At 71.3% G+C, this 358022-nt stretch carries 293 protein-coding genes, 1 tRNA gene, 12 pseudogenes and 2 riboswitches; of the genes and pseudogenes, 161 read left to right on the top strand and 145 right to left on the bottom strand.

The features are described from left to right. Positions 1–46: 46 nt before the first annotated feature. The gene (locus BN3794_RS01830; RefSeq protein WP_066092200.1) at positions 47–970 is read right to left on the bottom strand and encodes an IS110 family RNA-guided transposase; all 924 of its coding nucleotides are present in this window, start codon (positions 968–970) and stop codon (positions 47–49) included. A gap of 926 nt (positions 971–1896) precedes the next feature. Between BN3794_RS01830 and BN3794_RS15715 the strand changes: the two genes are divergently transcribed. Next, a complete protein-coding gene (locus BN3794_RS15715) occupies positions 1897–2892 on the top strand; it encodes an SDH family Clp fold serine proteinase (RefSeq protein ID WP_078059527.1) in 996 nt (331 codons plus the stop codon). A gap of 315 nt (positions 2893–3207) precedes the next feature. Here BN3794_RS15715 and BN3794_RS15720 read toward each other — a convergent pair whose 3' ends face one another. Next, positions 3208–3432: a SymE family type I addiction module toxin gene (locus BN3794_RS15720; protein ID WP_078059528.1), complete on the bottom strand. Its 225-nt coding sequence runs from the start codon at positions 3430–3432 to the stop codon at positions 3208–3210. Positions 3433–3800: 368 nt separating this feature from the next. Here BN3794_RS15720 and BN3794_RS16190 point away from each other — a divergent pair, with 368 nt between their 5' ends. From BN3794_RS16190 to BN3794_RS01840, 3 genes are all read left to right on the top strand, one after another. Next, positions 3801–4154: a hypothetical protein gene (locus BN3794_RS16190; protein ID WP_160330878.1), complete on the top strand. Its 354-nt coding sequence runs from the start codon at positions 3801–3803 to the stop codon at positions 4152–4154. 879 nt (positions 4155–5033) lie between these two features. Continuing rightward, the gene (locus BN3794_RS01835; protein WP_066093258.1) at positions 5034–5396 is read left to right on the top strand and encodes an acyl-CoA thioesterase; all 363 of its coding nucleotides are present in this window, start codon (positions 5034–5036) and stop codon (positions 5394–5396) included. Positions 5397–5434: 38 nt separating this feature from the next. Next, positions 5435–6097: a VOC family protein gene (locus BN3794_RS01840; protein ID WP_066092500.1), complete on the top strand. Its 663-nt coding sequence runs from the start codon at positions 5435–5437 to the stop codon at positions 6095–6097. Between the two features lie 311 nt (positions 6098–6408). Here BN3794_RS01840 and BN3794_RS01845 read toward each other — a convergent pair whose 3' ends face one another. Beyond that, entirely contained in the window at positions 6409–7296 is an 888-nt protein-coding gene (locus BN3794_RS01845; protein WP_066092503.1) for a LysR family transcriptional regulator, read from the bottom strand. Between the two features lie 97 nt (positions 7297–7393). Here BN3794_RS01845 and BN3794_RS01850 point away from each other — a divergent pair, with 97 nt between their 5' ends. The 3 genes from BN3794_RS01850 (at position 7394) to BN3794_RS01860 (ending at position 9877) form a co-directional block, all read left to right on the top strand. Further along, complete coding sequence (locus tag BN3794_RS01850; RefSeq protein WP_066092508.1) at positions 7394–8665, top strand: MFS transporter; 1272 nt, start codon at positions 7394–7396, stop codon at positions 8663–8665. Between the two features lie 5 nt (positions 8666–8670). Then, positions 8671–9054: a VOC family protein gene (locus BN3794_RS01855; RefSeq protein ID WP_187128031.1), complete on the top strand. Its 384-nt coding sequence runs from the start codon at positions 8671–8673 to the stop codon at positions 9052–9054. Between the two features lie 115 nt (positions 9055–9169). Further along, positions 9170–9877, top strand: coding sequence for an MgtC/SapB family protein (locus BN3794_RS01860; protein ID WP_066092513.1), 708 nt, complete (start codon positions 9170–9172; stop codon positions 9875–9877). An 809-nt stretch (positions 9878–10686) separates the two neighbouring features. On the opposite strand, the gene metE is transcribed toward BN3794_RS01860, so the two are convergent. The 3 genes from metE to BN3794_RS01875 form a co-directional block, all read right to left on the bottom strand. After that, entirely contained in the window at positions 10687–12978 is a 2292-nt protein-coding gene (gene metE, locus BN3794_RS01865) for a 5-methyltetrahydropteroyltriglutamate--homocysteine S-methyltransferase (protein WP_066092516.1), read from the bottom strand. Between the two features lie 212 nt (positions 12979–13190). Continuing rightward, positions 13191–13448, bottom strand: a riboswitch (cobalamin riboswitch). 53 nt (positions 13449–13501) lie between these two features. Continuing rightward, a complete protein-coding gene (locus BN3794_RS01870) occupies positions 13502–14062 on the bottom strand; it encodes a DUF488 domain-containing protein (RefSeq protein ID WP_147675618.1) in 561 nt (186 codons plus the stop codon). 76 nt (positions 14063–14138) lie between these two features. Beyond that, on the bottom strand, positions 14139–14345 hold the full coding sequence (locus BN3794_RS01875; protein ID WP_066092519.1) for a YdcH family protein: 207 nt from the start codon (positions 14343–14345) through the stop codon (positions 14139–14141). Positions 14346–14400: 55 nt separating this feature from the next. Here BN3794_RS01875 and ttcA point away from each other — a divergent pair, with 55 nt between their 5' ends. From ttcA to BN3794_RS01890, 3 genes are all read left to right on the top strand, one after another. Beyond that, the gene (gene ttcA / locus BN3794_RS01880) at positions 14401–15309 is read left to right on the top strand and encodes a tRNA 2-thiocytidine(32) synthetase TtcA (RefSeq protein ID WP_066092522.1); all 909 of its coding nucleotides are present in this window, start codon (positions 14401–14403) and stop codon (positions 15307–15309) included. A 117-nt stretch (positions 15310–15426) separates the two neighbouring features. Further along, a complete protein-coding gene (locus BN3794_RS01885) occupies positions 15427–16332 on the top strand; it encodes a recombination-associated protein RdgC (RefSeq protein ID WP_066092525.1) in 906 nt (301 codons plus the stop codon). 44 nt (positions 16333–16376) lie between these two features. After that, positions 16377–17168 carry a YgjP family zinc-dependent metalloprotease gene (locus BN3794_RS01890; protein ID WP_066092531.1) on the top strand — a complete coding sequence of 264 codons (792 nt, stop codon included), beginning with the start codon at positions 16377–16379 and terminating at the stop codon, positions 17166–17168. A 121-nt stretch (positions 17169–17289) separates the two neighbouring features. Here the strand turns inward: BN3794_RS01890 and BN3794_RS01895 are convergent, their stop codons facing one another. Both BN3794_RS01895 and hemH read right to left on the bottom strand, forming a co-directional pair. After that, positions 17290–18177, bottom strand: coding sequence for an alpha/beta fold hydrolase (locus BN3794_RS01895; RefSeq protein ID WP_066092533.1), 888 nt, complete (start codon positions 18175–18177; stop codon positions 17290–17292). Then, positions 18174–19130 carry a ferrochelatase gene (gene hemH / locus BN3794_RS01900; RefSeq protein WP_066093263.1) on the bottom strand — a complete coding sequence of 319 codons (957 nt, stop codon included), beginning with the start codon at positions 19128–19130 and terminating at the stop codon, positions 18174–18176. The genes BN3794_RS01895 and hemH overlap by 4 nt, the downstream gene beginning before the upstream one ends. A gap of 145 nt (positions 19131–19275) precedes the next feature. On the opposite strand from hemH, the gene BN3794_RS01905 reads away from it, so the two are divergent. The 6 genes and pseudogenes from BN3794_RS01905 to BN3794_RS16205 form a co-directional block, all read left to right on the top strand. Beyond that, positions 19276–20157, top strand: coding sequence for a lipid-binding SYLF domain-containing protein (locus BN3794_RS01905; protein ID WP_066092536.1), 882 nt, complete (start codon positions 19276–19278; stop codon positions 20155–20157). Between the two features lie 92 nt (positions 20158–20249). Beyond that, positions 20250–20483, top strand: a complete 234-nt coding sequence (gene tatA, locus BN3794_RS01910; RefSeq protein WP_066092539.1) for a Sec-independent protein translocase subunit TatA — start codon at positions 20250–20252, stop codon at positions 20481–20483. Between the two features lie 12 nt (positions 20484–20495). Beyond that, positions 20496–20930, top strand: coding sequence for a Sec-independent protein translocase protein TatB (tatB, locus tag BN3794_RS01915; protein WP_066092541.1), 435 nt, complete (start codon positions 20496–20498; stop codon positions 20928–20930). Positions 20931–20932: 2 nt separating this feature from the next. Then, positions 20933–21694 carry a twin-arginine translocase subunit TatC gene (tatC, locus tag BN3794_RS01920; RefSeq protein WP_425476686.1) on the top strand — a complete coding sequence of 254 codons (762 nt, stop codon included), beginning with the start codon at positions 20933–20935 and terminating at the stop codon, positions 21692–21694. A 210-nt stretch (positions 21695–21904) separates the two neighbouring features. Continuing rightward, a pseudogene (locus BN3794_RS16200) lies at positions 21905–22036 on the top strand (twin-arginine translocase subunit TatC); the annotation flags it as partial. 58 nt (positions 22037–22094) lie between these two features. Beyond that, a pseudogene (locus tag BN3794_RS16205) lies at positions 22095–22220 on the top strand (twin-arginine translocase subunit TatC); the annotation flags it as partial. Between the two features lie 219 nt (positions 22221–22439). Here BN3794_RS16205 and BN3794_RS01925 read toward each other — a convergent pair. The 3 genes from BN3794_RS01925 to BN3794_RS01935 all read right to left on the bottom strand — a co-directional run bounded on the left by BN3794_RS01925 (position 22440) and on the right by BN3794_RS01935 (position 25990). Next, entirely contained in the window at positions 22440–23339 is a 900-nt protein-coding gene (locus BN3794_RS01925; protein ID WP_066092547.1) for a BPSS1780 family membrane protein, read from the bottom strand. A gap of 72 nt (positions 23340–23411) precedes the next feature. Then, a complete protein-coding gene (locus tag BN3794_RS01930; protein ID WP_066092550.1) occupies positions 23412–24167 on the bottom strand; it encodes a glutamine amidotransferase in 756 nt (251 codons plus the stop codon). Beyond that, entirely contained in the window at positions 24164–25990 is a 1827-nt protein-coding gene (locus tag BN3794_RS01935) for a GspE/PulE family protein (protein WP_066092553.1), read from the bottom strand. Before BN3794_RS01935 ends, BN3794_RS01930 begins: the two co-directional genes overlap by 4 nt. Positions 25991–26068: 78 nt before the next feature. Between BN3794_RS01935 and glyQ the strand changes: the two genes are divergently transcribed. From glyQ to BN3794_RS17020, 4 genes and pseudogenes are all read left to right on the top strand, one after another. Then, a complete protein-coding gene (glyQ, locus tag BN3794_RS01940) occupies positions 26069–27031 on the top strand; it encodes a glycine--tRNA ligase subunit alpha (protein WP_066092556.1) in 963 nt (320 codons plus the stop codon). Between the two features lie 20 nt (positions 27032–27051). After that, positions 27052–29130 (top strand): glycine--tRNA ligase subunit beta, encoded by a 2079-nt coding sequence (glyS, locus tag BN3794_RS01945; RefSeq protein WP_425476687.1) that lies wholly within the window; start codon positions 27052–27054, stop codon positions 29128–29130. A gap of 98 nt (positions 29131–29228) precedes the next feature. After that, positions 29229–31004, top strand: coding sequence for an autotransporter assembly complex protein TamA (locus BN3794_RS01950; RefSeq protein ID WP_066092563.1), 1776 nt, complete (start codon positions 29229–29231; stop codon positions 31002–31004). Continuing rightward, a pseudogene (locus BN3794_RS17020) lies at positions 31001–34974 on the top strand (translocation/assembly module TamB domain-containing protein). Before BN3794_RS01950 ends, BN3794_RS17020 begins: the two are co-directional and overlap by 4 nt. Before the next feature lie 17 nt (positions 34975–34991). Here the strand turns inward: BN3794_RS17020 and BN3794_RS01965 are convergent. Further along, a complete protein-coding gene (locus BN3794_RS01965; protein WP_066092568.1) occupies positions 34992–36524 on the bottom strand; it encodes an EAL domain-containing protein in 1533 nt (510 codons plus the stop codon). A gap of 246 nt (positions 36525–36770) precedes the next feature. Here BN3794_RS01965 and BN3794_RS01970 point away from each other — a divergent pair, with 246 nt between their 5' ends. Together BN3794_RS01970 and BN3794_RS01975 are read left to right on the top strand one after the other, a co-directional pair. Then, positions 36771–38921 carry a S46 family peptidase gene (locus tag BN3794_RS01970; protein ID WP_066092571.1) on the top strand — a complete coding sequence of 717 codons (2151 nt, stop codon included), beginning with the start codon at positions 36771–36773 and terminating at the stop codon, positions 38919–38921. A gap of 53 nt (positions 38922–38974) precedes the next feature. After that, positions 38975–42427: a hybrid sensor histidine kinase/response regulator gene (locus BN3794_RS01975; protein ID WP_066092575.1), complete on the top strand. Its 3453-nt coding sequence runs from the start codon at positions 38975–38977 to the stop codon at positions 42425–42427. A gap of 15 nt (positions 42428–42442) precedes the next feature. Here BN3794_RS01975 and BN3794_RS01980 read toward each other — a convergent pair whose 3' ends face one another. After that, positions 42443–43024: a manganese efflux pump MntP gene (locus tag BN3794_RS01980; RefSeq protein WP_066092578.1), complete on the bottom strand. Its 582-nt coding sequence runs from the start codon at positions 43022–43024 to the stop codon at positions 42443–42445. A 350-nt stretch (positions 43025–43374) separates the two neighbouring features. Here BN3794_RS01980 and BN3794_RS01985 point away from each other — a divergent pair, with 350 nt between their 5' ends. Then, the gene (locus BN3794_RS01985; RefSeq protein WP_066092581.1) at positions 43375–44355 is read left to right on the top strand and encodes an aldo/keto reductase; all 981 of its coding nucleotides are present in this window, start codon (positions 43375–43377) and stop codon (positions 44353–44355) included. 47 nt (positions 44356–44402) lie between these two features. Further along, on the top strand, positions 44403–45458 hold the full coding sequence (locus BN3794_RS01990) for an aldo/keto reductase (protein WP_066092584.1): 1056 nt from the start codon (positions 44403–44405) through the stop codon (positions 45456–45458). 679 nt (positions 45459–46137) lie between these two features. Here BN3794_RS01990 and BN3794_RS01995 read toward each other — a convergent pair. The 3 genes from BN3794_RS01995 to acs form a co-directional block, all read right to left on the bottom strand. Next, positions 46138–47073 carry an NAD(P)-dependent oxidoreductase gene (locus tag BN3794_RS01995; RefSeq protein ID WP_201455247.1) on the bottom strand — a complete coding sequence of 312 codons (936 nt, stop codon included), beginning with the start codon at positions 47071–47073 and terminating at the stop codon, positions 46138–46140. A gap of 864 nt (positions 47074–47937) precedes the next feature. Beyond that, positions 47938–48603, bottom strand: coding sequence for a response regulator transcription factor (locus BN3794_RS02000; RefSeq protein WP_066092587.1), 666 nt, complete (start codon positions 48601–48603; stop codon positions 47938–47940). A 108-nt stretch (positions 48604–48711) separates the two neighbouring features. Beyond that, positions 48712–50655 carry an acetate--CoA ligase gene (gene acs / locus BN3794_RS02005; RefSeq protein WP_066092590.1) on the bottom strand — a complete coding sequence of 648 codons (1944 nt, stop codon included), beginning with the start codon at positions 50653–50655 and terminating at the stop codon, positions 48712–48714. Positions 50656–50921: 266 nt separating this feature from the next. Here acs and BN3794_RS02010 point away from each other — a divergent pair, with 266 nt between their 5' ends. The 5 genes from BN3794_RS02010 to BN3794_RS02030 all read left to right on the top strand — a co-directional run bounded on the left by BN3794_RS02010 (position 50922) and on the right by BN3794_RS02030 (position 57010). Further along, entirely contained in the window at positions 50922–52355 is a 1434-nt protein-coding gene (locus BN3794_RS02010; RefSeq protein WP_236493154.1) for a hypothetical protein, read from the top strand. Between the two features lie 151 nt (positions 52356–52506). Further along, a complete protein-coding gene (locus BN3794_RS02015) occupies positions 52507–54171 on the top strand; it encodes an MFS transporter (RefSeq protein WP_066092593.1) in 1665 nt (554 codons plus the stop codon). A gap of 126 nt (positions 54172–54297) precedes the next feature. After that, a complete protein-coding gene (locus BN3794_RS02020; RefSeq protein WP_066092596.1) occupies positions 54298–55716 on the top strand; it encodes a coniferyl aldehyde dehydrogenase in 1419 nt (472 codons plus the stop codon). Positions 55717–55812: 96 nt separating this feature from the next. Next, on the top strand, positions 55813–56583 hold the full coding sequence (xth, locus tag BN3794_RS02025; RefSeq protein ID WP_066092599.1) for an exodeoxyribonuclease III: 771 nt from the start codon (positions 55813–55815) through the stop codon (positions 56581–56583). A gap of 4 nt (positions 56584–56587) precedes the next feature. Continuing rightward, entirely contained in the window at positions 56588–57010 is a 423-nt protein-coding gene (locus BN3794_RS02030; protein WP_066092602.1) for a GFA family protein, read from the top strand. 118 nt (positions 57011–57128) lie between these two features. Here BN3794_RS02030 and BN3794_RS02035 read toward each other — a convergent pair whose 3' ends face one another. Continuing rightward, complete coding sequence (locus tag BN3794_RS02035) at positions 57129–57380, bottom strand: GlsB/YeaQ/YmgE family stress response membrane protein (RefSeq protein WP_066092604.1); 252 nt, start codon at positions 57378–57380, stop codon at positions 57129–57131. A gap of 111 nt (positions 57381–57491) precedes the next feature. On the opposite strand from BN3794_RS02035, the gene BN3794_RS02040 reads away from it, so the two are divergent. The 21 genes and pseudogenes from BN3794_RS02040 (at position 57492) to fucP (ending at position 85106) form a co-directional block, all read left to right on the top strand. Continuing rightward, the gene (locus BN3794_RS02040) at positions 57492–58088 is read left to right on the top strand and encodes a 4'-phosphopantetheinyl transferase family protein (RefSeq protein ID WP_066092607.1); all 597 of its coding nucleotides are present in this window, start codon (positions 57492–57494) and stop codon (positions 58086–58088) included. Between the two features lie 185 nt (positions 58089–58273). Next, the gene (gene rsmG / locus BN3794_RS02045) at positions 58274–58918 is read left to right on the top strand and encodes a 16S rRNA (guanine(527)-N(7))-methyltransferase RsmG (protein ID WP_066093272.1); all 645 of its coding nucleotides are present in this window, start codon (positions 58274–58276) and stop codon (positions 58916–58918) included. Between the two features lie 84 nt (positions 58919–59002). Continuing rightward, entirely contained in the window at positions 59003–59806 is an 804-nt protein-coding gene (locus tag BN3794_RS02050; RefSeq protein ID WP_066092610.1) for a ParA family protein, read from the top strand. Then, positions 59803–60729 (top strand): ParB/RepB/Spo0J family partition protein, encoded by a 927-nt coding sequence (locus BN3794_RS02055; protein WP_066092612.1) that lies wholly within the window; start codon positions 59803–59805, stop codon positions 60727–60729. The genes BN3794_RS02050 and BN3794_RS02055 overlap by 4 nt, the downstream gene beginning before the upstream one ends. Positions 60730–60767: 38 nt before the next feature. Then, positions 60768–61070 (top strand): helix-hairpin-helix domain-containing protein, encoded by a 303-nt coding sequence (locus BN3794_RS02060; protein ID WP_066092615.1) that lies wholly within the window; start codon positions 60768–60770, stop codon positions 61068–61070. Positions 61071–61262: 192 nt separating this feature from the next. Next, positions 61263–62228: an NAD-dependent epimerase/dehydratase family protein gene (locus BN3794_RS02065; protein WP_066092618.1), complete on the top strand. Its 966-nt coding sequence runs from the start codon at positions 61263–61265 to the stop codon at positions 62226–62228. Positions 62229–62642: 414 nt separating this feature from the next. Beyond that, positions 62643–63365 (top strand): glycosyltransferase family 2 protein, encoded by a 723-nt coding sequence (locus BN3794_RS02070; RefSeq protein WP_066092621.1) that lies wholly within the window; start codon positions 62643–62645, stop codon positions 63363–63365. Further along, positions 63365–63700, top strand: a complete 336-nt coding sequence (locus BN3794_RS02075) for a lipid-A-disaccharide synthase N-terminal domain-containing protein (protein ID WP_066092624.1) — start codon at positions 63365–63367, stop codon at positions 63698–63700. The genes BN3794_RS02070 and BN3794_RS02075 overlap by 1 nt, the downstream gene beginning before the upstream one ends. 678 nt (positions 63701–64378) lie before the next feature. Continuing rightward, positions 64379–64747 (top strand): annotated as a pseudogene (locus tag BN3794_RS02080) (MerC domain-containing protein); the annotation flags it as partial. 663 nt (positions 64748–65410) lie between these two features. Beyond that, positions 65411–66406, top strand: coding sequence for a glucokinase (locus tag BN3794_RS02085; RefSeq protein ID WP_066092627.1), 996 nt, complete (start codon positions 65411–65413; stop codon positions 66404–66406). 70 nt (positions 66407–66476) lie between these two features. Further along, positions 66477–68768, top strand: a complete 2292-nt coding sequence (locus BN3794_RS02090) for a TonB-dependent receptor (protein WP_078059531.1) — start codon at positions 66477–66479, stop codon at positions 68766–68768. A gap of 99 nt (positions 68769–68867) precedes the next feature. After that, positions 68868–71114 carry a beta-glucosidase family protein gene (locus BN3794_RS02095; RefSeq protein WP_066092633.1) on the top strand — a complete coding sequence of 749 codons (2247 nt, stop codon included), beginning with the start codon at positions 68868–68870 and terminating at the stop codon, positions 71112–71114. Positions 71115–71182: 68 nt separating this feature from the next. Further along, positions 71183–73393: a beta-N-acetylhexosaminidase gene (locus BN3794_RS02100; RefSeq protein WP_066092636.1), complete on the top strand. Its 2211-nt coding sequence runs from the start codon at positions 71183–71185 to the stop codon at positions 73391–73393. Positions 73394–73395: 2 nt separating this feature from the next. Further along, positions 73396–74448, top strand: coding sequence for an alpha/beta hydrolase (locus tag BN3794_RS02105; protein WP_066092639.1), 1053 nt, complete (start codon positions 73396–73398; stop codon positions 74446–74448). A 50-nt stretch (positions 74449–74498) separates the two neighbouring features. Beyond that, positions 74499–75383 (top strand): GDSL-type esterase/lipase family protein, encoded by an 885-nt coding sequence (locus BN3794_RS02110; RefSeq protein ID WP_147675620.1) that lies wholly within the window; start codon positions 74499–74501, stop codon positions 75381–75383. 109 nt (positions 75384–75492) lie between these two features. After that, positions 75493–76623, top strand: a complete 1131-nt coding sequence (locus BN3794_RS02115) for an alpha/beta hydrolase (RefSeq protein ID WP_066092642.1) — start codon at positions 75493–75495, stop codon at positions 76621–76623. A gap of 238 nt (positions 76624–76861) precedes the next feature. After that, entirely contained in the window at positions 76862–79219 is a 2358-nt protein-coding gene (locus BN3794_RS02120) for a TonB-dependent receptor (protein WP_160330879.1), read from the top strand. Between the two features lie 37 nt (positions 79220–79256). Further along, positions 79257–80597, top strand: coding sequence for a family 1 glycosylhydrolase (locus BN3794_RS02125; RefSeq protein ID WP_078059568.1), 1341 nt, complete (start codon positions 79257–79259; stop codon positions 80595–80597). A gap of 37 nt (positions 80598–80634) precedes the next feature. Further along, positions 80635–82908 carry a glycoside hydrolase family 3 protein gene (locus BN3794_RS02130; protein WP_066092648.1) on the top strand — a complete coding sequence of 758 codons (2274 nt, stop codon included), beginning with the start codon at positions 80635–80637 and terminating at the stop codon, positions 82906–82908. A gap of 169 nt (positions 82909–83077) precedes the next feature. Beyond that, positions 83078–83722 carry a TetR/AcrR family transcriptional regulator gene (locus BN3794_RS02135; RefSeq protein ID WP_066092651.1) on the top strand — a complete coding sequence of 215 codons (645 nt, stop codon included), beginning with the start codon at positions 83078–83080 and terminating at the stop codon, positions 83720–83722. A gap of 82 nt (positions 83723–83804) precedes the next feature. Further along, positions 83805–85106, top strand: a complete 1302-nt coding sequence (fucP, locus tag BN3794_RS02140; RefSeq protein ID WP_066092654.1) for an L-fucose:H+ symporter permease — start codon at positions 83805–83807, stop codon at positions 85104–85106. Positions 85107–85355: 249 nt separating this feature from the next. Here the strand turns inward: fucP and BN3794_RS02145 are convergent, their stop codons facing one another. The 6 genes from BN3794_RS02145 to BN3794_RS02175 all read right to left on the bottom strand — a co-directional run bounded on the left by BN3794_RS02145 (position 85356) and on the right by BN3794_RS02175 (position 89753). Next, on the bottom strand, positions 85356–85577 hold the full coding sequence (locus tag BN3794_RS02145) for a helix-turn-helix transcriptional regulator (protein ID WP_066092657.1): 222 nt from the start codon (positions 85575–85577) through the stop codon (positions 85356–85358). A gap of 287 nt (positions 85578–85864) precedes the next feature. Next, positions 85865–86695 (bottom strand): ParB/RepB/Spo0J family partition protein, encoded by an 831-nt coding sequence (locus tag BN3794_RS02150; protein ID WP_147675621.1) that lies wholly within the window; start codon positions 86693–86695, stop codon positions 85865–85867. A 4-nt stretch (positions 86696–86699) separates the two neighbouring features. Beyond that, the gene (locus BN3794_RS02155; RefSeq protein ID WP_066092663.1) at positions 86700–86909 is read right to left on the bottom strand and encodes a hypothetical protein; all 210 of its coding nucleotides are present in this window, start codon (positions 86907–86909) and stop codon (positions 86700–86702) included. Next, positions 86906–87292: a hypothetical protein gene (locus BN3794_RS02160; protein WP_147675622.1), complete on the bottom strand. Its 387-nt coding sequence runs from the start codon at positions 87290–87292 to the stop codon at positions 86906–86908. Before BN3794_RS02160 ends, BN3794_RS02155 begins: the two co-directional genes overlap by 4 nt. 952 nt (positions 87293–88244) lie before the next feature. After that, complete coding sequence (locus tag BN3794_RS02170) at positions 88245–89513, bottom strand: tyrosine-type recombinase/integrase (RefSeq protein WP_066092672.1); 1269 nt, start codon at positions 89511–89513, stop codon at positions 88245–88247. A 163-nt stretch (positions 89514–89676) separates the two neighbouring features. Beyond that, positions 89677–89753, bottom strand: a tRNA-Met gene (locus tag BN3794_RS02175). Positions 89754–89873: 120 nt separating this feature from the next. Between BN3794_RS02175 and BN3794_RS02180 the strand changes: the two genes are divergently transcribed. From BN3794_RS02180 to bfr, 3 genes are all read left to right on the top strand, one after another. Next, complete coding sequence (locus tag BN3794_RS02180) at positions 89874–90485, top strand: RNA pyrophosphohydrolase (RefSeq protein WP_066092675.1); 612 nt, start codon at positions 89874–89876, stop codon at positions 90483–90485. Positions 90486–90565: 80 nt separating this feature from the next. Next, positions 90566–90769 carry a (2Fe-2S)-binding protein gene (locus tag BN3794_RS02185; protein WP_066093281.1) on the top strand — a complete coding sequence of 68 codons (204 nt, stop codon included), beginning with the start codon at positions 90566–90568 and terminating at the stop codon, positions 90767–90769. 120 nt (positions 90770–90889) lie between these two features. Further along, positions 90890–91360: a bacterioferritin gene (gene bfr / locus BN3794_RS02190; RefSeq protein ID WP_066092678.1), complete on the top strand. Its 471-nt coding sequence runs from the start codon at positions 90890–90892 to the stop codon at positions 91358–91360. A gap of 46 nt (positions 91361–91406) precedes the next feature. Here bfr and BN3794_RS02195 read toward each other — a convergent pair whose 3' ends face one another. The 3 genes from BN3794_RS02195 to BN3794_RS02205 are packed head-to-tail and all read right to left on the bottom strand — an operon-like array spanning position 91407 to position 96633. After that, on the bottom strand, positions 91407–94058 hold the full coding sequence (locus tag BN3794_RS02195) for a hybrid sensor histidine kinase/response regulator (RefSeq protein ID WP_078059536.1): 2652 nt from the start codon (positions 94056–94058) through the stop codon (positions 91407–91409). Between the two features lie 2 nt (positions 94059–94060). After that, complete coding sequence (locus BN3794_RS02200) at positions 94061–95983, bottom strand: EAL domain-containing protein (protein WP_066093286.1); 1923 nt, start codon at positions 95981–95983, stop codon at positions 94061–94063. Between the two features lie 50 nt (positions 95984–96033). Then, positions 96034–96633, bottom strand: coding sequence for a DUF4126 domain-containing protein (locus BN3794_RS02205; protein WP_066092681.1), 600 nt, complete (start codon positions 96631–96633; stop codon positions 96034–96036). 79 nt (positions 96634–96712) lie between these two features. Here BN3794_RS02205 and BN3794_RS02210 point away from each other — a divergent pair, with 79 nt between their 5' ends. From BN3794_RS02210 to ampE, 5 genes are all read left to right on the top strand, one after another. After that, positions 96713–97456: a DUF6776 family protein gene (locus BN3794_RS02210; protein WP_066092684.1), complete on the top strand. Its 744-nt coding sequence runs from the start codon at positions 96713–96715 to the stop codon at positions 97454–97456. Between the two features lie 4 nt (positions 97457–97460). Further along, a complete protein-coding gene (locus tag BN3794_RS02215; RefSeq protein WP_066092686.1) occupies positions 97461–97898 on the top strand; it encodes a bactofilin family protein in 438 nt (145 codons plus the stop codon). A gap of 31 nt (positions 97899–97929) precedes the next feature. Next, complete coding sequence (gene erpA, locus BN3794_RS02220; protein ID WP_066092689.1) at positions 97930–98310, top strand: iron-sulfur cluster insertion protein ErpA; 381 nt, start codon at positions 97930–97932, stop codon at positions 98308–98310. Between the two features lie 16 nt (positions 98311–98326). Further along, entirely contained in the window at positions 98327–99226 is a 900-nt protein-coding gene (gene nudC, locus BN3794_RS02225) for an NAD(+) diphosphatase (RefSeq protein ID WP_066092692.1), read from the top strand. 70 nt (positions 99227–99296) lie between these two features. Further along, positions 99297–100184, top strand: a complete 888-nt coding sequence (gene ampE / locus BN3794_RS02230) for a regulatory signaling modulator protein AmpE (RefSeq protein ID WP_066092695.1) — start codon at positions 99297–99299, stop codon at positions 100182–100184. Between the two features lie 7 nt (positions 100185–100191). Here ampE and BN3794_RS02235 read toward each other — a convergent pair whose 3' ends face one another. The 3 genes from BN3794_RS02235 to BN3794_RS02245 form a co-directional block, all read right to left on the bottom strand. Then, complete coding sequence (locus BN3794_RS02235; protein WP_425476688.1) at positions 100192–100614, bottom strand: DUF2752 domain-containing protein; 423 nt, start codon at positions 100612–100614, stop codon at positions 100192–100194. Beyond that, entirely contained in the window at positions 100614–100979 is a 366-nt protein-coding gene (locus BN3794_RS02240) for a CD225/dispanin family protein (RefSeq protein WP_066092701.1), read from the bottom strand. Before BN3794_RS02240 ends, BN3794_RS02235 begins: the two co-directional genes overlap by 1 nt. Before the next feature lie 182 nt (positions 100980–101161). Further along, positions 101162–103087 carry an MFS transporter gene (locus BN3794_RS02245; protein ID WP_066092704.1) on the bottom strand — a complete coding sequence of 642 codons (1926 nt, stop codon included), beginning with the start codon at positions 103085–103087 and terminating at the stop codon, positions 101162–101164. A 127-nt stretch (positions 103088–103214) separates the two neighbouring features. On the opposite strand from BN3794_RS02245, the gene BN3794_RS02250 reads away from it, so the two are divergent. Both BN3794_RS02250 and BN3794_RS02255 read left to right on the top strand, forming a co-directional pair. After that, positions 103215–104309, top strand: a complete 1095-nt coding sequence (locus tag BN3794_RS02250; protein WP_066092708.1) for an NADH:flavin oxidoreductase/NADH oxidase — start codon at positions 103215–103217, stop codon at positions 104307–104309. A 145-nt stretch (positions 104310–104454) separates the two neighbouring features. Next, the gene (locus tag BN3794_RS02255; RefSeq protein WP_066092711.1) at positions 104455–105054 is read left to right on the top strand and encodes a nitroreductase family protein; all 600 of its coding nucleotides are present in this window, start codon (positions 104455–104457) and stop codon (positions 105052–105054) included. 241 nt (positions 105055–105295) lie between these two features. Here BN3794_RS02255 and BN3794_RS02260 read toward each other — a convergent pair whose 3' ends face one another. The 5 genes from BN3794_RS02260 to BN3794_RS02275 form a co-directional block, all read right to left on the bottom strand. After that, on the bottom strand, positions 105296–106768 hold the full coding sequence (locus BN3794_RS02260) for an FAD-dependent oxidoreductase (RefSeq protein WP_066092714.1): 1473 nt from the start codon (positions 106766–106768) through the stop codon (positions 105296–105298). Between the two features lie 115 nt (positions 106769–106883). Then, entirely contained in the window at positions 106884–111338 is a 4455-nt protein-coding gene (gltB, locus tag BN3794_RS02265) for a glutamate synthase large subunit (RefSeq protein ID WP_066092717.1), read from the bottom strand. Positions 111339–111538: 200 nt separating this feature from the next. Then, positions 111539–111919 carry an I78 family peptidase inhibitor gene (locus tag BN3794_RS02270; RefSeq protein ID WP_066092719.1) on the bottom strand — a complete coding sequence of 127 codons (381 nt, stop codon included), beginning with the start codon at positions 111917–111919 and terminating at the stop codon, positions 111539–111541. A gap of 63 nt (positions 111920–111982) precedes the next feature. Next, positions 111983–112171: a hypothetical protein gene (locus BN3794_RS16215; protein WP_147675625.1), complete on the bottom strand. Its 189-nt coding sequence runs from the start codon at positions 112169–112171 to the stop codon at positions 111983–111985. A 28-nt stretch (positions 112172–112199) separates the two neighbouring features. Next, the gene (locus tag BN3794_RS02275; RefSeq protein WP_066092722.1) at positions 112200–112517 is read right to left on the bottom strand and encodes a hypothetical protein; all 318 of its coding nucleotides are present in this window, start codon (positions 112515–112517) and stop codon (positions 112200–112202) included. Positions 112518–112688: 171 nt separating this feature from the next. On the opposite strand from BN3794_RS02275, the gene BN3794_RS02280 reads away from it, so the two are divergent. Together BN3794_RS02280 and BN3794_RS02285 are read left to right on the top strand one after the other, a co-directional pair. Continuing rightward, positions 112689–113072 carry a BlaI/MecI/CopY family transcriptional regulator gene (locus tag BN3794_RS02280; RefSeq protein WP_066092726.1) on the top strand — a complete coding sequence of 128 codons (384 nt, stop codon included), beginning with the start codon at positions 112689–112691 and terminating at the stop codon, positions 113070–113072. A 3-nt stretch (positions 113073–113075) separates the two neighbouring features. Continuing rightward, entirely contained in the window at positions 113076–114782 is a 1707-nt protein-coding gene (locus BN3794_RS02285) for a M56 family metallopeptidase (RefSeq protein WP_078059538.1), read from the top strand. A 164-nt stretch (positions 114783–114946) separates the two neighbouring features. Here BN3794_RS02285 and BN3794_RS02290 read toward each other — a convergent pair whose 3' ends face one another. The 3 genes from BN3794_RS02290 to BN3794_RS02300 all read right to left on the bottom strand — a co-directional run bounded on the left by BN3794_RS02290 (position 114947) and on the right by BN3794_RS02300 (position 119284). Continuing rightward, a complete protein-coding gene (locus tag BN3794_RS02290) occupies positions 114947–116206 on the bottom strand; it encodes a ribonuclease H-like domain-containing protein (RefSeq protein ID WP_066092731.1) in 1260 nt (419 codons plus the stop codon). Further along, the gene (locus BN3794_RS02295) at positions 116203–118671 is read right to left on the bottom strand and encodes a DEAD/DEAH box helicase (protein WP_066092734.1); all 2469 of its coding nucleotides are present in this window, start codon (positions 118669–118671) and stop codon (positions 116203–116205) included. The genes BN3794_RS02290 and BN3794_RS02295 overlap by 4 nt, the downstream gene beginning before the upstream one ends. 208 nt (positions 118672–118879) lie before the next feature. Continuing rightward, positions 118880–119284, bottom strand: a complete 405-nt coding sequence (locus tag BN3794_RS02300; protein ID WP_066092737.1) for a nuclear transport factor 2 family protein — start codon at positions 119282–119284, stop codon at positions 118880–118882. A 317-nt stretch (positions 119285–119601) separates the two neighbouring features. Here BN3794_RS02300 and BN3794_RS17105 point away from each other — a divergent pair. After that, positions 119602–121654: pseudogene (locus tag BN3794_RS17105) on the top strand (pyrroloquinoline quinone-dependent dehydrogenase). Between the two features lie 594 nt (positions 121655–122248). Here BN3794_RS17105 and BN3794_RS02310 read toward each other — a convergent pair. Next, complete coding sequence (locus tag BN3794_RS02310) at positions 122249–123493, bottom strand: serine hydrolase domain-containing protein (protein WP_078059539.1); 1245 nt, start codon at positions 123491–123493, stop codon at positions 122249–122251. Between the two features lie 106 nt (positions 123494–123599). Between BN3794_RS02310 and BN3794_RS02315 the strand changes: the two genes are divergently transcribed. Together BN3794_RS02315 and BN3794_RS02320 are read left to right on the top strand one after the other, a co-directional pair. After that, positions 123600–124859, top strand: coding sequence for an FAD-dependent oxidoreductase (locus tag BN3794_RS02315; protein ID WP_066092740.1), 1260 nt, complete (start codon positions 123600–123602; stop codon positions 124857–124859). Positions 124860–124956: 97 nt separating this feature from the next. After that, entirely contained in the window at positions 124957–125445 is a 489-nt protein-coding gene (locus tag BN3794_RS02320; RefSeq protein ID WP_078059540.1) for a hypothetical protein, read from the top strand. Between the two features lie 443 nt (positions 125446–125888). Here BN3794_RS02320 and BN3794_RS02325 read toward each other — a convergent pair whose 3' ends face one another. Further along, complete coding sequence (locus BN3794_RS02325; protein WP_066092743.1) at positions 125889–126764, bottom strand: NAD(P)-dependent oxidoreductase; 876 nt, start codon at positions 126762–126764, stop codon at positions 125889–125891. Between the two features lie 222 nt (positions 126765–126986). On the opposite strand from BN3794_RS02325, the gene BN3794_RS02330 reads away from it, so the two are divergent. After that, entirely contained in the window at positions 126987–127979 is a 993-nt protein-coding gene (locus BN3794_RS02330; RefSeq protein ID WP_147675638.1) for an AI-2E family transporter, read from the top strand. 28 nt (positions 127980–128007) lie between these two features. Here the strand turns inward: BN3794_RS02330 and acpA are convergent, their stop codons facing one another. The 4 genes from acpA to tssJ all read right to left on the bottom strand — a co-directional run bounded on the left by acpA (position 128008) and on the right by tssJ (position 132695). Beyond that, positions 128008–129699, bottom strand: a complete 1692-nt coding sequence (gene acpA, locus BN3794_RS02335) for an acid phosphatase (protein ID WP_078059541.1) — start codon at positions 129697–129699, stop codon at positions 128008–128010. A gap of 193 nt (positions 129700–129892) precedes the next feature. Beyond that, positions 129893–130684, bottom strand: a complete 792-nt coding sequence (icmH, locus tag BN3794_RS02340) for a type IVB secretion system protein IcmH/DotU (protein WP_066093298.1) — start codon at positions 130682–130684, stop codon at positions 129893–129895. Further along, complete coding sequence (gene tssK / locus BN3794_RS02345; protein ID WP_078059542.1) at positions 130684–132033, bottom strand: type VI secretion system baseplate subunit TssK; 1350 nt, start codon at positions 132031–132033, stop codon at positions 130684–130686. The genes icmH and tssK overlap by 1 nt, the downstream gene beginning before the upstream one ends. 53 nt (positions 132034–132086) lie before the next feature. Beyond that, positions 132087–132695, bottom strand: a complete 609-nt coding sequence (gene tssJ / locus BN3794_RS02350) for a type VI secretion system lipoprotein TssJ (RefSeq protein WP_066093303.1) — start codon at positions 132693–132695, stop codon at positions 132087–132089. A 334-nt stretch (positions 132696–133029) separates the two neighbouring features. Here tssJ and BN3794_RS02355 point away from each other — a divergent pair, with 334 nt between their 5' ends. From BN3794_RS02355 to BN3794_RS02415, 15 genes are all read left to right on the top strand, one after another. After that, a complete protein-coding gene (locus BN3794_RS02355) occupies positions 133030–133509 on the top strand; it encodes a tetratricopeptide repeat protein (RefSeq protein WP_066092752.1) in 480 nt (159 codons plus the stop codon). A gap of 42 nt (positions 133510–133551) precedes the next feature. Beyond that, the gene (gene tssB, locus BN3794_RS02360; protein ID WP_066092755.1) at positions 133552–134055 is read left to right on the top strand and encodes a type VI secretion system contractile sheath small subunit; all 504 of its coding nucleotides are present in this window, start codon (positions 133552–133554) and stop codon (positions 134053–134055) included. A gap of 1 nt (position 134056) precedes the next feature. Continuing rightward, positions 134057–135553 (top strand): type VI secretion system contractile sheath large subunit, encoded by a 1497-nt coding sequence (tssC, locus tag BN3794_RS02365; protein ID WP_066092758.1) that lies wholly within the window; start codon positions 134057–134059, stop codon positions 135551–135553. A 147-nt stretch (positions 135554–135700) separates the two neighbouring features. Next, entirely contained in the window at positions 135701–136198 is a 498-nt protein-coding gene (locus BN3794_RS02370) for an Hcp family type VI secretion system effector (RefSeq protein ID WP_066092761.1), read from the top strand. Positions 136199–136310: 112 nt separating this feature from the next. Next, a complete protein-coding gene (tssE, locus tag BN3794_RS02375) occupies positions 136311–136796 on the top strand; it encodes a type VI secretion system baseplate subunit TssE (protein WP_066092764.1) in 486 nt (161 codons plus the stop codon). Continuing rightward, entirely contained in the window at positions 136796–138622 is a 1827-nt protein-coding gene (gene tssF, locus BN3794_RS02380) for a type VI secretion system baseplate subunit TssF (protein ID WP_066092767.1), read from the top strand. Before tssE ends, tssF begins: the two co-directional genes overlap by 1 nt. Next, on the top strand, positions 138586–139677 hold the full coding sequence (gene tssG / locus BN3794_RS02385; protein WP_066092770.1) for a type VI secretion system baseplate subunit TssG: 1092 nt from the start codon (positions 138586–138588) through the stop codon (positions 139675–139677). Before tssF ends, tssG begins: the two co-directional genes overlap by 37 nt. 29 nt (positions 139678–139706) lie before the next feature. After that, entirely contained in the window at positions 139707–142418 is a 2712-nt protein-coding gene (tssH, locus tag BN3794_RS02390; RefSeq protein WP_066092773.1) for a type VI secretion system ATPase TssH, read from the top strand. A gap of 48 nt (positions 142419–142466) precedes the next feature. After that, positions 142467–142823 (top strand): hypothetical protein, encoded by a 357-nt coding sequence (locus tag BN3794_RS02395; RefSeq protein WP_066092775.1) that lies wholly within the window; start codon positions 142467–142469, stop codon positions 142821–142823. 52 nt (positions 142824–142875) lie between these two features. Further along, on the top strand, positions 142876–145611 hold the full coding sequence (locus tag BN3794_RS02400) for a type VI secretion system Vgr family protein (RefSeq protein ID WP_066092778.1): 2736 nt from the start codon (positions 142876–142878) through the stop codon (positions 145609–145611). Continuing rightward, the gene (locus BN3794_RS02405) at positions 145608–146456 is read left to right on the top strand and encodes a DUF4123 domain-containing protein (protein ID WP_066092781.1); all 849 of its coding nucleotides are present in this window, start codon (positions 145608–145610) and stop codon (positions 146454–146456) included. Before BN3794_RS02400 ends, BN3794_RS02405 begins: the two co-directional genes overlap by 4 nt. Beyond that, positions 146453–146974, top strand: a complete 522-nt coding sequence (locus BN3794_RS15735) for a DUF3304 domain-containing protein (protein ID WP_078059544.1) — start codon at positions 146453–146455, stop codon at positions 146972–146974. Before BN3794_RS02405 ends, BN3794_RS15735 begins: the two co-directional genes overlap by 4 nt. Beyond that, positions 146971–147492: a DUF3304 domain-containing protein gene (locus BN3794_RS02410; RefSeq protein ID WP_066092784.1), complete on the top strand. Its 522-nt coding sequence runs from the start codon at positions 146971–146973 to the stop codon at positions 147490–147492. Before BN3794_RS15735 ends, BN3794_RS02410 begins: the two co-directional genes overlap by 4 nt. Then, complete coding sequence (locus BN3794_RS15740; RefSeq protein WP_078059545.1) at positions 147489–148013, top strand: DUF3304 domain-containing protein; 525 nt, start codon at positions 147489–147491, stop codon at positions 148011–148013. Before BN3794_RS02410 ends, BN3794_RS15740 begins: the two co-directional genes overlap by 4 nt. Beyond that, a complete protein-coding gene (locus tag BN3794_RS02415; protein WP_078059546.1) occupies positions 148010–149824 on the top strand; it encodes a T6SS phospholipase effector Tle1-like catalytic domain-containing protein in 1815 nt (604 codons plus the stop codon). The genes BN3794_RS15740 and BN3794_RS02415 overlap by 4 nt, the downstream gene beginning before the upstream one ends. 34 nt (positions 149825–149858) lie before the next feature. On the opposite strand, the pseudogene BN3794_RS15745 reads toward BN3794_RS02415, so the two are convergent. Then, a pseudogene (locus tag BN3794_RS15745) lies at positions 149859–150813 on the bottom strand (IS30 family transposase). Between the two features lie 229 nt (positions 150814–151042). Here BN3794_RS15745 and BN3794_RS16580 point away from each other — a divergent pair. The 3 genes from BN3794_RS16580 to BN3794_RS16220 all read left to right on the top strand — a co-directional run bounded on the left by BN3794_RS16580 (position 151043) and on the right by BN3794_RS16220 (position 152918). Then, positions 151043–151204 carry a hypothetical protein gene (locus tag BN3794_RS16580; RefSeq protein ID WP_160330880.1) on the top strand — a complete coding sequence of 54 codons (162 nt, stop codon included), beginning with the start codon at positions 151043–151045 and terminating at the stop codon, positions 151202–151204. A gap of 78 nt (positions 151205–151282) precedes the next feature. Further along, the gene (locus tag BN3794_RS02435; protein WP_147675608.1) at positions 151283–152248 is read left to right on the top strand and encodes an IS1595 family transposase; all 966 of its coding nucleotides are present in this window, start codon (positions 151283–151285) and stop codon (positions 152246–152248) included. A gap of 28 nt (positions 152249–152276) precedes the next feature. Continuing rightward, a complete protein-coding gene (locus tag BN3794_RS16220; RefSeq protein WP_147675626.1) occupies positions 152277–152918 on the top strand; it encodes a hypothetical protein in 642 nt (213 codons plus the stop codon). 231 nt (positions 152919–153149) lie between these two features. Here the strand turns inward: BN3794_RS16220 and BN3794_RS15750 are convergent. Continuing rightward, positions 153150–153380, bottom strand: a pseudogene (locus BN3794_RS15750) (response regulator); the annotation flags it as partial. Positions 153381–153532: 152 nt separating this feature from the next. On the opposite strand from BN3794_RS15750, the gene BN3794_RS02450 reads away from it, so the two are divergent. Further along, entirely contained in the window at positions 153533–153886 is a 354-nt protein-coding gene (locus tag BN3794_RS02450) for a BON domain-containing protein (protein ID WP_066092807.1), read from the top strand. Between the two features lie 733 nt (positions 153887–154619). Next, positions 154620–156278, top strand: a complete 1659-nt coding sequence (locus BN3794_RS02455; RefSeq protein WP_066092811.1) for a M28 family metallopeptidase — start codon at positions 154620–154622, stop codon at positions 156276–156278. A gap of 95 nt (positions 156279–156373) precedes the next feature. On the opposite strand, the gene BN3794_RS02460 is transcribed toward BN3794_RS02455, so the two are convergent. The 3 genes from BN3794_RS02460 to ppk2 form a co-directional block, all read right to left on the bottom strand. Next, the gene (locus BN3794_RS02460) at positions 156374–157216 is read right to left on the bottom strand and encodes a class I SAM-dependent methyltransferase (protein WP_066092814.1); all 843 of its coding nucleotides are present in this window, start codon (positions 157214–157216) and stop codon (positions 156374–156376) included. A 124-nt stretch (positions 157217–157340) separates the two neighbouring features. After that, entirely contained in the window at positions 157341–159446 is a 2106-nt protein-coding gene (locus BN3794_RS02465) for a M13 family metallopeptidase (protein WP_078059547.1), read from the bottom strand. 84 nt (positions 159447–159530) lie between these two features. Next, positions 159531–160688, bottom strand: a complete 1158-nt coding sequence (gene ppk2, locus BN3794_RS02470; protein ID WP_066092819.1) for a polyphosphate kinase 2 — start codon at positions 160686–160688, stop codon at positions 159531–159533. A gap of 568 nt (positions 160689–161256) precedes the next feature. Between ppk2 and BN3794_RS02475 the strand changes: the two genes are divergently transcribed. The 4 genes from BN3794_RS02475 to BN3794_RS02490 all read left to right on the top strand — a co-directional run bounded on the left by BN3794_RS02475 (position 161257) and on the right by BN3794_RS02490 (position 164996). Next, positions 161257–161805 carry a Dps family protein gene (locus BN3794_RS02475; protein WP_066092822.1) on the top strand — a complete coding sequence of 183 codons (549 nt, stop codon included), beginning with the start codon at positions 161257–161259 and terminating at the stop codon, positions 161803–161805. 173 nt (positions 161806–161978) lie between these two features. Further along, positions 161979–162887, top strand: coding sequence for a CorA family divalent cation transporter (locus tag BN3794_RS02480; protein WP_066092825.1), 909 nt, complete (start codon positions 161979–161981; stop codon positions 162885–162887). Positions 162888–162971: 84 nt separating this feature from the next. Beyond that, on the top strand, positions 162972–163475 hold the full coding sequence (locus BN3794_RS02485) for a DUF6496 domain-containing protein (protein ID WP_066092828.1): 504 nt from the start codon (positions 162972–162974) through the stop codon (positions 163473–163475). Positions 163476–163577: 102 nt separating this feature from the next. Continuing rightward, entirely contained in the window at positions 163578–164996 is a 1419-nt protein-coding gene (locus tag BN3794_RS02490) for an FAD-binding oxidoreductase (protein ID WP_066092831.1), read from the top strand. 13 nt (positions 164997–165009) lie between these two features. On the opposite strand, the gene BN3794_RS02495 is transcribed toward BN3794_RS02490, so the two are convergent. The 3 genes from BN3794_RS02495 to BN3794_RS02505 form a co-directional block, all read right to left on the bottom strand. Then, on the bottom strand, positions 165010–165510 hold the full coding sequence (locus BN3794_RS02495) for a hypothetical protein (protein WP_066092835.1): 501 nt from the start codon (positions 165508–165510) through the stop codon (positions 165010–165012). After that, the gene (locus BN3794_RS02500) at positions 165507–167249 is read right to left on the bottom strand and encodes a M28 family metallopeptidase (RefSeq protein ID WP_066092838.1); all 1743 of its coding nucleotides are present in this window, start codon (positions 167247–167249) and stop codon (positions 165507–165509) included. The genes BN3794_RS02495 and BN3794_RS02500 overlap by 4 nt, the downstream gene beginning before the upstream one ends. A gap of 64 nt (positions 167250–167313) precedes the next feature. Beyond that, positions 167314–167973 (bottom strand): DUF4097 family beta strand repeat-containing protein, encoded by a 660-nt coding sequence (locus BN3794_RS02505; RefSeq protein ID WP_066092841.1) that lies wholly within the window; start codon positions 167971–167973, stop codon positions 167314–167316. An 84-nt stretch (positions 167974–168057) separates the two neighbouring features. Between BN3794_RS02505 and BN3794_RS02510 the strand changes: the two genes are divergently transcribed. Together BN3794_RS02510 and BN3794_RS02515 are read left to right on the top strand one after the other, a co-directional pair. Next, the gene (locus BN3794_RS02510) at positions 168058–169329 is read left to right on the top strand and encodes a murein hydrolase activator EnvC family protein (protein WP_425476684.1); all 1272 of its coding nucleotides are present in this window, start codon (positions 168058–168060) and stop codon (positions 169327–169329) included. A gap of 77 nt (positions 169330–169406) precedes the next feature. Continuing rightward, positions 169407–170768, top strand: a pseudogene (locus tag BN3794_RS02515) (S41 family peptidase); the annotation flags it as partial. Between the two features lie 415 nt (positions 170769–171183). On the opposite strand, the gene BN3794_RS02520 reads toward BN3794_RS02515, so the two are convergent. Together BN3794_RS02520 and BN3794_RS02525 are read right to left on the bottom strand one after the other, a co-directional pair. Next, positions 171184–171507, bottom strand: coding sequence for a DUF1820 family protein (locus tag BN3794_RS02520; protein ID WP_066092847.1), 324 nt, complete (start codon positions 171505–171507; stop codon positions 171184–171186). A gap of 44 nt (positions 171508–171551) precedes the next feature. Next, positions 171552–172244 (bottom strand): rhomboid family intramembrane serine protease, encoded by a 693-nt coding sequence (locus BN3794_RS02525; protein WP_066093309.1) that lies wholly within the window; start codon positions 172242–172244, stop codon positions 171552–171554. Between the two features lie 206 nt (positions 172245–172450). Here BN3794_RS02525 and BN3794_RS02530 point away from each other — a divergent pair, with 206 nt between their 5' ends. Continuing rightward, complete coding sequence (locus tag BN3794_RS02530) at positions 172451–173791, top strand: outer membrane protein transport protein (protein ID WP_066092851.1); 1341 nt, start codon at positions 172451–172453, stop codon at positions 173789–173791. 158 nt (positions 173792–173949) lie between these two features. Here BN3794_RS02530 and BN3794_RS02535 read toward each other — a convergent pair whose 3' ends face one another. Then, on the bottom strand, positions 173950–175101 hold the full coding sequence (locus tag BN3794_RS02535; protein ID WP_066092854.1) for a GGDEF domain-containing protein: 1152 nt from the start codon (positions 175099–175101) through the stop codon (positions 173950–173952). Between the two features lie 195 nt (positions 175102–175296). Between BN3794_RS02535 and BN3794_RS02540 the strand changes: the two genes are divergently transcribed. From BN3794_RS02540 to BN3794_RS02565, 6 genes are all read left to right on the top strand, one after another. Continuing rightward, positions 175297–176466 carry a COX15/CtaA family protein gene (locus tag BN3794_RS02540; protein WP_066092857.1) on the top strand — a complete coding sequence of 390 codons (1170 nt, stop codon included), beginning with the start codon at positions 175297–175299 and terminating at the stop codon, positions 176464–176466. Beyond that, entirely contained in the window at positions 176463–177347 is an 885-nt protein-coding gene (locus BN3794_RS02545) for a heme o synthase (protein WP_066092860.1), read from the top strand. Before BN3794_RS02540 ends, BN3794_RS02545 begins: the two co-directional genes overlap by 4 nt. Positions 177348–177408: 61 nt before the next feature. Further along, positions 177409–180786, top strand: coding sequence for a transglutaminase family protein (locus BN3794_RS02550; RefSeq protein ID WP_066092863.1), 3378 nt, complete (start codon positions 177409–177411; stop codon positions 180784–180786). Between the two features lie 139 nt (positions 180787–180925). Beyond that, entirely contained in the window at positions 180926–181465 is a 540-nt protein-coding gene (locus BN3794_RS02555) for a TlpA family protein disulfide reductase (RefSeq protein ID WP_066092866.1), read from the top strand. Between the two features lie 86 nt (positions 181466–181551). Continuing rightward, complete coding sequence (locus BN3794_RS02560; protein WP_066092869.1) at positions 181552–183951, top strand: circularly permuted type 2 ATP-grasp protein; 2400 nt, start codon at positions 181552–181554, stop codon at positions 183949–183951. Positions 183952–184161: 210 nt separating this feature from the next. Further along, entirely contained in the window at positions 184162–185040 is an 879-nt protein-coding gene (locus tag BN3794_RS02565) for a transglutaminase family protein (protein ID WP_066092872.1), read from the top strand. A gap of 3 nt (positions 185041–185043) precedes the next feature. On the opposite strand, the gene BN3794_RS02570 is transcribed toward BN3794_RS02565, so the two are convergent. The 5 genes from BN3794_RS02570 to rpsU all read right to left on the bottom strand — a co-directional run bounded on the left by BN3794_RS02570 (position 185044) and on the right by rpsU (position 190956). Next, positions 185044–186051, bottom strand: coding sequence for a bile acid:sodium symporter family protein (locus tag BN3794_RS02570; protein ID WP_066092875.1), 1008 nt, complete (start codon positions 186049–186051; stop codon positions 185044–185046). A 107-nt stretch (positions 186052–186158) separates the two neighbouring features. Then, positions 186159–187874, bottom strand: coding sequence for a DNA primase (gene dnaG / locus BN3794_RS02575; protein WP_066092878.1), 1716 nt, complete (start codon positions 187872–187874; stop codon positions 186159–186161). A 502-nt stretch (positions 187875–188376) separates the two neighbouring features. After that, positions 188377–189270, bottom strand: coding sequence for a YihY/virulence factor BrkB family protein (locus BN3794_RS02580; protein ID WP_066092881.1), 894 nt, complete (start codon positions 189268–189270; stop codon positions 188377–188379). Positions 189271–190175: 905 nt separating this feature from the next. Further along, positions 190176–190622: a GatB/YqeY domain-containing protein gene (locus BN3794_RS02585; RefSeq protein ID WP_066092884.1), complete on the bottom strand. Its 447-nt coding sequence runs from the start codon at positions 190620–190622 to the stop codon at positions 190176–190178. Positions 190623–190740: 118 nt separating this feature from the next. Beyond that, a complete protein-coding gene (rpsU, locus tag BN3794_RS02590; protein WP_002808376.1) occupies positions 190741–190956 on the bottom strand; it encodes a 30S ribosomal protein S21 in 216 nt (71 codons plus the stop codon). A 168-nt stretch (positions 190957–191124) separates the two neighbouring features. On the opposite strand from rpsU, the gene tsaD reads away from it, so the two are divergent. The 6 genes from tsaD to BN3794_RS02620 all read left to right on the top strand — a co-directional run bounded on the left by tsaD (position 191125) and on the right by BN3794_RS02620 (position 198695). Then, the gene (tsaD, locus tag BN3794_RS02595) at positions 191125–192159 is read left to right on the top strand and encodes a tRNA (adenosine(37)-N6)-threonylcarbamoyltransferase complex transferase subunit TsaD (RefSeq protein WP_066092887.1); all 1035 of its coding nucleotides are present in this window, start codon (positions 191125–191127) and stop codon (positions 192157–192159) included. 103 nt (positions 192160–192262) lie between these two features. Then, a complete protein-coding gene (folB, locus tag BN3794_RS02600; RefSeq protein WP_066092890.1) occupies positions 192263–192616 on the top strand; it encodes a dihydroneopterin aldolase in 354 nt (117 codons plus the stop codon). Further along, on the top strand, positions 192616–193944 hold the full coding sequence (locus tag BN3794_RS02605) for a mechanosensitive ion channel family protein (protein ID WP_066092893.1): 1329 nt from the start codon (positions 192616–192618) through the stop codon (positions 193942–193944). Before folB ends, BN3794_RS02605 begins: the two co-directional genes overlap by 1 nt. Before the next feature lie 106 nt (positions 193945–194050). Beyond that, entirely contained in the window at positions 194051–195493 is a 1443-nt protein-coding gene (locus tag BN3794_RS02610; protein WP_066092896.1) for a circularly permuted type 2 ATP-grasp protein, read from the top strand. After that, a complete protein-coding gene (locus BN3794_RS02615) occupies positions 195493–196434 on the top strand; it encodes an alpha-E domain-containing protein (RefSeq protein ID WP_066092899.1) in 942 nt (313 codons plus the stop codon). Before BN3794_RS02610 ends, BN3794_RS02615 begins: the two co-directional genes overlap by 1 nt. Before the next feature lie 83 nt (positions 196435–196517). After that, on the top strand, positions 196518–198695 hold the full coding sequence (locus BN3794_RS02620) for a glycoside hydrolase family 3 N-terminal domain-containing protein (RefSeq protein WP_066092902.1): 2178 nt from the start codon (positions 196518–196520) through the stop codon (positions 198693–198695). A 732-nt stretch (positions 198696–199427) separates the two neighbouring features. Here BN3794_RS02620 and BN3794_RS02630 read toward each other — a convergent pair. After that, a complete protein-coding gene (locus BN3794_RS02630; protein ID WP_066092908.1) occupies positions 199428–200561 on the bottom strand; it encodes a PQQ-dependent sugar dehydrogenase in 1134 nt (377 codons plus the stop codon). Positions 200562–200707: 146 nt separating this feature from the next. Here BN3794_RS02630 and BN3794_RS02635 point away from each other — a divergent pair, with 146 nt between their 5' ends. Further along, positions 200708–201205 carry a CcdC protein domain-containing protein gene (locus BN3794_RS02635; RefSeq protein WP_066092911.1) on the top strand — a complete coding sequence of 166 codons (498 nt, stop codon included), beginning with the start codon at positions 200708–200710 and terminating at the stop codon, positions 201203–201205. 3 nt (positions 201206–201208) lie between these two features. On the opposite strand, the gene BN3794_RS02640 is transcribed toward BN3794_RS02635, so the two are convergent. From BN3794_RS02640 to BN3794_RS02660, 5 genes are all read right to left on the bottom strand, one after another. Continuing rightward, positions 201209–202501: an APC family permease gene (locus BN3794_RS02640; RefSeq protein ID WP_066093313.1), complete on the bottom strand. Its 1293-nt coding sequence runs from the start codon at positions 202499–202501 to the stop codon at positions 201209–201211. After that, positions 202498–203334: a L,D-transpeptidase family protein gene (locus BN3794_RS02645; protein WP_078059549.1), complete on the bottom strand. Its 837-nt coding sequence runs from the start codon at positions 203332–203334 to the stop codon at positions 202498–202500. Before BN3794_RS02645 ends, BN3794_RS02640 begins: the two co-directional genes overlap by 4 nt. Before the next feature lie 16 nt (positions 203335–203350). Further along, positions 203351–204202, bottom strand: a complete 852-nt coding sequence (locus tag BN3794_RS02650) for a MurR/RpiR family transcriptional regulator (protein WP_066092916.1) — start codon at positions 204200–204202, stop codon at positions 203351–203353. Between the two features lie 214 nt (positions 204203–204416). Next, entirely contained in the window at positions 204417–205514 is a 1098-nt protein-coding gene (locus BN3794_RS02655; RefSeq protein WP_066092919.1) for a dipeptide epimerase, read from the bottom strand. Beyond that, positions 205511–206971, bottom strand: coding sequence for an SH3 domain-containing protein (locus tag BN3794_RS02660; protein WP_078059550.1), 1461 nt, complete (start codon positions 206969–206971; stop codon positions 205511–205513). The genes BN3794_RS02655 and BN3794_RS02660 overlap by 4 nt, the downstream gene beginning before the upstream one ends. Before the next feature lie 299 nt (positions 206972–207270). Here BN3794_RS02660 and BN3794_RS02665 point away from each other — a divergent pair, with 299 nt between their 5' ends. The 12 genes from BN3794_RS02665 (at position 207271) to BN3794_RS02720 (ending at position 221762) form a co-directional block, all read left to right on the top strand. Continuing rightward, on the top strand, positions 207271–208626 hold the full coding sequence (locus BN3794_RS02665) for a transglutaminase-like domain-containing protein (RefSeq protein WP_066093321.1): 1356 nt from the start codon (positions 207271–207273) through the stop codon (positions 208624–208626). A gap of 49 nt (positions 208627–208675) precedes the next feature. Further along, positions 208676–211705: a TonB-dependent receptor gene (locus BN3794_RS02670; protein ID WP_066092922.1), complete on the top strand. Its 3030-nt coding sequence runs from the start codon at positions 208676–208678 to the stop codon at positions 211703–211705. Positions 211706–211793: 88 nt separating this feature from the next. Then, positions 211794–213392 (top strand): serine hydrolase domain-containing protein, encoded by a 1599-nt coding sequence (locus BN3794_RS02675; protein WP_066093323.1) that lies wholly within the window; start codon positions 211794–211796, stop codon positions 213390–213392. Positions 213393–213408: 16 nt separating this feature from the next. Then, positions 213409–214179, top strand: coding sequence for an N-acetylmuramoyl-L-alanine amidase (locus BN3794_RS02680; protein ID WP_066092925.1), 771 nt, complete (start codon positions 213409–213411; stop codon positions 214177–214179). Positions 214180–214183: 4 nt separating this feature from the next. Continuing rightward, positions 214184–214927 carry a M15 family metallopeptidase gene (locus tag BN3794_RS02685; protein WP_425476685.1) on the top strand — a complete coding sequence of 248 codons (744 nt, stop codon included), beginning with the start codon at positions 214184–214186 and terminating at the stop codon, positions 214925–214927. A 28-nt stretch (positions 214928–214955) separates the two neighbouring features. Beyond that, complete coding sequence (locus BN3794_RS02690; protein WP_066092928.1) at positions 214956–215342, top strand: hypothetical protein; 387 nt, start codon at positions 214956–214958, stop codon at positions 215340–215342. Positions 215343–215568: 226 nt separating this feature from the next. Beyond that, positions 215569–215919, top strand: a complete 351-nt coding sequence (locus tag BN3794_RS02695; RefSeq protein ID WP_066092931.1) for an EF-hand domain-containing protein — start codon at positions 215569–215571, stop codon at positions 215917–215919. A gap of 160 nt (positions 215920–216079) precedes the next feature. After that, positions 216080–216835, top strand: coding sequence for an HAD family hydrolase (locus BN3794_RS02700; RefSeq protein WP_066092933.1), 756 nt, complete (start codon positions 216080–216082; stop codon positions 216833–216835). Positions 216836–216980: 145 nt separating this feature from the next. After that, on the top strand, positions 216981–217499 hold the full coding sequence (locus BN3794_RS02705; RefSeq protein WP_066092936.1) for a hypothetical protein: 519 nt from the start codon (positions 216981–216983) through the stop codon (positions 217497–217499). 91 nt (positions 217500–217590) lie between these two features. Continuing rightward, positions 217591–218952, top strand: a complete 1362-nt coding sequence (hglS, locus tag BN3794_RS02710; protein ID WP_066092939.1) for a 2-oxoadipate dioxygenase/decarboxylase HglS — start codon at positions 217591–217593, stop codon at positions 218950–218952. Between the two features lie 118 nt (positions 218953–219070). After that, positions 219071–219619, top strand: coding sequence for a DUF2946 family protein (locus BN3794_RS02715; RefSeq protein WP_066092942.1), 549 nt, complete (start codon positions 219071–219073; stop codon positions 219617–219619). Positions 219620–219698: 79 nt separating this feature from the next. Then, positions 219699–221762, top strand: a complete 2064-nt coding sequence (locus BN3794_RS02720; protein WP_066092945.1) for a TonB-dependent copper receptor — start codon at positions 219699–219701, stop codon at positions 221760–221762. Positions 221763–221808: 46 nt separating this feature from the next. Here BN3794_RS02720 and BN3794_RS02725 read toward each other — a convergent pair whose 3' ends face one another. The 3 genes from BN3794_RS02725 to BN3794_RS02735 all read right to left on the bottom strand — a co-directional run bounded on the left by BN3794_RS02725 (position 221809) and on the right by BN3794_RS02735 (position 229516). Further along, entirely contained in the window at positions 221809–224946 is a 3138-nt protein-coding gene (locus tag BN3794_RS02725; protein ID WP_066092950.1) for an efflux RND transporter permease subunit, read from the bottom strand. Between the two features lie 34 nt (positions 224947–224980). After that, complete coding sequence (locus BN3794_RS02730) at positions 224981–228208, bottom strand: efflux RND transporter permease subunit (protein ID WP_066092952.1); 3228 nt, start codon at positions 228206–228208, stop codon at positions 224981–224983. Positions 228209–228277: 69 nt separating this feature from the next. After that, on the bottom strand, positions 228278–229516 hold the full coding sequence (locus BN3794_RS02735; protein ID WP_066092954.1) for an efflux RND transporter periplasmic adaptor subunit: 1239 nt from the start codon (positions 229514–229516) through the stop codon (positions 228278–228280). 165 nt (positions 229517–229681) lie between these two features. On the opposite strand from BN3794_RS02735, the gene queF reads away from it, so the two are divergent. From queF to BN3794_RS15755, 5 genes are all read left to right on the top strand, one after another. Continuing rightward, positions 229682–230497 (top strand): NADPH-dependent 7-cyano-7-deazaguanine reductase QueF, encoded by an 816-nt coding sequence (gene queF / locus BN3794_RS02740; protein ID WP_066092957.1) that lies wholly within the window; start codon positions 229682–229684, stop codon positions 230495–230497. A 102-nt stretch (positions 230498–230599) separates the two neighbouring features. After that, entirely contained in the window at positions 230600–230896 is a 297-nt protein-coding gene (locus BN3794_RS02745) for a LysM peptidoglycan-binding domain-containing protein (protein WP_066092960.1), read from the top strand. A gap of 62 nt (positions 230897–230958) precedes the next feature. Then, positions 230959–231447, top strand: coding sequence for a hypothetical protein (locus tag BN3794_RS02750; RefSeq protein ID WP_187128033.1), 489 nt, complete (start codon positions 230959–230961; stop codon positions 231445–231447). A gap of 148 nt (positions 231448–231595) precedes the next feature. Continuing rightward, positions 231596–232618: a 2-alkyl-3-oxoalkanoate reductase gene (gene oleD, locus BN3794_RS02755; RefSeq protein ID WP_066092969.1), complete on the top strand. Its 1023-nt coding sequence runs from the start codon at positions 231596–231598 to the stop codon at positions 232616–232618. Positions 232619–232680: 62 nt separating this feature from the next. After that, positions 232681–232836: a DUF1328 domain-containing protein gene (locus tag BN3794_RS15755; protein ID WP_078059553.1), complete on the top strand. Its 156-nt coding sequence runs from the start codon at positions 232681–232683 to the stop codon at positions 232834–232836. A gap of 1132 nt (positions 232837–233968) precedes the next feature. Here the strand turns inward: BN3794_RS15755 and ddlA are convergent. After that, positions 233969–235051: a D-alanine--D-alanine ligase gene (gene ddlA, locus BN3794_RS02760; protein ID WP_066092971.1), complete on the bottom strand. Its 1083-nt coding sequence runs from the start codon at positions 235049–235051 to the stop codon at positions 233969–233971. 105 nt (positions 235052–235156) lie between these two features. Here ddlA and BN3794_RS02765 point away from each other — a divergent pair, with 105 nt between their 5' ends. The 3 genes from BN3794_RS02765 to BN3794_RS02775 are packed head-to-tail and all read left to right on the top strand — an operon-like array spanning position 235157 to position 238031. After that, on the top strand, positions 235157–235798 hold the full coding sequence (locus BN3794_RS02765; protein WP_066092974.1) for a ubiquinone biosynthesis accessory factor UbiJ: 642 nt from the start codon (positions 235157–235159) through the stop codon (positions 235796–235798). Beyond that, on the top strand, positions 235795–237447 hold the full coding sequence (gene ubiB, locus BN3794_RS02770) for a ubiquinone biosynthesis regulatory protein kinase UbiB (RefSeq protein WP_066092978.1): 1653 nt from the start codon (positions 235795–235797) through the stop codon (positions 237445–237447). The genes BN3794_RS02765 and ubiB overlap by 4 nt, the downstream gene beginning before the upstream one ends. Beyond that, a complete protein-coding gene (locus BN3794_RS02775) occupies positions 237438–238031 on the top strand; it encodes an O-methyltransferase (RefSeq protein ID WP_066092981.1) in 594 nt (197 codons plus the stop codon). Before ubiB ends, BN3794_RS02775 begins: the two co-directional genes overlap by 10 nt. 7 nt (positions 238032–238038) lie before the next feature. Here the strand turns inward: BN3794_RS02775 and BN3794_RS02780 are convergent, their stop codons facing one another. Next, positions 238039–238494, bottom strand: a complete 456-nt coding sequence (locus tag BN3794_RS02780; RefSeq protein ID WP_066092984.1) for a thioredoxin family protein — start codon at positions 238492–238494, stop codon at positions 238039–238041. 24 nt (positions 238495–238518) lie between these two features. Between BN3794_RS02780 and BN3794_RS02785 the strand changes: the two genes are divergently transcribed. Further along, positions 238519–239331, top strand: coding sequence for a pseudouridine synthase (locus tag BN3794_RS02785; protein ID WP_078059554.1), 813 nt, complete (start codon positions 238519–238521; stop codon positions 239329–239331). A gap of 8 nt (positions 239332–239339) precedes the next feature. Here BN3794_RS02785 and BN3794_RS02790 read toward each other — a convergent pair whose 3' ends face one another. After that, on the bottom strand, positions 239340–239873 hold the full coding sequence (locus BN3794_RS02790) for a DUF2059 domain-containing protein (RefSeq protein WP_147675627.1): 534 nt from the start codon (positions 239871–239873) through the stop codon (positions 239340–239342). Positions 239874–239949: 76 nt separating this feature from the next. Between BN3794_RS02790 and arfB the strand changes: the two genes are divergently transcribed. The 6 genes from arfB (at position 239950) to BN3794_RS02820 (ending at position 245723) form a co-directional block, all read left to right on the top strand. Next, entirely contained in the window at positions 239950–240378 is a 429-nt protein-coding gene (arfB, locus tag BN3794_RS02795; RefSeq protein WP_066092990.1) for an alternative ribosome rescue aminoacyl-tRNA hydrolase ArfB, read from the top strand. Between the two features lie 35 nt (positions 240379–240413). Next, positions 240414–241016: a lysophospholipid acyltransferase family protein gene (locus BN3794_RS02800; RefSeq protein WP_066092992.1), complete on the top strand. Its 603-nt coding sequence runs from the start codon at positions 240414–240416 to the stop codon at positions 241014–241016. Positions 241017–241480: 464 nt separating this feature from the next. Continuing rightward, positions 241481–243625 carry a peptidyl-dipeptidase Dcp gene (gene dcp, locus BN3794_RS02805; RefSeq protein ID WP_066092995.1) on the top strand — a complete coding sequence of 715 codons (2145 nt, stop codon included), beginning with the start codon at positions 241481–241483 and terminating at the stop codon, positions 243623–243625. A 697-nt stretch (positions 243626–244322) separates the two neighbouring features. Beyond that, positions 244323–244808, top strand: a complete 486-nt coding sequence (locus BN3794_RS02810) for a DUF421 domain-containing protein (RefSeq protein ID WP_066092997.1) — start codon at positions 244323–244325, stop codon at positions 244806–244808. Positions 244809–244863: 55 nt separating this feature from the next. Next, positions 244864–244929: riboswitch (Fluoride riboswitch) on the top strand. A gap of 66 nt (positions 244930–244995) precedes the next feature. Further along, positions 244996–245379, top strand: coding sequence for a fluoride efflux transporter CrcB (gene crcB, locus BN3794_RS02815; protein WP_066093000.1), 384 nt, complete (start codon positions 244996–244998; stop codon positions 245377–245379). Between the two features lie 11 nt (positions 245380–245390). Continuing rightward, positions 245391–245723 (top strand): DUF190 domain-containing protein, encoded by a 333-nt coding sequence (locus tag BN3794_RS02820; RefSeq protein ID WP_066093003.1) that lies wholly within the window; start codon positions 245391–245393, stop codon positions 245721–245723. 77 nt (positions 245724–245800) lie between these two features. On the opposite strand, the gene BN3794_RS02825 is transcribed toward BN3794_RS02820, so the two are convergent. Next, positions 245801–246769 (bottom strand): LysR family transcriptional regulator, encoded by a 969-nt coding sequence (locus BN3794_RS02825; RefSeq protein WP_066093006.1) that lies wholly within the window; start codon positions 246767–246769, stop codon positions 245801–245803. A 106-nt stretch (positions 246770–246875) separates the two neighbouring features. On the opposite strand from BN3794_RS02825, the gene aceB reads away from it, so the two are divergent. The 4 genes and pseudogenes from aceB to BN3794_RS02845 all read left to right on the top strand — a co-directional run bounded on the left by aceB (position 246876) and on the right by BN3794_RS02845 (position 251080). Beyond that, positions 246876–248501, top strand: coding sequence for a malate synthase A (gene aceB / locus BN3794_RS02830; RefSeq protein ID WP_066093009.1), 1626 nt, complete (start codon positions 246876–246878; stop codon positions 248499–248501). A gap of 52 nt (positions 248502–248553) precedes the next feature. After that, positions 248554–249888: an isocitrate lyase gene (gene aceA / locus BN3794_RS02835; RefSeq protein ID WP_066093012.1), complete on the top strand. Its 1335-nt coding sequence runs from the start codon at positions 248554–248556 to the stop codon at positions 249886–249888. A gap of 162 nt (positions 249889–250050) precedes the next feature. After that, a pseudogene (locus BN3794_RS02840) lies at positions 250051–250470 on the top strand (TRAP transporter large permease subunit); the annotation flags it as partial. A 55-nt stretch (positions 250471–250525) separates the two neighbouring features. Continuing rightward, positions 250526–251080 (top strand): c-type cytochrome, encoded by a 555-nt coding sequence (locus BN3794_RS02845; protein ID WP_066093018.1) that lies wholly within the window; start codon positions 250526–250528, stop codon positions 251078–251080. Positions 251081–251430: 350 nt separating this feature from the next. Here BN3794_RS02845 and BN3794_RS02850 read toward each other — a convergent pair whose 3' ends face one another. After that, complete coding sequence (locus BN3794_RS02850; RefSeq protein ID WP_066093021.1) at positions 251431–252300, bottom strand: hypothetical protein; 870 nt, start codon at positions 252298–252300, stop codon at positions 251431–251433. 54 nt (positions 252301–252354) lie between these two features. On the opposite strand from BN3794_RS02850, the gene BN3794_RS02855 reads away from it, so the two are divergent. From BN3794_RS02855 to BN3794_RS02870, 4 genes are all read left to right on the top strand, one after another. Further along, entirely contained in the window at positions 252355–253023 is a 669-nt protein-coding gene (locus tag BN3794_RS02855; protein WP_066093024.1) for an alpha/beta hydrolase, read from the top strand. 26 nt (positions 253024–253049) lie between these two features. Next, complete coding sequence (gene zapE, locus BN3794_RS02860) at positions 253050–254147, top strand: cell division protein ZapE (RefSeq protein WP_066093028.1); 1098 nt, start codon at positions 253050–253052, stop codon at positions 254145–254147. A gap of 83 nt (positions 254148–254230) precedes the next feature. Continuing rightward, on the top strand, positions 254231–254626 hold the full coding sequence (locus BN3794_RS02865) for a hypothetical protein (protein WP_066093031.1): 396 nt from the start codon (positions 254231–254233) through the stop codon (positions 254624–254626). A gap of 63 nt (positions 254627–254689) precedes the next feature. After that, a complete protein-coding gene (locus tag BN3794_RS02870) occupies positions 254690–255391 on the top strand; it encodes an alpha/beta fold hydrolase (protein ID WP_066093035.1) in 702 nt (233 codons plus the stop codon). Positions 255392–255403: 12 nt separating this feature from the next. Here the strand turns inward: BN3794_RS02870 and BN3794_RS17025 are convergent, their stop codons facing one another. From BN3794_RS17025 to BN3794_RS02880, 3 genes and pseudogenes are all read right to left on the bottom strand, one after another. Beyond that, positions 255404–256201: a CpsD/CapB family tyrosine-protein kinase gene (locus BN3794_RS17025; protein ID WP_425476689.1), complete on the bottom strand. Its 798-nt coding sequence runs from the start codon at positions 256199–256201 to the stop codon at positions 255404–255406. Further along, positions 256175–257560, bottom strand: a pseudogene (locus BN3794_RS17030) (GumC family protein); the annotation flags it as partial. The gene BN3794_RS17025 and the pseudogene BN3794_RS17030, both read right to left, overlap by 27 nt. Next, entirely contained in the window at positions 257557–258210 is a 654-nt protein-coding gene (locus tag BN3794_RS02880) for a polysaccharide biosynthesis/export family protein (protein ID WP_066093332.1), read from the bottom strand. The gene BN3794_RS02880 and the pseudogene BN3794_RS17030, both read right to left, overlap by 4 nt. A 258-nt stretch (positions 258211–258468) precedes the next feature. On the opposite strand from BN3794_RS02880, the gene BN3794_RS02885 reads away from it, so the two are divergent. Next, on the top strand, positions 258469–259566 hold the full coding sequence (locus BN3794_RS02885; RefSeq protein ID WP_066093041.1) for an NAD-dependent epimerase/dehydratase family protein: 1098 nt from the start codon (positions 258469–258471) through the stop codon (positions 259564–259566). Here the strand turns inward: BN3794_RS02885 and BN3794_RS02890 are convergent. From BN3794_RS02890 to BN3794_RS02915, 6 genes are all read right to left on the bottom strand, one after another. Further along, entirely contained in the window at positions 259518–260444 is a 927-nt protein-coding gene (locus tag BN3794_RS02890; protein ID WP_147675628.1) for a DUF707 domain-containing protein, read from the bottom strand. The genes BN3794_RS02885 and BN3794_RS02890 overlap by 49 nt on opposite strands. Before the next feature lie 75 nt (positions 260445–260519). Next, positions 260520–261845, bottom strand: coding sequence for a protoporphyrinogen/coproporphyrinogen oxidase (locus tag BN3794_RS02895; protein ID WP_078059556.1), 1326 nt, complete (start codon positions 261843–261845; stop codon positions 260520–260522). A 33-nt stretch (positions 261846–261878) separates the two neighbouring features. After that, positions 261879–263204 carry a DUF4910 domain-containing protein gene (locus BN3794_RS02900; RefSeq protein WP_201455248.1) on the bottom strand — a complete coding sequence of 442 codons (1326 nt, stop codon included), beginning with the start codon at positions 263202–263204 and terminating at the stop codon, positions 261879–261881. After that, positions 263201–263755: a dTDP-4-dehydrorhamnose 3,5-epimerase family protein gene (locus tag BN3794_RS02905; protein WP_066093050.1), complete on the bottom strand. Its 555-nt coding sequence runs from the start codon at positions 263753–263755 to the stop codon at positions 263201–263203. Before BN3794_RS02905 ends, BN3794_RS02900 begins: the two co-directional genes overlap by 4 nt. 7 nt (positions 263756–263762) lie before the next feature. Next, on the bottom strand, positions 263763–264530 hold the full coding sequence (rfbF, locus tag BN3794_RS02910) for a glucose-1-phosphate cytidylyltransferase (RefSeq protein ID WP_066093053.1): 768 nt from the start codon (positions 264528–264530) through the stop codon (positions 263763–263765). 62 nt (positions 264531–264592) lie between these two features. After that, positions 264593–265849 (bottom strand): class I SAM-dependent methyltransferase, encoded by a 1257-nt coding sequence (locus BN3794_RS02915; RefSeq protein WP_066093057.1) that lies wholly within the window; start codon positions 265847–265849, stop codon positions 264593–264595. A 180-nt stretch (positions 265850–266029) separates the two neighbouring features. Between BN3794_RS02915 and BN3794_RS02920 the strand changes: the two genes are divergently transcribed. Beyond that, positions 266030–267010, top strand: a complete 981-nt coding sequence (locus BN3794_RS02920) for an acyltransferase family protein (protein WP_078059557.1) — start codon at positions 266030–266032, stop codon at positions 267008–267010. Between the two features lie 3 nt (positions 267011–267013). On the opposite strand, the gene BN3794_RS02925 is transcribed toward BN3794_RS02920, so the two are convergent. From BN3794_RS02925 to BN3794_RS02955, 7 genes are all read right to left on the bottom strand, one after another. Continuing rightward, positions 267014–267901, bottom strand: coding sequence for a glycosyltransferase family 2 protein (locus tag BN3794_RS02925; protein WP_066093063.1), 888 nt, complete (start codon positions 267899–267901; stop codon positions 267014–267016). Then, the gene (locus tag BN3794_RS02930) at positions 267898–269085 is read right to left on the bottom strand and encodes a glycosyltransferase family 4 protein (RefSeq protein ID WP_066093066.1); all 1188 of its coding nucleotides are present in this window, start codon (positions 269083–269085) and stop codon (positions 267898–267900) included. The genes BN3794_RS02925 and BN3794_RS02930 overlap by 4 nt, the downstream gene beginning before the upstream one ends. A 23-nt stretch (positions 269086–269108) precedes the next feature. Further along, entirely contained in the window at positions 269109–270623 is a 1515-nt protein-coding gene (locus BN3794_RS02935; RefSeq protein ID WP_160330881.1) for an oligosaccharide flippase family protein, read from the bottom strand. A 2-nt stretch (positions 270624–270625) separates the two neighbouring features. Beyond that, on the bottom strand, positions 270626–272083 hold the full coding sequence (locus BN3794_RS16585) for a hypothetical protein (RefSeq protein ID WP_066093072.1): 1458 nt from the start codon (positions 272081–272083) through the stop codon (positions 270626–270628). Between the two features lie 10 nt (positions 272084–272093). Further along, positions 272094–273248 carry a glycosyltransferase gene (locus BN3794_RS02945; protein ID WP_201455249.1) on the bottom strand — a complete coding sequence of 385 codons (1155 nt, stop codon included), beginning with the start codon at positions 273246–273248 and terminating at the stop codon, positions 272094–272096. Between the two features lie 22 nt (positions 273249–273270). Continuing rightward, positions 273271–274695: an undecaprenyl-phosphate glucose phosphotransferase gene (locus BN3794_RS02950; protein WP_066093075.1), complete on the bottom strand. Its 1425-nt coding sequence runs from the start codon at positions 274693–274695 to the stop codon at positions 273271–273273. A gap of 240 nt (positions 274696–274935) precedes the next feature. Then, on the bottom strand, positions 274936–275898 hold the full coding sequence (locus BN3794_RS02955; RefSeq protein WP_066093078.1) for an aldo/keto reductase: 963 nt from the start codon (positions 275896–275898) through the stop codon (positions 274936–274938). Positions 275899–276254: 356 nt separating this feature from the next. Between BN3794_RS02955 and BN3794_RS02960 the strand changes: the two genes are divergently transcribed. Continuing rightward, positions 276255–276794 carry a pseudouridine synthase gene (locus tag BN3794_RS02960; protein ID WP_066093081.1) on the top strand — a complete coding sequence of 180 codons (540 nt, stop codon included), beginning with the start codon at positions 276255–276257 and terminating at the stop codon, positions 276792–276794. Between the two features lie 10 nt (positions 276795–276804). On the opposite strand, the gene BN3794_RS02965 is transcribed toward BN3794_RS02960, so the two are convergent. Next, positions 276805–277191, bottom strand: a complete 387-nt coding sequence (locus BN3794_RS02965) for a hypothetical protein (protein WP_066093084.1) — start codon at positions 277189–277191, stop codon at positions 276805–276807. Between the two features lie 144 nt (positions 277192–277335). Here BN3794_RS02965 and BN3794_RS16590 point away from each other — a divergent pair, with 144 nt between their 5' ends. Then, positions 277336–277488: a hypothetical protein gene (locus tag BN3794_RS16590; RefSeq protein WP_160330882.1), complete on the top strand. Its 153-nt coding sequence runs from the start codon at positions 277336–277338 to the stop codon at positions 277486–277488. A gap of 682 nt (positions 277489–278170) precedes the next feature. Beyond that, a complete protein-coding gene (locus BN3794_RS02970; RefSeq protein WP_066093087.1) occupies positions 278171–278512 on the top strand; it encodes a TfoX/Sxy family protein in 342 nt (113 codons plus the stop codon). 124 nt (positions 278513–278636) lie between these two features. On the opposite strand, the gene BN3794_RS02975 is transcribed toward BN3794_RS02970, so the two are convergent. The 3 genes from BN3794_RS02975 to BN3794_RS02985 form a co-directional block, all read right to left on the bottom strand. Beyond that, positions 278637–281288, bottom strand: coding sequence for a M1 family metallopeptidase (locus tag BN3794_RS02975; protein ID WP_066093089.1), 2652 nt, complete (start codon positions 281286–281288; stop codon positions 278637–278639). A 1124-nt stretch (positions 281289–282412) separates the two neighbouring features. Further along, positions 282413–285028: an ATP-dependent helicase HrpB gene (gene hrpB, locus BN3794_RS02980; protein ID WP_066093092.1), complete on the bottom strand. Its 2616-nt coding sequence runs from the start codon at positions 285026–285028 to the stop codon at positions 282413–282415. A 167-nt stretch (positions 285029–285195) separates the two neighbouring features. After that, a complete protein-coding gene (locus tag BN3794_RS02985) occupies positions 285196–285594 on the bottom strand; it encodes a hypothetical protein (RefSeq protein ID WP_201455250.1) in 399 nt (132 codons plus the stop codon). Positions 285595–285696: 102 nt separating this feature from the next. On the opposite strand from BN3794_RS02985, the gene BN3794_RS02990 reads away from it, so the two are divergent. Continuing rightward, a complete protein-coding gene (locus BN3794_RS02990; RefSeq protein ID WP_066093100.1) occupies positions 285697–286539 on the top strand; it encodes a LysR family transcriptional regulator in 843 nt (280 codons plus the stop codon). Between the two features lie 16 nt (positions 286540–286555). On the opposite strand, the gene BN3794_RS02995 is transcribed toward BN3794_RS02990, so the two are convergent. Continuing rightward, positions 286556–287572 (bottom strand): alpha/beta fold hydrolase, encoded by a 1017-nt coding sequence (locus BN3794_RS02995; protein WP_078059559.1) that lies wholly within the window; start codon positions 287570–287572, stop codon positions 286556–286558. 77 nt (positions 287573–287649) lie between these two features. Between BN3794_RS02995 and BN3794_RS03000 the strand changes: the two genes are divergently transcribed. From BN3794_RS03000 to BN3794_RS16785, 3 genes and pseudogenes are all read left to right on the top strand, one after another. Next, a complete protein-coding gene (locus BN3794_RS03000; RefSeq protein ID WP_066093106.1) occupies positions 287650–288456 on the top strand; it encodes a TatD family hydrolase in 807 nt (268 codons plus the stop codon). A gap of 263 nt (positions 288457–288719) precedes the next feature. Beyond that, the gene (locus BN3794_RS03005; protein ID WP_066093109.1) at positions 288720–290348 is read left to right on the top strand and encodes an alpha/beta hydrolase; all 1629 of its coding nucleotides are present in this window, start codon (positions 288720–288722) and stop codon (positions 290346–290348) included. Positions 290349–290696: 348 nt separating this feature from the next. After that, positions 290697–290893 (top strand): annotated as a pseudogene (locus tag BN3794_RS16785) (enterochelin esterase); the annotation flags it as partial. 239 nt (positions 290894–291132) lie between these two features. Here BN3794_RS16785 and uraH read toward each other — a convergent pair. The 20 genes and pseudogenes from uraH to BN3794_RS03105 form a co-directional block, all read right to left on the bottom strand. Continuing rightward, on the bottom strand, positions 291133–291465 hold the full coding sequence (uraH, locus tag BN3794_RS03010; RefSeq protein ID WP_066093112.1) for a hydroxyisourate hydrolase: 333 nt from the start codon (positions 291463–291465) through the stop codon (positions 291133–291135). Then, complete coding sequence (locus BN3794_RS03015) at positions 291462–292895, bottom strand: FAD/NAD(P)-binding protein (RefSeq protein ID WP_066093115.1); 1434 nt, start codon at positions 292893–292895, stop codon at positions 291462–291464. Before BN3794_RS03015 ends, uraH begins: the two co-directional genes overlap by 4 nt. Next, positions 292892–293398 carry a 2-oxo-4-hydroxy-4-carboxy-5-ureidoimidazoline decarboxylase gene (gene uraD, locus BN3794_RS03020; RefSeq protein ID WP_066093118.1) on the bottom strand — a complete coding sequence of 169 codons (507 nt, stop codon included), beginning with the start codon at positions 293396–293398 and terminating at the stop codon, positions 292892–292894. The genes BN3794_RS03015 and uraD overlap by 4 nt, the downstream gene beginning before the upstream one ends. After that, positions 293395–293775: an oxalurate catabolism protein HpxZ gene (gene hpxZ, locus BN3794_RS03025; protein ID WP_066093121.1), complete on the bottom strand. Its 381-nt coding sequence runs from the start codon at positions 293773–293775 to the stop codon at positions 293395–293397. The genes uraD and hpxZ overlap by 4 nt, the downstream gene beginning before the upstream one ends. Continuing rightward, positions 293772–294677, bottom strand: coding sequence for an allantoinase PuuE (puuE, locus tag BN3794_RS03030; RefSeq protein WP_066093124.1), 906 nt, complete (start codon positions 294675–294677; stop codon positions 293772–293774). Before puuE ends, hpxZ begins: the two co-directional genes overlap by 4 nt. Beyond that, a complete protein-coding gene (locus BN3794_RS03035; RefSeq protein ID WP_078059573.1) occupies positions 294674–295867 on the bottom strand; it encodes a pyridoxal-phosphate-dependent aminotransferase family protein in 1194 nt (397 codons plus the stop codon). The genes puuE and BN3794_RS03035 overlap by 4 nt, the downstream gene beginning before the upstream one ends. Before the next feature lie 37 nt (positions 295868–295904). Further along, positions 295905–297128, bottom strand: coding sequence for an allantoate amidohydrolase (locus tag BN3794_RS03040; RefSeq protein ID WP_066093129.1), 1224 nt, complete (start codon positions 297126–297128; stop codon positions 295905–295907). A gap of 397 nt (positions 297129–297525) precedes the next feature. Continuing rightward, positions 297526–297624: pseudogene (locus BN3794_RS16790) on the bottom strand (SPFH domain-containing protein); the annotation flags it as partial. Positions 297625–297690: 66 nt separating this feature from the next. Next, positions 297691–298671, bottom strand: coding sequence for a nucleoside hydrolase (locus tag BN3794_RS03045; protein ID WP_066093132.1), 981 nt, complete (start codon positions 298669–298671; stop codon positions 297691–297693). Positions 298672–298774: 103 nt separating this feature from the next. Next, positions 298775–300007: a pyridoxal phosphate-dependent aminotransferase gene (locus BN3794_RS03050; protein WP_078059562.1), complete on the bottom strand. Its 1233-nt coding sequence runs from the start codon at positions 300005–300007 to the stop codon at positions 298775–298777. A gap of 264 nt (positions 300008–300271) precedes the next feature. Next, entirely contained in the window at positions 300272–301141 is an 870-nt protein-coding gene (locus BN3794_RS03055) for a glycerophosphodiester phosphodiesterase family protein (protein WP_066093135.1), read from the bottom strand. Then, positions 301138–302223: a purine-nucleoside phosphorylase gene (locus BN3794_RS03060; RefSeq protein WP_078059563.1), complete on the bottom strand. Its 1086-nt coding sequence runs from the start codon at positions 302221–302223 to the stop codon at positions 301138–301140. The genes BN3794_RS03055 and BN3794_RS03060 overlap by 4 nt, the downstream gene beginning before the upstream one ends. 218 nt (positions 302224–302441) lie before the next feature. After that, entirely contained in the window at positions 302442–304022 is a 1581-nt protein-coding gene (locus tag BN3794_RS03065) for a gamma-glutamyltransferase family protein (RefSeq protein WP_066093343.1), read from the bottom strand. 14 nt (positions 304023–304036) lie between these two features. Then, a complete protein-coding gene (locus BN3794_RS03070) occupies positions 304037–305503 on the bottom strand; it encodes an AtzE family amidohydrolase (protein ID WP_066093138.1) in 1467 nt (488 codons plus the stop codon). 598 nt (positions 305504–306101) lie between these two features. Further along, the gene (locus BN3794_RS03075) at positions 306102–307199 is read right to left on the bottom strand and encodes a nucleoside hydrolase (protein ID WP_066093141.1); all 1098 of its coding nucleotides are present in this window, start codon (positions 307197–307199) and stop codon (positions 306102–306104) included. A 124-nt stretch (positions 307200–307323) separates the two neighbouring features. Further along, positions 307324–309630 carry a TonB-dependent receptor gene (locus BN3794_RS03080; protein WP_066093143.1) on the bottom strand — a complete coding sequence of 769 codons (2307 nt, stop codon included), beginning with the start codon at positions 309628–309630 and terminating at the stop codon, positions 307324–307326. Positions 309631–310047: 417 nt separating this feature from the next. Continuing rightward, entirely contained in the window at positions 310048–311610 is a 1563-nt protein-coding gene (locus BN3794_RS03090; RefSeq protein WP_066093149.1) for an adenosine deaminase family protein, read from the bottom strand. Positions 311611–311614: 4 nt separating this feature from the next. Further along, a complete protein-coding gene (locus BN3794_RS03095) occupies positions 311615–312940 on the bottom strand; it encodes an NCS2 family permease (protein WP_066093152.1) in 1326 nt (441 codons plus the stop codon). A 192-nt stretch (positions 312941–313132) separates the two neighbouring features. After that, positions 313133–314083, bottom strand: coding sequence for a PDR/VanB family oxidoreductase (locus tag BN3794_RS03100; protein WP_066093346.1), 951 nt, complete (start codon positions 314081–314083; stop codon positions 313133–313135). A gap of 10 nt (positions 314084–314093) precedes the next feature. Next, positions 314094–315146 (bottom strand): aromatic ring-hydroxylating oxygenase subunit alpha, encoded by a 1053-nt coding sequence (locus BN3794_RS03105; protein WP_066093155.1) that lies wholly within the window; start codon positions 315144–315146, stop codon positions 314094–314096. 143 nt (positions 315147–315289) lie between these two features. On the opposite strand from BN3794_RS03105, the gene BN3794_RS03110 reads away from it, so the two are divergent. After that, a complete protein-coding gene (locus BN3794_RS03110) occupies positions 315290–316213 on the top strand; it encodes a LysR family transcriptional regulator (protein WP_066093157.1) in 924 nt (307 codons plus the stop codon). A gap of 112 nt (positions 316214–316325) precedes the next feature. Here the strand turns inward: BN3794_RS03110 and panE are convergent, their stop codons facing one another. The 21 genes from panE to ubiK all read right to left on the bottom strand — a co-directional run bounded on the left by panE (position 316326) and on the right by ubiK (position 335352). Next, on the bottom strand, positions 316326–317267 hold the full coding sequence (panE, locus tag BN3794_RS03115) for a 2-dehydropantoate 2-reductase (protein ID WP_066093160.1): 942 nt from the start codon (positions 317265–317267) through the stop codon (positions 316326–316328). A 73-nt stretch (positions 317268–317340) separates the two neighbouring features. Further along, positions 317341–318378 (bottom strand): OmpA family protein, encoded by a 1038-nt coding sequence (locus BN3794_RS03120; protein ID WP_236493166.1) that lies wholly within the window; start codon positions 318376–318378, stop codon positions 317341–317343. Between the two features lie 134 nt (positions 318379–318512). After that, the gene (locus BN3794_RS03125; RefSeq protein ID WP_147675631.1) at positions 318513–319100 is read right to left on the bottom strand and encodes a hypothetical protein; all 588 of its coding nucleotides are present in this window, start codon (positions 319098–319100) and stop codon (positions 318513–318515) included. A 41-nt stretch (positions 319101–319141) separates the two neighbouring features. Then, positions 319142–319780 (bottom strand): TadE family protein, encoded by a 639-nt coding sequence (locus BN3794_RS03130; protein WP_066093163.1) that lies wholly within the window; start codon positions 319778–319780, stop codon positions 319142–319144. Positions 319781–319824: 44 nt separating this feature from the next. Next, the gene (locus BN3794_RS03135; protein WP_066093167.1) at positions 319825–320205 is read right to left on the bottom strand and encodes a DUF192 domain-containing protein; all 381 of its coding nucleotides are present in this window, start codon (positions 320203–320205) and stop codon (positions 319825–319827) included. After that, positions 320202–321092, bottom strand: a complete 891-nt coding sequence (locus BN3794_RS03140) for a type II secretion system F family protein (protein WP_066093170.1) — start codon at positions 321090–321092, stop codon at positions 320202–320204. Before BN3794_RS03140 ends, BN3794_RS03135 begins: the two co-directional genes overlap by 4 nt. Beyond that, positions 321089–321937 (bottom strand): type II secretion system F family protein, encoded by an 849-nt coding sequence (locus BN3794_RS03145; protein WP_066093173.1) that lies wholly within the window; start codon positions 321935–321937, stop codon positions 321089–321091. The genes BN3794_RS03140 and BN3794_RS03145 overlap by 4 nt, the downstream gene beginning before the upstream one ends. Next, entirely contained in the window at positions 321937–323637 is a 1701-nt protein-coding gene (locus BN3794_RS03150) for a TadA family conjugal transfer-associated ATPase (RefSeq protein ID WP_187128030.1), read from the bottom strand. Before BN3794_RS03150 ends, BN3794_RS03145 begins: the two co-directional genes overlap by 1 nt. Positions 323638–323660: 23 nt before the next feature. Next, positions 323661–325235 (bottom strand): type II and III secretion system protein family protein, encoded by a 1575-nt coding sequence (locus tag BN3794_RS03155; protein WP_236493168.1) that lies wholly within the window; start codon positions 325233–325235, stop codon positions 323661–323663. Between the two features lie 2 nt (positions 325236–325237). Next, the gene (gene cpaB, locus BN3794_RS03160; RefSeq protein ID WP_066093176.1) at positions 325238–326065 is read right to left on the bottom strand and encodes a Flp pilus assembly protein CpaB; all 828 of its coding nucleotides are present in this window, start codon (positions 326063–326065) and stop codon (positions 325238–325240) included. Positions 326066–326094: 29 nt separating this feature from the next. Beyond that, a complete protein-coding gene (locus tag BN3794_RS03165; RefSeq protein WP_066093179.1) occupies positions 326095–326289 on the bottom strand; it encodes a hypothetical protein in 195 nt (64 codons plus the stop codon). Continuing rightward, positions 326286–326978 (bottom strand): hypothetical protein, encoded by a 693-nt coding sequence (locus BN3794_RS03170; protein ID WP_066093182.1) that lies wholly within the window; start codon positions 326976–326978, stop codon positions 326286–326288. The genes BN3794_RS03165 and BN3794_RS03170 overlap by 4 nt, the downstream gene beginning before the upstream one ends. Continuing rightward, on the bottom strand, positions 326975–327760 hold the full coding sequence (locus BN3794_RS03175) for a TadE/TadG family type IV pilus assembly protein (protein ID WP_066093186.1): 786 nt from the start codon (positions 327758–327760) through the stop codon (positions 326975–326977). Before BN3794_RS03175 ends, BN3794_RS03170 begins: the two co-directional genes overlap by 4 nt. 30 nt (positions 327761–327790) lie before the next feature. Then, positions 327791–328411: a hypothetical protein gene (locus BN3794_RS03180; protein WP_147675632.1), complete on the bottom strand. Its 621-nt coding sequence runs from the start codon at positions 328409–328411 to the stop codon at positions 327791–327793. Between the two features lie 138 nt (positions 328412–328549). After that, complete coding sequence (locus BN3794_RS03185) at positions 328550–330013, bottom strand: pilus assembly protein TadG-related protein (RefSeq protein WP_066093192.1); 1464 nt, start codon at positions 330011–330013, stop codon at positions 328550–328552. Positions 330014–330197: 184 nt separating this feature from the next. Next, entirely contained in the window at positions 330198–330476 is a 279-nt protein-coding gene (locus BN3794_RS03190) for a Flp family type IVb pilin (protein ID WP_066093195.1), read from the bottom strand. 725 nt (positions 330477–331201) lie between these two features. Beyond that, entirely contained in the window at positions 331202–331561 is a 360-nt protein-coding gene (locus BN3794_RS03195; RefSeq protein ID WP_147675633.1) for a hypothetical protein, read from the bottom strand. 179 nt (positions 331562–331740) lie between these two features. Then, entirely contained in the window at positions 331741–332532 is a 792-nt protein-coding gene (locus BN3794_RS03200) for an ABC transporter permease (protein ID WP_066093200.1), read from the bottom strand. Beyond that, a complete protein-coding gene (locus tag BN3794_RS03205; protein WP_066093203.1) occupies positions 332529–333482 on the bottom strand; it encodes an ABC transporter ATP-binding protein in 954 nt (317 codons plus the stop codon). The genes BN3794_RS03200 and BN3794_RS03205 overlap by 4 nt, the downstream gene beginning before the upstream one ends. An 86-nt stretch (positions 333483–333568) precedes the next feature. Beyond that, positions 333569–335071, bottom strand: a complete 1503-nt coding sequence (locus tag BN3794_RS03210; protein ID WP_066093206.1) for a YifB family Mg chelatase-like AAA ATPase — start codon at positions 335069–335071, stop codon at positions 333569–333571. A 14-nt stretch (positions 335072–335085) separates the two neighbouring features. Continuing rightward, positions 335086–335352 carry a ubiquinone biosynthesis accessory factor UbiK gene (gene ubiK / locus BN3794_RS03215; RefSeq protein ID WP_066093209.1) on the bottom strand — a complete coding sequence of 89 codons (267 nt, stop codon included), beginning with the start codon at positions 335350–335352 and terminating at the stop codon, positions 335086–335088. Between the two features lie 196 nt (positions 335353–335548). Between ubiK and BN3794_RS03220 the strand changes: the two genes are divergently transcribed. Further along, a complete protein-coding gene (locus BN3794_RS03220; RefSeq protein ID WP_066093211.1) occupies positions 335549–335887 on the top strand; it encodes a P-II family nitrogen regulator in 339 nt (112 codons plus the stop codon). 15 nt (positions 335888–335902) lie between these two features. On the opposite strand, the gene BN3794_RS03225 is transcribed toward BN3794_RS03220, so the two are convergent. Together BN3794_RS03225 and speE are read right to left on the bottom strand one after the other, a co-directional pair. Next, positions 335903–336580 (bottom strand): RIO1 family regulatory kinase/ATPase domain-containing protein, encoded by a 678-nt coding sequence (locus BN3794_RS03225; protein ID WP_147675634.1) that lies wholly within the window; start codon positions 336578–336580, stop codon positions 335903–335905. A gap of 185 nt (positions 336581–336765) precedes the next feature. After that, on the bottom strand, positions 336766–337623 hold the full coding sequence (gene speE / locus BN3794_RS03230; RefSeq protein ID WP_066093214.1) for a polyamine aminopropyltransferase: 858 nt from the start codon (positions 337621–337623) through the stop codon (positions 336766–336768). Positions 337624–337832: 209 nt separating this feature from the next. Here speE and speA point away from each other — a divergent pair, with 209 nt between their 5' ends. Next, a complete protein-coding gene (gene speA, locus BN3794_RS03235; RefSeq protein WP_066093217.1) occupies positions 337833–339722 on the top strand; it encodes an arginine decarboxylase in 1890 nt (629 codons plus the stop codon). Positions 339723–339954: 232 nt separating this feature from the next. Next, positions 339955–341121: an acetyltransferase domain-containing protein gene (locus BN3794_RS03240; protein ID WP_066093220.1), complete on the top strand. Its 1167-nt coding sequence runs from the start codon at positions 339955–339957 to the stop codon at positions 341119–341121. Positions 341122–341381: 260 nt separating this feature from the next. On the opposite strand, the gene BN3794_RS03245 is transcribed toward BN3794_RS03240, so the two are convergent. From BN3794_RS03245 to radC, 4 genes are all read right to left on the bottom strand, one after another. Beyond that, positions 341382–342137, bottom strand: a complete 756-nt coding sequence (locus tag BN3794_RS03245) for an SDR family NAD(P)-dependent oxidoreductase (protein ID WP_066093222.1) — start codon at positions 342135–342137, stop codon at positions 341382–341384. Positions 342138–342257: 120 nt separating this feature from the next. Beyond that, positions 342258–343130: an SPOR domain-containing protein gene (locus tag BN3794_RS03250; RefSeq protein WP_066093224.1), complete on the bottom strand. Its 873-nt coding sequence runs from the start codon at positions 343128–343130 to the stop codon at positions 342258–342260. 17 nt (positions 343131–343147) lie between these two features. Next, positions 343148–344836 carry an arginine--tRNA ligase gene (gene argS / locus BN3794_RS03255; protein ID WP_066093227.1) on the bottom strand — a complete coding sequence of 563 codons (1689 nt, stop codon included), beginning with the start codon at positions 344834–344836 and terminating at the stop codon, positions 343148–343150. A gap of 78 nt (positions 344837–344914) precedes the next feature. After that, positions 344915–345589 carry a RadC family protein gene (gene radC / locus BN3794_RS03260; protein ID WP_066093229.1) on the bottom strand — a complete coding sequence of 225 codons (675 nt, stop codon included), beginning with the start codon at positions 345587–345589 and terminating at the stop codon, positions 344915–344917. Between the two features lie 97 nt (positions 345590–345686). On the opposite strand from radC, the gene coaBC reads away from it, so the two are divergent. Genes coaBC through BN3794_RS03275 form a run of 3 tightly spaced genes read left to right on the top strand, consistent with a single transcriptional unit; the run spans position 345687 to position 349774 of the window. After that, positions 345687–346925 (top strand): bifunctional phosphopantothenoylcysteine decarboxylase/phosphopantothenate--cysteine ligase CoaBC, encoded by a 1239-nt coding sequence (gene coaBC / locus BN3794_RS03265; protein ID WP_066093232.1) that lies wholly within the window; start codon positions 345687–345689, stop codon positions 346923–346925. Next, positions 346922–347392 carry a dUTP diphosphatase gene (gene dut, locus BN3794_RS03270; RefSeq protein WP_066093235.1) on the top strand — a complete coding sequence of 157 codons (471 nt, stop codon included), beginning with the start codon at positions 346922–346924 and terminating at the stop codon, positions 347390–347392. The genes coaBC and dut overlap by 4 nt, the downstream gene beginning before the upstream one ends. 15 nt (positions 347393–347407) lie before the next feature. Further along, on the top strand, positions 347408–349774 hold the full coding sequence (locus tag BN3794_RS03275; protein ID WP_066093238.1) for a phosphomannomutase/phosphoglucomutase: 2367 nt from the start codon (positions 347408–347410) through the stop codon (positions 349772–349774). Between the two features lie 49 nt (positions 349775–349823). On the opposite strand, the gene BN3794_RS03280 is transcribed toward BN3794_RS03275, so the two are convergent. Both BN3794_RS03280 and pyrE read right to left on the bottom strand, forming a co-directional pair. Next, entirely contained in the window at positions 349824–350483 is a 660-nt protein-coding gene (locus tag BN3794_RS03280) for a hypothetical protein (protein ID WP_236493170.1), read from the bottom strand. A 24-nt stretch (positions 350484–350507) separates the two neighbouring features. Then, entirely contained in the window at positions 350508–351158 is a 651-nt protein-coding gene (gene pyrE, locus BN3794_RS03285; RefSeq protein WP_066093241.1) for an orotate phosphoribosyltransferase, read from the bottom strand. A 112-nt stretch (positions 351159–351270) separates the two neighbouring features. Between pyrE and BN3794_RS03290 the strand changes: the two genes are divergently transcribed. The 3 genes from BN3794_RS03290 to BN3794_RS03300 all read left to right on the top strand — a co-directional run bounded on the left by BN3794_RS03290 (position 351271) and on the right by BN3794_RS03300 (position 353666). Next, the gene (locus BN3794_RS03290) at positions 351271–352074 is read left to right on the top strand and encodes an exodeoxyribonuclease III (protein WP_066093244.1); all 804 of its coding nucleotides are present in this window, start codon (positions 351271–351273) and stop codon (positions 352072–352074) included. Then, positions 352071–353372, top strand: a complete 1302-nt coding sequence (locus BN3794_RS03295) for an AmpG family muropeptide MFS transporter (RefSeq protein WP_066093247.1) — start codon at positions 352071–352073, stop codon at positions 353370–353372. Before BN3794_RS03290 ends, BN3794_RS03295 begins: the two co-directional genes overlap by 4 nt. Positions 353373–353438: 66 nt before the next feature. Continuing rightward, positions 353439–353666 carry a hypothetical protein gene (locus tag BN3794_RS03300; RefSeq protein WP_066093249.1) on the top strand — a complete coding sequence of 76 codons (228 nt, stop codon included), beginning with the start codon at positions 353439–353441 and terminating at the stop codon, positions 353664–353666. A 12-nt stretch (positions 353667–353678) separates the two neighbouring features. Here the strand turns inward: BN3794_RS03300 and BN3794_RS03305 are convergent, their stop codons facing one another. After that, complete coding sequence (locus BN3794_RS03305) at positions 353679–354812, bottom strand: anhydro-N-acetylmuramic acid kinase (RefSeq protein ID WP_066093251.1); 1134 nt, start codon at positions 354810–354812, stop codon at positions 353679–353681. A gap of 48 nt (positions 354813–354860) precedes the next feature. Beyond that, a complete protein-coding gene (locus BN3794_RS03310) occupies positions 354861–356276 on the bottom strand; it encodes a peptidoglycan DD-metalloendopeptidase family protein (protein WP_066093253.1) in 1416 nt (471 codons plus the stop codon). Positions 356277–356442: 166 nt separating this feature from the next. Between BN3794_RS03310 and tyrS the strand changes: the two genes are divergently transcribed. Next, a complete protein-coding gene (tyrS, locus tag BN3794_RS03315; RefSeq protein ID WP_066093256.1) occupies positions 356443–357657 on the top strand; it encodes a tyrosine--tRNA ligase in 1215 nt (404 codons plus the stop codon). The last annotated feature ends 365 nt before the right edge of the window (positions 357658–358022 follow it).

The following is a 358022-nucleotide window of genomic DNA, read 5'->3' on the forward strand; positions in this document are numbered from 1 at the left end:
CGCTTCGCGGCGCGGCTTAATTCAGCAACTGTCTTCCGACCAGCGGTCAGGCAGGCACTGCGGCTTCCCGCAGCAACTCATCGCGTCGCCGCGCATTGACGATCGTCAGCAGCTTGCGCATGCAGGCGACCAGCGCGACCTTGGCCAGCTTTCCGCGTGCGCGCAGTTGCCTGTAGTGCGCCTTCATCGTTTCGTCCCAGCGCACCGCCGACAGCGTGGCCATGTACAGGGCCACGCGCACCGGAGCCCGCCCACCACGGATCCGGCGTACACCACTGCTCTGGCCACTGTCTCGGTTCATCGGCGCCACGCCGACCAGGCGTGCGATCTGGCGGCGGGTCAACGCGCCCAGCTCCGGCAGCAGCGCCAGGCTGGTGGCCTGGAAGATCGGTCCAAGGCCCTTGCAGGAGCCCAGGGCCGGCGTTGCATGCGTGTCCAGCAGGACCTTCATTTGCTGGTCGATCGCCGCCAGCTCGCGGCGCAGGGCGGTCATGGTCTTCGCCGCCAGCGACCGGATCGGCCCCGGACACATCACCATCTGCTGGCGGTGGGCCTGCAGCGCCGTGACCACCTGGCCGCGTCGGCGCAGCCAGTCCCGAAGCTCGCGTTGCCAGGGCAACGGGGCGCGGTAGCGCTGCAGCCGGTCGGCGAACATGCTTGCCATCAGGCACAGCAGCCGGGCGTCGATGGCGTCGGTCTTGGCCACGTCCCCGGCGGCGCGTGCGAAGTTGCGGGCTTGGCGGGGATTGACCCGGGCCACCCACAGGCCGGCATCGCAGCAGACCTCCAGCAGGGGCTCTTCATAGCCACCGGTGGCCTCGACCATGATACGGGCCTGGTTCAGCCCCGCCAGCTGCCGGACCAGCTTGCGTATGCCTGCCGCGCTGTTGGCCACCCGCACCACCCTGGGCCGGCCCTCGATGGCCACGTCCAGGTTTGCCTTGCCCACATCGATGCCCACTGCCGTCATGCCCGTTCTCCGTTAGAGTTGGCCGGTCGAGAGCATCGCGCCCGAGCCCACGCTTATCAGTTCGAGGGAGACCTCGGTCAACTGTCCGGGCGCAGGGCGCGAGATCCGGCGTGCGGCCCCTGCTGAATTACGGTGCTGCTACACCGAGGCGTTATCGGGCGCGCACGCCGGGCTCTCGGCGCCTAAGCTAGGGGAAAATCAAGACATAAGGCGTTAGGCGGCATTGGAGCAAAGTTGGGTGGCGGTTTCTGTTTCGGCAGATCCACTGGCCGTTTTCCGGCCGGCTCCGGTCACCGCTCTTCACCGCTTCTGCTGCCGGCAAGCCCATAACTTCGGCCCTGGCGTCACGCCTGCCGCACTCGGTTTGCCGCTGGCTTCGGTGGTTCCGCGCGGCAGGCTTCACCGGGCAAGCCTCGTCCTGTGCGCTGTGGCATCATCAACTTTCGTTACGCAGTTCAAGGCGGGCGGTATCGGCTGACGGCAGGTTCTCTGCCAAAGCCGCCTAACAAATCATTCAAGCCGACGTTGCTTCGCAACGCGGCTTAATTCTGGCGTTAGGCGGTAGTGCCATAGGTGCGGTGCGGCTTCCTTCTTCGGCAAGCACCTTGGCGCTTCGGCGGTCGGCTCCGGGTCGCCGTCTTCACGTTCACCGCCATCGGACCGGTCGCCGCTTCGCCCTTTCGCTTCATCACCCCGCTGCGCTCGCTGCCTTCGGCTTCGGTTACATCCAGCGGTCAGTGCCTCGGGCAAGCCCCAAGCCCGCCATCTGTGGCATGCTCGGCTGGCGGCGGCAGTGCTGGGGAGCACAGTCCATGGTTTATCACCTCCTGGCACCACCGCCTAACAATTCATTCAAGCCGACGCCGCTCCGCGGCGCGGCTTAATTCAGGCGTTAGGCTTCTATATCAGACATCAGGGGGGATCATATGTACGAACAGCGAAAAGAACTCTACAAGAAGATTGAGAGATTCACAAAATCAAAAGTACTCTGCTACGTAACGGGAGACAGACAGAATCTTGGAATTCAAATTGCTCAAGACGTCGTTGACTACTTCGTACATCATCTCGATACAATTGGTGTAACAGACAAAATATGCCTCGTAATCTACTCCCGTGGAGGCGACCTTCTTGCTGGCTGGAATATCGTCAATCTAGTCAGACAATTCTGTGATGAATTAACAGTAATTATTCCGACAAAAGCACACTCAACTGCCACGCTTATCGCTCTTGGTGCCTCAAGCCTAATGATGACCAAGCAAGCAACACTTGGCCCTATTGATCCGAGCATCAACGGCCCGTTAAATCCCGCAGCTCCAGGGCCAAACCCTATGGCTCGTGTACCAGTTAGTGTTGAATCTGTCATTGGCTATTTCGATTTCGCCAAAAGCCTTGGAGTTACATCAGAAAGCGAGATGATGCAGCTTGTTGTAAACTTAGGCCACCAACTTAATCCGCTAGTTCTTGGGAACGTTTATCGCTCACGAACTCAAATCCGAATGCTTGGCAAGAGGCTTCTCTCAAGCCATATCAAAGATGAGAGCAAGGTTGACCGCATTCTTGACTTTCTTTGCAGTGACAGCGGGTCGCATGACTACACCATCAATCGACGTGAGGCTGCGAACCAACTCGGCCTAAAGATCAAGAAGCCAACTGAATCGCAGTACAAAATCATCAAAGCACTACACGATGATTACGCATCAGAACTGCAACTCCTCAGCCCGTACGACCCGAACCTTGTGCTAGGCCAAGATCCAGAAGTCGACTACATATTCACACGCGGCCTACTGGAGAGCGTAGAGGGTGGTTCGACAAAGTTCTCTAGCAAAGGTAAGCTACGGCGGGTCGCCGTTCCTACGCCGGCTGGCCAACAAGAAGCTACTGAGGATCGCCGCAGTTTCGAGGCTTGGCATCATGAAGACTAAATTTCACGTCACGTACTTAGACGCCACACCCTCTGCAAGACAGATACCCGCCCCTAGTTCTTGCTCGGCTCGCTATGTGAGCTACGCCCAACCATCCGCACTCATCTCTGATTCTCTTGATCAGATCATGAAGAATCACATTCTAGTTCGCGCGGATGAAGTGGTTACTGATTGGGCAATCTGCGATACGCAAATAGAAGCCTAACAATTCATTCAAGCCGACGCCGCTTCGCAGCGCGGCTTAACTCAGGCGTTAGGCCCATGCAAAGCAGAACGCCGCAGGCGGATGTTTATCCGTCTGCGGCATTTTCCGCATTACTCTTCGGCTAAAATCATAATTCCGCGCTTAGTGACTTGCACTCGTGCTTTCTGGCCTACTTTGAACCCTGCCGCTTGCAGCCAAGCGCTACTCAAACGCAGGAACGGCACTTGTCGCGGTCGGGTCCGACGCTCTATGTCTCTGTGCCGGCTCTCGTAGACCTGATAGCCAATTGTTAAAAAGCGCGGCTTCGGCTGTACAGTCTTTTTCTTTGCGGCCATAGTGGCCTCCTAGCGGTTTGTTGAGTTATGCCCCTGTTGAGAGGGCGACCGAGTACTTCAACACCGCCGCTAGACGGCCCCCAGCTTTCCCCGGCAAGCCGGGTCTTGTATGACTGGACGCTACTCGGCCATAGAAACTATGGACGCAAAAAAACCGCGTTTCAGTCGCGGGCACTGCTAGCGGAAGGTATGTTGAGTACCTTGGGTTAATCTAACGCCCTACCGGCTTGCGGTCAACTCGCGAGCAAGGGCCTAACAATTCATTCAAGCCGACGCCGTCCTTGGCTCCGTTGAACACTGCCGCGCCTGGGGCCATACTGCACTCGACAGGCCGCGGTCGGTGCGGCTTAATTCAGGCGTTAGAGGGCTTGGACTTGTACACCATCCCTGACCTAGAAAAGGCCAAAACAGAGCGCGAAGCTATCGAGGCTCGCTGGGATAACTACAGCGGCAACAATCCCAATAAATTCCACTCGGATAGGAATGCAGCTAAAGCAAAGGTCGACTTGATTGAAGCTCACTTAAAGTGCTCCGGAGACATCCCGCTATCCGAACACGAGATCGTGGAGCGAGAGCTGGATCATCTCTTTCCGGAGGCGAGGAGCAAGGAGGTCGTTGAGCACAAAGGCGTTCGTTATCAGCGGCGTTTCACACCAGCGGAGCATTCTCGCAGCGGCAACGTGACTCGTTGGCACAAGTCATGGGTGGCTGTTGTGCCATGAGTCAGCCGCCCTCTAACAATTCATTCAAGCCGACGCCGCTTCGCGGCGCGGCTTAATTCAGGCGTTAGGTGTGCATAGAGAGATCATCGACAACTCGACTCCGGCGCGAAAACGCCGCCAAACCAATACCCGTAACAGAGACTGGCCGGATCATTAAGTTGCTAATTGGCCCTGTTGTTACGGCAGTGATCTGGTTTGTCAGCACCATTATTGTAATCATCGTCTTCGTGGTCGCATCCATGCTCACCGGGCGCGCGGCCTAACAATCCATTCAAGCCGACACCCCTTCGCGGCTCGGCTTAACTCAGGCGTTAGGTGTGAGTGTGCGATATCGGCGACTGATTCCTTGGCTAACATTGCCGGCGGTTCCTGGCTGCAGTGCGAGCACTGCGGATGGCAATGGCCGTGCTCTGCGGTGTCCATCAAGGGCGGGTAGGCTTGGGACTCAGTTGGGGCGACATTGCTTCTGACAGCGTCCTCTGCTCTCGCGGTTCCTTTCTCGGCTCACGTTGCAAAGTGGCTGCCTTTCTTGGTTTTGGTCTGTCTCGCTGTTTTGGCCATTGGGCCTACTTGCGGAGTACCAAGTGCCGGGTGGCCGGCCAGGCGCTGCCGGACATACAGGTCGCGCTGGATTCCCCGGCCCATGTATCCACCGCGGTCGAGCGCCGGAATTCGATCAGGATTCCGCACCGCGGTGTAGGACTCGTGTCGGGTTGGCCGTACCACACAGCGATGGTTGCCCTGGTTTGCCGGGCGAGTGCCTTGGCGTCGGCATAACTCCGTCCATGGTGTGCTGATGACCTTGCCTTGAATCGGAGTAGTGCATTGAGTGCTGTCGTCGACAATCCGGCCCGCCCGACCGAGGCGCGGCTGCTGGAAATGGTGTTCCCCGACCATACCAACCACCTGGGTACGTTGTTCGGCGGCCAGGCGCTGGCATGGATGGACATGGCTTCGTTCATCGTGGCCTCGCGCTATGCGCGCTGCACGGTGGTGACCGCGCGTTCGGAGCAGGTGGACTTCCAGCAGCCGATCCGCAAGGGCGATCTGGTGGAGACGATCGCGCGCATCGTCAAGGTCGGGCGTACGTCCATGCATGTGGACGTGGAGGTAATTACCGAGAACCTGCTAAGCGGGAGCCGGGCGCTGTGCACGCGCGGCCATTTCGTGATGGTCGCGCTGGACGCGCAGGGCAAACCGACTCCGGCACCACCGCTGCCGCTGTCGGCGACGGGGGGCTGAGCGGGCGCGGATCGCCGCGCCGGCCGGGAGACGACCACATGCGGATCGTGCAGATCGAGATGCCGGCTCCCGTGCCGGCGGCGACGGTGGCGTTCTATCGCGATGTATTGGGCCTGCCGCTGGCGGACGACGGTGCGGTGCGGGTGGGCGCCAGTCGCCTGGTCGTGCGTCCGGGTGCAGCCAGCGCGCGCGCCTGGCACCTGGCCTTCAACATCCCGCGCAACCGGCTGGAGGCCGCGGCGGCATGGCTGGCGGCGCGCGTGCCGCTGCTGGCCGACGCGCACGGTGCCACGCGCTTCACCTTCGGTAATGCCTGGCGCTCGGAATCGGTGTACTTCGACGGCCCCGACGGGGCGGTGCTGGAACTGATCGCGCGCCAGCGCGTCGCGGCGGACGGGTATGGCGCATTCGGCCCGGAAGCGTTGCTGTCGATCAGCGAGATCGGCCTGCCGTGCGCGGACGTGGCGGCCACTGCCGCGGCCTGCACGGCGGTCTTCGGGCTCGGCCCGCTGTCCCCGCCCTCGCCGGTCTTCGCGCCGATGGGCGACGATGCCGGGTTGCTGATCCTCGGCGATGCGCAGCGGCGTTGGTTCCCCGACCAGACCCGCCTGCCGCGTGGCGATGGCCTGCGCGTGCACGTCCGGGACGTGCGCCCGGGCGTGCTGGCGGACGCGTCCGGCTGGCAGGTACGCGCGGACTGAAGGAAAGCCGGCGCAAGGCGCCGGCGCCGCGGCCATCGGCTTCGATATTTGAAATCCGGCGACGTGCCATGGCCGCGGCCGATGGATGTCATCCGGTGCTGTCGGGGGGGGGGCGGGACCTGCACCGGCCATGGCCGTGGTCGATGCGACCGCATGGCTGTCGGGATGTCGCGACCGGCGGCAGGCGGCAGGCGACGGCCTTCTCCGACAGGCGAGGGAGGCGAAAGATTCGCAACCTTAGATCCGCAATCCTCCTTCAGGTCGCATGCTCCCCGCCTATCCCGCCTATCCCGCCTATCCCGCCTATCCCCTCACGCCAGCGCGCGCGCCAGGTCCAGCAGGTGCTGCAGCACGATGCGCGGCTGCGGGTCCGGCAGCGTGGCCAGGGTCAGGCGCGCCACCGGCGCCGGTCCCTGGATGTCCAGGTAGCGCACGCCCGGCAGCTGCACCTGGGTCATCGCCTGCGGCACCACCGACACGCCCAGCTCGGCCGCCACCAGGTTGACGATGGAGGACATCTGCGGCGCCTCCTGGCTGATGTGCAGGGTGAAGCCGGCGCGCCGGCAGGCGTCCATGATCTCGTCGTACAGGCTGGAGCCAAAGCTGCGCGGGAACAGGATGAACGGTTCCTCGGCCAGGGCCTTCAGCGGCAGGCGCGCGTGCCGGGCCAGCGGATGGGCGGCCGGCACGGCGATCTTCATCGGCTCGTCGGGGAACTGCACGCGGTCCAGCTCGGTGGGGGTGGAGCGGCTGGGGCGTATGAACGCGGCGTCGATCTGGCCATCCAGCAGTTGCTTGAGCAGGCCGGCGGTGTTGGTTTCCTGCAGCACCAGGATCACCCCCGGCCAGGCGCGGCGGAAATTGCGGATCAGCGTGGGCACCACCGGGTTGAACGCGGCCGAGGCGGTGAAGCCGACCCGCAGGCGCCCGCGTTCGCCGCGGGCCACGCGCTGCACGGCGTCGGCCGCGGACTCCACGTCGGCCAGCACGCGGCGCGCGTCGGAGAGCAGTGCGCTCCCGGCCTCGGTCAGCTCCGCGCCCTGGTGGGTGCGGCGGAACAGCGGCGTGCCCAGTTCCTGCTCCAGGGCGCGGATCTGCTGGCTCAGCGGCGGCTGGGCGATGCCCACGCGCGCGGCGGCGCGGGTGAAGTTGCCTTCCTCGGCCACGGCCAGGAAGTAGCGCAGGTGGCGCAGCTCCATGGAGATACCTATTGAATATGGAGACGGCGGTCATCATATATTGGACACAAGGCTGGCGTGAGCGAATACTGCCGCCTTCCGAACCCCGACAAGCGCCGTGAACACCACCGTCCGTCCATCCGCGCTGGCCGCTGCGCAGGAGGACGCGCCCGATATCGGACGCATCCGCATCGCGCTGTTCCTGGCCGGCTTCGCCACCTTCTCGCTGCTGTACTGCGTGCAGCCGCTGCTGCCCGAGTTCGCCCGCGAGTACGGGGTGAGCGCGGCGGCCAGCTCGCTGCCGCTGTCGCTGGCCACCGGCTGCCTGGCGCTGGCGATCTTCTGCGCCGGCGCGGTGTCGGAGAACCTGGGCCGGCGCGGACTGATGTTCGTGTCGATGAGCCTGGCGGCGCTGCTCAACCTGGTCGCCGCGCTGCTGCCGCACTGGGGGTCGCTGGTGGTCGCGCGCGCGTTGTCCGGCATCGCCCTGGGCGGCGTGCCGGCGGTGGCGATGGTCTACCTGGCCGAGGAAGTGCCGGCCGCGCGCCTGGGGGCGGCGGTGGGCCTGTACGTGGGCGGCAACGCCTTCGGCGGCATGATGGGGCGGATCATGATGGGCGTGCTGACCGAGCATTTCGGCTGGCGCACCGCCATGGCCGCGCTGAGCCTGTTCGACCTGGTGCTGGCGGTCGGCTTCGTGCTGTTGCTGCCGCCCTCGCGCCATTTCGTGCGCCACCGCGGTGTGGACCTGCACTTCCACCTGCGCGCCTGGTACGGGCACCTGCGCCATCCGTTCCTGCCGCTGCTGTTCGCCATCTCCTTCGTGGTGATGGGCGTGTTCGTCAGCGTGTACAACTACGCCGGCTTCCGCCTGGGTGGGCCCGAGTTCGGCCTGAGCCAGAGCCAGATCAGCCTGATCTTCGCGGCCTACGTGTTCGGCATCGTCGGCTCCTCGATGGCGGGCTTCTCCTCCGACCGCTTCGGCCGCGGGCCGGTGGTCAGCGCCGGCGTGGCTGCCTGCATCGTCGGCCTGCTGTGCACGCTCGCCCACAGCCTGCCGCTGCTGATCGGCGGGGTGGTGCTGCTGACGATCGGCTTCTTCGTCGCCCACTCCGCGGCCAGCGCCTGGGTCGGCCGCATGGGCGGGGCGAACAAGGGCCACGCCGCCTCGCTGTACCTGCTGGCCTACTACGTGGGCTCCAGCGTGGTCGGCTCCAGCAGCGGCTGGTTCTGGCAGCACGGCGGCTGGAAGGCCCTGGTCGGCTTCGCCCTGGTCCTGCTGGTGGCGGCGATGCTGGCCGCGCGCCGGCTGCAGCGCCACGCCCCGGACGACACCCGCGCCGGCCCGCCCGGCGCCGGCCGCCCGATCCTGCCCACCGCCGAGCACTGAACATGATCCGCATCGACCACCTCGACCACCTGGTGCTGACGGTGGCCGACATCCCGGCCAGCTGCCGCTTCTACCACGACGTGCTCGGCATGGAGGTGGTGCGCTTCGGCGAAGGCCGCACCGCGCTGGCCTTCGGCGCGCAGAAGATCAACCTGCACCAGGCCGGCCACGAGTTCGAACCCAAGGCCCGCCGTCCGACCCCGGGTTCGGCCGACCTGTGCCTGGTCGCCGCCACGCCGCTGGAGCAGGTGCAGGCGCAGCTGGAAGCGGCCGGGGTGGCGATCGAATGCGGCCCGGTCGCGCGCACCGGCGCCACCGGCCCGATCCTGTCGCTCTACGTGCGCGACCCGGACGACAACCTGGTCGAACTCTGCAACTACGCGGATTGAACGTCCGCCGGCGGTAGCTGGCCGTTGTCCGCCAGGGCGGCACGGCAGCCGGGCGTGGTGGCCGGCGCGACGGACCGGGCCGTATGCTGGTGTCCCGTCCGCGCGAGGGTTGGCGATGCTGTCCACCGGTGAGATCGTCCTGCGCCTGCTGCTGGCCGCGCTGCTCGGCGCGGTGATCGGCATCGACCGCGGCCGCCTGGAGTGGGCCGCCGGCCTGCGTACCCACATGCTCGTATGCGTCGGCGCGGCGCTGGGCAGCCTGGTGTCGGCCTATGGCTTCCTGCCGCTGGCCGGGCAGCCGGGCATCTCGCTGGACCCCTCGCGCGTGGCCTCGCTGGTGGTCAGCGGCATCGGCTTCGTCTGCGCCGGCACCATCATGTTCCTGCAGCGCGAACAGGTGATCCGCGGCCTGACCACCGCCGCCAGCCTGTGGGCGGTGGCGATGATCGGCCTCGCCGCCGGTGCCGGCCTGTATGCCGCGGCGATGCTGGCGACGGCCTTGTCGTGGATGATCCTGGCCCTGCTCAAGCCGCTGGAAATGCGCTGGCTGCAGCGCACGCCGGGCAACGGCCTGCGGGTGACGCTGGCGCGCGGTTCGTCGCTGGCCAAGGTGGAGGCGGCCTTGTCCGACCTGCACGTGCCGGTGACGCAGATCGTGCTCGAGCGCCGCGACGACCGCGAGGATACGGTCGAGGTGATGTGCCCGCCGTTGCTGGGCCGCAAGCGCCTGCTCGAGGTGGCCGACCGCCTCGGCGATGTCGAGGGCATCACCTCGGTCGGGCTGCTGGGGGCGGAGGAGCCAGGGCGCCCGCCGCGCGGTTGAGGCGGCGGCGCGGGTGCCGTCTTCCCGGCGTTGCCCACTGTGGCCCGGGGAAGTTCTGTCGCCGGGACGGCAGTGCCTCGAGCGTCCGGCTCCCGGCATGCCGGGACCCTGCCGTGACTCGGATCGCGGCTTGCGCGCCGGACCTCGGTTCTCATCGTCCCCGTGCAGGCGGGGACCGCGGGACGTTCACGCAGACCGAGGCAACGTCCACGGGTGCCCGCCTGCGCGGGAGCGACGACCAGGGGTTTCTCCAGACACCTGTGCACGGAGGCGGAAACGCCCTTCTGCGGCTGAACGACTGATCGTCCAGGGACCTCTGCGGTGAAATCGGCCAGCTACGAGCTTTTTCGTCAGCCAGCTACGAGATCTCTCGGTAGCCTCATCCAGCGAAGCACAGGCACTGGGCCCCCGCCTGTGCGGGAACGGCGAGTACACAGATGCCGGCGTCACGATCCGAGTCTCGTCGTTGCCAAGCGACGTCGCAACAACGTTGCCGCATACCCTCGCGGACAAGGCAGGAAAACTTCTCCAGTGGGTAGTGCGCCTTCGCGGGGCCGACGGGACAAGGTCTGGCGCGCGCGACTCGATCCGGATTCCAAGAATGCCTGGGCAGGCCAGGAGCCTTGCGGTCCAGGCATTCGATGTGTCCCAGCGCCGAAACTTTTCCAGACAGTGAGTCAGCCGTGTCGGAAGGCGGCCATCCTGGCCGGGCGCGGCGTGCGCGGCACCGTGCCGAAGCGGGTCGGGAACGGCACCCTTCGACGCGGGCGGGGATGCCGGCGAACTCCCGGCATCCCCGCCGCCCTCGCTCAGGCCGCCTGTGCCTGCTGCGCGCGCAGGATCCGTGCCGCCTCCACCATCGCCGTCAGCGCGGCGCGGGTCTCGTCCCAGCCGCGGGTCTTCAGGCCGCAGTCGGGGTTGACCCACAGCTGCTCGGGCGCGAGCACGTCGCGCGCCTTCTCCAGCAATTCCACCATCTCGGCCACGCCGGGCACGCGCGGGGAATGGATGTCGTACACGCCCGGGCCGATCTCGTTGGGGTAGCGGAACCTGACGAACGCGTCGAGCAGTTCCATGCGCGAGCGCGAGGTCTCGATCGAGATCACGTCCGCATCCATCGCCGCCACCGCCTCGATGATGTCGTTGAACTCGGAGTAGCACATGTGGGTGTGGATCTGGGTGGCATCGCGCACCCCGCACGAGGCGATGCGGAAGCTCTCCACCGCCCAGTCCAGGTAGGCCTGCCAGTCGCCGCGGCGCAGCGGCAGGCCCTCGCGGATGGCCGGCTCGTCGATCTGGATGGCGCCGATGCCGGCCGCCTCCAGGTCGCGGACCTCGTCGCGCAGCGCCAGCGCGATCTGCCGGCAGGTCTGCGCGCGCTCCTGGTCGTCGCGCACGAACGACCACTGCAGCACCGTCACCGGGCCGGTCAGCATGCCTTTCATCGGCCTGTCGGTCAGCGACTGCGCGTACTGCGACCAGCGCACCGTCATCGGCGCCGGCCGCGCGACGTCGCCGTAGATGATCGGCGGCTTCACGCAGCGGCTGCCGTAGCTCTGCACCCAGCCCAGCTTGGTGAAGGCGAAGCCGTCGAGCTGCTCGCCGAAGTACTCGACCATGTCGTTGCGCTCGAACTCGCCGTGCACCAGCACGTCCAGCCCGACCTGCTCCTGGAAGCGCACGCAGCGCTCGGTCTCGGCCTCGAGGAAGGCGGCGTAGTCGGCGTCGGAGAGCTTGCCGGACTTGTTCCGCGCCCGCGCCTCGCGCACGGCGTGGGTCTGCGGGAACGAACCGATCGTGGTGGTCGGGTAAAGCGGCAGGTCCAGCGCGGCGTGCTGGGCGACGCGGCGCTGCGGATACGGCGAGGCGCGCCGGGCCGCATCCGGCCCGAGCGCGGCCAGGCGGCGGCCGACCTCGGCCCGGTGCACCCGCGGCGAGCGCCGGCGCGACTGGATCGCCGCCCGCGCCTGTTCCAGCGCCGGCTCGGCTTCGGGCTTGCCGTCCAGCGCGTCGGCCAGGGTGCGCAGCTCGCCGAGCTTCTGCCGGGCGAAGGCCAGCCAGCCATGCAGTTCGGGATCCAGCGACTTCTCCTGCGCCAGATCCACCGGCACGTGCAGCAGCGAGCACGACGGCGCCAGCCACAGGTTGTCCGCGCCGACGTGGCCCTGCGCGTAGCGCGCCAGGGTCAGCGCGTTGTCCAGCGGCGCACGCCAGATGTTGCGGCCGTTGACCAGGCCGGCGGACAGCACGCGCCCGGGCGGCAGCGCCTTGAGCACGGCGTCGAGCTGTTCCAGCCCGCGCACCAGGTCCACGTGCAGGCCCTCCACCGGCAGCGCCGTGGCCAGTTCCAGGTTGTCGCCGAGCGCGCCGAAGTAGGTGGCCAGCAGCAGCTTCGGCCGCGCCGCCTGCGCCAGGAACTCGTAGGCACGGCGGAAGGCCGCGCGCGCGGCCTCGTCCAGGTCCAGCACCAGCGCCGGCTCGTCGATCTGCACCCACTCGGCGCCGGCCGCGTGCAGCTTGCCGAGCAGTTCGGCGTAGACCGGCAGCAGGCGCTCGAGCAGGGCCAGGCGGTCGCTGCCATCGCTGGTCTTGGACAGCAGCAGGAAGGTGACCGGGCCGATCAGCACCGGCCGGGTGGCGATGCCCAGCGCCCGCGCTTCGAGAAACTCGGCCAGCGGCTTGTCGCCGCGCAGCGCGAACGGCTGGCCGGCGTGCAGCTCGGGGACGATGTAGTGGTAGTTGGTGTCGAACCACTTGGTCATCTCCAGCGCGTGCAGGTCCACGCCGTCGGCCTGGTGGCCGCGCGCCATGGCGAAGTAGCCGGCCAGCGGATCGGCATCGGCCAGCGCGCGGTAGCGCCCGGGGATGGCGTCGAACAGGAACGCGGCATCGAGCACCTGGTCGTACAGGCTGAAGTCGTTGCTCGGCGGCAGGTCCACGCCGGCTTCGCGCTGCAGTTGCCAGTGGCGCGCGCGCAGTTCGCGGGCGGCGGCCTGCAGCTGTGCGGCGTCGGTCTCGCCGCGCCAGTGGCTTTCCAGCGCGCGCTTGAGTTCGCGCCGCGCGCCGATGCGCGGGAAGCCCAGGTTGGTCACGATCGTCATGGTGTGTGTGTCCTCATTGCATCGGTGGCATTGAGGAACGAAGGAACCGCGCGCCGCGTCCCGCTCGCACGGGAACCCGCCACGCCAGCGACCTTCGCCCCCGCGGGCGAACCGGAAGCCTTGCGGGCAGGGACGGAGGGCGCACGCGGCGGACCGCGGACGCAGGCTCCGGCCCGCCTCCCGCGAGGCAGCCAGGTCGAAACGAAGGACGCTCGTGTCCTCCGGCCGGGGCCGGTATTCGGGCTGATGGACATGGGCACGCGATGCGTGCGCCGCCTACTGTCCGCCGCTTCCCGGCATCGCCTTGCGGCTGCGCCAGTGCTGTTGACGGAGGTCGTTTCCATTCACCGCTGCGGGGCAGCTCCGGAATGGGCCGATGCCTTGCGGCATGCGGCCGTCACCGGATTCCCGTTTAAATCCATCCCTTCATCCGAATGAAGCGATGGATACCTTCGGCGGGCGCAGGTTAGGCGCCGCCGCCGGCGCGGTCAAGCGCGATGCGGATGCCGGCGCCGCGGCGCGTTCAGGGCAGGGGACCGAACAGGTCGCCGGTCGTGCCGGGCACGATCGCCGCCGGATAGACGGGCCGGCCGTGCGCGTCGGCGCGCATGGCCGGGCTGGCCTGCGCGGCGGTGGCGCCTTCGGCACCGAGCCAGGCCACGGCCTCGCCGGCCTGCAGCAGGTGGTCGGCGATGATCCGGCGGTGGCAGTGCCGCCAGTCGCCTTCGGCGCACATGAACGCGCACGGCGCCTGCCGTGCCAGCGCACGCAGGCTGGCCAGCCCGCGCGCGAATGCCGGGCCCAACGCGTAGTCGGCGTAGTGGTGCAGTGCCGGCTCGCGCCAGTACGCGTTGGTCGCCGCCGGCACGCCCTGCGGACCGCGGCGGTTGCCCAGCGCCGGCAGGTGGCGGTAGCCGATGCCGGCCAGCCCCAGCGCCGTGGCGAGGGCGTCGTCGTTGTACTGCGGCACGTGGCGCGAGCGCGGCACCGCGCGCACGTCGGCCAGCCAGCGCACCCCGGCACCCTGCAACAGCGCGAGGAAGCGTTCCAGCGGCAACGTCGAGTGGCCGATGCCGTACAGCACCGCTAGCGTCCCGCCGCGCCGGCGCGGCACGGCGGCCGGCACGGCGGTGAGGCCGGCCTGCGGGCGCGGCGGCGCATCAGGCCGGTTCGTCCGGGATCAGCGCGCTTTCCAGGCGGGCGATGCAGTCCTTGAGCTGGAGCTTGCGCTTCTTCAGGCGCTTGATCGCCAGTTCGTCCCCCTGCGGATCGGCCGCGCGGCGGGCGATGTCGGTGTCCAGCAGACGGTGTTCCCGGCGCAGGTCGGCCAGGCGGGCGGCGAGGTCGGGAGCATCGGACAGGTCCACGGCCCGACTTTACACCGGCCGGGGCGGCGGTGGCGCGAGGGTAGAATGGACGGGCATGAGCGCCGTCATCCCCTTGCCCGATCCCGTCCCGCCCGCGCCGGCCCGCGACGGCCGTGCCGCCGGCCGCGAGCACGCCAAGCTGGCCAAGCGCCTGCGCCGCCAGGTCGGCCAGGCCATCGCCGACTACGGCATGATCGAGGACGGCGACAAGGTGATGGTGTGCCTGTCCGGCGGCAAGGACAGCTACACGATGCTCGACCTCCTGCTGCAGCTGCAGGCCGCCGCGCCGGTGCGGTTCTCGATCACCGCGGTCAACCTGGACCAGAAGCAGCCGGGCTTCCCGGAGCACGTGCTGCCGGACTACCTGCGCGCGCTCGGCGTGGATTTCCGCGTCATCGAGCAGGACACCTATTCGGTGGTCAGCCGGGTGATCCCGGAAGGCAGGACCCTGTGCTCGTTGTGCTCGCGCCTGCGCCGCGGCGCGCTGTACCGCCATGCCGCCGAGCACGGCTTCACCCGGATCGCCCTGGGTCACCATCGCGACGACATGGTGGCCACCTTCTTCATGAACCTGTTCCACCACGCCCGGCTGTCGGCGATGCCGCCCAAGCTGCTGTCCGACGACGGCCGCCACGTGGTGATCCGTCCGCTGGCCTACGTGCGCGAGGCCGACATCGCCGCCTATGCCGCCGCGCGCCGGTTCCCGATCATCCCGTGCAACCTGTGCGGCAGCCAGGCGAACCTGCAGCGCCGCCAGGTCGGCAACCTGCTGCAGGCGTGGGAGAGGGAATCGCCCGGCCGCATCGAGCAGATCGCCCGCGCGCTGGCCAACGTCCAGCCTTCGCAGCTGGCCGATCCGGCGCTGTTCGACTTCCTCGCGCTGGGCCGCCGCGGCGCCGCGCCAGCGCCCGACGCGCATGCCTGGCTGGCCGGTCAGGCGCATGACGCCGCGCCGGAGCCCTGAGCCCGTGGCCAGGCGTCGGCCGCCGCCGCGGCGCGGGCGGCAAGCGCGGGCGCCTGCCCGCACTGCGCCGCGCGGCCATCCCCCCACGTTACGCATTTCCCCACTTCCGGATTCCGCATGTTCTACCGCAACCTGACCCTGTTCCGCTTTCCCACCGCCGTGGACTTCTCCGCCGTGGACACCTTGCTGCCGGAGGCGCTGCTCAAGCCGGTCGGCCCGCTGGAGATGACCTCGCGCGGCTTCATCTCCCCGTTCGGCCGCGACGAGACCGAGGCGCTCAGCCATCGCCTCGGTGATTTCCTGTGGCTGACCGTGGGCGGGGAGGACAAGATCCTGCCCGGCTCGGTGGTCAACGACCTGCTGGCGCGCAAGCTGGCCGAGATCGAGGAGAAGGAAGGCCGCAAGCCCGGCGGCAAGGCGCGCAAGCGGCTCAAGGACGACCTGGTGCACGAGCTGCTGCCGCGCGCCTTCGTCAAGTCCTCGCGCACCGACGCCATGCTCGACCTGCAGCACGGCTACGTCGCCGTGGACACTTCCAGCCGCAAGAGCGGCGAGAACGTGATGAGCGAGATCCGCGGCCTGCTCGGCAGCTTCCCGGCGCTGCCGCTCAACGCCGAGGTCGCCCCGCGCAGCGTGCTGACCGGCTGGATCGCCGGCGAGCCGCTGCCGGAGGGCCTGTCGCTGGGCGAGGAATGCGAGATGAAGGACCCGATCGAGGGCGGCGCGGTGGTCAAGTGCCAGCACCAGGAGCTGCGCTGCGAGGAGATCGACAAGCACCTGGAGGCCGGCAAGCAGGTCACCAAGCTGGCGCTGAACCTGGACGACCATGTCTCCTTCGTGCTCGGCGAGGACCTGGTGATCCGCAAGCTCAAGTTCCTCGACGGCGCGCTGGACCAGTTGGAGAACACCGACACCGACGGCATGCGCGCCGAGCTGGACGCGCAGTTCGCGTTGATGACCGGCGAGGTGCGGCGCCTGTTCCTGCTGCTCGAACAGGCGCTGAAGCTGAGCAAGGCCGAGTGAGCGGGGCGGCGCCGCGCGACGGCGCCGTGTGAGAAGCTGCCGCCATGTCCGGAGCCTTTCGTCGCCTGTTCGCGCCCCCCGCCGCGGTGATCGAGCGCGACAGCGTGCAGGTGCAGCTCGAGGACGGCGAAGTGGTGGAAGTGCGGCGCGTGCGCGATCCGCGCGCGCGCCGGATCAAGCTCAGCGTGGACGAACGCGGCGCGCGCCTGACCCTGCCGGCGCGGGCCGCCGCCGTCGCCGGCGAGCGCTTCCTGCTCGAGCACCGCCATTGGCTGGCCACCCAGCTGCGCCGCTGCCATGCCGAATCGGCCGGTGCCGCGCTGGTGCCCTGGCAGAGCACGCACCTGCCGCTGCGCGGCCAGGACCTGCCGCTGCACTGGCAGGCCGGCCGCTACGCCGACCTGCAGCTGCACGCCGACGGCGCGCACTTCCTGCTGCCGGCACGCGCCGGCGAGGCCGCGCTGCGGCGCACCCTGCGCGCGTTCTACGAAGCCCAGGCGCGCGCCGACGTCGGCCGCTGGCTGCCCCGGTACCTGCCGGGCCTGCCGCGCGCGCCGCGCGCGGTGCGCTACAAGATCATGTCCTCGCAATGGGGCTCGCTGGCTCCCGACGGCACCATGGCGCTGGACCTGGCCCTGGTGCTGGCGCGGCCGGCGGCCTTCGAGTACGTGCTGGTGCACGAGCTGTGCCACCTGCTCCAGGCCAACCACTCGCCGGCATTCTGGGCCGAGGTGGAAGCGCGCTGCCCGCACTGGCGCGAGGAGCGCGACTGGTTCCACGAGCACGGCCGCCGCATCAAGGCGACCCTGCGCGCGCTGCTGCAGCCGTCCGGCTAGGCGCGCGGCGCGGCGGGCCCGCACCGTCGTGCGCCGCCCGGCTCCCGGGCGTGCCGGCGGAAGGGGATCGCGCCGCGCGGCGACGGTTCGCCGGATACCGGGGGGGCGAAGTGCCGGCCTGCTATCGGGCCGGCGGCGGGGAACCGGCCGCGGCATCCGCCGGCAGCGCCTCGAAGAAGGCGCGGACATGGCCGCCGACCGCGGCCGGATGCTGCAGGTGCAGGTGGTGGATGCCGGGCATCGCCACGCTGCGGCCGTGGCGCAGGCAGGCCAGCCGTTCGCGGCGCTGGGCCTCGGGGAAATAGGGCTGCGCGGGCTCGGCGAACACCGCCAGCACCGGGCAGGCGATCGCCTCCAGCAGCGCGCGCACCTGGTCTTCGCCCAGGCGCACCGGGGTGGGCAGCGTCAGGCGCGGATCGGTGCGCCAGGCCAGCCCGCCATCGACCGTGCGCACGCCGCGCTCGACCAGCAGGCGCGCGTCGGCTTCGTCGAGGTGGTTGGCAAGCATGCGCGCCCGCACCGCGGTGGCCAGGTCGGGGAACACCCGCAGCGGCCGCGCCGCCGCGCGCCGGGCCTGGATCGCTTCGCGCAGGCGCGCGGGCGTGTCGGCGGCCGGGGCGGACAACGGCCCCAGCGCCTCGATCGCCGCCACCGCCTCGATCCGCTCCGGCGCCGCCGCGGCCACCAGGGTGGCGATGCCGGCGCCGAGCGAATGGCCGAGCAGGGTGAAGCGCGGCCAGTCGAGCGCGTCGGCGATGGCCAGCACCGCCAGCACCGCTTCCGTCGGGGTGTATTCCGCGCCCGCCGGCAGGTGCGCGCTGTGGCCGTGGCCGGGCAGGTCGACGGCGACCAGGTCGACCTCGCCCAGGTGCGGGGCCAGCGGCACGAAGCCGGCGGCGTTGTCGAGCCAGCCATGCAGGGCCAGCACCCGGCGCGCGCCGCGGCGGCCGCCGCGCAGGCCGGCGATCCGGCCCGCGGGCAGCTCGAGCGCGAGCTCGTCCAGCCTCATGCGCGCGCGGCGATGCCGGCCAGCGCGCGGGCGTGCGCCGGCGCGTCGTTCAGGCACGGGATGTAGCGCAGCTGCGCACCGCGCTCGCCGACGGTGCGCACGAAGCCGATGCCCACCTCTTCCAGCGTCTCCAGGCAGTCGCAGGCGAAGCCCGGGCAGACCACGTCGATCTGCTTGTGGCCACCCTCGGCCAGCGCCCACAGGGTGGGTTCGGCGTAGGGCTGCAGCCAGCGTTCTTGGCCGAAGCGCGACTGGTAGCCCAGCGACCATTGCCCGGCCTGCAGGCCCAGCGCCGCGGCAATGGCCGTCGCGCTGGCCTGGCAGCGCTGCGGGTACGGGTCGCCACCATCGGCCACGCGCTGCGGCAGGCCGTGGAAGGAGAACATCAGGTGCTCGCCGCGGCCGTGGCGCTGCCACCAGGCGCGGATCGCGCCGGCGACCGCCTCGACCCAGGCCGCGTCGTCGGCGTAGTCGTAGACCACCTCGACCATGGCCTGCGGGTGGCGACGATGCCAGGCGCGGACCACGTCCTCCACCGAGGCGGTGGTGGTGGTCGAGTACTGCGGGTACAGCGGCAGCACCACGATGCGGCGCGCGCCGCCGGCCAGCAGTGCGTCCAGGGCCGGGGCCAGCGCCGGGGCGCCGTAGCGCATCGCCGCGCGCACGGTCCAGTGCGGCAGCTCCGCCTGCAGGCGCCGGGCCAGGGCGTCGGTGTGCACCGCCAGCGGCGAGCCGCCGTCCAGCCACACCTGCGCGTACTTGTGCGCCGAGCGCGGGCCGCGCAGCGGCAGGATCAGGCCATGCAGCAGCGGCTTCCACAGCCAGCGCGGCAGCGAGACCACGCGGCGGTCGCTGAGGAATTCGGCCAGGTAGCGACGCACCGCCGGCGCGGTGGGCGCCTCGGGCGTGCCTAGGTTGACCGCCAGCAGGGCGGTATCGGGAGCGTCGGGCATGGCGGCATTGTCGCAGAGCACCGCCGCCTTGCCATGCACGGCGTGGCGATCGCGGCGATCGGCGCTGGCATCGGGCGCCACATACCGGCACGATTCAGCTGCTTGCGGTACCTTCTTGCCGATCGACCTTGGGAGTCTTCACCACATGCGCCTGTCGCCGCGTCTCGCCCTGTCGCTCGCCCTTGCCGCCGTCGCCGGCCACGCCGTGGCCGGCCCGCAGGAGGACGAGCGCGCCCGCAATGCCACCCGCGTGCTCAGCGAGATCCAGTCGATCCCCGAGCAGGCGATCCCCGACAAGCTGCTCGACGAGGGCCGCGCGGTGGTGGTGATCCCCGACACGCTCAAGGCCGGGCTGGTGATCGGCGGGCGCCGCGGCCACGGCCTGATGTCGATCAAGAACGCCGACGGCAGCTGGTCCAACCCGGTGTTCGTCAAGCTCACCGGGGCCAGCATCGGCTTCCAGGCCGGGGTGCAGTCCTCCGACGTGGTGCTGGTGTTCCGCAACGACCGCAGCCTGGACAACATCGTCAACGGCAAGTTCACCCTGGGCGCCGACGCCGGGGTGGCGGCCGGCCCGGTCGGGCGCCAGGCCGCCGCGGCCACCGACGGCCAGCTCAAGGCCGAGATCTGGTCGTGGTCGCGCGCGCGCGGGCTGTTCGCCGGCGTCGCCCTGGACGGGGCCGCGCTGCAGATCGACGACGAGGCCGACATGGCCGTGTACGGCGACGACGTCACCCCGCGCATGATCTTCGAGGGGCGGCTGAAGACGCCCCCGTCCAGCGACGTGGTCGGCTTCCGCGACCGCCTCGAGGAATCCACCTATGCCGCGCGGCAGAACCGCGGCACCGCCGGCGCGGCGCCCGCCCCGCGTCCGGCCGCGCCGGCCGGCCCCGCGCCCGCCGCGCCGGCGCCCGCCGAGGCCACCGCGGTGCCGATGGGCCAGGCGCCGGCGCAGTCGCAGCAGGGCTTCCAGCCGGTCAGCGACGACAGCGTGCGCACCGAAGTGCTGGACGACGGCAAGCCCTGAATCGCCGCGCAGCCGGCGCACGAAAACGGGCAACGCCCGGCGCCGGCTGCGGTATCCTCGGCGTTCCGACTCTCCATCCATCGAGAACGCTTATGGGCGGTTTTAGCATCTGGCACTGGCTGATCGTGCTGGCCATCGTGCTGCTGATCTTCGGCACCAAGCGCCTGACCGGCGGCATGAAGGACCTGGGCAGCGCCGTCAAGGAATTCAAGAAGGGCATGCACGAGGACGACAAGCCGGCCGGCCAGCTGGGCGATGCCTCGCGCGATGCCCAGCCGCAGGCGCGCGAGTCCACCCCGGCCGACCACGAGCGCGATCCGCGCTGATCCGGGGCGGGCGTGTTCGACATCGGCTTCAGCGAGCTGCTGGTCATCGCCGTGGTGGCCCTGGTGGTGCTCGGTCCCGAGCGCCTGCCCAAGGCGGCGCGGTTCGCCGGCCTGTGGGTGCGCCGCGCGCGCGCGCAGTGGGATTCGGTGAAGCAGGAGCTGGAGCGCGAACTGCAGGCCGAGGAGCTCAAGCGCGAGCTGGAGGAGGCCCGCGCCTCGCTGCAGCAGGTGGAGACCAAGCTGCAGGAGGGCCACCGCCAGTTGCGCGATGAAGGCCAGGCGCTGGCCCACAGCGTGCGCGAGGGGATCGAGCCGGAAGCGGAAGCGCCGGTCCCGCCGGCCGCCGCTGGTCCTGCGGCCACCGTGCCTGCCGCCGCCACGACGCCGCCGGTCGGCGAGGCCGCCCCGCCACCGGCCCACGCGCCCGCCGCGCAGGAGCACCGGTGAGCGTGATCGACGGCAACCCCGACGGTGAAGGCAGCCTGATCGAGCACCTGGTGGAACTGCGCGCGCGCCTGGTGCGTGCGCTGGCCGGGCTGCTGGTGGTGCTGGTGGTGCTGCTGCCGTTTTCCAAGAAGATCTACGCGTGGCTGGCCGGGCCGCTGATCTCGCAGCTGCCCGCCGGGCAGACGATGATCGCGGTCAATCCCGCCGGCGCCTTCTTCGCGCCGCTCAAGCTGACCTTCTTCGCCGCCCTGTTCATCTCGGTGCCGTGGCTGCTCTACCAGATTTGGGCCTTCGTCGCGCCCGGGCTGTACGCGCGCGAGAAGCGCATGGCGCTGCCGCTGCTGGTTTCGGCGGTGCTGCTGTTCTACGTCGGCTGCGCCTTCGCCTACTTCCTGGTGCTGCCGTCGGTCTTCCATTTCCTGACCACGTTCAAGCCGGACGTGATCGCGATCACCCCGGACGCGGCCTCGTACCTGGACTTCGTCATGGTGATCTTCTTCGCCTTCGGTTCCAGCTTCGAGCTGCCGGTGGCGCTGGTGATCCTGACCCTGCTCGGCTGGGTGACCCCGGCCCAGCTCCGGGAAGGACGCGGCTACGCGGTCGTGGGCATCTTCATCCTGGCGGCGGTGATCACCCCGCCGGACGTGGTCTCGCAGCTGATGCTGGCCATCCCGATGTGCCTGCTCTACGAGCTGGGCATCCACGCCGCGCGCTGGCTGCTGCCGCGCCAGGCCGGGAGCGGCGCGGCAGCCGGCGGCAAGTAGCGCCGGGTTTGCCGCGCCGGCCGCCTGGGCATCTTCATCCTGGCGGCGGTGATCACCCTGCCGGACGTGGTCTCGCAACTGATGGCCGTCTCGATGTGCCTGCTCTACGAGCTGGGCATCCACGCCGCGCGCTGGCTGCTGCCGCACCGGGCCGGGACCGGCGCGGCAAGTAGTGCCGGGTTTGCCGCGCGGGGCTGCCGCGCCGGTTGCCTGGGCATCTTCATCCTGGCTGAGGTGATCACTCCGCCGGACATGGTCTCGCAGCTGATGCGGGCCATCCCGATGTGCCTGCTCTACGAGCTGGGCATCCACGCCGTGCGCTGGCTGCTGCCGCGCCAGGCCGGGACCGGCGCGGCAAGTAGTGCCGGGTTTGCCGCGCGGGGGCTGCCGCGCCGGTTGCCTGGGCATCTTCATCCTGGCGGAGGTGATCACACCGCCGGACATGGTCTCGCAACTGATGGCCGTCCCGATGTGCCTGCTCTACGAGCTGGGCATCCACGCCGTGCGCTGGCTACTTGCCGCGCCAGGCCGGGACCGGCGCGGCGGCCAGCGGCAAGTAGCGCCGGGCTTGCCGCGCGGGGCTGCCGCGCCGGCGGGGGCGATCCCGCGGGGGGCGCGGTCCGGCGGCCACGGACCTGCGCACGCGATGCCGGCCCGGGCCCCTGCCCGGAGGCTCCGGACCCGCCTGCGCCTGCGCGGGGAGAGGGCGTGGCCGGAAGCGGTGCGCCGCTTCCGGTTCGGGATCTCAGGCGGCGATGACGCCGTCCCGGGGCGTGTCGCCGCCGGGCACCGCGGCCGCGGCCGGGCCGACCATCTGCTTCCAGGCGGTGTAGACCGCGCCGGCGAACACCGGCATGGTCACCGCGGTCATCAGCAACTGCGCGATCCACATGCCGGCCACCTGGCCGCCGACCAGGGTGAACACCATGGCCACCAGCATCACCGCGAAGTAGATCGCCATCATCGCGATCACCGCCAGCACCAGGAACACCAGCATCGCCGGCAGGTTGTGCAGGCAGGCGTTGAGGCTGTGGCGCAGCGCACGCCAGCCGCCCATGCGCTGGAACATCACCTGCGGCGGCATCACGAACATCGCCAGCGAGATCGCCGCCAGGGTGACCACGCACAGCAGCAGCCACAGCAGGATGCGCCCGGCCGGCAGTTCCGCGACCAGCGCCTCGATCACCGCCGGGTCGGGTTGCTGGCCGGACTGGCTGATCTCGTTCATGCGCACCATCACCTCGCCGAGCTGGTGCAGGCCGGTGGTGCCCAGCAACAGCAGCAGCAGCGCGCCCAGGATCAGGCCCGCCACCACCTGCGGCAGCAGGGTTACCAGCAGGTGCGGCGCGCGGCCTTCCTGCACGCCTTCCAGCAGGTGCGCCGACCGCGCCGCGCGGCCCTGGTCGACCTCGCGCACCGCCCACAGCAGCCCGCCCATGAACAGCGGGCCGGCGACCACCACCAGCAACTGCAGCACCGTGCCCAGCGCCGGCACCAGCAGCGACAGGGACATCACCACCGAGACGACCACGCCCCAGATCAGGCCCAGCCCGCCCAGCCCCAGCGGCGCGCGCTTGAGCAGCGAAAAGCCTGCGATCAGCCATTCCGCGCCGGCCGAGGCCGGCACCTTGTGTATCTCGCTCATCGGTTCCCCGGGCCGGAGGCCCTTGCCTGGAAGTGGTGCGGAGGACGCCGCCGGTGTCCCGGCGCCGGGCGATTATCGCCGTTTTCCCCGGTCCTGTCCGGCGGCCGGCTGCAGGTCGCGGGCGTGGCGCACGAAGCGGCGCAGCAGGCGCCGGGCCAGCGGCGCGGCGGTGACCTCGCGGGCGATGGTGCGCGCGCAGCGGCCCTCGCGCTGCAGGCAGTCGGCGCGGGCGCTGACGTAGCCGCGGATGTGGTGGGTGGCGAACTCGGGATGGAACTGCACGCCCCAGGCGGATTCGCCCCAGCGGAAGGCATGGCACTGGTCCTGCAGCGAGTGGGCCAGCACGGTGGCGCCGTCGGGCGCGCGCAGCACCGTCTGCATGTGGGTGGCGTGGGCCGGGAAGCGCTGCGGCATCCCCGAGAACAACGGGTCCTCGAACGCCGGCGGCTCCAGTTCCAGCTCGATCGTGCCCGACTCGCGCCCGGCCGGGTTGTAGTCCACCTGGCCGCCGAGCGCGTGCGCCAGCAACTGGTGGCCGTAGCAGATGCCCAGCAGTGGGGTGCCGGCATGGGCGGCCTCGCGCAGCCAGGCGGCCGAGCGCTCGCTCCAGTCGGCGCGGTCGGTGACGTAGGCGGCCGAGCCGGTGACGATCACCCCGGCGTAGTGCTGGCGCGGCGGCAGCGCCTCGCCGGCTTCGACGTTGACCGATACCGCCTCGGCCGGCTCCAGGCCGGCGGCCACGCGGATCCAGTGGGGGAAGCGGCCATAGCGCTTCACCTGCGGCAGGGGTTGCCCGGTTTCCAGGATCAGGAACGGGGAAGGGTTCATTCCAGCGACGGCAGCACCGACAGGACTTCCTCGATTGTAGTCAGCCCGGCGGCCACCTTTTCAAGGCCGGTGCGGCGCAGCGTGCGCATGCCCTCGGCGCGCGCGGCCCGGGTGAAGGCGGCCAGATCCATGGCCGGCTGGACCATCGCGCGCAGCCGCGGACCCAGTGGCAGCAGCTCGTACAGGCCGATGCGGCCCAGGTAGCCGGTGCGCCGGCACTCCAGGCAACCCACTGGTGCATAGGGCGTGGGGTTATCAGGCAATGCCTCATCGTCATCACCCAGCTGCGCCCAGTCGGCCTGGCCGAGCACGTGCGGGCGCTTGCAATGGGGGCACAGCGTACGCACCAGGCGCTGGGCCAGCACCCCGGTCAGGGTGCTGGCCACCAGATAGTGGGGCACGCCCAGGTCGAGCAGGCGGGTGATCGCCGAGGGCGCATCGTTGGTGTGCAGGGTGGACAGCACCAGGTGGCCGGTGAGCGAGGCCTGCACCGCCATCTGCGCGGTCTCCAGGTCGCGGATCTCGCCGATCATGATGATGTCCGGGTCCTGGCGCAGCAGGGTGCGCACGCCGGTGGCGAAGTCCAGGTCGATGTTGTGCTGGACCTGCATCTGGTTCAGCTCCGGGGCGATCATCTCGATCGGGTCCTCGACCGTGCACACGTTCACGTCCGGCGTGGCCAGGCGCTTGAGCGTGGAATACAGCGTGGTGGTCTTGCCCGAGCCGGTCGGGCCGGTGACCAGCACGATGCCGTCCGGGCGTTCCACCAGCGCGTTCCAGCCGGCGGCCTCCTCGGGGCTGAAGCCGAGCTGGTCGATGCCCTTGAACGCGGTGTCCGGGTCGAAGATGCGCATCACGCACTTCTCGCCGAAGGCGATGGGCATGGTCGACAGGCGCATCTCCACCTCGCGCCCGCCCGGCGAGCGGGTCTTGATGCGCCCGTCCTGCGGCCGGCGGCGCTCGGCCAGGTCCATGCGCCCGAGCACCTTGATGCGGCTGACGATGGCGGTCATCACCGCCGACGGCACCTCGAACACCTTGTGCAGCACCCCGTCGATGCGGAAGCGCACGCGCCCGGACCCGCGCCGCGGCTCCAGGTGGATGTCCGAGGCGCGCTGCTCGTAGGCGTACTGCAGCAGCCAGTCGACGATGTGGACGATGTGGTGGTCGTCGGCGTTGACGTCGCCGGTGCGGCCCAGTTCCACCAGCTGCTCGAAGCTGGGCAGGCCGCTGCCCTGGGTCACCTGGCCGTCGCGCGCGCCGCGCACCGAGCGGGTGACGCCGAAGAACTCCATCGTGTACCGGCCCAGGTCCAGCGGGCTGACCATCGCCACCTCCACGCGCCGGCGCGTGAGGTGCTGCAGGTCGGCGCGCCAGTCCAGCGCCAGCGGCTCGCTGGTGGCCACCAGCACGCGCTCGGCGTCCACCGCCAGCGGCAGGATGCGGTGGCGGCGCGCATAGGCCTGGGAGACGATGGCGGTGACCGCGGCCACGTCCACCCGGGTCGGGTCGATGCGCAGGTAGCGCACCCCGACGCGGGTGGCCAGCCACTCGGTCAGCCGCTCCAGGCCCAGCTCGCCGGCCGGCGGCTGGCCGGCCCGGAGCTTGAGGTTGGACAGCAGCACCAGCGGGTGGACCTCGCCGGCCCCGCGCGCCGCCCCGGCGCTGCCGTGCAGCCCGGCGGAGGTGGCGATGCGCTCGGCGTCGGCGGCCAGCACCATGCCGTCGGCCAGCAGCGCGGCGGCGATCTGGGCGTAGTGCAGCCGGCCCGGCGGCAACGGCGCCGCCACTGCCGCGGTGGAATTGGCCTGGCCCTGGTGCATTCGTCCGTTCGCCCCGCGCGGGGCTCCCCGCAAAACCGGTCGTTATACTAGCCCACCCCATCGCAACGGCCGTGCCGCATGTCCGCCACCGCTTCGCGGGTCCTGACCTTCCAGGACCTGATCCTGACCCTCAACCAGTACTGGGCCCGGCAGGGCTGCGTGTTGATCCAGCCGCTGGACCTGGAGGTCGGCGCGGGCACCTTCCACCCGGCCACGTTCCTGCGCGCGCTCGGCCCGGAGCCGTGGGCCGCCGCCTACGTGCAGCCCTCGCGCCGCCCCACCGACGGCCGCTACGGCGACAACCCCAACCGCCTGCAGCGCTACTACCAGTACCAGGTGGCGATGAAGCCCAACCCGGACAACCTGCAGGAGCTGTACCTGGGCTCGCTGCAGGCACTGGGGATCGATCCGCTGGTGCACGACCTGCGCTTCGTCGAGGACAACTGGGAATCGCCTACGCTCGGCGCCTGGGGCCTGGGCTGGGAGGTGTGGCTCAACGGCATGGAGGTGACCCAGTTCACCTACTTCCAGCAGGCCGGCGGGCTGGAGTGCAAGCCGGTGCTCGGCGAGGTGACCTACGGCCTGGAGCGGCTGTGCATGTACCTGCAGGAATGCGACAACGTCTACGACCTGGTATGGACCTACGGTCCGGACGGCACGCCGGTGAGCTACGGCGACGTCTACCACCAGAACGAGGTCGAGCAGAGCGCCTACAACTTCGAATACGCCAACGTGCCCGAGCTGCTGCACTGGTTCGACGTGTGCGAGGCCGAGGCGATGAAGCTGGTCGAGGCGGGTCTGCCGCTGCCGGCCTACGAGCAGGTCACCAAGGCCAGCCACAGCTTCAACCTGCTCGACGCGCGCCGCGCCATCTCGGTGACCGAGCGCCAGCGCTACATCCTGCGCGTGCGCGCGATGGCGCAGGCAGTGGCCAAGGCCTACTTCGCCCAGCGCGAGAAGCTGGGCTTCCCCGGACTGAAAGATCCCGCAAGGCGCGCCGCACTCGGCCTCCCCGCGCTGGACGCGAAGGAGAACGCGTGATGTCGAACGAGAACGTGCGCATGCAGCCGCTGCTGGTCGAGCTGGGCACCGAGGAACTGCCGGTCAAGGCACTGCCGGGCCTGGCGCGGGCCTTCTTCGAGGGCATCGTGGCCGGGCTGGAGAAGCGCGGCATCGCCGTCGAGCATGGCGACGCCAGGCCGCTGTCCACGCCGCGCCGGCTGGCGGTGCTGCTGCCGGGGGTGGGCGTGGAACAGCCCGAGCAGGCCGTCGAGGTGCTCGGTCCCTACGTGAACATCGCCCTGGACGACGCTGGCCAGCCCACGCGCGCGCTGGCCGGCTTCGCCGCCAAGGCCGGCGTGGACTGGACCGCGCTGGAGCGTACCCGCGACGCCCGCGGCGAGCGCTTCGTGCACCGCTCGCTCAAGCCGGGCGTGCGCACCGAGCTGCTGCTGGCCGAGGTGGTGGCCGAGGCGATCGCGGCGATGCCGATCCCCAAGCCGATGCGCTGGGGCGACCACGACTACGCCTTCGCCCGCCCGGTGCACTGGCTGGTGCTGCTGTTCGGCGACCAGGTGGTGCCGGCCGGGCTGCTCGGCGTCCAGGCCGGGCGCGACAGCCGCGGCCACCGCTTCATGCACCCGCAGGCGGTGACCCTGGCCGCGCCGGGCGACTACGTCGCCGCGCTGGAGGCCGCCTTCGTGCTGGTCGACCCGCAGGCGCGCCGCGCGCGCATCGTGCGCGAGGTGCAGGACGCGGCCGCGCGGGCCGGCGGCACCGCGCGCATCACCGAGGACAACCTCGGCCAGGTCGTGGACCTGGTGGAGTGGCCGGTCGGCGTGCTGTGCGGCTTCGAGCCGGACTTCCTGGCGGTGCCGCAGGAAGCGCTGATCGAGACCATGGAGATCAACCAGAAGTTCTTCCCGGTGCTGGACGAGGCCAACCGCCTGACCGAGCACTTCGTCGGCATCGCCAACATCGACTCGCGCGACCCGGCGCAGGTGCGGCGCGGCTACGAGCGGGTGATCCGCCCGCGCTTCGCCGACGCGCGCTTCTTCTTCGACGAGGACCTCAAGCAGGGCCTGGCGGCGATGGGCGAGGGCCTGGCCAGCGTGACCTACCAGGCCAGGCTGGGCAGCGTGGCCGACAAGGTCGCGCGGGTGAAGGCACTGGCCGAGGCGATCGCGCCGCAGGTCGGCGCCGACGTGGCGCTGGCGGTGCGCGCGGCGGAACTGGCCAAGAACGACCTGCAGTCGCGCATGGTCAACGAGTTCCCCGAGCTGCAGGGCATCGCCGGGCGCCACTATGCGGCCGCCGCGGGCGAGCCGGCCGAGGTCGCGCTGGCGATCGACGAGGCCTACCGGCCGCGCTTCGCCGGCGACGACATCGCCGACTCGGCCACCGGCAAGGTGCTGGCGATCGCCGAGCGCCTGGACACGCTGGCCGGCGGCTTCGCCGCGGGGCTGAAGCCGACCGGCAACAAGGATCCGTTCGCGCTGCGCCGCGCCGCGCTGGGGCTGGCGCGCACGATCATCGAGTCGGGCTTCGAGCTGGACCTGGAAGCGGCACTGGCGCAGGCCAACCAGGGCCTGGCCGGCAGGAAGGTCCAGGCGGACGTGGCCGACCTTTACGAGTTCATCCTCGATCGCCTGAAGGGCTACTACGCCGACAAGGGCGTGCCGGCCACGCACTTCAACGCGGTGGCCGAGGCGATGAAGGAGCAGGGCCTGCACTCGCTGTACGACTTCGACCGGCGCCTGGACGCGATCGGCACCTTCGCCCAGCTGCCCGAGGCGGCGGCGCTGGCGGCGGCCAACAAGCGCATCCGCAACATCCTGCGCAAGGCCGACGGCGCGATCCCCGGCCAGGTCGATCCGGCGCTGCTGGTCGAACCGGCCGAGGCCGAGCTGGCCGAGTCGGTGGAGGCGGCCATCACCGAGACCGGCGCGGCGCTGGCGCGGCGCGACTATGTCGAGGCGCTGGCCTACCTGGCGCGGCTGCGGCCGCAGGTGGATGCGTTCTTCGAGCAGGTGCTGGTCAACGCCGACGACGCGGCGGTGCGCGGCAACCGCCTGGCCCTGCTCAAGCGCCTGGGCGACCGCCTCGGCGCGGTGGCGGCGATCGACCAGCTTTCGGCCTGATCCGCGGACCCGCCGTGGTTGCCACGGCGGGTCCGGCGCGGTGCCGCGGCCGCCGTGTCGTTGGCGGTTTCACGTGCCGCACCGTTATCCTGACCCGCATGCGTGCTTTCCCGATCGCCCTCGCCCTCGTGCTGAGCCTGTGTGCCGGCGTCGCCCATGCCCGTGCCACCATCGACAAGGTGCGGATCGAAGGGCTCGATTCGGACGATGACGCGGCCATCATCGAGAACATCGAGGTGTCGCTGTCGCTGTACGACGCGGTGGGCAAGCCCCAGGGCGAATCGCGCCTGGAGTACATGCTCAGCCAGGCGCAGCGCCAGACCGCGCAGGCGCTGGAGCCGTTCGGCTACTACAACCCCACCGTCACCGTGGAGGCGCCACGCAGCGACGACCACCTCACCGTGGTGGTGCACGTGGACAAGGGCGAGCCGGTGCGGGTGCGCAACTCGCACATCACCATGGAAGGCTGGGCCACCGAGGACAGCTACATCCAGGACGACCTGAAGGCGTTCAAGCCCGCCGTCGGCGAGACCTTCGACCACGCCACCTACGAGGCCAGCAAGGTCACCATCACCCGCCGCCTGGCCGAGCGCGGCTACTTCGACGCCGATTTCACCCAGCGCAAGGTGGAGATCACCCGCGCCGAGCATGCCGCCGACATCGACCTGGGCTGGGACAGCGGCCGGCGCTACGACATGGGCCCGGTGCGCTTCGACTACGACTACTTCCGGCCGGGCCTGTTCGATCCGCTGGTGTACTGGGACGAGGGCAGCTACTACCACGAGGGCAAGCTGGACCGGCTGCGCGAGTCGCTGACCAAGCTCGACTACTTCGGCGCGATCGACATCCAGCCCAAGCCCGACGAGGCCGACGACCAGGGCCGGGTGCCGATCGACGTCAAGCTGACCCGCGCCAAGCGCAGCATCTACACCGCCGGCCTGAGCTACGGCAGCGAGAGCGGGCCCGGCGTGCGCGGCGGCGTGGAGCGGCGCTACATCAACACGCGCGGGCACAAGGTCGACACCCAGCTCGACTACGCCGACAAGCGCAAGAGCCTGACCACCAGCTACCGCATCCCCGCGTTCCTGTGGCTGGACGGCTGGTACACCTTCGCCGCGCGCGCCTACGACGAGCAGACCAAGTACATCGACCTGCGCAACTTCAAGCTGGTGGCCAGCCGCAGCGGCCAGATCAACGACCACTGGACCGCGGTGGCCTCGCTCAACGCGCTGCGCGAGCGCTGGCGCTATGCCCACAACGACGTCTACGGCAGCCAGTACAGCACCGCCACGCTGGTCTACCCGCAGCTGTCGGCCAACTACGCGGCGGTGGACGACCGCATGTTCCCGCGCCACGGCATCGCCGCCGACATGACCCTGCGCGGCGGCACCAAGGGCGTCGGCTCGGATGCCAGCTTCCTGCAGGTGCAGGGCACGCTGCGCTGGTTCCTGGCCGCCGGCGATAACGGCCGGCTGATCCTGCGCGGCGAGGCCGGCACCACCCTGACCGGCGACCTGGTGTCGCTGCCGCCGAGCCTGCGGTTCTTCGCCGGCGGCGACAACAGCGTGCGCGGCTACGCCTTCCGCGAGGTCGGCCCGCGTACCGCGCCGCCCGAACGCTACGCCGAGGGCGCCAAGCACGTGTTCACCGGCAGCGTGGAATACGAGCACTACTTCAAGGGCGGGCCGCTGGGCGCGGCGGTGTTCGTCGACAGCGGCAGCGCCTTCGACGACCGTCCCGACTGGCAGACCGGCGTGGGCTTCGGCATCCGCTACAAGTCGCCGGTGGGGCCGGTGCGCGTGGACATCGGCCACGGCCTGAACCATCCGGACTCGCAGTTCCAGCTGTACATCAACATCGGAGCGAACCTGTGAGCGCGCCCGTCCCCCCCGTCGCCCGGCGCGCGCGCTTCTACCGGCGCCGCGGCTTCTGGATCGGTTCGGGCCTGGCGGTGCTGGGCGCGGTGCTGCTGGTGCTGGTGCTGCTGTACTGGCTGCTGCAGACCGTGGCCGGGCGCGACGTGCTGCTGGCGCAGGTGGTCGCGCGCCTGCCGGCGGGCTCGGTGTTCACCTGGGAGCAGGCCGACGGCCCGCTGGCCGGGCCGCTGACCCTGCGCGGGGTGGAATTCCGCTACGACAAGATCCACTTCACCGCCCGCCGCGTGCTGCTGGACCCGGACATCCGCCCGCTGCTGGGACGCAAGCTGCGCGTGGACCGGCTGGAGCTGGAAGGCGCCACCCTGGACGTGCCCAAGAGCGAGGAGCCGTTCACCCTGCCGACCTGGCCGGGATCGCTGCCGCAGATCAGCGTGCCGCTGGCGATCCAGGCCGACACCGTCGTCGTGGACGACGTGAAGGTCAGCCAGGCCGGCAAGCCGGTGATCGCCATCGCGCGGCTGCGCGGCGGCGTCGAGCTGGCCGACGGCGAGCTGCACGCCAAGGGCGTGGACGCGCAGACCGACCTGGGCCACTTCCAGGTCCACGGCGATTACCTGCCGCGGCGCAACTATCGCGCCGACCTGACCGCCACCGCGGTGCTGCCGGCGCCGCGCGGCACCAGCCCGGCCCGCTTCGGCCTGGTCGCCCGCGGCGACCTGGACCGGATGGAGGTGGCCGTGGCCGGGCGCGCGCCGCAGCCGCTCAAGGCCACCCTCGGCCTGGTCGGCGGCGACACGCCGACGTGGACCTTCAAGGCCGCCACCGAGGCGCTGGACCCGACGCTGCTGATCCCCGGCAGCACGCTGGCCCCCGTCGCGCTGGACCTGCAGGCCAGCGGCACCGGCGGCGACGCCCAGCTGCACGGGCGGGTGAGCCAGGGCGGGACCGAGCTGGTGCTCGATCCCTCGCGCATCGCCATCCGCGACCAGGTGCTGACGGTGGCGCCGCTGCAGCTGCGCGCCTTCGACGGCCAGGCCAGCCTGCGCGGCGAGGCCGACTTCAGCGACCCGGAGAACACCCGTTTCCAGTTCGCGATCAACGCCGACGGCCTGCGCTTCGCCGCCCGTCCGGACCCGGCCACGCCGCAGCAGGCCCCGGTGCCGGTGGTCGTGCACGACGCGCGCCTGGGCGTGGCAGGCCGCCTCGACGCCTGGGCCGCGGTCGGCCACGCCGCCGTGGAGCGCGAGCAGGAACAGGCCAAGCTCGAATTCGACGTGCGCGGCAATGGCGAGGGCGCGCGCATCCACGCGCTGCGCGCGGACATGCCCGGCGGCTCGCTGCAGGCCAGCGGCCAGGTGGCCTGGTCGCCGGTGCTGGACTGGGACCTGGCCGCCGACCTGGACCGCTTCGACCCCGGCTATTTCGCGCCGGGCTGGGACGGGCGCCTGTCCGGCCACCTGGCCTCGCGCGGGCAGCAGCAGCCGGCCGCCGCCGACGGCACGCCCGGCGGCTACGTGGCCCAGGTGGCGTTGCCGCGCCTGGCCGGCCAGCTGCGCGGGCGCCGCCTCGACGCCCACGGCGATTTCGCCTGGAAGGTGGACCAGGGCGAAGGTGCGCTGGAGCTGGCGCTGGGCGGCAGCCGCGCCAGCGTCAAGGGCAGTGTCGGCGCGCGCCTGGACCTGGCCGCGCACCTGCGGCCGCTGGACCTGGCCGACCTGCTGCCGGGCGCGTCCGGCAGCCTGCGCGGCGACATACAGGTGCGCGGTGCGCAGGACGCGCCGGAGCTGATCGCCGACCTGGCCGGCAGCGGCCTGGCCTGGAACGACTGGAAGGCCGGGCAGCTGTCGCTGCGCGGGCGTCTGCCGTGGCGCGGCAGCGGCGGCGCGCTGGAGCTGGCCGGCAGCGACATCGTCGCCGGCACCGCGATCAGCCACGTGGACGTGCAGGCGCACGGTGCGGTGGAGGACCTGCGCCTGCAGGGCCGCGTCGCCGCCGACCTGGGCTCGGTGGCCCTGTCCGCGCAGCTGCGCCGCCAGGGCACGCGCTGGCAGGGCGAGGTGGCGAGCCTGGACCTGGCGCCATCCAAGGGCGCGGCCTGGGCGCTGCGCGCGCCGGGGCGCTTCGTCCTCGACGGCGACCGTTTCAGCCTCACCGACACCTGCCTGGGCGCGGCCACCGGCGGGGCGCTGTGCGCCAGCGCCGACTGGCCGGCCAAGGGCGTCGTCGTGCGCGGCGACGCCCTGGCCGGCCAGTCGGCGCTGGCGCACAGCGCCCCGCCGGTGGCCGCGCCCAGGCAGGTGTCGGTGAGGCTGAAACGGTCGCCGTCGAGGACGAAGCGCCCCGGCGCGCGCAGCGCCCAGGCCGCGCCCTTGGATGGCGCCAGGTCCAGGCTCGCCACCTCGCCCTGCCAGCGCGTGCCCTGGCGCAGCCGTGGCTGGCCAGCAGCGACGGCCGCCAGATCTACCTGCGCGGCGAGCTGACCCTGGACGGCGAGCTGCGCCCGGCCGGCAGCGCCTACACCGGCCACCTGCGCGCGGCGTCGATGGAAGGCGGCGTGCGCATGGGCGACAACACCCGCGGCGAGGTGGTGCGCTACGACCACTTCAGCCTGGATGCCCAGCTCGACCCGCGGCACATCCACGGCAAGCTCGGCGTCGGCTTCCAGGGCAATGGTTTCGTCGACGCCACCGTCGACACTGGTTGGGATGCTGCCGCGCCGCTGACCGGCCAGCTGTACATGAACAGCTCGCGGCTGTACTGGCTGGAGCTGTTCTCGCCAGACCTGGTGCGCCCGCAGGGCCTGATCGAGGGCCACGTCAGCCTGGCCGGCACGCGCGCGCAGCCGCGCCTGGGCGGCGAGGCCACGCTGAGCGGCTTCACCGGCGACTTCCCGTCGCTGGGCCTGACCGTGACCGACGGCAAGGCGCGGCTGCTGGCGCAGCCGGATGGCTCGGCGCGCATCGACGGCTCGCTCAAGTCCGGCGAGGGTACGCTGAACATCGACGGCGGCCTGTCCTGGTACGGGCAGGCCACGCCGCTGCAGCTGAACATCACCGGCCAGAACGTGCTGGTATCCAACACCACCGAGCTGCGCGCGGTGGCCAACCCGGACCTGCAGTTCGGCATCGTCGAGCGCACCATGCGCCTGCGCGGCAAGGTCACCGTGCCGGAGGCGGACATCGACCTGGAGCGCCTGGACCGCGGCACCTCGGTGTCCCCGGACGTGGTGGTGCTCGACCCGGCCAACCCGCAGGAGGAGCCGTCCTCGCCGCTGGACATGGACCTGGCGGTGGCGCTGGGCAAGGACGTCAAGCTCACCGGCTTCGGCCTGAAGGGCGGGCTGACCGGGCAGATCCAGGTGCGCTCGCGCCCGGGCTACGAGACCACCGCCACCGGCAACCTGGACGTGAGCGGGCGCTACAAGGCCTACGGCCAGGACCTGACCATCACCCGCGGCCAGCTGACCTGGAGCAACAACATCGTCTCCGACCCGCGCATCAACATGCGTGCCGAGCGCCAGATCGCCGACGTCACCGCCGGCATCGACGTCACCGGCCGGGCGATGGCGCCGCATGCCAGCGTCTGGTCCAACCCGAGCATGTCCCAGTCCGAGGCGATGTCCTACCTGGTGCTGGGGCGCAGCCTGTCCAGCGCCTCGGACAGCGAGTCCGAACAGGTCAGCGCGGCCTCGGCGGCGCTGTCGGCCGGCAGCGGCCTGCTCGCCTCGGAGATCGGCGCCAAGCTCGGCCTGGACGAGGCCGGGGTGAGCCAGTCGCGCTCGGTGGGCTCGGTGGTCGGCTTCGGCAAGTACCTCACCCCCAAGCTGTACGTCGGCTACGGCGTATCGCTGGTGGGCTCCGGTTCGGTGCTGACGCTGAAGTACCTGCTCAGCCGCGGCTTCGACATCGAGGTGGAATCGAGCTCGGTGGAGAACCGCGGCTCGATCAACTGGCGCCGCGAGAAATAGGCCGGACGGCCGCCGGCTCAGGCCGGCGGCAGGTCGCGCGCCGGCACCGGCCGGCCCAGCAGCCAGCCCTGTCCCAGTGCCTCCGGGGCCAGGCGCAGCACGTGCGCGGCCTGCGGTTCGTGCTCGATGCCCTCCACCACCAGGGCGACGTCCAGCCGCCGCGCCAGCTCGCACAGCGGGGCGAAGATCTGCTCCATCGGCGCGCCGGTACCCAGCGCGCCGGTGAACATGCGATCGATCTTGATCGCGTCCACCGGCAGGTCGGCCAGGTAGGCCAGCGAGGAATAGCCGGTGCCGAAGTCGTCGATGTAGAAGCGGTAGCCGCGCGCGCGCAGGCGCCGGATCGCCGCCGCCAGTGCGCCGTGGCCGGCGGTGGAGCGCTCGGTGATCTCCAGCACCAGGCGCGGCGGGAGCACGCCGTGGCGCGCGGCCTGCTCGTCCAGGAAGCGGTGGAAGCCCTCGTCGAGCACGTCCGCGGCGGTCAGGTTGACGCTGACGTAGAAGCCGCTGTCGTCGCGCAGGCGCGGGCCCAGCTCCGCCAGCGCCCGCTGCACGATCCGACGCGACAGCCGCCCGGCCAGGCCCATCCGCTCGGCCAGCGGCACGAACACCTCCGGGGCGACCGCGTGGCCGTCCTCGTCGTGCCAGCGCGACAGCGCCTCCACGCCGACCAGGCGCCGGTCGCCGAGCCGGCGCAGCGGCTGGTAGCGCAACTCGAGCGCGCCGCCGGCATCGGCCAATGCGCGGCGCAGTTGCCGCGGCAGGGAATGCCGGCGCCGGTGCCAGGCCGCCAGGCCGAGGCCGACGCCGGCACCGGCCAGCGCGCCGATCAGCGCCAGGGTGATGGCCAGCAGCGGGGCGAAGGCCAGGGCCAGCGGCCTACGGATGCTCGCTGCCACGCACAGGTCGTGGCGGTCGCTGCACAGGTGCAGGTGCTCGGCACCGGGCAGGTCGTGCCAGTGCGTGCGCGCGGCGGTGTCGGCGAAGCGGTGGTAGACGTGGCGGCCGTCGCGCGTCAGCAGCGTGGCCGCCAGGCCCGCACCCGGATGGGCGAAGTCCTCGAACACCAGCGGCGCGGTGCTGACCAGGGCCGCGCCCGAGGCGGTCAGGTCGGTGACGATGCGCGGATCGTCGCCGATGTTGACCACCGATTTCCAGATGCGCCGGCCGGCGGCCGCGTGGTCCGGCGGCGGCAGCGGCCACGGCTGTGCCAGCCGCCCCCACATCGCGGTGCATGCCAGCGCGCCGTCGCGCAGCCGCCCGACGTCGCGCAGGTAGCGGGCCTGGTAGAGGCGGAACCGCAGTTCGTCCAGATCGGCCGGCGAGCAGGCCGGCTGGCCCGGGCGCTGCAGCTGCCGCAGGGTGCGCTGCTCCTCGCCGGACACGGCGTCGGCGCGTGCCAGCAGGCGCTGTGCGTAGTCCTGCAGGCGCGCCTGCTGGCGGTGGTCGAGCATCCACTGCGCCCAGGCCAGCGCGGCGAGGATGCCGGCCAGCACCAGTGCCGGCAACACGAAACGGGCGCGGCACCGGCGAGCTTGATCGTTGTACATGGGGAGAGGGCTTTCGGCGCGACGGGGGGGAATACGGCAGGGGCCGCGCGCCGGGCGGAACGCGACCGGCCAGGGCCGCGCGGCCATGGATCGCCCGTGCGCGCGCCGGGCGAAGCGCGCGCAGCATGCGCCCGCCGTCGTTGTCGCTGCGTGGACGCGCGCGGGCCGCCGCGCCGTGCGCGCATTGCGCGATCCGGACCGGGCCGCTAACGTCGCCGCCTCGTTTCCCCGTGCCGCAGGACCGCCATGACCCCGCCGAGCCGCCTCTCCGCCGCCCTCGCCCTGGCCGCGACCTTCGCCGCCGCCGATGCCCGCGCCGACGAGGGCATGTGGATGCCCACCCAGCTGCCGCAGATCGCCGCGGCGCTGCGCCAGGCCGGTTTCGCCGGCGACCCGGCGGCGCTGTCGGACGTCACCCGCCCGCCGCTGAGCGCGGTGGTCAAGGTCGGCGGCGGCACCGGCGTGTTCGTCTCGGCCGACGGCCTGCTGCTGACCAACCACCACGTCGCCTTCGGCGTGATCCAGTACAACTCGAACGCGAAGGAAAACCTGATCGACGGCGGCTTCGTGGCCAAGGACCGCGCCGACGAGCGCGCGGCCAACCCGGATTTCCGCGTGCTGGTCACGGTCGGCTTCGACAAGGTCACCGACGAGGTGCTCGCGGATGCGCGCGGCAAGACCGGGCGCGCCTACTTCGATGCGGTGGAGGCGGCCAGCAAGCGCATCGTCGCCGAGTGCGAGGCCGGCGGGCAGGTGCGCTGCAGCGTGGCCGACATGTACTACGGCAGCGACTTCTACCGCATCGCCCAGCTCGAGCTGAAGGACGTGCGCCTGGTCTACGCGCCGCCGCGCGCGATCGGCAACTACGGCGACGAGATCGACAACTTCATGTGGCCGCGCCACGCCGGCGACTTCACCCTGCTGCGCGCCTACGTCGGCAAGGACGGCAAGCCGGCGCCGTACAGCCCGGACAACGTGCCCTACCAGCCGCCGGCGCACCTGCAGGTCGCGCTGGACGGGCCGAAGACCGGCGACTACGCGATGCTGGCCGGCTATCCCGGCACCACCTACCGCCACCGCACCGCAGGCGAGTTCGCCCGCCAGGTCGGCCACGTGCTGCCCACGCGGGTGGCCACCTTCGATGCGCTGATCGCCGTGATCGAGGCCCAGGGCCAGGCCGATCCCGATGCGAAGACCCGCTACGCCTCGCAGCTGCAGTCGCTGAAGAACAACCGCAAGCGCGCCGCCGGCGAGCTGGAAGGCCTGCAGCGCAGCGACGCGGTGCGCCTGCGCGGGCAGGACGAGGCGGCGATGCTGGCGGCCACGCACGGTGCCGATGCCGAGGCGATCGCCGAGTTGCACGCGGTGCTCGATGCCGCCGCCGCGACCAGCGACCGCGACCTGCTGCTGGCACTGGCCGCCGGCCAGACCCAGCTGTTCGGCGCGGCGCTGACCCTGGAGCGGCTGCGCATCGAGTCGGCCAAACCCGATGCCGCGCGCGAGAGCGGCTACCAGCAGCGCGACCTGGCGCTGATCGAGGGGCGGCTGAAGCAGGCCCAGCGCCGCTACGCGCCGCAGGTGGAGAAGGCGCTGCTGGCCGATCTGCTCGCCCGCTACCAGCAGCTGCCCGACGCCCAGCGCGTGCCCGAGTTCGACGCCGCCTTCGGCCGCACCCCGGCACAGCTGGCCGCCGCACTGGACGCGCTGTATGCCGGCACGAAACTCGGCGAGGAAAGCGAGCGCCTGTCGCGCTTCGCCGCCGCGCGCGAGGGCAAGCCGCTGGCCGCCGACCCGCTGGTCGCGCTGGCCGCCACGCTGGTGCCGGCGCAGCTGCGCCTGGAGGACGAGCGCAAGGCCCGCGATGGCGAGCTGCTGCGCCTGCGCCCGGCCTACATGCGCGCGCTGTTCGCGTGGCGTGCCAGACAGGGCCGGGCGCTGTATCCGGACGCCAACGGCACCCTGCGGGTCAGCTACGGCCGGGTCGAGCCGCTGGCCCCGCGCGATGCGGTGGCCTACGCGCCGGTGACCACGGTGGCCGGCATCGTCGAGAAGAACACCGGGCAGGTGCCGTTCGATGCGCCCAAGCCGCTGCTGGAGGCCATCGCCAGGGGCGACTTCGGCAGTACCGCCGACCCGCAGCTGAAGACCCAGACGGTGGACTTCCTCACCAACCTGGACACCACCGGCGGCAACTCCGGCTCGCCGGTGCTCAACGCCCGCGGCGAGCTGATCGGCCTGAACTTCGACAGCAACTGGGAGTCGGTCAGCGCCAGCTGGTGGTACGACCCGCGCACCAAGCGCGCCATCCACGTGGACATGCGCTACCTGCGCTGGCTGCTGGCCAAGGTGTACCCGGCGCCGGCGCTGCTGCGCGAGATGGGTTTGCCCGAATCCTGATTCCCGGGCGCGCGCGGCCCTAAACTGCCCCAGGTCCCGGGAGGAGGCGTCCCTTGCTGTCGAGCTGGCTGCTGTTCGCGGTTTCGCTGTGCTACGCGGCGCTGCTGTTCGGCGTGGCGTGGTGGGGCGACCGGCGTCCGCTGTACCCGGAGCGGCCGTGGCTGCGCCCGGCGGTGTACAGCCTGGCGCTGGCGGTGTACTGCTCCTCGTGGACCTTCTACGGCGCGGTCGGCACCGCGCTGCGCAACGGCATCGGCTACCTGCCCATCTACGTCGGGCCGCTGCTGATGATGCTGTTCGGCTGGCGCATCATCGAGCGCCTGGCGCTGATCGCGCGCAGCCAGAACACGGTGTCCATCGCCGATTTCATCTCCTCTCGCTACGGCCGCTCGCAGCGCCTGGCGGCGCTGGTCGCGCTGCTGGCGCTGGTCGGGCTGGTGCCGTACCTGGCGCTGCAGTACAAGGCCGTGGCGATGAGCGTGGAGGTGCTCAGCGGGCGTGGCGGCGGCGCCGGGTTCTGGAGCGATCCGGCCTTCTACGTGGCGATGCTGATGGCTACCTTCGCCGCCGCGTTCGGCACCCGCCAGGTCGATGCCACCGAGCACCACCGCGGGATGATGCTGGCCATCGCCCTGGAATCGCTGGTCAAGCTCGGCGCGATGCTGGCGGTGGGCCTGTTCGCCTGGCTGTGGCTGGACGCGCGCCACATCGACGTGATCGCCGCCACCGGCGCGCTGATCGACAACACCCCGGCGATGGGGCTGCTGGCGCAGACGCTGCTGAGCTTCCTGGCCATCGTCTGCCTGCCGCGCCAGTTCCAGGTGGCGGTGGTCGAGTGCGGCGACGTCGGCGACGTGCGCCGCGCGCGCTGGCTGTTCGGGCTGTACCTGGTGCTGATCTCGGTGGCGGTGGTGCCGCTGGCGGTCGCCGGCCTGGCCCGCTTCGGCGCCTCCGGCGCGGTCGCCAACGATGCGATGGTGCTGGCCCTGCCGATGGCCGAGGGCCAGAACCTGCTGGCGCTGGTGGTCTACGTGGGCGGCTTCTCCGCCGCCACCGGCATGGTCATCGTGTCCTCGATCGCGCTGGCGACGATGGTCAGCAACGACCTGGCCATGCCGTTGCTGCTGCGCGGCGACCGCCACGGCGCCACCGCGCCGGCGGTGGCGCCCAAGGTGCTGTGGATCCGCCGCCTGGCGATCTTCGCCCTGGCGCTGGTGTCCTACGGCTACTACCGCAGCTCGCGCGGGGACAGCTCGCTGGCCTCCTACGGGCTGATGGCCTTCGCCGCGGTGGCGCAGTTCGCGCCGGCGGTGATCGGCGGGCTGTACTGGCGCGGGGCCAGCCGTCGCGGCGTGGAGGCCGGCCTGGCGCTGGGCTTCGTGGCCTGGGCCTACACCCTGCTGCTGCCGGCGCTGACCCTGTCGGGCTGGCTGCCGGGCCAGTGGCTGCAGGACGGGCCGTTCGGCTTCGCCTGGCTGCGCCCGCAGCAGCTGTTCGGCATGAACGGCTGGGACCCGTTGACCCACGGCACGTTCTGGTCGCTGCTGCTCAACACCGGGGCGATGATGGTCGTCTCGGCGCGCTGGCGCCCGAGCGTGGACGAGCGCCTGCGCGCCACGCCGTTCCTGGATCCGTATGCGCAGCGCCCGGCGGTGGCCGGCGAGTGGCCCGGCCACGTGCGCGTGGCCGACCTGCTGACCCTGGCCGAACGCGTGGTCGGCGACCGCCATGCCTACCGTGCCTTCAGCGAGCAGGCGCACCTGCTCGGCCGCGACCTGCAGACCGGCGCGGTGGCCGACCGCGCCTGGGTGCAGTTCACCGAGCGCCTGCTCGCCGCCTCGATCGGCGCGGCCTCGGCGCGGCTGGTGCTGACCAGCCTGCTGCGCGGCTCGGGCATGGACCTGGGCGAGGTGGTGGCGGTGCTCGACGAGGCCGGCCAGGAGCTGCGCTTCAACCGCGAGATCCTCTCCACCACGCTGGAGAACATCAGCGCCGGGGTCAGCGTGGTCGATCCGGAGATGCGCCTGACCGCGTGGAACCGCCGCTACCAGCAGATGTTCGGCTACCCCGACGGTATGCTCTACGTCGGCCGTCCGGTGGCCGACCTGATCCGCTACAACGCCGAACGCGGCGAACTCGGCGAGGGCGACGTCGAGGAGCAGATCAACCGCCGCATCAACCACATGCGCGCCGGCACCCCGCACGTGTTCGAGCGCACCCGCAGCGACGGCAAGGTGATCGAGATGCGCGGCCAGGCGCTGCCCGGCGGCGGCTACGTGACCAGCTACAACGACGTCACCGAGTTCAAGCACGTCGAGCGCGCGCTGCGCGAGGCCAACGAGAACCTGGAACAGCGCGTGGCCGACCGTACCCGCGAGGCCGAGATCGCCCAGCAGTCCAAGACCCGGTTCCTGGCCGCGATCAGCCACGACGTGCTGCAGCCGCTCAACGCCGCGCGCCTGTTCGCCTCGGCGCTGCGCGAGAGCAGCCAGGGCGACGAGCAGCAGCGCCACCTGGCCGAGCGCGTGGACGCCTCGCTGCGCGCGGCGGAGGAGCTGCTCGACGGCCTGCTCGACGTGTCGCGGCTGGACGCCGGCGGCCTGCGCCCGGAACTGAGCGACTTCGACGCCGGCGCGGTGCTGCGCGAGCTGGGCGCGCAGTACGCGCCGGTGGCGGCCGCGCGCGGCCTGCAGCTGCACGTGCACGCGCGCCCGGTATGGGTGCACAGCGACCGGCGCCTGCTGCGCCGGGTGCTGCAGAACTTCATGGCCAACGCGCTGCGCTACACGCGCAGCGGCCGCATCGTGCTGGGCATGCGCGGGCGCGGCGACCGCATCGAGCTGCAGGTGTGGGATACCGGCCCGGGCATCCCCGAGCACCACATGCGCCAGATCTTCGACGAGTTCCAGCGCTACCAGCAGCCGTTCGACTGGGGCGAGCAGGGCCTGGGCCTGGGCCTGTCGATCTGCCAGCGCATCTCCGGGGTGCTCGGCCACGACCTCAACGCGCGCAGCCAGGTCGGCAAGGGCAGCATGTTCTCCATCGTCGTGCCGACGGTGGCCACGCCGGCCGCCGCGCAGGTGCAGGCGGTGCGGCGGACCCGGCCGGTGGCCGGCGGCGAGTCGCTGGCCGGGCTGCGCGTGCTGTGCGTGGACAACGACCACGAGATCCTGGAAGGCATGCGCGCGCTGCTGGGACGCTGGCAGGTGGAGGTGATCACCGCCACCTCGGTGGACCATGCGCTGGAGAAGATCGCCGAACGCCCGGACGTGCTGCTGGTGGACTACCACCTGCACGACCGCCTGGATGGGCTGGACACGCTGGACCTGCTGCGCCAGGCGCTGCCCGAGCCGGTGCCCGGCGCGCTGCTCACCGCCGACGGCCGCGACGAGCTCAAGCAGCAGGCGCGCCAGCGCGGCTACCGGATCCTGACCAAGCCGGTGAAGCCGGCCTCGCTGCGCGCCTTCCTCACCGCCTTCCACGTGCCGCGCGGCGCGGCCGGCTGAACCTCGCCGCGCCGGTCAGGCCGCGCCGTGCAGGTGCTCGTACAGGATCACCGAGCCGACCAGGATCAGGATCGCCCCGCCAAGGATCTCGGCGCGGTGGCCGACCATCGCCCCGACCAGGCGGCCGATCATCACGCCCAGGGTGACCATCACCAGGGTGCACAGGCCGGTGGCCAGCGCCACCACGCCGATGTCCACGTTGACGAAGGCCAGGCCCGCGCCCACCGCCATCGCGTCGATGCTGGTGGCCAGCCCGGTCATCGCCAGGCCCCAGAAGCCCTGCCGGTGCGCCGGTGGCGGCGCAGGCTCGGGCGCCGTGCCGCCGCCGCGCAGGCCGCCGGCGATCATGTGCAGGCCGAGCGAGAGCAGCAGGAAGAAGGCGATCCAGTGGTCCACCGCCTGCACGTAGCCGGCGGCCAGGCGGCCGATCAGCCAGCCGACCACCGGGGTGAGGGCCTCGATGCTGCCGAAGATCGCGCCGGCGCGCAGCGCATCGCGCAGCCGCGGCCGGTGCAGCCCGGCGCCCTTGCCGATCGCCGCCGCGAAGGCGTCGGTGGACATGGCGAAGCCGAGCATCAGGATGGAAAGAGGCGTCATTGCGGTGGCCAACGGACCCGGGCGGGGGACGGACGACGGCCCGCATGCGCGCCCGGCATCGTGGCGCACGCGGTCCGCTGGTCTCGCCGGCCGGATCTGGCTGCCCGCACCACGGCGCATCGGCCGGGCATGTTGACGCGGGCGCTTCCGTCGTGGAAGCAGGCTACTCCCCAAGCAGGGGCGTGGAGTCTAGCAGCGCGGAAGCCGAAAAAACCGTTTCGAATCAAACGCGAAGGCCGCTTCATCCTTCATAGCCACGACTATGAAGCGCACCGCGCCCGGCGCTGCTTCATCGTCTCTTGCCGGCCGCGGGCGCATCCTGCCCCGCTCCGGTTCGTGAGGAGGCCTGCATGGAACAGATCCAATGGGGCGCGGATGGCATCGCCAGTTCGCGCATCGGCCTGGGTACCTGGGCCATCGGCGGGTGGATGTGGGGCGGCAGCGACGACGCGCGTTCCATCGCCACCATCCACGCCGCGCTGGAACGCGGCATCACCCTGATCGACACCGCACCGGCCTATGGCCAGGGCCATGCCGAGGAGATCGTCGGCCGCGCCCTGGCCGAGGACGGCCGTCGCGCGGGCGTGGTCATCGCCACCAAGGCCGGGATCTCCTTCCGCGACGGCAAGCCCTATCGCGACAGCAGCCCGGCGCGGTTGCGCCAGGAGCTGGAGGATTCGTTGCGGCGCCTGCGCACCGACGTCATCGACCTGTACCAGATCCACTGGCCGGACCCGCACACGCCGCTCGAGGACACCGCCCGCGCGCTCGAGCAGTTCCGCCAGGCCGGCAAGATCCGCGCCATCGGCGTGAGCAACTTCTCCGTGGCGCAGATGCAGGCCTTTGCCGCGGTCGCGCCGCTGGCGGCGGTGCAGCCGCCCTACAACCTGTTCGAGCGGCAGATCGAGGCCGACGTGCTGCCCTGGGCGCGCGCCCACGGCCAGGTGCTGCTGTGCTACGGCGCGTTGTGCCGTGGCCTGCTGAGCGGGCGCATCCGCGCCGATACGCACTTCGGCGGCGACGACCTGCGCCAGGTCGATCCCAAGTTCCAGCCCGAGCACCTGCCGCACTACCTGGAGGCGGTGGACGAACTGGCGGCCTTCGCCCGCGCCCGCTACGGCAAGCCGGTGCTGGCGCTGGCGGTGCGCTGGGTGCTCGAGCAGGGCCGCACCGTCGCCCTGTGGGGCGCGCGCCGGCCCGAACAGCTCGATGCGGTGGCCGAGGTCGACGGCTGGCACCTGGATGCGCAGGCCCTGGCCCGCATCGACGCCATCCTCGCGCGTTGCGTGCCGCAGCCGTTGTCGCCGGCCTTCATGGCGCCGCCGGCCTGAGGCGCGCGAGCGCCTTCCCTTCCATCTTTCCTGCAGAGGTACGCGACATGGAATATCGATTGCTGGGCCATTCCGGCCTGAAGGTATCGGTGCTCGCCATGGGCACCATGACCATGGGCGGCAAGGGCGAGTTCGCCAAGGTCGGCCACGTCGGCCTGGACGAGGCGCGCCGCCAGATCGACCTGTGCCTGGACGCGGGCATCAACCTCATCGACACCGCCGACGCGTATTCCAACGGTGCCAGCGAGGAGATCGTCGGCCAGGCCCTGGGCGAGCGCCGCCAGCAGGTGCTGATCGCCACCAAGGCGCGCTTCCCGATGGGCACCGGCCCCAACGACCGCGGCCTGTCGCGCCACCACCTGCTGCGTGCCTGCGAGGCCAGCCTGCGGCGCCTGGGCACGGATGTCATCGACCTGTACCAGCTGCACGAATGGGACGGGCAGACGCCGCTGGAAGAGACCCTGGAGGCACTGGACACGCTGGTGCGCCAGGGCAAGGTGCGCTACGTGGGCTGCTCCAACTTCACCGGCTGGCAACTGATGAAGGCGCTGGGCATCGGCGCGCGCGAGCGGCTGCCGCGCTTCGTCAGCCAGCAGATCCACTACACCCTGCAGGCGCGCGAGGCCGAGTACGAACTGCTGCCGATCGCCGTGGACCAGGGCGTGGGCGCGCTGATCTGGAGTCCGCTGGCCGGCGGCCTGCTGTCGGGCAAGTACCGCCGCGACGACCGGACGCCGGCGGGGTCGCGCCGGCTGGCGGGCTGGAGCGAACCGCCGGTGCGCGACGAGGAGCAGCTGTGGCGCATCGTCGATGTGCTGCTGGAGGTGGCGGCCGCGCACGGCGTCTCCGCCGCGCAGGTGGCGCTGGCGTGGACGCTGGGGCGTCCTGGCGTGGCCTCGCTGGTGATCGGCGGGCGTACCGAGGCGCAGTTCAAGGACAACCTCGCCGCCGCCGGGCTCGTGCTGGCCCCGGAGGAGCGCGCCCGGCTGGACGAGGCCAGCCGGCTGCCGCTGCTGTATCCGTACTGGCACCAGCGCAACACCGCCGCCGACCGCCTCGGCGCGGCCGACCTGACGCTGTTGGCACCGTACCTGGACAAGTGAGCCCTTCCCGGCGCCACCGTGACGGCGAACGCCCGCGGTGGCGCCGATGCGATTCGCTTGACGGCAACGGGGGGGCGCGACGCGCCGTCCATCTGGACGTTGTTCCTGGTTCCCCGCCCGGGAAAACCTAGACCTTCGATCCCGCGGATTTTTCGCAGCCGCATGGCTGGTCCAGCGGAAGCCGATGCGACGTTGCGCGGGTGATCGGGTTGTCCTCGGGCGATAGACCGTTCGGCTGCCGACAAGAACGCCCCCGGCTTCGCGCCATCCGGGGGGCATCGGAATACGCGACCGTCAGGCGAAGGGGGGGGGGCTCGGAAGGGGAGGAGCTGGGAATCAGAAATGGGATGCGCTCATGCATGCCCCATGGACATTGAGCGCGTCGTCCCCGCGCAGGCGGGGACCCCGTGCCTTTAGTCTTCCAGGACGAGTCGCCGAACGTTTTCGTGGCCGATTGATTCCACGGCGAAAGTCGCTGGTCCCCGCCTGCGCGGGGAAGACGAACAGTGTGTGATGTCGGCCACGACTCGTATCCCGCCGTCGCCCGCAGTCTCGTGCTTACCGCTTACCGCTTACCGCTTACCGCTTGCCGCTTGCCGCTTGCCGCCACCGCCGTAGTCACCGCCACCGCAAGCATTGGCCGCAGGAGACAGGGGGGACATGCCGGGGGCGGCCAGGCTCACAGTGGCGTCAGCAATGGCTCGCCGGCGAGGAAACGCCGTGCGTTGTCGATGAAGTGGCGCTCCGAGCGGGCCACCGCCTCCGGCGACCAGCCGCCCAGGTGCGGGGAGATCACCAGGGTGTCGTAGCCGATCAGCTTGGCCGGCGGCGCCGGCTCGCTTTCGTACACGTCCAGCGCCGCGCCGGCGATCTGCTCGGTGGCCAGTGCGCGCGCCAGGGCGGCGGTGTCGACCACGCTGCCGCGGGCGACGTTCACCAGGAAGCCCCGCGGGCCCAGCGCGGCGAGCACGTGTTCGTCGACCAGGTGGCGGGTGGCCGCACCGCCGGGCACGGCCACCACCAGGTAGTCCGCCCAGGTGGCCAGGGCCACGGCGTCGTCGAAGCGGCGGTAGGGCACGTCGTCGTGGGCGCGGCGCGCGACGTAGCCGATCTCCATGTCGAAGCCGGCGGCGCGGCGTGCCACGCCCAGGCCTATCTCGCCCAGGCCGAGCAGGCCCATGCGCTTGCCGGAGACGTTGGCCGGCATCTCCAGCGTCGCGCGCCACACGCCCTGGCGGCACAGCCGGTCGTAGCGCACCACGCGCCGCACCGCCGCCAGCAGCAGGGCCATCGCGTGGTCGGCCACGCAGGCGGCGTTGGTGCCGGCGCCGTTGCCCACGGCGATGCCGCGCGCATGCGCATGGGCCACGTCGATGTTCTCGTAGCCCACACCCAGCGCGCACACCAGCCCCAGCCGCGGCAGCGCGTCCATGTCGGCGGCGGCGAAGCCGGTGGTGCCGTTGCTCAGGACCATGCGGATGTCGCCGGCGCGCTCGCTCATCGCGGCGCGGCGGGTCGCCGGGTCGGGTGCGTAGATCAGGTCGAATTCGTCGGCCATCGCCTGGCGGCCGGCGTCGGTGAGCTGGACCAGCGCCAGCAGGGTCGGTGGAGTCACGGCAGGGTCCACGGTGGACGGGGGAGCACCGGCATCATCCCCCAGGCGATGCAAGCGCGACAGTGGCGGGTGTCCCGGCCCGCAGGTGGCGTTGTGTTCGTCATCCCCGCGCAGGCGGGATCCCGCGGCTTGCACGGTGAAATCAATCAGCTATGCAGTCCCCGGCAGCCCTGCCTTTCCAAGCCCGGGCACCGGGTCCCCGCCTGCGTGGGGACGACGGCCGGTTCCTTGCAACATGGAATCCGGCCGTGCGACATCACGTGCCTTCGGCTTCGCGCACGTGCATGGGGGGACCACGGCCCGAATCCCGATGTTTTCAGCGCGGTCGCAAGGCCCGTGCCGCAAGCCATCGCCGGCCCGGCAGGGAAACTTCCCAGGACAGTAGCGCGCCTGCGCGGGACGACGCCCGGTTCCATGCAACATGGAATCGGGCTGTGAGACGTCACGTGCCTCGTGCGACGTCACGCATCTCGGCTTCGCATACACGCATGGCGTGGCCCACGATTCGAATCCCGCTGTTCCCGGCGAGGGCGCAGGGCCTGTGCCAAGCCCCCGTCGCCCGGCAGGAAAGGTTCCAGGACAGTAACGCGCCTGCGCGGGGACGACGCTCGGTTCCATGCAACATGGAATCGGGCTGTGAGACGTCACGTGCCTCGTGCGACGTCACGCACCTCGGCCTCGCATACACGCATGGCGTGGCCCACGACCCGAATCCCGCTGTTCCCGGCGAGGGCGCAGGGCCCGTGCCAAGCCCCCGCCGGCCGGGCAGGAAAACTTCCGGGGACGGTAGCGCGTCCTCGCGGGGACGACGCCCGGTTCCGCGCGGCACGGAATCCGGCCGCGGGACGTCAGGCGCCTTCGGCTTCAGTCTTCTTCCGGCGGCAGCACGATGCCGTCGGCGTCGATGGCCAGCTTGCCGGCCATCAGCACCGCCTGGGTGCGGTTGGTGACGCCGAGCTTGCGCAGGATCGCGGTGACGTGGGCCTTGATGGTGGCCTCGGACACGCCCAGGTCGTAGGCGATCTGCTTGTTGAGCAGGCCCGCGCCGAGCATCTGCAGCACCCGGAACTGCTGCGGGGTGAGCTCGCGCAGGCGCTGGCCGACCTCGCGTTCCTCGCGGTCGGTGGGCGGCACGTTGTCGACCTCGGCCGGCACCCAGCGCTCGCCGTCGAGCACCGTGGACAGGGCCTGGCCGATGGTGTCCGAGTCGGCGGACTTGGGGATGAAGCCGAACGCGCCGTGGTCGATGGCCCGGCGCATCACCGTCGGTTCCTCGCGCGCGGACACCACCACCACCGGCAGCTGCGGATGCAGCGCGCGCAGGTGCACCAGCGCCGAGAACCCCTGCGCGCCGGGCATGTTCAGGTCCAGCAGCAGCAGGTCGGCGTCCGGGTGGGCGTCGGCCAGCGTGTACAGCGCATCGACGGTGTCGGCCTCGAACAGTTCCACGCCGGGCATCACCCGTTGCACGGCCCCGCGCAGGGCTTCACGGAACAACGGATGGTCGTCGGCGATCAGGAGGGTGGGCATGGGCAGTGCGGGATCAGAGGGGGGAAGGTGCGCGATGGGCGGAGGACGCCGGCGCCACGCGCCGGTCCCCTCCCGGACCGGCGCGGCGCACGCGCGGTGCCCGGTGGCTCAGCGTACCTTGCGATCGCTCACCAGGGAATCGACCACCGACGGATCGGCCAGCGTCGAGGTGTCGCCGAGCTGGTCGGGCGCGTTCTCGGCGATCTTGCGCAGGATGCGGCGCATGATCTTGCCCGAGCGCGTCTTCGGCAGGCCCGGCGCCCACTGCAGGTGGTCGGGCGAGGCGATCGGGCCGATCTCCTTGCGCACCCAGGCGATCAGCTCCTTGAGCAGTTCGTCGCTGGGCTGCTCGTCGGCGATCAGGGTGACGTAGGCGTAGATGCCCTGGCCCTTGACGTCGTGCGGGAAGCCGACCACCGCGGCCTCGGCCACCTTCGGGTGGCTGACCAGCGCGCTCTCCACCTCGGCGGTGCCGATGCGGTGGCCGGAGACGTTGATCACGTCGTCCACGCGGCCGGTGATCCAGTAGTAGCCGTCCTCGTCGCGGCGGCAGCCGTCGCCGGTGAAGTAGGTGCCCGGGTAGGTGCGGAAATAGGTGTCGATGAAGCGCTGGTGGTCGCCGTAGACCGTGCGCATCTGCCCGGGCCAGGAATCGAGGATCACCAGGTTGCCCTCGGTGGCGCCTTCCAGCTGCTCGCCGTCCGGGTTCACCAGCGCCGGCCGCACGCCGAAGAACGGCAGCGTGGCCGAGCCGGGCTTGAGGTCGGTGGCGCCGGGCAGCGGGGTGATCAGGATGCCGCCGGTCTCGGTCTGCCACCAGGTGTCCACGATCGGGCAGCGGGCATCGCCCACCACCTCGTAGTACCAGCGCCAGGCCTCCGGGTTGATCGGCTCGCCGACGCTGCCGAGCAGGCGCAGGCTGCGCCGCGAGGTCTTCTTCACCGGCTCCTCGCCCTCGCGCATCAGCGCGCGGATCGCGGTCGGGGCGGTGTAGAAGATGGTGACCTGGTGCTTGTCGATCACGTCCCAGAAGCGCGACACGCTGGGGTAGTTGGGCACGCCCTCGAACATCAGCGCGGTGGCGCCGTTGGCCAGCGGGCCGTAGACGATGTAGCTGTGGCCGGTGACCCAGCCCACGTCGGCGGTGCACCAGTAGACGTCGTCCTCGCGCAGGTCGAACACCAGCTCGTGGGTGTAGCTGGCGTAGAGCAGGTAGCCGCCGGTGGTGTGCAGCACGCCCTTGGGCTTGCCGGTCGAACCGGAGGTGTAGAGGATGAACAGCGGGTCCTCGGCGTTCATGCGCTCGGGCTCGCACTCGGTCGGCTGGCTGTCGACCACGTCGTGGAACCAGCGGTCGCGCGGGGCCTGCATGTCCACCGCGCCGCCGGTGTGGCGCACCACCAGCACGGTCTCCACGCTCTGGGTGCCGGGGATCTTCAGCGCGGCATCGACGTTGGCCTTGAGCGGCACCTTCTTGCCGCCGCGCAGGCCCTCGTCGGCGGTGATGATCAGCTTGCTGCCGCAGTCGATCACGCGGTCGGCGATCGAGTTCGGCGCGAAGCCGCCGAACACCACCGAGTGGATCGCGCCGATGCGCGCGCAGGCCAGCATCGCCACCGCCGCGTCGGGGATCATCGGCAGGTAGATGGTGACGCGGTCGCCCTTCTTCACGCCGAGGCTGCGCAGCGCGTTGCCGAGCCGGCACACGCGCTCGTACAGCTCGCGGTAGGTGACCTTGCGCACGGGGCTGTCGGGGCTGTCCGGCTCGAACAGCAGCGCGACCTTGTCCGCGCGCGTGGCGAGCTGGCGATCCAGGCAGTTGACCGAGGCGTTGAGCTCGCCGTCCTCGAACCACTTGATGCGGAAATCGTCGAGCTTGTAGCTGACGTTCCTGATCCTGGTCGGCTTGACGTACCAGTCCAGCCGCTCGGCGACCTTGCCCCAGAACGCGTCGGGGTCCTCCACCGACTCGCGGTAGAGCTTCTGGTACTGCGCCTTGTCCACGCGCGCGTTGGCGGCGATGTCGGGCGGAACGGGATAGATGTCGGTCATAGCACCCTCTCTTGCTTCCTGAGCCTTGCCGTTGGAGCGGAATGGCGGCGATTGCGCGCGGAGAATCATGCGGCACCGCGGTATGCAGGCCAGTTTGCCGCAAGCCGCGCGTCCGCCATGCGTGCCGGCGCTTAGACCATGGTCGCAAACGGGCGCCGCCCGGGCACTTTTTCGACCAAAGGTGTATGGAGGCTTGCCACCTGCTCCCCGCACGCTCCGTCCCAGCCGCCGCATCGACGGCTCCTGTCATTATTCGGGAGGGAGTAATGAAGCACCCCATCGCAACACGCATGCGGCGGCCGCTGGCACTGGCCATGTTCGTTGCCCTGGCCGCACCGGGCATGGCCCTGGCCGCCACCGCAAAAGAGAAGGCGCTCGAGGCGCGCGTGGCCGAGCTGGAACGCCAGGTCCAGATGCTGGTCTCGTCCCAGCAGCAGCAACAGAGCCAGCTCTCGCAGACCCAGACCCAGGTCGAGCAGGCCCAGGTCCAGGTGGCCGACACCAAGACCGAGCTGGACAAGGTCCGCACCACCGCCGTGGAGGCGGCGGCCAAGCCGGCGGCGTTCACCACCGCGCCCGGCATCTCGGTGGCGTTCCACGGCTTCGTCAACGCGACCGCGTTCTCGCAGTCGCGTCCGTACAACTTCGGCAACGGCCAGAACGCCGAGTGGCCCACGCCGGGCGGCGACGGCCGGTTGAGCGGCGTGGACATCCGCAACACCCGCTTCTGGTTCGATATCAGCGGCGCCAAGATGGGCAACAACTGGACCGGCGGCGGCCGCCTGGAGTTCGACCTGTTCGGCGGCAACAACGGCACCGGCGCCTACGCCGGCCAGCAGCCGATCCCGCGCCTGCGCCAGGCGTACATGGATCTCGACAATGCCGCCACCGGCACCAAGATCCGCATCGGCCAGCAGTTCGACCTGCTGTTCCCGCTCGACAGCGTGACCGACTCGGTCGCCCACGTCGCCTTCCCGCTGGGCTTCGGCACCGGCATGATCGGTTGGCGCTACCCCGGCATCGTGGTGATGCAGGACCTCAACCATGGCACCACCGGCGCCAAGTGGCGGCTGGACGTGGGCGCGTTCAGCGGCAACTGGACCGGCCCGGGCAGCACCACCAACTTCCTCACCGGCGGCAATGCCGGCTTCCGGCCGCAGGTCGAGGCGCGCCTGAACGTGGCCGGCAGCAACTGGCTGGCCTACCTGGTCGGCCACTACTCCGAGATCGACCTGAGCGGCGTGGGCGGCACCACCAGCACCGCGGCGATGCCCAAGTCCGAAATCAAGAGCAGCGCCGTCGCGCTGGGCGGCACGTTCAAGCCCGGTCCGTGGAACCTGAAGGGCTTCGTCTACACCGGCAAGGGCCTGGGCCAGAACTTCGGCGCGCTGTCGCAGTTCGGCGACATCTCCGAGACCGGCGGCTACGCCCAGGTGGGCTACAGCTTCACCAAGAACTGGAGCGTCAACGCGATCTACTCGATGGACAAGCCCGACAAGGACGACGTAATCGCCTGGATGGGCTTCGGGTCCAGCGGCCTGCTGCGCAACCGCCAGGCGGCACTGAACCTGATCTACGCCAACGGCCCGTACAAGTTCGGCGTGGAGGCGATGCACGACAAGCTCGATACCACCGACGGCACCGCCACCACCACCACCAGCGGCAACCAGGTCAGCGTGAGCGCGCAGTACACCTTCTGACCGGCCTCGGCCTGCAGGGACGAAGCGACGTGGACAGGGAGGTCCACGCCCGTCGCAAGACCCAACCACCATCAAGACCCACGCCACGTCATGACCACCTGAACCCACGCCGCCCATGGCCGGCATTCACTGCTTCGGAGGGGGAGCAAACATGTCTACCGTCACCGTCAATCCGTCCGGCCCGGCCGGCGCACTCACTCAGGGCCACAAGAAGGTCATCTTCGCCTCGAGCCTGGGCACCGTCTTCGAGTGGTACGACTTCTACCTGTACGGCTCGCTCGCGGCGATCATCGCCAAGCAGTTCTTCAGCGGCGTCAACGAGACCACCGGCTTCATCTTCGCGCTGCTCGCCTTCGCCGCCGGTTTCGCGGTGCGCCCGTTCGGCGCGGCCTTCTTCGGCAGCCTGGGCGACCGCATCGGCCGCAAGTACACCTTCCTCATCACCATCCTGATCATGGGCCTGTCGACCTTCGTGGTCGGCGTGCTGCCCAACTACGCCAGCATCGGCCTGGCCGCGCCGGTGATCCTGATCGTGCTGCGCCTGCTGCAGGGCCTGGCACTGGGCGGGGAATACGGCGGCGCGGCCACCTACGTGGCCGAGCATGCGCCCAACGGCAAGCGCGGCCTGTACACCAGCTTCATCCAGACCACCGCCACGCTCGGCCTGTTCCTGTCGCTGCTGGTGATCCTCGGCTGCCGCATGAAGCTGGGGACCGAGGCCTTCGAGGCCTGGGGCTGGCGCATCCCGTTCCTGGTGTCGATCGTGCTGCTGGGCGTGTCGGTGTGGATCCGCATGCAGCTGAGCGAATCGCCGCTGTTCCAGCAGATGAAGGCCGAGGGCCGCGGCTCCAAGCAGCCGTTCCGCGACAGCCTCAAGAACGGCAACTTCAAGCTGATGCTGCTGGTGCTGCTCGGCGCCACCGCCGGCCAGGCCGTGGTGTGGTACGGCGGCCAGTTCTACTCGCTGTTCTTCATGACCCAGGCGCTCAAGGTCGACGGCACCACCGCCAACCTGCTGATCGCCGGCGCGCTGGCCCTGGCCACGCCGTTCTTCGTGTTCTTCGGCTGGCTCTCGGACAAGATCGGGCGCAAGAAGATCATCCTCGCCGGCTGCCTGCTGGCGGCCATCACCTATTTCCCGATCTTCAAGGGGCTGACCCACTACGCCAACCCCGGCATCGAGGAGGCCCGTGCCCGGTCGCCGGCGCTGGTGGTCGCCGATCCGGCCACCTGCAGCTTCCAGTTCGATCCGGCCGGCGTGCGCAAGTTCACCAGTTCCTGCGACATCGCCACCGCGGCGCTGACCAAGGCCGGCGTGCCCTACGACATCCAGCCTGCGGCGCCCGGTTCGCTGGCGCAGGTGGACATCGGCGGCACCGAACTTGCCTCCTACGAAGCCAGCGGCCTGCCGAAGGACGAGGCCAAGACCAGGGGCGATGCCTTCGCCAAGGAACTCAAGGGCGCACTGACCAGCGCCGGCTACCCGGAGAAGGCCGACCCGGCCCGCATCAACATCCCGATGACGCTGTTCCTGCTGTGGGTGCTGGTGATCTACGTGACCATGGTCTACGGCCCGATCGCCGCCTACCTGGTGGAGCTGTTCCCCACGCGGATCCGCTATACCTCGATGTCGCTGCCCTACCACATCGGCAACGGCTGGTTCGGCGGCTTCCTGCCGGCGATCTCCTTCGGCCTCGTCGCGGGTACCGGCAACATGTACAACGGCCTGTGGTACCCGATCGGCGTGGCGGTGATGACCCTGGTCATCGGCACCCTGTTCCTGCGCGAGACCAAGGACGTCGACATCACGCGCTGACGCCGTGGCGCGCCTGCAGCGGCCGTCGCCGCTGCCGTCCCGGGACGCCGGCCGCACGCCGGCGTCCTGCTTTGGGCACCGCCGCGTCGCCGGCGTCCTTCCCGCCTTCCCGCCTTCCGCAACACGATGACGCTGCCGGCCGATACCGACATTGCCACCCTGCATCCCACGCTGCAGCGCCTGCGCCGCGCCTGGACCGAGCAGCGCCCGCCGCTGGCCCAGCGCCGGGCCGACCTCAAGCGCCTGCGCGTGGCCCTGGCCGATCGCCTGGAGCTGATGGCCGCGGCCACCGCCGACGATTTCGGCCATCGCGCCAAGGCCGAGTCGCTGCTCGCCGACGGCATGGCGGTGCTTGCCGCCATCGACCACCTGCTCGCCCACCTGAAGGCCTGGAGCCGGCCGCGCGCGGTCGGCACCGGCTGGCGCCTGTGGCCGGCGCGCGCCCAGCTGCGCCCGGTGCCGCTGGGCGTGGTCGGGGTGATGTCGCCGTGGAACTACCCGGTCAACCTGGCGCTGGTGCCGCTGGCCACCGCGATCGCCGCCGGCAACCACGTGTTCCTCAAGCCGTCCGAGCACACCCCGCGCACCGCCGCCTTCCTGGCCGAGCTGCTGGCCTCGGTGTTCCCGCCCGAGCGCGTGGCGGTGGCCGGCGGCGGCCCGGAGGTCGCCGCCGCCTTCGCCGGGCTGGCCTTCGACCACCTGGTGTTCACCGGTTCCACCGCCGTGGGCCGCAAGGTGATGGCTGCCGCCGCCGCGCACCTGACGCCGCTGACCCTGGAGCTGGGCGGCAAGTCCCCGGCCATCGTCTGCGACGACGCGCCGCTGGCCCAGGTCGCCGCGCGCCTGGCCACCGGCAAGTGGTTCAACGCCGGCCAGACCTGCATCGCGCCGGACTACGTGTTGGTCGGCGCGGCGCGGCGCGAGGCGCTAGTGGCCGCGTTGCGCGAGCAGGTGCAGGCGCGCTACGGCGACCTGTCCGACACCCAGGACTACAGCAGCATCCTCGACGAGGACCGGTACCAGCGCCTGCTGGCCTGGCTGGAGGAAGCCCGCGGCGCCGGCGCGCAGGTGATCGAGCTGACCCGGGTGGATCCGGCCAAGGCGCGGGCGCGGCGGCTGATCGCGCCCACCGTGGTGCTCGATGCCGGCGACGGGCTGTCCCTGATGCGCGAGGAGATCTTCGGCCCGGTGCTGCCCATCGTCGGCTGTGCCGGGCTGGACGAGGCGATCGCCTACGTGCAGGCGCGGCCGCGGCCGCTGGCGCTGTACCCCTTCGGCCGCGACCGCGCGCAGCTGGAGCGGATCCTCGGCCGGCTGGTCGCCGGCGGCGTCACCGTCAACGACACCCTGCTGCACTTCGCCGCCGAGGGCCTGCCGTTCGGCGGCATCGGCGCCAGCGGCATGGGCGCCTACCACGGCCAGGCCGGCTTCGATGCGATGAGCAAGCTGATGCCGGTGCTGTGGCAGCCGCGCTGGGCCGCCAGCGACCTGCTGCGGCCGCCGTACGCGCGGCTGGGGCGCCTGCTGGAGTTCCTGGTGCGCTGACCCGGCCGCGGCAGGGCGGCAGCACCGCCCGGCGACGGTCCGGCCATCCCCGCGCCGTTCCTCGACGCGGCGCGCAAACCCCTGCAAGCTATCGCGATGAAGATCGCTTCCTGGAACGTCAATTCCCTCAACGTGCGCCTGCCGCACCTGGAGCAGTGGCTCAAGGACTTCGCGCCCGACGTGGTCGGCCTGCAGGAGACCAAGCTGGAGGACCATCGCTTCCCCGACGCGGTGCTGGCCGGGCTCGGCTACCGCAGCGTGTTCGCCGGCCAGAAGACCTACAACGGCGTGGCGATCCTGGCCCGGCAGGCGCCGGCCGAGGTCCAGGTCGGCATTCCCGGCTTCGAGGACGAGCAGCGCCGCGCGATCGCCGCCACCGTCGGCGACACCCGCATCGTCAACCTGTACGTGGTCAACGGCCAGGACGTGGGCACCGACAAGTACGCCTACAAGCTGCGCTGGCTGGAGGCCGTGCATGGCTGGCTGGCGGCGGAACTGGCGCGATACCCGAAGCTGGTGGTGATGGGCGATTTCAACATCGCCCCGGACGCGCGCGACGTGCACGACCCGCTGGTGTGGAACGACGACCACATCCTCACCTCCACCGCCGAGCGCCAGGCACTCGGCCGCATCCAGGCGCTGGGCCTGCACGACGCCTTCCGCCTGCACCACGAGGACGCCGGCATCTTCAGCTGGTGGGACTACCGCGCCGCCGGCTTCCGCCGCAACCTCGGCCTGCGCATCGACCTCACCCTGGTCTCCGAGGTCCTGCGCCCGAAGGCGGTGGCCGCGGACATCGACCGCGAACCGCGCACCTGGGACCGGCCCAGCGACCATGCCCCGGCCTGGGTGCGGCTGGAAGGCTGAGGCAATGGCCGGACCTGCATCCGTGGCCGTGCGCGAGGTGGCCGGTACCCGGGTTGGGCCGGTGCATCTGCTGCGCTGTCACTGCGGAGCCGTGGTCATCGAACTGCAGTTGCCCGACGGCATCGTCGATCCGCGCCGCTGCGATTGCTCGCTGTGCCGCCGCCGCGGTGCGATCGTCGCTTCGGTGCCGCTGGCCGGGCTGCGGGTGCTGCAGGGCGAGGACGCGCTGCGCCTGTACCAGTTCAACACGTTCACCGCCGAGCACCGGTTCTGTGGCCGTTGCGGCATCTATACCCACCATCGCCGTCGTTCCAATCCGCAGCAGTACGGCTACAACGTCGGTTGCCTGGACGGGGTGAACCCGTATGCGCTGGAGGTGGCGATTCCGGTCGAGGACGGCGTCCACCATCCTGCCGACCGGACATGAAGAAATGGCAGGACGACCCTTTTCCGCGGCTAAGCCGCCCGCAGGGTGACGCACGGGGATGCGCGTCATGAAAAAGCCCGGCCGCAGCCGGGCTGGGTCTTGCGTGGCCCGGAGTGGCTCAGCGGATGCTCTTGCGGGTGAACAGGTTGACGATCGCCAGCAGGATCACCGCGCCGATCAGCGAATAGATGAAGGTGGTCAGGGTGATGGCCTGGTTGATGCCGCCACCGAACAGCCAGCCGGCGATGAGCGCACCGATGATGCCGACGACGATGTTGAGGATGATGCCCTGCTGCGCGTCGCGCTTCATGATGAGGCTGGCCAGCCAGCCCACGACGCCACCGACGATCAGCCAGATGATGATGCCCATGGTGTTTCCTCCTGTCGCACCGGGGCGGTGCGTTGGCGCCATTCGACCTGCGCGGCCGTGAAGGCGGCGTCCGGGAAGGCAGGAGCATTGGGTTTTGTGGAGGAGGAGTGAATGCAGGCGCCGATCCCGCTCTGCGAGCAACGCGTCTTCGGCCCGGTGACCACCTGGCGTTGCCCGCATGTGCCCGGCGCGCACGGCGAGCCGCAGGCGCGCGTGCTGCTCGGGCGGGCGCTGGACGTGGCGCCGGCGGCGGTGCCGCTGCGGCGCGACGCGCGCGGGCGGCCGTACCTGGTGGATGCGGCCGGCGGCTGGGACACCGGCTGGAGCCACAGCGGCGACCAGCTGCTGGTGGCGCTGGGGCAGGGCGTGCGCCTGGGCGTGGACCTGGAGCGCATCCGCGCGCGGCCACGGATGATGGAGGTGGTGCGCCGCTACTTCCATCCGGTCGAGATCGCCGCGCTGGAGGCCCTGCCCGAGGACCAGCGTCCCGGCCTGTTCTTCCGCCTGTGGTGCGCCAAGGAGGCCCTGCTCAAGGCGCACGGCCACGGCATTTCCTTCGGCCTGCACCGGCTCGCCTTCGTCGCCGGCGAGCACGGCCTGGTCCTGGCCGAATGCGATCCGGCGCTGGGACGGGCCGCGGACTGGCGCCTGGTCGAATGGCAGGCCACGCCGGTGTTCCGCGCCGCGCTGGCATGGCGGCCGCGCTGAGCGGGCCCGCTTCGCCGCGGATCGGGCCTGGCCCGGGCGCCTCGCACGACGGGGTGCATGGAGCGTCCTGCGCGAGCGTCCGGCCGCTGCCGGGCCGGGGCCACGGGGACAGGCGCGACCCGGGTCGCCGCCGCGCCGGCATCGGCAGGCTGGGTGCGCGCGGCCGCGGCTGCGATACTGCGCCGATGAATCCCGACTCCCTTCCTCCCGAGGTCGGCCCGCGCCTGCGCGAGGGGCTGCTCGCCCTGGGCCTCGACGCCGACGCGCTGGCCGCGCCGCTGCTGGACTACCTGGCCCTGCTGGACCGCTGGAACCGCACCTACAACCTCACCGCCATCCGCGACCCGCGCGAGATGGTCACCCGCCACCTGCTCGATTCGCTGGCCATGGCGCGCTTCGTGCACGCCGGCCGGCTCGCCGACCTGGGCACCGGCCCCGGCCTGCCGGGCATCCCGCTGGCGATCGCCCGGCCCGGCCTGCAGGTCACGCTGGTGGAGAGCAACGGCAAGAAGGCGCGCTTCCTGCGCGAGGCGGTGCGCCGGCTCGGGCTGGGCAACGCGCGCGTGGCCGAATCGCGCGCCGAGGCGCTGGACGAGCCGGGCAGCCATGACCTGCTGACCGCGCGCGCACTGGACACCCTGGCCGGGATCGTCGCCGTCGGCGGCCACCTGCTGGCCCCGGACGGGCGCCTGCTGGCGATGAAGGGCGTGTACCCGCACGAGGAGATCGCCGCGCTGCCGGCCGGCTGGCAGGCGCTGGCGGTGCACGCGCTGGCGGTCCCCGGGGAGGCCGGCGAGCGCCATCTGGTGGAGGTCGCCCGCCGCGGCTGAGCGCCGGGTGGCCGGCCGATTCGCAGATGCGTCCCGCCCGTCGCATAATGAAAGGTCCTACCCCCTCCTCGAGAGGCCCCCGCCATGGCCCGGATCATCGCCATCGCCAACCAGAAGGGCGGCGTCGGCAAGACGACCACGGCTGTCAACCTGGCAGCCGGGCTGGCGCGTGCGCGCAAGCGGGTGCTGCTGGTGGACCTGGACGCCCAGGGCAACGCCACCATGGGCAGCGGCGTGGACAAGCGCGAGCTGGTCGCCTCGACCTGCAACCTGCTGCTGGGCGAGGCCCAGGCCGCCGACGTGCGCGTGCGCACCGAGGAGGAATTCGACCTGCTGCCGGGCAACATCGACCTGACCGCCGCCGAGATCAGCCTGATGGACCAGTCCGGGCGCGAGCAGCGGCTCAAGCAGGCGCTGGCCCCGATCCGCGACGACTACGACTTCATCCTGGTCGATTGCCCGCCGGCGCTGTCGCTGCTGACCCTCAACGCGCTGACCGCGGCCGACTCGGTGATCGTGCCGATGCAGTGCGAGTACTACGCGCTGGAAGGCCTGTCGGCGCTGCTGGACACCATCGACGCGCTGCGCGGCCAGCTCAACCCGGGGCTCGAGATCGAGGGCGTGCTGCGCACCATGTTCGACGTGCGCAACAACCTGGCCAACGCGGTCTCGGCCGAGCTGACCGGCCACTTCGGCGACAAGGTGTTCCGCACCATCGTGCCGCGCAACGTGCGCCTGGCCGAGGCCCCCAGCCACGGCCGCAGCATCGTCGGCTACGACCGCGCCTCGCGCGGCGGGGTGGCCTACCTGGGCCTGGCCAGCGAGGTCATCCGCCGCCAGAACGAACGCAGCAGGCCGGCGCCGGCCATGGAGACGATTTCCGCATGAGCAGCAGCAAGCCGATCCCCGCCAAGAAGCGCGGCCTGGGCCGCGGCCTGGACGCCCTGCTCGGCCCCAAGGGCGCGACGGTGGCGGCCGATCCGGCCGGCGCGCCGCAGCCGGGCGAGGTGCTGCGGCGCATGCCGGTGGACCAGCTGCAGCCGGGCAAGTACCAGCCGCGCCGCGAGATGGACGAGGCCAAGCTGGCCGAGCTGGCCGAATCGATCAAGGCGCAGGGCGTGATCCAGCCGATCGTGGCGCGCGAGCTGGAGCCGGGCCGGTTCGAGATCGTGGCCGGCGAGCGCCGCTGGCGCGCCTCGCAGCTGGCCGGCCTGGCCGAGGTGCCGGTGGTGGTGCGCGAGCTCGACGACCGCACCGTCGTGGCCATGGCGCTGATCGAGAACATCCAGCGCGAGGACCTCAACCCGCTGGAGGAGGCGCAGGCGCTGCAGCGCCTGATCGACGAGTTCGCGCTGACCCATGCCGAGGCCGCCGAGGCGGTGGGCCGTTCGCGCGCCTCGGTCTCTAACCTGTTGCGGCTGCTGGAGCTGCCGCCGGCGATCCGCGCGCTGGTCGAGGCCCGGCGCCTGGAGATGGGCCATGCCCGCGCGCTGCTGACGCTGTCGCCGGAGCTGGCCAGCAAGCTGGCCTACGAGGCCGCCGAGAACGGCTGGTCGGTGCGCGAGGTCGAGCATCGCGCCCAGCAGTTCGCCGCCGGCAAGGTGCCCGGTGCGCGTGCGGCCCGCCCGGCGCGCACCGCGCCGCAGGCCGACATCGCCTCGCTGGAGAACGAACTGGCCGAGTCCCTGGGTACCCGCGTGGCCATCACCCACGGCCGCGGCGGCAAGGGCAAGCTGATCATCCACTACACCGACCTGGACACGCTCGAGGGCGTGCTCGAACGCCTGCGCGGTCGCCCGCCGCAGGACTGAAGCGCGACGCGCATGCGCCGCACGAGGATCGCGAGACGATGAACCCGAACAAAGTCGACCGCCATCATCTGCACAGCCTCAGCGACCTGCCCAATGTCGGGCCTGCCGCCGAGAAGGACCTGCGCTTGATCGGCATCCGCGTGCCGGCCCACCTCAAGGGCCGCGATCCCTACGACATGTACGCGCAGCTGTGCCTGAAGACCGGGGTGGAACACGATCCCTGCGTGATCGATGTGTTCATGTCGATCACCCGCTTCATGGAAGGCGAGCCGGCGCGCCCGTGGTGGGCCTACAGCGCCGAGCGCAAGCGCGCCCTGGCGCAGGACCCGATGAACCTGTGAGTGCGGCGCGGCCCGCGCGGCGCTGCGTTGCGGGCGCGCGCGCACTGCGACGGTGATGCCGTACGCGCAGTGGCATCGCGCGCCGCGCCGCCTGGGCGGTGACGTGCCGGTGCCAGGGCGTCCGCCGCCTCGCCACGCCGCGTTCCTGCCTGCCCGTGCCGCCGTGCACGTCCTTCTTCCCGGAGCGATCCGATGACCATCCTCGTGACCGGTGCCGCCGGCTTCATCGGCGCCTACACCTGCCAGGCCCTGGCCGCGCGCGGCGAGCGCGTGGTCGGGCTGGACAACTACAACGACTACTACGATCCACGGCTCAAGCGCGACCGCGTCGCGGCGCTGTGTCCCGGCGTGGACATCCGCGCCCTGGACCTGGTCGATGCGGACGGGCTGGCGGCGCTGTTCGACGAGGTGCGGCCCGAGCGCGTGGTGCACCTGGCCGCGCAGGCAGGCGTGCGCTACTCGCTGGAGAACCCGCAGGCCTACGTGCAGAGCAACCTGGTGGGCTTCCTCAACATGCTGGAGCTGTGCCGCCACCGCGGCGTGGCGCACATGGCCTACGCCTCCTCCAGCTCGGTGTACGGGGACTCGGCGGTGCCGCCGTTCTCCGAGGACCAGCGCGTGGACCGGCCGCGCTCGCTGTACGCGGCCACCAAGGCCGCCGACGAGCTGATGGCCTATGCCTATGCGCAGCTCTACGGCATCCGCCTGACCGGCCTGCGCTTCTTCACCGTCTACGGCCCCTGGGGACGGCCGGACATGGCGCCGCTGCTGTTCGCGCGCGCGGTGCTGGCCGGCCGGCCGATCCAGGTGTTCAACCAGGGCCGCATGCGGCGCGACTTCACCCATGTGGACGACATCGTGCGCGGCGTGCTCGGCGCACTCGACCATCCCTCGCAGGACCCCATCCCGCACCGGGTGTTCAACCTCGGCAACCACACGCCGGTGGAGCTGGAGCACTTCATCGCGGTGATCGAGCAGGCCGCCGGCAAGCCCGCGCACAAGGTCTACAAGCCGATGCAGGCGGGCGACATGGTCGAGACCATGGCCGACACCACGCGTGCTCAGGCCGCCTTCGGCTTCGAGCCGACCCTTCCGATCGAGACCGGGCTGCCGCCGGTGGTGGCCTGGTGCGAGGCGTATTTCGGCGACGCCGCCTGACGCGTCGGCCGCGGCCGTGGCGATGGGCGCATCCCGGGCCTCGGGCAGGTTCCGCCGGTGCGCGATCGGGCGCGTGGGGCGCATCGCGGGGCGTGGGTGCGGAGGTGTCGTTCCGGAAATCCTGCCGGCCTGCAGCCGCACGGTTCCGGGCCGATGACGGCTGATCGCGATCCTGATATGCCAGCCTGATATGCCAGCGGGATGCCCCCGTCGCCGCGAAGACGCAAGCCCGTCCCCGCTGCCGTGGCGGCAAGGATCCGGCAGGCGTGCCGGTGTCCGCGTCCCGGTGGCCGCCAACCGCCGGGGCAGGGCGGGCGATGCGGATGACCAAAGGGCTGACACGCGATGCCCGGCAGATGGGACAATAGGCGGTCCCCCTGAAGCATCGCCGGCGCCGTGGCCGGCCCGGAACCCATGAGCGAGCCGCAGCTGTCCGTTGTCGTCCCCGTGTTCAACGAGCGCGACAACGTCGCCCCGCTGGTCGGCGAGATCGTCGCCGCGCTGCGTGGCCGGCTGCCGTTCGAGATCGTCTACGTGGACGACGATTCGGCCGACGACACGCGTGCCGTGCTCGACGGACTCAAGGCGCAGGTGCCGGAACTGCGCGTGCTGCACCATGTCAGCCGCAGCGGGCAGAGCACGGCCGTGCGCACGGGGGTGAAGGCCGCGCGCGCGCCCTGGATCGCCACCCTGGACGGCGACGGCCAGAACGATCCGGCCGACATTCCCGCGCTGCTCGAGCGCCGGGCGGCGGCCGAGGCCGGCGTCAAACTGTTCGCCGGCTGGCGCGTGGATCGGCAGGACAGCGGCTCCAAGCGCTGGGCCAGCAAGTGGGCCAACGCCATCCGCGCCGGGCTGTTGCACGACGACACGCCCGACACCGGCTGCGGCATCAAGCTGTTCGAGCGCGCCGCGTTCCTGGACCTGCCGTACTTCGACCACATGCACCGCTACCTGCCGGCGCTGATGCAGCGTGCCGGCTGGCGTACCGTGAGCGTGCCGGTGCACCACCGCGCCCGCGCCAGCGGCGTGTCCAAGTACAACAACCTCGGTCGCGCGCTGGTCGGCATCCGCGACCTGATGGGCGTGGCCTGGCTGATCGCGCGCAGCAAGCGCACCGCCGTGGAGGAGGACTGATGTCCATCCTCGACCAGCCGATCACCTGGTTGTTCTGGACCGGCCTGCACGTCACCCCGTGGAAGCTGATCGGCTACATCGGCACGCTGATGTTCGGCGGGCGCTGGCTGGTGCAGTTCATCGCCTCGCGCCGCGCCGGCCGGCCGGTGATCCCGCGCCTGTTCTGGTACATGAGCATCGTCGGCAGCCTGATGACGCTGAGCTACTTCCTGTTCTCGGCCAAGCAGGACTCGGTGGGCGTGCTCGGCAACCTGTTTCCCGCCTTCACCGCGTTCTACAGTCTGTACCTGGACATCAAGGTCCGTGGCTGGAAGCGCGACCGGGCCCTGTACTGAGGCAGGCGGCCACGCGGTTGTGCGATGTCGCGGCGGGCGATCGCCGCGGCAAGGCGCGGGTCGCGGCGAGAAGGCGGGGTGCCGGTCCGGATGCAGATGAGGCCGCGGTCCGGAAGGAGCCATGGCGCGATGGCCATGCGGCTGAATCGCGCCGCGATACGCAAGGGGGTTCGCAGGCCCGACGGGATCTACCGTCGCATGGCCCGGTGCATGCGCGCCTGCGCCCTCCTGCGGCACGGTGTGGATCCCGTCGCTGGCAGGCGAGAGGGTCGGCCGAGTCCGGTCGAGCGCCGAGCCGTATCGCCGGTTGGGTTTCCAGCCGAGTCCGCCCACCGGCTGAGCTGAACTGGCCAGCCGGTCCAGGTCGTCAGGTGGGCCAAGTCACCGGCGGAGCCAGGTCGTCAGCCGGGCCGGCCAACGGTGCAGCGAAACCGGGTCATCCCAAGCCCGCGCTTCCATCCGAGCGCTTCCCGGCACCGGTGGCAGAAGCGCCTGCCGCGCGGCGGGACGCAGGCAGCGCAGGAGCCGGCATCCGGCAACCCGGCTCCGTTTCCGGCAGCTCCCCATTCGCCCGGGGGCGAGGATCCCCACTCCAAGCTGTCCGGCGTGCTGCCCGGGCATAGAAGAACAGGATCCGTTGAAGTATTGTTATAACATCACAAGTCGTGGCGGATCCCCATGAAAGACAATGCGCTGCCCCTGTTCGACGTCTCGGCCATCGGCCTGTCCGGCCTGTGCCTGGTGCATTGCCTGGCATTGCCGGTGCTTGCGGCGTTCCTGCCCATGTTCGGGGCCTGGTCGCATGCCGAGTGGGTCCATCTGGTGTTCGCGGCGATCGCAGTCCCCCTGACCGGCCTGGCGCTCTGGCGCGCGCACCGGCGCCGCCCCCTGCCGGTCGTGCTGCGGCTCCTGGCAGTGACCGGCCTGGCCGGCCTGGTGGCCGGTGCCTTCGGGCCGGAGGCGATGGATACGCCGGTCACCGTGGCCGGCAGCCTCATGCTGGCCACGGCCCATGTCTGGAACTGGAGCCGGCGGCCCTTCCCGCACGCCGCTTGTGCGCCGGCCTGCGACCACGACGCCTGCGGTGCCTGCGAAGACGTCTCGTCCCCGGCGGCGAATCGCCCCTGAAGGGAACGAGGGCCTTGCAGGCCGGCGCCTTCGCCGCCGGCGTGCAGGACGGGTGCGGCTCTGTCTTGGGGCTTGTTGGCGCCATCGGATCCAGCGTGGCGTGCCGGGTCGAAGGACGGCGGTCGCGAGCGATGCGGGGACCTTCGGGGATGCGGGGTCCGCCGGGGTGCGCGGGATTGGGACCAGGCAACCGGCGTGGTCCGGTGGTGCAGGGCTCCCAAACGTTCTTCGATCCGGTGCCGGAGCCCTGACCATCGCTGCAACGCCTCTTGCCCGGCTCCAGCGGGCGGATATGGATGAGCCGTCGCACGCGCTAAATCATCAGGCCACGTGCTGTTGATTGCATCTTTTGAGGGTGCCCCGGGACTGCGGGTGAAATGAGGCGGGCGGTGCGGGCGAACCAGGGCCGCAACCGGAAGGACCGGGCCATGCATGGGGTTGCCGCGTACATTCCGGCGGGCCGTTCGTCGCCGGGCGCCGAGGCTGGGTGAGATCAGTGTTGACATTGTTGTCATCTCATGATCTAACTAAGTTGCAGTCAACGTTGACTGTAACTTCACACCCAGCTTCGGGGGCCGGTGTATGGGGGCGTGTTCCGTCGTGGATCGGGAAGGGCGCGCGGCGCTCCTGGCGGCTGACGTCGGCGGCACCTATGCGCGCATCGGGCTGGTGGACGCTTCCGGTCCGCAGCGTCGGATCCTCGCCTACCGCAAGTATTCCTGTGCCGCCTTTCCCGGGCTGGCGACGATCCTGCGCGACTTCATCGAGACCGTGCCGGGCACCCGCGTCGGCCGCGGCGTGGTGGCCGCGGCCGGCCATCCGCTCGGCGACGGCCGGCTGATCTCGGCCAACCTGCCGTGGGGCGTCTCGCGCGAGGCGATCCGCGGCGAGCTGGGCCTGGACGACCTGGGCCTGGTCAACGATTTCGAGGCGCTCGCCCACGCCGCGGTGCGGGTGCCCGAGCAGGACAAGATCGCGGTCTGCGGGCCGCGCGGCAACGGCGGCGGCCCGGTGGTGGTGATCGGCCCCGGCACCGGCCTGGGCGCGGCGGTGTGGCTGCCCGACGTCGACGGCGGCCGGGTGCTGGCGACCGAGGCGGGGCAGATGGCCTGGGCGCCGGGCAACGCCCGCGAGATGGCATTGCTGGGCATCCTGCTGGAGACGCGCGAGTACGTGTCGCTGGAGGCGGTGCTGTCCGGGCCCGGCCTGCTCGCGCTGTACCACGCCGCCTGCGCGCTCGCGCAGGTGCCGGCGCAGGCCGCCAGCCCGGTACAGGTCAGCCTGGCCGCCCGCGCCGGCGATGCCCAGGCCTGCGCCGCGCTGGAGGTGTTCTTCGAAGTGCTCGGCAGCGCCGCCGGCGACCTGGTCCTGGCCTACGGCGGCCGCGGTGCGGTGTGCCTGGCCGGCGGGATCCTGCCGGCGGTGGCCGACCTGCTGGCGGCCAGCCGCTTCGCCGCGCGCTTCGTCGGCAAGGGCGCCATGCGCGCCGTACTGGAACAGGTCCCTGTCTGCCTGGTGGACCACGGGCAGCTGGGCGTCATGGGTGCCATCGACTGGTACCTGCGGCAGGCGAGGTGAGGTGGCGCGCGCCGGCCGCGGCCGGCGACGCGCTCGCAGTGGTCGAACCCAACCCAGCGTGAGGAATGCCATGAATACCGTTTGTGTCGTCTCCCCGGAAACCCCGTCCCGGTCGTTCCTCCGCTCGGCCCTGGCCACCGCCGTGGTGGCGGCGCTGGCGCCGTGGGCCGCGCTGGCGCAGTCCGAGGAGCCCCGCACCAAGGACCTGGACGCGGTGGTGGTCACTTCCACCCACCGCGACAAGCCGCTGCAGAAGACGCCGATCTCGGTGGGCGTGATCAGCGCCGAGCAGCTCGACCGCACCAACATGAGCAATGTCTCGGACCTGCAGTACCTGGTGCCGGGCCTGTCCTACTCGGCCTCGGCCACCGCCGCCAACGGCGGCGGCTTCCAGATCCGCGGCATCGGCACCCAGGCCTACAGCATCGCCTCCGAGCAGACCGTGGGCACGGTGGTGGACGACGTGGTGATCAGCTTGCCGCGCGATCCCGGCGTGGCCGGCTTCAACGACATCGACCACGTCGAGGTGCTGCGCGGCCCGCAGGGCACGCTGTTCGGCAAGAACGCCTCGGCCGGCGTGGTCAACATCGCCACCCGCGATCCGGAGATCGGCAGCATCGATTCCTCGCTGGGGCTGTCGCTGGGCGAGCGCAACGAGCACGTGGGGCGCTTCACCACCAACCTGGGCCTGTCCGACACCGCCGCGCTGCGCCTGTCCGGCTACTACAAGGAACAGGACGGCGCCATCCCCAACGTCTTCCACAAGTGGAACGCCGGCGACCAGACCGGCAACGGCATCCGCGCCAAGTTCCTGTGGGCTCCCACCGACCAGTTCGACGTGCTGCTCACCGCCGAACGCCAGACCCTGTTCACGCGCGATCCCTACATCGTCTACTCGCTCGGCAGCCAGGCCGCCTACAACGCGCTGTTCGCCGCGTACGGCAACGTCGGCGGCGACGACTTCAAGAGCTATGCCGATGCCGACTGGTCGGCCTGGCAGGGCGTGACCGGCTTCTCCGGCAAGCTGGACTACCGGTTCGACGGCGGGGCCACGCTGACCTCGATCACCGCCTACCGCGGCATGAACTTCCACCAGGACGCCGACCTGGACCAGTCGCCGGCCAACTTCCTGGACAACAGCTGGAGCCGGATGCGCACCCACCAGGTCAGCCAGGAGTTCCGGCTGGCCGGGGCCGCGCTCGGCGAACGCCTGGACTACGTGCTCGGCGCCTACTACGGCAACGTAGACAGCACCAGCGAGTACATGCCCTACGGCGGGTTCAACTATGCCGGTACCGACCCGGCCTACTACCTCAGCCTGACCGGGCCCAAGCAGCACGTGCACGCCGACACCAAGAGCTACGCGCTGTACGCCAACACCACCTATGCGCTGGCCGGGCGCTGGTCGGCCAGCGCCGGCCTGCGCTACACCCACGACAAGGTGGAGGGCGACATGCTGCCGATCACCGTGTCGTCCATCGACGGCAAGCCGGTGTTCGCCTACGGCGCCACCATCGCCTCCGCCGGCGAGATCGAGAAGGGCAACGTCTCCGGCAAGGTCGGCCTGCAGTTCCAGCAGACTCCCGAGCTGATGTGGTACGCCAACGTCGGCACCGGCTACAAGGGCCCGACCATCGACGTCACCTCGACCGCCTCCAACCGCATCCAGCCGGAGAAGTCCACCGCCTACGAGCTGGGCATGAAGTCGCAGCTGCTCGACCGCAGCCTGACCTTCAACGCCAGCCTGTTCTGGGACGACTTCAAGGACTTCCAGGCGCAGACCTTCGAGTCGGCGACCACCAGCTACCGCATGGCCAACGCCGGCAAGATGCGCACCCGCGGTATCGAGCTGGAGACCAGCTGGCGGCTGACCCCCGACTTCACCCTGAACGCCAGCGGCGCGATCACCGACGCCAAGTTCCTCGACTACATCGGCGCCTGCCCGAGCCCGGGCGACGTGCCGTGCTACGTGGTGAACGGCACCGCGCTGGCCGACCTGTCCGGCTTCGCGCCGACCTTCGTGTCCAAGTACAGCTATTCGCTCAGCGGCGTGTACTACCGCACGCTCGGCAACGGCCTGGTGTTCGATGCCAACGGCGGCTGGAGCTACAAGAGCGCGTTCTACAACGCGGTGGCGCAGTCGCAGACCCGGACCGATGGCTACGGCGTGTTCAACACCGCCATCGGCATCGGCTCGGAGAGCGGCAGCTGGCACGTCTCGCTGTACGCCCGCAATCTGTTCGACGAGCACTACCGCACCTACCTGATCTACGGCTCGCTGATCAACGGCGGCGGGGTGATGCAGCACCTGCCCAACGAGGCGTTCCGCACCGTCGGCATCAGCCTGGACCTGAAGTTCTGAGCCCGGCCCCGGTCCTCGCGCCCGTCGGGAACGGCTGGCGCGGCGGCCGGGACTTCCCATGCCGGCGCCGTGCCGGCCACGTTTCCCAGGAGTCCCGCCATGTCCTTGCGCCGCCTGCCGGTCCTCGCGCTCTCGCTCGCTCTCGCCGCCGCGTCGGTGCAGGCGCAACCGCAAGCCGCGCCCTGGCGCGATGCGCGGCTACCGGCCGAACAGCGCGCCGAGGCGCTGGTGGACGCGATGACCCTGGACGAGCAGATCGGCCTGCTCGGCTCGCTGCATGCCTCCAGCCTGCTCGACATCGCCGACCAGCTGCCGCCCGGCTTCGACAAGACCAAGCTCAAGCCCAAGCCGCCCGGCGCGATCGGTTCGGCCGGCTTCGTGCCGGCGATCGCGCGCCTGGGCTGGCCGGCGCTGCAGGAGTCCGATGCCAGCCTGGGCGTGAGCAACTTCGGTTTCCTGCGCCCGGGCGATGAAGCCACCGCCACGCCGTCGCTGCTGTCGCTGGCATCGGCCTTCGACCGCGACCTGGCCTACGCCCAGGGCCAGTTGATAGGTGCGGAAGCCCATGCCAAGGGCTTCAACGTGCAGCTGGCCGGCGGCGTCAACCTGGCGCGCGATCCGCGCAACGGCCGCAACTTCGAGTATCCCGGCGAGGACCCGCTGCTGGCCGGGACCCTGGCCGGGGCGCAGATCGCCGGCATCCAGAGCCGGCACGTGGTGTCCACGGTCAAGCACTACGTGCTCAACGGCATGGAGACCGGGCGCACCGCGCAGGACGCGCGCATCGACGAGGGTGCGCTGCGCGAGTCGGACCTGCTCGCCTTCCAGATCGCCATCGAGGAAGGCCGGCCGGGCGCGGTGATGTGCGCCTACAACAAGGTCAACGGGGTGTATTCCTGCGAGCATCCGTTCCTGCTCGGCCAGGTGCTCAAGGGCGAGTGGCGCTTCCCGGGCTGGGTGATGTCCGACTGGGGCGCGGTGCACAGCCTGGAGGCATCCGTGGCCGCCGGCCTGGACCAGCAGTCGCCGCAGGGCGACGACACCGACTGGTTCGCCGGGCTCAGGCAGGCGGTGGACGACGGGCGCATCGCCCGCGCGCGGGTGCGCGACATGGCGCTGCGCATCGTCCGCCCGGTGATCGCCAACGGCGCGCTCGACGATCCGGCGCTGCCCGGCGGCGCGATCGACGTGCAGGCCCATGCCGAGCAGGCGCAGGCGCTGGCCGAGGCCGGCATCGTGCTGCTCAAGAACGCCGGCGTGCTGCCCCTGGCGGCCGGCGCGAAGTCCATTGCCATGGTCGGGGGCAACGCCGATCGCGGCGTGCTCGCCGGTGGCGGTTCGTCGGAAGTCTCTCCCTACGGCGGCCGCTTCCGCGACACGCGCGGCGCCACCGGGCTGGCCGCGCTGCTTGCCCCCGGCTATGGCAATTCCTCGCCGTTGAAGGCGCTGCAGGCGCTGCGCCCGGGAACCAGGATCGACTACGACGACGGCAGCGACCCGGCCCGCGCCGCCGCGCTGGCGGCACGGGCGGACGTGGTGGTGGTGGTCGCGGTCAAGCCGGAGATCGAGAGCCTGGATTCGCCCGACCTGGGCCTGCCCTACGGCCAGGACGCGCTGATCGACGCGGTGGCCGCCGCCAATCCCCGTACCGTGGTGGTGCTCGAGACCGGCAATCCGGTGGCGATGCCGTGGCTGGACAAGGTCGCCGCGGTGCTGGAGGCCTGGTACCCGGGCCAGCGCGGCGGCGAGGCGATCGCGGCGATGCTCGACGGCCGCGTCTCGCCGTCCGGGCGCCTGCCGATCACCTTCCCGGCCAGCGTGGCGCAGCTGCCGCGGCCGGCCATCCCCGGCTTCGACCCGGACACCCGCCTGCCGTTCGACATGGGCGGCAAGCCCAAGCCGTTCGCGGTGGACTACACCGAGGGCAGCGACGTGGGCTATCGCTGGTTCCTGAAGACCGGGGCCAGGCCGCTGTTCCCGTTCGGCTACGGCCTGACCTACACCACCTTCGCCTACGAGGGGCTGCGCCGCCCGGCCGGCGGCGACGCGCTGGAGGTGGCCTTCGCCCTGGCCAACACCGGCGCCCGCGCCGGCACCGAGGTGGCGCAGCTGTACGTGGCGCCGCCGGGGCGCAGCTACCGCCTGGCCGGCTGGGCCAAGGTGGCGCTGCAGCCGGGCGAGCGCCGCGAGGTCATCGTCCGGGCCGATCCGCGCGTGCTGGCCTCGTGGGCCGGGGCCCACGGCTGGCAGCGCCAGGCCGGCACGTACCGCTGGTTCGTCGGCAAGTCGGCCGGCGAGGCGCAGTTGTCCGGTACCGTTTCGCTCAAGCGCAAGGCCGGGCAATGAGCCCGGCTCGCGCCGTCTCCCGCGGCCCGGCCGCGGGGCACGCTTCCGACCGACCCGAGGAGCCGTCCATGCCGTCCATCGCCCCCTCCATTCCGCCGTATCGCCGCGCCGGCGGTGCCCGCCTGGGGCGGACGCTGGCCGCGGCCGCCCTGTGCTGCGCGATGCTGGTGCACGGGCAGGCCCCGGCCGCTCCCGCGCTGCTGCCGGTGCCGGCCAGCGCCCCGGTGGCCGGGCCGGGACGGCTCGCCTATGCCGGTGCGTTCGAGGTCCGCTGGCAGGGCCGCCACGGCCCGCTGCTCGATGCCGCCGTCGCACGCTTCCAGCAGGACATGCGCACCCTGAGCGGGCTGGGCACCTGGCCGGACGAGGCCGTGCCGCTGGCCATCGACTGCTGCGCGGCGGACCTGGCGCCGGCCACGCTGGACGCGCAGGACGAAGGCTACGTGCTGAAGGTGGACGCGGCCGGCGTCGGCGTGCGCGCGCGCACGGGGCTGGGCGTACTGCGCGCGCTGGCCACCCTGCGCCAGCTGCTGGAAGCGCGCGACGGCGACTGGTCGCTGCCGGCGGTGACGATCGAGGACGCGCCGCGCTTCCCCTGGCGCGGGGTGATGGTCGATACCGCGCGCCACTTCATGTCGCTGGCCACGCTCAAGCGCCAGGTCGATGCGATGGAGCAGGTCAAGCTCAACGTGCTGCACCTGCACCTGAGCGACAACGAAGGCTTCCGCGTGCAGAGCCTGAAGTACCCGAAGCTGACCGAGGGCGAGCACGGCGAGTTCTACACCCAGGCGCAGGTGCGCGAGCTGGTGGCCTATGCCGCCGCGCGCGGGGTGCGGGTGGTGCCCGAGTTCGACGTGCCCGGCCATGCCACCGCGATCGTCCGCGCCTACCCGCAGTACGGCTCGGCGGCCAGGCCGGCCTCGCTGTTCGGCGCGGTGCTCGATCCGTCCAATCCGGCCACGTATGCGTTCCTGCAGGGCCTGTTCGCCGAGATGGCGGCGCTGTTCCCCGACCCGTACTTCCACGTCGGCGGCGACGAGGTGGCCGGCGACGACTGGGCCGCCAACGCCGGGATCCAGGCGTTCATGCAGCAGCACGGGCTGAAGGACAAGGAGGCGCTGCAGGGCCACTTCATGCACCAGGTGCACGGCATCGTCGCCGGGCTCGGCAAGAAGATGATCGGCTGGGAGGAGATCATCCACGGCGACGTGCCGCGCTCGGTCTACATCCAGGCCTGGACCAGCTCCAACTTCGCCTACGCGGCCACCCAGGCCGGCAACCCGGTGGTGGTCTCGGCCGGCTACTACCTGGACTACCTGGAACCGGCCTCGGTGTACTACCTGCGCGATCCGGCCGACGCCGCCGCGGCCGGCATCGATCCGGCGATCTACGCCAAGGTCAAGGCGATCGGCAACCCGGCGCTGGCCGGGCCGTTCCCGGAGAGCCAGGTGATCCGGCCCGGGCAGGCGTACTCGGACGCGCAGAAGGCGCTGATCCGCGGCGCGGAGGCACCGCTGTGGGCCGAGATGGTCACCGACGAACTGCTCGACAGCCGCCTGTGGCCGCGCCTGGCCGCGCTGGCCGAGCGCTTCTGGTCGCCGCAGTCGGTGCGCGACGTGGATGACATGAACCGCCGCCTGGTGGTGCTGGACGGTCAGCTCGACCGCCTCGGCCTGCAGGCGCGCGGCAACCGTGCGCGCATGGCCGAACGGCTCGCGCCCGGCGACGCGGCGGTGGTGACCGCGCTGGCCGACCTCACCACGCCGGTGCGCAACTTCGCCCACATGCACAAGATGCTGGCCTACATCCGCAAGCAGCCGATCCCGGTGCAGCAGTTCACCGCGCCGGCCGACATCGCCACCCCGTCCAACCCGGTCGCGCTGGCCTTCAACCTGGATGCGGCGCGCTTCGCCGCCGGCGACCGGACGCCGGCGCCGACCCTGGCGGCGCGGATGCAGGGCTGGAAGGCCAACGACGCGCGCCTGCGCGCCATCGCGCCCGGCCGCCCGGCGCTGGAGGCGGCGCTGCCGGCCTCGGCCGCGACCGCGGCGCTGGCCGACATCGGCCTGCAGGCCCTGGCGCTGGTGCAGGCCGGCACGCCCGCCGACGCGCAATGGCTGGCGTCGGCGCGCGGCGCCGTGGCCGCGCTGCGCGCGCAGGAGCAGGCCTCGTCCTCGCTGCTGGCGACCATGGTCAGCCCGGCGCAGCCGCCGGCCGACCTGATCGTCGCGGTGCTGCCCGGCATCGAGCACCTGCTCGACGCGGCGGAGGGCAAGTAGCCGTGCGCCGCATCGCGCGGGTCCTGCTGTGGGCGCTGCTGGCGGTCGTGCTGCTGGCCGCCGGCGGATGCATGTGGATGACGCTCAGCCCCACCCCGGCGGTGATGATGATCCGCCGCAGCGGCGTGTTCAGCGCGGCGCCGAGTTCGCCGGTGGCGCAGGCGCTGCTGGCCTCCGGCAAGGTCGCGGCGGTGCGCGACCTGGACTACGCGCCGGGCCAGGGCAACGCCGACACGCGCCTGGACGCCTACTGGCCGGCCGGGGCGAAGACGCCGCAGCCGGCGGTGGTGTGGGTGCACGGCGGCGGCTTCATCGACGGCACCAAGGACGGCATGGACGCCTACCTGCCGCAGCTGGCCGCGCACGGCTACACCGGCATCGCCCTGGAGTATTCCAAGGCGCCCGAGCAGCGCTATCCGGTGCAGGTGCACCAGGTGATGCAGGCGCTGGCCTGGATACAGGCGCACGCCGACGAACTGCACGTGGATCCCACGCGCATCGTGATCGGCGGCGACTCGGCCGGCGCCCATATCGCCGCGCAGGTGGCCATGGCGATCGTCGATCCGCGCTACGCCCGCGGGGCCGGCCTGGCACCGGCGATCCAGCCATCGCAGCTGCGCGGCATGCTGCTGTTCTCCGGGACCTACTATTTCCTGGTCAGCCCGCAGGCCAGGGTGTCGGCGCAGATGGAGAAGTTCGGCCGGCTGCTGCGCTGGGCCTACCTGGGGCAGAAGGAGCCGGATCCGGACGGCCCGGCGCGCTGGACCACGCTGCCGGAGTTCGTCGACCGGCGCTTCCCGCCGACGCTGATCGTGGCCGGCAACGGCGATCCGCTGGCGCCGCAGTCCAGGCGCATGGCCACGGCGCTGCAGGCGGCGGGCGTGCCCACCGAGTGGATGTACGTCGACGGCGGCAGCGACCATCCGCAACCGCACGAGTTCCAGTTCCACTTCGGCACGCCCGAGGCCGGGCAGGTGCTCGATGCCACCGTCCAGGCGCTGCAGCGCTGGACCCGCGCGCCGGCCGCGCCTTCCGCTTCCTCCCCCGCACCGTGATGGCCCCCGGCGCGCGCCCCGCGCCCTCCCGACCCAGCAAGGAGATCGCCATGTCGTATCGATCCATCGCGTTGTCCCTCGCCCTGGCCGCCCTGGCGCCCCTGGCCCGGGCGGACGAACCGCCGCCGGCGCCGCAGGTGGGGGTGCTGGCCGAACCGTGCCGCGCGCTGTCGCCGATGCCCCGCCAGATCACCGACTACATGGCCGCCGCCGCGCGCGCCAAGGCCGAGGGCAAGACCCTGGCGCCGCCCTCGCCGGAGAAGCTGGCCGAGGGCATGGCGCTCTATCACGCCTGGGAGAAGACCCGGCTGACCGAGGACTTCGCCGGCCACTGCCGCTACGAGCAGGAGAACGCCGCGCTGGCCCCGGCCTCGGCGCAGCGCGTGCTGCTGTTCGGCGACAGCATCACCGAGTTCTGGGCGCAGAAGGTGCCGGCGCTGTTCGGGCCGCAGTTCCTCGACCGCGGCATCAGCGGCCAGACCACCTCGCAGATGCTCCTGCGCTTCCGCCAGGACGTGATCGAACTGCAACCGGCGGTCGTGCAGATCCTGGCCGGCACCAACGACATCGCCGGCAACACCGGGCCGCTGCGCCTGGCCTGGACCGAGCAGAACATCGCCAGCATGGTCGAGCTGGCCAGGGCCCACGGCATCCGCGTGCTGCTGGCCTCGGTGCCGCCGGCCCGCGCCTTCGACTGGCGCCCGGGCATCGACCCGCGCGCCAGCATCGCCGAGCTCAACGCCTGGCTGCGGCAGTACGCGGCCGCGCACTGCCTGACCTGGGTGGACTACCACGCCGTGCTCGCCGACGGCGACGGCGGCCTGCGCCGCGACTACACCGAGGACGGCGTGCACCCGACCCGGGCCGGCTACGAGGCGATGCGGCCGGTGCTGGAACGGGCGCTGGCCGCCACCGCGCCGCGCTGCCCGCGCTGAGCGGCCGCCGCGCCTTCCCGACCCGATGCGGCCGCGATGCCGGCGACGGCCCCGCGGCGCATCCCCACCACCCGTCCCGGCCCGGTGCCGGAGCGGGCAGGAGCCGCCCATGTCCCTCCTCCGTTCGTGTGTCCTGGCGCTGGCCGTGGCCGCCGTCGCCAGCCTGGCGCCGCGGGCGCGTGCCGATGCCGATGCGGGGCTGGGCATCGTCGCGATGCCGCTCTACCCGGACCAGCCCGACGGCCCGCGCCTGACGGTGTTCACCCCGGCCGCCACGCGCGGCAACGGGACCGCGGTGATCATCGCGCCCGGCGGCGGCTACACCGCGCTGGCGACCAACCACGAGGGCCGGCAGGCGGCCGACTGGTTCGCCGCGCACGGGATCGTCGCCTTCGTGCTGGAGTACCGGCTCGGTGCGGAACATCCGTTCCCGGTGCCGCTGCACGATGCCCGGCAGGCGCTGGCGCGGGTGCGCGCGCTGGCGACCCGCTACCGCCTGGCCGGCGACCGCATCGGCGTGGCCGGCTTCTCCGCCGGCGGCCACCTGATGGCCACGCTCGCGACCACGGGCACGGATCTGCGCCCGGACTTCGTCGTGCTCGCCTATCCCTGGCTCAATGCCATGCAGCCCAACGATCGCGGGCTGATCACCTATTGCGGCACGGTCGGCAAGCTGCCGCCCGCGCGCTGCGCCGACTATGCGCGGGCCTACACGCCGGTCGCGCACGTCGATGCCAGGACGCCGCCGACCTTCCTCTATGCCACCTCCGACGATGCGGTGGTGTCGGTAGCGGCGATCACTGCGTTCTACGACGCGCTGGTGCAGGCCGCGGTACCGGTCGAGCTGCACCTGTTCGCCCATGGCGCGCACGGCAGCGGCCTGGGCGGCGGCGATCCGGCGCTGGATGCATGGCCGATGCTGCTGGCGCAATGGCTGCGCGGGCGCGGGCTGCTCGATCCGGCCCCCGGCAGTGACGCCGCCCTGGCCGCGGCGATCCGTCCCGCGCCGGCGCACGCGCTTGGCACGCCCTACACCACGGGCACGCGCCTGGCCGACCTGCTTGCCGATCCGCGCGCCCGGCAGGTACTGGAGGCGGAACTCGGCGCGGCGTTCCTGGCGGGCCTGCCGGACTACGCCGGCGCCTTCGGCCTGGAGGCCATCGCCGTGTACAGGCCGGACGTGCTGGATCCGGCGTGCCTGCAGCGCATCGCCGCGGCCCTGGCGCGGCTCGCGCCTTAGACCAATGTCGGGGGGCGGGAACTGCTGCGCCGCATCACGAAACAGCGTGCAAATTTTTGAATTAAAAGGAGAAATTAAAATATAGTCAGTTTTGACTGTAAGTTGCGGTCATGCTTGACTTGAACTGGAGGCGCTGCTGCCGGGGGGAAGGACCGGCAGCGGCGCAGGTGGCACCAGATCAATGGCCGCATCGGCACCGATGTCGGGACCGGTCGGCCCACAACGGGAGGGGGAAAACATGAAGAACGCGCTTGCCCAGGCCGTGCACGCGGCCCTGTGTGTCTCGGCCTGTCTGTCCATGCCCGCATGGGCGCAGCAGGCGACATCGCCACCGGAGGAAACCCGCCATGCCGCAACCGACGACGCCCCGGTGAAACTCGATACGGTCACCGTGACCGCCACCCGCCGCGAGGCCTCGATGCAGAGCGTGCCGATCTCGGTCAGCGCGGTATCGGCGCAGGCGCTGGCCGCATCGAACGTGCGCGAAGCCACCGACCTGCAGTACCTGGTCCCGAACCTGACCTTCTCCAGCACCGAATCGGTGGCCAGCGGCGGCGGCTTCCAGATCCGCGGCATCGGCACCCAGGCCTACGACGCCGGCCTGGAGCAGAGCGTGGGCATGGTGGTGGACGGCGTGGTGATCGGCCTGCCGCGCGATCCCGGCCCCACCGGCTTCGGCGACATCGACCGGGTGGAAGTGCTGCGCGGCCCGCAGGGCACGCTGTTCGGCAAGAACTCCTCGGCCGGCGTCATCCAGATCGTCACCCGCGACCCGCAGATGGGGCGCACCGAGGGCGAGGGCACGGTCATGCTCGGCGAGCGCAACGAGCACGTCGCGCGCGCGGCGCTGAACCTGCCGCTGGGCGAGACCGTGGCGCTGCGCCTGGCCGGGTTCTACACCGAGCAGGACGGCGCCATCCCCTACGTGCTGCACGACCACGCCATCGGCGACCGGCGCAACAGCGGCCTGCGCGCCAAGCTGCTGTGGTGGGCCAGCGACGACCTGTCGCTGCTGTTCTCGGCCGAGCACCAGGACGGCTTCAGCCGCAGCGGCTACACCATCGAGCGCCTGGGTACCCCGGCCAGCGCCACCGACTGGGCCACGATCCTGTACAACGCGCAGTTCGCCGGCTTCGCGACCAAGCCCGGCCCCGGCGTCTACAAGGCCTACCACGACGGCGACTGGACGGCCGACGTGTCCACCGACGCCGCATCGCTCAAGCTCGACTACACCCTCGAATCGAACACGCTGACCTCGATCACCGCCTGGCGGCGGATGAAGCAGACCCAGCTGTCGGACCTGGACGCCTCGCCCTCGGACATGTTCGACCACAGCGACGGCGGCCTGGACAGCCACCAGTTCACCCAGGAGGTGCGCCTGACCTCGCCCTCGGGCGGGCGCGTGGAATACGTGCTCGGCGCGTTCTACTACCGCACCGACGTCAGCGGCTGGGTGTCCCAGTACGGCAACTACTACAACTGGCTGTACTGCGGCCTGGGCCAGCCGCTGTGCGGCTACATGCCGCAGGTGGTGTTCGGCGGCGGCCGCCGCGGCCAGACCGCCGACACCCGCAGCGCGGCCGCCTTCGGCGAGGCGACCTGGGCGCTGTCGGAGCGGGTCAAGCTCGTCACCGGCGCGCGCTACACCCGCGACAAGGTCTCCGGCAGCCTGTGGGTCACGCCGCTGGCGTTCCCCACGGTCGCGCTGGGCACCACGCTGCCCTACGACGGCTCGGTCAGCGGCAACGACCTGTCCGGACGCGTCGGCCTGCAGTGGCAGCCCAGCGAGGCGCTGATGCTGTACGCCACCTACGCCCGCGGCTACAAGGGCCCGGCCATCGAGGGGAGCACCGGCGTGGTGCGCGAGGTCCGGCCCGAGAAGGTGGACAGCTACGAGCTGGGGCTGAAGTCGACCCTGCTGGACGGGGCGATGATCTTCAACCTGGCCCTGTACCAGTCCGACTTCAAGGACTTCCAGGCCCAGGCGCTGGACATCAGCGCGCAGCCGCCGGTGTTCGCCCTCACCAACGCCGGCCACATGCGCGCGCGCGGCATCGAGCTGGAGAGCAGCTGGCAGGTCACCCGCGGCCTGCGCCTGGGCCTCAACGGCGCCCTCAGCGATGCCACCTACCGGCGCTTCGTCGGCGCCTGCTACACCTACCAGCCGGTGGTCACCACGCCGACCAAGGGCATGTGCTACCAGGATCCGGTCAGTGGCCTGCAGAGCGCCGACTATGCCGGCGACCGCCTCGCCAACGCCCCGCGCCGGACCTACGGCCTCACCGCCGACTACCGCCGCGCGCTCGGCCGCGGGCTCGCGTTCGATGCCGGCGCCAACTGGTCCTGGCGCAGCGATACCTATTCGGTGACCGGCGACGACGATTCGCGGATGGCGGCCTTCGGCATCCTCAACGCCAACCTCGGCATCGGCCGCGGCGACGGCCGCTGGCGGGTGGGGGTGTACGCGCGCAACCTGCTGGACAAGCACTTCTACGCCGTGTTCCCCGGCGGCACGCTCAACCCCGGCGGCTACTTCCGGATGATGCCCACCGACGCGTTCCGCACCGTGGGCGTGACCCTCGGTGCCCGGTTCTGAGGGCCCGGGCCATGAACGGACGCATCCGGAGGTGACCATGCACGAGCAGCGCAGGAATGCACTCAAGCGGTTCGGCGCGGGCCTGGCGGCCGGTGCCGTCGCGCTGGCGGCGCCGCCGGCCGGCGCCGTGCGGCCCGGGCCGGTGCCGGCCCGGTACAGGGCCGGCGATTTCCTGTGGGGCGTGGCCGGGGCCGCCTACCAGGTCGAGGGCAACAACGTGGCCAGCGACCTGTGGGTGATGGAGCACACCCGGCCGAGCCTGTTCCGGGAACCCTCGGGCGATGCGGTGGACAGCTACCACCGCGTGTTCGAGGACATCGCCCTGGCGGCGGCGCTGGGGTTCAACACCTACCGCCTGTCGCTGGAATGGGCGCGCATCGAGCCCGAGCCCGGCCAGGTGTCGCGCGCGCAGCTGGCGTACTACCGGCGCGTGCTCGAGGCGATCCGCGCGCACGGCATGCTGGCCATGGTCACCTGCGTGCACTTCACCACGCCGCGCTGGTTCGCCGCCGCCGGCGGCTTCGAGACGGCCGCCGGCATCGCCCCCTACGTGGAGCACTGCCGCCGCACGGTCGGCGAGCTGGGCGAACTGATCGGCATCGCCACCACCTTCAACGAGCCCAACCTGGGCGCGCTGATGGCCTGGTCGCCGGCGATCCGGCCGCTGCGCCCGCTGATCGCCGGGGCGCTGCAGGCGGCGGCGCGGGCGGTGGGCGCCGAACGCTACGCACCGCCGATGCTGGGCGACTGGCGCGTGCAGCAGCCGATCATGATCCAGGCCCACGAGCAGGCCTGCGCGGCCATCGCCCAGGCCAGCGGCGGGCGCATTCCGGCCGGCGTGACCCTGGCCCTCAACGAAGAGCGCGGCGAGGCGGAGGCCATCGCGCGCAAGCATGCCCAGGCGATGCTGCCGTGGCTGCAGGCCGGCGGCGACTACGTCGGCGTGCAGAACTACACCTGGAGCGAGGTCGGCGGCGACAGCGACCTGCCGCCGCCTGCCGGCATCCCCCTGACCCAGATGGGCTACCCGTACGCGCCGGAGTCGGTCGCCGCGGTGGTGCGCACCGTCGCCGCGCACTGGCGCAAGCCCATCTACGTCACCGAGAACGGCGTGGCCACCGAGGACGACCGCCAGCGCGTGGCCTTCATCGACCGCGCGCTCGACGGCCTGGGCGGCTGCCTGCGCGACGGCATCGACCTGCGCGGCTACGTGCACTGGTCGCTGCTGGACAACTGGGAGTGGGTGCACGGGTTCGGGCCGAAATTCGGCCTGGTCGCGGTCGACCGCACCACCTTCGCGCGCACCCCCAAGCCCAGCGCCGCCCACCTCGGACGCATCGCCCGCGCCGGCGGGCCGGCAAGGACCGCCACCGGATGACACCCCCACCCCCCGCAAGCAAGAAGGGATTTACCGCATGAGCCAGACCGTCAAGCAGATCCTGGGCACCGCCCTGATGGCCGGTGCGCTGGGCGCCGGCAGCCTGCCCGCCGCCGAGCAGCCGGACGTGGAGCAGGGCATGGCATGGAGCGACCGCCGGCTCCCGGCGGACGAGCGCGCGCGGCGCATGGTCGAGGCGATGACCCTGGACGAGCAGATCGCGCTGATGCGTACCCAGCCCGGGTTCGGCCTGGGTTCGGCCGGCATCCCGCTGCCGCCGACCATCCCGGAGGCGATGCGCAAGCCGACCCCGCCCGGCGCGCTCGGCTCGGCCGGCTTCGTGCCGGCGATCGAGCGCCTCGGCCTGCCCGCCCAGCAGATGTCCGACGCGGGCATGGGCGTGGCCAACCTCGGCGGCATCCTGCGCCGCGGCGACGAGGCTACCGCACTGCCGGCCACGCTTGCGCTGGCTTCCAGCTTCGATGCCGAGCTGGCCCGCCGCGCCGGCGCCATGCTCGGTGCCGAGGCACGCGCCAAGGGTTTCAACGTGCAGCTGGCCGGCGGCGTCAACCTGGTCCGCGAGCCGCGCAACGGCCGCAACTTCGAATACGCCGGCGAGGATCCGCTGCTGGCCGGCACCATCGCCGGCGAGCAGATCGCCGGCATCCAGAGCCGGCACATGGTGTCCACCACCAAGCACTACGCGCTCAACGCGCAGGAGACCGGACGCTTCGTCCACGACGCGCAGATCGAGGAGGCCGCGCTGCGCGAGTCGGACCTGCTGGCGTTCAAGATCGCCATCGACCTGGGCCGGCCCGGGGCGGTGATGTGCGCCTACAACCGCATCAACGGCGACTACGCCTGCGAGAACGGCTTCCTGCTCGACCAGGTGCTGCGCCAGGAGTGGAAGTACCCGGGCTGGGTGATGTCCGACTGGGGCGCCGTGCACAGCCTGGAGCCGGCGCTCGCCGCCGGCCTGGACCAGGAATCGCCGCAGGACCATCCGTACTTCGCCGGGCTCAAGGACGCGGTGGAGCAGGGCAGGATCCCGGCCGCGCGCGTGGCCGAGTCCGCCACGCGCATCGTGCGCAGCCTGATCGCCACCGGCGTGGTCGACGACCCGGCCGCGCCGGGCGGCGCGATCGACCGCGACGCCGATGCCGCGATCGCCGAGGAGGTCGCCGTGCGCGGCGCGGTGCTGCTCAAGAACGACGGCGTGCTGCCGCTGGCGAAGGGCACCGCGACGATCGCGGTGATCGGCGGTTTCGCCGACCGCGGCGTGCTGGTCGGCGGCGGCGGCTCCTCCTCGGTGCGGCCCTACGGCGGCAGCTTCACCGATCCGCGCGGCCTGGAGGGGCTGAAGGCCCTGCTGGCGCCGGTGTACGGCACCGCCGACGCGCCGCTGGCGGCCTTGCAGCGGCAGTTCCCGGCTGCCGAGCTGCGCTTCGACGACGGCACCGACCCGGCACGCGCGGCGCGCCTGGCCGCCGGCGCCGATGCGGCGATCGTGTTCGCCACGCGCCCGGAGACCGAGGGCAAGGACGCGCCCGGCTTCGAGCTGCCCTACGCCCAGGACGCGCTGATCGCCCAGGTCGCCGCGGCCCGCCCGCACACGGTGGTGGTGCTCGAGACCGGCAATCCGGTGGCGATGCCGTGGCTGGCCGATGTCGGCGCGGTGCTCCAGGCCTGGTACCCGGGCCAGCGCGGCGGCACCGCCATCGCCCGCCTCATCTCCGGCGACGCCGCGCCCGAGGGGCGCCTGCCGATGAGCTTCCCGGCCAGCGCCGCGCAGCTGCCGCGCCCGGCGATCCCGGGCGCGGAGCAGGCCGGGGCGAAGGAGAATTTCCTCGCTTCTGAGGGCATCGCGTCCTTCCCGGTGGTGTTCAACGAGGGCAGCGACGTCGGCTACCGCTGGTACGAGCGCACCGGCGCGGCCCCGCTGTTCGCCTTCGGCCACGGCCTGACCTACACCACCTTCGCCTACCAGCACCTGCGGGCCCACGGCGGCAAGGCGCTGAGCGTGGACCTCACCGTGCGCAACACCGGCACGCGCGCCGGCGTGGAGATCGCCCAGCTGTACGTGGCGCCGCCGGGACGCACCCACCGCCTGGCCGGCTGGGCGCGGGTGGCGCTGCAGCCGGGCCAGTCCGCGCAGGTCACCATCCAGGCCGATCCGCGCCTGCTGGCCTCGTGGAGCCGTGCGCACGGCTGGCACCGCGAGGCGGGCACCTACGACCTGTATGTCGGGCGCGCGGCCGGACAGCGCGACCTCGCCGCGCACGTCGCGCTGGAGGCGGCCGATGCACCATGACGGCGCGCACGCCGTGCATCGGACGGGCATGGCATTGACACGGACACGCGGTAGTCTGGACGGATCGCATGCGATCGCCCCGATGCGGGGGATCGCTCCCGCCCGGGAATGGCGCCACGGCTGGCACGCCGGCATTCCCGGGATCCACCGCCCGTGCCGGAAACCATCCGTGAACGATCGCAAGAAGACCCCCGCGCGCCGGCCGCGCCGCACCCAGGAAGACCGCAGCGCCCAGATGCGGGCCCGGTTGCTGGAGGCCGCCATCGATTCGCTCTACCGCCACGGCTATTCCGCCACCACCACCACCGCGGTGTGCGAGGCCGCGGGCGTCAGCCGCGGGGCGATGCTGCACCACTTCCCCACGCGCATCGACCTGATGCTGTACGTGGTGCGCGCCGTCTACGAGGACGAGGTCGCCCAGTACCGCAAGGCGCTGGTGGACGTGCCCGACCGGCGCGAGCGCGAGCTGATGCTGCCGCAGCTGCTGTGGGACGTGCTCGGCCAGCCTTCCGGTGTGGCGGTGCTGGAGATCATCCAGGCCTCGCGCAGCGATCCGGAGCTGTCGGCGCGGCTGCGCCCGGTGCAGATCGAGATCGAGCGCGATTCCTTCGTGCAGGCCGGGCAGATGCTGGGCAAGACCGGGGTCGAGACGAACGTGGCGCGGCTGATGATCTGGGCGGTGCGCGGGCTGTCCATCGCGCGCCTGCTCGCCTCGCGCCCGGAAGAGGTGGAAGGCTCCATCCACCTGCTGCGCGAGATGCTGCGCCTGGCGCTCGATGCCGGGCTGGTGTCCTCCCCGGACAGCGAGCCATGACCCCTCCCCGACGGCCCGCCGGCACCGGCCGGCGCCGTATCGCCGACCGTGCGCGCCGGCGCGCCCCAAGACGGAACCATCCATGATCCCCGCCTCCTCCCCCGCTTCCGGCGCGGCATCGCCGACCGGCCGCCGCCTCGCCCTCGTGGTCGTCACCGCGATCTTCTTCATGTGGGGCTTCCTGACCTGCCTCAACGACATCCTCATCCCGCACCTGAAGGCGGTGTTCGAGCTCAACTACGCCCAGGCGGTGCTGGTGCAGTCCACGTTCTTCGGCGCCTACTTCCTGATGGCGCTGCCGGCCGGGAACCTGGTCACGCGGCTGGGCTACAAGAAGGGCATCGTCCTCGGCCTGGCCATCGCCGGCATCGGCGCCCTCGGGTTCTGGCCGGCGGCGGAACTGCGCGTGTACGGCGCCTTCCTCGGCGCGCTGTTCGTGCTGGCCACCGGCATCACCGTGCTGCAGGTGGCGGCCAATCCCTACGTGGCGCTGCTGGGGCCGGCGAGCAGCAGCTCCAGCCGCCTGACCCTGGCGCAGGCGCTCAACGCCGCCGGCACGGCGGTGGCGCCGCTGTTCGGCGGCTGGCTGATCCTGTCGGGCACGGTCAAGAGCGGGGAGGAGATCGCGCGCCTGCCGGCGGCCGGGCAGATCGCCTACCGTGCCCAGGAGGCGCAGGCGGTGCAGGGCCCCTACCTGGGGCTGGCGGTGGCGCTGTTCGTGCTGGCGCTGGTGGTCTACCTGTTCCGCCTGCCGGCCATCGGCGAGGCCGACGCCCACGCCCAGCCCCGCGAGCCGGCGCTGCGCGGCCTGCGCGACGCCCTGCGCCACCGCCACGTGCGGTTCGGCGTGCTGGCGATCTTCTTCTATGTCGGCGCGGAAGTATCGGTCGGCAGCTTCATGGTCAGCTACCTGTCGTTGCCGCAGATCGGCGCGCTGAGCGAGCGCCAGGCGACCCACTACGTGTCCGCCTACTGGACCCTGGCGATGATCGGCCGCTTCGTCGGCTCGGCGCTGCTGGCCAGGATCCCGCCGCGCCTGATGCTGGCCGCCTTCGCCGCCGTCAACGCCCTGCTGCTGGCGTGGACCATGACCCACGGCGGCATGGCCGCGGTGTACGGCATCGTCGCCATCGGCCTGTTCAACTCGATCATGTTCCCGACCATCTTCGCCCTGGGCATCGAGCGCATGGGCGCGCTCACCGGCGCGGCCTCGAGCCTGCTGGTGATGGCCATCGTCGGCGGCGCGGTGGTGCCCTACCTGCAGGGCTTGCTGGCCGACCGCATCGGCCTGCACCTTTCCTTCGTCCTGCCGCTGCTGTGCTACGCCTACATCGTGTTCTACGGCCTGCGCGGCTCTCGCCCGGCCGCCGCCGCGCCGGGCTGAACGCAACGACGCGGGAGGACGGCCGGTGCTTTCTGCCCGCCGCGGCGAAGCCGGGGCGAGGATCCGACGGCGCCCCGGCCTTCCGCACACGCACGAAAAAGGCCGGGATCCCGTGCGGATTCCGGCCTTCGTGGTCCTGGCGGACCGGTGTCTGGTTACGGGTACTCTCGAAAACGTGGCATATGCTATTGATCTGCGCAGAAAACACGCCGGTGTTCATCTCGACCTACTGTCAAAACTACTGTCATGTCAGGCCCGCTTGGCGAGCACGTCGGCCTGCCAGCGTTCGACCTCGGTGGATACCCAGCGCGTGGTGCGGGTCGCCAGCTTGACAGGCTTGGGGAACTTGCCACGGCGGGACCACTCCCAGATGGTGGACTCGCCGACGCCGGCAATCTGGCATACCTCGGCGATGGGTAGGAAGTGCGCGGGGGCGGTGGCGGCTTCGGCGTTGTTGTGCTGGTCGTGCATGGGGTATCCCTCGGAAATGAAGAAGCCCGCGCAACGGGGCGACCGCTGGCGGGCTGTGGTGGTTGGTGGGTGGGTGGGGGTGACGTGCGTTCGCCCACCCTATCCAATACCTTCTCGAAAATTCGGGGTGAACATCCGGCCCCTCTCAGTCCGGCCGGGGGTGGGCCAATGGCCCACTTAGTGGGCCAGTTGGTGGGTCAATTTGGCCCGGCAGGGCGGGTGCCGGGGGTGGCCCAATGGGCCACTTGCTGGCCCAGTTGGTGGGTCAATTTGGGCCACTGCGGTGGTCAGTAGTCGGCGGCGTCTTCGGTGGCTTCCGCTTCGGCCAGCTTGTCGGCAGCTTCGGCGATGGCTTCGTCCTGCAAAGCCTTCAGCGCCTTCAGGAGCACCTCCGCGCCTACCTTGTCCTTGATGGCGGCAAGGCGGGTGGCGGTGCGTTCGATCAGGCGTTGTTCCCGCACGTCCTCGGGCATGTCGTCGCTGATGCCCTTCCATGCGTTGCCGCAGCAGTGCTTCCACTGTGGCCAGCCTGTGCCGGCATCGCAGGCTTCGGGACCGTACTCGGCCGGCTTGATCGTCGGCAGGCGCTTCCGCATCCGCCCAAGGGTTGCTCGTGACACGCCGAAGGTTCGGCTGATGCTCCGTTCAGAGGAGCCTTCGGGCAACGGCAGGCGGCCGTGGTCGGTGACGAGGGCGAGGTACTGCCATGCGCTCTCAGCCTTCTGCCGGGTGTGCATGGGTAGCTTCACGCCGTCGCAGTTGACCGCCTTGGACACCAAGAGCGCGGTTGTCTGGTCGGTATCCATGATCCGAACGGGGGCAGTGCGGCGCTGCTGGCGACGGTATGCCTTCAGCCGGTGGTGCCCGTCGACCAGCCAGAGTTTGCCGTCGATCCTCGCCGCCAGCAGGGGTTCCAGTTCGCGGCCATCGGACAGCTTGGAGGCCAGGTCGTCGATGTGGTTCTTCGATGCGGTTTCCTGTCTGCCGCGGTCGGCAAACGGGATCAGTCGCAGGTTGCGCGGTTGGAACATCGGATCTTCCTTCAGTTTGCCTAGGGCCACCTGCTGTGGTTCTACGGCCCGCCAAGCGGCCAGCAGGGATTCCAGCTTCTCCGTCACCACGTCAGGGCCTCCGGCGGGTGTCGGGTTCGTCCGGTGCCGGCACGACAAGGATCAGCCTGTCCATGACTTCGCCATTGGTCAGGCGTCGGCCTTCTTTCCGTTCCAGGTATCGCTGCCACCGCTTCAGATGGTCGAAGGCGGCGAGGCCGAAGGCGACCTCCCGGTAGATGACCTTCTCGGGCAGGGGGACAGGTGCGGGGAAGAAGCTCATGCCTGTTCTTCCACGGCGGCGGCGATGCGAGCGCGCATCTGCCGGTTCAATTCCTCGAATCGGGCAGCCATGCTCTTGGCCTCCCGTCCATCCTGTTGTGCGCTTGAAAACTCCCGCAGGTACAGATTGGATCGCCGCAGGTGCAGCGGGTTGCGGTCGATATGCCGCACACGCATGCCTGCTGGTGCCTCGGCGATAAGGCGGGATATGGCGATGGGCTTTGCGCCGGGGATCACCACGGTGGCGTGCCTGTTGACAATGAACCAAAGGCGGGGAGGCAATCCGATGGCGGACAGCTCGGCGAGGTCGTCGCGGTCGAGTTTTGCATAGTGGCCGGAGCGCCCGACCTCCACGCATGCAAACGGGACTTCTTGATTCTTCATCGTTGCAGATTCCTCAGGATTGCCCGCCGAGCGCATACGGCAAAGCTGCCGTCGCCTTGCGGCGCAGCACTCGGGGGACTTGGGTGGGTGGGGTGTCGGCCTGTGGTGGCCTTGGGGCTACCTTGGGCGGGGCATGGGGAACGTCGGTGGCCAGCGGTTGGGCTGTGCTTCCCCAAAAGTGACTACTAAATCCAGGATGGCACGTGATCGTCGTTCTTTGCCCGATAGTGACCACTAAAACGCTGTATGCGCTGCTTTCCGTCGGGAAATGGGTTTCCAAATGGAAAAATTCCATTTGGAATCAGTATGTTGGAGTGTAGCACCGGGATTGCAGCAAGCCCCCCTTGGCGGTCCATGCTCTCGCTGCCGCCCAGCCCAAAAAAACAGATCAGGCCGGGCGGACAGAGAAACTTTCACTCACGCGAGGATCGCCATGCACACCGTCCGTTCCGTCCTGTCCTCTCTGGTCGTCCGTCTACCACTCACGCCTTGGTCGCTCTCGGTGGCGCCCAAGTGGTCGCCGGAGCCGGGCCTGTTCTTCGTCCGCAGGATTACCCCGGATTGCCTCACTTTCCGCTTTAGCCATCATTCCGACCTGTTCATTCAGCGCACGGGCCGAAGTACACCGCTGCTGGGGTTCGACTTGGCTTGAAGGTTCGGCGGGGGCCGGCGCAGCCTGCGAGGGTGACCGCTTCCCTCGTGGCGCTCTCGGTCCCCCGCCTACGTCCTCGGCACACCTCGGCGTGCCCGTGGTCGATGCTGCTGCAAGCCTTGTCGCCCAAGGCGAGCGCATCGGCGGAAACGAAAAGGGCAGCCGCAAGGGCTGCCCATGGTGGTGCTGTTGTAGTGCTCGCAGCGCGCGCTGTGCGGCCGCAGGCGGCCGTGGTGGACCTCGGGAACGGGATCGCCTTGGCGGTGCCGGCTTGGCCCTGTGGGGGCTTCTCCGGCGGTTCTACGCGGCCTTGGGTTTGAACGGGACCACGGTGCTGCTGGTGTCCGCACGCAATCCGTCCAGGTAGTCCGCCCAAGCCTGCATCATCTTGCGGCGCTCCGGCATGAACTTGGCGAGGTTGTAGATGGCGCGGACGCCTTGGCCCTTGTGGGCGAGCTGGCGTTCGATGGCGTCAGGGTTGAATCCCTGCTCGTTCAACAGGGTGGATGCCATGTGTCGGAAGCCGTGGCCGACGATGGTGTCACCGTCGTAGCCGATGTTCCGCAGCGCCGCGTTGATCGTGTTCTCGCTCATGGGGCGTTTGGGGTCGCGCACACCGGGGAACACGAACTCCCGGTTGCCTGTCAGTGGTTGTAACTCGTGCAGGATGGCGGCGGCCTGTCGGGACAGTGGCACGACGTGCGGCTCGGTAGTGGGGTTCTCTTTGGCATCCTTCCGCAGCTTGCGCCGTTCGGGCGGAATGACCCAGCGCGGGCCGTCCGCGTGATCGAGCTCGACTTCTTTCCAGCGTGCACCGCGAAGCTCGCCGGGACGGACGAAGGTCAGGGGGGCCAGCTTTAGGGCGGCGATGGTCGTGGCTGTGCCTTGGTAGCCGTCGATGGCTCGCAGCAGGCCGCCGATGGCCTTGGGGTCGGTGATGGTCGGGAAGCTGCGCTTGCGCCGGGGTGGCAGGGCGGCGCTCAGGTCGGCGGCCGGGTTGCGCTCTGCCCGCCCGGTGGCGACGGCGTACTTGAACACGCTGGCGACGGCGGCCATGACCCGGTGGGCCTGCTCGTTGTGTTCGGCTTTTGCCATCTTGTCCAGCAACGGGCGAAGGTCGGCGACGCCTACCTCGGCGATGGGCTTCTTCCCGATCCACGGGAAGGCGTGGTTCTCCAGCCGTGCCACCTGTTTGGCGTGATGGCTGTCCGTCCATCCCGCTTTCTGGCTTGCCAACCACTCGCGGGCGATGACCTCGAAGCTGTTGGCCGCACGCTCGGCACCGGCGGCCTTCTCGGCCTTCCTGTTCTCGCTGGGGTCGATGCCGGCCGCCACCATTTGCCGGGCTTCCTCGCGGCGCTTCCTCGCCTCGGTCAGGGACACGTCGGGGTAGACGCCAAGGCTGATGGTCTTGCGGGTGTTATGCACGCGGTAGTCCAGTCGCCAGCCGTGCCGGCCATTGGGGCCGGGCAGTGCATACAGGCCACCGCCGTCGCGCAACGGCTTGTCTCCGGGCTTCGCTTTGCGCAAGGCCAGATCGGTCAGCGCTTTCTCGATGGTTCGTGCCATGACAGTAGGTGGTATCGGGGCGGGCTTGCCTACTGTCAAAGCTACTGTCACGGATCGGCCTATTGCAATGGCTGGTCCCGGGCCATTGCGGGCACAAAAAAGCCCGGAAGCCTTGGTGTTACTGGCGTTTCCGGGCTTTTGTAGTCCTGGTCGGACCTGCAATTGGTGGCTACGGGTGGACTCGAACCACCGACCCCAGCATTATGAGTGCTGTGCTCTAACCGGCTGAGCTACGTAGCCTAGCGAATCGCCAATTTTCAGGATCGCGGCGTTCCTTGTCAATCTCCGGGCGGAAAAGCTTGTCGGCGCCCGATGGGCATGGCAGAGTCCAGGCCATTGGATCTTTCAGGAGTCCGCATCGTGATCGATCCGGACGGTTATCGCCCGAACGTGGGCATCGTGCTCATGCGGCAGGATGGCCAGGTGTTCTGGGCACGTCGCATACGCCGTGACGGGTGGCAGTTCCCGCAGGGCGGGATGAACACCGACGAGACGCCCATCGAGGCGATGTACCGCGAGCTGCGCGAGGAGACCGGCCTGCTGCCCGAGCACGTGGAAGTGCTCGGCTCCACGCCCGGCTGGCTGCGCTACCGGCTGCCGGCGCGGGCGGTGCGCCACAACGAGCGCCAGGTATGCATCGGCCAGAAGCAGGTGTGGTTCCTGCTGCGCTTCACCGGCGAGGAGGCGCACCTGGACCTGGACGCCACCGACACGCCGGAGTTCGATCACTGGCGCTGGGTGGATTTCTGGTACCCGGTCGAGCACGTGGTGATGTTCAAGCGCGGGGTCTATGCCCGGGCGCTGCGCCACCTGGCGCCGCTGGCGCGCGGCGTGGCCGGCGCCGGCGTGTGCAGCATGCCGGCCAGCGCCCAGGAGGCGTGGATGCCCGGCAGCAACGCCGGCCACGACCGCCCGCGCAAGCGCCCGCGGCGGCGTCCGCCGGGCGGTCGGCAGAGCGGCAACGGCGAGTGAACCGTTGGAATTGACATCGATTCGCATTTGCGGTTGAATCGCCGACGGCACATCGGGTGTCGCCGGTCACGTCCATCGCCGTGTACGTTTGCATCTGCAACGGGGTCACCGACCAACAGATCCAGGAAGCCGCCCAGGCCGGGTGCCAGAGCGTGGCCGAGCTGACCATGCGCACCGGCTGCGGCTCCAACTGCGGCTCGTGCCTGGGCGTGGCGGCCGAGCTGCTCGAACAGGCGCGCACCCGCCACCCGCTGCCGCTGCCGGTGCTGCGCAACGCCGCCTGACCCTGCGCGAGGCCGCCCGAGCCGCATCGGCACGGGCAACTGATCACGATTCGCGTTACTTCATCGCCGCGGCGATGCCGCTAGAGTGCGGTCCTGTGCCATGCCGGAAGGGTTCCCGCGATGAAGGGCGACGCCAAGGTCCTCCAGTACCTCAACAAGGTCCTCTACCACGAGCTGACCTCGATCAACCAGTACTTCCTCCACGCCAAGATGTTCAAGAACTGGGGCCTGGAGGAACTGCACGAGCACGAGTACCACACCTCGATCGAGGAGATGAAGCACGCCGACCGGCTGGCCGACCGCATCCTGTTCCTGGAAGGGCTGCCGAACTTCCAGGCGCTGGGCAAGCTGCGCATCGGCGAGAAGCCGCCGGAGATGCTGCGTTGCGATCTCGCCCTGGAAATGGAGGGGCGGGCCACGCTGGTCGAGGCCATCGCCCATGCCGAATCGATCGAGGACTACGTCAGCCGCGCGCTGATGGTGGACATCCTCGACGACGAGGAGGAGCACATCGACTGGCTGGAGACGCAGCTGGACCTGATCGAGCGGGTCGGCGAGGCCAACTACCTGATGGACAAGATCGAGGACTGAGCGCGGGCCGGCGACGGGGGCGCACCCGTCGCCCTGCGCGGGTGATTCAGGCGTGCGCGGCCGCGCCGGCGCGGCGCCGCACGCGGTAGCCGGCGATCGCCACGCGCATGCGCGCCGATTCGGCGATCACCAGGGCGACCGCCACCGCGGGCAGTTCCAGCGTGCCGGCGTGGGCATCGGCCTCGATGCGGGCGGCGGTGGCCGACAGGGCCAGGGCGCCGACGTTGGCGGCGGCGGACTTCAGGCTGTGGGCGATCTCGCCCATGCGGGCGATGTCGCCGGCGGCGGCGGCCTGTTCCAGCATCTGCACCTGGCGCGGCGCGTCGGCCAGGAACAGCTCCAGGATGGTGTCCGCCTCGGTGCCGGCGAAGGCATACAGCTCGTCGAGCACGGCGGTTTCCAGTACCGGCGGCGCCGGCGCGGCGTCGTGCGCGGCCCGGGAAGGCGTGGCCATTGCCACCGCCGGTGCGTCGCCGGCGGGATCATCGGCGGCGAGCGGTGCGAACGCGGCATGGCCGGCCGTCGAGGGCGCGGCGAGCGGTGCCGGCAGCGAGCCTGCCTCGGCCGGGAAGTCCGGTGCGATCCCGCGACCGGCGTCGGCGTCGGCGTCGGCGTCGGCCGCGGATGCTGATGCTGATGCTGATGCTGATGCGGTGGCCGCGACTTCCGTGGCTGCCGTGGGCGCAGTCTCGTCGGTCTCGTCGGTTTCCACGGCATCGATGGAATCGACGGGAATGTCCGGGACCGGCACCTGCGCGGCGCCGGCGGGGGGCGCGACGGGTGCAGTTTCCTCGATCTCCACGGCGGGCATCGCGGCGGCCGCCGCAACCGGGGCGGCGTCGGCCAGCCAGCGCTGCAGGCAGCCGGACAGGGTGTCGCGTGCCAGTGGCTTGGACAGGTAGTCGTCCATGCCCGCGGCCAGGCAGCGCTCGCGGTCGCCTGCCATGGCGTTGGCGGTCATCGCGACGATCGGCAGGTGGCGGGCGGGATCCGCCTGCGCCTCCCGCTCACGCCAGCGCCGGGCGGCGGTGTAGCCATCCAGGCCGGGCATCTGGCAATCCATCAGCACCAGGTCGTAGCGACCCTCGGCCATGGCCGCCAGCGCCTGTTCGCCGTTCTCCGCACAATCGACGCCGTAACCCAGCGAAGCCAGCAGCTGCCGGCCCACGGCGAGGTTGACCGGGTTGTCCTCGACCAGCAGCAGGCGCGCGCCGGCGACAGCCGGGACCTCGGTGCTGGCGGCGGGGGCTGCCTCCTCCGCGACGGCGGCGACCGTGGCCTCCTGCGCCGGCGGCAGCAGCCAGGCATGCAGTTCCGATTCGGTCGCACGGCTCGGCAGCGCCTCGGCCCCGGCCAGCAGCAGCGCCTCAGGCAGCGGGCCGTCGTGCAGCCACGCCAGGCGGATATGGCGGTAGGCCGGGGTCTTGCCGATCACCCGCTGCAGCGCCTCGGCGCTGGTGCCGAGCGTGCCCAGGTCGGCCAGCACGGTGTCGAAGGCGCACGGTTGCTCGGGCGAGGTGGCCGCGCGCAGCCGCGCCAGGCCCTCCTGGTGGCTGTGGGCCACGTCCAGCTCCAGCGGCCAGTCCTGCACGATCTGGCGCAGGCGCGAGGCCTCGGCCTTGTCGGCATCGACCAACAGCACGCGCCGGCTGGGACGGGCGGCGATGCCCTGGTCGCCGGCCACCTTGAACAGCGGCACGTCGATCCAGAACAGCGAGCCCTTGCCCGGCTCGGACTGCACGCCGATGCGCCCGTGCATCAGGTCGACGATGCGCTTGGAGATCGACAGCCCCAGGCCGGTGCCGCCGTACAGGCGGGTAGTGGAGGCATCGGCCTGGGTGAAGGCCTCGAACAGGCGCGCCTGCTGCTCGGCGTCGATGCCGATGCCGGTGTCGCGTACCTCGAAGCGCAGCAGGTGCTGGTCGGCGCTCTCGCCGCGCCGGCGCACGGTCACGTCGATGCCGCCGTGCGCGGTGAACTTGATCGCGTTGGAGAGCAGGTTGCCGATCACCTGGCGCAGGCGCACCGGATCGCCGCGTACGGCCAGGCGCACACCCGGCTCGATGTGCAGGTCCAGCCGCAGGCCCTTGTCCTGGGCGTTGCGGCGCAGCAGCTGCACCACCGCCTGCAGCAGCTCGCGCAGGTTGAAGCTGGTGATCTCCAGCTCGACCCGGTTGGCCTCCAGCTTGGAGTAGTCGAGGATGTCGTCGACGATGCGCAGCAGCTGTTGCGAGCTCTCCCAGGCGGTACGCAGCATCTGCCGCTGGTCCTCGGCCAGCGGCCCGCGCCCGAGCAGCTCCAGCATCGGCAGGATGCCGTTGAGCGGGGTGCGGATCTCGTGGCTCATCGTGGCCAGGAACTCGCCCTTGGCCATCGCCGCGGCCTCGGCATCCTGCTTGGCGCGGGTGAGCTGGTGCTCCATTTCCGAGTGGCGGTGCAGTTCCTGGCCGGCCTGTGCCAGCGCGTCCTGCGCCTCGGCGGCGCGGCGCCGCGCGCGCTGCAGGGCCTGGTCGCGGCGGCGCTGGTGGAAGGCGGCGGCCGCGGCCGCGATCGCGGCCAGCGCGGCGGCCGCCGGGGCCAGCCACGGCCACGGACCGGGATGGCCGAGCAGGGCGGGCCACGAGGCCGCGGCGGCCGTGGCGGCGAACACCGCGGCCAGCCAGGCCAGCGGCGGGGCGGAAGAGGAGGCGTCGCGCATGGTCACAGGATCGCGTGGCTGAAGTCGAAATCCAGGTCGCGGCCGACGGACTGGACCAGGTTGCCCTGGATGTAGTCCACGCCGCCCATCCACACCGCGGCCGCGGTCTGCGCGTCCTCGATCTGCTGGCCGATCACCTGCAGGCCGGCCTGGTGGGCGGTGTCCACCGCCACGCGCAGGGCATCGCGCAGCGCCGGGTCGCGATGGCTGCCGGCAAAGCGCGCCGACAGGCGCACGAAGCTCCACGGCAGGCGCGCGATCAGGGCGTTGGCCTCGTCGCCGGGCTCGAACCGGCCCAGACAGAACTGCACCCCCAATGGCACCAGCCGGCTGCAGAAGTGCTGCAGCGTGGCGCTGTGCACCAGGGCATCGTCCAGCGGCACCTCCAGCACCAGCGCGTTGCCCGGCAGCTGGCGCTGGCGCAGCGAGGCGATGAGCCAGTCGGCGAAGGCGTCGCGGGCGAGGGTACGCGGGGACTGCGACACGAACAGGCGCAGCGCCGGCCCGGCGTGGCGGAAGTGCTCGAGCAGGCCGAGTGCGTGCTCGATCATCTGCTGGTCCAGGTCGGCGATGCGTCCGGCGGCCTCGGCCGCGGGCACCACCTGCGCGGCCGACAGCAGCGTGCCGTCGGGCTTGCGCAGGCGCAGCAGCAGCTGGTACTGCGCCTGCGCGCTGCCGGCCACGGCCACGATCGGCTGGTAGACCGGTTCCAGCTTGCCGTCCAGCATCGCCAGGTTCTGCTGCTCCTGCTCGGGCACGTAGGCGGCCACCCCGGACGGCGCCAGCCGTGCCTGCAGCATCGCCCGTTCGGCGGCCTCGATGGCCTGGCCGGCCTCGGCGAAGGTGCCCGGCAGCGGCACGTAGCCGGCCACGCCGCGCAGGAACAGCGGCTCGCCGCGCGCCTGGAACGGGGCCTGGGACAGGTGCGTGCACAGCCGGGCGGCCAGCGCCTGCGGGGCCTCGCCGGTACCGGCCAGCACCAGGAAGGCGTTGTCGCCGAGCCGGGTCATCGTGCCGGCGCCGGCCAGCGCGGCCAGGCGCTGGCCGGCCTGGTGCATCAGCTGCTCGAACGCGGCGTAGCCGTAGCGCTCGCGCAGGCCGATGGCCCCGGTCACCTCGATGAACAGCGCGCTGCCGGGCGTGCGGGCCTGCAGGCGCTGGTCCAGCATCGCGATCAGGCGCGGGCGCGGGGCCAGGCCGGTCTCGGCATCCAGCGCGGCCCCGGCAGGGCCGGGTGCGGCCGCCGTGGCGGGGGGCGGCGCGACGCGGGCGTTGCCCGGGATCGCCGCGGGGTCCGCGCCGGTATCGGCCTCGGGTTCGCCCTGCTGGCGTGCACGCTGGATGCGGTTGGCGACCGCGGCCACCAGGTGGCGCGGCCGGATCGGCTTGACCAGGAAGTCGTCGGCACCGCCCTCGAGCACCTGGTACTGGCGCTCCGGATCGCGGTCGCCGGTGAGGAACACGATCGGCAGCAGCTGCCATTGCGGATGGCGGCGGATGCGTTCGGTCAGTTCGATGCCGCTGGTGCCGGGCAGGTGCAGGTCCATCAGCACCAGGTCCGGGCGGTAGTCCTCGATGGCTTCGATCGCGCCCTCGGCGCTGGCCAGCACGCGCGCCTGCATGTCCGCCCCGCGCAGGATGCTCTGCGCGAACAGGGCCTGGGTGCGGTCGTCCTCGATGACCAGGATGCGGTAGGGGGCGTCATCGTCGGCGGCCGGCGCCTGGGGCGGCGCCGCGGCCTCGGCCGCAGCAGCAGGTATGTCGGCAGCGGGCGTCGACGTGGCCGCTGCCACGTCGGCCACGTCGTCGCCCATGCGCCAGCGCTGCCAGTGGTCGGGTGGCGGCGTTTCGGCATGGCGCGGCCGGGACGCGGCCGGGACGTTCTCGCGCGACGGGCGGGAAGCTGGATCGATGATGGTCGTCATGGGATTCCCCTTGCCGGCCATTATGCGATGGCCGTCGCGGTGCGGCGAACTCAGCGCACCGGCTGCGATCGTGCCGGCAGCAACTTCCTCATGCCGCGCCAGAGGGTGCGCCAGGCCCACCACACCGCCAGTGCACCGGTGAGGCTGGCCACCAGGACCACGACCAGGGCCAGCCACGGGTGGGCCAGCGCCAGTGCCAGGGTCGCGGTCACCACCGTGTCCTCGCCGACCGAGGCGACCCAGTTGCTGGCCGGTTCGGGCGAGGTGTTGAGCAGGGCGCGGGTGCCGGACTTGAGCGCGTGGCTGGCCAGGGCCACGCCGGCGCCGGCCGCCAGTGCGCCGGTGCCGAGGTGGCCGTCCGGGGACAGCGTGGCCGCGGCCAGGAACGCCCCGGCCGGCACCCGGGCCAGGGTCTGCAGCAGGTCCCAGACCGAATCCACGCCCGGGATCTTGTCGGCGAAGAACTCCGCCAGCGCGAGCACCCCGGAGGTACCCAGCACCCACCACGATTCGGTCGGCTGCAGGGCCGGCGGCAGTTGCACCCAGCCGAGCAGGCCGGCCAGGCCGATGCCGAACACGGTCAGGTAGGCGCGGATGCCGGCCAGCCAGGCCAGCAGGATGCCGATCGCGAACAGGTGGGCTTCGGTCATGGGCCCTCTCCCCGGGGCGGCCATCGCCTGTGGCCAGTGTTGGCATACTACCCGGCCCATCGCTCCCCCGGCCGTTGCCATGAACAGACCGGTCACCCGATACCGCATCGTCGCCGGCAGCCCGGCCGCGCCGGCCCGGCGCTGGCTGCCGTGGGTGCTGCTGGCGGCCTGGCTGGCCTCGCTGCCGCTGGTCTGGCTGCTGGCCAGCCACCTGGCCGAGCCGCGCCTGGGCCAGGCGCGTGCGGATCTGGAACGGGCCCGGGCGCAGATCGCCGCGCAGCAGGGCGAGATCGCCCGCCTGCACCAGGAGCAGGCCAACCTGCAGCTGTCGGACAAGGTCAGCCGCGCGGCCAACACCGAAGTGCAGGCCTCGCTGGCCGAGCGCGAGGAGGAGATCGCCAGCCTGCGCGCCGACGTGGCCTTCTACGAGCGCCTGGTGGGCGCGACCGGGCAGCGCAAGGGCCTGAACGTGCATTCGGTGGAGTTCGCGCCGGAAGCCGGGGGCACCTGGCACTACACCGTGGTGCTGACCCAGAATCTCAACCGCGGCGCGGTCAGCCAGGGCCGCATGAGCCTGGCCGTGGAAGGCGTGCGCCATGGCAAGCTGGAAACGGTGGCCTGGGATGCGCTGCACCAGAAGGCGGCCACGCCGGGGCAGGACTATTCGTTCCGCTACTTCCAGCAGCTGGACGGGAGCGTGATCCTGCCCAAGGACTTCACCCCGCAACGTGTGCGAGTCTCTCTGGCCGGCGGCGCCACGCCGGTCAGCCAGGTGTTCGACTGGAACGTCGCCGGCAACGGCAAACGAAACGAAGGGGAGTAGGCAGATGTTCGGCAACAGCAAATCCGCGCGCGACGGGCAGACCGTCGTCGATACGCTGATCGGACCGCAGGTGGTCATCAGCGGCGATGTGGTGTTCAGCGGCGGGCTCTACGTGGAAGGCCGCATCGTCGGCAAGGTGGTCGCCACCGAGGGCGCGCCGGCCTCGCTGACGCTTTCCGACCAGGGCAGCATCGAGGGCGAGGTGCACGTGCCGGTGGTGGTCATCAACGGCCGCCTGGACGGCGACGTGCATGCCAGCGAGCGGGTCGAGCTGGCCGCGGCCGCGCGCGTGCACGGCAACATCCACTACCAGGTGGTGGAAATGGCCGCCGGCGCGCAGCTGACCGGCCAGCTCATCCACGCCGGCGCCCAGGCCGTGCTGCCGGCACCGCAGGCCGCAGACCGGGTCGAGGACGGCCAGGCGTTGCTCGCCGGCGCTTGATTCGGGGGGCGGCCGCCCTCATCCTGCGTGCATGAGTACGCTCGTCTCCCTGCCCAACGCCGCGCCGGGCTACCAGTCGCTGGAGCGGCCGCTCGACTTCACGCCCGCCGCCGCGGCCAAGGTGCGCGAACTGATCGCCGAGGAAGGCAACGCCGACCTGGCGCTGCGCGTCTACATCCAGGGCGGTGGCTGCTCGGGTTTCCAGTACGGCTTCGAGTTCGACGAGAACCGGGCCGAGGACGACCTGGCGGTGCAGACCGACGGCGTCGTCCTGCTGGTCGACCCGCTCAGCCTGCAGTACCTGATGGGCGCGGAGGTGGACTACACCGAGGGCCTGACCGGGGCCCAGTTCGTGATCCGCAATCCCAATGCCAGGACCACCTGCGGCTGCGGCAGCAGCTTCAGCGTCTGAGCCGGCCGCGGGCGCGATGTCCATCGCCGGTGCGCTGAGCGGGTTCGCCTTCGCCTCCTGTGCGCTGGATCGCACCGACGCGCTGCGCGACGACGCCGATGCCGTCGCCGCCCTGTGGCCGGCCGCGCGCGTGCTGGTGCTCGACGCCGACGGCAGTGCGCTGGTCGGCACGGACGGCGCGCCGCTGCCGCTGACCGGCGCCCAGCTCGGCGGCGGTCCGGGCACCGCGATCTTCCTCGGCCTGGAACATGGCACCGCCTGGTTCTGCGTGGATGCCGAGGCGGTGTCGGTGCAGGCCCCGGCGCGCCTGGACCTGCGCAGTGCCGCCGGCACCTGGAGCGCGTCGCTGGCGAGCGTGTTCGCCTACGCCCGCGGCATGAACTGGTGGCAGGCACGCACCCGCTTTTGCGGCGTGTGCGGCGGCGCCATCGAGTTCCGCCGCGCCGGTTTCGTCGGCCACTGCGCGCGCTGCGGCAACGACCACTTCCCGCGCGTGGATCCGGCCGTGATCGCCGCGGTGAGCGATGGCCGGCGCCTGCTGCTGGGGCGCCAGGCGAGCTGGCCGCCGCGGCGCTATTCGGTGATCGCCGGGTTCGTCGAGCCGGGCGAATCGCTGGAGCAGACCGTGGTGCGCGAGGTCCACGAGGAAACCGGCGTGCGCGTCACCGCGTGCCGCTACCTGGGCGCGCAGCCGTGGCCGTTCCCGGGCGCGCTGATGCTCGGCTTCGCCGCCCAGGCCGAGCCTGATGCGCCGCGGGTGACCGGCGAGCTGGAGGATGCGCGCTGGGTCGAGCCGGAGGAGCTTCGCCCGGCACTGCATGGCGACGATCGCGAGGACGCGCCGCTGCGCTTGCCGCCGGCGCTGTCCATCGCCCGCGCGCTGATCGCCGACTGGTACCACGCCCACGCCGACTGAGGCGCCGTGCCGGCGCTCGGCTAGAATCCGGGCGACGGGCGGCCGACCTGCCGCTGCCGGAGATCCCTGCATGTTCAGCACCCTGCTCGCGGTGATCGTCGCGCTGGCGATCGGCCATGTCGCCCCGGCGGCGGTGGCGCAGCTGCGACGCTTCGCCTGGCTCGACGGCTGGGCGGGCTGGCTGGCGGGCCAGGGCGGGCTCGCCCGTGCCTGGCGCGGGCGCTGGGGCGCCGCGCTGGCCCTGGTACCGCCGCTGCTGCTGGTGGCGCTGCTGCAATGGGGCCTGCACGGGCCCTGGCTCGGCCTGCTCTCGCTGCTGTTCGCCGTGGCCGTGCTGGTCTACAGCTGGGGGCCGCGCGACCTGGACGCCGACGTGGAGGCGGTGGTCGAGGCCGGCGACGAGGCATTGCGCCGCGCCGCGGCGGCGGCGCTGTCGGTGGACGGGCAGTTGCCGGCCACCGATGCGCCGGCGCTGGTGGCGGCCACCGCGGCCAGCGCCCAGCGCCGCTGGTTCGCCGTGCTGTTCTGGTTCCTGCTGCTGGGGCCGGTGGGCGCGCTGGGCTACCGGCTGGTGGCGCGGCTGGCCTGGGGCGGGACCTCGGCGACCCTGGCACCGGCCGCGCGCGATGGCGTGCGCCGCCTGCTGGCCGGGCTGGAGTGGCCGGTGGCGCGGCTGATGGCGCTGTCGATGGCGCTGGCCGGCAATTACGACGCGGTGTTCGGTGCCTGGCGCGCGGCCGGCGGCAACCGCTGGACCGGCGACCAGGGGTTCCTGGCCACGGTGGCGCAGGCCGCGGTCAACGCCGAGCTGCGCGAGGACGAGGCCGAGGGCACGGCGCTGGTGCCCGCGCATCGCCGCCTGCCCGAGCTCCACGACCTGATGAATCTGCTGTGGCGGATGCTGCTGCTGTGGCTGGCGGTGCTGGCGCTGTTCGTGATCGCCGGCTGGGTCGGCTGAGGCCGGGTCAGCCGAGCAGGCCGCCCGGCGCGAGCAGGCGGAAGGGGAACCACGGCAGGTTGCGCGCCACCCAGTAGGCCGGCAGCAGCACCAGCCACAGCCGCGGCTCCATCACCACGCGCATCAGCGGCCGCAGCCGCGCCGGCTGCCAGCCCCAGGACCACAGCACCATCGCCGGCATCAGCGGCAGCGTGGCCATCGCCAGCGGATTCATCGCGAACGCGCGCCGCAGGTCGCCGTGCACCAACGCGTGCAGGGCCCGGGTCAGGCCGCAGCTCACGCACCAATAGCCGGTGAACAGGTGGAACATGCACGGCGGGAAACGGCTGCCCGGCGCGTTGGGATCGGCGGCCAGCAGGATCGCGGTGCCTGCCGTGGCGGCGGCCAGGGTCGCCGCCACGAAGCCCAGGCGCGCGGGCGTCAGCCGGATCACCGCGTCGACTGGTACTGCTCGATGATCTGCTGGTACTGGGTGTAGCTGCCGCTGCTGACCCACCAGATCCCGTACACCAGCCCGATGATCGCCAGCGCGGTGGCCACCCAGCACCAGGTCTTGGCGCTGGCCGAGGCACGGCGCGCGCCGTCGATGTCGCCCTGGTTGAGCAGGGTGTTGACCTTGGTCGCGTAGACGATGGCGACGATGCCCAGCAGGCCCAGCGGGCAGCACAGGCAAGTGGCTAGCACGGTGGCGATGATCGCCCAGGCCAGGTGGTTGGGGACGTGGCCGGGGGCCGGGGCGACGGCCGGAGGCGGCACCGCCGGCGGCGGTGGAGGGACGGGCGGGACAGTGCTCATGGCATCTCCTTGCTGGGTGGCGGGGCCTGGCGGGCCGGTCCGGCGCATCGCGGCCGAGGCGCCGGACCGGCCCGCCAGGTCGAGTCCCCGGCGCCGCCGACCGGCGGCGCACGCCTGCATCCTAGCCAGCCGCGCACACGGCCGCCAGGCCGCGGCCGCGGCGCGGTCTCCCGGCAGACTTCTCAGGCGCGATCGCCGCGCAGGGCGCTTACCCGCGCTTCCAGGGTAGCGGCATCGACGCCCGCGCCGTCCAGGGCCGGGCCGGCGACCACCTCCACGTGGGCGCGGAAACGGCGCGGCAGGCGCATGCGGTGCAGGCGCGAGTCGCGCCGGCTCCACATGCTGGCCCACATGCCGCGCAGTGCCAGCGGCACCACCGGCACCGGGCGCCGCGCCAGGATCCGCTCCACGCCCGGCTTGAAGGGGGCGATGGCACCGTCGCGCGTCAGCGCGCCCTCGGGGAACACGCATACCAGCTCGCCCGCCGCCAGCGCCGCGTCGATCGCGTCGAACGCGCGCTGCATCAGCGCCGGGTCCTCCTTCGCCCCGGCGATCGGGATCGCCCTGGCGGTGCGGAAGATCCAGCGCATCACCGGGATGTCGAAGATCCGGTAGTACATGACGAAGCGCACCGGGCGCGGGACGCAGCCGGCCAGGATCAGCGCGTCCATGTAGCTGACGTGGTTGCACACCAGCAGCGCCGGGCCCTCGTCGGGCACGTGCTGCTCGATCCCGCGCACGCGCAGCCGGTAGAGCAGGCTGACCAGCAGCCAGCTCAGGAAGCGCATCAGGAATTCGGGCACCAGGGCGAAGATCCACAGCGCCACCAGGGTGTTGGCCACGGCCAGCGCCAGGAACACCTGCGGGATCGACAGGCCCGGCATCGGGATGCGGTGGCCGGCCAGCACCAGCTCGTGCAGCTGCAGGGCGATGCCCACCAGCGCGGCGACCACGATGAACAGCGCGTTCTGGATGTTGACCCCGGCGATCACCCGCGACAGCTGGCCGCGCGGGGTGCGGCTCTGGATCAGCGCGAACAGCGGCACCACGAAGAAGCCGGTGAACACGCCGATGCCGAGCAGGTCGAACATGATGCGGGCGCTGCCCGGCTGGTGCACGAACTGGCCCACCGACAGGCCGGCGGCCAGCGCCTGGCCGGGCCGGGCGAAGTACAGGTCGAGCAGGAACGCGCTGATGCCGAACGCGCCCAGCGGCACCAGCCCGATCTCCACCGTGCGCCCGGACAGGCGCTCGCACAGCAGCGAACCGGTGCCGGTGCCCACCGAGAACAGCGCCAGGGCGAACACGTACAGCGCCTGCGCGCCGCCCAGGTTGTCCAGCGCGTAGGTGGGCAGCTGCGCGGTCAGCACGGTGCCGACGAACCAGAACCAGGACACCCCCAGGATCGCGTTGCGCACCGCCGGCTGGCGCCGGGTCAGGCGCATGATCGCCAGCGATTCGGGCAGCGGGTTCCAGCGCACCTTCAGCGCCGGGTCGCCGGCGTCCACGCGCGGGATGCGCCGCGCCACCGTGTTGCCCGCCAGTGCCAGCGCCACCACCGCGGTGGCCGCCACCACCGGCCCGTGGCCGCCGGCCAGCTGGAAGATCAGCCCGCCGAAGATCATCCCGCACAGGATCGAGATGGAGGTACCCATCTCCACCAGGCCGTTGCCGCCGGTCAGTTCCTCCGGCCGGAGCACCGCCGGCAGGATCGAGTACTTGGTCGGGCCGAACAGGGTGGACTGCAGGCCGGTGGCAAACAGCGCCACCAGCAGCACCGGCATGCTCTGCAGCAGGAAGCCGAGCGCCGCCAGCGACATGATCGCGATCTCCATCGTGGTGGTGACCACGATCAGCTTCTGCTTCTCCAGCTTCTCGGCGATCTGCCCGGCGATGGCCGAGAACAGGAAGAACGGCAGGATGAACAGCGCCGGTGCCAGGTTGGTGTACAGCGTGCGTTCGGCCGGGCTCACCCCCAGCCAGAACAGCAGGCCGATGATGGCCTGGCGGTACACGTTGTCGTTGAAGGCGCCCAGCGCCTGCACCACGAAGAACGGCAGGAAGCGGCGCTGGCGCAGCAGCGCGAACTGGGAGTGACCGGAAGGCATGCAGGCTCCTTTGCGAAGCGCGCAGCCTAGCAAAACGGCATGTTCCACCGGCGACGGCCCGCCGCGGTTGATCGCCGTGGCCCGGCGCGTTGCAATGGGGAATCCCTCCCGCTGCCTTGGAATCGCGATGAGCCATCTGTTCTCCCCCCTGTCGCTGGGGCCGCTGCGCCTGCCCAACCGCATCGTCATCCCCCCGATGTGCCAGTACTCGGCCAACGGCGGCGCGGTCAGCGACTGGCACCATATCCATCTGGGCAACCTGGCCCTGTCCGGGGCCGGCCTGCTGATCATCGAGGCCACCGCGGTGGAGCCGCGCGGGCGCATCACCTACGCCGACGTGGGATTGTGGGACGACACCACCGAGGCCGCGCTGGCCGGGCTGCTGGCCTCGCTGCGGCGCTGGTCGCCGATGGCCGTGGGCATCCAGCTGGCCCATGCCGGGCGCAAGGCCTCCACCGACAAGCCCTGGCTCGGCCGCGGCGCGATCGCCCCGGACGATGCGCTGGGCTGGCGGACGGTATCGGCCTCGGCGCTGCCGTTCGAGGCCGGCGCCCCTTCGCCGCAGGCCCTGGACGAGGCCGGCATCGATGCGGTGATCGCGCACTTCGTCGAGGCCGCCTGCCGCGCCGAGCGCCTGGGGCTGCAGCTGATCGAGCTGCACGGCGCGCACGGCTACCTGATCCACCAGTTCCTCTCGCCGCTGTGCAACCACCGCGACGATGCCTGGGGCGGCACGCTGGAGAACCGCATGCGCCTGGCGCTGCGCGTCTTCGAGGCGGTGCGCGCGGCGGTCTCGGACAAGGTCGCCGTCGGCATGCGCATCTCGGCCACCGACTGGGTGGAGGGCGGCTGGGACCTGGCGCAGAGCATCGAGCTGGCCAAGGCGCTGGAGGCGCGCGGCGCCGACTTCATCCACGTTTCCAGCGGCGGGCTGGACCCGCGCCAGCAGATCGCGCTGGGGCCGGGCTACCAGGTGCCCTTCGCCGAGGCGATCAAGGCGCAGGTGCGCATGCCGGTGATCGCCGTCGGCCTGATCACCGAACCGGACCAGGCCGAGGCGATCCTCGCCGAGGGCCGGGCCGACGCGGTGGCGCTGGCGCGCGGCATGCTCTTCGATCCGCGCTGGCCCTGGCATGCCGCCGCCGCGCTGGGCGATACCGTGCACGCCGCGCCGCAGTACCTGCGCTGCGAGCCGCACGAGCTGCGCGGCCTGTTCGGCTGAGCCGGCACCGCTGCGGCATGCGCAACGATTCGTTGCGCGCGCCGGCCTCGACACCCGTCCCCGCCGCCACCAGACTGCGCGGCGTCGCATTGCGTGTCCGCCCCGCGTGACGGGCCTTCCCGAACACAGAACAAGGAAATCCCCCATGAGCAATCCGCTGATCGAAGCCATCAAGCAGCGCCGCACCCAGTACGTGCTCGGCAAGACGCTGCCGTTGCCGCAGGAAGACGTGACCGCCCTGGTCGAGCAGGCCGTGCGCCTGTCGCCGTCCTCGTTCAACTCGCAGAGCTCGCGCGCGGTGATCCTGTACGGCGCCCAGAGCGAGAAGTTCTGGGGCATCGTCAAGGAGGCACTGCGCAAGATCGTCCCGGCCGAGGCCTTCGGCGCGACCGAGAAGAAGATCGACAGCTTCGCCGCCGGCGCCGGCACCGTGCTGTTCTACGAGGACCAGGACATCGTCAAGGGCCTGCAGGAGCAGTTCCCGCTGTACGCGGAGAACTTCCCGGTCTGGTCCGAGCAGGCCAGCGGCATGGCCCAGTTCGCGGTCTGGACGGCGCTGGCCACCGCCGGCATCGGCGCCAGCCTGCAGCACTACAACCCGCTGCCGGACGCCGCCGCCGCCGCCGAGTGGAACCTGCCGGGCACCTGGAAGCTGCGTGCGCAGATGCCGTTCGGCTCCAACGAGGCGCCGTTCCTGGAAAAGGAATTCATGGACGACGCCCAGCGCTTCCGCGTGTTCGCCTGATCCGCGACCGAGGTTGGCAAGGGCGAGGAGCGGGGCCGTGACGGCCCCGCTCCTTTTTTTACGGCTCCCCGCCACGGGACGAGCCCTTCAGGGCGATTCACGGCGCAGATGGGCCCGGCGTGTTCCGCGCGACGGCATGCCGGCCCGCGTCGCTGCCGGTGCCAGGCTGCCGGCCGGAGCCGGGATGCGGCGGTCGCGGCGCGGCGGGCCCGAGGGCGCCGCTGCGATACAACGCGCCGGATCAGGCCGCCTCGGAATGCAGCGCGGCGGTCGACACGCCCAGCCACTGGGCGATGCTGTCGGCCGCGTCGCGCCCTTCGGCCACCGCGGTGACCACCAGGTCGGCACCGCGCACGCAGTCGCCCCCGGCGAACACCTGGGCGTTGCCGGTCTGGTAGGGCAGGCGCGTGCCGCCGACGGCGATGCGGCCGTTGTCGGCGCCCTGCACGCCCTGCGCGGCCAGCCACTCCGGCACGCTCGGGGAGAAGCCGAAGGCGATGATCACCACGTCCGCCTCGAGCAGCGATTCGCTGCCTTCCACCGGCTCGGCACGGCGCCGGCCGCGATCGTCCGGCTCGCCCATCCGCGTCTCGACCACGGTCACGCCGATGACTTCCTCGTCGGCACCGGCCTCGATCGCCAGCGGCTGGCGGTTGAACAGGAAGCGCACGCCCTCCTCGCGGGCATTGGCGACCTCGCGCGCGCTGCCGGGCATGTTGGCCTCGTCGCGGCGGTAGGCGCAGGTGACCTTGGCCGCGCCCAGGCGGATCGCGCTGCGCACGCAGTCCATGCCGGTGTCGCCGCCGCCGAGCACCACCACGCGCTTGCCGTTGAGGTCGGGCAGGGCGATCTTGTCCTCCCAGCCGGCGATCGGCCGCCCCCAGGGATCGTTGCCCGAGACGATGCGGGCGTTCTGCACCAGGAACGGCAGCGCCGGCAGCACGCCCTTGAGCTCCTGGCCGGGCAGGCCGCCGTCGGTGTAGCGGTAGGCACCGGTCCCGAGGAAAACCGCGTCGTATTCCTCCAGCACCTGTTCGAAGGGCAGGTCGCGGCCGATCTCGGTGCCCAGGCGGAACTCCACGCCCATGCCCTCGAGCACGTCGCGGCGGCGCGCGATCACGCCCTTGTCGAGCTTGAAGCTGGGGATGCCGAACTGCAGCAGGCCGCCGATCTGCTCGTAGCGGTCGAACACCACCGCGGCGATGCCGGCGCGCGCCAGGCGGTCGGCACAGGCGAGCCCGGCCGGGCCGGCGCCGACCACCGCCACGCGGCGGCCGCTGGCCCGGACCTTGGACAGGTCCGGGCGCCAGCCGGCGTCCAGCGCGGAGTCGACGATGAACTTCTCGACCGCGCCGATGGTCACCGCGCCGAACTCCTCCAGGGTGCAGCTGCCTTCGCACAGCCGGTCCTGCGGGCACACCCGGCCGCACACCTCCGGCAGCGGGTTGGTGGAGTGGCACAGCGCGGCGGCCTCGGCGATGCGGTTCTCCTGCACCAGCTGCAGCCATTGCGGGATGGCGTTGTGCACCGGGCACTTCCAGCTGCAATAGGGATTGCCGCAGTCCAGGCAGCGCCCGGCCTGGTGCTGCGCCTCGGGCAGGCCGAACTTGCCGTACAGCTCGCCCCAGTCGCCGGAGGTGCGCAGCTCCACCGGGATGCGCTTGGGCATCTCGCGCGGCAGGTCGAGGAATTGGAAGACTTGCTTGCGGCTCATGGGCGTGGCGATCGGTAGGAAGGAGGGATGTCGGGGGGACGGACCCGCGGACGGGGAGGCGGTACGGGGCCGGGCACTGGCCGTGCCCGGTCCCGCGTGGCCCGGTTGCTGCCGCTCACGCGGCGCGGCGCATCGAGTCGGCCAGCGATTCGATGCTGGCGGCCTTGGGTTTGACCAGCCAGAACTTGCCGATGTAGTCGCGGAACTCGTCCAGGATCTGCTGCGCCCAGATGCTGCCGGTGAGCTCGCGGTGGCGCTCGATCAGCCGGTGCAGGTGCTGGCGGTGGTTCTCGAAGCCCTCCGCGCTGATGCGGTGGATGTCGATGAGGTCGTGGTTGAAGCGGTCCACGAAGTCGCGGTCCAGGTCCAGCACGTAGGCCAGTCCGCCGGTGAAGCCGGCGCCGAAGTTCAGCCCGACCTTGCCCAGCACCAGCACGATGCCGTCGGTCATGTACTCGCAGCAGTGGTCGCCGGCGCCTTCCACCACCGCCAGCGCGCCGGAGTTGCGCACCGCGAAGCGCTCGCCGGCGCGACCGGCGGCGAACAGCTCGCCACCGGTGGCGCCGTACAGGCAGGTATTGCCGATGATCGCGGTGCTGCGCGCCTCGAAGCGCGCCCCGCGCGGCGGCCGCACCACGATGCGGCCGCCGGCCATGCCCTTGCCGACGTAGTCGTTGGCCTCGCCCTCGATCTCCAGGTTCAGGCCGCCGGCGTTGAAGGCGCCGAAGCTCTGCCCGGCGCTGCCGCGGAAGCGCAGGTTCAGCGGCGCGTCCTCCATGCCGTGGTTGCCGTGCACGCGGGCGATGGCGCCAGACAGGCGCGCGCCGATGGCGCGGTCGGTGTTGTGGACCAGGAAGCGGTGCTCGCCGCCGGCCTTGGTGGCGATGGCGTCGGCCAGCAGGCCGTCCATCTGCGTGGCCAGGCTGTCGGGCGATTCGTACAGGCGCTGCGCCGCGCAGTGGCCGCCGTCGTAGCCGGCATTGCCGAGCAGGCGCGCCAGGTCCACGTGCACGCCTTCGCGCGGGGCGTAGTCGACCTGCTCGAACAGGTCGGTGCGGCCGACGATCTCGTCCAGCGAACGCGCGCCCAGGTAGGCCAGCCATTGCCGCACTTCCTGGCTGAGCAGGTGGAAGAAGGTCTCCACGCGCTCGGGCAGGCCCTTGAAGTAGTGCTCGCGCAGGCGCTCGTCCTGGGTGGCCACGCCGGTGGCGCAATTGTTGAGGTGGCAGATGCGCAGGTACTTGCAGCCGAGCACGATCATCGGTGCGGTGCCGAAGCCGAAGCTGTCCGCGCCCAGCAGCGCCGCCTTGACCACGTCCAGGCCGGTCTTCAGGCCGCCGTCGGTCTGCAGGATCGCGCGCGTACGCAGGCCGTTGGCGACCAGCGCCTGGTGCGCCTCGGCCACGCCCAGCTCCCACGGCACGCCGGCATAGTGGATCGAGCTGATCGGGCTGGCGCCGGTGCCGCCGTCGTGGCCGGACACGGTGATCAGGTCGGCGCCGGCCTTGACCACGCCGGCGGCGATCGTGCCCACGCCGGCATGGCTGACCAGCTTCACCGACACCAGCGCCTGCGGGTTGACCTGCTTGAGGTCGTAGATCAGCTGCGCCAGGTCCTCGATGGAGTAGATGTCGTGGTGCGGCGGCGGGCTGATCAGGCCGATGCCCGGGCGCGCATAGCGCAACCGCGCGATCAGCTCGTTGACCTTGTGCCCGGGCAGCTGGCCGCCCTCGCCGGGCTTGGCGCCCTGGGCGACCTTGATCTGCAGTACCTCGGCGTTGACCAGGTACTCGGGGGTGACGCCGAAGCGGCCGGAAGCCACCTGCTTGATCTTGGAACGCTTCTCGGTGCCGTAGCGGGCCGGGTCCTCGCCGCCCTCGCCGGAATTGCTGCGCCCGCCGAGGCGGTTCATGGCGATGGCCAGCGCCTCGTGCGCCTCGGGCGAGAGCGCGCCGAGCGAAATGGCGGCGGTATCGAAGCGGCGCAGGATGTCGTCGGCCGCGGCGACCTCCTCGATCGGGGTGGGCACCGGTGCCTGCTTCAGCTGCAGCAGGTCGCGCAGCGCCGACGGCGGGCGCGATTGCACGGCCTCGGCATAGGCCTGCCAGTCGGCCGGATCGCCGCTGCGGGTGGCGCGCTGCAGGCTGGTCACCACGTCCGGGTTGTACATGTGGTACTCGCCGCCGTGCACGTACTTGAGCACGCCGCCGATCTCCGGGCGCGCCAGCGCGTTCCAGGCCCGGTCGCAGGTCTCGCGCGCCTCCGCGTCCAGCCGCTGCAGGCCGACCCCGCCGATGCGGCAGTGGGTGTCGGGGAAGCACAGCTCGACCACGTCCGGGGCCAGGCCGAGGATCTCGAACAGCTGCGCGCCGCGGTAGCTGGCGATGGTGCAGATGCCCATCTTGGAGATGATCTTGGACAGGCCCTTGAGCAGGCCCTTGCGGTAGCTGCGGCCGATCTCGGTGACCTCGCCGCCCTTCTTCAGCCGGAGGATGCCGCGCCGGCCCAGGTCGAACAGGGTCTGGTAGGCCAGGTACGGGTACACCGCGGTGGCGCCGAAGCCGATCAGGCAGGCCATGTGGTGCGCATCGCGCGCGGTGCCGGTCTCGATGATCAGGTTGACGTCGCAGCGCAGCCCCAGCCGCGACAGGTGGTGGTGGACCGCGCCGGTGGCCAGCAGCGCGTGCACCATCGGCCGTCCCGGCACCGGATAGCGGTCCGACAGCAGCAGCATGACCTTGCCGGCGCGCGCGGCCGCCTCGGCCTCCGCGCAGATGTGCTCGATGCCGGCCTTCAGGCCCTCCTCGGGCGCATAGGACAGGTCGATCAGCGCGTTGGCCTCGTCGTACGGCGCCATCTTCAGCAACTGGCGCAGCTTGCGCTGGGACAGCACCGGCGAGTTGAGCAGGATGTGGTTCACCGTCTCCGGGCCGGCATGGAAGATGTTGGTCTCCTTGCCGAGCTGGGTAGCCAGCGACATCGCGATGCCTTCGCGCAGCGGGTCGATCGGCGGGTTGGTCACCTGCGCGAAGGCCTGGCGGAAGTAGTCGTACAGCGGCCGGTTGCGGGTGCTGAGCACCGCGATGGGGGTGTCGTCGCCCATCGAGCCGGTGGCTTCCTGCTCGGTCTCGGCCAGCGGCCGCAGCACCTGCTCCAGCTCCTCGCTGCTGAGCTGGTAGAGCTTCTGGAAGGTGCGCAGGGTCGGCTCGTCGAACGGCTCCTCGGCCAGCGACGGGTCGATCAGCTCGGTCTGCAGGTAGGTCAGGCCCTGGTGCAGCCACTGCTTGTACGGGGCGCGGGCGCGGTTGATGCGGTCGATGGCGTCGCTGTCGAGCAGGTCGCCGCGCTTGAGGTCGATGGCCATCATCTCGCCGGGGCCGAGCTTGCCCTTGCGGGTCACGCGCTCGGCCGGCACTTCCCACACCCCGGCCTCGGAGGCGACCAGGAACTGACGGTCGGAAGTCAGCATCCAGCGCGCCGGGCGCAGGCCGTTGCGGTCGAGCATGCAGGCGGCGTAGCGGCCGTCGCAGGCGACGATGCCGGCCGGGCCGTCCCACGGCTCGGTGTTCAGGCCGTAGAACTCGTAGAACGCGGCCAGGTCGGCGTCCTTGAACTCCAGCGCCTGGGTGGCCGGCGGCACCAGGATGCGCAGTGCCTGGATCAGCTCCATGCCGCCGGCGACCATCAGCTCGAGCATGTTGTCCAGGCTCTGCGAATCCGAGCCGTGCATGGAGATCACCGGGTCGAGCTCGGCGATGTCGAAGCGCGGGGTCTTCCACACCTTGCTGCGTGCCTGCGCCCAGCGCCGGTTGCCCTCGATGGTGTTGATCTCACCGTTGTGGGCGAGCAACCGGAACGGATGCGCCAGCGGCCAGCGCGGCAGGGTGTTGGTGGAGAAGCGCTGGTGGAACACGATCGCGCTGGAGGCCAGCTCGTGGCGCTGCAGGTCCGGGTAGAAGGTGGAGAGCTTGTCGGGCAGGACCATGCCCTTGTAGGCCACGCAGTGCGGCGAGAGCGTGGTCACGTAGAAGTCGGCATGCGCGCGCAGCGCCTGCTCGGCGCGGCGCCGCGCCAGGAACAGCGCCAGGGCGAAGGCGTCCTCGTCCTGGCCCTCGCCGGCATCGACGAACAGTTGCTCGATCCGCGGCAGCGTGTCCTTGGCCAGCTGCCCGCACACGTGCTCGTCGGTGGGCACCACGCGCCAGCCGCGCACCACCGCGCCGGCCCGGGCGACCTGGACCTCCAGCTCGGTCCGGCACTGGGCGGCGGCGGCGGCCTCCACCGGCAGGAACACCACGCCGGCGGCGAAGCGCGGGCCGATGGCGATGCCGGCCTCCTCGGCGAGCGCGCGCAGGAACGGCACCGGCTTGCGGATCAGCAGGCCGCAGCCGTCGCCGGTCAGGCCGTCGGCGGCCACGCCACCGCGGTGGGTCATGCGCGAGAGCGCGGCGATGGCGGTATCGACCAGCGCGCGGGAGGGCTGGTCGTCCAGCTGCGCGATCATGCCGAAGCCGCAGGCGTCGCGTTCGTCCTGCGGATCGTAGAGCCCTTGGCGGTTGCGGGGGGCCATCGTGTGTATGCCTCGGAAGCGGTCCTGGGGAATCGGCGACGCTCTCTTGGCCCGCCCCTGCTCCCTGGCGCATCCGGAGGTCACCGGATGATCGAATTAAGCACAGTTGATGCGGTGCCGCAACTGCCGTTGCAGGTGCAACGAGGCGCCGGCCCGCGGCGACGCCGGCGCGGGCCGGGCCGGCGCGCGTCCAGCGATGCTCAGCCGCAGCGCAGCGAGACGATGCGGCGTTGCGCGTCGACCTCGATGTTGAGCCGGTCGCCGTCGAATTCCAGCGTCACCGGCTGGCCCGGGTGCAGCACCCGCACCCGGCTGGCGCCGGCATCCTGGCGCGCCTGCCCGGCCAGGGCATCGTCGTCTTCGCCCAGGACCTGGCCGACCAGGCCCTGCACCGCGGCGGCCTCGCAGTGGCCCGCCGGCGGCGGCACCGGGGAGCTGGCCGGGTCCGGCGCGGCCGCTTGCGCGGCGGCGGCCTGGGCGCGGGCGGTGGCCGCCTCCTGCTCGTCCGGGTGCGGCGGCGAACAGGCCGCGATCGACAGCACGGTGGCGGCCAGCAGCAGGCGGACGGCGGACAGGCGCATCGCGATCTCCGGTGTGGGCATGCCCGAAGCATACGCAAACCCCGCCACTGGCGGCGGGCAAGTTCAGGACAGGCGCGAGCGCAACCGGTGCGGGCGGGTGCGGCGCGGCACCGGCGGCAGGCCGGTCCGGCGCAGCGTGCGTGGCAACCGCCCGAGGCGCTGGCAGCGGCGTAGGCGCACCAGGATGACCAGCCAGGGCGCCAGCCACAGCGCGGCGGCGGCGAGGGCGGCGATCAGCATCCATTGCGTCATCGGCGGCCTCCGGGGTCCGGCGGTGCGGCTACCCGCAGTAGACCGCGGTGATGTCGTGGGTGGCGCCGATTTCCAGGGTCAGGCGGTCGCCGCCCTGGCCGGCGGCGGTGTCCGCGCCTCGTTCGCCCTGGCCGGTGGGCACGGTGCGTACATGAAGGCTGTCGCTGTCCACGCGGGCGCGTTCCACCGTGTTCGGGCCGGCGGCCAGGCCGACCACGCCGCGGACCGCGTCCACGTGGCACTGGCCGGAAATCGTGCCGTCCAGCGGCTCGATCCTGGTCAGTTGCGTGGGTGCGCAGGCCGCCAGGAGGACCGGGACGAGGGCGACGACGACGATGCGCGGCATGGCGACTCCTGTCGGGAACGGATGGCAGCCAAGCGAGCCTGCGGCCGGCGCCGTGTGCGCGACATGAAATCGCGGCCCGCGACCGCCGGCACCGTGCCATCGGTCATGCTTGACTACAGGTGTCGCCATGGCACTATCGCCTACACATGTAGTCAACCTCGTGGAGGCGTCATGAAGGCAAGCATCGGCGATCAGGAACTGGCCCTGCTGGGCCATATCCAGGAACGCGGGACGGCCACGGTGGGCGAGGTCGCCGGCGATTTCGGCGAGGGCCGCGGCCTGGCCCGTTCCACCGTGCTGACGATGATGGAGCGGCTGCGCACCAAGGGCTACTTGGCGCGGCGCAAGGTCGACGGCGTCTACCGCTACGCCGCCACGGCCGCGCGCGAGGACGTGGTGCGCGGCGCGGTGTCGCGTTTCGTCGAGCAGACCCTGCATGGGTCGGTCAGCCCGTTCGTGGCGTGGATGTCCGAGCGCGGCGAGGTCAGCGACGGCGAGCTGGCCGAGCTCGAGGCCCTGGTGGCGCGGCTGCAGTCGCAGCGGCGGGAGGGCTGAGCCATGGACGGTCTGATGCAGGAACTGCTGGGGCGGTTGGCCGCCACCAGCGTGCAGACGGTGCTGCTGGTGGCGCTGGTGGGGGCGATCACCCGCCTGCTGCCGCGCATGGCCGCCTCCACCCAGTGCTGGATGTGGTGGCTGGTGGGCGTGCAGGCATTGGTGGGCCTGTGCGCGGCGCCGCTGGAACTGGCCTGGTGGCCGGTACCCGCGCCGCCGCCGGTACCGCGGGTACCGGCCGTGGATGCCGGCGTGGCCGCCGCGGCTCTCCCGGGCTTCGACTGGACGATGCTGCTGGTGGCGCTGTGGCTGGCCGGGGTCGCGTGGATGGGCGTGCGCAGCGCGTTCGCCTGGCGTGCCAGCCGGCGCCTGCTGGCCGATGCGATACCGGCCGGTGCGGACCTGGTCGGTGCGGTGGCGCTGGCCGCCGAGGCCCACGGCCTGCGCCGGGTGCCGCCGCTGCGCCTCTCACCGCGGATCGCCTCGCCGCAGCTGGTGGGGCCGTGGCGCCCGGTGCTGCTGTTGCCGGCCACGCCGCTGCCGGCCGATGCGCTGGACCTGGCCCTGACCCACGAACTGGTGCACCTGCAGCGCCACGACCTGCGCTGGGGCTGGGTACCGGTACTGGCCCGGCACCTGTTCTTCTTCAATCCGCTGCTGCACCTGGCAGTGCGCGAGTACGGCATCGCCCGCGAGGCGGCCTGCGACGCCGCCGTGGTCGCGGGCAGCCGCCATTGCCGCCACGACTACGGCCGCCTGCTGCTGCGGCTGGGCGTGGCGCCGCGTTCCTGCGCCGGCCTGGCCAGCGCTTCCCCGACCTTCCGCAGCCTCAAGAGGAGACTGGTCATGCTGCAACACACCGCATCCCTGCCGCGCCCGGCCACCTCGCTGCTGCTGGCGGCGGTGGCGCTGGTCGGTGTCGTCCCGTTCCGGATCGTCGCCGCGGTGCCGGAGCCGGCGATCCCGGCCAGTACCGCCGCGGCCGACATCGCCGATCCCGCCGTCGCCCGCACGCCATTGTCGGCGGCCGACGAGGCCGACCTCGCCGCGCGCGACATCGTTGCCGAACGCAGCGGCGCCGCGGTCGAACCGGCAGCGGCCCATGCGCCGCCGGCCGTCCGCACCGCCGCCAGTGCATCGCCGGCAACGCCGGCGGTTACGGCGCCGCCGATGCCCGGCGCGTTGCCGCCTCCGCCTGCGCCGCCGGCGCCGGCCGTGCCGCCGTCCCCACCCGTGCCGCCGATGCCCCCGGTACCTGCGGCGCCGTATCGTACCCATGTCCACGTGATCCGCGGTGAGGCCCCCCAGGGCCTGGGCGAAGCCGACCGCAAGGCGATCGCGGCGGCGGCCGAAGCCGCGCGCCAGGCGGGCGCGCAGGCCCGGCGCGAAGTGGAGGCCCAGCGCGGGGAGCTGGCCCGGTTGTCGGCCGCGCTCGGCAGCCAGGCCGCGCGCGAAGCGATGGACGAGGTGAGGCGCGAACTGGCCGGCATCGGCCCGCAGATCGCCCAGGCCCAGGCCGAAGCCCGCCGCGCGCGTGCCGACGGGATGGCGGAACAGCGCCGTGCACGGCTGGTCGCCCGCGCCGCCGTCGCCGACATCGACGCGGCGAAGATCGCGCGCGACGTGCGCGAGGCGGTGGACGAAGCGATGCGCGCGACCGCAGAGGCCAGCCGCGCCGCGGCCGAGACCCGGGACGCCGAGCGCGACTGACCGGGATTCCGGCAGGCTCGCCACCGTCCTGCGTGGCACGCCCGCACAGGACGGGGCCGAGGCGCCGTCCGCGCGCCCGGGCCGAAGCCGGGCTTTTCCTTTGCTCGGCTAGCAGTGCAATAGCCGTGCGCGCCCGGCCTGCCCAGGCACCTGCCCGCCGCGGTTCACGCGGAGGCGGCGGCTTCCGCTTCCACCAGCCGCAGGAACAGCCGTGCCAGGGTCACCACGTCCTGGTGGTTGTGCGCGGCGACGCGGCGCACGTCCACCGCGCTGCCGCCGCGCAGGAACCCCAGCCAGGCCGCCGGCGCCTCGCTGCCGGGCAGGTCGTCCTCGCGCACGATGCCCAGCACCTGGCGCTCGATGGTCGCCAGCCGGCAGTTCTCCCAGCGTCCGCGCCAGTGCCGGCGCGAGGGGAACAGCAGGTCCACGTGGTCGAGCGCGGACAGCGGCTCGGCCAATCGCGCCAGCCGGTAGCGGGTCTTGAGCAGGGGCGCGTCGTAGCAGCGGCCGTTGTAGCTGGACAGCACCGTGCGCGGGCCCAGCCAGGCGGCGAATTCGCGCAGCATCGCGGTTTCCGCGGCCAGGGTGGCGAGGGTCAGCTGGCGTACGCGCAGGCCTTCGCGGCCGTCGGTGGCCACGTGCCAGTCGGCGGCGCCGACCATGAAGGCGCGGGTGCCGGTGCCGCCGGCCAGGCCGGTGGTCTCGGTGTCGAAGAACAGCAGTGCGCGCGGATCGACGGCTTCGTCCGGGCGCTTGGCGAAGGCCAGGGGCAAGGCCGCGCGCGGGATCGGCTGCGGCAGGAAGGCCTCGGTTTTCCACAGGCCCGGCGCGATTTCTTCCCCGGGCAGGCTGCGGTCCAGTGCCGTGCCGCGCTGGACCGGCCGAACGCCAGTGCCAGTGCCGACGGGCGCAGGCCGGCGCTCGCGTGTGGCCAGCAGGCGGCGCAGCGCACCCACGTCCTGCGGTTGCAGGCCGCGCCGCGCGCTGTCGTTGGCGGCCGGGGAAATCCAGTCGAACACGGAACGGTTGCCGGTGGCGGTCGTCCCGTCCGGCGGCGGGTCGGGGCGCCGTGCCGGTGCGGGCGTCGAGGCGATGACGTCCGCGGCGGTTGGGTACGTGGCGCGGTCCGGCGACGAAGACGCCATGCGGGTGGCCGGGCCGGTGCTTCGGGCCGGGTGATGCGGTGGCGTCGCGGAGGTCGCCGAGGCCGCGGCGCCGGTCGGTGCGCAAGCCGCGGCGTGGCCGATGCGACCGGCCTCGTCCGCGATGTCGGGACGCGGATGAGCCGCAGCGTCGGTGGCCGGATTTCCCGGCGACGCGGCGGCACCGGCGCTCGCGCCCGGCCCGGGCCCCGGACCGGATCCCGCCGGCACCGCGCCCGCCTGCCGGCGCAGTGCCTTCAGCTTGTCCAGGGTCAGGCTCACGCCGATGCGTCCGGCATGGCCGGCCGCGCGGCGCCGGCCGCGTCGGCCTGCAGCAGGCCCAGCACCTGAAGCGCCAGCGATTTCGGCGTGGCGCCGTCGCCGTCTTCCTGTGCGGCCAGCACCGGGCCGACGCAGGCCGGGCAGCCACCCTTGCAGTCGCAGCGCTCCACCAGCTCGCGCGCGCGCCGTACCAGCTCGGCCTGGCGCCGCCACAGCGGCTCGCTCAGGCCGACGCCGCCGGGGAAGTTGTCGTACAGGTACACGGTGGGCACGAAGCTCTGCTGCAGCTCGATGCCGGCCTCGCCCTCGGCGCCGCGCAGCTGGCCGCGGCCGCGCTCGTCGGCGGTGGCGAACCAGGCGCCGTCGCCGCTGCCCACCGCCTTCTGCAGGTCGCGCGCATCGGCCATCACCGCCACCGTGGCGACGATGTGCAGCGCGTAGGCGGCGCCGAGGAAGCCGTCCAGCGCGTCCTGGCGGTCGGCGAACGCGCGCAGCAGCGTGGCCTGCGGCAGCTGCCACCACACCGCGGTGGTGTGCAGCTCCTGGTCGGGCAGGGTGACCGGGCCGTAGCCGATGTTCTCGTGGGTGTAGTAGCGGATCTTCTTGTAGCCGGCCACCCGCCGCACCACGTGCACTTCGCCGTGGTGGCAGTCGCCGTGCCCGGCGAGGCAGCCGTCGAAACGGTCCAGCACCTTGAGCTTGGTGAAGTCGATGCTGTCGGTGTAGTAGTCCACGAAGGTGCGGGTGACGTAGGCCTTGCGCCCGTCCCAGTCCAGCTGCTCCACCTGGTAGGGCGTGGACTGGACCATGTGGATGGCGCCCTCGTACAGGGTCAGCGCTGCGGCGGAGTAGTCCACCTCGGCGATGATCTGCTGGTGGCCATCGCTGCGGTCCACCACCACGAAGTTGCCGTCGGCCACCGCGCGCAGGCTCACGCTGTTGGCCGGGTAGCTGTCGGCGATCCACTCCCAGCGCTCGCCCTCGCGGTGCACCACCTCGGTCTCGGCCAGCGCTTCCAGGTACACCAGCGGGTCCACCGGGCCGAACATCTCGCCCTGCAGGAACGGCAGCTCGAAGGCGGCGCAGCGGATGTGGTCGAACAGGATCAGCGGCTGGTCCGGGGCGGTGCGCGCGTGCTCGGGCGAGGCATCGGCGAAGAAGTCCGGGTGCCGCACCACGTACTGGTCCAGCGGCTGGCTGCTGGCCACCAGCACGCCCAGCGCCGGCTGCCGGCGGCGGCCGGCGCGGCCGAAGCGCTGCCAGGTCGCCGCGACGCTGCCGGGATAGCCGTTGAGGATCACCACGTCGAGCGCACCGATGTCTACCCCCAGTTCCAGCGCCGAGGTGCTGACGATGCCGTCGATGTGGCCGGCGCGCATCGCCCGCTCCACCTCGCGCCGCTCGGTCGGCAGGTAGCCGCCGCGGTAGGCGCGGATGCGCGGCGGCTTGCGCGGGTCGTGGTCGAAGATGTCCTTGAGGTACTTGGTCAGCACCTCCACCATCAGCCGCGTCTGCGCGAACACCAGTGTCTTCAGGCCCGACTTGATGGCGATGCGCGCGATGCGGTTGCTCTGCGAGCGCGCCGAGGCGCGCAGGCCCAGGTCGGCGTTGACCACCGGCGGGTTCCACAGCAATACATGTTTCGGCCCGGTGGGTGCGCCGGACTCGGTGATCGCGTGCACGCGGTCCTCGATCAGGCCTTCGGCATGCGCCTGCGGGTTGCCGATCGTCGCCGAGCACAGGATGAACTGCGGGCGCACGCCGTAGAACGCGCAGATGCGCTTGAGCCGGCGCAGCACGTTGGTGACGTGGCTGCCGAACACGCCGCGGTAGGTGTGGATCTCGTCGATCACCACGTAGCGCAGGTTCTCGAAGAACTGCGCCCACTTGGTGTGGTGCGGCAGGATCGCCTGGTGCAGCATGTCCGGGTTGGAGACCACGATGTCGCCGTGCAGGCGGATCGCCTGGCGCGCATCGCCCGGGGTGTCGCCGTCGAAGGTGAAGGCCTTCACCCCGAGTTCGCCGGCGCGGTTGAGCTCCAGCAGCTCGGCCACCTGGTCCTGCGCCAGCGCCTTGGTCGGGAACAGGTACAGCGCCTTGGCGTGGCCCTGCATCGCCGCGCTGACCACCGGCAGCGTGTAGCACAGCGACTTGCCCGAGGCCGTCGGGGTGACCACGGCCACGTGCTCGCCGCGTTGCGTGGCCGCCCAGGCCTCGGCCTGGTGCGAATACAGCCGCTCGATGCCGCGTGCCTTCAGCGCCGCCTTCAGCGCGTCGGGCACGTCGTCCGGGATCGGCGCGTAGCGTCCCTCGCGGCCGGGGATCGTGAAGCTGCCGGTGATGCGGTCGCCGTAGCGCCGCTCCAGTCGCGCGGTCAGCAGCGCGCCGTCGCGCGAAGGCCGGCCCTCGGTGGTCGCCAGCGCCCGTTCGCTGGCTTCGGTGCGGGGTGCGAGGGAGAAAGCCATGACGCCCTTGGTCGATCAAAGGATCGGCATGTGAGCACAGGCACGTCTCAGCCTATGAGACGGGCGGTTGACGCACGATTCGCCGGCCCGGCCCGGCCCGGCCCGGCCCGGCCCAGCCCGGTCAGGTCAGGTCAGGTCAGGTCAGGTCAGGTCAGGTCGGTCAGGCCCGGTCGGTCAGGCCCGGTCGAGCGCGGCCTGCGGACGCCCCTCAATGGCGCGAGCCGATGTCGCGATCGTCGTGGCCGCCCTGCAGCAGCCGGGTCAGTTCGTCGCAGCGGACCAGGCGACCGTCCTTGAACACGAACTGCGCGATCACCTTGACCACCACGGTGCCGCCGTCCTTCCTGGTCGCGGTGACCACGTGGTTGGTGAACACCGTATCGCCGTCCTCGGCCATGGCCAGGAAATCCACCTCCATCGAGGCGATCGCCTCCTTCTGCTTGCGCATGTGGGCGAGGAAGCCGGCGTGGTCCAGCGTGGTGCCATCGACGGTCTGCACATAGGCCGGATCGAAGTACGCCTGGACCGCGGCCGGGTCCAGCACCGGCGCCTGCAGCACGTCGCGGAACAGGGCGGCGATGCGTTGCTTGCCGTTTTCGAGGGAAGGGGACATGCGGGTCTCCGGGAAGGGCGGTACGAATGACCGGGGATGGGGCGGAATGCGGCCGGGGACAAGGGCCCGCAGGCGCTGGCCACGCCGGGCGATGCCGCGCCCGATGAGGTTTCCGGACGCAACCCGGGTCGCGGCCCCGTGGCCGTTTGCGGCTCCTGCAGCTCCGGGCCGCTGCCCGGGTATCGATTCGTCCCTGGTCGCGGTCGTTTCGTCCCTCCCCACGCCCGCCTGGTCCCTTCGACGTGGCCGCGGGCCGGTGCGGAGGCAATAGTGACGGCCGGTATCGAACGGGAGGGCAGGCCATGATGCGATCGAGGATGGTGGCGGCCGGGCTGTTGCTGGCGGCCACGGGGGCAGGGGCGGCGCCGGGCGACTGGCCCGCCTATGGCGGGGCGCCCGGCGGCGGCCAGCATTCGGCGCTGGCGCAGATCACCCCGGCCAACGTCGGCCGGTTGCACATCGCCTGGGCATTCCGCACCGGCGAGATGGGCCGGGGCCTGCCCGACCCGGAGCGCCGCCGCTTCGAGGCCAATCCGCTGGTGGTCGACGGGCGGATGTACCTGGCCACCGGCACCGGCATCGTGTTCGCGCTGGACCCGGCCAGCGGCCGCCTGCTGTGGCGCTTCGATGCCCGGATCCGGCGCGACCGCCATTTCAGCGACCCGGCCTCGCGCGGCGTGTCCTACTGGCGCGACCCGCAGGCCGCGGCGGGCGCCCCCTGCGCCGCGCGCATCCTGTTCGGCACGCTCGATGCCCGGTTGATCGCGCTGGACGCGGCCACCGGCACGCCCTGCGCCGGCTTCGGCGAGGCCGGCACGGTGGACCTGCGCCGGGGCATCGCGCTGCGCGACGCGGACGGCCCGTGGGGGAACTATGCGGTGACCTCGCCGCCGGTGATCGCCGATGGCGTGGCGGTGGTCGGCAGCTCGATCGGCGACAACCGTGCGCACGCCGAGGAGCAGGGCGTGGTGCGCGGCTACGACGTGCGCAGCGGCCGCGAACTGTGGCGCTGGGATCCGGTGCCGCGCGATCCGGTCGCGGCGGTGGCGCAGGGCTGGCGGCCGGAGCAGGCCGCCACCGTCGGCGCCGCCAACGCCTGGGCGCCGCTGTCGGCCGATCCGGCGCTGGGCCTGGTCTACGTGCCGACCGGCTCGGCCAGCCCCGACTACTACGGCGGCGAACGCCTGGGCGGGAACCGCGATGCCGATTCGCTGGTCGCGCTCGACCTGCACAGCGGCCGCCGGGTGTGGGCACGGCAACTGGTGCATCACGACCTGTGGGACTACGACCTGGCCTCGCAGCCCGCCCTGGCCACGCTGCAGACCGCGCAGGGCCCGCGCCAGGCGGTGCTGCAGGCGACCAAGACCGGTTTCCTGTTCGCGTTCGACCGCCGCGACGGCCGGCCGCTGTTCCCGATCGAGGAGGTGCCGGTACCGGCTTCGGACGTGCCGGGCGAGCACGCCGCGCCGACCCAGCCGATGCCCGAGCCCGCGTTGCGGCTGGCGCGCCATGACCGGCTCACGCCCGCCGATGCCTGGGGGCCGACCCCGGGCGAGCGCCGCGAGTGCGAGCGGCTGATCGCCGGGCTGCGCTCGGAGGGCATCTTCACCCCGCCCAGCGTGCGCGGCACCGTGGCATGGCCGGGTTGGGCCGGCGGCGTCAACTGGGGCGGCATCGCGGTCGATCCGCAGCGCCAGCTGGCGATCGTGCCGGTGACCGAGCTGCCGATGCAGGTCGCGCTGATCCCGCGCGAACGCTTCGACGGGAACGCGCGCCGGGATTTTCCCCGGACAGGAGTTCAACCGCATGGACGGCACGCCCTACGGCATGCGCCGCGGCACGTTGAGCTCTTCGAAAGGGACCCCGTGCGTGCGGCCGCCGTGGGGCAAGCTGGTCGCGGTCGACCTGCGGACACGGCGCGTGGCCTGGGAGCGCCCGCTCGGGACGCTGGAGGAAACCCTGCCCTGGTTGCCGCTGGAGGTGGGATTGCCGCTGCTCGGCGGCGCGGTGACCACCGGCGGCGGGCTGACCTTCGTCTCGGCCTCCGGCGATGCGCGCCTGTGCGCGCTCGACACCGCCACCGGCACGACCCTGTGGGACGCCAAGCTGCCGGCGGGAGGCAACGCCACGCCGTCGGTCTATGCCGTCGCCGGCCGGCAGTACGTGGCCATCGCCGCCGGCGGACGCGAGGGCCTGAGCCCGATGGGCGACTACGTCGTCGCCTACACGCTGGACGGCGAGGGCCGCGAGGTGGTGTTCCAGCATGGCCGGGCGGTGCGGATGGCCATCCTGGCCGGCGTCGCCGTGCTGCTGCCGGGCCTGTGCGCCTGGGGCGTGCACTGGCTGTGGCTTCGGCGTCGGCGCGGCTGATCCCCGCCTTGACGGACGTGCGCATGCCACGGGCCTGGGGCAGGGCGAGGATTGCCAACCGCTCTGGCGTGGCCGCCTCCGGCTCCGGTGTTTCCCGGGCCGGTCGCCGGCGGCTTCGCCACGCAGCTGGCGAGGCTGCGCGGCGGCCCCCTACGGGCCCGGATGCCAGTCCCCGGGGCTGTCCCCCGTGGCCGCTTGCATGCCGTTGACGCTGACGCCGTTGCGACCGGGCGTCTATCTGCCTCGCGGTGTGTAGGCGGCCCGGGCCGCTTCACCTCTGCCTGAGCCGTCTCTACCTCCATGCCGACAAGCACTACGTGCAGGCTGAGCTACGGCATGGCCTGGCCACGCCAGCGTTTCGGGAAGCGGGATGCCGAAGATGCAGCGGCATCTTCGGCATCGTGTCCGGCCCCGCCGGTTCCAGGTGCACGCGTTGCCCGCGGATCGCCTGGGCCGGAAGCGGGCGCCGAGCTGGCGCGCGCCGCGATGCGCACGCGCAGGCGTAGAAGCAGTGGGCTCGCCGGTGGCCTGATCGCCTGGCTTCGCCGCATCCGCGCGCATTCGCGCGGCATCCCTGAGGGCGCGGCCGTCGCCTCAGTTGCCGCCATTGCCCGTGGCCAGGCTTTCCTCGATCGCCTTGAACGCCGAGTGGCGGCCCGGCGGCGTGTCCTCCACGCCGGTGGCGAAGTAGGCAACGCCGGTGCCGGCGGCGCGGTCGATCCACAGGCCGGAGAGCAGGCCGTAGGCCTCGCCGGCATGCCCGACGCGGGCGATGCCGTCGCCGAACAGGTCGTCGCCGCAGTCCGGGCCCGGCGTGGCCAGGGTCTGCACGGCCAGGCCGTAGCGGCAGATCGTGGCCTTGCCCGAGCCCGGCGCGGTGTCCTCCTCCCAGGTCATGCCGTTGCCGCGGGCGTAGGTCCAGGCCGGGGTCTCCAGGGTGCGCACCGAGGCCGGCCGCAGCAGGCGCACGCCGTCCACCTCGCCCTCGCCCAGCAACAGGCGGCCGATCTTCGCCAGGCCGGCGGCGGAGATGCGCAGGCCGCCCTGCGGGGAGAACAGCGCACCGTTCACGCCCGCCTGCCAGCGCGCCAGGTCGCAGCTGCCGTCGCGTGCGGGCACCACCGTGCAGGCGGGCCGGGCGCCATGGTGGTCGTCCTTCTGCGGGTTGCCGTCGCGGTCGTAGAGCACCACGGCGCGGGCAACGGTGGCATCGTCGCAGCCGTCCCAGTTGTAGCAGGCATGCAGGTCGAGCGGGGCCAGTACCAGGCGCTGCATCAGCCGGTCGAAGCGCTCGCCGGTGGCGTTCTCCATCACCTGCGCCACCAGCGGGAAATTGAGGTTGGTATAGCGGAAGTAGGTGCCAGGCGCGTGCTCGCCGTCCCAGGCGCGCGGATCGTCGAGGAGCTCGCGCAGGCTGCCGCCCAGCGGCGTGGCGTAGTAGCCGGCGCTGTCGGTGAGGCTGGAACGATGCGAGAGCAGCAGGCGCAGGGTGATCGGCACGTCCGGGTAGCGCGGGTTGCGCAGGCGCCAGCCGAGGCGCGCGGAGACGTCGGCATCCAGGTCGAGCGTGCCCTGCTCGACCAGGCGCATCACCGCCACGGCCACCACCAGCTTGGAGATGGAAGCCACGCGTACCGGGTCGTCGGCGGTGACGGCGCGTGCGGCGGCGACGTCGGCCAGGCCCGTGGTGGCCGTGGCGGTGATGCCGGCGCGATCGAAGGCCACGCGCACGGTGGCGATGGGGCCGTTATCGCCATGGGCGCCCGCCGGCGCGGCAGGCGCCCCCGCAGCCGCGGCCAGCAACAGGACGGACAGGCAAGCGATACGCGACGCGGCCATGGCGATCTCCGATCCGGGGAAGCCGCATTCTAGGCATCGGTCCCGTGGCCTGCGGCGGCCCCGCGGCGATGGCGGATAATCGCGCCATCGACGACTCGGGGATTCCATGGAAGGGCTGTACGTGGCGGTGGTCGGGTACGGCTCGGCCGGACAGGCGCTGGCGGTGCTGCTGTCGCGGCAGGGGCATCGCGTGGAGGTGTTCGAACGGGTGGCCGAGCCGGGGCCGGTGGGCGCCGGGTTCCTGCTGCAGCCGACCGGCATGCAGGTGTTGTGGAAGATGGGCCTGCTCGACAGCGCGCTCGAGCACGGCGCGCCGATCCGGCGGCTGTACGGCGACACGCCCGGCGGGCGCGGGGTGATGGACATGGCCTACGCCGGGCTGGACCGGCGCATGTTCGGGCTGGGCCTGCAGCGCGGCGCGCTGTTCCAGCTGCTCGACCGGGCATGGACCGCGCGCTGCCTGCATGCGGGCACCGCCATCGAGGAAGTCGATGCCGACGACGGCCGCATCCGCGATACGCACGGTCGCTGGCATGGCCCGTTCGATCTGGTGGTCGCCGCCGACGGCGCCTCCTCGGCACTGCGCGCGTCCACCGCCGGCGTACGCAGCGACCGGGTCTATCCCTGGGGCGCGCTGTGGTGCCTGCTGCCCGCGGACGGCTGGGCGTTCGCCGACGAACTGCGGCAGCGCTACGTGCGGGCGCGCAAGATGATCGGCGTGCTGCCGGTGGGGACGCGCCCGGGCGATGCGACGCCGCGCGTGAGCTTCTTCTGGAGCCTGCCGTGCGCGGACTTCGAACGCTGGCGGCAGGACGGCATGGCCGCCTGGAAGGACGAGGTCGCCGGCCTGTGGCCGGAACTCGGCGCGCACCTGGCCGGCCTGGCCGCACCGGACCAGCTGGCCCGCGCCGGCTACCGCGACGCCGTGCTGGCGCGCTGGTTCCGCGGCCGCCTGGCGGTGGTCGGCGATGCCGCGCACGCGATGAGCCCGCAGCTGGGCCAGGGCGTGAACATGGCGCTGATGGATGCCTGGGCCCTGGCCGACGCCCTGCGGCAGGCGGGCGACCTGGCGGATGCGCTGCAGCGCTACCAGCGCGAACGCCGCCGCCACGTGGCGATCTACCAGTTCTGGAGCCGCTGGCTCACGCCGGTGTTCCAGTCTGACCACGACCTGGCCGCGCGCCTGCGCGATGCCTGCCTGCTGCCGCTGGGGCGCCTGCCCGGCGGGCGCGGCCAGATGCTGCGCGTGCTGACCGGCACCCGCCAGGGCTGGCTGGGCGCACTGGCGCTGGATCCGCAGTTCCTTGCCGCGCTGGCGTCGCTGCCGGCCCGCTGGCCGGACGAAGGCGCGGTCCACGAGGCCTGACCGGCGTGGCGGCGGCCGCGTATCCGCGTCCCGGCAACGACCGGCACACGCGATCATGAAGGTTATGCTCGACGTACACCGAAGGGACAGGCATGCGATGAGGCGATCGATCGGAGCGACGCTCTGGCTGCTGCTACTGGTCGGTTGGGCCGGGGCCGCCGCGGCGCGGCAGGATGCGCAGCCGCCTGCGGTCCCCGGGCCGGACGTGCCGGCGGCAGGCACGGCACTTGCAGACGCGGCGACCGCGGAGCGGGTGACCACGCTGGGCGAGGTGCGGGCGGTGGCGCCGGACGAGGACGTGGACCTGTACCGCTTCCGCAATCCGGTCCAGGTACCGCCCAATCGCTTCGATCGCGCCTACCGGCCGCCGCCGAGCGTCAAGGAGGTCAGCGAAGGCGGCGGCTACCTCATGCTGGGCATCTATGCCGCCGCCGGCCTGGTCGCCAAGGGCATCGACAAACTCGGCAGCGGGCCGGCGCAGGTCCAGTCCGCCATCGCCCGCCCGCCGCCGCAATTGAGCGAGGACGAACTGCGCCGCGCGGCGGCCTGCGCCACCGCGGGCTGCGGCGGCACGCCGGGCGACTGAGCGGGTGTGCCGTGCGTGATCGGGAGGGTCGCCGGCGACGGGGGCCTCTTCGGCACGGATCGCCGGTCCCGGTGCCCGAGCGCCGGAGCGCCGGAGCGTAGCGCCGCCCCCGCGGGCGCGTGCGCAACGCCGGTTCCGCTCGCGCATCGCGGGACCCGGGCAGCGATGAAACGCGACGGGGTCGTCGCCGATGCCATTACGCCGCGTCCGGGCCCGGGCTCGGTGCTGCCGTGCCGGCGCGAGCGGGATGGACATGTCCCCGTCACCGCGGCCGCTGTACGCCGGGTTGTGCGGCGGCCGCTATTGCCCGGTCCCTGCCGACGACGGACGACAGAATCGGCGGACCGGCGGCGGTCGATTTCCGCCGAACGCTATCGCAACTCCAGAGCGGAGGCGCACCAGCAGCGCCGCGCATCCCGGCGGGGATGCACGGCCACCCGCATTCAAGCCTGGCCGGCGCGGCGCTTGGCGACCTTGGCCAGGGCTGCCCAGTCCAGCTCGCCGTCGCCCTGGGCGATGGCCTCGATGAAGCCGTCGCGCAGCACCGAGGCCAGCGGCATCGGCACGTGCGCCGCCTCGCCGGCGGCCAGGCCCAGGCGCACGTCCTTCAGGCCCAGCGGCAGCCTGAAGCCGGCCGGGCTGTAGCGCTCGGCGGCGATCATGCCGCCGTAGCCCTGGTAGGCCGGCGCGGCGAACAGCGTGGAGGTGAGCATGGCCAGGAAATCGGCCGGCGCCACCTCATAGCCGCGCACCAGCGCGGCCGCCTCGCCCATCGTGCCGATCGCGCTGGCGATGCAGAAGTTGGCCGCCAGCTTCACCGCATTGGCCTGCTCGGGGCGCTCGCCGAAATGCCAGGTCTTCTGGCCGACCAGGTCCAGCATCGGCTGCACCGTGGCGATGGCCTGGCGATCGCCCGCGGCCAGCACGTTGAGCCGGCCGGCCGCGGCCACGTCCGGCCGGCCCAGCACCGGCGCGGCGACGTAGCCCAGCCCGCGTTCGGCATGCAGCGCGGCCAGCTCGCGCGCCAGGTCCACCGAGATGGTGGCCATGTTGACGTGGATGCCGCCGGCCGGCAGCGCGTCGATCGCGCCGCGGTCGATCAGCACCTCGCGCACCGCCTGGTCGTTGGCGAGCATCGAGAACAGCACCGGCACGGCGGCTGCATCCGCCGGCCCGGCCACCGCCTCGGCACCGTCGCGGGCCAGTTCGGTGGCCGCTGCCGGACTGCGGTTCCAGACCCGCACGTGGTGCCCGCCGCGCACGAGGTTGGCGGCGATCGCCTTGCCCATGTGCCCCAGTCCGATGAATCCGATGTCCATGCCGAGCGCTCCGCTATCGATGACGGGGCAGGATCATCCGCCGCGTCCCGTTTGCGTCGCGTGCAGTGCCGGCCGGGCGTCTGCGCGCCGCGGCCGCGTGCACGGCCTTTGCATGCGGGCTGGTAGGGTGGCGCTCCCGATCCTTCCGGCCCGTTCCGCATGAGTCCACCGCTTCCGGCTTCTCCTCCGTTCAGGTCCTACGTCGCGCGCGTCCTGGCCACCCTGGCCCTGGCGGGCCTGGCGCTGTTGCTGTGGAAGCTGTCGGACCTGCTGCTGGTCGTGTTCGGCGCGATCGTGATCGGGGTGATGCTGCACGCCTTGTCGGCGCTGCTGCGACGCTTCGTGCGCGTGCCGCAGGGCGTGGCGCTGGCGCTGGTGATTCTGGTGCTGCTGGCGGCATTGCTGGGCCTGCTGTGGCTGTTCGGATCGGAAGTGGCCGCGCAGGTGGATGCCTTCCGCGAACGCCTGCCGATGGCCTGGGCGCGCTTCCAGGCGTGGCTGCAGGCCAGCCCGCTGGGGCCGGCGGTGCGCGACCTGCCCGACCAGCTGCGCAGCGGGGCCTCGGCGCTGGCCGCACGCGCGGGCACCCTGGCGCTGTCCGCCGGCGGCGGCCTCACCGACGCGGTACTGATGATCGTCGGCGGCATCTACCTGGCGGCCCAGCCCGCGCTGTACCGGCAGGGCCTGCTCAAGCTGCTGCCGCGCGATCGCCGCGCGCTGGTGGACGAGGCGCTGGGCGATGCCGGCAATGCGCTGCGCGCATGGCTGGGCGGGCAGATGCTGGCGATGGCGGTGGTCGGCACCCTGACCGGCCTGGGCCTGTGGCTGCTCGGCGTGCCGGTGGCGATCGGCATCGGCCTGCTCACCGCCCTGCTGGACTTCATCCCGATCGTCGGGCCGATCGTCGCGGCGATCCCGGCGATCCTGCTGGGCTTCACCGTGAGCCCGCAGGTCGCGCTGGGCGCGCTGCTGGTGTTCGTGGCGATCCAGCAGATCGAGGGCCACGTGCTGCAGCCGCTGATCCAGCAACGCGCGGTGGACCTGCCACCGGCATTGCTGCTGTTCTCGCTGTTCGGCATCGGCGCGCTGTTCGGGCCGATGGGCGTGGTGCTGGCCGCACCGATGACCGTGGCGATCTACGTGCTGGTCAAGCGCCTGTACGTGCGCGGCGTGCTGGACACGGACACGCCGATCCCGGGGCGGCACGGGACCTGAGGCACGTCCCCGGCCCGGGCCGCCGCGCTCAGCCCAGCGCCAGCGCGCCGGTCAGGTCGCCGGGGGCCACGCCGCTGGCCGCGAGCATGGCCCGCTCGCGCTCGACCAGGCCGGGCAGCTTCTCCAGGCCGAAGCGGCGAGTGATCAGGCGCAGGATCGAGCCGGTGTCGTAGATCGTGTGGTCCACGAAGCCGCGCCGGGCCAGCGGCGAGACCACCAGCGCCGGGATGCGCGAGCCCGGGCCCCAGCGGTCGGCCTTGGGCGGGGCGACGTGGTCCCACCAGCCGCCGTTCTCGTCGAAGGTGATCACCACCACCGTCCGCTCCCAGGCCGGGCTGCGCCGCAGCGCATCGATCACGCTGGCCACGTGGCGGTCGCCGGCGGCCACGTCGGAATAGCCGGCATGCATGTTGAGGTTGCCCTGCGGCTTGTAGAACGCGACCGGCGGCAGCGTGCCGGCCAGCGCGTCGGCGATGAAGCGGTTGGTCGCTGCGCTGTCGCCCAGGCCGCCGTCGCGCAGGTGGCGTTCGCGCGCCGGCGTGCCCGGGGCCAGGCTGGCGAAGTAGTTGAGCGGCTGATGGTGGTACTGGAAGTTGGGGCTGCCCGGGAACTGGTCGGTATCGCCGGTGTCGCCGCGTCCCTGCAGCGCCAGGCCCCAGCCGCCGCCGTACCAGGCCCAGTCCACGCCCGCCGCGTCCAGCGCATCGCCGATGTGGCGGTGGTGCTGCGGCGGCAGCGTGTGCGGGCTGTCCGGGTTGGCGTAGGCGGGCCGCGCCGGATCCCGCGTGGGGCTGGGCTGGAACGGGGGCAGCATCGTGTTCACCGCCCAGAAATCGGGCGTGAGCGCGCCGTTGCGCACGTAGCGGGGATTGCCGTCCAGCGCGCTGCGCGGGGATTTCTCGTCCAGCAGCGGGCGGATGCCGCGCGGGTCGTCAGTCTCCAGGAGCGTGGTCTGCATCCGGGCCGGGCCCTTGTCGGCATCCGGGTAGTACGGCGGTTGCGCGGCGACCAGGTACTGGTGGTTGAGGAACGAGCCGCCGAAGGCGCCCATGAAGAAGTTGTCGCACAGCGTGTATTCGCGGGCCAGCTGCCATAGCCGCAGCGTGGCCGCCACGTCGCCGTAGTGGCCCATCACCAGCGCGCCGCTGTCGCCCCAGGCGACGAAGCCGTCGTTGCGGCCGCCGTTGATCTGCAGCTGGTTGTCGTAGAAGCGATGGGTCAGGTCGCGGGTCACCACGCCGTGCGGCAGCGGCAGGCCGTCGGGCGTGGCGAGCGCGAACGGCGCATTGGGCAGGCCGGTGATGGCGTCCTGGCCGAGCTGGTAGCGACGGTGGTCGACCACCTGCTCGTCGGGCACCAGCCCGCCCCAGATCGGCGGCAGGTGCGGCAATACGCTGCCGTCGCGGTCGCGCTGGACGCAGTCGGCCGGCGCCAGCGCCGACAGTGGCTTCTGCAGGCCGGGGAATTCCGGGAACAGGTTGTTGAAGCTGCGGTTCTCGCAGTAGATCACCACCACATGGTCCACGCGTTCGCGCAGTGCCCGGTCCACCGCGGCGGAATCGGGGGCGGTCGCCGCGGCGCGCGCGCGCGGTGCGGCGACCGCCGCGGTGGGAGCCGCGCCGACGGCAAGACCGCCACCGGCCAGGGCCAGGCCGCCCAGCAGGCGGCGGCGTTGCGGATCGTCGGGGGTGTCGTCGGAAGGCGGGATGTGCGAGGTCACGGGAGCGGGCGTTCGAGGGAGGGATGCCAGGCCGTGGCCACGGGTGCCTGGATTTCACCCGTTCCTTGTGGGGATCCTTGCGCACCGGCCATGCCGGGGGCCGGGCGCGTCGCGCCCCCCATCCGTGCCGGCGCGGCCGGCATGGATTCTCGCATCCGCCCGGCGGTGGTTCCACCGCGGGCGGCAACAAGGTTCAGGGCAGGGTGATGGTGATGTGCGCGGTGCGCTGCGGCATCTGGATCACGTCGTGGTAGGCGGCCAGCCGCTCACGGGTCTGGTGGTCCAGGTAGAAGCGCAGGCCGAAGAAACCGGCCACCCCGAACGCGGCCACCAGCGCCGCCGGCAGCCACAGCGGCACCACCCGGCGCAAGGCATGGCTGAAATTGTCCGGTGGCGGCCAGTGCGGGGCGAACGGGGTGCGCTTGCCCTTGAGGTAGACGATCTCGTCGCCGAGCCGGGCGGTGAGGTAGCCCAGCTTCTCCGGCCCTTCCAGCCGGTACTTGCCCTCGAAGCCGAGCAGCAGGCAATAGTGGAAGACCTCCAGCGACGGCAGGCGCGGCGCGCCCTGCCGGCGCAGCTCCTCGAGCTTGTCGAAGAAGCGTTCGCCGGCCAGGTGCTCGCCGAACAGGCGCAACTGCAGCGGATTGCGTTCCCAGGCCTCGTGCAGGGCCGACGGCTGGGACAGGACCGCCTCGTCCACCGAGGCGCAGAAGGCGTACTTGGCCGCGTAGATGTCCTCGCCGGAAATGCCGAGCTTGATCGCCCCGCGCTCCACCCCGTCCAGGAACTTCTGCACCGACTGCATGAACGGCTCGGCCTCGCGCGGCAGCTGGCCGCGCTTGAGCAGCAGCAGCAGGTAGAAGCCGTCGGCCATCAGGTCCAGCAGCGACTGCGGGGTGGTGCTGGCCGGGGCGATGCCGGGCAGCGGGCCCTGCGAGCTCAGCGAGGGCATCGGGCCGGGCGTGGGAGGCAGGGTCGAAGCCATCATGCGGTCACCGCCACGAGTTCCATCTTCAGGTCATGGATGCCGGAGGGCACGTAGATCATGATCGATTGCGCCTTGAGCATGCGTTCGTACAGTGGCCCGCGGGCCTCGAGCGCGAAGTAGTAGCTGCCCGGACGCACCGGGATCGCGGCCGGTACCTGGGCGGCATGGGTCAGCTTCACCCCGGGCAGTGCCGAGAGCACGCATTTCTCCACGTCGTCGGGGGCGCCGACCTTGAAGCGGATCGGCACCGTCTGCACCAGCTCCTGCGCCGGCAGGTCGGCGGATACGCCGACGTAGAAGGTGGCGCCCTCGTCGATGCGCTGGGAATCGAGGTGGCCGACGTGGAAGGAGGGCTTGGTCTCGGTCAGCGCGATCTGGAAATAACGCGCCGAGATCACCGTGTCCAGCAGCTCGCGCACGATGGCGAACAGCTGCGCGAAGCCGGCCTGCGGTGCGGCATGGTCGTAGCGCGGCAGGTCGGCGAGCTGGTAGGCGTTGGAGAAGGTCAGCAGGGCGCCGGCGATGCGCAGCAGTTCCTGGTGCAGACGCTCCGGATGCAACTGCGGGTGATGGAACAGGTGTGCCAGCGCCGCGAAGGCGGTGTTGGCCGTGTGCAGCAGCCAGAACGAGGCGATGTCGCCGGAGCGGAACTCGATGATGTGCTGCGACGGCTGCCGGTGCAGGCCGTACAAAGCATCGGTCTTGGCCTGCAGCGAATCCAGCAGCGCCCGCAGTTGCCGTGTCAGTGCCGCGGAGGCGGCGATGTGCAGGGCCGGCGGGACGAAGGCGTCGTCCAGCTCGAAGCCGCCGGTCGGGGTGCGGTTGACGCGCGCCACCGGCACGGTCACGAACGGATCGCGCGGCTTGTCCTCGGTCAGCAGCCGCGTCGCCTTGCCGAGATAGGCCAGTTCGGCCTCGGCGGCATCGGTGAACAGGTCCGGCGTGGCGGCGTCCTCCTGGCGGTAGCGGGCGAGCCGGCCACCGCCTTCGGCGCAGTTCTGCCCGTCGGCGCGCAGCAACGGCAATGCCAGGTACACCGTGGTGCCCTGCATGCCCGCCGGCAGCTCGGCCAGCGATACCGGTTCGGGCAGGGGGTCGCGGGCCGGTGCGCAGAACGGCTCGCCGTCCGGGAACACCAGTTCCAGCTCCAGTGCGTTCAGGCTGCCTGCGGCCAGGGCCTGGCTGTCGAAGCGGACCTTGCCCACGCCCCATGCGTAGGGGTGCAGGGCCTGCGTCAGCGCGTGCAGGCGTGCCTCGTGGTAGGCGTCCTGCCGTTGGAAGTGCTGCGGCCTCAGGAAGAGTCCTTCCCCCCACAACACCTTCGCCGTCCCGTTTGCGTAAGCCACTGTTGCCTTCCCTGTGTTGTCCGTCCCTGCGCGTGCCTGCGCCGCCGCCGTGGTCAGCGCGAGTCGCGACGCGGCGCCTGACAGCGTACCGAAGCCAGGCTGTCCGCGTCACCCACCACGCGTGTCAGCAATGCGGCGCTGTCGGTACTGAGCGCGCAGGCGTGGATGCCCACGGTGACGCCGTCGCGCGCGGCATCGGCGCGGGTGGTGTCGAAGGCGAAGCGCCAGCGTCCTTCGGCCGGTGCGCGGAACAGTGCCACCACGCCCAGTACGGTGGCGCCCTCGGACATTTTTTCCTGCAGTTGCTGGCGCCCGCCCGGCGTCAGCACGACCTCCGTGGAGGACAGCAGGTCCGCGCCCAGCGCCGCCTGTTCGCCCGCGGCGTCGAGGAAACTCGTCAACGGTGCCTGCTCGAACCGCTGCAGGCTGCGCAGGTGGTAGATCTTCACGATCACCGCGCTCGCCCGACCGTCGGTGCCGGAATTCAGGTTGCCGCCGGCGAACAGGCGCAGGGGAATTTCCGGCGGCGCCTGCGGCTTGGCCTCGGCCAGGCCGGTGGCCTCGAGCGTCTTGCGTACGGCCTTGCCGACGGGATTGGTGGACGCGCAGCCGGCCGCCAGCACGGCCAGCAGCAACGGGGCGAACAGACGAAGGGCTTTCATGCGGCCTACCTTGGCGAACGACACGAAGCGGACGCCGCTCGCATCCGCAATCCCGGATGCGTGTCCCGATACCTGCAGGACTTTGCTTGACGTCGCGCGAGTGCTTGGACTATACCGTCGCCCACAGGGGGCTGTACACTCGCAATGGCAAGCAAGGGACTGCTTGATCGGGTCTTCCTTGCGCGCGCATGGCGAAGCGATTCCAAGGAATAGCATGGACGTTAGGAATGGACGGGCCGCATGGCGGCCTCTGTTTGCACTCGTGGCGCTGGCGATGCTCGCCGGTTGCGCCAGCACTCCCAGGAAGGCCCCGCCTCCGCCGTACGACGGGTTGATGTCGCGCGCGGAAGCCGACCTCACCAGCGGCCAGGTCACCCAGGCGCTGGAAACCTTCAACGACGCGGCCAAGGCCGATCCCACCCGCAAGGAACCCTGGGTGCGCATGGCGCAGCTGCAGTTCGACCGCGGCGAATACGCGCGCGCGATCGTCGCCGCCGAGGAAGTCCTGCAACGTGATCCGGACGACCTGGTCGCCGACGGCGTGCTCACGGTGGCCGGCTTTCGCATCGCCGAACAATCGTTGCAGCGGCTGCAGGGCCGTGGCGCGCTGGCCTCGGACACCGCGCGCCGGGAAGCCGAGCAACTGGCAGCCACGCTGCGCAAGACGATGGGCGATGCGGTGATCGCGCCGCCCAAGCCGGCGCCGGCCAAGCGCAAGGCCACCCCGCCGCGGCGTGCGCCTACGGCCGAGGACGGCAAGCCGGCCGCCCCGGCACCGGCCTCCTCCGATCCGTTCAAGAACCTGGGCAAGTAGGCCGGCAGGTCGCCGCCCCCACCGTTGCGGAGGAACAGACAGATGGGCAAGAAGGACAGCATCCAGAAGCGACTGCAGAAGGTCCGGCCGCCACGCGTGCAGCTGACCTACGACGTCGAGAAGGGCGACGCCATCGAGCAGAAGGAGCTGCCGTTCGTGGTCGGCGTGCTCGGCGATTTCAGCGGCAACCCCGAGCAGCCGCTGCCCAAGGTGAAGGACCGCAAGTTCGTCAACGTGGACCTGGACAATTTCGACGAGGTCATGGAAGGCATGGCGCCGCGCGCCACCTTCCGCGTGCCCAACCGCATCAGCGACGAAGGCGGGGAGTTCGGCGTGGAGCTGACCTTCCGTGGCATCGACGATTTCCGGCCGGAGGCGGTGGTGCAGCAGATCGAGCCGCTGCGCCGACTGCTCGAGTCGCGGACCAAGCTGGCCGACCTGCGCAACAAGCTGGCCGGCAACGAGAAGCTCGAGGACATCCTGAGCGAGGTGCTCAGCAATACCGAGCAGCTCAGGAAGCTGGGCCAGGAAACCCCGGAGGAATGACATGGCCGACCAGGCACTGAACGCCGCTCCCGCCGCGGACGCACCCGCCACCGAATCGACCAGCCTGCTCGACCAGATCGTCGAGCGCAGCAAGGTCGCCAAGTCCGAGAGCGAGCACCGCCGTGCCAAGGACCTGATCGCCGAGCTGGCGCGCGAGGTGATGGACGGCACCGTCGTCGTCTCCGACAACCTCAATCTCACCCTGGACGCGCGCATCGCCGAGCTCGACCGGATCATCTCCGAACAGCTCAGCGCGGTCATGCATGCCCCGGCGTTCCAGCAGCTGGAGAGCAGCTGGCGCGGCTTGCACTACCTGTGCCAGCAAAGCTCCACCGGCGGTACGCTCAAGATCAAGGTGATGAACGCGCCGAAGAAGGACCTGGTGCGGGACTTCAAGTCGGCCATCGACTTCGACCAGAGCGCATTGTTCAAGAAGGTCTACGAGGAGGAGTTCGGTACCTTCGGCGGCGCGCCCTTCGGGGCGTTGATCGGCGACTACTACATCGGTCGCCAGCCCGAGGACATGTACTTCGTCGAGCAGATGTCCCACGTCGCGGCCGCGGCCCACGCGCCCTTCATCAGCGCGGCGTCGGAGGACATGTTCGGGCTGGAGAGCTTCACCGAACTGGGCAAGCCGCGCGACCTGGCCAAGGTCTTCGACACGGTCGAATACGCCAAGTGGAAGTCGTTCCGCGACAGCGAGGACAGCCGTTATGTCGGCCTGACCATGCCCCGTTTCCTGGGGCGGTTGCCGTACAACCCCAAGGACGGCACCACGGTCGAGGGCTTCAACTACGTCGAGGACGTGGATGCCAGCGACCATGGCCGCTACCTGTGGTGCAACACCGCCTACGCGATGGGCGCGCGCCTCACCAGCGCCTTCGAGAACCACGGCTGGTGCGCGGCGATCCGCGGCGTGGAGGGCGGCGGCCTGGTCGAGGACCTGCCCACCCACACCTTCCGCACCGACGATGGCGAGGTCGCGCTCAAGTGTCCCACCGAGGTGGCGATCACTGATCGCCGCGAAAAGGAGCTCAGCGACCTGGGCTTCATTCCCCTGGTCCATTGCAAGAACACCGACTACGCCGCGTTCTTCGGCGCGCAGTCGGCGCAGAAGCCGAAGAAGTACAACACCGATGCGGCCAACGCCAACGCGATCCTGTCCGCGCAGCTGCAATACATCTTCGCGGTATCGCGCATCGCCCATTACCTGAAGGCGATGATGCGCGAGAAGATCGGCAGCTTCGCCTCGGTGCGCAACGTCGAGGATTTCCTCAACCGCTGGATCGCGCAGTACGTGCTGCTCGACGACAACGCCAACCAGGAGGCCAAGGCGCAGTACCCGTTGCGCGAGGCTTCCGTGCAGGTTTCGGAGGTTCCCGGCAAGCCGGGCGTCTACCGTGCCGTGGCCTTCATCCGGCCACATTTCCAGCTCGACGAGCTGTCTGTTTCGCTGCGCCTGGTCGCCGAACTGCCGGCGGCCGCCAACAAGTCGTAGCGATCCTTTGTTGTTTCCGCTGTGCGTCAACGGGACGGAGATCCCGGTGCTTGTTGTTGACGCATTGCCCGCAGGGGCAACCCCGGCGGATGCCGGTTGTCCGGCCCGCCTCATTCTCATGGAAGAACGGAACTTAGGAGACCAGATATGCAACACGCTTTCCTCACCATCGATACCATCAAGGGCGAGTCGCACGACGACAAGCACCGCGACTGGATCGAGATCAAGTCCTTCACCCAGGACGTGCTGCAGCCGCGCTCGGCCACCGCGTCCACCACCGGCGGCCAGACCGCGGCCCGCGTGAACCTGTCGCCGATCGAAGTGGTGAAGTCCATCGACCTGGCGAGCACGGCGCTGAGCCAGGCCTGCGCCAACGGCACCACGTTCCCGAAGGCCAAGGTCGAGTTCATGCGCGCGGACAAGGACGGCAACGCGATCAACTACTACCAGGTCGAGCTGCTGAACGTGCTCGTGCATCGCGTCACCACGACCGTGGACGAAGACGGCATGCCCCAGGAAGTGGTCCAGTTGAGCTTCGGCGCCATCAAGTGGACCTACAACCAGCAGAAGCCGGAAGGCGGCGTCGGAGGCAAGGCGGTGGCGCAGTGGAGCGCCACCAAGAACATTCCGAACTACACCGTCTGATCGACGTTGTCGTGCGATGGCGCTTCGGCGCCATCGCATCGAAGTCCGGGCGTCCTCCTGCGGTTGGCCGGATCCCGAAGATCCGCGATAGCGATGGCCGGATGAGAGCGTGATGAAAGGACTCGAACCCACCCTGCTCGAGAAGCTGTTCGACGACGATCCCAGGACCTCGGCCTTGCCGGCCTGGAGCGGGGCGTTGACGCTGGAGCAGATGAAGGAAACCGTCGCTCGCGACCTGGAGGGCCTGCTCAACACGCGCGCGGCCTACGACGTGCAGTCCCTGGCGGCATTCCCCGAGTGCCAGCACTCGCTGATGACGTACGGACTGGACGATTTCTCGGCGATGAGCCTGGCCAACGGCCAGGACCGCGCGCGCATCTGCCGCTCCCTGGAGGGCGCGATCGCCCGCCACGAACGCCGCCTGCGCGCGGTGCAGGTGTCGCTGGAGAGCAACTCCCTGCCCGGCGGCGGGCTGCACTTCACGATCCACGCGGTCCTGGACGTCTCCCCGACCCGGGAGCCGGTCAGCTTCGATGCCACGCTGCAGCCGTCCACGCTGCAGTACCAGGTCAGCCGCCTGCGACGGCAGGCCGCCTGATGCGCGAGCTGCTTCCCTACTACGAGCGCGAGCTCGGCTACCTGCGCCGCTACGGCCGCGAGTTCGCCGATCGCTATCCCAAGATCGCCGGGCGCCTGCAGCTGGCCGCCGAGGGCAGCCAGGATCCCCATGTCGAGCGACTGATCGAGGCGTTCGCCTTCCTCGGCGCGCGCATCTCCAAGCGCATCGAGGACGACTATCCCGAATTCACCGACGCGCTGCTGGAAGTGCTCTACCCGCACTACCTGCGGCCGTTTCCCTCGTGCTCGATCGCCCAGTTCGACATGACCGGCGCCGCCCGGCTGAGTGCGCCGCTGCGCATCCCCCGCGGCACGCCGCTGCAATCGCGGCCCGTCCGGGGCGTGCAGTGCCGGTTCCGTACCGTCTACGACGTGGTGCTGGGCAATGTCGGTGTCGCCGCTGCCGCGTATCGGCCCGTGGCCGAGCCGCCATTGGCGACCACGCTGGCGCCCGGCAGCGGCGGGCAGGTGTCGATGCGGTTCGATTTCGGCGGCGATCCACAGGCGCTCGCGCAGATGGACGGCACGCTGCGGTTGTTCGTGGACGGCGAGCCTTCGTTGCGGGCCGCGCTCCGCGATGCGCTCTCGCTCGACGTGCACGCCGCCTACGTCGAATGGGACGAGGACGGGCGCTGGCGTGCGCTGCCATCCTCGCCGCTGCGCCCGGTGGGCTTTAGCGAGGACGAGGCGCTGATCGACTACCCGGCGCGCTCGCATCCGGCCTATCGCCTGCTGACCGAATTCTTCGCCTATCCGGAGAAGTTCGGCTTCTTCGACCTCGACGTGGCGGTGGCGGCCGCCGGGGCACGTCGCGGCTTCACCCTCCACCTGGTGCTGCGCTCGGCCGCCGGCGAGCGTTCCAGCCGCGCCCTGGAGCCGCTGTCGGCCGACAACATCCGGCTTGGCTGCACGCCGGTGGCCAACCTGTTCGAACAGGTCGGCGAGCCCATCCGCGTCACCCACCGCCAGGTGGCCTATCCGGTGGTCGCCGACGCACGCCGCGCCTGGGCCTACGAGATCCATGCCATCGATTCCGTGCACCAGATCCGCCAGGGACCCCAGGGCGAGTCGATCCGCCAGTTCCGGCCGTTCTACTCGCTGCACCATGGCGAGGAGCCGGAGCGGGCGGGGCAGTACTGGATGGCGCGCCGCGACGAGGAGGTCGCCACACGCAGCCCTGGCCATGAGGTGGAGATAAGCTTCGTGGACCTGGAATTCGAGCCGGTGCAGCCGCAGGCCGACGTGGTCAGCGTGCGCCTGACCTGCAGCAACCGCGACCTGCCGGTACACCTGTCCTACGGTGCGCCGCAGGGCGACCTGGCCATGGAGGGCGGCACGCCCGCCAAGGCGATCCGCTTCCTGCGCAAGCCGAGTCCGCCGTGGCGGTTCCCGCACGGGCGCGGCGCGCAATGGCGCCTGGTCTCGCACTTGTCGCTCAACCAGCTGTCGCTGGCCAAGGGCGGCGTGGCGGCACTGAAGGAGATGTTGCGGCTCTACGAACTCGGCGACAGCAGCGTGACCACGCACATGATCGATGGCCTGGTGGACCTGCATGCCGAGGCCGCCACCGCGTGGTTGCCCGGTGCCCGCTTCGGCGCGGTGGTGCGTGGGGTGGAGATCCGCCTGGTGATCGACGAAGCCCATTTCGTCGGCACCGGCGTGGCCTGCTTCGCCCACGTGATGGACCGCTTCTTCGGCCTGTACGTCACGGCCAACAGTTTCACCCGGCTGGTGCTCGTATCGGCCGGCAATGGCAGGGAGATCGTCCGGTGTCCGGAACGAAGCGGCGACTCGATCCTGGTCTAGCCCGGCAACTGCTCGCGCATCCGGAGCGCTTCCAGTTCTTCCAGGCCATGCGCGTGCTGGAACGGCTGTACCGGCGCCAGCCGGGCTGGAAGAAGGGCGGCCTGGCCGGCTGGGTACGCTTCCGCAATTCGCTGTCGCTGGCCTTCCCGGCCAGCGAGCTGGATGCCGACGCCGACGTGCGTACGCGCCAGGGCGAGCGCGTGCGGCAGGCGGAAGACATGGACCGCGTGGTGGCGGAAGGCGAGCTCGGCCTGGTGGAGCTGACGCCGCATTTCATGGGCCTGCTGGGGGTCACCGGGGCCTTGCCGTTGCACTACACCGAGCTGTTGCACGAGCGCGAGGTGTTCCGCCGCGACCGTGGCGCACGTGCCTTCCTGGACATGTTCACCACGCGTGCGGTGACGCTGCACTACGAGGCGTGGAAGAAGCACCGCCTGGCGCTGCAGTACGAGCTGGACCGGCGCGAGCGCTTCATGCCGTTGCTGATGTCGCTGGCGGGGCTGGGTCCGGCGTCCACCCGCGACGCGCTGGTGGACGGGCACGGCGACGTGTTCGACCAGTCCGTGGCCTACTACGCCGGGGCGATCCGCCAGCGCCCGGTGTCGGCGACGATGCTGGCGCGCGTGCTGTCGGACCATTTCCGCGTCCCGTTCCGCATCGAGCAGTTCGTCGGCGCCTGGTATCCGTTGCCGCCCGCGCAGGCCACCCGTCTGGGGCAGGCCCAGGCACGGCTCGGGGTAAGCACCTTGGCCGGCGGACGCGTGTTCCAGCGCGACCTGCGCCTGCGCCTGTCCATCGGTCCGTTGCATCGCCGTGCGTTCGACGATTTCCTGCCTGGTGCATCGGGCGCGCGCGCCTTGCGCAAGTGGCTGGAACTGCTCGGCGATGCCGGCCTGGAATACGAGATCCGGCTCTGCCTGCGCCCGCAGGACGTGCCGGGCATGCGCATGTCCGCCGAGGCCGGGCCACGCCTGGGCTGGGACAGCTATCTCGGCTCGCGGCCGCAGACCCGTGCCCGCGACGATACGCGTTACCACATCCAATTCCTGCATTGACCGAGCGGCAAGGAGCGCGGCACGACGGCATGAGCATCAACCTGAAGACCCTGATCGGAAAACTCGACGACACCTGCCGCCGCGCGGCCGAGCGCGCCGCCAGCCTGTGCATGGCGCGCGGCCATTATGAAGTCGACCTGGAGCATCTGTTCCTGGCGCTGCTGGAGGAAGAGGACAACGACTTCACCCTGGTCGTGCGCCGCGGCGGCGTCCAGCCGGAGGAATTGCGGCGCGACCTGGAGGCCGAGATCGGCCGCTTCCGTAGCGGCAATGCGCGTACCCCGGTGTTCTCCCCGCACCTGCCCGCGTTGTTCGAGCACGCCTGGCTGATCGCATCGCTGGACTCGCATGCGCCGAGGATCCGCAGCGGCCACCTGCTGCTCGCTCTGCTGGCCGATGCCGAGCTGGCCCAGTTGGCCCGTCGCGGCTCGGCGGCATTCGCGCGGCTGAAGACCGATGAACTCAAGCACGATTTCGATCGTCTTACGCACGGTTCCGTCGAGGCACGGCCGGGCGATCGCACCGATGCCGGAGAAGCCGACGCTGGCGCCGACCCGGCTTCCGCGCCCGGGCCGGCACGCACGCCGGCGCTGGACCAGTTCACCCACGACCTCACCGCACGCGCGCGGGAGGGCCGGATCGATCCGGTCATCGGCCGCGATGGCGAGATCCGCCAGGTCATCGACGTGCTGATGCGGCGGCGCCAGAACAACCCGATCCTCACCGGCGAAGCCGGCGTGGGCAAGACGGCGGTGGTGGAAGGCCTGGCGTTGCGCATCGCCGCCGGGGAGGTGCCGCAGGTACTGCAGGGCGTGGCGCTGCACGTGCTCGACCTGGGACTGCTGCAGGCCGGCGCCAGCGTCAAGGGCGAGTTCGAGAACCGCCTGAAGAACGTGATCGACGAGGTCAAGAAGAGCCCGCACCCGATCATTCTGTTCATCGACGAGGCCCACACGATGATCGGTGCCGGCGGTACTGCCGGACAGAACGACGCGGCCAACCTGCTCAAACCGGCGCTGGCACGGGGCGAACTGCGCACCATCGCCGCCACCACCTGGAGCGAATACAAGAAGTACTTCGAGAAGGACGCCGCGCTCGCCCGCCGCTTCCAGGTGGTCAAGGTGGACGAGCCCAGCGAGCCGCTGGCCGCGGCCATGCTGCGCGGCATGGTGCCGTTGATGGAACGGCACTTCGGCATCCGCGTGCTCGACGAGGCGGTCACCGAGGCGGTGCGCCTGTCGCATCGCTACATCAGCGGCCGCCAGTTGCCGGACAAGGCGGTGAGCGTGCTCGATACGGCCTGTGCCAGGGTGGCCCTGGGACGCAGCGCCACGCCCGCGCTGATCGAGGAGGCCGGCAAGCGGCTGGAGCGGATCGATGCCGAGCTGGCCGCGCTGGGCCGCGAGACGGCCGGCGGCGCACGCGGGCACGGGGAACGCATCGCCGAGCTTCAGGCCGAACGTGCGGTCGTGCAGGCACGGCTGGAAACGGACCAGGAACGCCTGGAGCGCGAGCGGGGACTGGCCGACCGGATATTCGCCCTGCGCGCCCGCATGGAGCAGGCCGCCGATGGTGCGCCCGCCCTGGACGCCCCCGAAGCATCGGCCAAGGGCAAGGGACGCCGCTCGCGCGCGGAGGCGGCCGCTTCGGCCGAACAGCAGGAACTGGATGCCCTGCTCGGCGAACTGCATGCACTGCAGGGGGAGTCGCCGATGGTGCCGCTGCAGGTGGACGGCACCGTGGTGGCCGAGATCGTCTCGGCCTGGACCGGCATCCCGCTGGGGCGCATGGTAAAGGACGAGCTGCGCGTGGTGCGCCAGCTGCGCGACCTGCTCGCCGAGCGCGTGGTCGGCCAGGCCCACGCGCTGGAAGCCATCGCCCAGCGCGTGCGTACCGCGGCCGCGCGCCTGGAGGACCCCAACAAGCCGCGCGGGGTATTCATGTTCGTCGGCCCCTCCGGCGTGGGCAAGACCGAGACCGCGCTGGCGCTGGCCGACATTCTCTACGGCGGCGAGCGCAAGCTGGTCACCATCAACATGAGCGAGTACCAGGAGGCGCACAGCGTCTCCGGGCTCAAGGGATCCCCGCCCGGCTACGTCGGCTATGGCGAGGGCGGGGTGCTGACCGAGGCGGTGCGGCGCAATCCCTACAGCGTGGTGCTGCTGGACGAAGTCGAGAAGGCCCATCCGGACGTGCTGGAGATGTTCTTCCAGGTATTCGACAAGGGCGTGATGGACGATGCCGAAGGCCGCGAGATCGATTTCCGCAATACGCTGATCATCCTCACCTCCAACGTCGGCTCGGCACAGATCATGCAGGCGTGCCTGAACAAGCCGGCCGCGGAACTGCCTTCGCCCGACGACCTGGCCGAAAGCCTGCGCCCGGTGCTGGCGCGCAGCTTCAAGCCGGCGTTCCTCGGGCGCATGAAGGTGGTGCCCTACTACCCCATCGGCGACGACGTGCTGGCCGCGATCATCGACCTCAAGCTCGGGCGCATCCGCGATCGCGTGGCCGCCAACCACAAGGCCAGGTTCCAGTGGGACGACGCCCTGGTGGAGGCGGTGCTGGCGCGATGCACCGAGGTGGATTCGGGGGCACGCAACGTCGACCACATCCTCAACGGCACGCTGCTGCCGGAGATCGCCGAATCGGTGCTGGCGCGCATGGCCGAAGGCAGCGGCATCGGCTCGATCAAGGCCACCGTCGGCAAAACCGGAGGTTTCCGATACAAGATCGCCTGACTTTGAGGTAGAAGTAGCCCCTACAGTCGAAACGACAAGGAGAGTGCCATGGATTTCTACGGATACGACCGTGCGGCCGCCACCGCCCGCTGCGCCAGCCTCGCGCATGGACAGCCCGGCAGCAAGGCGGACCGGCTGTGCACCTGGAACCGCGTACGTCCCGAACACGTGGTCCAGCTGCTGCAGGAAGCGTCGGCCGAGGCCCGCGCCGAGGCCCGCAGCCTGGCCGGGCTCATCTCGCGCACGCCCTGGCGCATCCAGGTGCAGGCGCCGGTGGCCGGCAAGGCCAACCAGCTGGTGAGCAACGTGCGCGAGATCGCGCTGTCGGCAGCGGGCCGCGAGTATCGCCTGCAGTGCACCCAGACGCCTTTCCTCCGGCTCGAGCGCATCGTCCAGGTGGGTTGAGTCCCGTGCGGCCCGGCATTTCCGGCCGCTTCCATCGCAGGGAGCGCGAACAATGAATCCGGTCGATACGGTCCTGTCGTGCCTGCGGGCGCTGCCGTCCCAGCAGGGGCGATCGATGCGGCTGCATACGTCGTTGGGCGGCGAACGGTTGGCGGTCGAGACCCTGTCCGGGCTGGAGCAGGTCGATGGTGCTGGCTTCCGCCTGGTGCTGACGGCGCTGTCGGCGGAGGCGGGCCTGGACCTGGACGCACTGCTCGGCCGTCCCGCACTGTTGCAGCTGCTCACCGCCGATGCGGGCCTGCGGCCGTTCCACGGCCAAGTCACCTCCGCCGAGCTGGTCGGCAGCAATGGTGGCCTGGCGCGCTACCGGTTGGTCCTGGAGCCCTGGCTGTCGTTGCTGGGGCAGCGCGTGGACAGCTACGCATTCCAGGACATGAGCGTGGTGGAGATCGTCGAGAACGTGTTCTCCGACTATGCCGGCCTGGGCACGCTCGCGCCGCGGTGGCGCTGGGACCTGGCGGATGCGTCCGTGTACCGCAAGCGCAGCCTGTGCACCCAGTACCAGGAAAGCGATCTGGCGTTCGTGCAGCGCCTGCTGGCCGAGGAGGGCATCGCCTACTGGTTCGAGCACCGGGGCGAGGCGGACAGCGACGGCTTGGGCGAACACGTCCTGGTGCTGGCCGACCACGCACCGGCGTGGCACGAACTGGGGACGGTCCGCTTCCATCGTGCGGATGCCACCGAACGATCCGATGGCGTGCAGGGCTGGCAGGATGCGCGGCGCTGGCGCACCGGCCAGGTGCTGCGTGCGAGCTGGGACTATCGCAGCCTGGAACTGGGGCTGGCGCAATCCAGCGCACCGATGGCGGGCCTGATGTCGGCCGAGGACGTGGACATGGGCGCGCCGTATGGCTGGCCCGATACCGCCAGCGGCGAGCGCCTGGCGCGTCGGCACCTGGAGGCCCTGCAGGTGCCGGCGCATACCGTGCAGGGACAGGGCTCGTGGCGGCAACTGGCGGCCGGCGGCCGCTTCGTGCTGACCCAGCACCCGCAGGCCGGGAACGACGGCTACGCCTGCCTGCAGGTGTGGCACCGTGCCCGCAACAACCTCGGCGCCGAGGTGTTCGATGCGCTGGAACAGGCGCTGGGTGCCGTTGCCGCGCCCGGCCTCGCGCTGCCTGCCACGCTGGCCGGCCATGCATGCATCGCGGACGAATCCTGGCCGGAGGTCTACCAGAATCGTTTCGTGGCACTGCCGGTATCGGTGGCCTATCGCCCAAGGACCGAGGACGACCGTGGCGTGCGCCTGCATCCCCGGCCCACGGTGGCAGGCACCCAGAGCGTGATCGTGGTCAGCGATGGCGAACCGGCCCTGGCCGATCGCGACCATCGCATCAAGGTGCAGTTCCCCTGGCAGCGCGGCGCCGACGCCAGCAGCGGGCAGGCGCATCCAGCAGGCGAGGACAACGCTCCCGGTCTCGGCAGCGCCTGGACCTGGGTCCGGGTGGCCACGTCGTGGGCCGGCGACAACTGGGGCGGGGTGATGCTGCCGCGCAAGGGCCAGGAAGTGCTGGTGGCGTTCCTGGAGGGCGACATCGACCGGCCGGTGGTGGTGGGCAGCGTCTACAACGGCCGCGGCCAGGCCGATGCGGCGCACAACCAGGTCGGCGGCGGTGGTGCCGGGGCCACCGGCAACGCGCCGTCGTGGTTCGACGGCAACGAGCATGCCGCGGTATTCACCGGGTTCAAGAGCCAGGCGCTGGCGCACAGCCAGGACGGCAGCGGCGGCTACCAGCAGCTGCGGCTGGACGACACCCCGGGACAGGGCCGCGCGCAGCTGTCGACCACGCAGCAGCAGAGCGCGCTGACGCTGGGCCACCTGAAAGGCGGCCAGGACAACGTGCGCGAGGGCGAGCGCGGCTACGGCACGGAACTGTCCACGCAGGCACGCGGTAGCGTGCGCGCCGGCCAAGGCCTGCTGCTGAGCAGCGAGCCCGGCCACCAGCAGCTCAGCGCCGAGCAGGCGCAGGCGCAGCTGGCCGAGGGCCAGCAGCTGCTGCAGGCGCTGGCCGCGGCCGCGCGCGGGCAGCAGGCGCAGCTGCCCGAGGAGCCGCAGGCGTTGCCGGCCGATACCTCATGGACGGCGCTGCACGGCAGCCTGCAGGCGACGCAGCAGGGCAGCGCGGCCGGCGCGATCGCCGGCGGCGACGGCCAGGCGCCGGGCTGGAGCGCGCCGGTACTGCTGGGCAGCGGCCAGGCCGGGGTGATGAGCCTGACCCCAGCCGACCAGGGCTGGGTATCGGGCACGCAGACGGTACTGACCGCGGGCACCGCGCTGAACTGGCTGAGCCAGGGCCAGCTGACCCTGGCGGTGGCGGGCGGGCTGGTGCTCTACACCCAGGGCAGCGAAGCGGCCAGCGGCAGCCCGACCCAGGAGCGCGGCATCGCCCTGCACGCCGCGCAGGGCAAGGTCAGCGCACGCGCGCACCGCAACGCAGCCAAGCTGGCGGCGAAGACCAACGTGAGGATTGCCAGCACGGAGGCCGGCGTGGAGATCGCCGCGCCGAACAGGCACCTGCTGGCCGCCGCGGCCGGCGCCTACATCCGCATCGAGGGCGGCAACATCGAGCTGGGCGCGCCGGGGACGGTCGAGTTCAAGGCGACGAGGAAAGAACTGACCGGGCCGAAAAGTGCCTCGATGGAACTGCCACCCCTGCCTGAAAGCGATTTTTGTATCCCATGCTTCATTCAGGCGGCAAGGGCGGGAGGGGCGCTGGTCCCGGCATGAGCGGCTCGCGCACACTGACGGGATTCATCCTGTTCGACAGCGCGATCGTGCCGTTGGACCGCATCGTGTCGATCATCGATGACGGGTATCCGGGCCATTGCCTCTATGCCGATTGGGGGGAGGAGGCGAAAAGCGTCTCGCCCTGGCTGCTGGCCCCGTCGTCCCGGGTTGCCGAACTCGTCAGGGACCTGCGTGAGGGCGGGCAACACGCGCATGGCGTGTCGCGACTGGCGACGTCGGCATCGGCCGATGCGATCGTTCTGCACCTGCGCAGGTTGCAGACAATGTTTGCGGACCGGAAACGATATTACCTGCGATACGCCGATGCACGCGCGTTCTCCGATCTTTGGAGCGTTCTGGACCCGGCGCAGCGCCGTGCGCTGCTCGGCCCGATCGCGGCATGGGAAGCCAGCGCTGCCGGCGAATCCAGCCGGTACATTGATCCGGACGATGGCCGGACGTTGGCCCAATCCGTCACGTTGCCCCTGCGGCTGTCATCCCGCCAGTTCGGCGAACTGCTGCGGGCACAGCGCGATACGCAGAGATGGTCGATATGGCTGAAAACGCAGCCGCAACTGTGCGAAGGATACTCGCCGGCGGAACTGCGCAAACTGTCCCGCCTGACGGGTGAATGGCTGCGCGCGCAGGGTGCGCTGCCTGAACGGGTGGTGCAGGCGGTCGGCGTGGCGGTGCTGCGCAGCGGAGGGGAAGTCCTGGGCCATCCGGAATTTGCCGACAAGGCGCGGCACGGTGCCGTCGGCGATCCTGTCCCCCGAAAGCATCCGCGGCCATGTCCGCCGGATACGCACTGCGACAAACAATGGACGGAGGTCAAGGAGCCATGATCGATCACGAAGGGGAATGCCGTCGCACGATCCGCTGGCTCTTGTTGTCGCTGCTGGTCGTTGTCGGTGGCGGCTGCAAGGCGCAGGAGGAAAAGATCGGTGTGGGCATCACCGGGCTGGACCATCTGGCCGATCACCTGAGCGTGCAGGAATTCTCGGTGGACGGCTATAGGGCTGGGCGCGCCGGAGGAGGGGGTGGAACGGTCTGCTGCGCGATGCTGCCGGCCAAGTGGCGCCCGGGCTTGAGCGTCCGCGTGGACTGGCTGGAGCAGAACTGGCGTGATTGCAGTTATAGGGAACGGCATCGGCAGGTGCCAGTGGAAAGGTACGACGAGATTGGAACGTTGTGGGTCCATTTTCTGACGAATGGCAATGTTCGCGTGATTGTGTCGAATCCCGGGCCGGGAAATCCCGACTATCCCGGTCCACATGATCCGATTCCGCGGAAGAACCCTTGGCATGTTTATCCGGCAGACGCGCACTGCAACAAACAATGGACGGAGGTCAAGGAGCCATGATCGATCACGAAGGGGAATGCCGTCGCACGATCCGCTGGCTCTTGTTGTCGCTGCTGGTCGTTGTCGGTGGCGGCTGCAAGGCGCAGGAGGAAAAGATTGGCGTGGGCATCACCGGGATCGATCATCTGGCCGACCATCTGAGCGTGCAGGAATTCTCGGTGGACGGCTATAGGGCCGGGCGCGCCGGAGGAGGGGGTGGAACGGTCTGCTGCGCGATGCTGCCGGCCAAGTGGCGCCCGGGCTTGAGCGTGGAGATACGCTGGAACGTGACCAACTGGCGTGACTGCGACGGTCAGGAGTTCGTGCGGCAGGTGCCGGTGGAAAAATACGACGAGATTGGAACGTTGTGGGTGCATTTTTTGACGAATGGCAATGTTCGCGTGATTGTGTCGAATCCGGGTCCGGGGAATCCTAAGTACATGGGTCCACATGATTCGATTCCGCGGAAGCGTCCGTGGCAGGAATACTCGCTGGACGAGAGTTGCAAGCGCAAGGAAGAGCTGGAGAAGAAGTCATGATCGATCACAAAGGCAAATGCCGTCGCACGATCCGCTGGCTCTTGTTGTCGCTGCTGGTCGTTGTCGGTGGCGGCTGCAAGGCGCAGGAGGAAAAGATCGGTGTGGGCATCACCGGGCTGGACCATCTGGCCGACCATCTGAGCGTGCAGGAATTCTCGGTGGACGGCTATAGGGCTGGGCGCGCCGGAGGAGGGGGTGGAACGGTCTGCTGCGCGATGCTGCCGGCCAAGTGGCGCCCGGGCTTGAGCGTGGAGATACGCTGGAACGTGACCAACTGGCGTGACTGCGACGGTCAGGAGTTCGTGCGGCAGGTGCCGGTGGATCGGTATGAAGAAGCTGGACATCTGTGGATACATTTTCTTGCGAATGATTCGATCCGAGTCGTGTCTTCCGGGCTGTATGCGCCGGAAAGTCCGAGCTATCCCGGTCCACATGATCCGATTCCGCGGAAGCGTCCGTGGCAGGAATACTCGCTGGACGAGAGTTGCAAGCGCAAGGAAGAGCTGGAGAAGAAGTCATGAGCGGGCAGGAAGGCAACGGCTACAGCACGGCGATGTCGCCGGCCAGCGACAGCATCCCCACGCTGGACGTGGTGCAGGTAGTGGCTGCAACCTGTCGGCCGGAAATGTGCGAAATGCCATTGCATATTGGCCTTTTCTTCGATGGTACGGGCAATAATTACAGTTGGGTGGAATCAGGGGCGACAGGCACGCAAGAAGACCGGAAGAAGGACAGCAATGTCTATCGTCTGTATTGGGCGTACCCGCAGGAGAATCTGGATGGCTACTATCCGATGTACATTCCCGGAGTGGGAACGCCGTTTCCCCAGATCGGTGAAGAGAGCGACAGTTCCACAGGCATGGGCTTTGGCGCCGGCGGCGACGGCCGGATTAACTACGGGTTGCTGCATGTGCTCAATTCCGTGCATCGTGCTGTTGCCAGAAATTTGCCGGTGTTCCAGCCGGATACCATCATGGCCCTGTGCCGCAATGGCAAGCGGCAGTACAACCCCCGCCTTGGCTACGCACCCCTGAAGGGTTCCGGTGATGCCGCCGCCTTGCAGAAGGTGGGCATGGGGACCAGCGGCGGTCTTCTGCGCGGTGGCGGCGTCGGCGACCGCCAGCGCATCGAGTTCCTGACGCAATGGGCCGGCAAGATCGCCGAACGTGTCAACGATCCCAAGACCAAGCCGAAGCTGACCGAAATCTTCATCGACGTGTTCGGCTTCTCGCGTGGCGCGGCGGAGGCGCGGGTGTTCTGCAACTGGCTGCTGCAGATCATGCAGGGCGGCAAGCTGTGCGGCGTGAAGGCGACGATCCGTTTCCTGGGCATCTTCGACACCGTGGCGTCGGTGGGCATACCGCTGTCGACGCCGATGGTGGGCGGTTGGACGGACGGGCACCTGGACTGGGCGAAGGCGGAATTCCTGCGGATCGATTCGCGGGTGGAGAACTGTGTCCACCACATCGCGATGCACGAGAACCGCGCGTCGTTCCCGCTGGACTACGTACAGGCACCGGGCAGCACCACGCTGCCGGGCAACTGTCGGCAGTATGCGTTTCCCGGCATGCACTCGGACGTGGGCGGCGGCTATACCCCGGACGATCAGGGCCGGGGATATGGGAAACTGGACAGCAGGAAGCTATCGCAGATTCCGCTCAACTATATGTACCGGGCGGCGGAGGCGGCGGGCGTGCCGTTGGACAAGGAGTCGGCGAAACTGAGAACTGCGACGGAGGAGAGCGTCGATCCGTTTGAAATCCATCCCGACCTGCAGGCTGCCTACGACGCCTTTATCGCGGCGCAGCCCGCACAGGGCAGCCAGCGTGCATGGCTGCTGCCCTACCTCGCATGGCGCTATCAGGTCCGTGACACGTATGCGCGGTTGCCGTGGCGCAATCATGCATCTGCCGGGGATGTGGCCGATCTGGAAGGGGCCAATGCGACGCTGTTGCGCGATATCGCGGCGCTCGATGGCACGGATACTTTCGGCGAGAAGGTATGGGACTCCGTGCTGGACATGTCGCCGTTGACGAGTCCCCTCAGCCACACGCGTGACCTGTCGAAACTGGCGCCGGAGGCGCGCGAGGTGCTCAAGGCGATTCGTGAGCAACGGCCGGTTTCGCCGGCGGAGGCGCGCATGTTCGGAGAGTTCGCGCACGACTCTTACGCGGGATTCAAGCCGTTCGACGGCTACATTCTCGGCTTCATTCCCATTCCCGGCACATGGGAGCCGGAAGGCTATTTGCGCTATCGCCGGTGGTATGCGGGCGACGACAAGCAAATGGCGCAGAACCAGCAGACGTCGCAATCGGAGGAAATGGTGGCTTGAGCAGCAAGCCGCCCTGGAAAAATGGGAGGCGAGTTCAACTCTGATTCGCAACACGCTTGAATTCCTCGGCAAACACGTCGAGGGGCGTCTTGAATCCTAGGGTCTTGCGTAGTCGCGTGTTCAGTCGCTGCTCGACCCATCGCAATTGTTCATCGGTGATGGCCGCGAAGTCCATGCGTCTCTGCAAGTACTGCCGGGTCAGTCCGTTGGCGTTCTCGTTGCTGCCGCGCTGCCAGGCGGAGTACGGATCCGCGAAATAGACATCCGCCTGCAAGGCAGCAGCGATGGTCTGGTGGTCTGCGAATTCCTTGCCGTTGTCGGCGGTCAGCGTATGCACGCCATCGCGCACGCGACCGAGCCTGCCGACGATGGCACGCATCACGTTGTCAGCCGTGCAGTCGGGTGATCTGGCCAGCAGGTGGAGCCGGGAGCGACGTTCGGTCATGGTCACCAACACGGCCTTGCCATGGGAGGCGTGCATCGAGTCGATTTCCCAGTCGCCCAGGCGCGAGCGTGGCTCGACCACCGTAGGCCGCTCACGCCAGTTGCGCCGGTGCCGCAACTGCCCCCGGCCCATCCCGCATCCCGCGCCTGCGGCGCTGACGACGCCGCCGCCGCAAGGTCTTGAACAGGCTGCCGCCGCGCCGTTGCTCGGCGTAGATGTGCTGGTAGATCCATTCGTGGCTGGCCAATCCAGTGACGCCAGCCACCTGCTCGGGACTCCAGTCCTCGCGCAGGCACGCTTCGATCTGCGCGATGCGCTCCGGACCCATCCGTCTGCGACGGCTGGCCTGTGTGCGGCGACGCTCACTGATCCGCTGTGCCTGAGCCGGATCGTAACGTCGACCAGCGCAGTTGCGCCGCAGCTCACGGCTGATCGTGCTGGGCGCGCGACTCAGGGCAAAGGCGATGCCGCGCAGCGAGCAGCCGGCTTCGTGAAGAGCGTGGATGCGATATCGTTCGTGCTGGTTCAGGCGGCCATTGGCCATGGGCAACTCCACTTGGCGGTGAAGCTGCTCAGGTCAGGTCGCCTGGGCCTCTTCACAACCTCGGGTGTTGCGATCGAGAGTTGAATCCGCCCATAGAATCATGCCCACACCCTTGATTCCCCAGGAGATCCACCTACTCGAACGATACAGCTCGTTGGAATACTTTGGGCTGATGCGGGATGCGTGGGAAGCCATGGTCAGGCATTGCGAGGATTGTCTGCAGAGGTTCATGCGCAACCTGCCGGCAGACTACCGCCGTCGCCCACAGCCTTTGCAGCCGGACGTCGTTTGGGGCGAACTGGTCATCAGGAACTTCCGGGATACGATGCTTGATCTGTTTGATTCCTACATAGAACTTTCCCATGGCGATGCCAATGCACTTCCTGATTAGCACGATCTTTCAGCGCAGTCGCAAGTGGTGAGAGCGTTACGCAGCATGTTGGGGTCATCGCTCTCGGGAGATCAGAAGATGGCCATGAACCGTGTGCAGTTCCAGCCGGGCCTGTCGTTGCCGGCGTTCCTCAAGCGCTATGGCAGCGAGCGCCAGTGCGAGCAGGCGCTGGAGGCCTCGCGCTGGCCGCATGGCTTCGTCTGTCCTCGTTGCGCCGGTACGGCGCACAGCCGGTTCCAGCGTCACGGTGCCACGTACTGGCAGTGCACGGCCTGCCACCGCCAGACCAGCCTGCGCTCGGGTACGGTGATGGACAACAGCAAGCTGCCGCTGCGGACCTGGCTGCTGGGCATGTACCTGCTGGGCCAGAGCAAGACCAACCTGTCGGCGCTGGAGCTGATGCGGCACCTGGGCGTGAGCTACCCGGCGGCGTGGCGGATGAAGCACAAGCTGATGCAGGCGATGGCCGAGCGCGAGGCGGGCCGCAAGCTGGGCGGGATCGTGCAACTGGACGATGCCTACCTGGGTGGGGAACGCAACGGCGGCAAGGCCGGCCGTGGCTCGGAGAACAAGCGCCCTTTCGTGATCGCCGTGGAGACCACTGACGACGGTCGCCCACGGCACGCAGCGATCGACCTGGTGCCGGGTTTCACCAAGGCGGCCCTGTCGGACTGGATCGGGCAGCGCTTGCATCCGGGATCGGATGTCTACAGCGACGGACTGGGCGCGTTTCGGGCGCTGGAAGCCGAGCATGCGCACACCGTCATCGAAGGCCATGGCCGCGGCCGCTGTAAGGAAGAGAACGCCCGTTGGGTCAATGTCGTGCTGTCCAACCTCAAGCGCTCGCTGGACGGGGCGTATCACGCCTTCAAGTTCGCCAAGTACGCCCAGCGCTACCTGGCCGAGACGATGTGGCGGTTCAACCGTCGCTTCGACCTGACTCGGCTGGTGCCGAGTCTTTTGGCCACGGCGGCTACTGCAAAGCCTTGGCCGGAGAGAACGTTGCGCGATGTGCCGCTGTTCTCGACTGAAAGTGCGTGCTAATCAGGATGCACTTAATTCGGCCCACCGCGTGGTCAATGACGTTCGGGGGCAACGGGAGTTCTCGACGGCATGGTTCGATGAGGTCGAAGCGGGAGCGGAAGACAAGTTCTACGAATTGCGTTCGAGGGCGAATCGCTATGCGGCGAACATATGGCCAACTTCCGGTGCTTATTGGGCAAAAGGAGAACTGTCGTACGACTATGACGTTGACGCCCGTGGTCCCTTGCCGGATGTTCGGTGGCCTAGGTACCAACTGAATGCGGGTGTCACTGTAAAAACTGACGATTCCGTCCCGCAGACAGGCATCTATCTTCCGCTGGTCGACGACAGCTGCGCGCAGTTCCTTATCGCGGGCGAGCCTGCAGACAAGGCCAATGTTGGCTATGACCCCGAAACCATGCAGAACGTGAGTCGTGAATTCACGCAGTGGATTCTGGTCGAACGCGTACCCGGTGAGTTCGTTGACGACCCGCTGGCCGATCTGCTTCGGGGGGACCTCGCTTCGGGTCGTGTCGAGCGCGTGCCTGCGAGCCAGCCTTGTCCTGTTGCCGGTTGGTGGTACACCCCGGCCGAGATCGATTCGCGGCGCTGGTTCAAGGAAGGCGAATTGTTCCCGGAGATCGAAGGCAGCGACTACGGCGACACCTTCTGGCTGCGGTCGCCGGGATAGCGGGCGTTCCATGACGGCATGGATGGCCCCAGGCGACTGATGCCTGGAGGAACCGTCGGCAGGGCGAGCTGGAAGATCCGTTGCTCCGGCCAAGGCAGGCGAGGCTGCTTGATCCAATGGATCTTCGGCCGGGTGACTCGCATGTTTCCGGGAGAGCGTCCTCGCTCGAAGGCCAGTGCCCTTGTGGAAGGAACAGTGGGCGCCGTAGCTCCTGCCTCGGCTGGTGTCGCCGGCCACGGCGCGGATGGAGCCCACCAGCTGTTCCAGCGACACGTCCTTGAGCAGGTAGCCCTTGGCGCCGGCCTTGAGCCCGGCCAGCACCAGCTGGTCGTCGTCGAAGGTGGTCAGGATAATGGTCGGGGGCAGCTGGCCGGCGCGGGCGAGGGTCTGCAGCGCCTCCAGCCCGGACATCACCGGCATGCGCATGTCCATCAGCACCACGTCCGGGTGCAGGGTCGGGATCAGTGTGCGGAGAACTGTCCAGTGTCGATTTCATCCCGGCGTGATGTAGTTGAACGCTGTGCAAGTGCAGCACGCGTGCAGTCTGGATCCTCACTCGCCACGCATGTGGCGCTCGGTAGGTTGGGGTCACATCCACGATCCAGGAGCCTCCCATGAACCGCAAGACGCCCATGACCAAGACCCCCGTGATTGCCGCCGCCCTCGTGCTCGCGTTGGCCGCGGTACCTGCCTTCGCCCAGCATCATGCCCATGCGGCGGATGCGCCCAGTGCCAAGTCCGATCAGCCCGCCAAGGACACCTGGATCACCACCAAGGTGAAATCGGAGCTGGTGACCAGCGACGGGGTGCCGAGCACCGAGATCTCCGTGGACACCAAGAACGGGGTCGTCTGGCTCAGCGGCGACGTGCAGACGGAGGCGGAGCGGGACCGTGCTGTCGCCAAGGCCAAGGCAGTGAAAGGCGTGAAATCCGTCGATGCTTCCAAGCTGACGGTTGCCGGCAAGTAATCCCGGCCAAGGCTGTCGCCGCCCATCCGTCCGAAGACCCTGGCCTGTTGTGGCCGGGGTCTTTTGCATTGAGGGTTTCCCGCTTGTCCCGGGGATGCCCGACAGCGCAATACCCTGCCGTTGCGCGAATCGGGCGATGCCTCGCTGCCAGTGGCATGGGCTCTCGGGCGACAGCGGAAGATCAGCGCCTGCCCGACCCGGGGCCGTCGGCGATGCGTGCTCGCGGAACGGGCCATCGCAACAGGGGCGTACAGCGGCGGACCGATGATGCAGGCGAGCCGTAGGCATGGGAGACGGCAATGCCGGAGAAGGTAGGTGCTACCCGGCTCGACCCGCGTGCAATGACGAACGTGTGCATCAAGGCTGGCCCTCCCAGGGCGCCAACGCCCCGCTCTGGCGGCCTACATGTGTGAGGTTCGTTGTGCCATCGGAGTCCCGCTTTCCTGATGGCGGAGGCGGAAGCGCGAGCTCCGAAACGTGTCCCGGATGCTTCAGGTCTCCCTGGGGACCGGCGGGCCACGCCAGGTCACCGGCGATCGGTGCGGGCGAGGGCAATGGCGTCTTCGAGCAATGCCAGGTCACGGCCCGGAAAGACTCTGCCGGCTTCGACGAGGCATGCAGGGGAGGGTGAAAGAGCATGGTGCCGGGCACGCCGCAACGGGTTTGCCGGCGGTCCGTCCCCTGCCGCCGATCGCCTACACTCCACCGCCATGACAGACAACGGGGAGGCGCCATGAAACGATTGACCCTGGGCATCGCAGCGATGTCCCTTTCGGCCGCGCTGGTCGCGGCGCCATCGGCGCCCACGTTCGATGGCGCGCGCATCTCGCGCGACGTGCAGGTGCTGGCCTCGGATGCCTACGAAGGGCGCGGCCCTGCCACGGCGGGCGAGGAGAAGACCGTCGCCTACCTGGCGCAGCAGTTCGCGGCGGCAGGGCTGCAACCGGGCGGCGACCTGCAGGCCGATGGCAGCCGGCTGTGGACCCAGGCGGTCCCGCTGCAGCGGGCCGACATCGTCGGCACGCCGTCGCTGTCCGTGGATGTGCGCGGAAGGCCGGTGGAGCTGGCGCAGGGCAGGCAGATCGCGGTACGCGCGTCGATGGACGGGTCCACGCAGGTGGACATCCGTAACGCGCCGCTGGTGTTCGTCGGCTACGGCGTCAAGGCACCGGAGCGGAACTGGGACGATTTCAAGGGCGTGGATCTGAAGGGCAAGATCGCCGTGGTGCTGGTCAACGATCCGGACTTCGAGACCGGGGTGGGCGATTTCGACGGCAAGGGCATGACCTGGTACGGACGCTGGCCCTACAAGTACGAGGAAGGTGCGCGCCAGGGGGCGCTCGGCGTGCTGGTGGTGCACGAGACCGCGCCGGCATCCTACGGCTGGGACACCGTGGCCAGTTCCAATACCAACACCATGTTCGACGTGGTCCGCGACGATCCGGCGGCGGTGCATCCGAAGGTGGAGGGCTGGATCCAGCGCGATCTCGCCGTGCAACTGTTCGAGGATGCCGGCCTGGACTTCGATGCGCTCAAGAAGCAGGCCCAGACCCGCGGCTTCAGGCCGGTGGCACTGAAGGGCGAGGGTTTCAACGCGCGCTTCGCGGTCAAGCGCGACGTGATCACCTCGCACAATGTCGTGGCGCGCCTGCCGGGCAGCAAGTACCCGGACGAGACGCTGATCTACAGCGCCCACTGGGACCACCTCGGCATCGGCAAGCCGGACGCCAAGGGCGACACCATCTTCAACGGTGCGCTGGACAACGCCAGCGGCACCGCCGCGCTGCTGGAGCTGGCGCGCGGGTTCGCCGCCGGCCCGAGGCCGGAGCGCTCGGTGGTGTTCCTGGCGGTGACCGCCGAGGAGAAGGGCCTGCTCGGTTCGGAGTACTACGCCAGCAAGCCGCTGTATCCGCTGGAGAAGACGGTGGCGGTGATCAACATGGACGGGATGAGCCCGTTCGTGCCTTCGCGCGATTACGGCATCTACGGCACGGCGAAGCTGGACCTGCTGGACGACCTGGCGCGGGTGGCCAAGGGCTGGAACCTGCGTTACACGCCCGATCCGAAGCCGGAGGCCGGGTACTTCTACCGTTCCGACCATTTCTCCTTCGCCAAGCGCGGCGTGCCGGCGATCTCGTATTCGGCCGGACAGGACTGGGAGGTCGGTGGCGTGGCCGCCGGCAAGGCGGCGCAGGAGGACTACACCGCGCATCGCTATCACCAGCAGGGCGACGAGTGGCAACCGGACTGGACCTTCGCGGGCGCCGCGCGCGACCTGCAGGTGCTGTATGCGCTGGGCATCGGGCTGGCCGATTCGCGCCAGTGGCCGCAGTGGGGTGATGGTTCGGAGTTCCGGGCGGTACGCGACCGCAGTGCCGACGCGCGCCGGTAGGAAATGGTGGGCGGCCCGGCCGGCTTGGCGGCCCGCGCGACCGGCGGATGGACGTCGTGGGATCCGCCCGATGCGTACGTGCCGTCGCGCATGGCTCAGGAACGCTGCCTGACCGCCAGCACGCCATCCAGTTCCGGGCGGGCCTGGAAGCCGGCCTTCTCCAGCCGCCTGGCCACCTCGCGCGGGACGTCGCGCCCGCTGGTGAGCCGGTTGGGACTGCCGGTGTAGTGGAACAGCCGGCCACCGCCGCGCAGGACGCGCGCCAGCTGGTCGTAGAAGGCCTGCGAATACAGCTCGCCGGCGATGCCGAAACGCGGCGGATCGTGCAGGATGGCGTCGAAGGCCGCATCGGGCAGCGTGGCGATGGCCTGCGCCACGTCGGCGTGATCGAGCGACAGCCGGCCGCCGGCGGCCGGCGCATCCGGGTCGGGCGACCACGGGTTGAGCGTGCGCAGCCACAGCACATTCCCGTTCTTCTCGAAGGACACGATGCGCGCCGCGCCCGCTTCCAGGGCGCAGGCGGCGAAGTAGCCCAGCCCGCCGCAGGTATCGAGCACCGTCTTGCCGGCCGGCTGGACCAGCGTGACCTTGCGGCGCGCGTCGGCCAGCGGCGATTCGCGCGCGGTCGGCAGCATCTTGATGCCGTCGATCTCGAAGGTCGGCACGCCCCATTCGGTGGGCACCAGCTTGATCAGCGACCCGGCATAGCGCGAGGCCGGTTCGAAGGCATTGCCGTCGAACCAGTAGATCGTGCGGTCCTTGAGCTTGTCCGGCCACGGGAACCGGTGTCCGCGCCGGCACCAGCCGGCTTCGTCGAGCGCAACCGTTTCCTGCGAGCGGCCCAGGTCCAGCGAGCCGGTCCAGGTACCGTCCCGCCGGGCCGCGAGCATGGCGGCGAGCGTGTCGCGGGTCAGCAGGGGGCCGGCGTAGTGGCTCACGGCAGCGGGCAGGGCGAGGAGGGACGCGATGCTACCCGATGCCCGCCGCGCCCGCGATGGCGCCGGCCAGGCGAAGCCCGGTCCCCGGCCGGCATTCCCTCCGGGCCGGGGCCGGCTCGCCCGCTCACCAGATGCGCACGCGCGCCTCGGGCGCCAGGTAGAGCTTCTGGCCTTCCTTCACCTCGTAGGACGGGTACCACGCATCGAGGTTGCGCACCGTCTGCGCACGGAAGCGGCCGGGGGCGTGCTCGTCGGTCATCACCTGGTTGCGCAGCGCCGCGTCGCGGGTCTTGGCGCGCCAGACCTGGGCGAAGGCCAGGAAGAAGCGCTGGTCGCCGCTGAGGCCGTCGATCACCGGCGCCGGCTTGCCGCCCAGCGAGGCGACGTAGGCGTCGTGGGCCACGGTCAGGCCGGCCAGGTCGGCGATGTTCTCGCCCAGCGTCTGCGCACCGCGCACGTGCAGGCCGGGCAGGGCTTCGTACTGGTCGAACTGGGCGGCCAGCTTCTCGCCGGCCTGGCGGAAATGCGCCGCATCGGCCGGTGTCCACCAGTTGGCCAGGCGCCCTTGCTCGTCGAACTCGGCGCCCATGTTGTCGAAGCTGTGGCTGATCTCGTGGCCGATCACCGCGCCGACGGCGCCGTAGTTGGCGGCCGCGTCGGCGGCGGGATCGAAGAATGGCGGCTCCAGGATCGCGGCCGGGAAGTTCAGCGCGTTCTGCAGCGGCAGGTTGACCGCGTTGACGGTCTGCGGGGTCATCCACCATTCGCCGCGGTCGGGCGCCTTGCCGAGCTTGGCCAGCTGGTGGCGGTACTCGGCGAGCCCGGCGCGCTGCGCGTTGCCGAGGGCATCGTCGGCACGGATCTCCAGCGCCGAATAGTCGCGCCAGGTGTCCGGGTAGCCCACGCCGACCCGGATCGCGCGGGCCTTGGCCACGGCGCGGGCCTTGGTCTGCGGGCTCATCCAGTCGAGCTGCTCGATGCGCTTGGGGTAGTCGGCCAGCAGGTTGGCCACGATCTGCTGCACCTGCTCGCGCGCGCTGGCCGGGAAGTACTTCTCCACGTACAGCTTGCCGACCGCGTCGCCGAGATCGACGTTGACCTGGGCGATGGCGCGCTTGGCGCGCTCGCGCTGCTTGGGCGTGCCGTTGAGGGTGGTGCCGTAGAAGTCGAAGTGGGCGTCGTCGAAGGCCTTGGGCAGCAGCGCCGCGGACTGGTTGAGGGCATGGAAGGTCATCCAGTCCTTCCAGTCCTGCAGCGGCTGGCTGGCCACCAGCGCCGACAGGCCGGCGATGGCCTGCGGCTGCCAGGCATCGAGCAGCGGCTGGCCATCCAGGCCGGCGGCCTTGAAGTAGGCGCCCCAGTCCAGGCCCGGGGCCTTCCTGGCGAAATCGGCCAGCGGCCAGGGGTTGTTGGCCTTGTGCACGTCCTGGGTGTCGGCGATCGGGGCGTGGGCGCGGGCGATGCGTTCCTCCAGCGCGTAGACGTGGGCGGCGCGCGCCTGCGCATCGGGCACCTCGGCCAGTTCCAGCAAGCGGGCGATGTAGGCGCGGTACTTGCCGCGCAGGGCGGCCATGTCCTTGTCGTCGGACAGGTAGTAGTCGCGGTCGGGCAGGCCCAGCCCGCCCTGCAGCAGGTAGCCGATGTTGTGCGCCGGGTCGGTCAGGGCCTGGGCGACGAACAGGCCGAACAGGTGCTCGGTCCGGTAGTGGGTGGCGTTGATGGGATCGACGTCGGAGCGCAGGTCCGCCCCCAGCGCGGCGGCCAGGCCGGTCTTGTCGGCGATGGCGTCGATGGCGGCCAGCTGCGGGCGCACCGGGGCCAGCCCGCGCTGCTCGATGCCGTCCACGTCCATGAAGGCGGCGTAGTCGTCGGCGATGCGCTGGCCGTCGCTGCCCGCGGCCGGCTTCTGCGTGGCCAGGGCCTGGATCAGGTCGGCGGTGCGCTGCTCGGCCTTCTCGAACACCTGCAGGAACGCGCCGGTGCTGGAGCGATCGTCGGGGATCACGGCGTCCTTGCGCCAGCCGCCGTTGGCGTACTGCTCGAAGTCGTCGCCCGGGGTGGTGGACAGGTCGCGGCCGGCCAGGTCCACGCCGGCGACCGGTGCGGCCGGGGCCGGCGTCGCAGCCGGCGCGGGCGTGGCGGCGGCCGGGGCCTCGCGGCGGCAGCCGGGGGCCACCAGGCCGGCGGCCAGGGCCATGGCGAGCAGGGAACGGGGAGCGGGAATCACCATCGTCGGGCACCGGATCGGGAGGATGGGCGCAGGTTACTCCCGCCGGCGCCGCCGCCCCATGCTCCGGAGGTCATGGATGGGCCGCTACATGCCGGGGTGCTCGCCGCGCTCGTAGACCATGTGCGCGCGCCCCACGATCAGCGGGTCGAGCTTGCCCACGTGATCGAGGTTGCGGGGCTCGTAGGGGATCTTGTGCAGCACGTAGCGCATCGCGTTCAGGCGCGCGCGCTTCTTGCAGTCGCTCTTGATCACCGTCCACGGCGCGTCCGCGGTGTCGGTCTCCAGGAACATCGCCTCCTTGGCGCGGGTGTACTCGTCCCACTTGTCCAGCGAGGCGGTGTCGATCGGGCTGAGCTTCCACTGCTTGAGCGGGTGCGCCTGGCGCTCCTTGAAGCGGCGGCGCTGTTCGGCGCGGCTGACCGAGAACCAGAACTTGATCAGGTGGATGCCCGAGTGGGCCAGGTGGCGCTCGAACTCCGGGGTTTCGCGCATGAACTCGCGGTACTCGGCATCGTTGCAGAAGCCCATGACCCGCTCCACGCCGGCGCGGTTGTACCAGCTGCGGTCGAACAGGGTGATCTCCCCGCGCGTGGGCAGGTGCTGCACGTAGCGCTGGAAATACCACTGGCCGCGCTCGGTCTCGGTCGGCTTCTCCAGCGCCACCACGCGCGCGCCGCGCGGGTTGAGATGCTCCATGAAGCGCTTGATCGCGCCGCCCTTGCCGGCGGCATCGCGCCCCTCGAACAGGATCACCACCCGCTCGCCGTGTTCCTTCACCCAGGCCTGCAGCTTGAGCAGCTCGACCTGCAGGTGGAACTTCTCCTTCTCGTAGGTGGCGCGGCGCAGCAGGTGGCGGTACGGGTAGCCGCCCTCGCGCCAGTCCGCGGCCAGTTCCAGGTCGGGGTCCTGGCCCAGGGCATGGCGGTCGAGGCGACGCAGCGCCTTGCGGATCGCGCGGCGATCGTCCGGATCGGCTTCCTCCAGGATCGCGCGCAGCGACCGGGCGCGCTCGGCCGCCGGGCCGGCACCGTCCAGCGTAGCCAGCGCCGCCTGGGCGCTGTGCGCCTGGCCGGCGCTGACCGCCTGGGCGATGACGAAGCGCTCGAGGGTCTGCGGGTCCAGTGCGGGTGCGGTGTCGCCCGCGTCCGCGTTGCGTACGCCGCGCGGCGGGCGGCGGTTGGCCGACGGCGAAACGTCGGCCGGGGCAGGGGCGGACGCGGGCGGGGCTTTGCGTTGGGACATGGCAGGACCTGTGCGTGGACAAGGGCGGGAACAAAGGCCGGCTCGCAGTGTGCGGCAGCAGCCGGCCAGGGGGGATGACGAGGATCAAATGCATTCAGGCCGGACTCGCCGGCCGCGGGCGATTTCCCGCGGCCGGCCACCGGGTGTTGCAGCACGGGGCGCAGCGATGGGCACCGGGCGCTGTGGCGACGCCGGGCTGCCGGGCTGCCGTGCCTATGGCCCGCCGGGACCACCGCCGGGCAGGGTGCCGCGCGACCGCCTCGAGGCGGCGGCACTTCGCCGTGGATCCATGGCTGGGCGGAGATCGTGGCCGGTCGTTGGCCGGATCGTGGACAGCGGCATGACGGCCGCACGCCGAGGCCGCGCCATGGCATCCGTCACGCCCAGCAGTCGGTGCCTTCCCCGTACGTCGGGCATTCCCGTCGGCTCCCGGAGCGCAGGGGCGCCCCTCCCGCGTCATGTGGCATTCCAGGGCGCGGAGGCCACGTACCCTCCACCCGGTTTTCACCCGGCCGGTTCCAGACTCCCGTTCATCAACACCGGGACGGATGTCCAAAGGAAGTACGCCATGAAGAAGCTCTCCCCCAAGAAGGAAGCCGAGGCCCGCAAGCTGCAGGATGCGCCGCTGGCCACGCCGACCGACCTGGAACCGGCCGCCACGCGCGACATCACCGCCGCGCTCAACCCGCTGCTGGCCGACGTGTTCGCGCTGTACCTGAAGACCAAGAACTTCCACTGGCATGTCAGCGGCCCCCATTTCCGCGACTACCACCTGCTGCTGGACGAGCAGGGCACGCAGCTGTTCGCGATGACCGACCCGATCGCCGAGCGCGTGCGCAAGATCGGCGGGCGCACCCTGCACTCCATCGGCCACATCGCCCGGCTGCAGCGGGTGCTGGACAACGACGCCGAGTACGTCGAGCCCTCGGACATGCTGGCCGAGCTGCGCGACGACAACAAGGCGCTCGCCGCGCACCTGCGCGAGGCGCACGAGATCTGCGAGCAGTACAACGACATCGCCAGCGCCAGCCTGATCGAGACCTGGATCGACGAGACCGAGCGTCGTACCTGGTTCCTGTTCGAGGCCAGCCGCGACGCCGACGCTTCCGGCCACTGAGCCGCAGGTGGGCGTCGCCGCCGAATGATGCCGGGGCCGGCTCCAGGGGGAGCCGGCCTTTTTGCTGGGGCGATATCCCGGCGGTCGCGGTCGCCCGCGCCGGTCCATGACCGGCCGGCGCATGTGAAGATGCGCGGTGCCGGCACGGTCGCCGGCCAGGAGGGAGCAAGAGGATGATCCAGGTCCGCCCGATCCAGGGGGCAGACGGCAAGCCCGGCCATTGGGTGGACCTGTGCCAGCCCGATGCCGGCGACCGCGAGCGCGCCGACGAGGTGGTGGGATTCGGCGTGCCCGACCGCGCCAAGATCAGCGAGATCGAGTTCAGCAGCCGGGTGCGCACGGTCGGCGAGGTGCTGTTCCTCAACCTGCCGCGCTACCAGGAAGGCGACACCTCGGTGGCGCCGCTGGGCTTCGCGCTCTCGCCCGGCGCCCTGGTGACCCAGCGCGAGCACCCGCTGGGCTCGCTGGACACCATCGCCGGGGATCTCGGCGAGCACCCGTGCAAGAGCCCGGTGGACCTGTTCCTGCGCATCGTCGAGCACATCGTCGATCGCCTGGCCGACCGCCTGGAATCGATGGAGACCGAGGTCACCGAAGCCACCCACGACGCCTTCCATGGCAACCGCCGCGGCGCGCGCGAGGGCGCCCTGCGCGAGGTCGGCGGCATCGGCCGGCGCCTGGGCGTGGTCCACAACTGCGTGCTGGGCCTGCTGCGCATCGTCACCTACCTGGACGAGGCGCCGCCGTCCTGGTTCGGCGCCGACGCCCCGCAGCGGCTCAAGCTGATCCACAAGGACCTGGCCTCGCTCAGCGAGTTCGAGCAGCAGCTGGGCGACCGCGTCGAGTTCCTGCTCGACGGGGTGCTGGGGATGATCACCGTGGACCAGAACGAGGTGATGAAGGTGATGGCGGTGGCCTCCGTGGTGGGCGTGCCGCCGACCGTGCTGGTCGGCGTATGGGGCATGAACTACGCGAACATGCCCGAGCTGCACCTGCACTACGGCTACTACATCGCCCTGGGCGTGATCGCCCTGAGCATCGTGCTGCCGCTGGCCTGGTTCCGTCGCCGCGGCTGGGTCTGAACCGTTGCGATCGGCGTCGCCCGGACCGGTTCCCGGCGCCACCGAGCAAGCGTAGAACCGGATCGTCCACTCGGAGACAACGTCATGCCCCTGAAAAAAGCCATCGAACGTGCGCGCGAGGACAAGAAGGAAGGCAAATCGGCCAGCACCCAGGCCGGCGAGTTCGTGCGCGAGGAGATCGAGGATGTGAAGTCCGGGCGTTCCGGCGCACGCTCAGTCAAGCAGGCGATCGCCATCGGCCTGTCCGAGGCACGCCGCGCCGGCGTGGACCTGCCGCCGCCCGGCAAGGGTCCGGCCCGGGTCCGTGCGCGGGCCGAGCACGACCTGGAGGCCGGCGAGGAGGATCCGGGCCACGTGCCCTCGCCGAAGCGCTCGGCCGCCGTCAGCCAGGCGCTCAAGCGCGAGGGCAATGCCGCCGTGACCAAGAAGGCGCTGTCCGAGCAGGGACGCCAGGCGGCGGCGCAGCGCACCCCGGCCGAACGCAGCGCGGCCGCGCGCAAGGCGGTGAAGACCAAGGGCCCGGCGGAGCTTTCCGCCGAGGCCAAGAAGGCCGCCAGGACGCGCGCCGCGCACCGCAAGGCGCCCTAGGCCGGCGCGGGCGGGGCGTATGATCGCGGCGGCCGGTCCGTCGGCCGCCGCGCAGCGGCGGCGCGGGCCGGTCCCCCTCCGTCGATTTCCCCGCTTGCGTCCATGACCTGTCCCGATCCCGTCCTCCCCGCGGTGCCCACCGCGGGCCTGCCCGATGCCCTGTGCCAGGCGCTGTCCGCCCTGCTCGGCGAGCGCTTCAGCACGTCCGCCGCGGTGCGCGAGCACCACGGCCGCGACGAATCGCGCGGCGCGCCGCGGCTGCCGGACGCGGTGGCGTTCGTGCGCAGCGCCGGGGAGGTCTCGCGCGTGCTGGCGCTGTGCCATCCGTACCGGATCCCGATCATCCCCTTCGGCAACGGCTCCTCCATCGAGGGCCAGGTGCTGGCGGTGCATGGCGGCCTGAGCCTGGACTTCTCGCAGATGGACCAGGTGGTGGCGCTGCACGCCGAGGACTTCACCATCGCCGTGCAGCCGGGCATCTCGCGGCGCACGCTCAACGACTACCTGCGCGATACGGGCCTGTTCTTCCCCATCGACCCAGGCGCGGACGCCTCCATCGGCGGCATGTGCGCCACCAGTGCCTCGGGTACCAACGCGGTGCGCTACGGCACGATGCGCGAGAACGTGCTGGCGCTGACCGTGGTGCTGGCCGACGGCCAGGTGATCCGCACCGGCACGCGCGCCAAGAAGTCCTCGGCCGGCTACGACCTCACCCACGTCTTCGTCGGCAGCGAGGGCACGCTGGGGGTGATCACCGAGGCCACATTGCGCCTGCACCCGCGCCAGGAGGCGGAGATGGCCGCGACCTGCAGTTTCGCGCGCATCGCCGACGCGGTGGCCACGGTGACCCAGATCATCCAGTGCGGCATGCCGGTCTCGCGCGTGGAGTTCATCGACGCGCTGGCGGTGCACGCGATCAACCGCCATTCCCACCTGCAGATGCCCGAGCGGCCGACCCTGTTCTTCGAGTTCACCGGCAGCACCGCCGCGGTGCACGAGCAGGTGGCGCTGGCGGGCGAGCTGGTGGCGGCCAACGGCGGTTCCGGCTTCGCCTGGGCCGAGCACGAGGAGGACCGGCGGCGGCTGTGGCACGCGCGCCACCAGGCCTATTTCGCCGCGTTGCAGCTCAAGCCCGGCTGCCGGGCGGTGACCACCGACGTGTGCGTGCCGATCTCGCGCCTGGCCGAATGCGTGGAGGCGACCATCGCCGACCTGGCCGGGGCCTCGCTGCCGGCACCGATCGTCGGCCACGTCGGCGACGGCAATTTCCACGTGATCCTGCTGGTCGATCCGGACCGCCCGGAGGAGCTGGAGGAGGCCGAGGCGATCAGCCGGCGCGTGGTCGGGCGCGCCATCGCGATGGAAGGCACCTGCACCGGCGAGCACGGCATCGGCCTGCACAAGATGGATTTCCTGTTCGAGGAGATCGGCGCCGGTTCGGTGGAGGCGATGCGCGCGATCAAGCGCGCGCTGGATCCGGCCGGGGTGATGAATCCCGGCAAGATCTTCGCCGCGGGCTGAGCGCGGGCCCGCCTCAGCGGGCGGGCGTGGCGCCCGGCGCCGCGGCCTGCAGGCCCTGCAGGCCGACGTGGTGCAGGATCTCGCGGACCAGCACCAGCACCGCGGCCTGGCGCGGGGATTCGGCGATACCGGCCTGGCGGGCCGGCCATCCGCCGACCACGTCGACGAAGCGGTTGAACACGCGTTCCATGGCCGCGGTGGAGACCCGGTCCGCTTCCGGTTCCGCGGCGGCGGCCAGGGCGACCAGCGCGGCCGCGTCGGCATCGTCGCAGTGCAGCCAGTCACCACCGAGCGCGCGGATCGCCGCCACGTGCGGCATCAGCGCATCCTCGGTGTCGGCGATGGCGGCCTCCACCTGCGTCTCGCCGGGCGGGAAGCCGGGCATGCGCGCCTGCAGCGCCGCCATGCCGAACGGCACGGCCACGGTGGCGCCCGTGCCACGGAACCGCAGTGCATGCTCGTGCAGGTCCAGGTGCATGGCGGCGGCCGGATGCGCCGGGCCGGTGCGGCTCAACGCGTTGCCGCCGGCGGGGGCAGGTCGGGGCGCGCGGCCATCATGCGCTCGCGCGTGGCCTTGAACGGGCTGTCCGGCGACCAGGCCGGCCACTGCCCGCCCGCGGCCAGTTCGCGCCCGACCGCATACAGCGCCTGCAGGTCCTCGACCACGCCATCGAGCTTCCACGTCGCCGGGTCGTACTCGTCGGCCGGGGAGTGGTAGCGCGCGGCGTAGGCCTGCGCGGCGCGGCGGCCGGCGGCCACGCCGCCCTCGCGCAGGTCCTCGCCGCCGTCGGCGTACAGCGCCGGTACCCCGGCCCTGGCGAAGCTGAAGTGGTCCGAGCGGAAATAGGCACCGTTCTGCGGGTCGGCCTCGCCATGCAGCACGCGCCCCTGCGCCCTGGCCGCGCGCCGGAGCAGGTCCTCCAGCTGCGAGCTGCCGTAGCCGACCACGGTCATGTCGCGCGCGCGCCCGGCCACCGACATGGCGTCGAGGTTGACGACCCCGGCGATCCGGTCCAGCGGGAAGGTGGGATGGGCGACGTAGTACTGCGAGCCGAGCAGCCCGGCTTCCTCCAGGGTCACCGCCAGGAACACCACCGAGCGTTGCGGCCGCGGCTGCTGGTGGGCGAAGGCGTCGGCGATCTCCAGGATCCCGGCCACGCCGGTGGCATTGTCGACCGCACCGTTGTAGATGGCGTCGCCGTCCTCGCCGGCGTGCCGCCCGAGGTGGTCCCAATGGGCCATGTACACCACGGCCTCGTCGGCGCGCGAGGTACCGGGCAGCACGCCGACCACGTTGCGCGACTTCTTCTCGGCCACGGTGCTTCTGAGGTCCACCGAGAAGCGCGCCTGCAGCGGCACCGGCCGGAAGCCGCGCCGGCCGGCGTCGCGGTAGGCCTGCTGCAGGTCCAGGCCGGCGTCGGCAAACAGCCGGCGCGCCGCGTCCTGGCTGAGCCAGCCCTGCACCGCCAGGCGCGGGGCGGGGTCGTCGGCCGTCGGCAGGTCGTATTGCGGGCCGGACCAGGAGCTGCGCACCACGTCCCAGTCGTAGCCGGCCCCGGGCGTGTCGTGGACGATCAGGGCGGCGGCGGCGTGGCGCCGCGCGGCCTCCTCGAACTTGTAGGTCCAGCGCCCGTAGTAGGTCATGCGCGCGCCGTCGAACAGGGTGTCCTGGCCGCTCTGGAAGCCGGGGTCGTTGACGAACATCACCACGGTCTTGCCGGTCCAGTCCTGGTCGCCGTAGTCGTTCCAGCCGCGCTCGGGCGCGTCCACGCCGTAGCCGACGAACACCATCGGGCTGTCCGCCAGCTTCACCTCCGCCTTGCCGCTGCGCGTGCCCAGGATCACGTCGCTGCCGAACGCGAGCGGGCGCGCCTGCCCGTCGTCCGGGGTCACCACCGGCGCGGTCGCCGGGGCGGCGGTGGTCTCCACCATCGGCACGTCCTGGTACCAGCTGTCGCCATTGCCCGGCTGCAGGCCGATGCGCTGCATCTGGTCGCGGATGTAGGTGACGGTGCGGTCCTCGCCAGGGGTGCCGGGGCCGCGTCCCTCGAAGGCGTCCGAGGCCAGCGTCTGCACCAGCGCGCCGTAGCTGGCCGCATCGATGGTGCCGGTGAAATCCGGACCGGCCGGCACCGCCACCTCGCCGGCGGCCGGCGCCGTGCCGCCGGCATCGGCGCGCGCCGGCGCGCTTTCGCGCTTGCAGGCACCCAGGGCCGCCAGCAGCACCAGCACGGACAGGAGGGGGCGGGGCATCGGTATTCCTCGGCGCGGACTGGCGCCGATTCTAGGCGCAGTCCCGCGCCTGCGCCGGCCCGGTTCAGTCGCGCGGGGCGGTATCGGTGTCGTAGATCTGCGGGCTGGCGCCGCTGACCTTGCCGACGCGCGCGCTGCGGTGCACGTACAGGGTGACCTCGCGCTCGAACTCCATCGGCCCGTCGACCACGGCGTCGGGGCCGATCACGATGCGCGGCCGGCGCACCGGCGCCAGCGAGAAATTGAAGCCGGGCTTGCTGACATGGATGCCGCCGTGCACCTGTGAGCCGATGCCCACGGTGATGTCGCCGTTGACCGTCTCCAGGCTGCCCTGCACCTGGGTGGCGACCAGGCCGATGCTGCCGTTGACGGTCTGCACGTCGCCGCCGACGCGGCTGCCGCGGTCGAGGAACACGCTGCCGTTGACGGTTTCCACGTCGCGCCCGACCTCGACACCGCGGCCGCCGCGGATGCTGCCGTTGACCGTGGACAGGTCGCGTGCCGACACGCGCTCGCCCAGGGTGATGCCGCCGTTGACGGTTTCCACGTCGCGCACCTGCGCGCCGTCCTCGACGCGGATCGCGCCGTTGACGGTGCCGAGATCGTCCTGGCGGGCGCCGGCGGCCACGTGGATGCTGCCGTTGACCTTGCTGATGTCCTCGGCGGCCTGCGCCGGGCCGACCAGGGACATGGCCAGCAACACGGGGAGGAGGAGGGGCTTCATGGATGCCATGACCTTGATATGGACACCGGTATCTGACCACCCTTGGCTACAATCCGCACCTGTCTTAAGTCATTGGACCGGACCGTGAGCCTTGCCGACGGCGGCTATCCTCGCCCCTGGACCGCCGCCCTGCCGGGGCGCGCGGCGGCGGCGCTGTTGCTGCTCGGCCTGCTCGGGCCGGTCGCGGCGCCCGCCCAGGATTCGGCGCGCGAGGCCGAGCAACGCCTGCAGAAGCTGCGCAGCGAGCTGAAGGACGTCGGCCGCGAGCGCCAGCAGATCGAGGGCCAGCGCGGCGAGGCCAGCCGCCAGTTGCGCGAGGCCGACGCCAAGGTGGCGCGCAGCAGCCGCGTGCTGGAGGACACCGGCCGTGCCCTGGCCAGCCAGCAGCAGGCGCTGCAGGAAGCCGAACAACGCCACCAGGCACTGCAGCAGCGCCTGGCGACGCAGCGGCGCGAACTGGCGCAGCTGCTGAACGGGGCCTACCGCGTGGGCAACGACGCGCCGCTCAAGCTGCTGCTGTCCCAGGACAAGGTCGCCGATGCCAACCGCGTGCTGGCCTACCACCGCTACGTGCAGGCCGAGCGTGCGCGCCGCCTGCGGGCCCTGGAGGCCGACCTGCAGCAGCTGCGCCAGGCGCGCGAGGAGCTGGACCTGCGCACCCGCAGCCTGAGCCAGGCCCGGGCCGAGCAGCAGGCCCAGGCCCAGGCCCTGGCGCGCGAGCGCCAGCAGCGTGCGGGCCTGGTGGCCGAGCTGGACCAGCGCTACCAGGACCGGTCCGCACGCGAGCAGGCCCTGGGCCAGGACGCCAAGGCGCTGGAGAAGCTGCTGGCCAACCTGCGCGCCGCCGCCGCCCGGGCCGAGGCCGAGCGTCGTGCGGCCGCGCGCCGCGCCGCCGAGGCCGCTGCCGCCGCGGCGCGGAGCGGGCGCCCGGGCAAGGTGCCGCCCAAGGTGGTGGCCAACGCCCCGGCGCCGAAGGTGGGCGGCCTGGGCTGGCCGGTCAGCGGCCACCTGCTGGCCCGCTACGGCGGCCGCCTGCCCGATGGACGGACCAGCAGCGGCGTGCTGATCGCGGCCCCGGCCGGCACCGCGGTCACCGCGGTCGCCGACGGCACCGTGGTGTTCTCCGACTGGATGACCGGCTACGGCAACATCCTCATCGTCGACCACGGCAACGGCTACATGAGCCTGTACGCGCACAACGACGCCCTGCTGCGCGAGGCCGGCACCAGCGTGCATCGCGGCGAGGCGGTGGCGCGGGTCGGCAATTCCGGCGGCCAGGGCGTGAGCGCGCTGTACTTCGAGCTGCGCCGCAACGGCCAGCCGGTGGATCCCTCGTCCTGGCTGCAGCGGCGCTGAACCCGCCGGTACCGGCGGTTCAACGCGGATTGTGGGCCGCTTCGCGCATAATCGACCCTGACCCCACGGAGTGCCCCATGCGTGTCGTTTCCTCCGCCGTGTGCCTGTTGCTCGCCCTCGCGCCGCAGGCGCTGTCCGCACAGCAGGCCGAGGCGCCGCCGGCAGCGGCGGCCGATGCCGCGCCGGGCGACGCCACCGCCGCCGAGGCCGCCGAGTCCAAGGTGCCGCTGGAGGAGATCCGCCGCTTCGTTGCCGTGTACAACGCGGTCAAGCAGGCCTACGTGGACCCGGTGGACGACCACAAGCTGATGCAATCGGCGGTGCGCGGCCTGCTCTCGGACCTGGACCCGCACAGCACCTACTTCGACAAGGAGGACGCCGAGGCCTTCGACGAGCAGGCCACCGGCGCCTACGACGGCATCGGCGTGGAGCTGCAGCAGCAGCCGGACAACACCCTCAAGGTCATCGCGCCGATCGACGACACCCCGGCCGCGCGCGCCGGCATCCGCGCCGGCGACGTGATCGTGGCCATCGACGGCAAGCCGATCGCCAACGTCGACGGCATGGAGCCGCTGCGCGGCAAGTCCGGCACCCAGGTGGTGCTCACCCTGACCCGCCAGGGCCGCGACAAGCCCTTCGACGTGACCGTCAAGCGCGAGACCATCCGCGTCACCAGCGTGCGCAGCCGCATGCTCGAGCCGGGCTACGGCTACGTGCGCATCAGCACCTTCCAGGCCGACACCGGCAACGATTTCGGCAAGAACGTGGCCCAGCTGCAGGCCCAGGCCGGCGGGCACCTGCGCGGCCTGGTGCTGGACCTGCGCTCCAACCCGGGCGGCCTGCTCACCGCGGCCGTGCAGGTGGCCGACGACCTGCTCGACCGCGGCACGATCGTGACCACCCGCGGGCGCATCGCGGTCAGCGACACCGAGTTCGATGCCACCGCCGGGGACATCCTCGACGGCGCGCCGGTGGTGGTCCTGGTCGATGCCGGTTCGGCCAGCGCGGCCGAGGTGCTGGCCGCTGCGCTGCACGACAACCACCGCGCGCGCCTGCTCGGCAGCCGCACCTTTGGCAAGGGGTCGGTGCAGACCGTGCTGCCGCTGGACAACGGCGACTCGGTCAAGCTCACCACGGCGCGCTACTACACGCCCAGCGGCAAGTCGATCCAGGCCGCGGGCATCGTCCCGGACGTGGTGCTCAAGCCCGACCACGTCGATCCCGAGGAGAGCGAGGCGCTGGCCGACTACAGCGAGGCCTCGCTGCCGGGCCACCTGCGCGGCGACGCCGAGGGCGATGGCGGCTATGCCCCCGGCGACGTGCTGCCGGGCGACGGCCCGATCACCGCGGCCCTGGCCGAGCTCAAGCACCCGGGCGCGACGGCGCGCCCGGCGGCCACCGCGCCGGCGGGCAAGGCGCGCAGGCCAGCCCCCGCGAAGTAGGCCGTTCCTGAGGGATCGGCGGCCGCGGCCCCGAAGGCGGCGCCCCATTGGCCGCCAGTGGCCGGCGGTCCCGCAGGGCCACTGGCGGGGGCGGAGGCGCACCGCGGGGAACTGCCCGGTACCGTTGCGCCTCCGTCCGGCCGGGCCGCGTGCGGGCGCGTGCGTTTCCGCTGCCGGCCGCGCCGGCGCCGCACGTGGTCGTATCCCGCAGGGCAGGGGAGAAGGAGGCCGATGCCCCGGGGTGAAGGGACGTTCCCGCCCGGCCGCGCCTCCCGGCGATAGCCGTCCGCGCCGCCGGTCAGGTCAGGCTAGCGTGATTGCCGGCGCGTCCCTCGCGTGTGCCGGCGCTTGGCAGGCGCCATACACCTGCCTGTGCGGGCAGGAGCGAGAGGCACGGGCCTTCGCAGCGCCCTCAGCGCGGCCGCGACGGCATCGGGAACGGGGTGACCACCTTCTCGCCGCTGGCGGCATCGCGGATCGCGGACTGGCCCTTCTTCTCCACTTCCTCGATGCGCACGATGCTCTGCATCGGCAGGTGCAGGACCTTGGTGTTGCCGAATTCCTCGCGCAGGCGCTCCTCGGTGGGATCGACCACCACGCCGTCGTGGACGTCGAACACCAGTTCGGACACCTCGTTGAATCCCCACAGCGCGCTGCTGCCCACGTGGCGGGCGTACAGCTCGTACACCTTGCCGTGGTTGAGGAATGTGATCTTGTAGAGCGTCTTGTCTGACATGGTGCGCAGTATATGGGGGCGCCGCGCGGCCTCGAAAAGGGGCCTCAGTAGCCGTACTGGCGGCGCATGCGCCGGGCGATCGCCGCGTGCACGTACAGGCCGTAGGCCACGCCGAACACGAAGCCGGCCACGTGCGCCGACCAGGCCACCTTGCCGAAGGCCGGCCCGATGTAGGCGAACACGACCTGCAGCAACGCCCACACGCCGATCAGCAGCGACGCCGGCACCCGCACGAACTGCAGGAACAGGCCCAGCGGCACCACCACGCCCAGCCGCGCCCCCGGGAACAGCGCCAGGTAGGCCCCGATCAGCGCCGACACCGCGCCGCTGGCGCCGATGATGACCTGGTCCGGCGCGCCGATGGCCAGCAGCGCCACGACGTTGGAGAACGCGCCGCCGCACAGGAACAGCAGCAGCATCCGCCATGGCCCCAGCATGCGCTCGGCGGGCAGGCCGAAGATCAGCAGGAACACCAGGTTGCCCAGCAGGTGCGACCAGCTCGCATGCAGGAACAGCGCGGTGAACAGGCGCAGCACGCTGCCGTCGCGCAGCATGGCCAGCCAGTCGCGGGCATGGCCGATGCCGCCGGACAGGGCACCCCAGTCCATCCACAGGGAATTGCGCGCCTCGGCCGGGCGGCTGATCGACCACAGGAACGCCAGCCACATCGCCGCGAACAGCAACGGCGTGGCCCAGCGCACGGGCGGACGCTTGCGCGAGGGGATGGAGACGAACATGTCCATAGCTTGCCCGAGCGGTTGTGAATAGAATCGCCGGCCCGCCGCATAAGACCAAGGTCGTTATTGGCGGGTTAAACGGCATGGCTATACTGCATACGCCGTCGTATGTCGGGAGGGGACTCCGGCGCGTGCGACCGCCGTGCAGCAGGCGGCCGCATGCAGACGCGCACAGGCCAATTTCGCTTAACCGGAGAGTTTGAGACATGCACAACGCATCCCGTTTCGTCCGCATCACTGCGGTGTCCGCCGGTGTCGCCGCCGCGCTGGCCTTCGGCCAGGCCTACGGCGCGGCCTTCCAGCTGAAGGAAAACAGCGCCAAGGGCCTGGGCCGCGCCTTCGCCGGTTCCGCCAGCGCCCCGGACGACGCCTCCATCATCGCCAACAACGCCGCCGGCATGCGCCTGCTGGACGGCAGCCAGTTCCAGTTCGACGTCAGCGCGATCAGCTTCGGCGCCAAGTACCACGGCGACGGCGGCCAGTACGTCACCGGCCAGCCGATCTCCGGCGGCAACGGCGGCAACGCGGGCACCACCGCGCCGGTGCCGGCCGCGTACTTCCACCTGCCGTTCGGCGAGAACAACAACATGCACTTCGGTGCCTCGCTGACCGTGCCGTACGGCTTCAAGACCGAGTACGACAAGCACTGGACCGGCCGCTACCACGGCATCAAGACCGAGCTGCAGGCCGTCGATGCGGCGCTGGCGTTCTCCTACGACGTCAACCCGTACGTGTCCTTCGGCGGCAGCGTGTTCGCCGAGCGCCTGGACGTGGACCTGAGCAGCGCCATGGACCTGGGCACCGCGCTGTACGGCAAGGTGCCGGGCTTCACCCCGGGCTCGGCCGACGCGTTCAACCGGATCAAGGCGCACAACACCGAGGTCGGCTACACCCTGGGTGCGCTGTTCACCATCGTGGACGGCACCAACTTCGGCCTGAGCTACCGCTCGCAGGTCAAGCACAAGATCGACGACGGTACCGCCCGCTTCAGTGCCGAGACCACCGCCGGCACCCAGGCGCTGGCCGTGCTGCAGTCGCAGGGCCTGTTCGTGGATTCCAAGGGCCGTGCCAACATCATCCTGCCGGCGTCGGCGACGGCCAGCTTCACCCACCGCGTCAACGAGCGCTGGACGGTGATGGCCGATGTCTCGCGCACGGCGTGGTCCAAGTTCGACCAGGTGCTGGTCCAGCTCGATTCCGGGCAGACCCTGCCGCTGGCGTTCAACTACCGCGACACCACCTTCGTGTCGATCGGCAGCGACTACCGCCTGAGCGACACCCTGACCCTGCGCGGCGGCCTGGCCCTGGACCAGACCCCGACCACCGATGCCCACCGCGACGTGCGCGTGCCCGACACCAGCCGCAAGTGGCTGTCGCTGGGCCTGAGCTGGGCGCCGTCGGAGAAGGCCGAGTACAGCGTGGGCTACACCCACCTGTTCACCCGCGATCCGAAGATCGACCTGACCTCGGCCTACGCGACCACGCTGGCCGGCAGCTACGACGTCACCGGCGACGTGCTGGCGCTGGCGGTCAAGTACAAGTTCTGATCGCCGCCCCGCGCACGCAATGCAACGGCAAGGCCCCGCCCCGGCGGGGCCTTCGCTTTTTTGGGGCCTCTGCGGGCATATCGCCGGATCTGCCCGCGCTCCTGCCGCTACTCCCGGCGGCCTCGCGTTCTATGGACTTCCCGCGGCGTAGCGCCGGCTCAGGCCGCGGGCCGCTCCGGGACGTGGACGCGGACCTGGTCGCGGCCGCGCCGCTTGGCCTCGTACAGGGCCGCGTCGGCGGCATGGATCAGGTCGTCCAGCCGGTCCGAACTCAGCCCGGTGGCGATGCCGGCGCTGAGGCGCACGCGCAGCTCCGGGGCCTCGGCCAGCACCATGCCCGCCACGCAGGCCTGGCGGATGCGTTCCACCAGCACCCCGGCCTGGGCCGCGTCCACGCCGGGCATCACCAGCAGGAATTCGTCGCCGCCGAGCCGGGCGAAACGGTCGTCGGCGCGGATGCAGGTGCGCACGGTGTCGGCGAAGCGGGCCAGCACCCGGTCGCCCATGCCGTGGCCGTGGCCATCGTTGATCGCCTTGAAGTGGTCCAGGTCGAGCAGGGCCACGGCGACGTTGCACGGCGGGCCGGACCAGGTGGCGAGCTGTTCCAGGCCGCGGCGGTTGAAGGCGCCGGTCAGCGGATCGGTGCGCGCGCTGGTGCGCAGCGCCTCGGCGGCGTGGAAGCTGGTCAGCACCAGCATGCAGAAGTTGAGCAGGAACCACAGCGCCAGGTCGGTGCTGACCCACTGGTCGTCCAGGCCGTGGCGGCCGCCGAACCAGCCGGGGATCACGCTGGCGTACAGCACCGCCAGCGCCAGGCAGCCCAGCGACATCAGCCAGCGCGGCAGGCGGTCGCCGGGCCCGCGCAGGGCGTGCAGGTGCCAGCCCATGGTGAGCAGCGCCGCCACCTCGACCAGGGTCAGCGGGATCCCGTCCAGCAGGGCGTCGCCGGCCAGCGCCCAGGCGGCCAGCGGCAGGGCCACGGCCAGCGCGAAGGCGATCCGCTCGGCCGGGTACAGCGGGCGCTGGTGGACGAAGTGCACGGTCGCGCGCGCCAGCCCGGCCATGCCGGCGCAGGCCACCACCGCGCCGACGTCGTGCAGCATCGCGCGCCGCACCAGGACATCGTTGCCGAGCATGGCCGGCAGGGTGTCCAGCAGGTTCACCCCGACCGTGTAGGCCAGCTGCGCGGTGCCCCAGCTGGCGATGCCGACCAGCTGGCCGGACACGCGCGCCACGTGCTGGAACAGGACGAACAGCACCAGCGACAGCAGCAGGTCGCTGAGCATGGCCTGGATGACGGCGGTATCCATGAGGCTCGTCCTGAACGCGTGGATGACCCGTCCAGCGCAGGGCGGGCACGCCATTGTGCCGGACTGGCGCCGGTCCGGCAGGCAATGGCGCGGCAGGCATGAGAAAATCCCCCGTCCCCCCGTCCCCGTTCCGGGACGCCGTCGGCGGCAGTCCGTGCCCGGCGTGGCCGTCGCGATCCCGGAGAATTGCCGCACATGAACCTTCTCGCCCGTCCGGCCCTGTTCCGGCATTTCCACCGCATGGCCTGGCTGGCCGCGCTGATGACCGCCGGCACCATCGTGTTCGGCTCGTTCGTGCGCCTGTCAGATGCCGGGCTGAGCTGCCCGGACTGGCCCACCTGCTACGGCCGCATCGCCTGGCCGCAGGCGCCCGCCGAGATCCTCGACCATGCCGCCGCGCACATCCGCCCGCTGGAGACGCACAAGGCCTGGCGCGAGCAGGTGCACCGCTTCCTGGCCGGCTCGCTGAGCATCGAGATCCTGCTGCTGGCGATCCTGGCCGCGCGCCGGCGCCGCCTCGGGGTCAGCCAGGTGGTGGCCTCGATGGTGCTGGTGGCGCTGGGCATCCCCCTGTACATGCACGGCGAGCACGTGCTGGCTAGCGTGCTCGCCTTCGGCGGCGAGGCGCTGCTGCTGGTGGCCGCGCTGCGCTGGTCCAATGCCGACCTCGCCCGGGTGTCGGCGCTGGCGCTGGCGATGATCGTGTTCCAGGCGCTGCTGGGCATGTGGACGGTGACCTGGCTGCTGAAGCCCATCGTGGTCATGGGCCACCTGCTTGGCGGCATGGTCACCTTCGCGCTGCTGGTGTGGATGGCCTGGCGCGCCACCCACCTACCGATCCTGCTGGCCGATGCCGCGCGCTGGAAGTGGCTGCTGCGCCTGGGCCTGGCGCTGCTGGGGCTGCAGATCGCCCTGGGCGGCTGGGTCAGCGCCAACTACGCCGCGCTGGCGTGCGGCGGCGGCAGCTGGTCGCTGGACAATTTCCCGCGCTGCGTGGGCCAGTGGTGGCCGCCGCACGATTTCCGCGAGGGCTACACGCTGTGGCGCGGGATCGGCGTGGACTACGAGGGCGGGGTGCTCGACGGCGCCTCGCGCATCGCCATCCAGCTGGGCCACCGGATGGTGGCGGTGGCCGCGGCGGCCTACCTGCTGTGGCTGGCGCTGCGCCTGGGGCGGCTGCCGGGCATGCGCGGCTGGGCCGCGGCGCTGGTGGCGCTGGTGGTGGTGCAGGTCGGCCTGGGCATCCTCAACGTCAAGCTGGCCCTGCCGCTGGCGGTCTCGGTGCTGCACAACGCCGGCGCGGTGGCGCTGCTGTTCGTGCTGGTGTCGCTGCTGGCGCGCATCCGCGAACCGGAGACCGCATGAGCGCCACCGTCCGCGACTACTGGGACCTGACCAAGCCGAAGGTGGTGGGCCTGATCGTGTTCACCGCGCTGGTGGGCATGGTGCTGGCCGTGCCCGGGCTGCCCACCGCTGCGCAGCTGGCCGACGCCGTGTTCGGCCTGCTCGGCATCTGGCTGGCGGCCTCGGCGGCGGCGGCGATCAACCAGCTGCTGGATGCGCGCATCGACGCGCAGATGGCGCGCACCTCGTGGCGGCCGCTGGTGGTGGGCAAGGTGCGGCCCGAACAGGTGCTGGTCTTCGCCGGCGCGCTGATCGCCCTGTCGATGCTGGTCCTGGTGCTGTGGGTGAACGTGATCACCGCGGTGCTGACCTTCGCCTCGCTGATCGGCTACGCGGTGATCTACACCGTCTACCTCAAGCGGGCCACGCCGCAGAACATCGTCATCGGCGGCCTGGCCGGCGCGATGCCGCCGATGCTCGGCTGGGCGGCGGTGACCGGCATGCGCGGCCCCTGGGACTGGGCCTACGCGGCGCTGCCGGTGCTGATCGTGTTCGTGTGGACGCCGCCGCATTTCTGGGCGCTGGCGATCTTCCGCCGCGACGATTACGCCAAGGCCTCCATCCCGATGCTGCCGGTGACCCACGGCGTGCCCTACACGCGCCGGCAGATCCTGCTGTATTCGGTGCTGCTGGCCCTGGCCACGCTGCTGCCGGTGGCGGTGGGGATGTCCGGCGCGTTCTACCTGGGCGGGGCGGTGGTGCTGGACGCGGTGTTCCTCTGGTACGCCTGGCGCATGCTCGATCCGCCGGACGACTTCTTCCCGATGCGCATGTTCGGCTACTCGGTGGTGTACCTGATGGGGCTGTTCGCGTTCCTGCTGGTGGACCACTGGCTGCCGTGACCGCCGCGGGCGTGTAATCTGCCCGGGGCCGGTTCCCCACGCCGGCACGCACGGGACGGCCATGGCCATACACGCGGCGCTGTACCACCTCACCCACTACCGCTACAGCCGCCCGGTGCGGCTCGGCCCGCAGGTGATCCAGCTCAAGCCCGCGCCGCAGTCGCGCACCAAGGTGCTCAGCTATGCGCTGCGGGTGTCGCCGGCCGAGCACTTCGTCAACCTCCAGCAGGACCCGTACGGCAACTTCCTGGCCCGCTACGTGTTCCCCGAGCCGGTCACCGAGCTGAAGATCGAGGTGGACCTGGTCGCCGACATGACGGTCTACAACCCGTTCGACTTCTTCGTGGAAGAAGAGGCCGAGCGCTGGCCGTTCGCCTACCCGGCCGACATCGCCCCGGACCTGTCGATCTACCTCGAGCCCGAGCCGGCCGGCCCGCGCATGCGCGCCTTCCTCGACGCGCTCGACCGCAGCCCGCGCAACACCGTGGATTTCGTGGTCGCCCTCAACGCCTCGCTCCAGCACCACGTGAAATACGTGATCCGGATGGAGCCGGGTGTGCAGACGCCGGAGCAGACGCTGGCGCTGGCCAGCGGCTCGTGCCGCGACTCGGCCTGGCTGCTGGTGCAGGCGCTGCGCCACCTCGGCCTGGCCGCGCGCTTCGTGTCCGGCTACCTGATCCAGCTCAAGCCCGACCGGGTGGCGCTGGACGGCCCGCCCGGCACCGACCACGATTTCACCGACCTGCACGCCTGGGCTGAGGTCTACCTGCCCGGCGCTGGCTGGATCGGCCTGGACGCCACCTCCGGCCTGCTCACCGGCGAGAGCCACATCCCGCTGGCGGCGACCCCGCACTACCGCAACGCCGCGCCGATCAGCGGCGGGCTCGTCGCCGACGGCCCGCTGGAGACCGATTTCGACTTCGACATGCGCGTCACCCGGGTGGCCGAGCACCCGCGCATCACCAAGCCGTTCTCCGAGGAGAGCTGGCAGGCGCTGGACGCGCTCGGCGGGCAGGTCGATGCGGCGCTGCAGGCCGGCGACGTGCGCCTGACCATGGGGGGCGAGCCGACCTTCATCTCCATCGACGATTTCGAATCGCCCGAGTGGAACACCGCCGCGGTCGGCCCGACCAAGCGCGCGCTGGCCGACGCGCTGATCCGCCGGCTGCGCGAGCGCTTCGCCCCGGGCGGCTTCCTGCACTACGGCCAGGGCAAGTGGTACCCGGGCGAGTCGCTGCCGCGCTGGACCTTCTCGCTGTACTGGCGCGCCGACGGCGAGCCGATCTGGACCGACCCGGGGTTGATCGCACGCGAGGGTATGCAGGCCGAGGTCGGCCCCGGCGATGCCGAGCGCCTGCTGGACGCCATGGCCGGCGACCTGGGCCTGGGCGCGGACACGGTGATGCCGGCCTACGAGGACCCGGGCGAGTGGCTGCTCAAGGAGGCGGAGCTGCCGGCCAACGTCGATCCGTCCAATCCCGAGCTCGAGGATCCGGAGGCGCGCGCGCGCATGGCGGCGGTGTTCGCGCGCGGGCTGACCACGCCGACCGGCTACGTGCTGCCGGTGCAGCGCTGGAACAGCCGCGCCCTGCCGCAGGGCCGCTGGCGCAGCGAGAAGTGGAGCACCCGCCGCGGCAAGCTGTTCCTGGTGCCCGGCGATTCGCCGGTCGGCTATCGCCTGCCGCTGGGCTCGTTGCCGCACGTGCGCGCGGCCGACTATCCCTACGTGGTGCCGCTCGACCCGGCGGTCGAGCGCGGCCCGCTGCCGCCGCGCGATGCCGTGCTGGCCGGGCGCCGCGGCGTGGACGGGGCGGTGCCCGGGACCGGTGCGCCCGTGCCGGCGCAGCAGGAAGCGAGTTTCGTCGCCGACGGCGGCACCCGCCAGGCCCGGGTCGAGCAGCGCGTGGAGATCGGCGGTGCGGTGCGCACCGCCGTCAGCGTCGAGCCGCGCGAGGGCCACCTGAGCGTGTTCCTGCCGCCGGTGGAAGCGCTGGAGGACTACCTGGAGCTGGTCGCCGCCGCCGAGGACGCCGCGCGCCGGCTCGGCCTGCCGGTGCAGATCGAGGGCTACCCGCCGCCGCAGGACCCGCGCCTGAACGTGATCCGGGTGGCACCGGACCCGGGCGTGATCGAGGTCAACATCCACCCGGCGGCGAACTGGCGCCAGTGCGTGGCCACCACCGAGGCGATCTACGAGGAGGCCCGCCAGACCCGGCTGGGCACCGACAAGTACATGATCGACGGCCGCCACACCGGTACCGGCGGCGGCAACCACGTGGTGGTCGGCGGCGCCACCCCGGCCGACAGCCCGTTCCTGCGCCGCCCGGACCTGCTCAAGTCGCTGATCCTGCACTGGCAGCGCCATCCGGCCATGTCCTACCTGTTCTCCGGGCTGTTCATCGGCCCCACCAGCCAGGCCCCGCGCATCGACGAGGCGCGCCACGACAGCCTGTACGAGCTGGAGATCGCGCTGGCGCAGATCCCGGCGCCGGGCGCGGGCGAGGCGCCGCTGCCGTGGTTGGTGGACCGGCTGCTGCGCAACCTGCTGGTCGATGTCACCGGCAACACCCACCGCGCCGAGATCTGCATCGACAAGCTGTTCTCCCCCGACGGGCCGACCGGGCGGCTGGGACTGGTGGAGTTCCGCGGCTTCGAGATGCCGCCGGACGCGCGCATGAGCCTGGCCCAGCAGCTGCTGGTGCGGGCGCTGGTCGCGCGCTACTGGGCCGCGCCGCTGGACGGCGAGTGCGTGCGCTGGGGCACCCAGCTGCACGACCGTTTCATGCTGCCGCACTACGTCTGGGCCGATTTCCTCGACGTGCTCGACGACCTGTCCCGCCACGGCTTCCCGATGCGGCCGGAATGGTTCGCCGCGCAGCTGGAGTTCCGCTTCCCGTTCTGCGGCCAGGTGGAATACGACGGCGTGCGGCTGGAACTGCGCCAGGCGCTGGAGCCGTGGAACGTGCTCGGCGAGCAGGGCGCCATCGGCGGCACCGTGCGCTACGTCGATTCCTCGGTCGAGCGCTTGCAGGTGCTGGCCGAGGGCTTCAATCCCGAGCGCCACGCCATCGCCTGCAACGGCCGCGAGGTGCCGATGACGACGACCGGTGTGGCCGGCACCGCCGTGGCCGGGGTGCGCTACAAGGCCTGGCAGCCGGCCAGCGGCCTGCATCCGGTGCTGCCGGTCAACGCGCCGCTGCATTTCGACCTGTACGACCGCTGGAGCGGGCGCGCGCTGGGCGGCTGCACCTACCACGTGGCGCATCCGGGCGGGCGCAACTACGACACCTTCCCGGTCAACGGCAACGAGGCCGAGGCACGCCGCCTGGCGCGCTTCGTCGCCGACGGCCACACGCCCGGGCGCTATGCCCTGCGCGCCGAGCGCCGTTCCGGCGAGTTCCCGCATACGCTGGACCTGCGCCGGCCGCGGCTCGATTGACGCCGCTGTCCACCCGGCGATCGTGCGGCGCAAGGGTGCCGGCACGCCGGTCGCCGGCCCCCGCTTGCCGCCCGGGCGGGATTGTGGCGGCGGTGCGCCCGAACCTATCATCCGTGCCACCCAGCGAAGGAACCATGACATGCGTGCGGGACTGCTGTCGCTTGCCTTGTTCTGCCTGTCCGCCTTTTCCGCCCATGCCGCCGGCCCGAGCGTGGGCGAGGTGGCGCCCCCCGCGCTCGGCAGGAGCCATGGTGGCGAGACGGTCGATCTGTCCGCGTACCGCGGCAAGATCGTGGTGCTCACCTTCTGGGCCTCGTGGTGCGGTCCGTGCCGGAGCGAGCTGCCGGTGCTCGATGCCCTGCAAAAACGCGTCGGCACCGATTTCCTGCAGGTCATCGCGGTGAACGAGGACGAGGACCTGCAGGCCTACCGGAACATCCTGCGGAACATGAAGGACTACCGCCTGCTGGTGGTGCGCGATACCGGCAAGGCCGGCGCCGCCGCCCACTACGGCATCAACAGCTATCCGAATCTGTGGCTCATCGATCCCCGCGGCACGGTGGTCAGCCACCACGTCGGGTACGGCACGGATTCCATCGACGGCATCCTCGCCGAGATCCGCCAGGTCATGGAGCGCGAGATCGAGCAGCAGAAGGCCGCCGCCACGCCGGCGACCTAGGATGCCGCCGGCGCCTTGCGTGGCGGCAGCTGCCGGGCGGCTACCGGAGGGTCTCTGGGGAATGGGCGATCCGGCATAATTCCGGCATGTCCGCGCCCCAGCCCGTATTTCCCGCCGACGACGATCCGTTGTCGCGCTACCACCCGATCGACGGGGTGTACGACGAGATGGTCGATGCCCGCGGCCGGCTGCGCCCGGGCTGGGAGGCGCTGGTGCAGGCGCTGCACCGGATCGGCGAGGACGGGCTGCAGGCGCGCTTCGCCCGCGCCCGCCAGTACCTGGCCGACGCCGGCGTGTACTACCGCTACTACGGGCGCAGCGGCGTGCAGGAACGCGACTGGCCGCTGGCGCCGCTGCCGGTGCTGCTGCACGAGGCGGAGTGGCGCGGCATCAGCGACGGGCTGGCCCAGCGCGCCGACCTGCTGGAACGGGTGATCGCCGACCTGCACGGGCCGCAGCGGCTGGTGCGCGAAGGCCTGCTGCCGCCGGCGCTGGTGGCCGGCAATCCCGAGTTCCTGCGGCCGGTGGTCGGCGTGCCGCCGCGCGGCGGGCACTACCTGCACTTCTGCGCGTTCGAGCTGGGCCGCGGCCCGGACGGGCGCTGGTGGGTGCTGGGCGACCGCACCCAGGCCCCGTCCGGCGCCGGCTTCGCGCTGGAGAACCGGGTCGCCGCCACGCGCGCGCTCGGCGACGTGTTCGGCCAGCTCAACGTGCACCGCCTGGCCGGCTTCTTCCGCCACTTCCGCGATGCGCTGCTGCGCCTGTCCGGCGAGGGCGGGGTCGCCCTGCTCACGCCCGGGCCGAACAACGAGACCTACTACGAGCATGCCTACATCGCCCGCTACCTCGGCTTCCTGCTGCTGGAGGGCGAGGACCTGACCGTGCGCGACGGGCGCCTGCTGGTGCGCACGGTGGCCGGGCTCAAGCCGGTGAGCGTGCTGTGGCGGCGCCTGGACGCGGAGTTCCTCGATCCGCTGGAACTGCGCCCGGATTCGCGCATCGGCACCCCGGGCATGGTCGAGGCGCTGCGCCAGCGCGCCGTGACCGTGGCCAATGCCGCCGGCTCGGGCCTGCTGGAGACGCGCGCGCTGCTGGCCTTCCTGCCCGGCATCGCCGAGGCCTGGGACGGCGCGCCGCTGGCGCTGTCGGGCATCGCCACCTGGTGGTGCGGGCAGGAGCGCGAGCGCGCGCACGTGGTCGAGCACCTGGAACGGATGATGATCGGCCCGGCGCTGTCCACCCGCCTGCCGTTCGAGGACGGCGGCGAGACCGTGCTCGGCGCGCGCCTGAACCCGATCGGGCGCCGCACCCTGCTGGCGCGGCTGCAGCGCGAGGGCGCGCAGCTGGTCGGGCAGGAGGCGGTGACCCTGTCGACCACACCGGTGCACGTGCCCGGCGCCGGGGTGGAGCCGCGGCCGCTGGTGCTGCGCGCCTATGCCGCGCGCACCCCGGACGGCTGGCGGATCATGCCCGGCGGCTTCGCCCGGGTCGGCTTCTCGCTGGACAACCGCGCCATCACCATGCAGAGCGGCGGCCAGGCTGCGGACGTGTGGATCTTCGGCGACCGCCCGGCGGCGCGCCACGAGACCCTGCTGCGCGGCGAGCACGAGGCCTTCGCCCGCGCCGTGCCGCCGCCGCTGCCCAGCCGGGCGGCCGAGAACCTGTTCTGGCTGGGGCGCTACATCGAGCGCCTGGAAGGCTACGCGCGCATCCTGCGCGCCTGGCACGCGCGCCTGGCCGAGAGCCCGGACCCGGAGCTGCCGCTGCTGCGCGCGCTGGCCGACTACCTCGATCCGCTCGGCGTGGACGTGGCCGAGCCGGTACCGGCCGGCCTGGTCATGGCCATCGACAGCGCGGTGACCAGCGCCGGGCGCATCCGCGACCGGTTCTCGCCCGACGGCTGGATGGCGCTGCGCGACCTGGCCAAGACCGCGCGCCGCTTCGCCAGCGTGGTCGGCCCGGGCGACGACGCGGTGCGCGCGATGGGCGTGCTCCTGCGCAAGCTGGCCGGCTTCTCCGGCCTGGTCCACGAGAACATGTACCGCTTCGCCGGCTGGCGCTTCCTGGAGGTCGGCCGGCGCATCGAGCGCGGCATCCAGATGGCCTGGCTGCTGGCGGCCTTCACCCCGCACGAGGCCCCGTCCGGGGCCAGCGACGCGTTGCTGGAGATCGGCGACAGCGTGATCACCCACCGCGCCCGCTACGGCGTGGACACCGGCCGCCTGAGCGTGCTCGACCTGCTCGCGCTGGACCCGCACAACCCGCGCTCGGTGCTGTTCCAGCTCGACGTGCTGCGCCACGAACTGGGCCAGCTGCCGGACGTGGACGACGGCAGCCACCTGTCCGGCATCGCCAAGGAGAGCCTGCGCCTGCAGACCCTGCTGGCGATCCGCGAGCCGGCCGATGTGGACGCCGGCCTGCTCGAGGCGGTGGCCGACGGCCTGGCCGGGCTGTCCGACCGCCTGTCCTCGGCCTACTTCGGCTAGGCCCGCCGATGCCTGTCTTCGCCGGGAATACCGCGCCGCGGGCGCCGACGGCCGCGGCGCCCCTGCCGGGCGGGAAGCGGGCGGGGCGGCGCCGGATGGCCCCGGGCTTGCCACCAAGGACGATGGCCGCGCCCTGCATGCAGGGCGGTCCGGGCGATCGCCGATGCGGCGGCGCGGCCCGGTATCCCGACAACCACAGGCCCTGATCCGATGGACTACGACATCCTGCTGCGCCTGGCCTACGAATACGCCGCCCCCGCCGCCGGCGGCCAGCACCTGGCGCGGGTGCTGCCGGCGGACCTGCCCGGCATCCAGGAGGTGGTCCGCGCCAGCCTGGAGCTCGACCCGCGCCCGGCCGAGCGCAGCGAATTCCGCGATTTCTTCGGCAACCGCGTGGTGCGCGCCGGCTACCGCGGCGCCCATGCCGGGCTGGAGGCGGTGATGCGCGCCCGGGTCAGGGTGGCGCGCACCCCGCCGGGCCTGGACCTGTCGCCGCCGCTGCCGGCGCTGGCCGCGGAGATCGCCGCGGTCTGGTCGCTGGCCGCCGACGCCCCGCACCACTTCTGCGGGGCCACGCCGTACGTGCCGCCGGTGCACGAGGTGACCCGCTACGCGGCGCGCAGCGCGGTCGCCGGGCGCAGCGTGCGCGCCTGCGTGGAGGACCTGTGCCGGCGCATCCACGCCGATTTCGCCTACGACGGCGAGGCCACCGAGGTGGACACGCCGCTGGCGCAGGCCTTCGCCCAGCGCCGCGGCGTGTGCCAGGACTTCACCCACGTGATGATCGCCGGCCTGCGCGGGCTCGGCATCCCGGCCGGCTACGTCAGCGGTTTCCTGCGCACCGTGCCGCCGCCGGGCCAGCCGCGGCTGGAAGGCGCCGACGCCACCCATGCCTGGGTGCGCGCCTGGTGCGGGCGCGAGATGGGCTGGCAGGAGTTCGACCCGACCAACGCCATCGCCGCCGGCGACGACCACATCGTGATCGCCTACGGCCGCGACTACGGCGACGTCAGCCTGATCAACGGCGTGCTCAAGACCTCCGGCGCGCAGGAGTCCAGCCAGTCGGTGGACGTGCTGCCGCTGGCCTGAGCCTCAGCGGCCGGCGCTGCCGGCCGCCGCGGCCTTCGCGGCGGCGTTGCCGCGCGCATAGCGCTGGGCGACGAAGGCGCAGACGATCAGCTGGATCTGGTGGTAGAGCATGATCGGCAGCACGATCGCGCCCAGGCTGGAGCCCGCGAACATCACCTTGGCCATCGGCACGCCGGTGGCCAGGCTCTTCTTCGAGCCGCAGAACACGATGGCGATCTCGTCGGCGCGGTCGAAGCCGAGCCGGCGCGCGATGAAGGTGATCAGGGTCATCGCCGCGGCCAGCAGCACCGCCGCGGCCAGCACCACCATCAGCAGCGCCGACAGCGGCGTGTCGCGCCACAGGCCCTCGATCACCGCCGCGCTGAAGGCGGTGTAGACCACCAGCAGGATGGTGCCCTGGTCGGTCCAGCGCAGCACCGGGCGGTGGCGTTCGACCCACGCGCCGATCCACGGCCGCAGCAGGTGGCCGGCCAGGAACGGCACCAGCAGCTGCAGCAGGATCTTGCCGATGGCGACCCACGGGTCGGCCATCGCACCGTGGGTACCGAGCAGCACGCCCATCAGCAGCGGGGTGATGAACACGCCCAGCAGGCTCGACAGCGAGGCCGCGCACACCGCCGCCGGCACGTTGCCGCCGGCCATCGAGGTGAAGGCGATCGAGGACTGCACGGTGGACGGCAGCGCGCACAGGAACAGCAGGCCGACGAACAGGTCCGGGGTGAGCACGGCGTGGGCCAGGGGCTTGAACAGCAGGCCCAGCACCGGGAACAGCACGAAGGTGCAGGCCAGGATGGTCAGGTGCAGGCGCCAGTGCAGCATGCCGGCCTTGATCGCGTCGCGCGAGAGCTTGGCCCCGTGCAGGAAGAACAGCGCGGCGATGGCCAGGTCGGTGACCACGTCCATGACGCGGGCCGCGGCGCCGGAGACCGGCAGCAGCGAGGCCAGGGTCACCGTGGCCAGCAGGGCCAGGGTGAACGGGTCGATGTTCAGGCGCTTGAGCAGGGAGGTCATGGGGCGGCGGATGTCCGGGGCATGGGGGAGAAGGCGGGACCGGCCGTTCCCGGGCCCGCGGTGGCGCTATTGTCCGGCGATCGGCGCGTGCATGGCAGTCCGGCGGATCAGGGCTGGGCCGCGCGCGCCTTGAGCAGCTCGCGCAGCTCGTACTTGTCCAGCTCGTCCAGGCCGCGCTCGCGCTGCTTGGCCTGCAGTTCCTCCAGGCGCTGCTGCAGCAGCTGGCGCTCCAGGCGCAGGCCGGCGTCCTGCAGCTCGGTGGTCCAGCTGGCGGCATCGCCGGGCAGCGCCAGCGACGCCAGCCGCTGCAGCGCGTCCAGTTCCGGGCGGCCGGCGAAGTGTTCCAGCAGCGCGCCGGTGGAGATGTCCGGGCGCTGGCGCACCAGTTCCACCAGTTCCAGCAGCAGGTCCACGCCGGGCTGGCGCAGGCCGGCGATCTGGCGCTCCTGCAGCACCAGCGCCAGCGCCGGCTTCTGCAGGATCAGGGCGATGGCGCCGCGCACCAGGCTGCGCTTGTGCACCGGCGCGCGCGGCGGTGGCGGCGCGCCGGCCGCTGCGCGCGTGCCGGCGCCCACGCCGGTCAGGCGCGCCAGCTCCTGCCGCATCAGGTCGCCGAAGGCCCCGTCGGGGATCTGCGCCAGCATCGGCCGCGCCTTCTCGGCCAGGCGCGCGCGCCCGTCCAGGGTAGCCAGGTTGGCCTCGCGGCCGAGCTCGTCGAAGAAGAACCGCGACAGCGGCACCGCGTCCTTCAGGCGCGCGTCGAACGCGTCCTTGCCCTCCTTGCGCACGATGGTGTCCGGGTCCTCGCCCTCGGGCAGGAACAGGAAGAACGCCTGGCGGCCGTCCTTCATCCGCGGCAGCACCGACTCCAGCGCCCGCCAGGCAGCCTTGCGCCCGGCGTTGTCGCCGTCGAAGCAGAAGTACACGTCCGGGGCGTTGCGGAACAGCAGCTCGGCATGGTCGGGCGTGGTCGCCGTGCCGAGCGTGGCCACTGCCTGGGTGACCCCGAACTGGAACAGGCTGACCACGTCCATGTAGCCCTCGACCACGATCAGCCGCTCGATCTTCTGGTGCGCCTGGCGTACCTGCCACAGCGCGTACAGCTCGCGGCCCTTGTGGAACAGCGCGGTCTCCGGCGAGTTCAGGTACTTGGGGCCGTCCTCCTTGCGCAGCACGCGCCCGCCGAAGGCGATCACCCGCCCGCGCCGGTCGAAGATCGGGAACATCACCCGGTCGCGGAACTTGTCGTAGACGTGGCCGCGCTCGTTCTTGGAGAACAGGCCGGCCTTGTCGAGCAGCTTCATGCGCCGCTCGTCGCGGCCCAGCGCGTCCTTGAGCGCGCTGTAGCCGTCGGGGGCGTAGCCGATGCGGAAGCGGGCGATGGTGTCGGCATCCACGCCGCGGCCGGCCAGGTAGTCGCGCGCGGCCGGGCTGTCCTCGAGCTGCTTCTGGAAGAACTTCGCGGCGGCCTCCAGCGCGGAGAACACCTCCCGGCTCTCGTCCTGGTGGGCGGCATCGCGGGTCTCGCCGCGCGGCACCTCCATGCCGGCGCGCTTGGCCAGCTCGTCGACCGCGTCGAGGAACTCCAGGCGGTCGTATTCCATCAGGAAGCTGATCGCGGTGCCGTGCGCGCCGCAGCCGAAGCAGTGGTAGAACTGCTTGGTCGGGGAGACGTAGAACGAAGCCGAACGCTCGTCGTGGAACGGGCAGCGCGCCGAGTATTCCTTGCCCTGGCGCTTGAGCGGCACGCGCGCGCCGACCACCTCGACGATGTCCGTCCTGGCCAGCAGGTCGTCGATGAATGCGTCGGGGATGCGTGCCATTGCTTCGGAAATCCAGCGTTGCGGGTATGGGGGGGGGGAGGAAGGGCGTGCGGGGTCAGGCCGTGCGGGCGCCCGGTCCCGGCGAAGCCGGCCGTGGCCGTTGCACCGCGCACGGCCGCGGCGGAAGTGGCCGGGTGCGGGCCACCCCTGCAAGGTACCCCGGCGCGGCCAGGGGCGGCAGCCTGTCCGGAGCCTTGCCCGCGCCGGAGCCGGCCGCGGGCCCGCGGCCCGGGCGGGGGCCCGGGGCGAGCGGATGCGGTGCGGTCCCGTGCACGCCGGATGCAATGCCGCGGTCTCCATCCGTACGGAGCATGGCGACCTGTCCGGCGGCACCGGGCGCGGCGAGGACGGCGCCGCCCGGCACGCAGCGCGACCGGACGGAGCGCGGCCGGTGATGCACGGGGGATCGCGAGTGAGGCATCGTCCAGGGGTACCGGCGGGCCGCATAGGATGCCACGTGCCGGCTGTCCCCCCGCTGTGCCGGGCGACACCGGCGCGCGGATCAGCCGGCAGGCGGGTCCGGGGGCGGCGCGGGTGCCGCGTGCGCCGGCCCGTTCAGGCGCTCGTCCAGCACCGCGGTGATCAGCGCCCCGGCAAAGAACACCACGCTGGCGTAGTAGACCCAGACCAGCGCGATCACCAGCGTGCCCATCGAGCCGTAGGCGCTGCCGGGCGCGGCGCGGGCCAGGTACAGGTCGATGCCGTAGCGGCCTGCGGCGAACAGGCAGGCGGTGATCGCCCCGCCCAGCAGCGCCTCGCGCCAGCGCACCGGGCGGTCGGGCAGGAAGTGGTAGAGGAAGGCGAAGCCGGTCATGTACAGCAGCAGCGTGACCAGGTAGCCCAGCAGCGGCAGGACCGAGGGAATGGTGTCGAAGGCCACGCGCAGGGCGGTGGTGAGCACCATCGACACGATCAGCAGGAACCCCAGGGCGAACACCACCCCGAAGGAGAACACCCGCTTGCGCAGCCATGCCAGCACGCCGCCACCGTCGTGGCGCGGGTTGCGGAAGATCAGGTTGAGCGCGCCCTGCAGGCGGGCGAATACCGCGGTGGCACCGACGAACAGCAGCAGCGTGCTCCACAGCCCGGCCAGCGAGCCGACGCTGGGCTGCTGGCGCGCATTGTCGAGCACGGTGTGGACGACGGCGGCCGCCTCCGGGCCGGCCATCTCGCGCACCTGGCCCTGCAGCGCCAGCTGCGCCTCGGGATAGAGCGAGGCGGTCAGCCACAGGATCAGCACCAGCAGCGGGGCCATCGACAGCAGCGCATAGAACGAGAGCGAGGCGGCCTGGGTGAGCACGTCCGCCTCGACGAAGCGCTCGCCCACCGCGAAGGGCAGGCTGCGCTGGAGGCGCTCGAACAGGGATTGCACGCGTGGCGACAGGGAAAGGGTCATGCAGCTCACTGCGGGGGAAACGTCCCGTTTCTAGCAGACCTTCCGGCCAGGCTGCATGAAGGCGGGCGGCTGTCCGGGGGGAGCTAGCGGGACTGCACGTCTGCCGCGCAGAGGACATCCCGGGCCCGGTCCTGGGTCCCTGGCTCCCGGACAGTTGGCGCCCCGTGGACTTCGGGCCTTCGGATTTTCAGGACCGCCGGCTGCGGCTGGACACGGCTGCGCGCCGGCCGTGATCCGCCTGTCTGCCTGTTGCGGGGGGCGAAGGCACTGCAAGCGCCGGGCATCGACACCATGCGCACCTGCGCGCAGCAGCCCCGGGTCCGCGTTGACCGGGCAGCGATCCCACGCGGGCATCGCTGCGGTGTCCGCTGCGCCGGTACGGCAGCCGCCAGTCCCGCAGGGCGGGGAAGCGTGCAGCGGCATGCTCCGCCGGCACGCCTTTCCCGTTTGGCGTTCCAGAAATGACCCGCTCGACCTCGATGGGGTGGATCCCCACTTTCGCGGGCAACATCAGCTAGGAGAACTCCAGCCGATGTTGCCGGACAGGTCGAGCGACGGACGAGCCCGCCTACGAGGATCGCCTGTGGCCGGCAGTCCGGGAATAGCCTGGCGCCAAGCCGCCAAGCCGCCAAGCCGCCAAGCCGCCAAGCCGCCAAGCCGCCAAGCCGCCAAGCCGCCAAGCCGCCACAAGCCACCGCCTGCCGCCCGCCAACCCTGCCAGGCCACCAAGCTGACACGACGGCCCTGCGCCCGCGGCTGACAGGCCACGGCCCTCGGCGCGCCGGTGCCATCCACGGGGACAGCGCGATACCAGCGTCTGCCGGCGCGCGGGTGCGTCGGCCCGCCCGCCGGAGGCCCGGCCCCGCGCCGGATCCGATCCGGACCAGGCAGGGCCGGACGGGGCCTCAGCCGGCCAGCGCCTTCTTCACCAGCGCGGAGACCTGGCCCATGTCGGCCTTGCCGGCGAGCTGCGGCTTGAGCGCGCCCATCAGCTTGCCCATGTCGGCCGGGCCGGCGGCGCCGGTCTGGGCGATGGCCGCGGCGATGGCGGCCTGGATTTCGGCCTCGCCGAGCTTGGCCGGCAGGTAGTGCTCGATCACCGTGATCTCGCTGCGCTCGACGTCGGCCAGGTCCTCGCGGCCGGCGGCGGCGTACTGCTCCACCGAATCGCGGCGCTGCTTGACCATCTTGTCGAGCACGGCCACCACGGCGGCATCGTCGAGGGTGATGCGCTCGTCCACTTCGCGCTGCTTGATGGCGGCGTTGATCAGCCGGACCACGCCGAGGGTGTGCTTGTCGCCGCCCTTCATGGCGGCCTTCATGTCGTCGGTGAGCTGCTGCTTGAGGCTCATGCTGGACTCCTGGAAGCGGAAGGATGGGAACCGGGCCAACGCAAAAAGCCGGCTACGCTTGCGCGTGCCGGCCTTGCGGAGCCTGCCCGTCGGCCATGGCCGGCGGGTCTACCCGGAATCAGTACAGGCGCTGGCGCTTGGTGACGTCGCGCGAGGAGCGACGCAGCTGGCGCTTCACCGCGGCAGCGGCCTTGCGCTTGCGTTCCTGGGTCGGCTTTTCGTAGAACTCGCGCTTGCGGGTCTCGGCCAGAACGCCGGCCTTTTCGCAGGTGCGCTTGAAGCGACGGAGCGCAAACTCGAAGGGCTCGTTCTCGCGGACTTTGACGCTAGGCATGGAATCTCCGGAAAGTGGGCAGTCCGGCCGGTGTGGCCGGGCTTTGCGAATGGGACTCGCACAAACGATACCGGGGCTGGCCCGGTGAGCCGCTCATTATAGCGGCCAGATCGGCCGCCGCAAGTCCCGTCCCCTTGTGCGGCGCGCCACAGGGCCCACAATGGTCGCATGAAAGTCCTCGGCATCGAATCCTCCTGCGACGAGACCGGCGTGGCCGTGTACGACACCGCCCTGTCCGGCCCGGCGGCGCTGCGCGCCCACGAGGTGTACAGCCAGATCGCCCTGCACGCCCGCTATGGCGGCGTGGTGCCGGAGCTGGCCAGCCGCGACCACGTGCGCAAGGCGCTGCCGCTGATCCGCCAGACCCTGGCCGAGGCCGGGCTGGCCCCGCGCGACCTGGACGGGGTGGCCTACACCGCCGGGCCGGGACTGGTCGGCGCGCTGCTGGTCGGCGCCGGCGTGGCGCGCGCGCTGGCCTGGGCGCTGGACGTGCCGGCGGTCGGCGTGCACCACATGGAGGGCCACCTGCTGGCGCCGCTGATGGGCGAGGATCCGCCGGCACCGCCGTTCGTGGCGCTGCTGGTCTCCGGCGGGCATACCCAGCTGATCGCGGTGGAGGCCATCGGCCGCTACCGCCTGCTCGGCGAGACCCTGGACGACGCCGCCGGCGAGGCCTTCGACAAGACCGCCAAGCTGATGGGCCTGCCGTACCCCGGCGGTCCGCAGCTGGCGGCGCTGGCCGAGCGCGGTACGCCCGGCGCGTTCCGCTTCGCCCGGCCGATGACCGACCGCCCCGGCCTGGACTTCAGTTTCTCCGGGCTCAAGACCCAGGTGCTGCTGGCCTGGCAGCACAGCGACCGCGGCGAGCAGACCCGCGCGGACATCGCGCGCGGCTTCGAGGACGCGGTGGTGGACACCCTGGCGATCAAGTGCGAGCGCGCGCTGGACGCCGCCGCCGCCGATACGCTGATCGTGGCCGGCGGGGTGGGCGCCAACCGCCGCCTGCGCGAGCGCCTGCAGGCGATGGCCGCACGCCGCGGCGGCCGCGCGTGCTTCCCGCCGCCGGCGCTGTGCACCGACAACGGCGCGATGATCGCCTTCGCCGGCGCGCTGCGCCTGCAGGCCGGCCAGCACGTGGACGCGTCCGTGCGCGTGGTGCCGCGCTGGGACATGGCCACGCTGCCGCCGCTGCAGGCCGCCTGAAACGCGCAGCGCGCGCCCGCCGGTGTGTCCCGGCGCCCGCCGTGCACGGTGCGTGCCGGCCGCAGCGGCTAACATGGCCGCCTCGCAACCGCCCGACGCCGCAATGGACAAGGTTTTCATCGAAGGGCTGCGCATCGACGCCCTGATCGGCATCTACGACTGGGAGCGGCGCATCCGCCAGACCCTGCGCTTCGACCTGGAGATGGCCTTCGACAACCGTCGCCCGGCCGCCAGCGACGACATCGCCCTCACTCTGAACTACAAGGCGGTGAGCAAGCGCCTGGTCGAGTTCGTGGAGCAGTCCGACTACGGCCTGGTGGAGACCCTGGCCGAGCGCTGCGCGCAGATCGTGATGGACGAATTCGGCGTGCCGTGGCTGCGGTTGAAGCTGAGCAAGCCCGGCGCGGTGCGCGGCGCCGACGCGGTCGGGGTGGTGATCGAGCGCGGGGTGGCGTGATGGCGAGCCTGAAGACCGACGTGAAGGTGGACCACCTGCTGCTGGACGAGAAGCTCAACGTCCTGCAGAAGATGCTGGCGCCGTACCCGGGCGTCTACGACCTGGTGGTGGTCGGCACGCTGCTGCTGGTGGCGTGGCTGGCCAACTGGGTGACCAAGCGCATCCTGCTGCGCGTCCTGCAGAACATCCTCAGCCGCTCGCCGTGGGCGCGCCAGGACGGCGACGGCAAGCCGCTGCACATGTCGGTGATCCCGCGCCTGGCCAACGTGGTGCCGGCGCTGGTGATCCAGGCCGGGCTGGTCGCGGTGCCGGACCTGCCGGCCAAGCTGGTGGCCGGCCTGCGCGCGGGCTGCCAGGTGTTCATCGCGCTGACCGTGGCGGTGGCGATCTCCAAGGCGCTGGACCTGGTCAACGAGCTCTACGAACGCCGCCCCGACGCCCGCAACCGCCCGATCAAGGGCTTCCTGCAGGTGGTCAAGATCATCGTCTACGTGCTGGCCGGGCTGTCGATGGTGGCCACCTTCGCCGGCGTGTCGATCGGCCACATCGTCACCGGTCTGGGCGCGATCATGGCGGTGCTGATCCTGGTGTTCCAGGACACGCTGCTGTCGCTGGTGGCCAGCGTGCAGATCAGCAGCGATGGGCGCGTGCGCATCGGCGACTGGATCGAGATGCCCAGCCAGGACGCCGACGGCACGGTGCTCGACATCGCCCTGCACACGGTGACGGTGCAGAACTGGGACATGACCGTCACCACGATCCCGACCAAGAAGCTGATCAGCGACTCGTTCAAGAACTGGCGCGGCATGTACGACTCCGGCGGGCGCCGGATCAAGCGCTCGCTGCGCCTGGACCAGCACAGCGTGCGCTTCCTGACCGACGAGGAGGTCGAGCGCCTGCACCAGTTCCCGCTGCTGACCGACTACATCGACGGCAAGCGCAAGGAGTTCGCGGCGTGGACGGCATCGCTGGCGGCCAAGGGCATGAAACCCACCGCGGGGCGCCAGCTGACCAACCTGGGCGCCTTCCGCGCCTACGTCGACCAGTACCTGCGGCACCACCCGCAGATCCGCCCGGACATGCTGCTGTTCGTGCGCGAGCTGCAGTCCGATTTCAACGGCCTGCCGCTGGAGATCTGGTGCTTCGCCGACCAGACCGGCATCGTCGGCTACGAGCGGATCCAGGCCGACGTGATCGACCACCTGCTGGCGGTGCTGCCGTCGTTCGACCTGCACGTGTTCCAGGTATCCAGCGACGCGATGCTGATGCGCGATGCCGAGGCCAGGAACCCGCAGAAGAACCGCATCCTGGCGGCCATCACCGGCTAGCCGCGGGCACCGGCCGAATGCTTGACGCGGTTCACAGCGCGGTGCATGTTGCAGGCCAGCATGCCCGTCGGCCTCCGCCGCCGGATGCCAGCCAGCAAGGGGCACGATGGACTGGAGCAGGTACGGTTCTTCCACCTACGACGAGCTGATCCGGCCGGATCACACGCCGCGCCCGGCCGCGCGGCGGGTCATCGAATACCTCTCCAGCCTTTCCCCGCACGAGATCGCCGAGCGCCAGCTCGCCGCCGACGTGGTCGCGCGGGTGATGGGCGTGACCTTCACCGTCTATTCCGACGGCACCAACGTCGACCGCACCCTGCCGTTCGACCTGATCCCGCGGGTGATCCCGCTGCGCGAATGGCAGCGCACCGAGGCTGGGCTCAAGCAGCGCATGCGCGCACTGAACCTGTTCATCGGCGACCTGTACGGCGGCCAGCGGATCGTCCGCGACAAGGTGTTCCCGGCCGAGCTGCTGGCCGAGTCGGTGAATTTCCGCCCGCAGTGCGTGGGCGTGCGCCCGCCGCTGGACGTATGGGCGCACATCTGCGGCTCGGACCTGGTGCGCGGCGCCGACGGCGTGCTGTACGCGCTGGAGGACAACCTGCGCATCCCCTCCGGGGTCAGCTACATGCTCGAGAACCGGCAGGTGGCCAAGCGCGTGTTCCCCGAGCTGTTCGACACCACCGCGATCCTGCCGGTGGACGAGTACCCCAGCCAGCTCTACGACACCCTGGCCGCGCTCACCCCGCGCCCGGGCGAGCAGCCGGTGATCGCCCTGCTCACCCCGGGCATCTACAACAGCGCCTACTTCGAGCACGCCTACCTGGCCCAGGCCATGGGCATCGAGCTGGTGGAGGGCACCGACCTGTTCGTCGACGACGACGACTGCACCTACATGCGCACCGTGCACGGGCCGCAGCGGGTGGACGTGATCTACCGCCGGGTGGACGACATGTTCATCGACCCGGAGGCGTTCAACCCGGAATCGGTGCTGGGCGTGCGCGGCCTGATCCGCAGCTGGCGCGCCGGCAAGGTGGCGCTGGCCAACGCCCCCGGCGCCGGCGTGGCCGACGACAAGGTGGTGTTCGCCTACGTGCCGCAGATGATCCGCTACTACCTGGACGAGGAGCCGATCCTGCCCAACGTGCCCAGCTACCTGTGCCACCGCGAGGAGGACCGCCGCTACGTGCTCGACCACCTGGCCGAGCTGGTGGTCAAGCCGGCCAACGAATCCGGCGGCTACGGCATGATGATCGGCCCGCGCGCCAGCCGCGCCGAGCACGAGAAGTTCCGCGCGCTGATCCAGGCCAACCCTCGCAACTACATGGCCCAGCCGACCCTGGACATCTCCACCGCGCCGATCATCACCGAGCACGGCCCGGCGCCGCGGCACCTGGACCTGCGCCCGTTCATCCTCTCGCGCGAGGACACCTACGTGACCACCGGCGGGCTGACCCGGGTGGCGATGAAGGAGGGCTCGCTGGTGGTGAATTCCTCGCAGGGCGGCGGCGCCAAGGACACCTGGGTGGTCGACGAGGAGACGCTCTGATGCTCTCGCGCGTGGCCAACAACCTGTACTGGTTCAGCCGCTACCTGCGCCGGGCCGAGAACACCGCGCGCCTGCTCGACGTGGGCAGCCTGCTGCAACTGGACCTGCCGCCGTCGGTGCGCTTCGCCTGGCGGCCGCTGATCGACACGGTCGGCGCCGGGGCGATCTTCGATGCGCGCCATCCCGGCGTGGGCGATGCGGTCGGCGACACCGAGGTGATGCGCTTCCTGCTGCTGGACCGCGACAACCCTTCCTCGCTGCGTTCCTCGCTGGAATGTGCGCGCGAGATCCTGCGCAGCATCCGCGACACGCTGCCCCAGGAGGTGTGGGAGGCGGTCAACGACATGCACCTGTACGTGGACGCGGAGGGCGAGCGCGGCATCGGCCGGCGCTACCGGGCCCAGTTCCTGGGCCGCATCACCGATGCCTGCCTGAAGGTGTCCGGGCTGCTGGCGGCCAACGTCAGCCGCGACATCGGCTTCCAGTTCCTGCGCCTGGGCACGGCGATGGAGCAGGCCGACATGACCACGCGCATCATCGATGCCGGCGCCTCGGGCCTGGTCACCCCGCGCAAGGCCGACGACGAGGAGGCGTTCCGCAACATGCAGTGGATGGCCACGCTGCGGGCCCTGGCCGCCTACCAGATGTACCGGCGCCACGTGCGCGGGCGCGTCGGCGGCGAGGCGGCGCTGCGCTTCCTGCTGCAGAACGAGCAGTTCCCGCGCAGCGTGCTGTTCTGCCTGCAGCGCGCGGGCGCGGTACTGCCGACCCTGCCGGCGCGGCCGCAGGTGGAGGCGGCGCTGGCGCGCACGCGCACGCGCGTGGAGGAAGCCGATCCGGCCACCCTGGCCGGCACCGCGGTGGCCGGCTTCATGGACGAGGTGCAGGTCTCGCTCGGCGCGCTGCACGCCACCCTGGCCCAGGCCTATTTCGACTCCTGAGCGGCGGCCGTGCCCGCCGCGTGGCCGCCGCGGGCGGAACCGCTAGAATGGCGCCCTTTCTGTAACCGGTTCCACGTTCCCCCATGGCTTCCGCCCGCATCGAATCGCTGCTCGCCCGCATGACCCTGGAAGAGAAGGTCGGCCAGCTCGGCGTGTTCGCCGACATGGTCCGTCCCTTCGCCCCGGACGTGAATCCCGACGCCAACATGCGCAATGCCGAGCAGGTGCTCGAGCAGGTGCGCGCCGGCCGCGTCGGCTCCCTGTTCAACGGCGTCGGCGCCGAGCTCGGCCGGCAGATCCAGCGGGTGGCGGTGGAGGAGAGCCGGCTCGGCATCCCGGTGGCGCTGGCCGCCGACGTGATCCACGGCATGCGCACCGTGTTCCCGATCCCGCTGGGCGAGGCCGCCAGCTTCGAGCCGGACCTGGCCGAGCGCACCGCCCGCGCCACCGCCGTGGAGGCGACCGCCGCCGGCATCCATTGGACCTACGCGCCGGCGATGGACATCGCCCGCGACCAGCGCTGGGGCCGGGTGGCCGAGGGCGCCGGCGAGGACGTGGTGCTGGGCTGCGCGTTCGCCGCCGCGCGCGTGCGCGGCTTCCAGGGCGAGGACCTGCGCGCGGCCGATTCGCTGCTGGCCACGCCCAAGCATTTCGCCGCCTACGGCGCGGTCGCCGCGGGCATGGAATACAACACCGTGGACATCTCGCCGCAGACCCTGCGCGATGTGCACCTGCCGCCGTTCAAGGCCGCGCTCGACGCCGGCGCGATCAGCGTGATGTCCTCGTTCAACGACATCAACGGCGTGCCGGCCAGCGCCAACCGCTGGCTGCTCACCGACCTGCTGCGCGGCGAGTGGGGCTTCGATGGCGTGGTGGTGTCCGACTACACCGCCGACATGGAGCTGATCGCCCACGGTTACGCGGCCGATGCGCGCGACGCCACCCTCAAGGCGTTCGCCGCGGGGCTGGACATGAGCATGCAGAGCGGCTTCTACGCCGACCACCTGCCGGCGCTGGTGGCCTCCGGCCAGGTGCCGGTGGAAATGCTCGACGAGGCGGTGCGGCGGGTGCTGGCGGTCAAGGAGGCGATCGGCCTGTTCGAGGATCCGTACCGCTGCCTGGACCCGCAGCGCGAGGCGGATACCGCGTACCTGCCGGCGCACGACGCGCTTGCCCGCGACGCGGCGCGGCGCGCGATCGTGCTGCTCAGGAACGAGGGCGCGGTGCTGCCGCTGCGCAAGGCCGGGCAGAGGATCGCGCTGATCGGCCCGTTCGCGCGCGACCGCGACAACATCGAGGGCTGCTGGACGCTGTTCGGCGACAAGGCGCGCTACGTGCCGCTCGAGGCCGGCGTGCGCGCGGCCATGGCCGATCCCGGCGCCGAGCTGACGGTGGTCGACGGCTGCGCCCTGGAGGCGCCGCTGGACGGCGGCATCGAGGCTGCGGTGGCCGCCGCGCGCGCCGCCGACGTGGCGGTGCTGGCGCTGGGCGAGCCGCAGCGCTACAGCGGCGAGGCGCAGTCGCGCACCGAGATCGTGCTGCCGGCGGCGCAGCAGGCGCTGGCCGAGGCGGTGGCGGCCACCGGCACGCCGCTGGTGGTGCTGCTGCGCAACGGCCGCGCGCTGGCGCTGCACGGCGCGGTGCGCGAGGCCCAGGCGATCGCGGTGACCTGGTTCCTCGGCACCCAGACCGGCCATGCCGTGGCCGACGTGCTGTTCGGCGACTACAGCCCGTCGGCGCGGTTGCCGGTGAGCTTCCCGCTGGCCTCCGGGCAGCAGCCGTTCTTCTACAACCACCCGCGCACCGGCCGCCCGGAACTGCCGGACATGAAGGAATTCAAGGCGCGCTGGCGCGAGGTGCCGGACGCGCCGCTGTACCCGTTCGGCCACGGCCTGGGCTACACCACGTTCGCCTATGGCGTCCCGGTGCCGAGCAGCGCGCGGCTGGGCTGGGACGAGACCCTGACCGTGACCACCACGGTGACCAACACCGGCACGGTGGCGGGCGAGGAAGTGGTGCAGCTGTACGTGCACGACCGCGTCGCCAGCCGGGTGCGGCCGGTGCGCGAGCTCAAGGCGTTCCGCAAGATCGCGCTGCAGCCGGGCGAGAGTGCGCAGGTGGCGTTCACCCTGGATCGCCACGCGCTGGCCTTCACCGACCCGCGCGGCGAGTACGGCGCCGAGCCGGGCCTGTTCGATCTGTGGGTGTGCGCCGATTCGCAGGCCGGCGAGCCGGTGCAGTTCGAGCTGCTGGCGCCCTGACTACGGCGCCCGGCCCGGCTGGCCCTGGGCGAGGCGGGGCGCGCCGGGCCCCGTGCATTCCTGAGGTGGAAGCCCGGCAGCCGGCGGCGCAGGCAGCGTCCTCCTTGGCCTGCCCGTCGTCGATGAATGGCATATGCGGGCACGAGCAAGCGCGCGCCTGTGGCGCATGGATCGCCGGTCGGGCGTGATCGCCCCGGACACGAGGGCCCCGCGGGCGCTGCCGAGGAAGGTAAGGCGCTGCCCGGCCTCGCGGAACGTGCCGGCGGCGAAGTGGGCGATCAAGGCCACGTCGATGCGGCTCGCGATCGGTGGCGCGCATACGGCCACCGTATCGGCATGGCGCGAGGGCACCCTCATCGCCCCGGCGAAACGTGCCGAACATATCGGCATGGCGCGAGGGCACCCTCATCGCCCCGGCGAAACGTGCCGAACATATCGGCATGGCGCGAGGGCACCCTCATCGCTCCGGCGAAACGCGCCGAACACATGGCATGGCGCGGATGGCGGGCAATCGGCCGGTCTTCGGCTTCGCGCCAGCCGCGTTCGCGTTCCTGCCCGAGATCCATCCCGGCGGGCAGGGCGCGGCGAGGAAACGCCGGCGTCCGGCCCCGCCGGTATGGGCCGGCTTGGATCGCAACGAAGCCGGGCCTTGCCGATGTCGAACGCGGCATGGAGGGGGGGACGGGCGATCGTGGCACGAGGCCGGAATGATTGCCCGCGAAGGCCCGCGACTCAGCCGGAGAGTGGCTGCAGTTCCAGCAGGCGCGCGTCCTTGCCGTCCTCCAGCAGCCACAGCAGGCCGTCCGGCGCCTGCACCACGGCGCGGATGCGCTCGCCCATGTCGTAGCGCGCCGCCTCGCGTGCGCGGTCTCCGTCGAATTCGACCCGCACCAGCGCCTTCGACGACAGTCCGCCGATCAGCGCGTTGCCGGTCCAGCCCGGGTAGCGCCGGCCGGAGTAGATCACCAGGCTCGACGGCGAGATCACCGGCGTCCAGCTGATCGCCGGTGCGGCGAATTCCGGCCGGGTGGCGTGGTCGGGGATCGGGCGGCCGTCGTAGTGGTCGCCGTCGGACACCAGCGGGTAGCCGTAGTTGGCGCCGCGCTCGACCCGGTCCAGCTCGTCGCCGCCCTTGGGGCCCATCTCCACCTCCCACAGCCGGCCGCCCGCATCGAAGGCCAGGCCCAGCACGTTGCGGTGGCCCAGCGACCACACCTGCGCGGCCACGCCGCCGCGGTCGGCGAACGGGTTGTCCGGCGGCACGCTGCCGTCGTCGTCCAGGCGCACGATCTTGCCGAGGTTGGTGGCCATGTCCTGGGCCGGGTCGAACTTCTGCCGCTCGCTGGAGCTGATCCACAGCTTGCCGTCCGGGCCGAACAGCAGGCGATGGCCGTAGTGGCCGTTGCCGCTCACCTTGGGCACCTGCCGCCAGATCACCTGCAGGCCGTCGAGCCGGCCGCCGCCGCGCGCGTCGGGTACCAGCCGGGCGCGGGCGACCGCGGCACCGCGGGTATCGCCGGCGCCGGCCTCGGCGTAGCTGAGGTAGATCAGCCCGTTGTCGCGGAAGCGCGGGTGCACGGCAATGTCGCCGAGGCCGCCCTGGCCGCCGTAGGCCACCTCCGGCACGCCGGCGACCGTGCCGGTGGCGCCGCTGGCCGGATCGAACAGCTTCAACGCACCGCGCTTCTCGGTGACCAGCAGGCGCCCGTCGGGCAGGAACGCCATCGCCCACGGTTCGTCGAAACGGCCCAGCGTCGTCGTGGTGAACGGCTTGGCCGCGGCCGCTGGCGGTGCGCCGCGGCAGGCGGTGGCGGCGGTGGCCAGCAGCAGGGTGGCGGCCAGCGGCAGGAGCAGGCGTCGGGTCATGGCGGTGCACCGGTCGGAGGTCGGGCCATGATGCCTGCGCGGCCGTGGACGAGTGTTCACGGCCCGGCGCGGCCGAGATGACGAGTGGCACCTTGAACCGTGCCGCAGGCGTGCGAAAGTGCGGCTTTCCCCGCGCGAGAACGCCGATGCCCGCACCGATGCCCGTGTACGTGCCGTGGCTGATGACGGCCGGCTTCGGCTGGCTGTACTACCGCCGCATCCGCCGCCACTTCGGCCGCCAGCCGTGGCAGCCGCGGCGCACGGTCGCGCGCATCGTGCTGCTGGGCGTGGTGGCGGCGCTGCTGGTCGCGGCCGCGGTATTCGTGCCGCACGTGGCCATGGGCATGGCCGCCGGTGCGCTGGCCGGCGTCGCGCTGGGCCTGTTCGCGCTGCGCCATACCCGCATCGACGTGCGCGACGGCCAGCCCGGCTATACGCCCAATCCCTGGATCGGCGGGTCGCTGTCGCTGTTGCTGGTCGCGCGCCTGGCCTGGCGCTGGTACAGCGGTGCCTTCAGCCAGGGCGCCGCGTATGCCGGCGGCAACGCCAGCCCGCTGACGATGAGCCTGGCCGCCGCGCTGGTCGCCTACGGCCTGGTGCAGGCCATCGGCCTGAACCGGCGCATGCGCGCGCTGGCCCGCTAGCGCTCAGGCGCGCTTGCGCGGGAACAGGTAGATCACCGCGCCGATCGCGATCGCCACGCCCACCGCCAGCAGGTTCTGCCAGCTGGCGCTGAGCAGCAGGGTCACCGACAGCAGCAATGCCAGCAGCGGGATCAGCGGGCCGCCCGGCAGCTGCAGCGCCCCGGGCCGGCGGCCGTACCTGCGCGCCAGCACCAGCACCGCCGCGGCGGTGCCGATGTAGGCGAGCAGGCGCGTGACCATCGACAGCAGCGCCAGCCCGGCGAACGAGCCCGACAGCGCCAGCGCCAGCGAGATCGCGAACTGGGTGAGCACCGCCGCGGCCGGGGTGTGGAAGCGCGGGTGGATGCGCGCCAGGAACGCCGGGCCGTAGCCGTCCTTGGCCAGCGCGAACAGGAAGCGCGGCCCGAGCATCACCGTGTTGCTGGTGGTGCCGAGGATGGAGATCACCGCGCCGACCACCAGCACCAGCGCCAGCCCGTGCCCGCCGAAGCGCTGCGCGGCCTCCGACAGCGGCATGTTCTCGGTGATCGGTTGCGGCAGCGTGCCCTGCGCGACCACCTGCACCACCGCGTAGATCAGGGTGACGGTGACGATCATGGTGATCAGCGCGAACGGCACGTCGCGCTGCGGGTTGCGGTATTCGCCGGCGGCGGCCGGGATGTTCTCGAAGCCGGCGTAGGCGAACAGCAGCAGCAGCGCGGCCTGGCCGAGGTTGCCGAAGTCGTGCACCGCCGGGGCGGTGCCGGAGAAGGCCGCCTGCCAGTCCACGTGGAAGACGCCGATCGCCACGAACAGGGCCAGCGGCACCAGCTTGCCGATCACCAGCGCCACGCCGGTGCGCGCGGCCGACTTCACCCCGACCACGTTGATCGCGGTCAGTCCGCCGAGCGCGGCGACGATCACCAGCGTGCGCGCCCAGCCGGCCTGCGCGGCGGCCGGCCACAGCGGCGCCACCGCGTCGGCCAGGCCGTTGCCGAGCGCGGCGGCCGAGCTGATGCGGGTCAGCCAGATCATCCAGCCGATCTCGAAGCCGGCGAAGCGGCCGAAGGCCTCGCGCGCGTACAGGTAGCTGCCGCCCGGTTCGTCGAAGTAGCTGGCCGCCTGCGCGTAGCACAGCACCAGCAGGGCCACCGCCAGCCCGGCCAGCAGCACCGCCCACAGGCTCATCGGCCCGAGCAGCACCGCGGCGGCGGCCGGCAGCAGGTAGATGCCGCTGCCGATGACGTCGTTGATCGACAGGCCGACGATCTGCCAGCGGCTGACCGCGCGCTCCAGGTGCGGCTGCGGCGCGCTCACCGGCCGGCCTCCGCCAGCGCCGGCAGCCGCCACGCCGCCTGCAATCCGCGGTAGGCATCGAGGGGCAGCAGCACGAACAGCGGCCGTGCCTGCGGCTGCAGCCACGCCAGCAGGCGCTGCATGTTGGCCGGTTCCATCGCGGTGCAGCCGGCGGTGGGCTCGCCCGGCGCGCGGCGCAGGTGGGCGAAGATGCAGCTGCCCTGGCCCGGCACCGCCTGCGGGTTGTGCTCGATGACGAAGCCCTCGCGGTAGCGGAGGTCGCCGTCGTGGTGCAGGTCCAGGCGCATCGGTTCGCTGGAGCCGGCGACCGCGTCGCTACCGACCTGGGCGGCGCGCACCAGCTGGTTGTAGTAGGGCGAAGCCGGGACGTCCATGCAGTAGCTGTCGGCCTGCATCGGCTGGTAGGGCATGGCGCTGTCGATCGTGGCGGCATAGCCGAAGGCGGTCCCGATGCCGAACACGCCGGCCGGGCTGCGTCCGTCGCCTTCGCGCTTGTGCGGGCCCGGCGCGTCCTCGGGGGGCGGCAGCACGCCCAGGCCCCAGGCGCTGCCGGCGCGCCCCAGCGACACGGCGAACCCGGCGCCGTGCGCCTGCCAGCGGCCGGCGGCGTCGCGCTGCCAGGCCTGCAGCCAGCCGTGCGGGGCGTTCCAGTCCGGGGCGGTCACCACCACCAGCTGGCGTGCCTGCGCCAGCGGATCGGGCGCCGCATCGCGCGCGCCGGCCAGCGCCGGCACCGCGGCGATCGCCAGCAGCCAGGCCAGCGGCCGTCGCCATCCTGCCGCGGGTGTGCGTCGTGCGGCGGGACGGGAAACGGCAGGGGCGACGCTGGGCATGGGGGAGGCTCCGGAGTCAGGTGTCGAGCAGCTGCGCCACCCGCTCCAGGTTCACCGCCAGCTGGCGGTTGCGCTCCGGGTTGGCCTGGCACAGCAGCACGAACAGGAAATCGAGCAGGTACTGCAGCGAGGAACGGTACAGCAACTGTTCCACGTGCGGGGCCGGATCGTGGGCAGAAATGGCCAGCGCGGCGTCGGCCAGGGCGCGCAGCGGGTTGGCGGTGTGGCGGGTGATCGACACCACCTTGCCGCCGCCGGCCTGGAAGTGCCGGGCGAGCTGCGCCAGCGGCGCGAGCTGGCCGAACTCGGAGAACAGCAGCAGCACGTCGCCCGGGCGCACCGCCGACAGGTTGGAGGCCATCAGGATCGGATCGGCGTGGTGCACGGTGAGCATGCCCAGCAGCGACAGGCGCATGGCGAACTCGCGCGCGAACAGGCCGTCGTCGCCCAGCCCGCAGACGAATACCTTGGGCGCGCCGTCGAGCAGGGCGGCGATGCCCTCGATGGTCGCGCGCGGGTTGATCAGCCGGGTCTCCTCCTCGGCCGCGGCCTTGGCCTGGCGCAACGACTGGTCCAGCTGCAGGTAGGCGTCGTCGGCGCGGTCCGCGGCCGGGCGCTGGCCGGCATCGCCGCCGCCGGCGCGCGCGACCGCCTCGCCGACCGAGTACTTCAGGTCCGGATAGCCCTTGAAGCCGAGCTTCTGGCTGAACTTGACCACGCTGGACTGGCTGATGCCGAGCGCGCTGGCCAGCTGCTGGGAGGAGTAGTCGCGCAGCAGGTGGGCATTGTCGAGGATGAAATCGGCGATGCGGCGCTCGATCGCCGACATGCGGTCGCGCTCGGAGCGGATTTTCACCAGGGGGGGCATGGCGCGATCATGGTCTCCGCGGGGCATGGCAGGCAATCATCCTTGCTGTTGCTGTTGCTGTTGCTGTTGCTGTTGCTGTGGGCGGCGGGCTTGCCGGTAGCGGCGCCGCGCGCGAGGCAGGGCGGTGCAACGACGGCCGGAACCGGGCGGTGGTGGCCGGTGCGGTCTGCGGCCGGCCACCGGGCCGTGGCCCCGCGCCGGGCCGCGGCGCGGGTCACGGCGCGAGCGGCTCCAGCCCGCGGATCTCGCGGATGCCCAGGCCCGGCGCGTCGGTCACGGTGATCTCCGACTCGGCGAAGATCACCCCGCCGTCGACCGGGTTGAACAGGCCCAGCGACGGGCCGTCCAGGTCGATCTTGCTGATGATGTTGGCCTTGGCCACCGCCAGGTGCACCGCCGCCGACACGCTGATGCTGCTCTCGAGCATGCAGCCGATCATGCAGTCGATGCCGTACAGCGCGGCGATGTCGGCGATGCGGATGGCGTTGGAGATGCCGCCGGTCTTCATCAGCTTGATGTTGATGATGTCCGCGGCGCGGCGCTGGATCAGGTCGAACACCTGGTTGGGCGCGAACACGCTCTCGTCGGCCATCACCGGCGTGTGCACGCGCTCGGTGACGTACTTCAGGCCGTCGATGTCGGCGGCCTTGACCGGCTGCTCCAGCAGTTCCAGCACGACGCCGGCCTCCTCCAGCGTCTGCATCGCGTAGACGGCCTGCTTGGCGGTCCAGCCCTGGTTGGCGTCCAGGCGCAGCAGGGCGCGGCCGTCCACCGCCGCGTACACCGCCTTGACCCGTTCCACGTCCAGGCCGATGTCCTTGCCGACCTTGATCTTCAGCGACTCGAAGCCGCGCTCCACCGCCGACAGCGAATCGGCCACCATCTTGTCGATGTAGTCCACGCTGATGGTGATGTCGGTGGTGATGACCGGGTCGCCGCCGCCGAGCATCTTGTACAGCGGTGCCCCGTACAGCTGCGCCCACAGGTCGTAGACCGCGATCTCCACCGCCGCCTTGGCGCTGGTGTTGCGCTCCATCGAGGACTGGATCAGCCCGGTGATGCGGTTGAGGTTGGCGATCTCCTGGCCGATCAGGCGCGGGCGGATGAAATGGCGGATCGCCTCGATGATCGAGCCGTGGGTGTCGCCGGTGATCGGCGGCGTCGGCGGCGCCTCGCCGTAGCCGACGTGGCCGGTGTCGGTGTGGATCTCGACGACGATGTCCTCGATGGTCTCCACCGTGCGCAGCGCGGTCTTGAACGGGGTCTTCAGCGGCACGCGCAGCATGCCCAGGCGGATATCGGTGATCTTCATTGAGCGGGAGTCTTCTCGGGAATGCGCTGGATGCGGGTGATGCGGTCCACGTACAGGGTCTCGGCGTCGAAGCGCATCGGTTCCAGCGGGGTGACCGACACCCCGTTCAGGCGTGCGTGCACGAGCTTGCCGACGGCGCCGGCGTAGGTGGTGCCGGCGGTGTCGTGGATCACCCAGGTCATGCCGGCGTCGTGGCCGATCACCATCATCACGTGGCCGGGGATGTAGACCAGGTCGCCGACCCGCAGGGTCTTGAGCACCGCCAGGCGGCCGGCGCGGTCGGCCTGCGGCGGCAGCGGCACGGCCTGCAGCGCCGGGCTGACCGCCTGCGCGCTGGTGTTGCGCGGCAGCAGCAGGCCGACGCTGCGGTACACCTCGGAGACGAAGCCGCTGCAGTCGCGGGTGCCGAACGAATGGCCCCAGCCGTAGCGCTCGCCGAGGAACTTGAAGCCCTGGCGGATCAGGTTGGCCGGGGTGGCCGGCAGGTAGTCGGCGGCGCTGTCGTCGATGCGCGGCAGCAGCGCCGGGGCGAAGGCCAGCGTGCCGTCGTCGTTGCGCACCGGCAGGTCGAGCACCCACGAGGTGTACGGGTCCTGGCCGTTGACCGGGGTGCCGGCCGGCCAGTCGGTGCGCAGCGGCAGGGCGATGCCCATGTCCAGCTGCAGCGTGGACACCGCCGGACGGTCCGGGGTGAAGGTGGTGCGCAGCGTGCCGGCGGTGACGATGCGCACCGGCGTGCGCTTGCCGTAGCCGAGCACCTGCCCGCGCTCGCCCAGGGCGATGCGGTCCTTTTCCACCCAGGCGCGGTAGCGCTGGCTGGCGACGAACCACCACTTGCCGTCGCGGCTCTCGTGCAGCACCGCCACCGCATCGCCCGGGAACAGCGCCGATTCCTGGAAGCGGTCGATGTCCAGGTCGCCCCGGGTGGAGAACACGCGCTGGGCGGTCGGGAAGCTGCGCAGGTCGGCGCGGGCGACGGCCAGGCCGAAGCGCGGTGCCACCGTGGCCGGCACCGCATCGAGCGCCGCATTGGCGACGATGGCGTCGATCGCGGCCGGGTCCAGCGCCTGGCCGTGCACGTCGTAGAGGGTACGGGTCGGGCGCGCGGACAGCGCGCCGAGGCTGGCGGCGACGTCCTGGCCGGGCAGCGTGGCGGGCAAGGCCGACAGATCCTCGATGTGCGGGTCGAGCGCGGCCATGCGCGCGTTCTGCGCGGCGATCGCGGCCGGGTCCAGGTACGGCGCATCGGCGGCCGGCAGCTTGCCGATCCAGTACTCGGGACGCAGCTGCGCGGCATCGGGGGCGACGACCACCGCGACACGGGCCGGGGCGGCGGGCGCGGACCTGGCCGCCAGCGGCGGCGCGCCGGCCAGCGCGGTGGCGAGCAGCAGTGCCGCGGCCAGGGCGCGATGCGGGCCGGACGGCGGCCGGCGGCCGGCGGGATGGGAACGGGACATCGTGGCACCCCCGGTTTGCGGCCAGGCCGCGCGAAGGTTGAAGAATACTTGTTTCTCGATAGCCAACAAGCGTGAATAATTTATTGACCGGTCGCTGAAGCGCGTGTTACATCAACACCGACCTCCGCCGAGTGGGAAGTGTCGACGTGATCGCCCGCGCTTGCCAGCCCCATGCTTCGCCCCTGTGCCGCGCGCTGCTGTGCGCGGCGCTCGCCGTGTCCGCCACGGCCGGTACCGCATTCGCCCAGCAGGTGCCGGTGCCCGCGGTGGCGGCGCCCGGCCTGGACGCGGTGATCGCGATGGTCGATGCCGGCGACTTCGCCGGTGCCCAGGCCCGCATCGATGCCGTGCTGGCCGGCGCGCCGCTGGCGCCGGACGTGCGCGCGGCCTGGGAATTCCAGCACGAGCGCATGCGCCGCATGCGCCTGGACTTCTCCCTGGACCACGACGCGGTGCTGGCGCGCCTGCGCCAGCAGGTGCCGGACCTGGGCGAGGCCGAATTCCGGCGCTGGGACGGCAGCGGCTACCTGGAGCACCTGGACATCGACGGCGAGCGGCGCTGGTTCAACCGCGCCCCGTCCAACCTGTTCCGGCTGTATCCGGCCGCGGCCGCGCGCCGCGCCCCGCCGGTGCGCGAGCCGCGGGCGGGCCAGTTCGACGTCCTCGATCCCTACCATGGCGCCGCGGTGGCCGAGGCGCGCGCCAGCGGCCGCGACAGCGTGCAGCCGCGGCGCGTGCGCATCCACTACACCCTGACGGTGAAGGCCGATGCGGTGCCGGCCGGCGAGACCCTGCGGGTGTGGCTGCCTTACCCGCGCGCGATCCCCGGCCAGCAGGACCACCTCCGCCTGCTCCAGGCCGCGCCCGGGCGCGCGCAGCTGGCCCCGGAATCGGCGCTGCAGCGCACCGCCTACCTGGAAGGCAAGGCCGTGGCCGGCCGCCCGACGACGTTCGAGGTGAGCTACGAGCTGACCACGCACGGGCGCTGGTTCGACATCGATGCCGACAGGGTGACCCCGGCGACGGCGTCCGACCCGGCGCTGGCGCCGTACCTGGGCGAGGAAGGCCCGCACATCCGCTTCACCCCGGCGCTGCGCGCCTATTCGCGCGCCATCGTCGGCGCGGAGACCAACCCCTACCGCATCGCGCGCAAGCTGTTCGCCGCGGTCGATGCCATCCCGTGGGGCGGGGCGCGCGAGTACTCCACGATCACCGATCTCGGCGACTACGCCTACCGCGCCGGCCATGCCGACTGCGGCCAGCAGACGCTGCTGCTGATCACCCTGCTGCGCATGAACGGCATCCCGGCGCGCTGGCAGTCCGGCTGGGCGTTCTCCGACGGCGACTACGACACCATGCACGACTGGGGCCAGCTGTACCTGGCGCCCTACGGCTGGGTGCCGATGGACGTGACCACCGGCCAGCTCGCCTCCGAGGACCCGGCCCTGCACTGGTTCTACCTGGGCGGCCTGGACGCCTATCGCGTCGCCTTCAACGATGCGATTTCTCAGCCGTTCGTGCCGGCCAAGCGCTACGTCCGTTCCGAGACCGTGGACAACCAGCGCGGCGAGGTCGAGTGGCGCGGCGGCAACCTCTATTTCGATCAATGGACCTACGACTTCCGCTGGCAGGTATCGCCGGCGCAGGCGCCCTGAACCCGAAGGATTTCCCCCCCACACCGTTTCACCTGAAGGAGAGAGCAGGATGAAAGGCAAGACATTGAAGAAGGCGGCGCTGTGCGTCGCCCTGGGCGCCTGTCTGGGCGCATTGGCACCGGCCGCGTTCGCGCAGGACGGCTCGGTGGTCGGGCGCGTGGTCGCCGGCAGGGGCGAATCGTTCTCCGGCCTGACCGTGACCGTGCGCAACCCCGACACCGGCTTCTCGCGCTCGGTGGCGGTGGACGCCAGCGGCGGCTACCGCATCCCGCTGCTGCCGGTGGGCCGCTACGTGCTCGAGGTGGCCCGCGACGGCGGCACCGCCACCAAGGTCGCCGACGTCAGCGTCTCCATCGGCAACGCCACCACGGTCAACGTGCCGATCAGCGGCATCAGCACGCTCGGCGCGGTGCAGGTCTCGGCCCCACGGGTGATCAACATGGTCGACGTCACCTCCACCGAGTCGGCCATGAACATCAGCGCCCAGGACGTGGCGCGCCTGCCGGTGGACCAGGACCTGAAGTCCGTGGCGATGCTCGCCCCGGGCGTGATCGCCGGCAAGTCCTCGCTGGGCTCGCAGGGCATCTCCTTCGGCGGCTCCTCGGTGGCCGAGAACGCGGTCTACATCGACGGTCTGAACGTCACCGACTTCTACAACCGCGTCGGCTTCTCGGCCGCGCCGTTCCTGTTCTTCCAGGACTTCCAGGTCAAGACCGGCGGCTACTCGGTCGAGTTCGGCCGCACCACCGGCGGCGTGATCAACGCGGTCACCAAGTCCGGCACCAACGAATTCCATGCCGGCATCCAGGCCACCTTCGAGCCCAGCGCCTGGCAGTCCAGGGCCGACAACCACTACACCCCGGACGGCCAGCCCTACATCATCTCCGCGCGCGACGACCACGACACCAACAAGATCGACCTGTGGGGCTCGGGCGCGCTGATCAAGGACAAGCTGTTCTTCTTCGGCCTGTACGAGGGCCGCTACGACGGCGACCGCTACACCAACAGCGCCGGCACCAGCTATTCCGACGGCTCCACCCACGACGGGTTCTGGGGCGCCAAGCTGGACTGGCAGATCACCGACAACCACAAGCTGAGCCTGCTGGGCTTCAACGACACCGACAACTGGACCTACGACGTACACGACTACGACCTGGCCAGCGACACCGTCGGCGCCAGGACCAACCAGATCTATACCGAGTCCGGCGGGCGCAACTGGGCGCTGAGCTACACCGGCCAGCTGACCCAGGGCCTGTCGCTGCGCGCGATGTACGGCGAGAACAAGCGCAACGCCTCGCAGAACAGCCTGGCCGACATGGAGTGCAACTACGTGGCCGCGGAGGTCGCGGTACGGCCGGCCGGCACCCTGGGCTGCACCACCAGCACCGCGGTGGAATCGCGGCTGGACACGCGCAAGCAGGGGCGCTTGGACTTCGAGTGGCAACTGGGCGATGCGCACCTGCTGCGCTTCGGCTTCGACCACGAGCAGGACACCTCCGACTACGACCGCCACTACCCGGGTCCCGGCGGCTACTACTACAACGTCTACGCGACCAACCCCGGCGCGACGCTGGCCAACGGCGGCGTGGTGCCGGCCGGGGTGACCGCCTACGTGCGCGCGCGCCGCTACGAGATCGCCGGCACCTTCGAGACCACCAACAGCGCCTACTACCTGGAAGACAACTGGTCGGTCACCGACCGGCTGCTGCTCAACCTGGGCATCCGCAACGAGGGCTTCGACAACAAGGGCGCCGACGGCAAGAGCTACATCAAGATGGACAACATGTGGGCACCGCGCCTGGGCTTCTCCTGGGACATGCGCGGCGATGGCTCCACCAAGCTGTTCGGCAACGTCGGCCGCTACTTCCTGCCGGTGGCCAACGTCATCAACATCAAGCAGGCCGGCGGCCTGCTCGACGAGCGCACCTACTACGTGCTGACCGGCTGGCAGAGCAACGAGCGCAACGGCCAGACCTACCTGACCCCCATCCTCGGCAACCAGATCGGCCCGGTGGACGATTCGCAGGGCAACGGCACCGTCGGCGACCTGCGCTCGGAGGTGGACCGCAACATGGATCCGGTCTACCAGGACGAGGCGATCCTGGGCTTCCAGCAGGCGATCAACGAAAGCTGGTCGGTGGGCGCGCGCGCGATCTACCGCAAGCTGCACAACGCCATCGACGACATGGAGATCAGCGCCACCGGCCAGTGCGGCGAGAACGGCTACATCGGCTGGGTGATGGCCAACCCCGGCAAGAAGGTCACGGTGTGGGGCGACACCGATTGCGACGGCACCGCCGACGGCTGGGTCACGGTGGACACCGCCAAGGAAGGCTGGGCGCTGTATCGCCAGGATGGCGTGGATGCCGACGGCGATCCGATCTACACCTACATCGGCCAACGCGGCTGGAGCAAGCCCAAGCGCGACTACAAGGCGCTGGAGCTGCAGCTGGACCGCGCCTGGGACGGCAAGTGGTCGATGAACGCGTCCTACACGCTGTCCTACGGCAGGGGCAATGCCGAGGGCCCGGTGAACTCGGATACCGATTTCGCCGACACCGGCCGCACCGAGAACTTCGACGACCCGTGGGTCAACCTCAACGGCTACGGCTACCTGCCCAACGACCGTCGCCACCAGTTCAAGCTGCGCGGCAGCTACGGCATCACCGACAACTGGATGGTGGGCGCGACGCTGGACATGCAGTCCGGCGGGCCGATCACCGGTTTCGGCGTAGGCAACCCGTACGACTCGACCAACTACCACAGCTACTACATCTGCGTGGAGAACTGCGACTCGACCTATTCGGCCGACCGCGTCTACACCCTGTCCAAGCGCGGTGCCTACGGCCGCATGCCGTGGACCTACACGCTGGGGGTGAGCTCGACCTGGACCAAGCAGTTCCAGGACGTGAACCTGCAGGTCAAGTTCGCCGTGTACAACCTCACCAACCAGCAGAAGAAGCTGAGCGTGGACCAGGTGGAGGAGGACGACATCGGCCACCTCAGCTCCACCTTCCTGTGGCCGACCAGCTTCCAGTCGCCGCGCTACGCGCAGCTGGTGGTGTCGCTGACCTATTGATGGCCGCGTGCCATCATCGCGACAGGGCGCCGTCGGCGACGACGGCGCCCGCCTGCGTCGCGCCATGTCGCCACCGCTGGAGGACCGCATGAAACCGCTCCGAGCCCTGCTGCTGTGGCTGGCCTGCCTGGCCGTGCCGGCCGCCGCCGCACCGGATCCCGGCACCGGCACCGGCAGGCCCGGCACCGATACGCGCGCCCTGGACCGGCTGTTCGACCAGGCCATGGCCCGCTACCAGCTGCCCGGGCTGGCGGTGGGCGTGATCGAGGACGGGCAGGTCGCGTGGGTGCGCACCGCTGGCGAGCTGGAGGCCGGCGGCGGCGCGCCGGTCACCCCGGACACCCTGTTCAAGATCGCCTCCAACACCAAGGCGATGACCACCGCGGTGCTGGCGCGGCTGGTCGATGCCGGCAAGCTGGCCTGGGACGACCCGGTCACCTGGTACCTGCCGGACTTCCGCATGTACGACCCGTGGGTGACCGCCAACATCCAGGTGCGCGACCTGCTGATCCACAACAGCGGCCTTGGCCTGGGGGCGGGCGACCTGATGCTGTGGCCCGAGCCCAATGCGTTCACCCGCGCCGACATCGTCGCCGGGCTGGCCTACCTGCGCCCCACCCACAGCTTCCGCTCGCACTACGCCTACGACAACCTGCTGTACGTGGTCGCCGGCGAGGTCGCCGCCGCGGCCGGCGGCAAGCCCTACGAACAGCTGGTGCGCGAGCAGGTGTTCGCGCCGCTGGGCATGACCCGCTGCCAGGTCGGGCGCTGGCGCCCGGCCGAGGTCGGCAACGTCGCCCAGCCGCACATGCGCCAGGACGGGCGCAACGTGCCGGTGCGCGAGGACGGGGACGTGGTCCAGGACCTGCCCTCCACCTCGGCCGGCGGCGTGCGTTGCAGCGTGCGCGACATGCTGACCTGGATGCAGGCCTGGCTGCAGCCGCAACGCCACCCGGGCTGGCTCTCGCCGGCGCAGCGCCAGGCGCTGTGGACGCTGGCCACGCCGATGCCGATCAGCGCGCGCATGCGCGACTGGGACGGCACCCACCTGTACGGCTACGGCTATGGCTGGCGCCTGTCCGACGTGGACGGGCAGTGGAAGGTGGCCCACACCGGCACGCTGATGGGCATGTACTCCTCGCTGGTGCTGCTGCCCGGGCGCCAGGACGGCTTCGTCATCCTCACCAACGGCGAGGGCGAGCAGGCGCGCGAGGCGCTGGGCGAGGCGCTGCTCAAGCGCTTCACCCGGCCCGGCCATCCGGAACTGGACGTGGACCACTACGCCGGGCTGATGGCACGGGCCGCGCAGGCGGCGGCGCATGCCGCGACCACGCCGCGCCTGCCCGACACCTCCGACCGCCGCCCGGCCACCGCTGCGGAACTGCAGCCGTGGCTGGGCCAGTGGCGCGATCCCTGGTTCGGCGCGATGAGCCTGTGTCCGGAGGCGGACGGCGTGGCGTTCCGCTCGGCCAAGTCGCCGCTGCTGCATGGCCGGGTGATGCGTACCGGCACGCGCTGGCTGGTGCACTGGGACGAGGCCAGCGTCGATGCCGAGCCCTGGCTGGCATTCGCCGTGCAGGACGACGGCACGCGCACGCTGCAGCTGGCCGCGGTCGATCCCGACGCCGATTTCAGCTACGACTATGCCGACCTGCATTTCACCCGTACCGGCGGCTGCGGCCGCTGACCTGGAGCCTTCCCCCATGCCGACCCGGATCCACCACGCCCGCCTGCTGCCGCTGTTGCTGCTGCCCCTGCTCGGCGCCTGCGCGCACGTGGCCCACAACCCGCTGGCGACCTGGGTGCCGTCGAAGAACTTCGACGAGCGCCGCGCCACGCTCATCGTGCTGCACTACACCGACGAGGAATCGGCGCAGCAGTCGCTGGACACGCTGCGCACCGCCAACAGCGGCGGCCCGGTCAGCGCGCACTACCTGGTCGGCCGCGACGGCCACCTGTACCAGCTGGTCGCCGACGGCAAGCGCGCCTGGCATGCCGGCGCCGGCAGCTGGGGCACGATCACCGACGTCAACTCCGCCTCCATCGGCATCGAGATCGACAACGACGGCCACAGCCCGTTCCCGCAGGCCCAGATCGACAGCCTGCTGGTGCTGCTGGACGACCTGTGCACGCGCCTGCGCATCCCGCGCGCGGCCATCGTCGGCCACCAGGACTTCGCGCCCGCGCGCAAGCCCGACCCGGGCCCGCTGTTCCCGTGGCGGCGGCTGGCCGAGGCCGGGTTCGGCCGCTGGCCGCAGGACACCCGCCAGGCGCCGCCGGCCGGGTTCGATCCCTGGCTGGCACTGCGCCTGATCGGCTACCCGCTCGACGACCCGCAGGCCACCGTGCGCGCCTACCGCAACCACTACCGCGGCGACGCGGCCACGGCCCTGGACGCGCAGGACCTGCGCATCCTCTACGCCCTGACCCGCGATGCCTGGACGCCGCCGCCGGCGGCCGCGGGCGGGGGCTGAGCCGGTGCGCCGGACATGGCTGCCCGCCCTGGCGCTCGCGGTGCTGGCCGCCGCGCCCGCGTCGCCGGCGCGGCCGGCGCGGCCGGCGCCGGTGGCGGTCTCGCCGGCCACCGATGCCGCGCAGGCCGGCATGGTCGAGGTGCGCGCGCTGGCGCCGGACATCGCCGAGGACATCCGCTACGCCGGCCACCACAACTTCACCGGCCGGCCGGTGCCCGGCTACGCCGCGCCGGCCTGCTACCTGCTGCGCCCGGCGGCGCAGGCGCTGGCGCGCGTGCAGGCGGCGCTGCGCGCGCAGGGCTACGCACTGCAGATGTTCGACTGCTACCGGCCGGTCACCGCGGTGCGCGCCTTCGTCGCCTGGGTCGCCGACCCTGACGACCAGGTGGCCAAGGCCGAGTTCTATCCCGGCCTGGACAAGTCGGTGCTGATCGCGCAGGGCTACATCGCCGACCGTTCCGGCCACAGCCGCGGCGCCACCGTGGACCTGGGCCTGCTGGACTGCCGCGCCGGTCCCTGCGTGCCGCTGGACATGGGCACCGGCTTCGATTTCTTCGGCCCGCGCGCGCATACCGACGCCCCCGGGCTGGTCCCGGCGCAGCGCGCCAACCGGCAGCGGCTGGTGCAGGCGATGGCGGCCGCCGGCTTCGCCAACTACGACCAGGAGTGGTGGCACTACACGCTGATGCCCGAGCCCACGCCGCATACGGCCTACGATTTCCCGGTGATCGCCGCCGGCGACCGCTAGACTGCGCGTTTTCCATCGCGGGAACGCCATGAACCTGCCGTTGCACTTCGGCCTGCTCGGCTCGCTCGAGGCCGGCCTGATCGCCTTCCTCGCCGGCCTGATCGTCTATGCGCTGGTCGCCGTGCCGGCCCGGCGCCTGGCCTGGCCGGCCGGGCCGGTGATCGGCTGGAGCTGCGTGGTGGCGGTGGTGGTCTCCGCGGGGCTGGACGCCTGGAACCTGTTCTACCTGTCCACCATCCGCGTGCGCCTGGAGTCGCCGCTGTACGCGCGGCTGGCGTTGCAGTCGGTGCACGACCCGGACCAGCTCGGCGCGCGCGTGGTGCTGGAGATCGTCGGTGCGCTCGCCGGCGTCGCCCTGGCGTACTGGTGGTTCAGCGCGCGGACGGGTTCGCACGGGCGCGACGGCCAGCGTTGACCGGTACGGAAATGCGGCATGGCGCACACCCCGGGCGTCGGTTTCTGGGCGGCCAACGCAATGCCTACGGAATCTTTACCGGCGCGCTAACGCATCGCCGGCATGCGCGGGTTAACGCTTCGTTTCCCGCCGGTTCCGGCCGAAGGGACGATTCATGTGGCGCCGCTAGGGTGGAAGGCGTGCGGCAGGACCGCACCGTCAATCCCACCCCAACGGAGGAGTGCCGATGAATATCCGCAACGCCCACCTGATCGCCCTGACCGCCGTGTTGTCCACTGCCGTGGCCGCGCCCGCCTTTGCGCAGAGCGCCGCCGAGGATGCGGCCGCGCAGGCCGCGCAGTCGCAGGCCGAACCGGCGCAGCAGGCGCAGTCGGGCAAGGGCCAGACCTGGGCCAGCCTGGACACCGATGGCGACGGCGCCATCAGCCAGGCCGAGGCGCAGGCCAATCCGGGCCTGGCCAGCGTGTTCACCGAGGCCGACAGCAATGCCGACGGCAAGCTGACGCCCGAGGAATACAAGAACTACGTCGCCAAGGTGCAGGGCGCGGCCACCGGTGGCCAGTCCGGCAGCCGCTGAGGCCGGCGGCACCATCGTTCCGGGGCGGCCACCGGCCGCCTTTTTTCGTGCGGTCCGCCGCGGCGACGCCGCCTTCGACGCGCAATCGCGCGCTGCGCCGGCGCCCGCCACGCGATGCGGCTCCAGGCCTGCCGCCATCCGCCCGCGGTATCCTTGCGCGATGGAGAACGACGTCACCCCCGATGCCGACGGCATCGCCCTGGTCGGCTTCGACGGCGACGACACGCTGTGGAAGAGCGAGGACTACTACCGCCGCGCCGAGGCCGAGTTCGAGGCCATCCTGGGCCGCTACATCGACCTGCACGACACCGCCACCGCCCGCCACCTGCTGGAGGTGGAGCGGCGCAACCTGGGTACCTTCGGCTACGGCGCCAAGGGCATGACCCTGTCGATGATCGAGGCGGCGGTGGAGCTCACCGGCGAGCGCATCGGCGCGCACGACATCCAGGCCATCGTCGAGATCGGCCGGCGCACGCTGCAGCATCCGGTGGAGGTGATCGACGGCGTGCGCGAGGCGGTGGCGGCGATCGCGCGCGACTTCCAGGTGGTGCTGATCACCAAGGGCGACCTGTTCCACCAGGAGCAGAAGATCCAGCGCTCGGGCCTGGCCGCACTGTTCCCGCGCATCGAGATCGTCTCGGAGAAGGACGCGGCCACCTATGCGCGGGTACTGGCCGAGTTCGACCTGCCCGCCAGCCGCTTCGTCATGGTCGGCAACTCGCTGCGCTCGGACATCGAGCCGGTGATCGAGCTGGGCGGCTGGGGCATCCACACCCCGTACGCGGTGACCTGGGCGCACGAGACCGAGCACAACGTGCAGGCCGGGCATGGCCGCGTGTCCGAGGTCGCTGCCGCCGCCGGCTGGCCCGAGGCGGTGGCGCGCATCGCCGCGCGCGCGCGCCGGGCGGTGGCCTGATCCCGGACCGCGCTGACGCGGCGGGCGGCGCACGGCACAATCGCGCCATGCGCCCGTGCCCTTTCCGCTGCCGGTGGTTGCTGCTGCTGTCGCTGCCGGGTTTCGTGCTGCCCGCCGGCGCGGACGCCGGCCACCACCACCGGCGATGCCTGGGTGGGGTTTCGTGCTGCCCGCCGGTGCGACGCCCGCCGCCACCGTGCCGGCGTCCGCGCCGGCCACCACCACCGGCGATGCCTGGGTGGACCGGCAGCTGGCCGACATCGACCGCTACGCCGCGCGCTACCCGGCCGCGTTCCTCGACGAGATGGATCGCTACGGCGGCACCCGCCGCGATTACGCGGCCGCGCTGCTGCGCCAGCCGGGCTGGAGCGCCGGCGACGTCTGGTTCGCCTGCCACTGGGCGCAGGCGGTGCACCGCACCTGCCGCGAAGTGGTGCGCGCCCGCGCCGCCTCCGCCGGCAAGGACTGGAAGTCCGTGGTGCAGGCGCTGGACCCGCAGGCCGGCAGCGCCCCGTGGCGCGGGCTGCGCCGGGCGCTGGTCGCCAGCTACGACCGCTGGGACCGGCCGATCGCGCTGGAACCGGCGCTGCGCGCCGAGCTCGGCGACCGCGCCCAGCGCCTGCAGCGCGCCCTGCAATCGCCCGGCGCGGACGCCGGCCGCTGACGCGGGTTTGCCGCAGCGCGTCTGGCCGCCGCCGGCAGGCATCGGCGAGAATGGCGCGCCGCCGCGCCGGCGGCCTGCCACGGGATCGCGCATGAGCGCCGCCTTCGTCTCCTCCGACCACATCCGCGGCCTGTTCGCCCAGGCCATGTCGGAGATGTACCGCACCGAGGTGCCGCTGTACGGCACGCTGATGGCGCTGGTGGCCGAGGTCAACGCCGAAGTGCTGGCCGCCGATCCGGCGCTGCGCGAACGCCTCGCGCGCAACGACGACCTGGCGCGCCTGGACCTGGAGCGCCACGGCGCCATCCGCGTCGGCACCGCGCAGGAGCTGGCCACGCTGCGGCGCATGTTCGCGGTGATGGGCATGCACCCGGTCGGCTACTACGACCTGGCCGTGGCCGGCGTGCCGGTGCATTCCACCGCGTTCCGCCCGGTCGAGGAGAAGGCGCTGGCGCGCAACCCGTTCCGGGTGTTCACCTCGCTGCTGCGGCTGGAGCTGGTCGAGGATGAGGCGCTGCGCGCGCAGGCCGCGGCGATCCTGGCGCGGCGCCGCATCTTCACCGACGGCGCGCTGGCGCTGCTCGAGCGCCACGAACGTGCCGGCGGCCTGACCGCCGAGGAGGCCGGGCGCTTCGTCGCCGAGGCGCTGGAGACCTTCCGCTGGCATCGCCAGGCCACCGTGTCGCTGGCGGCCTACCGTGCCCTGGGCGACGCGCACCGGCTGGTCGCCGACGTGGTCTGCTTCCGCGGCCCGCACATCAACCACCTCACCCCGCGCACCCTGGACATCGATGCGGTGCAGGCCGGCATGCTCGCGCGCGGCATCGACGCCAAGGCGGTGATCGAGGGCCCGCCGCGGCGGCAGTGCCCGATCCTGCTGCGCCAGACCAGCTTCAAGGCGCTGGAGGAGGCGGTGGATTTCCCCGGGGACGGCGGCGCGCAGGCCGGCACGCACACCGCGCGCTTCGGCGAGATCGAGCAGCGCGGGCTGGCGCTCACCGCCAGGGGCCGCGCGCTGTACGACCGCCTGCTCGACCAGGTGCGCGCCGGCGAGGGCAATACCGGCGGCGACTACGTGCAGCGGCTGCAGGCCGCCTTCGCCGCGTTCCCCGACGACTGGGAGACGCTGCGCCGCGAGGCGCTGGGCTATTTCCGCTACGCCGCCACCGCCAGCGGCCGCGCCGACCCGCAGGCGCTGCGCGAATGGCCGCTGGAGGACCTGCTCGCGCACGGCCTGGCCCGCGCCGACCCGATCGTCTACGAGGATTTCCTGCCGGTCAGCGCCGCCGGCATCTTCCAGTCCAACCTCGGCGGCGCCGAGCAGCGCGCCTATGCCGAACGTGCCAACCGCGGTGCTTTCGAACAGGCGCTGGGTGCGGCGGTGGCCGATCCGTTCGCGCTGTACGCGCAGTTGCAGGACGATTCGCTGCGGCGCCTGCGCGCAGGCACCTGACGCCGGGATCGGCGGCTAGGCTCCGGGAGAAGGCCGGCACGCGTGGTCGGCATGCCGGCGCGTGCCCGGCGGAACCCTTGCCCCCGGGCCGGATGCGGGGCCTTGCTAGAATGACGGCGTGAAGCCGTACCGCTCCCTGTCGCGCCCGATGCAGCCCCTGGCCCTGCTGGCCGTGCTGCTGATGGTGTGCGCGCCGCCGCTGAGCCGCTGGGTGCAGGCCCACGGCCCGCTGTCCGCTCCGGCGGCGGCCGGTTCCGCGCGCCCGGCGACGGCGGCGACGAACCCTGCCGGCATGCCCGGCGACGCTCCCATCGACATGGCCATGGACATGACGGGGGAGGTCGCCGTTCCCACGATGTCCGCCGGGATGCATCGCCATGGCGCGGGCACGGCGATGCCCGCCGCGACCGATGCCACTGCCGGGACGACCCTGCCTTCCGGCCACCGGCACGGCCCGGGGGCGCGCGACGGCGAGGACCATGCCGCGCACGGCGCGGCCTGCGATTACTGCGTGCTCGCGGCACGGCTGCTGCCGGCCCTTGCCATCGCCTGGCTGCTGCTGCCGCCACTGCCCCCGCCGTTGCCGCGGGTGCGTCGCCGGCTGCCGTTCTTCGTTCCCGTTCCGCGGCGCGCGCATGCGCCCCGCGGTCCGCCGCCGGCCGCCTGATCCACACGCCCTTGCATCCTCCCTGCACGCGCCGTCGTTGCGGCCGCGCGTGCGCGCGTGTTCCTTCAGGAGTTCCCGCATGCGATCCCTTTCCCCGCCGCCGTTGTGGGCGGCGCTGTCGTGCGGCCTGTGCCAGGCGGCGTTTCCCGCCCTGGCCGCCCAGGCCGACGTTGCCGACGACAAGACCCGCAGCCTCGACGCCGTCGTCGTCACCGCCACCCGTCCGTCCTCGCCGTTGACCTGGACCACCGATCCCAAGCTGCCGCGGCAGCCGGTGCCGGCCAGCGACGGCGCCGACTACCTCAAGACCGTGCCCGGCTTCGCCGTGCTGCGCCAGGGCGGCAGCAACGGCGATCCGGTGCTGCGCGGCATGTTCGGCTCGCGCCTGAACGTGCTCGGCAACGACGGCAGCCTGATCGGCGCCTGCCCGGCGCGCATGGACAACCCGCTGTCCTACATCGCCCCGGAGAGCTACGATCGGCTGACCATCGTCAAGGGACCGCAGACCGTGCTGTGGGGACCGGGGGCGTCGGCCGGCACGGTCCGCTTCGAGCGCGAGCTGCCGCATTTCGACGCGCCGGGCATCAAGCTCGACGCCAGCGCGCTGGGCGGCTCGCGCGGGCGCAACGACCAGGTGCTCGATGCCACCCTGGGCAACCCCGGCGGCTACGTGCGGGTGGGCGGCAACCGCTCCGAGTCGGGCGACTACCGCGACGGCGCCGGCAACGTCGTGCCGTCGAAGTGGCGCAAGTGGAACGGCGACGTGGCGGTCGGCTGGACGCCCGATGCCGATACCGTGCTCGAACTCGGCGCCGGCCGCGGCAACGCGCTGGCCCGCTACGCCGGGCGCAGCATGGACGGCGCCGCGTTCGAGCGCACCAGCTACGGCCTGCGCTTCGAGCGCAAGCGCCCGGGCGAGACGTGGGCCGGCCTGGCGGCCAATCTCTACTACAACGCCGCCGACCACGTGATGGACAACTACACCCTGCGCACGCCCAACCCGGACAGCGCGATGCCGATGGCGATGGCCTCCAACGTCGATCGCCGTACCCGCGGCGGCCGGGTGGCCGGCGACTGGCAGTGGGGCGAGGTCGCCCTGACCGCCGGCGTGGACGCCCAGGACAGCCGCCATCGCAGCCGCAGCGCCAGCGGCCGCGGCGCCTACCGGCTGCAGCCGCGCAGCGAGGACGCGGCCTTCCGCAGCGCCGGTGCGTTCGCCGAGGCCACCTTCGGCAAGGGCCGGCCGCAGCGCTGGGTGAGCGGCCTGCGCCTGGACCGCGCCCAGGCCCGCGACCGGCGCGCCACCACCAGCATGATGGGCATGGCCAACCCCACCCGCGGGCAGGCCCGCAGCGAGCACCTGGGCAGCGCCTTCCTGCGCTACGAGCGCGACCTGGACACGCGCTGGAACGTGTATGCCGGGCTGGGCCACAGCGAGCGGATGCCCGACTACTGGGAACTGTTCTCCGCCGACAGCGGGCCGGCCGGCAGCGTCAACGCGTTCTCCGCGATCAGGCCCGAGCGCACCACCCAGCTGGACATCGGCGCGCAGTACCGCGGCGAGCGCGTGGATGCCTGGGTATCGGCCTATGCCGGGCGGATCGGCGACTACATCCTGTTCACCTACAGCGCCGGCGGGGCGATGGGCGATACCTCGCAGGCGGGCAACGTGGATGCGCGCATCGCCGGCGGCGAGATGGGCGTGGACTGGCGCCCGGCCGATGGCTGGACGCTGGGCACCACGCTGGCCTATGCCTGGGGCGAGAACCTCAGCCAGCACCGGCCGCTGGCGCAGATGCCGCCGCTGGACGGGCGCATCACTGCCGCCTGGCAGGGCCGGCGCTGGTCGGCCGGCGCGGTGTTCCGCGCGGTGGCGCGGCAGGGCCGGGTAGCCGCGGGGCAGGGCAACGTCACCGGCCAGGACCTGGGCCGCAGCGCCGGCTTCGCCACCTTCGCGCTCAACGGCGGCTACCGCTTCAGCGACGCGCTGGGCCTCACCGCCGGCGTGGACAACCTGTTCGACCGCGACTACAGCGAGCACCTGAACCTGGCCGGCAGTGCCGACTTCGGCTTCCCCGCCGACCCGGTGCGCATCCACGAACCCGGCCGCACCTGGTGGGTGCGCCTGGGCTATCGCTACTGAGTCCGTCGCCGCATCCCGGCCATGGCCGCCGGGATGCGGCCGCGCGCTACGGCGCGGCCAGCGGTCGCCGCCGTGCGGCGGCGCGCGCCTGGCGGCGCTGCCGGCGGCGTTCGCGTCCGTCGTGCCAGCGCTGGCTCAGGCACGAGAAGATCACGTACAGCGCCGGCGTGCTCAGCAGGGTCAGGCTCTGCGAGATCAGCAAGCCGCCGATCATGGCGATGCCCAGCGGCCGGCGCAGTTCCGATCCCTCGCCCAGCCCGACCGCCAGCGGCACCGCCGCCAGGATTGCCACCATCGTGGTCATCATGATCGGGCGGAAGCGCACGATCGAGGCCTCGCGCACCGCTTCGCGCGGGGCCAGGCCGTGCTCGCGCTGCGCCACCAGGGCGAAGTCGATCATCATGATCGCGTTCTTCTTGACGATGCCGATCAGCAGCACCAGGGCGATCATCGAGACCACCGACAGCTCGGTGCCGGTGACGTACAGCGCCAGCAGCGCGCCGACGCCGGCGGCCGGCAGGGTGGACAGGATCGTCACCGGGTGGATCAGGCTCTCGTAGAGCATGCCCAGCACCAGGTAGACGGTGATGATCGCCGCCAGCACCAGGATCAGCATCGAGTTGGGATTGAGCTGCACGCCGAAGCCGCTGTCCTGGGCCAGGCGGATGTCCCCGGGCATGCGCATGCCGTCCACGGTGGCCTTGATCAGCGCCTCGGCCTCGCCGGTGCTCACGCCCGGGGCGAGGTTGTAGCTCAGGTCCATCGTCGTGTACTGGTTCTCGTGCTCGATCTGCGGCGGCGACAGCCCCGGCACCTGCCGCGCCACCGCGGTGATCGGCACCATGTCGCCGGCGGAGTTGGGGATGTAGATCTGGTCGAGCGCGCCGGGCGTGGCGGTCTGCGACGGCAGTGCGTTGACCACCACCGAGTACTGGTTGAGATCTGAGTAGATCGTGGAGATCGAGCGCTGGCCGAAGGCGCCGTACAGCGCGCCGTCGATGGCGCCGATGGAGATGCCCATGCGCGCGGCCTTGGCGCGGTCGATGACGATGTTCTGGCGCAGGCCGGCGCTGTCCACGTCGGTGCCGACATCGCGCAGCTTGGGATTCTTCTTCAGCGCCGCCTGCAGCTTGGGCAGCCATTCCTGCAGCTCGGCCAGGTCGTTGCCCTGCAGCGAGACGCGGTACTGCGCGCCCTGGCTGGTGCCGCCGCCGCCGTCGCTGGGCAGGTCCTGGATCGCGCGCAGGCGCAGTTGCAGGTCGGGGTAGCGGTCGGCCTTGGCGCTCAGCCGCGCCAGCACCCGCGCGGTGGTCTCGCGGCGGCCCTCGCTGCGGCTCTTGAGCTCGATGTTGAACTGCGCGCTGGAACCCTGGCGGCCGCTGCCCAGGCGCACGCCGACGATCTTCACCGCCGGGTCGGCCATCAGCATGTCGGTGATGCGGCGCTGGCGCTCGCTCATGTCGGCGAAGGACACGGTGGCGCTGGAGCTGGCGCGGCCCCAGATCAGGCCGGTGTCCTGCTCGGGGAACGAGCCCTTCTTGACCGCGCCCATCAGGAACACGGTGGCCACGATCAGCAGCAGCGGGGTCAGCGCCAGCATCAGCGCATGGCGCAGGGAGAAGTCCAGCGCCACGGTATAGGTGCGCAGCATCCAGTCGTGCGCGCGGTCCAGCCAGCGCCCGAAGCGGGTCGGGCCGGTCTTGGGCTCGGCGCTCAGGAAGCGGCTGCACAGCGACGGCGTCAGGGTGAGCGAGACCAGCATCGACACCACGATCGCCGCCACCAGGGTCACGGTGAACTCGCGGAAGAACGCGCCCATCATGCCGCTGGCGAACAGCAGCGGGATGAATACCGCCACCAGCGAGGCGGTGATCGAGACGATGGTGAAGCCGATCTCGCGCGCACCGGTCACGGCCGCCTGCATGCGCGTCATGCCTTCGTCCAGGTGGCGGGTGACGTTCTCGATCACCACGATGGCGTCGTCGACCACGAAGCCGATCGCGATCACCAGCGCCAGCAGGCTGAGGTTGTTGAGGGTGAAGCCGAGCGCGTACATCACCAGCGCCGAGCCGGCCAGCGCCAGCGGCACGGTGACCGCGGCGATCAGGGTCGGCGCCAGGCGGCGCAGGAACAGCGCCATGGTCAATATCACCATCGCCAGGCTGATCAGCAAGGTGGCCTGTACCTCGTGCAGCGAGGCGCGGATGGTCGGGGTGCGGTCGAAGTAGGCGGTCAGCCGGGTGCCCGGGTGCAGGAACCCGCGCAGCTCCGGGATCGCCGCCTTCACCCGGTCCACGGTCTCCACGATGTTGGCGCCGGCGCGGGTGTAGACGTACATCACCACCGCCTTCTTGCCGCCGAACCAGGCCGCCTGGTAGGCGTCCTGCTGGCCGTCGTAGACGTTGGCGACGTCGCGCAGGCGGATGATGCGGCCGTTGTCCTGGGTGGCGATGGCCAGGTTGGCGAAGTCGGCGGCCTTGGCGACGGCGCTGTTGGTGACCAGCGCCATCGTGGTGTCGCCGTTGGACAGGAACCCGGTCGGCGTGGTCACGTTGGCCGCGGCCACGGCGTTGCGCAGCTGGTCCGGGGTCAGGCCGAGCGCGTTGAGCGCGCGCAGGTTCACGTCCACCCGCACCGCCGGGGTGGAGGCGCCGGCGATGTCCACCGAGGACACGCCCAGGATCTGGCGCAACCGCTGCGCCAGCAGCGAGTCGGCCAGGTTGTACAGCTCGTCGGCCGACTGGGTCTCCGAGGTCAGCGCCAGGGCGATCACCGGATCGTCGTTGGGATTGGCCTTCTGGTACATCGGCGCGCCCATGCCCGAGGGCAGGTCGGCCTGGGCGGTATTGATCGCGGTCTGCACGTCCTGGGCGGCCGAGTCGATGTTGCGGCTGGTCTGGAACACCAGGAACACCATGCTGCTGCCTTCCGAACTGGACGAGCGCATGCGGTCGATGCCGGGCACCTGGCCCAGGTGGCGCTCCAGCGGCGCGGTGACGGTGGCGGCCATGGTGGTGGCGTCCGCGCCCGACTCGCTGGCATGCACGAAGATCACCGGGATCTCGATGTTCGGCAGCGCCGCCACGCCCAGGCGCAGGTAGCAGATCAGGCCGATGGCGAACAGGCCGATGGCCAGCAGCGCGGTGCCGATGGGGCGGCGGATGAACGGGCCGGACAGGTTCATCGGGCGGGCTCCTGCAGGCGGCGGGACGTCGTCATCACGCCCGCCCCGGCACGGCGCGCGCGGCCTGGCGGCGTTCGCGCCAGGCATGCAGGCGCTCGGCCAGGCGCTCGAAGTACAGGTAGATCACCGGCGTGGTGTACAGGGTGATCAGCTGCGAGAGCATCAGGCCGCCGACGATGGCCACGCCCAGCGGGCGGCGCAGTTCCGAGCCGATGCCGCTGCCCAGCGCCAGCGGCAGGGCGCCGAGCAGCGCGGCGGCGGTGGTCATGATGATCGGGCGGAAGCGCAGCAGGCAGGCGCGGTGGATGGCCTGCACCGCGTCCATGCCCGAGCGCCGCGCATCGATGGCGAAGTCGATCATCATGATCGCGTTCTTCTTGACGATGCCGATCAGCAGGATGATGCCGACGATGCCGTCCACCGACAGGCTCATCCCGCACAGCAGCAGCGCCAGCAGCGCGCCCACGCCGGCCGGCGGCAGGGTGGAGATGATCGTCAGCGGGTGGATGTAGCTCTCGTAGAGCACGCCGAGCACGATGTAGATGACGATCACCGCGGCCAGCAGCAGCCATACCACGTCGGTCTGGCTGGCCGAGAACTCGGCCGCCTTGCCGATGAACTGGGCGTGGATCTGGCTGGGCAGCTGCATCTGCGCCTGCACCTGGTCCACGGCCTTGACCGCCTGCGACAGCGAATAGCCGGGCGCCAGGTTGAAGGATATGGTCACCGCCGGCAGCTGCTGCTGGTGGCTGACCACCAGCGGCGTGGTGGCATAGCTGGCCGTGGCCAGCGCCGCCAGCGGCACCACGCCGGCGCTGCCCACGGTGATGCCGGTGTTGCGCTCGCCCACGCCGGTGGCGGTGGAGGAGTTGGACGAGGTCACCTGGCCGAAACTGGTGGCGTTGGTGCCGGTCAGCGCGCCCGAGCCGTTGCTGGCCACGGCGATCTGGTTGAGCAGGGCGTCGGGGGTGCGGGACGCCGGATCCACCTCCAGCACCACGCGGTACTGGTTGAGCTGGGTGAAGATGGTGGAGATCTGGCGCTGGCCGAAGGCGTCGTAGAGCGTGTCGTCGATGGTCTGCATCGGCACGCCCAGGGCGCTGGCGCGGTCGCGGTCCACGGACAGTTCCAGGGCGTTGCCGCCGGCGGCCAGGTTGTTGTCCACGTCGGCCAGCTCGGGCAGCTTGCGCAGCGCCTCGGTCATGCGCGTGGCCTGGGTGGCCAGCTCGGCGCTGTCCACGCTGGAAAGCGAGTACTGGTACTCGGTGGCGGCCACGCGGGTGTCCAGGGTCACATCCTGCACCGGCTTGAGGTACAGCGCCACGCCGGGCACGCCGGCCACCGCCTGCTGCAGGCGCGGCAGGATCCGCTCCAGGCTGTCGCGCTGGCCGCGTTCCTTGAGCACCAGCGAGATCTGCCCCTGGTTCAGGGTCGGATTCATCGTGCCCGCGCCGATGAAGGCGGCCACGCCGCTCACCGCCGGGTCGTGGCGCAGCAGCTCGGCGACCCGCTCGGTGCGCGCTTCCATCTGCGGGAAGGCCACGTTCTGGTCGGCCTGGACCACGCCGGTGATCAGGCCGGTGTCCTGCTCGGGCAGCAGGCCCTTGGGGATCACGATGTACAGCACCACCGTCAGCACCATCGTCGCCAGGGCCACGCCCAGGGTCAGCGGCTGGTGCTCCAGCACCCAGTTCAGGCTGCGCTCGTACAGGGCCACGGTGCGTACCCACAGGGTGCGCTTGCCGGCCGCGGCGGCGCGCTCGTGGGCGTCCTCGCCCTCGGGCAGCTTGTCCGGCTGCAGCAGGTAGGCGCACATCATCGGGGTGAGGGTCAGCGAGACGACCATCGAGATCACCACCGCGATCGACAGCACCCAGGCGAACTCGTGGAACAGGCGCCCGGTCACGCCCGGCATCAGGATCAGCGGCAGGAACACCGCCACCAGCGACACCGTCAGCGACAGCACGGTGAAGCCGATCTGGCGGGCGCCGATCTCGGCGGCCTCCTTGCCGCTCTTGCCCTGCTCGATGTAGCGCACGATGTTCTCGATCATCACGATCGCGTCGTCCACCACGAAGCCGGTGGCCACCACCAGCGCCATCAGCGACAGGTTGTCCAGCGACATGCCGGCGAAGGCCATCACCCCGAAGGTGCCGGCCAGCGACAGCGGCACCGCCACCGACGGGATCACCGTGGCCCACAGCCGGCGCAGGAACACGAAGATCACCGCCACCACCAGACAGATGGTCAGCACCAGGGTGAACTTCACCTCGTGCACCGAGGCGCGGATCGTCTCGGTGCGGTCGGAGAACACGTCCAGGTGCACGTCGGCCGGCAGCACCGACTGCAGCTGCGGCAGGATCGCGCGGATCTGCTCCACCGTCTGCACGATGTTGGCGCCGGGCTGGCGGCGCACTTCCAGCAGCACCGCCGGCTTGCCGTCCGCCCAGGCCGCGAGCTGGTCGTTCTCGACCCCGTCCACCACCTGGGCCACATCCGACAGGCGCACCGGCCGGCCGTTCTGGTAGCGCACGATGGTGTCGCGGTACTGCGCCGCGTCAGTGAGCTGGTCGTTGGTGCCGATGCTGTAGGACTGGGTCTTGCCGTTGAGCGAGCCCTTCGGCGCGGAGACGTTGGTCTGGGTCAGCGCGCTGCGCAGCGACTCCAGGGTCATGCCCATGTTCGACAGCTGCGCCGGGTTGACCTGCACGCGCACCGCCGGGCGCACGTTGCCGGCGATGGACACCAGGCCCACGCCGGGCACCTGCGACAGGCGCTGGGCCAGGATCGAGTCGGCGTAGTTGTTGATCTCGCGCAGCGGCCGGGTATCGGAGGTGAGCTTGAGGGTGACGATCGCCGCATCGGCCGGGTTCACCCGGTTGTAGACCGGCTGATAGGGCAGCGAGGAGGGCAGGGTGGCCTGGCGGATCGCCGACTGCACGTCCTGCGCGGCGATGTCGATGTCCTTCTCCATCGAGAACTGCAGGATGATCGTCGACAGCCCGGCCGAGGAGTCGGAGGTCATCAGCTCCAGGCCGGAGATCTGGCCGAGCTGGCGTTCCAGCGGCGTGGTCACCAGCGAGGCCATGGTGCTGGCATTGGCGCCGGGGTAGGTGGTGGTCACCACCAGGCTGGGCGAGTCGATCTCGGGCAGCGCCGATACCGGCAACTGCCGGTAGCCGAGGATGCCCAGCAACAGCAGGCCCGCCATCAGCAGCGAGGTGGCGATCGGGCGACGGATGAAGATCGAGGAGAATCCCACTGGCGGGTCCTGGGGGTAGGGGCTGGGGTGGCCGCCGGCACCTGCGCCGGCGGCGATGTCACGTCCGGATCAGCGCGGCGGGCCGCGCCGTCCGCCGCCGCGGGACTGGTGCTCGGCGGCCTTCAGCTCGGCATCGGTCGGCGCGGCCGGGGTCTGGCCCGGTTCCAGCGCCTGCACCTTGGCGCCGGGCTTGAGCCGGAACTGGCCCTCGGTGACCACCCGGTCGCCGGCCTTCAGGCCCTTGGCCACCTGCACGTTGCTGTCGTCCACTTCCACGCCCTGCAGCACGGTCTGCACCTTGACGGTGTTGTCCGGCTGCACCAGGTAGACATAGTCGCCGTCCGGGCCGCGCTGGATGGCCTGGGCCGGCACCACCACGCCGCCGCCGATGGTGCGCATGCGCACCCGCACGTTGACGAACTGGCCCGGCCACAGCGCGCCGTCGGCGTTGGGGAACACCGCGCGCGCCTCGAAGGTGCCGGCGTCGGAATTGATCAGGTTGTTGACCACGTCCAGGCTGCCGTCCTCGGCCAGCGGATGCGCGTCGGTGCGGTCCAGCGCCGCCACCTCGACCTTGCCGGCGGCCTGGGCCTGGCGCAGGTCGGGCAGCTGGATCTCCGGCAGGTTGAAGGTGACGTAGATCGGGTGGATCTGGGTCAGGGTGACGATGGTCGAACTGGTGCTGACGATGTTGCCGGCGTCCACGCCGCGGATGCCGGCGATGCCGTCGATCGGCGCGACGACCTTGGTGAACTGCAGCTGCACCTGGGCCGCGCGCATGGAGGCCTCGTCGGCGGCCACGGCGGCCTGGTACTGGGAAACCTGGTTGCGCAGCGTGTCCAGGTCGGTCTTGGCCACGTACTGGGCGTAGGCCGGCGAGCTGGAGCGGGCGTAGTTGTCGCGCGCCGTGGCCAGCAGCGCCTCGTTCTGGCGCTTGGCCGCCGCGGCCTGGTCGTAGCTGGCCTGCAGCGCGCGCGAATCGAGCTGGGCCAGCACCTGGCCCTTCTTGACCGCGTCGCCCTCGCGGAAGTTCAGGCTCATCAGCTGGCCGCCGACCTGCGGGCTGACGGTGACGGTGTTGAGCGCGGCCACGGTGCCCAGGGCGCTGGCGTAGACCGGCACGTCGCGGGTGGTCGCCGCCACCACGGTCACCGGCACCGGGCCGGCGTTGGCGGCATCGTCCCCGCCGCCGGGTGCGCCCTCGCCGCCCCTCCTGTGGCCACCGCCGCTGCCCGTACGGGCCACCAGCACCACGACCACGACGACAACCGCCGCTACGGGCAGCGCAATCTTCCAGAAACGCGACATTCCAGACTCCTGAGGCGGGGGGCGGGACCCGGATGTCCCGGCGCGAGGTTCGGCCCGCAGAGAATAGCCTTGCGGGCCGGCAAAGACAGCATGACTGACGGGCTACAACGGCCGGCCGGCGGCGGCGTACATCGGGCGTTGCCCGGCGGCCCCTAGACTGGTGCCATGAACACGCCCCAGGACTCTCTGCTGGGCCGCGAGACGGTCTACCCGGACCGCTACCGGCCCGATCTGCTGTTCCCGATCCCGCGCGCCGGCGCCCGGGCGGCCCTCGGCCTTGCCCCGGGCGCGCTGCCGTTCGTCGGGGTGGACCGCTGGCATGCCTACGAGCTGGGCTGGCTGGACGCGCGCGGCAAGCCGCAGGTGGCCACCGCCACCGTGCTGGTGCCGGCGGACTCGCCCCATCTGATCGAGTCCAAGTCGCTCAAGCTCTACCTCAATTCCTACAACGGCACGCGTTTCAACAGCGCCGAGTCGGTGCGCGCGCAGATCGCCACGGACCTGTCGGCCGCCGCCGGCGCGACGGTGGAGGTGGCCTTCGGCGTGCCGCCGCTGCAGGCGCGGGTGGCGGGTGAGTCGATCGATGGCCTGGACGTGGAGATCGACGAATACGGCCCGCCGCGCGCCGCCTACCTGCTGGCCGATCCCGGCCGGCAGGTGGAGGAGACCCTGGTCTCGGACCTGCTCAAGTCCAACTGCCCGGTCACCGGCCAGCCCGACTGGGCCAGCCTGTCGCTGCGCTACCGCGGCCCGCGCATCGACCGCGAGGGCCTGCTGCGCTACCTGGTCGGCTTCCGCGAGCATGCCGAGTTCCACGAACAGTGCGTGGAACGCATCTTCCAGGACGTCATGGCCCGCTGCCGGCCGCAGTCGCTGCAGGTGCTGGCCCGCTACACCCGCCGCGGCGGCCTGGACATCAATCCCTGGCGCGGCACGCCCGGCACCACGCCGGCGGCGTTCGTGCGCGAGGCGCGACAGTAGGCTCACGCGGCAGCGATACGGAATTAACGAATCCGGTGCGAGGATGCTCGCGTCGCCCCGCTCCGCCGGGCGCCGCAGGAACCCATACAACAGGGACACCTCATGTCGAACGAAGAAAAGGCCGATTTCTCTGGCGTCAGCGCCAAGGTCGACAGCACCGCCGAACCGGCCAAGAAGGCCGACTTTTCCGGTGTGTCCGCATCCGTGGACAGTACCGCCCAGGCCGTGGGCGAGCAGCAGTACACCGTGAAGGCCGGGGATTCGCTGTCCAAGATCGCCAAGCACTTCTACGGCGACGGCAATGCCTGGAAGCGCATATTCGAGGCCAACCAGGACACCCTGAAGGACCCGGACAAGGTCTACCCGGGGCAGGTGCTGAAGGTACCGCCGAAGGCGTGAGCCGCGCCGGCACATCCCCGCAAGAACCCCTTTCCGCGGTCATTCCAAAGGAGACCCGCATGATTCGCCTGAATTCCCTTTCCTACACCCTGATGCTGGCCGTGGCCGGCTCGCTGGCCCTGGCCGGCTGCAAGAAGCAGCAGGAAGAAGCCCCCGCCGACACCATGCCGCCGCCGGCAGCCACCGCTCCGGCCGAGACGGCGCCGGCCGCGCCCGCCCCGGCCGCGGTCACCGTCGATGCGGTCACCGTCGGCACCAGCGCCGCCGCCGACAAGAGCGTCGCGCCGGTGGCCAGCATCGCCCCGAGCGACCAGATCGTGGTCTCGGTCAAGACCGACGGCACCGCCAGCAACACCACGATCGGCGCCAAGCTGACCTTCCAGGACGGCCAGACCGCCGGCGAGCAGAGCCAGGCCTTGGATGCCACCGGCCCGGCGACCACCAACATCACCTTCGCCAACACCAAGCCCTGGCCGGCGGGCAAGTACACCGCCCAGGCCGTGGTCGATGGCCGGCCGGCCGGCCAGCCGCAGGAGTTCGAGGTCAAGTAACACGGGTGTCCGTGCCGTCCTCTCTCCCGGCGCGGGCCTGTTCAAGGGCGCAGCCTTGCGGCTGCGCCCTTTTCTTTTGCCGTGGCGCGGGGATGGCCGGGCCGCGGGCTTGGCTTAAGCTGTGCGGCTTTGACGGGCGGGTGGTCGGATGAAGATCCTGGTGACCGGGGGCGGCGGCTTCCTCGGCTCGGCACTGTGCCGGGCGCTGGTGGCGCGCGGCCACGAGGTGGTCAGTCTCAACCGGGGCGCCTATCCGGCGCTGCAGGCGCTGGGGGTGGGCCAGATCCGCGGCGACCTGGCCGATGCCGGCGTGGTGCACGCGGCGGTGCAGGGCGTCGAGGCGGTGTTCCACTGCGCCGCCAAGGCCGGCGCGTGGGGCAGCTACCGCAGCTATTTCGAGGCCAATGTCGCCGGCACCCGCAACGTGCTCGAGGCCTGCCGCCGCGCCGGCGTCGCGCGGCTGGTCTACACCTCCACTCCCAGCGTCACCCATCGGGCCGGCCATCCGGTGGAGGGGCTGGGTGCCGACCAGGTGCCGTACGGCGAGCACTTCCAGGCCCCGTATCCGGCCACCAAGGCGATCGCCGAGCAGGCCGTGCTCGCCGCCAACGATGCCGCCCTGGCGACCGTGGCGTTGCGTCCGCGCCTGATCTGGGGCCCGGGCGATACCCAGCTCCTGCCGCGGCTGGTCCAGCGCGCCCGCGCCGGGCGCCTGCGCATCGTCGGCGACGGGCGCAACAAGGTGGACACCACCTATATAGACAACGCGGTGCAGGCGCACCTGGATGCCTTCGACCAGCTGGCTCCGGGGGCGGCCTGCGCCGGCAGGGCCTATTTCATCTCCAACGGCGAGCCGTTGCCGATCGGCGAACTGCTCAACCGCCTGCTCGCGGCGGTGGGCGCCCCGACCGTGCACAAGTCCCTGTCGTTCAAGGCCGCCTGGCGTATCGGCGCGGTCTGCGAGAAGGCGTGGCCATGGCTGCACCTGCCCGGCGAGCCGCCGATGACGCGCTTCCTGGCCGAGCAGCTGTGCACGCCGCACTGGTACAGCATGGAGCCGGCCCGGCGCGACTTCGGCTACGTGCCGCGGGTGGACTTCGCCGAAGGCCTGCGCCGCCTGGCGGCGGCGTGGCCCGGGACCGATGCGGCCGCCGCCGTCACCCGCCCCTGACCGGCCCTGCGCGAGGATGCATGGGCGAGCTGGCTCGCATTGCCCAAGAAGGGAGGCAAACCATGCTGCACTACGCTGTCATCTTTTTCATCATCGCCATCATCGCCGCGGTACTGGGCTTCAGCGGCATCGCCGGGGCCGCCAGCAACATCGCCTGGATCCTGTTCGTGATCTTCCTGATCCTGGCGGTGGTCTCGCTGTTCCGCAAACGTTCCTAGCCACTGATCGAGGCCCGCGGAGGGCCGACCGGAGGCATCCGCTCCGGCCGGTGCGTCTGCGCTTCCCGCCAGGGATCGGCGGGACATGGGCCCGGATGGGGCTCGAATCGCGCGGGTCTTGGCGCGTATTCCGCGTAGGCGCGCTGCAGGCTGGCCTGAGCGCGGCCTGCAGGGGGCAGTGGGAGGCATTTGCTCCGGCCGGCGCGCCTCCGTTTCCCGCCAGGCTATCGGCGGGACGTAGGCCTGGATGGGGTCCGAATCGCGGTCGGAACTTGGCGCGTATTTCGCGCGGGCGCGCTGCGGGCTGGCCTGAGCGCGGCCCGCGGGGGGAACGGAAGGCGTTCACTCCGGTCGGCGCGTCTTCGTTCCCCGCCACGGTCGGCGGGACGTGGGCCCGGATGAGGTCTGAATCGCGTTCGGATCTTGACGCGTATTTCGCGCGGGCGCGCTGCGGGCTCGGGCTGGTTTGAGCGAGGCCCGCAGGGTCAGTAGGAGGCGTTCGCTCTGGTCGGCGCGTCTTCGTTTCCCCCCAACGGTATCGGCGGGACATGGGCTGGATGGGGCCGCGAACCGCGGCCGGATCTTGGCGCGTATTCCGCCAGGCGCGTCCCAGCCTCGTTCGCCATCGCTCGGATCAAGGGCGCGGGCCGGGATTGCATGTCGGGCCGGGTGCCGTGCTCGATCCACCCGTGCCGGGCGGGCGGTTCGCCACCGCTCCGGTCACGGGCGCGGTCGGGACTGCAGGCCCGACCAGCTGTCGTGTTCGATCCGATCCACCCCGCCATGCCGAGTTCGACTCCCCAGTGTCCCAGGGCCTATCGAGCGCGGGTGGCCTGCCTGGAACATGGCTGGCTTACGGCTTACGACCGACGATTGATGCCTGATGGCCGGCAAGTCGGGGAAGACTGCCGGACAGGCCATTCTCCCCCTGCCTTGCCAACATCGTCGCCGGGCGGCGCGGTTGCGCGTCCGCCCATGGATTCCCCGGTGGCGTCCGCCGTCCAGCCGAAGCCCGCTCCCCGTCGCGGCGGGGGCCTCGGTCCGGCCGGCCCACGCTCCGATGCAACTCATGACGATCGCCATCCGGGCCGCGTCCGGCGGCCTGGCATCGGCGCGGCGGCCGATCGGCCGGTCAGTCGTGGCTGGACTTGAGCGCGCGCTCGGCGGCGTGGCGTTCCAGCGCCAGCTCCAGCAGGCGCGTGATCAGCGCGCCGTAGGCCAGGCCGCTGGCCTGCCACAGCTTGGGATACATGCTGATGCGGGTGAAGCCGGGCAGGGTGTTGATCTCGTTGATCACCACCTCGCCGTCCTCGCGCAGGAACACGTCCACCCGTGCCAGGCCGGCGCAGTCCAGCGCGCGGTAGGCGCGCAGGGCCAGCGCGCGCACGCGGTCGTTGGCGTCCAGCGGGATCCGCGCCGGCACCACCACGTCCGCGCCGCCGGCGCTGATGTACTTGGTGTCGTAGGAATAGAACTCGTCGTGCAGCACGATCTCGCCGCAGGTGCTGGCCTGCGCGTCGGCGTTGCCGAGCACCGCGCATTCGATCTCGCGGCCGACGATCGCCGATTCCACCAGCACCTTGCGGTCGTAGGCAAAGGCCTCGGCCAGCGCGGCGTCGAAGCCGGCGCGGTCGCGCACCTTGCTCACCCCGACCGAGGAGCCCTGGTTGGCCGGCTTGACGAACAGCGGCAGGCCCAGCCGGTCCACGAGGGCATCGAAATCGGCCGCCTCGCCGGCGTACAGGCATGCCCACGGTGCCACCGCGATGCCGGCCTCGTGCAGCAGGCGCTTGCTGGCATCCTTGTCCATCGCCGCGGCCGAGCCGAGCACGCCCGAACCGACGAAGGGCAGGCCGACGATGCGCAGCAGGCCCTGCAGCGAGCCGTCCTCGCCGCCGGTGCCGTGGATGATCGGGAACACCACGTCCAGCGCCACCGCGCTGCCGTCGGCCGCGCGCAGCGGGTGCTCGGCGCCGGGCAGCAGCGACAGCACGTCCGGCGACGGGCGCAGCGCGATACGCGAGGGGTCGTCGGCATCGGTCAGGAAGTCGGCCGGGTCGCAGCGCTGCCAGCGGCCGTGCTTGTCCACGCCCACGAGTACCGGTTCGAAGCGCTCGCGGTCCAGGGCCTGCAGGATGTTGCGGGCCGATTGCAGCGAGACCTCGTGCTCGGCCGAGACGCCACCGAAGATGATGCCCACCCGCGTCTTGCCCATGCCCTGCCGCTCCTGTGTCTTCGAAAAGGCCGCATAGCATGAACCTTTCGCGCATGCATTGCCCGTGCCGGCACGGGCCGCGGGTGCGCCGGCTAGAATGCCGCCATGTCCGCCTCCCCCTTCGACCGACTCAAGCCGCTGGCCGGCCGCGCGCTGGAAGCCGCCCTCAACCGCGCCGTGGCGCTCGACCCCGATACCCGCGACGCCCTGGGCGCGCTGGACGGCCAGCGCATCGCCCTGGCCCTGGATGCGCCGGCGCTGGCCCTGCAGATCCGCGTGGCCGGCACGCGCCTGCAGGTCGGGCCGGTCGAGGACGGCGAGCCCGACCTGGCGGTGCGCGGCACCCTGGGCGGGTTGCTGCGGCAATGGCCGGCGTTCGCCAGGACCCGGGCCGGCGCGGCCCCGGCCGGGCGCCTGCGCGTGTCCGGCGATGCCGACCTGGCCCGGCGCCTGCAGCAGCTGGCCACGCGCTTCGATCCGGACTGGCAGCTGCCGTTCGTGGCGGTGTTCGGCGACGTGCTCGGCGTGCAGGTCGCCAATGCCGTGCGCGGCGCGCTCGTGCAGGCGCGCCGCGACGCCGGCGAGCTGGCCCACGCCGCGGCCGAGTTCGTCACCGAGGAGTCGCGCGACGCGATTCCGCGCGCCGAGCTGGAGGCCTTCTGCGACGACGTGGACGGCCTGCGCGACGGCGTGGAGCGGCTGGCCGCGCGCGTGGCCCGGCTGCGCCCGGCCGGAGCGGCGGCATGACCGCGCTGCTGCGCGCCGGCCGCATCGCCCGGGTGGTGGTGCGCTACCGCCTGGACGAACTGCTGGTCGATACTCCGGCCGGGCCGTGGCTGCGGCGCCTGGCGCCGCTGCTGCCGCGCCGCGCGCAACTGGCCCGGCTGCCGCGCGGGGCGCGCCTGCGCCTGGCGCTGCAGGACCTGGGGCCGATCTTCGTCAAGTTCGGCCAGGTGCTGTCCCCCCGCCGCGACCTGCTGCCGGCCGACGTGGCCGACGAGCTGGCGCTGCTGCAGGACGAGGTCAAGCCGTTCGACGGCGCCCAGGCGCGGGCGATCGTCGAGCAGGCCCTGGGCCGGCCCGTCGGCGAGGCCTTCGCCGCCTTCGACGAACGGCCGCTGGCCTCGGCCTCCATCGCCCAGGTGCACCCGGCGCGGCTGGGCGACGGGCGCGAGGTGGTGGTCAAGGTGCTGCGTCCGGGCATCGAGCGCCAGATCGACGCGGACATCGCGCTGCTGGACCGGCTCGCCGGCTGGGTCGAGCGCTGGCACCCGCGCGCCGACCGGATCCGCCCGCGCGAGGTGGTGGCCGAGGTCCAGGCGACCCTGGCCGCCGAGCTGGACCTGCAGCGCGAGGGCGCCAACGCCAGCGTGCTGCGCCGGCTCTGGCGGGACTCGGCCGACCTGTACGTGCCGGAGGTGATCTGGAGCCATACCGCCGAACGGGTGCTGACCCTGGAGCGGGTGCACGGCATCCCCTCCGACGACGTCGCCGCGCTGGACGCGGCCGGCATCGACCGCAAGGTGCTGGCGGCCAAGGGCGTGCGGGTGTTCTACACCCAGGTGTTCCGCGACAACTTCTTCCACGCCGATGCCCACCCGGGCAATATCTGGGTCGATCCGGACCCGGCGCGGCGGGCCGACCCGCGCTTCATCGCGCTGGACTTCGGCATCGTCGGCCAGCTCTCCGACGCCGACCAGTACTACCTGGCCGAGAACTTCATGGCCATCTTCACCCGCGACTACCGGCGCGTGGCCGAACTGCACGTGGAGGCGGGCTGGATGCCCTCGGACGTGCGCATCGACGAGCTGGAGGCGGCGGTGCGCGCGGTGTGCGAGCCGTACTTCACCCGGCCGCTGTCGCAGGTCTCGCTGGCCGAGGTGCTGGTCAAGCTGTTCCGTACCGCGCAGCGCTACCGGCTCACCCTGCAGCCGCAGCTGATCCTGCTGCAGAAGACCCTGCTCAACGTCGAGGGCCTGGGCCGCCTGCTCGATCCGCAGCTGGACATCTGGGCGGTGGCCCATCCGGTGCTCGAGCGCATCCTGCGCCGGCGCTACAGCCCGCGCCGGCTGGCGCGCGAGTTCCGCCGGCGCCTGCCGGAGCTGGCCACGCACGCGCCGGAGATGCCGTCGCTGGCCTATGCCTGGCTGCGCCAGCAGGTGCAGGGCCGGCAGCAGGTGGCGGTGCGCTCGGCCGACCTGCGCGCCCTCGATGCCAGCCTGCGCCGGCTGCAGGTGCGCGTGGTCACCGCGATCGCCGGCAGCGGCCTGCTGCTGGTGGCGGCGGTGCTCTACGGCCTGAAGGCGGCCGGCCCGCAGCTGGCCGGCGCGCCGGCCTGGAGCTGGGTCACCGGGGTGATCGGCGCGCTGACCCTGCTGCGTGCGGCATGGCGGTGAACACGCCGCTGGAGGCGCTGAAGGAGGCGCTGGCCCGCCACGGCGCCGACAACGACGCGCGCCAGGCCGAGCGCGGCAGGCGCATGCTCAACATCACCCCCGACACCGGCCGCTTCCTGGCCGTGCTGGTGCGCGCCACGGCCGCCAGGCGGGTGCTGGAGATCGGCACCTCCAACGGCTATTCCACCCTGTGGCTGGCCGAGGCCGCGGCCGCCGGCGGCGGCCGCGTGACCACCCTGGAGGCGGCCGCCGACAAGGTGGCGATGGCGCGCGACAACTTCGCCCGCAGCGGCCTGGCCGCGCACATCGACCTGGTCCACGCCGATGCCGGGCCCTGGCTGGCCGCGGCCGGCCAGGCCAGCGTGGACCTGCTGTTCCTGGATTCAGACCGTCGCCAGTACGCCGCGTGGTGGCCGGACCTGCGCCGCGTACTGCGCCGCGGCGGCCTGCTGGTGGTGGACAACGCGCTTTCCCATGCTTCCCAGCTGGCGCCGCTGCAGGCGCTGCTGGCTGCCGATCCCGGCTTCGCCACCAGCACGGTGCCGGTGGGCAAGGGCGAACTGCTGGCGGTGCGTTCGGCCTGAGCCGGCCTCAGTGCCGGGTGGCGACCTGGGAGAAGAAGTCGTAGATGCCTTCGTCGCTCATCTTGCGCGCGTTGGCCAGCTCGCCGGCCTTGGTGGTGTAGACGATGCCGCCCTCGGGGGAGACCACCACCGCGGCGGGGATGCCCTTCTCGATCGGGTTGCCGTAGGCCTGGCTGACGTCCAGGTTGTGGTCCCAGTTGCCGACGTCGATCTTGACCACCTCGAAGTGCTGGCGGATCAGCGCCGCGTTGCGCTCGGAGTGCAGCGAGGCGTCCAGCGCGCGGCAGTCGCCGCACCAGTTGGCACCGAAGATCAGCAGGGTCGGCTTGTGCGCGCGCTTGCCGGCGGCCAGGGCCGTGTCGACCTGGGCACGGGCATCGGCGTGGGTGTCGTAGGGCAGGTCCGCGGCCTGGGCCAGCGGGGCGAGCACGAGCAGGGACAGCAGCAGCCAGGTCTTCTTCATGACGGTTCCGGGAATGGCAAGTGAATGCCGCAGCGTGGCGCAGCCGCGGCGCCAGGGGAAGGGCGCGAACGGAAAACAGCGGGCCGATGGCGTGGCCGCCGGCCGGCGCGGGATAATCCCGCGGTGAACATACCGACCGACCCCGTCTCCCTGCTGTACCGCGACGAACGCCTGGCGGTGGTGGACAAGCCGGCCGGGCTGATGGTCCACGACAGCAAGCTGGCCCGCGGCGAGGATGACTTCCTGGCCGATCGCCTGCGCGCGCAGCTGGGCCGGCCGATCTTCCTGGTCCATCGCCTGGACCGGGCCACCAGCGGCTGCCTGCTGCTGGCCTTCGACCGCGACACCGCCGGCGCGCTCGGCAAGGCGCTGATGGGCGGGGACGTGCGCAAGGACTACCTGGCGGTGTGCCGCGGCTGGCCGGCCGAGGCGTGCTTCCGCATCGACCACGACCTCGACGGCGGGCCCGGCAAGCCGCTCAGGAAGCCGGCGGTCACCGACTTCCGGCGCCTGGCCACCGGCGAGCTGGCGCAGCCCTCGCAGGGTTTCGCCACCTCGCGCTACGCGCTGCTGGCGGCCAGCCCGCAGACCGGGCGCTTCCGCCAGATCCGGCGCCATCTCAAGCACGTCTCGCACCACCTGATCGGCGACACCAGCCACGGCGACGGCCGCCACAACCGCACCTTCCGCAGGCTCGGCGTGCACCGCATGCTGCTGCATGCGCACCGGCTCGCGTTCCCGCATCCGGACGGTGGCCGGGTGCAGGCGGTGGCGCCGCTCGACGCCCAGTTCCTGCGCGCGCTGGCGCTGTTCGGCTGGTCGCCCGAAGCGGCCTGAACCGGTGCTCAGCGCCCGGTCGGCGGCGGTGCCGGGGCGGTGCCGGCCTGGCGCAGCTCCGCCTCCAGCTCGGCGAACTGCGGCTGGATCTTCTGCTGGATCGCGACCATCAGGTTCTGCATCAGCAGCGGGGTCTTGTCCAGCAGGCTCTGGCCGGCCGGGCTCTCGTAGAACTCGGCCATCGCCAGCACGTCCTCGCGGCTGAAGGTGCGCTTGTACAGGTCCAGGTACAGCGGCCGCATCTCCGGCCAGGACAGCAGCCGGCGCAGCGCCTGGCGGGTGCGCTCCTGCACCTGCAGCACGCGCTGGCGCTGGGCGTCTTCGAGCCTGTTGCCGGCCAGCAGGCGGTCGAACTGCTGCTGCTGCATGGCTTCCATCTGCGGCAGCAGGCCCTCCAGCAGCGACTGCGCGCGCGAGGCGGCGAGCAGGCGGTTGATGTCGGCGTCGGTGGGCGGCGCGGCCAGGGCCGGTGCGGCGAGCAGGGCCAGCAGCACGGCGAGCAGGCAGCGCAACGGGCGGGCGATGGCGGTCATGGCGTGCATCCTGCAACGGGGTCGGGGCGAGGATAAGCCATGTCCCCGGGGCAGCGCAGGCGCCCGGCGTTTACAATCCGGGTGCATGGGGACCGCGATCCACATCGATGCCACGCTGGCCATCGCCGGTGACGAACTGTGCGAGCGTTTCGTGCGCGCCAGCGGGGCCGGCGGCCAGAACGTCAACAAGGTCGCCACCGCGGTGGAGCTGCGTTTCGACGTGGCCGCCTCGCCCTCGCTGCCCGAGCCGCTGCGCGCGCGCCTGCTGGCCCGGCGCGACCGCCGGCTCACCGCCGAGGGCGTGCTGGTGATCGAGGCGCAGCGCTTCCGCACCCAGGAGCGCAACCGGCAGGATGCCCGCGACCGGCTGGTCGAATTCATCCGCGCCGCCATGACCGTGGCGCGGCCGCGCATCGCCACCCGTCCCACCCGTGCCTCGCAGCGCCGCCGCCTCGAGGCCAAGCGCGTGCAGGGCCAGGTCAAGCGCGGCCGCACGCGGCCGGACTGGGACTGACCCCCACCACGGCCTTCACCTGCTGGAACCCCCGCATGTCCACCGACAGTCCCGTGCTGCCATTGCCGCCGAACGCCCCGCGCGTGAAGTCCAACCGCCTCGTCCGCTGGATCGGCCGTACCATCCTGCGCCTGGGCGGCTGGCACATGGTCGGGCGCTTCCCCGACATTCCCAAGCTGGTGATGATCGGCGCGCCGCACTCGTCCAACTGGGACGGGCTGTGGGCCTTCAGCGCGAAGATGGCGCTCGGCCTGGACGTGCGCATCCTCGGCAAGGAGTCGCTGTTCAAGGTGCCGGTGCTGGGCCGGGTGATCCGCAGGCTCGGGGTGATCCCGGTGAATCGCAAGGCGGCCACCGGCGTGGTCGAGCAGGCCATCGACCTGATCCGCCATTCCGACCGCTTCTGGTACGGCCTGGCGCCGGAAGGCACGCGCCGGCGCGTGGAGCACTGGAAGACCGGTTTCTGGAAGATCGCCAAGGGCGCCGGCGTACCTGTGCTGCCGGTGTACTTCCACTACCCGGACAAGATCATCGGCGTGGGCGAGGTGTTCCACCTGGGCGAGGACATGGACGCGGACATGGCGCGCATCCGTGCCTGGTACCGGCCGTGGATGGGCAAGAACCGCGGCACGGTCTGAGCGGCCCGCTCCCGTCGGCCGCGCCGCCGGGGCCCGGCCGCCAGCCGAACCGCATCGCCCTGCCGCGATGCCGGTGCAGGCCGACGCGGGATCGAGGCCGCCAGCAACGGCGGCCGGGCGCCGGTATCCAGGCCGATGCCGCGTCCCGCCAGTGCACGGGATGGGGTGGATCATGGCTGCCTGCTGCCTGCTGCCTGCTGCCTGCTGCCTGCTGCCTGCTGCCTGCTGCCGCTGCCCGCTTCCGCACGCACGCACGCACGAGCCCGCACGCACGAGCCCGCACGCGCTCTCCCACCCCGTGCCCATGCATCCGGCGCAACGGCGCCGGCGGTCGTTCGCCGCGCCGCTGGCGTCGCCGATCGGCAGCTGAACGCGCGGTGGCCGGACCGGGACCGCCGGCACATGCACGCGCGGCGGCCGGGCGGTTACGCTTGGCCGGTTCTTCAACCGCCTTCGGTACCCGCATGAACCGCACCCTGATCCTCGCCGCCGCGATCGGACTCGCGCTGGCCGCCTGCAAGAAAGAAGAGGCACCCGCCGTGAACACCCCTGCCGCCGCCGCCGCGCCGCAGAGCGCCAACCCGCTGCTGGCCGCCAGCACCCTGCCGTTCCAGGCGCCGCCGTTCGACAAGATCCAGGACAGCGACTACCTGCCCGCCTTCGAGGAGGGCATGAAGCAGCACCTGGCCGAGATCCGCACCATCGCCGACAACCCCGAGCCGCCGACCTTCGCCAACACCTTCGAGGCGATGGAGAAGTCGGGCCAGACCCTGACCCGGGTCTCGCGCATCTTCTTCGGCCTGGTGCAGGCCGACACCAATCCCGAGCGCGAGAAGATCCAGCAGGAGATCGCGCCCAAGCTGGCCGCCCACCAGGACGAGATCGCGCTCGATCCCAAGCTGTTCGCGCGCATCAAGACGATCTACGACCAGCGCGACACGCTGAACCTGGACCCGGAGCAGAAGCGCCTGGTCGAGTACCAGTACAAGGAGTTCGTGCGCGCCGGCGCGCAGCTGTCCGATGCCGACAAGGACACCCTGCGCAAGCTCAACGTCGAGGAGAGCACGCTGTCCACCGCCTTCCACACCAAGCTGGTGGCCGCCGCCGCGGCCGGCGCGGTGGTGGTGGACGACAAGGCCCGCCTGGACGGGCTGGGCGAGGGCGACATCGCCTCGGCCGCGCAGGACGCGGCCGCGCGCAAGCTCGACGGCAAGTACCTGCTGGCGTTGCAGAACACCACCCAGCAGCCGGTGCTGGCCTCGCTCAAGGACCGCGACCTGCGCGCCGAGGTGCTCAAGGCCTCGGAGACGCGCGCCGAGAAGGGCGACGGCAACGACACCCGCCAGACCGTGCAGCGCCTGGCGCAGCTGCGCGCGCAGAAGGCCAGGCTGCTCGGCTTCGACAGCTGGGCCGCCTACAGCCTGTCCGACCAGATGGCCGGTACCCCGAACAAGGCGTTCAAGCTGCTCACCGACACCGTGCCGGCCGCCACCGCCAAGGCGCGCGGCGAGATCGCCGAGATGCAGAAGGTGATCGACGCGCAGAAGGGCGGCTTCAAGCTGGCCGCCTCGGACTGGGACTTCTACGCCGAGCAGGTGCGCAAGGCCAAGTACGACCTGGACGAGTCGCAGATCAAGCCGTACTTCGAGCTGGACAACGTGCTGCAGAACGGCGTCTTCTACGCCGCCAACCAGCTCTACGGGCTGACCTTCAAGGAGCGCAAGGACATCCCGGTCTACAACCCGGACGTGCGCGTGTTCGAGGTGTTCGACAAGGACGGCAGCTCGCTGGCCCTGTTCTATTGCGACTACTTCAAGCGCGACAGCAAGTCCGGCGGCGCGTGGATGGACGAGTTCGTCGGCCAGGACGGGCTCGCCGGCACCAAGCCGGTGGTCTACAACGTGGCCAACTTCACCAAGCCCGCCCCGAGCCAGCCGGCGCTGCTGAGCTTCGACGACGTCACCACGATGTTCCACGAGTTCGGCCATGCCCTGCACGGCATGTTCTCCAAGGTGCAGTACCCGACCCTGTCCGGCACCAGCACCTCGCGCGACTTCGTCGAGTTCCCCTCGCAGTTCAACGAGCACTGGGCCAGCGACCCGAAGGTGTTCGCCCACTACGCCAAGCACTACCAGAGCGGCGAGCCGATGCCGCAGGCGCTGGTGGACAAGATCCAGAAGGCCAAGACCTTCAACCAGGGCTATGCCACCACCGAGTACCTGTCGGCGGCGCTGCTCGACCTGGCCTGGCACACCCTGCCGGCCGACGCGCCGCTGCAGGACGTGGACGCCTTCGAGGCGCAGTCGCTGAAGAAGTACAAGGTGGACCTGGCGGAAGTGCCGCCGCGCTACCGCACCAGCTACTTCGACCACATCTGGGGCGGCGGCTACTCGGCCGGCTACTACGCCTACTTCTGGTCGGAAGTGCTCGACGACGACGCCTTCGAGTGGTTCAAGGAGCACGGCGGGCTGACCGCCGAGAACGGCCAGGTGTTCCGCGACAAGATCCTCTCGCGCGGCAACACGGTCGAGCTGGCCGACCTGTACCGCGCGTTCCGCGGCAAGGATCCGAGCGTGGAGCCGCTGCTGGAGAACCGCGGGCTGAAGTGAGCCGGTGCCGGCAGGCACGGCGGAAGCAGGGGAGGCGGCCGGTGGCCGCCTCCTTTTTTCGTGGTGCGCATTTTGTGGCGCGCTGCAGCGGGTCGGTGGGGTACGAACGGCTGGACGCGCCTTGCCGCCCTTCCTGCGAGTGAGAAGGCAAGGGCGAGCGCGGGGGGCGAGGACGAAGGCAAAGGCAAAGGCAAAGGCAAAGGCAAAGCAAGGGCGAAGGCGAAGGCGAAGGCAAAGGGCAAGGGCAAGGGCAAGGGCGAAGGGCAAGGGCGAAGGGCAAGGGCGAAGGGCAAGGGCGAAGGGCAAGGGCGAAGGGCGAAGGGCCGGCAACGCCGCCGGAGTGCGCCGTCCTGGGCGCGTTGGCGGGCGAGGCAGGTCTGGAATCTTGCCGTGGTTGCGGCGCGGCCTGGCCGGGTCCGATGCGTCGGTGCGGGGACGATGCGGGTGATAAGGTGCGCCAGGCCGGCCGGAGGGGCGCGGCAGGCAATCGGGCAGCGAACGAACGATCCGGAGGGACGGGCATGGCCAGCACGCAGCGCGGGTTTTCATCGCAGGAGGGGCGCGGCCGTGGGCCGTATGGGGCCGGGGCAGTGCCTGGCATCGGTCGCGCCGGCGCGGACCGTGGCCGGCGGGAAGAACCGCAGGCGCAAGGCCGGGGGGCAGCCGCGGCCAGGGCGGCCGGGCAGGAGGGCCGGGCATGACCGAGCTGTTCGCCCTGTCCGCGCCGTGGTGGCATTTCGTCCTGCGCGGGGTGGTCATCTACGTGCTGGTGACCGTGCTGATGCGCATGTCGGGCAAGCGCGCGGTGGGCCAGTTCACCCCGTTCGACCTGATCCTGCTGATCCTGATCGGCAACGCCGTCCAGAACGGCATCAACGGCGGCGACAACTCGCTGACCGGCGCGTTCATCATGGCCGCCACCCTGATCGCGCTCAATTACGCGGTGGCGTGGGGATCCTCGCGTTCGGTCCGCTTCCGCCACCTGGCGGAGGGCCATCCGACCCTGCTCGCGCGCGACGGGCAGGTGTACCACGACGTGCTCCGGCACGAGCTGGTCAGCGACGCCGACTTCAAGAAGGCGATGCGCCAGTCCGGCTGCGAGCACGAGCGCGACATCCACCTGGCCATCCTGGAGACCAACGGCCACATCACCATCGAGACTCTGGAAGGCAAGTCGGGTTGAGCGGCACGGGCCGGCGGCCGCCACGTTGACGCCGGCCGCCGGATGCCTAGACTGTTGCGCGATGGGAGATGGCATGCCTCCCCGAACCGCCGGTCCCCCGGCTGATGATGCCTACGAGCGGGCCGCACAGGCCGCGTAGGCGTGCCTGTGTCCGTTCTCGATCCGTTCCTGCCGCGAGGATGTGACCATGTGGAAACCCGTTGCCGCCATTGCCCTGGGCTCCGTGCTGGGGGCGTTGCTGCGCTGGTGGTTCGGACTGCGGCTCAATGGCCTGCTGCCGCAGATGCCGATCGGCACGCTGGCGGCCAACCTCGTCGCCGCCTACGTGATCGGCATGGCGATCGCCTTCTTCGCCACCATGCCGCAGCTGTCGCCGCAGTGGCGCCTGCTGGTGATCACCGGCTTCTGCGGTGGCCTGTCCACCTTTTCCACCTTTTCCGCCGAGCTGGCGGCGCTGGTGCAGCGCGGCCAGTTCGGCTGGGGCCTGGGCGTCGTGGCCACCCACGTGCTCGGCTCGCTGCTGCTGACCTTCGCCGGCATGGGCACCGTGGCCTGGCTGCGCGCGCACTGAGGAGAACGCGAATGTCCACTTCCGGGTACCAGATCATCTTCTTCAGCCTGCAGGGCCGCGAGCACGACGGCCAGCCGCTGGGCGCATGGCTGCTGCAACTGGCCCGCGACCTGGGCCTGCGCGGGGCCACCCTGCTCGCGGCCGGCGAAGGGCTCGGCCACGACCACCGTTTTCACGCGGCCGGCTTCTTCGAGCTGGCCGGACAGCCGCAGCTGGTGCTGATGGCGGTCACCGAGGAGGAGTCCGCACGCCTGTTCGCGCGCCTGGATGCCGAGCGTCTGGCGCTGTTCTACGTCAAGACGCCGGCCGAGTTCGGCACGGTCGGGCAGGGTTCACCCACCTGACGCGGCGCCCCGGCCCTGTCGGGGTGTGGCCATTTGATGGACTTATGGATTCATAAGAATCATCAATAAAAGGCCGATCAGCGCTCGGACGGGCCGGAATCGTCGTAGTCGCGCGGGGCGAACAGCTGCGGCTGGATCAGGGCCATGAACGCGCGCGCCTGCGGCGAGAGGTACTTGCCGCGGCGTACCACCACGCCGTAGCTGCGCGCCGGGAAGTAGCCCTTCAGCGAGCGCGTGGCGAGCCGCTCGCGGTCGCGCTCGGTCACGCAGATCGAGGGCACGATCGAGATCCCCATGTCCATCGCCACGTACTGCTTGATCACCTCCCAGCCCCCGACCTCCAGCGCCACGGTGTACGGCACCCGGTTCTGCTGGAACACCAGGTCGACCAGGCGGTAGGTGATCTGGCGCTTGTGCGGCAGGATCAGCGGGTAGGGCGAGAGGTCCTCCAGCGCCAGCTCGGGCTTGGTCGCCAGCGGGTGCTCGCGCGGGGTCAGCAGCAGCTGCTCGAAGCGGTATACCGGCTCGTAGGCCAGGTCGCTGGGCACGTCGAGCATCGAGCCCACGGCCAGGTCGGCCTCGTCGCTGCGCACCAGGTCGGTGCCGTCGGCGGTGATCGCGTCGTGCAGGATCAGGCGCACGTCCGGATGGCGCTCGCGGAACAGGCCGACGATCTTGGGCAGCAGGTACAGGATGGTGGAATTGTTGGCCACCACGTTGAGCTCGCCGGCGTCGAGCCCCTTCACCTTGTCGCGGAAGGCCGCCTCCAGGCCGTCCAGGTTCTCCACCAGCGGCTGCGCCATCTCGTAGAGCAGCTGGCCTTCGCGGGTGGGCGTCAGGCGCCGGCCGGCGCGCTCGAACAGGCCCACGCCCAGCTCGCGCTCCAGCGCCTGCAATTGCAGGGTCACGGCCGGCTGCGACACGTACAGCGCCTCGGCGGCGCGCGACACCGAGCCCATGCGCACGGTCTGGCAGAAGGCGCGCAGCGGCTTGAGCCGGTCGGACTTGTAGGAAAACCTCGGGGCGGCGGCTTTCTTGGCGGTCATATGGGTAAATATAAGGCAGATTTATCCATATGATTGCAAAAACTGTTTTGTCAAATAGTCGTGGCGTGGGCACGGTGGCAGTCCGGAAGCTCAGAGGAGTCCCGCCATGTCCGCCGTCGCATCGTCGCTGTCCGCGCCCACCCCGGGCATCACCCTGGCCACCCGCCTGGCCGGCCAGGAGGAACTGCTGCCGCCGCCCGCCCTGGCCCTGCTGACCTCGCTGCACCGTGCCATCGAGCCGGAGCGGCAGGCGCGCCTGGCCGCGCGCCGCGCTCGCCAGGCCGAGTTCGACGCCGGCGCGCTGCCGGATTTCCGCGCCGATACCCGCGCCATCCGCGAAGGCGACTGGCGCGTGGCCCCGGTCCCGGCCGCGTTGCGCGATCGGCGCGTGGAGATCACCGGGCCGACCGACCCGAAGATGGTCATCAACGCGCTCAATTCCGGCGCCAGGGTGTTCATGGCCGACTTCGAGGATTCCACCTCGCCGACCTGGAAGAACCTGCTGGCCGGCCAGCGCGCACTGATCGGCGCGGTGCGCGGCGACCTCGCCTACGACGCGCCGGCCGCCGCCGGCAAGCCGGCCAGGCACTACGCGCTCAAGCCGCTCGAGCAGCAGGCCGTGCTGATCGTGCGTCCGCGCGGCTGGCACCTGGACGAGGAGCACGTGCTGGTCGATGGCCAGCGCATGGCCGGCAGCCTGTTCGACGCGGCCCTGTTCGCCTTCCACAACGGCAAGGCGCTGGCGGCGCGCGACCGCGGCCCGTACCTGTACCTGCCCAAGCTGCAGTCGATGGAGGAGGCGGCGCTGTGGGAGAGCGCGCTGTCGCACATCGAGGCCATGCTCGGCCTGGCGCACGGACAGATCAAGGTGACGGTGCTGATCGAGACCCTGCCGGCGGTGTTCCAGATGCACGAGATCCTGCACGCGCTGAAGGACCGCATCGTCGGCCTGAACTGCGGCCGCTGGGACTACATCTTCTCCTACATCAAGACCTTCCGCCGCCACGCCGAGCGGGTGCTGCCCGAGCGCAGCCAGGTGACGATGACCCAGCCGTTCCTGAAGGCCTATTCCGAACTGCTGATCCAGACCTGCCACCGCCGCGGCGCCCACGCCATGGGCGGCATGGCCGCGCAGATCCCGATCAGCGGCGACGAGGCCGCCAACGAGCAGGCGCTGGCGCGCGTGCGCGCCGACAAGCTGCGCGAGGTGAGTGCCGGCCACGACGGCACCTGGGTGGCGCATCCGGCGCTGATCCCGGTGGCGATGGCGGTGTTCGACGAGCACATGCCGGGGCCCGACCAGCACGAGGTGCTGCGCAACGACGTGCATGTCACCCGCGACGAACTGATCGCCCCGTGCAAGGGCACCATCAGCCGCGCCGGCTTCGAGGGCAACGTCGAGGTCTGCGTGCGCTACCTGGCGGCATGGCTGGACGGCAACGGCTGCGTGCCGATTCACCACCTGATGGAGGACGCGGCTACCGCCGAGATCAGCCGCAGCCAGATCTGGCAATGGCTGCACGTGGGCAACCAGCACCTGGACGACGGCACCGCCATCGACACCGCGCTGCTGCAGGCGGTGCTCAAGGCGCTGCCGGCGCGCCTGGGCGACCGCGCCCGCCTGCCCGGCGGCAACAGGGTCGATACCGCCATCGCCCTGCTCGACCGCCTCAGCCGCGAGCCCGAGCTGGCCGACTTCCTGACCCTGCCGGCCTACGAGCTGATCGACTGACCGCCCGGCTTTCCCGAACCCAGAACCCCATTCCCCGACCCGGAGAACGACCATGAGCAAGCACCAGGACCAGATCGCCGCCCTGCAGCATGACTGGGCCAGCAACCCGCGCTGGAAGGACGTCAAGCGCCCCTACAGCGCCGCCGACGTGGTGCGCCTGCGCGGCAGCGTGCAGCCCGAGTACACCCTGGCCAAGCGCGGCGCCGAGCGCCTGTGGCGCCTGGTCAACGGCAGCGCCCGGAAGGGCTACGTCAACGCCTTCGGCGCGATCACCGCCGGCCAGGCCATGCAGCAGGCCAAGGCCGGGCTGGAGGCGGTGTACCTGTCCGGCTGGCAGGTGGCCGCCGACGGCAACACCTCCGAGACGATGTACCCGGACCAGTCGCTGTACGCCTACAACTCGGTGCCGGTGATGGTCCGCCGCATCAACAACACCTTCGAGCGCGCCGACGAGATCCAGTGGAAGGCCATCTGCGACGGCAAGCTCGAGGAGGAGGACGCCATCGACTTCTTCCTGCCGATCGTGGCCGACGGCGAGGCCGGCTTCGGCGGCGTGCTCAACGCCTACGAGTTGATGAAGAACATGATCCAGGCCGGCGCGGCGGCGGTGCACTTCGAGGACCAGCTGGCCGCGGTCAAGAAGTGCGGGCACATGGGCGGCAAGGTGCTGGTGCCGACCCAGGAGGCGGTGCAGAAGCTGGTGGCCGCGCGCCTGGCCGCCGACGTGCTCGGCGTGCCGACCATCGTGCTGGCGCGCACCGACGCGGAGGCCGCCGACCTGCTGACCTCCGACTTCGATCCCAACGACCGGCCCTTCGTCACCGGCGAGCGCACCTCCGAGGGCTTCTACCGGGTCAAGAACGGCCTGGAGCAGGCGATCAGCCGCGGCGTGGCCTATTCCCCCTACGCCGACCTGGTGTGGTGCGAGACCGGCACGCCGGACCTGGGCTTCGCCCGCGAGTTCGCCCAGGCCGTGCTCGCCGCCCATCCCGGCCAACTGCTGGCCTACAACTGCTCGCCCTCGTTCAACTGGAAGAAGAACCTGGACGACAGGACCATCGCCCGCTTCCAGGACGAGCTGTCGGCGCTGGGCTACAAGTACCAGTTCATCACCCTGGCCGGCATCCACATCAACTGGTACAACACCTTCCGCTTCGCCCACGACTACGCCCGCGGCGAAGGCATGAAACACTACGTCGAGCAGGTGCAGCAGCCGGAGTTCGCCGCGCGCGAGCAGGGCTACACCTTCGTCTCGCACCAGCAGGAAGTGGGCGCGGGCTACTTCGACGATGTCACCACGGTGATCCAGGGCGGGGCCTCGTCGGTCACCGCGCTGACCGGCTCGACCGAGGAAGCGCAGTTCCACGGCGACCACAAGGCCGCCTGAGCGCCGCCGCCGCCGCCTGCCAGGAGCCCCGCCCATCGGCGGGGCTCCTGGCGTCGTCCGTCCGTCACGGCGCCGGCTGCGGCCAGGGATGGGCCTTGATCGCCTCGATCAGCGCCCGCGCCGAGGCCGGCAACGCGTCCAGCTCGCGCACGATCATGCAGCGCTCGCGCCGCGCCCACCGAGCAGTTGCCGCAGCAGATCACCGCCTGGGCGATGGAGCACGGCATGACCCCGATCATGTTCCTGCTGATGGTCAACGTGGTGCTGCTGATCGCCGGCAGCTTCATGGAGCCTTCGGCGATCACCCTGATCCTGGCGCCGATCTTCTTCCCGATCGGCATGCGGCTGGGGGTGGACCCGATCCACCTGGGCGTGGTCATGGTGGTCAACATGGAGGTCGGCCTGGTGCACCCGCCGGTGGGCCTGAACCTGTTCGTGACCTCGGCGGTGACCGGGCTGACGCTGGGCCAGACCATCCGCGCCGCGCTGCCCTGGCTGATGATCCTGCTGGCATTCCTGGTCGCGATCACGTACATACCGGGCATTTCCCTGTGGTTGCCCAATGCGCTCGACATGCGTTGACCCGCGCCCGCGGACCGGAACGGCGAAGCGGGACCGCCGCGCCCCGGTCCGGCCGGTGGCCGTTGCCCGCCCCCGCCTCGCCCTGACGGCGGCGGGCCTGCTGCTGCTGGCCGCGTGCCGGCCCTCGGCGCCGGACGACGACGGTGCGGCGGTCCAGTCGCGCATCGCGCCGGAAGGCGCGGTGTACGTCGGCGCGGACGGCGAGCGGCAACGCGCCGCGGCCGCGTCCGCTGGCACCGGGACGCCCGGGGCCGGGACTGCCGCTGGCGACCAGACCGGCGCGGGCGCGGCGAACGCGGGCGGCGCCGGAGGGCCGCAGGCGCCATCGCCCGGGACGGCGGCTGCGCCGCCGGCGGATGGCCGTGCGGTCTACGACGGGCAGTGCTTCGCCTGCCACGCCAGCGGCGTCGGCAACGCGCCCACGCTCGACCATGCGCACTGGGAGGCGCGCCTGGCCCAGGGCCGGGATGTGCTGTACCGCCACGCCATCGACGGCTACATCGGCCCCGACGGCGGGGTGATGCCGCCCCGCGGCGGCAATCCGGCACTGGACGATGCCCAGGTGCACGCCGCGGTGGACTGGATGCTGGCCAGCCTGGAAGCCAGGTAGCGGATTCCGGTCCGCGCCGCCGTGGGCCTTGGCCGGTGCCCCTGGCCGGGACGCACGCGGGGCAGGAGGCGCCGCACCGGCATGGCTTCCCGTGCGGGCAGGCGGGTCGCCGGGACGGCCGGTTTGCCCGCGGCCGTCGCCGGCAACGGCCGCGCCGGTCCGGCGTCTTGCCGGGCCTGCACGTGTCCCCGAGCGGCATCTGGCGCTTCGCGATTCCCCCTGCGCGTTGCCCGGCTTCCGCGAGGACCGCGGCGCCGGTACCGGGGCGCTCCGCCGTCGTGCCCCTCCCGGAAGGAAGCATGCCCCCGCTCCGGCGCAACGGGCGGGCGTGGGCGCGCCGCCGGCACCCCTCAGCCGCGCGCGCCCCAGGCGATCATCGCGATCGCCGCCACCGCCAGCGCCAGGCCGGCGTGGTTGAGCGGGCTGGTGCGTTCGCCGAAGCCGAGCACGCCGGCCAGGGTGCCGAGCGCGACCACGCCGATGTTCATCGTCGCGAACACCACCGCCGGGCTGTCCGGCAGGGCCTGGTGGGCGCGCACGTAGAACAGGATGTTGCCGAAGTTCAGCGCGCCCAGCAGCAGTCCGGCGCCGAGGCCGCGCGCCTGTGGCCGTGCCTGCCCGCGCGCCCAGCGCAGGCCCTGCGCCGCCAGCATCAGCACGAACGCGATGGCGAAGGCGGCCAGCAGCGCGGCCATCGCCGAGGTGCCGGACAGGGCGATGCGCTTGAGCATCACGTCCACCAGCGCGAAGCCGATCCAGGTGGCCAGCAGCCAGGGCCAGGCCCGGTGCCAGGCCTCGCGCTCCAGCGGCGCGCGCGGGCGCGCCAGGATGCCGGCCATCGCCACCAGCCCGGTCGCCAGCCCGGCCAGCTTCCAGCCGTGGGCGCGCTCGCCGAACAGGGCGAAGGCGGCCAGCAGCGAGAGCAGCAGCGACAGGCGCTGGGCGGCGTCGGAGCGCACGATCCCGGCCAGCGCCACCGCGCGCCCGAGCACCAGGAACCCGGCCGGCAGCAGCACCGCCAGCGCCAGCAGCGCGCCCCACGGCGCACCGGGCGCGCGCAGGCCCTGCAGCGGCGGCTGCAGCAGCCAGGCGGTCAGCCCGGCCGCGACCAGGTAGTTGGCGGTCACCGCCTGGCCCAGGTCCACGCGCCAGCGCGGGGCCAGCTTGAGCAGCACGGAGACCAGCACGCTGCAGGCCACGCTCAACAGCAGGTAGGTCATCGGCGGAAGGTCCGGGGCGGCCGGGCGCGGCGCGGGGGCCGGTATTATGGCGGCATGACCGAACCCGACTTCCCCACGTCCGGATCGGCCACCGTGATGCTGCCCGGCCCGGCCGGTGCGCTGGAGGTGGCCGTGGACCTGCCCGGCGCCGACGATGCCGCCGCGCTGCCGGTGGTGGCCATCGTCTGCCACCCGCTGTCCACCGAGGGCGGCACCATGCACAACAAGGTGGTGACCATGGCCGCGCGCGCGCTGCGCGAGCTGGGCGTGACCACGGTGCGCTTCAACTTCCGCGGGGTGGGAGCCTCGGCCGGCAGCTTCGACGACGGCGCCGGCGAGCAGGACGACCTGCGCGTGGTCGCCGCGTGGGTGCGCGGGCAGCGGCCCGGCGCCGCGCTGTGGCTGGCGGGCTTCAGCTTCGGCGCCTACGTCTCGCTGCGCGCCAGCGCCTCGATCGGGCCGCAGGCGCTGATCTCCATCGCCCCGCCGGTGGGCCGCTGGGATTTCTCCGGGGTGCGGCCGCCGGCGCACTGGCTGGTCATACAGGGCGAGCAGGACGAGATCGTCGATCCGCAGGCGGTCTACACCTGGCTGGCCACGCGCCCGGAGGACCCGGTGCTGGTGCGCATGCCCGACACCAGCCACTTCTTCCACCGCAAGCTGATCGACCTGCGCGGGGCGATCCAGCACGCGGTCAAGCACTGGCTGCCGGCCGCCGCCTGAGCGGCGCCGGCACGAGGACGTCCCCGATGAGCGAAACCCTTCCCTCGCAACGCTATGCCGCGGGCGTGGCCCGCGGCGACTGGCGCGACGATCCGGCCCAGCATGCCGCGCTGCGCGAACTGGACCGCATCCACCAGGGCGTGCTCGCCAACGCCGCGCCGGCCGGCCTGCTCGGGCGCCTGTCCACGGCCTGGCGCCGCCCGGAACCGGTGAAAGGCCTGTACCTGTGGGGCGGGGTGGGGCGCGGCAAGACCTTCCTGGTGGACCTGTTCTACGAGGGCCTGCCGATCCGGCAGAAGTACCGCACCCACTTCCACCGCTTCATGCGCAGCATCGACGAGCGCCTGCACGCGCACGCCGGCCAGGCCGACCCGCTGGCCAGGATCGCGCGCGAGTGGCGCGCCAACCTGCGGGTGCTGGTGCTCGACGAGTTCTTCGTCACCGACATCGGCGATGCGATGCTGCTGGCGCGCCTGCTCGAGCGCCTGTTCGCCGAGGGCGTGACCCTGGTGACCACTTCCAACACCGAGCCGCAGAACCTGTACCTGCACGGCCTGCAGCGCGAAAGTTTCCTGCCGGCCATCGACCTGCTGCAGCGCCACTGCACCGTGCTCCACGCCGAGGGCGAGGAGGACTACCGGATGCGCGCGCTGACCCGCTCGCCGGTGTACCGCGCCCCGCTGGAGGCCGGTTCGGACGCGTGGCTGGCGCAGCGCTGGAACGCGCTGTCCGGCGGCGTGGAGGCGCGGGCGGGCAACATCGAGATCGAGGGCCGCAAGATCCCCGTGCGCGGCCGCGGCAAGAGCGTGGCCTGGTTCGACTTCGCCGCGCTGTGCGAGGGCCCGCGCGGGCCGGCGGACTACATCGAGATCGCGCGCGAGTTCACCACCGTGCTGGTCGGCGCGATCCCGCACTTCGACCGCATGAACGAGGATGCGGCCCGGCGCTTCGTCAACTTCATCGACGAGATGTACGACCGCCACGTCAACCTGGTGTGCACCGCGCAGGACCCGCCGCCGCTGCTGTACACCGGCACGCGCCTGGCCGGCGCGTTCGAGCGCACCGCCTCGCGCCTGATCGAGATGCAGAGCACGGAATACCTGTCCGCCCCGCACCGCGCCTGAGTGCGGCCGCGCCCTCGTCCTGGCTGCCCTTGACCTGGCCGTTACCGCGGCCGGCCTAGGGTACGGGCAAAGGAGGTTCCTCCATGCACCTGAGCCATCTTTCCAGCGAGCGCGTGCGCAGCCTGGCACTGGGCCTGTTCCTGTTCGGCGTCGTGGCCGCGGCCATCGTCTGGTTCTTCGTGCGCCCGTACGGCTCGCATTACTTCTTCATGGTCTACCTGCCGCTGGCCTTCGGCCTGCCGTTCGCGTTCTATGCGGTCGGCGTGAGCCGCGCCTGGATGCGCGTCGGGCTGGTGGCCACCGCGGTGATCCTGCTGCTGATGGACGTGTGGGGCTACCGCGCCGCCGGGCTGGCGCCGCGGGTGCAGGACTGGGCCAGCGTGATGTCGGCGCTGGCCGGGCTGGCCCTGGCCTGGGGCACCGAGCGCATGCAGATGCGCGCGCGCGATCCGCACGCACCGCAGCGCCGCCGCGAGTAGCCCGGTCACGGCGGCGGCGCGAGGGGGCACAATGCCGTCCCCCTCGCCTGCGTGCCGCTGCCGATGTCCCGCCCGATTCCGTTGCTGCTGTTGCCCGGCCTGCTCAACGACGCCGAGCTGTGGCGCGCGCAGCTCGCCGCGCTGGGCGACATCGCCGCGTGCCAAGTGGGCGACCTGAGCCGCGGCGAGACCCTGCAGGCCCTGGCCGAGCAGGTGCTGGCCGGCATGCCCGAGCGCTTCGCCCTGGCCGGCTTCTCGCTGGGCGGCTACGTCGCCCAGCAGATCCTGCGCATCGCGCCGCAGCGGGTCGAACGGCTGGCGCTGCTGGATACCTCCGCCCGCGCCGACCCGCCGCAGCGCGTCCTGCAGCGGCGCGCGCAGGAACGCGCGGTGGCACGCGCCCCCGGCAGCTTCGTCGGGTTCGGCGAGCGGCTGATGCGCAGCTACGTGGCCGCCCCGCGCCATGGCGACGGCGCGCTGCTGCGGCGCGTGCAGGCGATGACCCGGCGCCTGGGGCCGGAGGTGTTCGTGCGCCAGAGCCGGATCGAGCGCCGCGACGGGCGCGCGGTGCTGGCCGCCTTCGCTGGGCCGGCGCTGGTGCTGTGCGGCGCCGAGGACGCCATCACCCCGCCGGCGTTGTCGCGCGAGATCGCCGCGCTGATGCCCGGCGCGCGCCTGGTGGTGCTGCCCGCATGCGGCCACCTGGCGCCGCTGGAGCAGCCCGAGGCGGTGGCGGCGGCGATGCGCGAGTGGCTGCTGCGCTGAGCGCGGCCGGCCTCAGCCGGCCTTGGCCTCGTAGCGGTGGTAGCTGAAGTTGGGCGAGGGGCTGCCGGCCTTGGGCTTGTACTGGGTCATCACCAGGCCGATCACCCGCGCGTGCACGCTGCGCAGCCGTGCCAGGGTCTGGCGCAGCGCGTCCGAGCCGGTCTGGCCGTCGGCGCCGACCACCACCAGGGTGGCCTCGGCGTGGTGCGCCAGGATCACCGCGTCGGCCAGGTTCATCACCGGCGGGCCGTCGATGATGACCACGTCGAAGTGGGCGTTGAGGTAGGCCAGCAGCTGCGGCAGGCGGTCGCCGGCGAGCAGCTCCGGCGGGCTCGGCGGCAGCGGCCCGGAGGCGATCAGCGCGTAGTTGCGGTCGGCCGGGTGCTGCACGATCTGGTCGATCTCCGCCGCACCGGCCAGCAGGTTGGACAGGCCGATCTCGCCGGGCGCGCGCTGCGAGGGCACGCGCATGTCCGCGTCCACCAGCACCACCTGCTTGCCGAGCTGGGCGATGTTGCGCGCCAGCTCGGCGGCGGTGGTGCTCTTGCCCTCGCCGATGCGCGTGCTGGTGATGAACAGCGAGTGCGGCACGCCGTGGCTGGTGGAGAACTGCAGCGCGGTGCGCACCGAGCGGTAGGCCTCGGTGAACGGCGAGCGGGTGTCGGCGATCGCCTGGGCCGGGGTCTGGTTCGCCGGCAGGCGCGGCACCACGCCGAGCACGGCGTCCTGGCTGAGGCCGCCCAGCTGCTCGGGGCTGCGGATCCCGCGTTCCAGGCCGTTGAGCAGGAACGCCAGCAGCACCCCGGCCACCCCGCCCAGCACCAGCCCGGCGGCCAGGTTGAGCGCGAGCCGCGGCGAGGCCTTGCGGTCGGGCACGTCGGCGCGGTCGACGATGGAGATGTTGTTGATGCCCACGCCGCTGGCCACGCCGATCTGCTTGTAGCGCTGCAGCAGGGCGTCGTAGATCTCGCGGTTGGTCTCGGCCTCGCGCTTGAGGATGTTGTACTGGATGCTGCGTCGCTGCTGGTCCAGCACCGCGCCGGTGAGCGCGTTCACGCGCCCGCGCAGCATGTCCTCCTGGGCGGTGGCGGCGCGGTAGTCGGTGTCGATGGAGGTGCGGATGTTGCCGACCTCGGCCTTGATCTGCTGGTCCAGCTCGGCGATCTGCGCGTTCAGGCGCAGCATCTCGGGGTAGTCCGGCTTGTAGGTGGTGAGCTTGTTGCGGTAGTCGGCCTCGGCCACCGCGCGCTGCTCGCGCAGGCGCTGGATCAGCGGGTTGGCCACCACCTGCGGCAGGCCCATGCTCGAGCCGGTGCTGGCCTGGCGCCACATCGACTCGGCGCGGATGCGGTTCTGCTCGGCCAGGGTCAGGGCGGTGTTGATGTCGCCCAGGCTCTGCTCGGGCAGCGAGGGCTTGCCCTCGCCGATGGCCACGATCTGCTCGTCGGTGGAAAAGCGCACCAGGTCCTTCTCCGAGTTCTCCAGCCGCGCCTTGAGCTGGGCCAGGCGCTCCTCCAGGTACTGGCCGGCATAGGCGGAGGCATCGACGCGGCGCTGCAGGGTGCTGTCGATGAACGCGTCGGCATAGGCGTTGGCCACGCGCGCGGCGACCTGCGGGCTGGGCGAATCGTAGGCGATGCGCACCAGGCGCGAATTGCGGATCGGCTCGATCGACAGCGCCTGCTGCACCGCGGCCACCACCGCGCGGGCGCGCTCGGCCTCCAGCAGCCGCGGCGGCACCGTCGCCCCGGGGCGTTCCTTGGCGGCCTGCGCGTCCACCTTCGCCACCACCCTGGCGAAGGTGGGGTCGCGCACCAGCTGCAGGTCGCGGACCACGCGCTCGGCCAGCGAGCGGCTGCGCAGCAGCTCGTACTGGGTCTGGTAGAAATCGCGGTCGGCCGGCGATTCGACCGGGGTGAGCCCTTCCACGTCCACCACCTTCATCGCGTCGCGCTCGATCTGGATGACCGAGGCGGCGCGGTAGCGCGGAGTGGTCAGCAGCGACACGGCCAGGGCGGCCACCAGCGCCGCCACGGCCACCGCCACGACCTGCCAGCGCCGGCTCCACAGCACCTGCCAGTAGTGCAGCAGCTTGACCTCGCCGGTGTCCGGCTCGGCGACGAAGACGGTATCCGCCGCGGCGGGCGGCACGCTGGCCTGGGCGCTCATCGGTAGGCCCTCCACACCGCCACGAACGGTGTCAGCTCGATCAGCGTGCGGATCGCCTCGCGGCCGAAGGAGCGGTCCACCAGGACGATGTCCTCGCCGCTGATCTCCGGGTCGGGATAGACGCCGTGCTCGATCGCGTCCACGTCGAAGCGCGCCAGCATGCGCTGGCCGTCGACGGTGCGGAAGATGAACACGTTGCGCTTGCTGCCGATGTTGCTGAAGCCCTCGGCCATGGCCAGCGCCTGCATCAGGCTCAGGCGCGCGGAGGTCATCGGGTAGATGCCGGGCTTCTTGACCTCGCCGGCCACGGTCACGCGCTGGCTGGCGAATTCCTTGACGAACACGGTGATCTGCGGGTCCTGCAGGAAACGGTCGCGGTAGCGCTGCGCCAGGTTGTGCTCGAGCTCGTCCACGGTCAGGCCGCCGGCCTTGACCACGCCCACCAGCGGCAGGGAGATCTGCCCGGCATTGTTGACGCGGACCTCGCGGTCCAGGTCCTCGACCTGGAACAGGGTCACGCTGAGCAGGTCGCTGGGGCCGACGCGGTACTCGGGCCGGTTGAGCAGCGCCTCGACCGGGTCGGCCGGCGGCAACGGCGTGTTGGCCGGCTGGCTGAGGCGGGCGCTGGCGCAGCCGCCCAGCGCCAGCATCGCCAGCAGGGCGGCCAGTACCGGCCGCCACCGCACCCCGGCACGGGGCGGCAGGGCGGGAAGGCGAAGACGCGATGCGGTGGGCATGGCCATGGAAGTCCCGGCATGAAGACGGCGATCCCCCGCTAACGCGAACCTGGCGGCAGACCGGACAGGGCGCGGCCGGCGGCCGTCGCGCGCGCGGCAATGGCCGGCGCCGGCGCGGGCCGCCGTTGTGCCCTGCGACCGGCATCCGCCGGGCCGCATGGGGGCCGTACCGTGAAGATCCTGATCCTGGGCAACATGGGCTATGTCGGCCCGGCGGTGGTGCGCCACCTGCGCCACGCGTTCCCGCGCGCCGAACTGGTCGGCTACGACACCGCCTTCTTCGGGCACTGCCTGACCGCGGCCGAGGCGTTGCCCGAGCGGATGCTGGACCGGCAGGTGTTCGGCGACGTGCGCGCGTTCGATCCGGCGCTGCTGGCCGGCTGCGACGCGGTGGTGCAGCTGGCGGCGATCTCCAACGACCCGATGGGCAACCGGTTCGAGGCGGTGACCGCGGCGATCAACCGCCAGGCCAGCGTGGACATCGCCGCGCTGGCCGCGCGCGCCGGCGTGGGCCGCTACGTGTTCGCCTCCAGCTGCAGCGTCTACGGCGTGGCCGCCGGCGGGCCGCGCAGCGAGCGCGACCCGGTCAACCCGATCACCGCCTATGCCCGCTCCAAGATCGGCACCGAGCAGGGCCTGGCCGCGCTGGACACGGACATGGCGGTCACCTGCCTGCGCTTCTCCACCGCCTGCGGCATGTCCGAGCGGCTGCGCCTGGACCTGGTGCTCAACGACTTCGTCGCCTGCGCGCTGGCCAGCGGCGAGATCAGCGTGCTCTCCGACGGATCGCCCTGGCGGCCGCTGATCGACGTGGCCGACATGGCGCGGGCGATCGAGTGGGCGCTGCTGCGCCCGGCGGCGGCCGGCGGGCGCTTCCTGGCGGTGAACGTGGGCTCGGACGAGCGCAACTACCAGGTGCGCGACCTGGCCGCGGCGGTGGCCGCGCAGGTGCCGGGCACGCGGGTGTCGATCAACCGCGACGCGCCGGCCGACAGCCGTTCCTACCGGGTGGACTTCGGCCTGTACCGCGCGCTGGCGCCGGCGCACCAGCCGCGGGTGGACCTGGCCGGCTCGATCGCCGCGCTGGTGGCGGGGCTGCGGCACATGGGCTTTGCCGACGCGCACTTCCGCGAGCACGGGCTGGTGCGCCTGAACGTGCTGCAGCGGCTGATGGCGCAGGGCCACCTGGACGAGACGCTGCACTGGCGCGCCGAGGCGGTTCAGGCCGGCGCGGTGCGGCCCGAGCCGAGCGTGGCGGCGGTGGCCTGACGCAGCGGCCGCGGCTGGTAGCCGGCATCGAGCACGGCGCGGGCGAGCATGTCCGTGCCCTTGCGCAGCATGCGCTGGCGGTTGCGTGCGGCCGGCGCCGCGCCCAGCAGGTGCAGGCCGTTGCGCCACAGGGTCTCGCCCGCCCCGCAGCTGCGGCCATCCTCGCGCAGGCCGCCGTACACGGTCATGCGCCGCGGCACGCCGGCGTAGTCGGCGCGTACCGCCGCGACCTCGGCGGCCGGGCTGATCCCGCCGGCGGCCAGGCTGCAGTACAGCGGGCCGGAGTGGAACGGGCGGGTGTGGACCATGCGCACCTCGTCGATGATCGCCGCGCGCCGGTACGGCGCCTCCATCAGCAGCGCCCACAGGTGGCTGATGCCCCAGCCGCTGGGGTAGCGCTCGAACAGCGGCAGCAGCTGGCGCAGGTAGTCGCTGCGGAAACAGCAGGCCATGCCTTCCAGGTAGTCGGTGTAGCGCAGGCGGAAACCCGGGCAGTGCAGGAAGATCGGGTGGCCGACGTGGCTGTCGGGGGTGAGCGCGGGCTGGCCGATCAGCAGGTCGTGCCGGCGCATCGCCGCGAAGATGCGGTCGATGTCGCCCGGGCCCATCAGCAGGTCGTCGTCCGGCAGCAGGATGTAGTCGTAGTCCTCCAGCAGCGCCGGCATCGCGCGCAGGTGGCGGGCCAGGCTGTCGAGCTTGGTGCCCGGGTCGACCACCGTGGGCAGGTCGCCCGGCGCCAGCGCCGCGGCCTGGCGGCCGAAGGCGTTGAGCTGGATGTCCCAGTCGCGCGCGGCGCGGCCGCCGGCGATCCAGTGTCCATGCAGGGAGTTGTCGCCGACCCGGGCGATCACCAGGTGGCGGCCGTTGGCGTGGTCCATGTGCTCGTTTCCCTCCCGTCCGTCGCGACGGTCCTGCCGCATCCAACGGCGTCCGCGCCGGGAAGGGGCCAGCCGTCAGGCCGCCACCCCGGCGCCGGCCGCCTGCAGCGCGCGGGTGGCCGCCTTCTCGCCGCTGAGGAAGGCCTGGTCGGTCCAGATGTAGCCCCACAGGCCGAAGCGCCCGCAGGTCTGCACGCCCATCGCGCGCAGCCAGTCCAGCACCGTGCGCACCGCCTCGGGACGGTCCAGGTCGTAGATCACGTTGCCCCAGGGGATCCACAGCGAGCTCAGGTGGACGATGTGGCGGCGGTCGGCGATCACCCCGCAGCGCAGCAGCGCGGCCACCGCCGGCTCGATCCAGTCGTCGGGCCGGCCGGCCAGCGGGCGGTATTTCTCGCTGAAGTAGATCTCGGCCTGGATCGCGTCGCAGCCGGGCGGCACGTTGCCCGGGGCCAGGTTGCGCCGGTAGCTGATGCGCGAGAACGGGATGTCCTCGTCATAGAAATACGACCACTGCGCGCGGGTGTCGATCGGCCGGTCCACGCCGATGTTGACCACCACCACCTGCGAGCAGGCCAGGCGCGCGGCGGCGGCGCGCACCGCCGCCGGCGCCTGGTCGATCAGCGGCACCAGCGCCGGCAGCGGCAGCGAGGAGATCAGCTGGTCGAAGCCGGCGGTGGCGCCGTTGGCGAAGCGCAGCGTGCGCGTGGCCAGGTCGATGCCGGCGACCTGGTGGCCGCAATGCACCTGCGCCTGCGGGTAGAAGCCGCGGACGAAGGATTCGAAGCCGCCCTCGGACGGGTAGCGGAACTCGTTGACGTAGAACACGTCCAGCGGCTCGTGCTCGAGCGCGCCGCGCAGCACCTCGCGCAGGTCCGGCCGGTACAGGCGCGGGCCGAGCCAGTCCACGGTCATGTTGGCCGCCTCGGTGGTGTGGTACTTGCGCGTGTACACCATCGGGAAGCGGGTGGCGAAGCTGCGCCCGAAGGCGGCCAGCAGCCAGTCCTCGTAGTTGCGGATCGGCGGTGCCTCGACCGCGGCGGCGGCGACGAAGTCGGCGATGCAGTCCACCACCAGCTCCGGCGGCAGGCCGTGCAGGTTGACCTGCGCCGGATGCTTGATCCAGTGCCCGTGCCAGTAGTTGTTGCAGTAGACGTTGCCGCTCTCGTAGCGGCCGGCCGACGCGGCGAACAGCTGCTTGACCCGTTCGTTCTTGGGGAAGGAGATGTGCACGCCCTCGTCGAAGACGAAGCCGTCGCCGTGGTCGAAGCTGGTGGTCAGCCCGCCCGGGCGCGCGCGCTGCTCGTACAGGTCGGCGCGGATGCCGTGGTCGTGCAGCTGGTGGGCGGCGCCGAAGCCGGCCATGCCGCCGCCGAGGATCGCGTATCGGGTGTCTTGCATGGCAGGTGCTCCGGGTTGGGGGCCAGCGGCCGGTCAGGGGGAAGGGACGATCAGGCCAGCATCGGCGGCGATGCGCGCGGCCGCGGCGATGCGCGCGAACGGCACCTGCGCGCGCTCGGCCATGTCCAGCAGGCCGTGGCGGCCGTCGGCCAGGTTCAGTACCCACAGCAGATCCATCTGGCTGGCGCCGCCGGCTTCCTTCTGCCCGGCGATGGCGCGGTACAGCCCGCGCCGGCCCAGCTGCGGCTCGCCGCGCCCGTCCACGCGCACGTAGCGGCGCTCGCCGTCGAGCACGTCCAGCACCGTGGCCAGCACCGCCCAGGACTGCTCCAGCGCCGCGGCGGTGACGAAGCCGGGGTTGTCGGCCGAGGTGTGGTATTCGGGGAAGGTGCCGTGCACGCCGCGCATGAAGCAGCCCACCGGCAGGGCGTAGCCGGGCGAGGCGTACTGGCGCTCGTCGTAGCCGTAGGGGCTGAACGGCAGCAGCGCGTGCGCCAGCCCGGCATGGCGCAGCACGTGCGCCACCGCGGTGTCCACCGCCGCGCCGTCGCGGCTGCGCTTGTAGTGGAACGGGCCGGGGTCGCCGACGCAGGTGAGCACCAGGCCATGGGCGATGCGTTCCAGCCGCGCCTCGTTGGCGGCCAGCCAGGCGATCGCGCCGATCGTGGCCGGCACGAACAGGAAGCGGTAGCCGAGCCGGCGCCGGCGCGTGGCCTGGCGCATCGCCAGCGCGGTGGCCACGGCGATCCCGGAGAGGTTGTCGTCGGCCAGGCTGGGATGGCACACGTGGACGCTGACCAGCACCTCCTGGTCGCTCTCGCCGGGCAGGAACAGCTCGCCGTAGCTGAGCGCGCCGGGCGCCAGGGTGCTGTCGATGCGCACCCGGTAGGCCGGCTCGCGCATCTGCCGCCACAGCCGGTCGCTCAGGCAGAAGCCCCAGTCGCGCGCGTAGTAGCCGGTGCGGTAGGGCACCAGGTCCGGCTGCCCGGGCAGGGTGTGGACGTGGGCGGCCAGTTCCTCGCGGCTGACCTGCGCGTCGACCGGCAGGCTGTAGCCGACCACGTGCAGGTTGCTGTCGGCGAAATCCACCAGGCGCCGGCCGTCCAGGGTCTCGATCCAGGCGTCGCGGATGTTCCATTCCGGCGGGATCTCCCAGTCCAGCACCGGCGTGCCGCTGGGCACCTCGCGCACGGCCAGCGGCACGTGGCGCGCCAGTTCGGCCAGGGTCGCGCGCACGCCGTCGCCGGTCAGGCTGCGCGGCAGCGGGTACAGCCGGCGCACCAGCGCGTGCAGGTCCAGCGGCGGCGCTTCGCGGACCAGGCCGGTGGCGGCGGCGGGCGCGGCGGTGTCCATGGTCATCGGCGGCCCAGCCAGGGATAGCGCGCGGCCAGCGGCGGCCAGCCCGCATCGCCCTCGGACAGCGCGGCCACCGGCAGCGGCCAGGCGATGCCGACGGCCGGGTCGTCGTGGCGGAAGCCGTCGTACAGCCCGGGCTGGTAGGCCTCGCCCATCAGGTACTCGACCAGCACGCCGTCGCTCAGGGCCTGGAAGCCGTGGGCGAAGCCGGCCGGCACGAACAGCAGCGCCGGCGCCCGGGCGTCGAGCACGGTGGCGTAGTGGCGGCCGCGCTGCGGCGAGGCCGGGCGCAGGTCCACGATCACGTCGTGGATGCGGCCCTGGCTGCAGCGCACCAGCTTGGCGTCGGCATGCGGGGCGCGCTGGAAGTGCATGCCGCGCACGGTGCCGCGCCGGCGGGTCAGCGAGCTGTTGCCCTGCACCGGGCGGAAGGCGATGCCGCGCTCGCGGAAGCTGGCCTCGCACCAGGTGCGGCAGAAGCTGCCGCGCGCGTCGCCGTGCACGACCGGCCGGACCAGCCAGGCATCGGAATCGGCGACGGGCACGAAGTCCACGACCGCCTCAGCGCAGCCACGGCGCGCCGTTGCGCCAGGCTTCTTCCAGGGTGACCTTGTCGCGCAGGGTGTCCATGCTCTGCCAGAAGCCGTCGTGGCGGTAGGCCGCCAGCTGGCCGTGCTCGACCAGGCGCAGCATCGGCTGCTGCTCCCATACCGTGCTGTCGTCGTCGATCAGGTCCAGCACCTGCGGCTCGCACACGAAGAAGCCGGCGTTGATCATGCCCACGTCGTTGCCGTCCTTCTCGCGGAACGATTCCACCCGGGTGCCGTGGTGGTCGAAGGTCATCACGCCGAAGCGGCCCGGCGGCTGCACCGCGGTCACCGTCGCCCACAGTCCCTGCTCGCGGTGGAAGGCGATCAGCCGGCCGATATCCACGTCGCTGACCCCGTCGCCGTAGGTCAGGCAGAACGTGTCCGCGCCGATCGCCTCGCGCGCGCGGCGCAGGCGGCCGCCGGTCATGGTGTCCAGGCCGGTGTCCAGGATGGTGATGTTCCACGGCTCGGCGCACTCGGCATGCCAGCTGACCTCGCCGCTGGCCATGTTGATGGTGAAGTCCGAGGAGTGCATCCGGTAGTTGAGGAAGTACTGGCGGATGAATTCCACGCGGTAGCCGCCGAGCACGACGAAATCGGTCAGCCCGTACTGGGCGTAGCACTTCATGATGTGCCAGATGATCGTGCGCCCGCCGATCTCCACCATCGGCTTGGGGCGTACCGCGGTTTCCTCGCTCAGGCGGGTGCCCAGCCCGCCGGACAGGATCACGACCTTCATGCCGCTGCCTCCCCCCTGCTGACGATGCGGCGCGTGCCGCGTGACGGTTCCCTGTGCATGCCTCAGTCCTCGATCGCGGCCTGCGGCAGCGGCACGATGAAGCGCCCGCCCCAGTCCCTGACGTGCGCCAGCTGCGCCTTGACCTCCTGCCTGAGGTTCCATACGAGGATGAGCACGTAATCCGGCCGTGCCCGGTCCAGCGCCTCCGGCGCCAGGATCGGCACGCGCACCCCGGGCAGGAAGCGGCCCTGCTTGGACGGCGCCCGGTCCACGGTGAACTCCAGGAAGTCGCGGCCGATGCCGCAGTAGTTGAGCAGGGTCACGCCCTTGGCCGGCGCGCCGTAGGCGACGATGCGCCGGCCCTCGTCCTTGAGCCGGGCCAGCAGCGCCAGCAGCGCGCGCTTGGTGCGCTTGACCGACTCGTTCCAGGCCAGGTAGGCGGCGTCCTGGTCCAGGCCGTAGGCGCGCTCCTCGGCCAGCACGCGTTCCAGCGCCGGGGTGTCGGCGATCTCCGCGTCGGCATGGCACACCAGGAAGCGGATCGAGCCGCCGTGGGTCTCCAGCTCGTCCACGTCGAACACGCGCAGGCCGGCACTGGCGAACACGTGGCGCGCGGCGATCAGCGAGAAGTAGGAGAAGTGTTCGTGGTAGATCGTGTCGAACTGGTTGCGCTGCATCAGCCGCAGCAGGTGCTGGACCTCGAAGGTGGCCACGCCGTCGGCCGCCAGCAGCCGCTTCACCCCGGACACGAAGCCGTTGAGGTCGGGCACGTGGGCCAGCACGTTGTTGGCGGTGATCAGCCGCGCCGGCCCGCCCTCGGCCAGCAGCACCTCGGCGCAGGCCGGGTCGAAGAAGGCGATGCGGGTGGGGATGCCCTTGTCCAGCGCCGCCTGGGCCACGCTCTCGCACGGCTCCACGCCCAGGCAGTCCAGGCCGGCGGCCTGCGAGTACTGCAGCAGGTAGCCGTCGTTGGAGGCGATCTCCACGTGGCGCTCGCCCGGCCGCAGCCGCAGCCGCGCCAGCATCGCCTCGACGTAGGCGCGCGCGTGCGCCAGCCACGAGCTGGAGACCGAGGAGAAATAGGCGTAGTCGGCGCGGAAGATCGCCTCGGCGGCGAGCAGGTCGCGGGTCTGGGCGAGCCGGCAGTGGCGGCATACCCACACCTCCAGTGGATAGAACGCCTCGCCGCGCGCGTAGTCCTGCGGCGCCACGTAGTCGTTGGCGACCGGCGACAGGCCGAGGTCGGCCAGCGGCAGGTCGAGCGCGTGGCCGCAGTGCCTGCACGGCGGCGGCGCCAGGGGCGAAACGGGGCTGTCCATCCGGTGTCCTTGCGGTGGCGTGCAGTGGCGAAACGGCGGACCGTGCCGGAACCGGCCAGCCGCACCGCGGCTGAATGCTGCATGGCCGCATCGGCGTGCCGAACGCGTGGCCCCGGATGACGGTCGCCCGTGCGGCCGCCCGCGGTGCCACAGGGGGATACCGTCCAACCGGGAGCCGGCATGTCCTCCACGCCTGCAGGTACGTTCCTGCCGCACATCCACCTGATGCGCGGCGTCGCGGTGCTGGTCATCGTCGCCGCCCACGTCTATTCGGCCCAGTCCTGGCCCGGCGATCCGCTGGGGCGGCTGTTCAACGAGGCCAACATCGCCTTCACCTTCGTCTCCGGCTACCTGTTCCAGTTCCTGCTGCCGCGCTTCGCCTACGGCCGGTTCCTGCGGCGCAAGTTCACCGGCGTGGTGTTGCCCTACCTGGCGGTGTCGGTACCGGCGCTGGCGATCTACCTGGCCGGCGCCAAGGCGCACCCGACCCAGTACCTGGACAGCGGCGGCGCCGGCCTGGCCGCGCGCCTGCTGCTGACCGGTACCCACCTGGGGCCGCTGTGGTTCATCCCGATGATCCTGCTGTACTACGCGGCGGCGCCGCTGTTCCACTTCGTCGACCGGCGCCCGCGCCTGTACCTGGCCTGGCTGCCGCTGCTGGCGCTGCCGGTCTGGGTGCCGCGCCCGCCGCTCAACGACAACCCGCTGCAGGCGGCGCTGCACTACCTGCCGGTGTATGTCGCCGGGATGCTGGCGTGCCGCTACCGCGCCGCCATCGACGCGCTGTTCCGCGGCCGGGCGTGGCTGGCGCTGGCGATGGTGGCGCTGGCCACGGCGGCCTCGCTGCTCGTGGCCGAGGGCGCGGTGCTGCACGCCAAGCTGCTGCTGCTGGCCGGCCTGTACGGCCTGTGCCTGAACCTGTCCGCGCTCAATCCGGTCGCGCTCGGCGTGCTGGCCAACCTGTCCTTCGGCATCTTCTTCCTGCACGGCTACGTGGTGGCCGGCGGCCGGATGCTGGCCGGGCGGCACCCGGGCCTGTTCGTCGGCAACGGCGCCAGCCTGCTGCTGATGACCCTGGCGGTCACCGGCCTGAGCGCATTGGCGGTCCAGGCGGTGCAGCGCCTGGCCGGGCAGCGCAGCCGCTGGCTGGTGGGCTGCTGAGGCTCAGGCGAAATCCAGCACCCGGCGCGGGTGCAGGCCGCCGCCGGCCAGGTGGGCGAGCGCGGTGAGGTTGCCGCGCAGGCGGCCCTTGCGGTCCACCCACGGTTCCGGGCGCAGGCTGCGCACGCCGTTGGCGAGCAGGTTGCGGCTCATCTGCCCCAGCGCGCGTTTCCAGCTCAGCGTGCCCTTGCGCGCCAGGTACACCGGGTTGGCGATCTGCGAATAGCCCAGGCGCAGGCCCGGGCTGCGGCCGGCCTTCTTGGTGCCCAGGTGCACCCCGCGCAGGCGCAGGCTGCGGACGATCTCGCCGTGGCGGGCGAGCTGGCGCGAGAAGTCGATGTCCTCCAGCCACGCGTACAGCGGCAGGGCCTCGTCGAAGCGCAGCGCGTGCGCGCGCACCGGCGCCATGCGCACCACCATGTTGCAGCCGTAGGCGCCGTATTCCGGCAGCGGCTGCGCCGGTGCGGCGTTCTCGCCCAGCGCCTCGATCAGGCGGTGGCCCTCGGCGAAGTCGATGCCCGGGCCGAGGATGCCGTCGGCCACGACGTGGCCGGTGGCCACCACCGTGCGCGGCCGGGCGTCGAACAGCGCCTCGACCTCGGCCAGGTAGTCCGGCGCGGGCAGGAAATCGTCGTCCAGGAACACCACGATGTCCGCGTCGGTGCGCGCCAGCAGCATGTTGCGCTGGGCCGGCAGGCCCACCGGCCCGAGCACCACCCGGCTCTCGCCGGGATAGCCGGCCAGGCACGCCGGGTCGATGTCCTGCGCGCCGGCCGGGCAGATCAGCAGCTCGTCGGCGCGGCGCTGCTGGCGGGCGACGAAGCGCACCGTGTCGGAAAGGATGTCGCGGCGTCCGGCGGTGGCGATGGCGATGGCGATGCGTGGGCTCATGGGGTACCGGGCGTGGGCGGGGAGCGGGGGACGGCAGCGTGCAGGGCGCCCGCCGCGGCGGCGTCCGCGCACCGCGCCGGCAGCGCCTGGGCGATCACCGTGTCGAGCAGGCGCGCGGCCGCGCCGGCCCAGGTGAAGCGGGCGGCATGCTCCAGCCCGCGCTGGCGCAGGTCCGCGGCCAGCGCCGGCTCGCGGCGCAGGCGCAGGATCTGGGCGGTCCAGGCCTGCGGGTCGTCCGCCGCGGCCTGCAGCGCGGCGGCGCCGCAGACCTCCGGCAACGCCCCGCAGGGCGCGACGATGGCCGGGCAGCCCAGGCGCATCGCCTCCAGCGGCGGCAGGCCGAAGCCCTCGGTCAGCGAGGGGAAGGCGAGTGCCGTCGCGCCCTGCAGCAGCCCGGCCAGGGCGGCGTCGTCGATCCGGCCGACGAAGCGCACGTTGGCCGGCACGTCCACGCCGGCGCCATGGAAGTCCGCGGCGCTGCCGGCCCCGAACAGCACCAGCGTCATGTCGGCCAGGGCCGGGTCGGCGAACGCCCGCAGCAGCACGCGGATGTTCTTGTGCGCCTGCACGGTGGCCAGGGCCATCACGTAGCGGCCGTGGCGCAGGCCGTGGCGGGCGGGCGCGGTGGCGTCGGCAGGCGTGCGCAGCACGTGGTCGCAGCCGTTGTGGACCACGTGGATGCGCGTGGCCGCGGCCACGCCGTGGCGGTCCAGCTGCTCGCGCGAATAGCCGGACACGGTGAGGATGGCGCGGTTGCGCCGGCCCAGCAGCGGCAGCATGGTCCGGTACCAGGCCAGGAACGGGCGCGAGTACGAGCCCGGCGACAGGTACACCTGGGCGTCGTGGATCATGGTCAGCGCGCGCGGGTACAGCACCGGGCCCAGGTTGCACAGGTTCAGCAGCACGCTGCCGCGCGCGTGCAGCGGCAGGGCGAACTGCTCCCACGGGATGCCCTTCAGGCGCGTGCTGGGCCCGCCGATGCAGCGCTGGGCGACAGCGCGCAGCGCCAGCGGCTGCGCCGGCCGGCCCGGCATCACCACCTCGCAGCGCAGGTGGCGATAGCGCGGGTCGTCCGCGGCCAGCAGCGCGTCGATGGCCATCAGCAGCTCGTGGGCGACGCGGTACACGCCCGAGCGCGCGGCCGACAGGGTGAGGAACTTGCCGTTGATGGTGATGCGGTCCATGGCGGGCTCCGGGCGCGTCGGGGTCAGGGATCGGTGAGCGGGGCGGGACGGGTGCAGCGCGACAGCCGCGCGGCCACGCGCTCGTGCAGGTAGCGTTCCGGGCCGGCCGGGCGCCCCAGCGCCTGCCACAGCAGCCAGGCCGAGGCCAGGTAGACCGCCAGGAACGCCAGCGCGGCGCCGCCCAGGCGCAGCAGCAGCGCGGCGGTGCCGAGCGTGCCGGCATGCAGCGCCGGCACCAGCAGCAGCGCCAGCGCCGCCGCCGGCAGCACCGCCAGCAGCGGCGGCACCAGGTTGGCCAGCTGCCGGTACGTGCCGCGCCCGGTCAGGCGGTGCACCACGGCCAGCGTGGCCAGCAGTCCGGCGAGCAGGGCCAGGGCGGTGTTGGCGATGGCGCCCTCGGCGCCGAAGCGGCTGACCAGCAGGTACAGCAGCGGCAGCCGCGCCAGCAGCTGGGCGAAGGTCTGCAGCGCCACCAGGCGGGTGCGGTTGAGCATCATCGCCAGCGGCGCCACCGGGATCGTCGGGATCGCCAGCACCTGCACCAGCGCGATCCAGCGCAGCAGCGAGGCGGTCTCGGCCCAGCGCGGGCCGAGCACCAGCGCCACCACCGGCTCGGCCCAGATCGCCAGGGCGACGAACAGCGGCAGCAGCAGGAGCATCAGTGCGCGGGTGGCGTGGGCGTGCACCTCGGCGGTACGCCCGGCCTGGCCGGCGGCGCGGAAGGTGGCCATCAGCGGGCGCTGGATCGGCGTGGTGATCGCCTGGAACGGCAGCGTGGACAGGTCGCCGGCCATGGCGTAGCGGCCGAAACCGGCGACCGGCACGAAGCGCGGCAGCACCAGCCGGTCCAGCTGCCAGTTCAGCGCCGCGGCGGTCTGCGCCACCAGGTTCCAGCCGAGCATGTCGGCGAACTGCGGCCAGCCGGCCAGGCCCAGGCGCGGGCGCATCGGCGCCAGCCGGTAGGACGCCAGCAGCATCACCAGCGGCGTGCACAGCGTGGCCGCGGCGATCGCCCAGTAGCTGCCGGTGGCCAGCACCACCGCCAGCGCGACGAGGAACGCGGTGGCCTTGCCGAGCACCTCGATCGACGCCTCCGGGCGGAAATCGTGGCGCCGGGCGAACACCACCATGCGCGGGCTGACCAGGCCGCGCATGGCCGGCGCCAGGGCCAGCACGGCGATCAGCGGCACCAGCCGCGCATCGCCGTAGAAGCGCGCCAGCGGCCAGGCCAGCGCGGCCATCAGCACGGCGATGGCCAGCCCGCGCAGCAGGCCCAGGGTGAAGGCCGTGCCCAGCAGGGTGCGGTCCAGCCGCCGCACGCGCAGCAGGGCCGAGGACAGCGGCAGCTCCAGCACCGCCTCGACGATGAAGATGGCGACCATCGCGGTGGCGACCAGGCCGAAGTCGGCCGGCCCCAGGAAGCGCGCCAGCAGCAGCAGCGCGGCGAAATCGATCAGCTTGGCGACCCAGCGCGCGCCGATGGTCCAGGCGCCGGCGCCCAGGGTCTTGCGGGCCAGGCTGGCGGGCGCGCCTGCCACGGTCACGGCGTCCCGTGCGGCGCGCGCGGCAGGGCCGTGGCCGCGGGCGTCCAGGCCGGGTAGGCCTGCGCCCGCGCCACCGCCGGCGGCTGGGCGATGGCCAGGGCGAAGCCGTACAGGAAGGCGTTGAGCAGGCCGAAGTCCGGGGTGGTGCCGATCATTAGGCTGGAGACGAACGGCGCCAGCCAGGACCAGCGCGCGGCATTGAGGAAGGCCTGGCCCTGCTTGTCCTGCGCCGGCGCGCGGCGCAGCAGCAGGCTCTGCAGCACGAACAGGAAGTACAGCCCCGCGCCGAGGAAGCCGACGTTGCTGGTCAGGGCCACGGCGAAGTTGGACGCACGCGTGCCGCCCAGGCCCGTGCCCAGGCCGTGGGTGGCCAGCAACGCCTCCCACGACAGCGTGGTCCACATGCCGCGCTCCTCGAACGAGCTGGTCTCGCTCTTGCGGAACACCAGCAGGTCCACCGCCTCGATCACCGGCTGCAGCACGCCCGGTGCCAGCATCGCCACCAGGATCAGCGCCGACATGCCCAGCGCCACGATCCAGAACTCCGGGCCCAGACCGCGGGTGAGGTAGGCGTTGTCGCGCACCCAGGCGGCGCGCCACAGCCATTCGGCCACCGCCACGCAGGCGAAGATGAACAGGCCCAGGTAGGCGGCCGAGGAGGTGGAGATCCAGATCATCGCCACCAGCAACGCCAGCAGCCCGGGCGCCAGGCGGTCGCGCAGCAGGCCCGGCGCCATCGTGCGGCGGAAGAAGTACAGCAGCGACAGGAAGCCCACCGCCAGGTTGCCGAACGAGGAGGCCTCCGGCATCAGCCCGACCACGCGCTTGGCGCCCTCCATCTCCACGTCGGTCAGCAGCGCGTAGCTGGCGGTGCGGAACGGTTCCAGCAGCGGCTGCAGCGGCACGTACTGACTGGCCGCGTCGAGCAGGCCGGTGGCCACCGTGATCGCCGCGCCCAGGCTGATCGCGCCGACCACGTGGGTGCGCATCCGGGCCTGGCCGAGCAGGCGCGCGAAGGCGAATACCGCCAGCACCGAGATGCTCAGGTACATCAGCTGGGAGAGGTTCTGCATCGTCGGTCCCAGCGACTCGACCGACATGAACTGGGTGACCTTCAGCGGCACGATGTCCAGGCCGGCGAAGTAGCGCGGCATGAACAGCGTGACGAACACCGCCACGATCCAGAACAGGAACAGCAGCAACAGCCCCGACGGGCGCAGCGCGGTGCCGATCGCCCAGGCCGCGCCGCGCGCGTCGAACAGCTGGCGGACGATCAGCAGCAGCGCCACCATCGGCGTCGGGGTCAGGGTCAGCCCGGCGGTGACGGCGGTGGGGACGACCGCGAACGAGCCAAACGGCATCGAGCCGAAGAACAGGTAGACCAGTACCGGCTTGCGGCTGGCCAGGGCCCAGACGACCAGGGCCCAGAAGATGGCGATGGGGACGAAGTCCATGGCCGTCGCCTCAGGCCGGGACCGGTTCGGCGCAGGCGGCGTCGACCAGGCGCGCGATCTCGCGCTTGAACGCCTCGATGCCGAAGGAGCGCGCGTGGGCCTGCAGCGTGGCCGTGTCGAAGTCCGCCGCGCAGCGCTCGAAGCGCTCCATCGCCTCGGCCAGCGCATCGACGCTCTGGGTGTGGAACAGCAGGCCGGTGCGGCCGTCGACGACGGTCTCCAGCGCACCGCCGCGCGCGTAGGCGATCACCGGGCGGCCGCTGGCCATCACCTCCAGCGGCACCAGGCCGAAGTCCTCCACGCCCGGGTACAGCAGCGCCCTGCACTGGCCGAACTGGCGCGCCATCTCGGCATCGTCGACCGCGCCGAGGAACTCCACCGTCGGCCCGGCCAGGCGCCTGAGCCGCTCGTCGGCACCGCTGCCGATCACCCGCAGGCGCGCGCCGCGCCGGGTGCAGGCCTGCACCGCCAGCTCGATCCTCTTGTACGGCGTGATCTGGCCGGCGCACAGGTAGAAGTCGCCGACGTGCTCGGCGGCCTGGAAGCGCGCCACGTCCACCGGCGGATGCACCACCTCGGCGTGGCGCCGGTAGAACTTGCCGATGCGCTTGGCCACGTAGGCGGAATTGGCGATGAAGCGGTCCACCCGGTGCGAGGTGGTCACGTCCCACTGGCGCAGCCAGGGCGCGGCCAGCGACATCGCCAGCCGCGTCAGCGGCCCGGAGGCGGCGCGGTACTGCGGGTACAGGTCCCAGATGTAGCGCATCGGCGAGTGGCAGTAGCACACGTGGCGCGTGTCCGGGCCGGGGATGATGCCCTTGGCCGGGCCGGCCTCGCTGGAGATCACCAGGTCGTAGCCGGTCAGGTCGAAGGACTCCAGCGCGAACGGCATCAGCGCCAGCATCTTCTGGTAGTGGCGCACGCCGCCGATGCGCTGCAGGAACGAGGTGGTGATGCGGTGCCGGCGCAGGGTGGGCGAGATCCTGTCCGGATCGCACACCAGCGTGTAGATGTCGGCCTGGGGATACATCTCGCACAGCGCCTCGAGCACCTTCTCGCCGCCGCGCATGCCCACCAGCCAGTAGTGCACCAGCGCCACCTTGCGGTCGGCGGCGGCCGGGGCCGGGGGCGCGGTGTCGGCCGGGGCGGGGGCGAGCTGCAGCATCGGGTCCTTCCTGGGTGGGCGCTCAGTACGCGTTCTTGTGGACGAAGCCCTTGAACAGGGTGAGCGCGATGATCTTCAGGTCGAACCACAGCGACCAGTTCTGGATGTAGTGGATGTCGCACTCGATGCGCTTGCCCAGGTCGGTGGAGCCGCGCCAGCCGTTGACCTGGGCCCAGCCGGTGATGCCGGCCTTGACCATGTGCTTCTTCATGTAGTCCGGGATGGCGTGCTTGAACTGGTGCACGAACACCGGCCGCTCCGGGCGCGGGCCGACGATGGACATCTCGCCCTTGAGCACGTTGAGGAACTGCGGCAGCTCGTCCAGGCTGGTGCGGCGCAGGAACGCGCCGACCCGGGTGGCGCGGTTCTCGCCGGACCTGGCCCAGACCGCGCCGGTGGCCTGCTCGGCGTCCACCGGCATGGAGCGGAACTTGAGCATCTGGAACGGGCGGTTGTTCCAACTGATGCGTTCCTGGCGGTAGAACACCGGCCCGGGCGAACTGAGCTTGACCGCCACCGCGATGGCCAGCATCAGCGGCGAGATCGCCAGCACGATCGCCGCCGCCAGCAACCGGTCCTCCAGGTCCTTGGCCAGGCGCGCGGCGCCTTGCAGCGGCGTCTGCTGCAGGGTGATCACCGGCAGGCCCACCACCTGCTCGACGGAGTGGTTGAGCAGGTGCATGTCGAGCAGGTCCGGCACGAACTTGACGTCGGCGGTGGCGTGGCGCAGCTGCGCCAGGGCGCGGGCGATCTTGGCCTGCTCGCCCAGCGGCAGCGCGATCCAGACCTGGTCCACCGCATGGTGCTCGACGTATTCGCCCAGCGCGTCGAGTTCGCCCAGCCGCGGCAGGCCGGCCAGGTCGCCGCGGTCGGCGCCGGTGGCGAACCAGCCGCGCATGGCGATGCCGGCCCAGGGATGGGCGGCCAGGCTGTCCACGATCCGCTGCGCGCCCGGGGTGGCGCCGACCACCACCGCGCTGCGCAGGTCCACGCCGCGGGCGCGCACCCAGGCGGCGGCGCCGCGCGCGCCCAGGCGCAGCGCGGCCGCGCCGGCCAGGCTGACCAGGTACCAGGCCAGCAGCCAGGTGCGCGAGACCTCCAGGGTCAGGTGCAGGGCGGCCATGTACAGCGCCATCAGCGCGAACAGCAGCGTCCACTGCAGCCCCAGCTGCGCCACCTCGCTGGCCAGCGCGCGGCCGCGCCAGCTGCGGTACAGCCCCGAGGCGTTGAACACCAGCACCGCGAACGCCAGCCCCGGCACCAGCATGCGCAGGTATTCCAGCGGCAGGCCCGCCGTGCCGAAGCGCAGGCGGTGGGCCAGCAGCGCGCCGCCGGCCAGGACCAGCAGGTCGCCCAGGCGCAGGCCGATGCCCAGCGCGGTGCCGAAGGAACTGCTGCCGCTGTGCCAGCGTGCGGCGGTTTGCGAATGCAGCGGAACGAACAGCATGACCTGTGCCTCCTGCCTGTCGGGACCGCCCCGCGCGACCGCGACCGGTTCCCGTCGCCCTGTCCAACGGGGGCGGGGCGCGATCCCGGACAACGTCCCGGACATGCGGGGCTGCGGCTATCGGCGGTGCCCCCGCGGACCAGGCGCGGGCGACACCGTCATGCGTCCCAACGCAGGCGCAAAAGCAAACCGGCCAGCCGATCGCGGGATCGGCTGGCCGGCAGGTGTGGCGGCGGGGCGTCAGGCCACGTCTTCGGCGCTGGCACCATCGAGCTGGGCGACGTCCTGGGGCGAGAGCCCCAGCGTGGCGGCCTTGAGGATGTCGTGCAGCTGCTCCACGCTGGTGGCGCTGGCGATCGGCGCGGTGATCGAGGGACGCTCGATCAGCCAGGCCAGCGCCACCTGCGCCGGCGTGGCCGAGTGCTTGCCGGCGATGTCGTCCAGCGCCGCCAGGATGCGCAGCCCGCGCGGGTTCAGGTACTGCTTGACCACCTGCTCGCCGCGGGCATGGCTCTTGGCCGCGTCCTCGGGCTTGCGGTACTTGCCGGTGAGGAAGCCGCTGGCCAGCGAGTAGTAGCTGATCACGCCCAGGCCCTGCTCGCGCACCAGCGGCTCCAGCTCGGCCTCGTAGCCGGCGCGGTCGTACAGGTTGTACTGCGGCTGCAGCGTCTCGTAGCGCGGCAGGTGCTGCTGCTCGGAGACCTTCAGCGCATCGGCCAGGCGCCGCGCGCTGTAGTTGGAGGCGCCGATGGCGCGCACCTTGCCCTGCCCGATCAGCCGGCCGAATTCGCCCAGGGTGGCTTCCAGCGGCACCGAGGCATCGTCCTCGTGCGCCTGGTACAGGTCGACGTGGTCGGTCTGCAGGCGGCGCAGCGAATCCTCGATCGCGGCGGCGATGTTGGCCGGCGCCAGGCCGGGATGCTCGGCCCACTTGGCCACCTTGGTGGCGAGCACGACCTTGTCGCGCTTGCCGCTGCGCTTGAACCACTTGCCGATGATCGTCTCCGACTCGCCGCCGTGGTTGCCCGGCACCCAGGCCGAGTACGTGTCGGCGGTGTCCACCAGGTTGAAACCGGCGTCCACGAAGGCGTCCAGCAGGGCGAATGAGGTCTTCTCGTCGGCGCTCCAGCCGAACACGTTGCCGCCGAAGGCGATGGGGCGGACCTTGAGGCCGGAACGGCCGAGTTCGCGATAGTCGGTCATCGGGGGGGACTCCTTTGGATCGATGAATCTGATGAGGGGCGAGACCGGTCAGGATAAGGACCAAATCCTTCCCCGCATGTGACGGCAGTGGGAAACCGCGTTTCATCGGCAGCGCCGCGCGGCACGCACGGACACGGGGGCGCGACGCCGGCGGGACGTGCCCCGGCAGGCGCCGCAAGCAGGAAGGAGCGGCGGCACGCGGGGCGATGGCGCGCGTCCCGGCCGCATCCTGGGCGGGGAACATCGTGGCGCGCTGCACGGATGCCGATGCGGGAGAGCCGCCTGCGCAGCAAGGCATGCGGTGTCGCAGGGGCGCCGGAGACGCATCGCGGGGGGCATGCGATCATGGCGCCCGCATGCTCGTCGCCTTCAACAAGCCCTTCAACGTGCTGTGCCAGTTCACCGACGGCAGCGATCCGCCGCGTCGCACCCTGGCCGGGTTCGGCCTGCCGCCGGGGGTCTACGCCGCCGGCCGCCTGGACTACGACAGCGAGGGGCTGCTGCTGCTCACCGACGACGGGCGACTGGCGCACCGCCTGACCGATCCGCGCCACAAGCAGCCCAAGACCTACTGGGTGCAGGTGGAGGGCGATCCCGACGATGCGGCGCTGGCGGCGTTGCGCCGCGGGGTGCTGCTGAAGGACGGGCCGACCCTGCCGGCCGGCGTGCGCCGCCTGGCGGCGGCCCCGGCGCTGTGGCCGCGCGAGCCGCCGGTGCGCTACCGCAAGACCGTGCCGGACGCCTGGCTGGAGATCGTGCTGCGCGAGGGACGCAACCGCCAGGTGCGGCGCATGACCGCCGCGGTCGGACTGCCGACGCTGCGGCTGGTCCGCATGGCGATCGGCGACCGGCGCCTGGACGGGCTGGCGCCGGGGCAATGGCGCCAGCTCGGGTGAGGGCCGGGGATTATTCCTCGGTCTCGGCGGCGCGGCGCGCCAGTGCCGCCGCGCGGGCGTCGGCATTGCCGGCGTGCGATTCGAGGCGCTGGGCGCTGCCTTCGATCGGCGCCTGCCGCGCCTTCTGGCGCTTGCGGTAGACCGCATAGGCGATCAGTCCGGCGCCGGCGACCGCCGCGGCGATCGCCACCGCCGGGTTGCGGCGCACGAAACGGGTGGCGACCTTGCCGCCGGTCTTCACCGCGCCCAGGGCGGCCCCGGTCTTGACCCAGTCCACGGCGGTATGGGCGTCGCCACGCAGGTGGTGCCCGGCGTTGCGCAGCCCGTCGCCGGCCTGGCCGGCCAGGTCCAGCGCGCGTTCCAGGGCACGGTCGGTGATGACGGTGAGCTTGCTCATTGAAGATCCTTGCGTGGAGGAAACGGACGATGAGGGTCCTCCACGTCCCGTATAGGCGGCGTGGTGACGCGCAGGCGACGCCGGCGGGGCCGTGGCCGGCGAGGGCGCACATACGGGGGGCGGTCGCCGGCCGCGGCGGGGCACGTGGTCATCGTCCGGTCATATGGAGGAAGAACAATCAACGACTTCATCGCGCGCCATTGCGTGATGCAGGGCCAGGCCTGCGATTCGGCCGAGGACAACGACAACCGCGTCCTCGTCTACCGCCTGACCCTGCCCGACGCCGCCGCGCGCTGACGCGGCGCGCCGGGATGCGGGGCGCCACCGGGTCTGCCGCGGGATGGACATGGCGCGAATGCCCGGGATGCGCCACCTTCGCTACCCGCTACCCGCTACCCGCTACCCGCTACCCGCTACCAGCGCCGATGCCGCGCCGTGTCGGTGCCGATGCCGCTACCAGTGCTGGTGCCAGTGCCGAGCGCCCAGTGCAATGCGTCCGGTGCAGGGCGCCGCGTTTCCGAGCCCTGCGACACGCCTTCGATGGCCGGGGTACCGGCAGCCGCCTCGGCCTGCGTTTTTTGGGGGGCGCCGGACAATCCGGCCGATCGGGTCCGCGCCAGCCGCGACCGGCGCCGTTGCCGCGGCGGGTCGCGCCGCGCCCACCGGGCCGCCGTCTCGCCGCCGGGCTTCATCGCGCCGAGCGCTGCCGGCGTTCGCCCGTCGCCGGTCTGTGGCGCTGGATGGCGCCTGGCCGCGGTCCCGGGGCAGTCCTTGCCGGCGTGGCCCGGCGATGTCCATCGCCCGGTCGGCACCGATGGCCGGCTTGCTCGTCCGGCCTGTCATGAAGGGGCGTTGCGCCGCGGAAGCGGAGGACGATCACCGGGTACCATCCCCTGCATAGGTCGCACGGCGTTGCCCGACGAGCGGGATCGGGGCGATCGCCGCGCATCGCGGGATGGACAGGCAACCAGGATAGGACATGGCGACCGACCCCGGTTTCGTGGAATACGTGCGCGAGCAGATCGGCCTCGGCGACCGGCTCGCCTGCCGCAAGCTGTTCGGCGAATACGCGCTGTACGTGGACGACAAGGTGGTCGCCTTCCTTTGCGACGACAGCCTGTTCGTCAAGCCCTCGCCGGCGGTGGCCGAACTGGCGCCCGGCCTGCCGATGCGGCCGCCGTATCCGGGCGCGAAGGATTACCCGGTCGCCGACGAGCTGCTCGACGATGCCGATGCCCTGCGGGCGCTGGTCCTGGGTACCGCCGAGCGGATGCCGCCGCCGAAGCCCAGGCGCGCTGCCGAGCGCACGCCGCGGCGCTGACCGGGACGGCGCGTCCGGCGCGACGAAAGAGGGCGACGAAAGGGCGTGACGAAAGAGGGCGGGCCCGGATGCGGAAAGCCCCGCGATCGCGGGGCTTTCCGTCGTGTCACGCGTGCCGGTCGGCTCAGGCGTGCTGCTGCTTCAGCCAGGCATCGATCTGCGGACGCCGCTGCGCGCGCAGCTTGATCCGGGTCTGGATGCCGGTGATGGCGGTCTGCGCGTCGCGGCGCGAGGTCGCGGCGATGTGCTGCTCGGCGAAGGCCGCGATCTTGTCGGCCATCTCCGGCTTGGACGAACTTGCGCCGAGCATCGGGTAGTAGCGGGCGCGCGAGGTCGAATCCACCAGCGTGTCCACCTGCTCGCGATGGGCGACGGCGAAGTCGAAGGCCAGGTCCGGATGCTGGCGCGATACCGCGCTGATCATGCCGGCGCTGTTGGTGGCGCCGGGTTCGTCGGTCAGCGCCATGTCCAGCGCGCGCTTGGCCAGGGCCGGATCCTTGGCCATCGCCAGCAGGCTGTAGTACTGGTCGCGGATCATCGACGAGGTCTCCTTCCTGGCCAGTGCGTGCAGCTGGTCCCAGGTGGCCGCGTCGGCGTTGCGCGCGACGATGCCCAGCACGGTGCGGCGCTGGTCGGCGGCCAGCGAGGCCGGGTCGGCGACGAAGGCGGCGAACCGGTGGCGCGCCTCGGCGATCACCTTCTGGTCGCCCAGCGTGCTCAGGATGCCGAGCAGGGTGGCGCGCAGCTGCTTGGTCTGGGCGGAGTCGCCCTCGCGGTTGTCCCAGCCGAGCCGTTCGAACGCCGGCGACAGCCGCGACAACGCGTACTTGCGCCAGGCGGCCTGCTGCTTGGCGTCGCCCTCGTACAGGTCATCGATGCCGCCGAGCGTGCCGGCCACCTGCTGCCACAGGTCGGGCGAGGCATCCAGCGGCACCTTGGCGGTCAGGTCGAGCAGGTCGGCCTCCGGCTGCAGGCCCACCGCCGCCAGCGCGCCGGCGTCCATCATCACGCCGAGCTGGTCCACCGCCGGCAGGGCGGCGAACCCGGCGGCCAGCGCCTTGAACTGGTCCGGCGCGTACAGCGTGCGGTAGTAGCCCTTCTGCCCGGCATTCACCAGCACCGGCCCGCTGCATCCCGGCAGCGTCACGCTGGCCTGGCCGTCCACCAGGGTGCGTACCACGGTGCCGTCGCCACCGCGCACGGCCACCGGCACGTGCCAGCGCAGCGGCGTCTTGCCGGGACGGTCGATGGTGTATTCATCCTGCTCCAGCGCCACCACGGTGCTGCCGGCCTCGCAACGGGCGCTGGCCTTGATCAGCGGCACGCCCGGCTGCAGGGTGAAGTCGTGCGCGACCTGGGTGAACTGCTTGCCCGGCGCGGCCTGGTCGATCTCGGCCCACAGGTCGTCGGTGACCGCGTTGCCGTAGGCGTGCTTCTTGATGTAGCTGCGCACGCCGTCGCGCCACGGGTCCGAGCCGACGTAGTCCTCGAGCATGCCGATCACCGCCGAGCCCTTGCCGTAGGTGATGCCGTCGAAGGCCTGGCTGGCCTGCTCCACCGTCGCCACGTGCTGCACGATCGGGTGGGTGGTGGCGTAGGCGTCGCGGCCCATCGCGCCGCGGCTGGTATGGACCGCATCGGTGTGGTCGATGTCCCACTCCGGGTGCAGCTTCTGCGTGGTGCGCCCTTCCATCCAGGTGGCGAAGCCCTCGTTGAGCCACAGGTCGTCCCACCACGCCATGGTCACCAGGTCGCCGAACCACTGGTGGGCGATCTCGTGCGCGGCCACGGTGAACACGCGCTGCTGGTCGGAGACGTTGGAGATGCTCGGGTCCAGCAGCAGCGAATACTCGAAGGTGAAGATCGCGCCCCAGTTCTCCATCGCGCTGAAGAACTGGCTGCGGCCCGGCGCGGCGATGTTGTCCAGCTTGGGCAGCGGGTAGGGCACGCCGAAGTAGTCGTTGTACTCGGCCAGCACGTCGCGGCCGGACTCCAGCGCGAACTGGGCCTGGTCGACCTTGCCCTTCTGCGCGATCACGCCGATCTGGGTGCCGTTGGGGCCGGCCAGGGTGGCGCGGTCGAAATCGCCCAGGCCGAAGAACAGCAGGTAGGTGGACATCTTCGGCGTGGTGCCGAAGGTGACGCGCTTCAGGCCGCCGCCGATGTCCTCGGATCTGGCCACCGGCATGTTGCTGACCGCCATCTGCGCGGCCGGCGCGACCACGGTGAGGTCGAAGGTGGCCTTGAAGTCGGGCTCGTCCCACGACGGGATGAAGCGGCGCGCGTCGGAGTTCTCGAACTGGGTGTACAGGGCGCGCTTCTGGCCGTCCGGGGTGGCGTAGTCGAGCGCGAACAGGCCGTTGGCCTGGGTGTTGATCTTGCCGCTGTAGTCGGTGGACAGCACGTACTTGCCCGGTGCCAGCGGCTTGGCGAAAGCGAAGGTGGCGGTCTGGCCGTCGGCGTCCACGCTGACCGTGGCGGCCAGCGGCTTGCCCTTGGCCGGTACCAGCGTGGCGTGGGCGAAACTCATGTCGGCGGCCTGCAGCACGATGCGGTCGGTGGCGGCGAGCACCTCCAGGTCGATCCGCACCTTGCCGTCGAAGCGCATCTGCTCGGCATGCGGGGTCACTTCCACCGTGTAGTGGCTGGGTCGCGCGGTGCGCGGCAGCTGGGTGGTGACCTCGGCAGCGGCCGGGGCGGCGGCGGGCTGGGCGGACAGGGAGGCGGCGGTGCCGGTCAGGGCGAGCGCGATGGCGGAGGCCAGGATATGGCGCATGGGATTCCTCGTTGGCGGGATGCATGCGGCGAGGCCGCAACCTCGGGATCATCGCCCCGCCGCCCGCGTCCGCGACAGCGCCGGAAGTCATGCCTCGGTGCCGGGCGGGCGCTGGCCGCGTCCCGCTGGCGTTGGCGTGCGGCAATGGAATGCGCGATCGCCCGTGCCGGCCGGAGGCTTGCCTGGCGACCCGATGGCCATGGCACCTCACCGCCCCGGGTCGTGGCGCCGGGCCGCCGCAACGCCGTGCATGGCGGGCCGTTCGACGGGGAACCCCTTTCCTTCGGCGTTTGCAGGTCGAATGCAATGGCCTTGCCGGGGGCGTACCGCCACGCCATTCCGTCCGTTTTGCAACCGGCTCGCCATTTTGCAGCCGGCTCGTCCCCACCACCCGCTTCCGGCCGCGGGACATGGCCGCCGGACATCTCCTCTGGGGCGATGCGATGGGAGGCGGCCTTCTGAAGGATTCCTGGGGCTTCCCGCCGCGATCTCGGGCTTGCGCGGCTTGCGCGGCTTGGGCGCCACGGTGCACGGATGTGGTCCGCGAATGGTCTGGCCAGGCCAGGCGGGCCGCTGCGACTCCGCCCGGGTTCGCCGTGTCACGGGCCGGTGGATTTACGTATCACCGGTGGCGACGATGGATTGTGGCGACCGTCCGCATCAAGTGGACGGATGAAGTCCGGCACAGGTCCACCGTCGTGATGGGCCGACGTGGTTCACGTACCACGGGGGTTGGCGCGCTGGGGCGCAGCCATGGTCCGCACCAGGTGGACGGATGAAGTCCGGCAATGGTCCACCGTCGTCATGGGCCGGGGTGGTTCACGTACCGCGGTGCTTGGCGCGATGGGTCGCGGCTGTAGGCCGCACCAGGTGGACGAATGAAGTCTGACAATGGTCTGCCGTCGCCATGGGCCGGCGCGGTTCATGTGCCGCGGGGCATGGCGCGATGGGGCGCAGCCACGGTCCGCACCAGGCGGCAGGATGAAGTCCGGCAATGGTCTGCCGCTGCCACTGACCGGTGCGGTTCATGTGCCTGGGCTCGGCGCGACGTGGCGGCCACGATCCGCACCAGGCGGAAGGATGAAGTCCGGCGATGGGCCGCCGTCGTGATGGGCCGACGCGGTTCACGTACCGCGAGGCTTGGCGCGATGCGTCGCGGCGGCGGTCCACGGATCCTCCGGCCACGGATGCCGGGGATAGCGTCCCTTCATCTCCTTGCGCACCTCGGCGTAGGTGGTGTCCCAGAAGTTGCGCAGGTCGGCGGTGACCTGCAGCGGCTTGCCGCCGGGCGAGAGCAGGTGCAGCAGCAGCGGCACGCGGCCGTCGGCGATGCGCGGGGTGTCGGCCAGGCCGAACAGTTCCTGCAGCTTCACCGCCAGCACCGGCGGCTGCGCGTTGCCCTCGTGGTCGAGCGCGTAGTCGATGCGCCGCTCCAGCCCGGAGGGCACGGCGATGCGCGCCGGCGCGTGGCGCTCGACCAGCTGCCGCTGCGCCCACGGCAGGGGCGACTTCAGCGCTTCGCCCAGTTCGCCCTCGGTCAGCGCGTCGAGCCGGGTCTTGCCGGCGAAGGCGGGACGCAGCCAGGTGTCCAGCGTTGCCAGCAGCGCCGCGTCGGACAGGTCGGGCAGGTCGAGCTCGGGCATCCACCGGCGCAGGCCGGCCACGCGCGCCTGCCACTGGCGCAGGCCCTCGGTCCACGGCAGCGCGTCCAGGCCGAGCTCGCGCACGGCCTCGGTCAGCGCCTGCGCGGCCTGTGCCGGATCGACCCGGCCGGCGGCGCGGCTGTCGATCACGATGCGGTCGAAGCGGGTCTCGCGGCGGGCCACCAGCGCGCGCTTGCCGGCGTCCCAGACCGCGCCCTCGTGTTCGACGAAACGCCGCGGGAAATCGGCGCGCAGCCGCGCCTCGTCCACCGGCGCGGCACGCAGCAGCAGCGCGTCGCCGCGCGCTTCGTAGCGCAGCTCGCTGGCCACCAGCCACGGCTCGCCGCGCAACGCGCTGTCGTCGAACAGTTTCGCCATGCGGCCGTTGGCCAGCTGGTAGCGCAGCGGGTCGTCGCGGTGGCGCAGGGCGATGCGGTCGGGGAAGGCATGGGCGAGCAGGTCGCCGAGTTCGTGCGCCTCGATCGCGGCCGGCGGCGCGGCCTCGCTGCGCAGGCGCCGCCGCCATTGTTTCGCGGCCGCATCGATCGCAGCCAGCGCGCCGCGGCTGGCATCGTGCGGCACGTGGCCGTGGCGGAAGGCCGCCAGCGCACGCCAGCGTTCGGCCAGCGCGTCGGAGCGGCTGCGCAGGGGATCGCGCGCTTCCAGCAGCGCGGCCAGGTCGGCGGCCAGCGCCTGTTCGCGCGGCGATCCGGCCGCCCGCAGCATCGCCGCCAGCCGGGGATGGGTGCCCAGCCCCAGCATGCGGCGGCCGGCATCGGTGATGCCGCCGCCCTCGCTCAGCGCGCTCAGCCGTTGCAGCAGCTCGCGCGCGGCCGCCAGCGCGCCGGGCGGCGGCGGATCGACGAAGCGCAGGTCGTCGCTGCCCCAGGCCGCCAGTTCCAGCGCCAGCCCGGCCAGCTCCACCTGGACGATCTCCGGCCGGCGCTGCGCCTCCAGCCGCTGCGAGGCCGGCCACAACCGGTAGGCCCAGCCGGCGGCGACGCGGCCGGCACGGCCGGCGCGCTGGTCGGCCGAGGCCTGGCTGATGGCCACCGCGTCCAGCCGCGAGAAGCCGCTGTTGGGGTCGAAGCGCGGCTCGCGCGCCAGCCCCGCATCGACGACCACGCGCACCCCCGGCAGGGTCACCGACGATTCGGCCACGTTGGTCGCCAGCACCACCCGGCGGCGGCCGTCGGGCGCGGGCTGCAGCACGCGCGACTGCTGCTCCACCGGCAGGTCGCCGTGCAGCGGCAAAATCTCGATGGCGTCCGCCGTGCGGGCCGTGTTGCTTCCTGCGGATGTCTGTATCTGCGAGCGGGAGGCGAGCTCGTTCGCGCCGATGGGCTTTGGCCCTGCTTCCCGCTGGTGGGCGGACGCTGGCAGAACGGCCGCCTCCAGCGCGGCCTGCACCCGCGCGATCTCGCGCCGGCCGGGCAGGAACACCAGCACGTCGCCCGGGTGCGCAGCCAGTGCGTGTTCGACGGCGCGGCGCGCCTGCGCTTCCAGCGCCTCGTCGCGGCGCGCGGGAAAGTGCGCGATCTCCACCTCGAAGCCGCGCCCGGCGCTCGACAGCCGCGGCGCGTCGAGGAACTGCGCCAGCCGCGCGCCGTCGAGGGTGGCCGACATCGCCACGATGCGCAGGTCCGGGCGCACCGAGGCCTGCACGTCCAGCGCCAGCGCCAGGCCGAGGTCAGCCGACAGGTGGCGCTCGTGGAACTCGTCGAACAGCAGCGCGCCGACGCCGTCCAGCAGCGGATCGTCCTGCAGCATGCGGGTGAGGATGCCCTCGGTGACCACCTCGATGCGCGTGGCCGCCGAGACCCTGTTCTCGAAGCGGATGCGGTAGCCGACCGTCTGCCCGACGTCCTCGCCGAGCTGGCGCGCCATGAACTGCGCGGCGCTGCGCGCGGCCACCCGACGCGGCTCCAACATCACGATCCTGCGGCCTTCGAGCCACGGCGCATCGAGCAGCGCCAGCGGCACCTGGGTGGTCTTGCCGGCACCGGGCGGGGCTTCCAGCACCAGCCGCGGATGCGTGGCCAGGCTGTCGGCGATGGCCGGCAGCAACGGGGAGATCGGGAAGTCGGCGCGATTCATGCGCGGCAAGGATACGGACAATGCCTTGCGGTGCCGATGCGATGGCCTTCCGGCCGCGCCACCGGCCGGGGAGCGCATGCCGGATGTGGCACCACGACCTCTCTGCACAAGTTCGTCTGCATCGTTCCCGGCGACGTGCGTGCCGGGAACGCCTTGTCGGCGACGGTTCAGCCGGGATGCGCCTCGGCCCAGCGGGCGTTCTGGGTGCGCCCGCCGTAGCCGTAACTGTCGCCATCGACGGCGTGTACGTGCACGTAGCATTCCGGGTGCAGCGGGCCGAGCAGGGCTGCCATGCCGTCGTAGGCGGCCTTCACGAAAGCGGCGGTCTCGGGCTTGGTGTTGGTACCGGCGGTGATGCGGATCTCCAGCCAGAAGGCCGAAAGCCCGGTGCGCGCCAGTGGTTCGCCGGCTACGAACCAGCTGTCCGGATCGGCCGTCTCGACCAGCGCCGCGGTGACGCCGGGATCCTTGCCCAAAAGGTCGGCGGCGAGCCGCGCGGCCAGTTCGGCGATCGGACGGCGCAGGTCCGGATGCGGCACCGGAGTCGTGTAGCGGATGTTGATCATGGGCATGCCGGCAATTCCTTCGCGGGTAGGAGACGGCAGCATGGGTTCCGGCGTTGAATAACGGAACTGGATCAATCCCTATATCTACGATTGGGTTTTGCTATGCTCGATCTCGAATCAGTCCGCCTGTTCGTGCTGGTCGCCGAACACCTGAACCTGACCCGTGCCGCCGAAGCGGCCGGCACCGTGCAGCCGGTGGTGAGCCAGCGGCTGAAGACGCTTGAAGCGACGCTGGGACGCCGGTTGCTCGACCGCACGCCGCGCTTCGTGCGTCTGACCGATGCCGGCACCGCGTTTCTGATGCATGCACGGCAACTGCTGGCCGCGCACGACGCCGCCCTGGCATCGGAGGATGGCCCCGGCATGCACGTCATGCTTGGCGTAAGCGACCATGTGCTCGGGACCGCGTTCGCCACCGTGTTGCGCCGCTTGCGTGCGGCGCTGCCGGCCCATGCCATCTTCTCCATGCGACTGGGGGTATCGCAGCAGATCCGCGCCCTGTACGACGCCGGCGACATCGACCTGGCGCTGGTACGCCGCGAAGGCGGCGGCCAGGACGGCGAGGTGCTGGGCGAAGATCCGCTGGCCTGGCGCGCACCGGCGACATGGTCGCCATCGCCGGGGCCACTGCCGCTGGCGCTGCTGCCACCCCCCTGTGGCGTGCGGGAGGTGGCGTTGAAGACACTGGAGCGCGCCGGACTGCCGTGGCGCGAGGCCTTCGTCGGTGGCAGTTGCCTCGCGTTGAGGGCCGCGGTCGATGCCGGCATCGGCGTGGCGCCGCTGGGCCGGCTGGCCGGCGGCGACCTGCCCGATCGCGGCACGGCCCTGGGCCTGCCGCCGCTACCCAGCTCCCGGATCGTGCTGCTGGCACGCCCGGCTGCGCCGCATCTGGCTGCGGCAGCAAGAAGCGTGGCCGCGAGCGTGCGCGATGGCTTGCGGGCCTGACAGCGGCGGGCAGCGATCACTCGGGCGCCGACAGCGCCTTCAGCAGGTCGGCATCGAAGCGCTGTGGATCCTGCACCTGCGGCGAATGGCCCAGGTCGGGATACTCCACCAGGGTGGCGTGCGGGATCGCCCGGGCCGCGCGTCGGCCCAGCTCGACGTAGTTGCCCAGCGCCGGGCGGACCTGCGCCGGGGCGTAGCCCTTGCCGATGGCGGTCTTGTCGTGGCCGCCGATGAACAAGGTGGTGCGCGGCTGCAGCCGCGGCAGTTCGTACACCACCGGCTGGTTGTAGAGCATGTCGTAGGTCAGCGCCTGGTTCCAGGCCACGCGTTCCTTGCCCGGGCCGAGGTACATGCCGGCCTGCATCCGCGCCCAGCGCTCGAAGCGCGGTTCCCAGGCCCCGGCGTAGTACACGTCCATCTGGTAGCGCTTGATGCTGTCATAGTCGGTCTTCAGCTCGCCGGCGTACCACTGCTCCACGCTGACGTAGGGCACGCCGGCCACGCGCCAGTCCTCCAGGCCGAGCGGGCCGATCAGCGCCAGGCGGTCGATGTCCTGCGGCCAGGTCAGCGCGTAGCGGATGGCGAGCATGCCGCCCATCGAGTGGCCGACCAGGTCGAACCGGGCGATGCCCAGCGACTGCAGCAGGGCGCGGGTGTTGGCCGCCAGCCCGGCCACCGTGTACTGGTACTCGGCCGGTTTGGTGGACTTGCAGAAGCCGAGCTGGTCCGGCGCGATCACCCGCCAGCCGGCGGCGCTCAGCGCCTTGATGGTGTCCTCCCAGGTCGCGGCGCAGAAGTTCTTGCCGTGCAGCAGCACCGCGGTGCGGCCGTTGGCCGGGCCGGTCGGCGCCACGTCGAGGTAGGCCATCTGCAAATGCTGCTGCTGCGAGGTGAACTCGTACCGGTGCACCGGCCACGGGTAGTCGAAGCCTTCCAGCTGCGGGCCGTAGGCCGGCCCGTTGTCGGCGGCACAGGCCAGCACGGGCAGGGCCGCGGCCAGCAGCAAGGCCACCGGCAGGCGCAATCGGGCCATGGGCATTCGTCTCCTTCGACGTGGCAGGGAAGGGACACTCTACAATCCCCCGCTTTTACGACGGCCGCGCGCTCCCCATGGACCTGATCGACATCGGCGCCAACCTCACCCACGACAGCTTCGACCGCGACCGCGACGCCGTGCTGGCGCGCGCCCGTGCGGCCGGGGTCGCGCGCATGGTGGTCACCGGCGCCAGCCGCGCCGACAACCCGAAGGCGCTGGCCCTGGCGCAGGCGCATCCCGGCGTGCTGTGGGCCACCGCCGGCGTGCATCCGCACCACGCCGCCGAGTACACCGACGAATGCGATGCCGAGCTGCGCGCGCTGCATGCCCACGCCGAAGTGGTGGCGGTGGGCGAATGCGGGCTGGACTACTTCCGCGATCTCTCCCCGCGCCCGGCGCAGCACAAGGCCTTCGAGCGCCAGCTGCAGATCGCCGCCGACCTCGTCGCGGCCGGCACGCCAAAGCCGCTGTTCCTGCACCAGCGCGACGCCCATGCCGATTTCATGGCGATGCTGAAGAACTTCGACGGCAGGCTCGGCGCGGTGGTGGTGCACTGCTTCACCGGCAGCCGCGAGGAGCTGTTCGACTGCCTCGACCGGGACTGGCACATCGGCATCACCGGCTGGCTGTGCGACGAGCGCCGCGGCGCGCACCTGCGCGAGCTGGTGCGGCACATCCCCGCCGACCGGCTGATGATCGAGACCGACGCGCCCTACCTGCTGCCGCGCACGCTCAGGCCGATGCCGAAGGACCGCCGCAACGAGCCGGCGTTCCTCGCCCACCTCGCCGCGGAAGTGGCGCGCGACCGCGGCGAGGACGTCGAGGCGACGGCGCGCGCGACCACGGCGACGGCGCAGCGCTTCTTCGGCCTGCCGGGTTGAGCGACGCCGGCACGGTGCCCGTTCCCGGTGCCAAGGTGTCGGGGGCGTGGCCCCGACCTACCATCGTGCGATGCCGCTTGGGGGGGGCGTAGGTCGGCCCCACGCGGCCGACGCGCGATGGCAGGTGCCGCGCGATGGCAGGGACGACGCGCGCGACCGGGGCGCAGGGGATCGCCGTGACCGTCGGCCTATGGACGCGCACGCCGGCATTGCCGACCATCGCCGTCGCAGGCCCCCGCCTGCCGCCTCCAGGGAACCCGTCCATGTTCAAGTCCGCATCGCTCCTCGTCCTGCTCGGGGCCGGCCTGCTCGCCGCGCCTGCCCAGGCGCGCCCGTCCGCGTCCGCCACGCATCCGGGCGTGGAGGTGGTACTGGATGCCGCCGCGTCGGCGCAGGCCGGTGGACGCCTGCTGGTGTTCGCCATCGATGCCCAGGCCGCGCGCGCGCAGGCCAAGGACGGCAAGGTCGAGGCGGTGGACACCAGCCCGTTCCGACCCACCCAGACCACGGTGGTCGCGCGCGAGGTGCAGCGCCTGCGGCCGGGCGTGGCGGTGACGCTGGACGACAGCGACCTGGCGTTCCCGGCGCCGCTGTCGCAGCTGCCGCCGGGCGACTACCTGATGCAGGCGGTGCTGGACGTCGACCACGACTACAACTACGGCGGCCGCGGCGCGGGCGATCTGGTCAGCGACGTGGTATCGGTGCACCTGCCCAGCACCGTGCCGCCGCGGCTGCAGCTGGCCCGCACGCTGCCGGGGCGCGGCGACCCCTGGACCGCGGTCGCCGGGCGGCTGCCGCCGGCGCTGCAGCCGCACCTGGGGCAGGCACGCGCGCACATCGAGCCGATCGACTTCACCAGCCCGGCGCTGTCGGCCTTCCGCGGCGAGCCTGTGCCGATGCGTGGCTGGGTGGTGCTGCCGCCCGGCTACGAGCGCGGCAGCCAGCGCTATCCCACCGTCTACTTCACTCACGGCTTCGGCGGCCGGCTGGACTACCTGCTGGCCAACGCCGCCACGTTCTACGCCGGCATGGCCGAGGGCCAGTTCCCGCCGATGATCTGGGTGCTGCTGGACCAGTCCGGCCCCACCGGCACCCACGAGTTCGCCGACTCGGTCAACAACGGCCCCTGGGGCCAGGCGCTGACCGCCGAGCTGATCCCGGCGCTGGAGGCGCGCTACCGCATGGACGCGCGGCCGTCCGGGCGCCTGCTCACCGGCCATTCCTCCGGCGGTTGGGCCACGTTGTGGCTGCAGGTGCGCTACCCGGCGGTGTTCGGCGGCACCTGGTCCACCGCGCCGGACTCCAGCGATTTCCACGACTTCACCGGTGCCGACCTCTACGCCGCGCACGCCAACGTCTACCACCGTGCCGACGGCAGCGTGCTGCCGCTGGTGCGCAACGACGGCAAGGTGATCGCCACGTTCCAGCAGTTCGCGCAGCTGGAGCGGGTGCTGGGCGCGTACGGCGGGCAGATGGCCTCGTTCGAATGGGTGTTCTCGCCGCGCGGCGCCGATGGCCGGCCGCTGCCGATGTTCGACCGCGACAGCGGCGACGTGGACCCGGCGGTGGTGGCGTACTGGCGCGAGCACTACGACATCGCCCACCGCATCGAACGCGACTGGCCGGCGCTCAAGCCCGACCTGGACGGCAAGATCCACGTGATCGTCGGCACCGCCGACACCTTCTACCTGGACGGCGCCGCGCACCGGCTGCAGGCGGTGCTGGACGGCCTTGGCGCGCGCTCGGACTTCCGCTTCCCGGAAGGGCGCACCCACTTCGACCTGCTCACCGTCGGCGAGGACCGCCAGGGCGTGCTCAAGCAGATCGCACGGGAGATGTACGCCGTGGCACGGCCGGGAACGGATGCGCCGGCACCGGCCGCCGGTCGCTGATCGACCGGCCACGATCGGTCACGTCAGGTGCGGGCAGCTGGTGGGTCGGTAAGGGAGTGGGAGTGACTCCGGCCGCGGTCGGCGCCGCACCCCGGCTGCAGGCGGCGGACGGCCTCGGCGCGCACTCGGATTTCCGCTTCCCGGAAGGGCGCACCATTTCGACCAGCTCGCGGTCGGCAAGAACCACCCGCGCGTGCCCAAGCGGATCGCCCGGGAGATGTACGCCGTGGCGCGGCCGGGAACAGATGCGCCGGTACCGGCCGCCGGTCGCTGATCGACCGACCACGATCGGTCACGTCAGGTGCGGGCAACTGGCGGGGCGGTAAGGGAGTGACTTCGGCCGCAGTCGGCGCCGCGGATCGGTTGCAGGCGGTGCTGGACGGCCTCGGCGTGCGCTCGGATTTCCGCTTCCCGGAAGGCGCACCCACTTCGACCAGCTCACCGTCGGCGAGGACCGCCCGGGCGTGCCCAAGCGGATCGCCCGGGAGATGTACGCCGTGGCGCGGCCGGGAACGGATGCGCCGGCACCGGCCGCCGGTCGCTGATCGACCGGCCATGATCGGTCACGTCAGGTGGGAGCGAATGGCGGGTAGGTAAGGGAGGAGTGGCTCCGGCCGTGGCCGGCGCCGCACCCCGGCTGCAGGCGGCGGACGGCCTTGGCGCGCACTCGGATTTCCGCTTCCCGGAAGGGCGCACCCACTTCGACCTGCTCACCGTCGGCGAGGACCACCCGGGAGTGCTCAAGCGGATGCGCCGATACCGCCAGTCGGCCGGCGATCCCCCTTCAGCTGCCGCGATAGGTCGAGTAGCCGTACGGCGAAAGCAGCAGCGGCACGTGGTAGTGGCCCTCGTCGGCCAGGCCGAAGTCGATGACCACCACGTCGAGGAACGGCGGCTCGGCCAGCGGCGTGCCCAGCCGGCGGAAGTGGTCGGCCACGGCGAATTCCAGCCGGTAGCGGCCGGCATGCAGTTGCAGCATGCGCAGCGGCGGGCAGCGGCCGTCGTCGTCGGTGGCCCCGCTCCACAGCGGCAGGCCGGCGTGCAGCAGGCGCACGGCGACGCCGGCGGCGGGACCGCCGCGGCTGGTGTCGAGCACGTGGGTGGACAGGGTGGTCATGCGGCGGATTCCCGGGGATCGTCGGCCGGTGCTGGGCACTGGCCGGTGAACTCGGCCACATCGTAGGCCAGGAAGTCCTCCACCACCGCGTCGTGGTCGTCGGCGAACAGCTGGTCGGCGACCGCGCGCGCCAGTTTCGGCAGGGCGTACTTCAGGCCCGATAGCGCGGCCGCGGACAGGCCGTGGTTGAGCAGGGCCGAATAGTTGAATGCGAACAGGCCGTGCAGCGGCGCGGCGTCGGCCGCCGTCCTCGGCAGCAGCTCGAAGCCGGGGCCGAGGTAGGGATGGGCGTCGAGCAGCGGGTTGGCGACGGCGGCCGGCGGGGTGTAGCGGTCGCGCCAGCGCGCGATGGCCGGCGCCACGTCGGCCAGTTCCGGGCGCAGGTCCGGGTCAGTGACCAGGCCGGTGGCGATGGCGAGGAAATCGAACGCGTGCTCGCCCTGCGGCGTGGTCACGACGGCGCGGCCATCGCGCTCGGCCACGTCCAGCCACGGCGCGCCCAGGTGCAGGCGGAAACCGGGCAGCGCGGTGGCACGGGCGAAGGTGTCGTTGGTGGGCGGCTGGTTGCGCTCGAAGAAACTGGCCATCAGCCGGTACTTGTCAGCATCGGGCAGGGCCGGGAAGCGGGCGATGATGCCGGCCTGCTCCATGTGGCGGATGGGGTTGATGCGCGGCAATTCGCGCCGGCGCACGAACACGTGCGCCTCGGCCACGCCGGCATGCAGCGCGTACTGGGCGTTGTCGAAGGCCGAGGCGCCGCCGCCGAGGATGCCGATGCGCTTGCCGGCCAGCGCGGCATAGTCGATCGGGCCGGAGGTGTGCGCGTACAGGCGCGCGGGCAGCCGTTCGCGGACGAAGGCCGGCACCGTCCACTGGCCGCCGCCCTGGATGCCGGTGGCGAGCACCACCTTGCGCGCCAGCAGCGTGTCGCCGCCTTGCAGGTGCAGGCGGTGCACGCCGGCGTCGGGCAGCGGCTCGATGCGCAGCAGCCGCGTGCCGTTGCGCACCGGGATGCCGAGCACCTGCCGGTACCAGCGCAGGTAGTCCATCCAGGCGTCGCGCGGGATCTTGTCCAGCGCCTCCCAGCCCTCGGCGCCGTGCTGCGCCTCCCACCAGGCGCGGAAGGTCAGCGACGGCAGCCCCAGGTCGATCGAGGTCAGCTGCTTGGGCGTGCGCAGGGTGACCATGCGCGCATAGGTGACCCACGGGCCTTCCTGCCCTTCGGGGTTCTCGTCGATGACCAGCAGGTCGGACACGCGCTCGCGCATCAGCGCGAACGCCGCGCCCAGGCCGCTCTGGCCGCCGCCGACGATCACCGCATCGAACACGTGGCCGTCGGCGTGCGTGCGCGGCCGCGTCCAGCGTTCGCCGCCGTGGGCGAGGCGCTGCAGGTCGCGGGCAACATCGCGTTCGAGCTGCGCCAGGCTCATGCGCCGGCCTCCAGCGCTTCGAGACGCAGGCGCACGATCTCGCCGATCTGCTCGATCGCGGTGGCGATCTCGGCACTGCGGCCGTTGTCCAACCGCTGCTCCATCGCCGCGAGGATGCCGGCCTTGTCGGTCAGCCGCACGCAGATCACGAACGGGAAGCCGTAGCGGTGGCGGTAGGCGTTGTTGAGCGCGTGGAAGCGCGCGTATTCGTCCGGGGTGAGCCGGTCCAGGCCGGCGCTGGCCTGCTCGGCGGCCGAAGCCGCGGTCAGCGTGCCGTCGATGGCGGCCTTGCCGGCCAGTTCCGGGTGGGCACGGATCAGCGCCACCTTCTCTTCCGGCGTGGCCGCGTGCAGCGGCGCCATCAGCCCGGCGAGCAGGTCGTCGAACGGGCGCCGTTTCGCCGCGCGCTCTACCACCCACGGCGAATGCTCGAACAGCGTGCGGTAGCGGGCGACGAAGTCCGCATCGCTCAAGGCGTTCCAGTCGGCGACGGCGGTGTTCATGCGTGCGTGCCCTCCAGCGAGACGTGCGCGGACACCACTTTCCAGCCATCGGCAAAGCGCACCCAGCTCTGGCTCTGGCGGCCGCGGCGCTCGCTGCCGGCGCGGAAGAATTCGGCGTTGGCGGTGGCGAAGTCGTCGCCGTAGGTCGCGATCTCCACCCGCGCCAGCCGCCGTTGCGGCGAGCCGCCGCGGCCGTTGCGGAACGCGCGGATTTCGTCGATGCCGTACAGCACCTCGCCGACGCCGTAGCGCACGGTGCCCGGCGCGGGGTGGAACAGCGCATCCATCGCGGGCAGGTCGTCGGCCATCAGCGCGCGTTCGTATTCGTCGAACGCGGCGCGCACCTGGGCGACGACGGCGGGATCGTTGACCTTCATGCGCCGGCTCCGGCGAACGGATGTTCGCGCCGCCAGTGCTCGGCGATGTCGATGCGCCGGGCGATCCAGGCATCGCCGCTGGCGAGCACGTGGTCGAGGAAGCGCGCCACCGCGCGCGCCCGGCCCGGGCGCCCGGCGATGCGCCCGTGCAGGCCCACCGACATCATCCGCCCGCCTTCCTCGCGCAGCTGCTCGAAGGTGTCGCGCAGGTAGCGGAAGAATTCCTCGCCCTCGGAAAAGCCGTTGTAGGCGACGATCTTCATGTCGTTGACGTCCAGCGTATACGGCACGATCAGCTGTGCCCTGCCGAAACGGGTGTCGTAGTAGGGCAGGTCGTCGGCATAGGAATCGGCGTCGTAGGTAAAGCCGCCTTCCTGCACCACCAGGCGCGCGGTGTTGGGACTGGTGCGGCCCTGGTACCAGCCCTGCGGGCGCCGGCCGGTCAGCGCGGTGTGCAGTTCGATGGCGCGGGCGATGTGCTCGCGCTCGACCGCTTCGGGCACGTATTGGTAGTCGATCCAGCGGTAGCCGTGGCTGGCGATCTCCCAGCCGGCGGCCAGCATCGCCTCCACCGCGGCCGGGTTGGCCTCCAGCGCCTTGGCCACGCCGAACACCGTCAGCGGCACGCCGCGCTCGGCGAACAGCCGGTGCAGGCGCCAGAAGCCGGCGCGGCTGCCGTACTCGTACAGGCTCTCCATCGCCATCGCGCGCATGCCGGTGTGCGACTGCGCGCCGACCATCTCCGACAGGAACGCCTCCGAGCCCTGGTCGCCGTACAGCACGCTGTTCTCGCCGCCTTCCTCGTAGTTGATCACGAACTGCACGGCGACCCGTGCGCCGCCGGGCCAGCGCGGATCCGGCGGCGTGGCGCCATAGCCGACGAGGTCGCGCTCGCCGCTCATGCCTGCGCTTCCGCATTCCATGCCGCCAGCGCGGCCTCGACGCCGGCGCCGGGCGGGCAGCGGTAGCCTTCCGCGCGCAGCACCGTCTCCAGCGCGCCCAGGGTGATCAGCACCTTGTGCTTGGCGGCGTTGTAGCCCATCGCGCCGATGCGCCAGATCCTGCCCTGCAGCGGGCCGAAGGCGGAGCCGATCTCGATCTCGAAGTCCTCGCGCATGCGCCGGCGCACCGCCTCGCCGTCGATGCCGGCGGGGATGACCACGCCGGTGACGTTGGTCATGCGGGTGGCGTCGTCGCCGAACACCTCCAGCCCCAGCGCGCGCGCGCCGGCGGTCATCGCGCGGCCGGCGGCGCGGTGGCGGGCGTAGCGGTTTTCCAGCCCTTCCTGCAGCACGATGCGCGCGCACTCGCGCGCGCCGTAGAGCATGGTGGTGGCCTCGGTGTGGTGGTTCAGGCGCTTGTCCGACCAGTAGTCCATCACCATGGCCAGGTCGAAGTAGTTGGACAGGATGCGCGGCTCGTCGCCGTCGTCGATGTCGGCGCGGACGATGCCGCGCTCGACGTGGCGGCGGGCGAAGATGCGTTCGGCGGCGGCCTCGGACACGGTGACCGGCGCCGAGCCGGACGGCCCGCCCAGGCACTTCTGCAGGCCGCCGGTGACCACGTCCACGTCCCAGCGATCGCTTGCGATCTCCATGCCGCCGATGGTGGCGGTGGCGTCCACGTAGGACAGCGCGCCGTACCGGCGGCAGATCGCGCCGAAGCCGTCCAGCGGCTGGGCCATGGTGGTGGAGGTGTCGCCGTGGATGGTGGCCACCAGCTTCGGCTGCACGCGGGCGACGGCGGCCTCGATCTCGTCCAGCGGCACGGTCTTGCCCCACGGCGCCTCGACCGTCTCGATCCTGGCGCCGATGCGGCCGAGGATCTCGGTCAGCAGCAGGCCGAAGCGGCCGAAGTTGACCACCAGCACGGTGTCACCCGGCGCGACCAACGACACCAGCGCGGCCTCGATGCCGGCGCGTGCGGTGCCGTCCACCAGGAAGGTCCACTGGTTCCGCGTGCCGAAGATCGGCCGGTACAGGGCCATGACCTCGTTCATGTACGCGGTCATTTCCGGGTCGAACTGGCCCAGCAGGTCGGCGGACATGGCGCGCAATACGCGCGGGTGGGCGTTGACCGGCCCGGGGCCCATCAGCAGGCGCTGCGGGGGATCGATCTCGGCGAAGAACTCAGTTGCCACGGGTTGCTCCCAATCGTTCGATGAAATCCAGCATGGCCGCCACGGCCACGCCGGCGTCGGCCGCGCTGGCGCGCTCGGCCGGGTTGTGCGAGATGCCGCCGTCGCAGCGCACGAACAGCATGGCGGTCGGGCACAGCGCCGCCATCACCATCGCGTCGTGGCCGGCGCCGGAGACCAGCCGGCGCGGGGCGACGCCCTGCGCGGCGACCGCCTGTTCCAGCAGTTTCGTCAGCGCCGGGTCGCAGGGGCTGGCGGCCAGGTCCTGCACCTGGTCGGCGGCGATCGCCACCTCGCGTTCGCCGGCGATGCGGCGGAAGCGGCGCAGGATCTCGCCGGCGCCGGCATCGCGCAGGTCGTCGCGGCCGGCGCGCACGTCCAGCGAGAACTCGACCCGGCCGGGGATCACGTTGGTCGCCCCGGGCCGCACCTGCAGGCGCCCGACCGTGGCCACCAGGTCCGAGCCGGCCTCGCGCGCCACCGCCTCGGCCGCCAGCACGCACTCGGCGGCGGCGGCCAGGGCGTCGTGGCGCAGCGGCATCGGGCAGGTGCCGGCATGGCCGGCCTGGCCGCTCACGGTCACGTTGAAACGCAGCTGCGCGGCGATGCCGGTGACGATGCCGAGCGGCAGGCCCTCGGCCTCCAGCACCGGGCCCTGCTCGATGTGCGCCTCCAGGTAACCGACTACGCCGGCCGCCGCGCGCGCGGCCTCGCCGATGCGCGCCGCATCCAGTCCCCAGGCGGCCAGGGCGTCGGCCACGGCCACGCCGGCACCGTCGGCCACGCCGGCGAGATCGGCCGGATCGAGCGCGCCGGCGACCGCGCGGCTGGTGAACATCGAGGCCGGGAAGCGCGAGCCTTCCTCGTCGCCGAAGGCGATCACCTCGATCGCGAACGGCAGCCGCCGCCCGGCGGCGTGCAGCGCGGCCACGCACTCGATGCCCAGCATCACCCCGAGCGGGCCGTCGTAGCGGCCCGCATCGCGCACGCTGTCGATATGGCTGCCGATCAGCAGCGCCGGCGCTCCGGGTGCGTCGGCTTCGTAGCGGCCGACCAGGTTGGAGGCCGCGTCGATGCGGACCGCCATGCCGGCCTGGCGCATCCAGTCGGCCACCGCCTGCTGCGCGGCACGGTGGGCGGGCGAGAGCCAGGCGCGGTACAGGCCGGTCTCGCTGTCGCTGTAGGGCGCCGCGCCGAGGGCATCGCAGCGGGCGATGGCGCGCTGGCCGGGGGCACTGGCGGAAGGAGAGGCGGAGGCGGGCAGGGCGATGACGGCGTTTCCGGAGGGCGGCCGCTGCGGGCCGCCGTGCTGGGACTATACGAACGGGCTTCCGTCGCCTTCAAAAGTTTTTTTCTCACATTCTCGTTGCAAAAAACGCAATGGCATGCGGAGCCGTGCCCGCGGCGGGGAACCCCGGCCGCCCCGGCATGGAGGCGCTGGAAGAGGGAATTGTCGGAAGCGATCGGGACCGGCGGCTCTGCCGAGCGTTCGTCCGGCTGCGCCGAGGCCCGGCGGCCGGCCCGGTGCACGCCGTGCGGGGATCCCGCGCGGCCGCATGCCGCGAGCGCCTGCGGACCAGCCATCCCGGCCCATCGAGCCGATCACGGTACGGACCGATCACGGTACGTACGTTGGTCTGCACCCGCGCGACCGTGGCGATCTCGATGTCGGCGGCCGCGGAGGCGGCCTTGGCCGCGTCGGGCACCTGGAAGCCCCCGCCACGCGCCATCGCGGAGGGCATGAGCACGGCCACGGGCGTGAGTCCCGGGCCGCCGGGTCAGGGGGCCGGCACCAGGGCCCGGCGCAGCAGGGCCAGGACACGCGCCCGGTCCACGTCCAGGCAGACGCCGGCGTTGGCGCGGCCCGGTGCGGGCCGGGTCATGCCGTCGTCGGCCACCGCGACGTGCATCGGTACCGGCGTGCACACTCCGGGGTCGAGCAGGCGCGCCACCGGCACCACGTCGAACAGCGTGGGCACCGTGCCCCACGGGCTGCGCGCGGCCCATAGCGGGTACAGCTGGGACAGCGGCCGCGCCCAGGGCGTGGCGGCCGCGAACACGGCCGCCTGCAGGTCGGCCGGCAGCGCCACTTCGGTGGCGTCCAGCGGCAGCATCTCCACCGCCACGCCGGAGGCGAGCAGGCGGCGCAGGGCCGCCGGGGCGAGCTTGACGTTGTATTCGGCGCCGGGCGTCTCGGAATTCGTGCCGGCCTGGTCGCCGTAGCCGCGCCGGATCGAGCCGCCCATCAGCACCACCTTGCGCAGCCGCGCGAACGTGGCCGGATCGCGCTGCAGGGCCGCATCGACCGTGGTCAGCGGCCCGAGCGCGAGCAGCACGATGTGCCGTGCGGGGGCGGCGCGCAGCGTGTCGAGCAGCGCGGCGACCGCATCGGGGGATGCGCGGGTTTCCGTCGCGGCCCATTCGCCCTGGGTGACAGGGGAATCGTCGCCGGGACCGGCGGGGCCGGCGGCGACGGGCAGGTCGGGGCGGCCGCCCGCATCGAGGAAGCGGCGCAGCAGCCGTGCGCGCAGCGCGGTGTCGCCCTGGCTGGCGGTGAACAGCACCGGCTCCAGGCCGGGCGAGGCCAGCACCAGGGCGATGGCGAAGGCATCGTCGATATCGCTGCCGAAGTCGGTGTCCACGATCACCGCCTGCGGCGCATGTGACGCAGGCGGTGCCTGTGGCGCGGCCACGGCGGTGCCGCCGGCCAGGAGCAGGGCCGCGCAGAGGCGGGGCAGCAGGCTTGCGGGTCGGATCATGGGCGGCGGGCACGCGGGGGCGGGGAACGCCATTGTGCCCGGCGCCGGGTCGCCACGACGCCCCGCGCCGCCGGCTCCGGCCGGACGGCGCGGCGATGCGGGACTAGCAGACGCGCAGTTCCGGATCCTGGCCCAGCCCCAGGCCGCGGGTGTCCAGCGCCATGCGCGGCGAACGCGGCGGCGGCGGCGGCAGCGGGCCGGTCTTGCCGGCCATCACCTGGGTGAAGGCCTCGCGGAAGCGCGCCATCTCGGCCTCGGTGCCGACGCTGATGCGCGGCCAGTTCTCGAAGCCGGGCCAGGTGCGGCCGACCATCACGCCCCAGGTGGCCATCGCGCTCTGGAACGCCTTGCCGTCGCGGCCGATGTCGACCATGAAGCAGTTGCTCTCCGACTTGGTGCAGGTATAGCCCTGGCCTTCCAGCCAGGCGACGGTGCGGCGGCGCGCATCGCCGAGCATGCGGCGCCGGCCCGGCACCAGCTCGGGATCGCGCAGGCTGGCGGTACCGGCGACGAGGGTGGTCATCGCCACCGAGCCGTTGCTGTTGAGGTCGATCTTCTTGAGCGTGTCCGGGTGGGCGACCGCGTAGCCCAGGCGCAGGCCGGCCATGCCGTAGAGCTTGGAGAAGGTACGCAGCACGATCACGTCCGGGCGCGACACGGCCAGGTCGATCGCGGTCTGGGCGTTGTCGGACAAATGGATGTAGGCCTCGTCGACCAGCAGGATGCTGCCCTTGGGCTTGTGCTCGGCGGCGAATTCCAGGTCGGCGTGGGTGGTGATCGCGCCGGTGGGGTTGTTCGGGTTGCAGATGTAGACCAGGCCGGCCTTGGGGTCGGCCGCGCACATGGCCTGCACGTCGTGCGAGTAGTCGGCGCGCTGCGGCACCTTGATCACCTTGGCCTTCATGCGCATGCCGGCGGTACGCCAGGCCTGCTCGTAGGTCGGGTCGGCGGTGACCAGCGAGCGCTCCGGCGAGACGTAGGTGGTCACCGCCAGGTCCAGCGGGCCGCTCGAGCCGGGATAGACGCTGATGTACTCCGCCGGGATCTTCAGCGAATCGGCCAGGGTGGTCTGGAACTCGCGCGACTCGGCCATCGCGTAGCTGCCGCCGGAGGGTGCGGCCTCCACCATCTTGAGCAGCGCCGCCTGGCAGGGACCGATGGACAGCGTGTTGGAGCCCAGGTTGATGACGCTGGGCTGCTCGTAGGCCGGGGTCGTGGTGGCCGGGGCGGCCTGTGCCAGCACCTGCCGCGGCAGCACCTGCAGGCCGGACCCGACCAGGCCGGCCACGTAGACGGAGCTCTTCAGGAAACCTCTGCGTGAAGCCGTGCTGCTCATGCGTATCTCTCCTAAGCCTGGGGCGTTGTAAGGGGCCAGCCTGCGCTGCCGGGGCAGCGGGCCGTGCGCTTGCGCGTGCGCCGGGGGCGGAGCACGCGGCCGGGCGCGCGTCCCGCGATGCCGTCGTGGCCCACCCTATCGCCCCGGACGGAGGGCCTCGCAGCTGTCGCGGGTAGGCCGCCGTCGGCCGGGTAGGTGGCGCCGGGCTCCGCGAGCGCCGGCACGTCCCGGAGGCGGCGCGGGCGGGCCCGCCACGCCGGTTGGCTAGGGATGCGTGGGCCCGGGCGCCGGGGCGGCCGCCGTGGCCGGGGTGGCCGCGCCGGTGCCGGCCAGGCCGGCGCGCGCGCAGGCGGGGGCGTCGCTGACCAGCCAGTCCAGCGGGTGGCCGGCAAGGAAGCGGGCATAGGCGGCGCAGCCTTCGCCTGCGGCGACCGCGTCCAGCGCGGTGCCGCTGCGCAGCGGCAACGCGTCGCTGATGACCGGGATGCCGCTGGCCGCCGCGGCCCGGAACAGCGCCGGGGCGGCGTCCTGCGGCAGGTACAGCGCCAGCGGCCGGCCGGCGGCCAGGCGTCGGTAGCGGTCCAGGTCGGCTTCGTCCTTCACCAGCACCGAGACGCGGGCGCCGCCGCCGTGGTCCAGCGCCCGGCGCGCGCTGTCCGGATCGAAGGTCAGCAGGATCGCGCGCGCCAGCAGGCGGTGGCGCCGCAGCAGCGGGCGCAGCCGCGCGGGGTCGATGTCCTTGAAGTCCAGCAGCAAGGTCACCCCCGGCGTGGCGCCGGCCCAGCGCGCGACCTGCTGGAAGCGCGGCAGCGGTTCGCCGTCGGACTCCCCGGCGGCACCGCGCAGGGCCAGCCGCGCCAGCGCCGCATCGCGCTGTCCGGCGATGGCGCCGTGGCCGGTGGTGGTGCGTTCCAGGGTGGGATCGTGCAGCAGCCACAGCGTGCCGTCGCGGCTTTGCCGCAGGTCCAGCTCGATGGCGAAGCCGGCCGCGGCGGTGGCGCGCATCTGCCGCAGGCTGTTCTCGGCCTGGTCCGGTGCCAGCCGCCCGCGGTGCGCCACCACCTCGATCGCATCGGCCGGCAGTGCCGGAGCCAGCAGGAGCAGCAGCAGGGCCGCCCGTCCGCAGGGGCTCATGGCCCGGCCTGCGCCGGCACGCCGTCGCGCCAGTGCGGCCAGTCGGCAAGGATCGCCTGCGCCAGCGCGTCGGCGACGCGGTAGGCGTTGGTGGTGGCCGGCACGAAGCCGCCGGACTTGGCATGCAGCGATTCGGCCACGTCCTCGCCGGGCGCCTCGCGGTCGAAGTTGGAACCGGCCCGCAGCACCGCCACGCGGCGCAGGTCCACGCGCCCGGCCGCGGCGCCGCGCGCGAGCGCGGCCAGGGTGGCGTTGTCCTCCATCTGTGTGGTGCACACCCGCGCCTGGCCGTCGCTGACGACCGCCACCTGCGTGGCCAGGGCCGCGGCCAGCGCGGAGCCGTGCCAATAGGTGTCCGAGGACAGCGTGTCGCAGATGCCCACCTGCGGCGGCGCGTTCGCCGGGGCCGCGGGATAGCGGGCGCGGTACCGGCGCGCGGCTTCGCCGTCGAGCAGGGCGACGCCGCGGGTCAGCGCGTAGGCGCGCTGCAGCAGGGCCTCGTCGAGCCGGTACAGTTCGGTGCCCGTGCGCCAGCCCTTCTCGCCGGGACGCGATGCGCCCAGCGCGAGGATGCCGGAGGGCCAGTCCCGCGGCGCCTGGCGCGGGTCGAGCGCGTAGGTCAGGCCGCCATCGACGACGTAGCGCGCCCAGTGCACCGAGCCCAGCGTGCCGAAGGCCGGATCGACGCCGCCGATGCCGGCGACGATCACGTAGCTGCGGCGCAGGTCGAGTTCCGCGGACAGCACCAGCGCCGCGGTCGTGCTGGCGGCGTTGGCGTAGCCCATGTCGGTGGTGGCCATGCACAGGGTCGCATCCGGGGTGCAGTGCAGTACTGGATAGCGCGGCGCCAGCCCGGGCAGCCTCACCTCGCGCACCAGTTTGGGATGCGCCGCCCCGGCCGGTTCCAGCCAGGGTTTGGCCTCGCCGTCGAACATGGTGATCACCAGCACCCGCGGGGCGAGCGGCCCGGGTTGGGCGAGGACCGGGCCCGGCACGCCGCAGATCAGCAGCAGGAACAGGCGCCAGGCAAGATGCAGGGAAGGCAGCGGGCGATGACTCGTTGCGCAGGGGCGGGTCTTCATGGCGATGGATTCGTCTGCCTCAGGCCATCGAACAGGTGGCCCATCATTGGGGCGTCGTCGCAACGTGGGAAAGGTGCTGGAACATCTCCGCGACGAACACCTTCACCCGCCCCGGCGCCGGCATCGGCGCGGGGCGCGTCCGGCAGCCGGTGGCCGCGGCGGCCACGAAGGGGGCGAGGACGGAGGAAAGGAACGGTTTCCCCGGCATCGGCGTCATCTCACCAGCCCGCCACGATGCCGTCCGAGCGCGGGTCGGCCGCTCCTTCGAGGGTGCCGTCGGCGTGGCGCACCAGCGCGCCGGCGTGGCCCATCACCGAGGTGAAGGCGGGCATCAGCTCGACCGCATGGCCGGCCGCGCGCAGCGCCTGCACCACCGCCGGGTCGAAGCGGTCCTCGAGCTTGAGCGAGGTGCTGTCCTCGCCCCAGGTGCGGCCGAGCAGCCAGCGCGGCGCGGTGACCGCCTGCTGCAGCGGTACGCCGTAGCGGGCGTAGCGGCTGAAGATCGCGGCCTGGGTCTGCGGCTGGCCTTCCCCGCCCATGGTCCCGTAGCTCATGACCCGGCCGTCGTCGAACACCGCCAGCGCCGGGTTGAGGGTGTGGAACGGCTTGCGGCCGGGCTTGAGCGCGTTCCAGCCGTAGCGGGCGAGGCGGAAGCTGCAGCCGCGGTTCTGCCAGGTGATGCCGGTGCGCGGCAGCACCAGCCCGCATCCGAACTCGAAGTAGGTCGACTGGATGCAGCTCACCATGCGGCCGGCGCCGTCGACGGCGCCGAACCAGCAGGTATCGCCGGGCTGCGAGGGCTGCGGCCACGGCAGCGCGCGCGCCGGGTCGATGCGCGCGGCCAGCGCGTCGAGCGCGGCATCGTCGTCGAGCAGCGCCTGCGCGTCGAGGCGCATGTAGGCCGGGTCGCCGACCTCGGCGTCGCGCACTAGGAACGCCTGCTTGGTCGCTTCCACCAGGCCGTGCAGGTGGTCGAAGCCATCGGCCATGTCGGCCTGCAGGCGCTCGAACAGGGCCAGGATCAGCAGGGAGGCCAGCCCCTGGGTCGGCGGGGCGTGGTTGTAGAGGGTGGCCTCGCGCAGGCGCACGTGCAGCGGCACGCTGGCTTCGGCGCGGTGCGCGTGCAGGTCGTCCAGGGCGAGCGGGCTGCCGAGCGCGGCCAGGTCCTCGGCGATGGCCGCGGCCAGCTCGCCGCGATAGAGATCGTCCAGGCCGGCGTCGGCCAGGCGCTGCAGGGTGTCGGCCAGCCGCGGCTGGCGCAGCGTGTCGCCCTCGCGCAGCGGCCGGCCTTCGGGCTCGAAGATCGCCGCATAGGCGCCGGGCTGCACCCGCAGTTCCGGTCCCTTGGCCTGGGCGATCTGCGCGCCGCCGGCGCTGACCGCCACGCCGTCGCGGGCCAGGGCGATGGCGTCCTCCAGCAGGCGCGCCAGCGGCAGCGTGCCGTCGCCGGAGGCCAGCGCCAGTGCCCAGCCGGACACGGTGCCGGCGACGGTGTTGGCCGCGCCCGGGCCGCGCCACGGGATCGCCTCGGCACCGGCGTAGAAGTCGAGCGTGGCAGCGTGCGCGGCACGGCCGCAGGCGTCGATGGCGTGCACGCGGCCGTCCGGCTCGCGGACCAGCCAGAAGCCGTCGCCGCCGATCCCGGTCATGTGCGGATAGACCACCGCCAGCGTGGCGGCCATCGCCACCGTCGCCTCCACCGCGCTGCCGCCTTCGCGCAGCACGTCGCGACCGGCCTGCGCGGCCAGGTGGTGCGGGGCCACCGCCATGCCGCGGCGCGAACGCAGGGTGTGCAGCATCAGGCGGCCCTTCATCAGGCGATCCTCCGCAGGCCGTCGTCGGGCGGGCTGCTGCCGACCAGGCCGTCGCGCTCGAGCCGGGCGGCCAGGGCGAACAGCCGGTCCTCGCGGCCGGGCGCGGCGATCAGCTGCAGGCCCAGCGGCAACCGGCCGGGACGCCATAGCGGCGCCGCCAGCACCGGGCAGCCGGCCAGCCCCAGCGGCTGGGTGAAGATGCCCAGGTTGGCGCGCGCGGACACCGGCTTGCCGTCGATCTCGATGCTGTCCTGGTCGGAGCGCGGGGCCACGCACGGCACCGCCGGGGCCACCAGCACGTCCACCTCGTCCCACAGCCGCGCCATCGCCTGGCGGAACCAGGCGGCGAACTGCTGCACGTCCAGCAGCACCCGTGCGGGCTGCTGCAGTCCGGCGAGCAGGCGGTCGCGTACCGCCGGGTCGAAGCCGGCGGCGTTCTCGCGCAGCGCGGCCAGGTGGCGATGGCCGCCCTCGATGCCGGTCATCACGAACGCGGCCGCGCGCGCGCGCTCGGCCTCGGGCAGTTCGACCAGCCGCGACACGCCCAGGTGCGCGGCCACCGCGTCCAGACCGGCGGCCAGCTCGGCATCGAGGTTGCGCGCGAACCAGCCGCCGAGGCGGGCGATGCGCAGCCGCGCCGGATCGGGCAGCACGCAGGCATCGGCGGCCATCACCCGGTACACGCGCAGCAGGTCGTCCACGCTGGTGGCGAACGGGCCGGCCACGTCGAGCGCGTCGACGAACGGGAACACGCCTTCCAATGGCACCCGCCCGTGGGTCGGGCGCAGGCCGTAGATGCCGCACAGCGCGGCCGGCACGCGGATCGAGCCGTTGGTGTCCGAGCCGAGCGCGAACGGCACCAGGCGCGCGGCCACCGCCGCCGCCGAGCCGCCGGAGGAACCGCCGGCCAGGCGCTGCGGATCGTGCGGGTTGGCGGTGGTGCCGTAGTGCGCGTTGACGGTGGCGAAGCCGTAGGCGAACTCGTCCATGTTGGTGGTGCCGGCGAGCACCGCGCCGGCCTGGCACAGGCGCCGGACCACCGCGGCATCGTGCGCGGCCGGCGCGGCATCGGCGCGCATCGCCGCCCCGGCGGTGGTCGGCAGGCCGGCGACGTCGAACAGGTCCTTGACCGCGAACGGCACGCCGGCCAGCGCGCCGCCGTCGCCGCCAGCGGCAACCGCCGCCTCCACCTGGGCGGCGCCGGCGGCAAGGCGCTCGGGCAGCAGCCGGGTGAAGGCGGCCAGCGCCGGATTGGCGCGTTCGATGCGCACCAGGGTGTCCTGGGCGTTGCGTCCGGCCTGGCCGTCGCCGCGGCGCGCCTGGTGCAGCAGCGTGGCGATGGCGCCGGGGATGGGGGTGACCGCCGCCGGCGGCGCGGGCGAGAACGTCGCCAGCAATCGCGCGTAGCCGTCGAGCAGGGCGGTGTTGCACGCGATGCCGGGCTGGTATTCGGTGGGGATGTGCATGGCTTCGGGGCTTCGCTGTTTGTGTAGGGACGGCGTCGTGGGAGCGGTGTCAGCCGCCTTGCCGATGATGCTTGCCAAGCAAAGGCTTTCGCTCCTTGCGGAGCGAGTTGCCTTGATCAGCGATTCGGCTGCTGTGAAGCGTTGCGTTGCTCGTGCAAGGAAAAGGTAACCAAAAGAAGCGTTTCTCCACAGCCGCGGGCTGGTCAAGCGCGCCCTGCCTTCGCGCCCTGCGCACTACGCGCGCCAGTTTCGCGGATCCGGCAGGCATGTTCGGAAGGAGCTTGACCGCTACGCGGCCAAGTCCAGGGCAGTCGCCTCGCGGCGCCCGCCCGCTCGCCGGGGCGAAGCCGTGCTTCGCCTCTCCCGGCTCGCCCTGCCGTGCCGGAAACGGCGCACATCCGTGTGCGTCGCTCCTGCGGGGCTTTGCCCGCTGGCTCCCGGCTGCGGAAAGGAACCGGGTAGATCAAAAGCCAAAGCGACAGCAACTCTCCCCGACCCGCGAGCACGGCCTTCGGGCGTTCATCGGCCACCAGCCGGTGGCCCGCAAGCGGATCTCCGCCCCCGGCGCTTCGCGCAAGGAAGGGGCGAAGCAACATGCTCACACCACCGGCAGCGGCGCGCCGACCGCCGGTGGCTGTTGGGCGGTCAGGCGCTCGATGAGCAGCGCTTCCAGCGCCGCCACGTCCACCTCGCGCACCACCGTCTGCAGCCGTTCGCCCAGGCCGGGCTGGTAGCCCTCCGACCAGGACACGATGTCGCCGTAGCCGGCATCGAAGCCGGTGTTGACGTCGATGTACAGCGGCTCGCTGGCGGTGGCCAGCCGCGGCTGCAGCCAGATCGCGGTGGCCAGCTCGTCCCACAGCGGGAAACCGGGTTCGCGCCGGCGCAGGGCATGGCCGATCGGGGTGTCGGCCGCACCCATGCGCGCCAGCAGCGCCGGGCTCAGCTCGGTGGCGGTGGACGGGTCCACCGGCACCATCGTCAGCTTGCGCCACGGCGCGCGGAACACGATGCGCGCGGCCTCCGGGTCCCAGCGGATGTTGAACTCGCGCCGCGGCGAGTTGACGAACTCGCGGGCGAACTGCCGCGCCGAGACGCTGTCCAGCCGCCGCTGCGGGTTGAGGCTGCCGCCCATGTACACCAGCTCGCCGACCAGGCCGGCGAAGGCCGGGTCCAGCGACTGCGCCAGTGCCAGGTTGGTCAGCGGGCCGGTGGCGACGATGCTGACCTGGCCGGGGTACTGCCGCACCATGCGCAGCATGAACAGCGCGGCGTGCTCCTCGCGCGGGCGCACCACCGACGGGTTGCCCAGCGCCAGCTCGGGCACCACGTCGTGGGCGTGGTAGCGCGGCGCGCTCTGCACGGTGTCGCCCTCGACCCACTGTTTCGTCCACGCGCCCTTCCACAGCAGCTTGCCGTGCAGGGCCTCCCAGCGCTCGGTGGCGGCCTCGGAGTTGAGCAGCGGGAACACCGGGCCGGGCAGCACCGGCACCTCGGGGCGGCCGGCGATCTCCAGCAGCCGGCAGGTATGCGCCAGCGCCTCGTCGCGCCAGATGTTGCCGCTGACCGCGGAGATGCCCAGCACCTCGACCTCGGGCGATTGCAGCAGCAGCACCTGCGCGGGGGTGAAGCCGTCGATGTCGTCCTCGAGGATGACCTTGCGGCGCGGCGGGAAGGCTTCGGGCGGAATCGTCATGCGCTGGGCGGGATCCAGGGAGGGAGCGGCCCGCCCGGGAGCGGGCCGCGGAAATGGGGGCGCCGCGCGTCGATGCGCGGCGCCGGGCGCGGCGGAAGCGGGCGCTCCCGCCACGATGCCACGGCTACAGGTCGAACGAAGCGCCGAAGGTGACCATGAAGGTGCGGTCCTGCAGCAGCTGCCAGGTCGCCGCGCTGGCGGCCGTGGTCAGGGACGTCGTCGAGGAGTAGTTCAGCGCCTTGCGGTCGCCGAGGTTGAACACGTTGACCTTCAGGTAGGGCTTCTTGAGGCTGCCCAGGTCCTGGAAGTTCCAGCCGCCGTTGAGGTTGAACACCGCGAAGCCGCCGGCGTAGGAGCCGGCCGCGTTGGTGAACGTGCCCCAGATGCCGCTCTGCACGGTGGCGCTCAGGCTGGCCCAGAACGGGCCGTCGGTATAGTTCAGCGCGGCGTAGCCGGCGTGCTTGGGCGTGTTGACCAGGGTGCTGCCGCCGATCAGGTAGGTGCTGGTGCCGAAGGTCAGGTCGTCCTGGATCGTGGCCTTGGTGTAGGCATAGGACGTGTACAGGTTCCAGTTGTCGTTGAACTTGTAGCTGAACTCGCCGTTGACGCCGCGCATGTGCACCGCGCCCAGCGGGAAGTACACGTACTGGCTGGTGACCGCGTCGGTGCCGCTGAACTGCTTGTTCTTGAAGTTGGTGGCGAACACGTCGATCACCGTGCTGACCTTGTCGCCGTAGAAGCGCCAGCCCAGGTCGGCGGTGGTGGCCTGCTCCGGATCGGCATCGCCCGCGCTCACGCTGGTGCCGTGGGCGGCGGCATAGGCGGCGTTGTAGACGTCGTCGATGGCCGCCAGCGCGATCGGCGCGCGGTAGGTCTTGCCGATGCCGAAGTACAGCTGGTTGGCGTCGTCGAGCTGGTACTTGACGCCGGCGCTGGGGGTGAACTTCTTGTAGTCCTTGCCGCCGGAGGCGTAGAACTCGGTGGTCGTGCCCCAGTTCGGCTGGTTCCAGTACCAGCCCTTGCGCGTCACCCAGGTGTAGGCGCCGCCGACGGTGACCGACAGGGCATCGGTCGGCGTCCAGGTGTTGTTGAGGAACACGCGCTTGGTCGGGGTGACCGCGTAGTAGCTGTAGGCGACGTACGGGCTGCCGTTGGTCGTGGGCAGGTAGTAGGCGCTGTTGTGGGCCCACAGGTCGGACATGTTGCCGCCGGCATCCACGCCCAGGCGCGCGTTGAGGCCCTGCTGGCGCGGGCGTTCGTACAGGAAGCCGTACTCCAGGCTGTCGTTCTCGCTGAAGTCCTGCTTGAACTTGACGTGGATGCCCGGGCGGTAGGTGTCGGAGGTGTAGAAGTTGTAGTAGTTGCCCACGCCGGTGCCCGAGCCGGAACCGCCGCCGCCGTAGCCGTAGACGAAGTACGGCACCACCGACAGGTGCAGGCTGTCGGTCAGGGTGAACTCGCCGTCGAGGCTGGCGATCCAGCTGCGGAACGGGTTGGTCTGCAGGCCGCTGTAGGTGTTGGCCGAGGCCGGGTTGTAGAAGCGGTCGTAGCCGAGCTTGTAGTTGCTGGCCTGGGCCTGCGCCTTGGTCAGGGCGCGGTAGTTGTTCTTCATCTCGCGGTTGTACTGCAGCGAGGCGGTGATCGAGTTGCCGTCGTCGATGGTCCACACCGACTTGCCGTCGATCTTGGTCACCTTGGCCTGGCCGGCGCCGCGCCACAGGTCGGTCTGGTTGTTGGAATAGGAGAGCCACGAGCGCACCGGGCCGAGGTCGCCGGTGTTGTAGCGCACGAAGGTGCGCTTGTAGCTGTTGCTGCCGAAGCTCTGGCTGAGGTCCACGCCGGCGTCGTGGGTCGGGTCGACCGTGACCCAGGCGATGTTGCCGCCGGCCGCGCCGATCACCGGCGAGGTCACGCTGGGGAAGCCCTGCTCGACGGTGATGTCGCCCATGTTCTCGGTGTCGCCGTACTCGGTGGCGTACATCTTGTAGTTGCCCGAGTCGTTGATCGGCACGCCGTTGACGGTCACGCCCACTTCGTCGGCGGGGAAACCGCGCACGGTGAAGGCGCCGTCGTTCAGGCCGGTGACGTCGTTGGTGGCCGAGATCGCGCCCGGGATCGAGCTGAGCATCTGGGTGAAGTTGGCGCCGGGCGCGGCCTTCAGGATGGCCTCGCGGCCGATCGTGGACACGGCCTTTGAGGCGGCCTGGTACTGCATGTTGCCACCGCCGATGGACTCGATCTGGCCGCTGACCTGGATCGCGTCGAGCTGCTGCACGCGCTTGGTGGCGTTGGAGTTGGTGGTGTTGGAGGTGGTGGTGACGCTGCTGCTGTTGCGCGCGGCGGTGTCCTGGTCGGACTGCGATTGCGCCAGCGCGGCAGGGGGAAGACAGAGGGCGGAGCCGATGGCCAGGGCCAGGAGCGTGATCTTCATGGAAGTACCTGTGTGTGTGGATCTGCGTGGATGAGCGGTGCGGCGGACAACGGTGCAGCGGCGGGGCGAGGCCATCCATGGGCCGGGTCGGTCGTTCGTCCTGGAGCGATCAGGGAGGTGGCAGCGGCGAAGCGTGGGGCGGGGCACCGCGATGGCGCTTCGTGTCTTGGTGCAAGGGGTGGACCGCCGGCGCCGCGACGCGGTGGCCGGCCTCGTGGACGGCAGGCCGCGCCGGTACCCGGCCGCTGCCGCAGGCAGGCGGGTTCCGGCCCGGCATGGGCAGGCAGGCCCGGTTGGCGGTGCGCGGTGCGTACGGCAGCACCGGGGTGCTGCCGCGGTGCCCGCGGTCGCGCCGGCCGGCGACGCCCGCCGCCGCCGCCGTGCGGATCCGCGCCTGCCGCAGGGACGGCGACGCGTTCATGCCGCCGGCTCCTCCTGCAGCACCGCATCCTCGAAGCGGGCGAATTGCTCCTCCAGCCGCCATTGCAGGCCGGCCCGCGGACTGGCCTGCAGCAGCGCGCGGCAGGCCGGCGGCGGCGCCTGCCACGCCGCCAGGGCGGGCGCGCAGGCCGGCACCGGATTGCCGTCGGCCTGCCACAGGCTCGCACCGGGCAGGAAGGCGTGGCTCAGGCCGTTGCGCGCGATGCGCTTGAGCGCGGCGTAGTCCAGCCCGTGCTCGGTCACCGCGCGCTGGTATTCGCCGGTCATGTCCCCGCGCGATACCCCCTCGTCGTCGGTGGACAGCACCACCGGCACGCCGGCGGCCAGGTACATCGCCAGCGGATGCACGCCGCCGCGCACGCCGAGGATCTGGTCGTTGCTGGTCAGGTTGACCTCGACCGCGACCTGGCGCGTGCGCATGGTGCGCAGCAACGCCTGCGGCGCGTCTTCGTGGGCCAGGTCGGTGCCGTGGCCGATGCGCGCGGCACCGGCGGCCACCGCCTCGCGGATGTGGAAGCGCAGGTCGGCCGGCGGCACCAGGCCCGGCGCCAGTTCGCCGGCATGCAGGCTCAGCTGCACCTGCGGGTAGCGGGAGGAGAAGAAACGGAACATCGCCATGTGCGCGCGGTAGTCGGCACGTGCGACCGGGGCGTCCTCCGGGGCGACGATGTTGACCCCGACATAGCGCGGGTCGGCGGCCACCAGGGCGTAGTTCAGCGCCATCTGCCCGAACACGAACGGCTGCGGCAGCGTGCGCAGCACGTAGGCAAGGTAGCGGTATTCCACCTGGCAGCCGGGCGAGGCGTCGGGCTGGCCGCAGCGCATCAGGCGCCGCACCTGCGCATCGGTGCGGTCGGTGTCCTCGCGTGCGGCGCGTACCAGCGCCGGCAGCTCGGGCGCGATCCGCGCCAGGTCCGCGGCCGGATCGCCGGCATCCCAGGCCGCCGCCTGCATATGCTTGCCGAGCACGTCGCTCTGGTCCGGGTTGAGGATCAGCTCCACGTAGCCCACCTGGTCGCGCGCGGCCTGTTCCAGGGTGGCGACGATGCCGTCGGCACGGCGCGCGCGGGAGATCGCGCCGAACTTGCCGAAGGTGGCGAAGAAGCGGTCGTGGCCCGAGGGCTGCTGCGCCGACGGCAGGAAGTTGCGCATCGACAGCGCGTCCACGACCTGCGCATACAGTGCCGGATCGCGCGCGCCCAGCCCGCGCGCCGGCACCTGGTCCGGGCGGCACGGCGGCGGCCGCAGTGCATGGTCCCCGTCCACGCACCAGCCGTCCTCGTCGGCCCAGCGCAGGAAATCCTCCGCGTAGACCGAGCCGCCGGCATGGTTGTGCAGGTCCGCGCCCTTGGGCATGCGCTGCAGGAAGGCGCGCAGCTGCGTCGGCGAGGCGCTGGCCTGCTGCATCAGCCGCCCGACCTGCGCCTCGCGCGCGGCTGGCGTGCCGGCCGGCCGGGCCTGCGCCGGCGCGGCCAGGGCCGCGGCCAGCACGAGCGCGGCCAGTGACCACGGGGACGGGGAGCGGCCGGTACGGATCATGCAGTCATTCCAGGGCGTGGCGGAGCAGGAACAGGGCGGTGATGGCCCAGGTGGCGCCATGCACCTCGCGCCAGCGGCCGGTGCCGAGCCTGAGCGCGACGTGGGCGACGAAGCCCAGCGCCAGGCCGTCGGCGATCGAGTAGGTCAGCGGCATGGCCAGCGCGCAGGCGGCCGCGGGCAGCGCGCCGGCGAGGTCGTCCCAGTCGATCTCGGCCAGCTCGCGGAGCATGCCCAGGGCCACGTAGACCAGTGCCGGCGCGGTGGCGCAGGCCGGCACCATCGCGGTCAGCGGCGAGAACAGCAGCGCCAGCAGGAACAGCGCCGCCACGGTCAGCGCCACCAGCCCGGTGCGGCCGCCGGCCTGCACCCCGGCCGCGCTCTCCACGTAGGCGGTGGTGCTGGAGGTGCCGAGCAGCGAGCCGGCCAGGATCGCGCCGCTGTCGGCGAACAGGGCGCGGTTGAACTGGCGCTGGCGCGCCGGCGTGCCGAGCAGGCCGGCGCGCTTGGCCACGCCCATCAGCGTGCCGGTGGCATCGAACACCTCCACCAGCACGAACACCAGCACCACGTGCAGCACCGCGGTGAGCGCGGAACCGGCGCTGTGGCCGTGCAGCGCGCCGGCGATGTCCAGCCTGAGGAAGGTCGGCGCCAGGCTCGGCGGCCAGGACACCAGGCCCTGCCAGTGCACCAGGCCCAGCGCCCAGGCCGCGGCGGTGACGGCGAGGATGCCGATCAGGATCGCCCCGCGCACCCGGCGCAGGTCGAGGATGGCGATCAGCAGCAGGCCGCCCAATGCCAGCAGCGGCTCGGCCCGGTGCAGGTCGCCGAGGGTGACCAGGGTGACCAGGGTGGCCGGGCTGGCCACCACCAGTCCGGCCTTCTGCAGGCCGATGAAGCCCAGGAACAGGCCGATGCCGGCGGCGATGCCGCTGCGCAGCGAGACCGGGATGCCGGCCACCAGCCAGCCGCGCGCCCCGGTCACGGTCAGCAGCAGGAACAGGCAGCCGGAGACGAACACCAGGCCCAGCGCCTGCTGCCAGCCATAGCCGAGCGTGCCGACCACGGTGTAGGCGAAGAACGCGTTCAGCCCCATGCCCGGGGCCAGGCCGATGGGATAGTTGGCGACCAGGCCCATCAGCAGCGAACCCAGCGCCGCGGCCAAGCAGGTGGCCACGAACACCGCGCCGCGGTCCATGCCGGTGGAGGACAGGATGTCGGGATTGACGAAGACGATGTAGGACATCGTCAGGAAGGTGGTCAGGCCGGCCAGCAGCTCGGTGCGCGGGCTGCTGCCTTCGGCGGCGATGCCGAACCTGTCCAGGACCTTCATGCCTGGCCTCCGGCGGGGGCGCCCGGGCGGCGGCGAGAGCGGGAAGCGATGGCGACCGGTCTCATGGGGGACGTGGGCCTGGCGAGGTGGCGGCAGGGCCAATGGGCGCCATGATGCCGCAACGCAGCATCCCGTGTGTGGCGGGACTGCCACATACGGCACCCACGCCGGTCGGCGGCGGGGAGCCCGGCCTCACAGGTCCAGTACCAGCCGCGGCGAGCGGCTGCGCGAGCAACACGGGGTGATGCGGGTGTTGGCGGCGTGCTCGGCCGCGCTCATCACCGCGTCGCGGTGGTCGGGGGTGCCGGCGACCACGCGGGTCAGGCAGGCGCCGCAGATGCCCTGCTCGCACGACACCGGCAACGGCACGCCGGCGGCCGCCAGGGCCTGGGCGATGGTGGTATCGGCGGCGACCTCGACCACCTCGCCGGTGGAGGCCAGTTCCACCTCGAAGGCGGTGTCGCCCGGCTGCGGGCCGCTGGCGGTGCCGGCGAAGTGCTCGCGATGGACCTGGTCGCCGCGCCAGCCATGCGCGGTGGCCAGTGCCGAGAAGCGGTCCATGAACGCGTTCGGCCCGCACAGGTACAGGTGGCCGGCGGCCTGCATCAGTTCCTCCGGCACGTGCCGGCGCGGGCTCTCGCCGGCACTGCTGGCGTGCAGCTCCACCCGGCCATGGGCGAAGCCGGCGCGCAGGCGCTCGGCGAACGCGGCCTGCGCCGGCGCGTGCACGTAGTAATGCAGCACGAACGGCTCGCCGCGCGCTTCCAGCGCCTGCGCCATCGACAGCAGCGGGGTGATGCCGATGCCGGCGGCCAGCAGCAGGTGCGGGCCCTGCGGCTGCAGCGCGAACAGGTTGCGCGGCGCGGAGATCCACAGCCGGTGGCCGGGCCCGAGCTGCTCGTGCAGGTGGCGCGAACCGCCGCGCGAGTCGGGCTCGCGCTTGACGCACAGCAGGTAGTGGTCGTGCGCGGCCGGATCGCTGGCGATGGAGTACTGGCGCACCAGCCCGCCGGGCAGGTGCACGTCCACGTGGGCACCGGCCGCGAACGGCGGCAGCGGCTCGAACACCGGCTCCAGGCGCAGGGCGCGGTTGCCCTCGCCCTGGTCGGTGGCTTCGGTGACGACGACCTGGAACAGGGACATGGCCGCCACCTCAGCGCAGGAAGAAGTCGCTGTAGCCGTCGCGGCGCAGGGCGCGGCGGTAGGCGATCGAGCTGCGGTCGGCGGGGATGTGCACCTCCAGCAGCGGATCCAGCGGCAGGTACTCGGGGCGCTGGGTCTCCACCATCGACCGGTCCTCCTCGAACACGCGCAGGTTGAAGGCGTGCACGTCCTCCACCGGCACGTGCAGGTCGAAGTTGCGGGCGATGGGCACGAACAGGCGGGTGCGGTGCTTGGATACCGGCGAAGCCGCGTTCATGATCACCAGCCGCTGGCCGGGCGTGGGGAAGTGGATGGTCAGCGTCGCGGTGAACGGCACGTGCACCTCGAAGTGGCGCAGCCACAGGAAGCCCGGCGGCATCGGCCCCGGGTCCACGCCCTTGCCGTAGTTGCTCACCGTGCTCAGGTAGTCGGCGGTGAAGCCGGCGGCGGTCTCGGCGGTGGTGTAGGCCGGCACTTCCTGGTTGTCCGGATCGGCGAAGGTGGCGGTGTGGATCCAGGCGAAGTGGGCCACGTCGATGAAGCCCTCGACCTGGCGCGCGGCCGAACCGGCGATGTCGAAGGGCGGGCAGTTGATCTGCTGGTAGCCGGCGTCGTCCCAGTGCGGCATCGGCGGGATGTCCGCTTCCTCGCCCGGGCCCAGCGGCGGGCGCGACAGGCACACCCACACCAGGCCGTAGCGCTCGGCCACCGCATAGGTGTGCAGCCTCATCTTGCCGGGGATGGCCTGGCCCGGGCTGGCCGGGATGCGGTTGCAGCGGCCGCCGGCGCCGAAGCGCAGGCCGTGGTACGGGCACACCACGCCCTGGCCGTCGGCGAACCCCTTGCTCAGCGGCACGCCGCGGTGCGGGCACACGTCGCGCGCCGCCACCAGCTCGCCGTCCACGCGGTACAGCACCAGCGGCTCGTCCAGCAGCGTGGCCTTGACCGGGGCCTGGCCGACATCGCCGGACAGGGCCACCGCATGCCAGTGCCGGGCCAGCCGCAGCCAGTCGCCCTCCTCGAAGGTGCAGTCCAGGGGCAGGGTGGGAACGGCGGCATCCATCGGCGGTCTCGTGGCGGGCGCAGGGCGGCGGGAGCGTGCCTGGCGCGGATCGCGCCGGACGGTTTCACTCTAGGAACCGCCTCGTGTCATGATCAAACACCGTTTTTGGGCTATCGCGTTGCGAAAAAGGCAACGCCACCACCATGTTCACCTTCTCCCGCTTCACCCGCTACTTCATCGAGGTCGCGCGCCAGGGCAGCATCCGCAAGGCCTCGGACGTGCTGCACGTATCCGCCTCGGCGATCGACCGGCAGATCCTGCGCGCCGAGGAGGAACTGGGGGCGCAGCTGTTCGAGCGCCTGCCCGGGCGGCTGCGCCTGACCGCGGCCGGCGAGCTGCTGCTGGTGGACGTCAAGCAATGGGAGAAGAGCTTCACCCGTACCCTGGAGCGCTTCGACGAGCTCAAGGGACTGCGCCGCGGCCATGTCGAGATCGCGCTGATCGACGCCCTCAGCGAGGGCATGGCGATGCAGGCCATCGCCGCGCTGATCCGCGAGTACCCGGGCATCACCTTCAGCCTGGTCACCGCCGGCAACCAGGAGGTGGCGCGCCGCATCGCCGCCGCCGAGGTGGACTTCGGGCTGATGCTCGACCCCGTCGCCGGGACCGCGCTGGAGGTGCGGGCGTTCGCCGAGGTGCCGCTGGGCATCGCCATGCCGCCCGGGCACCCGCTGGCCGCGCACCGCGAACTGCAGCTGCCCGAGACGCTGGAGCACGGGCTGCTGCTGCCGGATGCGCCGTTGATGGTGTCCGAGCACGCCAAGGTGCTGTACCAGCGCCAGCACGTGGACGTCTCGCGGCTGACCCGCTGCAACGACGTGCGCATGCTGCGCGCGCTGATCCACGACGGCGCCGGCGTCGGCCTGCTGTCGTGGCTGGACGTGGCCCCCGACGTCGCCGCCGGGCGCCTGGCCTTCGTGCCACTGCGCGCGCACCTGACCAAGCCGCTCACCCTGGCCCTGTGCGTGGCCCCGCAGCGCCAGCTCTCGCGCGCGGCGCAGCTGGCCATCCAGGCCTTGACGCCGGCGGTGGAGAGCGGCGTGGGCTGGGATCCGCCGGGCGCTTGAGGCGGGGAATTGCGTCTTCCGGCGACGGGGATCGGATGCGCCCTGGCCGGTTGGTTCGCGGGCGCGGCCGGCGGGCGGTGGATCGCCGCCGGCGCGGACGCGCGGCGAAGCGTCAGCCTTGCGCGCGGCCCAGCTCGTAGGCCTGCAGGTGGCTGTAGGCCGCCTCCAGCAGCGGCGAGGCATGGCCGCTGGCCCGCACGCGCTCGAGCATGTCGCCGACGATCTGGTCGGCCTCCACCCGCTGGCCGGCCTGCAGGTCGCGCAGCATCGAGGCGGTCAGCGCCGAGCCGGCCTCGGTCAGCGTGGCCAGGGCCTTGGCGCGGACCGCGTCCGGGACCGGCTCGCCGGCCGCCGCGGCGGCAAGCAGGCAGTCGCGGTACAGCCGCTCCATCAGCGCGGCACCGTCGGCAGTGGCGACGATGCGCCCGACCGGCGCGCGCAGCAGGCAGGTGCCGGCCGCCAGCGCCGCCAGGAAGGTGAACTTGCTCCACTGGTCGCGGGCGATGTGCGACGAGGCCAGGTGGTCGATGCCGGCCAGCGTGCAGGCCTCGGCGAAAGCGCGCACGCGCGCGCTGTCGGCGCCGCCGTCGCGCTCGCCGAAGGTGATCGAGGCCGGCTTGCCCAGGTGCAGCACTTCCCCGTCCGTGCCCTTGGCCGCGCTGATGAAGCACAGCCCGCCGAGCACGTGGTCGTGGCCGAAGCGCGCGTCCAGCGCCGCGTAGTGGCGCAGGCCGTTGAGGATCGGCAGCACCGTGGTACCTGCGCCGACCGCGGGCGCGACCGCCGCGATCGCGCTGTCCAGGTCGTAGGCCTTGCAGCTCAGGATCACCAGGTCGAACGGCCGCGCCCGGGCCAGCGCCGGCAACGCCTCGGCAACGACGTGCGCCACCGCCAGGCGGGCATCGCCGAGCGGGCTGCGGACCACCAGCCCGTCGCGGTCCAGCTGCGCGGCACGCGCCGGCCGCACCAGGAAGGTGACGTCGACGCCGGCCTGGGCCAGGCGAGCGCCGAAGTAGCCGCCGGTCCCGCCGGCGCCGAGGATCAGGATGCGCATGGGGTATCGTGCCTGCACGGTTCGTGTGGCGCCATGATCGCGCGGCCGGTACCGGCCCGCCACCCGACGATGGTCAGCGCTTGACCAGCTCGACCCGGCGGTTGCGTGCCTTGCCGGCCTCGCTGCCGTTGTCGGCCACCGGGTCGCTGGCGCCGAAGCCGGCCGCCGACAGGCGCGCCGCATCGATCCCCTGCGCGGTCACGGCAGCGGCCACGGCCCGGGCGCGGCCCTCGGACAGGGCCTGGTTGTGCGTGGCGTTGCCGGTGTCGTCGGTATAGCCGTTCACCGCCAGCTTCAGGCCCGGGTCCTGTTCGAGCAGCTGCACGACCTGGGCGATCTGTGGCCGCGAATCGGGCAGGATGTCGGTCCTGTCGGTGGCGAAGTTCACGTGCAGGGCGACCTTGCCGGCGGTATCGATCTGGGCCTTCAGCTCGCTGGCAGGGATCAGCTGCGCGGTCCGCGCGAACGCCTTCTCCTTGCCGACGATGTACCAGCCCTCGGCCGAGTTGGTGACCAGCTGCAGCCAGATGTTGCCGTCGTCGCGATGGATCACATAGGTGCGTGCCGGCTCGTTGTACACATCGCCCAGGCCGGTGATGAAGCCTTGGGTGATCTCGTTGCCCCAGCCATCGATCACCTGTCCGGGGATTCTCTCCTCGGAGACCTTCTGCCCGCCCATCTGCGAGACCAGCGCCTCGAAGTTCCTGGCCACCTCGTACTCGGACATGGCGTGGCCATCCTCGGGCACGAACTCGGTGAGCTGGAACCGGCCCTCCACCCATGCCGGCGCGCCTTTGACCCAGAACGGGAAGCGGGCGAATGCCTTGTCCTCGGTATTGCTGACCTTGTAGCCGGCGGGCAGGGTGACGTAGGGAAACGGGCCGAGCGTGGCCGTGGATACGGGGATGCTGTCGATGTCGAAGCCGGCGCCTGCCGGCGCGGCACCACTGGCCGCCGGTGGCGCGTCCGCCACCTGTGCAGCAGTGTCGGCAGCGGCCTTGGCCTGTGGTGCGTCGTCATCGGCGGACGTGTCGTGCTTCCGGCAGCCAGTGGCGGTGGCGGCGATCGAGATGGCCAGCGTCAGGCCAAGCATGCGCAAGCTGTTGTTCAAGTCGTGGGCTCCTGTCACGTGTACTGGGCCGATGGGCCCCTGGAAAGAATCGGTATCCGGCTCGGGCCGGGCGATGATGCCGGCAGTCGCATGAATCCCGGATGGCACCGATCGGGCCGCAGGGTCGACCCCGGTCATGGTGCCGACGCCGACCGCACTGGCATGGCCGGCGGGTCGAACAGGGCATCGGGTACTGTGCCGTAGCGGACCTGTTCCACCCGCCACTGCCGGGGGCGTCCGGTGCCTGTGTCGGCGCTGTAGCCGAGCACGAAGCCGGTCTTCGCATCGAGCCACATGCTGCCGCGCGAGCTGCGGCCGGGCCCGCGCGGCGAGGACAGCCGGTAGCGCCATTGCACGGCATCGCGCCCTGCGACTTTCCCGCGCTCGATCGCCTGGCAGTCGGCGAACATGCCCAGTCCGTCGCAGGGAGCGCCGGGGTCGAAGCGCAGCGGCCAGGGCGTATTGGCCACGGGCATTGCTCCGGCGTGTCCGTCCATCACCCAGGCGACAGGCGCGCCGCGCACCGCCAGCAGGGCGCGGTGCGCGCCTTGGTCGTCATCGAATTCGATCCGCAGATCGTCGCCGCGGAAATACACGGTTACCCGAGCGGGTGCGGCGGGTCCGGCGGCGTGGCCGAACTGGTCCGTGGCCACCTCGGCGACACCGGACAGGGGCAGCCCGGCTGCGGCGCCTCCCGGCACCGGCAGCATCAGCGTCAGCATCGCCGTTGCACCAAGGACACATCCGGGAGTGGCGTGTCCCTTCATGGCAGGGCGCCTGCCTGGGCGGTGCCGATGGGCGACTGCATGCGGACCATGGCCGACGCCTCGATCGGCAACCGGCCGCTGAGCCGGTCGAGCAGCGAGCCTTCCGCGGTATCGGGCTTGAGATAGCCGGAACGACCACCCAGGACCAGGCCAACGAAGGGCACGACCAGCGGGCTGTCGTACACCACCCGGACCTTCAGGATGTTGGCGTCCTGGACATTGACCGCCCCCTTGATGGCGGTGCTGCGGTAGGCCAGGTTGTCGTTGGGCAGGACGTACTGGTACTTGCCGTCGTGGTACTGCTTCTCCTTGAAGCTGTTCCAGGCGGCCCGGGTGGGACTGACGATCTCGATCCTGCCATGCAGCAGGAGATCGGCCCGGGCACGCACGTAGGCGGCCTGGAGCTCGGTCATTCCGGTCTTGTGAGCGTACAGCGGCATCATGCCCTTGGCGAAGGCCGCATCCATCTCCGCCTTCTTCAGGCCGCTGGTGGCGCCGGCGCGTGCGGCCATCAGCGCGGCGTAATCCAGGGTCGCCTTGGTACGGTAAAGCAGTACCGCCTGGATCACCGCCAGGATGAGGAAAAACAGCACCGGGGCCACCACCAGCAACTCCACCAGGGACTGCCCGCGCATGGCGCGGACAGGGAAAGCGCGCGGCCCACATCGGGTTGTCTGCATCATCCGCGACCTCCGGCGGGGGGCGACGGCAGCGGCCGCCATGTCCATCGTTCGCCCAGCCGCGGCTGCAGGATCGCCAGCGCGCCGGCATGGAATTCGACGGTGGTCCGGGCGCCGGGCTGGGCGGCAGCACGCCAGGGGCGTACGTTCTCGCGCCAGCCGAGCACCCGCTGCGCGCGGTCCAGGAAGACGATGTCCAGTGGATAACGCATCCAGAACGTGTGGACGCTGGCGCAGGGCTGGATCAGCAGCGCCTGCGAACCGTCGGCGGGCAATGGCGCGCGCCCGAGCAGGCCACGCAACCGCGTCCACCAGCGGTCCGCGTTCCATGCCAGCGCGATGGCAGGCGCCGCGTCGCGTTCGATCGTCCCGGCTTTCACAGCAGGCCCTCCTCGATCATCTTCAGATAGATGAAGTAGCCGATGAAGATGAAGATCAGCGGGAAGAAGAACATGACCAGGGGCGCCATCATCTTTACTGGCGCCTCCAGCGCAAGCTTCTCCGCGCGCAGGAAGCGCTCCTCGCGGCGCTGGTTGGCCTGCGCGCGCAGCGTGGCGCTCAGGCTCGCGCCGACCTTGTCCGCCTGGATGATGGCGCTGGTGAAGTTGTTGATCTGGCCGATGTTCATGCGCTCGGCCATGCGCTTGAGCGCCTCGGCGCGTGGCAGGCCGGCGCGGATGTCGCGCAGCATGCGCGAAAACTCCTGCGAGAGCGGCCCGGGCGGACCCTTGGCTACCGATTGCTCGATGCCGCCGGTGACATTCAGGCCGGCTTCCACCGACATGGTGAGGAAGTCCAGGTAGATGGGCAGGTCGCGTATCACCGACTTCACCCGCGTCTTGCGTCGCTCGCTCAGCCACAGGCTCGGATACAGCCAGCCCAGCAGGCCGCCGAATACCAGGCACAGCGCGAAGCTGCCCACGTCCAGCCGGCCCAGCATCAGCAGGCACAGCGAGAAGAACAGCACGGCGACGATCGCGCTGGCCGCACGCAGGCCGTAGAACTCCTCCGGGGTCAGCGTGTAGTCCTGGCCGGCCGCCTGGAGCTGGCGATGGGTGACCTCCAGCTGCGTCACGCTCAGCCGCGGGGCGATGTTGCGCGTGAGTACGGTGACCAGCGGCCACATCAGCTGCATCAGGCGTGGCAGCGGGTCGTAGTAGGTACGGTCCTCCAGTTCCACTTCGCGGATCGCGCCGCGGGTGCCCACGACCGCCAGCACCACCGCGGCGGCCACCAGTATCCCCACGAGTACGAGCATCCAGGTCATACGTCGATCGTCATGATCTTCTTGCACAGGCGATAACCCAGGTATTCCATCACCGCGCAGACGCCGATGACCATCCAGCCGTGCCAGCTGTGGAACATCGGTTGCATGGTGCTGGGATACATGAGCACGAGATAGCCCACCAGGAACACCGGCAGCGCCGCCATCACGATGCCCTGGAGCTTGCCCTGCGACGTCAGTGCCTTGACCTTCTTCTCCATGATCAGGCGCCGGCGCAAAGTCTCCGACAGCGTTGCCAGCGTTTCGGCCAGGTTGCCGCCCACCTCGCGCGAGATGTTCACGGCCGAAACGAACAGCTCGGCATCCACGATCGGCACGCGCTGCGCGAAATGTTCCATGGCCTCTTCGGCACGCACGCCCAGGTGCTGTTCGCGCAGCACCAGTGCCAGCTCCTGGGCCAGCGGCGGCTGGCCGTCGGCGACCAGCACCTCCATGGCCGGGGCGAAACCCACGCCGGCGCGCAGGCTGCTGGAGAGCATCTGCAGTGTCTCCGGCAGCTGCTCCTGGATCTTCTCCAGGCGCCGCCGCCGCAGCCACAGGTAGATCTTGCGCGGTGCGAAGAACAGCACGATCACCGCCGGTACCGCGAGCAGCAGGCTGCCGGTGGCCAGCAGGATGGCCACCGGCACCACCAGCAGCACCGCCACGTTGAACCAGAACAGCTGGGTGGTATCCATGAACAGGAACATGTCAGCCAGGTTCAACCTGGCCTGGTGCATGAAGTTCTCGCGGTAACGCGCCATGAAGGCCTCGCTGGAGCGCGCCGCGATCCAGGTCACGATGCCTGCGAAGACGAATACCAGCAGTGCCACCAGCCAGATCAGCATCACAGTCCTCCGCCCGCATTGCGGAAGATGCCCAGGTCCACCGCCACGCCGCGTTCGGCCAGCGACTCGTAGAACTCGGGCACCGCGCCGGTGGCGATGAAGTTGCCTGCGACCTTGCCGTCCTGGCCGTGGTAGGTGGTCGGCTTGAACAGGAAGATGTCCTGCATCTGGATCGTGCCGCTCTCGATGCCGGTGATCTCGGTGATGTGGCTGACCTTGCGCGAACCGCAGGGGTAGCGGCGCTGGTGCACGATGAGGTTGATCGCCGAGGCGATCTGCTCGCGCACCACGACCATGGGCAGCTCCATCCCGGCCATCATCACCATCACCTCCAGGCGCGAGAGGGTCTCGCGTGGATTGTTGGCGTGGGCGGTGGTGAGCGAGCCTTCGTGGCCGGTGTTCATCGCCTGCAGCATGTCCAGCGCCTCGCCGCCACGGCATTCGCCGACCACGATCCGGTCCGGGCGCATGCGCAGCGAATTCTTCACCAGGTCGCGGATGGTGATCTGGCCCTTGCCTTCCATGTTGGCCGGGCGCGCTTCCAGCGACACCAGGTTGGGCTGGACCAGGCGCAGCTCGGCGGCATCCTCGATCGTCACCACGCGCTCGCCGTCGGGAATGAAGTTCGAAAGGATGTTGAGCAGGGTGGTCTTGCCCGATCCGGTGCCCCCGGACACGACGATGTTGCGTCGCTCCCGCACGGCGACGGTGAGGAATTCGAGCATCGCCTCGTTGATCGTGCCGAACTTGAGCAGGTCTTCGCCGAGCAGGCGCCGGGTGGCGAACTTGCGGATGCTGATGCTGGGCCCGCGCAGCGCGATCGGCGGGATGACCGCGTTGACGCGCGAGCCGTCCTTCAGGCGTGCATCGACCAGGGGCGAGCTTTCATCGATGCGGCGGCCCAGCGGGGTGACGATGCGTTCGATGGCGGCCAGGCAGGCGCGCTCGTTGGAGAAGGTCACGTCCGAGCGTTCGATCCGGCCTTGCCGTTCGATGAAGATGTCGTCGTGCGAGTTCACCATGATCTCGGTGACGGTGGGGTCGGAGATCAGGTCCTCCAGCGGCCCGAGCCCGACCGCCTCGTCGAGCACCTGCTTGGCCAGCCGGCGTGGATTGATGCCCTTGGGTAGGTCGCGGAATTCGCGCTCCATGATGTCGCGGATGAGATTGGCCACGGTCTCGCGCAGCGCCTGATCGTCCATGCTGCGCACGTCCATGCGGCGCAGGTCCATCTGCCGCACCAGCGCCAGGTGCAACTTGTGGCGCCAGGCCACGATGTCTGGCGCGTTGGCGACCGGCTGCGGAACGGCCGCGGCCGGCGGCGCGTCGGCCGCGACGGCCGTCGTGGCGGCAGCGGCCCCGGTGGCGGCCCCGGAAGAGGGCGCTGACGTTGCACGCGGCACCGCGTCCTCGCCCGTGATCCTCAGGAAGTAGCTGCCGATCCGGATCTCGTCCTCGCCGCTGATCGGCCCGCGCCTGGCGGTGACGACCTTGCCGTTGAGCAGGATCGGCTCCTTGCCGCCCAGGGACAGGATGTAGACGCCGTCGTCCTCGCGGGTCAGGTTGGCGTGCCTGCTGGCGATGGTCCAGCCCTGCAGCACGACCAGGTTGGCATCGCCGCGGCCGATGCCGCATTCGCGGTGCAGGCAACGTACCTGGCGGGGCTGGCGGCCTTGTGTCTGGATCTCTACGGTAAACATCGGCGGCAGTGCGTATCCGGAAATTACTGCACGAGGGTGTTCTGGCGCGGGCTGATGTCCGACCCCATGGAGCGGATCATCTCGCCGCTGCGGTCCAGCTCGCGCAGGTTCTCCGGGGAGGTGGGCGAAACCACGTGCGGAGTCACGAAGATGACCAGTTCGGTCTTGTTGCCGCGGAAGCCGTCGGAGCGGAACAGCTTGCCGAGGATCGGGATATCGCCAAGGATGGGCAGCTTGTCCACCGATTTGGAGGCCTCGCGGTCGAGCAGCCCGGAGATCACGATGGTTTCTCCGGCCTTGACGTTGATCTCCGTGTCCGCGCGCCGGGTCAGGAAGCCCGGCACGCCCTGCACCGACACCGACGGGTCCACGCGGCTGACCTCGGTCATGATCGAGGTGGACACCTCGTTGTTGGTGTTGACCGAAGGACTGATGTTGAGGCGGATGCCGTATTCCTTGTACTCGATCTGGGTCTGGCCGAAGCCGGCGGGAATGGGAATGGGCACCTCGCCCCCCACCAGGAACGAGGCACTGCTGCCGCTCTTGGCGCTCAGCTTGGGCTCGGCCAGCACCCAGGCCTTGCCGCGGCTCATCAGCAGGTTGATCTGCGAGGCGATGGTGCTGGCGATGCCGAAATAACCCTGGGCATGGCTGAACCGCGTCGGCAGGTTGTCCTTGACGTCGTCGAAGGTCTGGTTGCCCTCCGGCAGCACCCGGAAGTAATTGTTGCCGCGCCAGTCGCGGATCAGGCCGCCGGACGGGCCGGCGATCGTGCTGTCCCAGCGGATGCCCAGGTCCTCGACCGCATTCTTGTTGAACTCCATGATGGTGACATCCATCATCACCATGGGTTTCATTTCGACCGGATTGTTGCCGACGAAATTGAGGATCTGCGGATAGACCTTCTGCAATGCCTCCAGCTTGGTGCGCGTGGCCAGGTCCATCTCCTTGCCGGTGACGACGATGTGGGAGCCGATCGTCCTGATCTGCATCCCCGGGACGTCGCCGATCACCTGGCGGACGGTTTCGGCGGCGGCATCGGACCGCTCGCCGGCGACGTTCACCGCGACATCGCGCTGGCTGCCGTCGTGCATCCACAGGTGGATATTGGTTTCGCCCGGCTTGCTGCCGATGAGCACGACCTCGCTCTTGCCCACGGTGAAGACATTGACGATCTCCCCGTCGCCCACCGCGACCCGGCGCAATGAGGTCGGCATGCGGCGCACGATGGCCTCGCCGGCATGCAGGGCAAGCCGCGCCGGCATCAGCGGTGCCACCGAACGCTGGTTGTCGCCCGGCAATGCGACACCTCCGCCGGTGCTCGGATTGATTTCCTGGATCTGCGCCGTGGCCGCGGCAGCCGGTTGCGCCGCCCGCTCGGTCGGGCGCGGTTCCTGGTCAGCGGCATCGGCCGCGGAGGTGACCTGCCCGGAACGGGCCAGCGCCGCGGCGACGTCCGGTGGCAGCGCTCCGCCCGCAGGTGCCCGCGAGTCGGCCCGTACCGTGGTCGGCACGAGCGCCCCCGCCAGCACCATGCCCAGCACGCACGTGATCGCAATGCCGCGGTATGCAGGACCGCAGCCGGATACATCCTTCATCGTCAACCCCTTGCCCCAATAATGAATTCGACGCCGCTGGCGCCCCCGCCCTGCGGGTGGTCTCCGCCCAGCGACTGCATCAGCTGGCGTTCGGAAAGGCCGTTGGCCGCGCCGGGCGAGCGGTCCCCGACTTCGCGCAGGAGCACGCGCAGCGCACCCACCTTGGCCGCGATCGCCAGGCGCCTGGCCTGGTACTGGTCCAGTTCGAGGGTGACCGAGGAGAAGCCTTCGTTGGCCGGGGTATCGCCCTCGTCCGGCGACGGCAGGCGCTCGCCGATGCGGTTGCCCGTGGCCAGTACCTTGACCTGCTGCAGCAGCGGCAGGACCTCGGCGCCTGCCTGCGTGCCGGGGCCACTGTCGGCGGCGGCATCCTTGAGGAACAGGATGTCGATCAGGTCGCCGGGTGCCAGCATCCCGGAGATCGAATTGTTCTCGTCCACGCTCAGCGTATAGGCCACCTTGCCCTGGGGGATCAGCCGCGAGAACTGGTCGTACAGGGGAACGAGCGTGCTGGCACTGAGCGGCGCGCCACGGCGGATCGGGGCGCGGAGCATGCGCCCTTCGTATTGTTCGTGGTTGCCGGGGGTCACCGCATCGGCGGGCACCAACTCCTCGGGCACGGTGCGCACGGCCAGGTCCCCGGGCTGGATGATGGTGCCCCGCTCCATGTCCTTCAGCGGCACGGCGACTTCCAGCATGGGGCGGTCGTCGCGGGTCTTCTCCGCTACCGTCGTGCGCACGTAGCTGACGGCGACCAGCGCGGCCAGCGCCGCCATGGCAACGGCGATGACGATGTACAGGACGTTCTTGCTCAGTTTCGGTTTCTGCATGGAGCGTGCCGGTGGAGGGTCGGGGGGAATCAGCTGACGGGGAGATCCGAAGCCGAAATGGCGTAGACGAATGCCGCATAGGCGTCCTTCAGTGCCTGGACGAGCTCGGTCACCACGTCGGGCTTGGCGATGAGGACCAGCACCAGGGCGATCAGCACCACCGCGTACTCGATGGTGGCCTGGCCGCCTTGCGCGCGCGTCGGGATGACCTGCCTGCGGATCATTCGATCACCGCCACGACCGCGGTCTCGCCTTTGCTGCGGGACGTGATGACGGTGACGCGCCTGCCCTTGGCGTCGTAGCGCGATACGCACCTGCTGCTGGATGCCGCGCAGGCCTGCGCGGCGGTGTCCCGCGTGTACCCCTGGCCCGCCAGCCGGCGCTGGTAGAACTGGTCGTTCTGGAACGGGGAGTAGCGGTTGCTCATGCCCAGGGTCCGCACGCGTGCGGGCAGGTCCATGTACACCACATCCTGGTCCACGCGGGTACCGGGGAGCTTGTCGAAGCCCTGCCCGAGCGTCTTCGGGCGTGCCGGCGCATCGGGCATCTGCAGGATTCCGACCTGCGCCCGCACCGACTGTGGCTGTTGCGACAGGTCGACGGTGACGTAGAAGCGCCTGTCGATCAGGTGGCCCAGTACCATGCGCCCGTTGCCGAGCGGCGTGACGGCCATCGTCTCCGGCCATTGCGCGCGGTAGAACGCCACCACCTCGTCCATCGACGCGGCGACGGTGAAGCGGCTGGCGCGCATGTCCAGCCCGTTGTAGACCATGTGGTCGCTGACCCGTTCGCCGCGTGCCGCGGCCGGCACCGGCACGGACGGCCAGTCGATGGCCTGCGCCGACGATGCCGCCAGTACGAGGCAGGCCAGGGCCCACGCCCGGCCAGGAGGATGCGTGCACCCATGCGTCATGGCGTGGCCGGATCCTTGGCCAGGCGATCGGCCGGCACGATGTCCGGCTCCAGGTGTCCCGGGTCGAGCTGGGACAGTTCGCCGACGATCGGCAGCACCGCGCCCATCGGTTCCAGCGCATCGAACACGCCGCCCAGCCCGAGGTCGGACAGGAAGCCCGCGGGCGCGAGCGCCTTCATCGTGTCCTGCACCCTGCGCTCGCCGTCGCGACTGCCGGAGGCGTTCCACGCATCGGCCAGCAGGGACTGCCGGCGCGTCTGCACCAGGTCCAGGGAATCCAGGGGTGCGAGATAGGTGTTCGGGCTGCCGTTGGCCTGGGCGATGGTGTTGTAGCGCATGGTCACTTCCGAGGTGACGTAGCGATTCGCATTGACCTTCAGCGCGAAGGTGGCCAGACGGGTGTAGCCGGGCGAGGCATGCTCGACCGGCTTGGCCACCGTGACGCCGTCGCGATCGAGCAGCGTCCGGCCCGAGAAGGTGCCGAGCATCGGATCGCCGAACTTGCGCGAGGCGGACGCCGTGGGCGTGGTCCGGATGATCGCGTCGGCAGTGGCGAAGTTCCGATCCAGCACGCGTTTGCGCAGCTGGCCCGCATCGGGCAGGTGGTAGCTGGGTGCAACGGTCGCTTCCCAGGCCGCATCGCGTGCGGCCTGCTGCGCGACGATGGTGGCGTGGCCGTATTTGGCCACCAAGGGAATCAGGAGGAACAGCGGTATCAGGACCGCGCAACATATCGCCAGTTCGACCAGGGCCTGGCCGCACTGCGCAGAACTGCCGGTCATGGAGGGGGGCGGTCGCACGTCGGCTCCCGGTCAGTTGCCGCGAGGCTTCGCGGGCTCGGGAGGCAGCGGTCCCTTGCCGATGGTGAAGGCCTGCAGCATCAGCTTGCAGCCATTGCCGGCCAGCGGGTTGCCCTCCAGCGGGATGGCCGAAAAATAGCTGCCGGCGCTGTCCACCGCGCAGCCGGCCACATCGAGGGGACCATCGCCAAACCCCCACTCCGTACCACCGGACCAGATGCACACTTCCTGGTCCTGCTTCTGCCAGCGCTTGCAGGCCTGTCCGCGCACCTGGCCCGTTCCCAGATAGCGCCAGCCGCCTTCGTCATGCTCCGGCGGGGTCGCCTCTGTCGGCAGGAACATGCCATCGGCCGGATCGGTGGATCCGTCGGCCTCGTCCTGGTGTGCCACGAGCCTGGCGGCACAGCCGGCTGGACCGGCCGACGCACTGTCCTGCTCGAACTCCCAGCGGGTCTGGCGCACGTGCTGGTGCCGGTCGTCGATCCGGATGTCCACCTGGCCGTGGCCCAGCTTGTCGACCTCGTCCGGGGCGAGTTCGCGGGTGGGGAATCCCGCCTGCCTGCAGCTGTCGATGTAGGTCGCATAGGCCTCGCGAACGCGGTTGCTGCCGCCATCCAGGCGCTCCCAGGACAAGGTCGCGCTTATCGCCGGCAGCGGGCGATGAGGGGCATCGCCCCCGGAAGTGGCATCGGAGCTGGCGTTGCAGGCCGCCATCAGCAGGCAGCAGGCCAGCATGGACAAGCAACGGTGGGAGCATGGGAGGTTCAAGGTTCAAGGCACCATCAATGCAAGCCGGTCCTGGTCCGGCGTCTGGACGAGGCGCGCCTGCCAATAGGGAGCAAACAGGCTGCCCATTTCGAATTTGTCGTCGTCCTGCTTGCCCCACACGCTGCGCCGGAACAGGTCATAGCTCTTGTGGGGGCGGTTGAAGTACACCTGCGCACTGGCGACGGCGCGGATCTGTCCCTTGCGCGCTTCGTCCTGCAGTCGCATGTCGTCAGAGCCCATCCCCAGCATCGTGCTGGTGTGCACCTTGCCGATGTCGTTGCCCACTTCCACGGTGTAGATCGGGCCGGCCCGGGTTCCATCGGGCGTGCGCGAGTATTCGCTGCGGACGTCGTAGTACGCCGGCGACAAACCGTGCCTGTAGCCGGTGAAATAGGCCTCGTTGCGCTTGAATCCCATTTCGGTGCCGGCAGGATCGCCGTCGACCATTTTTCCGGCCAGGCGCCGGCTGTTGATGCCGTTGTAGGCCTTGTAGGTCTTGTTGTCGTAGGGCGACTTCCAGCCGCGGTTGCCATTGATGCCGGGGAAGAAACTGGGCCTGCGTCCTTCCACCGCCTGGGTGCCCCCCCAGCCGATCGGGAACTTGATCACCCCGAATTCGAACTGGAAGGTATCCACGGCCGCCCAGCGGTCGTAATCGACCAGATCGGTGCCGCCGTTGCTCTTCAGGAACAGGAAACCGCTCTTGCGCTCGCGGGTGAACTTGTCGCGCGAGGCCATCACCACGTTGCGATAGCGCTCGCCGCCTTCGTTGGTCCTGCCGCTGGCGCCGTTGCGCCTGCCCGGGGTGTACAGCTGCAGCTGATCGTTGGCTGCGGCCAGGTTCTTCACCAGCACCGCGCGCCCGCCGAGTGTCAGGCTGGCGTCGGGGGCGTTGTCCTGGACGACCTTGTTGGCCATCAGCGAGATGTTGGTGATGCTCAGCGCATCGCTCAGCGCCGCCTGGGCAGCGCCGGCGTAGATGAAGTCCATTCCGTCCAGGCCGGTGATCGCACCGTTGAACCCGGGAATGACGAGGGCCCGCCTGACTTGTGTGAGGACGTTGTTCAACTGGTCCATGACCTGGCCGACCTGCAGCAATACCTCGCCGATCCCCAGCCAGGAGGTCAGGATGCCCACCACTTTCATGAGCTTCTCGAAGTGTTCGGAGGTGGAGTGCACCATGGTCAGCCAGGAATTGAGGCTGACCATCTGCGCGATGGTCACTTCGTTGGCCACGCGCGCACGATTGAGATAGGCCGCCAGGTTGCGCGCGCGCGCCTGTTCGATGGCGATGCTGTAGGCAGCCGCATCGGCGGCATGGGTCAGCTCGACCTTCTTGGAAACGACCTGCTCCGTATTGAACGTCACCAGCAGGCCCACGCAGAGCACCACCAGGAACACCAGCACCAGCGGTAACGCCTGTCCCTGCTGGACGGTACGCGCTGGCGGCCGGGCAGATGGAAACACTGGCAGCTCCTCGGTGGTCGCTGGGGGTATCGACGCGACGGCATGGGCCGGCGTTGCCGGGCCGTCGCCGTTTCGATGGGTTCCGGGGCGGTCCGCCGTTCCTCACCCGTTGGGGGATCAAAGGAAAGCGGGCCTTGGTATCTGGCGATCCTTCGCCGTGCTCGATCCTTCCGGAAGCGATGGATCAGTCGCCGTTGCCGTCGGCGTAGCTGCCCATCTTCTTGTCCTGGTTGGCCAGGCTGGCGGCCTGGTTGGAGGCCTGCTGGGCTTTCTGGATCTGCGACTTGCCGCCCTTGCCGCTGATTTCCTGGGCGATGCCGGCGGTCTGGTTGCGGACGGTCTTGCCGAAATACGAGTACACCCCAATCGCGGCGACCGCGATGAGGGCCACGATGATGATGTACTCGGTCATGCCCTGGCCGTGCTGCTTCTTGAAGCCGAAACGCCGGAAATGGTTCTTCATGAGGTGGATCTCCTGGGTTGCTGCCCGATCCTTGCAGCGCGGTCGGTCGTGCTGGATCGGACCTGGACCGGGGCGAGGTTGACTGCAGGAATGGAACGATGCGTGTCTGCATTCCGGCTTTCTTGAAGATTGCCGATATGTCAGGCGAGCCGAAGCTAGCAGTCGGAAAATGACCAAACAACGCCGTGGACGCGTTTTTTTGACGTTGTGTGTCGAATTGTGTCCGCCGTCACTTCGGGTGTGTGACCCCGTGACTCATGGTGTCGATCATGTGTCGTTTCCATGACGCGGCCTCGCACTTGCATTCGTCTGCCTGGGACAACAGCACGCATGCATCGAAGGTCGGCAGACAAACCGCGTAGATGCCTGCCATGCGCGCGGCATGCTTCGGCCGGTCGTGAGCACGATCACGATTGCGAGGCAAGGGTCATGCCTTGCAATGGGGAGTGGCTGGGGGACGGCCAGGCAAGCCGCCTGCATGAAGACGGATGGCGGCGCGACCAGGGCAGGGGCGGGTCGGATGCCCGCGACCGGTTTGAGCCACGACTGGTGGCCCCGGCTCCTGTTCGCGTCCGGGGCGTCGCCAGGGGCGACGCGAAGGTCCGGATGGGCGCGCGCGGATATTGCCCGCGTGCTCGCGAATGCACGTCTCCGGGCGGTCGTGTGCCAAGCGGACTTGGCAGCCCGCTGTGGCCCCGGGGGGGCCTCCCCCCGGGGACTTCAAGTCATTCCGCCAACTGCGCGCTCGCGGTCTTGCAGGATCCAGGGTCGGGCTTGCCGCCTCCCATCAGTACCAGAGGTGTCATGCTGTCTACACCCTGCTTGAAGCCGGATTCGAACTTGGCCGCATAGTCCGGACTGGGATCCATGCCGCGGCCCTTGGCGAGATTGCGGCGCTTGTAGGCCTCCAGTTGGGCCTGGGAAGCGCCGCAGGCCTTGGCCGTCGCATACGTCATGCCGACCACGCTGCCCCAGTCGGTGCCCGAGTAGGTCTGCCCCGGCGTCGATGCGCCTGCCGGCGTTGCCACGGCCAATGCCAGGCAGACACCGATCCACGATCGCCACCCGATTTTTCCTGTCTTCATCGAACGCTCCCTTGGTTCCGCCGCGCACGGCCAGTGGCCCAAGCGTATCCGAGGATGACAAGCGCGGTCGGGCTGGCGCGGGGAGACCGGCGGTATGCGGCGGCCGGTTGCGGCATGCCCGGCTCTCGTCGCGCGCGATCGAAGGGCCTCCAGTCCCGTCGCGCGGCGGCGACCGGTCCTCAGCTGCGCAGGCCGATGCCGCGCCGGAGCAGCCACACCGCGAACAGCGACAGCACCACGACGAAGCCGATCATCAGCGCGTAGGCGACCCACAGTGGCACGTCGGACTGGCCGAGCAGGCCGTAGCGGAACGCGTTGACCATGTAGAAGATCGGGTTGGCGTGGGTCAGCGCCTGCGCCCAGCCGGGCAGCAGCTTGACCGAATAGAACACGCCGCCCAGGTAGGTCAGCGGGGTCAGGATGAAGGTCGGCACGATCGCCACGTCGTCGAACTTGCGGGCGTAGACCGCGTTGACGAAGCCGGCCAGCGAGAAGATCGTCGCGCCCAGCAGCACCGTGGTCACGGTCACCAGCGGGTGCGGCATGCGCACCGGGGTGAAGAACATGGCGATCACCAGGACGATGACCCCGACCATCAGCCCGCGCATCACCGCGCCGGCCACGTAGCCCCAGAGGATGACCGCGTTGGGCGCGGGGCTGACCAGCAGTTCCTCGACGTGGCGGCCGAACTTGGCGCCGAAGAACGAGGAGGAGATGTTGCCGTAGCTGTTCTGGATCACGCTCATCATCACCAGGCCGGGGACGATGAACTGCATGTACGAGAACCCGTCCATGGTGCCCACGCGCGAGCCGATCAGGTTGCCGAAGATCAGGAAGTACAGGGTCATGGTGATCGCCGGCGGCACCAGGGTCTGGCCCCAGATGCGCAGGATGCGCTGCACCTCGCGGCGCACGATGGTGACGAAGGCGATCCAGTTGCGGCGGTCGATGGAGGGGGCGGCGGTGCTCATGCGGCCTGCTCCATCTTGTCGGTGGTCAGGCGCACGAACAATTCCTCCAGGCGGTTGCTGCGCGGGCGCATCGAGCGCACGTGGATGCCGGCGCCGCTCAGCGCGGTGAACACGCGGTTGAGGTCCATCGCCCGCGGCATGTCCAGCGCCAGGGTCTGCGGGTCGGTGGCGTCGAGGCGCGCTCCCTCGATCAGCGGCAGCTGCGCCGGCAGGGTGCCGTCGATGTCGAGCACGAAGCTCTCCGTGTCCAGCTTGGCCAGCAGCTGGCGCATCGGGCCCTGCTCGATGATGCGGCCGTGGTTGATGATCGCCAGGTGCCGGCACAGGCTCTCGGCTTCTTCCAGGTAGTGCGTGGTCAGGATGATGGTGGTGCCGGCGGCGTTGATCTCGCGCAGGGCATGCCACATGTCGCGGCGGATCTCGATGTCCACCCCGGCGGTGGGCTCGTCCAGGATCAGCAGGCGCGGGGCGGTCATCATCGCGCGGGCGATCATCAGCCGGCGCTTCATGCCGCCGGAGAGCGTGCGGCTCATCATCTGCGCCTTGTCCCACAGGTGGGCGCGGCGCAGTTCCTGCTCGGCGCGCGGCTCGGCCACCTCGCGCGGGATCCCATAGAAGCCGGCGTAGTTGACCAGGATGTCGTAGGGCTTCTCGAACAGGTTGAAGTTGATTTCCTGCGGCACCAGGCCGATCAGGCGCATGGCCGCGCCGCGCTGGTGCAGCAGGTCGGTGCCGAACACCGACACCTCGCCGGAGCTGGCGTTGACCAGCGAGGAGACGATGCCGATCAGCGTGGACTTGCCGGCGCCGTTGGGGCCGAGCAGGGCGAAGAAGTCTCCGGGCGCCACGTCCAGGTCGATGCCGCGCAGTGCCTGCACGCCGTTGTCGTAGGTCTTGCGCAGGTCGCGCACGTGCAGCGCCGGGGCGCCGGAAGCGGGTAGGGCGGTCAAGTCGGTGATCCTTGGCGGATGCCGGAATGTGGGGGCCGATTATAGGTGCCCCTGCCTTGCTCTCCGGGCAACGCAGCGTTTGCGGATCAGGTCGTGGCCGCGTCGAGGCGGCGGTAGCCGATGGCCTCGGTCAGGTGCGGGGTGGCGATGCGGGCTTCCCCTTCCAGGTCGGCGATGCTGCGCGCCACACGCAGGATGCGGTGCATCGAGCGTGCCGACAGTCGCAGGTGCTCGATGGCCCGCTCGAGCAGGGCCTGGTCGCCGGCGGCCAGGCGGCAGTCGCGTTCGGTCTGGTGCTGGGACAGGCGCGCATTGGACGTGCCGGCCCGCTCCAGCTGGCGCCGGCGCGCGGCCTCCACGCGCTGGCGCACGCTTCGCGAATCCTCGCCGCCGGGCTGGTCGGGGCGCAGTTCGTGCGGGGCCAGGCGTGGCACCTCCACGTGCAGGTCGATGCGTTCCATCAGCGGGCCGGAGATGCGTGCGCGGTAGCGGCGCACGCTGTCGGGGCTGCAGCGGCAGCGCCCGGACGGATCGCCGGCCCAGCCGCAGGGACACGGGTTCATCGCCGCCACCAGCTGGAACCGCGCCGGGAACTCGACGCTGCGCGCCGCGCGCGAGACGGTGACCGTGCCCGACTCCAGCGGTTCGCGCAGCACTTCCAGCGCGTGCCGGTTCCATTCCGGGAGCTCGTCCAGGAACAGCACCCCGTTGTGCGCCAGCGAGATCTCCCCGGGGCGCGGATGGCCGCCGCCGCCGACCAGGGCGACCGCGCTGGCGGTGTGGTGCGGGGCGCGATAGGGGCGCTGGCGCCAGCGCGACGGATCCAGTCCGTGGCCGCTGACCGAGGCGATGGCGGCCGATTCCAGGGCCTCCTCCTCGTCCGCCTCGGGCAGGATGCCGGGCAGTCGCGAGGCCAGCAGCGTCTTGCCGCAGCCGGGGCTGCCCACGAACAGCAGGTGGTGGCCGCCCGCCGCGGCCACTTCCAGGGCGCGCCGGGCCTGGGCCTGGCCGCGCACGTCGGCCAGGTCGGGGTACGGGCGGGGCTGCATCGGCGGTGCCTCGGCCCGCCGCGGTGCGGCGGCACCGGCCAGGGCGCCGCACACCTCCAGCAGGGTGCGGGCCGCATAGGCGTCAACCTCGCGTGCCAGCGCCGCCTCGGCGCCGTTGCCGGCCGGCACCAGCAGGCGGCGACCGGCCTTGCCGGCGGCGATGGCGGCGGGCAGCGCCCCGTCCACCGCGCGCAGTTCGCCGGTCAGCGCCAGCTCGCCCAGGAATTCCCAGCCGTCCAGCGCCTGCCGGTCGATCTGCCCGCTGGCGGCGAGGATGCCCAGCGCGATCGGCAGGTCGAAGCGCCCGCCCTCCTTGGGCAGGTCGGCCGGTGCCAGGTTGATGGTGATGCGCCGCGCCGGGAACTCGAACTGCGCGCACAGCAGCGCCGCGCGCACGCGGTCGCGCGATTCGCGCACGGCCGCTTCGGGCAGGCCGACGATCTGGGTGGAGGGCAGGCCGCCGGACAGGTGTACTTCCACCCGCACTGCGGGCGCATGCACGCCGGCGCGGGCGCGGCTGTGGACCAGCGCCAGGCTCATGGCAACGAGGAGGGTTAGGCCTGGGGGGCGGCCGGGCCGGCCTGCCGGGCTTCGAGCCCGGCGACCTTCGCTTCCAGCGCGTCCAGCTTCTCGCGGGTGCGCAGCAGCACCGCGCGCTGGACTTCGAATTCCTCGCGCGTGACCAGGTCCAGCTTGGCCAGGCCGGCCTGCAGGGCGCCCTTGAACGCGGTTTCCATCTCCTCGCGCGATTCGCGCAGGCCGGGCGGCACCAGCTCGCCGAGGCGGCGGGCGAGGGCGTCGATCTGGTTGAGGTCGATCATCGGGCTGGCTCCGCGGAAGGGACTTGCAGACTGGGCGCAGGTCCGGGTCTGGAGCATCGGCCGCGCGTGGATGGGACAGTAAGGATAATCCGAATCGCGCCTGCCCGGCATGAGCTCATGCCGCAGCGCGTCACTGCGCGGCCACCGGTCGGCGCTATCCTCGCCACCCCGTTCCGAAGCCGTCGATGCCGTTCCGATGAAGCTGATCACCGCGATCGTCAAGCCGTTCCGGCTCGACGAAGTGCGCGAGGCACTGGCCGCGCAGGGCGTCACCGGTATCACCGTGACCGAGGTCAAGGGCTTCGGCCGGCAGAAGGGCCACACCGAGCTGTACCGCGGTGCCGAGTACGTCGTCGATTTCCTGCCCAAGGCCAGGATCGAGGCGGCCGTGCCGGACGAGCGGGTGGAGGCCGCCATCGAGGCGATCGTGGCCGCCGCCCGTACCGGCAAGGTCGGCGACGGCAAGATCTTCGTGCAGTCGCTGGGTTCGGTGCTGCGCATCCGCACCGGCGAGCTGGGGGCCGATGCGCTGTGACGGTGCGGCGCGGGCCTAGCCGGCGCGCTTGAAGCGCCGGTAGACGCGCTTCCAGCCCCCGCGCAGGCGCCGGATCCAGGCCGGCTCGGCCACCGCGGCGCGCTGTGCCTCGCTCGGCGCCACGCCCAGCAGGCGCTGGCGCAGCTTGAGCAGGTTGGCCTGGTCGCCGCGGCGCAGCTGGCGGGCGATGAAGCTCTCGCGCAGCCAGCGCGGCGCCTGCCAGGCGGCGGTGAAGTCGATCAGCACCGGCACGCCGGCGCTGATCAGCACGTTGGTGCCGTGCAGGTCGTTGTGGGTGATCCCGGCCGCATGCAGGCGCTGCAGGGCGTACTGCAGCTGGTCGAAGACCTCGCGGCCCACCTGGTGAGCGCATTCGCTCAGGGTCTGGCCGTGCACGTACTCCATGCCGAGCGCCAGGCTGCCCAGGGTGCCGAGCAGGGCGGGCGCGTGGCGCCAGCCGTTCAGCCGCCGCAGCATGCGGGCCTCGCGCCGTACCAGCAGGCGTGCGGGCAGCGACAGCGGGGTATGGCGGTAGCGGGTGTAGTCCTTGACCACCGCGGGCCGGCCGTCCAGGCAGGTCTGGTACACGTCCGGCTCGAGCAGGCGGCGGCCGCGCTTGAGCAGCTTGGTCCGGGCGGGGTCGCAGGCGACCGGCTCGGGAGCGAGAAGGCAGGAGGGCAGGAGTTCTTTCATGGTGGTTCGCCGGTGCGCGGGCGCGCACCCGGAGATGGGCGTCGATTCAATTGAACCCTATGGTTCATTAATTGAATTCTAACGCCGCTCCGACACTTCTCCCACGGCCATGATGGCCAGGGAGGTGGACGAACTGTTCCACCCGTGCGGCGAACGGCGCCGGCCGCCCGCCGCGGATCGGTGGCTTATTCGCCCAGGGCCTGGGCGACGAACGGCGGTGCGACCAGTACGCCGGTGTGCAGGTGGGCGGTGTAGTACCCGGTGTCGAAGGGCTTGGCCTGCGCGTCGGCCTCGCGGAAGCCGAACCCGAAGCCCGCGGGCTTGGCGGCCACGGTCACGCTCCACCAGCCGGTGGGATAGCACGGCTGCGGGAACGGCAGGGTCCGGAACGACTGGAAGCCGGCCTTGCCCATCTCCGCGCGCATGTCCTTGATGAGGTCCAGCAGCGCCAGCGGCGACTCGGACTGCTGCACCAGCAGGCCATCGTCCTTGAGCGCGCGGAAGCAGCTCTCGAAGAACGCCTGGTTGAACAGGCCCTCGGCCGGGCCGATCGGGTCGGTGGAATCGACGATCACCACGTCCACGCTGCGCGGCTCGCAATTGGCCATGTAGGCCACGCCGTCGTCGAACAGCAGCTCCGCGCGCGGGTCGGCATTGGATTCGCACAGCTCGGGGAAATGCTTCTCGGCCATGCGCGTGACCTGCTCGTCGATGTCGCACTGGGTCACCGAGGCCACTTCCGGGTGCTTGAGCACCTCGCGCAGGGTGCCGCAGTCGCCGCCGCCGATGATCACCACGCGCTTGGGCGCCGGATGGGTGAACAGCACCGGGTGGGCGATCATCTCGTGGTAGAAGAAGTTGTCGCGGGTGGTCAGCATCATCGCCCCGTCGATCACCATCAGCTTGCCCCAGTCGGTGGACTGGTAGATCTCGATCTTCTGGAACGGCGACTGCACCTCGTCCAGCTTGGCGGTGGTGCGGAAGCCGATGGCCGAGCCGGTGGGGTCGAAATGCTCGATGAACCAGGTGTCGCTGCTGCTCATGGGGAATCCTTGCTGGACGATGGCGGCCACCGCCGGCGGCGATGGCGAGGGTGTGGAGGGGCGGCGGGCCGGCCGTCGGGCAGGTGCCCCCGCGGCGCCGGGAACGGCGGGCCGCGGGCCGGGCGCCGCGCGGGCGCGGATTGTAACGGACCCCGCGCGGGCCGGGCGTTACAATCGCCGCCCTTTTCCCGCTATCGAGTCCGCCCGAAATGAGCCAGTGGTCCGCCGGCCAGGCCCGCAAGACCTATTCCATCCCGCACTGGGCGGACGGATTCTTCGACGTGGATGCGGCCGGGCGCGTCGTGGTGAAGCCGCAGGGCGAGGCGGGCGTGCAGGTGCCGCTGCCGGAGGTGGTCGACGCCGCCCGCGCCGCCGGCGCCCGGCTGCCCATGCTGGTGCGCTTCCCGGACATCCTGGGCCAGCGCCTGGGCAAGCTGCAGGCGGCGTTCGCCCAGGCCCAGGCCGACTGGGACTATCCCGGCGGCTACACATCGGTCTATCCGATCAAGGTCAACCAGCAGCGCTCGGTGGCGGCCACGCTGGCCGCGCACGACGGCGAGGGCTTCGGCCTGGAGGCCGGCAGCAAGCCCGAACTGATGGCGGTGCTGGCGCTGAGCCGGCCGGGCGGGCTGATCGTGTGCAACGGCTACAAGGACCGCGAGTACATCCGCCTGGCGCTGATCGGGCGCAAGCTCGGCCTGCAGACCTTCATCGTCATCGAGAAGCCCTCCGAACTGAAGCTGGTGCTGGAGGAGTCGCAGGCGCTGGGCGTCAAGCCGGGCCTGGGCGTGCGCATGCGCCTGGCCTCGCTGGGCGCCGGCAAGTGGCAGAACAGCGGCGGCGACAAGGCCAAGTTCGGGCTCTCGCCGCGGCAGCTGCTGGACCTGTGGAAGCAGATCCGCGACACCGAGTTCGCCGACACCCTGAACCTGCTGCACTTCCACATGGGCTCGCAGATCTCCAACGTGCGCGACATCGCCAACGGCATGCGCGAGGCGACCCGCTATTTCGTGGAACTGTCGCGGCTGGGCGCGCGGATCACCCACGTCGACGTCGGCGGCGGCCTGGGCGTGGACTACGAGGGCACCCGTTCGCGCAGCTACTGCTCGATCAATTACGGGCTGCAGGCCTACGCCAGCAACATCGTCCAGCCGCTGGCCAGCGCCTGCCAGGAGCATGGCCTGGCGCCGCCGCGGATCGTCACCGAATGCGGCCGTGCGCTGACCGCCCACCACGCCGTGCTGGTGGCCAACGTGGCCGAGGTCGAGACCGCGCCGGAGGGCCGCGTGCCCGAGGCCCACGACGACGAGCCGGCGGCCATCCGCCACCTGCGCGAGATCCACGAGGAACTGGACGTGCGCCCGGCGGTGGAGCTGTTCCAGGAGGCCCAGCACTTCCACGCCGAGGGCCTGAGCGCCTATGCACTGGGTCAGATCGACCTGGCCCAGCGCGCGCGCATCGACGACCTGTTCTACGCCATCGCCCACGGCGTGCGTGCGCGCCTGAGCCCCGAGGAGAAGAGCCACCGGCCGATCCTGGACGAGCTCAACGAGCGCCTGGTGGACAAGTACTTCGTCAACTTCAGCGTGTTCGAGTCGATCCCGGACGTGTGGGCGATCGACCAGGTGTTCCCGATCGTGCCGATCGAACGGCTCGACGAACGCCCGACCCGGCGCGGCGTGGTCTGCGACATGACCTGCGACTCCGACGGCATGGTCAAGAGCTACGTCGAGAACGAGAGCCTGGACAGCTCGCTGCCGCTGCACGAGTTGAAGCGCGGCGAGAGCTACCGCATCGGCTTCTTCCTGGTCGGTGCCTACCAGGAGATCCTCGGCGATATCCACAACCTGTTCGGCGACACCGACGCGGTCGAGGTGCGGGCCGAGGGCGACGGCTACCGCATCGCCCAGCAGCGCCGCGGCGACACCACCGAGGTGATGCTGGACTACGTGGGCTACCGCCTGGACGCGCTGCGCGCGATCTACGCCGAGCGCATCGCCGCCGCGCGGCTGCCGGCCGACGAGGCCCGGCGCCTGGGTACCGAGCTGGAGGCCGGCCTGACCGGCTACACCTACCTGTCCGACGAGCCGCTGGGCTGAGCCGGCGCCCGCGCCGGGCCGCGTGGCGGTCCGGCGCGGAACCGCCGGGGCACTGGCGGCACTGTTGTCGGGTCGTGCCGTCCATCTCCTTGAGGGTGCCTGGCCCGGCGAGCAGGTGGCGGCCGCGTCGTGCATCCGCGGCGCCGACATGGACAGCAGGACATGACTTCGCTGGGTTGTACAGTCGCTGGCTTGTTACGATGTAACGGAATCCTGCCACTCCTCCATCCGCATGCCCCCACTCTCCGCTGCCGCCCCCCGTCAGCGCCTGCCCTCGATCGACCTACTGCGCGGCGGCGTGATGCTGCTGATGCTGCTCGACCACGTACGCGAGACGTTCTACCTGCAGCACCAGGTGTCCGATCCAATGGACGTGACCCAGGTATCGCCGGCGCTGTACGCGTGCCGGATGCTGGCGCACCTGTGCGCCCCGGTGTTCGTGGGGCTGACCGGGCTGTCGGCCTGGCTCTACGGCCAGAACCGCGACGATCCGCGCAGGGCGGCCTCGGCGTTCCTGTTCAAGCGCGGGCTGTTCCTGGTGGCGCTGGAGCTGACCCTGGTCAATTTCGCCTGGACCTTCCAGTTCCCGCCTTCGGTGGTCTACCTGCAGGTGATCTGGGCGATCGGCCTGAGCATGATCGCGCTGGCCGGACTGCTGTGGCTGCCGCGCGCGGCGCTGGTGGCGGTGGGCCTGCTGCTGGTGGCCGGGCACAACCTGTTCGACCCGCTGCAGGCATCCGGCACCGGGCCGCTGGCGGTGCTGTGGAAGGTGCTGCACCAGCGCGACTGGATCGTGCTCGGCGACGGGCTGCGGCTGCGCACGTCCTATCCGCTGCTGCCGTGGATCGGCGTGATCGCCCTGGGCTATGCCGCCGGGCCCTGGTACGGGCGGGCAACGGATGCCGCCGCGCGCCGGCGCCTGCTGCTCGGTACGGGTCTGGCGCTGCTGGCCGGGTTCTTCGCGCTGCGCCTGTGGAACGGCTATGGCGATACCCCGTGGCAGTCGTTCGGCGATCCGCGGCACGCGCTGATGAGCTTCTTCAACGTCACCAAGTACCCGCCGTCGCTGTGTTTCCTGCTGCTGACCCTGGGCATCGGCCTGCTGCTGCTGCTGCGGTTGTTCGAATGGCCGGCGCTGTCCGCCCGGCTGGGCTGGATGGCGACCTTCGGCGCGGCGCCGATGTTCTTCTACCTGCTGCACCTGTACGTGCTCAAGGCGCTGTACCTCGTCGCGCTGGCCTGGCGGGGCGCCAACCAGGGGCAGGTGTTCGGTTTCGACCATGTCGCCTCGCTGTGGGCGGCGGCGGCGCTGCTGGCGCTGGCGTTGTATTGGCCGGTGCGCGCATTCGCGCGGTTCAAGGCGCGCCGTCGCGACCTGGCGTGGCTGCGCTATCTGTGAGCACGCCGCGCCGAGGCCCTTCGCATCGCGTTAGTGAGGGTTGGTCCGTTTCCGGGTATGCAGCGACGCTGCGGGAATGGCGGTCGCGATCGTGGCCTTGAGAGCCTTGACCACCACGCGAGCCCGCCTGCGGCGTCGCTCCGCACCGGAGCGGGCTGGATGAATCTTGCGGCAGGCGGGTCCGGCATACCGGCTCGTCCGCCCGCTACCGGCCGGGCCGGTGCCTGGCGAACGCGCCGGCACGGCCCGGCCGATGGTCGTCAGACCGGATCGCGGGCGACCTGGAACCCGGCGAATGATTGGCTCACCGGCATGATCTCCAGGCGATTGATGTTCAGGTGCGGCGGCAGGGTGGCCACGTAGTAGATCTGCTCGGCGATGTCCTCGGCGGTCATCGGGTGGGAGCCGGCGTACAGCTTGTCCGAGGCGGCGTGGTCGCCGCCGGTGCGCACCAGGGTGAATTCGGTCTCGGCCATGCCCGGCTCGATGCTGGTCACGCGCACCCCGGTGCCAGACAGGTCCGAGCGCAGGCCCAGCGAGAACTGCTTCACGAAGGCCTTGGTGCCGCCGTAGACGTTGCCGCCGGTGTACGGATAGGTGGAGGCGACCGAGCTCAGGTTGACGATGGCGCCCTTGCGCGCGATCAGCGTGGGCAGCAGCTTGCGGGTGATCGTGACCAGGGCGGTCACGTTGGTGTCGATCATCTGCCGCCATTGCGCCAGGTCGCAGTCCTGGGCGGGCCGGGTGCCCAGGGCCAGGCCGGCGTTGTTGACCAGCACGTCGATGTCGCGGAAGCCTTCAGGCAACTCGTCCAGCGCGGCCTGCATGGCATCGCTGTCGCGCATGTCGAACACGGCCGCGTGCACGCGCTCGGCGCCGAAGGCATCGACCAGCGGCGCCAGGCGCTCGGCGCGACGGCCGGTGGCGACGACCTTCCAGTCGGCGCCGGCGAAGCGGCGTACCGCGGCGGCGCCGAAGCCGGAGGTGGCGCCGGTGATGAGGACGGTCTTGGACATGGGCGGGGATCCCGTTGCGGAAGAACGGGAGATTCTCGCACCGGTGCCGCGGGCGTGGCCAACGCGGCCGCGGAGGACGCTGCCGTGGCGGGCGCGTCGGCGCCCGCATGCGCAACCCGATTACTGGGCGCGGATCGCGATGGCCGGCAGGCCGCTGTTCTCCAGCTTCTGCTTGGCGGCCGCCAGTTCGGTGGCGCTCGCGTAGGGCCCCATGCGCACGCGGTAGACGGTCTTGCCGCCGATATCCGCCGATTCCACCCGTGCGCTCAGGCCCAGCATGGCGATGCGGGCCTTGATGTTTTCTGCGTCGCTGGAACCGCCGAAGGATCCGGCCTGCAGCAGGTAATGGCCGTCGGGCACCGCGGTGGCCTTGGCGGCGGAAGCCGTCTGGGCAGCGGGTGCGGTCGGTGCCGCTGGCGGTGCGATGCTGCCGGCTTCCGGCCGGGGTGCCGGCGCGGCCGCGGCAGGCGTGGCCACGGGCGCCGGCAGCGGCCGTGCCGGTGTCGCGGAAGCCACCGTGGCCGTGTTCGCCGGCGAGGGAGCGGTTACCGGGGCGGGCAACGGCTGCGGGCCGGGATCGCGGCCTTCCAGCAGCGCCTTGGCGCGGGCCGCGTCCTGGGCCTGCTTGCGCGCGGTCTCGGCCTTGCTGGTGGCGGCGATCTCCGCGTCGGACATCTGCACTTCCTTGCCGGGCAGCAGGGTGTAGAAGTCGAACTGGGTATTGGCGCCGTCCGGCTTCTTGTCGGGCTCCGGCGGCTTGGCCGGCTCGCTGGCGGCATCCACGTCGGCATCGGCCACGGCGGCCGGCTGCGCGTCCGGATCGGGCCGCGGGCCGGCGCGCAGGAAGTCGCCCTTCTTGTGGAACAGGTCGGGGGCGGCCAGGAACACCACGGCCGCGATCGCCGCCCCGGCGACCAGCCATACCCAACCGGGCGTGCTCTGGCCACCGCCGGTGCGCCGTGCCTGGCTCTTGCCGCGTCTTGCTGCTGCCATCTACCGCTGTCTCCGAATCACATCTTTTCCGGGGCGGTCACGCCCAGGAGGTCCAGGCCGTTGGCCAGCACCTGGCGCGCGGCCACGGCCAGCGCCAGTTTCGCGTCGCGTTCGCCGGCATCGTCCACCAGCACCGGGGTGCCGTGATACCACGTGTGGAACTCGTGCGCCAATTCGCGCAGGTACTGGGCGATCTGGTGCGGTTCCAGCGCCTGGCCGGCGGCCTCGACCACCTCCGGGTAACGCGAGATCTCGGTCATCAGGGCCAGCGAGGCCGGATCGTCCAGGCGGCGCAGTTCGGTCGCGCCGCGGGCCTGGTCGAACTTCAGCCCCTTCTCCTGCGCCTGGCGCAGCAGGCTGCACACGCGGGCATGCGCGTACTGCACGTAGAACACGGGGTTGTCGTTGTTCTGCTGGCGGGCCAGGTCGATGTCGAAGGTGAGCTGGGAATCGGGCTTGCGCGCGATCAGGAACCAGCGCGTGGCGTCGCGCCCGGCCTCGTCGATCAGGTCGCGCAGGGTCACGTAGCTGCCGGCGCGCTTGGAGAGCTTGACCTCCTCGCCGCCGCGCATGACCGTCACCATCTGGTGCAGCACGTATTCGGGCCAGCCCTTGGGGATGCCGAGCTCCAGCGCCTGCAGGCCGGCGCGCACGCGCGCCAGCGACCCGTGGTGGTCCGCGCCCAGTTCGGTGATCGCGCGCTCGTAGCCGCGCTGCCACTTGCTCAGGTGGTAGGCCACGTCCGGCACGAAGTAGGTGTAGGTGCCGTCGGACTTGCGCATCACCCGGTCCTTGTCGTCGCCGAAGTCGGTGGACTTCAGCCACAGCGCGCCGCCCTCTTCGTAGGTGTGGCCGGAGGCGACGAGCTTGTGCACCGTCTCTTCCACCTTGCCGTCGCGGTACAGCGAGCTTTCCAGGAAGTAGATGTCGAAATCGACGCCAAAAGCGGCCAGGTCGTGGTTCTGCTCGTTGCGCAGCCAGGCCACCGCGAAGCGGCGGACCGCTTCCAGGTCGTCCGGGTCCCGGGCGCCGGTGATCGGCGTGCCTTCCAGGTCCACGGTGGCACCGGCCAGGTAGGCGCGGGCCACGTCGGCGATGTATTCGCCGTTGTAGGCCGCCTCCGGCCAGCCGGCGTCGCCGGGCTTGAGGCCCTTGGCGCGGGCTTGCACCGAGCGGGCCAGGTTGGCGATCTGCACGCCGGCATCGTTGTAGTAGAACTCGCGCTTGACGTTCCAGCCGTTGGCCTCGAGCACCCGCGCCAGGCTGTCGCCGATCGCCGCGGCACGGCCGTGGCCCACGTGCAGCGGCCCGGTCGGGTTGGCCGAGACGTATTCCACCCCCACCGAGCGGTCGTTGCCGGAGGCGTTGCGACCGTAGTCGTGGCCTTCCTTGAGCACGCGCACCACCTCGTGCTGGTAGGCGGCCGGGGCCAGGTGGAAGTTGATGAAGCCGGGGCCGGCGATCTCCACGCTGGCCACGTCGTCGCTGGCCGGCAGCGCCGCGGCCAGGGCCTGGGCCAGGGCGCGCGGGTTGGTGCGCGCGGCCTTGGCCAGCAGCATGGCGGCGTTGGTGGCGAAGTCGCCGTGCTCGCGGGTCTTGGGCCGCTCGACCACGTAGTCCGGCGGCAGGGTGTCGGCCGGCAGGGTGCCGTTGGCGCGCAAGGCTTCGATGCCTTGGCCGATCAGGGCGCGGAGTTGGGGTTTCACGTGGGAATCTGCAAGAAGCACCGAATGAGGCATTTTACCCGACCCGGCTGTTCCGGGTCCGTTATCCCGCCCGGCGCGCTACAGCCAGCCGCGTTCGGCCAGCGACACCGGGGCGCCGTCGCCGATGACGAAGTGGTCCAGCAGGCGCACGTCCACCAGCTCCAGCGCCTCGCGCAGGCGGGCGGTCACCGCGCGGTCGGCCGCCGACGGCTCGGCATTGCCGGAAGGGTGGTTGTGGCCGACGATCAACGCCGCCGCGTTGAGCGCCAGGGCGCGCCGCACCACCTCGCGCGGATGCACCTCGGCGCCGTCGATGGTGCCGCTGAACAGCTCCTCGAAGGCCAGGGCACGGTGGCGCGTGTCCAGGAACAGCGCCGCGAACACCTCGTGCGGCCGCGAGCGCAGGCGTGCGGCGAAATAGCGCCCGGCGCTGGCCGGGCCGGTGAGGGGATCGCCGCGCTCCAGCTCGGCGGCCAGGTGGCGGCGGCCCAGCTCCAGTGCCGCGGCCAGGCGGCTGGCGCGGGCCGGGCCCAGGCCGGGCAGGCGCATCAGGTCGGCAGGGGCACGGTCGAGCAGCACCCGCAGCGGGCCGTGGTCGCCGAGCAACTGGCGCGAGGTCTGGATCGCGTCCTGGCCGCTCAGGCCCGAACCCAGGAAGATGGCGAGCAGTTCGGCGTCGGAGAGCACCGCGGCGCCGTGGCGCAGCAGCTTCTCGCGGGGACGTTCGGTGGCGGGCCAGTCGCGTATGTGCATAGGACGAGGATGGCGCTGCTCATGCCGGCGGGGCATCAGGGCCGTCCCGGGCTTCGCGGTAAGCTAGCGGCCTTTGGAACAGTAGGAATTTCCGGACGTGAGCGGATCCCTCCGTGAGCAGGCCTTGCACGGGCGGCGCGTGCTGGTATGCGTGGGTGGCGGCATCGCCGCCTACAAGGTGCTGGAGCTGGTGCGCCGGCTGCGCGACGCCGGCGCGCAGGTGCAGGTGGCGATGACCGCCGGCGCCCAGCAGTTCGTCACCCCGCTGAGCTTCCAGGCCCTGTCCGGGCACGCGGTGCGCACTTCGCTGTGGGACCCGGCCGCCGAACAGGCGATGGGCCACATCGAGCTGGCGCGCTGGGCCGAGCAGGTGGTGGTGGCGCCGGCCACGGCCGACCTGATCGCGCACCTGGCCAATGGCCTGGCCGACGACCTGGTCACCACGCTGTGCCTGGCCACCACCGCGCCGGTCACCGTCTGCCCGGCGATGAACCATCGCATGTGGCTGCACCCGGCGACCCGGCAGAACGTACGCACGCTGGCCGAGCGCGGCGTGCAGGTCGTCGGTCCGGAGGACGGGCCGTTGGCCGAGGGCGAGTCGGGGCCGGGGCGGCTGGCCGAGCCTCCGGCGATCGTCGCCGCGCTGGCGTCCGCCGCGGGCGGGGAGGAGGCGGGCGCCGCGATCCCGGGCCGCTTGGCCTGCCAGCGGGTGGTGATCAGCGCCGGGCCGACCTACGAGGACCTGGACCCGGTGCGTTTCCTGGGCAACCGCAGCAGCGGCAAGATGGGTTATGCGCTGGCCGCCGCGGCCGCCGCGCAGGGCGCGCAGGTGGTGCTGGTCAGCGGCCCGGTGGCGCTGCCGACCCCGGCGGGCGTGCAGCGCGTGGACGTGCGCTCGGCCGCGCAGATGCGCCAGGCGGTGTTCGCCGCGCTGCCGGCGGACATCTACATCGGCGCCGCGGCGGTGGCCGACTACACCCCGGTCAAGGTGGCCGAGCAGAAGATCAAGAAGACCGGCCAGACCCTGGCGCTGGAACTGGTGCGCACCCCGGACATCCTTTCCGAGGTCGCCGCGCAGACCCATGCGCTCAAGCTGGTGGTGGGCTTCGCCGCCGAGACCCACGACGTGGAGCGCTACGCGCGCGGCAAGCTGGTGGACAAGCACCTGGACCTGGTGATCGCCAACCAGGTCGGCGTGGCCGGCAGCGGCTTCGAGAGCGACAGCAACGCCGCCACTGCCTACTGGGCCGACGGCGAGCGCGTGTTCCCGGCCACATCCAAGGCTCGCCTGGCCGAGCAGCTGGTCGAGCTGGTCGCCGAAAGGCTGCGCGCATGACCGCCGCGGGCGTGCACGCGCTGCAGGTGAAGGTGCTCGACCCGCGTTTCGGCGACGCCTGGCCGCTGCCGGCCTACGCCACCGACGGCAGCGCCGGGCTCGACCTGCGCGCCGCGCTGGAGGCGCCGATGCGGCTGGCGCCCGGCGACGTCGCGCTGGTGCCCAGCGGCCTGGCGCTGTTCATCGCCGATCCGGGCCTGTGCGCGCTGGTGCTGCCGCGCTCGGGACTGGGCCACCGCCACGGCATCGTGCTGGGCAACGGCACCGGCCTGATCGACGCCGACTACCAGGGGCCGCTGCTGATCAGCCTGTGGAACCGCGGCCGCGAGGCCTTCGACATCGAACCGGGCGACCGCATCGCCCAGCTGGTGCTGGTGCCGGTCGTGCGTGCACGCCTGCAAGTGGTGGATACTTTCGCCGACAGCGCGCGTGGCGAGGGTGGATTCGGCCACACCGGCGTGCGCTGACAGGGGGCGACGGGGATGAGCAAGGCAGGAGATCGCGGGCATCTGCCCGCCGACATGCGCAAGAGTGCGCCGCTGCTGGCGGTGCTGCTGTTCCTGGGGGCCGGCTGGCTGGGCTGGAGCGGGGCGCGCCAGTGGCGCGAGACGCAGGCCACCGACCGGACCGAACAGGCACGCGATGCGGCGGTGACCGCCACCCAGCAGGCGCTGCAGGCACAGCTGGCGGCGATGAAGCGCCACCTGGCCGAGCCGGCGGTGGCGCAGGCCCTGCGGCAAGGCGATGCCGATGCCGCCGCCGCGGCGCTGAAACAGGCCTGGAAGGGCGCCGAGGACGTGCGGGTGGAAGGTGCGGACCTGGCGCAGGCGTTCACCGACCCGGCGGCCTTCGGCTATGGCCGCCTGGGCCTGCTCGAGCAGGCCCAGCGCGACGGCGTCGCGGTGGCGCGGGTGGTGCGCGACGGTGGCGGCGCGCGCCTGGGGGTGGCCGAGGCGGTGGGCCTGGCCGAGCGCCCGGCGGTCGCCTATGCGCGCCTGCCGTTGTCCGCGCTGACCGCGGCCGTCACCACCGCCGACCTGCCCGGCGGGGCCTACCTGGCGCTGCGCCAGGGCAACTACAACGTGGTCGAGCGCGGCGACAGCGCCCTGGCCCAGGGCGGGGAGACCCTGTCGCGGCCGGTGGGCAAGACCGGCCTGCGCATCGCCATGGCGATGGCCGACGTCGCCCCCGGCCCGCTCGGCCTGGGCATGGTCGCCTGTCTGGTGATCGCGATCGTGCTGGCGCTGGCCGGCATCGCGCTACTGCTGGTGCTGTCGGGCCGGCTGGCGCTGCGCCTGCCGCGTCGCGGCAGCGGCGCGACGCCCGCGAGCGAGGGACCGACGCTGGCCGAGGCCCTGTCACACCCCGAGGAGGATGCGGCGGCGCCGGTGGCCGAGGGCGCGGATGCCGGGGCCGCGCCTGCCGCCGCCGCACCGCGTCCGGGCAAGGCGCCCGGCGTGGCCGAGGGGATCTTCCGGGCCTACGACATCCGCGGCAAGGTCGGCAGCGAGCTGACCCCGGCCACGGCCCGGCTGATCGGACAGGCCGTGGGCAGCCTGGCCCACGAACGGGGCCTGGCGGCCATCGTCGTCGGGCGCGACGGCCGGCTGTCCGGTCCGGAGCTGATGAGCGCCGCCATCCAGGGCCTGCGCGAGGCCGGCGTGCGCGTGGTGGACCTGGGCATGGTGCCCTCGCCGGTGGCCTATTTCGCCGCCGAGCACCTCGGCGTGGGCAACGCGCTGGTGGTCACCGGCAGCCACAACCCGCCCGAATACAACGGCTTCAAGGTAGTGGTGGGCGGTGCCGCGCTGGCCGGCGACGCCATCGCCGACCTGTACGCGCGCATCCGCGACGGCCGCCTGCACGTGGCCGAGGCGCCGGGTGGCTACGAGCAGCAGGACGTGGCCGAGGACTACATCCAGCGCATCGCCGACGACGTGCAGCTGGACCGCCCGCTCAAGGTGGTGGTCGATGCCGGCAATGGCGCCGCCGGGGAGATCGCCCCGCGCCTGCTGGAGGCCATCGGCGCCGATCCGATCCCGCTGTACTGCGACGTCGACGGCACCTTCCCCAACCACCATCCCGATCCCAGCGACCCGGCCAACCTGGCCGACCTGGCGCAGACCGTGCGCCAGTTCGGCGCCGACCTGGGTGTGGCCTTCGACGGTGACGGCGACCGCCTCGGCGTGGTCGATGGCGAGGGCCGTTTCATCTTCCCGGACCGGGTGCTGATGCTGTTCGCCGGGGACGTGCTGCAGCGCAATCCAGGCGCGCTGGTGATCTACGACGTCAAGTGCACCGGCAAGCTGGCCGACCACGTGCTGCGCAACGGCGGCAGCCCGCTGATGTGGAAGACCGGCCATTCGCTGATCAAGGCCAAGATGCGCGAGACCGACGCCGAGCTGGCCGGCGAGATGAGCGGCCACTTCTTCTTCAAGGAGCGCTGGTACGGCTTCGACGACGGCCTGTACGCGGCCGCGCGGCTGCTGGAGATCCTGGCCCAGGACGAGGCCTCCCCGACCGAGGTGCTGGCGGCGCTGCCGGCGCTGGTGGCGACCCCGGAGATCAAGGTGGAGGTGGCCGATGCGGGCACCGCGGCGGGCATCGTTGCCGCGTTCGAGGTGGCCACCCGGGCCGAGGACAGCCCCTTCGCCCAGGCACGCCTGTCCACCATCGACGGCCTGCGTGCGGATTTCGCCGACGGCTGGGGCCTGCTGCGGGCCTCCAACACCACGCCGGCGCTGGTGCTGCGCTTCGAGGCCGACGACGAAGCCGCGCTGGAGCGCATCCGCGGCCTGTTCCGCGCGCTGCTCGGCCAGGTCGCCCCGCAGCTGGCGATCGGCTTCTGATCCGACCGCCGTCGCCTGCGGGCCGGTGCGGCCGCAGGCGGCGCGCCCGTCAGGGCGCGGTGGCGACCGCGGTGGTGCCCTTCAGCTCGCGGTAGCGCTGCAGGGTCTGTTCGATCTCCACGTCCAGCGCCGCGCGTTGCGCCTGGAAGCCCGCCAGCAGCCGCTGCTGGTCCAGCAGCTCCTGGTGGCGGGCGGCGATGTCGGCGGCCAGCTTGTCGGGCACCTTGTGCCCGGCCAGCTCCTGGTCGCCGGCCTTCTGCAACTGGGTCACCAGGCCGTCGCGCAGGCTGTTCACGTTGTACAGCGCGGTCTGCACGTTGTTGTCCAGGATCGCGGTGCGCTCGTTGAAGACGCGGCGCAGGTCGTCCTCGCTGGCGTAGGAAGTGAGCATCGCCTGCTCGGTGCGCTTGCGGGTCTGCTCGGCGGCGGTATCGAGCTGCTGCTGCGCCTGCGCGGCGGCCTGGGCGGCGCGTTCCTGCGGGGTGAGCGCGCGGTCCACCGTGGCGCTGCGCATGCCGCTCTTGGCGTTGAATTCCTCGCGCGCGTGGTTCACCGCGTCCGGCGGCAGCGTGTCGCTGCAGATGCGCTGGCCGTTCTGGTCCCAGCAGTACAGCTTCTTGGCCGTGCCCTTGTCCTGTGCCGTCGCCGCGCCGGCGCAGGCCAGCGCCAGCGCGGTGCCCAGCAGGCTGCTGCGGATGATGCGATCCATGGCCTTCCCCCTGAAGTTGGCCGGTCAGTGGTTGCCGTAGCGGGCGCGGTAGGCCTGCAGCGGTTCCCGGAAAGCGGCAAGTTCGGCGTTTGTGCCGACGAATGCAAGCAGGTCCGCCAGCCCGGCCACCGCCACCACCGGGATGCCGGCCTCGGCGGCCACCGCCTGCGCCGCCGAGCGCCGGTCGTGGTCGGAGGCGATCTCCTGGCGGTCCAGGGCCACCGCGATCGCCGCCGGGATGCCGCCGGCGGCGCGGATGATGGCCAGCGCCTCGCGGATGGCGGTACCGGCGGTGATCACGTCGTCGACGATCAGCACCCGGCGCCCGGCCAGCGGCGCGCCGATGAGCGTGCCGCCCTCGCCGTGGTCCTTGGCTTCCTTGCGGTTGAAGGCCAGCGGCAGGTCGCGGCCGCGGCGTGCGTATTCGCAACCGATCGCCGTGGCCAGCGGGATGCCCTTGTAGGCTGGGCCGAACAAGGTGTCGAACGCCAGCCCCGCCGCGTCGATCGCATCGGCGTAGCAGGCCGCCAGCGCGACCATGCGCGCGCCGCTGTCGAAGCGTCCGGCGTTGAAGAAATACGGGCTGACGCGGCCCGACTTGAGGGTGAACTCGCCGAAGCGCAGGGCATCGGCATCCAGCGCCAGCTGCAGGAAGCGGGAGCGGTGATCGGTCATGGGGGCAACCGGGACGGGAAACCAGAAAGGGTGAAAGCATAGCCGGTCGGCTGCCCGAAGGCCGCGCTGGGGTACGCTTTACGCCCTTCCCTCCGGCTTCCCGATCCCGCGCATGCGTATCACCACCTTCAATGCCAACGGCCTGCGCTCGGCCGCCCGCAAGGGGTTCTTCGACTGGTTCGCCGCCCAGCACGTGGACGTGCTGTGCGTGCAGGAAACCAAGGCCCAGGAAGCCCAGCTTGCGGGGCCGGATTACCTGCCGCCGGGCTACAAGGCCTGGTTCCGCGACGCCAGCACCAAGAAGGGCTACAGCGGCGTGGCGATCTATGCGCGGCGCGAGCCGGACGAGCTGCGCACCGGACTGGGCTGGGACGCCTTCGACGACGAGGGCCGCTACCTGGAGGCGCGCTTCGGCAAGCTCAGCGTGGTGTCCTTCTACATCCCCTCCGGTTCCTCCGGCGAGGTGCGCCAGGACTTCAAGTTCAAGGTGATGGAGTGGCTGCGCCCGACCCTGGAGGCCTGGCTGCGCAGCGACCGCCAGTACGTGCTGTGCGGCGACTGGAACATCGTGCGCAGCCGCCTGGACATCCGCAACTGGACCAGCAACCAGAAGAATTCCGGGTGCCTGCCGCCCGAGCGCGCCTGGCTCAACGGCCTGGTCGGGGCCGACGAGGGCAGCGACGGCACGCCGCAGCCGCGGCAGGGCTGGGTGGACAGCTACCGCGTGCTGCATCCGCAGGGCCAGGACTACACTTGGTGGAGCAACCGCGGCCAGGCCCGGGCCAACAACGTGGGCTGGCGCATCGACTACCAGCTGGCCACGCCCAACCTGCGCCCGCACCTGCGCGACTGCGCGATCTACGCCGCCGAGCGCTTCTCCGACCACGCACCCTATACCGTGGACTACGACCTGTGAGCGCCCCGGCCGGCGACGCGCGCCCGTCCTACCGCGGCTGGTCGGGCATCCGCCGCGCCTTCGCCACGCCGTCGGCGGCGACCATGGCGCTGCTCGGCTTCGGCAGCGGCCTGCCGTTCCTGCTGATCGCCTCGCAGACCCTGTCCACGCGCCTGCGCGACGTGGGCCTGGACCTGGGCAGCATCGGCCTGATCAGCCTGGCCAGCTTCTTCTACCTGCTCAAGTTCCTGTGGGCGCCGCTGCTGGACCGCTATCCGTTCCCGCCGCTGGCGTTCCTGGGGCGGCGCCGCTCGTGGCTGCTGGCGGCCCAGGTCGGGGTGCTCGCCGGCCTGGTCGCGCTGGCCTTCGTCCATCCCGAGCGCGGCGTGGTACCGCTGGTGGCCTGGGTGTTGCTGGCGTCCTTCGCCGGCGCCACCCAGGATTCGGTGGTCGATGCCTATCGCATCGAGATCGCCCCGGACGACACCCAGGCCGCGCTCGCGGCCACCTACACCCTGGGCTACCGCATCGGCCTGATCCTGGCCGGCGCCGGCGCGCTGTACCTGGCCCAGTTCGAGAGCTGGCGCATCGCCTACCTGGCGATGGCGGCGCTGATGCTGCTGCCGATCCTGGCTACCGTGTGCTGCCGCGAGCCGGCACCGCGGCAGACCGTGCAGCGGCGCATCGACGTGGCCGAGGCCTTCGTCGAGCCGATCGCCAGTTTCTTCCGCCGCAACGGCGTGGCCCTGGCCCTGGTGCTGCTGGCCTTCGTCGGCCTGTACAAGTTCCCCGACCAGGTGATCGGGGTGATGGCCGGCCCGTTCTACCTCGATTCGGGCTTCACCAAGGCCGACATCGCCACCGTGTCCAAGCTGTTCGGGGTATGGATGGGCATCGTCGGCGCGTTCGCCGGCGGCGCGGCGGTGGCGGCGTTCGGCTTCCGTCGCATGCTGCTGCTGGCAGCGCTGGGCGTGGCCCTGTCCAATCTCGCGTTCCTGCTGATGGCGCACCACCCCGGCCAGCTGTGGGCGTTCTACGCGGCGCTGTCGGCCGACAACCTGTTCCAGGGTTTCGCCGGCACGGTGCTGGTGGCGTTCATGTCCTCGCTGACCGACCGCGCCTTCACCGCGACCCAGTACGCCCTGCTGGTGTCGCTGGCCAACCTGCCGGGCAAGTTCGTCGGCGGCGTGTCCGGCTACATCGTCGAGGCGACCTCCTACAGCACCTTCTTCATCCTCAGCGCGGTCACGGTGGTGCCCACGTTGCTGCTGCTGGCCTGGCTGTGGCCGCGCATCGGCGAGCGCACCGCGGTGGCCTGATTGCATCCGGGCGCGGGCCTGACCATCATCTGCCCTCCGGGGGGAGCCGGGACCGGGGGAGGAGCGATGGCCGACCTGCTGCTGCAAGACGTGGACCCCGTGCTGGTCGAACGCATCCGCCGCATTTCGGTGGCGCGGGCGTGGAGCCAGCGCCAGACCCTGCTGGCCCTGCTCGAACAGGGCCTGTTCGCCAGCGAGCTGGACGTGCGCTCGGGCCTGGAGAATCGCGAGGTGGACGTGCTGTCCGAGGCGATCGCCGCGCTGCAGGGCCTGCCGACCGGGCCGAACTTCTGAGGCCGGGCCGGTTCAGCCGGCCGGATGGATCGCGCCGAGCACGCGCGGCCCGCGCGCGCCGGTGACCGTGGGCAGGTTGCCGGGCCGCCCGGCCAGGGTCTCGCGCGCCAGCCAGGCGAAGCCCATCGCTTCCATGTAGTCCGGATCCAGGCCCCAGGCCTGGCTCGATTCCACGCTCACGCCCGGCAGCTGCGCGCACAGGCGCTCGAGCAGGCGCGGGTTGCGCACGCCGCCGCCGCAGACGATCACCCGGCGCGTGCCGGGTTGCCACGCCCGCAATGCATCGGCCACGGTGGCGGCGGTCAGTTCCAGCAAGGTCGCCTGCACGTCCGCCGCGGCCACCTGCTCGCCGGCGAGCGCCACCTCGACCCAGTCCAGGTGGAACTGCTCGCGGCCGGTGCTCTTGGGCGGCGGCAGCGCGAACCAGTCCTCGGCCAGCAGGCGCTGCAGCAGCGGGACGTGCACCTGGCCGCTGGCGGCGTAGCGCCCGTCCACGTCGAAGGGCTGGCCGAGCTGGCGCTGGCACCAGGCATCCAGCAGTGCATTGGCCGGGCCGGTATCGAAGCCGCGCGCGTCGCCGTGCATGGGAATCAGGGTGAGGTTGGCGATGCCGCCCAGGTTGAGCACGGCGCGGTCTTCGTCGGCGGCGCCGAGCATGGCCAGGTGGAAGGCCGGCATCAGCGGCGCCCCCTGGCCGCCGGCGGCCATGTCGCGGCGCCGGAAATCGGCCACCGTGGCGATGCCGGTGGCTTCGGCGATGCGGTTGGCGTCGCCGATCTGCCAGGTGAACGCCGGCGTCGCCAGGGGCCGGTGGCGGATGGTCTGCCCGTGCGAGCCGATCGCGGCGATCCGTCGCGGGTCGACGCCGGCCTGCGCGATCACGGTCAGCGCCGCCTGCGCGAAGGCCTCGCCGACGCGCGCATCCAGCGCTCCCAGGCGGTCCAGCGCGATCGGCTCCAGCGCCTGGCCCAGGCGCACCAGCGTCTCGCGCAGCGCGGGCTCCCAGGCGAAGGTGTGCCCGTGCACCAGGTGGCAACGGGGCGTGCCGGATTCCGGAAAGCGCACCAGGGCGGCATCGATGCCGTCGGCGCTGGTGCCGGACATCAGGCCCAGGTACAGCGGGGTCTCGTCGGCGGGCAGGAGCATGGGGCGGTCCGGGAAACGAAAAGGGCGGCCAGTGGCCGCCCCGGGAGTCTAGCCGCGTTCCTGGCCGCGGCGCGTTCCGGCCTGGGCGTAGATCCGCTTTTCCAGTCCCTCGATCCGGGCCAGCGCCGGCGCGGTCTGCGTCCGGAAGCGGGCCAGCTCGGCACCGCGCAGCGGCTCGGGCGGCGGCATCGTCACCGACAGCGGGTTGCGCTGTGCGCCATTGACCCGGAATTCGTAGTGCAGGTGCGGCCCGGTGGCCATCCCGGTCATGCCGACGTAGCCGATCACCGTGCCCTGCGCGATGCGCTCGCCTGCGCGGATGCGGGCGAAGCGCGACATGTGCCCGTACAGCGTGGAATAGCCGCGGCCGTGGTCAAGGATCACCACGTTGCCGTAGCCGTTCTGCTTGCCGACGAAAGCGACCCGCGCATCGCCAGCGGCCATGATCGGCGTGCCCGAGGCGGCGGCGTAGTCCACGCCCTTGTGCATGCGCATCGTGCCCAGGATCGGGTGCTTGCGCGCGCCGAAGCTGGAACTCAGGCGCGCATACGGGATCGGCATGCGGATGAAGCTCTTTTTCAACGGCCGGCCGTCGATGTCGAAGTACTCGGCGTTCTTGCCGTCACGGCTGAAGCGGAAGGCCGTATAGGTCTTGCCGCCGGAGGTGAACGTGGCCGCGAGGATGTCGCCGGTGCCGATGCGTTCGCCTTCGCGCCAGGTCTCGTCCATCACCACGCTGAAACGGTCGCCCGGCTGCACGTCCTTGTCGAAGTCGATGTCGTACTTGAAGATGTCGTCGGCCATGGCCACCACGACCGCCGGGGACACGCCGGCCTTCTGCGCGGCGGCGTAGAGCGAGGAATCGACCTCGCCGCTGGCCACGACGGTGCGCGTGCTCGTGGCCCGTTCCAGCACCTTTTCCCGGATCGCATCGTCCTGCAGCGACAGCTCGATACGGTGCGAAGGATCGCGATCGAAGCGGATGCCGCGCAGCTCGCCGTCGGCGGGCAGGTCGAAGGCGATCTCCGCGCCCGGGCGCAGGCGGGTGAGCGCCTCGCGGGTGCCCGGGTGTTCCAGGATCCGGTGCATCACCGTGGCCGGGATGCTCAGCTGCTCGAACAGCGCGCCCAGGGTCTGGCCCGGCTCGACGTGCAGGATCTGCCACTGGTCCATTACCGCCCGCGGGCCTTGCGCCGCCTCGGCGGGAGGCAAGGGCAGGGCCAGCGTGGAATGGGTCTGCAGCGGCGGTGCCAGCGCGTTGGAGAAGCCGGGCACGATGGTGGCCACGAGCGCGCCGATGGTCGCGAACAAGGTGGCATGGATCCAGTGCCGGCGGGTCCAGCGGGCGTTGAATCCGGGGATGTGCTGTTGCAGTTTCCTGCGGAGCAGGGTGCCGTGGAGGACGTTCAGGCGCTCTTGGACGCGGCGCTTGTCGCGCGCAAGGGACGGGTCGAACTGAGGCATCAGGCGGGATCCTTGGGCCGGCAGCGGGCCCGGACCGGGGCTACCATAGTCAGGTGGCAACGACGCGTCAAACCATTGAGCCGGTTCGGTTTTTCGTTTGCCTGCCGGTTAACTGTCACTTAACATCGTTCATCATCCTGATGCCGTGTCCGTGGAGTCCGTTCCAGTGAAGTCCCTTGCCGAAGCCCTGGCGACCATCGGTCGCGGGGCCGATGAAGTCCTGAAGATCGAAGAACTCGAAAAGCGCCTGGCCAGTGGGCGCTCCCTGCGGATCAAGGCGGGCTTCGACCCGACCGCCCCGGACCTGCACCTCGGGCACACCGTGCTGCTCAACAAGATGCGCCAGTTCCAGGACCTGGGCCACCAGGTGATCTTCCTGATCGGCGATTTCACCGGCATGATCGGCGATCCCACCGGCAAGAACGCTACCCGCAAGCCGCTCACCCGCGAGGACGTGGAGCGCAACGCGCGCACCTATGCCGACCAGGTGTTCAAGGTGCTCGACCGCGAGCGCACCGAGGTGCGCTTCAACTCCGAGTGGTTCGGCAAGATGGGCGCGGCGGACATGATCCGCCTGGCGGGCCAGCAGACCGTGGCGCGCATGCTCGAACGCGACGATTTCGCCAAGCGCTATGCCGCCCAGCAGTCCATCGCCATCCACGAATTCCTCTATCCGCTGGTGCAGGGCTACGACTCGGTGGCCCTCAACGCGGACGTCGAGCTCGGCGGTACCGACCAGAAGTTCAACCTGCTGATGGGACGCGGCCTGCAGGAGCACTTCGGGCAGGCGCCGCAGGTGGTGCTGACCATGCCGCTGCTGGAGGGGCTGGACGGCGTGCACAAGATGTCCAAGTCGCTGGGCAATTACATCGGCATCGACGAGCCGGCGATCGACATCGTCACCAAGACCATGAAGATCGACGACGCGCTGATGTGGCGCTGGATCGACCTGCTTTCCTTCGACATCGGGCTGGAGGAGGCAGCGCGCCTGCGCCGCCAGGTGGAAGCCGGCGAGCTCAACCCGCGCGACGTCAAGCTGCGCCTGGCGCGCGAACTGGCCACCCGCTTCCATGACGCGGCCGCGGCCGAACGTGCCGTCGAAGGGTGGCAGGCGGTGGTCACCGGCCAGGGCGACACCCGCCTGCTGCCGCTGCAGGAAGTGCCGGTCCCGGCCGAGGGCTTGCGCATCGCTGCGCTGCTGACCGCCGCCGGCCTGACGCCCAGCAATTCCGAGGCCAACCGCAAGCTCAAGGAGCGCGCGGTGAAGGTGGAAGGCGAGGTGGTCGAGGACCCGCAGCAGATGTTCGCGCCCGGCTTCGAGGGCGTGCTGCAGGTTGGCAAGCGCAACTTCGCGCGCATCGTGCTGGTGACGGCGGGCTGAATCGTGCCTGCGCCGGGCCGTCGAAGCCGTCTTCCCGGCGCCGTTGGATTGCTTCATAATCCCGCTCCCTTGATGACGGTCTAGGCCGCCATCGGGTGGACCGGCAAGCTTCCCTGAATTGGGGGCTTGACGGGATGGGGAAGCCGGCTAAGATGTGCGGCTCCCTGGGGCGGCCGGCTGGTTCGGCTGCCGGATCTGGAAGGCGCTGCGAAGCGGAGTGTTGACAGATCGGAAGAGTCGGCTAAGATGGGCGGCTCACTTCGGCAAAGATCTTCGGATCGGACGCCGGGCCGGAAAGACCTCGAAAGAGGTGTTGACGGAAAGAAAAAGTCCGCTAGAATGGGCGGCTCACTTCGGCGGAAACG

The sequence above is a fragment of the Xanthomonas massiliensis genome (assembly GCF_900018785.1).
Taxonomy (GTDB): domain Bacteria; phylum Pseudomonadota; class Gammaproteobacteria; order Xanthomonadales; family Xanthomonadaceae; genus Xanthomonas_B; species Xanthomonas_B massiliensis.

Coding starts and splice junctions, on each gene's coding strand:
- BN3794_RS01830 (WP_066092200.1), bottom strand. CDS start 970: ATGACGGCAGTGGGCATCGATGTGGGCAAGGCAAACCTGGACGTGGCC.
- BN3794_RS15715 (WP_078059527.1), top strand. CDS start 1,897: ATGTACGAACAGCGAAAAGAACTCTACAAGAAGATTGAGAGATTCACA.
- BN3794_RS15720 (WP_078059528.1), bottom strand. CDS start 3,432: ATGGCCGCAAAGAAAAAGACTGTACAGCCGAAGCCGCGCTTTTTAACA.
- BN3794_RS01835 (WP_066093258.1), top strand. CDS start 5,034: ATGGTGTTCCCCGACCATACCAACCACCTGGGTACGTTGTTCGGCGGC.
- BN3794_RS01840 (WP_066092500.1), top strand. CDS start 5,435: ATGCGGATCGTGCAGATCGAGATGCCGGCTCCCGTGCCGGCGGCGACG.
- BN3794_RS01845 (WP_066092503.1), bottom strand. CDS start 7,296: ATGGAGCTGCGCCACCTGCGCTACTTCCTGGCCGTGGCCGAGGAAGGC.
- BN3794_RS01860 (WP_066092513.1), top strand. CDS start 9,170: ATGCTGTCCACCGGTGAGATCGTCCTGCGCCTGCTGCTGGCCGCGCTG.
- metE (WP_066092516.1), bottom strand. CDS start 12,978: ATGACGATCGTGACCAACCTGGGCTTCCCGCGCATCGGCGCGCGGCGC.
- ttcA (WP_066092522.1), top strand. CDS start 14,401: ATGAGCGCCGTCATCCCCTTGCCCGATCCCGTCCCGCCCGCGCCGGCC.
- BN3794_RS01885 (WP_066092525.1), top strand. CDS start 15,427: ATGTTCTACCGCAACCTGACCCTGTTCCGCTTTCCCACCGCCGTGGAC.
- BN3794_RS01890 (WP_066092531.1), top strand. CDS start 16,377: ATGTCCGGAGCCTTTCGTCGCCTGTTCGCGCCCCCCGCCGCGGTGATC.
- BN3794_RS01895 (WP_066092533.1), bottom strand. CDS start 18,177: ATGAGGCTGGACGAGCTCGCGCTCGAGCTGCCCGCGGGCCGGATCGCC.
- hemH (WP_066093263.1), bottom strand. CDS start 19,130: ATGCCCGACGCTCCCGATACCGCCCTGCTGGCGGTCAACCTAGGCACG.
- BN3794_RS01905 (WP_066092536.1), top strand. CDS start 19,276: ATGCGCCTGTCGCCGCGTCTCGCCCTGTCGCTCGCCCTTGCCGCCGTC.
- tatA (WP_066092539.1), top strand. CDS start 20,250: ATGGGCGGTTTTAGCATCTGGCACTGGCTGATCGTGCTGGCCATCGTG.
- BN3794_RS01925 (WP_066092547.1), bottom strand. CDS start 23,339: ATGAGCGAGATACACAAGGTGCCGGCCTCGGCCGGCGCGGAATGGCTG.
- BN3794_RS01930 (WP_066092550.1), bottom strand. CDS start 24,167: ATGAACCCTTCCCCGTTCCTGATCCTGGAAACCGGGCAACCCCTGCCG.
- BN3794_RS01935 (WP_066092553.1), bottom strand. CDS start 25,990: ATGCACCAGGGCCAGGCCAATTCCACCGCGGCAGTGGCGGCGCCGTTG.
- glyQ (WP_066092556.1), top strand. CDS start 26,069: ATGTCCGCCACCGCTTCGCGGGTCCTGACCTTCCAGGACCTGATCCTG.
- glyS (WP_425476687.1), top strand. CDS start 27,052: ATGCAGCCGCTGCTGGTCGAGCTGGGCACCGAGGAACTGCCGGTCAAG.
- BN3794_RS01950 (WP_066092563.1), top strand. CDS start 29,229: ATGCGTGCTTTCCCGATCGCCCTCGCCCTCGTGCTGAGCCTGTGTGCC.
- BN3794_RS01965 (WP_066092568.1), bottom strand. CDS start 36,524: ATGTACAACGATCAAGCTCGCCGGTGCCGCGCCCGTTTCGTGTTGCCG.
- BN3794_RS01970 (WP_066092571.1), top strand. CDS start 36,771: ATGACCCCGCCGAGCCGCCTCTCCGCCGCCCTCGCCCTGGCCGCGACC.
- BN3794_RS01980 (WP_066092578.1), bottom strand. CDS start 43,024: ATGACGCCTCTTTCCATCCTGATGCTCGGCTTCGCCATGTCCACCGAC.
- BN3794_RS01985 (WP_066092581.1), top strand. CDS start 43,375: ATGGAACAGATCCAATGGGGCGCGGATGGCATCGCCAGTTCGCGCATC.
- BN3794_RS01990 (WP_066092584.1), top strand. CDS start 44,403: ATGGAATATCGATTGCTGGGCCATTCCGGCCTGAAGGTATCGGTGCTC.
- BN3794_RS02000 (WP_066092587.1), bottom strand. CDS start 48,603: ATGCCCACCCTCCTGATCGCCGACGACCATCCGTTGTTCCGTGAAGCC.
- acs (WP_066092590.1), bottom strand. CDS start 50,655: ATGACCGACATCTATCCCGTTCCGCCCGACATCGCCGCCAACGCGCGC.
- BN3794_RS02010 (WP_236493154.1), top strand. CDS start 50,922: ATGAAGCACCCCATCGCAACACGCATGCGGCGGCCGCTGGCACTGGCC.
- BN3794_RS02015 (WP_066092593.1), top strand. CDS start 52,507: ATGTCTACCGTCACCGTCAATCCGTCCGGCCCGGCCGGCGCACTCACT.
- BN3794_RS02020 (WP_066092596.1), top strand. CDS start 54,298: ATGACGCTGCCGGCCGATACCGACATTGCCACCCTGCATCCCACGCTG.
- xth (WP_066092599.1), top strand. CDS start 55,813: ATGAAGATCGCTTCCTGGAACGTCAATTCCCTCAACGTGCGCCTGCCG.
- BN3794_RS02030 (WP_066092602.1), top strand. CDS start 56,588: ATGGCCGGACCTGCATCCGTGGCCGTGCGCGAGGTGGCCGGTACCCGG.
- BN3794_RS02035 (WP_066092604.1), bottom strand. CDS start 57,380: ATGGGCATCATCATCTGGCTGATCGTCGGTGGCGTCGTGGGCTGGCTG.
- BN3794_RS02040 (WP_066092607.1), top strand. CDS start 57,492: ATGCAGGCGCCGATCCCGCTCTGCGAGCAACGCGTCTTCGGCCCGGTG.
- rsmG (WP_066093272.1), top strand. CDS start 58,274: ATGAATCCCGACTCCCTTCCTCCCGAGGTCGGCCCGCGCCTGCGCGAG.
- BN3794_RS02050 (WP_066092610.1), top strand. CDS start 59,003: ATGGCCCGGATCATCGCCATCGCCAACCAGAAGGGCGGCGTCGGCAAG.
- BN3794_RS02055 (WP_066092612.1), top strand. CDS start 59,803: ATGAGCAGCAGCAAGCCGATCCCCGCCAAGAAGCGCGGCCTGGGCCGC.
- BN3794_RS02060 (WP_066092615.1), top strand. CDS start 60,768: ATGAACCCGAACAAAGTCGACCGCCATCATCTGCACAGCCTCAGCGAC.
- BN3794_RS02065 (WP_066092618.1), top strand. CDS start 61,263: ATGACCATCCTCGTGACCGGTGCCGCCGGCTTCATCGGCGCCTACACC.
- BN3794_RS02070 (WP_066092621.1), top strand. CDS start 62,643: ATGAGCGAGCCGCAGCTGTCCGTTGTCGTCCCCGTGTTCAACGAGCGC.
- BN3794_RS02075 (WP_066092624.1), top strand. CDS start 63,365: ATGTCCATCCTCGACCAGCCGATCACCTGGTTGTTCTGGACCGGCCTG.
- BN3794_RS02085 (WP_066092627.1), top strand. CDS start 65,411: ATGGGGGCGTGTTCCGTCGTGGATCGGGAAGGGCGCGCGGCGCTCCTG.
- BN3794_RS02090 (WP_078059531.1), top strand. CDS start 66,477: ATGAATACCGTTTGTGTCGTCTCCCCGGAAACCCCGTCCCGGTCGTTC.
- BN3794_RS02095 (WP_066092633.1), top strand. CDS start 68,868: ATGTCCTTGCGCCGCCTGCCGGTCCTCGCGCTCTCGCTCGCTCTCGCC.
- BN3794_RS02100 (WP_066092636.1), top strand. CDS start 71,183: ATGCCGTCCATCGCCCCCTCCATTCCGCCGTATCGCCGCGCCGGCGGT.
- BN3794_RS02110 (WP_147675620.1), top strand. CDS start 74,499: ATGTCGTATCGATCCATCGCGTTGTCCCTCGCCCTGGCCGCCCTGGCG.
- BN3794_RS02115 (WP_066092642.1), top strand. CDS start 75,493: ATGTCCCTCCTCCGTTCGTGTGTCCTGGCGCTGGCCGTGGCCGCCGTC.
- BN3794_RS02120 (WP_160330879.1), top strand. CDS start 76,862: ATGAAGAACGCGCTTGCCCAGGCCGTGCACGCGGCCCTGTGTGTCTCG.
- BN3794_RS02125 (WP_078059568.1), top strand. CDS start 79,257: ATGCACGAGCAGCGCAGGAATGCACTCAAGCGGTTCGGCGCGGGCCTG.
- BN3794_RS02130 (WP_066092648.1), top strand. CDS start 80,635: ATGAGCCAGACCGTCAAGCAGATCCTGGGCACCGCCCTGATGGCCGGT.
- fucP (WP_066092654.1), top strand. CDS start 83,805: ATGATCCCCGCCTCCTCCCCCGCTTCCGGCGCGGCATCGCCGACCGGC.
- BN3794_RS02145 (WP_066092657.1), bottom strand. CDS start 85,577: ATGCACGACCAGCACAACAACGCCGAAGCCGCCACCGCCCCCGCGCAC.
- BN3794_RS02155 (WP_066092663.1), bottom strand. CDS start 86,909: ATGAGCTTCTTCCCCGCACCTGTCCCCCTGCCCGAGAAGGTCATCTAC.
- BN3794_RS02160 (WP_147675622.1), bottom strand. CDS start 87,292: ATGAAGAATCAAGAAGTCCCGTTTGCATGCGTGGAGGTCGGGCGCTCC.
- BN3794_RS02170 (WP_066092672.1), bottom strand. CDS start 89,513: ATGGCACGAACCATCGAGAAAGCGCTGACCGATCTGGCCTTGCGCAAA.
- bfr (WP_066092678.1), top strand. CDS start 90,890: ATGAAGGGCGACGCCAAGGTCCTCCAGTACCTCAACAAGGTCCTCTAC.
- BN3794_RS02195 (WP_078059536.1), bottom strand. CDS start 94,058: ATGCGCGACGCCTCCTCTTCCGCCCCGCCGCTGGCCTGGCTGGCCGCG.
- BN3794_RS02200 (WP_066093286.1), bottom strand. CDS start 95,983: ATGACGACCATCATCGATCCAGCTTCCCGCCCGTCGCGCGAGAACGTC.
- BN3794_RS02205 (WP_066092681.1), bottom strand. CDS start 96,633: ATGACCGAAGCCCACCTGTTCGCGATCGGCATCCTGCTGGCCTGGCTG.
- BN3794_RS02210 (WP_066092684.1), top strand. CDS start 96,713: ATGAACAGACCGGTCACCCGATACCGCATCGTCGCCGGCAGCCCGGCC.
- BN3794_RS02215 (WP_066092686.1), top strand. CDS start 97,461: ATGTTCGGCAACAGCAAATCCGCGCGCGACGGGCAGACCGTCGTCGAT.
- erpA (WP_066092689.1), top strand. CDS start 97,930: ATGAGTACGCTCGTCTCCCTGCCCAACGCCGCGCCGGGCTACCAGTCG.
- nudC (WP_066092692.1), top strand. CDS start 98,327: ATGTCCATCGCCGGTGCGCTGAGCGGGTTCGCCTTCGCCTCCTGTGCG.
- ampE (WP_066092695.1), top strand. CDS start 99,297: ATGTTCAGCACCCTGCTCGCGGTGATCGTCGCGCTGGCGATCGGCCAT.
- BN3794_RS02240 (WP_066092701.1), bottom strand. CDS start 100,979: ATGAGCACTGTCCCGCCCGTCCCTCCACCGCCGCCGGCGGTGCCGCCT.
- BN3794_RS02245 (WP_066092704.1), bottom strand. CDS start 103,087: ATGCCTTCCGGTCACTCCCAGTTCGCGCTGCTGCGCCAGCGCCGCTTC.
- BN3794_RS02250 (WP_066092708.1), top strand. CDS start 103,215: ATGAGCCATCTGTTCTCCCCCCTGTCGCTGGGGCCGCTGCGCCTGCCC.
- BN3794_RS02255 (WP_066092711.1), top strand. CDS start 104,455: ATGAGCAATCCGCTGATCGAAGCCATCAAGCAGCGCCGCACCCAGTAC.
- BN3794_RS02260 (WP_066092714.1), bottom strand. CDS start 106,768: ATGAGCCGCAAGCAAGTCTTCCAATTCCTCGACCTGCCGCGCGAGATG.
- gltB (WP_066092717.1), bottom strand. CDS start 111,338: ATGGCCCCCCGCAACCGCCAAGGGCTCTACGATCCGCAGGACGAACGC.
- BN3794_RS02270 (WP_066092719.1), bottom strand. CDS start 111,919: ATGCGCCTGTCCGCCGTCCGCCTGCTGCTGGCCGCCACCGTGCTGTCG.
- BN3794_RS16215 (WP_147675625.1), bottom strand. CDS start 112,171: ATGACGCAATGGATGCTGATCGCCGCCCTCGCCGCCGCCGCGCTGTGG.
- BN3794_RS02275 (WP_066092722.1), bottom strand. CDS start 112,517: ATGCCGCGCATCGTCGTCGTCGCCCTCGTCCCGGTCCTCCTGGCGGCC.
- BN3794_RS02280 (WP_066092726.1), top strand. CDS start 112,689: ATGAAGGCAAGCATCGGCGATCAGGAACTGGCCCTGCTGGGCCATATC.
- BN3794_RS02285 (WP_078059538.1), top strand. CDS start 113,076: ATGGACGGTCTGATGCAGGAACTGCTGGGGCGGTTGGCCGCCACCAGC.
- BN3794_RS02295 (WP_066092734.1), bottom strand. CDS start 118,671: ATGGCTTTCTCCCTCGCACCCCGCACCGAAGCCAGCGAACGGGCGCTG.
- BN3794_RS02300 (WP_066092737.1), bottom strand. CDS start 119,284: ATGTCCCCTTCCCTCGAAAACGGCAAGCAACGCATCGCCGCCCTGTTC.
- BN3794_RS02310 (WP_078059539.1), bottom strand. CDS start 123,493: ATGGCCGCGTCGCGTATCGCTTGCCTGTCCGTCCTGTTGCTGGCCGCG.
- BN3794_RS02315 (WP_066092740.1), top strand. CDS start 123,600: ATGGAAGGGCTGTACGTGGCGGTGGTCGGGTACGGCTCGGCCGGACAG.
- BN3794_RS02320 (WP_078059540.1), top strand. CDS start 124,957: ATGAGGCGATCGATCGGAGCGACGCTCTGGCTGCTGCTACTGGTCGGT.
- BN3794_RS02325 (WP_066092743.1), bottom strand. CDS start 126,764: ATGGACATCGGATTCATCGGACTGGGGCACATGGGCAAGGCGATCGCC.
- icmH (WP_066093298.1), bottom strand. CDS start 130,684: ATGGCTTCGACCCTGCCTCCCACGCCCGGCCCGATGCCCTCGCTGAGC.
- tssJ (WP_066093303.1), bottom strand. CDS start 132,695: ATGAAAGCCCTTCGTCTGTTCGCCCCGTTGCTGCTGGCCGTGCTGGCG.
- BN3794_RS02355 (WP_066092752.1), top strand. CDS start 133,030: ATGTCGCGCGCGGAAGCCGACCTCACCAGCGGCCAGGTCACCCAGGCG.
- tssB (WP_066092755.1), top strand. CDS start 133,552: ATGGGCAAGAAGGACAGCATCCAGAAGCGACTGCAGAAGGTCCGGCCG.
- tssC (WP_066092758.1), top strand. CDS start 134,057: ATGGCCGACCAGGCACTGAACGCCGCTCCCGCCGCGGACGCACCCGCC.
- BN3794_RS02370 (WP_066092761.1), top strand. CDS start 135,701: ATGCAACACGCTTTCCTCACCATCGATACCATCAAGGGCGAGTCGCAC.
- tssE (WP_066092764.1), top strand. CDS start 136,311: ATGAAAGGACTCGAACCCACCCTGCTCGAGAAGCTGTTCGACGACGAT.
- tssF (WP_066092767.1), top strand. CDS start 136,796: ATGCGCGAGCTGCTTCCCTACTACGAGCGCGAGCTCGGCTACCTGCGC.
- tssH (WP_066092773.1), top strand. CDS start 139,707: ATGAGCATCAACCTGAAGACCCTGATCGGAAAACTCGACGACACCTGC.
- BN3794_RS02395 (WP_066092775.1), top strand. CDS start 142,467: ATGGATTTCTACGGATACGACCGTGCGGCCGCCACCGCCCGCTGCGCC.
- BN3794_RS02400 (WP_066092778.1), top strand. CDS start 142,876: ATGAATCCGGTCGATACGGTCCTGTCGTGCCTGCGGGCGCTGCCGTCC.
- BN3794_RS02405 (WP_066092781.1), top strand. CDS start 145,608: ATGAGCGGCTCGCGCACACTGACGGGATTCATCCTGTTCGACAGCGCG.
- BN3794_RS15735 (WP_078059544.1), top strand. CDS start 146,453: ATGATCGATCACGAAGGGGAATGCCGTCGCACGATCCGCTGGCTCTTG.
- BN3794_RS02410 (WP_066092784.1), top strand. CDS start 146,971: ATGATCGATCACGAAGGGGAATGCCGTCGCACGATCCGCTGGCTCTTG.
- BN3794_RS15740 (WP_078059545.1), top strand. CDS start 147,489: ATGATCGATCACAAAGGCAAATGCCGTCGCACGATCCGCTGGCTCTTG.
- BN3794_RS02415 (WP_078059546.1), top strand. CDS start 148,010: ATGAGCGGGCAGGAAGGCAACGGCTACAGCACGGCGATGTCGCCGGCC.
- BN3794_RS16580 (WP_160330880.1), top strand. CDS start 151,043: ATGCGCAACCTGCCGGCAGACTACCGCCGTCGCCCACAGCCTTTGCAG.
- BN3794_RS02435 (WP_147675608.1), top strand. CDS start 151,283: ATGGCCATGAACCGTGTGCAGTTCCAGCCGGGCCTGTCGTTGCCGGCG.
- BN3794_RS02450 (WP_066092807.1), top strand. CDS start 153,533: ATGAACCGCAAGACGCCCATGACCAAGACCCCCGTGATTGCCGCCGCC.
- BN3794_RS02455 (WP_066092811.1), top strand. CDS start 154,620: ATGAAACGATTGACCCTGGGCATCGCAGCGATGTCCCTTTCGGCCGCG.
- BN3794_RS02465 (WP_078059547.1), bottom strand. CDS start 159,446: ATGGTGATTCCCGCTCCCCGTTCCCTGCTCGCCATGGCCCTGGCCGCC.
- ppk2 (WP_066092819.1), bottom strand. CDS start 160,688: ATGTCCCAACGCAAAGCCCCGCCCGCGTCCGCCCCTGCCCCGGCCGAC.
- BN3794_RS02475 (WP_066092822.1), top strand. CDS start 161,257: ATGAAGAAGCTCTCCCCCAAGAAGGAAGCCGAGGCCCGCAAGCTGCAG.
- BN3794_RS02480 (WP_066092825.1), top strand. CDS start 161,979: ATGATCCAGGTCCGCCCGATCCAGGGGGCAGACGGCAAGCCCGGCCAT.
- BN3794_RS02485 (WP_066092828.1), top strand. CDS start 162,972: ATGCCCCTGAAAAAAGCCATCGAACGTGCGCGCGAGGACAAGAAGGAA.
- BN3794_RS02490 (WP_066092831.1), top strand. CDS start 163,578: ATGACCTGTCCCGATCCCGTCCTCCCCGCGGTGCCCACCGCGGGCCTG.
- BN3794_RS02500 (WP_066092838.1), bottom strand. CDS start 167,249: ATGCCCCGCCCCCTCCTGTCCGTGCTGGTGCTGCTGGCGGCCCTGGGT.
- BN3794_RS02505 (WP_066092841.1), bottom strand. CDS start 167,973: ATGAAGCCCCTCCTCCTCCCCGTGTTGCTGGCCATGTCCCTGGTCGGC.
- BN3794_RS02520 (WP_066092847.1), bottom strand. CDS start 171,507: ATGTCAGACAAGACGCTCTACAAGATCACATTCCTCAACCACGGCAAG.
- BN3794_RS02525 (WP_066093309.1), bottom strand. CDS start 172,244: ATGTTCGTCTCCATCCCCTCGCGCAAGCGTCCGCCCGTGCGCTGGGCC.
- BN3794_RS02530 (WP_066092851.1), top strand. CDS start 172,451: ATGCACAACGCATCCCGTTTCGTCCGCATCACTGCGGTGTCCGCCGGT.
- BN3794_RS02535 (WP_066092854.1), bottom strand. CDS start 175,101: ATGGATACCGCCGTCATCCAGGCCATGCTCAGCGACCTGCTGCTGTCG.
- BN3794_RS02540 (WP_066092857.1), top strand. CDS start 175,297: ATGAACCTTCTCGCCCGTCCGGCCCTGTTCCGGCATTTCCACCGCATG.
- BN3794_RS02545 (WP_066092860.1), top strand. CDS start 176,463: ATGAGCGCCACCGTCCGCGACTACTGGGACCTGACCAAGCCGAAGGTG.
- BN3794_RS02550 (WP_066092863.1), top strand. CDS start 177,409: ATGGCCATACACGCGGCGCTGTACCACCTCACCCACTACCGCTACAGC.
- BN3794_RS02555 (WP_066092866.1), top strand. CDS start 180,926: ATGCGTGCGGGACTGCTGTCGCTTGCCTTGTTCTGCCTGTCCGCCTTT.
- BN3794_RS02560 (WP_066092869.1), top strand. CDS start 181,552: ATGTCCGCGCCCCAGCCCGTATTTCCCGCCGACGACGATCCGTTGTCG.
- BN3794_RS02565 (WP_066092872.1), top strand. CDS start 184,162: ATGGACTACGACATCCTGCTGCGCCTGGCCTACGAATACGCCGCCCCC.
- BN3794_RS02570 (WP_066092875.1), bottom strand. CDS start 186,051: ATGACCTCCCTGCTCAAGCGCCTGAACATCGACCCGTTCACCCTGGCC.
- dnaG (WP_066092878.1), bottom strand. CDS start 187,874: ATGGCACGCATCCCCGACGCATTCATCGACGACCTGCTGGCCAGGACG.
- BN3794_RS02580 (WP_066092881.1), bottom strand. CDS start 189,270: ATGACCCTTTCCCTGTCGCCACGCGTGCAATCCCTGTTCGAGCGCCTC.
- BN3794_RS02585 (WP_066092884.1), bottom strand. CDS start 190,622: ATGAGCCTCAAGCAGCAGCTCACCGACGACATGAAGGCCGCCATGAAG.
- rpsU (WP_002808376.1), bottom strand. CDS start 190,956: ATGCCTAGCGTCAAAGTCCGCGAGAACGAGCCCTTCGAGTTTGCGCTC.
- tsaD (WP_066092887.1), top strand. CDS start 191,125: ATGAAAGTCCTCGGCATCGAATCCTCCTGCGACGAGACCGGCGTGGCC.
- folB (WP_066092890.1), top strand. CDS start 192,263: ATGGACAAGGTTTTCATCGAAGGGCTGCGCATCGACGCCCTGATCGGC.
- BN3794_RS02605 (WP_066092893.1), top strand. CDS start 192,616: ATGGCGAGCCTGAAGACCGACGTGAAGGTGGACCACCTGCTGCTGGAC.
- BN3794_RS02610 (WP_066092896.1), top strand. CDS start 194,051: ATGGACTGGAGCAGGTACGGTTCTTCCACCTACGACGAGCTGATCCGG.
- BN3794_RS02615 (WP_066092899.1), top strand. CDS start 195,493: ATGCTCTCGCGCGTGGCCAACAACCTGTACTGGTTCAGCCGCTACCTG.
- BN3794_RS02620 (WP_066092902.1), top strand. CDS start 196,518: ATGGCTTCCGCCCGCATCGAATCGCTGCTCGCCCGCATGACCCTGGAA.
- BN3794_RS02630 (WP_066092908.1), bottom strand. CDS start 200,561: ATGACCCGACGCCTGCTCCTGCCGCTGGCCGCCACCCTGCTGCTGGCC.
- BN3794_RS02635 (WP_066092911.1), top strand. CDS start 200,708: ATGCCCGCACCGATGCCCGTGTACGTGCCGTGGCTGATGACGGCCGGC.
- BN3794_RS02645 (WP_078059549.1), bottom strand. CDS start 203,334: ATGCCCAGCGTCGCCCCTGCCGTTTCCCGTCCCGCCGCACGACGCACA.
- BN3794_RS02650 (WP_066092916.1), bottom strand. CDS start 204,202: ATGCCCCCCCTGGTGAAAATCCGCTCCGAGCGCGACCGCATGTCGGCG.
- BN3794_RS02655 (WP_066092919.1), bottom strand. CDS start 205,514: ATGAAGATCACCGATATCCGCCTGGGCATGCTGCGCGTGCCGCTGAAG.
- BN3794_RS02660 (WP_078059550.1), bottom strand. CDS start 206,971: ATGTCCCGTTCCCATCCCGCCGGCCGCCGGCCGCCGTCCGGCCCGCAT.
- BN3794_RS02665 (WP_066093321.1), top strand. CDS start 207,271: ATGGTCGATGCCGGCGACTTCGCCGGTGCCCAGGCCCGCATCGATGCC.
- BN3794_RS02670 (WP_066092922.1), top strand. CDS start 208,676: ATGAAAGGCAAGACATTGAAGAAGGCGGCGCTGTGCGTCGCCCTGGGC.
- BN3794_RS02675 (WP_066093323.1), top strand. CDS start 211,794: ATGAAACCGCTCCGAGCCCTGCTGCTGTGGCTGGCCTGCCTGGCCGTG.
- BN3794_RS02680 (WP_066092925.1), top strand. CDS start 213,409: ATGCCGACCCGGATCCACCACGCCCGCCTGCTGCCGCTGTTGCTGCTG.
- BN3794_RS02690 (WP_066092928.1), top strand. CDS start 214,956: ATGAACCTGCCGTTGCACTTCGGCCTGCTCGGCTCGCTCGAGGCCGGC.
- BN3794_RS02695 (WP_066092931.1), top strand. CDS start 215,569: ATGAATATCCGCAACGCCCACCTGATCGCCCTGACCGCCGTGTTGTCC.
- BN3794_RS02700 (WP_066092933.1), top strand. CDS start 216,080: ATGGAGAACGACGTCACCCCCGATGCCGACGGCATCGCCCTGGTCGGC.
- BN3794_RS02705 (WP_066092936.1), top strand. CDS start 216,981: ATGCCTGGGTGGGGTTTCGTGCTGCCCGCCGGTGCGACGCCCGCCGCC.
- hglS (WP_066092939.1), top strand. CDS start 217,591: ATGAGCGCCGCCTTCGTCTCCTCCGACCACATCCGCGGCCTGTTCGCC.
- BN3794_RS02720 (WP_066092945.1), top strand. CDS start 219,699: ATGCGATCCCTTTCCCCGCCGCCGTTGTGGGCGGCGCTGTCGTGCGGC.
- BN3794_RS02725 (WP_066092950.1), bottom strand. CDS start 224,946: ATGAACCTGTCCGGCCCGTTCATCCGCCGCCCCATCGGCACCGCGCTG.
- BN3794_RS02735 (WP_066092954.1), bottom strand. CDS start 229,516: ATGTCGCGTTTCTGGAAGATTGCGCTGCCCGTAGCGGCGGTTGTCGTC.
- queF (WP_066092957.1), top strand. CDS start 229,682: ATGAACACGCCCCAGGACTCTCTGCTGGGCCGCGAGACGGTCTACCCG.
- BN3794_RS02745 (WP_066092960.1), top strand. CDS start 230,600: ATGTCGAACGAAGAAAAGGCCGATTTCTCTGGCGTCAGCGCCAAGGTC.
- oleD (WP_066092969.1), top strand. CDS start 231,596: ATGAAGATCCTGGTGACCGGGGGCGGCGGCTTCCTCGGCTCGGCACTG.
- BN3794_RS15755 (WP_078059553.1), top strand. CDS start 232,681: ATGCTGCACTACGCTGTCATCTTTTTCATCATCGCCATCATCGCCGCG.
- ddlA (WP_066092971.1), bottom strand. CDS start 235,051: ATGGGCAAGACGCGGGTGGGCATCATCTTCGGTGGCGTCTCGGCCGAG.
- BN3794_RS02765 (WP_066092974.1), top strand. CDS start 235,157: ATGTCCGCCTCCCCCTTCGACCGACTCAAGCCGCTGGCCGGCCGCGCG.
- ubiB (WP_066092978.1), top strand. CDS start 235,795: ATGACCGCGCTGCTGCGCGCCGGCCGCATCGCCCGGGTGGTGGTGCGC.
- BN3794_RS02775 (WP_066092981.1), top strand. CDS start 237,438: ATGGCGGTGAACACGCCGCTGGAGGCGCTGAAGGAGGCGCTGGCCCGC.
- BN3794_RS02780 (WP_066092984.1), bottom strand. CDS start 238,494: ATGAAGAAGACCTGGCTGCTGCTGTCCCTGCTCGTGCTCGCCCCGCTG.
- BN3794_RS02785 (WP_078059554.1), top strand. CDS start 238,519: ATGCCGCAGCGTGGCGCAGCCGCGGCGCCAGGGGAAGGGCGCGAACGG.
- BN3794_RS02790 (WP_147675627.1), bottom strand. CDS start 239,873: ATGCACGCCATGACCGCCATCGCCCGCCCGTTGCGCTGCCTGCTCGCC.
- arfB (WP_066092990.1), top strand. CDS start 239,950: ATGGGGACCGCGATCCACATCGATGCCACGCTGGCCATCGCCGGTGAC.
- BN3794_RS02800 (WP_066092992.1), top strand. CDS start 240,414: ATGTCCACCGACAGTCCCGTGCTGCCATTGCCGCCGAACGCCCCGCGC.
- dcp (WP_066092995.1), top strand. CDS start 241,481: ATGAACCGCACCCTGATCCTCGCCGCCGCGATCGGACTCGCGCTGGCC.
- BN3794_RS02810 (WP_066092997.1), top strand. CDS start 244,323: ATGACCGAGCTGTTCGCCCTGTCCGCGCCGTGGTGGCATTTCGTCCTG.
- crcB (WP_066093000.1), top strand. CDS start 244,996: ATGTGGAAACCCGTTGCCGCCATTGCCCTGGGCTCCGTGCTGGGGGCG.
- BN3794_RS02820 (WP_066093003.1), top strand. CDS start 245,391: ATGTCCACTTCCGGGTACCAGATCATCTTCTTCAGCCTGCAGGGCCGC.
- BN3794_RS02825 (WP_066093006.1), bottom strand. CDS start 246,769: ATGACCGCCAAGAAAGCCGCCGCCCCGAGGTTTTCCTACAAGTCCGAC.
- aceB (WP_066093009.1), top strand. CDS start 246,876: ATGTCCGCCGTCGCATCGTCGCTGTCCGCGCCCACCCCGGGCATCACC.
- aceA (WP_066093012.1), top strand. CDS start 248,554: ATGAGCAAGCACCAGGACCAGATCGCCGCCCTGCAGCATGACTGGGCC.
- BN3794_RS02850 (WP_066093021.1), bottom strand. CDS start 252,300: ATGACCTACCTGCTGTTGAGCGTGGCCTGCAGCGTGCTGGTCTCCGTG.
- BN3794_RS02855 (WP_066093024.1), top strand. CDS start 252,355: ATGACCGAACCCGACTTCCCCACGTCCGGATCGGCCACCGTGATGCTG.
- zapE (WP_066093028.1), top strand. CDS start 253,050: ATGAGCGAAACCCTTCCCTCGCAACGCTATGCCGCGGGCGTGGCCCGC.
- BN3794_RS02865 (WP_066093031.1), top strand. CDS start 254,231: ATGCACCTGAGCCATCTTTCCAGCGAGCGCGTGCGCAGCCTGGCACTG.
- BN3794_RS02870 (WP_066093035.1), top strand. CDS start 254,690: ATGTCCCGCCCGATTCCGTTGCTGCTGTTGCCCGGCCTGCTCAACGAC.
- BN3794_RS02880 (WP_066093332.1), bottom strand. CDS start 258,210: ATGCTGGCGCTGGGCGGCTGCGCCAGCGCCCGCCTCAGCCAGCCGGCC.
- BN3794_RS02890 (WP_147675628.1), bottom strand. CDS start 260,444: ATGGACCACGCCAACGGCCGCCACCTGGTGATCGCCCGGGTCGGCGAC.
- BN3794_RS02895 (WP_078059556.1), bottom strand. CDS start 261,845: ATGCAAGACACCCGATACGCGATCCTCGGCGGCGGCATGGCCGGCTTC.
- BN3794_RS02900 (WP_201455248.1), bottom strand. CDS start 263,204: ATGACCATGGACACCGCCGCGCCCGCCGCCGCCACCGGCCTGGTCCGC.
- rfbF (WP_066093053.1), bottom strand. CDS start 264,530: ATGAAGGTCGTGATCCTGTCCGGCGGGCTGGGCACCCGCCTGAGCGAG.
- BN3794_RS02915 (WP_066093057.1), bottom strand. CDS start 265,849: ATGGACAGCCCCGTTTCGCCCCTGGCGCCGCCGCCGTGCAGGCACTGC.
- BN3794_RS02920 (WP_078059557.1), top strand. CDS start 266,030: ATGTCCTCCACGCCTGCAGGTACGTTCCTGCCGCACATCCACCTGATG.
- BN3794_RS02925 (WP_066093063.1), bottom strand. CDS start 267,901: ATGAGCCCACGCATCGCCATCGCCATCGCCACCGCCGGACGCCGCGAC.
- BN3794_RS02930 (WP_066093066.1), bottom strand. CDS start 269,085: ATGGACCGCATCACCATCAACGGCAAGTTCCTCACCCTGTCGGCCGCG.
- BN3794_RS16585 (WP_066093072.1), bottom strand. CDS start 272,083: ATGGACTTCGTCCCCATCGCCATCTTCTGGGCCCTGGTCGTCTGGGCC.
- BN3794_RS02945 (WP_201455249.1), bottom strand. CDS start 273,248: ATGCTGCAGCTCGCCCCCGCCCCGGCCGACACCGCGCCCCCGGCCCCG.
- BN3794_RS02950 (WP_066093075.1), bottom strand. CDS start 274,695: ATGCTGTTCGTTCCGCTGCATTCGCAAACCGCCGCACGCTGGCACAGC.
- BN3794_RS02955 (WP_066093078.1), bottom strand. CDS start 275,898: ATGACCGACTATCGCGAACTCGGCCGTTCCGGCCTCAAGGTCCGCCCC.
- BN3794_RS02960 (WP_066093081.1), top strand. CDS start 276,255: ATGCTCGTCGCCTTCAACAAGCCCTTCAACGTGCTGTGCCAGTTCACC.
- BN3794_RS02965 (WP_066093084.1), bottom strand. CDS start 277,191: ATGAGCAAGCTCACCGTCATCACCGACCGTGCCCTGGAACGCGCGCTG.
- BN3794_RS02970 (WP_066093087.1), top strand. CDS start 278,171: ATGGCGACCGACCCCGGTTTCGTGGAATACGTGCGCGAGCAGATCGGC.
- BN3794_RS02975 (WP_066093089.1), bottom strand. CDS start 281,288: ATGCGCCATATCCTGGCCTCCGCCATCGCGCTCGCCCTGACCGGCACC.
- hrpB (WP_066093092.1), bottom strand. CDS start 285,028: ATGAATCGCGCCGACTTCCCGATCTCCCCGTTGCTGCCGGCCATCGCC.
- BN3794_RS02985 (WP_201455250.1), bottom strand. CDS start 285,594: ATGATCAACATCCGCTACACGACTCCGGTGCCGCATCCGGACCTGCGC.
- BN3794_RS02990 (WP_066093100.1), top strand. CDS start 285,697: ATGCTCGATCTCGAATCAGTCCGCCTGTTCGTGCTGGTCGCCGAACAC.
- BN3794_RS02995 (WP_078059559.1), bottom strand. CDS start 287,572: ATGGCCCGATTGCGCCTGCCGGTGGCCTTGCTGCTGGCCGCGGCCCTG.
- BN3794_RS03000 (WP_066093106.1), top strand. CDS start 287,650: ATGGACCTGATCGACATCGGCGCCAACCTCACCCACGACAGCTTCGAC.
- BN3794_RS03005 (WP_066093109.1), top strand. CDS start 288,720: ATGTTCAAGTCCGCATCGCTCCTCGTCCTGCTCGGGGCCGGCCTGCTC.
- uraH (WP_066093112.1), bottom strand. CDS start 291,465: ATGACCACCCTGTCCACCCACGTGCTCGACACCAGCCGCGGCGGTCCC.
- BN3794_RS03015 (WP_066093115.1), bottom strand. CDS start 292,895: ATGAGCCTGGCGCAGCTCGAACGCGATGTTGCCCGCGACCTGCAGCGC.
- uraD (WP_066093118.1), bottom strand. CDS start 293,398: ATGAACACCGCCGTCGCCGACTGGAACGCCTTGAGCGATGCGGACTTC.
- hpxZ (WP_066093121.1), bottom strand. CDS start 293,775: ATGAAGGTCAACGATCCCGCCGTCGTCGCCCAGGTGCGCGCCGCGTTC.
- puuE (WP_066093124.1), bottom strand. CDS start 294,677: ATGAGCGGCGAGCGCGACCTCGTCGGCTATGGCGCCACGCCGCCGGAT.
- BN3794_RS03035 (WP_078059573.1), bottom strand. CDS start 295,867: ATGGGCCCCGGGCCGGTCAACGCCCACCCGCGCGTATTGCGCGCCATG.
- BN3794_RS03045 (WP_066093132.1), bottom strand. CDS start 298,671: ATGATCCGACCCGCAAGCCTGCTGCCCCGCCTCTGCGCGGCCCTGCTC.
- BN3794_RS03050 (WP_078059562.1), bottom strand. CDS start 300,007: ATGAGCAGCACGGCTTCACGCAGAGGTTTCCTGAAGAGCTCCGTCTAC.
- BN3794_RS03055 (WP_066093135.1), bottom strand. CDS start 301,141: ATGAGCCCCTGCGGACGGGCGGCCCTGCTGCTGCTCCTGCTGGCTCCG.
- BN3794_RS03060 (WP_078059563.1), bottom strand. CDS start 302,223: ATGAAGACCCGCCCCTGCGCAACGAGTCATCGCCCGCTGCCTTCCCTG.
- BN3794_RS03065 (WP_066093343.1), bottom strand. CDS start 304,022: ATGCTGCACACCCTGCGTTCGCGCCGCGGCATGGCGGTGGCCCCGCAC.
- BN3794_RS03070 (WP_066093138.1), bottom strand. CDS start 305,503: ATGCACATCCCCACCGAATACCAGCCCGGCATCGCGTGCAACACCGCC.
- BN3794_RS03075 (WP_066093141.1), bottom strand. CDS start 307,199: ATGACGATTCCGCCCGAAGCCTTCCCGCCGCGCCGCAAGGTCATCCTC.
- BN3794_RS03080 (WP_066093143.1), bottom strand. CDS start 309,630: ATGAAGATCACGCTCCTGGCCCTGGCCATCGGCTCCGCCCTCTGTCTT.
- BN3794_RS03090 (WP_066093149.1), bottom strand. CDS start 311,610: ATGATCCGTACCGGCCGCTCCCCGTCCCCGTGGTCACTGGCCGCGCTC.
- BN3794_RS03095 (WP_066093152.1), bottom strand. CDS start 312,940: ATGAAGGTCCTGGACAGGTTCGGCATCGCCGCCGAAGGCAGCAGCCCG.
- BN3794_RS03100 (WP_066093346.1), bottom strand. CDS start 314,083: ATGTCCCTGTTCCAGGTCGTCGTCACCGAAGCCACCGACCAGGGCGAG.
- BN3794_RS03105 (WP_066093155.1), bottom strand. CDS start 315,146: ATGGATGCCGCCGTTCCCACCCTGCCCCTGGACTGCACCTTCGAGGAG.
- BN3794_RS03110 (WP_066093157.1), top strand. CDS start 315,290: ATGTTCACCTTCTCCCGCTTCACCCGCTACTTCATCGAGGTCGCGCGC.
- panE (WP_066093160.1), bottom strand. CDS start 317,267: ATGCGCATCCTGATCCTCGGCGCCGGCGGGACCGGCGGCTACTTCGGC.
- BN3794_RS03125 (WP_147675631.1), bottom strand. CDS start 319,100: ATGCTGACGCTGATGCTGCCGGTGCCGGGAGGCGCCGCAGCCGGGCTG.
- BN3794_RS03130 (WP_066093163.1), bottom strand. CDS start 319,780: ATGCGCGGGCAGTCCCTGGTGGAGTTGCTGGTGGTGGCCCCGGTGCTG.
- BN3794_RS03140 (WP_066093170.1), bottom strand. CDS start 321,092: ATGACCTGGATGCTCGTACTCGTGGGGATACTGGTGGCCGCCGCGGTG.
- BN3794_RS03145 (WP_066093173.1), bottom strand. CDS start 321,937: ATGCTGATCTGGCTGGTGGCACTGCTGGTATTCGTCTTCGCAGGCATC.
- BN3794_RS03150 (WP_187128030.1), bottom strand. CDS start 323,637: ATGTTTACCGTAGAGATCCAGACACAAGGCCGCCAGCCCCGCCAGGTA.
- BN3794_RS03155 (WP_236493168.1), bottom strand. CDS start 325,235: ATGAAGGATGTATCCGGCTGCGGTCCTGCATACCGCGGCATTGCGATC.
- cpaB (WP_066093176.1), bottom strand. CDS start 326,065: ATGCAGAAACCGAAACTGAGCAAGAACGTCCTGTACATCGTCATCGCC.
- BN3794_RS03165 (WP_066093179.1), bottom strand. CDS start 326,289: ATGATCCGCAGGCAGGTCATCCCGACGCGCGCGCAAGGCGGCCAGGCC.
- BN3794_RS03170 (WP_066093182.1), bottom strand. CDS start 326,978: ATGACGCATGGGTGCACGCATCCTCCTGGCCGGGCGTGGGCCCTGGCC.
- BN3794_RS03175 (WP_066093186.1), bottom strand. CDS start 327,760: ATGACCGGCAGTTCTGCGCAGTGCGGCCAGGCCCTGGTCGAACTGGCG.
- BN3794_RS03190 (WP_066093195.1), bottom strand. CDS start 330,476: ATGAAGAACCATTTCCGGCGTTTCGGCTTCAAGAAGCAGCACGGCCAG.
- BN3794_RS03195 (WP_147675633.1), bottom strand. CDS start 331,561: ATGAAGACAGGAAAAATCGGGTGGCGATCGTGGATCGGTGTCTGCCTG.
- BN3794_RS03200 (WP_066093200.1), bottom strand. CDS start 332,532: ATGAGCACCGCCGCCCCCTCCATCGACCGCCGCAACTGGATCGCCTTC.
- BN3794_RS03210 (WP_066093206.1), bottom strand. CDS start 335,071: ATGAGCCTGGCGCTGGTCCACAGCCGCGCCCGCGCCGGCGTGCATGCG.
- ubiK (WP_066093209.1), bottom strand. CDS start 335,352: ATGATCGACCTCAACCAGATCGACGCCCTCGCCCGCCGCCTCGGCGAG.
- BN3794_RS03220 (WP_066093211.1), top strand. CDS start 335,549: ATGAAGCTGATCACCGCGATCGTCAAGCCGTTCCGGCTCGACGAAGTG.
- BN3794_RS03225 (WP_147675634.1), bottom strand. CDS start 336,580: ATGAAAGAACTCCTGCCCTCCTGCCTTCTCGCTCCCGAGCCGGTCGCC.
- speE (WP_066093214.1), bottom strand. CDS start 337,623: ATGAGCAGCAGCGACACCTGGTTCATCGAGCATTTCGACCCCACCGGC.
- speA (WP_066093217.1), top strand. CDS start 337,833: ATGAGCCAGTGGTCCGCCGGCCAGGCCCGCAAGACCTATTCCATCCCG.
- BN3794_RS03240 (WP_066093220.1), top strand. CDS start 339,955: ATGCCCCCACTCTCCGCTGCCGCCCCCCGTCAGCGCCTGCCCTCGATC.
- BN3794_RS03245 (WP_066093222.1), bottom strand. CDS start 342,137: ATGTCCAAGACCGTCCTCATCACCGGCGCCACCTCCGGCTTCGGCGCC.
- BN3794_RS03250 (WP_066093224.1), bottom strand. CDS start 343,130: ATGGCAGCAGCAAGACGCGGCAAGAGCCAGGCACGGCGCACCGGCGGT.
- radC (WP_066093229.1), bottom strand. CDS start 345,589: ATGCACATACGCGACTGGCCCGCCACCGAACGTCCCCGCGAGAAGCTG.
- dut (WP_066093235.1), top strand. CDS start 346,922: ATGACCGCCGCGGGCGTGCACGCGCTGCAGGTGAAGGTGCTCGACCCG.
- BN3794_RS03275 (WP_066093238.1), top strand. CDS start 347,408: ATGAGCAAGGCAGGAGATCGCGGGCATCTGCCCGCCGACATGCGCAAG.
- BN3794_RS03280 (WP_236493170.1), bottom strand. CDS start 350,483: ATGGATCGCATCATCCGCAGCAGCCTGCTGGGCACCGCGCTGGCGCTG.
- pyrE (WP_066093241.1), bottom strand. CDS start 351,158: ATGACCGATCACCGCTCCCGCTTCCTGCAGCTGGCGCTGGATGCCGAT.
- BN3794_RS03290 (WP_066093244.1), top strand. CDS start 351,271: ATGCGTATCACCACCTTCAATGCCAACGGCCTGCGCTCGGCCGCCCGC.
- BN3794_RS03300 (WP_066093249.1), top strand. CDS start 353,439: ATGGCCGACCTGCTGCTGCAAGACGTGGACCCCGTGCTGGTCGAACGC.
- BN3794_RS03305 (WP_066093251.1), bottom strand. CDS start 354,812: ATGCTCCTGCCCGCCGACGAGACCCCGCTGTACCTGGGCCTGATGTCC.
- BN3794_RS03310 (WP_066093253.1), bottom strand. CDS start 356,276: ATGCCTCAGTTCGACCCGTCCCTTGCGCGCGACAAGCGCCGCGTCCAA.